The organism is Mesoterricola sp. MK458 (assembly GCF_055384935.1).
This window is the reverse complement of sequence record NZ_AP045075.1, coordinates 1,041,954-1,497,937: the sequence shown is the minus strand read 5'-3', so window position 1 is coordinate 1,497,937 and position 455,984 is coordinate 1,041,954. Positions and strand designations below refer to the sequence as shown.

At 69.1% G+C, this 455,984-nt stretch carries 386 protein-coding genes, 5 tRNA genes, 3 pseudogenes and 2 riboswitches (1 of these 396 only partly in view); of the genes and pseudogenes, 187 read left to right on the top strand and 207 right to left on the bottom strand.

The window, feature by feature from the left end; translation table 11 throughout:
- The first annotated feature begins 74 nt into the window (after positions 1–74).
- Together ACZ5LB_RS06500 and ACZ5LB_RS06495 are read left to right on the top strand one after the other, a co-directional pair.
- Complete coding sequence (locus ACZ5LB_RS06500) at positions 75–500, top strand: SRPBCC family protein (protein WP_464605371.1); 426 nt, start codon at positions 75–77, stop codon at positions 498–500.
- Positions 501–828: 328 nt separating this feature from the next.
- Positions 829–1,749, top strand: coding sequence for a hypothetical protein (locus tag ACZ5LB_RS06495; protein ID WP_464605370.1), 921 nt, complete (start codon positions 829–831; stop codon positions 1,747–1,749).
- Positions 1,750–1,804: 55 nt separating this feature from the next.
- Here the strand turns inward: ACZ5LB_RS06495 and ACZ5LB_RS06490 are convergent, their stop codons facing one another.
- On the bottom strand, positions 1,805–2,965 hold the full coding sequence (locus ACZ5LB_RS06490; protein ID WP_464605369.1) for a pyridoxal phosphate-dependent aminotransferase: 1,161 nt from the start codon (positions 2,963–2,965) through the stop codon (positions 1,805–1,807).
- A gap of 24 nt (positions 2,966–2,989) precedes the next feature.
- Here ACZ5LB_RS06490 and elbB point away from each other — a divergent pair, with 24 nt between their 5' ends.
- Positions 2,990–3,667, top strand: coding sequence for an isoprenoid biosynthesis glyoxalase ElbB (elbB, locus tag ACZ5LB_RS06485; RefSeq protein WP_464605368.1), 678 nt, complete (start codon positions 2,990–2,992; stop codon positions 3,665–3,667).
- Between the two features lie 623 nt (positions 3,668–4,290).
- Here elbB and ACZ5LB_RS06480 read toward each other — a convergent pair.
- Entirely contained in the window at positions 4,291–5,007 is a 717-nt protein-coding gene (locus ACZ5LB_RS06480; RefSeq protein ID WP_464605367.1) for a hypothetical protein, read from the bottom strand.
- Between the two features lie 111 nt (positions 5,008–5,118).
- Here ACZ5LB_RS06480 and ACZ5LB_RS06475 point away from each other — a divergent pair, with 111 nt between their 5' ends.
- The 7 genes from ACZ5LB_RS06475 (at position 5,119) to ACZ5LB_RS06445 (ending at position 11,563) form a co-directional block, all read left to right on the top strand.
- Positions 5,119–5,688, top strand: coding sequence for a DUF2520 domain-containing protein (locus ACZ5LB_RS06475; RefSeq protein ID WP_464605366.1), 570 nt, complete (start codon positions 5,119–5,121; stop codon positions 5,686–5,688).
- 11 nt (positions 5,689–5,699) lie between these two features.
- Positions 5,700–7,496, top strand: a complete 1,797-nt coding sequence (locus ACZ5LB_RS06470) for a M61 family metallopeptidase (protein WP_464605365.1) — start codon at positions 5,700–5,702, stop codon at positions 7,494–7,496.
- Positions 7,493–8,296 (top strand): ribonuclease HII, encoded by an 804-nt coding sequence (locus ACZ5LB_RS06465; protein ID WP_464605364.1) that lies wholly within the window; start codon positions 7,493–7,495, stop codon positions 8,294–8,296. Before ACZ5LB_RS06470 ends, ACZ5LB_RS06465 begins: the two co-directional genes overlap by 4 nt.
- A complete protein-coding gene (locus ACZ5LB_RS06460) occupies positions 8,293–8,685 on the top strand; it encodes a (deoxy)nucleoside triphosphate pyrophosphohydrolase (RefSeq protein WP_464605363.1) in 393 nt (130 codons plus the stop codon). The genes ACZ5LB_RS06465 and ACZ5LB_RS06460 overlap by 4 nt, the downstream gene beginning before the upstream one ends.
- A gap of 133 nt (positions 8,686–8,818) precedes the next feature.
- Complete coding sequence (locus ACZ5LB_RS06455) at positions 8,819–10,096, top strand: hypothetical protein (RefSeq protein ID WP_464605362.1); 1,278 nt, start codon at positions 8,819–8,821, stop codon at positions 10,094–10,096.
- A 65-nt stretch (positions 10,097–10,161) separates the two neighbouring features.
- Complete coding sequence (gene pal / locus ACZ5LB_RS06450) at positions 10,162–10,755, top strand: peptidoglycan-associated lipoprotein Pal (protein WP_464605361.1); 594 nt, start codon at positions 10,162–10,164, stop codon at positions 10,753–10,755.
- A gap of 73 nt (positions 10,756–10,828) precedes the next feature.
- The gene (locus tag ACZ5LB_RS06445) at positions 10,829–11,563 is read left to right on the top strand and encodes a tetratricopeptide repeat protein (protein ID WP_464605359.1); all 735 of its coding nucleotides are present in this window, start codon (positions 10,829–10,831) and stop codon (positions 11,561–11,563) included.
- Positions 11,564–11,575: 12 nt separating this feature from the next.
- Here ACZ5LB_RS06445 and ACZ5LB_RS06440 read toward each other — a convergent pair whose 3' ends face one another.
- Together ACZ5LB_RS06440 and ACZ5LB_RS06435 are read right to left on the bottom strand one after the other, a co-directional pair.
- Positions 11,576–12,259 carry a response regulator transcription factor gene (locus ACZ5LB_RS06440; protein ID WP_464605358.1) on the bottom strand — a complete coding sequence of 228 codons (684 nt, stop codon included), beginning with the start codon at positions 12,257–12,259 and terminating at the stop codon, positions 11,576–11,578.
- A 25-nt stretch (positions 12,260–12,284) separates the two neighbouring features.
- Positions 12,285–13,859, bottom strand: coding sequence for a sensor histidine kinase (locus ACZ5LB_RS06435; RefSeq protein WP_464605357.1), 1,575 nt, complete (start codon positions 13,857–13,859; stop codon positions 12,285–12,287).
- A gap of 185 nt (positions 13,860–14,044) precedes the next feature.
- Between ACZ5LB_RS06435 and ACZ5LB_RS06430 the strand changes: the two genes are divergently transcribed.
- Complete coding sequence (locus ACZ5LB_RS06430) at positions 14,045–15,721, top strand: aspartate:alanine exchanger family transporter (RefSeq protein WP_464605356.1); 1,677 nt, start codon at positions 14,045–14,047, stop codon at positions 15,719–15,721.
- A 4-nt stretch (positions 15,722–15,725) separates the two neighbouring features.
- Here the strand turns inward: ACZ5LB_RS06430 and ACZ5LB_RS06425 are convergent, their stop codons facing one another.
- The 6 genes from ACZ5LB_RS06425 to ruvA all read right to left on the bottom strand — a co-directional run bounded on the left by ACZ5LB_RS06425 (position 15,726) and on the right by ruvA (position 20,470).
- Positions 15,726–16,823: an A/G-specific adenine glycosylase gene (locus ACZ5LB_RS06425; protein ID WP_464605355.1), complete on the bottom strand. Its 1,098-nt coding sequence runs from the start codon at positions 16,821–16,823 to the stop codon at positions 15,726–15,728.
- 80 nt (positions 16,824–16,903) lie between these two features.
- Positions 16,904–16,989 (bottom strand) — tRNA-Leu (locus ACZ5LB_RS06420).
- Positions 16,990–17,030: 41 nt separating this feature from the next.
- Positions 17,031–17,369, bottom strand: coding sequence for a preprotein translocase subunit SecG (gene secG, locus ACZ5LB_RS06415; protein ID WP_464605354.1), 339 nt, complete (start codon positions 17,367–17,369; stop codon positions 17,031–17,033).
- 24 nt (positions 17,370–17,393) lie between these two features.
- A complete protein-coding gene (locus tag ACZ5LB_RS06410) occupies positions 17,394–18,926 on the bottom strand; it encodes a tetratricopeptide repeat protein (protein WP_464605353.1) in 1,533 nt (510 codons plus the stop codon).
- An 18-nt stretch (positions 18,927–18,944) separates the two neighbouring features.
- Positions 18,945–19,883, bottom strand: a complete 939-nt coding sequence (locus ACZ5LB_RS06405) for an NAD(P)-dependent oxidoreductase (RefSeq protein WP_464605352.1) — start codon at positions 19,881–19,883, stop codon at positions 18,945–18,947.
- On the bottom strand, positions 19,880–20,470 hold the full coding sequence (gene ruvA, locus ACZ5LB_RS06400; protein ID WP_464605351.1) for a Holliday junction branch migration protein RuvA: 591 nt from the start codon (positions 20,468–20,470) through the stop codon (positions 19,880–19,882). The genes ACZ5LB_RS06405 and ruvA overlap by 4 nt, the downstream gene beginning before the upstream one ends.
- 48 nt (positions 20,471–20,518) lie before the next feature.
- On the opposite strand from ruvA, the gene purD reads away from it, so the two are divergent.
- The 7 genes from purD to ACZ5LB_RS06365 all read left to right on the top strand — a co-directional run bounded on the left by purD (position 20,519) and on the right by ACZ5LB_RS06365 (position 27,001).
- Positions 20,519–21,829, top strand: coding sequence for a phosphoribosylamine--glycine ligase (purD, locus tag ACZ5LB_RS06395; protein ID WP_464605350.1), 1,311 nt, complete (start codon positions 20,519–20,521; stop codon positions 21,827–21,829).
- A 169-nt stretch (positions 21,830–21,998) separates the two neighbouring features.
- Entirely contained in the window at positions 21,999–23,822 is a 1,824-nt protein-coding gene (locus ACZ5LB_RS06390) for an RHS repeat domain-containing protein (protein WP_464605349.1), read from the top strand.
- Positions 23,803–24,231 (top strand): TonB family protein, encoded by a 429-nt coding sequence (locus tag ACZ5LB_RS06385; protein WP_464605348.1) that lies wholly within the window; start codon positions 23,803–23,805, stop codon positions 24,229–24,231. Before ACZ5LB_RS06390 ends, ACZ5LB_RS06385 begins: the two co-directional genes overlap by 20 nt.
- A 382-nt stretch (positions 24,232–24,613) precedes the next feature.
- Positions 24,614–24,832 (top strand): hypothetical protein, encoded by a 219-nt coding sequence (locus ACZ5LB_RS06380; RefSeq protein ID WP_464605347.1) that lies wholly within the window; start codon positions 24,614–24,616, stop codon positions 24,830–24,832.
- 8 nt (positions 24,833–24,840) lie between these two features.
- Positions 24,841–25,128 carry a hypothetical protein gene (locus ACZ5LB_RS06375; RefSeq protein WP_464605346.1) on the top strand — a complete coding sequence of 96 codons (288 nt, stop codon included), beginning with the start codon at positions 24,841–24,843 and terminating at the stop codon, positions 25,126–25,128.
- 247 nt (positions 25,129–25,375) lie between these two features.
- Positions 25,376–26,335, top strand: coding sequence for an isoaspartyl peptidase/L-asparaginase family protein (locus ACZ5LB_RS06370; protein WP_464605345.1), 960 nt, complete (start codon positions 25,376–25,378; stop codon positions 26,333–26,335).
- Positions 26,336–26,413: 78 nt separating this feature from the next.
- Positions 26,414–27,001: an N-acetyltransferase family protein gene (locus tag ACZ5LB_RS06365; RefSeq protein WP_464605344.1), complete on the top strand. Its 588-nt coding sequence runs from the start codon at positions 26,414–26,416 to the stop codon at positions 26,999–27,001.
- On the opposite strand, the gene ACZ5LB_RS06360 is transcribed toward ACZ5LB_RS06365, so the two are convergent.
- The 9 genes from ACZ5LB_RS06360 to dnaG form a co-directional block, all read right to left on the bottom strand.
- Positions 26,980–28,395 carry an efflux transporter outer membrane subunit gene (locus tag ACZ5LB_RS06360; protein ID WP_464605343.1) on the bottom strand — a complete coding sequence of 472 codons (1,416 nt, stop codon included), beginning with the start codon at positions 28,393–28,395 and terminating at the stop codon, positions 26,980–26,982. The two genes, ACZ5LB_RS06365 and ACZ5LB_RS06360, sit on opposite strands and share 22 nt — an antisense overlap.
- Positions 28,392–31,544, bottom strand: a complete 3,153-nt coding sequence (locus tag ACZ5LB_RS06355) for an efflux RND transporter permease subunit (RefSeq protein WP_464605342.1) — start codon at positions 31,542–31,544, stop codon at positions 28,392–28,394. Before ACZ5LB_RS06355 ends, ACZ5LB_RS06360 begins: the two co-directional genes overlap by 4 nt.
- Positions 31,545–31,547: 3 nt before the next feature.
- A complete protein-coding gene (locus ACZ5LB_RS06350; RefSeq protein ID WP_464605341.1) occupies positions 31,548–32,627 on the bottom strand; it encodes an efflux RND transporter periplasmic adaptor subunit in 1,080 nt (359 codons plus the stop codon).
- 102 nt (positions 32,628–32,729) lie between these two features.
- Positions 32,730–32,957: a MoaD/ThiS family protein gene (locus tag ACZ5LB_RS06345; protein ID WP_464605340.1), complete on the bottom strand. Its 228-nt coding sequence runs from the start codon at positions 32,955–32,957 to the stop codon at positions 32,730–32,732.
- The gene (locus tag ACZ5LB_RS06340; protein ID WP_464605339.1) at positions 32,954–37,030 is read right to left on the bottom strand and encodes a translocation/assembly module TamB domain-containing protein; all 4,077 of its coding nucleotides are present in this window, start codon (positions 37,028–37,030) and stop codon (positions 32,954–32,956) included. The genes ACZ5LB_RS06345 and ACZ5LB_RS06340 overlap by 4 nt, the downstream gene beginning before the upstream one ends.
- Positions 37,027–37,998 carry a serine/threonine protein kinase gene (locus ACZ5LB_RS06335; RefSeq protein ID WP_464605338.1) on the bottom strand — a complete coding sequence of 324 codons (972 nt, stop codon included), beginning with the start codon at positions 37,996–37,998 and terminating at the stop codon, positions 37,027–37,029. The genes ACZ5LB_RS06340 and ACZ5LB_RS06335 overlap by 4 nt, the downstream gene beginning before the upstream one ends.
- A 556-nt stretch (positions 37,999–38,554) precedes the next feature.
- Positions 38,555–39,886 carry an IS701 family transposase gene (locus ACZ5LB_RS06330; RefSeq protein WP_464602688.1) on the bottom strand — a complete coding sequence of 444 codons (1,332 nt, stop codon included), beginning with the start codon at positions 39,884–39,886 and terminating at the stop codon, positions 38,555–38,557.
- Between the two features lie 235 nt (positions 39,887–40,121).
- Positions 40,122–41,834, bottom strand: a complete 1,713-nt coding sequence (rpoD, locus tag ACZ5LB_RS06325) for an RNA polymerase sigma factor RpoD (protein ID WP_464605337.1) — start codon at positions 41,832–41,834, stop codon at positions 40,122–40,124.
- Positions 41,835–42,018: 184 nt separating this feature from the next.
- Positions 42,019–43,761, bottom strand: a complete 1,743-nt coding sequence (dnaG, locus tag ACZ5LB_RS06320; RefSeq protein WP_464605336.1) for a DNA primase — start codon at positions 43,759–43,761, stop codon at positions 42,019–42,021.
- Between the two features lie 180 nt (positions 43,762–43,941).
- On the opposite strand from dnaG, the gene ACZ5LB_RS06315 reads away from it, so the two are divergent.
- Positions 43,942–45,411: a leucyl aminopeptidase gene (locus tag ACZ5LB_RS06315; protein WP_464605335.1), complete on the top strand. Its 1,470-nt coding sequence runs from the start codon at positions 43,942–43,944 to the stop codon at positions 45,409–45,411.
- 147 nt (positions 45,412–45,558) lie between these two features.
- Positions 45,559–45,855, top strand: coding sequence for an HU family DNA-binding protein (locus ACZ5LB_RS06310; RefSeq protein WP_464605334.1), 297 nt, complete (start codon positions 45,559–45,561; stop codon positions 45,853–45,855).
- On the opposite strand, the gene ACZ5LB_RS06305 is transcribed toward ACZ5LB_RS06310, so the two are convergent.
- Both ACZ5LB_RS06305 and ACZ5LB_RS06300 read right to left on the bottom strand, forming a co-directional pair.
- On the bottom strand, positions 45,852–46,829 hold the full coding sequence (locus ACZ5LB_RS06305; RefSeq protein ID WP_464605333.1) for an alpha/beta fold hydrolase: 978 nt from the start codon (positions 46,827–46,829) through the stop codon (positions 45,852–45,854). The two genes, ACZ5LB_RS06310 and ACZ5LB_RS06305, sit on opposite strands and share 4 nt — an antisense overlap.
- Positions 46,826–47,257: a hypothetical protein gene (locus ACZ5LB_RS06300; protein WP_464605332.1), complete on the bottom strand. Its 432-nt coding sequence runs from the start codon at positions 47,255–47,257 to the stop codon at positions 46,826–46,828. The genes ACZ5LB_RS06305 and ACZ5LB_RS06300 overlap by 4 nt, the downstream gene beginning before the upstream one ends.
- An 81-nt stretch (positions 47,258–47,338) precedes the next feature.
- Between ACZ5LB_RS06300 and ACZ5LB_RS06295 the strand changes: the two genes are divergently transcribed.
- From ACZ5LB_RS06295 to ACZ5LB_RS06280, 4 genes are read left to right on the top strand one after another with little or no spacing between them, the layout of a single operon-like run.
- Positions 47,339–47,806 (top strand): peptidylprolyl isomerase, encoded by a 468-nt coding sequence (locus ACZ5LB_RS06295; protein WP_464605331.1) that lies wholly within the window; start codon positions 47,339–47,341, stop codon positions 47,804–47,806.
- A 5-nt stretch (positions 47,807–47,811) separates the two neighbouring features.
- Complete coding sequence (gene metG, locus ACZ5LB_RS06290; RefSeq protein WP_464605329.1) at positions 47,812–49,785, top strand: methionine--tRNA ligase; 1,974 nt, start codon at positions 47,812–47,814, stop codon at positions 49,783–49,785.
- A 2-nt stretch (positions 49,786–49,787) separates the two neighbouring features.
- Entirely contained in the window at positions 49,788–50,120 is a 333-nt protein-coding gene (locus ACZ5LB_RS06285; RefSeq protein ID WP_464605328.1) for a hypothetical protein, read from the top strand.
- Complete coding sequence (locus ACZ5LB_RS06280; protein ID WP_464605327.1) at positions 50,117–50,893, top strand: exodeoxyribonuclease III; 777 nt, start codon at positions 50,117–50,119, stop codon at positions 50,891–50,893. The genes ACZ5LB_RS06285 and ACZ5LB_RS06280 overlap by 4 nt, the downstream gene beginning before the upstream one ends.
- A 10-nt stretch (positions 50,894–50,903) precedes the next feature.
- Here the strand turns inward: ACZ5LB_RS06280 and ACZ5LB_RS06275 are convergent, their stop codons facing one another.
- The 3 genes from ACZ5LB_RS06275 to ACZ5LB_RS06265 form a co-directional block, all read right to left on the bottom strand.
- A complete protein-coding gene (locus tag ACZ5LB_RS06275; protein ID WP_464605326.1) occupies positions 50,904–53,051 on the bottom strand; it encodes an ATP-binding protein in 2,148 nt (715 codons plus the stop codon).
- Positions 53,052–53,229: 178 nt separating this feature from the next.
- Positions 53,230–53,412: a hypothetical protein gene (locus ACZ5LB_RS06270; protein WP_464605325.1), complete on the bottom strand. Its 183-nt coding sequence runs from the start codon at positions 53,410–53,412 to the stop codon at positions 53,230–53,232.
- 150 nt (positions 53,413–53,562) lie between these two features.
- Positions 53,563–53,715: a hypothetical protein gene (locus tag ACZ5LB_RS06265; RefSeq protein ID WP_464605324.1), complete on the bottom strand. Its 153-nt coding sequence runs from the start codon at positions 53,713–53,715 to the stop codon at positions 53,563–53,565.
- A 534-nt stretch (positions 53,716–54,249) separates the two neighbouring features.
- On the opposite strand from ACZ5LB_RS06265, the gene ACZ5LB_RS06260 reads away from it, so the two are divergent.
- The gene (locus ACZ5LB_RS06260) at positions 54,250–54,936 is read left to right on the top strand and encodes a tetratricopeptide repeat protein (protein ID WP_464605323.1); all 687 of its coding nucleotides are present in this window, start codon (positions 54,250–54,252) and stop codon (positions 54,934–54,936) included.
- A gap of 106 nt (positions 54,937–55,042) precedes the next feature.
- Here ACZ5LB_RS06260 and ACZ5LB_RS06255 read toward each other — a convergent pair whose 3' ends face one another.
- Together ACZ5LB_RS06255 and ACZ5LB_RS06250 are read right to left on the bottom strand one after the other, a co-directional pair.
- Positions 55,043–55,330 carry a HigA family addiction module antitoxin gene (locus ACZ5LB_RS06255; protein ID WP_464605322.1) on the bottom strand — a complete coding sequence of 96 codons (288 nt, stop codon included), beginning with the start codon at positions 55,328–55,330 and terminating at the stop codon, positions 55,043–55,045.
- 7 nt (positions 55,331–55,337) lie between these two features.
- Positions 55,338–55,658, bottom strand: coding sequence for a type II toxin-antitoxin system RelE/ParE family toxin (locus ACZ5LB_RS06250; protein ID WP_464605321.1), 321 nt, complete (start codon positions 55,656–55,658; stop codon positions 55,338–55,340).
- 163 nt (positions 55,659–55,821) lie between these two features.
- Here ACZ5LB_RS06250 and ACZ5LB_RS06245 point away from each other — a divergent pair, with 163 nt between their 5' ends.
- A complete protein-coding gene (locus ACZ5LB_RS06245; RefSeq protein WP_464605320.1) occupies positions 55,822–56,211 on the top strand; it encodes a YybH family protein in 390 nt (129 codons plus the stop codon).
- Positions 56,212–56,249: 38 nt separating this feature from the next.
- Here the strand turns inward: ACZ5LB_RS06245 and ACZ5LB_RS06240 are convergent, their stop codons facing one another.
- Positions 56,250–57,002, bottom strand: coding sequence for an SDR family oxidoreductase (locus ACZ5LB_RS06240; RefSeq protein ID WP_464605319.1), 753 nt, complete (start codon positions 57,000–57,002; stop codon positions 56,250–56,252).
- Positions 57,003–57,109: 107 nt separating this feature from the next.
- Here ACZ5LB_RS06240 and ACZ5LB_RS06235 point away from each other — a divergent pair, with 107 nt between their 5' ends.
- Positions 57,110–57,706 carry a TetR/AcrR family transcriptional regulator gene (locus tag ACZ5LB_RS06235; protein ID WP_464605318.1) on the top strand — a complete coding sequence of 199 codons (597 nt, stop codon included), beginning with the start codon at positions 57,110–57,112 and terminating at the stop codon, positions 57,704–57,706.
- A gap of 311 nt (positions 57,707–58,017) precedes the next feature.
- Here the strand turns inward: ACZ5LB_RS06235 and ACZ5LB_RS06230 are convergent, their stop codons facing one another.
- The gene (locus ACZ5LB_RS06230) at positions 58,018–58,806 is read right to left on the bottom strand and encodes a cytochrome b/b6 domain-containing protein (RefSeq protein WP_464605317.1); all 789 of its coding nucleotides are present in this window, start codon (positions 58,804–58,806) and stop codon (positions 58,018–58,020) included.
- Positions 58,807–58,963: 157 nt separating this feature from the next.
- On the opposite strand from ACZ5LB_RS06230, the gene ACZ5LB_RS06225 reads away from it, so the two are divergent.
- From ACZ5LB_RS06225 to ACZ5LB_RS06215, 3 genes are all read left to right on the top strand, one after another.
- The gene (locus ACZ5LB_RS06225; RefSeq protein ID WP_464605316.1) at positions 58,964–59,479 is read left to right on the top strand and encodes a helix-turn-helix transcriptional regulator; all 516 of its coding nucleotides are present in this window, start codon (positions 58,964–58,966) and stop codon (positions 59,477–59,479) included.
- Positions 59,480–59,519: 40 nt separating this feature from the next.
- A riboswitch (FMN riboswitch) is annotated at positions 59,520–59,670 on the top strand.
- Positions 59,671–59,673: 3 nt separating this feature from the next.
- Positions 59,674–60,297, top strand: a complete 624-nt coding sequence (gene ribB, locus ACZ5LB_RS06220; RefSeq protein WP_464605314.1) for a 3,4-dihydroxy-2-butanone-4-phosphate synthase — start codon at positions 59,674–59,676, stop codon at positions 60,295–60,297.
- A 213-nt stretch (positions 60,298–60,510) separates the two neighbouring features.
- The gene (locus ACZ5LB_RS06215) at positions 60,511–62,691 is read left to right on the top strand and encodes a PocR ligand-binding domain-containing protein (protein ID WP_464605313.1); all 2,181 of its coding nucleotides are present in this window, start codon (positions 60,511–60,513) and stop codon (positions 62,689–62,691) included.
- A gap of 46 nt (positions 62,692–62,737) precedes the next feature.
- Here ACZ5LB_RS06215 and ACZ5LB_RS06210 read toward each other — a convergent pair whose 3' ends face one another.
- The gene (locus ACZ5LB_RS06210; RefSeq protein ID WP_464605312.1) at positions 62,738–63,673 is read right to left on the bottom strand and encodes a class I SAM-dependent methyltransferase; all 936 of its coding nucleotides are present in this window, start codon (positions 63,671–63,673) and stop codon (positions 62,738–62,740) included.
- Positions 63,674–64,210: 537 nt separating this feature from the next.
- On the opposite strand from ACZ5LB_RS06210, the gene ACZ5LB_RS06205 reads away from it, so the two are divergent.
- From ACZ5LB_RS06205 to ACZ5LB_RS06180, 6 genes are all read left to right on the top strand, one after another.
- Positions 64,211–65,914, top strand: a complete 1,704-nt coding sequence (locus ACZ5LB_RS06205) for a hypothetical protein (protein WP_464605311.1) — start codon at positions 64,211–64,213, stop codon at positions 65,912–65,914.
- Between the two features lie 109 nt (positions 65,915–66,023).
- Positions 66,024–67,841 (top strand): sensor domain-containing diguanylate cyclase, encoded by a 1,818-nt coding sequence (locus ACZ5LB_RS06200; protein WP_464605310.1) that lies wholly within the window; start codon positions 66,024–66,026, stop codon positions 67,839–67,841.
- A 155-nt stretch (positions 67,842–67,996) separates the two neighbouring features.
- On the top strand, positions 67,997–68,656 hold the full coding sequence (locus ACZ5LB_RS06195) for a hypothetical protein (RefSeq protein WP_464605309.1): 660 nt from the start codon (positions 67,997–67,999) through the stop codon (positions 68,654–68,656).
- Between the two features lie 4 nt (positions 68,657–68,660).
- Positions 68,661–71,717, top strand: coding sequence for a two-component regulator propeller domain-containing protein (locus tag ACZ5LB_RS06190; protein ID WP_464605308.1), 3,057 nt, complete (start codon positions 68,661–68,663; stop codon positions 71,715–71,717).
- Between the two features lie 186 nt (positions 71,718–71,903).
- Positions 71,904–72,623, top strand: a complete 720-nt coding sequence (locus ACZ5LB_RS06185) for an SCO family protein (protein WP_464605307.1) — start codon at positions 71,904–71,906, stop codon at positions 72,621–72,623.
- 130 nt (positions 72,624–72,753) lie between these two features.
- Positions 72,754–75,072 carry a PAS domain-containing protein gene (locus ACZ5LB_RS06180; protein WP_464605306.1) on the top strand — a complete coding sequence of 773 codons (2,319 nt, stop codon included), beginning with the start codon at positions 72,754–72,756 and terminating at the stop codon, positions 75,070–75,072.
- 25 nt (positions 75,073–75,097) lie between these two features.
- Here ACZ5LB_RS06180 and ACZ5LB_RS06175 read toward each other — a convergent pair whose 3' ends face one another.
- On the bottom strand, positions 75,098–77,941 hold the full coding sequence (locus ACZ5LB_RS06175; RefSeq protein ID WP_464605305.1) for a PAS domain S-box protein: 2,844 nt from the start codon (positions 77,939–77,941) through the stop codon (positions 75,098–75,100).
- Positions 77,942–78,129: 188 nt separating this feature from the next.
- Here ACZ5LB_RS06175 and ACZ5LB_RS06170 point away from each other — a divergent pair, with 188 nt between their 5' ends.
- Positions 78,130–79,299 carry a PAS domain S-box protein gene (locus tag ACZ5LB_RS06170; protein WP_464605304.1) on the top strand — a complete coding sequence of 390 codons (1,170 nt, stop codon included), beginning with the start codon at positions 78,130–78,132 and terminating at the stop codon, positions 79,297–79,299.
- Positions 79,296–79,901 carry an ATP-binding protein gene (locus ACZ5LB_RS06165; RefSeq protein ID WP_464605303.1) on the top strand — a complete coding sequence of 202 codons (606 nt, stop codon included), beginning with the start codon at positions 79,296–79,298 and terminating at the stop codon, positions 79,899–79,901. The genes ACZ5LB_RS06170 and ACZ5LB_RS06165 overlap by 4 nt, the downstream gene beginning before the upstream one ends.
- Before the next feature lie 6 nt (positions 79,902–79,907).
- On the opposite strand, the gene ACZ5LB_RS06160 is transcribed toward ACZ5LB_RS06165, so the two are convergent.
- A complete protein-coding gene (locus ACZ5LB_RS06160; RefSeq protein WP_464605301.1) occupies positions 79,908–81,833 on the bottom strand; it encodes a sensor histidine kinase in 1,926 nt (641 codons plus the stop codon).
- Positions 81,834–82,063: 230 nt separating this feature from the next.
- Between ACZ5LB_RS06160 and ACZ5LB_RS06155 the strand changes: the two genes are divergently transcribed.
- On the top strand, positions 82,064–82,345 hold the full coding sequence (locus ACZ5LB_RS06155; protein ID WP_464605300.1) for a hypothetical protein: 282 nt from the start codon (positions 82,064–82,066) through the stop codon (positions 82,343–82,345).
- Here the strand turns inward: ACZ5LB_RS06155 and ACZ5LB_RS06150 are convergent.
- From ACZ5LB_RS06150 to ACZ5LB_RS06135, 4 genes are all read right to left on the bottom strand, one after another.
- Positions 82,338–85,514, bottom strand: a complete 3,177-nt coding sequence (locus ACZ5LB_RS06150; protein ID WP_464605299.1) for a protein kinase domain-containing protein — start codon at positions 85,512–85,514, stop codon at positions 82,338–82,340. The genes ACZ5LB_RS06155 and ACZ5LB_RS06150 overlap by 8 nt on opposite strands.
- 87 nt (positions 85,515–85,601) lie before the next feature.
- Entirely contained in the window at positions 85,602–85,943 is a 342-nt protein-coding gene (locus tag ACZ5LB_RS06145; RefSeq protein ID WP_464605298.1) for a hypothetical protein, read from the bottom strand.
- Positions 85,944–86,043: 100 nt separating this feature from the next.
- The gene (locus tag ACZ5LB_RS06140; RefSeq protein ID WP_464605297.1) at positions 86,044–86,733 is read right to left on the bottom strand and encodes a hypothetical protein; all 690 of its coding nucleotides are present in this window, start codon (positions 86,731–86,733) and stop codon (positions 86,044–86,046) included.
- Positions 86,734–86,788: 55 nt separating this feature from the next.
- Complete coding sequence (locus ACZ5LB_RS06135) at positions 86,789–87,661, bottom strand: tetratricopeptide repeat protein (protein ID WP_464605296.1); 873 nt, start codon at positions 87,659–87,661, stop codon at positions 86,789–86,791.
- A gap of 132 nt (positions 87,662–87,793) precedes the next feature.
- On the opposite strand from ACZ5LB_RS06135, the gene ACZ5LB_RS06130 reads away from it, so the two are divergent.
- Positions 87,794–88,483, top strand: coding sequence for a YkgJ family cysteine cluster protein (locus tag ACZ5LB_RS06130; RefSeq protein ID WP_464605295.1), 690 nt, complete (start codon positions 87,794–87,796; stop codon positions 88,481–88,483).
- On the opposite strand, the gene ACZ5LB_RS06125 is transcribed toward ACZ5LB_RS06130, so the two are convergent.
- Complete coding sequence (locus tag ACZ5LB_RS06125; protein ID WP_464605294.1) at positions 88,480–90,372, bottom strand: hypothetical protein; 1,893 nt, start codon at positions 90,370–90,372, stop codon at positions 88,480–88,482. The genes ACZ5LB_RS06130 and ACZ5LB_RS06125 overlap by 4 nt on opposite strands.
- A gap of 140 nt (positions 90,373–90,512) precedes the next feature.
- Between ACZ5LB_RS06125 and ACZ5LB_RS06120 the strand changes: the two genes are divergently transcribed.
- Both ACZ5LB_RS06120 and ACZ5LB_RS06115 read left to right on the top strand, forming a co-directional pair.
- Positions 90,513–91,448: an ion channel gene (locus tag ACZ5LB_RS06120; protein WP_464605293.1), complete on the top strand. Its 936-nt coding sequence runs from the start codon at positions 90,513–90,515 to the stop codon at positions 91,446–91,448.
- Positions 91,449–91,585: 137 nt separating this feature from the next.
- Positions 91,586–91,789, top strand: coding sequence for a hypothetical protein (locus tag ACZ5LB_RS06115; RefSeq protein WP_464605292.1), 204 nt, complete (start codon positions 91,586–91,588; stop codon positions 91,787–91,789).
- On the opposite strand, the gene ACZ5LB_RS06110 is transcribed toward ACZ5LB_RS06115, so the two are convergent.
- Together ACZ5LB_RS06110 and ACZ5LB_RS06105 are read right to left on the bottom strand one after the other, a co-directional pair.
- A complete protein-coding gene (locus ACZ5LB_RS06110; RefSeq protein ID WP_464605291.1) occupies positions 91,782–92,207 on the bottom strand; it encodes a hypothetical protein in 426 nt (141 codons plus the stop codon). The genes ACZ5LB_RS06115 and ACZ5LB_RS06110 overlap by 8 nt on opposite strands.
- 51 nt (positions 92,208–92,258) lie before the next feature.
- Complete coding sequence (locus ACZ5LB_RS06105) at positions 92,259–93,557, bottom strand: EAL domain-containing response regulator (protein ID WP_464605290.1); 1,299 nt, start codon at positions 93,555–93,557, stop codon at positions 92,259–92,261.
- Between the two features lie 213 nt (positions 93,558–93,770).
- Between ACZ5LB_RS06105 and ACZ5LB_RS06100 the strand changes: the two genes are divergently transcribed.
- From ACZ5LB_RS06100 to ACZ5LB_RS06090, 3 genes are read left to right on the top strand one after another with little or no spacing between them, the layout of a single operon-like run.
- A complete protein-coding gene (locus ACZ5LB_RS06100; RefSeq protein WP_464605289.1) occupies positions 93,771–93,959 on the top strand; it encodes a hypothetical protein in 189 nt (62 codons plus the stop codon).
- A gap of 50 nt (positions 93,960–94,009) precedes the next feature.
- The gene (locus tag ACZ5LB_RS06095; protein ID WP_464605288.1) at positions 94,010–94,615 is read left to right on the top strand and encodes a carbonic anhydrase; all 606 of its coding nucleotides are present in this window, start codon (positions 94,010–94,012) and stop codon (positions 94,613–94,615) included.
- A gap of 57 nt (positions 94,616–94,672) precedes the next feature.
- Positions 94,673–95,809, top strand: coding sequence for an alkaline phosphatase family protein (locus tag ACZ5LB_RS06090; protein WP_464605287.1), 1,137 nt, complete (start codon positions 94,673–94,675; stop codon positions 95,807–95,809).
- Here ACZ5LB_RS06090 and ACZ5LB_RS06085 read toward each other — a convergent pair.
- Entirely contained in the window at positions 95,806–96,300 is a 495-nt protein-coding gene (locus ACZ5LB_RS06085; protein WP_464605286.1) for a hypothetical protein, read from the bottom strand. The two genes, ACZ5LB_RS06090 and ACZ5LB_RS06085, sit on opposite strands and share 4 nt — an antisense overlap.
- Before the next feature lie 355 nt (positions 96,301–96,655).
- On the opposite strand from ACZ5LB_RS06085, the gene ACZ5LB_RS06080 reads away from it, so the two are divergent.
- Positions 96,656–97,240, top strand: a complete 585-nt coding sequence (locus ACZ5LB_RS06080) for a hypothetical protein (protein ID WP_464605285.1) — start codon at positions 96,656–96,658, stop codon at positions 97,238–97,240.
- Positions 97,237–99,153 (top strand): hybrid sensor histidine kinase/response regulator, encoded by a 1,917-nt coding sequence (locus ACZ5LB_RS06075; protein WP_464605284.1) that lies wholly within the window; start codon positions 97,237–97,239, stop codon positions 99,151–99,153. Before ACZ5LB_RS06080 ends, ACZ5LB_RS06075 begins: the two co-directional genes overlap by 4 nt.
- Here the strand turns inward: ACZ5LB_RS06075 and ACZ5LB_RS06070 are convergent.
- The 3 genes from ACZ5LB_RS06070 to ACZ5LB_RS06060 form a co-directional block, all read right to left on the bottom strand.
- Positions 99,150–100,256: a M20/M25/M40 family metallo-hydrolase gene (locus ACZ5LB_RS06070; RefSeq protein WP_464605283.1), complete on the bottom strand. Its 1,107-nt coding sequence runs from the start codon at positions 100,254–100,256 to the stop codon at positions 99,150–99,152. The genes ACZ5LB_RS06075 and ACZ5LB_RS06070 overlap by 4 nt on opposite strands.
- A 111-nt stretch (positions 100,257–100,367) precedes the next feature.
- On the bottom strand, positions 100,368–100,673 hold the full coding sequence (locus tag ACZ5LB_RS06065) for a hypothetical protein (RefSeq protein ID WP_464605282.1): 306 nt from the start codon (positions 100,671–100,673) through the stop codon (positions 100,368–100,370).
- Entirely contained in the window at positions 100,670–101,251 is a 582-nt protein-coding gene (locus ACZ5LB_RS06060) for a DNA-3-methyladenine glycosylase I (protein WP_464605281.1), read from the bottom strand. The genes ACZ5LB_RS06065 and ACZ5LB_RS06060 overlap by 4 nt, the downstream gene beginning before the upstream one ends.
- Before the next feature lie 108 nt (positions 101,252–101,359).
- On the opposite strand from ACZ5LB_RS06060, the gene ACZ5LB_RS06055 reads away from it, so the two are divergent.
- On the top strand, positions 101,360–101,860 hold the full coding sequence (locus tag ACZ5LB_RS06055) for an outer membrane beta-barrel protein (protein ID WP_464605280.1): 501 nt from the start codon (positions 101,360–101,362) through the stop codon (positions 101,858–101,860).
- Positions 101,861–101,873: 13 nt separating this feature from the next.
- Here ACZ5LB_RS06055 and ACZ5LB_RS06050 read toward each other — a convergent pair whose 3' ends face one another.
- The 7 genes from ACZ5LB_RS06050 to ACZ5LB_RS06020 form a co-directional block, all read right to left on the bottom strand.
- The gene (locus tag ACZ5LB_RS06050; protein WP_464605279.1) at positions 101,874–103,013 is read right to left on the bottom strand and encodes a glycoside hydrolase family 64 protein; all 1,140 of its coding nucleotides are present in this window, start codon (positions 103,011–103,013) and stop codon (positions 101,874–101,876) included.
- 101 nt (positions 103,014–103,114) lie between these two features.
- A complete protein-coding gene (locus tag ACZ5LB_RS06045; protein ID WP_464605278.1) occupies positions 103,115–104,932 on the bottom strand; it encodes a mechanosensitive ion channel family protein in 1,818 nt (605 codons plus the stop codon).
- Between the two features lie 55 nt (positions 104,933–104,987).
- Positions 104,988–105,629, bottom strand: a complete 642-nt coding sequence (locus ACZ5LB_RS06040; RefSeq protein ID WP_464605277.1) for an HAD family hydrolase — start codon at positions 105,627–105,629, stop codon at positions 104,988–104,990.
- Between the two features lie 8 nt (positions 105,630–105,637).
- Entirely contained in the window at positions 105,638–107,461 is a 1,824-nt protein-coding gene (locus ACZ5LB_RS06035; RefSeq protein WP_464605276.1) for a TRAP transporter large permease, read from the bottom strand.
- A complete protein-coding gene (locus ACZ5LB_RS06030; RefSeq protein ID WP_464605275.1) occupies positions 107,458–108,450 on the bottom strand; it encodes a TRAP transporter substrate-binding protein in 993 nt (330 codons plus the stop codon). The genes ACZ5LB_RS06035 and ACZ5LB_RS06030 overlap by 4 nt, the downstream gene beginning before the upstream one ends.
- Complete coding sequence (locus ACZ5LB_RS06025) at positions 108,447–109,367, bottom strand: TRAP transporter TatT component family protein (RefSeq protein ID WP_464605274.1); 921 nt, start codon at positions 109,365–109,367, stop codon at positions 108,447–108,449. The genes ACZ5LB_RS06030 and ACZ5LB_RS06025 overlap by 4 nt, the downstream gene beginning before the upstream one ends.
- Before the next feature lie 101 nt (positions 109,368–109,468).
- Entirely contained in the window at positions 109,469–110,185 is a 717-nt protein-coding gene (locus ACZ5LB_RS06020; protein ID WP_464605273.1) for an OB-fold nucleic acid binding domain-containing protein, read from the bottom strand.
- A gap of 132 nt (positions 110,186–110,317) precedes the next feature.
- Between ACZ5LB_RS06020 and ACZ5LB_RS06015 the strand changes: the two genes are divergently transcribed.
- The gene (locus tag ACZ5LB_RS06015; protein ID WP_464605272.1) at positions 110,318–110,668 is read left to right on the top strand and encodes a response regulator; all 351 of its coding nucleotides are present in this window, start codon (positions 110,318–110,320) and stop codon (positions 110,666–110,668) included.
- Position 110,669: 1 nt separating this feature from the next.
- On the opposite strand, the gene ACZ5LB_RS06010 is transcribed toward ACZ5LB_RS06015, so the two are convergent.
- The gene (locus ACZ5LB_RS06010; RefSeq protein WP_464605271.1) at positions 110,670–111,008 is read right to left on the bottom strand and encodes a hypothetical protein; all 339 of its coding nucleotides are present in this window, start codon (positions 111,006–111,008) and stop codon (positions 110,670–110,672) included.
- A 122-nt stretch (positions 111,009–111,130) separates the two neighbouring features.
- Here ACZ5LB_RS06010 and ACZ5LB_RS06005 point away from each other — a divergent pair, with 122 nt between their 5' ends.
- Positions 111,131–111,532 carry a thiol-disulfide oxidoreductase DCC family protein gene (locus ACZ5LB_RS06005; RefSeq protein ID WP_464605270.1) on the top strand — a complete coding sequence of 134 codons (402 nt, stop codon included), beginning with the start codon at positions 111,131–111,133 and terminating at the stop codon, positions 111,530–111,532.
- Between the two features lie 51 nt (positions 111,533–111,583).
- Complete coding sequence (locus ACZ5LB_RS06000; protein ID WP_464605269.1) at positions 111,584–112,285, top strand: hypothetical protein; 702 nt, start codon at positions 111,584–111,586, stop codon at positions 112,283–112,285.
- 4 nt (positions 112,286–112,289) lie between these two features.
- On the opposite strand, the gene ACZ5LB_RS05995 is transcribed toward ACZ5LB_RS06000, so the two are convergent.
- Together ACZ5LB_RS05995 and ACZ5LB_RS05990 are read right to left on the bottom strand one after the other, a co-directional pair.
- On the bottom strand, positions 112,290–112,595 hold the full coding sequence (locus ACZ5LB_RS05995; protein WP_464605268.1) for a carboxymuconolactone decarboxylase family protein: 306 nt from the start codon (positions 112,593–112,595) through the stop codon (positions 112,290–112,292).
- Positions 112,596–112,641: 46 nt separating this feature from the next.
- A complete protein-coding gene (locus ACZ5LB_RS05990; RefSeq protein WP_464605267.1) occupies positions 112,642–113,670 on the bottom strand; it encodes a helix-turn-helix transcriptional regulator in 1,029 nt (342 codons plus the stop codon).
- Positions 113,671–113,801: 131 nt separating this feature from the next.
- Here ACZ5LB_RS05990 and ACZ5LB_RS05985 point away from each other — a divergent pair, with 131 nt between their 5' ends.
- Positions 113,802–114,350 (top strand): FUSC family protein, encoded by a 549-nt coding sequence (locus ACZ5LB_RS05985; RefSeq protein WP_464605266.1) that lies wholly within the window; start codon positions 113,802–113,804, stop codon positions 114,348–114,350.
- Between the two features lie 345 nt (positions 114,351–114,695).
- On the opposite strand, the gene ACZ5LB_RS05980 is transcribed toward ACZ5LB_RS05985, so the two are convergent.
- The gene (locus ACZ5LB_RS05980) at positions 114,696–116,279 is read right to left on the bottom strand and encodes a methyl-accepting chemotaxis protein (RefSeq protein WP_464605264.1); all 1,584 of its coding nucleotides are present in this window, start codon (positions 116,277–116,279) and stop codon (positions 114,696–114,698) included.
- A gap of 247 nt (positions 116,280–116,526) precedes the next feature.
- Between ACZ5LB_RS05980 and ACZ5LB_RS05975 the strand changes: the two genes are divergently transcribed.
- Positions 116,527–117,858 (top strand): dicarboxylate/amino acid:cation symporter, encoded by a 1,332-nt coding sequence (locus ACZ5LB_RS05975; protein ID WP_464605263.1) that lies wholly within the window; start codon positions 116,527–116,529, stop codon positions 117,856–117,858.
- Positions 117,859–117,898: 40 nt separating this feature from the next.
- On the opposite strand, the gene ACZ5LB_RS05970 is transcribed toward ACZ5LB_RS05975, so the two are convergent.
- Complete coding sequence (locus ACZ5LB_RS05970) at positions 117,899–118,648, bottom strand: phosphatase PAP2 family protein (protein ID WP_464605262.1); 750 nt, start codon at positions 118,646–118,648, stop codon at positions 117,899–117,901.
- Positions 118,649–119,180: 532 nt separating this feature from the next.
- On the opposite strand from ACZ5LB_RS05970, the gene ACZ5LB_RS05965 reads away from it, so the two are divergent.
- The 14 genes from ACZ5LB_RS05965 to ACZ5LB_RS05900 all read left to right on the top strand — a co-directional run bounded on the left by ACZ5LB_RS05965 (position 119,181) and on the right by ACZ5LB_RS05900 (position 129,798).
- Positions 119,181–119,768 carry a hypothetical protein gene (locus ACZ5LB_RS05965; RefSeq protein WP_464605261.1) on the top strand — a complete coding sequence of 196 codons (588 nt, stop codon included), beginning with the start codon at positions 119,181–119,183 and terminating at the stop codon, positions 119,766–119,768.
- 10 nt (positions 119,769–119,778) lie between these two features.
- Entirely contained in the window at positions 119,779–120,318 is a 540-nt protein-coding gene (locus tag ACZ5LB_RS05960; RefSeq protein ID WP_464605260.1) for a hypothetical protein, read from the top strand.
- A 42-nt stretch (positions 120,319–120,360) separates the two neighbouring features.
- Positions 120,361–122,595 carry a collagen-like triple helix repeat-containing protein gene (locus ACZ5LB_RS05955; RefSeq protein WP_464605259.1) on the top strand — a complete coding sequence of 745 codons (2,235 nt, stop codon included), beginning with the start codon at positions 120,361–120,363 and terminating at the stop codon, positions 122,593–122,595.
- Between the two features lie 168 nt (positions 122,596–122,763).
- Positions 122,764–123,642: a serine hydrolase gene (locus ACZ5LB_RS05950; protein ID WP_464605258.1), complete on the top strand. Its 879-nt coding sequence runs from the start codon at positions 122,764–122,766 to the stop codon at positions 123,640–123,642.
- Between the two features lie 103 nt (positions 123,643–123,745).
- Entirely contained in the window at positions 123,746–124,246 is a 501-nt protein-coding gene (rpiB, locus tag ACZ5LB_RS05945; RefSeq protein ID WP_464605257.1) for a ribose 5-phosphate isomerase B, read from the top strand.
- 136 nt (positions 124,247–124,382) lie between these two features.
- Positions 124,383–125,030: a deoxyribose-phosphate aldolase gene (deoC, locus tag ACZ5LB_RS05940; RefSeq protein ID WP_464606293.1), complete on the top strand. Its 648-nt coding sequence runs from the start codon at positions 124,383–124,385 to the stop codon at positions 125,028–125,030.
- A 1-nt stretch (position 125,031) separates the two neighbouring features.
- Complete coding sequence (locus ACZ5LB_RS05935) at positions 125,032–125,673, top strand: BMC domain-containing protein (RefSeq protein WP_464605256.1); 642 nt, start codon at positions 125,032–125,034, stop codon at positions 125,671–125,673.
- Positions 125,674–125,703: 30 nt separating this feature from the next.
- Entirely contained in the window at positions 125,704–125,994 is a 291-nt protein-coding gene (eutM, locus tag ACZ5LB_RS05930; protein ID WP_306600956.1) for an ethanolamine utilization microcompartment protein EutM, read from the top strand.
- An 18-nt stretch (positions 125,995–126,012) separates the two neighbouring features.
- Positions 126,013–126,303 (top strand): EutN/CcmL family microcompartment protein, encoded by a 291-nt coding sequence (locus ACZ5LB_RS05925; RefSeq protein ID WP_464605254.1) that lies wholly within the window; start codon positions 126,013–126,015, stop codon positions 126,301–126,303.
- A gap of 17 nt (positions 126,304–126,320) precedes the next feature.
- Entirely contained in the window at positions 126,321–127,706 is a 1,386-nt protein-coding gene (locus tag ACZ5LB_RS05920; RefSeq protein WP_464605253.1) for an aldehyde dehydrogenase family protein, read from the top strand.
- Positions 127,707–127,726: 20 nt separating this feature from the next.
- Positions 127,727–128,323, top strand: a complete 597-nt coding sequence (locus ACZ5LB_RS05915) for a BMC domain-containing protein (RefSeq protein ID WP_464605252.1) — start codon at positions 127,727–127,729, stop codon at positions 128,321–128,323.
- Positions 128,314–128,574, top strand: a complete 261-nt coding sequence (locus tag ACZ5LB_RS05910) for a EutN/CcmL family microcompartment protein (RefSeq protein WP_464605251.1) — start codon at positions 128,314–128,316, stop codon at positions 128,572–128,574. Before ACZ5LB_RS05915 ends, ACZ5LB_RS05910 begins: the two co-directional genes overlap by 10 nt.
- Before the next feature lie 10 nt (positions 128,575–128,584).
- Complete coding sequence (locus ACZ5LB_RS05905) at positions 128,585–128,854, top strand: EutN/CcmL family microcompartment protein (RefSeq protein ID WP_464605250.1); 270 nt, start codon at positions 128,585–128,587, stop codon at positions 128,852–128,854.
- 317 nt (positions 128,855–129,171) lie between these two features.
- Positions 129,172–129,798, top strand: coding sequence for a fused DSP-PTPase phosphatase/NAD kinase-like protein (locus tag ACZ5LB_RS05900; RefSeq protein WP_464605248.1), 627 nt, complete (start codon positions 129,172–129,174; stop codon positions 129,796–129,798).
- Here ACZ5LB_RS05900 and dmeF read toward each other — a convergent pair.
- Positions 129,779–130,672: a CDF family Co(II)/Ni(II) efflux transporter DmeF gene (gene dmeF, locus ACZ5LB_RS05895; RefSeq protein ID WP_464605246.1), complete on the bottom strand. Its 894-nt coding sequence runs from the start codon at positions 130,670–130,672 to the stop codon at positions 129,779–129,781. The two genes, ACZ5LB_RS05900 and dmeF, sit on opposite strands and share 20 nt — an antisense overlap.
- A gap of 2 nt (positions 130,673–130,674) precedes the next feature.
- The gene (locus tag ACZ5LB_RS05890; RefSeq protein ID WP_464605245.1) at positions 130,675–131,169 is read right to left on the bottom strand and encodes a ferritin; all 495 of its coding nucleotides are present in this window, start codon (positions 131,167–131,169) and stop codon (positions 130,675–130,677) included.
- A 213-nt stretch (positions 131,170–131,382) separates the two neighbouring features.
- Here ACZ5LB_RS05890 and ACZ5LB_RS05885 point away from each other — a divergent pair, with 213 nt between their 5' ends.
- The 3 genes from ACZ5LB_RS05885 (at position 131,383) to ACZ5LB_RS05875 (ending at position 132,468) form a co-directional block, all read left to right on the top strand.
- Positions 131,383–131,850: a hypothetical protein gene (locus ACZ5LB_RS05885; protein ID WP_464605244.1), complete on the top strand. Its 468-nt coding sequence runs from the start codon at positions 131,383–131,385 to the stop codon at positions 131,848–131,850.
- An 86-nt stretch (positions 131,851–131,936) separates the two neighbouring features.
- Complete coding sequence (locus ACZ5LB_RS05880) at positions 131,937–132,158, top strand: VF530 family protein (RefSeq protein WP_464605243.1); 222 nt, start codon at positions 131,937–131,939, stop codon at positions 132,156–132,158.
- 16 nt (positions 132,159–132,174) lie between these two features.
- A complete protein-coding gene (locus ACZ5LB_RS05875; protein WP_464605242.1) occupies positions 132,175–132,468 on the top strand; it encodes a DUF134 domain-containing protein in 294 nt (97 codons plus the stop codon).
- On the opposite strand, the gene thiE is transcribed toward ACZ5LB_RS05875, so the two are convergent.
- Genes thiE through ACZ5LB_RS05860 form a run of 3 tightly spaced genes read right to left on the bottom strand, consistent with a single transcriptional unit; the run spans position 132,453 to position 136,983 of the window.
- Entirely contained in the window at positions 132,453–133,070 is a 618-nt protein-coding gene (thiE, locus tag ACZ5LB_RS05870) for a thiamine phosphate synthase (protein ID WP_464605240.1), read from the bottom strand. The genes ACZ5LB_RS05875 and thiE overlap by 16 nt on opposite strands.
- Entirely contained in the window at positions 133,067–133,873 is an 807-nt protein-coding gene (gene thiM, locus ACZ5LB_RS05865) for a hydroxyethylthiazole kinase (protein ID WP_464605238.1), read from the bottom strand. Before thiM ends, thiE begins: the two co-directional genes overlap by 4 nt.
- Complete coding sequence (locus tag ACZ5LB_RS05860) at positions 133,852–136,983, bottom strand: lantibiotic dehydratase (protein ID WP_464605237.1); 3,132 nt, start codon at positions 136,981–136,983, stop codon at positions 133,852–133,854. Before ACZ5LB_RS05860 ends, thiM begins: the two co-directional genes overlap by 22 nt.
- A gap of 425 nt (positions 136,984–137,408) precedes the next feature.
- On the opposite strand from ACZ5LB_RS05860, the gene ACZ5LB_RS05855 reads away from it, so the two are divergent.
- The 3 genes from ACZ5LB_RS05855 to ACZ5LB_RS05845 all read left to right on the top strand — a co-directional run bounded on the left by ACZ5LB_RS05855 (position 137,409) and on the right by ACZ5LB_RS05845 (position 139,639).
- On the top strand, positions 137,409–138,431 hold the full coding sequence (locus ACZ5LB_RS05855; RefSeq protein WP_464605235.1) for a sensor histidine kinase: 1,023 nt from the start codon (positions 137,409–137,411) through the stop codon (positions 138,429–138,431).
- A 4-nt stretch (positions 138,432–138,435) separates the two neighbouring features.
- On the top strand, positions 138,436–139,176 hold the full coding sequence (locus tag ACZ5LB_RS05850) for a LytR/AlgR family response regulator transcription factor (protein WP_464605233.1): 741 nt from the start codon (positions 138,436–138,438) through the stop codon (positions 139,174–139,176).
- A 103-nt stretch (positions 139,177–139,279) separates the two neighbouring features.
- Positions 139,280–139,639: an HNH endonuclease signature motif containing protein gene (locus ACZ5LB_RS05845; RefSeq protein WP_464605231.1), complete on the top strand. Its 360-nt coding sequence runs from the start codon at positions 139,280–139,282 to the stop codon at positions 139,637–139,639.
- Here the strand turns inward: ACZ5LB_RS05845 and ACZ5LB_RS05840 are convergent.
- From ACZ5LB_RS05840 to ACZ5LB_RS05825, 4 genes are read right to left on the bottom strand one after another with little or no spacing between them, the layout of a single operon-like run.
- Positions 139,542–142,022: a hypothetical protein gene (locus ACZ5LB_RS05840; RefSeq protein ID WP_464605229.1), complete on the bottom strand. Its 2,481-nt coding sequence runs from the start codon at positions 142,020–142,022 to the stop codon at positions 139,542–139,544. The two genes, ACZ5LB_RS05845 and ACZ5LB_RS05840, sit on opposite strands and share 98 nt — an antisense overlap.
- Positions 142,023–142,026: 4 nt before the next feature.
- Positions 142,027–142,623: a class I SAM-dependent DNA methyltransferase gene (locus ACZ5LB_RS05835; protein WP_464605227.1), complete on the bottom strand. Its 597-nt coding sequence runs from the start codon at positions 142,621–142,623 to the stop codon at positions 142,027–142,029.
- A gap of 55 nt (positions 142,624–142,678) precedes the next feature.
- Complete coding sequence (locus ACZ5LB_RS05830) at positions 142,679–143,146, bottom strand: PaaI family thioesterase (RefSeq protein ID WP_464605225.1); 468 nt, start codon at positions 143,144–143,146, stop codon at positions 142,679–142,681.
- Positions 143,147–143,168: 22 nt separating this feature from the next.
- A complete protein-coding gene (locus tag ACZ5LB_RS05825; RefSeq protein WP_464605224.1) occupies positions 143,169–143,546 on the bottom strand; it encodes a NifB/NifX family molybdenum-iron cluster-binding protein in 378 nt (125 codons plus the stop codon).
- Positions 143,547–143,709: 163 nt separating this feature from the next.
- Here ACZ5LB_RS05825 and ACZ5LB_RS05820 point away from each other — a divergent pair, with 163 nt between their 5' ends.
- Together ACZ5LB_RS05820 and ACZ5LB_RS05815 are read left to right on the top strand one after the other, a co-directional pair.
- A complete protein-coding gene (locus ACZ5LB_RS05820) occupies positions 143,710–145,200 on the top strand; it encodes a glutamine synthetase family protein (RefSeq protein WP_464605223.1) in 1,491 nt (496 codons plus the stop codon).
- A 10-nt stretch (positions 145,201–145,210) separates the two neighbouring features.
- On the top strand, positions 145,211–146,233 hold the full coding sequence (locus tag ACZ5LB_RS05815) for a TlpA family protein disulfide reductase (RefSeq protein ID WP_464605222.1): 1,023 nt from the start codon (positions 145,211–145,213) through the stop codon (positions 146,231–146,233).
- A gap of 63 nt (positions 146,234–146,296) precedes the next feature.
- Here ACZ5LB_RS05815 and ACZ5LB_RS05810 read toward each other — a convergent pair whose 3' ends face one another.
- The 18 genes from ACZ5LB_RS05810 to ACZ5LB_RS05725 all read right to left on the bottom strand — a co-directional run bounded on the left by ACZ5LB_RS05810 (position 146,297) and on the right by ACZ5LB_RS05725 (position 170,614).
- Entirely contained in the window at positions 146,297–147,364 is a 1,068-nt protein-coding gene (locus tag ACZ5LB_RS05810) for a hypothetical protein (protein ID WP_464605221.1), read from the bottom strand.
- Positions 147,365–147,377: 13 nt separating this feature from the next.
- A complete protein-coding gene (locus ACZ5LB_RS05805) occupies positions 147,378–149,396 on the bottom strand; it encodes a TonB-dependent receptor plug domain-containing protein (protein ID WP_464605220.1) in 2,019 nt (672 codons plus the stop codon).
- Positions 149,397–149,516: 120 nt separating this feature from the next.
- Positions 149,517–150,017 (bottom strand): hypothetical protein, encoded by a 501-nt coding sequence (locus tag ACZ5LB_RS05800; RefSeq protein WP_464605219.1) that lies wholly within the window; start codon positions 150,015–150,017, stop codon positions 149,517–149,519.
- Between the two features lie 2 nt (positions 150,018–150,019).
- Positions 150,020–151,303, bottom strand: a complete 1,284-nt coding sequence (pepT, locus tag ACZ5LB_RS05795; RefSeq protein WP_464605218.1) for a peptidase T — start codon at positions 151,301–151,303, stop codon at positions 150,020–150,022.
- Positions 151,304–151,801: 498 nt separating this feature from the next.
- Positions 151,802–153,526, bottom strand: a complete 1,725-nt coding sequence (locus ACZ5LB_RS05790) for a sensor histidine kinase (RefSeq protein ID WP_464605217.1) — start codon at positions 153,524–153,526, stop codon at positions 151,802–151,804.
- An 83-nt stretch (positions 153,527–153,609) separates the two neighbouring features.
- Entirely contained in the window at positions 153,610–154,830 is a 1,221-nt protein-coding gene (locus ACZ5LB_RS05785) for a chloride channel protein (RefSeq protein ID WP_464605216.1), read from the bottom strand.
- 15 nt (positions 154,831–154,845) lie between these two features.
- Positions 154,846–154,909, bottom strand: a riboswitch (Fluoride riboswitch).
- A 1-nt stretch (position 154,910) separates the two neighbouring features.
- Positions 154,911–156,725, bottom strand: a complete 1,815-nt coding sequence (locus tag ACZ5LB_RS05780) for an ATP-binding protein (protein ID WP_464605215.1) — start codon at positions 156,723–156,725, stop codon at positions 154,911–154,913.
- Positions 156,722–159,064: a serine/threonine-protein kinase gene (locus ACZ5LB_RS05775; protein ID WP_464605214.1), complete on the bottom strand. Its 2,343-nt coding sequence runs from the start codon at positions 159,062–159,064 to the stop codon at positions 156,722–156,724. The genes ACZ5LB_RS05780 and ACZ5LB_RS05775 overlap by 4 nt, the downstream gene beginning before the upstream one ends.
- Before the next feature lie 137 nt (positions 159,065–159,201).
- Positions 159,202–160,092 (bottom strand): UbiA family prenyltransferase, encoded by an 891-nt coding sequence (locus ACZ5LB_RS05770; protein WP_464605213.1) that lies wholly within the window; start codon positions 160,090–160,092, stop codon positions 159,202–159,204.
- Positions 160,092–160,868 (bottom strand): DUF116 domain-containing protein, encoded by a 777-nt coding sequence (locus ACZ5LB_RS05765; RefSeq protein WP_464605212.1) that lies wholly within the window; start codon positions 160,866–160,868, stop codon positions 160,092–160,094. The genes ACZ5LB_RS05770 and ACZ5LB_RS05765 overlap by 1 nt, the downstream gene beginning before the upstream one ends.
- A 7-nt stretch (positions 160,869–160,875) precedes the next feature.
- On the bottom strand, positions 160,876–162,348 hold the full coding sequence (locus tag ACZ5LB_RS05760; RefSeq protein WP_464605211.1) for an MlaD family protein: 1,473 nt from the start codon (positions 162,346–162,348) through the stop codon (positions 160,876–160,878).
- On the bottom strand, positions 162,345–163,142 hold the full coding sequence (locus tag ACZ5LB_RS05755; protein ID WP_464605210.1) for an ABC transporter ATP-binding protein: 798 nt from the start codon (positions 163,140–163,142) through the stop codon (positions 162,345–162,347). Before ACZ5LB_RS05755 ends, ACZ5LB_RS05760 begins: the two co-directional genes overlap by 4 nt.
- Before the next feature lie 8 nt (positions 163,143–163,150).
- Positions 163,151–163,927: an MlaE family ABC transporter permease gene (locus ACZ5LB_RS05750; RefSeq protein WP_464605209.1), complete on the bottom strand. Its 777-nt coding sequence runs from the start codon at positions 163,925–163,927 to the stop codon at positions 163,151–163,153.
- Positions 163,928–163,984: 57 nt separating this feature from the next.
- Positions 163,985–165,385 carry a bifunctional UDP-N-acetylglucosamine diphosphorylase/glucosamine-1-phosphate N-acetyltransferase GlmU gene (gene glmU / locus ACZ5LB_RS05745; RefSeq protein WP_464605208.1) on the bottom strand — a complete coding sequence of 467 codons (1,401 nt, stop codon included), beginning with the start codon at positions 165,383–165,385 and terminating at the stop codon, positions 163,985–163,987.
- A 9-nt stretch (positions 165,386–165,394) separates the two neighbouring features.
- The gene (locus ACZ5LB_RS05740; protein ID WP_464605207.1) at positions 165,395–167,224 is read right to left on the bottom strand and encodes a PAS domain-containing protein; all 1,830 of its coding nucleotides are present in this window, start codon (positions 167,222–167,224) and stop codon (positions 165,395–165,397) included.
- The gene (locus ACZ5LB_RS05735) at positions 167,221–168,309 is read right to left on the bottom strand and encodes a PdxA family dehydrogenase (RefSeq protein WP_464605206.1); all 1,089 of its coding nucleotides are present in this window, start codon (positions 168,307–168,309) and stop codon (positions 167,221–167,223) included. The genes ACZ5LB_RS05740 and ACZ5LB_RS05735 overlap by 4 nt, the downstream gene beginning before the upstream one ends.
- A gap of 2 nt (positions 168,310–168,311) precedes the next feature.
- The gene (locus ACZ5LB_RS05730) at positions 168,312–168,797 is read right to left on the bottom strand and encodes an LSm family protein (protein WP_464605204.1); all 486 of its coding nucleotides are present in this window, start codon (positions 168,795–168,797) and stop codon (positions 168,312–168,314) included.
- A gap of 143 nt (positions 168,798–168,940) precedes the next feature.
- Positions 168,941–170,614 carry a two-component system sensor histidine kinase NtrB gene (locus ACZ5LB_RS05725; RefSeq protein WP_464605203.1) on the bottom strand — a complete coding sequence of 558 codons (1,674 nt, stop codon included), beginning with the start codon at positions 170,612–170,614 and terminating at the stop codon, positions 168,941–168,943.
- A 131-nt stretch (positions 170,615–170,745) separates the two neighbouring features.
- Between ACZ5LB_RS05725 and ACZ5LB_RS05720 the strand changes: the two genes are divergently transcribed.
- Both ACZ5LB_RS05720 and ACZ5LB_RS05715 read left to right on the top strand, forming a co-directional pair.
- Positions 170,746–171,132: a Fur family transcriptional regulator gene (locus ACZ5LB_RS05720; protein WP_464605202.1), complete on the top strand. Its 387-nt coding sequence runs from the start codon at positions 170,746–170,748 to the stop codon at positions 171,130–171,132.
- 36 nt (positions 171,133–171,168) lie between these two features.
- Positions 171,169–171,243 (top strand) — tRNA-Gly (locus ACZ5LB_RS05715).
- 36 nt (positions 171,244–171,279) lie between these two features.
- Here ACZ5LB_RS05715 and ACZ5LB_RS05710 read toward each other — a convergent pair.
- Both ACZ5LB_RS05710 and ACZ5LB_RS05705 read right to left on the bottom strand, forming a co-directional pair.
- Positions 171,280–171,426 (bottom strand): hypothetical protein, encoded by a 147-nt coding sequence (locus ACZ5LB_RS05710; protein WP_464605201.1) that lies wholly within the window; start codon positions 171,424–171,426, stop codon positions 171,280–171,282.
- Between the two features lie 177 nt (positions 171,427–171,603).
- Entirely contained in the window at positions 171,604–171,852 is a 249-nt protein-coding gene (locus ACZ5LB_RS05705) for a hypothetical protein (RefSeq protein WP_464605200.1), read from the bottom strand.
- Between the two features lie 149 nt (positions 171,853–172,001).
- Here ACZ5LB_RS05705 and ACZ5LB_RS05700 point away from each other — a divergent pair.
- The 3 genes and pseudogenes from ACZ5LB_RS05700 to ACZ5LB_RS05690 all read left to right on the top strand — a co-directional run bounded on the left by ACZ5LB_RS05700 (position 172,002) and on the right by ACZ5LB_RS05690 (position 172,843).
- Positions 172,002–172,076: transfer RNA gene (locus ACZ5LB_RS05700), tRNA-Cys, on the top strand.
- Positions 172,077–172,239: 163 nt separating this feature from the next.
- Positions 172,240–172,566, top strand: a pseudogene (locus ACZ5LB_RS05695) (transposase); the annotation flags it as partial.
- 58 nt (positions 172,567–172,624) lie between these two features.
- The gene (locus ACZ5LB_RS05690) at positions 172,625–172,843 is read left to right on the top strand and encodes a hypothetical protein (protein ID WP_464605199.1); all 219 of its coding nucleotides are present in this window, start codon (positions 172,625–172,627) and stop codon (positions 172,841–172,843) included.
- 499 nt (positions 172,844–173,342) lie between these two features.
- Here the strand turns inward: ACZ5LB_RS05690 and ACZ5LB_RS05685 are convergent, their stop codons facing one another.
- Positions 173,343–174,353 (bottom strand): alpha/beta hydrolase family protein, encoded by a 1,011-nt coding sequence (locus ACZ5LB_RS05685; RefSeq protein ID WP_464605198.1) that lies wholly within the window; start codon positions 174,351–174,353, stop codon positions 173,343–173,345.
- 62 nt (positions 174,354–174,415) lie between these two features.
- A complete protein-coding gene (locus ACZ5LB_RS05680) occupies positions 174,416–175,105 on the bottom strand; it encodes a DUF6515 family protein (RefSeq protein WP_464605197.1) in 690 nt (229 codons plus the stop codon).
- Positions 175,106–175,276: 171 nt separating this feature from the next.
- Between ACZ5LB_RS05680 and dinB the strand changes: the two genes are divergently transcribed.
- The 4 genes from dinB to ACZ5LB_RS05660 all read left to right on the top strand — a co-directional run bounded on the left by dinB (position 175,277) and on the right by ACZ5LB_RS05660 (position 180,370).
- Entirely contained in the window at positions 175,277–176,392 is a 1,116-nt protein-coding gene (gene dinB, locus ACZ5LB_RS05675) for a DNA polymerase IV (RefSeq protein WP_464605196.1), read from the top strand.
- Positions 176,393–176,775: 383 nt separating this feature from the next.
- Positions 176,776–177,498, top strand: a complete 723-nt coding sequence (gene ric, locus ACZ5LB_RS05670; protein ID WP_464605195.1) for an iron-sulfur cluster repair di-iron protein — start codon at positions 176,776–176,778, stop codon at positions 177,496–177,498.
- A 146-nt stretch (positions 177,499–177,644) separates the two neighbouring features.
- Positions 177,645–179,903 carry an exo-beta-N-acetylmuramidase NamZ domain-containing protein gene (locus ACZ5LB_RS05665; RefSeq protein ID WP_464605194.1) on the top strand — a complete coding sequence of 753 codons (2,259 nt, stop codon included), beginning with the start codon at positions 177,645–177,647 and terminating at the stop codon, positions 179,901–179,903.
- A gap of 11 nt (positions 179,904–179,914) precedes the next feature.
- Positions 179,915–180,370, top strand: a complete 456-nt coding sequence (locus ACZ5LB_RS05660; RefSeq protein WP_464605193.1) for a GNAT family N-acetyltransferase — start codon at positions 179,915–179,917, stop codon at positions 180,368–180,370.
- Here ACZ5LB_RS05660 and ACZ5LB_RS05655 read toward each other — a convergent pair.
- From ACZ5LB_RS05655 to ACZ5LB_RS05645, 3 genes are read right to left on the bottom strand one after another with little or no spacing between them, the layout of a single operon-like run.
- Entirely contained in the window at positions 180,299–181,081 is a 783-nt protein-coding gene (locus tag ACZ5LB_RS05655; RefSeq protein ID WP_464605192.1) for an N-acetylmuramoyl-L-alanine amidase, read from the bottom strand. The two genes, ACZ5LB_RS05660 and ACZ5LB_RS05655, sit on opposite strands and share 72 nt — an antisense overlap.
- Positions 181,078–182,427: a diaminopimelate decarboxylase gene (gene lysA, locus ACZ5LB_RS05650; RefSeq protein WP_464606291.1), complete on the bottom strand. Its 1,350-nt coding sequence runs from the start codon at positions 182,425–182,427 to the stop codon at positions 181,078–181,080. Before lysA ends, ACZ5LB_RS05655 begins: the two co-directional genes overlap by 4 nt.
- A gap of 21 nt (positions 182,428–182,448) precedes the next feature.
- Positions 182,449–183,270, bottom strand: coding sequence for a L,D-transpeptidase family protein (locus tag ACZ5LB_RS05645; protein WP_464605191.1), 822 nt, complete (start codon positions 183,268–183,270; stop codon positions 182,449–182,451).
- Between the two features lie 95 nt (positions 183,271–183,365).
- On the opposite strand from ACZ5LB_RS05645, the gene ACZ5LB_RS05640 reads away from it, so the two are divergent.
- The 4 genes from ACZ5LB_RS05640 to ACZ5LB_RS05625 are packed head-to-tail and all read left to right on the top strand — an operon-like array spanning position 183,366 to position 187,416.
- Positions 183,366–184,274, top strand: a complete 909-nt coding sequence (locus tag ACZ5LB_RS05640; protein WP_464605190.1) for a serine hydrolase — start codon at positions 183,366–183,368, stop codon at positions 184,272–184,274.
- Positions 184,275–184,322: 48 nt separating this feature from the next.
- Complete coding sequence (locus tag ACZ5LB_RS05635; protein ID WP_464605189.1) at positions 184,323–185,195, top strand: C40 family peptidase; 873 nt, start codon at positions 184,323–184,325, stop codon at positions 185,193–185,195.
- A complete protein-coding gene (locus ACZ5LB_RS05630; protein ID WP_464605188.1) occupies positions 185,192–186,322 on the top strand; it encodes a dipeptide epimerase in 1,131 nt (376 codons plus the stop codon). The genes ACZ5LB_RS05635 and ACZ5LB_RS05630 overlap by 4 nt, the downstream gene beginning before the upstream one ends.
- Positions 186,319–187,416 (top strand): gamma-glutamyl-gamma-aminobutyrate hydrolase family protein, encoded by a 1,098-nt coding sequence (locus tag ACZ5LB_RS05625; RefSeq protein ID WP_464605187.1) that lies wholly within the window; start codon positions 186,319–186,321, stop codon positions 187,414–187,416. Before ACZ5LB_RS05630 ends, ACZ5LB_RS05625 begins: the two co-directional genes overlap by 4 nt.
- Here the strand turns inward: ACZ5LB_RS05625 and ACZ5LB_RS05620 are convergent.
- Genes ACZ5LB_RS05620 through murQ form a run of 6 tightly spaced genes read right to left on the bottom strand, consistent with a single transcriptional unit; the run spans position 187,403 to position 193,834 of the window.
- Complete coding sequence (locus tag ACZ5LB_RS05620) at positions 187,403–188,176, bottom strand: N-acetylmuramoyl-L-alanine amidase (RefSeq protein WP_464605185.1); 774 nt, start codon at positions 188,174–188,176, stop codon at positions 187,403–187,405. The two genes, ACZ5LB_RS05625 and ACZ5LB_RS05620, sit on opposite strands and share 14 nt — an antisense overlap.
- Positions 188,173–189,117, bottom strand: coding sequence for a BadF/BadG/BcrA/BcrD ATPase family protein (locus ACZ5LB_RS05615; protein ID WP_464605184.1), 945 nt, complete (start codon positions 189,115–189,117; stop codon positions 188,173–188,175). Before ACZ5LB_RS05615 ends, ACZ5LB_RS05620 begins: the two co-directional genes overlap by 4 nt.
- Positions 189,104–190,588, bottom strand: coding sequence for a glycoside hydrolase family 10-like protein (locus ACZ5LB_RS05610; protein ID WP_464605183.1), 1,485 nt, complete (start codon positions 190,586–190,588; stop codon positions 189,104–189,106). Before ACZ5LB_RS05610 ends, ACZ5LB_RS05615 begins: the two co-directional genes overlap by 14 nt.
- The gene (locus ACZ5LB_RS05605) at positions 190,570–191,682 is read right to left on the bottom strand and encodes an acyltransferase family protein (protein WP_464605182.1); all 1,113 of its coding nucleotides are present in this window, start codon (positions 191,680–191,682) and stop codon (positions 190,570–190,572) included. Before ACZ5LB_RS05605 ends, ACZ5LB_RS05610 begins: the two co-directional genes overlap by 19 nt.
- Positions 191,679–192,944 (bottom strand): MFS transporter, encoded by a 1,266-nt coding sequence (locus ACZ5LB_RS05600; protein WP_464605181.1) that lies wholly within the window; start codon positions 192,942–192,944, stop codon positions 191,679–191,681. Before ACZ5LB_RS05600 ends, ACZ5LB_RS05605 begins: the two co-directional genes overlap by 4 nt.
- On the bottom strand, positions 192,941–193,834 hold the full coding sequence (gene murQ, locus ACZ5LB_RS05595; protein WP_464605180.1) for an N-acetylmuramic acid 6-phosphate etherase: 894 nt from the start codon (positions 193,832–193,834) through the stop codon (positions 192,941–192,943). Before murQ ends, ACZ5LB_RS05600 begins: the two co-directional genes overlap by 4 nt.
- An 86-nt stretch (positions 193,835–193,920) precedes the next feature.
- Here murQ and ACZ5LB_RS05590 point away from each other — a divergent pair, with 86 nt between their 5' ends.
- Positions 193,921–194,934 carry a glycoside hydrolase family 3 N-terminal domain-containing protein gene (locus tag ACZ5LB_RS05590; protein ID WP_464605179.1) on the top strand — a complete coding sequence of 338 codons (1,014 nt, stop codon included), beginning with the start codon at positions 193,921–193,923 and terminating at the stop codon, positions 194,932–194,934.
- A 15-nt stretch (positions 194,935–194,949) separates the two neighbouring features.
- The gene (locus ACZ5LB_RS05585; RefSeq protein ID WP_464605178.1) at positions 194,950–196,458 is read left to right on the top strand and encodes a sodium:solute symporter; all 1,509 of its coding nucleotides are present in this window, start codon (positions 194,950–194,952) and stop codon (positions 196,456–196,458) included.
- 12 nt (positions 196,459–196,470) lie between these two features.
- On the opposite strand, the gene ACZ5LB_RS05580 is transcribed toward ACZ5LB_RS05585, so the two are convergent.
- The 4 genes from ACZ5LB_RS05580 to ACZ5LB_RS05565 all read right to left on the bottom strand — a co-directional run bounded on the left by ACZ5LB_RS05580 (position 196,471) and on the right by ACZ5LB_RS05565 (position 202,113).
- Positions 196,471–197,382: a hypothetical protein gene (locus ACZ5LB_RS05580; RefSeq protein WP_464605177.1), complete on the bottom strand. Its 912-nt coding sequence runs from the start codon at positions 197,380–197,382 to the stop codon at positions 196,471–196,473.
- The gene (locus ACZ5LB_RS05575; protein ID WP_464605176.1) at positions 197,379–197,957 is read right to left on the bottom strand and encodes a DUF4365 domain-containing protein; all 579 of its coding nucleotides are present in this window, start codon (positions 197,955–197,957) and stop codon (positions 197,379–197,381) included. Before ACZ5LB_RS05575 ends, ACZ5LB_RS05580 begins: the two co-directional genes overlap by 4 nt.
- Before the next feature lie 213 nt (positions 197,958–198,170).
- On the bottom strand, positions 198,171–201,122 hold the full coding sequence (locus ACZ5LB_RS05570; protein WP_464605175.1) for a TonB-dependent receptor: 2,952 nt from the start codon (positions 201,120–201,122) through the stop codon (positions 198,171–198,173).
- A gap of 253 nt (positions 201,123–201,375) precedes the next feature.
- Entirely contained in the window at positions 201,376–202,113 is a 738-nt protein-coding gene (locus tag ACZ5LB_RS05565; RefSeq protein ID WP_464605174.1) for a phosphoribosylaminoimidazolesuccinocarboxamide synthase, read from the bottom strand.
- A 152-nt stretch (positions 202,114–202,265) separates the two neighbouring features.
- Between ACZ5LB_RS05565 and ACZ5LB_RS05560 the strand changes: the two genes are divergently transcribed.
- The 3 genes from ACZ5LB_RS05560 (at position 202,266) to ACZ5LB_RS05550 (ending at position 205,234) form a co-directional block, all read left to right on the top strand.
- Positions 202,266–203,396: a sensor histidine kinase gene (locus tag ACZ5LB_RS05560; RefSeq protein ID WP_464605173.1), complete on the top strand. Its 1,131-nt coding sequence runs from the start codon at positions 202,266–202,268 to the stop codon at positions 203,394–203,396.
- The gene (locus tag ACZ5LB_RS05555; protein ID WP_464605172.1) at positions 203,383–204,744 is read left to right on the top strand and encodes a sigma-54-dependent transcriptional regulator; all 1,362 of its coding nucleotides are present in this window, start codon (positions 203,383–203,385) and stop codon (positions 204,742–204,744) included. The genes ACZ5LB_RS05560 and ACZ5LB_RS05555 overlap by 14 nt, the downstream gene beginning before the upstream one ends.
- A 172-nt stretch (positions 204,745–204,916) precedes the next feature.
- Complete coding sequence (locus ACZ5LB_RS05550) at positions 204,917–205,234, top strand: hypothetical protein (RefSeq protein WP_464605171.1); 318 nt, start codon at positions 204,917–204,919, stop codon at positions 205,232–205,234.
- 131 nt (positions 205,235–205,365) lie between these two features.
- Here ACZ5LB_RS05550 and ACZ5LB_RS05545 read toward each other — a convergent pair whose 3' ends face one another.
- From ACZ5LB_RS05545 to ACZ5LB_RS05510, 8 genes are all read right to left on the bottom strand, one after another.
- A complete protein-coding gene (locus tag ACZ5LB_RS05545) occupies positions 205,366–206,766 on the bottom strand; it encodes a M14 family zinc carboxypeptidase (protein ID WP_464605170.1) in 1,401 nt (466 codons plus the stop codon).
- Positions 206,766–207,812, bottom strand: a complete 1,047-nt coding sequence (locus tag ACZ5LB_RS05540) for a S66 peptidase family protein (RefSeq protein ID WP_464605169.1) — start codon at positions 207,810–207,812, stop codon at positions 206,766–206,768. Before ACZ5LB_RS05540 ends, ACZ5LB_RS05545 begins: the two co-directional genes overlap by 1 nt.
- 175 nt (positions 207,813–207,987) lie before the next feature.
- Positions 207,988–210,219 carry an NADP-dependent isocitrate dehydrogenase gene (locus ACZ5LB_RS05535; protein WP_464605168.1) on the bottom strand — a complete coding sequence of 744 codons (2,232 nt, stop codon included), beginning with the start codon at positions 210,217–210,219 and terminating at the stop codon, positions 207,988–207,990.
- 73 nt (positions 210,220–210,292) lie between these two features.
- The gene (locus tag ACZ5LB_RS05530) at positions 210,293–211,567 is read right to left on the bottom strand and encodes a chloride channel protein (RefSeq protein WP_464605167.1); all 1,275 of its coding nucleotides are present in this window, start codon (positions 211,565–211,567) and stop codon (positions 210,293–210,295) included.
- Positions 211,568–211,587: 20 nt separating this feature from the next.
- On the bottom strand, positions 211,588–212,154 hold the full coding sequence (locus ACZ5LB_RS05525) for a hypothetical protein (RefSeq protein WP_464605166.1): 567 nt from the start codon (positions 212,152–212,154) through the stop codon (positions 211,588–211,590).
- Positions 212,155–212,728: 574 nt separating this feature from the next.
- Entirely contained in the window at positions 212,729–213,064 is a 336-nt protein-coding gene (locus tag ACZ5LB_RS05520) for an STAS domain-containing protein (RefSeq protein WP_464605165.1), read from the bottom strand.
- 77 nt (positions 213,065–213,141) lie between these two features.
- Positions 213,142–214,140, bottom strand: coding sequence for a tRNA-dihydrouridine synthase family protein (locus ACZ5LB_RS05515; protein WP_464605163.1), 999 nt, complete (start codon positions 214,138–214,140; stop codon positions 213,142–213,144).
- Between the two features lie 2 nt (positions 214,141–214,142).
- Complete coding sequence (locus ACZ5LB_RS05510) at positions 214,143–215,564, bottom strand: MFS transporter (protein ID WP_464605162.1); 1,422 nt, start codon at positions 215,562–215,564, stop codon at positions 214,143–214,145.
- Between the two features lie 184 nt (positions 215,565–215,748).
- Here ACZ5LB_RS05510 and ACZ5LB_RS05505 point away from each other — a divergent pair, with 184 nt between their 5' ends.
- Genes ACZ5LB_RS05505 through ACZ5LB_RS05495 form a run of 3 tightly spaced genes read left to right on the top strand, consistent with a single transcriptional unit; the run spans position 215,749 to position 219,122 of the window.
- Complete coding sequence (locus tag ACZ5LB_RS05505; RefSeq protein WP_464605161.1) at positions 215,749–216,579, top strand: class I SAM-dependent methyltransferase; 831 nt, start codon at positions 215,749–215,751, stop codon at positions 216,577–216,579.
- 45 nt (positions 216,580–216,624) lie between these two features.
- Positions 216,625–217,491: a tetratricopeptide repeat protein gene (locus ACZ5LB_RS05500; protein WP_464605160.1), complete on the top strand. Its 867-nt coding sequence runs from the start codon at positions 216,625–216,627 to the stop codon at positions 217,489–217,491.
- Positions 217,488–219,122, top strand: a complete 1,635-nt coding sequence (locus ACZ5LB_RS05495) for a hypothetical protein (protein WP_464605159.1) — start codon at positions 217,488–217,490, stop codon at positions 219,120–219,122. The genes ACZ5LB_RS05500 and ACZ5LB_RS05495 overlap by 4 nt, the downstream gene beginning before the upstream one ends.
- 34 nt (positions 219,123–219,156) lie before the next feature.
- Here the strand turns inward: ACZ5LB_RS05495 and ACZ5LB_RS05490 are convergent, their stop codons facing one another.
- The 6 genes from ACZ5LB_RS05490 to ACZ5LB_RS05465 all read right to left on the bottom strand — a co-directional run bounded on the left by ACZ5LB_RS05490 (position 219,157) and on the right by ACZ5LB_RS05465 (position 225,896).
- On the bottom strand, positions 219,157–221,100 hold the full coding sequence (locus tag ACZ5LB_RS05490) for an APC family permease (RefSeq protein ID WP_464605158.1): 1,944 nt from the start codon (positions 221,098–221,100) through the stop codon (positions 219,157–219,159).
- Positions 221,101–221,211: 111 nt separating this feature from the next.
- The gene (locus ACZ5LB_RS05485) at positions 221,212–222,024 is read right to left on the bottom strand and encodes a cyclic nucleotide-binding domain-containing protein (protein WP_464605156.1); all 813 of its coding nucleotides are present in this window, start codon (positions 222,022–222,024) and stop codon (positions 221,212–221,214) included.
- A 7-nt stretch (positions 222,025–222,031) separates the two neighbouring features.
- Positions 222,032–222,484, bottom strand: a complete 453-nt coding sequence (locus tag ACZ5LB_RS05480; RefSeq protein ID WP_464605155.1) for an RrF2 family transcriptional regulator — start codon at positions 222,482–222,484, stop codon at positions 222,032–222,034.
- Positions 222,485–222,624: 140 nt separating this feature from the next.
- Entirely contained in the window at positions 222,625–223,404 is a 780-nt protein-coding gene (locus tag ACZ5LB_RS05475; protein ID WP_464605154.1) for an ABC transporter permease, read from the bottom strand.
- On the bottom strand, positions 223,397–224,134 hold the full coding sequence (locus ACZ5LB_RS05470; RefSeq protein WP_464605153.1) for an ABC transporter ATP-binding protein: 738 nt from the start codon (positions 224,132–224,134) through the stop codon (positions 223,397–223,399). The genes ACZ5LB_RS05475 and ACZ5LB_RS05470 overlap by 8 nt, the downstream gene beginning before the upstream one ends.
- A gap of 67 nt (positions 224,135–224,201) precedes the next feature.
- Positions 224,202–225,896, bottom strand: a complete 1,695-nt coding sequence (locus ACZ5LB_RS05465) for a M4 family metallopeptidase (RefSeq protein ID WP_464605151.1) — start codon at positions 225,894–225,896, stop codon at positions 224,202–224,204.
- 223 nt (positions 225,897–226,119) lie between these two features.
- On the opposite strand from ACZ5LB_RS05465, the gene ACZ5LB_RS05460 reads away from it, so the two are divergent.
- Entirely contained in the window at positions 226,120–226,896 is a 777-nt protein-coding gene (locus ACZ5LB_RS05460; protein WP_464605150.1) for a tyrosine-protein phosphatase, read from the top strand.
- Between the two features lie 57 nt (positions 226,897–226,953).
- Entirely contained in the window at positions 226,954–228,993 is a 2,040-nt protein-coding gene (locus ACZ5LB_RS05455) for an SPFH domain-containing protein (protein ID WP_464605149.1), read from the top strand.
- 683 nt (positions 228,994–229,676) lie between these two features.
- Here the strand turns inward: ACZ5LB_RS05455 and ACZ5LB_RS05450 are convergent.
- Positions 229,677–230,729 (bottom strand): threonine aldolase family protein, encoded by a 1,053-nt coding sequence (locus tag ACZ5LB_RS05450; RefSeq protein WP_464605148.1) that lies wholly within the window; start codon positions 230,727–230,729, stop codon positions 229,677–229,679.
- A gap of 51 nt (positions 230,730–230,780) precedes the next feature.
- Here ACZ5LB_RS05450 and ACZ5LB_RS05445 point away from each other — a divergent pair, with 51 nt between their 5' ends.
- The 9 genes from ACZ5LB_RS05445 to ACZ5LB_RS05405 all read left to right on the top strand — a co-directional run bounded on the left by ACZ5LB_RS05445 (position 230,781) and on the right by ACZ5LB_RS05405 (position 237,612).
- Positions 230,781–231,659: an undecaprenyl-diphosphate phosphatase gene (locus tag ACZ5LB_RS05445; RefSeq protein ID WP_464605146.1), complete on the top strand. Its 879-nt coding sequence runs from the start codon at positions 230,781–230,783 to the stop codon at positions 231,657–231,659.
- A gap of 89 nt (positions 231,660–231,748) precedes the next feature.
- A complete protein-coding gene (locus ACZ5LB_RS05440) occupies positions 231,749–231,946 on the top strand; it encodes a helix-turn-helix transcriptional regulator (RefSeq protein WP_464606289.1) in 198 nt (65 codons plus the stop codon).
- A 2-nt stretch (positions 231,947–231,948) separates the two neighbouring features.
- Entirely contained in the window at positions 231,949–232,146 is a 198-nt protein-coding gene (locus ACZ5LB_RS05435; protein ID WP_464605144.1) for a hypothetical protein, read from the top strand.
- 39 nt (positions 232,147–232,185) lie between these two features.
- Complete coding sequence (locus ACZ5LB_RS05430) at positions 232,186–232,950, top strand: ABC transporter ATP-binding protein (RefSeq protein ID WP_464605142.1); 765 nt, start codon at positions 232,186–232,188, stop codon at positions 232,948–232,950.
- A complete protein-coding gene (locus ACZ5LB_RS05425) occupies positions 232,947–234,158 on the top strand; it encodes an ABC transporter permease (protein ID WP_464605140.1) in 1,212 nt (403 codons plus the stop codon). Before ACZ5LB_RS05430 ends, ACZ5LB_RS05425 begins: the two co-directional genes overlap by 4 nt.
- Positions 234,159–234,198: 40 nt before the next feature.
- Entirely contained in the window at positions 234,199–234,717 is a 519-nt protein-coding gene (locus tag ACZ5LB_RS05420) for a hypothetical protein (RefSeq protein WP_464605138.1), read from the top strand.
- Between the two features lie 7 nt (positions 234,718–234,724).
- A complete protein-coding gene (locus ACZ5LB_RS05415; RefSeq protein WP_464605136.1) occupies positions 234,725–235,714 on the top strand; it encodes a gluconeogenesis factor YvcK family protein in 990 nt (329 codons plus the stop codon).
- 45 nt (positions 235,715–235,759) lie between these two features.
- Entirely contained in the window at positions 235,760–236,881 is a 1,122-nt protein-coding gene (locus tag ACZ5LB_RS05410) for a DUF4388 domain-containing protein (protein ID WP_464605135.1), read from the top strand.
- Positions 236,882–236,910: 29 nt separating this feature from the next.
- The gene (locus tag ACZ5LB_RS05405) at positions 236,911–237,612 is read left to right on the top strand and encodes a hypothetical protein (RefSeq protein WP_464605133.1); all 702 of its coding nucleotides are present in this window, start codon (positions 236,911–236,913) and stop codon (positions 237,610–237,612) included.
- A 33-nt stretch (positions 237,613–237,645) separates the two neighbouring features.
- On the opposite strand, the gene ACZ5LB_RS05400 is transcribed toward ACZ5LB_RS05405, so the two are convergent.
- The 3 genes from ACZ5LB_RS05400 to ACZ5LB_RS05390 all read right to left on the bottom strand — a co-directional run bounded on the left by ACZ5LB_RS05400 (position 237,646) and on the right by ACZ5LB_RS05390 (position 241,177).
- The gene (locus ACZ5LB_RS05400) at positions 237,646–240,021 is read right to left on the bottom strand and encodes an ABC transporter permease (protein WP_464605132.1); all 2,376 of its coding nucleotides are present in this window, start codon (positions 240,019–240,021) and stop codon (positions 237,646–237,648) included.
- 267 nt (positions 240,022–240,288) lie between these two features.
- The gene (locus tag ACZ5LB_RS05395) at positions 240,289–240,843 is read right to left on the bottom strand and encodes a GNAT family N-acetyltransferase (protein WP_464605131.1); all 555 of its coding nucleotides are present in this window, start codon (positions 240,841–240,843) and stop codon (positions 240,289–240,291) included.
- A gap of 49 nt (positions 240,844–240,892) precedes the next feature.
- Positions 240,893–241,177 (bottom strand): 2Fe-2S iron-sulfur cluster-binding protein, encoded by a 285-nt coding sequence (locus tag ACZ5LB_RS05390; protein WP_464605129.1) that lies wholly within the window; start codon positions 241,175–241,177, stop codon positions 240,893–240,895.
- A gap of 215 nt (positions 241,178–241,392) precedes the next feature.
- On the opposite strand from ACZ5LB_RS05390, the gene ACZ5LB_RS05385 reads away from it, so the two are divergent.
- From ACZ5LB_RS05385 to ACZ5LB_RS05355, 7 genes are read left to right on the top strand one after another with little or no spacing between them, the layout of a single operon-like run.
- The gene (locus ACZ5LB_RS05385; protein ID WP_464605128.1) at positions 241,393–241,485 is read left to right on the top strand and encodes a potassium-transporting ATPase subunit F; all 93 of its coding nucleotides are present in this window, start codon (positions 241,393–241,395) and stop codon (positions 241,483–241,485) included.
- Positions 241,482–243,233, top strand: coding sequence for a potassium-transporting ATPase subunit KdpA (gene kdpA / locus ACZ5LB_RS05380; protein WP_464605126.1), 1,752 nt, complete (start codon positions 241,482–241,484; stop codon positions 243,231–243,233). Before ACZ5LB_RS05385 ends, kdpA begins: the two co-directional genes overlap by 4 nt.
- 9 nt (positions 243,234–243,242) lie before the next feature.
- A complete protein-coding gene (gene kdpB / locus ACZ5LB_RS05375; RefSeq protein ID WP_464605125.1) occupies positions 243,243–245,342 on the top strand; it encodes a potassium-transporting ATPase subunit KdpB in 2,100 nt (699 codons plus the stop codon).
- 8 nt (positions 245,343–245,350) lie between these two features.
- Positions 245,351–245,920 (top strand): potassium-transporting ATPase subunit KdpC, encoded by a 570-nt coding sequence (gene kdpC / locus ACZ5LB_RS05370; protein ID WP_464605123.1) that lies wholly within the window; start codon positions 245,351–245,353, stop codon positions 245,918–245,920.
- Complete coding sequence (locus tag ACZ5LB_RS05365; RefSeq protein ID WP_464605121.1) at positions 245,920–246,096, top strand: hypothetical protein; 177 nt, start codon at positions 245,920–245,922, stop codon at positions 246,094–246,096. Before kdpC ends, ACZ5LB_RS05365 begins: the two co-directional genes overlap by 1 nt.
- A gap of 1 nt (position 246,097) precedes the next feature.
- Positions 246,098–247,576, top strand: a complete 1,479-nt coding sequence (locus ACZ5LB_RS05360) for an ATP-binding protein (RefSeq protein ID WP_464605120.1) — start codon at positions 246,098–246,100, stop codon at positions 247,574–247,576.
- A complete protein-coding gene (locus ACZ5LB_RS05355) occupies positions 247,573–248,268 on the top strand; it encodes a response regulator (protein ID WP_464605118.1) in 696 nt (231 codons plus the stop codon). Before ACZ5LB_RS05360 ends, ACZ5LB_RS05355 begins: the two co-directional genes overlap by 4 nt.
- 4 nt (positions 248,269–248,272) lie before the next feature.
- Here the strand turns inward: ACZ5LB_RS05355 and ACZ5LB_RS05350 are convergent, their stop codons facing one another.
- The 3 genes from ACZ5LB_RS05350 to ACZ5LB_RS05340 form a co-directional block, all read right to left on the bottom strand.
- Positions 248,273–249,394: a hypothetical protein gene (locus ACZ5LB_RS05350; RefSeq protein ID WP_464605116.1), complete on the bottom strand. Its 1,122-nt coding sequence runs from the start codon at positions 249,392–249,394 to the stop codon at positions 248,273–248,275.
- Between the two features lie 274 nt (positions 249,395–249,668).
- Positions 249,669–250,976 (bottom strand): IPT/TIG domain-containing protein, encoded by a 1,308-nt coding sequence (locus ACZ5LB_RS05345; RefSeq protein ID WP_464605114.1) that lies wholly within the window; start codon positions 250,974–250,976, stop codon positions 249,669–249,671.
- A 32-nt stretch (positions 250,977–251,008) separates the two neighbouring features.
- A complete protein-coding gene (locus ACZ5LB_RS05340; protein WP_464605112.1) occupies positions 251,009–252,190 on the bottom strand; it encodes an IPT/TIG domain-containing protein in 1,182 nt (393 codons plus the stop codon).
- A 257-nt stretch (positions 252,191–252,447) separates the two neighbouring features.
- On the opposite strand from ACZ5LB_RS05340, the gene ACZ5LB_RS05335 reads away from it, so the two are divergent.
- Positions 252,448–252,523: transfer RNA gene (locus ACZ5LB_RS05335), tRNA-Ile, on the top strand.
- 17 nt (positions 252,524–252,540) lie between these two features.
- Here ACZ5LB_RS05335 and ACZ5LB_RS05330 read toward each other — a convergent pair.
- Complete coding sequence (locus ACZ5LB_RS05330; protein WP_464605111.1) at positions 252,541–253,587, bottom strand: hypothetical protein; 1,047 nt, start codon at positions 253,585–253,587, stop codon at positions 252,541–252,543.
- A 475-nt stretch (positions 253,588–254,062) separates the two neighbouring features.
- Between ACZ5LB_RS05330 and ACZ5LB_RS05325 the strand changes: the two genes are divergently transcribed.
- Positions 254,063–254,515 carry a type II toxin-antitoxin system Phd/YefM family antitoxin gene (locus ACZ5LB_RS05325; RefSeq protein ID WP_464605109.1) on the top strand — a complete coding sequence of 151 codons (453 nt, stop codon included), beginning with the start codon at positions 254,063–254,065 and terminating at the stop codon, positions 254,513–254,515.
- A gap of 148 nt (positions 254,516–254,663) precedes the next feature.
- The gene (locus ACZ5LB_RS05320) at positions 254,664–254,999 is read left to right on the top strand and encodes a TfoX/Sxy family protein (protein WP_464605107.1); all 336 of its coding nucleotides are present in this window, start codon (positions 254,664–254,666) and stop codon (positions 254,997–254,999) included.
- A 9-nt stretch (positions 255,000–255,008) separates the two neighbouring features.
- On the opposite strand, the gene ACZ5LB_RS05315 is transcribed toward ACZ5LB_RS05320, so the two are convergent.
- Positions 255,009–255,860: an MBL fold metallo-hydrolase gene (locus tag ACZ5LB_RS05315; protein WP_464605105.1), complete on the bottom strand. Its 852-nt coding sequence runs from the start codon at positions 255,858–255,860 to the stop codon at positions 255,009–255,011.
- 42 nt (positions 255,861–255,902) lie between these two features.
- On the opposite strand from ACZ5LB_RS05315, the gene ACZ5LB_RS05310 reads away from it, so the two are divergent.
- Positions 255,903–256,970 carry an NAD(P)/FAD-dependent oxidoreductase gene (locus ACZ5LB_RS05310; RefSeq protein ID WP_464606287.1) on the top strand — a complete coding sequence of 356 codons (1,068 nt, stop codon included), beginning with the start codon at positions 255,903–255,905 and terminating at the stop codon, positions 256,968–256,970.
- Positions 256,967–257,698: a GTP cyclohydrolase II gene (ribA, locus tag ACZ5LB_RS05305; RefSeq protein ID WP_464605103.1), complete on the top strand. Its 732-nt coding sequence runs from the start codon at positions 256,967–256,969 to the stop codon at positions 257,696–257,698. Before ACZ5LB_RS05310 ends, ribA begins: the two co-directional genes overlap by 4 nt.
- A 24-nt stretch (positions 257,699–257,722) precedes the next feature.
- On the opposite strand, the gene ACZ5LB_RS05300 is transcribed toward ribA, so the two are convergent.
- Positions 257,723–261,190: a hybrid sensor histidine kinase/response regulator gene (locus ACZ5LB_RS05300; protein ID WP_464605101.1), complete on the bottom strand. Its 3,468-nt coding sequence runs from the start codon at positions 261,188–261,190 to the stop codon at positions 257,723–257,725.
- A 307-nt stretch (positions 261,191–261,497) separates the two neighbouring features.
- On the opposite strand from ACZ5LB_RS05300, the gene xdh reads away from it, so the two are divergent.
- From xdh to ACZ5LB_RS05265, 7 genes are all read left to right on the top strand, one after another.
- Positions 261,498–264,098 carry a selenium-dependent xanthine dehydrogenase gene (gene xdh, locus ACZ5LB_RS05295; protein WP_464605100.1) on the top strand — a complete coding sequence of 867 codons (2,601 nt, stop codon included), beginning with the start codon at positions 261,498–261,500 and terminating at the stop codon, positions 264,096–264,098.
- An 11-nt stretch (positions 264,099–264,109) separates the two neighbouring features.
- Positions 264,110–267,403, top strand: coding sequence for a putative selenate reductase subunit YgfK (ygfK, locus tag ACZ5LB_RS05290; protein WP_464605098.1), 3,294 nt, complete (start codon positions 264,110–264,112; stop codon positions 267,401–267,403).
- Between the two features lie 27 nt (positions 267,404–267,430).
- Positions 267,431–268,681 carry a carboxylate--amine ligase gene (locus tag ACZ5LB_RS05285; protein WP_464605097.1) on the top strand — a complete coding sequence of 417 codons (1,251 nt, stop codon included), beginning with the start codon at positions 267,431–267,433 and terminating at the stop codon, positions 268,679–268,681.
- Between the two features lie 279 nt (positions 268,682–268,960).
- Entirely contained in the window at positions 268,961–269,284 is a 324-nt protein-coding gene (locus ACZ5LB_RS05280; RefSeq protein WP_464605096.1) for a c-type cytochrome, read from the top strand.
- Positions 269,285–269,570: 286 nt separating this feature from the next.
- Positions 269,571–270,995: a DUF3373 family protein gene (locus ACZ5LB_RS05275; protein WP_464605095.1), complete on the top strand. Its 1,425-nt coding sequence runs from the start codon at positions 269,571–269,573 to the stop codon at positions 270,993–270,995.
- A 5-nt stretch (positions 270,996–271,000) separates the two neighbouring features.
- On the top strand, positions 271,001–272,626 hold the full coding sequence (locus ACZ5LB_RS05270) for a tetrathionate reductase family octaheme c-type cytochrome (protein ID WP_464605094.1): 1,626 nt from the start codon (positions 271,001–271,003) through the stop codon (positions 272,624–272,626).
- Positions 272,623–273,240 (top strand): cytochrome b/b6 domain-containing protein, encoded by a 618-nt coding sequence (locus ACZ5LB_RS05265; protein WP_464605093.1) that lies wholly within the window; start codon positions 272,623–272,625, stop codon positions 273,238–273,240. The genes ACZ5LB_RS05270 and ACZ5LB_RS05265 overlap by 4 nt, the downstream gene beginning before the upstream one ends.
- On the opposite strand, the gene ACZ5LB_RS05260 is transcribed toward ACZ5LB_RS05265, so the two are convergent.
- The 7 genes from ACZ5LB_RS05260 to ACZ5LB_RS05230 form a co-directional block, all read right to left on the bottom strand.
- Positions 273,213–273,623 carry a hemerythrin domain-containing protein gene (locus ACZ5LB_RS05260; RefSeq protein ID WP_464605092.1) on the bottom strand — a complete coding sequence of 137 codons (411 nt, stop codon included), beginning with the start codon at positions 273,621–273,623 and terminating at the stop codon, positions 273,213–273,215. The two genes, ACZ5LB_RS05265 and ACZ5LB_RS05260, sit on opposite strands and share 28 nt — an antisense overlap.
- An 86-nt stretch (positions 273,624–273,709) precedes the next feature.
- Entirely contained in the window at positions 273,710–274,081 is a 372-nt protein-coding gene (locus ACZ5LB_RS05255) for a VOC family protein (RefSeq protein ID WP_464605091.1), read from the bottom strand.
- Between the two features lie 78 nt (positions 274,082–274,159).
- Complete coding sequence (locus ACZ5LB_RS05250) at positions 274,160–275,950, bottom strand: hypothetical protein (RefSeq protein ID WP_464605090.1); 1,791 nt, start codon at positions 275,948–275,950, stop codon at positions 274,160–274,162.
- Between the two features lie 117 nt (positions 275,951–276,067).
- The gene (locus ACZ5LB_RS05245; RefSeq protein ID WP_464606285.1) at positions 276,068–277,480 is read right to left on the bottom strand and encodes an NAD(P)(+) transhydrogenase (Re/Si-specific) subunit beta; all 1,413 of its coding nucleotides are present in this window, start codon (positions 277,478–277,480) and stop codon (positions 276,068–276,070) included.
- A gap of 2 nt (positions 277,481–277,482) precedes the next feature.
- Positions 277,483–277,764, bottom strand: a complete 282-nt coding sequence (locus ACZ5LB_RS05240; protein ID WP_464606283.1) for an NAD(P) transhydrogenase subunit alpha part 2 — start codon at positions 277,762–277,764, stop codon at positions 277,483–277,485.
- A gap of 29 nt (positions 277,765–277,793) precedes the next feature.
- On the bottom strand, positions 277,794–278,933 hold the full coding sequence (locus ACZ5LB_RS05235) for an NAD(P) transhydrogenase subunit alpha (protein WP_464605089.1): 1,140 nt from the start codon (positions 278,931–278,933) through the stop codon (positions 277,794–277,796).
- Between the two features lie 53 nt (positions 278,934–278,986).
- Positions 278,987–279,808 (bottom strand): ATP-binding protein, encoded by an 822-nt coding sequence (locus tag ACZ5LB_RS05230; protein WP_464605088.1) that lies wholly within the window; start codon positions 279,806–279,808, stop codon positions 278,987–278,989.
- 129 nt (positions 279,809–279,937) lie between these two features.
- On the opposite strand from ACZ5LB_RS05230, the gene ettA reads away from it, so the two are divergent.
- Positions 279,938–281,620, top strand: coding sequence for an energy-dependent translational throttle protein EttA (gene ettA, locus ACZ5LB_RS05225; protein ID WP_464605087.1), 1,683 nt, complete (start codon positions 279,938–279,940; stop codon positions 281,618–281,620).
- Positions 281,621–281,667: 47 nt separating this feature from the next.
- Positions 281,668–282,162: a methylated-DNA--[protein]-cysteine S-methyltransferase gene (locus ACZ5LB_RS05220; RefSeq protein WP_464605086.1), complete on the top strand. Its 495-nt coding sequence runs from the start codon at positions 281,668–281,670 to the stop codon at positions 282,160–282,162.
- Between the two features lie 10 nt (positions 282,163–282,172).
- Here ACZ5LB_RS05220 and ACZ5LB_RS05215 read toward each other — a convergent pair whose 3' ends face one another.
- Complete coding sequence (locus ACZ5LB_RS05215; RefSeq protein ID WP_464605085.1) at positions 282,173–284,587, bottom strand: S9 family peptidase; 2,415 nt, start codon at positions 284,585–284,587, stop codon at positions 282,173–282,175.
- A 106-nt stretch (positions 284,588–284,693) separates the two neighbouring features.
- The gene (locus ACZ5LB_RS05210; protein WP_464605084.1) at positions 284,694–286,070 is read right to left on the bottom strand and encodes a hypothetical protein; all 1,377 of its coding nucleotides are present in this window, start codon (positions 286,068–286,070) and stop codon (positions 284,694–284,696) included.
- Positions 286,071–286,235: 165 nt separating this feature from the next.
- Between ACZ5LB_RS05210 and ACZ5LB_RS05205 the strand changes: the two genes are divergently transcribed.
- Both ACZ5LB_RS05205 and ACZ5LB_RS05200 read left to right on the top strand, forming a co-directional pair.
- Positions 286,236–291,092 (top strand): RHS repeat domain-containing protein, encoded by a 4,857-nt coding sequence (locus ACZ5LB_RS05205; protein ID WP_464605083.1) that lies wholly within the window; start codon positions 286,236–286,238, stop codon positions 291,090–291,092.
- A 4-nt stretch (positions 291,093–291,096) separates the two neighbouring features.
- Positions 291,097–291,474: a hypothetical protein gene (locus tag ACZ5LB_RS05200; RefSeq protein WP_464605082.1), complete on the top strand. Its 378-nt coding sequence runs from the start codon at positions 291,097–291,099 to the stop codon at positions 291,472–291,474.
- A 242-nt stretch (positions 291,475–291,716) separates the two neighbouring features.
- Here ACZ5LB_RS05200 and ACZ5LB_RS05195 read toward each other — a convergent pair whose 3' ends face one another.
- Both ACZ5LB_RS05195 and ACZ5LB_RS05190 read right to left on the bottom strand, forming a co-directional pair.
- Positions 291,717–292,991 carry an IS1380 family transposase gene (locus ACZ5LB_RS05195; protein ID WP_464606281.1) on the bottom strand — a complete coding sequence of 425 codons (1,275 nt, stop codon included), beginning with the start codon at positions 292,989–292,991 and terminating at the stop codon, positions 291,717–291,719.
- 183 nt (positions 292,992–293,174) lie between these two features.
- Complete coding sequence (locus tag ACZ5LB_RS05190; protein WP_464605081.1) at positions 293,175–294,521, bottom strand: IS5 family transposase; 1,347 nt, start codon at positions 294,519–294,521, stop codon at positions 293,175–293,177.
- 165 nt (positions 294,522–294,686) lie between these two features.
- Here ACZ5LB_RS05190 and ACZ5LB_RS05185 point away from each other — a divergent pair, with 165 nt between their 5' ends.
- On the top strand, positions 294,687–295,196 hold the full coding sequence (locus ACZ5LB_RS05185) for a hypothetical protein (protein WP_464605079.1): 510 nt from the start codon (positions 294,687–294,689) through the stop codon (positions 295,194–295,196).
- A 493-nt stretch (positions 295,197–295,689) separates the two neighbouring features.
- On the opposite strand, the gene ACZ5LB_RS05180 is transcribed toward ACZ5LB_RS05185, so the two are convergent.
- The gene (locus tag ACZ5LB_RS05180) at positions 295,690–297,216 is read right to left on the bottom strand and encodes a M14 family metallopeptidase (RefSeq protein ID WP_464605078.1); all 1,527 of its coding nucleotides are present in this window, start codon (positions 297,214–297,216) and stop codon (positions 295,690–295,692) included.
- Positions 297,217–297,289: 73 nt separating this feature from the next.
- Positions 297,290–298,354, bottom strand: a complete 1,065-nt coding sequence (locus ACZ5LB_RS05175) for a hypothetical protein (protein WP_464605077.1) — start codon at positions 298,352–298,354, stop codon at positions 297,290–297,292.
- Positions 298,355–298,444: 90 nt separating this feature from the next.
- Between ACZ5LB_RS05175 and ACZ5LB_RS05170 the strand changes: the two genes are divergently transcribed.
- The gene (locus tag ACZ5LB_RS05170; protein ID WP_464605076.1) at positions 298,445–299,089 is read left to right on the top strand and encodes an SOS response-associated peptidase; all 645 of its coding nucleotides are present in this window, start codon (positions 298,445–298,447) and stop codon (positions 299,087–299,089) included.
- Positions 299,082–299,627, top strand: a complete 546-nt coding sequence (locus ACZ5LB_RS05165; RefSeq protein WP_464605075.1) for a hypothetical protein — start codon at positions 299,082–299,084, stop codon at positions 299,625–299,627. The genes ACZ5LB_RS05170 and ACZ5LB_RS05165 overlap by 8 nt, the downstream gene beginning before the upstream one ends.
- A gap of 35 nt (positions 299,628–299,662) precedes the next feature.
- Here the strand turns inward: ACZ5LB_RS05165 and ACZ5LB_RS05160 are convergent, their stop codons facing one another.
- The 6 genes from ACZ5LB_RS05160 to ACZ5LB_RS05135 form a co-directional block, all read right to left on the bottom strand.
- On the bottom strand, positions 299,663–300,028 hold the full coding sequence (locus ACZ5LB_RS05160) for a helix-turn-helix domain-containing protein (RefSeq protein ID WP_464605074.1): 366 nt from the start codon (positions 300,026–300,028) through the stop codon (positions 299,663–299,665).
- A 91-nt stretch (positions 300,029–300,119) separates the two neighbouring features.
- A complete protein-coding gene (locus ACZ5LB_RS05155; RefSeq protein ID WP_464605072.1) occupies positions 300,120–300,386 on the bottom strand; it encodes a type II toxin-antitoxin system RelE family toxin in 267 nt (88 codons plus the stop codon).
- A 318-nt stretch (positions 300,387–300,704) separates the two neighbouring features.
- The gene (locus ACZ5LB_RS05150) at positions 300,705–302,279 is read right to left on the bottom strand and encodes a DHA2 family efflux MFS transporter permease subunit (RefSeq protein ID WP_464605071.1); all 1,575 of its coding nucleotides are present in this window, start codon (positions 302,277–302,279) and stop codon (positions 300,705–300,707) included.
- 10 nt (positions 302,280–302,289) lie between these two features.
- A complete protein-coding gene (locus ACZ5LB_RS05145) occupies positions 302,290–303,375 on the bottom strand; it encodes an HlyD family secretion protein (protein WP_464605070.1) in 1,086 nt (361 codons plus the stop codon).
- On the bottom strand, positions 303,372–304,991 hold the full coding sequence (locus tag ACZ5LB_RS05140) for a TolC family protein (protein WP_464605069.1): 1,620 nt from the start codon (positions 304,989–304,991) through the stop codon (positions 303,372–303,374). Before ACZ5LB_RS05140 ends, ACZ5LB_RS05145 begins: the two co-directional genes overlap by 4 nt.
- 145 nt (positions 304,992–305,136) lie before the next feature.
- Positions 305,137–307,179, bottom strand: a complete 2,043-nt coding sequence (locus ACZ5LB_RS05135) for a sigma 54-interacting transcriptional regulator (RefSeq protein ID WP_464605067.1) — start codon at positions 307,177–307,179, stop codon at positions 305,137–305,139.
- 128 nt (positions 307,180–307,307) lie between these two features.
- On the opposite strand from ACZ5LB_RS05135, the gene ACZ5LB_RS05130 reads away from it, so the two are divergent.
- A complete protein-coding gene (locus ACZ5LB_RS05130) occupies positions 307,308–307,889 on the top strand; it encodes an outer membrane beta-barrel protein (RefSeq protein ID WP_464605066.1) in 582 nt (193 codons plus the stop codon).
- Positions 307,890–307,911: 22 nt separating this feature from the next.
- On the opposite strand, the gene ACZ5LB_RS05125 is transcribed toward ACZ5LB_RS05130, so the two are convergent.
- On the bottom strand, positions 307,912–308,970 hold the full coding sequence (locus ACZ5LB_RS05125; protein WP_464605064.1) for a GSU2403 family nucleotidyltransferase fold protein: 1,059 nt from the start codon (positions 308,968–308,970) through the stop codon (positions 307,912–307,914).
- A gap of 232 nt (positions 308,971–309,202) precedes the next feature.
- On the opposite strand from ACZ5LB_RS05125, the gene ACZ5LB_RS05120 reads away from it, so the two are divergent.
- A complete protein-coding gene (locus ACZ5LB_RS05120) occupies positions 309,203–312,397 on the top strand; it encodes a C45 family autoproteolytic acyltransferase/hydolase (RefSeq protein WP_464605062.1) in 3,195 nt (1,064 codons plus the stop codon).
- 49 nt (positions 312,398–312,446) lie between these two features.
- Here ACZ5LB_RS05120 and ACZ5LB_RS05115 read toward each other — a convergent pair whose 3' ends face one another.
- Entirely contained in the window at positions 312,447–313,253 is an 807-nt protein-coding gene (locus tag ACZ5LB_RS05115; protein WP_464605060.1) for a hypothetical protein, read from the bottom strand.
- Between the two features lie 246 nt (positions 313,254–313,499).
- Here ACZ5LB_RS05115 and ACZ5LB_RS05110 point away from each other — a divergent pair, with 246 nt between their 5' ends.
- From ACZ5LB_RS05110 to ACZ5LB_RS05095, 4 genes are all read left to right on the top strand, one after another.
- Complete coding sequence (locus ACZ5LB_RS05110; protein WP_464605058.1) at positions 313,500–313,901, top strand: bacteriohemerythrin; 402 nt, start codon at positions 313,500–313,502, stop codon at positions 313,899–313,901.
- Between the two features lie 77 nt (positions 313,902–313,978).
- Positions 313,979–317,212, top strand: coding sequence for a S41 family peptidase (locus tag ACZ5LB_RS05105; protein WP_464605057.1), 3,234 nt, complete (start codon positions 313,979–313,981; stop codon positions 317,210–317,212).
- A gap of 78 nt (positions 317,213–317,290) precedes the next feature.
- On the top strand, positions 317,291–318,862 hold the full coding sequence (locus ACZ5LB_RS05100) for a peptide MFS transporter (protein ID WP_464605055.1): 1,572 nt from the start codon (positions 317,291–317,293) through the stop codon (positions 318,860–318,862).
- A gap of 56 nt (positions 318,863–318,918) precedes the next feature.
- Complete coding sequence (locus ACZ5LB_RS05095) at positions 318,919–320,028, top strand: PilZ domain-containing protein (RefSeq protein WP_464605054.1); 1,110 nt, start codon at positions 318,919–318,921, stop codon at positions 320,026–320,028.
- On the opposite strand, the gene ACZ5LB_RS05090 is transcribed toward ACZ5LB_RS05095, so the two are convergent.
- The 3 genes from ACZ5LB_RS05090 to ACZ5LB_RS05080 form a co-directional block, all read right to left on the bottom strand.
- A complete protein-coding gene (locus tag ACZ5LB_RS05090; RefSeq protein WP_464605052.1) occupies positions 320,018–322,831 on the bottom strand; it encodes an IPT/TIG domain-containing protein in 2,814 nt (937 codons plus the stop codon). The two genes, ACZ5LB_RS05095 and ACZ5LB_RS05090, sit on opposite strands and share 11 nt — an antisense overlap.
- A 489-nt stretch (positions 322,832–323,320) precedes the next feature.
- Complete coding sequence (locus tag ACZ5LB_RS05085; protein WP_464605050.1) at positions 323,321–324,331, bottom strand: zinc-dependent alcohol dehydrogenase family protein; 1,011 nt, start codon at positions 324,329–324,331, stop codon at positions 323,321–323,323.
- Between the two features lie 13 nt (positions 324,332–324,344).
- Positions 324,345–325,412 carry a quinone-dependent dihydroorotate dehydrogenase gene (locus tag ACZ5LB_RS05080; RefSeq protein WP_464605048.1) on the bottom strand — a complete coding sequence of 356 codons (1,068 nt, stop codon included), beginning with the start codon at positions 325,410–325,412 and terminating at the stop codon, positions 324,345–324,347.
- Between the two features lie 106 nt (positions 325,413–325,518).
- Here ACZ5LB_RS05080 and ACZ5LB_RS05075 point away from each other — a divergent pair, with 106 nt between their 5' ends.
- Entirely contained in the window at positions 325,519–327,159 is a 1,641-nt protein-coding gene (locus ACZ5LB_RS05075) for an NAD(P)/FAD-dependent oxidoreductase (RefSeq protein WP_464605046.1), read from the top strand.
- Between the two features lie 7 nt (positions 327,160–327,166).
- Here ACZ5LB_RS05075 and ACZ5LB_RS05070 read toward each other — a convergent pair whose 3' ends face one another.
- Complete coding sequence (locus ACZ5LB_RS05070; RefSeq protein ID WP_464605044.1) at positions 327,167–328,336, bottom strand: GNAT family N-acetyltransferase; 1,170 nt, start codon at positions 328,334–328,336, stop codon at positions 327,167–327,169.
- A 161-nt stretch (positions 328,337–328,497) separates the two neighbouring features.
- Between ACZ5LB_RS05070 and ACZ5LB_RS05065 the strand changes: the two genes are divergently transcribed.
- The 7 genes from ACZ5LB_RS05065 (at position 328,498) to ACZ5LB_RS05035 (ending at position 337,075) form a co-directional block, all read left to right on the top strand.
- A complete protein-coding gene (locus tag ACZ5LB_RS05065; RefSeq protein ID WP_464605043.1) occupies positions 328,498–330,063 on the top strand; it encodes a peptide chain release factor 3 in 1,566 nt (521 codons plus the stop codon).
- 82 nt (positions 330,064–330,145) lie between these two features.
- Positions 330,146–330,448 (top strand): hypothetical protein, encoded by a 303-nt coding sequence (locus tag ACZ5LB_RS05060; RefSeq protein WP_306600657.1) that lies wholly within the window; start codon positions 330,146–330,148, stop codon positions 330,446–330,448.
- A 10-nt stretch (positions 330,449–330,458) separates the two neighbouring features.
- Complete coding sequence (locus ACZ5LB_RS05055; protein WP_464605042.1) at positions 330,459–330,965, top strand: hypothetical protein; 507 nt, start codon at positions 330,459–330,461, stop codon at positions 330,963–330,965.
- A 388-nt stretch (positions 330,966–331,353) separates the two neighbouring features.
- Positions 331,354–331,962, top strand: coding sequence for an outer membrane protein (locus ACZ5LB_RS05050; protein ID WP_464605041.1), 609 nt, complete (start codon positions 331,354–331,356; stop codon positions 331,960–331,962).
- An 82-nt stretch (positions 331,963–332,044) separates the two neighbouring features.
- Positions 332,045–332,581 (top strand): hypothetical protein, encoded by a 537-nt coding sequence (locus tag ACZ5LB_RS05045; protein ID WP_464605039.1) that lies wholly within the window; start codon positions 332,045–332,047, stop codon positions 332,579–332,581.
- Positions 332,581–333,987, top strand: a complete 1,407-nt coding sequence (locus tag ACZ5LB_RS05040; RefSeq protein ID WP_464605038.1) for a flotillin family protein — start codon at positions 332,581–332,583, stop codon at positions 333,985–333,987. The genes ACZ5LB_RS05045 and ACZ5LB_RS05040 overlap by 1 nt, the downstream gene beginning before the upstream one ends.
- Positions 333,988–334,063: 76 nt before the next feature.
- Positions 334,064–337,075, top strand: a complete 3,012-nt coding sequence (locus ACZ5LB_RS05035; protein WP_464605037.1) for a protein kinase domain-containing protein — start codon at positions 334,064–334,066, stop codon at positions 337,073–337,075.
- Positions 337,076–337,146: 71 nt separating this feature from the next.
- Here ACZ5LB_RS05035 and ACZ5LB_RS05030 read toward each other — a convergent pair whose 3' ends face one another.
- Complete coding sequence (locus ACZ5LB_RS05030; RefSeq protein WP_464605036.1) at positions 337,147–338,334, bottom strand: hypothetical protein; 1,188 nt, start codon at positions 338,332–338,334, stop codon at positions 337,147–337,149.
- A gap of 428 nt (positions 338,335–338,762) precedes the next feature.
- Here ACZ5LB_RS05030 and ACZ5LB_RS05025 point away from each other — a divergent pair, with 428 nt between their 5' ends.
- From ACZ5LB_RS05025 to ACZ5LB_RS05015, 3 genes are all read left to right on the top strand, one after another.
- Positions 338,763–343,727: an RHS repeat-associated core domain-containing protein gene (locus tag ACZ5LB_RS05025; protein WP_464605035.1), complete on the top strand. Its 4,965-nt coding sequence runs from the start codon at positions 338,763–338,765 to the stop codon at positions 343,725–343,727.
- A 3-nt stretch (positions 343,728–343,730) separates the two neighbouring features.
- Entirely contained in the window at positions 343,731–343,958 is a 228-nt protein-coding gene (locus tag ACZ5LB_RS05020) for a hypothetical protein (RefSeq protein ID WP_464605033.1), read from the top strand.
- A gap of 464 nt (positions 343,959–344,422) precedes the next feature.
- The gene (locus ACZ5LB_RS05015; RefSeq protein WP_464605031.1) at positions 344,423–344,713 is read left to right on the top strand and encodes an addiction module antidote protein; all 291 of its coding nucleotides are present in this window, start codon (positions 344,423–344,425) and stop codon (positions 344,711–344,713) included.
- Positions 344,714–344,751: 38 nt separating this feature from the next.
- Here ACZ5LB_RS05015 and ACZ5LB_RS05010 read toward each other — a convergent pair whose 3' ends face one another.
- The 8 genes from ACZ5LB_RS05010 to ACZ5LB_RS04975 all read right to left on the bottom strand — a co-directional run bounded on the left by ACZ5LB_RS05010 (position 344,752) and on the right by ACZ5LB_RS04975 (position 351,766).
- A complete protein-coding gene (locus ACZ5LB_RS05010) occupies positions 344,752–345,459 on the bottom strand; it encodes a lysophospholipid acyltransferase family protein (protein ID WP_464605030.1) in 708 nt (235 codons plus the stop codon).
- Positions 345,456–345,929, bottom strand: coding sequence for a hypothetical protein (locus ACZ5LB_RS05005; RefSeq protein WP_464605028.1), 474 nt, complete (start codon positions 345,927–345,929; stop codon positions 345,456–345,458). The genes ACZ5LB_RS05010 and ACZ5LB_RS05005 overlap by 4 nt, the downstream gene beginning before the upstream one ends.
- Before the next feature lie 12 nt (positions 345,930–345,941).
- The gene (locus ACZ5LB_RS05000; RefSeq protein ID WP_464605026.1) at positions 345,942–346,874 is read right to left on the bottom strand and encodes an arginase family protein; all 933 of its coding nucleotides are present in this window, start codon (positions 346,872–346,874) and stop codon (positions 345,942–345,944) included.
- A gap of 11 nt (positions 346,875–346,885) precedes the next feature.
- Positions 346,886–347,416 carry a GNAT family N-acetyltransferase gene (locus ACZ5LB_RS04995; protein ID WP_464605025.1) on the bottom strand — a complete coding sequence of 177 codons (531 nt, stop codon included), beginning with the start codon at positions 347,414–347,416 and terminating at the stop codon, positions 346,886–346,888.
- A 180-nt stretch (positions 347,417–347,596) separates the two neighbouring features.
- Complete coding sequence (locus ACZ5LB_RS04990) at positions 347,597–348,007, bottom strand: hypothetical protein (protein ID WP_464605024.1); 411 nt, start codon at positions 348,005–348,007, stop codon at positions 347,597–347,599.
- A 413-nt stretch (positions 348,008–348,420) separates the two neighbouring features.
- Positions 348,421–349,425, bottom strand: a complete 1,005-nt coding sequence (locus tag ACZ5LB_RS04985; protein WP_464605023.1) for an anion permease — start codon at positions 349,423–349,425, stop codon at positions 348,421–348,423.
- Positions 349,426–349,432: 7 nt separating this feature from the next.
- Positions 349,433–350,083, bottom strand: coding sequence for a DUF47 domain-containing protein (locus tag ACZ5LB_RS04980; RefSeq protein WP_464605021.1), 651 nt, complete (start codon positions 350,081–350,083; stop codon positions 349,433–349,435).
- A gap of 366 nt (positions 350,084–350,449) precedes the next feature.
- Positions 350,450–351,766: an alpha/beta hydrolase gene (locus tag ACZ5LB_RS04975; protein WP_464605020.1), complete on the bottom strand. Its 1,317-nt coding sequence runs from the start codon at positions 351,764–351,766 to the stop codon at positions 350,450–350,452.
- Positions 351,767–351,823: 57 nt separating this feature from the next.
- On the opposite strand from ACZ5LB_RS04975, the pseudogene ACZ5LB_RS04970 reads away from it, so the two are divergent.
- Positions 351,824–352,021, top strand: a pseudogene (locus tag ACZ5LB_RS04970) (helix-turn-helix domain-containing protein); the annotation flags it as partial.
- A 254-nt stretch (positions 352,022–352,275) separates the two neighbouring features.
- Here ACZ5LB_RS04970 and ACZ5LB_RS04965 read toward each other — a convergent pair.
- From ACZ5LB_RS04965 to ACZ5LB_RS04940, 6 genes and pseudogenes are all read right to left on the bottom strand, one after another.
- Positions 352,276–352,986 carry a response regulator transcription factor gene (locus ACZ5LB_RS04965; RefSeq protein WP_464605019.1) on the bottom strand — a complete coding sequence of 237 codons (711 nt, stop codon included), beginning with the start codon at positions 352,984–352,986 and terminating at the stop codon, positions 352,276–352,278.
- A gap of 11 nt (positions 352,987–352,997) precedes the next feature.
- Complete coding sequence (phoU, locus tag ACZ5LB_RS04960) at positions 352,998–353,675, bottom strand: phosphate signaling complex protein PhoU (protein ID WP_464605018.1); 678 nt, start codon at positions 353,673–353,675, stop codon at positions 352,998–353,000.
- Positions 353,675–354,505: a phosphate ABC transporter ATP-binding protein PstB gene (pstB, locus tag ACZ5LB_RS04955; protein ID WP_464605017.1), complete on the bottom strand. Its 831-nt coding sequence runs from the start codon at positions 354,503–354,505 to the stop codon at positions 353,675–353,677. Before pstB ends, phoU begins: the two co-directional genes overlap by 1 nt.
- 17 nt (positions 354,506–354,522) lie before the next feature.
- Positions 354,523–356,070, bottom strand: coding sequence for a phosphate ABC transporter permease PstA (gene pstA, locus ACZ5LB_RS04950; protein WP_464605016.1), 1,548 nt, complete (start codon positions 356,068–356,070; stop codon positions 354,523–354,525).
- Positions 356,070–356,855, bottom strand: a pseudogene (locus ACZ5LB_RS04945) (ABC transporter permease subunit); the annotation flags it as partial. The gene pstA and the pseudogene ACZ5LB_RS04945, both read right to left, overlap by 1 nt.
- Positions 356,856–358,248: 1,393 nt before the next feature.
- Complete coding sequence (locus ACZ5LB_RS04940; protein ID WP_464605015.1) at positions 358,249–359,217, bottom strand: PstS family phosphate ABC transporter substrate-binding protein; 969 nt, start codon at positions 359,215–359,217, stop codon at positions 358,249–358,251.
- Between the two features lie 373 nt (positions 359,218–359,590).
- Between ACZ5LB_RS04940 and ACZ5LB_RS04935 the strand changes: the two genes are divergently transcribed.
- The 3 genes from ACZ5LB_RS04935 (at position 359,591) to ACZ5LB_RS04925 (ending at position 364,925) form a co-directional block, all read left to right on the top strand.
- Positions 359,591–361,855 carry an Rne/Rng family ribonuclease gene (locus ACZ5LB_RS04935; protein ID WP_464605014.1) on the top strand — a complete coding sequence of 755 codons (2,265 nt, stop codon included), beginning with the start codon at positions 359,591–359,593 and terminating at the stop codon, positions 361,853–361,855.
- 87 nt (positions 361,856–361,942) lie between these two features.
- Positions 361,943–362,614 carry a ZIP family metal transporter gene (locus ACZ5LB_RS04930; RefSeq protein WP_464605013.1) on the top strand — a complete coding sequence of 224 codons (672 nt, stop codon included), beginning with the start codon at positions 361,943–361,945 and terminating at the stop codon, positions 362,612–362,614.
- Positions 362,604–364,925, top strand: coding sequence for an LPS-assembly protein LptD (locus tag ACZ5LB_RS04925; RefSeq protein ID WP_464605011.1), 2,322 nt, complete (start codon positions 362,604–362,606; stop codon positions 364,923–364,925). Before ACZ5LB_RS04930 ends, ACZ5LB_RS04925 begins: the two co-directional genes overlap by 11 nt.
- Before the next feature lie 9 nt (positions 364,926–364,934).
- Here the strand turns inward: ACZ5LB_RS04925 and ACZ5LB_RS04920 are convergent, their stop codons facing one another.
- From ACZ5LB_RS04920 to mnmA, 4 genes are read right to left on the bottom strand one after another with little or no spacing between them, the layout of a single operon-like run.
- On the bottom strand, positions 364,935–366,278 hold the full coding sequence (locus ACZ5LB_RS04920; protein WP_464605009.1) for a diguanylate cyclase: 1,344 nt from the start codon (positions 366,276–366,278) through the stop codon (positions 364,935–364,937).
- Positions 366,279–366,303: 25 nt separating this feature from the next.
- A complete protein-coding gene (gene trxB, locus ACZ5LB_RS04915; RefSeq protein WP_464606279.1) occupies positions 366,304–367,278 on the bottom strand; it encodes a thioredoxin-disulfide reductase in 975 nt (324 codons plus the stop codon).
- 31 nt (positions 367,279–367,309) lie between these two features.
- Complete coding sequence (locus ACZ5LB_RS04910) at positions 367,310–369,808, bottom strand: ligand-binding sensor domain-containing protein (protein WP_464605008.1); 2,499 nt, start codon at positions 369,806–369,808, stop codon at positions 367,310–367,312.
- Positions 369,809–369,851: 43 nt separating this feature from the next.
- Positions 369,852–370,913 (bottom strand): tRNA 2-thiouridine(34) synthase MnmA, encoded by a 1,062-nt coding sequence (gene mnmA, locus ACZ5LB_RS04905; protein ID WP_464606277.1) that lies wholly within the window; start codon positions 370,911–370,913, stop codon positions 369,852–369,854.
- Positions 370,914–371,137: 224 nt separating this feature from the next.
- Here mnmA and ACZ5LB_RS04900 point away from each other — a divergent pair, with 224 nt between their 5' ends.
- The 3 genes from ACZ5LB_RS04900 to ACZ5LB_RS04890 are packed head-to-tail and all read left to right on the top strand — an operon-like array spanning position 371,138 to position 378,627.
- Positions 371,138–373,267 (top strand): serine/threonine-protein kinase, encoded by a 2,130-nt coding sequence (locus tag ACZ5LB_RS04900; RefSeq protein ID WP_464605007.1) that lies wholly within the window; start codon positions 371,138–371,140, stop codon positions 373,265–373,267.
- Between the two features lie 7 nt (positions 373,268–373,274).
- Positions 373,275–375,929, top strand: a complete 2,655-nt coding sequence (locus tag ACZ5LB_RS04895; protein ID WP_464605006.1) for a protein kinase domain-containing protein — start codon at positions 373,275–373,277, stop codon at positions 375,927–375,929.
- Positions 375,930–375,933: 4 nt separating this feature from the next.
- The gene (locus tag ACZ5LB_RS04890; protein WP_464605005.1) at positions 375,934–378,627 is read left to right on the top strand and encodes a protein kinase domain-containing protein; all 2,694 of its coding nucleotides are present in this window, start codon (positions 375,934–375,936) and stop codon (positions 378,625–378,627) included.
- 2 nt (positions 378,628–378,629) lie between these two features.
- On the opposite strand, the gene ACZ5LB_RS04885 is transcribed toward ACZ5LB_RS04890, so the two are convergent.
- From ACZ5LB_RS04885 to ACZ5LB_RS04860, 6 genes are all read right to left on the bottom strand, one after another.
- The gene (locus ACZ5LB_RS04885; protein ID WP_464605003.1) at positions 378,630–378,902 is read right to left on the bottom strand and encodes an Ada metal-binding domain-containing protein; all 273 of its coding nucleotides are present in this window, start codon (positions 378,900–378,902) and stop codon (positions 378,630–378,632) included.
- Between the two features lie 86 nt (positions 378,903–378,988).
- The gene (locus tag ACZ5LB_RS04880; protein WP_464605001.1) at positions 378,989–379,678 is read right to left on the bottom strand and encodes a hemerythrin domain-containing protein; all 690 of its coding nucleotides are present in this window, start codon (positions 379,676–379,678) and stop codon (positions 378,989–378,991) included.
- 132 nt (positions 379,679–379,810) lie between these two features.
- Positions 379,811–380,674: a DUF4402 domain-containing protein gene (locus ACZ5LB_RS04875; RefSeq protein WP_464605000.1), complete on the bottom strand. Its 864-nt coding sequence runs from the start codon at positions 380,672–380,674 to the stop codon at positions 379,811–379,813.
- Entirely contained in the window at positions 380,671–383,502 is a 2,832-nt protein-coding gene (locus ACZ5LB_RS04870) for a hypothetical protein (protein WP_464604998.1), read from the bottom strand. Before ACZ5LB_RS04870 ends, ACZ5LB_RS04875 begins: the two co-directional genes overlap by 4 nt.
- 9 nt (positions 383,503–383,511) lie before the next feature.
- A complete protein-coding gene (locus tag ACZ5LB_RS04865; RefSeq protein WP_464604997.1) occupies positions 383,512–384,342 on the bottom strand; it encodes a fimbrial biogenesis chaperone in 831 nt (276 codons plus the stop codon).
- A 4-nt stretch (positions 384,343–384,346) separates the two neighbouring features.
- Positions 384,347–384,901 carry a DUF4402 domain-containing protein gene (locus ACZ5LB_RS04860; RefSeq protein WP_464604995.1) on the bottom strand — a complete coding sequence of 185 codons (555 nt, stop codon included), beginning with the start codon at positions 384,899–384,901 and terminating at the stop codon, positions 384,347–384,349.
- A 284-nt stretch (positions 384,902–385,185) separates the two neighbouring features.
- Here ACZ5LB_RS04860 and ACZ5LB_RS04855 point away from each other — a divergent pair, with 284 nt between their 5' ends.
- The gene (locus ACZ5LB_RS04855) at positions 385,186–385,902 is read left to right on the top strand and encodes an SPOR domain-containing protein (RefSeq protein WP_464604994.1); all 717 of its coding nucleotides are present in this window, start codon (positions 385,186–385,188) and stop codon (positions 385,900–385,902) included.
- Between the two features lie 66 nt (positions 385,903–385,968).
- Positions 385,969–386,442 carry a VOC family protein gene (locus ACZ5LB_RS04850; RefSeq protein WP_464604993.1) on the top strand — a complete coding sequence of 158 codons (474 nt, stop codon included), beginning with the start codon at positions 385,969–385,971 and terminating at the stop codon, positions 386,440–386,442.
- A gap of 1 nt (position 386,443) precedes the next feature.
- Here the strand turns inward: ACZ5LB_RS04850 and ACZ5LB_RS04845 are convergent, their stop codons facing one another.
- The 3 genes from ACZ5LB_RS04845 to ACZ5LB_RS04835 form a co-directional block, all read right to left on the bottom strand.
- Complete coding sequence (locus tag ACZ5LB_RS04845; protein ID WP_464604992.1) at positions 386,444–387,340, bottom strand: 4Fe-4S binding protein; 897 nt, start codon at positions 387,338–387,340, stop codon at positions 386,444–386,446.
- Positions 387,337–389,559 carry an LptF/LptG family permease gene (locus ACZ5LB_RS04840; RefSeq protein WP_464604990.1) on the bottom strand — a complete coding sequence of 741 codons (2,223 nt, stop codon included), beginning with the start codon at positions 389,557–389,559 and terminating at the stop codon, positions 387,337–387,339. Before ACZ5LB_RS04840 ends, ACZ5LB_RS04845 begins: the two co-directional genes overlap by 4 nt.
- 72 nt (positions 389,560–389,631) lie before the next feature.
- The gene (locus ACZ5LB_RS04835) at positions 389,632–390,633 is read right to left on the bottom strand and encodes a KpsF/GutQ family sugar-phosphate isomerase (RefSeq protein WP_464604989.1); all 1,002 of its coding nucleotides are present in this window, start codon (positions 390,631–390,633) and stop codon (positions 389,632–389,634) included.
- Between the two features lie 108 nt (positions 390,634–390,741).
- Between ACZ5LB_RS04835 and ACZ5LB_RS04830 the strand changes: the two genes are divergently transcribed.
- The 3 genes from ACZ5LB_RS04830 (at position 390,742) to ACZ5LB_RS04820 (ending at position 392,725) form a co-directional block, all read left to right on the top strand.
- Positions 390,742–391,101, top strand: a complete 360-nt coding sequence (locus tag ACZ5LB_RS04830) for a septation protein SpoVG family protein (RefSeq protein WP_464604988.1) — start codon at positions 390,742–390,744, stop codon at positions 391,099–391,101.
- A gap of 41 nt (positions 391,102–391,142) precedes the next feature.
- Positions 391,143–391,217 (top strand) — tRNA-Gln (locus ACZ5LB_RS04825).
- Positions 391,218–391,525: 308 nt separating this feature from the next.
- Positions 391,526–392,725: an ATP-binding protein gene (locus ACZ5LB_RS04820; protein ID WP_464604987.1), complete on the top strand. Its 1,200-nt coding sequence runs from the start codon at positions 391,526–391,528 to the stop codon at positions 392,723–392,725.
- A gap of 34 nt (positions 392,726–392,759) precedes the next feature.
- Here ACZ5LB_RS04820 and ACZ5LB_RS04815 read toward each other — a convergent pair whose 3' ends face one another.
- From ACZ5LB_RS04815 to ACZ5LB_RS04805, 3 genes are all read right to left on the bottom strand, one after another.
- Positions 392,760–393,620 carry an aminotransferase class IV gene (locus ACZ5LB_RS04815; protein ID WP_464604986.1) on the bottom strand — a complete coding sequence of 287 codons (861 nt, stop codon included), beginning with the start codon at positions 393,618–393,620 and terminating at the stop codon, positions 392,760–392,762.
- Positions 393,621–393,736: 116 nt separating this feature from the next.
- Entirely contained in the window at positions 393,737–394,090 is a 354-nt protein-coding gene (locus tag ACZ5LB_RS04810; protein WP_464604985.1) for a PilZ domain-containing protein, read from the bottom strand.
- Positions 394,091–394,226: 136 nt separating this feature from the next.
- Entirely contained in the window at positions 394,227–395,000 is a 774-nt protein-coding gene (locus tag ACZ5LB_RS04805; protein ID WP_464604984.1) for an FKBP-type peptidyl-prolyl cis-trans isomerase, read from the bottom strand.
- A 74-nt stretch (positions 395,001–395,074) separates the two neighbouring features.
- On the opposite strand from ACZ5LB_RS04805, the gene ACZ5LB_RS04800 reads away from it, so the two are divergent.
- The 4 genes from ACZ5LB_RS04800 (at position 395,075) to ACZ5LB_RS04785 (ending at position 400,123) form a co-directional block, all read left to right on the top strand.
- Positions 395,075–395,983 (top strand): FAD:protein FMN transferase, encoded by a 909-nt coding sequence (locus tag ACZ5LB_RS04800; RefSeq protein ID WP_464604983.1) that lies wholly within the window; start codon positions 395,075–395,077, stop codon positions 395,981–395,983.
- Between the two features lie 4 nt (positions 395,984–395,987).
- Positions 395,988–396,428, top strand: a complete 441-nt coding sequence (locus ACZ5LB_RS04795) for an FMN-binding protein (RefSeq protein WP_464604982.1) — start codon at positions 395,988–395,990, stop codon at positions 396,426–396,428.
- Positions 396,425–396,952, top strand: coding sequence for a hypothetical protein (locus ACZ5LB_RS04790; RefSeq protein ID WP_464604981.1), 528 nt, complete (start codon positions 396,425–396,427; stop codon positions 396,950–396,952). The genes ACZ5LB_RS04795 and ACZ5LB_RS04790 overlap by 4 nt, the downstream gene beginning before the upstream one ends.
- A 114-nt stretch (positions 396,953–397,066) precedes the next feature.
- Positions 397,067–400,123: an ATP-binding protein gene (locus ACZ5LB_RS04785; RefSeq protein WP_464604980.1), complete on the top strand. Its 3,057-nt coding sequence runs from the start codon at positions 397,067–397,069 to the stop codon at positions 400,121–400,123.
- Here the strand turns inward: ACZ5LB_RS04785 and udk are convergent.
- From udk to ACZ5LB_RS04765, 4 genes are read right to left on the bottom strand one after another with little or no spacing between them, the layout of a single operon-like run.
- A complete protein-coding gene (udk, locus tag ACZ5LB_RS04780; RefSeq protein WP_464604979.1) occupies positions 400,120–400,758 on the bottom strand; it encodes a uridine kinase in 639 nt (212 codons plus the stop codon). The two genes, ACZ5LB_RS04785 and udk, sit on opposite strands and share 4 nt — an antisense overlap.
- Before the next feature lie 5 nt (positions 400,759–400,763).
- Positions 400,764–402,365: a Kelch repeat-containing protein gene (locus ACZ5LB_RS04775; RefSeq protein ID WP_464604978.1), complete on the bottom strand. Its 1,602-nt coding sequence runs from the start codon at positions 402,363–402,365 to the stop codon at positions 400,764–400,766.
- Positions 402,366–402,367: 2 nt separating this feature from the next.
- A complete protein-coding gene (locus tag ACZ5LB_RS04770) occupies positions 402,368–403,462 on the bottom strand; it encodes a CofH family radical SAM protein (RefSeq protein WP_464604977.1) in 1,095 nt (364 codons plus the stop codon).
- Positions 403,463–403,464: 2 nt separating this feature from the next.
- Complete coding sequence (locus ACZ5LB_RS04765; RefSeq protein WP_464604976.1) at positions 403,465–403,632, bottom strand: hypothetical protein; 168 nt, start codon at positions 403,630–403,632, stop codon at positions 403,465–403,467.
- 128 nt (positions 403,633–403,760) lie between these two features.
- On the opposite strand from ACZ5LB_RS04765, the gene ACZ5LB_RS04760 reads away from it, so the two are divergent.
- From ACZ5LB_RS04760 to tatC, 6 genes are all read left to right on the top strand, one after another.
- A complete protein-coding gene (locus tag ACZ5LB_RS04760) occupies positions 403,761–404,621 on the top strand; it encodes an AraC family transcriptional regulator (protein ID WP_464604975.1) in 861 nt (286 codons plus the stop codon).
- A 247-nt stretch (positions 404,622–404,868) separates the two neighbouring features.
- The gene (locus ACZ5LB_RS04755) at positions 404,869–406,125 is read left to right on the top strand and encodes a porin (RefSeq protein ID WP_464604974.1); all 1,257 of its coding nucleotides are present in this window, start codon (positions 404,869–404,871) and stop codon (positions 406,123–406,125) included.
- Between the two features lie 39 nt (positions 406,126–406,164).
- Positions 406,165–407,745, top strand: coding sequence for a flavocytochrome c (locus tag ACZ5LB_RS04750; protein ID WP_464604973.1), 1,581 nt, complete (start codon positions 406,165–406,167; stop codon positions 407,743–407,745).
- Between the two features lie 2 nt (positions 407,746–407,747).
- Positions 407,748–408,224: a cytochrome c3 family protein gene (locus tag ACZ5LB_RS04745; protein ID WP_464604972.1), complete on the top strand. Its 477-nt coding sequence runs from the start codon at positions 407,748–407,750 to the stop codon at positions 408,222–408,224.
- Between the two features lie 28 nt (positions 408,225–408,252).
- A complete protein-coding gene (locus tag ACZ5LB_RS04740; RefSeq protein WP_306600588.1) occupies positions 408,253–408,420 on the top strand; it encodes a twin-arginine translocase TatA/TatE family subunit in 168 nt (55 codons plus the stop codon).
- A gap of 3 nt (positions 408,421–408,423) precedes the next feature.
- The gene (gene tatC, locus ACZ5LB_RS04735) at positions 408,424–409,203 is read left to right on the top strand and encodes a twin-arginine translocase subunit TatC (protein ID WP_464604971.1); all 780 of its coding nucleotides are present in this window, start codon (positions 408,424–408,426) and stop codon (positions 409,201–409,203) included.
- A 235-nt stretch (positions 409,204–409,438) separates the two neighbouring features.
- Here tatC and lepB read toward each other — a convergent pair whose 3' ends face one another.
- Together lepB and ACZ5LB_RS04725 are read right to left on the bottom strand one after the other, a co-directional pair.
- On the bottom strand, positions 409,439–410,269 hold the full coding sequence (lepB, locus tag ACZ5LB_RS04730) for a signal peptidase I (protein ID WP_464604970.1): 831 nt from the start codon (positions 410,267–410,269) through the stop codon (positions 409,439–409,441).
- A gap of 12 nt (positions 410,270–410,281) precedes the next feature.
- Positions 410,282–410,998 carry a zinc ribbon domain-containing protein gene (locus ACZ5LB_RS04725; RefSeq protein ID WP_464604969.1) on the bottom strand — a complete coding sequence of 239 codons (717 nt, stop codon included), beginning with the start codon at positions 410,996–410,998 and terminating at the stop codon, positions 410,282–410,284.
- An 84-nt stretch (positions 410,999–411,082) separates the two neighbouring features.
- On the opposite strand from ACZ5LB_RS04725, the gene ACZ5LB_RS04720 reads away from it, so the two are divergent.
- Complete coding sequence (locus tag ACZ5LB_RS04720; protein WP_464604968.1) at positions 411,083–414,214, top strand: serine/threonine-protein kinase; 3,132 nt, start codon at positions 411,083–411,085, stop codon at positions 414,212–414,214.
- A gap of 200 nt (positions 414,215–414,414) precedes the next feature.
- The gene (locus ACZ5LB_RS04715) at positions 414,415–414,711 is read left to right on the top strand and encodes a YciI-like protein (RefSeq protein WP_464604967.1); all 297 of its coding nucleotides are present in this window, start codon (positions 414,415–414,417) and stop codon (positions 414,709–414,711) included.
- On the opposite strand, the gene ACZ5LB_RS04710 is transcribed toward ACZ5LB_RS04715, so the two are convergent.
- The 7 genes from ACZ5LB_RS04710 to ACZ5LB_RS04680 all read right to left on the bottom strand — a co-directional run bounded on the left by ACZ5LB_RS04710 (position 414,708) and on the right by ACZ5LB_RS04680 (position 422,367).
- The gene (locus ACZ5LB_RS04710) at positions 414,708–415,052 is read right to left on the bottom strand and encodes an addiction module antidote protein (RefSeq protein ID WP_464604966.1); all 345 of its coding nucleotides are present in this window, start codon (positions 415,050–415,052) and stop codon (positions 414,708–414,710) included. The genes ACZ5LB_RS04715 and ACZ5LB_RS04710 overlap by 4 nt on opposite strands.
- Positions 415,053–415,338: 286 nt before the next feature.
- A complete protein-coding gene (gene hpf, locus ACZ5LB_RS04705; RefSeq protein ID WP_464604965.1) occupies positions 415,339–415,677 on the bottom strand; it encodes a ribosome hibernation-promoting factor, HPF/YfiA family in 339 nt (112 codons plus the stop codon).
- Positions 415,678–415,759: 82 nt separating this feature from the next.
- Positions 415,760–417,316 carry an RNA polymerase factor sigma-54 gene (gene rpoN / locus ACZ5LB_RS04700; protein WP_464604964.1) on the bottom strand — a complete coding sequence of 519 codons (1,557 nt, stop codon included), beginning with the start codon at positions 417,314–417,316 and terminating at the stop codon, positions 415,760–415,762.
- Entirely contained in the window at positions 417,316–418,050 is a 735-nt protein-coding gene (lptB, locus tag ACZ5LB_RS04695; protein ID WP_464604963.1) for an LPS export ABC transporter ATP-binding protein, read from the bottom strand. Before lptB ends, rpoN begins: the two co-directional genes overlap by 1 nt.
- Positions 418,047–419,765 (bottom strand): hypothetical protein, encoded by a 1,719-nt coding sequence (locus tag ACZ5LB_RS04690; RefSeq protein ID WP_464604962.1) that lies wholly within the window; start codon positions 419,763–419,765, stop codon positions 418,047–418,049. Before ACZ5LB_RS04690 ends, lptB begins: the two co-directional genes overlap by 4 nt.
- Positions 419,762–421,420, bottom strand: coding sequence for a single-stranded-DNA-specific exonuclease RecJ (locus tag ACZ5LB_RS04685; RefSeq protein ID WP_464604961.1), 1,659 nt, complete (start codon positions 421,418–421,420; stop codon positions 419,762–419,764). Before ACZ5LB_RS04685 ends, ACZ5LB_RS04690 begins: the two co-directional genes overlap by 4 nt.
- Positions 421,417–422,367 (bottom strand): acetyl-CoA carboxylase carboxyltransferase subunit alpha, encoded by a 951-nt coding sequence (locus ACZ5LB_RS04680; RefSeq protein ID WP_464604960.1) that lies wholly within the window; start codon positions 422,365–422,367, stop codon positions 421,417–421,419. The genes ACZ5LB_RS04685 and ACZ5LB_RS04680 overlap by 4 nt, the downstream gene beginning before the upstream one ends.
- Before the next feature lie 114 nt (positions 422,368–422,481).
- Here ACZ5LB_RS04680 and ACZ5LB_RS04675 point away from each other — a divergent pair, with 114 nt between their 5' ends.
- Both ACZ5LB_RS04675 and ACZ5LB_RS04670 read left to right on the top strand, forming a co-directional pair.
- On the top strand, positions 422,482–423,036 hold the full coding sequence (locus tag ACZ5LB_RS04675; protein ID WP_464604959.1) for a hypothetical protein: 555 nt from the start codon (positions 422,482–422,484) through the stop codon (positions 423,034–423,036).
- Between the two features lie 119 nt (positions 423,037–423,155).
- On the top strand, positions 423,156–424,193 hold the full coding sequence (locus ACZ5LB_RS04670; protein WP_464604958.1) for a hypothetical protein: 1,038 nt from the start codon (positions 423,156–423,158) through the stop codon (positions 424,191–424,193).
- On the opposite strand, the gene ACZ5LB_RS04665 is transcribed toward ACZ5LB_RS04670, so the two are convergent.
- The 6 genes from ACZ5LB_RS04665 to fabZ form a co-directional block, all read right to left on the bottom strand.
- Positions 424,184–424,762: an NTP transferase domain-containing protein gene (locus tag ACZ5LB_RS04665; protein ID WP_464604957.1), complete on the bottom strand. Its 579-nt coding sequence runs from the start codon at positions 424,760–424,762 to the stop codon at positions 424,184–424,186. The genes ACZ5LB_RS04670 and ACZ5LB_RS04665 overlap by 10 nt on opposite strands.
- On the bottom strand, positions 424,759–425,082 hold the full coding sequence (locus tag ACZ5LB_RS04660) for a carboxymuconolactone decarboxylase family protein (RefSeq protein WP_464604956.1): 324 nt from the start codon (positions 425,080–425,082) through the stop codon (positions 424,759–424,761). Before ACZ5LB_RS04660 ends, ACZ5LB_RS04665 begins: the two co-directional genes overlap by 4 nt.
- A 9-nt stretch (positions 425,083–425,091) precedes the next feature.
- Complete coding sequence (locus ACZ5LB_RS04655) at positions 425,092–427,089, bottom strand: M13 family metallopeptidase (RefSeq protein WP_464604955.1); 1,998 nt, start codon at positions 427,087–427,089, stop codon at positions 425,092–425,094.
- A 97-nt stretch (positions 427,090–427,186) separates the two neighbouring features.
- On the bottom strand, positions 427,187–428,101 hold the full coding sequence (gene era / locus ACZ5LB_RS04650; RefSeq protein WP_464604954.1) for a GTPase Era: 915 nt from the start codon (positions 428,099–428,101) through the stop codon (positions 427,187–427,189).
- Positions 428,094–428,879 carry an acyl-ACP--UDP-N-acetylglucosamine O-acyltransferase gene (gene lpxA / locus ACZ5LB_RS04645; protein ID WP_464604953.1) on the bottom strand — a complete coding sequence of 262 codons (786 nt, stop codon included), beginning with the start codon at positions 428,877–428,879 and terminating at the stop codon, positions 428,094–428,096. Before lpxA ends, era begins: the two co-directional genes overlap by 8 nt.
- A complete protein-coding gene (fabZ, locus tag ACZ5LB_RS04640; protein WP_464604952.1) occupies positions 428,876–429,355 on the bottom strand; it encodes a 3-hydroxyacyl-ACP dehydratase FabZ in 480 nt (159 codons plus the stop codon). Before fabZ ends, lpxA begins: the two co-directional genes overlap by 4 nt.
- Positions 429,356–429,841: 486 nt before the next feature.
- Here fabZ and ACZ5LB_RS04635 point away from each other — a divergent pair, with 486 nt between their 5' ends.
- Complete coding sequence (locus tag ACZ5LB_RS04635) at positions 429,842–430,114, top strand: BrnA antitoxin family protein (RefSeq protein WP_464604951.1); 273 nt, start codon at positions 429,842–429,844, stop codon at positions 430,112–430,114.
- Between the two features lie 51 nt (positions 430,115–430,165).
- Here ACZ5LB_RS04635 and ACZ5LB_RS04630 read toward each other — a convergent pair whose 3' ends face one another.
- Positions 430,166–431,839 (bottom strand): HD domain-containing phosphohydrolase, encoded by a 1,674-nt coding sequence (locus ACZ5LB_RS04630; RefSeq protein ID WP_464604950.1) that lies wholly within the window; start codon positions 431,837–431,839, stop codon positions 430,166–430,168.
- Positions 431,840–431,921: 82 nt separating this feature from the next.
- On the opposite strand from ACZ5LB_RS04630, the gene ACZ5LB_RS04625 reads away from it, so the two are divergent.
- Positions 431,922–433,103: a class I SAM-dependent RNA methyltransferase gene (locus ACZ5LB_RS04625; protein WP_464604949.1), complete on the top strand. Its 1,182-nt coding sequence runs from the start codon at positions 431,922–431,924 to the stop codon at positions 433,101–433,103.
- A 7-nt stretch (positions 433,104–433,110) separates the two neighbouring features.
- On the opposite strand, the gene ACZ5LB_RS04620 is transcribed toward ACZ5LB_RS04625, so the two are convergent.
- Positions 433,111–433,614 (bottom strand): methylated-DNA--[protein]-cysteine S-methyltransferase, encoded by a 504-nt coding sequence (locus ACZ5LB_RS04620; RefSeq protein WP_464604948.1) that lies wholly within the window; start codon positions 433,612–433,614, stop codon positions 433,111–433,113.
- Positions 433,611–434,861 (bottom strand): helix-turn-helix domain-containing protein, encoded by a 1,251-nt coding sequence (locus ACZ5LB_RS04615; protein WP_464604947.1) that lies wholly within the window; start codon positions 434,859–434,861, stop codon positions 433,611–433,613. Before ACZ5LB_RS04615 ends, ACZ5LB_RS04620 begins: the two co-directional genes overlap by 4 nt.
- A 26-nt stretch (positions 434,862–434,887) precedes the next feature.
- On the opposite strand from ACZ5LB_RS04615, the gene ACZ5LB_RS04610 reads away from it, so the two are divergent.
- Positions 434,888–435,700, top strand: a complete 813-nt coding sequence (locus tag ACZ5LB_RS04610; protein ID WP_464604946.1) for a menaquinone biosynthetic enzyme MqnA/MqnD family protein — start codon at positions 434,888–434,890, stop codon at positions 435,698–435,700.
- On the opposite strand, the gene ACZ5LB_RS04605 is transcribed toward ACZ5LB_RS04610, so the two are convergent.
- Entirely contained in the window at positions 435,697–436,068 is a 372-nt protein-coding gene (locus ACZ5LB_RS04605; RefSeq protein WP_464604945.1) for a hypothetical protein, read from the bottom strand. The two genes, ACZ5LB_RS04610 and ACZ5LB_RS04605, sit on opposite strands and share 4 nt — an antisense overlap.
- A 122-nt stretch (positions 436,069–436,190) precedes the next feature.
- Here ACZ5LB_RS04605 and pepQ point away from each other — a divergent pair, with 122 nt between their 5' ends.
- Entirely contained in the window at positions 436,191–437,498 is a 1,308-nt protein-coding gene (pepQ, locus tag ACZ5LB_RS04600; protein WP_464604944.1) for a Xaa-Pro dipeptidase, read from the top strand.
- A 62-nt stretch (positions 437,499–437,560) separates the two neighbouring features.
- On the opposite strand, the gene ACZ5LB_RS04595 is transcribed toward pepQ, so the two are convergent.
- The gene (locus ACZ5LB_RS04595) at positions 437,561–438,559 is read right to left on the bottom strand and encodes a C1 family peptidase (RefSeq protein WP_464604943.1); all 999 of its coding nucleotides are present in this window, start codon (positions 438,557–438,559) and stop codon (positions 437,561–437,563) included.
- 305 nt (positions 438,560–438,864) lie between these two features.
- Between ACZ5LB_RS04595 and ACZ5LB_RS04590 the strand changes: the two genes are divergently transcribed.
- Positions 438,865–441,018: a S9 family peptidase gene (locus tag ACZ5LB_RS04590; RefSeq protein WP_464604942.1), complete on the top strand. Its 2,154-nt coding sequence runs from the start codon at positions 438,865–438,867 to the stop codon at positions 441,016–441,018.
- Between the two features lie 665 nt (positions 441,019–441,683).
- On the opposite strand, the gene ACZ5LB_RS04585 is transcribed toward ACZ5LB_RS04590, so the two are convergent.
- Positions 441,684–442,079 (bottom strand): YchJ family protein, encoded by a 396-nt coding sequence (locus ACZ5LB_RS04585; protein WP_464604941.1) that lies wholly within the window; start codon positions 442,077–442,079, stop codon positions 441,684–441,686.
- A gap of 215 nt (positions 442,080–442,294) precedes the next feature.
- Between ACZ5LB_RS04585 and ACZ5LB_RS04580 the strand changes: the two genes are divergently transcribed.
- From ACZ5LB_RS04580 to ACZ5LB_RS04560, 5 genes are all read left to right on the top strand, one after another.
- A complete protein-coding gene (locus ACZ5LB_RS04580) occupies positions 442,295–444,844 on the top strand; it encodes a sodium-translocating pyrophosphatase (RefSeq protein ID WP_464604940.1) in 2,550 nt (849 codons plus the stop codon).
- Positions 444,845–445,127: 283 nt separating this feature from the next.
- Positions 445,128–448,148, top strand: a complete 3,021-nt coding sequence (locus ACZ5LB_RS04575; RefSeq protein WP_464604939.1) for a hypothetical protein — start codon at positions 445,128–445,130, stop codon at positions 448,146–448,148.
- Positions 448,149–448,442: 294 nt separating this feature from the next.
- A complete protein-coding gene (locus ACZ5LB_RS04570; RefSeq protein ID WP_464604938.1) occupies positions 448,443–449,141 on the top strand; it encodes a succinate dehydrogenase cytochrome b subunit in 699 nt (232 codons plus the stop codon).
- Between the two features lie 11 nt (positions 449,142–449,152).
- Positions 449,153–451,069, top strand: a complete 1,917-nt coding sequence (locus ACZ5LB_RS04565) for a fumarate reductase/succinate dehydrogenase flavoprotein subunit (protein WP_464604937.1) — start codon at positions 449,153–449,155, stop codon at positions 451,067–451,069.
- Positions 451,070–451,081: 12 nt separating this feature from the next.
- Positions 451,082–451,864: a succinate dehydrogenase/fumarate reductase iron-sulfur subunit gene (locus ACZ5LB_RS04560; protein ID WP_464604936.1), complete on the top strand. Its 783-nt coding sequence runs from the start codon at positions 451,082–451,084 to the stop codon at positions 451,862–451,864.
- A gap of 58 nt (positions 451,865–451,922) precedes the next feature.
- On the opposite strand, the gene ACZ5LB_RS04555 is transcribed toward ACZ5LB_RS04560, so the two are convergent.
- Both ACZ5LB_RS04555 and ACZ5LB_RS04550 read right to left on the bottom strand, forming a co-directional pair.
- The gene (locus ACZ5LB_RS04555) at positions 451,923–453,041 is read right to left on the bottom strand and encodes a CapA family protein (RefSeq protein ID WP_464604935.1); all 1,119 of its coding nucleotides are present in this window, start codon (positions 453,039–453,041) and stop codon (positions 451,923–451,925) included.
- 97 nt (positions 453,042–453,138) lie between these two features.
- On the bottom strand, positions 453,139–454,005 hold the full coding sequence (locus tag ACZ5LB_RS04550) for a radical SAM protein (protein ID WP_464604934.1): 867 nt from the start codon (positions 454,003–454,005) through the stop codon (positions 453,139–453,141).
- A gap of 96 nt (positions 454,006–454,101) precedes the next feature.
- On the opposite strand from ACZ5LB_RS04550, the gene ACZ5LB_RS04545 reads away from it, so the two are divergent.
- Positions 454,102–455,232 carry a saccharopine dehydrogenase family protein gene (locus tag ACZ5LB_RS04545; protein ID WP_464604933.1) on the top strand — a complete coding sequence of 377 codons (1,131 nt, stop codon included), beginning with the start codon at positions 454,102–454,104 and terminating at the stop codon, positions 455,230–455,232.
- 6 nt (positions 455,233–455,238) lie between these two features.
- Here the strand turns inward: ACZ5LB_RS04545 and ACZ5LB_RS04540 are convergent, their stop codons facing one another.
- Positions 455,239–455,799 carry a 2'-5' RNA ligase family protein gene (locus ACZ5LB_RS04540; protein WP_464604932.1) on the bottom strand — a complete coding sequence of 187 codons (561 nt, stop codon included), beginning with the start codon at positions 455,797–455,799 and terminating at the stop codon, positions 455,239–455,241.
- 26 nt (positions 455,800–455,825) lie between these two features.
- Positions 455,826–455,984, bottom strand: the 3' portion of a protein-coding gene (locus tag ACZ5LB_RS04535) for a phosphatase PAP2 family protein (protein ID WP_464604931.1). 636 nt of this gene lie beyond the right edge of the window; the window shows 159 of its 795 coding nt (coding positions 637–795); the start codon falls outside the window, past its right edge; the stop codon is at positions 455,826–455,828.

Below are 455,984 nucleotides of genomic sequence, written 5' to 3'. Positions count from 1 at the left end.
GATTCATGGTTAGCTGGAAGAGCCTGGGATTGAATGGGTAGCATGAGCTATTACTAGCTGGGGGAACGGCGAAGATGGTCGGTTGGCATGCTGAGCACACCCTGGACACCTCGGCCGAGCCCGGGGCGGTGTGGGCCAAGCTGGAGGAGGTCTCCGCCTGGCCCCAGTGGGACACGGGCATCGTCGAAGCCGAACTGTCGGGCCCGTTCTCGTCGGGGACCCGGGGCCGGCTGAAGGTCCGGGGGGAGGGCGCCCGCACCTTCCGGCTGGCGCAGGTGAAGGCCATGACCTCGTTCACGGCGCTGGTGAAGCTGCCCCTGGCCGAGATCCACCACACGCACGCCCAGGAGGCCTGCGACATGGGCACCCGCATGACCCACCGGATCGAGATAACCGGCCTGCTTTCGTGGTTCTATGCCTTGACCCGGGGCCGGACCCTGCGGGAGGGCCTGGCCCCGGGCATGCGCTCCCTGGCCCGCATGGCCTCGCGGAGTAATTGATTTATCTTTCTTTTTCGATTTATTTTGGGGTTCTTCACGGAACTCCGGGAAAGGCTGCGCGGATCGTGGGAAAGAGGTAAGCCTTATTCCGGTAGCCATAGGTAATCCCAAGAGTCCTGAAGTCTGCTGCTGCCGACCTGTTGCCCGGTGAATCCGGCCAACTCCAGCGGAGGGCCTCGTCGCCAAGACGCCGAAGACCCCGAGGATCGCCGAATATAAGAGAAGAGCTTTCTCGGCGAACCCCGGCGCCTCGGCTGGGATCCATGAGCGGCTACGTGGCCTTCGACCCGGGGTGTCCCTAGGCTTTTCCCAGGAGTGCCCCGGCCCCATGAACGTCGCCAATCCCATCTACGATGCCGTCTTCAAGTTCCTCCTCGACGACGAGCGGATCGCGCGGATGCTGCTTTCCGCGCTCATGGGTCGGGAGGTGATGGAACTTTCCTTCGTGCCCACCGAAACCCGGGAGCCCGTGACGGGGCAGGACGGCACCAACCTCCTGGTCCTGCGCATGGATTTCGCCGCCCGGGTCCGCATGGATGACGGGAGCTGCAGGCTGGTGCTCATCGAGATCCAGAAGGCGCGCGACACCTCGGACATCCAGCGGTTCCGGCGGTACCTGGGGACCAGCTACGCGGATCCCCGGAACGTGTACCGGGATGCGGAGGGCGTGGAGCGGCCCCTGCCGATCTTCACCATCTACTTCCTGGGCGAAGGCCTGAAGGGGCTGGACATGCCTGTCCTCAAGGTGGACCGGCGCTGCTGGGACCCGGCCACGGGCGACGAGGTGCGGGTCACCGATCCGTTCGTGGAAGGGCTCACGCACGATTCGGTCATCATCCAGATGAACCGCCTGAAGGACCGGCGCCGGACGGACCTGGAGCGGCTCCTGGAGGTGTTCGACCAGGGGGTGGCTTCCCACACGGATCCGCACTTCCTGGACATCCTGGAGGTGAACTTCCCGGAGCGGTACCGGGACGTGCTTCGAAGGCTCATGCTGGCCTGCGCGGAGCCGGGCCTCCGGGTGAAGATGGACCTGGAGGACGAAATTCTCCACGCCTTCCAGGAACGGGCGCGGGAGGCCGCGGACCTGCGGCTCTCCCTGTCGCGCAAGGACCGGGAGCTCGAGGACCGCGCGAAGGTCATCGAAGGGAAGGACCGGGTCATCGATGACAAGGACCGGGTCATCGACGAAAAGGACCGTCTCATCCTTGAATTGACACGCCGCCTGGCGAATTCCGGCCCCTCTTGACCCTTCCTCGGGCACGTCCTCGAAACATTCGAAGCAGCAAGGAACCCAAAAAAAATCATCCCGGACGGCCGGCCTCGATCACTTCCCCCGCCCTCTCGATGCCCAGGGGGAATTCCGCGGGCAGGAGGCTGCACACCAGGTGCCCGTCCCCGGGCAGGTCGAAGAAGTGGCCGGGGTGGATGAGCACGCCGGCCTCCCGCAGGATGCGCAGGACCAGGTCGTCCCCCGGTTCCAGGGCGGGCACGCGGAGGATGGCCGACCAGCCCCCCTCCACCCGGGCGCGGCCGAGGGAGGGCCGCCGGGCCAGTTCGGCGTCCAGGGCCGCCAGGTTCGAGGCCAGGCGCGACCGGATCCCGGCCTGGATGCCCTTGGCCAGGCCCAGCAGGGCGCCGGCGGCGGCCAGGGCCGGGGCCGAAACGGAAAGATACTGGTCGGCGATGAAGGCCAGGGCCTCCAGGCAGGCGCGGGCCGGGCCGCCCCGGGCGGCGATCCAGCCCAGCTTCACCTGGGGCAGGGCCGCGATCTTGCTGAGGCCCGAGAGCACGAAGAGGGGGCAGGGGGGGTCGGCCTCCGCCAGGGCGGTGGGCAGGTGGTCCGGGGCCGGTTCCAGGGCGTAGTCCGAGAACACCTCGTCCACCAGGAGCGCGAGACCCCGGGCGGCGCAGAAGGCCAGGAGCTCCCGCCACTCCCCCCGGGACAGGAACTGGCCCGTGGGGTTGTTGGGGTTCACCACCACCACCGCCCGGGTGCGGGGGGTCACCGCCCCGGCCAGGGCCTGGAAGTCCAGGTCCCACCGGTCCGAACGCAGGGCGGGCACCTGCCGGGCCTCCACGCCCTCCAGGGCCGCCAGCCAGTGGAAGAGGGGGTAGCTGGGCGAAGGCACCAGGACATCGTCCCCGGGATCGCAGAGGAGCTTGAAGAGCCAGGAATACGCCTCCGAGGTGGAAGCCGTGAGCACCAGGTCCCCGGGGTCCAGGCCGTGCCAGGCCGCCACCGCCTCCCGGGCCCGGGCCGCGCCCCGGGGGTCCGGGTCGTAGGAAAGTACCGAGGGCGAGGCCAGCGCCGCCAGGATCTCCGCCTCGGGGTAGGGGATCCCGCAGCGGGTGGGGTTGGAGGAGGTGAGGTCCAGGAAGGGGCGCCCTTCCCGGCGGAACGCGGCGATCTCCCGGGTGAGGGGATTGGACTCGAACGAGCCGGGGAGGCGTCTGGATATCATGGATAGAGGATACAGGAGGCGGTCATGGCCAAGGTTCCCAACGTCGCAGTGCTTCTCGCCGGATGCGGCCACGTGGACGGCGCGGAGATCCGGGAGGCGGTCTTCACCCTGCTGGCCCTGGACCAGCACGGGGCCCGGGTCACCTGCTTCGCGCCCGACGCGCCCCAGGCGGAGGTGGTGGACCACCGCGCCGGGGTGCGCAAGGACGCCGTCCGCAACATCCTGGAGGAGGCCTCCCGCATCGCCCGCGTGGGCAAGTGCCAGGACCTGGCCAAGGCCGACCCCGCCCAGTTCGACGCCCTGGTCCTGCCCGGCGGCGCCGGCGTCGCCAAGAACTTCTGCACCTTTGCGAAGGAGGGTGCCGCCGGTTCGGTGCGTCCCGACGTCCTGAAGTTCGCCGCGGCGTTCTTCGAGGCCGGCAAGCCCGTGGGCGCCATCTGCATCGCCCCCGCCCTGGTGGCCCTGGTCCTGGCTTCCCTGGGCCGCCGGGGGACGCTGACCCTGGGCTCGGGCGAAGGCGTCGCCGGCGCCATGGAGAAGCTGGGCATCACCCACAGGGCCGTGCCCTCCGCGAGGGAGATCGTCATCGACGCGGACCTGAAGCTTGTGACCACGCCGGCGTACATGTTCGACGACGCGCGGATCTCGGACGTATGGACGGGGATCGAGCGTTGCTGCGGAGAGGTGTTGGCTAGGGTGTAGGGGCGGTTTAGGAGGTTTGTTGAGCCGCCTCGATTGAATTGGATGATTCGGTGGCTTCGGGTAAAAAACTTCGACGCAGAGCACGCCGAGGCGCAGAGTTGCGCAGAGGCGGCTTCGCACTTGGAGATTCCGACCCATGCCGCCCAGGCCCTGCCCGCTGACGCGGGCCGCGTCGCATGCGACGCGCGGCAGGGCGCGCAGGTCCTTCCGCATGCAAGCCTGTGGAAGGACCTGTGCACCCTGCCTTGGGCGGGCCTGGGCTCATTGGATCGGAGGGAAGCAGGACCTGGGCGCGCCGTGGCTTATGGTTCTGCTGCGGCCACGCTTCAGCCGCAGGTCCAGCGGGTTGAAGGAGAAGGCAACGCGTCCCCCCCCATTGCTTCGAACCCCGAATCGTCAAGCCCAGGCCCGTCCAAGGCAGGGGGCGCTGGCCCGCCACAGGCTCGCATGCGGAAGGGCCAGCGCCCCCTGCCGCGCGCCGGTCACGGCGCGGCCCGCGTCAGCGGGCAGGGCCTGGGCGGCATGGGTCGGCGCATTGAATCGCGAAGCCACCTCGGCGTAACTCTGCGCCTCGGCGTGCTCAGCGTCGATGTTTTTTACCCAAAGCCACCGAACCCTCCAATTCAATCGAGACGGTCCCACAAATCGCCTTCCTCCACCCCCGGCGTCGCCCACGCCCGCACCATGCGCCGAAGCGCCGGATTGGCCATCCGCGTCGCCGCCAGCAGCCGCTCCTCCTCCGGAAGGGCCTTGATCCAGGGCGAGGCCATGCCCAGCACCAGCCCCCCGTCCGGGTTCTCCAGCCCGCGGTCAAGGGCCACCAGCACCTGGTGGGCCACGGGCACCACCTCCAGCCACCGGGAGGCCTGCAGCGCCTCGGCCTGGGGGGCGGTGAGGGGGGGCTGCACCAGGGCCACCAGGTTCTCCACGCCCAGGCGGGGGTGAAGCAGGAAGGCCTCCAGGACGCGGCGGTCGCGGTTCCGCCAGATGAGGGGCCACAACGGACGGGGCGCGGCCATGGCCAGGCTGCGGCGCTCGCCCATGGTCAGGCCCGGCCACAGGGCGTTGAGGCGCTCGGTGGCATGCTGGCGGGCCTGGGGGTGGGCCGAGGCGTCCTGGGCGATGCTCGCCAGCGCGCGCCAGGGGAGGGTGGGCAGCAGCCGTGCCCGCAGGTGGGCGCCGAGGCGGGGGTGCTGGGCGATCCACCGCAGCAGGAGCGGGCGCCGGCGCACCTCGTCGAGATCCGCGGCGGCCTCCAGCCACCCGGGGGGAGGGGCGGGATGCCGGAGGCGCCGGAGGAACTGGGGCCAGGGCATGGCGGGGGGGAGGGGCCAGGTCACGGGACCATTCTCGGCCATTGGCGGCCGTTGGGATACCCTAGGGGGATGGAAGCCTGGACATCCTTCTCAATCCTCGGCCGGGGGCGCGCGGGTAGGGCCCTGGCGGAGGCCATGGGGACGCGGGCCACGCTCCTGCCCGGTTCCGCGCGCCCCGAGGGTCCGGTGCTCCTGGCGGTCCCCGACGACGCCGTGGAGGCCCTGGCCCGGCATTTCCCCGGGCGCTGCGTGCACCTTTCCGGAAGCCTCCACCTGGAGGGCGTCCCCAGCGCGCACCCCCTGACCAGCTTCGACGGCGCGGCCGCGGACTGGAGGGGCACGCCCCTGGCCCTCACCGGCGCCGTGCCGGCGGGCCTGGTGGCCGCCTTCCGGGACCTGGGTTTCGCGCCCTTCGACCTGCCCGCGGACCTCAAGCCCCTCTACCACGCCTGCGCCGTCCTGGCGTCGGGCCACGCCGCCACCCTGTGGCTCGGCGCCCGGGAATTGCTGGCGCGCCGGGGCGTGGCGCTGCCGGGCCGGGGCCTGGCCCCCCTGGCGGAGGCCACCCTGCGCAACGTGGAGGCACACGGCGCCGCAGGGCGCACCGGTCCCTTCGCCCGCGGCGACGCCGCCACCGTCGAGCGGGACGCGGCGGCCCTGCCCGAGGGCTGGAGGGACGTCTTCCTGGAACTCGGCGATCTATGACTGGAGCGACCATGGCCGTGAAACAGATCCCCCTGGAGCCGGTGCTGGCCACCCTCCGTCCCATCAGCCTCACCATGCACGAGATCGAAGTGGAACTGTTCTTCCCCGCCGAGGCGGTGGAAGGGGGCGCGGTCCTGGCGCTCCCGGTGTGGACGCCGGGGTCCTACCTGGTGCGGGACTACGCCCGGTTCCTGGACCGCCTCGAGGTGGTGGACGGCGCCGGCCAACCCAGCCCCTTCCGCAAGGCCGACACGCATCGCTGGCGCGTGGAGGGCTCCGCCCGCGGCCTGAAGGTCACCTACCGGCTCTTCTGCAACGACCTGACGGTGCGCACCAACCACGTGGACGCCCACCACGCCCACCTGGTGGGCGCCGCGACCTTCCTCTACGTGGAGGGACAGCCGTCGCGGCCCTACGAGGTGCGATTCGAAGGCTGGCCCAAGGGCTGGCGCGCGGCCACCAGCCTGCCCCGGCGGGAGGGGAGCTACCTCGCCGAGGACCACGACACCCTGGTGGATTCGCCCTTCGAGCTGGGCACGTTCCGCATGCACTCCTTCCGCGCCCGGGGCTGCGAATTCCAGGTGGCCATCACCGGCCAGCACCCCGGGGACGAAGGGCGCATCATGGACGGCACCGAGGCCATCGTGGGTGCGGCGGCGCGGATCTTCGGGGGGTTCCCGTTCCGGCGCTACCTGTTCCTGCTGACCTTCAGCCCGAAGGTGCGCGGCGGGCTCGAGCACCGGGACTGCACCTCGCTCCTGGCCGACCCCCAGCAGCTGGAGCGGGCCGAGGGCTACTACGACCTCTTCACCCTCATCGCCCACGAGTTCTTCCACGTGTGGAACGTCAAGCGCATGCGGGACGCGGTGCTGGGCCCCTTCGACTACCAGGCCGAGAACCCCTCGCGCCTCCTGTGGTTCCACGAGGGTTTCACCAGCTTCCTCCAGTACGACCTCGTGCTCAAGGCGGGCGTGGCGCCCTGGTCCTGGGTCTCCCGCAAGCTCGCCGCCTCCTGGACCGACAACACCACCCGGGCCGGGCGCCTGGAGCAGAGCCTCGAGGAGGCCAGCTTCGACGCCTGGATCCGCCACTACAAGCCCACCGAGTTCTCCGCCAACAGCACCGTGAGCTACTACGACATGGGCGCCATGGTGGGCTGGATGCTGGACGCCGAGCTGCGCCTGGCCACCGGCGGCGCCAAGGGCCTGGATGGGCTGTTCGCGCTCCTGTGGGAGCGCCACGGGGACGGTCCCGTCACCGACGCCGAGGTGCGCGGGGCATGCCGCGACCTCCTGGGCCGGGATCCCCAGGCCTTCTGGGCCGCCCACATCCAGGGCCGTGCGCCGCTGGACGCGGCGGGAATCGAGAAGGCCTACGGCCTGAGGCTCAACGCCCGGGCCCCTTGGGAGGCGCTGCCCGGCGCCGAGGCCGAGGATCCCGACGCCCTGCGCCGGGCCCGCGTGTGGGCCGGCCTGACGTTCCAGGGCGGCGCCGCGGTGGTGCAGAACGTCGTCCCGGGCTCCCCGGCGGCCAGGGCGGGCCTGGGCTACGGCATGGAGATCCTCGCCGTGGACGGCTGGCGCACGGCCTCGGCCCAGGAGGTGCAGGGACGCCTGGGCGACGCCGGCCCCGGGGACCAGGTGCAGGTCCTGGCCGCGGAGCGCGGACGCCTTGAGACCTTCCCCATGACCCTGGCGGAGAACCCCCAGCGCGCCGTCCACATCACCACGGACCCCAAGGCCACCCCGGCCCAGAAGGCCGCCTTCCAGGCCTGGACCGGCCAGCCCTTCCCGGCGCGGCGCGCATGAACCCGCTGGACTGGGACCTGGGCAACCTTCCGGGAGGCATCCCCTGGGGCGGCGTGGACGAGGCCGGGCGCGGCGCCTGGGCCGGCCCCGTGGTGGCCGCCTGCGCCGTCCTGGACCGGGAGGCCGCGGCCCGCTGGGGCCACGTGCTGCGCGAGGCGCGCGACAGCAAGCTCGTCCCCCCCGAAAAGCGCGCCGCCATGGCCTCCGAGCTCAAGATGGTCCTGCCCTGCTGGGCGGTGGCCGAGGTGGACAACATGGCCATCGACCGCGAGAACATCCTGGAGGCATCCCTCATGGCCATGCGCCAGGCGGTCTCCCAGTGCGAGACGAAGCCGCGCATCCTCCTGGTGGACGGCAACCGCGCCCCCCGCACGGGACTCGCGGAGCGGCTCGTGGTGGACGGCGACGCCCTCAGCTGCGCCATCGCCTGCGCGTCCATCCTCGCCAAGACCCACCGCGACGCGCTCATGGCGGGAATGGACGAAGCCCTTCCCGGCTACGGCTTCGCCCGTCACAAGGGCTACGGGACCGCGGGCCACCGCAAGGCCCTGGCGGAACTGGGACCCTCGCGCGCCCACCGCATCAGCTACGCGCCCGTGGCCGCCCTGCAGCGTCCCGAGGAGGGCCTGCGCGCGCCCCTGGCCGAGGCCATGGAGGCCTGCGGCTCCGTCGCCGAGCTCCAGGCCTGGGTGGAGGCCGCCCTGCGCCCCGCCTACGGCAGGTTGAAACTGGAGTGGATCGAGGCCCTTCGTTCCCGGTACGCCGAGCGCCTGGCCTTCCTCGCCGGACCCGGGGAATGACCCCGGCGCGGGTCGCCATCGCGGCCATCGCCCGGGAGGGAAGGTTCTTCCTCCAGCGCCGGGACCCAGGCTCCAGGCGGTTTCCCGGCTTATGGGAATTCCCCGGGGGCAAGGTGGAACCGGGAGAAACCGCCGAGGCCGCCCTGCGGCGGGAACTGCGGGAGGAACTGGCGTGGACGCCGGAGCGCGTGCTGCCGCTGGCCGTGGTGGAGCACGACTACGGAAGCTTCCGGGTGCAGCTCCACGTCTTCCTCTGCGCGGCCCCGGAGGTCCTTCACGTGCCGCTGGCCTGGGGGTGGTTCACCGCTGGGGAAATGGCGCGAATACCCATGCCCGGAGCCAACCTGCGGCTCCTGCCCCTGCTGGATACGGCGGCGGAACAACGTTAGAAATGAATTGAAATAAGCAGGCAATGTGCAAATTTGCGCCGTAAAGCACGACGTGTGGGGGTATAGTGGGGGTATGACCTGTTCTGGCTCGATTGGAAACGTGGTTTCGCGGGTGGTTCTCGGCCTGGGGCTGATGTTCTCCCCAGTCGCCCGGATCCAGGCCCAGCAGGCGCAGGAAGTGGTGCTGGAGGCCTCCGCCGGGTCCAAGCTCGGCATCGCCGTCCCCCGGCCCCAGGTTTCAGGCCTGGCCGAGGCCAAGGCGACCGGGGACTTCCACGAGGTCCTGGTGCGGGATCTGGACGAAGCCGGCTCCTTCGCCGTCATCAAGGGCCACGTCCCCGCCGCCACGGACCCCTCCACCTACAAGGGTTGGGCCGACGCGGGCACCGAGTGGCTCCTCACCACCACCCTGACCCGGGCCGCCGACGGCTCCGTGGAAGTGGTTGCCCAGGTGGTGGACGTCAAGGCCGCCCAGGACCGGAAGGCCCGCACCGCCGTCTTCAGCAAGCGCTACACCGGCAGGGAGGCCGCGCTCCGGCGCATGGCCCACAAGCTCTCCGACGATCTCATGTCCAGGCTCACGGGGCAGCCCGGGGTGGCCTCCACGTCCGTCGTCTTCGTGCGCCAGCTCAGCCCCGGCATCAAGGAGATCTACCAGATGGACCGGGATGGGGCGAACATCACCCCCATCACCAACTATAAGAGCCTGACCATTTCGCCCACCGTGGCTCCGGACGGCCGCATCGCCTACGTCACCTACAAGGGCGGCGCCCCCGAGATCTGGGGCCAGAAGGTCGCGGGCGGGCCCCACGTGCGGCTCTACCCCGTGGCCGGCAAGGTCGAGGGGCACTGCTTCTGCCCCGTGTGGTCCCCGGACGGCAGGCGCCTGGCCCTGGTGCAGGGCGACCGGCGCGGCAACACCGACATCATCGTGCTGGACGTGGCCACCGGTAAGGTCCGGCGCGTCACGGACAGCAACTGCATCAACACCGACCCGTCCTGGAATCCCGCCGGCACCCAGATGGCCTTCACCTCGGATCGCGAGGGTGGTCCCCAGGTCTACCTGATGGAGGAGGACGGTTCCAACGTCCGCCGCCTGACCCGGGAAGGGTCCTACAACGGCAGCCCCGCCTGGAGCCCTTCGGGTTCCATGGTCGCCTACGTTTCCCGTTTCGAGGGAAAATTCGATCTTTTCGTCTACAAGCTCGGAGATGGGAAGTCCTATCAAATCACCACCGGCGTGGCCAGTTCGGAATCCCCCTCCTGGTCCCCCGACGAAAGGCGGATCGTTTTCACCAGTGGGAGCCGGGGGGGGATGCAGCTCTACACCACCGATCTATCCGGCAACACGCTTAGAAAGCTCACTGCCTTGGATGGTTGTCAAAGCCCTAAATGGACGCGGTCCAGATAAGGAAATATTTCGTGCCCGGATGTTCCGGGTCGCGTTAAACTTAATGCGTGTTGGAGGAACCTATCATGCGCTTCGTTCGAAACCTCATTCCTCTCTCCGTGGTGCTGACCCTCGGTATCGGCGTGGCCTGCAAGAAGCCCGCGCCCGCTCCGGTTGAGCCTCCCAAGCCTGCCGCGCCCGCCGGCCCGACCCAGGAAGAGATCGACGCCCAGAAGCGCGCCGCTGAGGAAGCTGCCCGCCGCAAGGCGGAAGCCGAGGCCGAGGCCGCCCGCAAGGCCGCCGCCGCCGCCGAGGCCGAGAAGGCCGCCGCCTACCAGCGCGCCGCCGCCGCCGCCCTCAAGAACATCAACTTCGCCTTCGACAAGTCCGAAATCCGCGAGGCCGACAAGGCCAAGCTCCAGGCCATCGCCGACTTCATGAAGGCCTATCCCCAGGCCAAGGTGCAGGTCGCGGGCCACTGCGACGAGCGCGGCACCGTGGAATACAACCTCGCCCTGGGCGAGCGCCGCGCCCATGCCGCCCAGGCCTACCTGGTGGGCCTCGGCGTCGCCTCCGACCGCCTCACGACCATCAGCTTCGGCAAGGAGAAGCCCCTGGTCGTCGGCAAGGACGAAGCGAGCTGGCTCGAGAACCGCCGCGACGAGTTCAAGCTCCAGTAGCGGGAACCAGACCATGTGACATCCAAGAGCGGAGGAACGCGTTCCTCCGCTCTTTGCCTTTCAGGAGATTCCGATGACGAATCGGGCCATGCTCTCCACCCTGTCGCTCGCGGGCATGCTGCTGTGCGTCGGGTGTTCATCCGAGGAACGCCTCAAGAGCGTCGAGGACCAGGTCACCGACCTCAAGGTGGAGATCTTCAAGCTGCGCAGCCAGATGGAAGATGCCAACAAGAAGGCCGCCGAGGATCGCCAGGCCTCGGAGGTGTCCCGGACCCAGGACCGGCGTTTCCAGGCCGATCTCCAGGAAACCATGCGCCAGCTCCAGGACAGCACGCGGGTGCTCAACAACCGCCTGGGCGACGCCGCCGCGGCCCCGCGGCGCCCCGCCGCCCGGCCCCAGCCCGCGGAGGAGGCCCCCGCCGCCGCTTCCTCCGACGACGAGAAGGCCTTCAATTCGGCCGTGCTGGACTACAACCGGGGCAACTACGCCCTGGCCGCCGACGGCCTGGCCCTGTTCATCAAGGCCCACCCCCAGAGCGCGCGCACGCCCGACGCGCTCTTCTACCTGGGGCTTTCCTCGTACAACCAGAAGGCCTACGACAAGGCCCAGCCCTCCTTCGAGCGGATCCTGAAGGAGTACCCCAACTCCAACCAGTTCCTCCCCGCCAAGCTCAAGCGGGCCCAGTGCCTCCTCAAGCAGGGCCTCAAGCCCGCGGCCATCAAGGCCTTCAAGGAGATCACGGACAGCTTCCGGGGCACGCCCGAAGCCCGGACCGCCAAGCAGGAACTGGACGACCTGGGGTTCTGACGCCCCGGGCGTCTACCCGGTCCGGTCCGTCCAGCGGTAGCCCTCGCCGCCCACGGTGGCGATGTGGCGGTTCTTGTCGTCGTCGCCCAGCTTCTTGCGCAGGTTCGCCACGTGGACGTCCACCGTCCGCGGGGAGGGCCTGGCATCGGCCTCCCAGGCCAGGCGCAGGAGGTCGGAGCGGCTGTGGGTGCGGCCGGGGTAGGTGACCAGGATTTCCAGGATCCGCATTTCGCGGCTGGTGAGCTCCAGGTTGCGGCCGTCCCGGGTGGCGGTCATGGCGGCGAAATCGAAGCGGTAGGGGCCGCTGGTGAGGACCTTGGGCGGCTCGGCGGCGCGGGTGCGGCGCAGGATGGCCCGGATGCGGGCCACCAGCTCCAGGACGGAGAAGGGTTTGACCAGGTAGTCGTCGGCGCCCACGCTGAGCCCCTTGACGCGGTCCGCCTCGGCGCCCCGGGCGGTGAGCATGAGCACGGGCACGTCGTCGTTGGCCTTGCGCAGCGCCTCGATGACCTTGAAGCCGTCCAGGTGGGGCAGCATGAGGTCCAGAAGGATGAGGTCCGCCCGGCGCCGGTCGTGGGCGGCCAGGGCGGGGATGCCGTCGTCCGCCACCTCGACGGAGAACCCTTCGAATTCAAGATTCGTGACGAGCAGTTGTTGAAGCTCGACTTCGTCCTCGACTACAAGGAGGTGTGCCAAGGCATGTCTCCGGAACCATGAAATTTTAACATGCGAGCTGAATCTCCAAGGTCGCGCAAAGCCCGCGTCCCGGTTCCGAGGCGAAGGTCAGCCCCCAGCCCTCCCGCTCCACGACCTTGATGAGGAGGCTGAGGCCAAGGCCCTGGCCGTCCTTGCGGAACCCTTCCTTGCCCTTCTCCCGGAGGCGCATGAAGGGGCGCCCCAGGGTCCGCATGCCCATGGAGTCCAGGCCCGTCCCCTGGTCGCTGACCTTGATGAGGAACCGCTTCCGGGCGCGGGCGGTCTCCACCGTCACGGTGCCCGCGCCGTGGTACAGGGCATTCTCCACCAGGGTGAAGAGGGCCGCCCGGAGGGAGGGCAGGGCGGCCTTGCCGGCGTGGTCCGAACAGGTGAGCACCAGGCGCCGGTTCTCCGCCTCGAAGGCGGGGGCCAGGTCCTCGGCCACGCCCTGGATCCACTGGGGGCTGACCTCCTGCTGCGGGCCCGACTCGGCGGGCCCCTGGATGGCCATCAGGGCGTTCTCGATGATGGTGGAAAGGCGGTCGGCCTCCTCGCCGATCTGGATCAGCTGGGAATCCAACTGGTCGGGGGGGAGGCGCCCCAGCCGCAGGGTGTCGCACCGGAATTTAAGGATGGCCAGGGGGGTCTTGAGGCTGTGGGTCATGGAGGCCATGCGGTCCGCGTCCAGCGTGGCCTTGCGCCGCGCCCGGGCCCGCAGGTAGAGGGCCAGCACCAGGGACAATCCCACGAACAGGGCCACCAGCGAGGCCAGGGCGAACTGCCAGCGCAGGCTGAGCTGGATGGCCCGGCCTTCGGCCCTGAAGGGGATGACGGTGAACGTCCATCCCGGGAATTCGTTGCTGATGAGCTGGATGGAAAAGGCCGAATGGATGCCCCAGTAGGGATCGCCCTGCAGGTGGGGCTCGGCGCCCCAGGGCTGGGGCGAAAGGTTCTTGCGGGCCTCGTCACCGTCCCGGAGCATCACCACCCGGAAGTTCCGGGTGGGACCGAAGTGGTTGCGGAGGAACTGCTCGACTTCGGGACTTCCTTCCCGCCACGCCTTGGCCACGGCCCACCGGTCCCCCAGCAGGACGACCTTGGGGCCGCTGCGCTGCTCGCCCGGCAACATCTCCGTGGGGAGGGTGATGAATACCTGGTCCGCCTCGGCCTTGGAGAACCAGGTGTTCAGGAGGGCGGCCTCCGGGACGCTCTCCGCCCGCACCAGGGCGTCGCCCCGGCGGATCCATAGGGTCCGGGGAGCCGACCGGCTGCGCAACGCCAGCACGAGGGGTTCGGTGCTGAGGAATTCCTTCACGGCGGGTTCATCCCCGTGGGTGAAGTCTGGCAGGCGGGGCAGGGTCATCCAGTCCTTCTCCACCCGGGAGATCTCGCTCATCATGGGCTGCGACCAGGCGTCCACCACCTTGTCCGCCTTCCACTTGCGCCACACGAAGGGCGCCATGACCAGCAGGATGGCCATGGAGACGGCCACCAGGTCCAGGAACCGGAGCACCCCCTTGCGCAGGAAGGCCCAGGCGCCGGAATTCCGGTTGTCCTGTTCTCTGGTGGGGCGGAAGCGGGCCACGCGCCGGACCGTCATGGGGTTCCTCGGGATGAATCCTCAAGCATAGCGGACTGACACCCCGCCCGGCAGGTGTGACGAACGACCAATGGAGCGGCGATAGGATGGTCTCATAAGAAATTGCGGCATGGCCCACGGGCGCACCTTCCCTGGCCAGCCACCCGTCCTTTTAACGGCGTCCCCCGGACCCCGCAGGAGTAGCCATGGCCTTCGTGACCCATCTGCTCGCCCACAACCCTCTTTTGATGCTCTTCGCGGTGGTGGCCCTGGGCTATCCCATCTCGAAGATCCGGGTGGCCGGGGCGTCCTTCGGCATCGCCAGCATCCTGTTCGCGGGCATCGCGCTGGGCGCCGTGGTGGTCACCCCCGGGCTCGATCCCGCCGTCAAGAAGGACCTCTCCCGGGAGATGAAGCTGATCTACGAACTGGGCCTGGCCATCTTCGTCTACGCCATGGGCCTGGCCATCGCCCACAGCTTCTGGGCCTCCTTCAGCAAGGAGGGCCTCAAGAGGAACGCCGTGGTGGCGGTGGTCATGGTCGTCAGCACCGGTGTGGTGGTCGTCCTCGCCAAGGTCCTCCGCTTCGACAGCCGCTATGCCGCGGGCCTCCTGGCGGGCTCGTTCACGAACATGCCCGCCCTCGCCGGCGTCATCGAGGCCCTGAAGCGCACCACCTCGGACGCCCTGGTCATCGCGCAGCCCACCGTGGCCAGCGCCATCGCCTACCCCATCGGCGTCCTCGTCCCCATGCTCAGCATTCCGCTGAGCCGGCGGATCTTCAAGGTGGACCTGGCGCGCGAGGCCGCGTCGCTCCACGGCTACAGCTCGGGCTCCAGCCACCTGAAGGCCCGAACCATCGAGGTGGAGGCCCGGGCCGCGGGGCGCACCCACGTGGACCTGCGGGAGCAGGCCAACTGCAAGGTGGTGTTCAACCGCCTCAAGCGCGGGGACGACTTCATCATGGCCCCCCTGGATCTGGCCCTGGAGGCGGGCGATCTCCTCGTCGTCGTGGGCACGCCCGAGGACGTGGAACGGGCGCAGGCCTTCCTGGGCCGCAAGTCCGACATCGCGCTCCAGCACGACATCAGCGAATACGACTCCACCCGCGTCTTCGTGAGCAACCACGACCTCATCGGCCGCCCCCTGCGGGACCTGCAGCTCCCCGAGAAGCACAACTGCATCATCAGCCGCCTCCGCCGCGGCGACGTTTGGTTCGTGCCCGACGCCGACACGGTGCTGGAACTGGGCGACCGCATCCGCGTGGCCACCGCCCGGGACAACATCGCCGCCGTGGAGGAACTCTTCGGCGACAGCTACCGGGAGCTCTCCGAGGCCAGCTTCCTCACCTTCGCCATGGGCATGGCCCTGGGCCTGGCCGTGGGCCAGATCCCCATTCCCCTGGGCCACGGCATCATCTTCAAGCTCGGGTTCGCCGGCGGGCCCCTGGTGGTGGGGCTCGTCCTGGGCCGCTTCCACAAGCTGGGCCACTTCGTGTGGAACATCCCCTACAGCGCCAACCACACCATCCGCCAGTTCGGCCTGGTGCTGTTCGCCGCCGGCATCGGCGTGATCTCCGGTGAGGGCTTCCGCCAGATCCTTTCGCGGAACATCAGCTGGCTGCCCATCTTCATGGCCTCGGCCCTGGTGGTGGCCACCCTCGCCGACACCCTGGCCTACTGGCTGGGCCACCGCGTGCTGCGCATCCCCCTGAGCCTTCTGTTCGGCATCGTGGCCGGCACCCACACCCAGCCGGTGGTCCTGGGCTACGCCACGCAGCAGTCGAAGAACGACCTGCCCAACGTGGGGTTTGCCGCGGTGTACCCGTTGGCGACGATCCTGAAGATTGTGCTGGCGCAGGCGCTGCTGGCGATGACGCTCTGACGCGTCAGCGGCCTTCCAGGATCACCCGCAGCGCCTCCAGGCCTGCGGCGGTGAGCGGCTCCCCGGGCGCGTCCACGGCCTCCCTCAGGCGCTGGTCGCGCCGGCCCATGGGGAGGCTTGCGAGCCGCGCCTCCGGGACCCACTCCAGGCCCGGCGGCGCGGCTCCGGGCTCCACGCGCGCCACGATGGGGCGGACCGCCTCGCGGCGGTGGGAATACACCTGCGTCCACCCCGCCGGCTCCCGGGCCTCGATGCCGTAGGCGGAGGCCGCTTCCGCGGCGCCCGGGAGATCCGCAGCGGCGGCCGTCCACGGCCAGCTCCACAGGCCGGCCAGGAGTCCCTTGGCGCCCGGGGGCCGCAGGAGCCACGCCCCGCCGGACCCGATGGCCGCGAGGTGGATCTCCGCTTCCGTCACCTTCGCCCGGGGCTGGGCGGGGGGGATGCGGTGCTGGATGCCCCGGGAACGGGCGGCGCAGGCCCCCTGGAGGGGGCAGGAGCCGCAGCGCGGCGCCGGGGTGCACACGGTCGCGCCCAGCTCCATCACGGCCTGGGTGAGCCGCGAGGGCCCGTGGGCGGCCAGGGCCGGGGCCAGCCAATCCCTGAGGGCGGCGGCGTGGCGGCGGGGCTCCTCCTCCAGGGCCAGGACCCGCGCCGCCACCCGGAAGGCGTTGCCGTCCAGCGCGGGCGTGGGCAGCTGGAACGCCTGGGCCGCCACGGCCGCCGCCGTGTAGGGCCCCAGGCCCGGCAGGGCCAGGAGGCCCTCCAGGGTGCGCGGAAAGCCGCCGGCGGCGATGGCCACGGCCGCGGCCTGGAGGTTCCGGGCCCGGCGGTAGTACCCCAGGCCCGCCCACAGGCCGTGGACTTCCTCCTCCGTCGCCGCCGCCAGCGCCGCGGGGTCGGGGAAGCGTTCCATCCACCTGAGGAAGTACTGGATCACCGTGGCCACCTGCGTCTGCTGCAGCATGATCTCCGACACCAGGACGGCGTAGGGGTCGGGGTGGGGGGCGTCCAGATCCAGGGCCCGCCAGGGCATGGGCCTGCGCAGCGCATCGAACCAGGGCGCGAGGGGGGCCAGGAGGACGGCGGCGTCGGCGAAGGGCATTCCCCAGCATAAGGCGCGAAGCCGCCCGGCCCGCCCCGCGGGGACAAAAAAAAAGCGCTCCATCGGAGCGCTTTCCCTTTTGGTGCCCGCGAGCGGACTCGAACCGCTACGGCTTGTGGCCACCACCCCCTCAAGATGGCGTGTCTACCAATTTCACCACGCGGGCAGAACACTAAGGATGCCACGGGTTGCGGCACCCGTCAATCCTCACTTTTTGGCCGGGGCCTCGGGAACCGCGGGCACGGGAACCACGGGCGCGGGCTTGGCGGGCACGGTCTTCGCGGCGGAGGTCCGGTCCAGCACGGACCGGTTGTCCTTCACGATGAGGACCTCGATGATCAGGCAGGTGACCATGAATCCCGCCGCGAGGTAGTAGGTGAACTTGGCCAGGAAGGGCGCCGCGCCCCGGGCGCCGAAGGCCGAATTCGCGCCGCCGCCGCCGAAGGTCGCCCCCAGCCCGCCGCCCTTGGATCCGGGCTGGAGCAGGATGACTCCGATGAGCAGAAGGCTCACGATCACATGCAAAGTCAACAGCAATCCGTTCATGGGTACTCCGAACCCCCAAGCATATCAGGAACCGAGGGCCGGGTCACGCTCAAGCCATCGCCGGATGGTGTCTTCCCCGACACCCAGCTTCACCAGGTGTTCCGTTGCCATCTTCAAGCTTTGGCCCTCGTCCCTGCAGATGAGGAGCCGTCGCTTCCAGGCGTCCATGGCGCGGGCGTGCAGGTCCGTCTCGCCGGCCTGCATGCGCTTCTCCAGCAGGAAGCCCAGGTTGTTGGCGGCCTTGCGGTGCATGGGGTCGAGGCCCAGGGCATGCTCGTAGGCCTCCGTGGCCTCGTTGGCCTGGCCCGCCACCTCCAGCGCGACGCCGCGGGCGTTCCACACGTCGGGATCCTCGGGGGCCAGTTCCATGGCCAGGCGCACCATGGCGAGCTGGTCCTCGCAGCGCTGCAGGTTCCGGTAGCACTCGGAGAGGCCCAGGTACGCGCTGTACTCGCCGGGATCGGCTTCCAGGGCGGAAAGGAAGAGCCCCTCGGCGTCCTGGGGCATGCCCAGATGCAGGTGGGCGTAGCCGGTCTGCACCAGCAGGTCGGCGGCGCCGGGGCGGCGGGCCAGGGCCTCCTGGTAGCAGCGGAGGGCCTCCTCCCAGTGGCATTCGGCCCGGGCCATGTCGCCCAGGGCCGCCCAGGGTTCGGCGGACTCGGGGTCCGTCTCGGTGGCCAGGGAGAAGTAGCTCGTGGCGCCCTCGGCGTCGCCCAGGTCCCGCCGGATCTCGCCCAGCATGGAGTAGGCCTCGGAGAGCACCTCGGTGGGGGCGGACATGGAGGTCAGCTGGTGCAGTTCGCCTTGGGCCAGCTCCATGTGGCCCTGCTCGGAGAAGAGCTCGGCGAGGATGAAGTAGCTGGCGGGTTCCCGGGGCTGGATGCAGCGGGCCCGGTGGATGCACCGCAGGCCTTCCTCCAGGTCGCCGCGCTTGAGGAGCAGCTCGCCCAGGCTGTGCCAGCCCCAGAAATAGTCGGGATCGTGCTCCAGCGCGGCCATGAACTGGACCTCGGCGGATTTCGCATCTCCCAGGTCCATGCAGGTGATGCCCAGGAGCCGCAGGGAGCGGGGGTCCCGGGGCTGGAGGCTGAGGGCCTTCAGGAGCCAGGTCTTGGCCTCCTGGGGATTCTCCCGCTGGATGCACAGGAGCCCCTGGAGCTCCAGGGCCTTGGGATCGGCCCCGTTGAGCGAAAGCGCCTGGTGGAGGAGCTTCTCGGCCTCCTCGGAACGCTGCTGCAGGATGTGCACGAAGCCCATGTTGCGCAGCACCGCGGCGTCCCCGGGACGTTCGGTGCGGATGGCCTCCAGCTGGGAGTGCAGCTCATCCAGGTCCTCGAGGGTGCCGTGGTCGCCCTGGGCCATGATGCGCTCGAACCAGAGGTCGCCGTCGCAGCGGTTCGCGGCCAGCGCCTTGTCGAGGACCTCCTGGGCCTCCTCGTGGAGGCTGCGTCCGTTCAGGGCGCGGCCGTAGGCCAGGCTCGCGGCGAGGGACGTGCCGTCCTCCTGGCGAAGTTCATGAATTTCTGGGTCCAGCAGCCGGAGCCATTGACGGGGCATAGTGAACCTCCAGCGGAATCACCCAAGCTTACCCTCCAGGGTCCGGGCGATGCCATCGCAAAGAACCCGGGACATGGCCTCGCGGGTGTCCACGGTGGCGCTTCCCAGGTGTGGTAAAAGCACCGTGCGGGGGGCCTTCATCCATGCTGAATTAATATTTGGTTCGTCCTCGAACACATCCAGGCCCACCCCGCCCAGGAACCCCTGGTGAAGCAGTTGGATGGCCGCATCCTCGTCCAGGATGCCCCCCCGGGCGGTGTTGACGATGAAGGCACCCCGGGGCAGGAGCTGCAGGATGGGCAGGGTCAGGAGCCCCCGCGTCTCCGGTGTCAGCGGGCAGTGGACGCTGAGCACCGCGGCCCGGGGCAGGAGGTCGGAGAGGGGAAGCCGCCGGGCGATGCCCGCGCCGAAGTCCACCGGCGTCCCCTTGCTCTCCCGGTCCCAGAAGAGAGGCTTCATGTCCAGGGCCCAGACCCGCCGGGCGAAGGCCTTGCCCACGGCGCCGGTGCCCAGGATGGCGCAGTCCCTCCCGGCCAGCCCCGTGCCGAGCATCTGGTCCATGGCCCATCCCTTCCACGCGCCCGAGCGCGCCAGGGCCTCGCCGTCCTTGAGGCGGCGGGCCAGGGCCAGGAGCATGGCCAGCGCCAGGTCGGCGGTGGCGTCCGTGGCGGCCCCCGCCGTGGTGGCCACCGCGATGCCCCGCCGGGCGCAGGCCTCGACGGGCAGGTGGTCCACCCCGGTCGAGCAGGTGCCCAGGACCTTCAGCTTGGGGGCGTAGTCCAGGTCGGCTTCCGACAGGGCTTCGGTGGGCAGGACCACCAGGGCCTCCGCGTTGGCCAGGCTCATCTTCCAGGCGATGGAGCGGAACGGCGCGATGGAGAGTTCCGGAAACCTCGCGCCCAGGCCCTGGAGGGACGGGCCCGCCAGCGCCGAGGTGGAGAGGATCCGCACGGTCATCGCTGCAGGGCCTTGAGGGCGCGGCGCAGGGCCTCGGGCAGGGGAGGCCGGTCCGCGGCGAGGTCCTTCACGACGGGCAGCACGGCGTCCTCCTTGAACCCGAGGTTGGTGAGGGCCGAGGCCAGGTCGGCCTCCCAGGCGTCCCGCGGGGCCCCGCCCCCGGCCAGGCCGTCCAGGCCCCCCATGCCGCCGAGCTTTTCCGAGAGCTCGAAGCAGAGTTTTTCCGCGGTCTTCTTGCCCACGCCGGGAACGCGGGTGAGGGCCTTGACGTCCCGGGTGCGGATGGCCTGCACCAGGTCGGCCAGGGGCAGGGCCCCCAGGGCCGCCAGGGCCAGCTTGGGGCCCACGCCGTCCACCTTCACCAGCAGGCGGTACAGCTGCTTCTCCTCCCGCGTGGCGAAGCCCAGGAGGCTCAGGTCGTTCTCCCGCAGCAGGGTCTCCACGTGGAGGATGGCCTCCTGGCCCTCCTCCGGCAGGAGGCCGAAGGTTCCCAGGGAAATGGAGCAGAGGTACCCGACGCCGCCGCATTCAACCATGGCGGAGTTGAGGCTTTTGTGGATAAGCGTGCCGCGCAGTCGTCCGATCATGCCCCTAGGATAGCCCACTCGAAGTAGGATTCTTGAAAGGGGTGAAGCATGAAGATCCTTCTCATCGGCTCCGGCGGCCGGGAACATGCCATGGCCGTGAAGCTCAAGGCCGGCCCGGTCCCCGTGGAGCTCTTCGCCGCGCCGGGCAGCGATGCCATGGCCGCGCTGGGCACCTGCCTTCCCCACGCGGTGGAGGATGTCGCGGGCATCGCCTCCTGGTGCGCCCGCAACCGCCCCGACCTGGTGGTGGTGGGCCCCGAAGTCCCCCTGGTGGCGGGCCTGGCCGATGCCGTGCGCCGCGAGGGGATCGCCGTCTTCGGCCACGACGCCGCCACCGCGCGCCTGGAGGGCAGCAAGGCCTTCGCCAAGGACTTCATGGTCCGCCACGGCATCCCCTGCGCGGCCAGCATGACGTTCAACGCCCTGGAGCCCGCGGAGGCGGCCATCCGCGAATGGGGCCTGGGGCTGCCCATCGTCCTCAAGGCCGACGGCCTCGCCGCGGGCAAGGGCGTGGTGCTGGCCGGCAGCCGCGAGGAGGCCCTGGCCACCGTGCGCGCCTTCATGGCCGGCCAGTTCGGCGAAGCCTCGCGCACGGTGGTGCTGGAAGCGCCCCTTTCGGGCATGGAGCTCTCCCTCCACGTGCTGGTGGACGTGGACGGCGACCACGCCGCCTACGCCGTCCTGCCCCCCTGCCAGGACCACAAGCGCATCTTCGACGGGGACCAGGGCCCCAACACCGGTGGCATGGGCGCCTTCGGCCCCATCCCCTTCCTTACCCCCGCCGACCTGGAGCGGCTGCGCCGGGACCTGGTGGAGCCCACCGTCAACGGCCTGCGCCAGGACGGCCTGCGCGCCCGGGGCGTGCTCTTCCTGGGCGTCATGTGGACCGCCCGGGGCCCCGAGCTCCTCGAGTACAACGTGCGCTTCGGCGACCCCGAGACCCAGGTGCTCATGGAACTCCTGGACGAGGACTTCGCGGCCCTCCTGCTGGAGGTGGCCGAGGGCCGCCTGCGCCGCGGCTCCGTCAAGCTCCGCCCCGGCTGCGCCATCGCCGTGGTCCTGGCCGCCGGAGGCTACCCCGAGGGCGCCGAGAAGGGCGTCCCCATCGCCCTGGGCGCCCCGGACGGCGTCAAGGTCATCCACGCCGGCACCCGCAGGACCGCCGAGGGCTGGGTGACCGCGGGCGGCCGCGTGCTCAACCTGGTGGCCACCGACCGCGACCTGGAGGCCGCCCGCGCCCGGGTCGAAGCGGCCGTGGCGGAGGTGAACTGGCCCGGCATGCAGAGGCGGCGCGACATCGGCCTGCGGGCGCTGAACCACGCGGCGGCGGGGCGGACGGTGGCGGATCCGTTCCTTTAGGATCGGTTGCCCGGAATTCCTGGAACGTCGCCAGGGACCCACCTGGGCCAGGCCGAACCGTTCATCCCCCGATTTCGACCGTTCAGGGAAAACCCAGGGGGGGGCGCCGATTTCGGATAGGGTGTATCCATACTGATCAGCGGCAGATGGTGAGCCAGTGGGTGATGGAATGATGATGCCGGTTATGCGACATCTTGCGCTGGTGCTCATGCTCATGCTCATGCTCCCCCTGGGCGCCCAGCACGTCCGGTTCACCGGACCTGACACAACGGTTTCCTCGTCCGGCGCCAGCGTCTCCTTCACCGGGTCCGATTCGGGGGTGGGAGCCTCGAATCCTGTATGTGCCCTTCCGGTCATCACGGGCCATTCCTGCGCCCCAGCCAAGATCTACCGCGGCCAGACCAGGTCCTTCACGCTTCGCGTTGAGAATGCCGCGGGCGACGTGACCACGCGGACCCTCACCGTCGAGGCCGTTCCCGCCCCCGTCATTTCCGCGTTCGCGGCCAGCAGGCCGGTCATCACCCAGGGAGAACAAGTCACCCTGACGGCCACCTTCTCAGGGGGCCCCGCCAACATCACCCCGCAACCCGGAAGCGTGTCGACGGGACAGCCTGCCGCCGTGATGCCAGCATCCACGACCACCTACACGCTCACGGTCACCAATCCCGCCTCGGACGTGGCAACGGCTACGGCCACCGTGACCGTCGAGCCCCTTCCGGCCATCCAAGGGTTCACGGCCGACGTACCCCGCATCGAACCCGGGGGTTCCACCTACCTGACCGCCAATTTCACCGGGGGTTCCGGAGAAATCTCTCCCGCCCTGGGAGCCATCCAGCCCGGTCAGCCCATGCTCGTTCAACCCGCCGATGACACCACCTATACACTGACCGTCCGCAATGCCGCGGGAAAGGAGGTGACTCGAAGCTTCGTCCTGAAGGTGGGCATGAAGCTGAAATGGGTTCGAAGCATCGTCTACCTCGGTGATAAGGAAATCGCCGAGGTGGACCCCGCTGGAACCCATGTCACGCACACCGACGCCCTGGGAAGTCCCAGGTTCATCACGAACGGGAGCGGGGTCCTGGAATCGATGCAGAAGTACACCCCGTTTGGGGAACTGCTTTCGGGGGACCCTTTCAGGGTTGGGAAGGGGTTCACGAATCACGAGCAGACGGATGTGTCGGGACTGATCTACATGCAGGCTCGGTTCTACTTGCCCATGTATGGACGCTTCGCCAGCCCGGATCCCGCGCGGGATCAGCACTTCGAGCTAACGCAGAGTTGGAACATTTATAGTTATGTTCGAAACATGCCCACCATGCGGATAGATCCGACCGGACTATACACCTGGGGGCGGTCACTGGGTGGAAGCTCGAGTGACGAGGACCTGCTGCGAACAGCGCTAAATACTCCCGTAAATCAGACTAATCAGGCGCTTGATATGCTGGTGAATCGAATGGATGTTCGTGCTGGGCTTTCAGAGATTGATTCCAAGATTGACAATTGCGCTGATCCTTCGGTGCGAAGTGAAGCTAGCCGAAGCAGGAATGCAATTGGAACTGAGGGAGTGGAAAACGGAGTATCAATTGTGGCCGGGCAGCCTGGGCAGCGCGGTGACGTTGGCGTCACGAACACAATTGCTCAAAACAGTGGTGTTGGTGTGCACGAAATTGGACTTTCCTTTGGCCAAATCCCACAAGGTGGGGTGGGACAGGCGCTCGAGCATGAAGGGACTCATGTGGCTGACAGGAAAGAGGCAATCGGCTTGGGGAATTCTGCTCGCGGCATGTGGAAATGGGTGCTTGGCAATCCCCAGTTGAATCCGACCAAGTACTCGCGAGAATTCAAGGCCAATTCATTGCAACTTAGTTTGTTTGGAAATATTTATGGAGTAAGTCCGGCGCCGGGACAGTCCAATACTGACTTTTTGAATAATTTTTTAAAAAATAGCTATGGTGTAACCCCGGAAAATCAAGATGAAACTCTGTGGCCATGAAAGGAGAGTTATAATGCGTATAGCATGTACCTTATTAGTTCTAGCATTGGGGACAAGCTGGTACCCTGCTAAGGCGAAATCCCCCAGACATGTCGTTTTCCCCTACTACCCCACTGCCGCACATTCTGCTGGTATCGAGGGCGAGGTGAAACTTCAAGTTCGATCCGATCGCCATGGGAATGTGGTTTCAGTAGTTCCCATAGCCGGGGAAAAGGAGTTTGTAGAAAGCGCAATCGAGGCGGTAAAATCTTGGAGATATTCAGGCTCAGGGAAATGGGTTTTAGTCATTAAGTTCGAGTTGGTTTCAATGAATGAGTGGAGAAAGCGTAAAGGAGCTAATGAGTACGACTTGCCAGGGACATTGAGGATTTTTGAACCAAAAATTGAATTGCCTTCATCTGATAAATGAATTCCTTAGATGAATTAGCATTCCGACCATGTGGGGCCTTTTCCTATCTGAAGCTAGGCTTGTCCAGTCGGGCTCCATTCAGTGCGCCGACCTACGCCATCCAGCCGCCGGCCGGCTCGCGCCGTGCAAAGGCCGCGCCTCCGTTCCGCTGCGCTCCACTGCAGCACGTCCTTTGCGTCAGGGCACCCGTGATCAAGCGCGACCCATTCGATCGTGCAGAGGGAAAGCGGCGGCCTCAGACGGCGGCAACGCCGAGAGCCCAACGGATCCCTCCATTTCGCCGTGGCAGCAGTGATCGCCGCCCTCCGCGGGATGGCTCGGGAGCGTGGTTGCCTTCCCGAAAGAACTCCAGGGTGCGTTCCCGCATCTGGGCGGTACCGGGATGGAGCGAGCCAGGCAAGGATGTCGTGAGCATGGTCAAGGGGGCTATCCATTTGTTCAGGGATCTTATGTCTGGCGGGAAGCTCCTGGATGGAACAAACCGATTCCAAAGAAGGAATTTGAGGGTCCGTCTGGAGTTGAAAAAGCTAAAATGCGAGAATTAGAGATTGCAGAAAACAAGAAAGAAGAGTTAATTGAAAAATGTGTTTCTAGAGGTTAGGAGGCAGGATGAACAAACATGGGAAAGCCACAATAAAGGCATTTTGTGCTTTTTTTATTGTTTCTTTAATCGCAATGATTTTATCCCTGCGGGCTACCGCAATGTTTGGTGCTTCGAGTAGGGATGGGAAAATTATTGGAATACTTGTTTTGTGTTGGGCGGCTGTTTTTGGAATCCTAAGATTAAAATTTAAATTCGAATATCTACCTATAATATTGGCGTTTGGCGCAACATTAATCCTGCTACTTGTTTTAACCCCATGCGTTGTTGCGGTGGTTCTGCAGGATGGTCCTTGAATTAAACGAAATTTAAACCTTCTCCACACGTTCCTGCACCACAAGTAGCAGCTAATCTAGGGCCGCCGCAAGAATCACGAATGGGATTCAGTCTGCTTGAGTTGCAATGGCCCTTGGTTGAGGTTGTCCGGTTGGTCGCATTTCACGTCATGCCGGGGCTTGCGTTCGGGTAAGCAGGGCGATTCCGGAAGCTATCATGGATAATCCAATTACCTGATTCTGGATAGGAAAGACATTCGGAGGTCCCATGATGCGAACCGCCACCCTCTTCCTGGCCGCCGCCTGCGCCTTCGCCCAGGCCCCGTTCGGGCTCGCCATCCACGGCGGGGCCGGCAACGTCACCGCCGCACGCATCGGTCCCGAGGCTGAGAAGGCCTACCGCGCGGGTCTCGAGAAGGCGCTGGCGGCGGGCTACGCGATCCTGGAGAAGGGCGGGCCGGCCCTGGACGCCGTGGAGGCGGCGGTGCGGTCCATGGAGGAGAACCCCCTGTTCAACGCCGGCGTGGGGGCCACCATCACCCGGGAGGGGACCCACGAACTGGACGCAGCCATCATGGACGGCCGGACCCTCAAGGCCGGGGCGGTGGCGGGCGTCATGCACGTGAAGAGCCCCGTCGGGCTGGCGCGGCTCGTCATGGATAAGACTCCGCACGTGATGCTCATCGGGGAGGGGGCGGAGGCCTTCGCCCGGGCCCAGGGGCTGGAGCCGGTGCCCAACACCTACTTCCGCACCCCGGGGCAGTGGGAATCGTTCCGCAAGCTGAAGGAGAAGGAGAGCGCGAAGCCCACCACCCGGGACACTGTCGGCGCCGTGGCGCTGGACCGGCACGGCAACCTGGCCTCGGCCACCTCCACGGGAGGCATGCTGGACAAGCTCCCCGGCCGCGTGGGGGACGCCCCCCTCATCGGGGTGGGCACCTACGCCGACAACCGCACCTGCGCCGTGTCCTGCACCGGCTGGGGGGAGTTCTTCATCCGCACCGTGGTGGCCTACGACATCTCGGCGCGCATGGCCTACCAGGGCGCGTCCCTGGAGAAGGCCGCCGCCGCGGCGCTGGACGCCGCCCTCAAGCTGGGCGGCGGGGGCGGCCTCGTCGCCCTGGACGCCGCGGGCCGCGTCACCCAGCCCTTCAACACGCCGGGCATGTTCCGGGGCCTGCGCATGAGCGACGGCCGGTCCTCCATCGCGCTGTTCGGGAACCCGTGAATTGTAAAATACAGATAAAATTGCCCCTGGCAACCCATTAATGGCAAGTCATAATGGAGGCATCCGCGAGGAAGTCCCATGTCCGGCCCGGCCCGATCCAAGTCCCGTCCCTCCCCCGCCAGCGCCGTCATCCGGGAGATGTCCCTGTCCGACCTGCCCGGCGTCTTCGCCCTGGGCGAGCGGCTTTTCCCCGCCGACAAGTGGCCGGCGCTCTACCGCACCTGGGACGAGTACGAGCTGGCCGTGCACTTCGCCTCCGACAGCGAGACCTGCCTGGTGGCCGAACTGGACGGGGCCGTCGTGGGCTTCGCCCTGGGTACGGTGCTGGAGAAGCGCGGGAGCGCCTGGAGCTACGGCTACCTGCTTTGGCTGGGCGTGGACGAGGGCATCGCCCGCAAGGGCATCGCGGCGCGGCTCTTCGAACGCATCACGGAGATCTTCATCGAGCTGGGCGCCCGCATGATCATGGTGGACACGGACGCGGAGAACGACGCCGCCCTGGGGTTCTTCCGCAAGCAGGGCTTCGGCCAGGAGACGCCGCACGTGTTCCTGTCCCGCAACCTCACCTACGACCCGGACTACATCCGCCACCGGGACGGTCCGCCCCCCAAGCGCCGCAAGCCGGCGCCGGCGAGCCGGCCCAACTACGCCCCCGGCAAGGGCTGAGGCTTGGTGGCCCCCGGATCCGCCAGGTTCCACCCGCCGCCCAGGGCCTTGTAGAGCTGCACCATCGTCAGGAGCCGCCCCAGCCGCGCCTGGGAGAGGGCGTTCTCGGCGGGGAAGAGCTGCTGCTGGGCGTCCAGGACCTCCAGGTAGTTGGAGAGCCCGGCGGTGTAGCGGAGGTTGGCCAGGGCCACGGCGGACTTCAGGGCGTCCACGGCGGAGGCCAGCTCCGTTTCGGCCTCGGCCTGCTTGCGGCTGGCCACCAGGAGCGTGGACACCTCGCCGAAGGCGCCCGAGACCGCGGCCTGCCAGCGCACGCGGGCCTGCTCCCACTGGGCCACGGCCGCGTCCTTCTGGCGCTGGAGGCGCAGGCCCTGGAAGACGGGCCCCGTCAGGGACGCGCCCACCGCCCATTCGGTGCCGGGGCCGGTGATCCGGCTCAGCTCCGGGGCCACGCCGCCCAGCAGGCCCGTGAGGCTGAAGGTGGGGAACTGGCTGGCCTTGGCCACGCCCACGGCCGCGTTGGCGGCCACCAGGCGCGCCTCGGCTTCCCGCAGATCGGGGCGGCGTTCCAGGAGCGTGGAGGGCAGCCCCGCGGGAATGGCGGGGGGCAGGGGCTGGCCGGCCAGGTCCGCGCCGCGGGGGATCGGTCCCGGGTTGCGGCCCAGCAGGAGGCACAGGAGGTTCTCCTGGGCCTGGATCTGGCGTTCCAGGGCGGGGATGGAGGCCGCCGCCGAGGCCTGGGCGGCCCGGGCCCGGGCGGTCTCCAGGGCCGAGGCGGCGCCGCCGGCGAGGCGGCGGCTGAAGAGGTCGTAGGTCTCCCCGAAGGCCGCGGTGGTGGCCCGGGCGATCTCCAGGCGGTGGTCCAGCTCGCGCAGTTCGAAGTAGGCCGCGGCGGTCTGGGCGAGGGTGGCGAGGAACACCGCCCTGCGGGCGTCCTGGGCGCCCAGGTAGCCCGCGAGCGCGGCCTCGTTCAGGCGGCGAACCCGGCCCCAGAGGTCCAGTTCCCAGGTAGCCCCGGCGTGCACGTCGTAGCCCTGGCCCAGGCCGTGGCCGCTGAGGGAGTAGGTGGACTGGCGGCCCCGGTTCCAGGTGGCCCCGGGCACGATGGCGGGAAGCCATCCGGCGCGCTCGATGCCCAGGCGGGCGCGGTACTCCTCCACGCGCCACGTGGCCACCCGGGCGTCGAAGTTGTTCCTGAGGGCCTCGGCCACCAGCTCCTTCAGGGCGGGGTCGCCGAAGACGTCCCACCAGGGCTGGTCGGCCAGGGACGCGGCCTCGGCCTGGGCCTGGCCCCGGAAGGCGGTGGGAGGCTGGGCCTCGGGGCGGCGGTAGTTGGGCCCCATGGCGCAGCCCGCCAGGAGCAGCGCGGCCAGGGGCGCAAGGCGGCGCATCATGGTACCTCCTCGTCCAGGTCCTTGCGGACGCGGGGGTTGAGGCCCGCCTTCCGGGTGGCGATCCGCTCGACCATCACGAAGAGCACCGGGATGACGAAGACCGCGATGAGGGTGGCCGCCAGCATGCCGACGATCACCACCGTGCCGAGGATGCGCCGGGACACCGCGCCCGAGCCCGAGGCGGTCCACAGCGGCACGCAGCCCAGGATGAAGGCGAACGACGTCATCAGGATGGGCCGCAGGCGCAGCCGGGCGCCCTCCAGGGCGGCGTCCACCAGGTCGCGGCCCTTCTCCAGCTCGTCCTTGGCGAACTCCACGATGAGGATGGCGTTCTTGGCGGAAAGGCCGATGAGCATCACCAGCCCGATCTGGGCGAACACCCCGAAGTCGTACTTGCGGATCCAGAGCCCGAAGAAGGCCCCGAAAATGGCGATGGGAACCGACAGGAGCACCGAGAATGGCAGGGACCAGCTCTCGTACAAGGCCGCGAGGATGAGGAACACGAACACCAGCGACAGCGCGAAGACCAGGCCCGTGGTGCCTTCGGCCTTCTTCTCCTGGTAGGAGAGGTCGGCCCAGTCGTGGCTCATGTCCCGGGGCAGGGTCTCCTTGGCCACCTGTTCCAGGGCGGCCATGGCCTGGCCGGAGCTGTAGCCCGGGGCCGCCGAGCCCAGCACCTGGGCGCTGCGCATGAGGTTGAAGCGGTTGGTGTATTCGGGGCCCTGGATCTTCCGGGTGGTGACCAGGGCGCTCAGGGGCACCATGGTGCCGTCGCTGGCGCGCACGTGGAAGCGCCCGATGTCCTCGACGCCCCTGCGCTCCTGGCCCTCGGCCTGGAGGTAGACCCGCCACTGGCGGCCGAAGCGGTTGAACTGGTTCACGTACAGCCCGCCCAGGTAGGCCTGGAGGGTCTGATACACGTCGGACACGGCCACCCCCTGCTTGAGGGCCTTGTCCCGGTCCACCTCCGCGAAGATCTGCGGAGCGGCGGTGGAGAACTGGGAATTGACCCCGGTGAGCTCGGGCCGCTTGCGGGCCGCGGCCAGGAAGGCCTTGAGGTTGCGGTCCAGGTAGTCCGGGTCGCCGCCGCTGCGGTCCTGCAGCCACAGCGAGAAGCCGTTGGAGACGCCCAGGCCCGGGATGGCCGAGGGCAGGAAGCCCACCACGTTGGCCTCGGGGATCTCCCGGGCCAGCCTGGCGTTGAGGCGCCTGAGGATCTCCCCGGCCTCCATGTGGTGCCCGGAACGGTCGTCCCAGGGCTGGAGGGTGACGAAGGCGAAGCCGTTGTAGGGCGCCGACACCCGGGCCAGGAGGCTGAAGCCGATGACGTTGCTGATGTAGCGGACGCCTTCGGTCTCCAGGACGACCTTCTCCACCTTGCGGCCCACGGCGTCGGTGCGCTGGAGGCTGGCGCCGGCGGGCAGCTGGTAGTTCACGAAGAAGTACCCGCTGTCCTCGGTGGGCACGAAGCCCGAGGGCAGTCCCTTGCCCAGGCCGAAGTCCAGGACCGCGAACACGGCCAGGAGGGCCAGGGGGATGGCGGCCTTGCGGATGAGGCGGTGGGAGACGTTCACGTAGCCGTTGGTGGCGGCGTGGAAGTGGTCGTTGAAGGCCCCGAAGAACTTCGCGAAGCGCCCCTGCATGCGTTCCCGCGGCCGCAGGATCAGGGCGCACAGGGCCGGCGAAAGGGACAGGGCGTTGAAGGCCGAGATGAGCACGGAGATGGCGATGGTCACCGCGAACTGCTTGTTGAGCCGGCCCTGGATGCCGCCCAGGAACGCCACCGGGATGAACACGCTCGACAGCACCAGGGCGATGCCCACCACGGGGCCCGCCACTTCCTTCATGGCCTGGACCGTGGCTTCCCGGGGCTTCATGCCCTGCTCGATGTGGTGCTCCACGGCCTCCACCACGACGATGGCGTCGTCCACCACCAGGCCGATGGCCAGCACGAGGCCGAAGAGCGACAGGGTGTTGATGGAAAAGCCCAGCATGGGGAAGACGGCGAAGGTGCCGATGAGGCTCACGGGCACCGCGATCATGGGAATGAGGGTGGCGCGCCAGTTCTGCAGGAAGAGGTAGACCACCAGCATCACCAGGATCATGGCCTCGCCCAGGGTCCAGATGATCTCCTTGATGCCCTCCTTCACGGGCAGCGTGGTGTCCACCGAGGTGGTGAACTGCAGGTCCGCGGGGAAGCGGGCCTGGAGGTGGCGCATCTCCTTCTTGACGGCGTCGCCCACTTCCAGGGCGTTGGAGCCCGGCGTCTGGTACACCGCCACGATGCAGCTGGGCTGGCCGTTGAAGCGTCCCACCTGCTTGTAGGAGAGGGCGCCCAGCTCCACCCGGGCCACGTCGCCCACCCGCACCACGGAACCGTCGGGGTTGGCCCGCACGACGATGCGGGTGAACTCCTCGGGCGCCAGGAGGCGGCCCTGGGCGCGCACGGTGTAGGTCATCTCCTGGCCCGCGGGCATGGGCTCGCCCCCGAGCTGGCCGGAGGGGTTGACGGTGTTCTGCTGGGCCAGGGCCCGGTTGATTTCGGTGACGGTGATGCCCAGCTTGGCCATGAGGTCGGGCTTCACCCACACCCGCATGGCGTAGTCACCGGCCCCGAAGATGTTGATCTGGCCCACGCCCGGAACCCGGTACAGGGGGTCCACCAGGTTGATGGTGGCGTAGTTGCTGAGGAAGAGGGCGTTGTAGGTGCCCTTGGGGGAATAGAGCGCCATGAGCAGCAGGGCCGTGCCCGTGGACTTGCGGATGGTCATGCCGCTCTGGTTCACCTCGGCGGGCAGGAAGGGCTGGGCCTGGGCCACCCGGTTCTGGGTGTTGACCTGGTCCTGGTTGACGTCCGTGCCCACGTCGAAGGTCACCAGCTCGCTCATGGTGCCGTCGTTGGCGTTGGTGGACTGCATGTAGAGCATGTTGTCCACGCCGTTCATCTGCTGTTCCAGGGGCGCGGCCACGGACTGCTCGATGGTGACGGCGTCGGCGCCGGTGTAGCTGGTGGACACCTGGATCTGGGGCGGAACGATCTCCGGGAACTGGGACACGGGCAGGCCGCGCATGCAGACCAGCCCCGCGATGAGGGTGATCACCGCGATGACCATGGCGACGATGGGGCGCTTGATGAAAAATTCGGGCACGGGCTACTTTCCGGGGACGGGCGTCACCAGCTGGCCGCTCGCGACCTTCTGGGTCCCCTCCACCACCACCCGCTCACCCGGGTTGAGGCCCTTCTCCACGACGACCAGCGGTCCCGATCGGGCCCCGGTCTGCACCACCCGGATCTCCACCTTGTTGTCCTTGCCCACCACGGCCACCTGCGAAGTGCCCTGCAGGTCCCACACGGCCCGCTGGGGCACCAGGAGCGCGTTGCGCGCCAGGGCCACCGCCGCCCGGACCTTGCCGTACTGGCCGGGCCGCAGGAGCCCGTCGGGATTGGGGAAGGTGCCGGCCACCAGGATCGTGCCGGTGCGGGGATCGATGCCCCGGTCGGTGAGCAGCGGGTCGCCGCGCCGGGGGTAGACGGAGCCGTCGGACAGCACCAGTTCGAGGCTGCCCTTTCCGCCGCCCTTGGCCCAGTCCCGGGCCCAGTCGCGGTACTCCTGTTCCGTGGCGCTGAAGAACGCCTTGATGGGGTTCACCGTGGACACGGTGGTCATCACCCGCGTGCCGTTCACGAGGTCGCCCATCTGCACCTTGGCGATGCCGGCGACCCCGTCGATGGGGGCGGTCACCCGGGTCCATCCCAGGTTGAGCGAAGCCTTGTCCAGGGCCGCCTGGGAGGCGTCCACCGCCGCCTGGGCCTGCCTCAGGGCCGCCTCGGCGTTGTCGAGCTCCTGCCGGGAGATGGCCTTCTGCGCCGCCAATGGCGTGAACCGGTCCACATCCAGGCGGGCCTTGTCCCGGGCCGCCTTGTCCCGGGCCAGCGCCGCCCGCGCCTGGTCCGAAGCGGCCTTGAAGGCCCTGGGGTCGATCTCGAAGAGCGTCTGGCCCCGGCGCACCGCCGAACCTTCGCGGTACGCCTGGCGGAGCACGTAGCCCTCCACCTGGGGCCGGATCTCGGCGTTCACGAAACCGTCGAGACTGGCGATCCATTCCCGCACCACCGGCACGTCCTGCTGGAGGACGGCGGTGACGCCCACCTGGGCCGGGGCCATGGGTTTGCCTTTGGGCGAGCAGCCCGCGGCGAGGAGGGCCAAGGTCAGTGGAAAGAGCATCTTCATCGGAAATCCCGTCGTCCGCTTGGGTTGAACCTCCATAGTATTGCGAGGTTCCCCGTTTCGAAAACGGAATCCGGTGAATCCACCCGCAGCCCAGGGCTGGCCTCAGCCTCCGCTCACCGGCGGAAAGAGGGCCACCTCGTCGCCGTCCGCCAGGATAGCGGACCGCTCGGCGAAGGTGCGGTTCACCGCGAAGAGCGCGTCGGCGGGCAGATCCGCCAGGGCGGGGTCGGCCAGGAGCGCTTCCAGGGTGGCGGGGGAGGGCAGGGGGAGGTCCCGGCTCTGGAAGCCGAGGCGCTCGCGGTACCGGGCGAAGGCTTGAACGTGGATCATTTGGGCGTCCATGTGTAGCGGATTTCCCCGGAGGGCTGCACGCCCTGGACCGTGGTGTCGCCGGGGGTCTGGGAGGCGCCGGTGATCTGGCGCGCGCCCAGGGTGAGCACCAGGTTCCCGAAGCGCCACTCCACGTTGCCGCTGACGGTGCTCTGGGTGCCTTCCTGCTTGTAGCTGTAGATCAGGGGGGTGCGGTGCCCGAAGATGTCGAAGCTCTTTTCCAGCGTCAGGCTCAGGTTGGGCCCGCCCAGGAGGGAGAAGTTCACCCGGTCCAGGGTGAGGGTCTTGCGCAGGCGCTCCAGGGTGTTGGCCAGCATGAGGGAGGAGAGCAGGCCCGCCCCCTGGCTCAGGATGCCCGTGTTCATGGACGTCTGCGTGGAGGAGGCCCCCAGCGATCCGCCCACCTTGCTCACCGCGGCGGGGTCCACCAGGATCGTGAGGATCTCGTCGGGCCGCAGGGCGGGGGTGGAGCTGGGATGCACGCTGATGGCGTCCAGGGTGCCGTTGATGTCGAGGTTCACCAGGTAGGGATCCACTTCGATGCGGCCGTGGAGGTCCACCACGGGGTTGATCACGGCGGGATCCGTGAACTCCACCGAACCCCGCTCCAGCACCAGGTCGCCGGCGGCCACGAGGTTGGTGAGCCGGCCCCCGGGAAGGAGGTCCATGCGGCCCTTGAGGCCGGGGTGGGCGAGGGTGCCCATGATCCTGAAGCTCCCGGCGGGGCGGCCCTGGAGCTTGAGGTAGTTGGTGTCGAACTCCCAGGGGCGGGCCATGTGAAGGTCCAGGTCCAGGTCGATGCGGGCCAGGGGATCCGAGGGATCCAGGGAGGTGAGGAGGCCCGAGCCGCCGGTGGTGGTGGCCAGCAGGATGTCCGTGATGTTGAAGTCGGTCTGGTAGAGCATGCTCTTGGCGCGGATGGAGCCCTTGAGCAGCCCGCCGTCCCGGTCGTTGCCCCGGAGGGTGCCGTTGAAGGCGCCCTGGATCTCGAAGCCCTCGGGCATGTCCCGCAGCTGGAAGTTGTCCAGGGTGGCGCCGAAATCGTAGGCGGTGAGGCCCCGGAAGCCCCAAGTGAGCCGGCCCCAGGCGGTGAGGGCGCCCTGGGCCATGATCCCCTTCAGGGGGGTCTCCTGGGGGATGGTGATGTCGCGGCCGTGGAAGAAGGCGGCGAAGTCCACGTTCTCGATGCTCTGGGGGTAGGACCGGGCCGAAAGCCTTCCGCCGTGCAGGTCCAGGCGGCCCTCCAGGCCCGGCTCCGCGGGCTTGCCGCCCAGGTCCAGCTTGAAGGTGGCGCTGCCCTCGGGCTTGAGGTCCGCCATGAGGCTGTAGGGGCCCGGGTTCAGCGTGTGGTCGAGGATGGCCTTGAGGTTGGAGAGCTCGGCGGCGCCTTCCAGCCGCAGGTCCAGCTTCCCTTCGGGGTTGAAGGGGAGCCATCCCGCCAGGCTCATGGTGGAGGTGGCCAGCTGGGGCTTGCCCTGCACCGGAGCGGTCCGCCCCTGCACCTCCAGCGACATGTCCATGCCCGTGAGGTCGCCCTTGAATACGCCCGGGCGGCCCTGGACCAGTTCGAAGCCCTGGAAGCTGCCCAGGAAGTTGCGCAGTTCGCCCTGCCACTGGATCCCGGAGGCGGTCCAGTCCCCGCGCCCGTGGTAGTCGAGGCTCACGTCCTTGAGGAAGCCCTCGGTGAGCCGGGAGGAGACCGCGGCCGTCTCGGCGGAATCGGGGCCCAGGTGCACGCGGAGGTCCCCCGAGAGCAGCTCCTTGCCCACCTGGGTGCCTTCGAAGGTCACCAGCGGAACGGTCTTCCCGGCCATGAGAAGGTGGGCGTCCAGGTGCCCGTCCCGGAAGATCAGCCCCGCCTGGAAGCCCTCCAGGGAGCGCCCCTCCATGGAGAACCGCCCCTGGCTGAGGGTGAAGGCACCTTCCGGGGCCTGGGAGGGCCCCAGGGGCGCCGTGAGGGGGCCAGAGAGGCCGCCCTCGATCCGGCCCTGCACGAGCGGCCCGGGCAGGCCCAGCACGGAGGTGTCCACGTCGCCCTTGATCTCCACGGTCCAGCGCTCCCGGTGGGCGTCCATGTCCATGGAGCCCCGGAGGTTCAGCGGGCCCGGGGCGCCTTCCAGGTGGTCGAGGCTGTCGGCGACCCGCACGTCGGTGGTGCGCAGGCGAAGGGCGTTGATGTCCATGTCGAAGGAGGCCGAGGCCGCGGGCACCTTCATGCCGTAGACCTCGCCCTGCTCGGCCACGGCCTGGCCTTCCATGACGATGGCGCCGAGGGGCCCGTGGAGCCTCGCCCAGCCGCTGCCGATGCCGGTGATGGGCAGGTCCCCCTGGTCCGCGGCCCTCAGGCCTTCCGCCACCGGAAGCCGGAAGGCGCGGAAGCACATGTCGATGCCCTCAGCGTCGGGGGCGCCCTTGGCCCAGGAGATCCAGATGTCGCCGTAGCCGTGGCCCTCGCCCTTCTCCAGCTCGATCCCGGTGATGCGGATCTCCGTGTCCGACAGGGTGACGTCCGCGGCGACGCGGTCGGCGTGCGCCCCGTGCCACCGGGGGCCGTCCACCTCCACCCGCCCGTCCAGGCGGATCCCGCCGCGGGGGTCCCACTGGAAGGTGGCGCGGGCGCTGGTGGGGCCCGACATGTCCAGTTCGGTGACCTTCCAGGCGGTGAGCGACTTGGCCACGTCCGCGGCGTCGGTGCGCACCTCGCCCTCGGCCTCGATGCGCGAAAGGCCGCGGTGGTGGAGGACGGCCGCCGCACTGCCCCGGAACCCGGCCCCGGGCAGCTGGAGGTCCAGCGAAGGGGCTCTGAACGCGCCGTCGGCCAGGGCGAGGTCCATGGTCCCCACCTGCTGCCCGTCCTTCATGAACTGCCCGCTGCCCGTGAAGGTCAACTTCTCCAGGTCGGGGGCGACCCACGGCGGCGTGGCCATGGAAGCCGTGCCCCGGAACCGCGCGGTGAGGCCCTTGAGCATGTCGGCGCGGGCGTAGGCGGCCGCCGGGGCCAGGGACACCCCTTCGGCGGTGAGTTCCAGGGAGGTGCCGGCCTGGCGCGTCCAGGAGCCTTCGCCCGAGAGCTTGCCGTCCGCCGAATCCCAGGCGACGCGTTCCACCCGGATGCGCCCGGGGCTGCCGGAGGCGTTGGCGTGGAAGGTGCCGGGGCGCAGCGGCGTGCCCCGGGCCTGGAGCTGGCGCCCGTCCAGGGACAGGTTCCAGGTGGGGTCGGTGGCCGTGCCCTGGGCCTTGGCCTTGAAGTCCACGAACCCCGTGGCGTGGGCGGGCCTGCCGGGGAGGTAGCGCAGGGCCTCGCCCAGGTTCAGCCCTCCGGTGGCCTCGGCCTTGAGGGCCTGGGTCTTGAACTCGTAGGAACCCAGCACCGCCAGGGAGCTGTCCCCCAGGTGCGCGCGCACGTTGACGGTGTCGACCCCCTTGTCGGTGAGCCGGAACTTGAAGGAGGCGTCCCCGATGGCGCGGTCGGGCTCCTCCCCGAACTCGGCCCGCAGGATGCGCACGTCCAGCCACTCCTGGCGCGCGAGGCGGCCCCGGCCGTCCACCTTGAAGGTGAAAACCCCCTTGCGGATGCCCCAGGCGGGCTCGTCCACCCGGGCCTGGCCGTCCACGACCTCCACGTGGTCGATGCGCCAGGTGGGGCTTTCGGCCTTGGGGTCGGATTCCCGCAGGTGGATGGCCGAGAGGCGCGCGGCGTCCACTTCGAGCCGGGGGCTTTGCAGGAGGATGTGCTTGAAGTGGTGGGTGCGCAGGAAGGTGGTGAGGTCGATCTCCACCTCCAGGAGCGGCGCCCGGAACAGGTCGCCCCCGATGGAGAAGTTGTGGAGCGCCACGCGGCCCTGGAAGGGATGGACCTCCAGCCGCTCCGCGGTGAACCGCAGGCCGGTCTCCTTCTGGAGGTACGCGTCCACCTTGCCCACGATCCAGGCGTCCACGTAGGGCTGCTGCACGGCCCAGGCGGTGATCATCGCCAGGACACCCCCCGAGGCCAGGACGTAGGTGAGCCGGCGCACCCACCTGCGGGACCAGGTCCTCTTCAGCAGGGAGGGGGGGGCTTCTTCAGGGGTCAATTCTTCTCGCCGCAGGCTGGGCAGGTCACTGCCGTCCTTGACAAGGGTTTATAGCAGAACCGGCAGAGCCGCGCATGCGTCACCACGGGGCTGCGCGGGGCCCGGCCGGGCGTGTTGAGGTGCGAGGCGAGCACCGCGGTGCCCAGGGGACGGGTTTCCCGGGCCACCCCCTCGCGAAGCGGCCGGAGGGCCTCCAGGAATTTCTGGGCCGACAGGTAGCGGTCGCCCAGGTTGATGGCCAGGGCCTTCATCACCGCCTCGCTGAGGGCCTTGGGCACCGCCGGGTTGCGCAGGTGGGGCGGCACGATGGGCGTGCTCTGGAAGGCCTGGGCGATCTTGACCGGGTCCGCGTCGTAGAAGGGCACGGTGCCCGTGAGCATCTCGTAGATGGTGATGCCCAGGCTCCAGAGGTCGCTCTGGAACACCGCGCGGCCCCGGAAATGCTCGGGGGACATGTACGGGGGCGATCCGATGCGGGTGCGGGCGAACTCCTCCTTCTGCAGCTCCAGGATCCGGCTGGTGCCGAAGTCGGTGACCTTGGCCACCCCTTCCCGGGTGATGAGGATGTTGGCCGGGCGCAGGTCCCGGTGGATGACCTGGTGGGCGTGGGCGAAGCCGATGGCCGCGCACACGTCGGTGGCGATCTCCAGGGCCCGGGAGGGCAGGATGGTGCGCTCCCTGCGGATGACCTTGTCCAGGCTTTCCCCGTCGATGTACTCCATGACCATGAAGAACAGCCCGTCCTTCTTTTCCGCCGTGATCAGGTCGACGATGTTGGGGTGCTTGAGCTGCACCATGATCTGCGACTCCAGGAGCATGTTCTGGTCGTCGGTCTGGTGATGGGGCACCTTCAGGGCAACCTTGCGGTTCAGGAGCCTATCCTGAGCAAGATAAACAGTTCCAAATCCGCCTGCGCCCAGGCGGTCGAGAATCTGGTATTTCCCCAGCATCTGGTCTTTGGACAGCACGTTTTAGCCTCTGGAATGAGCGTCATGTAGGTGGACCGGGAAGTCAACTGGTCACTTTGGCCGGGGCGGGGGCGTATGCCGGGGAGCTGGATCTCCATCGCGGGAACGGGTCCCGACGGGGGCGCCGGTTGCTTAAGCGCTTGTTTTGCCGGGGATGAAGGGGATGAAGGGGATGAAGAGATGATTCTACCGGATCTGGCGTAATCCTGTGCCGCGCCGCGAGCCAGGGCACCCCAGGTTCAGGTGAAGGGCCATGCCGTTTTCACGCTAGCGTGAAAACGGCATGGCCCTTCATCTGAACTCCCTGGGCGAAGCCCAGGGACCCCGCCGAAGGCGGGGCTTGGGCGCCCTGGCGGGACTGGGTCGGAGCCCGCTCATCCAGCGATCCCATCCCCGTTCATCCCCGTCTCTACTGGGGCGTCAGGGAGCTCTTACGTCGGGCCGAGGCATTCCGGGAGGCGGTCGAGGATCAGGTCGGCCACAGAAGGGACACCAGGGCAAGGTTCGGATTGCCTCTCGGGCGACCCAGGCCCTCAGGGTGGGGATGGAAAACGGGCTATGGCGTTCGGGCCGGACCAGCGGGGGTCCGCCAGGAACGGGCTTCGGGAAAGGGAGGTTTCGGAGATCCAAGGAGTTCGTGAATCGTAGGGGGGAAAACCCGAGCTCGCTCGGTGACCAGGAACGCAAAGGTGGCCAAGCAACAACTGCCATGGTGGTGGAAGCCGGCCCAGGTCCGGCCCTCGAAGTGTCCCAAGCCGAGTTCCCCCTTCAATTCCTGGTAGTCCCGCTCGACCCGCCAGCGCAGCTTGGCCACCTGGACTAGGGCTCGCAACGAGGTGTTGGCCGGTAAGTTGGAGAGCCAGAACCGCACCGGGCTGGGAGACTCCGGTGGCCACTCGACCAGCAGCCATTGCTCCGGATGGATGAACACATAGTTGCCCTTGGAGCGCAGGAGCCCCGGCACCAAAACCCTGCAGGCGGCGAATCGGGAGGTCAATGGTCCCTTCGAGCCTTCTCGCCATTCGATGGATCTCCAAGCCGTCTTCGGTAGCCCCTGGGCCAGGACCAGGACCTTTCGGGTCGGCTGCTTCGGGTTGGGCCTGAAACATTGCGAGTATCTCCCGCGCTTGGGCCTCCGCCGCCGGGGTGGCAGCGGACCTTGTCCCTCCTTCCAGACCAAGATGCTGGAGCGGACTCCCACCATGAAACTCAAACCTCGATCGGCCAGCCCCTTGCGGAAGGCGCCACTGTCGCCGTAACCCGCATCGGCGACTACCGGCGCCAAGTCCGTTCCTTCTGCAATCAGGTCATCGATCAGTCCAAGCGCAATCTCCGGCTTGGAAAGGAACTTCATGTCCTCCGGGATGCCGGTCATCCGGCGGCGGGCTGAATTCTGCGTCCATTCCTTGGGCAGGAACAGCCGGTAGGCGGTAGGCAGGCTCGCAAATTGGTTGGCAAGGTTGATCGTAACCACGCTTTGGCAATTGGCGACGATGCCCCGCTCGCCGCAGTATTGATTGGCCACCCCTACGGAGCAGGAACCGCGTTTCGGGAAGGAGGTATCGTCCACGACCCAGGCTTCCAGGGCACCCCTGGAGAGCAGAAATGGCAAGGCATAGTCCCGGGCCCCGCGCAGAATGGCCCGGTGATCCCAGACGGAATCCGTGATGAATCGTTGCAGCGACGCATGCTTGGCCTGGGTGCTCCCGGGTGCGAGCCGCGCCGCCATGGGCTCCATGCTTTTTCGCTCGCCGGGCAGCGCCAGCCCTCGACAATAGTCGCAAACGACTTGCTCCGGACCCCACCAGTTGGCCTTCCGCAAGGCCGGCACCAACAGAGCACTGGCAAATGCCACTACCTTGGCCTGATCGATGTCCTGTACGGTCATCTGACACCTCCAGACCCCGTAATCTCTACTGCCGCATCGGGACCGAGGGTTACATCCTCCCCCCAGCATCCATAACCCCTGCCAATCCAAGATTCCGGGAATGGCAGACGCGCGCCCCAGTAGAGCCGTTCATCCCCGGCAAATGAAAACCATTCGAGCCGCGGCGCCCCCTGAAACGGAAGCGGGGAACACATGCCTGAGCACGTGTTCCCCGCCATTGTCCGCGTTCCGGCCCTTAACCCAGGAATGCTTTCAGGGTCTTGGAATACCGGGGGTGCCGGATCTTCCGCAGGGCCTTGGACTCGATCTGCCGGATGCGCTCGCGGGTGACGGCGAACTCGCTGCCCACCTCCTCCAGCGTGTGCTCCGAAGCCTCGTCCCCCACGCCGAAGCGCATGCGGAGAACCTTTTCCTCCCGCTCGGTGAGGGTCTGGAGCACCTGGTTGACGGTCTCCTTCAGACGCTGGCTCACCACCTGCTCCACGGGGGAGACGACGCCCTTGTCCTCGATGAAGTCCCCCAGGTGGGAGTCCTCCTCCTCGCCGATGGGCGTCTCCAGGCTGATGGGCTCCTGGGCGATCTTCATCACCTTGCGGACCTTGCCCACGGGCATGTCCATGGCGTGGGCGATCTCCTCGCTGGAGGGTTCCCGGCCCAGCTTCTGCACCAGCTCGCGCTGGGTGCGGATGAGCTTGTTGATGGTCTCGATCATGTGCACCGGGATGCGGATGGTGCGGGCCTGGTCCGCGATGGCGCGGGTGATGGCCTGCCGGATCCACCAGGTGGCGTAGGTGGAGAACTTGAAGCCGCGGCTGTACTCGAACTTGTCCACGGCCTTCATCAGGCCGATGTTGCCCTCCTGGATGAGGTCCAGGAACTGGAGGCCGCGGTTGGTGTACCGCTTGGCGATGGAGACCACCAGCCGCAGGTTGGCCTCGATGAGCTCGGCCTTGGCGGCCCTGCTGATGCTCTCGGCCTGCTTGAGGATGTTGTAGTCCGCGTGGAACTGTTCGCTCACCGTCTCGAACTTGGCGAAAAAGCGCGCCATTTCCGCCTCGATGTGGGCGATGTCGTTGGTGTAGCGCTCCTTCATCTTGGCGAAGGCGGGGTTCTTGAGCCGGTCCTTCAGCTCGCGGAGCTTGCGCTCCCCGTTCATCACCTGGATGTGGTGGTGGGTGATCTTGTCGATGAGGCGGGTGACGGCCAGGCTGTTGAGGCCCAGGCGCCGGATCTGCCGGCTCACGCGGCCCCGGGCCATGAGGATCTCGCGGTCCAGGTGGCGCTTCTTGGGCAGGGGCTTGCCGCTGGCCTTGAGCTCCAGGAGCTCCTGCAGGGCCTGCTCGTACACCAGGAGCTTCTCGAACTGGTGGTGCACGTGCTGGGTGGCCGAGGTGTTCTCGGCATCCTCGTCCTCGTCCACCTCGTCGGAGAGGCCGACCACCTCGCGGATCTTGCCGGGATTCTCCTTGAGCATCCGGCCGATGTCGATGAGGAGGCTGGACGCCAGCCGGGACCGGGACAGGGCCCTCATGACGCTGCGCACGCCCACTTCGATGCGCTTGGCGATCTCCACCTCGTCCTCGCGCTTGAGGAGGGGGACGGTGCCCATTTCCTTGAGGTACATCCGGACCGGGTCGTTGAACTTGTCGCCGTCGGGCCCGTCGATGTCGATTTCCAGGTCCTTGTCCAGCTTGGGGGGGGCGTCGACGAAGACGGCCTCGGCCTCGGACTGCTCCCGGGCCATGAGCGCCTCGGCCTCGGTGGCGCCCACGCCGATGGCCAGCTTGGCGAACATGCCCATCAGGTTGTCGAGGTCCGCGGGGGAGGAGGCGGAATCCGGGAGGAACGAGTTGAGCTCGTCCACCAGGACGTATCCGCGGGTCCTACCCAGGGAGATGAGTGCTTTCGTGAGCTGGTAGTAGCTTTCACGGGCCGGGTTTGGGACCATTAATACCTCAAAGAACCACGGGATCACAGGATCCAAGGTGTCTGTCGCGTATTGGAGTCTCGGAGCCGAGTCGAGGGCAGAGTTAACCCATCGTGACAAGGCACCTAGAATTACTCAGTATAGGAAATCAATCCCCCCAGGCAAGGGGGAATTACAAATTAGATGCGCGATTCACGGGAAATGTTTACCGCGAGAAGGATTTCCTTCTCAGGCCGGCCAGTTCCTTGCCCAGCCTGGCCCCGCGCTGGAGAAGGTCGTTCACCGTGAGGGTCAGGCGCCGTGAAAGCTCGGGGTCCACCATCACCGAGGGGTCCAGGAGCTGGCGGCTCAGGGCCTGCTTCTCCCGCTCCACGAAGGCCATTTCCAGCTTCAGGAACACCTGGTCCGGCACCAGCTCGGCGTCATCCTTCACGCTCCACCGGGCCTCCAGGTGCCGCAACTGGGCAAGGGCCTCGGGCGGGATGTGCGACTCGTCCCCGGCGGCGTCCAGGAGGCACTGGAGCAGGGGCGCCCCCGTGAGGGACTCCCACCAGGCCGGGGGGGTCGCCGCGAGGCGGGCCAGGAACGCCGGATCCTTGGCAAGCAGGAGGAGGGGCCGCAGCAGGTCGTCCACCTCCGCCACCGGGGGCGGGGCCACCGCGTCGGCGGCCTGGGGCGCCTGGGCCCGGGCCTTGATGGCCTTGTCCAGCTCCTCCAGGGGGATCTTCAGCTCGTGGGCAAGGCTCGCGAACAGCTCCCGCTGCTCGGGGGTGTGGGGCAGGTAGGCCAGGAAGCCCGCCAGCTCCCGCAGGGCTTCCATGCGCTCGGCGGTCCTGCGCAGGTCCTTGCCCTCCAGGGCACGATTGATGATGAAGTTGGTCCAGTCCGGGGCCTTGCCCATGAGTTCCCGGAAGGCGTCGGCCCCCAGGGCCATGCACCAGGTGTCGGGGTCCTCCCCCTGGGGCAGGAGCAGGAGGCGCACGTCGAAGCCCATGGGCAGGGCCAGCTTGAGGCTCTTCTCCATGGCGCGCAGGCCCGCGGCGTCCCCGTCGAAGCAGAGGATGAGGCGCTTGGTGAACCGCCCCACCAGCTGCAGGTGGCCTTCGGTGAGCGCGGTGCCCAGGGGCGCCACGGCCTGGTGGATGCCCTGCTGGTGGAGCTGGAGCACGTCGAAGTAGCCCTCCACCACCAGGGCGCCGTCCCGCAGCTGCCCCTTGGCCCGGTGGAACCCATAGAGGACCGAGCCCTTCTGGAAGAGGGAGGTCTCCCGGGTATTGAGGTACTTCGGCTTGGCGTCCCCGAAGGCCCGGCCTCCGAAGGCGATGACCTTTCCCCGGGCGTCGAAGATGGGGATCACCAGCCGGTCCCGCAGGAAGTCCAGGAAGCTGCCCCGTTCGCTGCGGGAAACCAGCCCGGTCTGCTCCAGGAGCTCCAGGGAGAAGCCCTGGGCCTTCAGGTGGGTGACCAGGGCCTCCCAGGCGTCCGGGGCGTAGCCCAGGCCGGCTTCCTGCATGAACCCGGGCGTCATGCCCCGGCCCTTGAGGTAGTCCATGGCCTTGGGGGATTCGGCCAGCTTGCGCTCGTAGAAGGCCTGGGCGGTCTCCAGGGCCTGGCGCAGGCGGGCCTCCAGGTCCAGCTCGGCGGCCGGCCTTTCCCGCTGCCGGGGCAGGTCGATGCCTGCCGACCGGGCGAGCTGCTCCAGGGCCTCGGGGAAGGGCAGGCCCTCCCGCTCCATGATCCAAGTGAAGGCATCACCGTGCTTGCCGCATCCGAAGCAGTGGTAGAACCCCCGGTCGGCCACCACCTGGAAGCTGGGGCTGCGCTCGCTGTGGAAGGGGCAGAGTCCCACCCAGGCGGAACCCTGGCGCCTGAGCTTGACGGCCTGTCCCACCAGCGCCACCAAGTCCGTCGCGTCCTTGATGCGTTGCACGAGTTCCCTGTCCCGCATTCCCCGTATCCCCGCCCTCAAGACTGCTTGAGAACCTCGCCGGTGGCAAGGGTGGCGATGGCGATCTCAAAAAAATCAACGCTAGACATTCGATCCCCTGGTGCCAATAAGGGGCCAAAAAAAGAATTTCCACAGGCTCGTTCCGTATTAGTATGGTTTCCGTAATCCTCAAGGAGCGCTATGCCTACCATCGAAATCAGTTCCCAGACAGGCAAGGACTTCTCGGGCGATGTGCTGATCGTCCCGGTATTCTCGGGCCGCGAGCGTCACAGGCTGCCCCTCGCCATCAGCAAGGTCGCGCGGCAGGTCATGGACGAAAGCGATTTCAAGGCGGACTATCTTGAAGTTGTGCCGCTCCACCACCCCAATGGAGTGAAAGATTGCCGCTGGATGCTTCTCGTCGGCCTGGGTGAAGAAGAGGCCGTTACCCACAACAAAATTCGCAAGGCGGTGGGAACTGCCGCCCGCAACGCCCTCAAGAAGGGCTGGAAGCGGGTGGGCATCGTGAGCCCCTCCACCTCCTCCCTGGACCACGACGAAGTCCAGGTGGCGGTGCTGGAAGGCGCCCTCCTGGCCGACTACGATTTCGCCGCCTTCAAGGGCAAGCCCGAGCCCAAGCGCTTCGAGAGCCTGGACGTGTTCACCAACGGCGACGACACCCGCAAGGCCCGGCGCCGCCTCCCCCAGATCGAGGCCGGCGTGGGCGCCTGCCACCGCGTGCGGGACCTGGCCAACACCCCCGCCTCGGACCTGCACCCCGAGTCCTTCGCCGCCGAAGCCCAGAAGCTGGCCAAGGCCCACAAGCTGGGCATCGAGGTCATGGGTCCCGACGAGCTGGCCAAGGGCAACTTCAACGCCGTGCTGGCCGTGGCCAAGGGTTCCGCGCGTCCCGCCCGGGTGGTCAAGCTGGAGTACAAGCCCAAGGAGAAGGCCAAGCGCCACATCGTCCTGGTGGGCAAGGGCGTCACCTTCGATTCGGGCGGCCTGTCCCTGAAGGATGCCGGCGGCATGGAGACCATGAAGGACGATATGACCGGCGCGGCCATCGTGCTGGCCACCCTCGTGGCCTGCGCGCAGCTGGAGGCCCCCATCCAGGTCACCGGCCTCATGGGCCTGGTGGAGAACATGCCCTCGGGCACCAGCTACAAGCCCGGCGACGTCATCCGCGCCCGCAGCGGCAAGACCATCGAGGTCCTGAACACCGACGCCGAGGGCCGCCTGGTGCTGGCCGACCTGCTGGACTACGCCTCGGGCATGGGCGCCGACCACATCGTGGACCTGGCCACCCTCACGGGCGCCTGCGTCGTGGCCCTGGGCGACGGCGTCTCGGGCGTCATGGGCACCGACCAGAAGCTGGTGGAGCGGCTCCTGGACGCCGGCTCCCGCTCCGGCGAGTACCTCTGGCAGCTGCCCCTGGTGGAGGAATACAAGGAGGCCCTGCGCAGCAAGGTCGCCGACGTGAAGAACATCACCGGCACCAAGTGGGGCGGGTCCATCACCGCCGGCCTCTTCCTCTCGGAGTTCGTCTCCGTGGGATCGTGGGCCCACGTGGACCTCTCGGGCAACTGGTCCTCCTCCGAGCGCGACTTCCGTCCCCACGGCGCCACCGGGGAAGGCCCGCGCTGGCTGCTGGACTGGATCCTGGCTTAATCAGCGATTTATCGCTCATATAAAAAAACCGGGAGGGCTGGGCCTTCCCGGTTTTTTTATGCCTCGGCATTTGTGCTATTGACGTATTGCGGGATCAGAGGATCTTATTGGTGACACGTACCCCCATCCGCGTGCCCGGAGACATTCATGGAAACGATGGAAACCCTCACCAAAGCGGACCTGTCCAAACATCTCATCGAGAACCTCGAGATGCCCAAGAAGGATGCCGACCTCATGGTCAATTCCTTCCTCGACAGCATCGTGGAATCCCTCCATCGCGGCGAAGGCGTCGAACTGCGCGGCTTCGGCTCCTTCCGCCTGCGCGACCGCAAGGCGCGCCAGGGCCGGAACCCCCGCAGCGGCCAGTCCATCCATGTTCCGCCCAAGCGGGTGGTCTACTTCAAGCTCGGCAAGGAACTGCGCAGCCGCCTCATCGACGATTAGTCAGTGCCCGGCATCCAGCTTTCGGTGGCGGCCCGCACCGCCTCCCCGTAGCCGGCGCCCAGGATCTCGGCGCAGTGGAGGTGCCAGGTGGGCACCTCCACGGTGCGGTTCACCTTGAAGCGCGACGCCACCCACCGCTGCACCGGGGGCGAGGCCAGGCGGTCCTGGGAGGCCAGGAAGCACAGGCTCGGCGTGCGCAGGCGCAGGTCGTCGATGCGCAGGCGCAGGTCGGTGTCGTCGCGATCGTAGCCGCCCCGGCTGGCGGCCCAGGCACTGCCCAGGCTGCCGATGACCGGGGCCAGGAACCGGTGCCAGAAGCGGTCCTCGGGGCCGCGCACCAGGCGCTCTGCGAAGTCGCGGCTGCTGGCGGGGGCGCCTTCCCAGATGACCCCGCCCAGGGGGCCCCGGTCCTCCCGCTCGAGTTGCGCCAGGGCCAGCAGGGCCACGCTGGCCCCCAGGCTGCGGCCCAGGAGGATGATGTGCCGGCGGGGGTAGCCACGGGCCTCCAGGGCGTGCACCACGGCGGCCACCTCCCTGGATTCCTTCGCGCCCAGGGTGATGGGGGGCGCGGGCCGGCCTTCGCGCAGGGCGTCGTCGCGGCCCAGGTACGTGAAGATCGCCGCGTCCAGCTTCGGGAACTGGCGCAGGGCGGGGCTGGTGCCCCAGCGGTCGTCGCCGAAGCCGTGGAGCATGAGCACCACCCCGCGCGCGGGCTCGGCGCGGCGCAGGTACCAGACCCGGCGGGGTCCGGCGTCGAAGGTCTCCCAGGTCCCGCCCGGGTCGCCGTAGCCGCCCCGGGCCAGGTCGCGATAGGTGGCCTCCACCCGCTCCAGGGAAGGCACGTGGTAGAAGGGCGGGTCCGTCAGCTCCCGGGCCACGGACCGGGCTCTGGCGACCACGAAGACACCCAGGACCGCCAGGGTCGGTAGAGCGAGTCCCAGGATGAGCCAGGCCGGGGACTTCAGGACCCTCAAGGTTCGAGCCGCGCCACCACTCCGGGAATGCCTTCAGCCGTGGGGGTGGGTTCGGGCTTTCCGTAAAGGACCGCCTTGAACTGCTGGGAGTAGAGAACGTGGAAGGATCCCTTGCCGGGCGTGATCTCCACGTCCAGCTGGTCGGGACCGAAGGCGTCCAAGGGGCTGAGGAGCACCACCCGGTGCTTTCCGGCGGGGAGCCCGGTGACGGTCAGGCGCTTGCACTTCTTGCTGGTCTGCTGGACGGGGATGCGCATGCCGTCGATGGTGAGGTCTACGGGACCGCCGACCTTCTTGGTGAACTGGAGCATGACCGCTCCCGGGGGAACGGGCTTCCCGGGCTTGATGGCCTTGGGCTTGCCGCAAGCCAGGCCGGCCGCGAGGATCAGGCAGCCCGCGAAGGCGGCTCTACTCAGGGATCCCATCATGGAAACCTCCAGCCTTGAGACTACCTATTTTGAACCCTCGCCGCCACAAGCTATGCTGGTTGTTTGACCCGAGGAGCGACCATGACCCGCGTGAAACTGACAACCAGCAAGGGCGACATCAATGTGGATCTGTTCCCGAAGGAAGCCCCGGGCACCGTGGCCAACTTCGTGAAGCTGTCCCGGGAGGGCTTCTACGACGGCCTGTCCTTCCACCGGGTGATCCCCTCCTTCGTCATCCAGGGCGGCTGCCCCAACACCCGCGAAGGCGCCAGCGGCGCCCCGGGCACCGGCGGCCCCGGCTGGAGGATCAAGTGCGAGACCGCCGGCAATCCCCACAAGCATGAGCTGGGCGCGCTCTCCATGGCCCACGCCGGCAAGGACACCGGCGGCAGCCAGTTCTTCATCGTCAACGGCGACGCGTCCAACGTGCGCCACCTGGACGGGGTCCACACCGTCTTCGGCAAGTGCGTGAGCGCCGAGGACATCGCCGTCGTCCAGGCCATCAGGGCCAACGACCGCATCATCAAGGCCGAAGTCACCGAGGAGTAGGAATCGTGTCGGAACGCTGCTACATCACCACCCCCATCTACTACGTGAACGACAGGCCGCACATCGGCCACACGTACACCACCGTCCTGGCGGATGTGATGGCCCGGCACCGGCGGATGATGGGGGAGGAGGTGTACTTCCTCACCGGCACCGACGAGCACGGCCAGAAGATCGAGAAGGCCGCGGCCGCCCGGGGCATCACCCCCAAGGCCCTGGCCGACGAGGTCGTGCCCAACTTCGAGAACCTCTGGAAGCGCATGGGCCTCACGCACGACCACTTCGTGCGCACCACCCACGCCCGGCACAAGGAGACCGTCCAGGCCAAGTTCCAGCAGCTCCTGGCCTCGGGCGACATCTTCAAGGACACCTACGTCGGGCTCTATTCCGTGAGCGACGAGGCCTACGTCACCGAGACCCAGGCCAAGGAGCTGCAGGCCCAGGGCCTCGCCCACCAGCTGGTGGAGCTCAAGGAGGAGAGCTACTTCTTCCGGCTTTCGGCCTACGAGAACTGGCTCATCCAGCTGTACGAGAAGCACCCCGAGTTCGTGCGGCCCGAGTTCCGCCTGAACGAGGTCAAGCAGTTCGTGGCCCCGGGCGGCGCCCGGGGCCACCTGGAGGACCTGAGCATCAGCCGCACCAGCATCACCTGGGGCATTCCGGTGCCCGGCGACGAGAAACACGTGGTCTACGTGTGGTTCGACGCGCTGCTCAACTACCTCTCCGCGTGCCGGGAGGGCTTCTGGCCCCCCACCTTCCAGCTGGTGGGCAAGGACATCCTGCGCTTCCACGCCATCTACTGGCCGGCCTTCCTCATGGCCATGCACCGCCAGGAGGGCGACGACCTGAACGGGGAACTGCCCGCGCGCATCCGCGAGCTGCTTCCACGCACCATCCTGGCCCACGGCTGGTGGCTCATGGGCGAGGACAAGATGTCCAAGTCCAAGGGCAATGTCGTGCGCCCGGACGAGCTCCTCACCTTCGGCGTGGACGCGGTGCGCTTCTTCTTCATGCGCGAGATGACCGTGGGTCTCGACCGCAGCTTCTCCTTCGAGGGCTTCATGGACCGTCTCAACGCCGACCTCGCCAACGGCCTGGGCAACCTGGCCTCGCGCACCCTCAGCATGCTCCAGCGGTACCGCGCGGGCGTCGTGCCCACCCCTTCCGTGCTGGACGACCAGGACCGGGAGGCGCTGGAAGCCGGGCGCCTCGCCGCCGCCGCCTACCTGGAGCGGGCCGAGGCCAACGACTTCCACGGCGCCCTGGATGGGCTCTGGACCTACCTGCGCCAGCTGGACGGCTACATCGTCAAGGCCGAGCCCTGGAAGCTGGCCAAGGACGACGCCAACAAGGACAAGCTGGACGCGGTGCTCTGCGTGCTCTACCGGGCCCTGCGGGCCACCGCCGTGCTGGTGGCGCCCGTGATGCCCGAACTGGCCCAGACCCTCTGGGCCTGCCTGGGCCAGGCCGGCCAGGTGGCTTCCCAGCGGTTCGCGGACTTCGCCTACGACGCGCCGGCCCCCGGCCCCGCCCTGGCCCCCGAGCCCCTTTTCCAACGCATCGACAAGGAGACCGCAATGAGCGACCTCGCGGGGTCCGACCCCGCTCCCGCCGCCCCCGTCACGGAGGCGCCCCTGGAGGTGCCCGCCCTGAAGGACGTGGTGGATTACGACACCTTCGCCCTGACCGACCTGCGGGTGGGCCAGGTGCTCACCGCCGAGGCGGTGCCCAAGAGCAAGAAACTCATCAAGATGACCGTCGACCTGGGCTTCGAGAAGCGGACCATCCTGGGCGGCATCGCCGCGGCCTACAGCCCCGAGGACCTGGTGGGCCGCAAGGTCGTGGTGGTTGCGAACCTGGCGCCCCGGGCCCTCATGGGGATCGAGAGCCACGGCATGCTCCTGGCCGCCAGCGACAACAACTCCAAACCCTACCTCGTCGCGCCCCCCGACGATGCCCGCCCCGGGTTTGTCGTCCGATAGCCATGAAAACACCCGTATTCCGATTCCAGGAGGAGGTCCTGACCGACGCTCCCCTCGAACTCGTGCGCGAACGGCTCCAGGCGGGACTGCCCTGCCTGCGGGCCTGCCCTGGCCTCCATCCGGCGGAACGCGCCGGCGAGGCCCTCATCCTCCGCTGGCAGCACCACGCGCTGGGCGCCGTGGAGGAAGGCACCCTGCGCGCCGAACCGCATGAGCGGGGCGCGCACCTGAGCCTGGACGGCAGGCTCCGGGGCTGGGGGGCCTTTCTCCTCCTGGGCTGGATGCGCTGGCGCACGGACCGCCTCCTGGACCGCATCGTGAAGGAGCTGCCTTGAAATTCTTCAGCTGGAACGTCAACGGCTTCCGCGCCGTGCTCAAGAGCGGCTTCATGGACTGGCTGGAGAAGGCCGATCCCGACGTGCTCTCGCTCCAGGAGATCCGCGCCGACTGGGACCAGGTGGACCTGGGCGTCCGCCGCGACCTGGAAAGCGCCTTCGACGTGGCCTGGTTCCCCTCCACCAGCAAGAAGGGCTATGCCGGAAGCGCCACCCTCACCAAGAAGGACCTGGGCTTCAAGCACACCCACGGCCTGGGCCTGGAGCTGTTCGACCAGGAGGGCCGAATGGTCGTGAGCACCCGGGGCGACCTGACCTTCATGGCCGGCTATTTCCCCAACGCCTCCTCCGGCCTGGTGCGCCTGCCCTTCAAGCGCCAGTTCGCGCGCGACCTGGCCGCGGACATCCACGCCCGCCACGCCCGCGGCGAGCGGATCATCCTCACCGGCGACATGAACGTCGCCCCGGAGGACATCGACCTGGCCCGCCCCAAGGACAACCGCATGAGCCCAGGCTTCACGGACGAGGAGCGGGAGGATTTCCGGCTCTACCTGAAGGAAGGCCTGGTCGACGTCCTGCGGGAGCGCAACCCCGGCGTCCCGGGCCTCTACACCTGGTGGACGGCGAGGGGCGGCGCCCGTGAGAAGAACGTCGGGTGGCGCATCGACAACTTCCTGGTGAGCCGCGACCTCGCCCCGCGCGTGAAGGACGCCCGCATCCACGCGGACGTCATGGGGTCCGACCACTGCCCGATCAGCATCGACCTGGACTAGCCTTACCGGCCTAGTCCAGCGCGGTGCGGACCATGCACAGGAGCTTGGCGCGGTCGAAGGGCTTGGAGATCAGGATGCTCTCCGTCCACGCGTCGTCGGTCGCGGCCAGGGCATCGGGGTAGCCCGACATGTAGGCGACCTTCATGTCAGGCCGCAGGCCGCGGACGGCGTGGGCCAGTTCGCGGCCGCCCATGCCCGGCATCACCACGTCGGTCAGGAGGAGATGGACGGCGCCGCCGAACGTGTGGAGCAGCTCCAGGGCCGTGGCGGCGTCCTGGGCCTCAAGCACCTGGTAGCCCGCGGCCCGCAGGTGGTGGGCGGTGAGCTGGCGGACCCCTTCGTCGTCCTCCACCACCAGGATGGTCTCGGTGCCCGTCGCCGGCTCGGGTTCCTCCGCGGCCTGGGGCTTGGCGACCAGGTCCGTCGCGAAGGGCAGGCTGACGGTGAAGGTGGTGCCCAGGCCCGGCGTCGAATGCACCTCCAGGGTCCCGCCGCTCTGCTCCACGATGCCCAGGGCCGTGCTCAGGCCCAGCCCGGTGCCCTTGCCGACGCCCTTGGTGGTGAAGAACGGCTCGAAGATCCGCCCCACCACCTCGGGAGCCATGCCGTCGCCGGTGTCGGTCACCGAGAAGGTGGCGAAGCCCTGGCGGCTCCGGGTCTCCAGGGTCAGGGTGCCGCCCTTGGGCATGGCGTCCCGGGCGTTGACCACCAGGTTCATGATCACCTGCTCCAACTGGTTGTGGTCGGCCTCCACGGGTCCCATGCCCGGATCCAGGGCGAACACCAGGCGGATGTCCTCCTTCACCACCCGCTGGAAGAACATCTCCATTTCCCGGAAGAGCGAATTCAGGTCCAGGAGTTCCGGGGCGAGCACCTGCTTCCGGCTGAAGGCCAGCAGCTGCCGGGTGAGGGCCGCGCCCTTCTGGCCCGCCCTCTGGATCGTCTCCAGGTGCCCGCGCAGGGGGTGGTCCTGCTCGAGGCGCTCCAGGGACATCTCCGAATACCCGTTGATGACCTGGAGCAGGTTGTTGAAGTCGTGGGCGACGCCGCCGGCCAGGGTGCCGATGGCCTCCATCTTCTGGGCGTGGCGCAGCTTCTCCTCGCTCTCGCGCAGGGCCGCCAGGGCCCGGTCCCGGTCCAGGATCCGCGCCGTGAGGGCCTCGTTGGCCCGCACCAGGTCCGCGGTGCGCTCCTGCACGCGCTGCTCCAGCTCGTCGTTGAGGCGCTTGAGGTCCTCCGTGCTCTCCCGGAGGGCCTCCTGGGCCTTGCGCTCGGACTCGCGCAGCCGGAGGTTGAGGATGCCCCGGGCCAGGTCACCGGCCAGTTCGCCCAGGACCCGGATCTGCGGGTCGGTGAAGGCTTCCGCTTCCGCCGCGTAGACCGTCAGCACCCCGAAGACCTCGCTGCCCTCCATGAGGGGCAGGGCCAGGGACGACGCGTAGCCCCGGGCGCGGGCTTCCTGGCGCCAGGGGGCGAAGTCCGGATCGGTATCCATGTTCCGGCACAGGCTGGCCTGCCCCGAGCGGATGGCCATCCCCGTGGGCCCGCGGCCCCGCTCGTGGTCGCCCCAGGTGAGGCGCAGGGTCCCCAGGTAGCCGTCCTCGAACCCGGCCCAGGCCATGGGGCGGATGGACTGCTCAGGGTCGTGGACTTTGTAGCCGATCCAGGCCAGGAAGCACCCGCAGTCCTCCACCACGACGCGGCACACCTCGTCCAGGTAGCCCGCCTCGTCCTGGGCCCGGGCCATGGCCTGGCTGCTCCGGCTCAGGGCCTGCACCATGCGGTTCAACTGCTGGAGCCCGCGCTCCCGTAACCGGCGGTCCGAGATGTCCCGCGCCAGATGGACCGTGCCGCGGATGCGGCCCTGGTCGTCGAAGATGGGAGAGGTGCGCACCTGGTAGTCCCCGCCCAGCCCCTCCACCCGCACTTCCGCATCGTGGGTGAGGCCGTCGCGCTGGGTCTCGTGGAGCGGGCAACCCTCCACCGGGCCGTCCGCATGGTGGAAGACCTCATAGCAGGGCCTGCCCAGGATCTCCTTACCCGCCGGGCCCAGCCGCCCCAAAAGGGCCTTGTTCACCTGGAGGAGGTTCCGGTTCTCATCCAGCACCGCCAGGAGATCGGGCACCGCGTCGAAGGTGCTCCGCCACACGTGATCCATTCCGGAAAGCAGTTCTCCGGGGCCGGACCCCTCCTTTGGCTCCTCCCCGTCGGAGGGCAAACCCTTGGCTGGGTGCCGATGTATGACCATGAAAATACCGTCTAAAGGCGGTTGCCTTCTTCAAGGCTCAATCACCTGGAACGGTGTGTCCAGCCTTTTTTATGAAAAATTTACATCCTCACCGCTGGAGATCCGTCCTGCGGATCCCCCGGGGCACCTTCTCCCCCGGCGGCCTTTTCTCGCAGGGCCGGAACGGGATCAGGGAACTGAACCGCTTGAGCCGGGGGCTCACGATCTCCTCATCGCAATAGACCACGAGCTTGGGGGAGAGCACACAGGAAGACTGTGACGACGGAATCATCCATGCCTCCGGTCGAACGGATTGTGAGGTTTCAAGCTCACCCAAGGTGCGCCGAACCCCCCGCCGGTTCCCGGAAATCAGATGAAATTATGAATGAATCTGTTTTTGCCTGACCCGCGCCACGCGGGGGAAGGTTCCCCTCCCCGCCCCTCAGGACGCCTGGTCAACCTTCCACCGCACCAGGGGCCGGTCCTTGAGGTCCCAAACCTGAAGCCCCCAAGGCAGCCTGCGCACCCCCAGCCGCCGCCGGATCTCCACCCGCGCCGCCTCTTCGCTGGCCGCCGCGATGGGACCGTATTCCATGAAGTAACCAGGAAGCTTGTAGCCAAAGGATTTAGACATTCGAGCACCCCTCGATTTCGCCTTTTCGGAACTGCCTTCTGGACTAATTTCGCTTTTTGTCCGTACCTTGTCAAGGGCAAAAAGCGAAATTAACAGAGAAGGCGAACGGAGAAATGGGAAATCTGGGGTTCCGAGGGGAATCCTTGTCTTCCGGGAGGCTTTGGACGGAGGGGGGGGGGGTGGTACCAAATCTGGCACGGGAATCCCAACCTGGACCCAGGCCCTGGGTCCAGGGAGAAACCCGGGAGCGATTTAGGGGAGACTGGATCCCTCGGGTGGGCGTCTGGTGGAGGACTGGGAGCTTGGCTGCCGATGGTAACGTTGTCCCAACCATTCTCTCTTCGGCTCCGGCCTTGATGAAGTCATTCGTCCATCTCAGCCAGCCGCACCGCAAGCCGGGCCGGTCAACATTCCCTTCCGGCGTTTCCCAGTCATGCCGTAGCCTGAATGGCCATTGCTGAGCAATCCGCTCATCCACCCCGAAAGGGCTCACTCATGCTTATTAGGCCCGCACTGGTTGCTTGCATTATTGCCATCGGAGGGTCCTTCTCCCTCTTTGGTCAGGCGTATGGAACGTACGCGCTTGAACCCCTGGTCGGAAAGGGCGGGGCAGGGCCCGAGATGGACCCGAACGGGAAGATGAAGTTCCTGGATCAAGTTCTCGATGACCTGGCCCGCCATGCCATCGACTACCCCGTTCATTTCGACAGTCCTGGTGACCATGAAAGGGCAGCCAAGGATGTCGTCAATCTCTCGACCTGGTTGGACACCCTCATCAACGTCCCGACCCCACCCATCTACTTCCTGCAGAGAGCCGCGATGTTGGGCTCCATTGGGCACAACCTTGATATCCCTGGAATGGCGCAGAAGGCGGACGCGATCTTCCAGAAGTGGTTATCGATGAGGCCGGACGATCTGACGGGGAATCAAATGTACGGAGCCTTCCTGGGTGGCGCAGGCAAAGCGCTGGAGGCCATACCCTACCTGGAGAAAGCTGTATCCCTTGGAGATTCCCGGGCAACCTACTCCTTGGGGATTGCCTACTTGCAACTGGGAGACAAGGAGAAGGCGACGAAAAGCCTCAAGACCTACCTCGACAAGCATCCTGACGACAAGAAGACGCGCGAATTGTATGACGCGATAGCTTCAGGTCGGGTTGGAGTGCGCACGGTGACAAAGTGAAGGGATGGGGTGTCCCCCTCCTGATCGAGTCCAGGGCAAGGTGTTCCCTGGCGCTCGGCAGAGAGAGGCCGGAGTCGGGCTTGACTTGTACGACCCACATCAACGTCTAGCTGACCTTTCCCATCGGCCTCACCGTCCGATGCGGACGAGTCTTGGCCAGGTCATAGGCCGTTTGCAGATTAAGCCAAAATTCGGGGCTTGTTTGAAAAGCTTTGCTCAGCAACCAGGCGGTATCGGGCGTCACGCCACGCTTGCCGCGCACCAACTCGTTTACCCTCTGCGTTGGTACCCCGATATGGCTTGCCAGCTGAACCTGGGTGATTGCCATCGGGACCAGAAACTCCTCAAGAAGGATTTCTCCGGGATGGGTCGGAATGCGGTGGGTCGGAATCATGGAAGCCTCAGTGGTAATCGACTATTTGAACGTCTGCGGCATCGGAACCTTGCCAGCGGAAAAGGATTCGCCATTGATCGTTGATCCGGATGCTGTGCCAACCGATCAAATTTCCGTCAAGGGCTTCAAGACGGTTGCCTGGCGGCGATCTCAAATCACCGAGAGTCGTTGCAGCATTGAGCATGTCGAGCTTTCTCAGCGCTGATCCGTGGATGGTTGGCGGAAAGGTTTTGAAGTCCTTTCGAGGGCTGCTGTCGTAAAGGGCCTTCGTTGACAAATCACCAAAGGTCACAATCACTCGCCAGCCTCCAAGCTTCATGGTAGGCATACACGGATACCGTGCAATAGTGAATTAGCCTTCTTCCCCTGAACCTTTGCAGGCCGAACCGGCCGGGAAGTTATTCGAACTTCAAATGGTGCGACTATCTGCACGCATACTCATGCGGTTGGAAGGGCATCCAGGCGACCCTGGAGGGAAGGGGAGCCAAGCCATGCATGAACTCGAGGCCATCATTCACGCCGCCGACGAGGCCATCAACCGGGAGGACCTGGACGCCGTCGCGGCCTTCTACACCGAGGACGCCACGCTTGTGGTCCAGCCTGGGGTGAACGCAACGGGAAAGGCGCAGATCAGGAGGGCCTTCACGGCCATCGCGGAGCACTTCAACCATACCCTGCAGGTCCGGCAGGACAAGCTGGTTGTCCTGGAGGGCGGACCCACGGCGCTGGTCCTGGGCAGGGTGGAAATCCGGTTCAAGGATTCCGCGGGCCTCGAAGTCCTCGAGGAGCGGGAGGCCACCTACGTTTTCATCCGGGACCCGGAGGGGGCCTGGCGCTGCGCCGTGGACAACTCCTATGGCACCAGCCTCCTCCGGTCCTGAACGGAGACTGGCGCCCGCGAGGAGGCCCGAACGCATTCCTACCAGGGCACGGTGCCATCCTCGTCCGTGAACGTGCCCGTCGGGCCGTCGGGGCCGATGAGCGCCATCTTCACCGCCTGCCTCGCACCCTGCTCGACCGTGCGGAAGCCGCGGTGGTCGTTGAGGTCCGTGGCGACGAAGCCGGGGCAGACGGCGTTCACCTTGATGGCCGTCTTCTCCAGCTCGATGGCAAACGCGAGCGTGGTGGCGCTCAGGGCGGTCTTGGAGGGGCTGTAGGCGGCGCCAAAGACGTGGCGGTACTGGAACTCGGGGTTCGCATTCAGGGTGAGCGAACCCGAGGAACTTCCCATGTTCACGATGCGTCCGGCCGGGGCTTCGCGAAGCAGAGGCAGCATGGCCTGGGTGACGGCAATTACGCCGAAGACGTTCGTCTCGTAGACCGCGCGGATGTAGCTGAGCGGCGCCAGGCTGGGCGCGTTGAACGCCAGGCGGTCCTCGAAGGAGGTGCCTTCGGGGAACTCGCCGACAATGCCGGCGTTGTTCACCAGCACGTCGAGGCGTCCAAATTCCTTGCGGATGCGCTCGGCCGCCGCGGTGATGGAGGCCGGGTCCGTCACGTCGAGCTGAATGGCGTGGGCCTTTTCGCCGATGGTCGCGGCCGCCGTTTCGCCGTTTGCTGGATTCCGGGAGCCGACGAGAACCGTAAGGCCGTGGCTGGCCAGGTCCTTGGCGATCTGCAGACCGATTCCCTTGTTCGCCCCGGTGATGAGGGCAACCCGATGTTCTGGCATGGACAACTCCTTCCTTTGGTGTGGGACTTCTCTTATGCTGGGGGTACCTGGAACGGTGTTCCGATTGCCAATATACGGAACATTGTTCCATATGCAAGGGCTCCTTCATGAAAAATCCACCGATCGTTCCCGAGGAAGGGCAACCCCGCCCGAAACGGGCCGATGCCCGGCGCAAGAGGGATTCCATCCTGAAGGCGGCGACGAAGGTCTTCATGGAATCGGGCGTGGATGCGCCGGTGCGCGAAATCGCGGAACGCGCGGGGGTTGGGCTGGGCACCGTGTACCGGCATTTCCCGCAGCGGTCCGACCTCATCGTGGCGGTCTTCCAGAGCAGCGTCGACGCCTGCGCCGCTGCCGCCGTGGCCCTCGCAAAGGAGCACCCCCCCGTCACGGCCCTCTCCCTCTGGCTGGGGCGCTACGTGGATTTCATCCGCACGAAGCTGGGGCTCTGCAAGGCCTTGTACTCCGGCGACCCCGCGTACCAGGCGCTTCCGGATTACTTCAACAAACGACTGCGCCCGGCGCTGACTTCGTTGCTCGACGCCGCCGTCGAAGCCAAAAGCCTGCGCTCAGGCACCGATCCCGACGACCTGCTGGTGGCCGTCGCGAACCTATGCAGCGCCGGCCGTGGCCGTGACCCGGAACACGCGCGCCGGATGGTCGATTTGCTGGTGGATGGACTGCGTTTTGGAGCGGGAAAATAAGGCAAATATGAATTCTTTTGGCGGTCATGCCTCCCCCTTCAGCGCCGGCACAACCAGGCATCCGCCCCAAGGTTCTCCTTCTTTTCCCAGCGCCCCAGCGAGTCCTCTGCGCCCCAGCGTTTGATTCTTTCGACGGGTTCACCTAAACGCCCCGGACAGGCCGGTCAGAGCTTCAACCCGATTCAGGAGGGTCCAATGGGCCGTCACGACGACGCCTGTCATGGGCAGGGCGCGCCTCATGACCGGGGATCCATGCCGAAGAGGCTGGCCTTAACTGGATCAAACGTTCTCCAATCGGGTCCACCCGCCTGTCAGTCGTCGTCCTCGTCATGGCCCTCCCCATGGCCGCCCTCGCCTTGACGGTCCTTCTCGACCTCCCCCACCGCCAGGGGCGTCGTCAGGCCCGGGAGGTGGATGGTCCGTTTGCGGGTGTCCAGGCCCTTCCAGAGCAGGGTGCCGCCGCCGGCCAGGACGAGGAGGACGGCGACCGACATGAAGGGGCGGGAGGAAGGGATGGAATCGCCCTGGGGCAGGCGGCGCCGGCCGTGGACCATGCTCAGGGCGATGGGTTCGCCGTGGCGGTAGGTGTACCAGGCCAGGCCGAGGACATGGACGGCGATCACGGCAAGCATGGTGTAGGCCAGGGCCCCGTGGACCTCCTCGGCCCATTCGGCGCCGCGGCCCATGGCGATGCCGGTGGCCGCCAGGGCCAGGGGCAGGAGGAGCATGGCGTAGGCGGCATAGCTGGCGGCGGGATTGTGGCCATTGGCCGGCCGGTCCTGGCCGGACAGGGCTTCCTTCAGGTAGGTCACCAGGGCGGTGGGGCGGTGCAGGAAGGAGGCGAACCGGGACGGCCTGGAACCCACGAACCCCCACAGGACCCGCAGGAGGATGGCCAGGCCCAGGAGCAGGCCCAGGGCGGCGTGGGCCGGGAAGACCGTGCCATGCTTCGAACTGGTCACGGCAATGGAGAAGGCCCCCAGGAACAGGCCGGCCATGGCCCAATGGAGGATCCGGGTCGGCCCGTCCCAGAGCAGACTCGATGCTTTCTCCTGGCTGGCCTCGGCTTCCTGAGGACGGGGATCGGGGGGTTGCTGCATTCGAGCCTCCTTGAGACCCCCAGGCTCGGTTCCCGGGGGCCCTGCGCCATCCGACGAATGTCTCATTATCGTTTATACTGTTGAAATCCAAAGGAATACCATGGCGGATCAGACAGATGGCCGATGGCCTCACCGGATCGGATTGGGGGTCATCCTGGTGTTGATCGCCGGCCTGCTGGTGGCCGACCTGGTCACGGACCGGGCCCAGCACGCGACCGGACCGGCCCACCTGCTGGTCGAGGCGCTGGCGGCCCTGGCGGCCCTGGGCGCCGCGGGATGGGTGCTGTTCGCCCTGAGGACCCGGCGGGAGCAGGTGCGAAGGCTCACCGCGGACCTGGCGGCCACCCGCCAGGAATCGCGGCGCTGGCAGGAGGAGGCCGGCGCCTTCGTGCAGGGCCTCTCCCTGGCCATCGATCAACAGTTCGACCGGTGGGGGTTGAGCCCGGCGGAACGGGAGATCGCCCTGCTGCTGCTGAAGGGGCTTTCCACCCGGGAGATCGGGGAATTGCGGAACACCCGCGAGGCCACCGCCCGCCAGCAGGCCCAGGGGATCTACCGGAAGGCGGGGCTGGTGGGGCGGGCGGAACTGGCGGCGTTCTTCCTGGAGGATCTGCTGGCGCCCAGTGGGGGGCGATCCGGGGCCGCCGGTCCAGCAGGTTCCCCCGAACGGTGAAAAGGGGTCATACTAATCAGGTTGCATTTCGGCAACGTACCATTTTCTTCAGGGCGGGGTGAAAGTCCCCACCGGCGGTGGGGCGAGGTCCGAGGACCCGCCGAGCCCGCGAGCGCCCGTCAATCACGGGGTCAGCAGATCCGGTCCAAGTCCGGAGCCGACGGTTAGAGTCCGGATGAGAGAAGGAGTGACTCATGCCTTTTGGCGACGTTGAAAGTGCCGTCCGGGCGTTCCGGGCGGGCAAGGCGGTTGTCCTCATGGATGATCCGGGGCGGGAGAACGAGGGGGACCTGATCATCCCCGCGGAGATGATCGACGAACGAATCATGGCCATGATGATCCGCGAGTGCAGCGGGATCGTCTGCCTCTGCATCGAGGAGGAGACGGCGCGGAGCCTGGACCTGCCCCAGATGGTGCAGGTCAACGAAAGCAGGAACGGGACCGCCTTCGCGGTGTCCATCGAGGCCAAGGAAGGCGTCACCACCGGCGTTTCGGCCCACGACCGGGTGGTGACCATCCGCACGGCCATCAGGCCGGGGGCCGTCCCCGGGGACCTGGCCAGGCCGGGCCACGTGTTCCCCCTGCAGGGGCACCGCGACGGCCTGAAAGGGCGCCAGGGCCATACGGAGGGCTCCATCGCCCTGGCCCGCATGGCCGGTTTCCGGCCCATGGCGGTGCTGTGCGAGCTCATGAACCCGGACGGCACCATGATGCGGGGGCCCGAACTGGAACGGTTCGCGCGGGAACAGGGCTTTCCCCTCCTGACGGTGGAGGCCCTGGTGGAGGCGACGGAGGCCGCGGCGGTGGCGGGGGGCTGAACGCATCCGGGGCGGTCGCGCGGGACCGGGGGCCAATCCTCGCCTCGAAATCCAGGTAGGATTACCTGTGTAATGAACATGGCCGGATCCGGGGCCGACCCATCCGTCCGGGCCTGAATTTCCTTCCCAGCCCGAATCCGCGCACCGGGGCGGGGCCCCCGGCCCTAAACTTCAACAACCTGGCCACGCAACCTTTCTGAAAGGGCACCTGAAATGAACGCGGGGGACCTCAAAGGTTCGATCCCGGGCGACGGGGAAGGTCTGGAGCCCCTGTGGGCCGGGGATGGTGAAACGGCGCCCGGCGAGTGGGACCTGGAGGTCCTGCTCAACGCCCCGGTGCTGCAGTCGCTGATGGAGGATTACGCCAGGATCACCTTCACGGTCACGGCCATCCTCGACCTGAAGGGAAAGGTCCTGGTGGCGGTGGGCTGGCAGGACATCTGCACGAAGTTCCACCGTGCCCATGGGGCCTCCTGCAAGAACTGCATCGAGAGCGACCTGTACCTGGCCGGCCACGTGCGAAGGGGCGAGTTCGTCGCGTACAAGTGCAAGAACGGCCTCTGGGACGTGGTGACCCCGCTCTATGTGGGCGACCGGCACCTGGGGAACATCTACACGGGCCAGTTCTTCTATGACGACGAGGTCATCGACCGGCAGGCCTTCGAAGCCCAGGCCGAAGCCTTCGGCTACGACAAGGAGGCCTACCTCGCGGCCCTCGACCGGGTGCCCCGGTTCAGCCATGACCAGGTCGAACGGCTGATGCATTTCCTGGTGAAGTTCACCGACCTGGTGTCCCGGTTCACCATGAGCAACATCCGGTCCGCGGAATTCATACGGGAGCAGTCCCGGTCGGCCCTGGCCCTGCGCAAATCGGAGGCGGCCCTGCGGGAGAGCCAGGCGATGCTTTTCATGATCCTGGACACGATTCCCCAATCCGTCTTCTGGAAGGACCCGGAGGGGCGGTACCTGGGCTGCAACAAACCCTTCTCCCGGGCCGCCGGGGTGGAGGATCCGGAGGAGATCATCGGGAAGACGGACTTCGACCTGCCGTGGACACGGGAGGAATCCGAAGCCTACCGGGCCGATGACCGGATGGTGCTGGAAACCCGCCAGCCCAAGCTGCGCATCCTCGAGACGCAGCAGCAGGCCGACGGCAAACATCTGGAGGTGGAGACCTCCAAGGCACCGCTGCTGGACGGGAACGGCCATCCCTTCGCGGTGCTCGGCATCTACGAGGACATCACCGAGCGGAAGGCGGCCGAAGAGAGGAACCGCGAACTCCAGGCCCAGCTTCAGCAATCCCAAAAGATGGAAAGCCTGGGCACGTTGGCGGGCGGGGTCGCCCACGACATGAACAATGTGCTTGCGGCCATCCTCGGCCTGGCTTCGGCCCACCTGGAAACCCAGCCCGTGGGCAGCCCGCTGCACCAGGCCCTGGACACCATCTGCAAGGCCACCGAGCGGGGCGGCAAGATGGTCAAGAGCCTGCTGAGCTTCGCCCGCCAGAGCCCTGCCGAGAACAACCGGCTCGACGTGAATGCGATTCTCCGGGAGCAGGCGGCCCTGCTGGAGCGCACGACCATGGCGAAGGTTCGCCTGGAGATGAACCTGGCGGCGGATCTGCGGCCCATCATGGGCGACGCCGGCGCCCTGGCCCCCGCGTTCATGAACCTCTGCGTGAATGCCGTGGATGCCATGGCGGAGAACGGCACCCTCACGCTGCACACCCGCAATGTCGATGAGGACGGGATCGAGGTGGTGGTCCAGGACAACGGGACGGGGATGTCCAAGGAGGTCCTGGACAAAGCCATGGAGCCCTTCTACACGACCAAGGGAACCGGTAAGGGCACGGGGCTGGGCCTCTCCATGGTCTTCAGCACGGTGAAGGCGCATCGGGGGCGGATGGCGATCGAGAGCGAGCCCGGCAAGGGCACCCGCGTCCGGCTTCGCTTCCCGGCCTGCGATCGGGAAACCGACGCCCACTCCCCGGCGCCCGCGGTTTCCGACGAGGCCGGGCCGGCCCCCGGATCCCTGAAGGTGCTGCTGGTGGATGACGACGACCTGGTGCAGAGCTCCACCCAGGCCATCCTGGAGTTCCTGGGCTGCACGGCGGTGACGCCGGCCCTGAGCGGCGAGGCGGCTCTGGCGCTGCTGGAAGGCGGGCTCGAGCCTGACCTGGTGATCCTGGACATGAACATGCCGGGATTGGGCGGCATGGGGACGCTGCCCCGCCTGCGGGCCCTGCGCCCCAAGGTGCCTGTCCTGCTCGCCACGGGCCGCGTGGACCAGACCTCCCTGACCCTGGCCGCCGCCCATCCGGGCGTCACCATCCTTTCGAAACCCTTCGGCCTGAAGGAACTCCGGAAGCAGGTCGAGAAGATCGGCCTGAGGTGAGCCTGGATCCCCGCGGCCGCCCGCCGTTGCGGCGGGGTGGGCGGAGTCAACCCCGGCCCGGCAACGCGGCCGCGGCGGATTGGATGGGCGCCCGCCCAACGGGGTCCGGCAGGCTGTAGGCGTCCTTCTTCTCCAGGAACATGGTGATGCAATTCATGTACTTGAGGGTGGAATAGGCCAGCCAGTCGAGGATGGGCCTGCGGCGCAGGCGGTAGCGGTACCGGGGCGCCAGGGCGAGGAGGGACCGGAGCTTCTGGAAGTAGTAGTTCTGGGTATAGGGAAAGGAGATCCGCAGGTGGTGCTCCTTGGCCAGGGCAAAGGCGCGCCGGGCGGGCATGTAGTGGGTGCAGAGGCGGAGGAAGTCGGCGTATTTCTCCGTGTATTCCTCCAGGGAGTAGCGCTCACGGCGCCTGCGGTACAGGCCGAAGCCGAGCCTGCTCATGAACCGGATGTAGCCCATCAGCAATTCGAAATTCTGGATGCGGTGGACCCAGGGCAGACTCAGGTGGCCCTCCTGGATGTGGGTCGTGAAGGGGAAAAGGTGGGCGGAGAATCCCCCCTCGCACAGGACCCGCTGGATCTCGGCGAAGATCCGGCCGGGTTCCTCCACTTGCTCCATCACCTGGTTGGTGAGGATCACCTGGAAGAACCCGTCGGGGTAGGGCCACGGCCCGGTGGCGGAAATGACGCGCACGAACCCTTCCCAGGGAACGTCGGGGTGGTGCTGGTGGAGGTGGGCCAGGGTCGTGGCCAGCAGGTCCGGGCCATGGCCGTTGTACTCCTCCACGTCATGCCCCCAGATCTCGAACCGCTTCTCCGGGTAGCGGGAGGTGAGCATTTCATGCAGATAGCCCATGAGGTGGCCGTTGCCGCAACCCAGATCCAGGATCCGGATGACCGGCTCCCGTTCGAAGCGCCCCAGTTCCGTCAACACGATCGCCAGCAGGTGCAGGTGGGTGATGGACTCGGGCTTCGGTTCCATTGGCGATACCCCACGCTCCCGGCACGGGCGTCCGGGCTGAAGGTGAAGCCCTTGTATTTGAAGCACTCATTATCTCGACGAAAGCGCTTAAAAATAGGTCCGGATCCCGGCCCCGTCAAGGCGCTCCAGGGTTTCGGGGCAGCGTTGAGGCTTGAAACGTTTCCCCGGGGCGGTCAAACTCGGGACATCCCGCAGCGTCATCCTTGGAGAAAACCCATGGCCCGGTCCTCCCTCTGGTCAATTGTCCTCTTTGGTCTGCTCCCGTTGTTGGGATTGTGGGGCTGCGGTTCGGGCGGGGGGGGAGGGAGCACGCCGTCCCTGAACGGCCCCACCAACCTAAAGGTGACAGGAGACCTTGGGACCTCGCCCAGCCTCGAATTCACCTGGACCGCGCCTGCGAACAAGATCGACGGCTATGAATTCGAATCGGCTGTGGGCGCCGGCACGTTCGCGAGGGTGGGAACGGACCTCATCCCGGCCAGCTGGACCTTCGGCTACCTTTCCTTTGATCCTTCGGCGCTGCCTGAGGATACGGAAATGAAGTTCCGGATGCGCGCCGTCCAGGGAACGGCCACTTCGCCGTACAGCAATGTGGTCTCTTCCTCCATCGGGCTCAAAAGGCCCACCTTCGACAGCGCCGTCAGCGGTGCGGAGGGAATCGCCCTGAAGTGGACCAACAACAGTGCCCTTGCGGATTCCTTGACGCTGGAGCGAGGCGAGAGCACCACCTACGGCGGGGCCAACACCTGGACCGTGATTCCCGGCGTCCCGTTCGGAAGCACCACCTATCTGGATGCCCAGGCTCCCGAGAACACCTACGTCAACTATCGCGTGACCTATTCCAAGGGGTCGAAGGCCGCGCAGGCCGTCAGCTACATCCTTTCCACCTCCTTGAAGGCCCCGGTCGCCCTGGGCGCGACGCCGCTGGTGGAAGGGGTGATCCTCACCTGGGACAACCGCAGCACGGAGGCGACCGAAGTGGTGGTTTCAAGGGCCAGCGGCTATTCCGCCTACCCCTATTATCAGGACATCGCGCACCTCGCCCCCACCGCCGCCTTCTACCAGGACCTCCAACTGGCAACCGGGTTCTACACCTACCGCGTCGAGGCCCGGAGGGGGACTTCCATGGTGGCCGCCAGCCTTCCCGTGCAGGTGATGACCCTGCCCACCCCGGGCGCCCTGGCCCTGGCGGCTCCCGCCATCAAGTCCATGCCCCCCTCGGTGATGGGCGCCATGGACGCCAGCGGCGCCTGGACCTTTGCGCAGAACCTGAACTACGGCGGTCTCGGGATCGCCACGCCCTCCGGGACGGACTGGGTTTCCCACCCCCTGGCCAATGCCTCGGCCCTGGTCGCGCCGATGCTCCAGCTGGATTCCCTCGATCATCCCCACACCGTGTACCTGCGCAAGGTCATGCAGGGCAGCGACGAGGTGGCCATCACGCACGCCTGGTTCGACGGAGCGGCCTGGCAGACCGAAGAGGTGGCGCGCAGGATCCTCTACCAGAGTTCTGCCACGAGCGGCATCACGTTCACCCTTGACGGGACGGACGGGCTCCACCTGGTCTGGCTGAAGGAAAGCATGAGCGCCGCCGGGCTCGAATACGCCTTCAAGGGCACGGACGGCGCCTGGAAGACCGAATCGCTGGACGTGATCACGCCGGCCCCCTCTACCCTCGGCTCTTTCCGGCTGGCGGTCGACGCCAGCGGGGTTCCGCATGTCCTGGTCGGGGCGTGGCAGGATATCTTCCTGCTGCAGCGCCAGGGCCCGGCCCAGTGGAATTGGGAAAAGGTCCCCAGCGGCACCGCCACCGCGGGGTGGTACGACACCCTGGATTTCGTCTTCAGCTACCGGGGCGACCTCCATGTCTTCTTCACCCGCGCCCATGTTCCCTTGGATTCGGTTAACGTTTCGGATCTGTGCGATGTGCGGAAGGTGGGCGGCGCCTGGACTTCCATCCAGGTCCTGGCCACCAAGGGGTTCACCGGTTCCAGTTCGCCGACTTATTGCGCGCGGTCCCTGATGAGCGACCGGATCGCCATCCGGTTCCACGGTACCACCGGGCAGCAGTTGTTCACCTTGGACCAGGACACCTGGTCCACCATCATCCTGGGGCCCAGCGAGTCCACCCGCCCCTACTTCGGCTTCGACAAGAACGACAAGTTCTACCTTCTTCAGAAGCTGGGCTATGACCCGGGCACCGGGCCCGCCACCTACGTCTTGTATCGCGAGGCGCCGTAGGCCTCCATGGGGCGCGCCACAAATTTATGCGAGACCATGAACGGGTCGATAACCTGGCGACTTAAGGTATTCTTGCCCATCCAGGATTCCTGGAAACCGGGGGCCGGTCGTGCTGCTTACCCATCGGACGCGTTCCCTCCGCACCTACCTCATCTGGGGACTGGGTTCCCTCGGGCTGGCTTTCGTCCTGGTTTCATTGGAGTTGAGGTTCTTCGTCCATCCCCATCTGGTGGAGGAGGTGAACGCCCAGGGGCGGTCGCTGGTGCGGTACCGGGCCCAGCAGGAGCTGCTGGTGGTGCTCCTGGAGCAGGAGGGGGATCTGCGGAGCTACTTGGGGAGCGGGAACCAGGCTTTCCTGGAGGCCTTCGGCCGGGGGGGAAGGCTTGCGGATGAGCCGCTCCGGGCGCTGCGGGGAAACCTCCCGGAGAACGCGAGGCCCGGCGACCATGCGCAGATGGACCGCCTGGAGTTCCTGGTGCGCCATTGGCAGGAGGAGGCGGTTCCCTACATCCGCCAGCGCCTCCAGGGCCCTCTCGGGGACCTTCCCGGCGCCCTGACCCGGGAGAACCAGGCCTTCGCCGAGGTGAAGGCGGCCAGCGCCGAGCTCACCCGGGTCCTGGACGCCCGGGACGAGGAGCGGTTCCAGAACATCGAGGACACTCTGGCCTTTGCCCGGTGGCTGGGCTATGCCACGGAGGCCGGTCTCTTCATCACCGCGCTGTTCTTCGCGCGCTGGATGCTGCTGCGGGTTTCGGTGCCCCTGGCCAACCTGGCCGAGCAGGCCCGGGCCGGCGACGGCTACGAGGAGCCCACGGGAAACCAGTCGGTGAAGGAAGTGGAGATCCTGGGCCGGGCCCTCTACGAACTGGATTTGCGGAACCGGGAACGGGAGAGCCTGCTGCGCCAGGAACACGACGAGGCCCTGGCCACCCGGGCCTTCGAGGAACTGATCCAGCATGTGGCCCGGGAGGAGGACCTGCTCGCGGCCCTGGACCAGGCGCTCTACCGGCAGGTGCGGTCCAGCGCGCAGCGCATCCTCCTCCACGCCGAGGGTGGCGATGGCCTGGACGCGGTCCTTCCGACCCTGTCCCCGGAGGAGGCGGCGCGGAACCCCGTGCTGGCGGACGCCGGCCGGTGCCGGGCGATCCGCCAGACCACGCCCGTGTGCCTGGACAGCAAGGCGCCCACCGCCTGCCTCTGCCCCTTGGGCGTGCCCGATTCGGGGGCCTACCTCTGCCTGCCCATGGTGGCTTCGGGCCGCACCCTGGGCCTGGTGAACCTCCAGGCCCGCAACCCCGACCATTGGACGCCGGAACGGCGCCGCATCGCCGCGTCCCTGGTGACGGCCAGCGCCTCGGCCCTCCAGACCCTGCGCGCCCTGGAGCTGGCCCAGGAGCGGTCCATCCGCGACGGCCTCACCGGCACCTTCAACCGCAGGTTCCTGGACGAGGTCCTGCCCAAGACCTTCGACCAGAGCGTCCGCAACGGCCTGCCGCTGTCCGTCCTGATGCTGGACATCGACCACTTCAAGGCCTTCAACGACACCTACGGCCACGACGGGGGCGACCAGGTCCTGCGGATTTTCGCCCAGTGCCTGCAGGGCAATGTGCGCAGCGGCGACGTGGTGGCGCGGTACGGGGGCGAGGAGTTCGCCATCCTCCTGCCCCAGGCCGGCGCGGCGTTCGCGCAGATGCTGGCCGAGCGCCTGCGGGCCAGCATCCAGGCGCTCGCCCTGCCCGAGGCCACCTTCCCGCCGGACTGCCACATCACCACGAGCATCGGCCTGGCCTGCTTTCCGGACCACACCCGGAGCCGGGAGGCGCTCCTCCCCCTCGCGGACCAGGCCCTCTACGAGGCCAAGGGGCTCGGACGGAACCGCACGGTCAGCGCCGGCGACCTGGGCAAGGGGTTGCCCCTCCAGAACTGACGCGGGACGCCCTCCCGGCCCCGGGGCGGGGCCCGTTTCCGGTCCGGGGACGCCCGCGATTGGAAAAGTTGGAATATTTGTGCCTTTCTTCACACATTTGCAACAGGGACCTGGGAAACTGTAAGGGAATCGAAATGGGGTTCTGAATGCTATCCGTGCGTAATCTTGGTTTCCTTCTGGGGATCGCGGCCTTTGGCCTCCAGGCGGGTGATGTCCAGGTCTTTTTCGGGAATTCCACGCTCCGGCGCGGGACCCTGCGGTCCACGTCGGTGGGAAGCATCCAGTTGCGGGCCCACCGCGACGGCCTGGCGCTGCCGGGGCGGGCCCTCCTCAAGGACGTCGCGGGCAGGGCCTTCGAAGTGCCCTGCGAGGTGCAGACCTACGCCCTCGCCGGCGACCAGGGGGAAACCGCCGACTGGCGCGTGGAGGTGCCGGAGGGCACCGCCCTCCGCAGCCTGACGGTGGTCCGCGGCAGCCAGGTCCTGGCCCGACTGGAGTCGCCCCGCGACCTCGCGCCGGCCACCATGGACTTTGCCGATTCCATCAACGGGCGGGACGCCTCCATCGGCTGGGTCCTCGTCCGTCCATCGGAGTTCGACGCCTCCTCCCTCTGGCTGCGGTGGTCCTGGGACGAGGGCTCCACCTGGACCACCTACCCCCGCGTCCTGCACGACGAGGCCGGCACGGGGCAGCTGAACCTGGAGCGCCTTCCGGACGGCACTGCCGGTGGAACCCTCCTGGAATTCTGGGTCCCCCAGGGCCTCGGCCTGACCCGGATCCGGCACCGCATCGCCGGCCGTTTCCGGCCCGTCTAGCCCCATGACGTCCCCTTCCCGCGGCATCCTGCCGATCCTCGTCCGCGCCGCGGCGCTCCTGCTGGTCCTGGCGCTGGGGCCCCGCCTGCCCCTGGAGGGGGCCCGGGCGCCGCAGACGCCCGCGGAGCAGATGCCCTTCCAGAGCTACGGCATCAGCCAGGGCCTCGAGAACCTCTCCGTCTGGTGCCTGGAACAGGATTCCGACGGGTTCCTCTGGGTGGGCACCGAGGACGGGCTGTTCCGCTACGACGTGCAGAGGTTCCGGGTCTTCCGGGGCGAGTCGGGCCTGCAGGACGTGTGGGTCCGCGCGCTGTGCGCGGCGGGGCGGCGGCGCCTCTGGATCGGCACCACCCGCGGCCTTGCCCTCCGGGAACACGGGAAGATCCGGCCCCTCGGTCCCGCCCAGGGCCTGCCCCAGGCCGAAGTCTTCGCCCTGGCCCTGGATTCCGGTGGCCTGGTGTGGGTGGCCACGGACCGCGGGCTGTTCCGGCAGCGCGCCGGCGAAACGGCCTTCGAACCGGCGCCGGGCTGGAAGGCGGAGGAACCCGCCCGCTGCCTGGCGGTGGTGGGATCCGCCGTGTACGTGGGGTCCCAGGAGCGGCTGCTGCGGTATGACGCGGGGCGGCCCGGGCCGGCCGCGGAGGTGGCGGGACCCTGGCGGGAACGCCTGGACGCCGTGGTGCAGGACGGCGCGGGGCGGATGTGGGTGCGGTCGCGCAGCGGACTCTGGATGCGCCCCGCCGCCGGCGCGCCCTTCCAGGACCTTTCCGGGCGGGTGGAGACGGCGGCCTACGACGGCTGCCTGCGCCTGACCCCCTCGGGGGCCCTGCTGATTCCCACCACGGCCGACCTGGTGCGGGTGCGGGGCGATCGCTGGGAGCACCTGGGCCGGGCCCAGGGCCTGCCCACGCCCTTCGTCAACCGCGCGCTGGAGGACCGGGAGGGCTGCCTCTGGATCGCCGGCCTCGGCCTCCACCGGACGCTGAGCCGGGAGGCCTGGGGGCAGCACACCTACCAGAACGGCATCGAGGGCGGCGTGGTGTGGTCCATCACCCGCGACGGCCAGGGCCGGTTGTGGGCCGGCACGAGCAACGGCCTGTGCGAGACCCGGGACGGTCGGTGGTCCCTGGTGCCCGATACGGCCAAGCAGGCCGTCCTCTCCCTGGCGGTGGCGCCGGACGGCGCCCTCTGGATGGGGGGAGCTCCCGCCCGCCTGCGGCGGTGGGTGCCGGGCACGTCCCGGTGGCAGGAATGGGCCCAGCCCACCTCGACCATCACCAGCCTGGCCTTCGACGACCGGGGGACCCTCTGGGTGGCCACGCGCCGCCAGGGGCTGTTCCGGGTGACGCCTCGCGGCCCTTCCTTCGCCGTGGAGCCGTTCCCCCTTCCCGGGGAGGTGCCGGGGGAGAGGGCGACGTCCATCACCCGCGGCCAGGGGGGCCGGCTGTGGCTGGCCAGCGCCAACGGGCTCCTGGTGCTGGAGGGCGGCCAGTGGCGGCGCCTGGGCAAGGCCGAGGGCCTGGTGGACCCGGACGCGCGCGCCGTCTACGAGCGCCCCGGGGGGGACCTCTGGGTGAGCTATCACGCCCGGCAGGGCCTGAGCCAGTACCGCTACGCCGGGGGACGGCTCACGCTGGTGAAGCACTTCGACGCGGCCTCCGGCATCACCGCGCGGAAGGCGTACTACATGCGCGAGGACACCCTGGGGCGCCTGTGGGTGGGCACCTCCCAGGGGGTGGTGCTCTTCGACGGCTCCCGCTTCCAGGAATTCGGCACCATGGACGGCCTTCCCGGCGACGAATGCAACGGCAGCGCCTTCCTCGCCGAACCGGGCGGGGACGTGTGGGTGGGCACCCTGGGCGGCCTCGCCCGGTTCCACCAGGACCGGTACAAGGGGTCGGCCTCGCCCCCCTCGGCATTCATCCTTTCGGCCACCTACGGAAAGACCGAACTCGCCTTCCCGTTCACCGGCGTCCCGGAGGTGCCCAAGCGGGACGCGACCTTCGAATTCCATATCACGGGGCTCACGTATCTCAACGAGGCGCGGGTCCTGAACCAGGTCCGGCTGGTGGGGATGGAGGATGCCTGGCGGACCACGAAGGTGCGGGAGATCCGGTACGCCAACCTGCCGCCCGGAGCGTACCGCTTCGAGGTGCGGTCGGGGCTGGCCGAGGGCGCCTGGGGCCCCGTGGCGGCCTTCCCCTTCCAGGTGCTGCCGGCCTGGTACCAGGCAGGGTGGTTCCGTTTCGTGGCGACCGTGGTCCTGTTGGCCCTGGGCTACCTCGCGGTGCGGCTGCGCCTGAAGGCCATGCGGGAGCGCAACCAGGAGCTGGAGCGGCTCGTGGAGATGCGCACCGTCGCGCTGGCCGAGGCCAACCAGGCCCTGCACCAGCTCACGGTGACCGACCCCCTCACCGGCCTCAAGAACCGCCGCTTCCTGGACCTGACGCTGGAGGAGGACCTGGCCCAGGTGCGCCGGGACCACGGTACCGCGTCCCGGGAGGGGCGCCCGGCCCGCAACCTGGACATGGTCTTCCTCATGGTGGACCTGGATCATTTCAAGGCCGTGAACGACGGCCACGGCCACCCCGCGGGCGACCTCGTGCTGCAGCAGGTGCGGGACCGCCTCCAGGAGGTCGCCCGCACCTCGGACACCGTCGTCCGCTGGGGGGGCGAGGAGTTCCTGGTGGTGGCGCGGCGCATGGACCGGGCCCAGGGCGGCGCGCTCGCGGAACGGATCCTGGAGGCCATGCGCTCCCGTCCCTTCGACCTGGGCGGCGGCCAGGAGACGCCCCTCACCTGTTCCGTGGGGTTCTGCTCGTACCCGCTGGTGCCCTCCCAGCCCGACGCCCTGTGCTGGTCGCGGGTGGTGGCGGTGGCGGACCGGTGCCTCTACGCGGCCAAGCAGAGCGGCCGCGACGGCTGGGTGGGGCTCGGAGGCAAGGCCGACGGCGTCGGGGCCGTGGATGCCTTCATGATCTCGCCCGAGCACGCGGGGACCCGGGAGGACCTGGGCCTGGTGGCGAGCTTCCCGGACGTCTCCCGCCTACGGTGGCAGTGAAGAACTGATGTGGGGAACCTCGCCCCTTCCCAGGGCATCCCCCATGGGCAACGTGGGTGCGCCATGCCCACTGGGCGGACGGCCATGGATTCTGGACCCTTGCCATTCCTCAGGTGCCCCCGGGCAGGCGGGAGCCGTTCCGGGCGGCCGGGATGGACGCCGCTTCTGACGGCCATCCCGGTGATCATGCTCGTGGCTCAGGCGCCCAGGCTGGTCCCCCGGGTCGGAGCGGCCGTGCCGGGGGACCGGGTGCTCAAGGATGAAGCTGGTCGGCCGGTGGTCCTATCGGACCTGCTGGGCCGGCCCACGTTCCTGACCCTCAACTACTTCCGCTGCGCGGGGATCTGCTCGTCCCAGCTGGATGGGCTGGCCAGGGTCCTGGGCCGGATGGAGGCTCGACCCGGCAAGGATTTCACGATTCTCACGGTGAGTTTCGATCCGCGGGACACATGGGAGGTGGCGGCGCGAAGGCGGGCGGACTACCTGCGTAGGGCCGCGCGTCCCATTCCCCCGGAGGGCTGGCGCTTCATGACGGGGGACGGCCCCGCCACCAAGGCCCTGGCCGACGCCGTGGGATTTTCATTCCAGGCCGCGGGCGAGGACTTCCTCCATCCGGCGGTCCTGGTGGCGCTGGGTTCCGATGGCAGGGTCGTGGACTATCTTCCCGGCGTCGACTACGATCCGGAACGGCTGGAGGATCTGGTGCGGCGGATGGCGGCGGGGCTCCCGCCCGAATCGCCTTGCGTACCGCCGGGCCCGGCCGCCCACCGGTTCAGCCCCCTGGGGTGCCTGGCGGCCTCGTTGGCCGGAACGGGGTTCATCTTCATGGTTTCCACCGGCGTCATGCGCTTTTTGCGCCGGCATCGGAACGCGGGGTCACTTTCCAAGGAACGTAGGCACCCCTGAAGGCAGAAGGGCTCGATTCCGCCGGGTCGTCCGGGGACTTGGCCGGGGGTGGCGCATGGGCGATTTTCTTTACCGCATGTTCCGGTCCGATTTCATGCCGCACGGTTTTTGCTGGAAGTGGGAGCCGTGGGTGGTCTGGACCAATGTCATGGCGGACCTGTTCATCTTCCTTTGCTACCTGATCATCGGCTCGACGCTGCTCAAGGTCGCGGCCAAGCGCAAGGACGTGATCTCCAACCCCGTGGTGGTCCTGTTCGGCGCCTTCATCCTCTGCTGCGGGTGCACGCACGCCATGGAAGTCTTCAACACCTGGAACGGCTTCTTCCGCTTGGCGGGAGCGGTCAAGGTCGTGACCGCGGGCGTGAGCCTGCTGACGGTGGGCCCGCTCATGGATCTTCTCCCCAAGCTGCTGGCCGTTCCTGCGCTTTCGGATGTGTTGAACCTCAACGCCGCCCTCCATGACGAACGGAGGGAGAACGATCGAATGGCAGGGCGGCTGCGGGAGAGCGAGGACTGTTTCAGGCTCCTGGTGGAGGGCATCCGGGACTACGCCATTTTCCTTGTGGATGCAGAAGGCCTTATCACCAGCTGGAACCCCGGGGGCCAGAAGGCCTTCGGCTACCGGGACCGGGACATCCTGGGGCAGCCTCTGATCCGGCTCTACCCGCCGGAGGACGTGGCTGCAGGCCTCCCGGCGCAAGTGCTCAGGAAGGCCGCGGAGATGGAACGCCAGGAGGACGAGGGCTGGCGGATCCGCAAGGACGGGAGCCGGTTCCTGGCCAAGGGGGTGCTCACGGCCTTCTATGATCCGGCCGGCCGGGTCAAGGGCTTCGCCTGGATCATCCAGGACATCACGGAGCAGCGGGCAAACCAGGCAGCTCTCGAGGGCCTGGCGGAACGTCTGGAGGACCAGGTGAAAGAGCGCGTGCGGGAGCTCCGGGAGAGCCAGGCGCGCCTGGAAGCCTTCATCCAGCATTCGCCCGCGGCCATCGCGTTCAAGGACCTGGACGGCCGCTACGTCCTCATCAACCCGCGGATGGAGGAGGCGTTCTGCCGCCCGGCCTCGTCCATCCTTGGCCGCACGGATGCGGACCTGCTTACCCAGCCTTCCTGCAGCCGGGCCCAGGCCCGGGAGGAGGCCATCCTCCGCTCAGGGCAGTCGTTCCAGGGGGAGGAGGGCTGGGCTCCGGGGGGCCGGCCCGAGCGCGACTACCTGGTCAACGCCTTTCCGCTCGAGAACCCCCACGGCAAGGTGTGGGGACTCGGGGTCATCGCTACGGACATCACGGAACGCAAGGAATCCGACCGGGCCATGCTGCAGAGCCAGAAACTGGAATCACTCGGCGTCCTCGCCGGCGGCATCGCCCACGATTTCAACAACCTCCTGGGCGCCGTCCAGGGGAACCTCGAATTGGCCCTGATGGAGGATTCCGTCCCCTTCGTGAGGCCCTACCTGGAGACCATCGGGGGCCTCGTGGCCCGCGGGACGGACCTGCTCAAGCAACTGCTGGCCTACTCGGGCCGGGGCAAGTTCGTGGTGGGCGAGGTCGGGATGAACCGGCTCGTGACTGGCCTCACGCAGCTTCTGGGCACGTCCATTTCCAAGAAGGCGGTGATCCAGCTCGATCTGGATCCCGCCCTGCCGTCCGTCGAGGGCGACGCGTCCCAGTTCCAGCAGGTGGTCATGAACCTCGTCATCAACGCTTCCGAAGCCATCGGCGATCAGCCCGGAACGATCCGCATCACGACGCGCCAGGTGGTGCTGGAGCCGGAGGACATGGAAGCCTACTGCATGGATCCGCCCTGCCGGCCGGGTCTGTACGTCAGCCTGGAGGTTTCCGACACCGGCAAGGGAATGACCGCCGAGGTCCGGAAACGGATCTTCGAGCCCTTCTTCACCACCAAGTTCACGGGGCGGGGCCTGGGCCTGGCCGCCACCCACGGCATCGTCCGCGGCCACAAGGGCGCCATCCATGTCCTCAGCGAGCCCGGAAGGGGCAGCGCGTTCCGGATTCTCCTGCCCGCGGCCCTGGGGGCCCCTGGGGGGGCGGCCCCCACCACGGAGTGCGAGCCCCTGGGGGCCGCCGGGGACATCCTGGTGGTGGATGACGAACAGCCCTTGCGCGCCATGATCGCGCGCGCCCTGGACCGGGCCGGATTCCATCCGCTCCAGGCGGGGAACGGCCAGGAGGCTCTGGGGGCGTTCTGGGCCAACCCGCGTACGATCCGCCTGATCGTCATGGATCTGACCATGCCGGTCATGGACGGCCTTGAGGCCTGCCGCGAGCTCAGGCGCAAGGGGGTGGACATCCCCATCCTCCTGATGAGCGGCTTCGACGAGACCGAGTCCCTGTGCCGGTCCGAGGGGCTGGGCCTGGCGGGGTTCCTCCAGAAGCCCTTCCCGCTGGCGGCGCTGCTGGGCCGGGTGCGTTCCCTGCTGGAAGGTTGACGGCCGGATGGGCCCCGTCCGCCGCTCAGCCCCCCATCGCCGGAACCGGCCCCCTCAGCTTTTCTATGGATTGCCGGAGGTCCTCCAGCATGAAGGGCTTGGCCAGCATCGCCACGCCCGGGTAGGCGTCGAGCAGTTCCAGGGCCGAGGTGTCGCTCCGGCCCGTGGTGAGCAGCACCGGCAACTCCGGACGCAGGGTCCGCAGCTGCGGGAGGGTGCCGGCGCCGCCGAGGCCCGGCATGTTCATGTCCAGGATGACGAGGTCGGCCCTGAGGCCCCGCTCGAGCTCCGCGAGGCAAGCCTCGCCGCAGGTCACGGTCCTGGCCGTGTGGCCCAGGACCTCCAGCACCTCCTGGATGGAGGTGAGGATCATCTCGTCGTCGTCCACCACCAGGACCTCCAGGGGGCCGGCGTCGGTCATGGGAAGGGGGCCGGCTGGGCCCGCGCTGGGGGGGAGCGGCTCGCCCGCGGGGAAGCGCAGGGTGACCACGGTGCCCGATCCGGGGCGGCTGCGGATCCCGATTTCGCCGCGGTGGGCCTTCACGGTGCCGTAGACCATGGACAGGCCCAGGCCCGTGCCCTTGCCCTGGGGCTTGGTGGTGAAGAAGGGTTCCATGGCCCGGGAAAGGACGTCGGGCGTCATGCCCGTTCCGTCGTCTTCCACGTGGATCTCCACCCACCCGGCGCCGGCGTTCCGGGTGCGCAGCGTCAGGGTGCCGGCGGTGGGCATGGCGTCCCGGGCGTTGACGCACAGGTTCAGGAACGCGTTGGCGATCGCCCCGGCGTCGCCGCGGATGGGCTGCAGGTCCGGCGCCAGGTCCATCTCCAGGCGGATGCCGGCCAGGAGGGTGCCTTCCAGCAGCTCAGCCTCCTCCAGGAGGATCGCGTTCAGGTCCAGGTCCTTCTCCTCGGTGGCGGTGGCCCGGGCGAAGGTCAGCAGCCGCCGGACCATCTTTCCGCCGCGGACGGCGGCCTTGGCGATGGTCTCGAAAGCCCCGTAGCCCGGGGTCTCGGCGGGCAGGGCCTTGAGCTTGGCCGAGGCCAGGCTCAGGATGGCGCCCAGCACGTTGTTCATGTCGTGGGCGATGCCGCCCGAGAGGTTGCCCAGGCTCTCCATCTTCTGGGCGTGGGCCAGCTGCTCCTCCAGGGACCTGCGGATCTCCCGGGCCCTTTTCTGCTCGGTGATGTCCTCGGTGAACGAGATGTAGTTGGTGACGGCGCCGGAAGGGTCCCGCACCGGGGCGATGGTGGCGCGCTCCTGGAAGGGTTCGCCGTTCTTGCGCAGGCTGGAGAACTCGCCCACCCACACGTCGCCCTGGGTGAGGGCCTCCCGGATGTGGACGAAGCTCTTGAGGGGGGTGGTGGGCGCCTTCATGAAGAGCGGGTTCTTGCCCAGGACCTCGGACCGGGAGTAGCCCGTCAGGTCCGAGAACCGCGGGTTCACGTACTCGATCCTCCACTCGGGGTCCATGATGACGATGCACAGGGGGCTCTGCTCCACGGCCGTGCTGATGCGGCGCAGGGAGGCCTCGGCCAGCTTGCGCTTCCCGTCGAGCTCCAGGTGGTCCAGGGCGAAGGACGCGTCGCTGGCGGCCTCCTCCAGGAGGGCGATCTCGTTGGCCCCGAAAAAGCCCTGCTCGTGGGCGTACACCACGAGGACGGCGCACACCTCGCCGGCCTTGCGGATGGGGAACGCCGCCGAGGCCGCGAAGCCCGAGCGCACCGCGGCCGCGCGCCGCGAGACGGGGGTGGACGGATCCAGCAGGTCGTTCTCGATCACGGGGCGCGCCTCCCGGAGGGCGGCTGACGCCGGGTTCCGGCCCAGGGGAGCGGAGCCGTTGCCCAGGCCCAGCACCTGGAGGTAGCCGTGCGTGTCCCCGAAGCTGCTGGCCACGCGCACCTCCTGGGTGGCCGTGTCGAACCAGCCGATCCAGGCCATGGCGAACCGGCCGTCCTCCACGAGCGCCTTGCAGATCTTGTCCACGAGGGCATCGGGGGTGCGGGCCCACACGATGGCCTGGTTGACGTGGCTGAGGGCGGCGTACAGCTGGGTGAGGCGCTCCAACTGGCGCGCCTGGGTCCGCAGGTCGGTGATGTCCCGGACCATGGCCAGGACGCAGGGTTCGCCGTCCACTTCGATGAGGCTGGCGGACACCAGGCCCATGAGGGCTTCGCCGTCCTTGCGGCGGAACCGGGCCTCGAATCCCAGGACCATGCCCTCCTCCGCCAGGAGTTCCCGGAAGTGTTCCCGGTCGCGGGTTTCGGCCCAGATCTCCAGGTCGCCGGGGCGGGCGGTGCGGCCCAGGATCTCCGCCTCGGCATAGCCGGTGGTCCGCGTGAAGGCCGCGTTCACGGTGAGGTAGGTCCCGTCCGAGAGCCTCGTGATGGAGACGCTGTCGGGGTTCGCGTGGAAGCTCCGGGAGAATTTCTCCTCCGAGGCCCGGAGCGTGTCGATGGCCAGCTTGCGCCGGGTGATGTCCGCGAAACTCACCAGGACGCCGCCCCCGGGCAGGGGTTCCGCGGAGACCTGGAGCCACTGCCTGCGGCCATCCTTGCCGGCCCACACCAGTTCCTTGCCCCGCACCGGTTGCCCCGTGCGCAGCGCGACCCGGCCCGGCGCCTCCTCCAGGGCGAGGATCGACCCGCCCTGGGCGAACAGCCCCGCCTGGCTTCCCTCGAGGCCTCCCGCCAGGAGCGCCTCCCGGTCGAGGCCCAGGATCCGCGACGCGGCCTGGTTGGCCTCCAGGTACTCGCCCTCCGGGCCCAGGAGGAGCACCCCCTGGTGCAGGGCGTCGAACAGCGGGGTCCAGCCGGACAGGGCAGGGCGGACCTGCCCATCCTGGGGGTCGATCAAGCGTGGAGTGAGCACTTCACGTTCCTTGGAAAATCAAGTTGTCATAAGCCGCGAAGTGCCCAGGCGGGTTACAAGTTGACCGGAGCACGCCGATTTGCTGGTAACAGAGTCTCATCACTGGGAAGATATTCCCAGGATTTCATCAACGCGCACGGGGCCTTTTCCGGGGCCCTCCGGAGTGACTAGCCGCACCAAAGGAAGCCATGAAGTTCGACGTCCCAACCCTGGTCTTCATCCTGAGCCTGGTCAACCTGACGCAGGTCGTGGCCATCCTCATCCAGGTGCGGGTCAACCGCGCCTACCGGGGCATCGGGTGGTGGCTCGTGGGTTCCCTGTGCGCGGCCCTGGGGTTCGTGACGCTCTCCCTGGGGGTGGTGAAGTCGTTGGCGTTCGTTGCGGTGGTGAGCATCCCCCTGCTGATGCTCGCGCGGATCTGCCTTTTCGTCGGGACGAGCCGGTATCTGGGCGAAAAGGTTCACAAGGTCTGGGTGGGATCCTCTTTCTTCCTGCTGGCGGCGGTGTACTACTACTTCCTAGTGATCCATGAGGCCATCGCGTGGCGGACCGTCACGGGCTCCCTGGGGATCGGGACCTACTCCCTCCTCACCGCCCGGATCCTCTTCCGGAGCTGCCGGGGCCGGTACACGAACGTGTCGGCCTTCACGGGAGGCCTCTTCCTGTTCGCGGGCCTGCAGCTCTTCTACGTCGCGGTCGACACGGTCCTGTCCGGGCCCATGAAGTCCTACCACGACTACGCGCTCCCCCAGGTCATGCTGTTCGTCATCCCTTCCATCACCAGCATCCTGTGGACCTTCGGGTTCATCCTCATGGTCAACCAGCGCCTGGTGGCCGACAACCAGGGGGAGAAGGAGAACCTGCGGCGCATGTTCAACGCCCGTCCCGACGCGGCCCTGCTCATCCGGGTGGACGACGGGGTGGTGGTGGACGTGAACCAGGGCTACCTCCAGATGACGGGCCAGGACCGCGCGGCGATCCTGGGGAAGCCGGTCCGGGAGGTCTGCCGGTGGAAGCATCCGGACGAGCACGACGCGTTCCTGGCCGCCCTGGGGACCGACGGGCAGTGCGAGAACCTGGAATACGCCTTCCTCCACGAGGACGGCACGGAATTCATCGGCATGGTCTCGGCCCGGATCCTCTGCCTCAATGGGGTTCCCCACATCCTCAGCGTCACCCGGGACATCACGGAGCGGCTCAAGGTGGAGCGGGAGCGGGCGGAAATGGAGGCCACCTGCCAGCGGCTGCAGAAGGCGGAGAGCCTGGGGCGCATGGCCGGGGCCGTCGCCCACCACTTCAACAACCAGCTGCAGACCGTCATGAGCAACCTGGAGATCCTGGGAAACCCGCCCGGGTGACGGACCCCACCCGGGTCCTGGCCCGGGCGAGGCAGGCCACGGACAGGGCCGCGGAAATGAGCGGCCTGATGCTGGTCTACCTGGGGCAGACCCTCCATGAAAAGGCGCGCCTGGACCTTTCGGACCTCTGCGAGGACGCCCTGGGGGCCCTCCGGGGCCAGCTGCCCGGAACCGTGGAGGCCTCCGGGGACTTCCCGCGGCCGGGGCCGGTTGTCCTGGCCAACGGGGACCAGCTCCGGCAGGCGCTGTCCAACCTGGTGCACAACGCCGTGGAAGCCCTGGGGTCCCACCCGGGCGCCCTCCGGCTCCGGGTCCGGACCCTGCCCGCCGGGGATTTGCCGGCCGGGCACCGCTTCCCCATCAACTGGCAGCCCCAGGCCCCGCGCTACGCCTGGGTGGAGGTGACCGACACCGGGACCGGCATCCCCGAGGGGGACATCGAGAACCTGTTCGACCCCTTCTACACCACCCGGTTCACGGGCCGCGGCCTGGGCCTGCCCGTGGCCCTGGGCATCGTCCAGGCCCACGGGGGAGCCGTGACCCTCTCCAGCCGGGTGGGGGAGGGCAGCACCTTCCGGATCCACCTTCCCCTGGAGGCTTGAGCCGGCTCAGGACACCGGGCGGGATGCCACGGCCCCGGCGGCGGTGCGGGTTCCGGTGCGCGGCTCGCTCCCCTTGCGCAGGGACGGGGGGAATTCGAGGTGGAAGGTGGTGCCCGCGCCGGGCTGGGATTCCACCCGGATCTGCCCGCCGTGGGCTTCCACGATGTTCCGGGCCATGGCCAGCCCGAGGCCCGTGCCCTGGCCCCGCGGCTTGGTGGAGAAGAAGGGCTCGAAGACCCGCGCCTTCACGTCCTCGGCCATGCCGCAACCGGTGTCCCGCACCTCCAGGCCCACGAGGGTTTCGGTGCGCCAGGTGCGGAAGGAGAGCAGGCCGCCCCCGGGCATGGCGTCCCGGGCGTTCATGCCCAGGTTCACGAGCACCTGCTGAAGCTTCTGGGGTTCGCCGAACAGGAAGGGGGTGTCGGGGTCCAGGTCCTTTTCCACTTCGATGGAGGGGCCCAGGATGGGCCGGAGCAGGGCGACCGCTTCCTGGACGGAGGCGTTCAGGCTCATGAGCTCCCTTCCGCCCGGGTCCACCCGGCTGTAGTTCAGGAGTCCGCGCAGCACTTCGCCGCACCGGGAGGCGGCCTCCTCGGCCTGGCGCAGGCGGGGCTGGAGCTCGGGATGGTCGCCGTACAGGGTCTGGCAGAGGGCGATCTGGCCCAGGACCACGGCCAGCTGGTTGTTCACGTCGTGCATGATGCCCGGCGCCATCATGCCCACCGAATCCACCCGCTGGCTGTGCTCGGCGTGGCTCAGGAGGAGGTTGCGCTCCTGGAGGGCGCGGCCCGCCACCCTGAGCTGCTGGCCCACCTGCTCGATTTCCCAGATGTCGGAATGGTAGTCCTCGCTGGAGGAATCGGCGGTGGTGGGCGTGCTGGCCTCGATGGCCAGGTCGCGCATGGGCCGCACGATGCGGCGGTGCAGGTCCAGGAAGCTCCAGGCCACGGCGAGGACGATGGCCAGGGCCAGCAGGAAGACGGCGATGCGCCGGGTGGGGAGGCCGGGGAACAGGTCCGTCTCGGGGATCGCCACCTGCAGGTTCATGCGGGGCTTGCCTTCCGCGGTGTAGGCGCCGGCGACGCCCACCAGGGCGCCGCTGGAGGGCTTGACGGCGTTGGGCCCCGGGGTCCCCCCGGGCAGGAACGCGGGAGGGACCGGCATGAGCTGGTGGTCCAGGCGCGCGGCCAGGGACAGCATGTCCGGGATCCGGGGGGGGACCAGGAGCCGCCCGGCGGGGTCCGAAACCACCAGGCGGGTGCCCGGGGTCGGCTGGTGCTCCCAGATCAGGTGGGTCAGGTCCTCCAGGGCCATGTCCACGGCCACCACGCCCTGGAGGGTGCCGCGGGAGTCCCGCACCGGAACGGTGAAGGTGTAGCCCCCGGCTCTGGACCGCACGAACCGGTAGGCCTCCGGGGTCCACGCGGGGGCGGCCTGGGCGGACCCGAACCGGAACCAGTGGCGTTCCCTCGCGTCATAGGTCTCGCGGTCGTCCCCCTGCGCGGGCACCCAGTGCCCGCCCCGCAGGACCTCCCGGCGCGGGACCCGGCCCGCGCGGAAGAGGATCAGGTTCCATTCCCCCTCCTTCCTCACGATGCAGGCGGAATCGCCATCCGGCCGGCTCAGGATGAGGTTGGTGACCATGGCGCCGTTGTCCAGGAAGGTGATCACGTTCTGGAGCTTCGCGGGGTCGTCGAGGCTGCCGCGCTCCTGGGCCCACCAGGCGCCCAGGGCCAGCCCGATGGCCTCGGCCCGGGACATCTCCCTGGCGATGGTCCGGTCCATGAGGACCAGGGATTCCCGGGCGCGGGCCTCCACCTGGATGCGGGGGGAGTGGACCAGGCTCCACCACCAGAGGCTGCCCACCGCCGTGGCGCACAAGGCGGTGAGGACGATGGCTTTCCACAGCACCAGACTGGTGGGACGGGACATCCTTCGGGTTCTCCGGGCAGGTCGGTTTTCCGGTGTGGACTGGGCTGGGGATCGGCCGCCGCACAGGTAGACCGTCCAAAACACATGGAACTCGATTACAGCAGACCCCAAGTCTACACGACCTCCCGGGACGGGGGCCAGGTACCGGCGGGCGCGGCGGAAGGGCTTGCGGAAGTCCGGAGGTCGGGCGCATCCTGGCGGATGAACAACCAACCAACCCAGGAGGATCGATGCCCAGCCGGCCCAAACTTGTGAAGATCGCCATCACCTACGAGGCCGACGGACGCCAGGTCACGGTGGACGTGGACCCCGCCAAGGTTTCCGCCCTTTTCTGGACCGACAACACGGTGGAGAACCTGCTGGCCAGCTACTACCGCTCCGGCCTGCCCAACCCCACCGGCCAGACGGATTCCGGCGTCCTGGCCGCCTGGAACACCGCCAAGGAGGACGGCACCCTGCCGCCCTTCATGGTCAAGTACCCGGAGTGCGGTTCCGGTCCCGGCATCATCTGAGGGCCGCGAGGCGGGTGCGGGCGGCCGCCGCCACCAGGGGGCCCCGTTCCAGGCCCCGCCCATAGGCCTCCCGGGCCCTCGCCATGGCGAGGGCCCGTTTCTCGTCGGCGCCTTCCTCCTGGGCGGCCAGGGCCTCCAGCGCGCCCAGGCGGAGGTAGCCTTCGCCGTAGGACGGGTCCAGCGCCACGGCCTTGCGTGCCGCCCGCAGGCCCCGTTCCAGCACGCCGGAGCGGGGCAGGGCGGCGGCCCAGGCCTCGTAGAGCTCGGCCAGGACGCCCCAGGTCACCTGGTCGCCCGCGACGGACAGGTACCGCACCAGGTCCGCCTCGGCGCGCTGGAACAGGGGCAGGACCCGGGCGAGGGGCTGGTGGGAGAGCTGCCAGCGGGCTTCCACCAGGTCGCACTGGGCGCGGTGGAACCGCGGGTAGGGGGCCCGGGGGTTCCTGCGGACCGCCTCGGCGAGCCCGGCCCGGGCCGCGGCGAGCTCGCCCAGGGGGGACCGCCCCTGGGCGGCCTCGGCCTTGGCCAGGTCCAGGTGGCAGGCCGCCAGGTCCACCAGGGCGGCCACCAGGTCGCCCTTCAGGCGCAGGGCCCGCTCCAGGGACGTGCGGGCCTGGCCCAGGGAGGGCCGGGGGTCCTGGCCCGAGGTCAGCTGATACTCCCCCAGGAGCTTGGCGGCGACGCCCAGGTAGTAGTGCGCGTCCACCAGGCTCGGGTCCAGGCGGATGGCCTCCTCCAGGGCATGGATGGCGTTCCGGGCGCTCGTGGAGGGATCCCGGCCGTGGATCAGCTCCTGCTCCGCCCACTCCTCGTGGGCGGCGCCCAGTCCCATGTGGAAGGTGGCCAGGTCCGGGTAGGCCTTCACGGCCTGCTCCATGAGCCTTCGGCCGGCCTCCCAGTGCGCGGCGTAGTCCAGGCCCCGCTGGGCCTTGTACACCATGAGGCGGAGGTGGATCCGGCTGAGGGCGGGCAGGAGCTGGGGGTCGTTGGGGGTCGCGGTGACGGCCTTGGCGCCCGCCTCGATGGCGTTCTCCCAGGGTTCGATGGGATTCCCCCCCGCCCGCCAGCGGACCAGGGCGATCTCGCCGAAGGCGGCCATCCGGGTTTCATGGACCGCGGCGTAGGAGGGGTCCCGGCGCAGGGCCTCGTCGCTGGCGAACAGCGCCCGGCCCAGTTCGTCCATGGGGTCCTTGCCCTGGTTGTTCAGGACCCGGGCCCGGGCGAAGTGGAACCAGGCTTCCAGCGCCTGGGCCTCGAGCCGGGTGGGGTCCAGGGCCTTGGCCCGGTCCAGGGCCGCCAGGCCCCGGGCGAAGGGCACGGCGGCGTCCTCCCCCAGCTGCCAGTCCTTCTCCATGGCCAGGCGCCAGGCGCGGGCCTCGCCCAGGCACAGCCCCGGATCGCTGGGGGCCATGGCCTGGGCCGCCTGGAAGCAGCCCACCGCGGCGTCCAGGAGGCCCCGGAAGGCTTCCGGGCGGGCGGCTCCCGCCTGCTCCAGGAGGATGTCCCCCTCCAGGCCCTTGGCCTCGTAGAACCAGGGGGTCTGGTTGAAGGAGGCCCGGGCCTTGGCCAGCGCCTCCTCGAGGTTGCTGCCGTAGAAGGCGAGCAGGGCCTGGGTGTAGTCCGCGGATTCCAGGGCCGCGCTCCGGCCCTGCTCCAGGTGGAAGAGGGCGGCGCTGCGCAGGCCCTGGTCCGCGGCCCGGCGGCGGGCCTCCCGCATCCGGGGGTCGGGGAGCTTGCGGATCTGGTCCAGCTCGGCCTGGTACTGGTAGCCCAGGATGCGCCCCTGCATGTAGGAGGCCTCCGGGGACCGGAATCCGCGGGCCAGGGCGCTTTCCATGTATTTCCCCGCCCGGGCCAGGTCGCCCATGGCCAGGTAGCCCCGGGCCAGGGCGTAGGCGGCCGGGCCCGCGATCACCCGGGAGGGGCCGGCCACGTTGGGCTCCAGCTGGGCCATGCGCCAGCGCACCTGGGCCATCTCCTGCTGGATGTCGTGGGCGGGAAGGAGGTGGGCATAGCGCATGAGCGCCTCGTAGCGCTCCGCCTCCTGGCCGAAGCGCTGGGCCCACCCCGCCTGGGCGGAGGCCTCGCGCCGGGCCTGGACCTGGAAGCCCGCCAGGGTCAGGATCGCCGCCAGGGCCGCCGCGGAAACGGCCACCACGGCCTTGTGCTTCTGGGCGAGCTTGCGCGCCCGGTAGGCCAGGGTGGGCGGATGGGCCTGGATGGGCTCCCCCTCCCGGAATCGCCGCAGGTCCTCGGCCAGGGCCAGGGCGGAGGCGTAGCGCCGCCGGGGCTCCTTCTCGAGGCACTTGCCGATGATGGTAGCCAGGTCCCGGGGGACGGACGGCACCAGCTGGCGCAGGGGGCGGGGCGCCTCCTCCAGGGTCGCCTTGATCCAGGACAGGCCGGTGCGCCCCGCGAAGGGAGCCTGGCCGGCCAGGAGGGCATAGAGGGTGGCGCCCATGGCGTAGATGTCCGCGGGGACGCCCACCTCGCCGTCGAGGCCGGCAGCCTGTTCGGGGGCCATGAAGCCCGCGGTGCCCAGCACCACGCCCTGCTGGGTGAGGCCCGTGCTCTCCAGGGACCGGGCCAGGCCGAAGTCCAGGACGTAGGGCTTCAGGCCCCGCTCGTCCTCCTCCACCATGATGTTGGCCGGCTTGAGGTCGCGGTGCATGAGGCCCTGGCGGTGGGCCGCGTGGATGGCGGCCGCCACCGTCTCCATGACCGAGGCCAGGTCGCGGGGCGTGAGGTCCTTCCGGGCGTCGGACAGGGTCCTGCCCTTGATGAGCTGCATGGCGATGAAGACCTGGCCGTTGAGCTCGCCCACCTCGAAGACCTTGCAGACGTTGGGGTGGTCCACCTTCGCCTGGTTGCAGGCCTCCTGGAAGAACCGGCGCATGTGCCGCGGGTCGTCCCGGGCCAGGAACTTCAGGGCCACCTCCCGCTTGAGGACCAGGTCGAAGGCCCGGTAGATGCGCCCCATCCCCCCCTGGCCCAGGGGCTCAAGGTCGGCGTAGTGGCTCCAGGAGCCCGGCTGCGCCGTGGGCGCCCCCGGATTCACGCCCGCCTGGGTGGGCAGCGAGCCGAAGGCCAGCGCTCCGTCACCGCGCCCTTCCTGCGTCGCATCCTCCGGATTGTGCCGCGTCCTTTCGTCCTCGTTCCATTCCTGCATGGCTCCAAGTCTACCCGGCGGCCACGACGAACGGCCACCCGGCCTAGCGCCAGGTTCAGGCGATCCCGCAGGACCTCCTCCCGACGTTCAGGACGGCTTGACCGGCCAGGGGAACCACGCCTCCGCATCCGCGTCGCAGCACCGTTCCCAGGACTTTCCTTCAGTGAAGAACTCCTCCCGGTCGCGATCGCAGGCCTTGAAGCCCACCAGGCGGTCCTGGGGCTTGGGCGGGAGGGGCATGTGCATCCAGTGCGTGGGGAAGCAGGGGACGTGGAACCCGGTCCCGTCCGCGTCCCGCATCCATTGCCCGTCCTGGCACCGCATGGCGGCGGCCAGCATGGTGTCCACTTCGTCCTGGGCGAAGGCCCCGCGTCCGATCAGGATGCTCCCGTCCTTGGGGGCGGATTCGATAAGCCTCCACTCGCTCATGGTCACCTCAAACTACCTGTTTGTCCCATTATGAGGTGATGACCACGGCTTTGGGTCACAAGGGCCCAGGCGATGACCGTCGGCTGGCCCATTGCCGAATTCACTTGCGCTTGCCGAAGACCTCCAGGTAGTCCCGCACCGCCACCGGGTCCCCCTCCCGCTGGATGGGACCGAGGAAATTCTCGTAGCTGTGCTCGGCGAACTCCCCGCCGTGGGACATGTTGGCCAGGATGTAGCCGATGAATTCCTCCTGGCGATGCTGGATGTATTTCTTGAAGGGACGGGTGAGGGTCCCCAGGAGGGCGCTGTCCAGGGCCGTCCAGGCCTGCAGGTGGCTCTGGAAGCCCTTGGGCCCATGCCAGTAGGTGTAGATCACCACCATCTTCGCGCTCACGGCGAAGGGGTTGCCCATGCGCCAGCGCTCCACCCGCCCGTCGATGAGGTACACCCGCCTGCCGGGCTCCCGGTGGGCAAGGGTGAGGGTTCCCTTGAGCCCCCGGGTGTCGTCCACGATCAGGCCGCTGTCGGGCAGGGGGAACGCGAACAGCCGGGGCGCGAACTGGCATTCCCGCCACATGGCCGCCGCCAGCCGCGGGTGGTCGAAGAGCTTTTCCATGGTGGAGACCCGCACGTCCACGGGCGGGGTGGTGGTCTGGAAGGTGAACTGCGGCTTGCGGAGGATCTCCTCGGCCAGGATCCGGTTCGGCAGGTCCATGCGGTCCAGCGGCACCTGGCCGAAAAGGGACGTGGTTGAGAGAACGAGGGCGAGGGCCCGGCCGACGATGTCCATGCTTCAACCCTAGTCCCATCGCGGCTCTTTGACCATGGCGCAATGCGCCGGAACGTCAGGACGCGGCGGTCCGCTCGGCCACGGTCTCGGCCTGGAGGGCGAGGGTGCGGGGATCCCCCGGGTGGCGTTCCAGGATCTGTCGGTAGATCTGGTGCGCCACGTCGTACTGGCCGCCCAGGCGCTGGACCTTGGCCAGGCCCAGGAGGGTGGCCTTGTCGAACCCGGAGACGAGGCTGCGCTCGAACATCTCCTGGGCGAGGTCCAGGAGGCCCAGGCGCAGGTAGCAGTCGCCGGCCCGGGTCAGCACCTGCTGGCTGGGATCCCGGCGCAGGAGCTCCTCCCACAGGGGCCGCGCCTCCTGGAAGCGGCCCAGGCCACGGAGGCTGTCGGCCAGCCCGAAGAGGGCGGAGGTATTGCCCGGGTCGTGGGCCAGGGCGAGGTGATAGCAGGCCGCGGCGCGGTCGAAGGCCTGGGCCTTGCGGTGGAGGTTGCCCACGAGAGTCTGGAGGTGCGGCTGGGCGGGGTTCAGGGCCAGCAGGGGCTCCCAGCAGGCCAGGGCCTCCCCGCACGCGTTGGCCCGGTGGTGGAGGTCCCCCAGGCCCATGAGGGCGTAGCGGTTGTGGGGTTCCAGGGCCAAGGCCCGGCGGTAGTGGTCCAGGGCCGGCTCCCGGTGGCAGGCCTTCTTGTGGGCGTCGGCCAGCCGGCAGTGGGCTTCGGCGTCCGCGGGGCTGGTCTCCAGGAAGCGCTCCAGGACCTCGATGACCTTCTCCGTCTCGCCCAGGCCGCGGTAAGCGTCGGCCAGGGAAACGTGGGCGCGCCGGTTGGCCGGAGCGAGTTCCACCGCCCGCGCATAGTAGGGCAGAGCCCCCTTGTAATCCCGGGCTTTCCGGCATTCGTCACCGCTCTGGAGCAGGTCTCTGGGGTTCATGGGGAGGGGGGAGGCGGCAGCCCGCACCCGCGGGGCCAATCGGGGAATTGCCACCAGCATAGTTGATTTTCGGGGCCGCGCGGGATCCGGATGAGGCCCGCGGATTCCGGTTACCCTGGCCGGGGAGGCGCGATGGTGGACGCCCGGAAATGGGTCGAGGAAAACGTCATGGGGGATGGCGACCTGCTCCTCTACGGGAACCTGGGCCCGGAGCTGGAGGAGGCCGACGCGGAGGCCTTCTGGGAGGCGCTCCGGCGGGCCGCGGCGCCCTACGCGGGCGGCGGCCCCGGCCGCGCCCGGGCGGCCCAGGCGCGGGTGGACGAAACCATCGCCGCCCTGCTCGCCCGGGACGCGCGGTTCGGCTACCCGGCCCCGTTCTGCCACAAGGGCTGCGCCAACTGCTGCAATCAACTTGTGTACTGCACCCTCGAGGAGGCCCGGGACATCCACGCCCACTGCCGGGAGCGGGGCATCGCCATCGACTACGCCCGGCTGGAGCGCCAACTGCGCCACGTGGAGGTGGACGCCGCCGGCGACCACACCGGCGCCACCACCTGGGACGACCAGCCCGAGGCCGACCGCGCCTGCGCGTTCCTGGGCCCGGACCGGGCCTGCGCCATCTGGCCGGTGCGGCCCCTGGTGTGCCGCGCCCAGCTCGCGGAGGGCACCGACGCCCACTGCCGCCCCCACAACGGCGTCCCCGACCAGGAGGCCGTGGCGATCTCCTACCCGGAGGTGGACTACCAGATCAGCGCCGTCTTCACGATCCACCGGGACTCCGTGAAGAAGACCCTGGGCCGGCTGCTACTGGATTTACATTAGCGCTTGCGGTCCTCCTCCAGCAGCGCGAAGAGCTTGTCGGTCTTCGTGCGGGGCAGGCGGAGGTTCTGGATGGCGTTGGTCACGCCCACGCCGGAGCGGGAGGCGCCTTCGCGGAGCACCTGGAGGCAGTAGGCGTTCAGCAGGTCCCGGTGGCGGGCCACGGCGTCCCGGGTGAGCAGGCGCAGGGCGGGTTTGCGGCCGGGTTCGGCGGCGTCCAGGGGCACTTCGGGGAGGGCCTCGGCGAGGGCGTCGGTGATGCGGGGAAGCCAGACGCGCAGGTCGGGCACCACGGTGGCGCCCAGCACCAGCAGGGTGTCCATGGTGTCGAAGAAGCCCAGCACCTCCTGCATGGCGGTGTCCAGGAGGCCGTCGCCCTGCTTCTGGAGGATGTTCCAGGCGATGGGGACGTTGCGGAACAGCGTGTCGCCCACGTGCAGGTGGATCGACATGGCCACGTGGAGCATGAAGAGCACCCGGAAGTTCTTCACCTCCTCGATGGGGGCCTTGAGGGCGGCGGCGCCCCTCTGGGGGCTGTTGAAGAGCAGGCCGGGGTTGATGCCCAGGACCTCCAGGAAGAAGTGGCGGTTGGCCAGGAGGTGCAGATGGGCTTCGTTGCCCACGGTGGAAGGGTGGGTGGCCGCGATGTTGGCCAGGAGGTCGTCGAAGTAGGCGTTGTCCCGGAAGGTGGCGTGGGCGATGAGGAACAGGATGTTGCGGATCTTGAGTTCCATGTCCCCGAAGACCACCGCGCGCTTGTTCTCGGAATACTGCGCCTTCCATTCCAGGAAGATGTCGGCCTTGAGCATCTCCAGGAACCGCTGCACCTCGCGCTCCTGGAGGAAGTTGACGGCGTTGCCCACCTCGGCGGCGCCGTAGGTCTTGGGCAGGACGCTCTCAGGGTCGTCCTTCTTCAGGTAGGCCAGGGCCTCGGCGTTGGAGATGCGCCGGGGGAACACGGGCTCGATGCGGCCCAGGCCGAAGGGGTAGTTCGCCATGCCCTCCAGGGCGTAGGCCCCGTAGATGCTGGACCCGGCCGTGAGGTCCTCGGCGAACGCGGCCTGCAAGCGCGCGCGGGTCTCCGGGGTGTCCTCCAGCCCGAAGAGGTCCAGGTAGTTCGAGGCGAATCCCAGGCCGAAGGCGGCGGCGGCGTCCAGGAGGTCCAGGCGTTCGGCCTGGGGGATGGTCTGGAAGGGCGGGGCCAGGTCGGGGTCGCGCAGGCACTCCAGGGTTCCGTAGGGATCGGTGCGCAGGAGCGACCGCAGCACCTGCGCATAGGCCGGCGCATCCTGCCGCACGGCCTCGGGCACCCGGCGCAGCAGGTGGTGCTGGACGTGGGCCTGGAATCGTGAGCGCGCCTGCTCGTAACGCCGCTGGAGGTCCTTCGCGCCCTCCTCACCGCCGGAACGGTAGAGGATCTCCACTTTCTTCTGCTCCTCGAAATCCAGGGCCGGCTGGCGGGCCAGGGCGGTGCGCACCACGGCGAGGAGGTCATCCAGGGAGCCGAGGGCCGCCTTGTCCAGGTGCTCCAGGGTCTTTTCCGGTTCCTGCTCCGCGCAGGCCAGGGCCGCCAGCGCGCGGCGCTCCGGGGAAAGGTCGAAGTTCGGCAGGAATTCCATCACGATTTTGGCGAGGCCGTCGCCCGGGCCCAGCAGGGCCAGGTACCAGCGGCCTTCGTCGCCGGCGGAGGAAAGCGTCCGCGCCACCGCCTTGGGGTTGTGGTTGCTTCCGTGCATGCCGTTGAGGCGCAGCCGGGGCACCTGTTCGCCGAAGGCCGAGGCCTTTCCGGGATCGGCTTCCAGGTCCCGGCGGGCCTGGCTCCGGGCCTCGTCCAGGCGCTGGCGGGCCTCCACGACGATGCTGGGCTGGTCGAGCTCTTCGGGGGTTATCATCCAAGGCGCCTTCCTGCAACGCGGGCGGCGATGCGAACCCCCAGGGTAGCAGTGCGGACGGCTCCGGTCCTCCCCCTCGAAGATGACCGGAATGGGGGCATATGGCCATGGGCCGGCCGGTGATGGTAGCCTGGGGCCCCATGACCGCCCAGCCCCCCTTCGAACGGCTTCCGCCCGGTGACGACCTGGGCCTGGGTCTGCGGTCCGGGGCGCGGCGCTGGATGAACAAGGACGGGAGCATCAACGTGCGCCGGGCGGGCCTGCCCTGGTTCCGTCCGTACGAGCTCTACCACCGGCTCATCACCATGGGCGGCGCCCGCTTCCTGGCGCTGCTCTTCATCGGCTACATGCTCGCCAACCTCCTGTTCGCCGGCGTGTACCTGGCGGTGGGCATGGAGCACTTCCTGCGGCCCGGGGGGAACGGCTTCGCGGACAAGTTCCTGGACGCCTTCTTCTTCAGCGCCCAGACGCTGACCACGGTGGGCTACGGCCACATCAGCCCCCAGAGCCACCTGGCCAGCGCCGTGGCGGCCCTGGAATCGCTGCTGGGGCTCCTGAGCTTCGCCCTCGCCACCGGGCTCCTCTACGGGCGCTTCTCCCGCCCCCACGCCCAGATCCGCTTCAGCAGCCACGCGGTGGTGGCCCCCTACCGGGGCGGCGCCGGGTTCATGTTCCGCTTCGTGAACAAGCGCAGCAACCAGCTCATCGAGGTGGAGGCCACGGTGGTCCTGTCGCGGCTGGACCCCCAGACCGGCGCGCGGCGCTTCCACACCCTCGCGCTGGAGCGGAACCGCATCAACCTGTTCCCCGCCAACTGGACCGTGGTGCACCCCATCGACGACGCCAGCCCCCTGGCCGGCATGGACGCCGCAGCCCTCCGGCAGATCAATCCGGAATTCATCGTCCTCGTGAAGGCCTTCGACGACACCTTCTCCCAGACCATCTACCAGCGCACGTCGTACACGGCGGAGGACGTGGTGTGGGGAGCGAGCTTCGCGCCCATGACGCGCACGACGGCCGACGGCGCCCTTGAGCTGGAGATCGGCCTGGTGGACGGGCTGATCCTGCCGGGTTGACACGGCCCATTCAGGGCCGATACTACCCGTGCTCCAGGCGTTGGGCGCATTTGCCCGCTCGCACTCTCCCCCGGCAACGGGGGATTCCCTTTTGTGCGGATACGCTCGCTTGCTTCCCTTATCGGAATGAGACAGCCATGAACGAGAAACGAATCGCCACGGAAACGGTGCGCTGCAATTGGTGCTTCCTCATCAACCCCGGCCGGGGGTGGATCGCCGAGCGCAGGCGCAAGGACGCGGGCCCCTACGCCAACGTGATCTGCAGGAAGTGCGTGAACTATTTCTTCGGAGGGGTGGTTCCGGCCACCGACATGCGGGGCGTGCGGATCCGGGTCACCTGAGGCCGGCCCGGAAGGTGTATGAGCGGATGATCCCGGCGGGATCCGTGCGCACGTCCAGGTAGCGGGTGCGGGTTTGCGGTGCCTGCCGCAGCGCCTCGGGCGTGGGGGTGCCGGGGACCGCGCGGGGCGGCTCGAAGGCGTTGAGGGAGGGGTTGCCCGGCGCCATGGGGAGGGCCGTGGGCCGGTTCTCGATGTTCTGGGGCCGGGCGGGGGCCCCGGGCGGAACCGCCACCTGGACCACGTCCACCACTTCGAACACGTAGGTCGCGCCGGCGGCCTCCTGGCGGACCAGGCTGGGCTTTAGGGCGTTGCGGGCCATGAAGGCCTGGATATCCTTGCCCACGTAGGGTTCGATGGCGGGTTGGGGGCGGGCGCAGGCCAGTCCCAGGAGGGCTAGGGCGGTGAACCATCGGACCATGGGGCCCCCTTTTCCGGACGTTCGATTGCCCGTGCCTTCAGTATGCCACCGTCAGGTGCGGGGCACGGCGCGCCGGTCGTGGCCGGGGTGGTAGGCGTCCAGGTGGGGGCGCTCCTGGCGGCTCCACCCCGGCACCTGGCCCGCCGGCATGGGCCGCGCCAGGAAGTAGCCCTGGCCGCAGTTGCACCCCAGGGTCTTGAGGACGTTCCACCCCTCCTGGGTCTCGATGCCCTCGGCGACGGTGTGCAGGCGCAGGTCCCGGGCCAGCCGCAGGAGGCTCTTGGCCAGGATTGCGTGCTTTTTCGACTTGCCCAGCTCCCGGGTCACGGACATGTCGATCTTGAGTTCCGTGAAGGGGATGCGTTCGAGCTGCTCGTAGGTGGCGTAGCCGGTGCCGAAGTCGTCGATGCTCAGGCGGAAGCCGCGCATGCGCAGGCGGGCCAGGTTCGAGAGGGAGTGGCCGAGGTTGGCGGTGCTGGCCGACTCCGTCACTTCCAGGATCATCTTCTCGGGTTCCAGGGAGTGGGCCGAGACCGCGTCGAAGATGCGGTCGGCGAACCCATCGGTGCTGAGGGAGGAGGCGGAGAGGTTAACCGAGAAGTCGGGGTCGAGGCCTTCCTTCTGCCACTCGGCCCGCTTGGCGGCGATGTTCTGCAGGATCTGGAGGGTCAGCTCGGACATGGCCTCCGGGGCGTCCTCCAACTGGGGCAGGAACCGGCCCGGCCGCAGGAGGCCCAGCTCGGGGTGTTGCCAGCGGACCAGGGCCTCCACGCCCTTCATGCGGTTGTCCTGCATGGACACCTGGGGCTGGAAGTAGCACTCGAACTCCCGGTTGCGCATGCCGGTCCGGATGTCCTGCAGGGGCAGGGTCTCGTGGCTGGAGGACCGGGGCCCCGCGGCGGCCAGGCAATCGGTGAAGTCCGGGGAGGCCAGGAGGTTCACCAGGTCCTCCAAGGTGGCCGGCTTGGCCAGGACGCCCACGCAGGGGAACCCGTAGCTCAGGGACATGTGGCGGACCGTCTCGACGATGCCGGTCTCCAGGCCGCTGGTGATGACCAGCTGCGGGGCCAGTCCCAGGCCGGCGATGCGCCCGATCAGGGCGACGCCGTCCATGCGGGGCATCTGCAGGTCGCACATCACCAGGTGGAAATCCGGCTCCTCGGCCAGGATGCCCAGGGCCTCCACACCGTCGGCGGCCTCGGTCACCTGGGCCGGTCCCAGCTTGCGCACCAGGGTGGTGAGCTGCAGGCGGGCCAGGCGGCTGTCGTCGATCACCAGCACCTTGCGGTCCTGGATGCACGGGCAGCGCACGTCGGTGCCTGAGCCCTGGTCGTCCTCGGGTTGAGTCATGGTCGATATCCGTCTTGGTGAGCGAGGGCCACCGGATCGTCATCGGACAGATCGTTGGGTCCTGGACCCAGCATAGCGATTGTAAGAGCGGCTGTCAGGCTTGTAATTCAAGGAAGTATACGACCAAAAGGATCATCTTGCCGTTTTTGTCCCTGGCCCGGCCAGGCAGCCTTCCGATAAACTCGTCTACATCCGCTAACGAATGGAGTCTTCATGAGTCGACGTCACCGGCATACCCCGCGCATCGGCGCCAACGCCCCGGAGCGCCGCAAGAACCTGTTCGACCGCCGCCAGAGCGGCTCCATGTACCGTTTATTCTACGGCTTCACCCTGCTTCCCCTGGGCCGCCTGCTGCACGCGGTCTCGGGCGGGCGGGTTCCGGTGCGCGCCGGGGACAACTGACCCTTGCCGCCGGGCACCCACCTGGCCTACCGTGGGGTCCAGGACGGTGCATGCGATTTCTTCCAACCTTGTTCGAGAACAACCGCCGGTGGGCCCGCGAGCAGGTGGCGCGGGATCCGGACTTCTTCTCCCGCCTGTGCGCGATCCAGGCCCCTGAGCACCTGTGGATCGGGTGTGCGGACAGCCGGGTGCCCGCCAATGAGATCGTCGGCCTGGCGCCCGGGGAACTGTTCGTCCACCGGAACATCGCCAACCTGGTCCTGCCCGGGGACTCCAACTGCCAGGCGGTGATCCAGTTCGCCGTGGAGGAGCTGGGGGTCTCCCACGTGGTGGTCACCGGCCACTACGGCTGCGGGGGCGTCAAGGCCGCCTTCGGCCCCCCGGCCCGGGAGCCCCTGGAGGGGTGGATCCACCACCTGCGGGACCTGAGGCGGGCCCACGGGACCGAACTGGACGCCCTGCCGGATGAGGCGGCGCGGGTGCGCCGGCTCTGCGAGCTCAACGTCGTCCACCAGGTGGCCACCCTCCGGCGGCTGCCGGTGGTGCGCGGCGCGTGGGAGCGGGGGCACCAGCTCACGCTCCACGGCTGGATCTACGACCTGGGGGACGGGCTGATCCGGGATCTCCAGGTGAGTTCGGACCGGCCGGAGGCCTGAGCGGCGGCGATCCCCGGGAGGCGAAGCGCCCGCCGGAAGCACGGTATAGTGGTCATCATGAAAATGCTGATCACACTCCTCTTCTCGGCCTGCATGGGCCTTTGCGCGGCCAGCCCGGTGCTGGTGATGAGCTTCGACGGGCTGGGGGCCACCCAGTTCACCGCCGAGTCCATGCCGCGCTTCTGGGCCCTGGCCCAGAAGGGCCAGCGGGGCGAGGGGCGCCCGCCGTTCCCGGCCACCACCTTCAACGGCCACGCCACGCTGGCCACGGGCTGCTGGCCCGAGCACCACGGCATCGTGGCCAACGGCTTCATCGATCCCGTCCTGGGCACGGTGGGGCATTCCGCCCGGGCCGAATACCTCCAGCGCGAGCCCCTGTGGGTGGCCGCCACCCGCAGCGGCGTGCGCACCGCCGTCTACGGCTGGCCCTGCGCCACCGGCCCCTGGGAAGGGGTGACCCCCTGGCGCCTGGAGGTCTTCAAGGACGGCGTGCCCGACAGCGTCGCCATGGATTTCACCGAGCGAGCGCTCAAGGACGGGGCCCTCCTGGTCATGACCTACCTGTCCGGCACCGACGCCGAAGGCCACTACCACGGGCCCGCGAGCGCCGAGGTGCGGCGTAAGCTGGGGCGCCTGGACGCCGAGATCGCGCCGCGGGTGGAGCGGATGCTGGCCGCCCACCCCGGCCTGCGGGTCCTGCTCCTGGCCGACCACGGCATGGGCGCCATGGAGCGGCGCGTGGACATCCGTCCCCTGCTGGGCCAGCCCGCCACGGTGGTGGCCCACGGCGGAAGCGCCTACGCCTACCTGAAGGCCCCCGTCTCCCCCGAGGCCCTGCGGGCCCTGGCCGCGGCGGGGCTGAAGGCCTGGCGCCCCGCGGACCTTCCGGCCGAGTACCACCTGGCCGGCAACCCGCGCATCGGGGATCTCATCGTGGAGGGTCCGGCGGGCACCTGGATCAGCTCCGCCACCACGCCCCAGGCGGCGGAGAAGGAGAAGATCGGCCGTGCGGGCGCCCACGGTTTCGACGCGGCGACGCCGCTCATGCACACCTGGCTGGTGGCCCTGGGCACCGGACGGACGACTGCGCTGCCCGCCGTTCCCCTCTGGGACATCGCCCCCACGGTGGCCGCTTGGTTGGATATCCACTGGGATAAACAGCCGGACGGGCGTGTCGTGGAAGGGTTGCGCTAGCGGGTGCTCAGGTAGTTCCGCACGGCCTCATCGGTGCTGGGCATGTGCATGCCCGCCTGCCTGCAGGCTTGCAGGGCCTCCGGGGCCGCCATGCCGCGGTCCAGCACCAGCCACGGGCAGAGGGCCGCCGCGGCCCGGTTGCCGGTGGCGCAGTGGACCAGCACCCGGGAGCCGGCGGGCAGGCCCTGGAGAAGGGTGCGGATGGAAACGAAATCCGCCGCGGGGGGCGCCTCGGCCAGGGCGAAGCGCATGTAGACCGAACCCAGCTCCTGGATTCGCTCGTTCTCCAGGGCCCCGTCGGGGCCCAGCTCGCCGTCGGTGCGGAAATCGATGACGTGGGTGATGCGGTGTTGCTTGACCAGCCGGTACAGCTCCGGGGAGGGGGCGCCGTTGAGGCTGAAGAGCCCGGGGCGGAGTTCCACCAGGGCGGCGCGGGGGGGCTCGGGCGCGACCAGGGCGGGCTGGAGAAGAAGGGCGAAAAACGGGAGCATGGGCACCTTGGGTGAGCCGCCGGGGGCTCAAGTCGTCCAGCCCATGCCGGTCCCGGGAACTGACCTCGGACTGTGCGGGAAACGGGTCAGGCTGATCGCCTGATCCTGCCCTTCTTATCGGCCATTCAAGGCCCGAGTTGACCCTGAAATTCCAAGGGAACCCGGACACGCGTCCGAAATTGAAGCGGCGCCGCCTTTGTGCCGAAGCTGAACCTGAGCCATGACGGAATTTGGAGGTCGTTCAACCATGATTGCCCGCGGGAAATCCAGGACCTGGATGCAGCGGTTGTCTGTGCGGATTCTCGTTGGCTTGTCCTGGGTAGGGTCGTTCGCTTCCCCGGCACCTCCGCAGGATGTGCTGATCCTCTATTCCTTCAGCCAGAACATCCCCGCCCAGGGCCAGATCAGCGCCGGCCTCGCGAAGGCCATCGCGGCCCGGAGGCTGGTGAACGGCACCTTTGATCCCGAGTACCTGGACATCAATCCGCCCCGGACACCGAACCAGCGAGCGCACCTGCGAGAACTCCTCCGGGACAAGTACGCGGGAATGCGGTTCGGGCTGATCATCACGGTGTTCGATCCCGCCCGGGACTTCCTCGCCCGCGAAGGCCGGGACCTGTCGCCCGGAACGCCGGCGGTGGCGCTCTTCGGCCAGGAGGGGGCGGAGGTGGAAGGCCGGGAAACCATTCCGCTGCCCCTCCGCTACGGGGTGAAGGGCACCCTGGAGCGCGGCCTGGAGCTGTTCCCGGACACCCGGCACGTGCTTTTCGTGAGCGGGAACGCCGAGTCCAACCTGCGGGTCGAGGCGCAGGCCCGGCGGGAGTTCGCGCCGTGGGCCGGAAGGATCACCTTTGATTACACCAGCGGCCGTACTGTGAAGGAGGTGCTGGCCCAGAGCCGCGAGCTGCTCCGGATACCCTGGTCATCTTCGGGATCGTGACGTCGGACGTGAGCGGGGAGCGCTTCGTGCCCACCGACGTGGTGCGCGCCCTGGCCCGGGAGGCCAACGCCCCGGTCTTCACGATCCTTTCGAGCTTCCTGGGCGAAGGCGTGGTGGGGGGAGAGATGGTGGATTCCGAGGCGGCCGGCGCCCTCCTGGGGCAGGCGGTCATGGAGCTCCAGGGGGGAGGCCCGCTGTCGCGGCTTTCCACCGGCGCCTTCGTGAAGCCCATGTACGACTGGGTACAGCTCACCCGCTGGGGATGCGACCTCTCGGTCCTTCCGGCGAACGCGGTCCTGGTGAACCGGCCCCCGACCCTGTGGGGCCTGTTCCGCCCCTACGTCATCGTCGCGGGCATCGTGTTCGGCATCCTCACGGCCCTGATCGCGGCCCTTCTCGTGGCGAACCGGCGCCGGGCCCGGGCCGAGCTGGCCCTGGGCAAGGGCGAGCGCCTCATGCGGGAAGCGCAGGAGGCGGCCCAGGTGGGCACGTTCGAATTCGACCTCGCCACCGGCGAGATCCGGGTGAGCGCCACCCTTGCGCGGATCCTGGGCCAGGAGGAGGGCGCACGGAAGGATTTCGACGCCTGGCTGGCCCTGGTGGAGCCCAGCCACCGGGAGACGGTGGCGCGGGGGATCCGGAACGCCGTGGACACCTTCGAGCCCCTGGACATGGACGTTCCCATCCGTCGGCCCGACGGCGAGGTGCGGTGGCTGCACTGCCGTGCCCGGGCGGAAAATGCGCCGGGTGGGCGGGCCTCGCGGCTGCTGGGGACGCTGCTTGACATCACGGACCGCCGCCAGATGCAGGAGGAACTCGAGCACACCCAGCGCCTGGAGAGCCTGGGGAGCCTGGCCAGCGGCGTGGCCCACGACATGAACAACGTCCTCGCTTCCATCCAGGCGGTGGCCCAGACGCTGCTGTTCGTCCACGGCGGGGAGCCTGAGCTGGCGGGCCCGCTGGGGACCATCGACCGCGCCAGCGACCGCGGGCGCAGCCTGGTGCAGACCCTCACCCAATTCGCCCGCAAGGGACTCCGGGAGGCCCAGGTCCTGGACCTGAACGACCTGGTGCGGGAGCAGGCCGCCATGCTGCGCCGCACGCTGTTCCAGAAGGTGCGGGTCGTGGAGGACCTGGACGCGGAATTGCCGCCCGTGCGGGGGGAGTCCGGGACCCTGGGAAGCGCCATCCTGAACCTCTGCGTGAACGCCGGGGATGCCATGCCCCAAGGCGGCTCGCTCACCCTTCGCACGCGCCGCGCCCCCGACGGCGGCGCCCAGGTGGAGGTGGCCGACACGGGGGAGGGCATGCCGCCCGAGGTGGTGCGCCGGGCCATGGAGCCCTTCTTCACCACCAAGCCCTTCGGGAAGGGGACGGGCCTGGGCCTTTCCATGGTGTTCAACACCGTCAAGGCCCACGGCGGCACCGTGCAGATCCAGAGCCGGGTGGGGGAGGGGACCACGGTCCTGATCCATCTCCCCGCGGCCCCCCGGGAAGCGCCCGGGGCACCGCCCCCGGACGGGCCCGAACCCGTCTGCCGGCCCCTGTCGATCCTCCTGGTGGATGACGACGCCCTCATCCGCGATTCGGTGCCGGACATGCTGGCCAAGCTCGGCCACCGCGTGGCGGTAGCCGGCGGCGGCGCCCAGGCCCTGGCGAAGCTCGCGGGGGGGCTCGAGGTGGACCTGGTGCTCCTGGACCTCAACATGCCGGTGATGGGAGGCGTGGAGACCCTCGCCAACATCCGGGCGTTCCGCCCCGGCCTCGCGGCCATCCTGGCCACCGGCTACCTGGACGACACCACCGCGGCGCTCCTGGCGGGGATGCCGAAGGTGGAGGTGCTACCCAAGCCCTACACCATGGGCCAGTTCCAGACGCGCGCCCGGGCGCTTTCCGAGCCTGTCTCCCGCTAGGCGCTCAGGCGGAGGATCTCCACCATCATCGCCACCGCGCGCTCCATGTCCTCCACCCGGATGTGCTCGTCGGTGGAGTGCTCCTGGCGGGCGCCGATGCCGACCACGGCCATCTCGATGCTGTGGTTGTTGTAGATGGAGGCGTCGGTGAAGCCGCACATGAGGGCGGGCTGGGCCTGGATGTCCAGGGTGGCCAGGGCGCGGGTGGCCACGTCCACGGTCCAGGAGGTGGCGGGGTCGATGCGGGAGGCCCGGCAGAGGTTGTTCACGGTGATCTCCACCGTCGCGCCGAAGGCTTCCACCTCCCGGGAGATGGTGGCCACCAGCTCGTCGGCGAGGGCCTGGCCCTTGGCGTGGTCGAGGCTGCGGCATTCGGCGAGGAAGGAGCAGCGGTCCGGCACGCCGTTGCGGATGAGGCCCCCCTGGATGACGCCCACGTTGGAGGTGGTTTCGGCGTCCAGGCGGCCCAGGCGCAGGGCGGCGATGGCGCGGGAGGCGGCCGCGATGGCGTTGACGCCCTTTTCCGGTTCCATGCCGGCGTGGGCGGACCGTCCGATGACCGTGGCGTCGATGGCGAAGTAGGAGGGGCCGCCGGTGATGATCGTGTCCAGGGTGTCGTTGTCCAGCAGGAAGCCCCGGGTGGCCGTGAGGCGGCCGTAGTCCAGGTTCTTCACGCCCAGGAGGCCCACCTCCTCCTGGCGGCTGACGGCGATCTCCAGGGGCGGGTGCACCGGCGCCACCCGCAGGGTCTCCAGCAGTTCGGCGATGCCCGCCTTGTCATCGGCGCCCAGGATGGTGTCGCCCCCCGAGCGCACCACCCCGTCGGCCAGCACGGGGCGGATGCCCTTGCCGGGCTTCACGGTGTCGCCGTGGCAGGAGAGCAGGATGGGGGCGGCGGAACTGCCCTTGCCGGGGACCTTGGCGATGAGGTTCCCGTAGGCGTCCAGGTCCGCGGCGGCGCCCAGGTCCCGCAGGACCGGCAGAAGCCAGGCCATGAACGCCGCCTCCTCGCCGGACTCGCTGTCGATGCGCACCATCTCCATGAACTGGGTGACCATGCGGTCGGTGTCCATCGGTACGCCGAAGCGGGTGTCAAGGGCCATGGGCCACCTCCATTGAACGTGTCGGGTAGGAAGCCATGCTAGCACCGGGAACGCCTCCGGCCATGCCGGCGCCGCCCCTGAAGGGGCGCGGACCGGTCCTGCCCGGGGGCCTCAGGGGGCCAGTTGCCGGGTCTGGGCTTGTTCGATGAGTTCCTTGATGCGCAGGGCGTCCTTCTTGCGGTGGCCCGCGCTGGTGAGGGGGTCGGTGCCGCCCGTGGACTCGATGAGGATCTCGGACCAGAACACCCCGGTGTTGATGCGCACGCTGGCCACCCGCAGCAGGTGGATGGTCATCTCGTCGCGGGAGAACCACGAGCGCTTCCACCGCGTCACCGAGGTGTCGGTGACCTCGATGCAGGTGGGGAAGAGCCGGTTCCCCCGGGTCCAGCGGCTGGCCTTGAACGTCTCGGTGGTCATGGGGCCATTATACGCCGCCAGCAGGTGTCCACGTGATCATCCACCATGCCCACGGCCTGCATGAAGGCGTACATGATGGTGGGTCCCACGAAGGTGAAGCCCCGGCGCTTGAGGTCGCGGGAGAGGGCCTGGGCCTCGGGGCTGACGGCGGGGACGTCGGCGATCGTCCGGCGCCGCTCCACCCGGGGGCGGTCCCCCACGAAGGGCCAGAGGTAGGCGGCGAAGGACCCGAACTCGGCCTGCACCGCCATGAAGGCCCGGGCGTTGGTGACGGCGGCGGCCACCTTCAGGCGGTTGCGCACGATGCCGGGGTCCCGCAGCTGGGCCTCCAGGCGCTCCGGGCCGTAGGCCGCCACGGCCCGGGGGTCGAACCCGTCGTAGGCCAGGCGGTAGGCGTCCCGCTTGCGCAGGATCGTGGACCAGCTCAGCCCCGCCTGGGCGCCCTCCAGGATGAGCATCTCGAAGAGATGGCGGTCGTCCCGGGAGGGCACGCCCCACTCCTGGTCGTGGTAGGCGACGTAGGCCGGGTCGTCGCCGCACCAGGGGCAGCGGGGGCGGGAATCGAACGGAGGGTTCATGGCTGTTGGGATCCTCAAGAAAGGGAACTTCCGGTTCCACAGGGGGTCTCTTGGAATATACAATGCATTCCATGCCGGACATGCCGGCCCCTTCCAGGAGAATCTCCCTTGAAAATTTCCGCATTCCTCCTCGCGACGGCTTTCATGGCGGCCTGCCCCTTCCAGGCAAAGGCGGCCGAACCCGTGTTCGGGGTCCAGGGCGCCCTGGCCTTCCCGGTGAACGACCTCACCAACGTGGCCAACCTGGGCCTCCAGGTGGGCGGCCACGGCCGGTGGGATTTCGGTGGCGGCCACGGCCTCATGGCCCGGGGCGACGTCACGGTGTTCGGCTCCAAGAACGGCGCCTCCACCACCAGCTTCGGCGTGGGCGCCGACTACACCTGGCACCCGGACCGGAACCGCCGCGGCGTCTACCTGCTGGGCGGCCTGTCCCTCATGAGCTACAGCATCTCCCACGGCGGCTCCGACTCCAGGACCGCCCTGGGCCTGGACCTGGGCGTGGGCTACGACCTGGACCGGCACGTGGGCATCCAGGCGCGCTACACGACGCACAACACGGACCACGTCACCCTGGCGACCCTGAACCTGGGGGTCACGTACTCCTTCTGAATCCGCAGCGCGGCTAATCGATCCTGAACCCCATCGCCAGTTCGACCGGTTCGGCCACGTGGATCAAGGTGGCCTGGTCGTTCACGTCGTCGTAGGGGAAGCCGTAGGCCTTTCCCCCCAGGCCGCGCTGGTGCCAGAAGCGGGCGTAGGCGTTGGCGGGGACCGAGGCGTAGTACCCGGCGGCATCCCGCCACTTCATGGGGGTCTCCAGCACGTGGCGGTTGAGCATCGCCGCGAGCTGGGCTCCCAGGACCCGTTCCGTGGTGGTGCCCCGGGCCAAGGGGCCGTCGCAGCGGAAGGCCTCCAGGGTGGTTGGCATGGCGTGGATCAGGTGGCGCTCCGGGTCGCCCGCCCGGGTGAACACCAGGACCCCGCCGGGCTCCACCCGCCCCGTGAAGGTGCCTTCGTCGGGCGTGAGGACGAGGGGCTGGCTGCGGTAGCGGTCCCACATGGTCCGGATGTAGGCGTCCAGGTGGCGGTACAGGGGCCCCTCCGGGGCGTGGCCGGGGGCGGTGATGCGCAGGTCCTGCACGAGGCTGCGGAAGGGGGCGGGCACGGCGGCCTTGAAGTCCCGCATGAGGTCCGAGCGGCGGCCGTCCAGCCCCACCGGGCCCGCCTCCGTGCCGTCCCGCCCCCGGGCCCGCAGGGTGATCGGGATGGCGAACTGGTCCACGCAGGTGGTGTTGGCGTGCAGGCCCGAGGGGCCCAGGGCGAACTCCGCCCAATCGAAGAGCGTGTGTCGGTTGGGGTCCTCCCCGTTGCCCGGGTCCGGCTGGACGAGGCCTCCGGTGGCGGGATCCACCCGCAGCCACAGGGGGGCGCCGATGCTCAGGTAGATGCGCCCGCCCCGCAGGTCCAGGTCCCCGTCCAGTTCCACGGCCCGGGGGAGGGGAAAGGAATAGGCGCACCAGAGCCTTCCCGCCCGCGGGACGGTGTTGTCGGCGGGCAGGCACGGGTGGAAGGCGCCGGCGCGGTCCATGCGCAGGAACCGTCCGGCGCCGTCCTGGGCGGTGACGGTGACGAACACGGGGCGCCGGGCCTGGGGGCCCCGGGTGAGGTTGGTGAAGGCCAGGCGCAGCGGGACCTGGCCGAAGGCGGGGGTGAGGAGGAGCAGCAGGGCCAGGAGGAAGGTCCAGCGGGCCGTCGTTCGCATGGGCGACTCAATAAAAGGGGCTGAAAAGGGAACCGTAAGGAAAGCTTCCGAAGGATGGGCCTCCGGCGGCTCCGACGCAACCCCTGTTCGCGGTCGCCGGCCTACACGGTCGTCGGCTCCTCCCGCCGGCCGTGCAGCATCTCCACCAGGGCCTCGTTGAGCTCCTTGCGGAGGACGTTGCGGTCCTGGGCCCGGGTGATGTAGCGGACGCGGATCTCCACGCCGGTTCCCGCGGGGACGATGGTGATGCTGGGCTCGGCCTTGAGGCCCTGGATGCGGTAGCCGCGGTCGGCCCGCTCCCATTCCTTGAAGGCCTGCGCGGCGTTCTCCCCGGTGCGGGCGTCCACCAGGGCCCGGACGCCGTCCACCAGGGGGTAGGGGTCCTTGCCGGCGGGCACGTTCACGTCCAGCTCGTCCCACATCCACTGGCCGGCGGAGGAGAAGTTGAAGTAGTGGCCTTCCATGGCGAAGCTGTTCACGAAGGAGACCACGCGGCCCGTGGGGTGCCCGGCGTCGCTCCAGTTGCCGGTCTCCAGGATCAGGGTGCGCAGGAGGCCGATCTCGATGACCTCGCCGCTGACGCCGCGGATCTCCACCCAGTCGCCCACGTGGATGCCCTTGGGGCCCACCAGGATGAACCACCCGAAGAACGAGATGATGAAGTCCTTGAGGGCCACGGTGAGCCCGGCGCCGGCGAGGCCGAAGAGCGTGGTGAGCTGGCTCGGGGTGCCCAGGACGATGAGGATGATGGCCAGGACGCCCAGCACCTGGGCGGCGAACTTCACCACCTTGAGGTTGCGGCTCACGCGCTTGCGTCCCGCGGTGATCCGCCCGAAGATCGTCTCGAAGATCCGTCCCGCGAACCAGATGAGCACCAGCACCAGGACGATCCAGGCCGTGTGCCGGAGCGCGGCGTGGGCCGCGGCGCGATGCTCCAGGCGCACCAGGCTCCCCCAGTCCTGGTAGACGCGCGCCAGGTCCCTCTCGTCCTGGAAGCGCTTGCCCAGGTCCGCCAGGGTCCGCTGGTTCTCGGTGAAGTACTTCAGGGTCATGAGCGTGGCCCGGGCCGTCTCCCGGGAGGTGCCGACCACCTCGGCCGCGCCGCGGTCGCCCCGGGCGAAGCCCTTGGCCTGTTCGCGCGCGGAGTCGCGGTCCTCCTTCTCCTGGGCGACGTCCTTGGAAAGGGCCTGCTGGCGGGCGCTGAGGTCATCGGCCTTGGCCAGGGCGTTGGCGCGGGCCTGGGCAAGGAGCACGGACTTCCGGCGCAGGCGGTTCCAGGTGTCCAGGCGCTGCAGGAGGCTTCCGGGCTGGAAGCGCCCCAGAGCCGACGCGCTCTCGTCCTCGGCGTTCTCCTCCTTGGCGGTGAAGGCGGCCTTGAGGCGGCGGATCCGCGCGACGGGGTCGGCCCCGAGCTTCTCCAGCATGGCGCCGGTGGCGTCCAGTTCGTCCTTGTCCAGCTCCATCTGGGCCTTGGCCACCTCCAGCTGATCCTCCAGGGCGTCCTTGTCCTGCTCCCGGGCATCGGCCACGGCCTTGGTGAGCCGGGCGACGGTCTTCCGCCCCTCGTCCACCGCCTTCTCCTGCCGGTCCTTGACCTCCTGGAGCTCCCGCACCGCGGCGGTGGGCGGGGGCGCCGCGTAGGCGGCCTGGCGCAGCGCGTCGTTGAAGGCCAGGTCCACCTCGTGATCCGCCAGGCGCTCCGCTTCGTGGGCGAACTGCTTCTCCTCCTGCGTGACCGCGAAGGCCGCCAACCGGCGGGCCGTGAGGTTCGGCTCCTGGTCCACCTCCGTCTCGGCCACCTTGGGCTGCGGCTTGGCCACCACCGCCGCCTCCGGCCCCCGCGTCAGGAAGAGCCCCGTGCCCACCGCAACGGCCAAAACCAGAAAGAAGACGGCCGGGACGAGTCTGCGCAGGTTCATGGGGGGCCTTTGGTGAGGGTTCCCCTCCATCATAGTCGCCGGGACTCGGTCCCGCCTACGCACGTCCCTGCAAATAGGACGCCAGCGCCCCCAGATCGTCCACGGCCAAATCCCAGCCTTCTTCCCCTGGTGTTCCAAATCCATACCGGCACAGGCACCGCTTTATCCCCGCCCTTCTTCCGGCCTCCAGGTCCGTGCGGTGGTCCCCGGCGATCCACGAGCCCGCGGCTTCGCACCCGCACTGTTCCAGGGCCAGCAGCAGAGGCCCCGGGTCCGGCTTGAGGCGCGGGCTGTCGCCCCCGCCCACCACGGCGCCGAACAGGGTGAGGATCCCCAGCCCCTCCAGGATGGGCAGGGTGAACTCCCGCGGCTTGTTGGTGACCACCGCCAGGCTGAAGCCCTCGGCCCGCACGGCCTCCAGGGCCTCCCGCACCCCGGGGTAGAGCCTTGTGGCGTCCAGCAGGTGGCGTCCGTAGTGGCCCCGGTTCAACTCAAGGGCCTCCTCCAGGCGCTCCGGGCATTCCGGCAGGGACCGGGTCAGCAGCTTGCGGACGCCGTCCCCCACGAAGCCGGCCACCTGGGCCGGTTCCAGGGGCGGCAGGCCCAGGTCCACGCGGGTCAGGTTGACCCCGGTGGCCAGATCGGCCCTGGAATCCACCAGGGTCCCGTCGAGGTCGAAGAGCACGGCGCGCGGCATTCCCCACTCTACCCTTTGCCGGCCCATCGCGGGAGGGCCAGGGACAGGTCCGGCGCGTAGGTGACGAGCAGGAGCCCGATGCCCAGGATGAGGAGGAAGGGCAGCACCGTGCGGTACAGCCGGGGCAGGGGGATGCCGAAGCGGCTGGAGGCGAGGAAGAGGTTGAGCCCCACCGGCGGCAGCAGGAAGCCCACTTCGAGGTTGGCCAGGAAGATGATGCCCAGGTGCACCGGGTGGACGCCGTACAGGGCGCCCATGGGGGCGATGATGGGGGCAAGCACGATGATGGCCGAGTAGATCTCCAGCACGCTGCCCAGCACCAGGAGGAGGACGTTGAGCGCCAGGAGGAAAACGAGCCGGGAGTGGACGTGGGCGCGGGTCCAGGCCAGGAGCGCGTCCGGCACCTGGGCGTCCACCAGGTAGCTGGTGAGCCCCATGGCCACGCTGAGGAGGATCAGCACCGCGCCCATGAGGGCCGAGGCCTTGAGCAGCACCCGGGGCAGGTCCCGGGCGGGGTGGAGATCCCGGGTGAACAGGCACTCCGCGACGATGGCGTAGGCGAGGGCCCCCGCGGCGGTCTCCAGCATCGTGGCGCGCCCGCTGGCGAAAAGGCCGATGATCACCAGGGGGAGGAGCAGCTCCCACCGGGCCTTCCAGGTGGCGTCCAGGGCCGCGCCCCAGGCGAAGGGGGTGCGCGGGCCCTCCGCCTTCCGCCCCACCCAGACGCCGTAGGCGGCGGTGATGGCGATGAGCAGGAACCCGGGCACCAGTCCGGCCAGGTACAGCCGGTCCGCGGGGACGACGCTGTCCCGGCTGCTGGCGACGATGCTGTAGAGGATCACGGGCAGGCTCGGGGGCAGCAGCAGGCCCAGGGCGCCCGAGGCCGTCACCAGGCCCAGGGAGAACCCTTCGGAGTAGCCGTCCTTCCGCAGCATCGGGTACACCAGGCCGCCCAGGGCGATGATGGTCACGCCCGAGCCGCCCGTGAAGGTGGTGAACAGGGCGCACACCATGGCCACCATCACCGCCATGCCCCCCGGCAGGAAGCCCAGCCAGGCCCGGAAGAACCGCACCAGCCGCTCCGAGGCGCCGCTCTCGGCCAGCACGTAGCCCGCGCCGGCCAGCAGCGGGATGGCGGGGAGGGTGGGGGAGGCCACCAGGCGGTAGATCTCGGCCGAGACCGCGGCCACGGGGGTCCCCTGGGCGAAGAAGAGGCAGATGGCCACGCCGCCCAGGGCCACGAAGACCGGCGTCCCCACCAGGAGGGAGGCCAGGATGCCCGCGGCGGCGATCCAGGCCTTGGAGGCGAGCTGGGGCGGCAGGAGGCCCGCCGCGAAGGCAAGGGGAACGGCCGCCAGGGCCGCGGCGCGGCCCCGCCAGGTGCGGTGGGCCCGGTAGGCGAAGGTGACCGCCATGGCCGCCAGGGCCAGGGGCATCACGGCTTCGGGCACCCATGCGGGGATGCCGATGGAGAGCATGTGCGGGTCGAGGCGGTTGGCCAGGACCACCTGGGCGGAAGCGTAGGCCAGCAGCCCGGCCACGGCCGCGGAGACGGCGCTGGCGGCCCACTGCGCCGTCCGGCCCAGGCGGCCCTCCCCCAGCCACTGGGACGTGGAGAGCGTCAGGTGACCGCCCTGGCCGGTGGCGGCCAGGGCCCCCACGAAGGTGAGCCAGAGGGTGACCGCCTGCACCAGGTCCGCGGAACCCGGCACGTGGAAGCCCCCAAGGCTCCGGCCCGCGGCGTCCACCAGGGGCAGGAGGCACAGGGCCAGGAAGCTGGCCACCAGGACGATGCCCTCCCCGCCGAGCAGGAGCTTTTTGAGGAGCGTCATCGGCCGCGGCGCCGGAAGGCGTCCCGGGCCTTGAGGGCCTCGTCGTAGGCCTGGGCCGGCACGAACTCGCCGCGGATGCGGGAAGCGGCGCCGGCGATCATGCGGTTCCACTGCTCCCGGGCCCGGGCGTCCACGGGGATCAGCTTCACCCCGGCGCCCCTCAGGGCCGCCAGATCGCGCTCCTCGGCGGCGCGCATGTCGGCCCTGAGGCGGTTCCCGGCGTCCTGGGCGGCCTTGAGGAGGGCGGGGCGCACGTCGGCGGGGATCCGGTCCCACGCGGCCTTCGTGACCACGGTGCCCGCCATGATGACGGCCCACTTCAGGTCGGTCATGTGGGGGGCCTGCTCGTGGTACCGGGTGACCAGCACCACCTGCGGGGAGGTGAGGAAGGCGTCCAGGAGCCCGGTCTGGAGGCCCGTGGCCAGTTCCGTGGCCGGGGCGGGGATGGCGTTGAACCCGCCGGTCTTCCAGATCTCCAGGGTCCTGGGATCGCCGGCCCACTGGAACAGCTTCTGGTGGCGCAGGTCGTCGGGGGTGGCCACGGGCCTGCGGGAGAAGATGCGCACCCAGCCGCCGTCCGCCCAGTTCAGGGCCACGAAGCCCCGCGCCAGGATCCCGGCTTCCAGGCCCGGGCGCATGGCCTCCAGGGTCGCGTACACCTCCTGGGACGATTCGAAGGCCAGGGGGATGCTCAGGGCGAACACGGACCGGTCGATCTCCGCCAGGCCCTGGGAGGTGAGCACGGCGCCGTGGAGGGAACCCAGGCGCATCTTGCGCACCACGTCGGGCTCGTCGCCCTGGCGGCCCCCGGGGTAGAACACCACCTTGACCCGGCCGCCGGAGACCTTGGCCCAGGTGTCGCCCATGTCCTTGACGATGCGGAACCAGGAGGAGTTCTCCGGCAGCAGGGTGGCCATCTTGAGGGTCACCTGGGCGCCCAGGGGCAGCAGGGAGGCGAGCAGGAAGGAAGCGATTCGAAGGGGTCTCATGGCTGGGTTTCCTCGGGATCGTTGAAGAGTTCGCCGGTCCTCCCCAGCAGCCACCGGGCCCGGCGCTGGGCGACCCGGATGGCGGTGGCGTGGGCGGGGTCCCGGCCGGGATCCACCCGGAGGGCGTCGCCCAGGAGGGCGGTGAAGGCGGGCCGGTCCTGGGCTTCCAGGGCCACGGACTCGGCGAAGGTGACGTAGGCCGAGGCCCGGAGGCCGCCGGAGATCCGCACGGCCTCCTGGAAATGGGCCCGGGCCCGGGCCGCGGACCCCCCGGCCTGGGCGTGGGCGGCCTCCCAGGCCACCAGGAACTCGTGGGCGGCGCCGCCGTCCCATTCCGGGTCCAGGGCCAGGGCGCGGCGGATGAGCTTTTCCATGAGGGTCTGGTCCACCGCGAGGGTGGAATCCGAGATGTCCAGCGCGAAGGCCGAGGCCCAGGAGGCCGCCGTGAAGTAGAGGAGCGGCGCCTGCTCCCGGCCCGCCCGGGCCAGGGTGGCGTCCGGGGCCGCGCGCAGCTGGGCCCCGAACCCCGGCAGGGCGGCCTCCAGGCCCCGCAGGCCGTAGCCCCGGGCCCGGAGGTAGAGCCCCTTGGCCCGGACCCGCAATTCCGCGGCCCGGGCCGGGTCCTTGGCCTCGACGTAGTCCGCCTCGTCCTGGAGGAAGGCGTGGGCGTACTGGGTGAAGCCCGAGCAGGCCGCGTAGAGGAGCCCCGGGTGGGCCGGGCGCTCCTGGAGGAGGGCCTCCAGGCTCTTGAGGGCGAAGGGCGTGGCGTCCCGCACCAGCTCCGGGTCGTCGTCCGAGGCGTAGACGCCGGCGCCCCGGGCCAGGGCGTCCCCGATGCGGTCCACCGCCACCCGCTTGATGGAACAGCCCGTGAGCAGGATCAGGCAGAGGGGAAAAACCGGTTCAAGGAGCCGCATGGCATCACCTGCCCGACAGCATGACCGCACCCGGCGCCCCTGCCAAGTCGGAAGAGGCCCGGGTGCAAACGGACCGCCGGCGGTCCGGTGTCCGAAGTCGTCTAACGGACGATCTTTGCGTCCTCGATGATGACGGGATAGGTGTAGCCCGACCCGAAGTCCTTGGCGGTCCGCACGACGCCCTTGATGGTCACCACGTCGCCCACCTTGGCGGTGTCCATGGTGGTCACGGCGATGTCGTTGTCCCGGGATCCCTCGGCGCCGCTGCCATCGCGCAGGTGGAGCCAGTTGCGGCCCATGATGGCCTGGTTGTACTTCACGACCTTGGCCTTCAGGGTCACGGTCTTCTCCTTGAGGCCGTCCTTCTGGGCCCACACTTCGGCGACGGTGCGCGCATCGGCGCCGGCGGCCTTGGCCACCTTCTCGTCGGGGGCGGCGGGAGCCTTGGGGGCCATGCCCATCCCCATGCCCATGGGGGCGGCGTCCCCGGCGCCGGCCAGGTTGCCCATGTAGACCCGCTCAAAGGTGCGGTGCAGGGAGGGGGACTCGAACTTGTCCATGGCCACGGACACGTCCACGGCCACCTGGGCGCCCACCTTGACGTCGGCGGCGGGCACGGCGGCCCACACCTCGCCCTGGGCGGCCTTCAGCCGGAGGTAGGTGTAGGGCGGGGCGGAGACGGTCTCCAGCACGGTGCCCTGGATGGCGTTCTTGGCGGCGGGAGCGGCGGCGGCGGGCGCCGCGGGCTTCGACTTGGAGCAGGCCAGGCCGGCCAGCACGAGGGCGCCGGTGGTGAGAAGGGTGGGAACGATTTGCATTTTCGGGGCTCCTGGGGGGTTTCGACCGCTTTCCGGGGCTCCAGGATACCGCATGCCCGTCGAAGACGGCTCGCGGACCCTGAACGGGAGTATCCTGTTCCGGTTTCCCCTTCCCGCTGTCAGAGGTGTTGCTTGAATATCCTTCTCGTCGACGACGATGACCTCATCCTTGCCTCGGTGCCCAGCCTCCTGGGGATCCTCGGCCACCACGTGGAATCCGTGGACCGCGGCGCCAAGGCACTGGCGCTGCTGGAATCCTCGCCGGAACCGGACCTGGTGATCCTGGACGTGTCCATGCCCGACATGGGCGGCGTCGAGACCCTGCGGCGCCTGCGGACCTTCAGGCCCCAGCTCCCGGTGCTCCTGGCCACGGGTAACGTGGACGCCGCCGTGGAAGGGGCCATGGCGGGAGACCCCCACACCCGGGTGATCCCCAAGCCCTTCACCCTCGGCCAGATCCGGACGGTCCTGGCCCAGACGTAGGTCAGTGCCCGCAGCCGCAGCCCTCGTCCCCGCCGCAGCAGGAACCCGCAGCCTCCTCCCCGGCGCAGTCGCACTCGCCGCCGCAGCAGCCGCCCTCGGGCTCGGGGCCGCCGGTGAGGTAGCCCTCGGCCATCTCCACCAGGTTGCGGTGGGGGGCCATCTTCACCTGGAGGGCGATGTTCACGGCCTGGATGCGGTCCTCCCGGGGAATGCCCAGCTTGTGGAGGCGGAAGTTGTGGCGCTGGAAGGCCTCTTCGTTGTTGGCGGCCATGGCGGCGCCCAGGGCGATGAGCTCGGCGACGGCTTCGGTGACGAGGGTGGCTTCGGTATCGGGTCTCACGGAGGCTCCTGGGGCGGTCCGGCCGGGGGCCGGCCATTCTTTGATAGTGGAGGAAGGCAAGGCCCGTGACTACCACCCCGGGGGAAAATGCGAAGGCGGTCACATTGCCCTAGACTCAACCCATGACCCCGCCGCCGGAACCCCCGGACCTGCTGTTCTACGACGGCGGCTGCGGGCTGTGCCATGCCCTGGTGCGCTTCCTGGCGTTCCGGGAAGGCAGCTGCCGGTTCGCACCCCTGGGCGGGGCCACCTACCGGGCCCATTTCCCGGAGGGCGATCCGCCCCCCAGCCTGGTGGTGCTCCACGGGGACCGGGTCCTGCTGCGGTCCGGGGCGGCGCTTCACCTGCTGCGGAGCCTGGGCGGCGGCTGGGCCCTCCTGGCGCGGCTGGGGGGATGGGTGCCCCGGGGGCTCAGGGACGGGCTCTACGACGGGGTGGCCCGCGTGCGGAACCGGTTGTTCCGGCGCCCGGAGGGGACCTGCCCCCGGGTGCCGCCTTCGCTCCAGGGACGTTTCCTGCCTTGAGCCGGCGGCCCGGCGGGATTTCTGGCACTATGGAAGGCGATTCGAGATTCCATGCTTTTTTCCATGCTCCTTGCCACGCTTCTCCACCGGCCGCCCCTGGCGGATGAGGGCCCGACCCTGGACACGGCCGCCGTGCTCCAGCAGTTCCCCCTCAACAAGGGCGCCTCGTGGACCTATGCGGGGGAAGCGGAGTGGACGGTTCCCGACACCCACAAGGTGCGCACGGGACGGGTGCGGACGGTGATGGAGGTGCTGCAGTTCATCCCCGGCGAAACGGGCTTCGCGGCGGTGGTGCGGGGCTTTCCCATGGACCTGGCCTGGTTCGAACCCGGCCACGGCAATTCCATTTCCGTCCTCATCTGCAAGCGGGGGCGCCTCTACCAGGAATCCTCCCGCAGCCCCAAGGGGGCCGCGGCCAAGGCCCGCCAGTTGCTGGCCGACCGTGCCTATCCGCCCCAGGGCGCGGAACCCTTCCTGGACCTGCCGCTGCGCCCGGGGAAGAACTGGGCCCATGCGCCGGGCCGCGACGACAGCATGTATTCCTGGGTCGTGGAAGGCCGCGAACCCAGGCCCTTCTCGGCCCCCGGGGTGGCCCGGGGGGCGTCGTTCCCCGCCTTCACGGCCTCCTTCACCACCAACCCGGATGTGCGGACGCTGGAATTCGCGCCGGGGATCGGCATCACGGGGTTCGCCTACGAGCACCACGGCGCGGTGGCCCGCACCCGGGTGCGCCTCGTCGCCTTCCGGCCCTGACCCGCTAACGGGCTTCCCGGAACCGCTCCATGGCCTCCATCATGCGGGGGAAGCCCGCGGTGGGGGCGATGAGCAGGATGGCGTGCTCGATCTCCTGGGCCGTGCAGCCCGCGGCCTGGGCCTTGGCCATGTGGGTGAGCTGGGCCTTGGCGAGGCCCTGGGAGGCGGAGACGGCGAGCTTGATGAGCCAGCGCGTCTTCTCGTCCAGGGGTCCGCCCTGCTCGTGGACGGCCTTGCCGTACCGCTCGTAGGCTTCGTAGATTTCCGGGTGGGTGGCGATCAGGGCGTCCAGGTTCTCTCGGATCTTCATGGCGGCCTCCTGGCCCAAGGTACGTCCCTTCGCCGGTTCAGTCGACCTATTCGTAGGCGGCCAGGGCTTTCCGGAACTGGGCGACGACCTCCTCCCGCAGGAAGGCCGGCGCCAGGACCTCCGCCGCGGCGCCGAACTGCATGATCCAGCGGGAGGCGCCGTTGGCGTGGGTGGCCTTGAAGATCACCCGCGCCGACGCGCCGTCCTTCCCCGGGAAGGTCTGGAAATCCGGCAGGGCCGGGGGGGCCTCCTTGAACGCCTGGATCCAGTGGGACCCCCGGATGAGGGCCTCCACCTGGAACGGGGGCTCGGCGCTGGTCCAGCCGCCGATCTGGTACCGGGCGGCCCGGGCCATGAGGTCTTCCGGAAAGGCCCCGACCCGGGCCGTCACCTTCACGCTCACGATGCGGTTCTGGCGCAGGTGCTTGGGCAGGCGGCGCGCGGGGTCCCACACCAGGAGGAAGGTGCCGCCGGAAAAGAGGTCGTGGGTGAGGGCGTAGGGCACCACCCGGTGCACGGTGGCCGCGTCGGCGCCCGCGGCCTGGTAGACCACCTCGGTCTCCCGGCGGCCGTCCAGGGCCTTGAGGATGGGTTCGAGGATGTCGGGCGCCTCGATGGGGTCGTCCACGCCGCCCTGCACCAGGATGGCCTTCTTGAGGTTCTCGAAGAGCCGGCGGTCCCGGGTGGACATGCGCTCGCTGGCGAGCTGCTCCAGGGCCTCGAGCTTGTCCTGCCAGAGCAGCGTGCCGCACTGGGCCAGGGAAAGCCCCGCCACCCGCAGGGCCATGCGGGCCTCGCTGGACACGTGCTCGTCCCAGGAGGGACCCTTCTTCAGCACGAAGTGGATCACCGCGGGACTGCCCCGGCGCACCCGGTCGAACCGGGCCCCCTGGTCCTGCAGGACGAGGATGGCGCGGTCCACCGTGCGCAGGCTGAGGCCGCCCATGCGGGCCCGGAGCTTCTCCCGGCTGATGCCGTCCGCGCCGGCCTCCCGCAGGAGGGCCAGGGCCTCCCGGAGCCGGTCGGAGCCCACGAGGCCCTGGGTCTGGATGGAGGAGGAGGTGGCGGGCGGCATGGCGCCTCCGGGCGGAATGGGATGCGGCGGGGAATGGGGATCGGCCCCCAGCATGGCACAGGGCTGCCCGGTTCGCCAGCGCCTGTCAACCGTGACGCCGTGAGGCGCGGTTTCGCTGGTATCCTGGGGCCATGGAACGCACGCACCTCCTGGTCCGGACCCGCCGCCGCATCCACCTCCGCTTCGCCCGGCTCCAGGTCGGGCCTGGCGTCCGGCTGGCCCTGGCGGGTTCCCTGGGCCTGGTGGCCGGCCGCATCCTGGGCCTCCATGCCTTCTACTGGTCCGGCATCAGCGCCATCGTGGTGTCCACGGGCAGCACCAGCGGCAGCCTCAAGGCCGGCCTCAACCGCACCGGCGGGACCCTGGTGGGCCTGGGGGTGGGCGTGGCGACGGTGCTGCTGGTGGGCCATACGATGGTGGCGGCCAGCGTGGCGATCTTCGTGGCGATCCTGGGCTGCCAGTTGCTGGGACTGCGCAAGGCCTTCAAGGTGGCGGCCCTGACAACCTTGTTCCCGGTGACCCTGGTGGCGGAGCGGGCGGGCCTGTCGGCGACCCTGGCCACCTCCCTGTCCCGGGCGGCCAACGTGCTGGCCGGCAGCATGGTGGCGCTGGCCCTGGACGCCTGGGACGGCCCGGAGCGGGTGGCCGCGTGCGTGCAGGGGTGGTTCGCCCGGGCCTGAGGAAATCGATCTGGTAGAGCCTGTTCTAAATAGCTGCACAAGGCATGCCCAATACCCGAACGGCTCGGCGCAAGGAGCATCCAAGGAAGGCTCTTCGGCAAAGAAGGTACGCGTCGCGCCGCGAAAGCCAGGCAGAAAAACCAAACGCTGAGTCGCAGAGAACTCGCTGGGGCGCTGGGGGTTCAGCCTCACCAAGATGCACCTTCTTTTCCCAGCGCCCCAGCGAGCCCCCAGCGCCCCAGCGTTCAATCTTTTCCATGGTCTTGCCGAATCGCCGCGGGTAGGCCGATCACAGCTTCAACCAGACCGCGATGCTCAAGATGGCTTCCATTGGATCAATGAGATCTAGGTCCGGAAACGCGCCACCAGTTCCGCCAGGCCTTCCGCCGTGGCGGCCAGCTGGTCGGAGTTGGTGCTGGTCTGGACCACCGTGGCGCTGAGCTGGGTGCTGGCGCTGGCGTTGGAGATGGCCTTGTCGGCGGTGGCTTCCACCAGGTGGGCCACCTCGGAGCTGGCCTGGGCCTGCTCGGTGGTGGAGGAGGTGATCTCCAGGGCCATGGAGGTCACCTGGCCGATGTGCTCCCGGATCTCCCCAAGGGCCTCCACGGCCTCCAGCACCGTGGTGCGGCCCTGGACGACGGCGTGGTTGCTGGTCTCGATGAGGGCGGCGATCTCCCGGGCGGCGTGGGCGCTGCGCTCGGCGAGCTTCCGCACCTCCTCGGCCACCACGGCGAAGCCCTTGCCCAGGTGGCCGGCCTTGGCGGCCTCGATGGCGGCATTGAGGGAGAGCAGGTTGGTCTGGCGGGCGATCTCCTGGATCACCTTGACGGCATCCACCACGCGGGTGGTGGCCTCCTCCACCTGGGCCATGGCCTGGATGGCGGCCTTGCCGGACACGTCGCCGGCCTCGGCGGCGGCCACGGCGGCTTCGGTCTGGGCCTGGCTCGCGCGCACGTTGCCGGCCACCTCGTGGATGGAGGCGGAGAGCTCGGTCATGGCCGAGGCCATGCGCTCCACGGAGAGGCGCTGGTCCTCGGCGTTGCGGGCCAGTTCCTGGCTGGTGGTGGCGATCTCGTGGGTGGCGGAGACGAAGCCCGAGGCATTCGTCTGCACCCGCATGCCGTCGAAGCGGATGCGGTTCACCATGCCCTTGAGGTGGGACTGCATGGTGCGCAGGGTGGCCATGAGGCTGTCCTCGTCCCCCGGGTAGGTGGCGATCTCCACGCGCATGTCGCCCTCGGCCATGGACCGGACCACCTCGATGGCCTTCTCCGGGGCGGCGCCGAGCCGGATGCGCATGCCCCGCATGGCCAGCCAGGCCATGAGCAGGCTCGCCACGAGGCCGAAGGCGGTGGCCGCCACCCGGGGCGCCACGTTCGCCGGCGCCGAGGTGGCGATGGTGAAGCCCTGGATGAGCAGGAAGAGCCCCATGATGGAGAAGAAGGCCACCCGCAGCTGCGTGGTGGCGGGCATCCCCCCGAAGGGCTCCCACCGCCGGGCCCGGGTGTCCTCCCACCGCCGGCCCTGGTTGAGCAGCGCGTAGACGCGCTCGGCCTCGCGGATCTGGGAGCGGCTGGGCTTGCTGCGGATGGAGACGAACCCCTTGAGGACGCCCCGCTCCGTGATGGGGGTGACGTTGGCGTCCACCCAGTAGAAATCGCCGCTCTTGCAGCGGTTCTTCACCAGGGCGTACCAGGGCTTGCCGGCCTTGGCGGTGCGCCACAGGTCCTCGAAGGCCGCCGAGGGCATCTCCGGGTGGCGCACCAGGTTGTGGGGCTGGCCGATGAGCTCGGCCTCGGTGAAGCCGCTGATGCGGATGAATTCATCATTCACGTAGGTGAGCCGCCCCTGGGGGTCCGTCATGGAGACGACGAAGGCGCCCTCCTTCAGGTGGATCTCGTTGGTGGTGATGGGCAGGTTCGTTCGCATGGGATCCGATCCAGAAATCCGCGCCCGGCCGGTCACAGCGCGGGGGATGGGCTGCATCCCAGTCTCTACGGCCGGGTCAGGTCCCGCCATGAAATTCCGCTAGGTTAAATTACCTATTCCGCCATGGCGGCCTGGATCCCCGATCCCCGCCAAGGAAGCCCGGCGCGCGGCGCCGGGCCCCATGTCATGCTTGGACATTGTCCCAGCGCCCCAACGCCCCACCGTCCCGCCGTTCCCCGGAGCTCCCGTGAACCGCAAGCCCTGGTACCGCTCAAGCACCTTCTGGATCTTCTTCGGCCTGCTCATGGGCGTGGTCCTGGGGGGGTTCCTGCCCGCCGACCGGCATCCGGTGGCCTATGAATCGTTTCGGTTCATGTCCAAGGCCTTCATCAGCCTCATCAAGAGCATCATCGTCCCCATCCTGGTGGCCACGGTAATCACCGGCATCGCCCAGACCGGCGACCTCAAGGCGGTGGGCCGCATGGGCGGCAAGGCCCTCCTCTACTTCGAGATCATCACGACCCTGGCGCTGTTCATCGGGCTGTTCGTGGCCAACTGGGTCCGCCCAGGCGCGGGCCTGCCCCTGAAGGCCACCGAGCACCTAGCGCTGGCGGCCCAGAAATCCGGGTGGGAGGTGGCCCTCCACGCCTTCCCCACCAACTTCTTCCGGCACGCCGCCGAGGCCGACGTGCTCCCGGTGGTGGTGTTCTCGGCCCTCATCGGCATCGCCCTCACCCGGGTGCCTGACAAGGGCCGGCCCGTGCTGGCCTTCTTCGAAGGGCTCGCCCAGGTGATGTTCAAGTACACGGACATGGTCATGACCCTCACGCCCCTGGGCGTCTTCGGCGCCATGGCCTACAACGTGAGCCACATGGCCGCGGGCCAGACGCTCAACGGCGTGTTCGTGCACGGTTGGACCGCCGTGGCGCACCTGCTGGGCCAGTACGCCAAGCTGGTGGGGAGCCTGTACTTCGCCCTGATCCTCCTGGTGGTCCTGGTCTTCATCCCCGTCATGCTGCTGTTCCGCATTCCCATCGCGGGCTTTTTCCGGGCCATCAAGGATCCGGCCCTCACGGCCTATTCCACCGCTTCCAGCGAGGCCGCCCTGCCCAAGCTCCTGGAGGAGATGGTGCGCTTCGGCGTGCCCAGGCGGGTGGCGAGCTTCGTGATCCCCACGGGCTACAGCTTCAACCTGGACGGGTCCACGCTCTACCTGGTGCTGGCCAGCCTCGCCATCGCGCAGGCCGCGGGCATCCACATGAGCCTGGGCCAGCAGATCTCCATGATGGTGATGTTCATGCTCACCTCCAAGGGCGTGGCGGGCGTGCCCCGGGCGACCCTGGTGATCATCGCCGCCACCTGCGCCAGCTTCGGCCTGCCCGGAGAGGCCGGGGTGGCCATGATCCTGGCGGTGGACGAGATCATGGACATGGCGCGCACCACGGTGAACGTCACGGGCAACGGCCTGGCCAGCGCGGTCATCGCCAAATGGGAAGGGGTGTTCGGCGAGGAGGGGGCGGAGGCCGAGCCGGAGGCGGAGCCTGAGACCGAGGGCGGGGAACTCCAGCCCTCCACCTGAAGTCCGTCCGCGGGGTCCGGCTCCGGAAGGTGGCGCGCGGTTACCGGGGCAGGGACCTGGCCCGGCGGATCTCCTCGGCGCAGGACGCCAGGGCCTCGCGGAAGGCGGGGTTGGCCTTCATGCCCTTGACCGCGATCGCCGCCAGGCGCATGCCGCCCAGGTCGTCCGAGGGGAAGTGCACCCCCGCGAGCATGCGGCTCCAGGCGGCCTTGTGGGCCCATTCCGTCATGGCCTCGCGCCGGTCCGGGACCAGGTCCGACACCAGCTCGGCCAGGATGAAGATGGACGTGGAATGTCCGCTGGGGTAGGAGTAGAAGCCCGCCGGGGGCTCGCCCGGGGGCAGGGGGAACATCCTCACGCAGGGTTTCACCCGGGCGTCGATGTAGGGGGGCCGGAGCCTGCGGAACTTCAGCTTGGCGGCCTTGTTGAGGCTTTCGCCGTCTCCCAGGGCTTCGCCCAGCACCTGGGCGCAGCGGGGCAGGGCCTCCCGGGTGAACCAGGGCCCGATGGCCGCGCCGGCGCCGAAGATGTCCAACTGGTCCATCGCCCGGGCCCAGGCCACCTCGGCCTCCGTGCGCCAGGCCTGGATCTGGAGGATCGTCTCCAGGTCCGTGTCCGCCGCCAGGGTTCCCGGCAGGGGCGGCGCCGGCAGCTCGGACAGGTCCAGGGTGGCGGGGTCCACATAGTTGCGGGTGGCCTCCGGATACCTGCCGCGGGCGGCCTGGGCCGAGGCCGGGGGCCACGCCGCCAGGAGCAGCAGGGAGAGCGCCAGGGTTCCGAGTGCCTTCATCGAACGTGTCCTTCCGTGGAGGGCCCAGCGGCCCAGGGCTGTGGCGGCGGTGCGCCTTCGAAGCTGCGGGAAAAGCGATCCCCAATGCTACCCGCATTTCCCGCCATGCTCCTTCCCGGAGCCGGTAACCGTTCCGCCTGCCCGGTTTGAGGCTGGAACCGCGATCGCCTTCTTGCTGTTGCCGACCTGTTACCTGGTGAATCCGGCAAACTCCATCGAAGGGCCTATCGCCGAGGCGCCGAAGACGCCGAGGATCGCCGATAAAAAAAGAAGATCTATTCTCGGCGAACCCCGGCGCCTCGGCGTCGGCGATAGGCTGTTCGTTTCGAACTGCCTCGATGACGGGATCAGGTCGGCCTTCGACCACCCGTCCCAAGCCCCTTCCCAAGCGCATGCCAGAGCGAGTGGATGAAAAGCCGTCAACCCTGCGATGAAAGCGGCCTTGGAAATAATAATCAATAGAGAAATAGGATCAATCGTTATAACCTTTATCCATTAATCCAAACACAGGCGAAACGGCACTGGAGGCACCATGCGGCATTCGACAGGGTTGGTTTTCCTGGCTGGACTGCTGGCAGGATCAGCGGCCCTCCGAGCCGCGGAGACCCCATGGATCGGCATCCAGGCCGGCGCCGCCGTGCCCGCGCAGAACCAGCTCCGCACCACCGCGGGCGCGGGCTTCCAGGGGGGGATCCACTTCGACTGGAACCTGGACGCCACGCACGCGCTGCGCCCGCGGGCGGATTTCATGGCCTTCGGGGCCCGGAACCAGGTCGTCACCACCCCGTTCACCCAGCGCATCGACACCAAGGTGCAGGCCACGTGCCTGGGCGTCGAGCTGCTCTTCCGCAACGACGGGGCCCATGGGAAATGGGCCCTGGGCCCGGGCATCTATGCCATCCGCTGGAGCGTGAAGAGCACCAACGAGCTGGAGGTTCCCGACGCCGGCGTCGCGCGGCGCTCGGGCACCAGCCACTGGACCCGGGCCGGGCTGGGCTTCGCCGTCACCCGCCGGTTCCGGCCGGGCCTGGAGCTGGAGGCGCGGTGGATCGCCAGCCATTACGGCTACGAGGATCTCCAGGCCCGCGTGGGCACCGTCGGCATCATCTGGACTTTCTAGGGGAACGACCATGATCCTCCTTCCCGAATCCCCCGGCCCGCGCCGGTTCCTCCTGGCGGGGGCCCTGGCGGTCTCCGGCATGGTGGGCTGCACCATGGGGGGCGACAAGGCCCCCGGCGACCGCGCCGGGCAGCTGAATGGCCCCTTCGCCATCACGCCCCCGACCGCGCAGGTCCTCCTGGGGCAGACCTTCCATTTCTCCGCCAGCTCCCCCTGGGGCGGAGGCGCCACCTGGTCCGTCCTGCCCGCCACCGCGGGCACCATTGATGCCAAGGGAACCTTCACGGCCGGCACCACCCCCGGCACCTGCCGGATCGTGGCGATGTACGACAACGACCCCCGCTACACCGCCACCGCCTCCGTGCACATGCTCACCGCGATTCCGGCCCAGGTGAACCCCGCCCTGGTGCAGGCTTCCGGCAAGCTCCAGGTCCAGGGGACGCTGCGCAACGCCATCGTGGTGGGCGAAGGCGTTCCCGCCCGCACCTCGGTGACGGCCGACGGGGCCCTGCGGGTTCGTCACGGCTTCGAACCCCCCACCCACAACTGATCCCGGTTCCCTTTCTCCCCGATTCCATCTCAGGCGGCTCCCATGCGATTCCCTTTCCTCTCTTCCACCATGGCGATGATCATCGGTCTGGGCGCTGCGGCCCTGCCGGTCCGTGCCCAGCAGGCCGCGGACGTGACGCCCCTTCCGCTGGTGGCGTACCAGGGCCGGCTCCTGGACGGCTCCACCCCGGTCACCGGCGCGCGCGTCTTCACCTTCTCGATCCTGGATTCCAGCGGCACCGCCTTGTGGAGCTCCGGGGACCAGTCCCTGGACGTGGAAGGGGGCCTCTACAGCATCGTGCTGGGCACCTCGGGCATGCCCGCCATTCCGCAGTCGGTGCTCAGCCGCTCCGGACTTAAGCTCCACATGACCATCGCGGGCGTCGCGCTTTCCCCGGACGTGGATCTCCTGCCGGCCTTCCAGGCCCACAGCGCCTGGGAGCTGGTGGGCGCCTTCGACGGCGACGTCACCGGCACCCAGGGCCTGACCAAGGTGGGCAAGCTCCAGGGCTTCCCCATCGACCTCGCCACCGCGCCCACTACGGGGCAGGCGCTGGTGTTCAACGGGACCTCCTGGACCGCCTCCTCCGTGGCCGGCACCGCGGGGCCCGCGGGCCCCGCCGGCCCCACAGGTGCGACGGGCCCCGCCGGCCCCGCAGGCGTGACTGGCCCCGCCGGCCCAGCCGGCCCCGTCGGCCCCGTCGGCGCCATGGGCCTGCCGGGCGCCACCGGTCTGACTGGACCCGCCGGACCGGCCGGACCCGCCGGGGTCAGCCCGCTGACCCTGGCTGGGAGCGACGTTGTGTTCACCACTGGCTCCCTGGGCCTGGGGATCACTCCACCCGACGCGAGCGCCCTCCTTGACCTCAGCAGCACCACCAAGGGCTTCCTGATGCCCCGCCAGACGCAGGCCCAGCGCCTGGCCATCGTTACGCCCGCCGCGGGCCTGATGGTCTACCAGACCGACGGGACCGCCGGCATCTACCAGTTCAACGGCACGGCCTGGGCCCAGGTGGGCGCGGCCGGCGGCGGCGGCACGGTCACCAGCGTCTCCGCGGGCACGGGCCTCACCGGCGGCCCCATCACCGTCAGCGGATCGCTGGCCCTGGCCAACACCGCCGTGACCCCCGGCTCCTATACCCGCGCCAGCCTCACCGTCGACGCACAAGGCCGCCTCACCGCCGCCAGCAACGGCGCCGCCGTGAACCTGGCCACGGACGTCTCCGGGACCCTCCCGGTCGCCAACGGAGGCACGGGCGCCGCCACCGCTCAGCTGGCCCTCAACGCCCTTGCCGGATCCACCGCCACAGGCCAGTACCTCCGGGGCGACGGCACCAACGTTACCCTTTCGGCCATCCAGGCCGCGGATGTGCCCGTCCTGAACCAGAGCACCACCGGCAACGCCGCCACCGCCACCACGGCGGGGAACGTCTCCGGCACCGTGGCCATCGCCAACGGCGGCACCGGCGCCACCACGCCCGCCGCCGCCCTGGCGGCCCTGGCCGGAGGCAACACGTCGGGCCTGTACCTGCGTGGCAACGGCACTGGCATCGCCCTTTCGGGGATCCAGGCCGCGGACGTGCCCACCCTGAACCAGGACACCACCGGCAACGCCGCCACGGCGACCCTCGCCGCCACCGCCACCGCCGCCACCACCGCGACCACCGCGACCACGGCCACCACCGCCGGAAACGTCACCGGCACCGTCGCCGTGGCCAACGGCGGCACCGGCGCCACCTCGCTGACCTCGGGCTCCGTCCTGGTGGGCAACGGCACCTCGGCGGTGCAGGGCGTGGCTCCGGTAGCCAACGGCAACGTCCTGACCGTCTCCGGAGGCGCCTGGGTGAGCGCGGCGCCGGCGGCAGTGACACCTGCCGACTACGGCTATTATTCCATCACCGGCCTCTATCCTGGGGCCTACACGGCCCTCGCCCAGCGCGGGCTTCCCTTGTCGGGAAACAGTGTGGTGCTGGGCGCCGGCAAGGTCTACGAGATCACCCTCGCCTTGACCGCCTCGTCTTTTGACGAGGGCGCGTCCTACATCTTCCGCTTGGAGGATTGGAGCGGCGGCTTGGGGGTGGTCAGCAATCTGGTCTATTTCGGCACCACGGTGCTCACGAGCGGCACGACCCTGCCGGTGGCCAACGGCACCACCCAGACCCTCGTGGCCCTGGTCGTGACGCCTTCCAGCCCCGTCTCCCAGATCACCCTCAGTCTCGATCCCACGGGGCCCGCACCCATCCTGGCCGGGAGGATGACCATCAGGGAAATCCGGTAGGGTCCCGCCATCAGCGATGTGATCAAGGCCCGACACCTTTCCGCCGATAGGCTGGTAAGTTGTCGGCCGGCTTGCCCTGTCCGAATGGTATCTTAATTGCTATCAGTCACTATCCCATTCACGGGTCTGACCTTTTTCCAACCCCGGAAACGCCCCTTCGAGAGCCCCATGATCCAGTTTCGAACCGGGAAACTCGCCTTCCTGGCCGCCGCCTTCCTTGCCGTCCTGCCTGCGGGCGCCAAGGTGGACCAGCGCCTGGCCCTCCGCAGCGCCTCGGTGCTGGTGCAGGACCAGAAGACGGGGGAGCCCATCCTCCAGAAGCACTGCGACGACGTCCTTCCCGTGGCCTCCCTCACCAAGCTCATGACCGCCATGGTCCTCCTGGACAGCAAGGTGGACATGGACGAGCGCCTGACCATCCTGGAGGAGGACAAGGACACGCTGCGCCACAGCCGCTCCCGCCTGCCGGTGGGAACCGTGCTCACCCGGGCCGAGGCGCTGCAGCTGGCCCTCATGGCCTCCGAGAACCGTGCCGCCCACGCCCTGGGCCGCACCTTCCCGGGCGGGGTGGGGGTCTTCGTGGCGGAAATGAACGCCAAGGCCCGGGCCCTGGGCCTGGCCACCGCGCATTTCGAGGACCCCACGGGCCTCTCCTCGGGCAACCGGGCCTCCGCCTGGGACATGGCCCGCATCGTGGACCAGGCCTACCGGCACGCCCAGGTGAGGACCTACTCCACCCGGTCCAGCGCCACGGTGTCCTTCAAGGGCCGGCCCATCGAGTTCCACAACAGCAACATGCTCCTGGCGAGCCCCCGCTGGCGCATCGGCCTTTCCAAGACGGGGTTCATCGAGGAGTCGGGGCAGTGCCTGGTCATGCAGGCCCAGCTGGCCCAGCGGCCCGTGCTCATCGTTCTCCTGGACGCCAACGGCCGGCACTCCCGGTTCGACGACGCCAACCGGATCCGCCAGTGGATGGAAGGGGATCCCCCGCCGCGTCCGCGCCGCCACCGCCGGGCCCGTTTACGGGTTGTCACCCCCCGGAGGTAGTGCTAGGCTTGTTTTTCCCCCGACAGGTAAAAATTTTTCCCTGCACCGGGCCTCCCGCGGACCGACGCTGTCCGCCGTTTCGAATTTTTCCGTACGGACTTCCATGGATCCACAGCGGGTCGAACAGCTTGTCTCCGAAGTGCTGCGGGAGGTCCTCTCCCGGCGGGGAACCCGGATGCGGGTGGCCGTGGGCTCCGATCACGGCGGGTTCGACCTGAAGAAGCGCCTGGCCGGCGTGCTGGAGGCCAAGGGCTTCCAGGCGGTGGACGTGGGCTGCCCGGACAAGACCGCCTGCGACTACCCGGACTACGCCAAGGCCGTGGCCCGGGCGGTGCTGGAAGGCGATTGCGCCATGGGCGTCATGATCGACGGGGCGGGCATCGGCTCCTCCATGGTGTGCAACCGCTTCCCGGGGATCCGGGCCGCGCTGTGCTACGACATGAAGACCATCCTGAACTCCCGCCAGCACAACAATGCCAATGTCCTCACCCTGGGCGCGGGGGCCAACCCGCCCGAGGTGGTGGAGCAGATGGTCCTCACCTGGCTCGCGACCCCCTTCGAGGGAGGGCGCCACCAGAAGCGCGTGGACAAGATCGAACGATGAACGTGGAGTCGAGATGGATGAAAAGAAACTGGTAGACCTGATCACCAAGGAAGTGCTGAAGGCCCTTGATCCGACGGCCCCGAAGGCTCCGGAGGCCGGCAAGGCCCCCGGCAACGTCGATTCGGCCCTGGCGGCCATGATCGACCACACCCTCCTCAAGCCCGAAGCCACCGCCGACGAGGTGGAGACCCTTTGCGCCGAGGCCCGGCAGTACGGATTCTGGTCCGTGTGCGTGAACACCTCCTGGGTGTCCCGGTGCCGGGACCTCCTCCGCGGCTCCAAGGTCAAGGTCTGCTGCGTGGTGGGCTTCCCCCTGGGCGCCATGGACAGCCGCACCAAGGCCTACGAGACCCGCGAAGCCATCGCCAACGGGGCGGACGAGATCGACATGGTGCTCAACATCGGGGCGCTGAAGTCCGGCGACCTGGCCCTGGTGGAGAAGGACGTGCGCGCCGTGGTCCAGGCCGCCCGCAACAAGACCACCAAGGTGATCCTGGAGACCGGCCTGCTCACCGACGAGGAGAAGGTGACCGCCTGCACCATCTGCAAGAACGCCGGCGCCACCTTCGTGAAGACCTCCACGGGCTTCGCCAAGGGCAGCGTCGCCACCGAGGCCGACATCGCGCTGATGCGCCGCACGGTGGGGCCCCGCATGGGCGTGAAGGCCTCGGGCGGCGTGCGCAGCCTGGCCGACGCGAAGAAGATGATCGCCGCGGGCGCCACGCGCATCGGGGCCAGTTCGGGCGTGGCCATCGTCACCGGTGGCGAAGGGAAGGGATACTGACATGAGCGACGGCGCCCTCACCCTCCGGGCCTACTGCTTCATCGATTCGCTCCAGCCGCAGCTGGCGGCCTTCGTGGGCCTGGGCGCCCGGGGCTTCCCGCCCCTCAAGGAGCAGGCTTCGGTCTACATCGAAGTGGCCCCCGGCATCGCCATCAACAAGATGACCGACGTGGCCCTCAAGGCCGCCAACGTTCAGCCCGCGGCCCAGGTGGTCGAGCGCACCTTCGGCATGCTCGAGGTGCACGCCTACGACAAGGGCGAGGTGCGGGTGGCGGGCGAGGCCGCCATCGGGAGCTTCGGGCTGGTGGAGGCCGACCGCCTCACCCCCTACGTGGCCACCTGCGAAGTCATCCGGTCCGTGGAACCCATGCACGCCCAGATCATCAACCGCAACCGCTACGGGCACATGATCCTGCCCGGGCAGTCACTGTTCCTGTTCGAGTGCGACCCCGCCGCCTACGCGGTGCTGGCCGCCAACGAGGCCGAGAAGGCCGCGGACGTCTCCCTCATCGACCTCAAGCCCTACGGGGCGGTGGGGCGCCTGATGATGGCCGGCAGCGAGTCCGAGATCGACAGCGCAATGAAGGCAGCCATCGAAGCCATCAATTCCATCCACGGCCGTCCGTACCGGACCAAGGCCTGATCCCCCCACCCCAACTCCAGGGAGAGACCCATGAGTGAAGCGCTCGGCATGATCGAAACCAAGGGTTTCGTCGCCATGGTTGAAGCCAGCGACGCGATGCTGAAGGCTGCCCGCGTGCAGCTGGTCGGCTACGAGAAGATCGGCGGCGGCTTTGTCACCGCCATCATCCGCGGCGACGTGGCGGCGGTGAAGGCCGCCGTGGAAGCGGGATCCCTGGCCGCCCAGAAGGTCGGCGAGATCGTTTCCGTCCACGTCATCCCCCGTCCCCACGAGAACGTGGACTCCGTCCTCCCCCTGGGCCGCACCGAAGCGAACGCCTAGGTTCATCGGAGGCGGGCCATGTTGATCGCCAAGGTGGTGGGCGACGTCGTCGCCAGCCAGAAGGTCGGCGCCCTCGCCGGCCACAAGCTGCTCCTGATCCAGCCGGTGGACCCCAAGGGGCAGCCCAAGGGCAACCCCATCGTCGCCTCCGACGGCGTGGGCGCCGGCTCCGGCGAATGGGTGCTCGTGTGCCAGGGCTCCTCGGCCCGCATGACGCCCGTGAGCGAGGGCAAGCCCGTGGACGCCGTCGTCATCGGTATCGTGGACGCCGTGCAGTTCGAGGGCTCCGAGGTCTACAGGAAATCCTGATCCCCAGAGGCTGAGCCATGGAAATCGATCGCGCCCTGGTCTCGAGAATCGCCGAACGCGTCCTCCGCGAACTGGAGGGCGCCCCGGCACCGGGACCCCAGATGGGCTGCTTCACCGACATCCCGTCGGCCATCGGCGCCGCCGAGGCCGCCTTCCAGGCGTTCCGGGCCATCGGCCTGGAGCGCCGGGCGGAGATCATCCAGGAGCTGCGCGTGGGGCTCCGCCGCCACGCCCGGGACCTGGCCGAGCTCGCCGTGGGCGAAACCGGCATGGGCCGCGTGGAGGACAAGGTCAAGAAGAACCTCCTGGTCATCAACAAGACCCCCGGTCCCGAAGTGCTGCGGGCCGACGCGGTCTCGGGCCAGCACGGCCTGACCCTGGAGGAGCTTGCCCCCTGGGGCGTCATCGGGTCCATCACCCCGTCCACGAACCCCTCCGAGACCGTCATCAACAACGGCATCGGCATGCTTTCGGCCGGCAACGCGGTGGTCTTCAATGCCCACCCCGGCGCCAAGCGCACCAACGCCTTCACCATCGACCTCATCAACCGGCTGCTGGTGGCCGAGGGCGCCCCGGCCAACCTCCTCACCTGCGTTTCCGAACCCACCCTGGAGACCGCCGCCGAGCTCATGAAGGCCCCCGGCATCCGCCTCCTGGTGGTCACGGGCGGCCCCGCGGTGGTCAAGGCCGCCTTCGCTTCGGGCAAGAAGGTGATCGCCGGCGGCCCGGGCAACCCCCCCGTGGTGGTGGACGAGACCGCGGACCTGGAGCAGGCCGGACGCGGCATCGTGGCCGGGGCCTCCTTCGACAACAACGTGGTGTGCATCTGCGAGAAGGAGGTCATCGCGGTGGAGGCCATCGCGGACCGGCTCAAGGCCTGCATGGCGGCCGCGGGCGCCCACGAGCTGCGCGGCGCCGAGATCGCCGCCGTGGAGCGCACCGTGATGGAGGGCCGGTATCCCAACAAGGCATTCGTGGGCAAGGATGCCACGCACATCCTCAAGGCGGCGGGGATCCCGTTCTCCGGGGAGCCCCGGCTGGTGTTCGCCGACGTGCCCTTCGACCACCCCTTCATCCAGTCCGAGCTCCTGATGCCCGTCATCGGCTTCACCCGCGCCCGGGACGTGCACGAGGCCATCGCCCTGGCCCTGAAGGCCGAGCACGGCTTCCGGCACACCGCCAGCATGTATTCCAAGAACATCGACCACCTGGACAAGATGGCCCGCGCCGTGGACTGCTCGATCTTCGTGAAGAACGGTCCCAACTTCAACGGCCTGGGCTTCGAGGGGCCAGGATCCACCTCGTTCACCATCGCCTCCCCCACGGGGGAGGGCCTCACCAACGCCGTGCACTTCGCCCGGCGCCGCCGCTGCACCCTCAAGGACCACTTCCGCATCGTCTGATCCCGCGACTGGACCCCCCCATGGCCACTCCGAACCCGAACCTGGTCCCCACCCTCGGCATCCTCGAGCTCTCCAGCATCGCCAAAGGCCTGCAGGTGGCCGACCTGATGCTGAAGAAGGCGGAGGTGCGCCTGTTGAAGGCGGGCCCCGTGGGCTCCGGCAAGTTCATGATCCACCTCACCGGCGACGAGGCCGACCTGCTGGAGGCCGTGGAGGAGGGCCACCTGCACTCGGACCCCTTCCTGGTGTCCTGGACCTACATCCCCAACCTGCACCCCCAGGTGCTGGCGGCGCTGCAGAAGGAGAAGGGCACGGAGCTCACCACCGACGCCGTGGGCATCGTGGAGGGCCAGGCCCTGGCCGCCCTGGTGCAGGCCGCGGACCGCGCCGTGAAGACCACCGCCGTGCGGCTCCTGGAACTCACGTACAACCTGGACCTGGGCGGCAAGGGCTACTTCACCTTCACCGGCGACCTGTCCGAGGTGGAGGCCGCCCTGGCCTCGGCCGAGGAGCTTCTCCGGGAGGAGGCGGCCTTCGTGAACAGCGAGATCCTGGCCCGGCCCCACGACATCATCCAGGGCCTCGTCCTGGAAGGCCTGGAGAGCTCATGCTTCTAGCGCGGGTGAAGGGCCTGGTGGTGGCCACGCGGAAGCTGGAGTCCCTGTCGGGCTACACCTTCCGCATGATCCAGGGCGTGGACGCCGAGGGCCGGCCCGTGGGCGAGCCCCTGGCCGCGGTGGACCTGGTGGCCTCGCGGGACGGGGACCTGGTCATGTACATCGACGCCCGGGAGGCCCCCAAGGCCCTCCCCGGCGGCTACGGGGCCATCGACGCCTGCATCGTGGGCCTCGTGGACTCGGCCACCTGAGGAGCGCGCCATGTTCATCGCCGAAGTGCTCGCCCCCGTCGTCGCCACCGAGAAGCTGGGCTTTTTCGCCGGGCGCAAGCTGCTGCTGGTGCGGGAGGTCCTGGAGGACGGCACGGCCGGGGACCGCACCATGGTCGCCCTCGACGGGGTCCAGGCGGGGCCCGGGGATCGGGTACTGGTTGCACGCAATGGAGGTGCCGTGGACGACGTGGTGGGGCTGAAGGACTGCCCCGCGAACGTGGTGATCATCGGGCACGTGGACCGCGTGGAACGGCAGTAGCCCGGGTCGGGAGTAGGCGAGCTGTTTGCCGCGGGGGGCCGAGGCTTGTGGTCTGGGCTGAACCCGAGGGCGCCGACCCGCCCCGGCCTGGTTTTTTGCCGGGGATGAAGGGGATAAACGGGGATGAAAAAGAAGATATGCGTCTCCTGGCTGTCGGGCATAAACACTTCGCTTCGGTAGGGGGTGAATGGGGGATCGGGGTTTGAGCTGATCCGGGTGGGGAGTGGAAAGCCATCCTTTTGCAAACACCGGATTTGCGGTTTCGGCGGGTGGGGCCTCCGGTCACAATGATCTTGTCAACCAAAGGATGAATGAACATGCCCAATCGCCGGACGAGGTCTGCGAGATCGATGCTCCTGCGGGGGGTGGGGGCGGCCGTCCTGGTCGTCCTGGCGGGGCTGGGGTCCTATGCGCTCTACCACATCCACGTGCGGCACCGCCTGGGCACCGTGACGCTGGGGCAGGTGTACCAGTCGGGGGTGATGCCTCCGGCCGAGCTGCAGCGCCAGGCCCGGATCCTGGGGCTCAGGTCCGTCATCGATCTGCGCACCTTCCAGCCGGGGGAGGACAGCACCAACACCACCGACCTGGGAACCATCCGCCAGGAGGCCCGGGCCCTGGCCGAGATCGGCGTCCGGCACATCCACCTGCCCACGCCCCAGGTGCCCACGGACGCCACCGTGGACCGCTTCCTCATGGCCATCCGCGACCCCGCCAACCGCCCCGCGCTCATCCACTGCTACCACGGCGTCGGCCGCACCGAGCTGTTCGTGGCCATCTACCGCATGGAATTCGAGCACTGGTCCAACGAACGCGCCCGGGCCGCAACGCGGCTCCTGCTCGCGGGCAGCAGCTTCTCCGACACGGCGGAGAAGGGCCAGTTCCTCATTCGCTACAAGCCCCGCCTGGCGGGGCTGGCCGCCTTCACCCCAGTTCCACGGTGATGTGCACCAGTTCCTCGTGCACGCCCACGGCGGCGCGCACGGCGGCGGGCGTCAGGTCCTTCGGGCCCCCTTCCAGCGCCAGGATGCAGGCGTAGCTGGCCTTGCCCACCCGCCACACGTGGAGGTCCGTCATACGGCCCCACTCGGGATGGGCGCCGGCCACGTCCCGGATCTCGTCCACCACGGGGTGGTCCATCTCCGCGTCCAGCAGGACCCGCGTGGTGTCGCGCAGGAGGCCCACGGCCCAGGCGGTCACCAGTGCCGCGCCCGCCAGGCCCATGACCGGGTCCAGCCAGGCCCAGCCCAGGGCCAGGCCCCCGGCCAGGGCCACGATGGCCAGCACCGAGGTGGCCGCGTCGGCGATGACGTGGATGTAGGCCGAGCGCAGGTTCAGGTCGTGCCCGTGCCCGTGGTCGTGGCCGTGGTCGTGGGCCTGGCCCAGGATGAGGGCGCAGACGACGTTCACCACCAGGCCGGCGGCGGCGACGGCCATGGCCTCGCGGTAGTGGATGGGCGAAGGTTCCAGGAGCCGCTGGGCCGAGCCCAGCACCATCCATGCGGCCACGCCCAGCAGGAAGAGGGCGCTGGCGAAGCCGCCCAGGATCTCGATCTTCCAGGTGCCGAAGGCGAACCGGCGGTCCCCGGCGTGGCGGCGGGCCAGGGCGTACGCGAGGGCGCTCACCCCGATGGCCACCGCGTGGGAGCTCATGTGCCAGCCGTCGGCCAGGAGGGCCATGGAATTGAAGCGCCACCCCGCCAGGATCTCCACGGCCATCATGAGGGCCGTGATGACCATGACCAGGCGGGTTCCACGTTCTCCGGCCCGGTTGCCCTGATCGAAGAGGTGCGAGTGGGTCTGGGGGTCTAAGCCCATCCCTACTTGGCCACCCGCTTGCCCATGCGGGAGTCCAGGTACCAGATGCCGCCTCCCTGCTCGCCCACGGCGCGCAGGTGGTCCACGATCTGGCCGACATTCGACTCCTCCTCCACCTGCTCGGTGACGTACCACTGGAGGGTGATCTCGCTGGCGTAGTCACGCTCCGCGCGGGCCAGCTCGAACAGGGCGTTGATCTTGGCGGTGATGCCCTTCTCGTGTTCCAGGGTCTTCTCGAAGACCTGGATGACGCCGCCGAACTCGGTGGGGGGCGCCGGGATGGGGTGGAGTTCCAGCTTGCCGTTGCGGTCCAGCACGAACTGGATGAGCTTCATGGCGTGGGCCGTCTCCTCTCCCGCCTGGATGCGCAGCCAGTGGGCGAACCCCTTGAAGCTGAGGCCGTCGCAATGGGCGCTCATGGCCAGATAGAGCTGGGCGGAGAACTGCTCCAAGTTGATCTGGGTGTTGAGGGCGGCCTGCATCTTCGGGCTGATCATGGGGTTCTCCTCGAACGTGGAGTCATTGTAGCGGGGTCCCCGGCCTGTGGCATTTCTCCTTCGCGGCCCTTGCGGAGGGGGCGGAATGCAACATGATGGAAAGGCCCCCGGAGGTCGTCCGGTGGCTTCCGTTGAAAATAATGAGGTTGTAATATTGGAACGATAAATGCACACCTTCCTTCCGCGGGCCCACCGCCCAGATAGGAGATTCCAGTGAGATCCTACGCCCTCCCCATCGCCCTTCTCCTTGGACTCAGCCCCTTCGCGGCCCAGGCCCAGGTGCACATCGGCATCCAGATCGGCCTGCCCGTGGCGCCCCGGCTGGAGGTCATCTCCCCCGGCATTTCGGTGGTGGCCGGTTTCCAGGAGGAGGTCTTCTTCAACGACGGGTGGTACTGGTGCCGGCGCGACGACGGCTGGTACCGCGCCCGCAGCCCCCGGGCCCGCTTCGAGTGGGTCGAGGTGCGCCGCGTGCCCCGCTACATCGTGGAGGTCCCCCGGGGCCACTACCGCAACTGGCGCCGCGAGGATCCCCGGGGCGTATGGATGCCCCCCGGCCAGCGCCGGAAGATGGAGCGCATGGAGGACCACCGCGAACATCGCCGCGAGGAGCGCCGGGAGGAGCGCCGCCAGGAGCGTCGCGAGGACCGCCGCGAGGAACGCCGGGGCCACCATCACTAGGTGACAACCCCCCCCGGGCCGTGAATGATGGAAGAGGGCCGGACGCGACCACCGCGTCCGGCCCTCTTCCGCGCCCGGAGCCGCCCATGACCCAAACCCATCCCAAGGATCCCCTCCACGGCCTGACCCTGGAAGCGATCCTCACGGTCCTCGTGGACCGCGTGGGCTGGGAGGGCATGGGCCGGGCCGTGGAGATCCGCTGCTTCAACGTCGACCCGAGCCTCAAGTCCAGCCTCGCCTTCTTGCGCAAGACCCCCTGGGCCCGGCGCAAGGTGGAAGAGCTCTACCTTGCCCTGATCCGGGACTGATCCGCCGGAGGCCCCCGTGCCGCGCCGCCCCTGCTGCAAACGAGTCGAGGAACTGCCCGGAGTGCGCTACTTCAAGCCCCGGGGGGTGCCCCTCATGGACCTGGAGGAGGTGAGCCTGGCCTTCGAGGAACTGGAGGCCCTGCGCCTGGCCCACCAGGAGGGTCTGTACCAGGAGGAGGCCGCGCAGCGCATGGGCGTGAGCCGGGCCACCTTCGGCCGCGTCCTGGACGCCGCCCACAGGAAGGTCACCCGGGCCCTGGTGGGGGGCCTCGCCCTGCGCATCGAGGGCGGAGCCTACACCCTGGAGTAGAAGGCCCGCAGGAGGTCCCGGGTGGCCTGTTCGGGATCCCCGGCCGAGCAGATCGCGGAAACCACCGCCGCACCGTGCGCGCCGGCCCCGGCCACGGCGGCGATGGTGTCCAGGTTCACGCCGCCGATGGCCACCAGGGGGTGCCGGGAGAAGGCGCGGATGCGCGCCAGCCCCTCCAGCCCCCAGGCCCCGCGGGTGTCGGTCTTCGTGGGGGTGGCGAACACGGGGCTCACGCCCAGGTAGTCCACGGGTTCGTCCTGGGCGCGCTCCACGTCCTCCCACGTCTCCACGGAAAGGCCGATGAGGGCCCCGGGCAGGAGGCGGCGCACGGTGGCGCAGGGCATGTCCCGCTGGCCCACGTGGACGCCCTCGGCCCCCACGGCCAGGGCCACGTCCACGCGGTCGTTGATGATCAGGGGCACCTTCCAGGGCGCCAGGAGGGCCTTGAGGCTTGCGGCCTCCTCCAGGAAGGCCCGGGTGTCCAGGTCCTTCTCCCGGAGCTGGACGCTGGCCGCGCCGCCCCGCACCGCGGCGAGGACCACGGCCTCCAGGGACCGGCCGCGGCAGAGGCCGCGGTCGGTGACCAGATGCAGGCCGTTCACGCGACGTCGGACCGCAGGCGGCCCTTGAGGTCGGCTTCCGTGAGGCGGTGGAGGGCGTCGAGGAAATGCAACTGCAGGGTGCCGGGGCCGTCGGCCTTGGCGGCGGCGATCTCCCCGCAGACGCCCATGACCGCCATGGCCTGGGCGGCGGCCAGGTGCGGGTCCGGGGTCACCGCGGCGAAGGCGCCGCACAGGGCCGAGGCCGTGCAGCCCAGGCCCGTGACCCGGGTCATGAGGGCGTGGCCGCTGTGGATGCGCACGGTGCGCGCGCCCACGATGAAGTCGGTGGCGCCGCTGACGCACACCACCGAGCCGTGCGCCTCGAAGAGGGACCGGGCCGCGGCGACGGCGTCCTGGGACGCGTCCAGGCTGTCCACGCCCTTGGTGCCCGCGCCCGCGCCGCAGATGGCCATGATCTCGGAAGCGTTGCCGCGGATGATGGAAGGCCGGAAGGCCGCCAGGAAGTCCCGGACCGTGGCGGTGCGGTACCGGGTGGCGCCGGCGCCCACCGGGTCCAGGATGATGGGGATGCCGCGCCGGGTGGCGTGCTCCGCGGCCAGGAACATGGCCTTGATCCAGTCCCGGCTCAGGGTTCCGATGTTGAGAACGAGGGCGGAGGAGATGCCCACCATGTCCTCCATCTCCTCCTCGGCGTGGGCCATCACCGGGGAGGCGCCCAGCGCCAGGAGGGCGTTGGCGGTGGTGTTCATGACGACGTAGTTCGTGATGTTGTGAACGACCGGGGACTGGGCGCGCACGGCCGTGAGGGCCTCCCAGGTGTTCAGGGCTTCATAGGCTGGCATGTACGGTTCCTTTCCTGACCTTCCATCTTATCGCGCGCGAGCCCGACCCGGGCGACCTGCGAGCGGTAGACGCGGCCGAGGAAGTCGGCCAGGACCAGCTCGTGGGCCCGCTGCGACGTGCGCATGAAGCGGTTGACCTGCATGTGCACGAGGCTGGAGGCCAGGTCTTCCAGGGACACGGAGAGCCTGCCCTGGGTGGAGGCGTCGGCCAGCCGGTTCAGGCACGCGCGCCGGGTGTGCGCGGCGGGGTCGGGCAGCATGGGGTAGGTTTGCGCGCCCGGGGCCGGGATCCACGATTCCAGGTCCCTGCGCAGGGTGCGGTACCGCTCGCCCAGTTGGATTCCCAGGGTCCCGTCGGCGCCCATCTCGCGGCCCAGGCCGCCGCGGATGGCGTCCACCACCCGGAGCTTGCCGGTGAGGCTCAGCCCCAGGCCCGTGAGGAGCGTGTCCGCGGCCCGGAAGGCGTGCTGCCACCGCAGCCCGGCGCCGTCGTCGCCCTCGCAGTCCCGGAGCAGGTTCAGGACCCATGCGCTTTCCTGCTCGAACCAGGCCTCCGAGAGGAGCATGCCCTCCAGGCCGCCGTAGCGTTCAATCTCGCGCTCATAGGTGTCCACCTGGAGCTTCCAGCAGGCCCCGGATTTCAGGTGGGGGGCCAGGATGCGCCGCACCAGGGGCAGCAGGGTGGACGTGAGCTGGGTGGGCGTGCCGTGGAAGCGCAGCCGCAGGTGGGGCTCGGGGTCGGCGAAGCGCACGAAGAACCACCGGTCCCAGGCCTGCACCGTGATGCGCCCGAGGGTCGCCATGAGTTCGGTCAGGATGCGGTCGGAGGCCGCGGCGCCGGCGTAGATCTTGAGGTAGAGCCACTCGGAGCCCGGGGGGTAGCAGCGGGCCTCGGCGGCGGCGCGGGGGGCGAGCCTGGGACGCCTTGCGGGGGGGCGGGGATCCTGGCGCTGGAAGGGGACCACGAGCTCGTGGAAATACCGTCCCGCGGGCCCCGCCGCCGCGAGCTCCTCCGGGCCCGGGAAGGCCTCCAGGAGCGTGAAGGACGGGCGGCGCTCCACCAGGTGCTCGAGGGTAGCCACCCGCAGGGGATCGTCCAGGTCCACCCACAGGGTGTTGTCCGCGTCCTCCAGCACCACGTGCCGGGGCAGGCGCCGCGGGCCCCGCAGGGCCTGGATGCCGCCGGCCTGGAGCTCCGCCGCCTCCACGCGCCAGCGGGCCCGGCACAGCACGTGGCGGCCCCGGGTCACCCGGGGCAGGAAGGGCAGGGCGTCCAGGGGACCCCAGCTCCAGCCGCGGGCCCTGCCGTCCTGTTCCTGGAGCTGCGCGAGGAACCGGAACACGGGGAGGCCCAGGGCCGGGTTGTGGGCCGTAGCCAGCCGCGGCGCCACCTCCACGCCCAGGCGCGCCGAGCGCAGCACGAACCGGTCCCCCTCCAGGGCGAGGGTCAGGTCCGCGGGGGGGATCTGGTGGTCCTCGGGGACGCCGCTGGCCCCCAGGAAGGGAATCTCGTAGGCCCGCAGACGGGGGCGGGCGATGATGTTGCCGATGCGGCCATCGGGCTGGTGCACGATCTCGGCGAAGACCACCTCCGGGCGGCGGAATTCCTCCACCCGGAGCAGCTCCTCCACGTGCCCCGCGAGCTGGGCGTCCCCCAGGCAGAACCGCCCCAGGAGCTGGGCCCCCGAGGGGCCCGAGTAGGACTCCATGAGCACCCGGAAGTCGCCCGCCGCCAGGGCCGCGGGGGAAGGGGAAGCCAGGGCCGCCACCGCCGAGAAGGTGGCCGGGAAGGGCCCGGGCTCGGGGTCGGCCAGGGCGGCCAGGTCCGCGTCGTCCAGGGCCCATTCCCGGGCATCGCCGAGGGCGTGGAGGCGGTTCAGGATGTGCCGGTCCCGCGCGGTGAAGGGCGGGTCATCTTCGGGCGCGGCGTCGAAGGCCAGGCCCTGCAGCAGGGGCGAGCCGTCCAGGCCCGGCGGGGGCTTGGGGCCGAAACCGATGCCCGCCTCGGCGTCCAGGGCCTCCAGGAGGGGCACGGTGCGGGTGCCGTAGCGCGCCCGGAAGGCTTCGCGGAACCGGTGCAGGGCGCCCTCCGGCCTCCGGGGCGCGAGGGTGCGCAGGCCCTCCACGGCCTCTTCCAGGGCCCTGCGCACGTCCGGGCCCAGCCGAAGGTCCGCGGAGGGCTTGAAGAGATCCACCTGGAAGAGCCGCCTGGGGTCCACGGGCACCGCCAGGGTCTCCAGGTCCCGGGCGATGGCGCGGTAGCGCCCGGGGTCCAGGCCCACGCCCTCGGCGTCCAGGTCCCCCAGGGCGGCCTGGACGCCTGCGAGCTTATCGCCCAGGTCCCGGGTGGCGGCGTGGGCCTTCAGGTGCCCGGCCAGGGCCGGGAGGGGCTCGCCGCCGGTGACGGGCGGTTCCAGGTCGCTGGTGATGATGTGGCCTTCGGTCAGCTCGTCCAGGAAGCCGTTGGCCTCCCCGGGCTCCACGTCCGCGACCTGGGCGAGGCGCCCGGCCATGCTCCCCAGGCCCGCGCCGCCGGCGGCGCAGGCCAGGGCCGCGTCCAGGTGCCCGGTGGGCTCCAGGGCCACGAGGTGGTACTCCCGGCCCTCCCGCGCCCGGACCCGGGGTTCAGCATAGTGCCAGCGGCCCGCGGCCAGGTGGAGGCTCGTGTTGGGCCGCCAGGTGAGGAAGGAGCGCACGTTCGGGTCGCGTTCCAGATCCGCCACCAGGGCGGCCAGGTAGTCGTTGTCCAACCGGGTGCGGCGGGTGCAGTCGCCCAGGGGCGGCACGCGGAGGTCGCTGCCCGTTCCCCAGGTGCCGGCGGCGCACCCCGCGAACAGGCCGAAGGGCGTGGACCTTGCGCCCATGCGGGTGAGGTACCGCACCAGGCTCCGCTCCACCCGGGCGGCGCGGTCCCCGGGAAGGTCCCCGTGAAGCCACGGATCCAGGGCCGCGTCCAGGTCCGGGGAGGCGAGGAAGAGCGCCTCCCGCACCTCGGGCCGCTGGACCTCGGCGCGCAGGCGCTCGGGGGTCCAGCACCGGCCAAGCTCGGCGGGCAGGCCGGGGGTGCGCAGGACGAAGAAGGGGGCGGTTCGAACGGTGGAGGAGGCCATGGTTGTAAAATCCGTTGCGATTCCCGCCGGCCGGCGGGGGGGTGGTTCCTCAAGGCTAGAGGGTGGCGCGGTTCAGCCCTGGGAATTTCCCTGAACGGTCGTTTTTGGGGGATGAACGGTTCGGGGGCGGTTTGGGACCGTTTGGGGATATTCTGGGGAATTAACAAGGCCATCTCGTAAAACGGTTGCCGTGCCCTGTGGCACCTTCCAGGAGAAGGCCATGACGTCCAAGCTCGTCCTTCGCAAGGAAACCCTCCACGTTCTCGCTTCACCATCACGCAGGGACGGCGCTGTGCTCGCCGGTTCGCCCGGTGCCCGGACAGGAGCCCATGAAGCCACCGCCCCCAGTGTCACGACCATCTGGACCACGCCTTGGTGATGGGGATCCGTCCCGCGCAGGATCCCCCGGGAGGATCGAAGGGTGGATGCGCGCGCTCCACCTCAAGACCTGGGTCATCCTCAGCATCTGGCTGGTCTTCAGCGCCGTCGCGTTCAGGGCGTACCACCGGCTCGGCGTCCTCGGGAGCCTCTGGATCCACGTGGCCGCCATCCTCGGCCCCGGGCTCCACGTGCTCACGGTCGTCCTGGTGGTGCCCCCCGCGTGGCGGATCCGGGCCAAGGGAAGCGGGGCGCTGGCCTTCGTCCAGAAGCTGGCGCTGGCCTTGGCGGGGGCCGAAGCCTCCAGCATCCTCATCGTCGCCCTGGACCTGTGGTTGCGCAGCAAGGCCGGGATGCCGAGCCCGAATGCGTCGGGGGTCCTGATGTCCTATCTCCTCGTCGTGGCGCCCGCCATGGCGGCCGCCGGCGGACTGGTGGCCGCCAGGGCCAACGCATTGGATGAAAAGGAAGCCATGGTCGCAGAAGCGAACATCGCCCGCACGCGGCTCCTCCAGAGCCAGCTGCACCCCCATGTGCTTTTCAACGCCCTCAACGGCCTGGCGGAGCTCATCCACAAGGATCCACCCACGGCCGAGCAGAGCGTCAAGCACCTGGCGGACCTCCTGCGCCGGATCCTCCGGGCGTCCGAGGCGCCCACCTTCTCCCTGGGGGAGGAACGCGCCCTGGTGGAGGACTACCTCTTCATCGAAGGCCTGCGCCTGGGGGTGCGGCTCCGCCTCCAGTGGGACTGGGACGCCAGCCTGGACGCCCATCAAGTGCCGCCCCTCCTGATCCAGCCGCTGGTGGAGAACGCCATCAAGCACGGCATTTCGCCCAACCGGGGAGGCGGGGATCTGGTCGTGCGGGTGGGCCGGGAAGGCCGCGACCTCAAGCTCGAAGTGTGGAATACCGGCGCGCCGTACCTGGACAAGCCCGGCGGCGGCGTCGGCCTGCGGAACCTGGAGGCGCGCCTGGCGCTGCACTTCGGCGGCGACACCACCTTCACCATCGGGCCCCGGGAAGGCGGAACCCTGGCCACGATTCGGCTGTCCGGCGTCTTGCTACACTGAGGGCATGGACCCGTTGAACGTCGTCATTGCCGATGATGAACCGCTCGCATTGGAGCGACTGGCGCGCCTCCTGGGCGAAGCGGGTTGTCGGCTGCTGGCCTCCCTGGAGGACGGCGCCGGTCTCCTGGAGTGGATGGCCCTCAACCAGGACGCCTCCGTGGACGTGCTCTTCCTGGACATCCAGATGCCCGGCCTCACGGGCCTGGAAGCGCTGGCCGAGCTGCGCAACCCGCCGCTCACGGTCTTCGTGACGGCCCACGCCGACTACGCCATCCAGGCCTTTGAGGCCGCCGCCGTGGACTACCTGCTCAAGCCGGTGTACGAGGACCGCCTCGCCCGGACCCTCCAGCGGGTGCGGGAACGCAAGGTCCACCGCCTCACCACCGCCGAATGGCACGCCATCCTCCCGCCCCTGGAGCGGGTGCCCGTCGTGGCGGGGTTCGGCACGGTCCTGCTGGACCTGAAGTTCGTCACCCATTTCGAGTACACCGAGGAACGGGTGTGGGCCCACTCCCTCACCAAGCGCCACGAGACCACCTGGGCGACCCTTCGCGAGGTGGAGCAGGCCTTCCCGGCCGCGGGCATGGTGCGCATCCAGCGGAACCTGCTGCTGAGGCCCGAGGCGGTCATCGGCATCAAGGACCTCATCGGGGGGCGGCTGGAGGTGAGGCTCGCCCAGCGCACCAAGCTGATCGTCAGCCGGGCCATGGCCAAGGTGCTCCGGAGCCGGCTGTCCCCGGTCTGACCTAAAACCGTTCATCCCCCGTTTTCGACCGTTCATCCTTTTTCGGGCCTTTTCCGGCGAACCGGACTCAGGATGGGGCCGGCCCGTGTGCCCTGGAGGACCCTTGAGATTCCCTGGAACCCAAGCCAGCGGCGATTCCTTCACCGGCGACCAGATCAAGGCGGCCTGGAACCGGGGTGTCCCCGTGCCGGGGTGGAACCCGGACTACTTCCGCAAGGACGCCTGCGGCGCCTGGATCCACTGGGTGAAGTACGGCGAGATCATGGCGGGCGGCTGTGGCTGGCAGGTGGACCACATCCGCCCCGTGGCCCTGGGGGGCACCGATGCCCCGGAGAACCTGCAGCCCCTCCAATGGCAGAACAACCTCAGCAAGGGGGATGACTGGCCGGTGTGGTCGTGCCTGATTCCGGAGCGGCGGCAGCTGGCGGCTCCGGAGCCTTCAGGGGCGGGAACTTCAGGGTGAGGACCAGGTCGGGCCAGCCGAAGACCTTCAGGTAGCAAGCGTTGCCCTCCGGGGGCGAAGCCACCTTCAGGGTTTCCCGTCCCTCCTCGATGCGCACCGAGGCGGGCTCCCACGGGCCCTCCGGACGCGCGGCCACGGCCTCCAGCTGGTCCAGGGAGGGCCCGGCCAGGCGCAGCCCCGGCGGCGCGGCCTGCACGGACGTGATGGTGGGAAGGTCCAGGAAGGTGACGGGGAAGGGGATCCAGTCGCTGGCGCCCGCGGCGTCGTCCAGCACCTGCAGTTCCAGCCGGCCCGCGGCCCGGCCCCCCAGGAGCTCGGTGGGGTTCAGCACGAAGGTGGCCTTCTGGTTGTTGCCCATCATGCGGATCCGGGCGGCGGGGACCACCCGCACCACGCCCGCGTCGCCGGCGTTGCGCAGGGCCGCCCGCAGGGTTCCGTCGGGGGGGAAGCGGTAGCCCTTGACGGCCAGGAGGCTCACGAGGCTGGGGCCGCCCGTGGGCGCGATGGGCTGGGAGGCGGTCACCGGCAGCCCGGCGCCCTTCACGTCCATGGGGATCACGCGCAGGTCCCCCACCCGGGGGCGGGCCGGCTGCAGGGCCGCGGGGCCCGCGGGGGCCTTGCCGGAAGCCAGGGTCAGGGACGCGGGCAGGGTGCGGCCCACGGCGCCCTCCAGGGGCTTGCCGTCCTCCGCCTTGAACCAGCGGCCCTCCGCGGCCTCGCCGTCGGGGATGTAGGTGCGCCCGGCCAGTTCCACGGCGCGGATGGCTTCCAGGCGGCGGCCCTTGAGGAGGATCCGCGTCTCGCCCAGGCGGGCCTCGAAGCCCGCGGGCTGGGGCGGCGCCTCCAGGAGCGTCAGGGGCAGGGTCAGCGGGGGCCGGCCCGCCGCGGTGATCTCCAGGGTTCCGGCCCCGGCCTGGGCGGGCACGGTCTGGAACACGGCCTCCCGGGCCCCGCCGGGGATGTCCTTGAGCTGGGCCGCCACCGGGGGCGCGCCCGCGGGCCTGAACACGACCTTCTCCACGATCCCCGCCCAGGCCGCGGGCAGCTTGAACGTGCAGGCCCCGCCCACCTGGAACCGGGCCCGCTCCGGGGCCGTGGGCGCCCAGGTCGGGTCGCAGGCCACGGGCACCTCCAGGGGATCGGTGGCGATGCTGGTGAAGCCCCAGCGCCCCACCACCTTGACCTTCACGGCGGGCGCAGGCAGCTTGCCCAGCGGTTCCCGCAGCGGCGCGCAGGAGGCCACGAAGCTCATCTTGGCGGGGCTGGGGGCGAGCCCCAGGGGCGGAAGGCCGGCCACCACGAGCTTCCAGTCCTGGCCGTACAGCGCGAAGGGGGTGCGCCCCTTCTCCTTGGCGACCACCTTCAGTTCGGCCTGGTCCTTGAGCAGGGACTCGCCCGGGGCCAGCTCCAGGGAGAAGGGGGGCGGGGTCTTGGCCTCCCAGTTGCCCGGGCAGCACAGAAGGGCGCTGCGGGTGGCGCCGGCGGTCTGGATCCAGTCGCTGTAGTACAGCTCGGCGCCGTCGTCCTGGAAGTTGCGCGCCAGGGCCGGCAGGTAGTTGAACTGGTGCCCCGGCCACAGGTTCTTGATGATGGCGGCCAGGTCGAAGAAGATCGAGACGTAGGCCGAGGAGGGCCGCGAGCCCGCGGTGATCTGCGCCTCCACTGGCGTGGCGGCGGCGGCCTCGGGCACCAGGATGTTGGTCTTGCGGAACTGCTGGGTGAGGAACTGGAACTTCTCCAGGTTGGTGCGGCTGCCGCCCACGAAGGCCTGCAGGTCCCCCGACACCGCGCCGCCGTAGGTGTGGAGGAAGCCGAGCACCGCGTTGTCGTACTGGGCCGGGGTGAGGTTCTTGTCGATGGCGCCCAGGTCCTCGATGAACTTGTCGGCCGTGGCGCGCTCCCCGGAGAGGTCGGCGATCTTCGCGCACAGCGTGCGGAAGGCCTCCAGGTGGGCGTTCAGGTCGGCCAGGATCTTCTTGCGGCCGTTCTTGTCCGGCACCAGGAAGATCATGGGGATGGAATCATAGGGAACCGGGATGGCCGGCGCCGCCATGGTCCCGCCCTTGCGCTTGAGGCGGAAGTCCACCACCCCCTGGTCCGTGGGCGCCACGGTGCGGGGCAGGAAGACCACGATGAGGGACCAGTCGGCACGCGTCACCCGCGGATCGAAGGCCTCCCCCGAAAAGGACAGCTCCAGACTGTCCTGGTACTGCAGCACCGGCACCCGGAAGAGGGGCAGGGAGGAGGCCTCCGGCGTGCCCTGGCCGCGGACCACCCGGGCGGTGATGGCGATGGGCCCCTTCTGGAAGGCCTCCACCAGGGGCGCGGCCGGGGCCGGGGCCGCGATGAGGGCCGCTGTTGCCAGGTATGGAATGCTTTTCATTGCTTCAGTCCTTCGTTCCGAGGGCGAGGAAGATGGAGTAGTCCCGTCCCTCCTTGCGGGTCGTGCACGCGGTCTCCGCCCGCGCGTCGCCGAACCCCGCCTCCCGGAGCCAGGCGATCACCTGCTCCCGCGCGAACCCGAGGTGGTGCACGCCCTGGGCGTCGGTGTGGAAGCTCCCGTCCTCGGTGTCCAGGTCCGCCAGGGCCACGCGGCCCCCGGGGCGCAGGTGGCGCGCGAAGGTCCGGAACAGGGCGGGAACGTCGGGAATGTGGTGCAGGGTCATGCTGCTGACGATGAGGCTGTGGGGCCCGCCCAGGTCCGGGTCCTTCTCAGGATCCAGGAGGATCCGCGCCACCGGGGCCTTGGCCGCCAGGGCTTCCAGCATGCCCGGGGACGTGTCGGCCCCCGTCATGGACCCGGCCAGGGGCGCCAGCTCCAGGGTGAGCAGCCCCGTCCCGCACCCGAAATCCAGCACCGAATCGTCCTTGGAGATGGCCACCCGCGCCCGGATCGCCGCGGCCACCGCCCGGGCCAGGATCACCCGCCGGTCCTCCAGGTCCCAGTCCTTGGCCGCCTGATCGAAACGTTCGGTGTCCGACATGCTTCCTCCGCACACCTTATAGAATGGCGCGGGTCCGGCCGGCGGGCTAGCTTTCCTAAAGTCCAAACCCTTCCCGCATCTGCGCCGCCACCACCTCGCCCCGGGCGGTCACCTTGCCCAGCGCGGAAACCGTGGCCTCCACCACCACCCTGCGCCCCTCGATCCGCTTGACCTTCCCCCGCACTTCCAGTTCCACCCCCAGGGGGGTGGGCGCGAGGTAGTCCACGTGCAGGGAGGCGGTGACGAAGCGGTAGGCGGGCAGCGTGTCCATGGCGCGGCCCTCCTGGCGGTACATGGCGGCCGCGGCCGTCCCGGTGGAGTGGCAGTCTACCAGGGAGGCCAGGAGCCCCCCGTACACGAACCCCGGGACCGCCGTGTGCTCGGGCCGGGGCGTGAACCGCGTGACGGACTCCTCGCCCTCCCAGCGGGTGCGGATGCGCAGTCCCAGCGCGTTCAGGGCGCCGCAGCCGTAGCAGTGCGACACGTTCTCGGGGTAGTAGTCCTGGAAGGCGGGTTCGGGCATGGAGCCTCCTGAACCAACCAGTCTAGTGGTGATGGTTCCCCCCACCGCACGTGAATTCGCCTGAAAATACGTCCAGGTCGCCCCGCAGGAAGGCCTGCACCGCCGCGCCCACCGTGGGCGCCCCGGCCCCCCGGTAGACCTCGATCCCGGCCTGGTTGAAGCCCATGAGGGGGCGCTTTCCCAGCCCGCCGGCGATGAGGCAGTCCACTTCCTGGCCCGCGAGGAAGGCCACGGCCGCGAGGCAGCCGCCCTGTTCGTGGGGGACGGGGGGCACCGTGGCCACCCGGGTGACGGCCCCGCCGTCCACGTCCACCAGGGTGTAGAGGTCGCAGTGGCCGAAGTGGCCGTGCACGCCGGCATCGAGGCCGCCGGGGGCATTGGAGGGGATGGCGATGCGCATGGGGAACTCCTTGGGACCATGGTGGTCATATGCTCGAAATATCGCAAGGCCTCCCCGGCCCTGTGATGGGTATCACAGGAACCGCCGCGCGGCCAAGCGTTTACTGGCCTATCCTGGCATTCCCGGACCGGCAATCCCGCCAACCCCTTCAAGGCTCACGGACATGAACGACCAGCTCGCCCTGAACCCCAACAAGATCGTCAAGGCCCTCCAGAAGCCGGCCGAGGATTTCACCAAGCAGGACATCGTCCGCTTCATCGAGCAGAACGACATCCGCATGCTGAACTTCCGCTATGTGGCCGGGGACGGGCGCCTGAAGAAGCTGAACTTCGTCATCAACAGCAAGGCCCACCTGGAGAAGATCCTCTGCATGGGCGAGCGCGTGGACGGCTCCAGCCTCTTCCCCTTCGTGTCGGCGGATTCCAGCGATCTCTACGTGGTGCCCCGCTTCCGCACCGCCTACGTGAACCCCTTCAGCGAAGTGCCCACCATCGACCTGCTGTGCAGCTTCTTCGACAACCACGGGGACCCCCTGGAGAGCGCGCCGGAGTACATCCTCCAGAAGGCCCAGCGCAGCCTCCGGGAGCGCACCGGCCTGACCATGGAGGCCCTGGGCGAGCTGGAGTACTACCTGTTCTCCGAGGTCGACTCCATCTACCCCATCGTGGAGCAGAAGGGCTACCACGAGTCCCACCCCTTCTCCAAGTGGGGCCTGGTGCGCCGCGAGGCCATGCAGGTCATCAGCGAGATGGGCGGCAGCATCAAGTACGGCCACGCCGAGGTGGGCAACATCCTCGCCAACGGCATGGAGATGGTGCAGCACGAGATCGAGTTCCTCCCTGTGCCCATCGAGCAGGCCGCGGACCAGATCGTCATGGCCAAGTGGGCCATCCGCGAGGTGGCCTACAAGCACAACCTGGAAGTGAGCTTCGCCCCCAAGATCATCGCGGGCCAGGCCGGCAGCGGACTCCACGTGCACACCCGGTTCATGAAGGACGGGCAGAACCAGATGGCCGACGAGAACGGCCTCACGGACACGGCCCGCAAGGTCATCGCCGGCTTCCTGCTCAGCGCCGAGTCCCTCACGGCCTTCGGCAACACGGTGCCCACCTCCTTCCTGCGCCTGGTGCCCCACCAGGAGGCCCCCACCAGCATCTGCTGGGGCGACCGCAACCGCTCGGTGCTGGTGCGCGTGCCCCTGGGCTGGCAGGGCGTGGGCGACCGGATGCTCACCACCGCCAACCCCCAGGAGCCCGTCAACGGGACGCGCGCCTTCGAGAACAACCAGACCGTGGAGCTGCGCAGCCCCGACGGCAGCGCCAACGCCCACCACCTCCTGGCCGGCATGGCCGTGGCCGGGCGTTTCGGCCTGGAGCACCCCGAGGCCCTCAAGGTGGCCGAGGAGCTCTACGTCCGTGCCGACGCCTCCAAGGTGGAGGGCCTCAAGCAGCTGCCCGCCTCCTGCTTCGAATCCGCCGACTGCCTGGCCCGCGACCGGGCCCGCTACGAGGACGGCGGCGTCTTCCCCGCCGGCCTCATCGACGCCCAGATCCGCAGCCTCAAGGCCTTCGACGACCTCAACATGAGCGAGAAGATCTTCGGGCACGCGGATTCCCTCAAGGACCTCGTGAACCTGCACCTGCACTGCGGCTGAGGAGCCTCCCATGATCCTGCGCGCCCTTCCCATCGCGGTTCTCTGTCTCCCCCTGGCGGCGGCCGACGCCGACGCCATCCTCAAGGAGGCCCGGGCCAAGGGCGAGGCGGTGGCCAAGGCCCGGACCGCCCACGTGGAGGCCGGCCGGAATTCCATTGATTTCAAGGCGGACGTGGCCAAGGACCTGGCCGGGATCGCCGCCCGCCTGGGAACCGAGACCCAGCCTGCGGTCCGCCAGGCCCTCCTGGTGACCCGGCTGTACTACCTCCGCCTGGCCCGCCAGGCCCCCACCGCCGAGCAGCTGGCCATGACCCTCAAGGAGGTCCCGCCCACCGCCTCCGCCTGGACCCTGGACAAGGGCCTCCTGCCGGCCCTGGACGGCTGGGCGCACGGGGACGCCGCCGGATACCTCGCCGAAGCCCGGGCCCACCACCCCGATGGACCCACCCGCCGGAACCTCCTCTTCGAGCACTTCACCGTGATGGTGGATACCGGCGCCGAGGCCGACTGGAAGCCGTCCTACGACGCCCTCCAGAAGGACTTCCCCGGCACCGTGGAGGCCCTCAAGGCCCAGGACCGGCTCAAGGCCGAGCTGAAGACCGCCGTGGGCATCCCGGCCCCCGCCTTCGCCGTGACCTCCCTGGAAGGCACGCCCATCACCCTGGACACCTACAAGGGCAAGTTCGTCCTCATGGATTTCTGGGCCACCTGGTGCCCCGACTGCCGCGCCGGGATGCCCCACCTCATGAAGGCCTATGCCCGTTTCAAGGACAAGGGCCTGAACGTCCTCAGCCTTTCCTTCGACCGCAAGGTGGAGCACATCGCCCCCTACCGGGCCAACCCCGCCACCTCCATGCCCTGGACCCACGCCTTCCTGCCCCAGGGCTTCAAGAACCCCATCAGCGAGGCCTACGGCGTGCGCAGCATCCCCAAGCCCGTGCTCGTGGGACCCGACGGGCGCATCGCCGCCACGGGCGGCGACCTGCACGGGGACAAGCTGGAGAAGACGCTGGAGCGGATCCTGGGGAAGTGAGGGGCCGGGGTCACGCGCCCGGGCTTTCGACGACGGTGCCGTAGCTGGCGAAGGCCCGCGGCTTCACCGGAAGGCGGTGATGATCCGGATCTCCTTCACGATGCGCACATCCCGGTCGATGTAGAAGTCCCCCCGGGGCACCACGTGATAGCGCCCCGATCCGGCCCCCAGGGCCTCGCCGTTGATCCGGTCGGCCAGGATGGCGCCGCGGCCGTCGAAGACCTCGGTGCCGGAATAGACGGAGCGGTAGCCGTCCGCGGCGGTGACCAGGACGCAGGTGGAGCGGGGGTCGGTGCCCGCCGGGAGGAGCGGCTTCAGGAGGGAGCCCAGGTCGGCCCCGGTGGAAACACGCAGGCCGTGGTAGCCCATGCCCTCCCCGAAGGCCGCGTCCCGGTAGCGGGCGGCGGCGGCCGCCTGGAAGCGGTCCCGGTCCAGGCGCACCCGGGCGCCGTCCGGGCCCACCAGCTCGGGCGCGTCCACCAGCGCCTTCTTTCCAGCGGGCTTGTCGGCCACGACGGGAAGGCCCACCTGGCGGATCTCCACGTCGGCGACGTCCTCCACGAACCGGCCGCCGAACCCGTCCTGGGGAAACACCAGACAGAGCCCCTTGGGCATGGAGAGGCCGAGGAGCTTGCCCTGGCCGTGGCAGGAGGCGCAGCTTTCCAGCTTGAGGGCGTTCCGGGCCGCGGGGGTCTGGAGGGCGATGGGATCCACCGCGCTCCGGCCCAGGGGGTCGTGGTGGTGGGGCAGGATGAACCGGGCCTTCTCCGCGAGGAGGGGGCCGCCGTCCCCGGCCAGGAACACCTCGCTCCAGGAGAAGAGCGCCCTGCGGCCGTCCCGGCCCGTGACGACGATGAAGGTGTCCAGGGGGCGGTCGAAGCCGTCGTCGTGCTTCTTGGCGGGCTTGAAGGCGGCCAGCACGTCGCGCAGGGACCACCCGTCCACCTCCAGGGCGCAGCGGTAGGAGCCGTCCGCGTGGGAGATCTTCACGAGGCGCCGGTACCGCGGGAGGTTCCGGGTCGCGGCCGGCGCGAGCGCGCCTTCCCGCTCCACGCAGCCGCGGACCTTGAGGGCATGGGGGGCGGCGGCGCCCAGGGCGGCGCAGAGCAGCGGGAGCAGGGGCTTGAACATGAAACCTCCGGGTTCAGAAGCGCAGGCGCGCGTTGGCGAACCCCATGCGTCCGGGCATGGGGTAGCCGGTGGAGAGCTGGTAGTTGCGGTCGATGAGGTTGGTGAAGCCCGCGTCCACCTGCAGGGCGGCGGTGGCCTTCCAACCCACGCTGAGGTTGGCGGTGGTGAACCCGCCCAGCCGCGCGGTCACGGACTGCTTGGCGAGGTTCGCGTAGGTGTCCCAGAGGGCGTCCTGGCTCTGCACCGAGGCCAGGATGTGGAGCGTCGGCAGGGCCTGCACCTTCACGTGGCCCGAGACGCGGTTCCGGGGCGTGCTGGTGAGCTTGACGGCGGGGTTGGTGACGTTCTTGCGGTCCAGGTAGGTGTAGCCCAGGCCCGCCTCGAAGGCGCCGGAAGGCCTGAAGCCCACGGAGAGTTCCCCGCCGGTGTGGCGCACCTCGCCGATGTTCTGCATCTGCATCAGGCCGCTGGGGAGCGGCATGCCCTGGATGAGGTCCTGGATGGTGCTGCGGAAAAGGGCGGCCTCCACCCGGAGCCAGGCGCCCAGGGCCAGCTTGGCGCCGGTCTCCAGGTTGAGGGAGCGTTCCGGGGCCAGGCCCGGGTTGTCCACGTAGGTGCCCAGGCGCAGCGAGTAGCGGTCCTTGAGCGTGGGGAAGTGCTCCTTCTGGGCCACGGTGGCGTAGACCTGGAGCGCGGGCGCGGCCCTCCAGAAGAGCCCCGCCTGGCCGTGCCAGTAGGCCCGAGGCCGCGGCAGGTTCCACACGCCCGAGGCCACGGGGCGCAGCTGGTCCCACCCCCCGCCCAGGGACAGGTCCCAGGCCTGGGCCAGGGAGATGCTGTCCTCCACGCCGGCGGCCAGGTAGTGGTCCTCGAAGTGCGTCCATCCTTTGGTGGAGGGGATGGCCCCGGTGCCGTCGCGGTGGACGTCCGTCTTGGTCTGCAGCACCGCGCGGAGGCTGTGGGAAGGCACGGCGGTGGTCTGGAATTCCGCCAGGGCGCCGTGGGTGAAGTCGCGGTAGAGGCTCCTGCCCGTGGGTTTCAGGCTGCCGGTGGTGTTGACGGTGGAATAGGTGCCGTCGGTGTAGGCCACGAGGGTGTTCTCGTAGGTGTCGTAGTAGGCCCGCACCTTGAGGTCGCTCTGCGCGCCCAGGGCCGTGCGGGTGGAAAGCGAGGCGCTTTCCTTGTTCCAGGTGGGCCACTGCCAGTAGTTGGCCGTGATCTGGGGATTCGTGCCCACCGGATTGCCCTTGCGGCCCCGCTGGCCCTGGTAGGCCACCACGTACTCGTCGGTGGCGTTGGGGGTCCAGCCGACCTTCAGGGAGGCCTTGGTGTCGCGGGAGAAGGCGTTGTCGCGCCAGCCCCCGTCCTCGCGCACCGTGGGCGCGAAGTGCGAGGATAGGCGCCAATGGTCACTGGTCTGCCAGGAGGCTCCGGCCTGCACGTAGAACGAGGCCTGGCGGCTGCCGGCATTGAAGGCCGCGCGCCGCCCCCCGCCGTCGGCGATTCCCGCCGTGAGGTCCCCCTCGAAGCTCCGGGAGGGGCGCCGGGTCACCAGGTTGATGGCGCCGCCCAGGGTGTTGGGCCCGTACAGGATCGAGCTGTAGCCTTTGGCCACCTGGATCTCCGCGAGGTCGGCGGTGGTGAACCGGCCGTAGTCCATCTCCCCGTCGTAGGGCACGTACACCGGGATCCCGTCCACGAACAGCGGCACCTGGCGGGAATCGTTGCCGCGCACGTAGAGCATCTGCTCGTTGCGGGAATTGACGGTGAGGCTCACCCCGGGCAGGGCGGTGAGGGCCGCGCCCACGGTGTCCAGGTTGAGCGCGCGGATCTGCTCGGCGTCCATGCGGGTGTTGACGGTCTCCAGGGCCTCCTGCTTGTCCGTGACGACCACCGTCACCTCCCCGAGCTTGAAGGCGTCGTCCTTGGGCGCGGGCCTTGGCGCCTCCTTGGGGGGCGGATCCGCCGCCAGGGCGGAGACGCCCAAGCAAGCGAGGGCCAGGACAAGGCGTGATGGGGCACAGCGGTGCATTCGGACTCCTCAGGGCATCGTCAACGGGACCGGCCGGATCGATCGGGGATGGATTCGTTATATCCCATCCGATATATCGATGCCAGCACCCATTTCAACGCCGGCCCGCGGAGGCCGGTCTCAGATGCCCGTCTGGTTCCAGCGGGCCTCCGGATCCCACGCGAAGCCCACCGTGACCATGGCGATGCGCGTGGCCGGGGCGATGCCGTAGAAATCCCGGATGATGGCGATCCCCAGTTCCGCGATGCCCGGCCCGGTCATGCGCAGGTGGCCCACCGGTTCCGTGTCGGCCACCGCCACGTGATAGCCCAGGGCGGCGGCCATCTCCGCGATGCGGTCCCGGTCCTCCGCGTCGCCCGGGCCCGGGGGAATCCAGTCCAGGCCGACCACGCCGAGGTCGATGGAGAACCGGAGCCGGACGCCCTCCCCCTCCGGGACGCCCTCCTGGGGGATCGTGAGGATGCCCGCGTTCCCCTCCCGGGCGGAAACCTGGAGCTGGGCGAGGATCTCGGGGATGTCGCCCGAGGCCACCCGGTGCGGGGCGGGGGCGCGGCGCCGCCGGAGGAGGACAACGAGGAGGGCGAGGCCGAACGCCAGGCCCAGGGGCAGCGCAGCCGTCACGGTCAGGCCTCCCGGCCCGACTTCTCCACCCACACGCCCAGCAGCTGGATGCACACTTCCACCGCCGCGGCCATCCACTCCAGGGACACCCACTCCTGCACGGAGTGGAAGCTCTGCCCGCCGGCGAAGATGTTCGGCGTGGGCAGGCCCATGTAGGACAGCCGGGCCCCGTCCGTGCCGCCGCGGATGGCCCTGCGGATGGGCGTGATGCCCTGGCGGGTCACGGCCTCCAGGGCGTAGTCCAGCACCTTGGGATCCTCGGCGATGCGGTAGATCATGTTCCGGTAGGATTCCTTGATCTCCAGTCCGATGGAGACGCCGGGGAAGGCGCCCTCGGCGTCGCGCTTGAGCCTGGCGAGCACCTCCTCGCGCCCGGCCAGCTCCTCCTCGGTGAAGGCCCGCACCAGGAGCTTGAGCTCGGCCCGGGTCACGTCGCCGGTGAGGGAGAAGGGGTGGAGGTACGGCTGCCGGTCCTCGGTGGTCTCCGGCAGGCTGTCGGGGGGCAGGAGGTCCACCAGCTTGGCCGCGACGCGCACCGCGTTGACCATGACGCCCTTGGCGTAGCCCGGGTGCACGTCGTGGCCGGTGATGGTGAAGATCGCCGTGTCCGCGCAGAAGGTCTCGTCCTCCACCTCGCCCAGGGTCGAGCCGTCCAGGGTGTAGGCGTACTGCGCCCCGAAGGCGGCCACGTCGAAGTGCTCGGTGCCCCGGCCCACCTCCTCGTCCGGGGTGAAGCCGATGCGCAGCTCCCCGTGCAGGAACCCCGGGTTGCGCCGCAGCCAGGCCAGGAGGCTCAGGATCTCGGCGATGCCGGCCTTGTCGTCGGCGCCCAGGAGGGTCGTGCCGTCCGTGGTCACCAGGGTGTGCCCCACGCACTGGGCCAGGGCCGGGTTCCGGGCGGCCTCCAGGGTCTCGCCCGCGCCCAGCACCAGGTCGCCCCCGTCGTAGCCCCGGACGATGCGCGGCTTGACCCCGGCACCCGGCGTGGCGTGGTAGGTGTCCAGGTGGGCCAGGAAGCCCACCACCGGGACCTTGCCGAAGGCCGGGTGCCCCGCGGGGAGGTTGGCCGGAACCCGGGCCGTCACGTAGCCCCACGCGTCCATGGCCGCGCCCTCGCAGCCCAGGGCCTCCAGTTCGGCCACCAGGATGCGCGCGAGGTCCTTCTGCTTTTCGGTGGACGGAAAGCACGTGGCGTTGTCGTCGCTGCGGGTGTCCACCGCCACGTAGCGGAGGAATCGGTCGAGGAGCTCCTGCTTTTCGGAGGGTTCAAGGTTCCAGATGGTCATCGCAGGACTCCCGCGCCGGACCGGGCCGGCGGTTGGCGGGCCCCGGGGGCCGGGGCGAAGGAATGGATTGGAATAGTGTACCCGGGCTCACCACGAATTCACGGTCCGACCCATTCGCGGCACTGGCTTTGGTGGAACTGGGAAGAAATCAGGGCAAGGGAATGGGGACCTGAATCGGGGTCCTGGGTGGTCATCGGGTGAAGGGGTGTTTGTCTGGCCGTGAACGCGTTGTCCGAGGTGGATCGGAAGGTTAAGCGAAAAAATTGAACGCAGAGTCGCAGGGGTCTCGCAGAGGCGCTGGGAGAAGAAGAATGAAATCAGTTAACCCAGCGCCTCAGCGAGCCCCCAGCGCCCCAGCGTTTCATCCTTTTGCCAGGTATTCGCGGCGCTTCGGTTTCATGCGATGAAATCAAACAATTTTTATTGCCATCCTGCACCGGCCCGATCGGTTATCAGCCACCCCCGCCCGGCCTGCATAACCCGACCCCATCTCCCCTTTCAAGGCAACGCCGGAAAGGCCAATCTGAACGTCGTCCCTTTCCCCGGGAAGCTCACCACGTCCACCGTGCCGTTCTGGGCCTCCATGAGCGCCCGCACCGAGGCCAGGCCCAGGCCGGTGCCCTTGCCCTCGGGCTTGGTGGTGAAGAAGGGGTCGAAGATGGAGGCCTGGTCCTCGGGGCGGATGCCGTGGCCGGTGTCGCTCACCTCCAGGATGGCCGCGGAGCCGCCCCCGGCGGTGGTGCCGGAAAAGAGCCGGATGGCCACTTCGCCCCCCTGGGGCATGGCGTCCTTGGCGTTGCTCACCAGGTTCACCAGCACCTGCTCGAGGGTGGAGGTCTCCACCAGGGCGGGGCAGGTGCCCGGGTCGATGCCCAGGGAGAGGGTGATGCTGTCGGGCAGGAGCATCCGCATGGTCTCTCGGCTGGCGGCCAGGGCGTCGGCGATGTCCCGGGCGGTGTTGCCGGGGGCCGCCGCCCGCCGGCCGAAGTTCATGAGCCGCTGGGTGGTGCCGCTGGCCTTCCCGGCGATGTCGATGATGCGCTTCACGTCGCGGCGGCTGGGTTCCTGGCCCTCCTCCAGGTGGGTGTTCATGAGTTCGGCGGTGGTGCGCAGGGCGCCCAGGAGGTTGTTCAGGTCGTGGGTCAGGCCGGCGCCGAGGGTGGCCAGGGTGTTGAGGCGCTCGGTGCGCAGGAGGGCCTCCTGCGCGTGTTCCAGGGCCTGGGTGCGCTGGCGGACCCGCTGCTCCAGGTGGGTGTTGGAGGCCTGGAGGTCATGGATTGCCTGGAGCATGCGCAGCACCATGAACACGACCATCAGCAGGAAGATCCCGAAGGTCTCCCGGGTCACGTCCTGGGGGCGCCAGGCCAGGATCCAGCTCAAAGCGGCGATGCAGGCGGCCATGGGCAGGTAGGGCAGGGACCGGAAGAACCGCAAGGGGCTTTCGGACCGGGGATCCTTCTCCTCGGCGGAATGGGGTGTCCAGGCGGCCAGGCCCTGGCAGAGGGGGATCAGGCCCGCCACCACGATCCACGCCTCCCGGTTCACCTGGGGTGGCAGGCCGGCGAGGGTCCACAGGGTCAGGGAGGCCAGCCAGGCCAGGGCGGACATGGCGAGCCAGCCGAAGGCCCCCCGGGCCCGGCCCAGGTGGCCGGAGGTGATGAACACGACGCCTCCGCCCAGCAGCGCGGCGTTGAGGTAGGCCAGGAAGACCCGGAACCCCATGCCCGCGGAGCGGACCGACGTCTGCACGCCCATCACCCACAGGAGGAGCAGAAGCGAGGTGGCGAAGATGAGGCTGTCCAGGAGCTGGCGCTTGCCCCGGCTCCGGCGCTCCCGGGCCCGGGGGAAGCTGAGGACGCCCACCACCACCAGCAGGCCCGTGGCCAGGTTCAGCAGGTTCAGCCCCGCGAAGAGCCCGTCCAGGGGCAGCGGCACGCCCAGGGCGGCCAGGAGGGTGAGGGCCAGGCTGGCGGTGTCGGTGAGGGTGGAGGCGGCCAGGAAGGCCCAGGCGGTGCGCTCGGGGCCCGTGGTCTTCCAGGCGCGCAGGAACAGGCTGACGAAGGCCAGGAGCTCCAGGAGCCCGTACGCCGCCGGCCAGGTCCGCTCCCGCATCCCCGGCGGCGAGGCCAGGTGGGCCAGGGCCACCGCAAGCCAGAAGGCGACGAGGGCCGCCTTGGGGGCCCAGGTGCCTGCGGGTCGGCTGAAGGGGGGAAATCCGGGCAAGGGGGACCTCTGGGGAGGGCGGTGGGACCGTTGGGGAATGAATCATTATGGACCAAAAGGTCCCGGCCTGTCCGGGTGGCCGCTCAGGCGTCCTTGCGGGTGTGGACCCGCGTGCCCCCGTAGATGCCCCGGTGCCCCACCAGGATGTAGGCCAGGAAGGATGTGATCACCAGCGGCCCCGCGAAGGCGCCGCCGAACAGCTCGATGCCCATGAGGGTGGAGGCGATGGGGGTGTTGCTGGCCGCGGCGAACACGGCGATGAAGCCCACGGCCGCCAGGAAGGGCACGGGCAGGCCCAGCGCCGGCGCCAGGGCGGCCCCCAGCAGCGCGCCGATGACGAACAGGGGCGTGACCTCGCCGCCCTTGAATCCGAAGCCCAGGGTCACCACCGTGAACAGGAGCTTGGCCGCGAAGGCCCAGGAGGGCACCGGCCCGGCCCCGTCGAAGACCCGGGGGAGCCAGACCGTGCCCAGGTTGAGGAAGTCGGGGGTGCCGAAGGCCAGGGCCAGCACCCCCACCGCGCCGCCTCCCAGGGCGGCCCGCAGGTAGGGATGGATCCGGCGGGTGAGGGCCGCCAGGCGGTGGGTGAGCTCCGAGAACCCGCCGGCCACCAGGGCCACGGGCAGCGCGAATAGCAGCAGTTTCATGGCCACCGCGGGCGTCAGGCCCAGGGCCGCGGGGTGGAAGTGGGCGTGGGGCGCCCCCAGCCAGCGGCAGATGCCGTCCCCGGCGAAGCTGGCCATGGTGCAGACCAGGAGGCCCTCGTAGTGGATCTTCCCGATGGTGATGACCTCCATGCCGAACAGGGCCCCGGCCGCCGGGGTTCCGAACAGCGAACCGAAGCCCCCAGACACCCCCGCCATGAGGAGGAGGCGCTGGCGGCTGCGGGTGAGGCGCAGCCAGGCCCAGGGGAGCTTGCCCAGGGTGCGGGCCAGGCTGGCGCCCATCTGCACCGCGGTGCCTTCGCGCCCCGCCGAGCCGCCGCCCAGGTGGGTCAGGAGGGTGCCCGCCAGCACCAGGGGCGCCATGCGGGAGGGGACGCGGCCCTGGAACTCCATCACCTCGTCCAGGACGAGGGTGCTGCCCCCTTCGGATTCCCCGCCCCAGCGCGTGTAGAGCCAGGCGCTCACCATGCCGAAGACCGGCAGGAGGCCCACCAGCCACAGGTGCCCCTCCCGCAGGCGGAGGGTACCCTCCAGCAGCCACAGGAACAGGTAGCTCGCCGTGCCCGCGAGCAGGCCCACCGCGGCGCCCATTCCCAGATCCCAGACGGTCCGCGCCGCCCTCCACCTCACTCCGACCATGTGCCCCCCGGGTCCTGTCACGTAGGCGCCATCAGCCGGAAAGGGCGGTTTTGGGGTGGACACCATCACCTGTGGGGCAGTTATACCATGGATCCGAGCGGCAGGCTGACCTTCACCGCCGTGCCCCGCATGGGTCCGGTGTCCACCTCGATGCGGCCTCCGGCGCCCTCCACCAGGCAGCGCGCCACGGTCAGCCCCAGGCCCCGGGCCCCGGCCCGGGTGGTGAAGCAGGGCTCGAACATCCGTTCCGCCACCCGGGGCGGAATGCCCGGGCCGTTGTCCCGCACTTCCAGGACCAGGTGCGGGGGGGCCTTCTCCCCGGGCCCGGGCTCGGCCAGGAAGGTGCGCACCCGGATCTCGCCCGGGGCGTCCAGGGCCTCCCGGGCGTTGCGGAGCAGGTTCATGAGCACGGGCTCCAGGTGTCCCGGGCTGATGGGCAGGGCCGGAAGGCCCGGCTGCAGGTCCCAGGCCAGGGTGATGCCGGGCCCGGCGAGCCCCTCGGCCCAGGGGCGGACCCGCTCCACCATCGTGTTGAGTTCCAGCAGGAGATCCGGCGCCGGCCCGAGCTGGGCGGCCCGGGCGGCCTGGGCCAGGAGGTCGGAGAGGACGCCCGCGCAGGCCCGGGCCTCCTCCAGGCGCCCCCCCTGGGCGGGCAGGGCGGCCAGGTGGCCGTGCAGGTTCTCCAGGGGCGTGCGCAGGGCGCGGGCGAAGCTCGAGGCCAGGGCGGTCGTCCACTGGTTGTGCGCGCGGGCCTCGGCCTCCCGGCGGGCGAGCTGGACGCCCGTGATGTCCCGGAAGGCGCCGCCGCGCCGGCCCTCAGGGTCCCGGGCCAGCTGCCAGCCCGTGGGGATCCAGGTCTCGGCGGCCGTGCGAAGGCGCACCTCGCAGTCCGCGCGGGGTGCGTCCAGCGCCTCCCGCAGGGTGGACACGTCTCCCGGGTGGACCCGGTCCAGGAGGGCCTCCAGGGTCTGGGGCAGGTCCCGTTCCTCCAGGCCCAGCATCGGTTTGGCGGCCTCCGACAGCGCCAGGGCCCCGCCCGATTCGTGCCAGAGCACCAGGCCCGCGTCCACCGCGGCGTCCAGGAAGGGACGCTGGGCGTTGATCACCAGCTTGAGGCGCTCGGCGCTGCGCTCCCGGTCCGTCACGTCCCGGAAGCTGAAGACCCGGCCCACGGTCTCGCCGCCCAGGCGGTAGGGCCGGCCCGCGCCTTCGATCTGGCGCTCCTCCAGGGACCGCAGCAGGCCCTGGGTCTCGCGGTCGGACTGGGCGCCCAGGTGGCGCACCTCCTCCATGAAGGCGCCGGGGTCCTGGAAGTGGTCCACCAGGAACTGGATCACCTTGTCCATCTCCAGGGTGGCCAGGATGTACTCCGGGATGCCGCATAGGCTCATGAGCTTCCGGTTGTAGGTGGTGATCCGGCCCGCCAGGTCCCCCACGAGGATGCCCTCGGAGGTGGCGTCCAGGATGGCCCGCAGGAGGGAGTTGAGGCGCGCGTTGGCGCTTTCGGCCTCCCGGCGGGCGGCGACCTCCCGCGCCTCCGCCAGGGCGCGGCGCACCAGGGAGGGCAGGCGGCGCAGGCGGTTCCGGAGGACGTAGTCCGTGGCGCCCTGGCGCAGGGCCTCCAGGGCGCCGTCCTCGCCGTCGTCCCCGCACAGGAGGATCACCGGCATCCCGGGATGCAGCCGCGCGGCCTCGCGCAGGCAGGCCGCGCCGTCCGGGGCGTCGAGATCCAGGAGCACCAGGTCGGGGCGGATGCCGCCCTGGAGCGCGGCCAGGAAGGCCGTGGGCTCCGCGACCCAGGTGAGGTCGCAGGGGATGTAGTCCCCCGCCAGCAGGGCGGCCACGGCCTTCTCCGCGTCCTCGTGGGGCGTCAGGTGGAGGATGCGGGCCTTCACAGGCGACCCTTTATGCGTGCCTCCAGGGCACGCCCGGCCACGGAACCGGGGTTGAGCTGCAGGGCCGAGTTGATGAAGGTGCGGGCCTTGCGCAGGCTGTCGGCGGCGTCCAGGCCCCGGGCGATCTCCCACTCGGCGCGCACCAGCCAGGCCTCGCAGGCGCTCTGGGCCGCCGTCCAGGAGGGGTGGTCCGTGGGCGGGACGCGGGCCAGGGCCTCGGCCAGGGTGGGGCCCGGGTCCAGGCCGCGGGCGGCCTCCGCCCGGGCCTTGAGGACCAGCGCGTCCCGGCGCAGGTCCCGGGACAGGAAGGGGGCGGGGTCGGCGATCCTGAGGCTCTCGTTCAGGGCCGGGCCGGGGTCCTCCCCCCGCCGGAAGGCGGCCTGGGCCTGCAGAAGGAGAATGGCCATGCGCCCGGCGCGCAGGGCCCGGGTGAGGGGCTCCTTGAGGCGGGTGCCCTGGAAGATCATGGCCTCGTCCAGCTCCTGCCGGGCGTCCTTGCCCAGGTTCCGGAGCAGGAGGATCCTCAGGGTGCGAAGCCCCAACCAGTCCGCCTGGAGGCCGGGTTCGTCCGGGTCCAGCTTGAGGGCCTGGTGGCACTGGGCCTCGACCGCCGCCAGGGCTTCGGGGGTCAGCAGGCCCTGGTCCAGCTGGAGCGCGGCCAGGCTTCGCGCGGGCGCCAGGGCGGCGTGGTGGGCCAGCGGGTCGCTGGGCACCCGGGCGAGGCAGCGCTGGGCGGCGTCCAGGGCCTCGCGGTACTTCGCCACGGCCCCGGGGATGTCTCCGCCGTCCTGGGCGAGCTGCCCCAGGGCGCACAGGCTCGCCGACGCCAGGGCCACGGCTTCGGTCCGCCAGGGGTTGACCTGGGCGTCGGCCAGGGCCTCGGCGGCGGCCTTGGCATCGTCCCGGCGCAGGCGGGCCGCCAGGGCCCGGCCGAGGGCCTCTCCGCCTCCCGTCAGGCCCCGTCCCTTGGGGTGGAGCGCCTCCAGGCGGCCGGGATCGGAGGCCTGGCCTTCGCCCAGGGCCGCTTCCAGGCCCAGGGCCCGGGCCAGGGCCCGGGCATGGGCGGGAGTGCGGCCGCCGGCCTCCCAGGCCCGCTCGGCCTCGGCCCGGGCCAGGCTGAAGTCGCGCAGGCTCAAGGCGCCCCGGGCCAACGCCAGGTGGCCGGGGCCGTCGGCGCCTGGACCCAGGGCCGCCATTTCCGCCTGGAGAGCCTCCATGCGGGCCCGCACCCGGGCCTGGGCGGGGCGGAGGTCGTGGATGGGCTGGGTCCGCTCCAGCAGGAGTCCCAGTTCCATCTGGCGGGTCGCCTCCGCGAAGCGGTTCGCCAGGGAGGTCTCCCGTTCCCGGACGAGGCCGAGGTAGAGGCCGGTGGCCGCCGCGCCGCACAGGAGGCCGCCTGCCCCCAGGAGGAAGGGAAGGCCCGCGGCCACCCGGGTGTGCCACCGCCGCCAGAGCCGGCCCAGGGGGCCGGGAAGGGTGGCGTTCACCTTCTCCCCGTTCAGGTGGGCCCAGAGGTCCTCCGCCAGGGCGGCCGCGGTGCCGTACCGGAGCCCGGGGTCGGGCTGGAGACACTTGATGAGGATGTTCTTCAGATCCCGGTGCACCTCGCGGTTCGTGGGCAGCTCGATGGTGCGCTTGCGCCCGGCCTGGCCTCCCGCCGTGGTCAGGGAGCCGCCCGGAGGGCGGCCGTACAGGAGGTAGTGGAGGGTCCCGCCCAGGCAATACACGTCTGTGGCCGGACCGATCAGGGCCCGGTCGCCCCGGAACTGCTCGGGGGCCATGTAGGCCGGCGTGCCGATGATCCCGTTGCTGGCGGTGAAGGCCGGCTCGTCCAGGGCCATGGCCAGGCCGAAGTCGCAGATGTAGGGCACCCACTGGCCGTCCTCCCCCCGTTCCAAAAGGATGTTGGAGGGCTTGAGGTCGCGGTGGATGAGCTTGAGGCGGTGGGCCGCGTGGACGCCCTCGGCCACCTGGGCCATGAGGGTCACCGCCTCGTGGGTGGCGAGGTCGGGGCGCGCCTGGTCCAGGTTGAGCCCCCGCACCAGCTGCATGGCGATCATCACGGTGCCGTCCGACACTTCCACGTCGTAGACCCGGCAGATGTTGGGGTGGGCCACCCGGGCGTGCACCTGGGCCTCGTGCATGAAGCGGATCACCGCCGTGGCGTCCATGTTCCGCAGGATCTTGAGGGCCACCACGCGGCAGAGCACCACGTCCCAGCCCTCCAGCACTTCGCCCATGCCCCCCTTGCCCAGGAGGGGGCCGAGGACGTAGCGTCCCATGCGCGGGCACTGGGCGTCCAACCACGCGGGCTGGAGCTTCAGGGCGTCGTGGGCCATGGGCACGATGATGAGGGCATCATGAACCCAGTATGCTGCGAGAGAGACTCAGTGCAAATAATTTAAAATTCCAATCCATTTCTTTAATTCACCGCATGTACGCATATTCTTCCCCGGTGTCCGCGGGCCCCGGGGGATCAGCGGGGCCAGAGCAGGAGCAGGATGCTTACATCGGTAATGGCCCAGGCCATCAGGCACCGGTACATTCCCTTTTCATGCTGGGCCTGGGTGAAGGAGCGCCAGGTCGCCCACCAGGGGAGCAGCACACCCAGCCAGGCCACCAGGGAAATCACCAGGGGAAGGGGATTGCGGCCGGTCTGCAGGGCGCCCCAGGCGAACCACAGGTGCGCCGCGACGGCCAGGCCGGAGGCGAAGCCCAGGCTGGGGCCCTCGCCCAGGACGATGGCCAGGGTGCGGTCGCCCCGGGCGCGGTCCTCGGCGATCTGGTAGAGCTGGGTGGCGGGGTACAGGGCGCCGAAGAGGAAGGCGAAGCCGACGGCCACGCTGCGCATGCCCGGCGTGACGGGCAGCCCCGTGAGGCCCCAGCCGGCCAGGGGCGCCAGGGCGCCGAACCCCAGGCAGTTGATCAGCAGGTCCCAGCCGGCCCGGGCCTTGAGGCGGGCGGGGGGCACGGAGTACAGGATGGACATCCCCACGCACGCGGCGTTGCTCCAGGCGAACACCGGCGGCAGCAGGAAGCCCAGGAAAAGGGAGAGGGCGAGCATCGCCGCGGACACGTGCAGCAGGTACCGGGGCGGTTTGGGGGGGGCCTTCAGGTAGCCGATGTCCCCTTCGTCCCGGTCGAAGGCGCTGTTGATGGCGAGGGTGCCGCCGTTGAGCAGGGCCACGAACACGAACCAGCCCAGCAGGGCGGGCCCGGGGGGCGTGCGCCAGCCCGTGGCCAGCAGCGCGCCCAGGAGGAAGTGGGCCGACATGATGGGCCATTCCATGGGACGCAGGTGCAGGAGGTACGCGGTGACCTCGGGGCCCGCGATGCGCTCGCAGGCGGTGCGGATGGGGTAGGCCACTACGCGATGCCCTCCCGGCGCAGGGGCACCACCCGGTCGGCATCCCTGGGCTCCACGAGGTTCTCCATGGCGGCCAGCAGGTGGGGGACGGAGAACGTGGTGTCCACGCACATGCGGTGGGGCAGTTGCAGGGGGATGACGTAGCAGGGCACCTCGGGGAGCTTCACCAGGCCCTTGAAGAGCCGGTCCGTGCAGCTCACGGCCACGATGAGGTCGGGGCGGTGCTCCCGGGCCTCGCGGTAGGCCTTGTGGCTGCGGTTGGAGATGCGCGTCTCCCAGCCCAGGCTGAGCTTCAGGGGCAGGAGGTCGCCCACGGCGCACAGGCCGCACTCGTAGCAGCTGGAGAGATCCGTGAGGACGTCGGCCTTGCACCGGGCCATCTGGATGCAGTGGGGCAGCAGCACCAGGGCCCGCCGGGCCCGGGCGCTCCGGAAGAGGCTTCGCACCTTGTGGTTGTTCCAGGCGCAGAAGGAAAGGATCCAGGCCTCCTCCAGGCCCAGGCGCCGGAACAGGGGGCGCAGGGCCCACACCCAGCCGGCGTCCCAGCGCTGGATGGCCGTGCGGCCCCGGGCGTAGGCCCGGCCGATCTTGAAGGTGGGCCACACCTCGCCCAGACAGCCCATGGCTCCCAGGATGAGCCAGCCGCGGGGCCACCCCAGCCCGGCCGGTTCCAGGACCGCGAGCACCATGAGTGCGGCGGCCAGGGTCAGCGGCACGCCCCGGCGCACGGCAATGAACAGCCGGTGGCTTTCCTGGGGCAGGGGGTGCTGCGTCATCCCGCCATTATTTCCCAACGCTGGCGAGGCCCACAAGCTTTTTGAGATCCTCGTCCTTCCAGCGGATGCCGCCGCCCACGAAGAAGGTCCGCAGGTCGGAATTGGCGATGTCCTGGAGGCCGGCCATGGCGTAGAACCCCTTGTAGAACTGGTAGCTGGTGGTCAGGCGGTAGCGGGGGTTGGGCTTGTCGGGTCGCTTGGTGAAGTCGTAGGCGAGGCCGCCGAACCGGAAGCGGTCGTTGAAGGCCCGGAACTCCGCGCCCACGCCGCCCCTGCCGTCCACGAGGCCGGCGGTGAAGACGTAGTTCTCGGCCAGGCGCTTGGCGAACTGGGCCGAGACGGTGAACGACTGGTCCACGTTGATGGACCGCTCCGCCACCGACACCTGCGTGGGAAGGCCGGTCTTGGGGTCGATGACCGTGGCGGTGCGGGTGGAGTCGGAGATCTTCCCGTCGGGGGTGGAGGACAGTTCGAGGGCGTACCAGTGGTCGCGGGCGGGGACGATGTCGATGCCGATGCCCACCTTGGAGTCGCCGCGCTTGGTCCACCGGGCCGCGTTCAGGTCCAGGTTCAGGTCCATGGCCTTCCAGCCGCCCAGCATGGAATTGACGTTGTCCACGGCGAGGTTGATCTTCTGCACCGTGGTCTCGTCGTTGAGCAGCTTGCCGATGGTGCCTTCGCCCCGGTTCATCTTGCCGGTGATCTGGTTGACGTTGTCCACGGTCACGTGGAGGTCGGCCGAGAGCCTGCGCACGTCCTTGAGGATGCCGTTGAGCTCGGGCCGGCCCTCGTTGACCATGGCGTTCAGGTTCTTGCCGAGGTCCTCGAACTGCTGGGCCAGGCGGGGCAGGCGCTCCCGGAGTTCGGAGCTCATCTGCTGCACGTTGGCCATGGTCGCGTTGATGGCGCCGTGGTTCTCCTGGCTCATGGCCCGGAACTCGCCGGTGAGCACCCGGATGTTGTCCACGATCTCGTCCAGCTTCATGCGGCCTTCCTCGCCGCCGATGCTCTTGTTCAGGGCGCCGGTGATGCTCTTGACGTCCTGGCTGATGGAGCCCAGGGACTCCATGATCGTGTCCATGCCCATGCCGGCCTTGCTGGGGATGGTGCCGTCGGTGGGCAGGGCGCCGGCCTCGGGGTGGCCCGGATCCAGCTCGATGTACTTCTCGCCCAGGATGCCGATGGAGCTCAGCGACGCCGAGGCGTCCTTGTAGATCCTGAACTCCTGGGGCAGGGACAGGACGACGCGCGCGGACTTGCCCTGGAGCTCGATGGTGGTCACCGCGCCCACCGGCACGCCGGCGACCCGCACCTTGCTCTGCAGGCTCAGGCCCGCCACCTGGGCGAAGGAGGTGGAGACGTGGTTCTGGCCGTTGCCGGCGAACAGTTCGAGCTTCTCCATGCGAAGGATCAGGATTCCCAGGACCCCGATGGCCGCGACGAAGAAGGCTCCGACTTTCGTTTCAAGTTTCATGCTCATGGGTGGGCCTCGGACGGGGAAGGCTTCTTGGAGGGCGGCGGCGGGTCCTGGAGGAAGGGACCGTCGGCGTCGCCCCTGAGGAACTGCTGGATGACCTCGTTGGGGTTCTCCCTGAAGTCTTCGGGCTTCTGGACCGCCAGGCACTGGCCCCGGAACAGCAGGGCGATGCGGTCGGCGATGGCGAACGCGCTCTTGAGGTCGTGGGTGATGGTGATGCTGGTGACGCCCAGCTCCCGCTTGAGGTCCATGATGATCCGGCCGATGACGTCGGTCATCACCGGGTCCAGGCCCGTGGTGGGCTCGTCGAAGAGGAGGATCTTGGGCTTGAGGGCGATGGCCCGGGCGAAGCCCACCCGGCGCTTCATGCCGCCCGAGAGTTCCGCGGGGCGCAGCTTGTTGGTGCCCTTGAGGCCCACCAGGTTCAGGCACTCGTCCACGCGGTCCAGGATCTCGCCCCGGGTCATCGTCGTGTGGCGCTTCAAGGCGAAGCCCACGTTCTCCTCCACGGACATGGAGTCGAAGAGCGCGGCCATCTGGAAGCACATCCCGATCTCCTTGCGCGCCTCGAAGAGCTGGTCGCGGGTCATGTCCTGGATGTTCTTCCCGGAGATGGCCACGTGGCCGGAGTCGGGCTTGAGGAGGCCCATGATGCAGCGCAGGAGCACCGTCTTGCCGGTGCCGGAGCCGCCCAGGATGACCAGGCTCTCGCCTTCCTCGACCGCGAGGTTCACGTCGGCGAGGACCACGAGCTTGCCGAAGGCTTTCGAAAGGTGGGAGACGTTGATGACGGGCACGGCGGGGCTCAGACGAGGAGGAGCTTGGTGAGGAAGAAGTCGGTGACCAGGATCCAGAGGCTGGAGGTCACCACGCTGGAGGTGGGCGCGTTGCCCACGCCCTCGGCGCCGCCCCGGGTGCGGTAGCCCCGCCAGCACCCCACCATGGCGATGATCAGGCCGAAGGACAGCCCCTTGGTCAGGGCGATGAGCAGGTCGCGGCCCTTGATGAGCTTGTAGAAGTCCTGGCTGTAGACCACCGCGCTCTGGCCCTGGACGATGACCAGCAGGAGGTAGCCGCCCAGGTAGCCCACGTAGATGGCCAGGCCCGTGAGCAGCGGGAGCATCACGAGGCTGGCCAGCACCCGCGGCACGAAGAGGTAGTGCACGGGGTCGGTGGCCAGGCATTCCAGGGCGTCGATCTGCTCGGTGACCTGCATGGTCCCCAGTTCGGCGGCCATGGCCGAGCCCACGCGGCCGGCCATCATGAGCCCGGTGATCACCGGGGCCAGCTCCCGCACGACTGCGAGGCCCTCCACCTGGCCCGCGAGGCCCTCGGCCTGGAACTGCTTGAACCCGAAGGAGAGCTGCACCGCGAACACCATGCTCACGGCCACGGAGGTCAGCACCACCACCGGCACGGAGTTCACCCCCACGGCCTGGAGCTGGTAGAGGAAATTGGGGCCGTCGAAGGGCTTGCGGAAGAACCCCGCGAACGTGCGCAGGCCCAGGGTCACGAGGTCGCCCACGTCGTCGAGGATCTGGATGATCTTCGCGCCGATCTGTTCAAGGAGCCTTGGGATCATTCGGTACCTGGGAGGGGTGGGGGGGGGAGGGGTCTTGGTCGCTTGTTCAACTTTAGCCTAACCCTTCATTTTCTGCTTGAGCGCCTTCAGCCGGGCCCTGAGGCGGCTCGCCCCGCCCTCGCGCACGGTCAGGGGCGCCCGGGTGAGGGCGACGGCGTCGGGGGCCACGTCCTGGGTGAGCGTGGAGCCCGCCCCGATGAGGCAGCCGTCCCCCAGGGTGATGGGGGCCACCAGCTGGCAGTCCGAGCCCACGAAGACGTCCTTGCCGATGATGGTGCGGTGTTTGTTGACCCCGTCGTAGTTGCACGTGATCAGGCCGGCGCCGATGTTGGTGCGCTCGCCCACCTCGCAGTCGCCCAGGTAGCTCAGGTGGTTCGCCTTGGACCCGGGGTACATGTGGGTCTTCTTGGTCTCCACGAAGTTGCCCATGTGCACCCCCTGGTCCAGCACCGTGCCTTCCCGCAGGTGGGCGAAGGGCCCCAGCATGGCGCCCGGGCCCACCTGGGAGCGGTTGATCACGCAGTAGGGGCGCACCTCCACGCCCTCGGCCAGGTCGCTGTCGGTGATGACGCAGCCCTGGCCCACCTGGGTGCCCGCGCCCACCGTGACGGCGCCCTCCAGCCGCGCGCCGGGGGCCAGGAGCACGTCCTGCCCCAGGGTCACGCGGGGGCCCACCAGGGTCGCGGCGGGATCCAGGAAGGTCACCCCGGCCTCCATCCAGGCCCGGTTCACCCGTTCCTGTGCGAAGCGCTGGAGGGTGGCCTGGTCCACGCGGGAGTTCATGCCCATCATCTCGGCGGGCTCGCAGAGGTCCACCGCCACCCGCACCCGGGTGGCCACGTCGACCACGGCGTCGGTGAGGTAGTACTCGCCCTGGGCGTTGGTGTTGGTGAGCCGCCCGAGGGCTTCCCGCAGGGGCGCCCAGGGCAGCGCGTAGGCGCCGCCGTTGACCCGGCGGATGGCGCGCACGGCCTCCGAGGCGTCCTTGTGCTCCACGATGGCCTTCAGGGCGCCGCCCTCCTCCACCACGCGGCCATAGCCCGCGGGGTCGTCCAGGTCCATGGCCAGCACCGACCCCTCGGCGCGGGCCAGGGCCGCCACGGTTTCCCGGCGGATGAGGGGCACGTCGCCGCAGAGGATCACCACCCGCTCGGCGCCCAGGCGGTCCAGCTCCGGGATGGCCCGGGCCACGGCGTGGCCGGTGCCCAGGGGCTCGCCCTGGTCCACGGTGGTCGCCGGGCAGGGCAGGAGGCCCGCCGAGGCCCACGCCGCCAGGGCCGCCTCCACCTGCTCCTTGCCGTGGTGGACCACCACCACCGCGTGGGACACCTCCGCGGGCAGGGCCCGCAGCACCCAGAGGAGGGAGGGGTCGCCCAGGATGGGATGGAGCACCTTGGGCAGGGTGGACTTCATGCGCTTGCCGAGGCCGGCGGCGAGGATGAGGGCGAGGGTCGGCATGGGATGCTCCTACAACAGGGCCAGGATACAAGAAATGAAGTCGGGGCCCGGGAAGGGCCGCCCCAGGAGCGCCATGCGCCGGGGGCCGCGCCCGCCCTGGGGCAGGGGGCGCCCGTCGTCCAGGAGGACCACCGGGAGGCCGCGGCCCCCGAGGGCGCAAAGGCGGCCCTGCCAGCGCTCCAGGTGCGGGGTGCGCTCCAGCACCACCACGTCGGGCGGCGCCTGGTGCCGGGCGGCCCCCAGGAGCTCGCGCAGCGTGCCGAAGGGCGCCGGGGCGCCCCCGGCGTCGGCCACCTCCGCCCCGAGGGCCGCCCGGGTGGCCGGGTCCTGGTGGAGGATCCAGACGCGCCGGCCCGCCAGGGGCCCGGGGGCCGCCCCGGCCGCCGGGGGCACGCAAGGCAGGAGCACCCGGGGCAGGAGGAAGCCGCGGTCGTCCTGGTCCAGTTCCAGGATGCCCGAGCATTCCTGGACGGTCTTGTGCAGCCAGCTCAGGCCCAGGAAGTCGCCCGCCCCGTCCGCGGGGGGGCCGGCCAGCTCCAGTTCGAGGCTCGCCCAGGGGCGTCCGGCCAGGGACCGGGCCGAAAGCGCCAGGGTGACCACGCCTTCGCGCAGGCCCTGCCGGCCGTGGAGCAGCATCTGGGTGGCCGCGCGGCGCAGGGGTTCCTCCTCCAGCAGGAGGGTGACGGGTTCCACACGCAGCGCGGCGGTGACGCCCTCGGGGAGCATCCGCCGCAGCCGGGGCAGCATGGCCTCCAGGGCGGGCACGGCGGGAAGGCGGTGCGCGGCGCCATGGCGGGGGGACGGGGCCGCGGGGTAGAGGGGCACCACGCCTTCCCCGCGTAGGGTCAGGGTGCCCGGACCGGTGTCGGCGATCCAGACCAGGGCCATGTTCCGGTCGAAGGCCACCGCCTCCAGGCTCACGGTCTGGAATCCGGAGTCCCGGCGCACCAGGGTGGCCTCGGCGCGGCCCCGGGATTCCTGGAGCAGCTCGGCCCGCAGGCCGTCCCAGGCGGGCGTCTCCTGGCCCTGGAAGAGGTCCTGGACCTGGAAGCCCTTCATCTGGTGGCGGGGGAGGCCCACCAGGCGGCTGAAGGCGGTGTTGGTCTCCAGGAGCATGCCCTTCTCGTTCACCAGGAACATGGGCTGGCGGGCCTCGATGGCGTAGGCGAGGGCGGGCCCCTCAGGGGGACGGTCCCCTTCCAGGGCCGAAAGGGCCGTGCGGAAGCCGTCGCCGCGCCCCTCCACCCAGATGCCCTGGTCCCGGAGCCAGGCCAGCTGGTGGAGCGCCACGAGCCCCAGCAGGACGCCCGCCAGCAGCGACGCGGTCCAGGAAAGGGGCGGGGCGCCCAGGTTGAACACGTGGAAGCAGGCCGTGGCCATCAGGAAGGCGGCGCCGCCGGCCGCGGGCATGCGGATGGAGAGCCACCGGCCCCGGGTGAGGCGGTAGCCCAGGTCGGAAAGCAGCAGCCAGAGGCTTCCTTCCAGGATGGCGGTGCCCCAGAAGGCGGGCACGCTCCGCATGTCCAGCCCCAGGGTCGTGCCCAGGAGCCAGGCGAAGAAGGTCGACCCGCCCAGGCCCACCGCCAGGCGCCGCACGCCGTTGCGGCCGTCGCGGCTGGCCTGCAGGAAGAACGTGAAGCCCAGCAGGGCCCCGCCCAGGTGGGCCGCGGGCAGGCCCCGCGTGCCCAGGGCGGGCCAGGGGATGGCGAGGATGGCCAGGATGCCGCCCAGGAAGTAGCCGTAGCTGAGCCCGACACGCCCCTTCCAGCGGTAGGTGAGGAAGCCCACCCAGGGCGGGACGGCCAGGAGCAGCGCCAGGAAGAGGTCCTGGGTCCTCACGCGCCCCCCTTGGCGCGGCTCGCGAGCCGCACCGCGAGCGCGGCGGCCTGCAGGAAGTTGGCCGGGTCGGCCTTCCAGCGTCCGGCGATGTCGAAGGCGGTGCCGTGGTCGGGGGAGGTGCGCACGTAGGGCAGGCCCAGGGTGAGGTTCACCGCCGTCTCGGGTTCCAGGACCTTGATGGGGATCAGCCCCTGGTCGTGGTAGAGCGCCACCACCAGGTCGAACTCGCCGCGCCAGGCCCGCAGGAAGACGGTGTCGGCGGGGTGAGGTCCGGAGAACGACGGCGTGTCCCCGGTCGGCGCGGGCCGGCCCGGGTACAGTTCCCAGCCCGCGGGGGCCGGGCCCGGCGGGAAGGGGGACGGCACGCGGGACCAGGCGCCCTCCCGGCACGCGGCCTCCGCCCGGGCCAGGGCGCGCTCCAGGAGCTCCTCCTCGCGCCCGAAGGCGCCGCCTTCGCCCGCATGGGGGTTCAGGGCGCACAGGGCGACCCGCAGCCCGGGGCGGCCCGCCAGCTGCCCGAAGCGGTCCGCGGCGAAGGAGAGGGTCTCGGCCACCGCGCCTTCGTCCAGTTCGTCGATCACCGAGCGCAGGCTCTGGTGCACGGTGTGGAGCACCACGCAAAGCCCCGGGCTGGCGAAGGCCATGCGGGTGATGGGCGACCCCGCCAGGGCCTGGAGGAACTCCGTGTGGCCCGGAATGGGGTACCCCGCCGCGTGGGCCGCGGCCTTGGAAAGGGGCAGGGTCACCAGGGCGTCGCCCAGGCCCGCCTGCACCCGCAGGGCGCCGGCCCGGACCCCTTCCACCGCCGCGCGTCCCGAGGCCGCGCCGCCCTGGCCCAGGACGAGGGCGGCCGTCCCGATGTCCGGGGTGGGGTCGATCCAGGGAACCCGGCATCCCCCGGTGACCAGGTGGTCGCCTTCCCAGGCGAAGGGCACGGGGCCCCCGGCCAGCAGGTCCACCCCGGCGCGGGCCCCGGCCACCGTGACGGAGGCGCCCGCGGCCAGTTCCGGCAGGGTGCGGAGCAGAAGCTCGGGGCCGATCCCACAGGGATCGCCGAGCGTGACCACGATGCGGGGAAGCGTCATGTTCAGTCGTAGAGGGGCAGTTCCACGTCGGGGGAGGACGCGTCTTCCTTCTTGCCCCCGCGGCTGCGGCGGATGCGGGGCTCCTCGTCGGCCTTGTAGATGTACTTGATGTTGTGCTTGGGGACGACGACGTTGGGTTCCTTCACCCGGTTGATCTTCAGGCAGTGCTTGTCGTACCACTCGATGACGCCCCTGAGCTTCTCGTCGTCCTGGAGCACGATCACCATGGGCGTCTTGGCCTGCATCTGCTTGAGGTAGTAGAAGCTCTCGGCGTTGGTCTGTTCGGGGGGCGCGATCTTGCGGCGGGGGCTGCTGGTGCCCTGGGGCAGGCTGGCCGCGTCGGGCCCGGGCCCGCCGTTGCCGGCGATGGCGGCCTCGGCCGGGGGCTTGACCACGGTGGGGGCATCGGCCGGGGCCGGGGCCTTGGGCGTGCGCCCGATTTTTTCCTTGATGGCCGTCAGGTTGGGACGTATGAGCTTTCGATTCATGGTGGATCCTGAAAATGCTAAAACGGCAAGGGTTGGTTAATCCTCATGGGGAATTCCCCTACCCCGTGACCGACGTCAAAAAGTAAAGGCAATGTCCCACCTTCCAGGGGAATTGGCAAGGTATTCCGGCCACTTCCGAGAATTCATAATTGATATTTCCCGGGCGGGAAAAAAGTTCCCGGGGCAAGCGGAATTTTAAGGGTCACGGTGGTGCCCGCGCCCACCTCGCTCTCCACCTGGAGGGCCCATTCCATCTGCTGGGCGAACTGGAACACCAGGCTCATGCCCAGCCCCGTGCCCTCCTCGAAGCCGCTGGAGAACGGCATGAAGATCGTGCGGCGGCGCTCCGCGGTCATGCCGCAGCCGTTGTCGGCCACGGTGGCCCTCACGGAGGCGCCCTGGACGCGGAACCCCACGCGGATGGCCGGGGCCGGCACGTCCCTCACGGCCTTGCGGGCGTTGCTCAGGAGGTTGGTGAAGATCTGGTGCACCCAGGCGGGATCGCCCAGCACCATCGCGGGGGGCGGTTCCTCCACCTCCAGGGCGAGGCCCCCGGTGCGGGGGTCGGTCTCCCAGCTGGCCTTGAGCTCGTCGGCCACGGCGTCCAGGGCGATGGGCTGGATGCGCGCGGGCCGGGGGCGGGTGAAGTCCAGGAAGTCGGTCACGATGGCGCTCACGCGCTCGGATTCCCGCAGGAGGATGGTGAGCACCCGCTCCGTCATGGCCCGGGGCCGCTCGCCCTGCTTGAGGAGCTGGACGCAGCCGAGGATCGAGGCCAGCGGGTTGCGCAGCTCGTGGGCCATCTCGCTGGAGAGCTCGCCCACCGTGGCCATGCGCTCGGAGATGCGCGTGCGCTCCTCCAGCGCCTTGATCTCGGTGAGGTCCTGGAACACCAGGAGGTGCCCGGTGGGCTCGCCTTCGAAACCCAGCAGGGGGGCCAGGTTGCCGCCCACGATGCGCCGCTCCCCGTCCGCGGCCTGGAAGGCGATCTCGAAGCGCTGCTCCTTGACCTGGTGTCCCAGGTCCTGCAGGTCCCCGAATCCCGCGGGCCCGATGGGCGACCCCGGGACGAGGCTGGAATGGAGGATCTTCTCCGCCGCGGGGTTGGCCGACGTGATCCGCCCCTGCAGGTCCACGGTGATCAGCCCCGAGAACATGGACTCGAAGACCCGCCGGTACAGGGCGCTCAGCTCGTCCACGGCGGCCTCGCTGCGGCTCAGGTCGGTGCGCAGGCCTTCCATGTGGCTGCGGATCACCACCACCACCAGCGTGGCCCCGAAGATCTGGAGGGAGGCGAAGCCCAGGAGGTAGGCGATCTGGTAGGGCTCCACCCCGATGGGTCCCGAGTGGCCGAAGGGCGGCAGGGCGCCGGAGGTGAACAGCAGGACGCAGGCGATGTGGGCCGCGGAGCTGAGCAGGCCCACCGCCACGATCTCGGCGATGTGGAGGTAGAAGGCCGAGGCCAGAACCGGGAAGATGTAGATGGTGGCCAGGCGCTCCTGGTCCACGCCGTGGAAGGCGATGATGAGGGTGACCAGCGCCAGGTCGAGGATGAGGTTGACGCGGATCCACGCGGGCCCCGGCTGGGCGAAGGGCGCGCCGCCGCGGCTGTGCCCCCGCGCCGCCTCCCAGACGCTTTCCAGGAACAGGGCGCCCAGCAGGGCGAGGTAGAGGCCTTCCGACGGGCCCGGCGCCTCCCCCGGCAGGGCCAGGTGAAGCACGGCCAGGCCGAAGGAGGCCGCCAGCCTGAAGGCCAGGGGCAGGAAGGGCGGGGCGCTCTCCCTCGCCGCTTTCGGGACCGTTTCCTGGAGGGTCATGGGGTAAGGATGCCTTCCCCCGCGCGGTTTTCAGAGAAAAATATCCGGGAGCCTGCCTTTTTTGGCATCCTGGGACCATGTCGCACGCCGAGCATGCCCATTCCCAGACCCCTTCCCTGAGGGCCGCAGGCATGCGCCAGACGCCGCAGCGGGAGGCCATCCTCAAGGTGCTGCAGACCTCGGACCGCCCGCTCACGGTGGAGGAGATCTGGGAGCGCCTGGAAAAGGGCCGGTCGGGCGTGCCCACCGTCTACCGGAACCTGGAGCGCTTCGTGGCCGAGGGCTGGGCGGAGAGCCTGCAGGGACCCGACCAGGTGATGCGGTTCGTCCTGTGCCGCTCCTCGTCGCACCACCACCACCTGTCCTGCGAGTCGTGCGGACGGACCGTTGAGGTGGACGCCTGCGGCATCGAATCGAGCCTGGCCGGCATGGAAAAGATGAGCGGGTACCGCATAACTCGGCACCAACTCAACCTTTTCGGCATCTGCCCCGCCTGCGGCGAAGCAAATCGGGGTTGACGTTCCGGCCGGATGTGGTAGTCTTGAATCTCCCCCGCGGGTGTAACTCAGTGGTAGAGTGCAACCTTGCCAAGGTTGAAGTCGAGGGTTCAAATCCCTTCACCCGCTCCAGAAAAATCAGGGCCTCTTCGGAGGCCCTGATTTGCTTCACGCCTGGCTCGCCTTCTTCGGGGGAGACGCGGAATCCCGGGGCAGGGGCCGCCGGCCGCCCCCCAGGTCGATGCACTGGGGGCACACGCTGGTGCGGTACGTGACGTGGTACTCCCTGCGTTCCCGCATCCAGAACGGGTTCACGAAGATCCTTCGGCAGCCTGCGCATTGGACAGTGTGCGGCGCGGTTCGCGACATGTCGCCTCCTCCGGTCCGGCCTGCGGTGTTCCCCCAATTTAGGCAAATGGGGCACCTGCGCGAGGCCCGGACCGTGAATTCCGGATGAAAATTCCCCATCCGGGGCGTGTCATAGCCGTCCCTTCAGCGGTTCGTCCACCGGAATTCCCGCTCCGCGCGCACCCGCAGCGCGAAGCGCACGTCCGCGTCGTCCCGCCGCCGGGTGGGGCCGTACCGCCATCCCTCCCGCCCGGTTCCGCCCGCCTGGCGCCAGGGCTCCACCCCGCCCCCGCCGTGGCAGGCCGGGCACCGGGCCGAGGTCCGCCCGTCCCCCGCATAGATCCGCAGAAAGCCCAGGCCTCCACAAAGGCCGCACACGTCCAGGATGACCACGGGACCTCCATCGGGACGGGGGGATGCCCCAATATACGTCCCGCCGGCCGCCGCCGCCCCCCCCCGGAACGCGGCCCCCTCCGCGCCGCGGGCCCGACCTCGACTTTGGGAGGGCCGATCCGGCCAGACTGTGGTAGCATGAGGGTTCTGGCGCCGTAGCCAAGTGGTAAGGCCGCAGACTGCAAATCTGCCATTCATCGGTTCGATTCCGATCGGCGCCTCCAATAGAATCAATACTTAGGGCCACTTTTAAGGTGGCCCTTTTGATTAGTCCTGTATCAGGGATGCGTCAATTCCTAATGGCCCCAATCAGACCAGGCCCACCCAAGGGACAAGAGTTGGGTCGCCCACGTCAGGAAGCCGTTTCGCAAGTCCAGCCACGTCCTCCAGTACCTCGGGCGCTATACGCACCGGGTGGGCATCGCCAACTCCCGGCTGGTCGAGGTCACCGATGACAAGGTGACCTTCCGCAGCAAGTTTGGCCGCACCCTGAGCTTGGCTCCGGTCGAGTTCGTGGCCCGCCTGGTCCAGCACGTGCTGCCGCCCGGCTTCCGCAAGATCCGGCACGCCGACCTCTACGCCTCGGCACAGCCCGGAGGGCTGCTGGAGCAGGCCAAGCAGGCCCTGGGTGAACCCAAGGCCGAGCCCCAGGGACAACCGTGGCTGGGAGGGATGTGGCGGAATGGGAACCTACCACGCCCATTCCGTACATGATGGTACCGGGAAGGAATTTCCGGGGGTGACCTGGGCTTTCGATGCGCGGGAGGTGGACATGGATCTGACCATCCGCAAGGCGGCCATCGGGATATTCATTGGGTTCCTGGCCATCCTCGCGGAAAAGGCCCGAGCGGACCGGTATTGTCCGAAATGCAATTTTCCCATCCCAACATTCCGCCTGCCCAGGACGTTTCGTGAATTCTTCTGGGGCGACTGGCGATGTCCTGAGTGCTCCACTTGGTTCTCGCGCACCGGCCGGACATTGTCTGAGTAGCCAGGACGCCGCGAACATGTCAACTTCCAACGCATCAATCCAAACGCATAGGGAGGTAAAAATGCCACAGCCGATTTTCTCCGGCTCCTTGTTGGCCGAAGACGCCTTGAATCAGATCCGCGGCGGGATGGCTCCGCCGCCAACCTATCCGTATCGGCCACAAGCCGGGCCTTCAAATGACTACTCCATCAACCCCATGGACTTGGCCAAAACCATGGCCCAATGGGGGATCACGGGAGGACTGGCCGGCGCAGCCGCGACATCAGGGCCTGGGTTCGGCCCAGGCGCCCTTGAAGGCGCCTTGCTTGGAGGCATCTACCACACCACGGATCGCATCCTCAACCCAACCGTGAGACCGGCAATGCCTTTCTCGGTTTGCCACCCACAGGGGGGTTCGCCCTCTTTTCAGATGTCATCTTGTCACTAGGAGGCTGTCCACGTAGCTCGATTCCAAAACATTGCAAAAGCGGTGCGTCCGTTTCCGCGTGCGGCGTGCTGCTCACCGGCCCAGGTGCTTGGCCAGGAAGTCGTACATCGCCTTGCGGGCCTTTCGTGCGTAGCTGGTGTCGATGCGGTCCCAGCCGTGGCCGCCGGGGGCGTCCTGCTCGATCTTCCATTCGAAGGCCTTGCCGGCGGCCTTGAGGTGGGTGATGAGCTGTTCCACCTCCACCACGTTCACGTCCCGGTCGTTGGTGGTGCTGGTGACCATGAGGGGGAGCTTGAGCTTGTGCACGTTCCAGATGGGGCTGCGCCGGCGCAGGAGCTCCACGTCCTCGGTGGGGGCCTTCCCGAACATGGTCCGCACCGTCCGGTCGTCGCGGTACTCCTCGCCGGCGTAGGCCACGCGGGCCAGCAGGTCGCTCACGGGAACGCCCGCGTAGATGCAGGCGAACTTCTCGGGATGGTCGAAGCCGGCCATGAGGCTGATCATGCCCCCATGACTCCAGCCCACCAGGGCCACGCGCCGGGGGTCCACGGGCAGCTCCTCCACGGCCCAGTCGCGGCAGGCCACCACGTCGCCGTTCTCCAGGCCGCCGTAGTCGATGGCGTCGTGCAGGCCCTTGCCGTAGCCCGTGGAGCCCCGGTACTCGGGGGCCACGACGATGTAGCCGCGTGCCACCATCTCCCGCACCAGGTGGGCGTGGTAGGTGCCGAAGTCGGCGTGGACGCCGCCGTGGCTGAGGAGGATGGCGGGGTGCTTGCGGGCCTTGTCCAGGTTCTTCGGAACGAAGGTGTACGCGTAGATCCGCAGGGGGTGGCGCTCGTTGCGGATGCCGTAGGTCTCCTGGCCCTTGGGGTTGGGCGGGCCCGTGAGGATGACCTTGTCCACCTCGGCCACGTCCGAAAGGCGCAGCCAGAAGAGGGCGTCGTCGGCGGACTTGCGCACCTGGTCCAGCTCCCAGGTCAGGTTCTCCACCTGGGCTTCCAGGCGCTTGATGCGGGCTTCGGGCGCCTCCTGGGCGGGCAGGGCCGCGGCGAGGGCCAGGGCGAGGGGGATGGAGCGAAGCATGGCGGCCTCCAGGCCTCATCTTGCGAGGGATGAGCCATGGTAGCCGAGGTGGGCGCCCGGGCTCAATCCACCGTGTAGCCGCGCTCCTCGAGGTACGACCGCAGGGCCTTCTGGTAGGCCCGGCGGGCCCGGGGCGTTCCCGGGTCGGAGGGGTCGCTGTAGGCCGGGTCGTAGCCGCTGACCTTGCGGGCGTGGCGCTGGGCGTCGGCACGGTCCGCCTTCATCTTCTCCGCGCTCTGGCCTTCCCGGGGGCTCACCAGGAGGGCGTCCTGCTCGGGCGCGGGCCTTCGGGCCTCCTCCCGCTCGGGAGGATCGGCCACCACGTAGCCGCCCGTCGGGGAATCCGTGTAGTACACGTCCTCGTAGGTGTAGTAGCGCACCCCGCCGTACACGGCCGTGGCGAAGCCCAGGGGCAGGAGGTCCAGGTAGAGGCCCACGGGGGGGTAGCAGCCCAGGTAGGCGCCGCGCCAGGGGCGGTACCAATGGCCGCCGTGCATGTAGTAGGGGGAGCCGCCCCAGCGGTACGTGACGTAGCCCCGGGGGAGGACGCCCATGGTGCCGTAGACGCGCAGGCCCGGGCCGGCGTGGTAGCCGGGGTGGACCCGGAAGCCGCCGTAGCCGGGATGGTAGCCGCCGCTTCGGCCCGGATGGCCGCCGCCCCGGAACCAGGGCTGGCTGGCGAAGGCCGAGCAGGCGATGAGGGAAAGGGCCGCGAAACGGAGGATGGTGGGGAACCTGCTGGAAGTGGCCATGGTCCGCTCCTTTCGTCTGGTTGGACCCCCTCGGTCCGGCGGGGGTTGAATCCTGGGTCAAAGATGCGGTGAAGGCCACGGGGGTTCAATCCTTGCCTCGCAGCTGAGGCGCCGGTTCGCTATAATTTCGTCATTCCCTCCGGGGCCGACCCTATGCACCCCACAGAAACCATGGATACCGGCGCTCCCCGGCGAATCGCGCACCTGGACATGGACGCGTACTTCGCGTCGGTGGAGCTCCTCAAGTTTCCCGAACTCAAGGGCCTTCCCGTGGTCATCGGCGGGCGGCGGCGCCCCGGGGAGCAGGGGTTCCAGCGCCTGCGGGACTACCGGGGGCGGGGGGTGGTCACCACCTGCACCTACCCGGCGCGGGCTTTCGGGGTCCGCTCGGGCATTGGCCTCATGAAGGCCGCCGCCCTGGCTCCGGACGCCATCCTGCTGCCGGGGGACTACGAGACCTATTCCCGCGTGTCCCGCGCCTTCAAGGCCGCCGTGGCGGAAATCGCGCCCCTCATCGAGGACCGGGGCATCGACGAGATCTACATCGACCTCACCGGGGTGGCGGGGTCGTCCGAGGACCTGGCCCGGCGGCTAAAAGAGGCCGTGAAGGCCGCCACGGGCCTCACGTGCTCGGTGGGGATCACGCCCAACAAGCTCCTCTCCAAGATCGCGTCGGAGCTGCAGAAGCCCGACGGCGTCACCATCCTGGGCCTGGAGGACATCCCCACGCGCATCTGGCCGCTGCCGGCCTCGGCGGTCAACGGCATCGGGCCCAAGGCCTTCGAAAAGCTAGGGGCCATGGGCATCCGCACCATCGGGGACCTGGCGGCGGCGGATCCCGCACAGCTCCTGGGGCGGTTCGGGCAGAGCTACGGCGCCTGGCTCCACGAGGCCGCCCACGGCCGCGACGGCCGGGCCCTCACCATCGTGCGGGAAGCCAAGTCCATGAGCCGGGAAACCACCTTCGAGCGGGACCTGCACCCGCGGGAGGACCGCGAGCGCCTCACCGGCATCCTCCTGGACCTCTGCGGACGCCTGGCCCAGGACCTGGAGCGCAAGGGCCTCGCCGCCCGGACCGTGGGCGTCAAGCTGCGCTTCGACGACTTCTCCATCCAGTCCCGGGACGTGACGCTGGCCTGGGCCGTGGCCTCCGCCGACGGCCTGCGGGACGCCGCCCGGGACTGCCTCCGCCGCGTGACCTTCGACCGCCGCCTGCGGCTCCTGGGGGTGCGGGCCGGGTCCCTGGTCAAGCCCGTGGCCGAGGGGGCCCCGAGGCCGCTGTTCTGATCACGGCGGCCCAAGGCTGCGGTGCCGGAGCGACGACCTGGCTCCAACGTTCGAAGCGGAAACCGGGTTCAGCCATATCGCCTTTCATCCCCCGCATCCCCGTCCATCCCCTTCATCCCCGGCCAGTGAAAAAGCAGGGATGGGTCGGGGCAATCGGGTAACGGATGCGCCGACCCATTTCTGCGGTGTTTTCGCCGGGGATGAAGGGGATGGACGGGGATAAACAGGATGAAAGAATTGATATAAAATAGCTTGTGTTCATTTCGGTCGGCTGCGTTGGGCGGATCGGGGGCGGGGTCAAACCTGTTCGGAGAATCGCCCTTGATCTCCGTCAAGGCAAGTTGACTGAACGGGTCGGATATTCGTCTGCGGAGGGACCCCCAATGTCCAGCACCATCACCAGCCAGACCCGCATCGGCGACATCGTCCTCGAACACCCCGCGACCATGCGCCTCTTCGAGCGCCACAACATCGACTACTGCTGCGGCGGCCACCGCAGCCTCGCCGAGGCGTGCACCCACGCCGGGCGCCAGGTTTCCGAGATCCTGCCGGCCCTGGAGGGGCTGGAGGCCCCGGCCTCCCAGCCCCTTGACCCCAAGGTCCTGGCCGCCGGCAGCATGACCGACCTCATCGCCCACATCGAGGCGACCCACCACGTCTTCACCCGGGAGGAGCTGAACCGCGTGGCCCCGCTCATGGAGAAGGTGGCCCGGGTCCACGGCGCCAACCACCCGGAACTGGCGCAGGTGGCCCGGCTCTTCACGGCGCTCTACGACGACCTCATGCCGCACCTGGAGAAGGAGGAGCGGATCCTGTTCCCCTTCATCCGCGGCATGGAGGCCGGCGCGCCCGCCTGCGACACCTGCTTCGGCAGCGTGCGCGGCCCCATCAGCGTCATGCAGGGCGAGCACGAGGCCGCCGGCGACCTGCTGCGGGAGATCCGCGAACTCACGAACGCGTTCGAGCTCCCCGAGGACGCCTGCGGCAGCTACCGGTCGCTTTTCATGGGCCTCCAGAACCTGGAGGAGGACCTGCACCTGCACATCTACCTGGAGAGCCACATCCTGTTCCCCAGGGCGGCCGAGATGGAGGCGGCCAAGGCCTGACGGGCCCTGGGCGCCCCTGGGGCTCCCCCGCGCCGGCGCGGCCAGGAAGACCGGGTCTGCCGGGTGCGGTTTTTTCTCAGGCGAATCGACGCCGCGGAGGCCCATGTTCCGGGGACGGCCGCGGGGAACTTCGGTTAGGCTGGGGCATGCGAATCATGGTCATCCTGCTTTCCGCCTTCGTGCTGAACGCGCAGGCCTTCGATCCCAAGGGGCTCGCGGACCTCAGGGCCGCCCTGGACGGAGCCATCGCGCGCCACGTGACGCCCGGGGCGGTGCTGTGGGTGGGCGCCGGCTCGAGGGACGCGCACTGGGCGCAGGGCGACCGGGCCCTGTGGCCCTCGGTGGAGCCCATGACCGAAGGTACCGTCTTCGACGTGGCCTCGCTGACCAAGGTGGTCGCCACCCTGCCGTGCGTGATGGTGCTGGTGGAGCGCGGCAAGGTGAGCCTGGACGCGCCGGTGCGCGACTACCTCCCCGAATTCGCCGCTTCCGATGTGACCGTGCGCCACCTGCTCACGCACACCTCAGGCCTCATCCCCGACGTGGCGCTCACGGATCCCTGGAGCGGCCACGAGGAAGGCATCCGGCGCGCCTGCGCCTGCAGGCCGGATCCGCCCCCGGGCCTGGAATTCCGTTACAGCGACGTGAACTTCATCCTCCTGGGCGAGATCGTCCGGCGCGTGTCGGGGCAGGGGCTGGACGCCTTCGCGGCCCGGGAGGTCTTCGGGCCCCTGGGCATGACCCATTCCACCTTCCACCCGGATGCGGCCAACGTCGCCCCCACCGAGCGCGACGAGCACGGCGCCATGCTGAGGGGCGTGGTGCACGATCCCACGGCGCGGCGCATGGGCGGCGTGGCCGGCCACGCCGGGCTCTTCTCCACCGCCTCCGACCTGGCGAAGTACGCGCGCTTCCTGCTCGACGGCGGGCCCGTCCTCAGGCCCGGAACCCTGGCGATGATGCGCAGCGTCCAGACGCCGGCCACGGTGTTCGAGCGCCGGGGGCTGGGCTGGGATCTGGACTCCCCCTTCAGCAAGCCCCGGGGCGACCTCTTCGGGCTGGGCTCCTATGGGCACACGGGCTGGACGGGCACGGCCCTCTGGGTGGATCCGGCCTCGCGCACCTTTTTCGTGCTGCTCACCACGCGCCTGCACCCGGACGGCAAGGGCGTCACCCGCGAGCTGTACCACGAGGTGGGGACGCTGGCGGCCCGCGCCGCGGGCCTCACGCGGCGGCCCGAAGGCACGATCCTTCCCCGGGAAAAGGGCGAGGTGCCCACCGTGCTCAACGGGATCGACGTGCTGGAGCGCACGGGCTTCGCCGCCCTCAAGGGCCTGCGCATCGGCCTGGTCACCAACGCCACGGGCATCGACAACCGGCGCAGGGCCACCGCCGACGTCCTCAAGGCGGCTCCCGGGGTGCGCCTGGAGCGCCTGTTCAGCCCCGAGCACGGCATCCGCGGCCAGCTCGACCAGGAAGGCATCCCGGATTCCGTGGACGCCCGCACGGGCCTTCCCGTCATCAGCCTCTACCAGGACGGCAAGCGCGCCCCGGCGCCCGGGGACCTGGCGGGCCTGGACGCGCTGGTCTTCGACGTGCAGGACATCGGCTGCCGGTTCTACACCTACATCGCCACCCTGAAGGGCTGCCTGGAGGCCGCCGCGGACGCGGGGGTGCGGCTGATCGTGCTGGACCGGGTCAACCCGGTGCGGGGGGACCGGGTGGAAGGCCCGGTGGTGCCCTCCCAGCCCGGGTTCACCGCCTGCCATCCCGTGGCCATCCGCCACGGCATGACCGTGGGCGAGCTCGCGCTGATGTTCCGGGCGGAACTCAAGCCCGGCGCCAAGGTCGAGGTGATCCGGGCCGACGGCTGGCGGCGAGGCCTGTGGTTCGACGCCACGGGCCTGCCCTGGACGGACCCCTCGCCCAACATGCGCAACCTGGACGCCGCGGCGCTCTACCCCGGCGTGGGCCTCCTGGAATCGGCCGTCAGCGTCGGCCGGGGGACGCCGGCGCCCTTCCAGGTGCTGGGCGCGCCCTACGTGGACGACCGCGTCCTGGCCCACGAACTCAACCGGCTGGGCCTGCCCGGGGTGCGCTTCGTGCCCGAGCGGTTCCGGCCCACGGCCAGCGTCTTCAAGGACCAGGACTGCGGCGGCGTGCGCATCCTCCTCACGGACCGGGACGCACTGCGGCCCGTGGAGCTGGGGCTGGCGGTGGCCCACACCCTCCGCCGCCTCTACGGCGACGCCTTCGACCTGGAGAAGTTCAACCGCCTGCTGCGGGACGACGCCACCCTCGCCGCGCTGGCCGCGGGCAGGCCCTTCCGGGACGCCGTGCGGGGCTGGGAGGAGGCCCGGGCCGCCTTCCTGAAGCGGCGCGCGCCGTTCCTCCTCTACCCGTGATGGACGCCCCCGTGATCCGCCCGCTCCTGGCCGGCGGCGAGGCCGCGGCGTGCGCGGACATGCTCGCCCATTCCGATCCCTGGCGCACCCTGGGTCTGGGCCGCACCGCCCTCCTGGCCCAGGTGGAGGACCCCAGCCGGGAACGCTACGTGGCGCTGGCCGGCGACGCCCTCGCCGGGTTCCTGATGGTCAACCTCCAGGGGGCCTTCGTGGGCTACGTCCAGACGATCTGCGTGGCCCCGGCGTTCCGGAACCGGGGGATGGGGGCCGCGCTCATCGCCTTCGCGGAAGAGCGGATCTTCCGGGAGTTCCCCAACGTCTTCCTCTGCGTCTCCGCCTTCAACCACGGCGCCAGGCGGTTCTACGCACGCCTGGGCTACCGGGAGGTGGGGGAGCTAACGGACTACCTTGTGGCCGGGCAATCCGAGATCCTCCTGCGCAAGACCCGCGGTCCCAAGCTGCCTTGACTGCAGGTTGAAGAGGATCCGCCGGTCCAGGTCGTCCAGCTCCCCGGCCTCGGTGGCGCGGTAGTGGAGATGGAAGGCGCGGAGGGTGGCGCTGGGGTCCTTCAGGGAGTAGCCCAGGATCCGCAGGGCGGCCCAGGGGTCGAAGCCCGCCGGGGGCTCGGGGAGCTCTGCGTCGGGCCACAGGCCGAAGCCCTTCTCGGCCAGGAGCTTCCAGGGAAAGGACGCGTTGGGGTCGTGCTTTCGCACCGGGTCCACGTCGGCGTGGGCGATGATCTGGCTGCGGGGGATGTCGTAGCGGCGCACCAGGTCGTCCAGCAGCACCAGCAGCTGGTCGATCTGGGGCTGGGCGAAGGGCTCGAAGCCGTTGTTGTCCAGCTCGATGCCGATGGAAAGGGAGTTGATGTCCCGGGAGGCGCCCCAGGTGCCGCCGCCCCCGGCGTGCCAGGCGCGGTGGTCGTCGGAAACCAGCTGGGCCACGCGCCCGTCACGCCCGATGAGGTAATGGGAGCTCACGGGGCCGCCGGAGTTCTCGGTCTTCAGGATCCGGAGCGCCTCGTCGAAGGTGGTGCAGGCGGTGTGGTGGATGATGACCATCTGGGGCCGGCGGGCGTTGAAGTTGGGCGAGGGGGACCACTGCGCCAGCGGGTTGCGGGGCGCGTGGTGGCAGCCGGCGAGGACGAGCGCCAAGGCGCAAAGGGCGGGGGCCCTCATCGGGCCGTGTTCCGGAAGACGTCGCCGAAGGACCCCCGGCGCCGGATGACCCGGGCCGTGTCGCCGTCCACCAGGACCTCGGCGGGCATGGGCCGGGAATTGTACTCGCTGGCCATGGAGAAGCCGTAGGCGCCCGTGTCCAGGATGGCCAGGAGGTCGCCCGCCGAGGCCCGGGGCAGGGTGCGGGCCTCGGCGAGGATGTCGCCGGTCTCGCACACGTCCCCGGCGATGTCCACGGTGACCGGGTCGGCGGACCTGCCCAGGACGCGCACGCGGTGGTAGGCCTGGTAGAGGATGGGGCGCATGAGGGTGTTGAACCCGGCGTCCACGTTCACGAAGGTCTTGACCGGGGTCTGCTTGACGGTGTTCACCCGCGCCAGGAGGAACCCCGCCCCGCCCACGAAGAAGCGTCCGGGCTCCAGCCAGAGGGTGGGCTCGTAGCCTGCGGCCGCCACGCCTTCCTTCCAGATGGGCTCCAGCGTCCTGGCCAGGTCCTCGGGGGACATGACCTCCTGGCCGTCCTTGTAGGGGATGCCCAGGCCGCCGCCCAGGTCCACGAAGGCCAGGCGCAGGCCCAGCCGGTCCTTGAGCTCCTTCACGAAGCCCATCATCTTGCGGGCGGTGAGGGCGTAGCCCTCGGTCTCGGTGATCTGGGAACCGATGTGGCAGTGAACGCCCTCGACGCGGATGCCGGGCATGGCCTTGGCCTTCTCATAGGCCCGGAAGGCGATGCCGTCCTGGAGGTGCAGGCCGAACTTGGATTCGGCGATGCCCGTGTTGATCTGGTGGATGGTGTGGGGATCGACGCCGGGGTTGACGCGGAAGCTGATGCGGGCCTCCTTCTTCTGGCGGAGGGCTTCGGCCTGGACCTGGCCCAGCTCGTCCATGGAGTCCACGTTGAGCACGGCGCCCAGGGCGACGGCGCGGCGCAGCTCCGCGGGGCTCTTGGACGAGGAGGTGAACATGATCTCCGGTCCGGCGTGGCCCGAGCGCAGGGCCCCCTCGATCTCGCCCAGCGACACCACCTCGGCGCCGAGGCCCTCGCTTCGCAGCAGGCCGACGATGGCGGGGTTGGTGTTGGCCTTGAGGGCGTAGAGCAGGCGCAGGCGGGGGAACCTGGGCGCGAAGGCGGCCTTGAGGGCCTTCACCTGGCCGCGGATGTGGGCCCGGTCGTACACGTAGAGGGGGGTGCCGTGGGCCTTCGCCAGTCCCTGGAGGGCCCGGGCGACGCCGGCATCGCCGGCCCTGTCCTCCCGGACGGCCACCAGGGCCTCGTGGAGGGTGGGGGCGGCGGCCTGGAGCAGGGCCGGGGCGATCAGGAGCAGCGCGAGGCTGAGGGGGCGCATGGACACGGGGTCTCCCGGTGCTTAGGGGTTGAGGGCGGAAGGAAGGTGCCAGGCCGCGCGGGCGGCGTCCAGCAGCTCCTCGGGGAGCTGCACGAGCAGCGGGTTCCGGGCGGGGTCCAGCCACGTCAGGACCGTCAGGAGGTCCTCGGGCGCCAGGGCCGTGCAGCCCGAGGTGCCCTCGCCGGGGGGCGGGGCCACGTGCAGGAAGATGCAGCTCCCGGCGCCTCGCACGGGGCGCTGGTCGTTGTAGTGGATCACCACGAGCCAGCGGTAGTGGTCGGTCCCGAGGCGCATGCGCTCCGCGGAGCGCCAGGTGGGGACCGCCGCGGCGGTGCTGACGATGCGCCCGTAGTCGGCGTGGTCGGGGTCGTCCACGCAGCGGTCGCACTCGGTGGAGGACCGGTAGGGCAGCTTGACGCCTTCGGGGGCCTGGGCCGCGTAGCCCCACATGCCGCCGAAGGTCAGGACGCCCGCGGGGGACCGTCCGTCGCCCTCGCGCTTGGCGGGGCCCGGCCCGGGGGCCGCGGGCGCGCCGTCGTCGCTGCGCCAGGCCATGCCCGACTTTCCGAGCCACACCGGCATGGGGGGGCCGACCTTGACCAGGACGCCCCCGGAACGTTCGAAGCGCTGCATTCGGCCCCGGGGGGCGTTCCAGCCCGGAGCCGTGACCAGGATCACCTGGCCAGCCGCGGCGAACTCCGCCGGCCGATCCCGGATGGCGTCCCTGGGCACGGCGGAGGCGTCCGCCCTGGCCCCGGTGATCGGGGTGTCGAGGCTGGGGGGCTCCGCGCCGAGGCCACGGGGCTCCGCCGCGGCCAGGACCGCCAGGACCGCCAGGGCCATGCGGGCGCGCCTCGCCCATCCTGGGAAGGAAAGGATTCCGCGGCTGCTGGGGCTGGACATAAGCTGAGCATAATGGAATTGTCCCGGGAGTGGAAATGTTCAGATCCCTGCTTGCGTGCGCCCTCTGCCTCGCGGCCGCGGCCGGCCTGGGGGCCCAGGAAGGGCCTTCCTGGGCCCGGGAGCGCATGGCCCGGGAGGTCACCCGCATCGCCGAGGGCGCCCGGGGCCGGGTGGGGGTGTACATCCAGGCCCTAGACGGCTCCGGGGCCTTCTCCCTCCGGGGCGACGAGGTCTTCCCCGCGGCCAGCACCATCAAGCTGGCCCTGCTGCTGGAGCTTTTCCGCCAGTGCGACAAGCCGGGGCCCCGCCTCGCCGACCCCTACCTGCTGGACCCCAGGGACCTGGCCGAGGACAGCGCCATCCTGGGCCACCTGGCCCCGGGCACCCGGCTCACCCTGGGCGACCTGGCCCTGTTCACGGTGGTGGTGAGCGACAACAGCGCCACCAACGTCCTCATCGACCGGGTGGGCATGGACCGCGTGAACGCGGCCCTGGACGCCCTGGGCCTTCGCCGCACTCGGCTGCGCCGGAAGATGATGGACGCCGAGGCCGCGCGCCAGGGCCGGGAGAACGTGGCGACCCCCCGCGAACTGGCCCGGCTCCTCCTGGAGATCCAGGGCGGCCCCACCCTCTCCCCGGCCTCCCGGACCGGCCTCATGAGGCTCCTGGAGATCCCCAAGGACAGCTACCTCTCCCGGCTCCTTCCCGACGGCCTCGCGGTGGCTGACAAGACCGGCTCCCTCCCGGGCGTGCGCAACGACGTGGGCATCGTGTTCGTGAAGGGCCGCCCCTTCGTCATCGCCGTGATGGCCTCCCACCTGCGCGACGACCGCGAGGGGGAGGCCGTCATCGCCGCCATCGCCCGGGAGGCCGCGGGCTGGATGGAGCTGGCCGGGGCCTCGTCGCCGGAAGGCAGGGTCTCGGGCACTCGGCAGGTTCCCTAGGCTTGTGTCATGCTGCATCAGCCCTTCCGTCCCAGCCCGAGGTTTCCCATGCGTACTGCCTTCCTCCGAGGCCTCATCGCTTCCCTCCTGATCCTCCTGCCCGCACGGGCGGGGGATCCCCTGGCCCACGTGGTGACCCGGCCCGTGGTGAACGTCTTCTCGGGGCCCGGGGATGACGCGGACGTGGTGTCCCAGGCGCTCCTGGGCGCGCGGGTGGTGGAACTGGAACGCAAGGACGGGTGGGTGCGCGTCAAGGGGGACGACGACTATGCCGGCTGGGCCGAGGCCTCGGCGCTGCGGGCCCTGAAGGCCGGCGAGGCCTACCCCGCGGGGACGATGGTGGAGGTGGACGTCCTGGGCGCGAACCTGTACCGCGAGCCGGACGTGACCCGGCACGCGCCGCTGCTCACCGCGCCCTTCGGCGCGCGCCTGGAGCGGGCCCCCAGCGCCCTGGACAGCCCGCGCTGGCTGGGGGTGAGGCTCCCCGACGGGCGCGGCGCCTGGATCCAGGCCGGGGACGTGCGCACCGACTTCCGGCCCATCGGCGTGGAGGCCTCCCTGGAACTGGCCCGGCGCTTCCTGGGGGTCACCTACACCTGGGGCGGGTGCTCCTCGTTCGGGTTCGACTGCTCGGGGTTCACCCAGGCCATCTTCCGCCGGCGGGGCGTGGTCATGCCCCGGGACGCCAGCGTCCAGGCGGCGTGGAAGGGCCTGGAGGCGGTGCCGGACCGGGCTTCGCTCGCGCCCGGGGACCTGCTCTTCTTCGGCAAGGACAAGGACCACATCACCCACACCGGCATCTACCTCGGCAAGGGCGCCTTCATCCACGACACACCCAGGAACCGCCCCATGGTGCAGATCTCGGAGCTCCAAAGCCCCGAATGGTCCGCGATCCTCGTGGCGATGCGGAGGCTCAAGTGAAGCGACGCGAACTACTCCAGGCATTGGCCGCGGCCACCGCGGGTCCGGCGCTCCTCGGGCGCGGCCTCCCGGACCCGCCCGCCGCGAAGCCCCCGGCCTCCGGGGCCGCGGCCTTCACCACCCGGATCCGCCGGCTGGAGCTCCGCCACACCTGGACCACCACCATGTCCTCCAGCGCCTACCGGGACACGCTCCACGCCCAGTTCACCCGGGACGGGATCACGGGCTTCGGCGAGGGCGCCGGCATCGTGCGCTACAAGCAGGACGCCGAGGGCGGCCGGAAGGCCCTGGAGGCCGTGACGGACCTGATCAAGAACTGCGACCCCTGGAGCTTCCACAAGCTCCTGGCCGAGCTGGACCGGCGCCTGCCCGGGCAGCGCGCGGCCCTGGCCGCGGTGGACCTGGCGCTCTTCGACTGGATGGGCAGGAAGCTGGGGATTCCCGTGTGCCGCCACTTCGGGCTGGACCCGGCGGACGCGGCCGTCACCAACATGTCCATCGGCATCGACACCCCGGAGATCACCCGCCAGAAGGTCCGGGAGGCCGAGGACTTCCCCTGCCTCAAGGTGAAGGTGGGCCTCGCCACCGACGAAGCCACCCTCGAGGCGGTGCGCAGCGTCACGAAGAAGCCGCTCCGGGTGGACGCCAACGAGGGCTGGACCACCAAGGAGGAGGCGGTCCGCAAGATCAACTGGCTCGAGTCCCAGGGCGTGGAGCTGGTGGAACAGCCCCTGCCCGCGCACATGGTCGAGGAGACCCGCTGGATCCGGAGCCGCGTGCACATCCCGATCTTCGCGGACGAGGCCTGCCACGACGCCTCGGACATCCCGAAGCTGCGCGAGGCCTTCGACGGCATCGTCGTGAAGCTGGACAAGGCCGGCGGCCTCCTGGAATCCCACCGCCAGCTCACCGTGGCCCGGGCCCTGGGCATGAAGACCATGATCGGGTGCATGGTCTCCAGCTCCTGCTCCATCACCGCCGCCGCGCACCTTTCGCCCCTGGCGGACTACGCGGACCTGGACGGGTTCCTGCTCATCGGCAACGACCCCTATGCGGGCGTCACGGTGCGCAAGGGCAAGCTCATCCTTCCCGACGCCCCGGGCCTGGGCGTGAGGCTCGCGCGATGAGGCTTCTCGTCCTGGCGCTGGCCTTCAGCCTGGGCCTGGCCGCCCAGGAGCGCTTCCTGGACGCCCCGCGGCCCGCGCAGGACGGGCCCCGGCTCGTGGTCTTCAACCCCACGGTGTGGAACCTGCGGTGCCTTGCCGCGCTGCGGGAGCGGGGCATCCTCGACGTGCCCGGCCTCACCGTGGTGGGCGTCTACCACGTGCTGCAGAAGGAGGACTTCGAGGCCTCCCGGAAGTTCGCCGGGGAAAACGGCTACGGCTGGGTGCGGTTCCACGCCGTGTCGGCGCCCCTGGCCGAGGCCGGGCTGTTCGGGCCCAACGCGTGCACGCCGGACTTCGAGGCCGTGGCCGCCAGGTCCGACGGCGCCGTCTTCTTCGGGGGCCCGGACATCCCGCCGGCCCTCTTCGGCCAGAAGACCGGCTTCCTCACGGAGGTGGACGACCCCCACCGGAACCTCCTGGAACTCTCGGCCATCTTCCACCTGCTGGGCGGCACCCAGGACCCGCGCGCCATGCCGCTCCTGGCCTCGCGCCCGGACTTCCCCGTGCTGGGCATCTGCCTGGGCTTCCAAAGCCTGAACGTGGGCACCGGCGGTGGCCTCGTGCAGGACATCTGGACCGGCGTCTACGGCGCCGCGAGCCTGGAGGACGCCGTGGCCCTGGGCCCCGAGCAGTGGCACGGCAATCCCTTCAAGCGCCTCTATCCACAGGAAAAGCTCATGGGGTACAACTTCCATACCCTCCAGCTGAGGGAGGGCCGGTTCCTCAAGGGGGCCGGCTTCGGTCCCGCCGACCACCCGCGCGTCCTCAGCTCGCACCACCAGGCGGTGGTGACGGTGGCCGAGGGCTGGACGGTCCTGGCCACCTCGCGGGACGGCAGGCTCGTGGAGGCCATGGAGCACCGGCGCTTCCCCAATGTCCTGGGGGTGCAGTTCCACCCGGAGCACCACCAGCTCTGGGATACCGGGGCCCGCTTCCGCCAGCGCCCGGAGGACGTCCCGGTGAGCTACAACGCGCTTCTCGCGGGGACGCCCCGGAGCCTGGACTTCAACAAGGCGGTGTGGGCCTGGCTGGCAAGGGCCCTCAAGGCGCGGTGAGCACGTCGAGGATGGCGGCGGTCTCGGCGTCGGGCCTGCCGTCGTAGGCCGCGGGGCGGTACTTCATCTGGAAGTTGCCCAGGATCCGGGTGGTGGCCGCGTCGAAGGTTCCCGTGCGGGCGATGTCGAACCCGTGGGTGGCCAGGCGCTCCTGGAACCACGCCGCGTCGGGCAGGGCCGCCTCGAAGGCCGGCTTGCGGGCGGCCACCTTGGCCGCGTCGGGCCAGGTGACCAGGCCTTCGTCGGCCAGGCGCTTCCAGGGGAACGTGGGGCCCGGGTCCACCTTGCGCATGGGCGCGATGTCGCTGTGGGCCAGAACCCGGTCGGGGCGGATGCCGTGGCGCGCCACGATCTGGCGCACCAGCTCCACGACCGTGTCGATCTGCTCCTTGGGATAGGGGTGGTAGACGACCTTGCCACCGGGCCCGGCCACGTCGCCCAGGTTCTGGATCTCGATGCCGATGGAGGCCGCGTTGAGCTGCGTCTGGCCCTTCCAGGAGCTGACGCCGGCGTGCCAGGCGCGCCGGTCCTCGTCCACCAGGCGGTAGACCTTCACGGGGTTGTCCCGCACCAGGTAGTGGGCGCTCACGTTCTCCTCGGTGAGGATGTGCATGGAACGCTCCCAGGGCTCGCCCGTGAAGTGCAGGATGAGGAACTGGGCGCGGCTGTCCTGGCTCTTGGCGCGGTGGGAGGCGTCGATGGCCGGGCGCGCGCAGCCCGCGGCGATCAGGAGGAGGAGGCAGGGAAGGGCGGATCTCATGGCGTCAGGTCCTCGGGTGGGACCCCGGCGGCGGCCAGGGCCAGGCGGGCCGCGGCGTGCTCGCCGCGGCTGGAGCGGAGGGCGAAGTCGGTGCCCGGCGGCAGAGCTTCGCGCACGGTTTCGGAAATGAGCGGATGGAGGGTGGCGGCGCGGCCGCTGAGGGCCACGGGGCGTGGGCCGTACCGGGCCAGGAGGGCCCCCGCGAGCCTGGCCAGCTCGAGGCCCGCGGCCCGGAGGATGTGCCGGGCGGCGGGGTCGCGGTCCGCGGCGCGGGCCACGGCCAGGGCGAGGCGGCCCACGTCGCCGCGGCTGCCGCTGTACACGGTCCGGCGGGTGTGGGCCCAGTCGGAGCCGCCCACCAGCTCGAAGAGCTCCCGGGCCAGGGGCGAGGCCTTCCAGGCGCCGGGGCTCTCGTCCTCGGCGCGCCACACGTGGCGCAGGCCCTCCCGGGCGATCCAGAAGCCGCCGCCCCCGTCGTCGATGAGGACGCCCCGGCCCCCGGCGCGGTGCATCTCCCCCGCGGCGTCGATGAACACGGCCACCGAGCCGGTGCCCGCGTAGACCACGTAGCCCTGCCCCGGCGGGAACAGGTCCAGGTAGGTGGTCTCGATGTCGCTGCTGAGGGAGACGGCGCTTTCGGGCAGGCCCAGGGGCGCGGCAACCAGGCGCGCCAGGACGTCGCCGGAGGCGCTGAACCCCGTCAGGCCCGCGTGGGCCCGGGAGGGCCTGCCGGAACGCAGCACGTCCCGGGCCAGCTCCTCCAGGAGGGCCGCCACCCGGCCCTGGCCGGGGCCGTAGAGGTCCATGGCGCTGAAACCCGCCACGGAGCCCTCGGCGACGATGTCCCCGGGCGGGGTGGCCAGGGCCCAGCGGGTGGCGGTGCCCCCCGCGTCGATGCCCAGGGCCAGGAAGCGGGGCGGCTCGTGATCATGGGGTTCCATGGGTTGCCTCCGGAAGGATGGCCGCGGGCGGGCCCGCGGCCCCCGTTCGCCCCACGGAGAAGGCCCAGACGGGCCCCAGGGGCGAGCCTTCCCAGGCGGCGGGGAGGGTCCCCGCGCCGCCGGGTAGGGTGAAGAACCGCCATACGCTGCCGTACCGGGCCCACAGGGCCAGGAGCCAGGGCGGGTCGTCCATGCCGACCCGCAGGCCCGCCTCCGTGCGGAGGGCGCGCACCGCCGGGGCCTTGGGCGTTTCGCCCCCCAGCCAGGGCGAGGCGGGCACCAGGGCGGGCCCGTCGTAGGCCGCGCGGGCCAGGGCGGCGCCCGCCTCGCCCCGGAGGGCCTTCAGGCTGAAGTGGGCGTGGCCGCCGCTCCGGCGCTCCCGGGCTTCGCGGATCTGGCCCAGGATCTCCTCGGCGGGCCAGGCGTCGGGCCCGAGGATGCGGCTGGAGAAAAGTCCGGGCCACACGTGGCGGCCCTGGACGTTGCGCCCCTGCCAGTAGTCCAGGAGGGGCCCGAAGGGCTGCCCTGGGGAATCGCGCTTCCAGTAGAGCTGGGGGGCGAGGTAGTCCAGCCACCCGCGCTCGAGCCAGGTCTCCACGTCCGCGAAGAGCTCGTCGTACTGGGAGAAGCCCGGTCCGGGCCGGCCGACCCCGAAGGGGCTCACCCCCACCCGGACCCCGGGCTTGACCCGGTGGACCTCCCGGTGGATGCGCTCCACGAGGGTGTCCACGTTCCGCCTGCGCCAGCCGGCCCGGGACAGGGTGCCGCCCGCGTCCAGGTAGGCCTTCCAGGGGACGTCGTCGGGGAATTCCAGGGGCCGGCCCTCGGCGTCCTTGACGGGGTAGGGGTAGAAGTAGTCGTCGATGTGCACCCCGTCCACGTCGTAGCGGCGCACCACGTCCAGGATGACCGCCAGGGCCCGGTCCACGGCCCCGGGCTCCCCGGGGTCCATCCAGAGCTGGTCGCCGTAGGAGCGCACCAGGGCGGGCCGGGCCTTGGCCACGTGGGAGGGCGCCAGGGGCGACTGGGCGGAGGAGGGCCGCGCCCGGTAGGGGTTGAACCAGGCGTGGAGCTCCAGGCCCGCCGCATGGGCCTCCCGGATCCAGAAGGCGAGGGGGTCGTAGTACGGGCTGGGGGGCCGGCCCTGCTCGCCGGTGAGGTACTCGGACCAGGGCTCCAGGGCCGACGGGTAGAGGGCGTCGGCGCCGGGGCGCACCTGCAGGATGAGGGCGTTGAGCCCCCGGTCCCGGGCCAGGGCGATGAGTTCCCGCGCCTCGCGCCGCTGGGCCTCGGCGTCCAGCCCGGGGCGGCTGGGCCAGTCGATGTTGGCCACGGAGGCCACCCAGGCGCCGCGGAACTCGCGTGGCGCGGGAGGCGGGGTGCGGGGCGGCGTGCGGCGCAGGGGCGCGCAGCCCAGGAAGGCCGCGAGCGCGGCCAGGGCCGCCAGGCGCTTCAGACCTTCACGAACCACTTCTTCCTCCACATGGCCCATCCCAGGGCGAACAGGGCCAGGTCGAAAAGGACCGCGAAGAGCAGGGAGGCGTTCTCCGGGGAGACAGGAAGGGCCGCGAGGGCCAGGAAGGCCCGCTCCTTGAGGGGCGCGCCGCCGGCGCGGGCGGCCTGGACGGCCCGCGCGGCCACGCCCGAGGCCACGAACAGGAAGAGCGCGTTCATGCCGAAGATGGTCAGGGGCAGGCAGGCCTTCCGGGCCGCCTCCCGGAAGCCCGCGGGCGCCTCGTCCAGGGCCGCGTGGCAGGCCGCGAGGCCCAGCAGGGCCCAGCCCCCCGTGAACAGGACGAAGGTGGGGGTCCAGAGGCTCTTGTTGAGGGGCAGGACCCGTCCCAGCACCCAGCCCAGGGCCAGCAGGGCCGCGCCTGCCAGGAGGAGCCCGGCCCACTTGGGGCGGCTCCCGGGCGCGGCCAGGTGCCTCCCGGCCAGGGAGCCCAGGAGCAGGGTGGCCGTGGCCGGGAGGGTGCCCACGAGGCCTTCCGGGTCCCAGGTGCGGGCGTGGGCCCACAGGTGGCCCGGCAGGACGAGGCGGTCCAGCCAGGCGCCGAAGTCCATGCCCGGCAGGAGGCGCCCCGAGGCCACGGCGCCGTCCGCGCCGGGCACCGGCACCGCCAGCTCCAGCGCGAGCCAGAGGGCGCAAAGCCCCAGGATCGCCGCCGCCGCGGCCCGCGCCCGGCCCCAGAGGACCACGGGCCCGCCCAGGGCCAGGGCCAGGGCGATGCGCTGGAGAACGCCCGGAACCCGCACGGTGGCGGGGTCGAAGGCGGGGATGAGGTTGAGGCCCAGGCCGATGAGGAAGATGATCCCGGCGCGCCGCAGCAGGGCCCGGTACAGGGCCGGAGCCGTCCCTCCCCGGGAGGCCAGGGAGAGGGTCATGGCCAGGCCCGCGGCGAACAGGAAGAAGGGAAAGATCAGGTCGGTGAAGGTGCAGCCGTTCCAGGCCGCGTGTTCCAGGGGCGCGTGGACGTGCTTCCAGCTGCCGGGGTTGTTCACTAGCACCATGGCCGCCACCGCGAAGCCCCGGAAGGCGTCCAGGGACGCCAGGCGCCTGGTCACGCCTGCTCCCGCCGCCCGAAGGCCTCGTCGATGCGCAGGAAGGCCGTGAGGACGATGGAGGGCAGGGTGGAGCAGCAGACCCACAGGAAAAAGCGCAGGTAGCCCAGGTGCTCCTGGATCCACCCGCTGGCCATGCCCGGAAGCATCATGCCCATGGCCATGAAGCCGGTGGCGATGGCGTAGTGGGCGGTGCGGTGCGTGCCGGCGGAGATCATCACCATGAACATGATGTAGGCCGTGAACCCGAAGCCGTAGCCGAACTGCTCGACGGCCACGGCCCCGGCGATGGTCAGCAGGCCCTGGGGCCGGAACGCGGCCAGGTACACGAAGGCCAGGTTGGGCAGGTGCACCGCCATCGTCATGGGCCAGATCCAGCGCCTGAGGCCGTGGCGGGAGATGGCCCATCCCCCGGCGATGCCGCCGGCGGTGAGGGCGATCATCCCCACGGTGCCGTAGGCCAGGCCCACCTGGGCCGTGGTGAGCCCCAGCCCCCCCCGGGCGGCGGGATCCAGCAGGAAGGGCGTCACCATCTTGATGGCCTGGGCCTCCCCCAGGCGGAAGGTGAGGAGGAAGCCCAGGACCAGGGCGATGTCCCGGCGCGCGAAGAAGGACGTGAAGGTGTCCAGGGACGCCCGAAGGAGCCCGGCGGCGCCACGGGAGGGTCCGTCGGCCTCGGGACGCGGCAGGGCGAAGCGGTGCCAGGCGAAAAAGCCCAGGAAGGCCGCCCCCAGGCCCAGGAAGACCGCCGCCCACGCGCGCCGGGGGTCGCCGGTGCGCGCCGCGAGCCAGCCTGCGGCGAACACCAGGCCGCCCTGGGCGGTGATCATGGCCGCGCGGTAGAAGGCGCTGCGCAGCCCCACGTAGGCGGCCTGGCGCTTTTCCGTGAGGCCCAGGAGGTAGAAGCCGTCGGCGGCGATGTCGTGGGTGGCCGAGGCGAAGGCCAGGATCCAGAACATGGCCAGGGTGAGCCTGAAGAAGGCCGGGGCCGGAACCATGAAGGCCAGGAGGGCGAAGGCCGCGGCCAGCGCCGCCTGGAGCGCCACCACCCAGCCGCGCTTGGACCCCAGCAGGTCCACCAGGGGCGACCACAGGGGCTTGACGACCCAGGGCAGGTAGAGCCAGCTGGTGTAGAGGGCGATGTCGGCGTTGCCCACGCCCAGGTTCTTGTAGAACACCACCGACAGGAACATCACCGCGACGTAGGGAAGCCCCTGGGCGAAGTACAGGGAGGGCACCCAGGCCCAGGGCGAGCGCTCCTTCACGCGCGGTCCGCCAGGGCGGCGCGCACGCTGCCCCGCGCCGCGGCGAGGCGCTCCCGGGCCTGGCCGGGGGTCAGGCCCAGGCACAGGGCGACGATGGCCGTCTTCACCTGGCCCCCGCTGGCCTCGAACGCTTCGCGGGCCCTGGCCTCCGGAACCCCGGACGCCGCCTCGATGAGCCGGATGGCGCGGCGCACCAGCTTGGCGTTGGTGGGCCGGACGTCGACCATGAGGTTGCCGTAGACCTTGTTGAGCCGCACCATCACCGCCGACGAGAAGGTGTTGAGGGCGATCTTCTGGGCGGTGCCGGCCTTGAGCCGGGTGCTGCCGGAGATGACTTCGGGCCCGGTGTCCAGGGTGACGCCCACGTCGGCCCCCGCCGCCAGGGGCGACCCCGGGTTGTTGGCGATGCCGATGGCGAGGGCCCCGGCGCTCCGGGCGGCGTCCAGGGCGCCCAGGGCGAAGGGCGTCGCCCCGGAGGCGGCCAGCACGACCACCACGTCGTTGGGGCCGGGCCGCAGCGCGGCGAGATCCGACGCTCCCCGTTCCCGGTCGTCCTCGGCCCCTTCCACGGCCAGGTGCACGGCGGTGGGGCCTCCCGCGAGCAGCGCCAGGGCCCGGTCCGTGGGCCAGGAGAAGGTGGGGTGCAGCTCGACGCTGTCCAGCAGCCCCAGGCGCCCCGAGGTGCCGGCGCCCACGTAGATGATCCGTCCGCCCTGCTCCAGGCGCGGGGCGGCGGCCTCCACGGCCCGGGCGAGGTCGGGGGCCGCGGCGCGCACCGCCCGGGCCGCCGCCGCCTGGTCGTCGATGAACGCTTCGACCAGTTCCAGGGTGCCGTATTCGTCGAGGCGCGCGTGGCCGGGGGACGTCTGTTCGGTGCGGGGCAGGGCCATGGTGACGAGAACTCCCGGCTTAGTGAATGTTTATAAAAATGTTACAGTATTCCCAACCCCCACGAGCCCCAATTATGGGAGATCCCTTGATCCCTGCCGCCACCGAACTGATCTGGATGGGCGTCCATGCCCTTGACGCCGCGGACGTGCCGGCGGATCCCGTCCCCGGCGGCGTGGTGATGTTCGCCCGCAACCTCGACCCGGACCCCGTCCTCGGCCCGGCCCGCTGCCATGCGCTCATCCGCGGTCTGCAGGCGCGCTGGGGCGGCGAGGCGCCCCTGGCCATGGCCATCGACCAGGAGGGTGGGCCCGTGTCGCGGCTCCGGTGCTGGGTGGGGGAGACGCCCTCGTTCCGCGCCATCTGGACGACGTCCGGGACCGCAGGGGCCCAGGCCTGGGGCGAAATCTGGGGCGAGGGCCTCGCCCTCCTGGGCTTCAACGTGGACTTCGCGCCCCTGGTCGACCTCCACGACGGCATCCCGGGCACGGGCCTGGGGGACCGCCGCGCCTCGCCGGATCCCGCCGAGGCCGCCCGGGCCGCCGGGGCCTTCCTCCTGGGGCTGGAGTCCCGGGGCGTCAAGGGCTGCCTCAAGCACTTCCCGGGCCTGGGGGGCACGAGGGTGGACAGCCACCGCGCCCTGCCCGAACTGACGGACAGGGACGCCGTCCTGCGCGCCCTGGAGCCCTTCCGCGCCCTGGCGCGCCCCGACCGCCTCGCCATGGTGGGCCACGTGCGCACGCCCTGGAGCGGGAACCTGCCCGCGAGCCTGTACCGGGGCCACGTGGCCGGCAACCCCTGGGGCATCCCGGGAGCCTGGGTCACGGACGACATGGAAATGGGCGGGGTGAGCGGCTTCCCCTGGCCCGAACGAATCCGCCTGGCCGTGGAGGCCGGCCACCTGGGCCTGCTGGTGTGCCAGACGCCGGAGGCCCTGGAGGCCACGGTGGCGGCCCTGCGCGGGCTTCCCCGCGGCCCCGTGGAGGCCCTGGCGCAGGCGGGCCGCGCCTACCGGCGCACCCTCGCCAGGCCCCGGGCGACTCCCTTCGACCAGCCCGCCTGGGACGCCTGGGTGGCCCGCGTGCGGCAGGCCTCCGTCTGAAGAAAGGCGCAAGCGATGGGTTTCAGCCTCACCGACTACGTGATCGTGATCGTATACCTCCTGGGGGTGACCGCCGCGGGCATCCTCATCTCGGGACGCCAGCGCTCCTCCCGGGACTACTTCCTGGGCGGCAAGGAGATGTCCTGGTGGTCCGTGGGCTTCTCCATCGTCGCGAGCGAGACGAGCACCCTGACCTTCATCAGCATCCCCGGCCTGGCCTTCAAGGGGAACATGCACTTCCTGCAGCTGGTGGCGGGCTACTTCATCGGCCGGCTCATCGTGAGCGCGGTGTTCATCCCGGCCTACTACCGCGGCGACCTGGAGACGGCCTACGACTTCCTGGGCAGGCGCTTCGGCCTGCCGCTGCGCAAGTTCACCTCCAGCGTGTTCATCGTGACCCGCGTGCTGGCCTCTGGGGTGCGGCTCTTCGCCACGGCCATCCCGGTGCACCTGATCACCGGGCTGGACTACCCCGCCAGCATCCTGCTCATCGGGGGCTTCACCCTCCTCTACACGTACCTGGGCGGCCTGAAGGCGGTGGTGGCCATGGACGTGGTGCAGCTCTTCATCTACCTGGGCGGGGCGGTGGCGGCCATGGTGCTGATCCTGCACCGCCTCCCCCATGGCTGGGCGGACGTGGCCTCCTTCGCCACCGCCCACGGCCAGGACAAGTTCGCCTTCCTCAACACCGCCACCGGGGGCTCCCTGGGGGGCTTCCTGGCCGCGCCCTACACCCTCCTGGGCGGGGTGCTGGGGGGCACCTTCCTGACCATGGCCTCCCACGGCACCGACCAGCTCCTGGTGCAGCGCCTCCTGGGCTGCCGCACCCGCCGCGACTCCCAGAAGGCCCTGATGCTGGACGCGACGTTCATCCTCCTCCAGTTCGGCTTCTTCCTGGTGCTGGGCCTGTGCCTCTACGCCTTCTACGGCGGCGTCACCTTCCAGCAGCTGGGCCTGGCCACCTCCGACGAGGTCTTCCCCAAGTTCATCGTGGAGAACCTGCCCACGGGCGTGGCGGGCCTCGTGGTGGCCGGCGTCCTGGCCTCGGCCATGGGCACCCTTTCGTCCTCCATCAGCTCCCTGGCCTCGGCCACGTACCTGGACCTCTTCCAGCTCACGCCCCTGGCGCGGGGCCTGGACGCCCGGGGCGAGGTGCGCTGGTCGCGGATCTTCACCCTATTGTGGGGCGTGCTCCTCATCGGCGGCGCCATGCTCTTCACCGACACCCGGAACCCCGTGGTGGAACTGGGCCTCAAGATCGCCTCGGTCACCTACGGCGGGCTCCTGGGGACCTTCTTCCTGGGCCTGTTCTTCCCCAGGACGAACCAGGCCGACGCCCTCGCCGGGTTCGTGTGCGGGCTGCTGGCCATGGTGGCCGTGCTGGCCTTCACGCGGATCGACTACACCTGGCACACGCTCATCGGGTGCGCGGTGACGATCCTGGCGGGGAACGCCTGCAGGGTGGCGAGGGGATGGTTCACGGCCGCCTCGGGCCACGCGGCCGGATCTTCGCGCAACGCTTGAGGCGATGCGGGCCTAAGCGTCGAGTCCATCAGGAATAACGACGAACAGGTCCTCCCGGTGCCTGGCATGAGGGAGAAGGCCGCGCCGCACCTCTTCAATCCGGGGAAAATAATCGCGTTGAATGCGGATCGTGTCTCCGGGTCCTCCATCCATGGGCGGGGGGATTGCCCCGGACCACGCGAACGACACATCCAAGGAATTCTTGATTTCTTCATCGTGGAAATGGGTAATGGCCTCGCACAGGTTGGAGGAGAGGGAGGAAGCGGGGCTGGTCTTCGCGGTGCTCACCAGCTGATCGAGCGTATCCTCTTCGATTGCCCGAACCAGATCCTTCAACCCGCTCCGGAGGTTCAACACGGTGCGCCGAGCAAAGGGGGCGTTCACCTCATCGGGAATCAGGGCCGATCCGGCATCGACGGCGTCAATGGGACAGACCACCTTCAGGACGAAACTGCCAGCCTCCGTATGCCTGAATCGGGCCGCGTTCACAAGTTGCGTGGCCTCTGAAAGGGCCAGTCGGGGGTGGTGGCACCTCGGCCGAAGTACGGAACACGCTGACGCCATCAGCGATTTCTGTGCTGCTTCCAGGGCTGTGGAAGCGAACGGCAAGGGGAGGCTGGCCGAAAAATCCTGATCGGCGTACAGCCGAAACCGGATCGCGTCCGACCGGAGGTCTCCCAGATTGGAAAAAATGACTTCCATTGGAACGGATGAGATTTCGGCCAGTTTCTCAAGAGCCAGGGAGACGGACTCGGCGTAGTCGGGAGCAGCGAGGTCCATGGGGAACATCAGCTGTCGCCCCTTGAAGTGTGGATGGTAGAGCACGTACAGACGTTCGCGCAAAGCCTCGGGAACCATGATCCAACCACGGCCTTTCAGGTAATCCCGGAGGTCGGTGGGGGAAATGTTCTTGGTGATGCTCATCGGGCCTCCCAGGATGGGATGTCTCGCCGAGCAACTCGCGTCATTATTCCTGAAAGACCCGCTGGAGAGAAAACCTGCGCCTTGGGAAGCTTGATCGTAACGCTGGATGTGTTGGGGGTTTCCGGTGCGCCGCGCAGGCTGACCCAATAGGCGCATTTCCGCAAAGCCAACTCCTCGGCGGAGTGTTTGAGCCACTCCTGGGGTTCCTTGGGAAGGAAAAGGACCACCAGAATCCTCGGCGTCGCCTTGGTCTCACTGCATAGGTCCCTGTATCTTTCGATCCCTTTCAAGGAATAGCTGAGGCAAGAACCGTCTTCCAAAGGCTCGGCGACGGTGGCCTTCAACTGAATGTTCAGCGAAACCTCGGTGAGGTAGGATTCGTTCGGGAAGGGCCCCCAGGCGGTCAACAGGGCGTCGATGCCCGCGCCGTCTTCGTGCCGATTGCCATCCCGGCACGACATCCCGGCCTTCGAGGCCACCGCGTGAAGGTAGGCGTAGCTGAGTTCCGATTCGATGTTGGGTGGGGAGAGAGATGGCAATGCAGTTCCTTTCGCACCGCTTGAAGGGAAGATCATCCCACCATCCTCCGGGCAATTCACTCGAATCCCGGCGAAATAGCTATGGTCCAGGCATTCCGCCGGGAGGGCGAAGAGAGCCGACTATTCGAAGCTCCCTGACGAAGGGGTGACCCTTCGCGTGAATTCCGACGGAGCGTGCCGCTGGTTCCGATTCCCATCCAGTTGGAGGGGGCGGCAAGGCCGCCCCCTCCAACTGAAATGCCTTTTGGATCAGAACCAGAACTTCACGCCGAACTGGGTGCGGCGCGGAAGCATGTAGGTCTGGGCAAAACCGAAGGCGCCGCCGTTGGCGCTCTGGTTGTAGGAGGTGACCGTCTGGCGGTTGAAGACGTTGAACAGGTCCACGGTGGCAGAGAGGCCCATTTTCTTTTGCTGCCAGAAGGTCTGGGTGTAGCTGAGGTCCATCTGGTAGTGGGAGGGGTTCACGCGGGAACCGGCGGGTTCGGCGTAGCGGGCGGTGTCGCTCGTGCTGGAGGATCCGGTCGCCCTGATGAGGGTCTCGTAGACCTTGTAGTCGGTCCTCTGCCAGTGCTGCCCGGTCTGGTAGACGGCGTAGACGCCGAGTTTGCCGTTCCAGGAGAAGTTGTAGCTGCCATAGAGCTTGACTTTGTGGCGCTGGTCGCCGGCGAGGTTGCCGTACTTGTTGTCCCAGATCTGGGTGCCGGCGCTGTCGGCGATGTTTGAAGAGCCAACGAAGACGTTGGAGTCGTTGGCGGAGCCATTGGCCGAATTGTCCTGGTCGAAGTTGCCGTAGTAGTGGCTCCACGTGTACGAAAGGCTCGCGAAGAGGGGGCCCCGGGACCATTCCGTTTCGGAGGACACTTCATAGAACTTTGTGAAGGCGCCGTCGAGCATGGCGATGACGGCGGAAGTGTTGCCGTTCATGGGTCCACCGTTGGCCCCCAGGTTGCTGAGTTTCGTGGCGAGGTCGGGGATGTAGAGGGTGTGGGGGACGTCGGAGGGGGCGTTGTAGACGACCCGGGAGTTGTTGGGGGTGTCTTCCCAGAAATTGACGCTCTTGCGGTAGCGGGCGTAGAGGCGGGACGTGAGGCCGTGGCCGAAGTCCCGGGTGGTGCCGACCATGAACTCGTCGGTGTGGCGGGGCTTGAGTCCGTCCTGGTAGAGCTTGCCCTGGGAGACGGCGTCCGCGCCCTGGCCGATCATGTGGCCCGTGGAATCGAAATAGACATTGATGGAGCCGACGAGGTTCCTGGCCCAGGAGGACGCGCGAGGCAGGGAGGAAGTGGAGGGCACGTAGCGGGCGTAATTCGCGTAGATCGTGTCTTCCTTGTGGTAGTTCCAGGTCACGCCCAGGCGAGGCTGGAGCGTGTCGGCCCACTTGATCTCATGCTCGAGGTATTTCTCTCCAGGGGCCAGCGAATAGCCACCCGCAGTGGTTGAATCCGAGCGGATGCCCATGCCGTAGAGCTTGTCATTGCTGACCAGCACACCGACGTTGAAGGTGAATTTCTGCCACCGGATCTTGTCATTGACCTCGAAGTTCTGCGATTCGTATTCGGAATGGATCCGAGGGGCGTGGCCGAGGCCCTGCTGGTAGGGTGAGGCCACGTAGGCGTAGACCAGACCCACGCCGCTGACCGCGGTGGTGGGGATCTTCACCCCGGTGGGGTTGGTGGCGATGGAGCCCCAGCCGTTGGAAACCCGGTAGAGATCCTCCATCTCCTTCCAGTACTGGAAGCCGACATGGAGATCGTGGGTCACGGCGGAACCGTACGTGCCGTCCCAGGCCAGCTGGTAATTCTTGCGGAAGAAATTGTCGGTGTTGATGGAGGGGGCTACGCCGACGCTGCCGCCGCCGATGAACCCTGCCGCGGTCGCGGTGGGGCCCGTGCCGGGATACCCGTAACGGTTGATGAGGGCGATGAGGGTCGCGTTGGAACCTGCCGTGGCCACGGTGGGGAGCGTGAGATTGCCTTGGGTCTCCAGGTTGTTGATGTCGAGCACGACACTTCCGTCTAGGGCCGGCTTGGCGCTCGAGAAGGTGTTCGGATGGTCCTGGGTGTATAGGGCGAAGTTCGTGTACTTGAAGTTCAGGAAGTTGTTGGGCGTGAAGGACCAGGAGGCTTCGAGGGTGGTGATGTAGGTATTGGAATCACCTCCGTTGGCCACAGACGGCGGTGAGAAGGAGCCGATGCTGGTGTTGTTGTCAGTGTGCTCGGACCGGCGGTGGCTGACATGGAGTAGGAGGTTGCTGAGGGGAGAATAGGTGAGCTTGCCGAAGTACTCCGTGTGGTTGGTGCTGTATTCGGGCACCGGGCCGTAAAGGTTGGAACCGTTCTTGCGGGTGTCCTTGGGTCTGTAGAACGAGGCGAAGAAGAACAGGCGTTCCTTGACGATGGGGCCGCCCACGCTGGCGATGGCGTAGGTCGAATTGGTCTCGAAACTCTGGGTGCTGCCAAAGGGACGGCGGGCCACCAGATTCGCCGGCACCGCGATGAAGGAGAGTTCGCCGGCGTAGGTGTTGGTGCCGGACTTGCTGATGGTGTTCATGGTGAAGCCAGCGGACCGGTTGAAATCGGTGGCCGAGGCGCCGCCCTTGGTGACGGCGACCTGGTCGATGTCGTAGGAGGCGGTTCCCGATCCCAGGCCGATGGACCCATACATGGGCAGGTTGATGTTGACGCCGTCCATGAGGTGCACGTTGTCCTGGCCGCTGCCGCCCGCGTTGGGATCGCGGATGCCCTGGGAAGTCAGGGCGACGCCCGGGAGAAGTTTGAGGATGTCGCGGTAGCCCTGGCCGACCGGCATGGCGGCAAGCACGTCGGAACCGATGAAGGTCTTCAATTCGGCTGAGGAAGGATCCACCTGGCTGACCTGGCCCACCACTTCGACGACGGTGCCCTGCACGGCGGCTTCGTTCATCACGACGTTGATCGTGGTTGTCTGCTGCAGCGCCACGGAGACCTTGCGCTTCTCCGTGGCTCGGGCCGGATGGGTGAAGGTGAGGTTGTACTCGCCCGGAGGCAGGAACGGCAGCCGGTACTCGCCGTTTTCGCTGGTGACCACCCTGCGTCCCTGGGGCAGGACGTTGCCGGTGACATCCACGTGGATGCCGGCCAGGGCCTTCCCGTTCTTCGCGGTCACCTTGCCGAAGATGGTGCCCACCTGCTGGGCGGATGCCGGTAGCGCGACGATCACCATCGCAAAAGCACCAAGATGCCGAAGTCTCATCGGATTCTCCACGGCTGGGAGGGCAGCGTGCCCCCGGTTGATACAGGTTGGATTTTTTGGTGTGCTGACTTGGAGTATACATCTGCCGTTATTAACGGCTACTGCCTTTATCCCCTTTATCACCTTTCCGCCCCGCGCCCCGGGCGGACCCCCCGGATTGGGACCTCTCCGGGGCAGCCTTCGGCGCGGCACCCCGGCGCTGCCGCGCGACGCGAGGGGGCCCTCAGGGGACGATGCCGAACCTTCGGGCCAGGTCCTCCTCGTCCATGCGGGGGGCCTCAGCATCGGGGCGCCAGGCGTGGAGGGACCAGTAGCGGCTCGTGCCGGGGGTCAGGGCCTCGTCGGCCAGGATCCAGGCGCCGTTGGGCGCCCGCCCGAACGTGAACTCCGCATCCGCGAGGATGACCTCCCGGTCCGAGGCGTAGCGGTAGCCCCTCAGGAAGAGGGCCAGGCAGCGCTCCCGCAGGTGGTGCATGGTCCTGAAGCCGACCCGGTCGGCCATCTCGGACACGGGGATGATCCGGCGCCTTCCCTGGCCGTCCTCCAGGAAGGGGGCGAAGAGCGGGCTGGAGAGGCGGGCGCCCCTCCGGAGCCGGGCCGGGAGCCGGGTGCTGAAGACCCCGCCGTGGGCCACGTACTCCTCGTGGGCTGCGCCGGTGAGGCACCCGTGGACGGCGCACCGCACCTCGCAGGGCGGCACCCGCCGCAGCAGGGTGCTTCGCCCCGCAAGTTCCGGCCAGTAGGGCCGAAGGGCCCAGGGAAGGCCCTCGGCCGCCAGGGAGACCATGGCGTTGGGCACGATGTCCCGGGTGGCGCGGAACCAGAACCGGGCCAGGCGGGAAAGGAGCTTCAGGCGGTCCGCGGTCACCACCAGCACATGGTCCCCGAGGTCGAAGAGATCCCGGTCCCGCCCCGAACGCAGCAGGGGAAAGGGCCAATCTGGACGGGGTGGGCTGGACACGCTGCGGGACTCCCTTTCGCCACGGAAACGTCCATGGGGGCGGATGGGGGACCGACGGGACCCCGGATCGCGCCAGGCAATCAATGCAAGCCCCATGCCATCCCCTTGAGGGAGCGGGGATTGACTATACTGTCGGGATCCCGGGAGGCCCGATGGCGAGCAGGAAGGGGCGCCAGCCGCTCAAGACGGCCCTCGCGGAGCGGGTCAAGGAACTCACCTGCCTGTTCGGCCTTTCCCGCCTCGCCCAGCGGCCGGACCTGTCCCTGCCCCAACTGCTGCAGGGGGTCGCCGATCTCGTGCCCCCGGCCTGGCAGTTTCCGGAAAGCACCTCCTGCCGCGTCACCCTGGACGGGGATGCCTTCGTGAGCGCGGGGTTCCAGGAGAGTCCCCTGGGCCAGCGCGTGGACCTGGTGATCCGGGGAGAGGCGCGGGGCGGCCTCGAGGTGTTCTGCCGGGAGCCCGGCCAGTCCCCGCCGTTCCTGGACGAGGAGTGGACCCTCCTGGAAGGCCTGGGGCACGAGGTGGCCCAGGCCATCGAACGGCGCCGGCTGGAGCAGGACCGCGAGCACCTGCTGGAGCAGGTCCGCCACATGGACCGGCTGGCCACGGTCGGCCAGTTCGCCTCGGGCCTCGCCCATGAACTGAACGAGCCCCTGTGCAGCATCCTGGGCCTGGCGCAGCTGGCGGCGAAGGACCCCGGGCTTTCCTCCCAGGCCCAGGCGGACCTGCGCAAGATCGTCTCGGCCTCCCTGCACGCGCGGGAGGTCATCAGGGGGTTCCTGGCCCTGGCCCGCTGCGGGAAGCCCCAGCGGACGCCGATTCCCGTCAACGGGCTCGTGACGGAGGCCGTGGACCTGTTCCGGGTCCGCTGCGCCCGGGAGAAGATCGCCGTCCGGCTCCACATGGCCTCCGGCCTCCCGCGGATCCTGGCGGTGCCCGCCCAGATGCGCCAGGTCCTGGCGAACCTCATCGTCAATGGCATCCAGGCCATGCCCGAGGGGGGCACGCTGCGCCTGCGGACCCACGGGGCGAAGGGGACCGTGCGGTTCTCGGTGTCGGACACCGGGATTGGCATGGATGATGCGACGATCCGGAACATCTTCACCCCGTTCTTCACCACCAAGGACGCCGGGGAAGGCACGGGACTCGGACTGGGGATCGTGCAGGACATCATCGCGTCCCACGGGGGCAAGCTCCGCGTGGAAAGCCGGCCGGGCCTGGGCTCCCGCTTCACCGTGGAACTGCCGGCGAACGAGGGGGATCTGCAGCATGGCCAAGCGTGAACCGGCGCCCTACATCCTGATCGTCGACGATACCCCCGACACGCTGGAGGTCCTCCGCCGCAACCTCATGTCCCGGGGCTACCAGGTGCTGGCGGCCCCGGACGCGGCCTCCGCCCTGGCCCTCCTGGCGGCCAGGCCCATCGACCTGGTGATCACGGACTTCCGGATGCCGGGCCCCTCGGGCCTCGATCTGGTCCGGCACGTGCGGGAGAACTGCCCGGGCGTCGAGGTGCTGATGATCACCGGCTATCCCTCCATCCAGGGCGCGGTGGAGGCCCTGCGCCACGGCGCCGAGGACTACCTGGCCAAGCCCTTCACGGACGAGGAGCTCCTGGCCGCCGTGCGGCGCGCCCTGGGAAAGCTCAAGCGCCAGCGCCTGCTCCAGGAGGATTCCCCCCTGGCCGCCCAGGTCATGAAGGGTTTCATCGGGCGATCCGACGCCATGCGCACGGTGTTCGAGCAGATCGCCAAGGTCGCCTCCGCCAGCGCCACGGTGCTCATCACGGGCGACAGCGGCACCGGCAAGGAGCTGGTGGCCAGGGCCATCCACTACGGCGGGACGCGGGCCTCCTCGCCTTTCGTCCCCGTGAACTGCGGGGGCATCCCCGAATCGCTGCTGGAAAGCGAGCTCTTCGGCCATGCGAAGGGGGCCTTCACGGGGGCCTCCAGCGCCAAGGCGGGGTTCTTCCAGGCCGCGGAGGGCGGGACGATCTTCCTGGACGAGGTGGGCGAGATGAGCCTCGCCATGCAGGTGAAGCTGCTCCGCGTGCTCCAGGAGAAGGAAGTGGCCATGGTGGGCACCACCCGGGCCCGGAAGGTGGACGTGCGGGTCATCGCCGCCACCAACAAGGACCTGCAGGCCCTGGTGCGCAAGGGCGCCTTCCGGGAGGACCTGTTCTTCCGCCTCAACGTCATCGCCCTGCGCATCCCGCCCCTGCGGGAGCGCGGGGACGACGTCATCCTCATCGCAAGGCATTTCGCCCGGAAATACGCCGCGGAGGCCGGCCGCCCCGTTCCCGCCTTCTCCGACGGCGCCCTCGGGACCCTGCGCGACTACGCCTGGCCCGGCAACGTGCGCGAACTGGAGAACGTCATCCACCGGCTCATCGTCCTGAGCGAAGGCGACCGCATCGAGGCGTCGGACCTCCCCGACCTCATGCGGTTCTCGGCCCTGCGGGGCGGGGGCGCCCCGGTCTCGCTGGCCGAGGTGGAAGCCGGCCACATCCGCAAGGTGCTGGAGCTCGCCGGCGGGAACCGGACGCGGGCGGCGGAGATGCTGGGCATCGACCGCAAGACCCTGCGGGAGAAGGTCAGGCGCTACCGCCTGGAAGCCCCCGCGGAGAGCTGAACCCGTCCGGGGAGATTCCCCCAGGTGGGGCGTTTCTCCCCGGGCGGCGCCCCGGCCCGTTCCCGGAAGGGGCCGCCATCCCCAGGGAATGGGCCCTGGCGCGACCTGGCACCCGGATTGCCTTGGTCGGGGACGGCGCGGACGCTGCGCCCCCGGAGAAAGGCAGGCCCCCATGCAGATCGAGATCCACGGCGAGCAGTCCGATCCCCGGCTGACGCACCACCTCACCGACCGGGTGCAGCAGGCCCTGGCCGCGTTCACGAACCACGTGGAGAAGGTGTCCCTCTACTGGAAGTCGGAGGCCGCCGGCTGTGGGGCCGGCCTGTACGGATGCTGCATCCACCTGCAGTTCTTCAATCACAAGACCGCCGAGACCACGTACTGGGGAGAGGATCTCTCCGAGGCCGTCTCCAAGTCGGCCGAGTTGGCCGCGAACCTGGCGGTCCGCTGCTGCGATCTTCCGAGGAAAACCGCCCGGAAGCCCGGCTGAAGCCCTCATCGGATCCGGGCATCGCGCCTGCGTCCAGTGCCGGGGCAAGCTGCTTGAAGCCCTAAGCCCGGCGATCAAGATCCATCTTTTTATCCCCGTTCATCGGCGTCTGAACAAAGATGCGGAATCTTCTAGTTGACCTGGGCCGAGACGGGACCCCGGACCTTGCCCCGGATGACGGCGCCCGCCAGCGTCATGAGCCCCCCGGGCCCGGGCCGGTAGAGGAGCACCGTGCCCCGGTAGCCGGGGTGCGCCACGGCGGCGTCGCCCAGGCCGCGGAGGGTCGCGGCGAGGCGGGCCTCGCTGGCCTCGGCGAGGCCGCGCGCCTGCAGGTCGGCGCGCAGGGCGGTCCATTCGCCGGGGCCCAGGGGCCAGGGCAGCGCCAGGAGGCCGCTGGCGTCCAGCTCCGTGAGGCCCAGGAGGTGCGAAAGGTCGCCCAGGTCGTGCACGGCGGGGTCCCTGCGGGGGGCGTCGCCCCGGAAGGGGCCCTGGCTCACGAAGGAGAGGTCCGCGGTGAAGGGCGGCAGGCCGCGGCCCTCGATGATCCGCGCGTTGCGCACCACCAGGGTGGCCACGGCGTCCCGGGCGTTCAGGGGGATCTTCCCGTAGTCGGCCAGGTCCAGGTCGTCCAGGGAGCCGTCGGCGAAGGTGGAAAGGGAGCCCAGGAGGGCCACGAAGTTGAGCCGCACGAGGCGCTCGGCCTCGCTGGGGCCGGCCCAGCCCCCGGTCTCGATGAGGAGCGTGGCGGTGCCCCAGCGGGTCATGGAATCGCCGAAGGCCCGGGCCGTGTAGTCCATGTCGTAGCGACCCACGCGCCCGGGGGCGAAGGGCGTGACGAGCTGCTGGACCCGCACCGCCAGGCGCCGCGTGAGCCGGGTGCCGGGGGTCTCCGAGCAGGCCTCGTCGCCGGGCACGGAAAGGAGGGAAATGGCCACCTGGCGGCCCCCGGCGCCGGCCTTGACCAGGGGGTTCTGGTTGTGGAGGTTGTAGCCCAGGATGGGCCGCGTGCGATCCCGCACCGCCTTGAGGAGGCGCCCCTCGGGCGTGGCGAGCCGCAGGGCGTCGCGGTTGATGTCGATCTCCTGGGCGTTGCGCCGCTGCCCGCGCTCGGCGCCGTCGGGGTTGAGCATGGGGATGATCCACAGGCTCACCCGCGAAAGGAAGCGCTGGACCTCGGGTTCGTCCCGGTTCAGCCCCAGCCAGTTCATGAGGTCCAGGAGGGACGACGTGGCGGTGGGCTCGTCCCCGTGCATCTGCGACCACAGCAGCACGCCCCGGGGACCGGTGCCCGCGCGCAGCACCTGGATCCGGCGCCCCTCGGCGCTCCTGCCCTCCTCCACCAGCGTGAAGAGCCCCGGGTGCCGGGCCTGGAGGGACGCCAGGGCCAGCTGGAGCCCGGCGTGCCGGAGCGACCACGGATCCGCCGGGGACACCCGCGCCTGGGGCCACTGGTCCCAGAGGGCCTGCGGGGACCACGGGGCCGCGGCCGCCAGGGAGCAGGCCAGGGTCAGGAGGGCGGCGAGGGGCCTCATCACCGCACCGCGGGCTCGAGCATGGTGATGGTGCCCCGCCCGGCGTCGATCTCCGCCAGGGAGCCCACGGGGACCATGAACTTGTTCTCGATGTGCCCGATCATCGCGCCGGACCAGGCGGGGATCCCCAGGGGACGGATGTGGTCGTTGAGGACCTCCTCCAGGGTGAGGGAGCCGTTTCCGTCGCCCGGGCCGCACTTGGTGCAGTTCCCGAACACGAAGCCGGCGATGCGGCCCAGGACCCCGGCCAGCTTGAGTTGGGTCAGCATGCGGTCGATGCGGTAGACGTGCTCGTTGGTGTCTTCCAGGAAGAGGATCGCCCCGGTGAAGTCCGGCACGAAGGCCGAGCCCTGCATGGCGGCGAGGACGGTGAGGTTCCCGCCCAGGAGGCGTCCCTGGGCCTTCCCGGGAGTGATGGTGCGAACCCGGTCCTGGATCTGCGCGAGGCTGTCGCCCGTGGCCCTGGGGTTCTCCATGACGACGGCCTCGGCCTTGAACAGCACCCGGCGCAGCCAGTCCACGGAGTAGGCGTTCCACACCGAGGCCCCCACGGGGCCGTGGAAGGTCACCAGGCCGGTGCGGGCGTGGACGGCGTTGAGCAGGCCGGTGATGTCGCTGTAGCCGAGCAGGATCTTGGGATGCAGGGCGATGGCCCGGTAGTCGATGAGGGGAAGGATCCGGTTGCAGCCCCAGCCGCCGCGCACGCAGAGGATGGCGTCCACGGAGTCGTCGGCGAACATGGCGTTGACGTCGGCGGCGCGGTCCTCGTCCCTGCCGGCCAGGTAGCCGTAGCGGTCCAGGACGTGCCTGCCCACCTTCGCCTTGAGCCCCAGGGCGGCCAGGGCCTCCTGGATGATGGTGATCTCGTCGGACTGCCACGTGGCGCCCGCGGGGCTCACGAGCCCCACGGTCTGCCCCTGGGCCAGGCGCCGGGCCCTGAACGTCCCCGCCTTGGAGCCCTGCGCCGCCAGGAGGCCCGGGGCGAAGGGGACCGCCGCGGCCGCGAGGAGCGACGCCTGCAGGAAGGAACGGCGATTCTGGGTCATGGCTGCCTTTCTTTTCTCCGCGAGGCTCTGCGGGTCCGCAGCGCCTCCGCGTTCATTCTTTTCCTTGGCTTGGTGGAAATATTAATCCAAGGCCTGGGCTTCCAGGCTATTCCAGGGAAAGAAACAAACGCGCAAACGCTGTGGATTCGGTGAAGATCGCGGTGAAAAGATTTTTTTAAGCGATGGCGTCCACGATGGCGTTGAGGGTGGGGCTGGGCCGCATGGCCCTGGAGGTCTTCCCGAAGTCGGGGTGGTAGTACCCGCCCATGTCCACCGGTTTCCCCTGGGCCGCGATCAGCTCCTCGTTGATGCGGGCCTCGTTGGCCTGGAGCGCCGCGGCGACCTTGGCGAAGCGGGCCTGGAGGTCGGCGTCCCGGGTCTGGGCGGCGAGGGCCTCGGCCCAGTAGAGCGCCAGGTAGAAGTGGCTCCCGCGGTTGTCGATCTGCCCCACCTTGCGGGCGGGGTTGCGGTTGTTGTCCAGGAACTTGGCGTTGGCCCGGTCCAGGGTCTCGGCCAGGAGGAGCGCCTTGGCGTTCCCGGTCGTCGCGCCCAGGTGCTCCAGGGAGACGCCGATGGCCAGGAATTCGCCCAGGGAGTCCCAGCGCAGGTAGCCCTCCTGCTGGAACTGCTGGACGTGCTTGGGGGCAGAGCCGCCCGCGCCGGTCTCGAAGAGCCCGCCGCCGGCCAGAAGGGGCACGATGGAGAGCATCTTCGAGCTGGTGCCCAGCTCCAGGATGGGGAACAGGTCGGTGAGGTAGTCGCGCAGGGCGTTGCCGGTGACCGAGATGGTGTCCTGGCCCGCGCGGGTGCGGGGCAGGGTGTAGCGCATGGCCTCCACGGGGCTGAGAATGCGGATCTCCAGGCCGGCGGTGTCGTGGTCCTTCAGGTAGCGCTCGACCTTGGCGATGATCTGGGCGTCGTGGGCGCGGTTCCGGTCCAGCCAGAAGACCGCGGGCGCGCCGGTGGCCCGGGCCCGGCTCACGGCCAGGCGCACCCAGTCGCGGATGGGCAGGTCCTTGGTCTGGCAGCCGCGCCAGATGTCGCCCTTCTCCACGGCGTGCCGGATCAGCACGGTCCCGGATTCGTCCACGACGCGGATGACGCCGTCGGCGGGGGCCTTGAAGGTCTTGTCGTGGGAGCCGTACTCCTCGGCCTTCTGGGCCATGAGGCCGACGTTGGAGACGCTGCCCATGGTGGCCGGGTCGAACTGGCCGTTGCGGCGGCAGTCCTCGAAGGCCTCCTGGTAGAAGGTGGAGTAGCAGCGGTCGGGGATGACGCACTTGACGTCCTGGAGCTTGCCGTCGGGGCCCCACATCTTGCCGGAATCCCGGACGACCACCGGCATCGAGGCGTCGATGATGACGTCGTTGCTGGCGTGCAGGTTGGTGATGCCCTTGTCGGAATCCACCATGGCCAGGGCCGGGCGGAAGGCGTAGACGGCCTTGATGTCGGCTTCCACGGCGGCGCGCTGGGCCTCCGGCAGCCTGGCCAGCTTGGCGTACAGGTCGCCCAGGCCCAGGTCCGGGTTGATCCCCAGCTCCGCGAAGAGCCCGGCGTGCTTCTCGAAGACCTCCTGGAAGTACACGGAGACGAAGTGGCCGAAGATCACCGGGTCGGAGATCTTCATCATGGTGGCCTTGAGGTGCACGGAGAACAGCACGCCCTCCCTGCGGGCGGCCTCGAGCTGGCCGGCGATGAAGGCGCGCAGGGCCTTGACGCTCATGAACGAGCCGTCGACGACCTCGCCCTCCTGCAGGAAGAGCTTCTCCTTGAGGACCTTCACGGCCCCGGCGGCGTCCACGAACTCGATGCGCGCGTTGCCGGCGCGGGCGATGGTGACGGAGGCCTCGCTGCCGTAGAAGTCGCCCGCCTCCATGTGGGCCACGTGGGTCTTCGAGTCGGGGGTCCAGGCGCCCATGCGGTGCGGGTGCTTGCGGGCGTGGAGCTTTACGGAAAGGGCCACGCGCCGGTCGGAGTTGCCCTCGCGGAGCACCGGGTTGACGGCGCTGCCGAGGACCTTGGAATAGCGGGCCTGGACGGCCTTCTCGGCCTCGGTGGCGGGGGCTTCGGGATAGTCGGGGATGGCGTAGCCCTGGCCCTGCAGCTCCTTGACGGCGGCCTTGAGCTGGGGGACCGAGGCGCTGATATTGGGCAGCTTGATGATGTTGGCGTGGGGCAGCTGGGTGAGCTCGCCCAGGTAGCTCAGCTCGTCGCGCACGCGCTGGCCCTCGGCAAGGTTCTCCGGGAACGCCGCCAGGATCCGGCCCGCCAGGGAGATGTCGCGCGGCTCCACCACCACGCCGGCCGCCTTCGTGAAGGCGTTGACGATGGGAAGCAGGGAGTGGGTGGCCAGGGCGGGAGCCTCGTCGATGGCCGTCCAGATGATCTTTCCAGTTTCCGCGCTCATATCACCTCGTCTCGAAACCCAGTCGTGTGGGTGGGATCCCAACATCATAGACCAGAAACACCCGGCCCTCCCTTCAGTTCCCTTCGCGCACCACCACGTAGGAGACCGTCGTGGCCACCAGGGCCGGAACCACCAGGGCCGCCTGCCCAGTGGTCTCCGCGAGGAAGACCACCGGCACCAGGAGGCTCTCGTTGGTGGCCCCCGCCATGGCGGCGCCGCCCACGAGGGTCAGGTATCCCTGGGTGCCCAGGTGCAGGAAGCCGTCGTAGGCCGTGCCCAGGGCGCAGCCCATCGTCAGCGACGGCATCCAGAGCCCGCCGATGCCGCCGCCGGCAAATGTCAGGGCCGTGGCGGCGAGCTTGAGGGCCAGGTAGGCCGTGGCGTGGCCGGGCAGGGTCCCGCCCTGGAGGAGCACCCGCACCAGTTCGAGTCCCCCGCCCTGGGTGACGGGCAGGTCGTGGAAGAGCAGGTTGCCGGGCATAGCCAGGACGCTGAGTCCGATGCCGGCGGCCAGGCCCCGCCACAGCAGCGGAGACCTCCCCATCAGGGCGCCCAGGGCCTGCCGGAGCTTCAGGTAGAGGGTCGCGGCCAGGCCGCAGAGAAGGCCCAGGCCCAGGGCCCAGAAGAGCTCGCGGGGCCGGAGCGTGGGCATGCCGCTGGGCAGGGGCAGGAGGGGCTCGTACCCCATGACGCCGGAGAAGACCACGTAGCCCGAGGCCGCCGACACGAGGCACGGGATGAGGGACTCGGCGGCCAGGTGCCCGCGGTGTTCCGCGGCCATGAGGGCCCCCGACAGCGGCGCCCGGAAGACCGCGGCCAGGGCCGAGGCCGCCCCGGCCCGGGCCATGACCAGGGGGGGCCGGGCCAGGCGCCTCACCGCGCCCAGGTAGTTGGCCGAGGTCCTCAGCACCCGGTGGTACTGGAGGCCCATGGCCGCCCCGAACCACTTGCCGGGCCCTTCCGTGCCGGCGCTGCCCCCGAACCCGATGGTCAGGGCGCAGCCCACCACCTTGCCCAGGGACCGCAGGAAGGGAAAGGCCTGGTACGGATCCGTGCGGGCCAGGTCCAGGTCCCGCTGCAGGGCCACCTCCCCCAGGCCCGTGAGCCGGAGCCAGGCCGTGGTGAGGAAGAGGCCCGCCGCCGGAAGAAGGAGGGAAAGCCGGGTGCGCCATCCCACCTGCTGGATCCACGGCTCGAAGCGGTCCAGGGCGAAAAGGGCCAGGGCCACGAGGAACCCCACCGTCGCGCCCAGGGGCAGCATCACCCCCACGATGTGGCGGGTGTGGGCCAGGAACCGCAGCCGGGTGGTGCGGGTGGGCAGCAGGGTTCGTGGGCTGTAAAAGGCCATGGGGACGGGTCCGGGGCCCGTCAGTCCAGGATATCCAGGATTGCATCCGGCTGCTCGCCCGCGACGGGCTCCTTCTCGCCGTGGGGCCCGTAGCCGGTCAGGGGGGAGCTGCCCGCCCCGTGCTTGTCCTTCTCGCGGGTGGGTTCGGGGTGCGTGGACGACGTCACCGCCGGGACGTACCGCCTCCGGAAGGGGAAGTGGAATTCCCACAGCGCGTCCAGTTCGGACGGGTTGACCCCGGCGGGGGTCCTCACGAAGCCACCCCCAAGAAGCGTGGCCGTGGCCCCGGGGGGCAGCCCGCTCAGAAGGGTGGAGACGTCCGCCCCGGAGCGCATGGCCGAAAGCACGGTCTGCCGGGCGATGGCGGCCTGCTCCACCTGCGCGGCCACGTCCCCGGCGTTCAGGTCGAGGGTGCTTGTCGCCGCCGGGTTGTTGGCCGTGGTGACCGCGGTGAGGGCGACGTCGAAGGCCGGGGTCGCGGCCGGTGCGGCGGTCGTGGTGGCCGCCGAGGGATCCGGGCTTGTGACCGTCTGGCTGACCGTGGTGGGGGTCAGGGGCAGGGCGGTTGTGATGGCGGTGACGTCCATGGGGGCGGCCTTCCTGCCTTCTCATCGGCAAAATCCTGCACCCCGTTAGCGCGGCCGCCCGGATTTCCTGGGGAGAGGTCGAATCGTCGCGCGTGTCCCGGATTTAGGCGCCGCAGGGTTCGTTGGCGCAGGCGAGCTGCGCCAACGGAAAGCCCCCGGCCTTGGATTTGGGAGAAGTGCTGCCGCGTTCGTCCTTCGATCGGGGAGAGAGGTGGTCTCGATCTGGGGCTCTCCAGGAAGGCCTATCCATCGTCGGGCCGCTTCAAGTGAGCCGGGAGGAAGGCCATTCGCGCCGACGTTGATTTGAAGCGATGGCCTGAAAAATCAGGAGAAGGGCTCAAATCAACGTCGGCGCGAACCGTCCTCAAACCGCTGAACTCGAAGCGTGATCAAAAGGCATAGGTCGTCCCGGGGAGCCTGACGGGGCAATCGCCTCCCCCCCCATCGAAGAACGAATGCGGCAGCACTTCTCCCAAGTCCCAAAGACGGTGCTTTCCGTTGGCGCAGCTCGCCTGCGCCAATGAACCTCGCGGCGCGCGTATCCGGGACACGCGCGATTGCTTTGGCCCGGCTCCTACATCCCCGCCAGCGCCTCGGCCTCGGTGTCTTTCACCTCGAACACGGAATGCAGGCTGGTCATCTGCATCAGGTTGAAGATCCTGGAATTGAGCCCGCAGATCCGCAGGACGCCCTGGCGGTTCTTGATGGAGGTGTAGCAGCCCACCAGTTCGCCCAGGCCCGAGGAATCCAGCACGGAAACCTTGGTGAAGTCGATGATGATCTTCCGGTGCCCCTGCTCCAGGCACTGCCGCACGGCCTCGCCCAGTTCCTGGTCGCCGTCGCCCAGCGTCACCTTGCCCTGGGGGGCGATGATGTGCACGCCATTGACGTCACGTTCGTGGATCTTCATGCTGCCTCCTTCGTCGGTTGAACGTTGCCTGACCATGAGGAATCCGGAGGGATCCGTCAAGGGGTAGGTTGAAAATTTCAGGTAAAGGACAAGCCCTTGCCGGGGTTCAGCGCCGGCCCCGACGCCAGGAACCGCAGGGCCGCCTCGCGGATCTCCGCGGGGGTCGTGGCCTTCTGGAGGCTGGCGTGGAACCCGTGCCCGAACAGGAAGTTCTTGGCGAAATAGTAGGAAAAGTCCATGAGCCTGCCGAAGGCGCGCTCCGGGGGCATGTCCTCGAGGGTGTAGCGGTAGAGGCGGTCCCAGATTTCGGCATGGTCGATCTCGCCCACGGGGAGGCCGGCGAATTCGCGGAAGATCCAGGGCTTCACCACGGCGATCCGGCCCAGCATGAGCCCCGCCAGCGGCTCGAAGAAGGCCCGGTTCCGCTCGATGTCCAGGGGCGAGCAGATGTCGCCGTTGCCGATGACGGGCAGCTTCGTGCGCGCGGCGATCCAGGGGAACTCCTCCCACCGGGGGCGGCGCTTGAGCTTCTCGCCCGAGAAGCGCGCGTGCAGGGTCAGGGCGTCGACGCCCACGTCCTCGAAGAGCCTCACCCGCTCCAGGAAGCCTTCGCGCCAGTTCCCGGGGTCGTCGCCCAGCCGGCATTTCACCGTGAGGGTGCCCTGGTAGCCGCGGCGGAGCCGCTCCAGCACGTCCCGGAGACGGGGGAAGTCCGCGCACAGCGCCACGCCCCAGCCGTTGGCCTTGACCTTGGGCGCGGGGCAGCCCAGGTTGAGGTCCACCGCGGCCGCGCCCAGTTCCGGGAGCTTGCGGATGACGGCCTCCAGGTCCTCGCGCCCGGAGGCGCCGAACTGGTAGATGACGGGGCCCTCGCAGTCCCGGCGCTTCGTGAAGGAGGACTCCCGGGTCTTCTCCTGGAGGAAGGCCCCGGCCGAGAGCATCTCGGTGAACAGCGCCCCGTAGCCGCCGAAGTCCGACAGGAGGCGGCGGAAGGCGGAGTTGGTGACGCCCTCCATGGGCGCCAGGAAAAGGGCCGGGGCAAAGGTCCTGCCGTCGATCTCGATGCGCTCGAACATCGTCAGGCCTCCCCGCCGCGGCGCGCCAGGCTCGCCCAGGCGCCCAGCAGGGCCAGGCCGGCGCCCGTGAACATGGCCGCGCTGTAGCCCCAGGCGAAAGCGCCCGCCGCGGGCCCCGAGGCCTTGGCCAGGAGCAGGCGCCACCCGCCGCCGCCCAGGCGGCTGGCGGCGATGCCGCCCAGGAAGGCCACGGAGAGCGCCTGGCCCGTGACGCGCATGGTGGCCAGGAAGGCGCTGGCCACGCCCAGCTGGGTGCGCTCCACGCTGCCCATGATGGCGCTCGTGTTGGGCGCGCTGAAGGCCGCCATCCCCAGGCCCACCACCGCCAGGGACCCCACCACCTGGCCCAGGCCCGCGGCGCGTCCCAGGGAGCCCAGGAGGGCCATGCCCGCGGCCACCAGGGCCATGCCGGAGGTGGCCAGGGTGCGCGAGCCCATGCGGTCGCTGAGCCGGCCCGCGAAGGGACTCAGGAGGGTCATCATCACGGGCTGCCCCATGAGCACCCACCCCGCGACCCGGGCCGGGTGGCCCAGGACCAGCTGCAGCTGGACCGCCGTGAGCACGCTCACGGCGTAGAGGGCCATGTAGTTGAGCAGCGCGGCGAGGTTGGCCGCGGCGAAGAGCCGGTTCCCGCGGAGCAGGTCCAGGTCGATCAGCGGCGAAGCCGAGCGCTTTTCCACCGCCAGGAATCCCCACAGGGCGAAGGGGGCGATGGCGAGGATCCCCCAGGTGCGGCGGGACCCCAATCCCCACGCCGACGAGAAGGTGAGGGGCACGATGAGGGTCACGAGCGTCACGGCCATGAGGGCCGCGCCGCCCAGGTCCATCTTCGCGCCGCGCCCGTGCCGGGCCTCGGCCCGGGGCAGCAGGTTCAGCCCCCAGACCAGGGTGGCGAGCCCGATGGGCAGGTTGATGAGGAAGATCCAGGGCCAGCCGAAGTGGTCCACCAGGTATCCGCCCAGGGGCGGCCCCACGCTCAGGCCCGCGTACACGGCCATGACGTTGATGCCCAGGGCGCGGCCCCGCTCCCGGGCCGGAAAGGCGCTGGTGACGATGGCCGCGGAGGTGGCGCTCAGGAGCGCCCCGCCCACGCCCTGGATGACCCGGCTGGCCACGAGCGTGGCGCCGTCCACGGACAGGGCCGCCGAAAGCGAGCCCAGGGTGAAGACGACCAGGCCGGCCTGGTAGAACCGCACCTTGCCCCACTGGTCCGCCAGGCGCCCCAGGGGGATGAGGGTCACCGCCATGGCCAGGAGGTAGGATGCCTGCACCCACATGGACGCCGCGAAGCTGAGGTGCAGGGCCGGCCCCATGCGGGGCAGGGCCACCGACACGATGGATCCGTCCAGCGGCGCCATGAACGCCCCCACGGAGGTGAGGGCCAGGAGGGCCCAGCGCCGGGGGTTTTCCTGCTGTGTGTCCAAACGTCCTCCGGGCGCCCGCGAAAGCAGGCCGCGATCCCATTATGGCCGGACGGAGCCCCCGGGGAACCCGGCGGATCCTCTCCGGACGCAAGAAATGAACCTTCCGGACGGATTCCTGCGCCCCGGCGCGGGATGGCCGAATCCCGGCTTGATTCCCGTCCGCGCTCCAACTAGGCTAGCCCCCATGCAGCCTGGAGAGCCGAGCCGAACAGCCCTGGGAGCCGCGACCCACCGGGCCGTGCATCAGGTCCTGGAGCACGGGCGGATCTTCACGGATCCCCTGGCGGGCCGGATCCTGGGGTCCGAGGCGGCGTCAGCTGCCAAACGGGCGGAAGGGGACGTCTCCCAGCGGCAGCTGCGGCTCTTCATCGCGGTGCGCACCCGCTTCGCCGAGGACGCCCTGCGCACGGCCTTCGCCCGCGGGGCACGGCAGTTGGTGGTGCTGGGCGCGGGGCTGGACACCTACGCCTACCGCAATCCCCTGGGGGAGGACCTGGACATCTTCGAGGTGGACCACCCGGACACCCAGGACTGGAAGCGCCGGCTCCTGGCCGAAGCGGCCATTCCCGTGCCCGGCAACCTCACGTACGTTCCCGTGGACTTCGAGCGGGAGACGCTGGAGGACGGCCTGACCCTGGAGGGCTTCGACCCCGGCAAGCGCACCTTCTTCACCTGGCTGGGCGTGGTGCCCTACCTTGCGGAGGAGGTGGTGTTCTCCACCCTGGCCTTCATCGCGTCCCTGCCGGGCGGCGCGCAGGTGGTCTTCGATTACGGGAACCCTCCGGGCAAGGTCCCCGGCGCGGCGACGGAGAACCTGGAGCGGCGCGCGGCCGCGGTGGGCGAGCCCCTTCGCAGCCGCTTCGAGACCGACGAGCTGCATGCCAGGCTGCGGGCCCTGGGCTTCTCGTCCATCGAGGACCTGGGGCCCTCGGGAATCCGGAACCGGTTCTTCGCGGGCCGGGGCGGCGCGCCGCTGGAGCGGGGGGGGCACATCCTGCTGGCGACGGCGCGCTGAAGGGCGTCGCAATGGTATAGTTCTGCCATTCTCCCGGACATGCCCGTGATCCCTGTGCCCATCCTCCCGCTTCTGCTCTGCCTGCAGCCTGCGCCGCATGTCCAGTCGGACCTGGCCTCGATCCGGGCTCGATTGCAGGTTCTGGCCGCCGCCAAGGACTGGGCCGGAAGCGCCGACCTCATTGAGTCCCTTCCGGCCCCGGCACGGGTCGAATTCGCGTTCACCCGGCTTGAGTGTCTCGCGAAGGCCTCGCAGTGGGAACGGCTCCTGGCGGTGACCGAGGAGCTGGCACGCTCGTGGCAGGGGCCCTCCCGGTCCTTTCTGGTGCGTTTCAGGGGCGTCGCGCTGTCCCGCCTCGGAAGGCACCGCGAGGCCCTGGACGGCTACCGGGAGGCGGGCAAGGGCGGGGACGTCACGGCCTGGTTGGGCGCCGCCGACGCGGCCACCGCCCTCGCGGACTGGAAGGCCCTGCTTGAATGCGCCGAGGCCCTGGTGGACCGGTATCCCACCAACGGGACCTACCTGGGCGTGCGGGGAGAGGCCCTGGCCAAGCTGGGGCGGTACGCGGAGGCCGAGCCCGCCCTGGACGAGGCCGTTCACCTCGAGCCCAAGCGGGCCATGAGCTGGGCGGACCTGGCCTGCTGCATGAACGAACGTGCCGCCTACGCCGAGGCTTTCGAGGCCGCGGACAAGGCGGTGGCCCTGAACCCACGGCTCATCGAGGGGTGGTGCAACCGCGGCCGGGCCAGCATCGGCCTAAAGCACTACAAACAGGGACGGGACGACTACGCCGCGGCCCTGGCGCTGGGTCCCAAGGACCCCGCGCTGGTGCGCAACCTCAAGATGAACATCGAGGCGGCGGACAAGTACCTTGCCTACCGCGCACCGAAGACGGTCCAGGGCCGGCGGTGAGCCTTCGCGCGGCCGGCATCCTGGTCCTGGCGGCCATCGCCCTTTCCGCGGCCGCGCCCGCATGGCATGAGGCCCGGAGCGCCCATTTCCGGTTCTTCACGAACGGCGGCGAGAAGGATGCCTCCGAGCGGGTGCGCGCCTTCGAGACCCTGCATGGCATCCTGCGCACCACGTCCCCGGATCTCCGGAAGCCGGGAACCCGGGCGGGCCTCCAACTGCCGTCCTTCGTGTACCTTTTCGGATCAGGCGATGGCTTCAGGTCCTTCAGCGCCACCCCCGACGAGGCCGGTTTTTTCGTCCCGCACCCCGACGGCGAGTACATCGCCATGAACTCCGATTCCGCGCAGGCCACGGAGACGGCCTACCATGAGTACCTCCACCAGTTCATGCTCCTCAACTACCCGGGCGTCCCCCTTTGGCTGAACGAGGGAATGGCGTGTTTCTTCCAGACGCTGCGCCTGGACGGGCAGGAGGTGGTCCTGGGCACGCCGCCCGCGCACTGCCTGTCCACCCTCGCCGACGGGGGCTGCTTTCCGGCCGCGCGCCTCCTGGCCCTGGAACCCGGTTCGGCCGAGTACGTCCGGGGCCCGGAGCGCCAGCGGGTGTACGCCACGGTCTGGCTCCTCACGTCCTACCTGATGACGACGGGCGACGAGCGTCGCGCGAAGCTGGGCGCCTTCCTGGACATGATCCGCGCGGGCCGGTCCGCCCAGGAGAGTTTCGACCGGGCCTTCCAGTGCACCCCGCAGGCCCTGGACCGCGAACTCGCGGAGCACTTCGCCCGCGTGAGGCACATGGGGAGGGTGCAGGTGTGGGTGCTCACGTTCCGTAGCCTCCAGGTGGATGCGGCCTACGCCTGGCTGCAGATGACGGAGGCCGAGACGCTTGCGAGGCTGGGGCTGCTCCGGCTGGCCCCGGGCCACGGGAACCTGGACCTTGCCGGGCGGAGCTTCGAGGCCGCCCTGGAGGCCGACCCCCGGTGCGCCACCGCCCGGTTCGGAAAGGGGCTGCTCGGGACGCTGGCTCCCGGCACCTCGGATGTGGCGGGGTTGTTCCACGAGGCCTCCCTGGCGGAACCGGACAATCCCATCTATCACTATTTCGCCGGCATGGCCGCGCGCGGCAACCCCGAGTCACGCAGCCACCTGCGGCGCTCCATCGAACTGGGCTGCCCCTACCCGGACGCCATCCTGGCGCTGGCCAACCTGGCGGCGGCGGGCGGGCCGGCCGAGCCGGGCGAACTGGCCCTGCTGGAGACTGCCTGCGGGACCCTGCAGGGCCATTACGGCCTGAAGCTGAGCCTGGCCACCGTCTACAAGCATGCCTCCCGTCCGGAACAGGCCAAGGGGCTCCTGCGCGAAATCGCCGCCCAGACCCTGGAGCCTCACCTGGCCCGGGCCGCGGACCTGGAACTCAGTGCCATGGCCGCAAAGGAGGCCGAGCGCCTGGCCAGCCTCGGGAACAACGCCTTCAAGGACAAACGCTATGAGGAAGCGGTGGCGCGCATGATGGAAGCCCTGGCCATCGCGCCCCCGGCCTTCAGGAAGGATCTCCAGGACACGCTGGACCGGATGAAGATCCTCATCGACCTCCGCACCAGGCCACGTCCTCCCAAAGGCCGGGCTCCCTGACCCTGCGGATCATCGTCCCTGGAAGCTCCGGGGCCTACAGCAGGTGCGGATCCAGGTGGTAGGGAATGGAGATCACCACGATCTTGGGCCGGGTGTACAGGTAGGCCTTGAGCCGCAGCGCGGTCTGGTTGTGCAGCAGGTGGCCCCACCAGTTGTCGGTGACGAACTCCGGCACGATCACGGTGATGGTGATCTCGGGCTCGGCCTTGGCCATGCGGTCCACCTCGGCGATGATGGGCTCCACGGTCTTGCGGAACTCGCTCATCACCACCCGCAGGGGGATGCCCTCGCAGTACCGGTGCCAGTCGGCGTTCAGGCGCTCCCATTCCGTGCTGTGGTGCCCGTGGGCATCGGGGAAGTCCACGGTGAGGGCCTCCACCTGCCCGCGGTCGGCGATGGCCTTGGCGTAGCGGATGGCTTCCAGGGTGCCCCGGTGGATGCGCGAGACGAGCACCACCACGCGGTTCTTGCGGGGGTAGACCTCCTCGGTGCGGCTGGCCGCGAGCAGGGAACGGATGCGGATGTAGTGCCGGTGGATGCGGAAGAAGATGATGACCAGGGTGGGCACGAGCACGGCGATGATCCACGCGCCGTGGACGAACTTGGTGACGGCGATGTCGAGCATGACCACGCCCGCGGTGGCCGCGCCGACGCCGTTGAGGATGGCCTTGAACTGCCAGCGGGGCTCGGTCTTCTTCCGCCGCACCCAGTGCACCACCATTCCGGTCTGGCTGACGGTGAACCCGATGAAGACGCCCAGGGCGTAGAGGGGCAGCAGGAGGTCGGTGTTGGCGTGGCAGACCCACACCAGCACGCAGCTCACGAAGGTGAGGATGAGGATGCCGTTGCTGAACACGAGGCGGTCGCCCTGGCTCGAGAGCTGCTTGGGCAGGAAGCCATCGGAGGCCTGGAGGGCTGCGAGGCGCGGGAAATCCGCATAGGCCGTGTTGGCGGCCACGACCAGGACGGCGAAGGTGAAGCCCTGGGTGAGGTAGTACATCACCTTGGGCAGCCCGTGGGTCACGTCCCCGTAGACGGCCTTGGCCAGCATGGAGAGCAGGGTCTCCCCCACCTGGCTGGCGTCGGCGCTGTGGTGGTAGACCACGCCGAGCCGGGAGGCCAGGAAGGTGATGCCCAGGAACATGACGCCCAGGAGGGCGATCATCCACACCATGGTCTTGGCGGCGTTCTTGGCGGCGGGATCCCGGAAGGCCGTCACGCCGTTGCTGATGGCCTCCACCCCGGTGAGCGCGGTGCACCCGGCGCTGAAGGCCCGCATGAAGATCCACACCATGGCGAAGCTGCCCAGGTGGGTGGCGTTGCGCACGGATTCGTGCACCATCGCGGGGGTGGGCCCGCCCGTGAAGACGGTGCGCACCAGGCCCGTGGCCAGCATCACCAGGATCAGGAGCACGAAGCCGTAGGTCGGCACCGCGAAGAACGCGCCGGACTCCTTGAGCCCCCGCAGGTTCAGCACGGCGATGAAGCAGATGGCCAGGATGGTGATGAGGACGTTGTGCCCGCCCAGGGAGGGCAGGGCCGAGGTGATGGCGGCCACGCCCGACGAGACGCTGGCGGCCACCGTGAGGATGTAGTCGGTCAGCAGCGCGGCGCCGGCGGTCAGGGCCGCGAGCTCGCCCAGGTTCTCCTTGGCCACGATGTAGGCGCCGCCCCCGCCGGGGTAGGCCATGACGGTCTGCCGGTAGCTGATGCCGAGAATGACCAGGAGCCCGGCGATGCCCAGGGCCACGGGGATGGACAGGCCGTAGAGGGCGGTGGCGGCCGCGGCCAGGCTGACCCCGGCCAGGCCGTGGAGGTTGCTCGACAGGCTCGCCAGGATTTCCTGGGTGGCGTAGGCCACGGAGGAGAGCGCGTCGGAGCTGAACACCGACAGTCCGACGAAGTTGCTTACCTTGGTGTGTTGCGTCTCGTCACTGGCCAGTCGGCGCCCCAGGATGAGTCTTCGGAATGGCTGCATGGGGTGAGTCCTTGGCAGGGGTAGCTAATCAGACTAGCTGGTGACGGAGCATTACGCCAATGCGCATCCCTGAATTTGACGGTTCGACAGGCCGGGAGGGCGGCGCCGGGGTCAATGCGGGGCGGCCCTCGGATGGGCGCCGGGGGGGGCCGGGGGAGGGGCCTGGGCGATGGCCTTGAGCGCCAGGTCGGGGAAGCACCGGACCAGGTTCTCCCGGTCACCGGCGCCCAGCACGGCCAGGAAGGCCATGCCTTCCACGGTGGCCGTGGCCCCGTGGCCGCCGCCCCGCAGGTAGGCGTCCAGGTCCACGAAGCCCTGGGGCCCGCTCTCGGGGGTGAAGGTCTCCACGGCGCCGTCCCGCTCCAGGCGCAGGGTCCCGGCCAGGAGCTGGTGCAGGTCCGGGGCGGGATCGCCCCGGTGGAAAAGGACCTCGCCGTCCTGGGCCACGCGCCGGCCGGGGTTCAGGGCGAAGCGCGCCTGGAGCCGGGACAGGGACCCGAGCGTCTCCTGGAGCCTCCGGGAGAACTGCATGCAGATCACCCGGGTGAGCATGGGAAAGCCTTCGATGATGCGGTCGATGTGGGCCGGCACCAGGCGCAGCACGCGGCTCATGCCGGCGCTGCGCACCGAGGCGGTGCGCCGCAGGGCGCCCAGGTACGCCATCTCGCCCACGATGGCCACGCCCTCCTCGGCCGTGAGGCAGGCCAGGACGGTGGGGGGGCCGCCGGGCAGCGCCGGCGCGCGCTCCACCACCAGCCCGCCGGTGAGGAGCACGAAGATGTCCTGGGACTCCTCGTCCTCCCGCACCAGGAATTCCCCGTCCCGGTAGACGCGGGCCTCGATGTCCGGGGCCTGGGCGAGCAACTCGCCGATTTCCGGGTGCAGGTCCAGGGGGGTGCCGGCGAGGTCAAAGGACTCGGGCATCCTCTTCCTACTCCTGGCTGACGGATTCCGCGGGCGGGTGGGCCAGGCGGTGCGTGCGCTCGAAGCGGGCCACGTCCGCCAGGGAGCACTGCTTCAGCTCGTTGTAGATGCGGGTGCGCTCCTCGGTCCAGAAGGCGTGCACGGGGCAGGCGCGCTCGTCGGAACAGACGGTCAGGCCCAGCAGGCAGCTGGTCCTCCACTCGTCACCGTCCATGGCGTTGGCGATCTCCTCCAGGGTGATCTCCTTGGCCGGGCGGACCAGGATCACGCCGCCCTTGCGGCCGCGCTTGGTGTCCACCAGCCGGGCCTTGCCCAGGGCGTGGAAGACCTTGGAAAGGTAGGGTCCCGGCGCGCCGATCCACTGGGCGACATCCTGGACCATGATGGGTTCGCCCCCGGGGTCGTCGAGGCAGCTGAGGGCAAGAATAGCGTAACCGGCGGATTGGGAAAGTGGGTGCAAGGTGGAGTCCCGGAAATGAGGCGTGAACGCCTGACATAAACGATGGGAGCGTCCTCATTTGGATGCAAGGACTTCTTGGCGGAATAATCCCTTGCCCATACGGGAATTTCCCCAGGCCAGCCCGCAACGGGTCCTCCGTACTACTTCATTTTCACTAACTTGCCTTCCCGGCGCGCTTTTGCGAGGGCCCACTGGGTGAAGGCGGCCCCTGCGACCAGCCAGGGAAACAACGTCGCCAGGAACATCCCGGGCTCGCCGGGCGCCTGGCCGAGGGTCGCCTTGAGGAGGTTGAAGGCGTGGGTGGTGGGCAGGATCTGCGCGAAGACCTGGACGGGCCGCGGGAAGACCGTCACCGGGTAGAACACCCCGCTGAGTACCGCGATGACGTCCGGGAAGGCGAAAATGAAGGCGAAGGCGTCCCCCCGCTTCAGGAAGGCCACGCCCATGCTGAAGATGGCCAGCACCAGGCCGCAGGCCGCGCACGCCAGCAAGCCGGAAAGGGTGGCCAGGGGCGCCCGCACCGTGAACCCGAACAGGACCCGGCCCAGCAGGAGGAAGGAGAACGCGATGACGAGGATCTTCACCACCGCGCTGATGGCTCCGCCCAGGACGAACTCCCACCACTTGAGGGGCGCGATCATCACGTGCTCGATCATCCCCTGCCAGTAGTTGTCCATGTACAGCTGCACGGCCTCCATCTGGAAGTGATAGATGATCCGCCATCCCAGGGCCCCCAGCACCACCAGGCCGATGACCCGGGGGTCCCGGGTGAAGGACTGGGCGAACAGCCCCATGCTCAGGAAGAGCACCAGGGGCCAGAGCGTGACGTCCAGCAGCCGGAAGGCGTCCCGGCGCAGGCTCAAGGTGATGTGGTAGGCGTGGGCGTAGACGCGCCGGAACGGGGCCTTCAGCTCAAGCATCGGCCACCTCCAGGGTCTGGCGGGTCAGGCGCAGGAACACGTCCTCCAGCGTGGGCGCGGGCAGGTCCGGGCCCCGCACCAGGGCCTTGAGGGAGGCGGGGTCGCCCTCGGCCACGATGCGGCCGTCGGCGATGAGGGCGATGGTGGAGCACAGGTCCTCGGCCTCGCGCATGTAGTGGGTGGTCAGCAGGATGGTGCAGCCGTCGCGGTTGATCTCCCGGATCAGGTCGCGCACGGCCAGGGCGGCGTCCACGTCCAGGCCCACGGTGGGTTCGTCCAGGAAGAGCACCCGGGGCCGGTTGATCAGGCCCTTGGCGATGAAGAACCGCTGGCGCCATCCGCTGGAGAAGAGGGCCACCTCCTGGTGCCGCCTTTCCCACAGGCCCGTGAGGCGCAGCACCTCGTCCACCCGGGCCAGGGGGGCGTCGTACAGGTGGGCGTAATAGGTGAGCAGCTCCCGGGCGGTGACCTTCTCGATCACGCCGCTGAAGCCCCTCACCATGTTCACGAGCATCTGGACGCGGTGCAGGTGCCTGCCCACGTCCAGGCCGCACACCTCCACGGTGCCCTCGTCCGGGGCCGTGAGGCCCACCATCGTGCCGATGAGCGTGGTCTTGCCGGCGCCGTTGGGTCCCAGGAGGCCGTGGATGGTCCCCTCGGCGATGGTGAGGTCCACCCGGGAAAGGGCCTGGCGCCCCCCGCCGAAGGACTTCGATACCTGTCGTGCCACTACCGCATCCATGGAACTCCCCGATCAGAACGATCCTACCTGGATGCCGGAAGCCCCTGCTTGGTTCCTACCGCGTCTTCCTCCCCACGTGGATGGCCCGGAAGGCCTTTCCCACAGCCTGCATCTCGGGACTGCCGTCGCCGTAGAGCTCCCGGGCGCTCTGGAGCGCGCCCGCGCGGGCCTGGCGATAGCCGCTGGTGGGGGTGAGCCGGGTGGCCAGGGTGTGCCACCAGATGCGCAGGGCCTTGTCGTTGCCGATGCCCTCCATGCCTTCCGGCAGCCACCGGCTGAAGGCGGGGCTCCCGGGGTCCGGGCTGGCCCCCTGGGCCAGGAAATAGAAGGCGCGGTTCATGGGGCCCGAGGCGTGGTGGGGGTCCAGGTCCTTGAGCCCGGGAGTCCATTCGTCGGGGCTCAGGCCGTCCAGGCTGGGCCGGTCCAGGTGGCGGAAGGGGGTGTCGCCCAGGTCGGCCCCGATGGTCCAGGGGCCCCGGGCCTCGGGAATCCGGGTGCCGCGGCCCTGCCCGTCCCGGGCGTAGAAGCGGATCATGACGCCGAAGATGTCGGAATTGGCCTCGTTGAGCCCCCCGGCCTCGCCTTCGTAGTCCAGGTTCGCGGTGGCGGTGCACAGGCCGTGGGACACCTCGTGGCCCACCACGTCCAGGGAGGTGAGCGCCCCGAGCCGCAGGCCGTCCCCGTACGTCATGCAGAAGCATTCGTCGGACCAGAAGGCGTTGTCGTACCCCTGGGCGTAGTGCACGTAGTTGGTGGGCGCCGTGCCATGGCCGTCCAGCCCCTTGCGGCCCAGCACGTTGAGGTAGAAGTCCCAGGCCGACTGCAGGCCGTAGTGGGCGTCCACCGCCGCGGTCTGGCCGTTGGGCGACGCCGGGCCCCGGCCGGGGTCGTAGTTCTGGCCGTCGCCCCAGTCGCGGGTGGCGTTCCGGAAGGGCTCCCCGGGCCCCTCCGTGGTGCCGGCCAGGTTGCGGGTGGCGAGGCCGCCCCGGGTGGGGTCGGCCAGCTCGAAGCCGTCCGGGGCGCACATCATGTGCAAGGGCACCTTGCCGCTGTACTGGGAGTTCCCCGTCCCGCGGGCCGGGCTTCCCGGAAGGGTGGACGGGCGCCTGCGCCGGGCCGTGAAGAGGGTGGACCAGGATTTCAGGATGGCCCCCGTGTGGGCATCCACGAGGAAATCCTCGCTGCGGGTCTCGCCGGGGCCGTTCGCCAGGGCCGCGTGGAGGTGGTAGGCGAGGCGGTGCCCCACCACCACGGGCGCCACCGAAGGATCCGTGGCGTCCGGGGCGTCCCCGGCCCCCGGGGGAAGGGCGGTCTCGGGCCAGATCACCAGCTCGGCCCGGGGCGGGTCCGCATAGGCGCCCCGGGGCGCGAGGCGGTCCTGGGCCAGGGCCAGGGCCTCCGCGGGGGCCAGGTTGGGGGTGGGCTCCACCCGGACGCCCCGCACCAGGGCGTCGGTCATGGGCGACGCGTCCCCCGAGGGGGCCACGTGGACGATGGCCTGTCCCCCCCACACCGGGAGCCCGCGGTGGGTCTGCTGGAGCCGCACATGGACCCGGCCCCGTTCGTCGCGCAACTCGTCCCTGGGGACGAAGTCGTCGGAGGCTTCCAGGCCCAGGTGGGCCCGGGCCTCCCGCAACCGGGCGATGACCTCGGCGGAACGTCCCGGGGAGGAGGGGTTTCCTTGCGCGGCGCGGAGGGGGAGGGGGCCCAGGGCCAGGATGGGGAAGAGGATGGGGAAGATTGAACGCATGCACGCTCCTGCCTGCCCGGGAGGACAAGGCGAATGGCCTTGATTCGGGTGAGTTCCTGTTCTGATGCCCAGGCGCGGGATTCCGTGCCCGCGCGGAAAGCCATAAATTGACGGTAGTTATATTCATCATTCGTAACCCGTGGGGCGGTCCCGGTTCCGGGGGACCCCAGGAAAAAACGGGCCCTGGTGTATCCTGGATGACCACGTTCGACAGGAAGACGCAATGCCCCTGGATGGCCAGACCCAGACCCACGACCGTCATCTCCGCCTCGAAGGCGTCCGCAATTTCCGTGACATGGGCGGCTACCGCGGGCATGGCGGGAGGCCCGTGGCCTGGGGCCGGCTGTTCCGCAGCGGGCGCCTCTCGGGACTCACCGGCCGGGACCGGACGCGGGTCGGAGCCCTCGGCCTGGACCTGGTGGTGGATTTCCGCCAGCGCTCGGAGTGCGAGCTCGAACCCTCGGCCTGGGCCCCGGGGGCCGCGCCGCGCACCGAGAACCTGGAGATCGTCCCCGGGAACCCGGAGGGCCTGTTCGACGCCGACGGCACGGCGCGCACCGCCGACTTCATGGAGCATCTGTACCGGGTCCTGGCGCTGGAGCACGCCGGGACCTATCGCGCCATGTTCGCCCACATCCTGGCCATCCCCCACGCGCGCGTCCTGCTGCACTGCGCGGCGGGCAAGGACCGCACGGGCCTGGGCAGCGCCCTCCTCCTCCTGGCCCTGGGCGTCTCCCCGGAGGATGCGATGGAGGACTACCTCCTCACCTCCCGCTTCCTGGACGCGGACTCGGAAATGGACGCAGTCCTGGCCGTGGCGCCGCACCTGCTCAAGCCGCCCATGACCCGGGAGGGCATCCGGCCCATGTTCGAGGTGCGCAGGAGCTACCTGGAGTCGGCCTTCCGGGCCATGGGCCCGGTGGACGCCTACCTGGAGGGGCGCCTGGGCCTGGGCCCGGACGCGCGCGCCGTCCTGCGGGACCGGTACCTGGGGGCCTGATCCCCCCGATAATTTCCAGGCTGCTAGACTGGGTGATCCCCACCCCAAGGAGCCGCCATGGATTTGGTGCCAGGACTTCCCGTCTTCCAGGTTCTCGCCTGGGCCGTCGCGGCCCTGGTCCTGCTCCTGCTCCTTTCCAAGACGGTGCGCTACATCCCCAACACCCGCGTGGGCATCGTGGAAAAGCTCATCAGCGGCCGGGGCTCGGTGAAGTCCGGCTTCATCGCCCTCAACGGCGAGGCCGGGTTCCAGCCCGAGGTGCTCCGCGGCGGCTGGCACCTGTTCATGCCCTTCATGTACCGCATCCACAAGGTGCCCCTGGTCACCATCCCCCAGAGCAAGATCGGCTACGTCTTCGCCCGGGACGGCCATGACCTGCCCCCCACCCAGACCCTCGCCTCCAACGCGACCACCGACGGCTTCCAGGACGTGCGGGCCTTCCTGGGCGCCGGCGGCCAGAAGGGTCCCCAGCGCGGGCTGCTGCGGGAGGGCACCTACGCCGTGAACCTCGCCCAGTTCGTGGTCCTCACCGAGGACCAGATGTACTACCTGCCCATGGACCGCAGCGAGCTGGACTCCTTCACCAAGATGTCCGCCGTCATCGCCGAGCGCGGCGGCTACCGCCCCGTGATCATCCGGGGCACGGACGACGCCGTGGGCATCGCCACCGTGCACGACGGCCCCTCGCTGCCCTCGGGCGAGATCATCGCCCCCACCGTGGGCCAGGACCTCAACAGCGCGGCCAGCTACCACAACAACTTCCAGGATGCCGACAAGTTCCTCAAGGCCGGCGGCTTCCGGGGCCGGCAGTACCAGGTGTTGGTGGAAGGCACCTATTACATCAACCGCCTTTTCGCCACGGTGGAGCTCATCCCCAAGACCGTCGTGGAGGTGGGCAATGTGGGCGTGGTGGTGTCCTATACCGGCGAGGCCGGCACGGACATCAGCGGCTCCGAGTACCGCCACGGCGAGCTGGTGACGCCGGGGCAGCGGGGCGTCTGGAGCGAGCCGCTCCTGCCCGGCAAGTACGCCTTCAACACCTACGCCGGCAAGGTGCTGGTGGTGCCCACCACCAACTTCATCCTCAAGTGGAACCGGTCCGAGGTGGGCTCCCACAAGTACGACGAGAACCTCACCGAGGTGAGCCTCATCACCAAGGACGCCTTCGAGCCCAGCCTGCCGCTGTCAGTGGTGGTGCACATCGACTACCGCAAGGCGCCCCTGGTCATCCAGCGCTTCGGCGACGTGAAGAAGCTGGTGGAGCAGACCCTGGACCCCATGGTCAGCGCCTACTTCAAGAACATCGGCCAGACCCGCACCCTCATCCAGCTCATCCAGGACCGCTCGGCCATCCAGGACCAGAGCGGCGTCCAGATGAAGGAGAAGTTCGTGCAGTACAACCTCGAGCTGCAGGAGGTGCTCATCGGCACCCCCACCAGCGGCGCCGCCGGCGGCCAGATCGAGCAGATCCTCACCCAGCTCCGCAGCCGCCAGATCGCCAACGAGCAGGTGGAGACCTACGAGCGCCAGGAGACCGCGGCCGTCAAGGAGCGCGAGCTGCGCGAGGCCGAGGCCAAGGCCAAACAGCAGACCCTGCTCACCGAGTCCGAGATCGCCATCAACGTGCAGAGCAACGCCGGCAAGGCCGACTACGCCCGCGCCCAGCAGCAGGCCGCCCAGATCCAGACCCTGGCTTCGGCCGAGGCCGAGAAGCTGCGGCTCATGGGTGAAGGCGAGGCCAAGCGCATCAAGTCCCTGGCCGAGGCCGAGGCCGAGAAGGCCGCCCGGGTGGGCATCGCCCAGGCCATGGCCATCGAGGAGCAGGTGCGCGCCTACGGCGGCCCGCAGTTCCAGCTGGTCCAGCAGGTGATGAACCGGTTCGCCGAGGCCATCCAGTCCTCCCAGGTGGACGTGGTGCCCAAGATCAACATGGCGGGCTCGGGCGGCGGTGGAAACCTCATCGAGAGCCTGCTGGGGGTGCTGCTGTCCGACAAGGTGGGCGAGATCGTGGGGGTGGCCCCGGCCACGCCCAGGGACCCGGCGGCGGTGGCGCTGAAGGAGGAGATGATGCGGAAGATGGGGAAGGGGCAGGGGTAGGGGCTTCGGGTTCCGGTCGAATTGAATAGTGGAACTGGCTTGGCTGGAAATATTTGGTTCGGTGGATTCGGGTAAAAAACCCGTACGCCGAGCACGCCGAGGCGCAGAGTTACGCCGAGGTGGCTTCGCGACCCATTGCGCCGACCCATGGCGCCCAGGCCCTGCCCGCTGGCGCGGGCCGCGTCGCAGGCGACGCGCGGCAGGGCGCGCAGGTCCTTCCGCATGCAAGCCTGCGGAAGGACCTGCGCACCCTGCCTTGGACGGGCCTGGGCTCATCGATCCGGATGGAATTCGGCGGCGTGGTTCCTTGGCGCCTGGAATCGTGGGTCATCGAACCGCATCGGCTGGAACACCACACGCTCCGAGACGTTGCGGCAGAGCCGAACGAGGTCCAGCCCGAAACCCCTCGAAACCCACAACGTCCAGCCCAGGCCCGTCCAAGGCAGGGGGCGCTGGCCCGCCACAGGCTCGCATGTGGAAGGGCCGGCGACCCCTGCCGCGCGTCGCCTGCGACGCGGCCCGCGTCAGCGGGCAGGGCCTGGGCGCAATGGGTCGGCGCCAAGGATGCGAAGCCACCTCGGCGTAACTCCGCGCCTCAGCGTCCTCAGCGTACAGGTTTTTTACCCGAAGCTACCGACGCCAAAAAATCCATCAAAGCCAATTCCACTATTCCCTCCCGGCCCCTAGATCATCGGCCGGACCCCCTCCCAGGTGGTCACAAGCCGGTCCGAGATGCCCCGGATGCGCTCCACCGCCTCCGCCACGTCCTCCAGGGCGAGATCGCGGTGTGTGATGAACCGCAGCGCCGCGCCCACCGGCAGGACCCGCACCCGGGCCTCCTCCAGGATGGCCTGGGCCGAAGGGGCGTCGGGCACCGGCACCAGCAGGATGTTGGTCTCGGGCGCCGGCACCTGGAAACCCATGGACCGCAGGCCGTCGGCCAGGAGCCGGGCCTTCTCGTGGTCCTCGGGGATCCGGGGCAGGTAGTCCAGGGCCTCCAGGCCCGCCGCGGCCATGGCGCCGCCCTGGCGCACCCCGCCGCCCAGCATCTTGCGCAGGCGCCGCGCACCTTCCACGGCCTCCCGGGTTCCGCACAGCACGGAGCCCATGGGCGCGCCCAGGCCCTTGCTGAGGCACACGCTCACCGTGTCGGCGCCCCAGGCCAGGTCCGCCAGCGACGCGTTGCAGGCCGCGGCGGCGTGCCAGAGGCGGGCGCCGTCCAGGTGGACCTTCAGGTCGCGTCCCTGGGCCTGTTCCACCAGGGCCCGGTGCTCGGCGGCCGATAGGCAGGTGCCCCCGGCGAAGTTGTGGGTGTTCTCCAGGCAGAGCAGGGTGGTGCGCAGCGTGTAGTAGGGACCGGGGGCGCCCGCGGCCTTCCATACCTGCATGGGGGTGATCCTGCCGGGGCCCCCCTCCCAGGGCAGGGCTTCGGGCATGCCCTGGGCGAGCCAAGCCGCGGTGCCCAGCTCCGAGCCCAGCACGTGGGCCTGGGCGGGGGCCAGGAAGCGCTCCCCCCGCTTGAGGTGGAGCATGAGGGCGATGGCGTTGGCCATGCAGCCGGTGGGGGTCCACAGGCCGGCCTCCTTGCCCAGGAGTTCCGCCACGCGCCGTTCCAGGCGGTCCATGGTGGGGTCGCGGTCGAGGACGTCGTCCCCCACCTCCGCCTCGGCCATGGCCTTTCGCATTCCGGGCGTGGGCCGGGTGACGGTGTCGGAGCGGAAATCAAGGGTTCTCATGTTCCCGATTGTAGCCCTTTTTTTTGCTACCCTGGACGCTACGGAGCCTCCATGACCCTTCTCATCGCGATCCTTCTGGGCCTCGTCCAGGGCCTCACCGAGTTCCTGCCGGTTTCCTCCACCGCCCACCTGACCCTCGCGGAGAACCTGCTCCTGCACCAGAGCATGCCCCTGGCCTTCGACGTGCTCCTCCACGTGGGGACCCTCCTGGCGCTGCTGGTGTACTTCCGCGCCGAAGTCCTCCAGATGGTCCGCGGCCTGCTGGGACGGGACCCCGAGGGGCTGCGCCTGGCGGGGTGGATCCTCCTGGCCATGGCGCCCACCGTGGTCTTCGGTTTCGCCACCCGCCACCTCAAGGAGACCGCCAAGGACCACCTCTGGATCTACGGCGTCTGCCTCCTGGTCACGGCGGCCCTGCTCTTCGCGGCCAACACCATGAGCGCGCGGAACGAGGACGCCCGCGGGCTGGAGGGGATGCGCCCCTGGGACGCCCTGGCCGTGGGCACCATCCAAGGCATCGGCGGCGGCTTCGGGCTCTCCCGCAGCGGCTCGACCATCGCCATGGGCGTGTTCCGGGGCCTGAAGCTGCCCTCGGCGACCCGCTTCAGCTTCCTGCTGGGCATGCCCACCATCCTGGGCGCCGCCGTCCTGGAAGGCTCCCGCATCCTCAAGCCCCTGCTCCTGCACCAGCCCCTGCCCGCCGAACTGGCCTTCCCCGCCGGCTCCATCAGCCCCGCCGTGGCCTGCGCCGTGGGCGTGGCCGTGTCGGCCGTGTCGGGCTACCTCGCCATCGGGCTCCTGGACCGGTTCACCCGCAAGCCGAAGCTCAACCCCTTCGCGTTCTACTGTCTTTGCGTCGGCGTGGCCCTGGTCATCCTGGGCACGGTGGGGACCAAGGGCTTCTTTTTCGCCCAGGGTGTTTCCCTCTAGTCAAGTTTGCTTGACAGAGCGTTCGGATGCCCCTAGATTGATGTCAAGTCGAGTTGACACTATCCGGGAGACCCATGGCACGGCTGGTCGTGCACAATCGAGTCCGCGAGTCGAGGCAGGGCCTCGGCATGACGCAGCAGGACCTGGCCGACGCGGTGGGGGTCTCCCGCCAGAGCATCAATTCCATCGAGCAGGGGAAGTACGTGCCCAGCCTGCCGCTGGCCCTGCACCTGGCCCGGGTCTTCGCCATGGCCACCGACGCCCTGTTCGAGCTTAAGGAGCATTGAGGATGTTCGACGAACGCATGATCCTCCACCGCTACAAGGCCACGAGCCACGCCGCCGTGGCCGGAAGCCTCGCCACGGCCTTCCTTTGCCTTCGCGCGCAGTACCGGGGCGAGGGCCTGCGCAAGGACCTCTTCGCCATCCTGTGCATCATGGCCGTGACCAAGGTCGCTGCCCTCGCCTATTACCGTTTGCGGGACTAGACTTGTTGAACTTTCACCCCTGAAACAGAAGGAGACGGCTTGATCCAGATCTCTGACATCTATAAGTCCTTCAATGTAAAGGACAAGAAATCGCGTTCCCGGATGCGGATCGAAGCGGTCCGGGGCATCTCGCTCACGGTGAAGCCGGGCGAGATCTACGGCCTCCTGGGTCCCAACGGCGCGGGCAAGTCCACCACCCTGCGCATGATCGCGGGCCTCATGCTCCCGGACGCCGGCACCATCCAGGTGTGCGGCATCGATTCCGCCAAGGAGCCCGAACGGGCCCGGAGCACCATCGGCTACCTCTCCACCGACCTCAGCGTCTACAACCGGTTCACGCCCAGGGAGCTCCTCAAGCTCTTCGGCGAGTTCCAGGGCGTGGACGCGGCCGTGGCCGAGCGCCGCGGCCTGCACCTCCTGGAGCGCCTGCACATGGCCGAGTTCGCCGACGTCAAGATGGAAGGCTTCTCCGGGGGCCAGAAGCAGAAGGTGTCCATCGCCCGGGCCCTGCTCCACGACCCGAAGGTGGTGATCTTCGACGAGCCCACCACGGGCCTGGACGTGCTCACGGCCAAGACCGTGCTCGACCTCCTGGGGATCATGAAGGCCGAGGGGCGCTCGGTCATCGTCTCCACCCACGTCATGCCCATGGTGGAAGCCATCTGTGACCGCGTGGGCATCATCTTCGAGGGGACCCTGCACGGGGACGCCTCACCCCGGGAGATCCTGGACCGGTGGAAGGTCCGGACCCTCGACGAAGTGTTCTTCCAACTGGTTGCCAACAAGGAAAGGGGCGTGGCATGAGGGGGGCTCTGCTGATCGTGAAAAAGGAGTTCATGGAGCTGTCCAAGGACCGCAAGACCATGTTCTTCACCTTCGTCATGCCCCTGGTGCTGTTCCCCCTGCTGTTCGGGATGATCGGCAAGCTGGGCAAGAGCGACAAGGCCGAGCGCACCGGGCGCCCCAGCCGGGTCTGCGTGGTGGACGACTCCGGCGCCCTCGCGGGCGTGCTGACCGCGAACCCCAAGGAGTTCCAGGTGGTGGAGCGGCCCTCCGGGGACCTCAAGCAGGCCATCCGCGACCAGAAGCTGGAAATGTCCCTGGAGATCGAGCCCCAGGCCGCCGACAAGCAGCGCCGGCAGGAGACCTGGTCGGTCAAGGCCGTCTACGACCGCAGCGACGAGTCCTCCACCCTCGCCCTGGACCGCCTCAAGAAGGCCGTGGCCAGCCGGGACAAGGTGGTGGTGCAGGAGCGCCTGAAGGCCATGGGCGCCTCGACGCAGCTCGCCGTTCCCACGCGCATCGAGCCCGACGACGCCGGCGGCACCAGCCGGGCCCTGGGCAAGGCCCTGGGTTCCTTCCTCCCCTACATGGTGATGATGATGATGTTCGCGGGCGCGATGCAGCACGGCATCTACGCCACCGCCGGCGAGAAGGAGCGGGGCACCCTACTCAGCCTCCTTTCCACCAGCATCCCCCGCAGCCAGATCATCATCGGCAAGCTCCTGTACGTCTTCTCCATCGGCATCATCGTGGCCATGATCAACCTGCTCAGCATGGCCTTCGCCGTGAGCCGGCTGGTGGGGTCCGAGGCGGCCGCGGCGGGGCAGGGGGCGCAGGCCATGCCGGGACTGAGCGCCCTGGCGTCGCCGGGGACCCTCGGGCTGACCTTCATCCTGATGATTCCCCTGGGTCTCTTCTTTGCGAACTTCATCATCCTGGCGGGCATCCAGGCCAAGAACACCGTCGAGGCCGGCACGGCCATCATGCCGGGCATGGTGGTGGTGATCTTCCTGGGGGTCTTCTCCATGGCGCCCGGCATCGAGAAGATGGCCTTCCTGCCCTACGTGCCCGTGGTGAACGTCAGCCTCGCCATCCGCAAACTGTTCAGCCAGCAAGCCAACTACTGGGAATACACGGTTGCGCTGCTCATGACCATCGGCCTGGCCTGCCTCATGACCTGGCTATCCACCCGCATGCTCAGGCGCGAATCGGCTATATTCAAGGTTTAGGGTATAGTTGAAATCCGTCGATCATTCCGAGGTATCAAGCATGGCCACAAAGCCCAAGACATCCGAAAGCCAGGCTCCCCTGAAGGACGCATCGCTGGACGGGTTGCTCGCCAAGGCACTGGAACAGTTCAACGCCGGCGCGCTCAAGGAGGCCTCCGCGGCCTTCGGGACCCTCATGGAGGAGGCCCTCAAGCGGGAGGAACTGCGGCTCAGCCGCACCGCCCAGGGTTACCTCAAGGCCATCCAGTCGCGCCTCGAGAACCTGGACGCCAGCCTCCCCCAGACCGCCGAACTGGCCGTGCAGGTGGAACTCAACCGGCACGCGCCGGAAGCGGCCCTGGCCCTGGTCGAGGAGGCCCTCAAGGCCCATCCCGGCCACGCCGGCCTGCACTACCTCAAGGCCCTGGCCCTGGCCCAGCTGGACCAGGCCCAGCCCGCCGCCGACGCCCTGAGCCAAGCCACGGAGCTGGATCCCGGCCTCATCTACCAGTTCCGTCTGGAAGCGGATTTCGACGGCGTGCGGCACAGCGCCCCCTTCGCCGTCTTCAACCGCGGCTGACGCACCCGTGGACGGCGGGAGGGGCCTCCACGCCGACCAGCCCCTGAAGGTCGTCGCCATCGGGGGCGGGACGGGCCTGGCCGCCCTGCTGCGGGCCCTGAAGCCCGAGGCGGGGCGCGCCCGGGACCCCTGGCGGCTCACGGGCATCGTGACCGTGTCCGACGACGGCGGCTCCAGCGGGCGCCTGCGGGACGAGCTGGGGGGGATCCCCCCGGGCGACCTGCGCAACTGCCTGTCGGCCCTCACCCGCGAGGAGTCGGTGCTCTCCGAGCTTCTCAACTACCGGTTCACGGGGGACGGCTCGCTGGCCGGGCATTCCCTGGGCAACCTGATGCTCCACGCCATGGCCGACCTCACCGGCGACTGGGTGCGCGCCATCCGGGCGCTTTCCAACGTCCTGGTGACCGTGGGGCGCCTCTACCCCTCCACGGTGGTGCCGGTGGTCCTCAAGGCCGAGGACATGGAAGGCCGGCGCTACACCGGCGAGACCAACGTGAACGCCTGCACGCCGCCCCTGGCGCGCTTCTGGGCCGAACCCCTGGACGCCGAGCCCCTGCCCGAGGCCATCCTGGCCATCCTCCAGGCCGACCTCATCCTCCTGGCCCCGGGCAGCCTCTACACCTCCACCATCGCCTCCCTCCTGGTGACCGAACTGCGGGAGGCGGTCTTCCGCACCGGCCACCCGGTGGTCTACGTGGCCAACCTCATGACCGAGCCCGGCGAGAGCTCCGGGCTGGACCTGGAGGCCCACCTCGCCGCCATCCAGTCCCACGCCCACCTGGCCGTGGCCGCCGTCATCGCCAACACCGCGCCCCTGCCGGACAACCTCCTGCGGCGCTACCGGCAGGAGGGCGGAACCCCCCTGGTCCCCGGCGCCCCGGTCCTCTGCGGGGTGCCGGTTTTCGCCTATGCCCTCCTGGATCCGGAGGCGGAGATGGTCAGGCACCACCCCGTGCTCCTCAACCGGGCCCTGCGGGAGGTCATCGCAACGTTGTAGCCACGGGCCCGAATACAGATACCATTGGGGTACCGGAGTCGAGGAATGGGCATAAAAGGCGATCTTTCCACCATGGGCCTGGAGGACATCCTCCAATGGCTGTCGGTGGGCAAGAAGACCGGCATCCTCGAACTCAAGGGCTTCCTCCACACCAAGCGCGTGGCCTTCTCCGACGGGCGCATCACCAGCGTGTGGTCCTCGGACCCGCGGGAGTACCTCGGCCAGTACCTCCTGGCCTACAACCGCATCACCGAGGAGCAGCTGCGCGAGGCCCTGGCCACCCAGGAGGACGAGAACCAGCTCCTGGGGCGCATCCTGGTGAACCGCCAGCTGGTCACCGAGGCCGAGATCCGCCGCATCGTCCAGCTCAAGGTGGAGGAGTCCGTCTACGACACCTTCCTCTGGGACACCGGCACCTTCGAGTTCCACGACGGCCAGCCTCCGCTGCAGAAATCCATGCTGCTCAGCCTGGAGGTGACCGGCATCGTCCTGGAAGGCGCCCGCAGGACCGACGAGTGGAAGCGCATCCGCAAGGTCATCAAGGGCGGGGACGCCGTGGTGGTGGGGGTCTCCGAGGCCATCGCCGAGATGCTCCCGCTGGCGCCCGAGGACGCCGACATCCTCACCCGCATGGACGGCCACAAGACCATCGACCAGCTCGTCATCGAGATGCGCGTGCCCGAATTCAAGGCCAACAAGCTCATCTTCGACCTGGCCGAGAAGGGGATGGTGCGCATCCTCCACCCGGGCGGCAAGCTCGGGGATCAGTCCAGCCTGCAGCTGCAGCGGGCCCGGCAGCTGGTGGAGCGCCAGAAGCTGCAGGAGGCCCAGGTGGAGCTCCGGAACCTCCTCGCCGAACAGCCCCGGCTCCAGGAGGCCACCCGCATGCTCCAGGTGGTCGAGCACATGATGGAGGAGAACACCATCGACGAGACGCTGGTGCCCGAACTGGCCGTGAGCATCGAGGAGCTCATGCAGGCCCAACTGGGGCCCAACGAGGCGTTCCTGGCCACCCGCGTGAACGCGGTGTGGAGCATCCACGACATCATCTCCATCTCCCCCTTTCCCCACGACGAGTGCCTGGCCATCTTTTCCAAGCTGCTCAAGCGTGGGATCCTGAAAGTGCAGAAATCACCTGGGGGCGCCCAGCCCGGCTACCGGCGCTAGGTCCCCCGAGCCCCGGAGGCCCTGTGCGAATGCCCAACCCCTGGTTCAACGCCATCCTGGCCCTGGCCCTGGCCGTGCCAGCCGCCGCCAAGCCCAAGCCCGCCCCCAAGGCCACCCCGGCCCAGGCCCAGATCCGGAAGCTCACCCAGGAGCGGGACGAGCTCAAGGAGCGCCTGGCGGCCACCGAAAGCATGCAGGAGGACCTCGCCGCCGCCCAGAAGAGCCGGGACCTGGCCCGCCAGGAGACCGAGGCCGTCAAGCGCCAGCTGGACCAGATCAAGGGCGCCCTCGCCGAGAACCAGGGCAGCTCGGACACCATCCTGAAGGAGCTCCAGAAGGCCAAGGACGACGCCGCCGCGGCCCAGGCCGCCAACGAGGCCCTGAAGGAGGAACTGGCCAAGGCCAACGAACGCAAGGCCGCCGACGCCGCCAAGACCGTGGTGCCCATCACCCCCGACATCACCCCCGCCAAGCCCATGAACCTCAACAAGGTCACCCCGTCCCCCCGCAAGGTCAGCGGCGTGGTCGTGGTGAACGTCCTCATCAGCGAGAACGGCGAGGTCCTGGACACGCGGCTCCTGCAGGGCCTGCCCGGGGAGGGCGAGTGGGTGCAGAAGGCCCACGAGGCCTGCCTGGAGGCCGCCCGGCGCATCGTCTTCGACCCGGCGAGGGGTGCGGACGGAACGACCCGGGTGCGGGTCTGGCAGGGCGTCGGCTTCAAGCTCGACTAGCCGGTAAGGTCCAGGAGGCAGGTTCGGGTCGGCCTAGCCTTCCCGCAGGGCCTCGGAAGGTGAAACCCTTGCGGCACGCATAGCCGGAAGAAAGGCCGCCGCCAGGGCCGCGCCCACCAGGGAGGCGAGGGAAACGACGGTGATCAGGATGGGTGGGTCGGGCCAGGTGCCCAGCACATCGCGGCCCACCCGTTCCAACAGGCCGCCTAGCAACACGCCCGCCACGCCCGCCAGGGAGGCCAACCGGAGGGTTTCTCCAAGGATCTGGCCAAGGATGGAAAGGGGTGTGGCACCCAGGGCCGAACGGACGCCGAACTCGGCTCGCCGGGCCGATACCGACGCGGCCATGATGCCGAACACGCCGCCTGTCGCCAGCAGAAGGGCCAGGCTCGCGAAGGCCCCGATGAAAGCCAGGGCCATTCGCTGGGGGCCCAACTGAGCCTTCAGAAGTTCCCGCATGGGCAGGTATCGGAAGAGGGCCTGGCCCGGCGCCGCTTCGCGAAGCAGGGCCTGCATCTGCTGCTCCGAGGGCGGAGGGCCCATCGATCGGAAGGCCACATGGAGATCCTGGTTCCACACGATGCTCGACTGGGCAAGGGGCACATAGAAAATGGGTGGGGCGACTTGTGCAGGGCCGAACTCGTGCACATCCGCCAGCAAGCCCACGATGCGGAAAGATTGCCCCAGGAGGCTGAGACGCCGGCCCACGACATCGTCGGTGCCGAAGGCCTGCTGGGCCAGCGTGCGGGTCACCAGCATCACCTTCTCGCCATCGGCGCTATCCGTGGGTTCCACATCGCGGCCCCGCAGCAGATGCAAACCCAAGGCACGGACCATGCCGGGCGTCAGGGCGCGGGCCTCGGGATCGACCTTCCGGCCATCGGGCAGGAGCGCGTTGAGGTCACTACGGAAACCACTCATGGGCAGTCCATTGCTGGCCCCTACGGCCTGTACGCCCGGAAGGGCGCCAAGCCGCTGCGTGATGGCCTGGGCCAACCGATTGCGCGCGGCCAGGGGCGTCCCCTTGCCGGGCTGGATCTGGAACGTCCAGACTCGATCCAGATCGAAGCCCGGGTTCGAAGCCATGAGGCGCCCCAGGCCGTGTTGCAGGGAGAGGGCCACGATGAGCAGCGTTCCGCCCAGCACCAGCTGCGTGCCCACCAGCACGCGCCGTGCCCGGCCGGGGCCGCCCAGGCGAGGGGAACGTCCGCCCGTTCGAAGGATGTTGGCGATTTGGTTGCCCGGTTGGGCCGCGAGGGCGCAGAGGGCCCCCAGGAGCGGGCCCAGCAAAGCCGCAGCCAGAACGGAAGGTCCATCGAGGGAAAGGCCTTCCAGGGCAAGGTCCGGGAAACTCCACGCGAGCACGTGTCCTGTGAGACCCAGACTGAGGTGGGTGAACAGCAGGCCTCCCAGTGCACCGATGAAGCCCAGCAGGGCGCCTTCCATCATCAGCATGTGGCGAAGATTCTCGGGTTGGGCCCCGAGGGCGCTGCGCACGGCCATCTCGTTGCGCCGGCCCAGGCCCCGGGTCAGAAGCAGCGAGGCAGCATTGTAGGCGGCCAACAGCAGCACCAGGAGCGTGGCGATGCGCAAGACGCGCAACACGCGAAGACCCTGGCCCAGCACCTCATCGATGTGGGGCGTGGCGTCGTAGCGCACCTGGTCGAGGATCTCCTTGGGGGCTTCTTGCGCGAAGATCTGGCGGATGCGCGCCGCCACCTGACCCATGGCCGCGCGGGCCTGGGCGAGGGTCGCACCGTCCTGTAGGCGGGCGACCACGCGCAGGAAGTGGGGGCCGTGGTTATCGCGCCGTTCGGGCGTCCACTGGAAAGGGCGGAACAGGTCCGTTCCGTGCGTCGTGTGGAACCCTGCGGGGAGGATGCCGATCACCTGGGCGCTCTCGCCGTTCACCGTGATGCTGTGTCCCACCAGGCTGGGATCCGCGCCGAAGTGATCTCGCCAGGTTCTGTGGGACATCATCACGGTGGGCGGGGCTCCCGGTTCATCATCGGCGGGATGGAAGGCGCGGCCCAGGGCGGGCCGGATCTCCAGCACATCAAAGAAATCGCCGGTCACGCGGTCGAGGCGCACGCGAACGGGCATCTCCAGTCCCAGGTTTGCGTTGGTGGGTTCCCAGGCCGCCACCCCTTTGAACGTGCCGGGAAATCCCCGCATCAACTGAAGGTCGCCCGTGGAGGGCGTGCCGTGCTGATCGGGCATGGAGGCCATGCCGTTGAAGAGGCTGACCAAGCGATCAGGCCTGGGCGCCGGCAGGCTCCGGATCATGAGGCTGCGGTGGAGGGCCATCATCCAGGCGAAGCCGCCAATGCCCAATCCCAGCAGGATCAGGGCCGGCAGGGCCGTGCGCGGATCACGCAAGAGGGATTTGAGTAGGGAACGAAGGCGCATGGGGAATCCTGGTCGGTTCTCTTGAATTTCGCTGATTTTCAATTAATGAGCTAAAGTTATGCCATTTTATAACACTCAATAATTGTACGATTTACGGTAGACGGCGCACGATTCAATCGTCCCATTCATGGGACTACCTGTCCCGGAAAGGAGAACATCCTGGACCCACTGCGAACGTCGGATCCGCCTGGTGGCTACCGGTTCAAAATCGAGACAGGTGGCATGACCCGGCAGGGACGGGCGATCGGGAACTCGGCACCGTTCAGTTCAAAGCCTTCCTTCGGTTCCTTCCTTCGGCACCTGGCCGTCCAGATGGAAATAGCCCAGGACCCGGAGCCCCAGCCGCTTCCTGCGGCGGCCCCGGCCCACCAGGCGCAGGCCGGCCTTCTCGGCCAGCCGGATGGAGGCCGTGTTCTCCTCCCGCACCAGGTACCAGAGGGTCCGCCCGCCGTACCGCCGCAGGATCTCCGCCAGGGCCAGGAGCCCGAGCCCCCGGCCCCGCAGGGCCGGGTGGGTCCAGAGGCCCGCGATCTGCAGGTCCCGGGCGGCCATGAACGGGAACCGGAAATGGGCGGGGAACAGGCAGGCGCGGTGCACCAGGAGGCTGCCCTGGGAGATCAGCAGGACGCTGAAGTCCCGGTTGGCGAACAGGTGCAGGAGGTGGAGGAGGCTGAGGGCCAGGAAGGGCAGGGCCGGCAGGGCCGGGTGCAGGAGCTGGCGCCAGGAGGGCCGCCAGAACTGCAGGCGGAACCCGTCCGCCGGCGGCGCTGGCGGCACTTCGCCCGCCTGGTAATAGCGGTAGATGGTGGGGGAGTCGGACATGTTCCAGGCATCGGCCGGGAACCCCGTTCATTAAAATCCGGCGAGGCGGTTAATCCACCTTGCAGGTGACATCCCCGTTGGCCCACGCCTGGCACCCCAGCCGCTGGCTGGGGGCGGCCTTGAGCACCTTGAGGATGCGGGCTTCGCTGGCGCCCACGGGCGAAAGGTGCTCGGCGCCCTCCTCCACCGTGACCAGGCAGGTGCCGCACCGGGCGTGGCCCCCGCAGGTGTGCGTCAGGGGCACCTCCCCGCGGGCCGCGGCGGCCAGGATGGAAAGTTCGCGCTCCAGGTCGATTTCGACCGTCTGCCTGCCTCTTAACGTGACCTTGAACATGGGGCTCCGGAGCATGGGAAAAGGCAGGGGTAAGACTGTGCCTGTGCAATTCTAGGCTGTGGACCGAGGCGGGGGAAGACCGCATGTTCCACCCGCGCGCGGCCGGAGGGGGAGCCCCGGCGCCGGCCGTTCCCTTGACGGAATCTTAACGTGCGGCCGCGCAACGTTAACGCCGAATTGACGGTGGTTCCCGCACGCTGGTGCAGGAGGGATCCATGTCAGCCATTCAGATCGTCGCGGCGGCCCTGACCCTTGGGCTTCTCATCTACCTGGGCATCGCCCTTCTCCTTCCGGAGCGCTTCCAATGACGGCCAACAGCATCATCCAGTTCGCCTTGTTCCTGGGGATCCTCCTCCTGGTCTCCAAACCCCTGGGCGATTACATGGGCCGGGTGCTGGACCGGGAGTCCACGTTCCTGGATCCCGTGGCGGGCCCGCTGGAGCGCGGCATCTACCGCCTGGCGGGGATCGCCCCCGACGCGCGCATGGACTGGAAGCAGTACGCCGGGGCGGTGATCGTGTTCAGCCTCCTGGGCCTCCTGTTCCTCTTCGGGCTCCAACTGGTCCAGCACCGGCTGCCCTTCAACCCCCAGCACCAGCCCGCGGTGCCCTGGGGGGTGGCCCTGAACACGGCGGTGAGCTTCGTCACCAACACCAACTGGCAGGCCTACGGCGGCGAATCAACCATGAGCCACCTCACCCAGATGCTGGGGCTCACGGTGCAGAATTTCCTTTCCGCCGCCAAGGGCATCGCGGTGCTGGCGGCCCTCGCCCGTGGCATCCGGCGCCGGAAGGCGACCTTCCTGGGCAACTTCTGGGTGGACCTCACCCGCATCACCCTCTACATCCTTCTCCCCCTTTCCATCATCTTCGCCCTGTTCCTCATCAGCCAGGGCGTGGTGCAGACCCTCGGCCCGAACCCGGTGGCGCACTTCCTTACGCCGGTGGCGGGCGCCGACGGCAAGCCGGTGCTGGACCAGGTGATCGCCGTGGGCCCCGTGGCCTCGCAGGAGGCCATCAAACTCCTCGGCACCAACGGCGGGGGCTTCTTCAACGCCAACTCCGCCCACCCCTTCGAGAATCCCACGGCCCTCACGAGCCTGGCCCAGGTGCTGGCCATCCTGCTCATCCCCGCCGGCCTCTGCCACGCCTTCGGGCGCATGGTGCGGGACCGGCGCCAGGGCTGGGCCATCCTCTCGGCCATGACGGTGATCTTCGTGGTGGCCCTGGGCGCCCTGCACCTGGCCGAGCAGAAGGGGAACGCCGCCTTCCGCTCCCTGCCCGTGGCGCAGGCCGCCGTTGCAACGCCGGGCCTTGAGCAGTCCGGCGGAAACATGGAGGGCAAGGAGGTGCGCTTCGGCATCACCGGCTCCACGCTGTTCGCCACGGCCACGACGGCCACTTCCTGCGGGGCGGTCAACGGCATGCACGACTCGTTCACGGCCCTGGGGGGCATGGTTCCCATCCTCCTCATGGACCTGGGCGAGGTGGCCTTCGGCGGTGTGGGCTCCGGGCTATACACCATGCTCATCTTCGCGATCATCGCGGTGTTCATCGCCGGGCTCATGGTGGGCCGGACCCCGGAGTACCTGGGCAAGAAGATCGAGGCCTTCGAGACCAAGATGGCCTCCCTGGTGATCCTCATCCCCGCCGCCTCGGTGCTGGTGTGCACGGCCCTGGCGGTCACCCTCCCCGCGGCCGTGGCCAGCCTGTCGAACCCCGGTCCCCACGGCTTCAGCCAGGCCCTCTACGCCTTCAGCAGCGCCTCCAACAACAACGGCAGCGCCTTCGGGGGACTCAACGCCAACACGAACTTCTTCAACCTGGCCACGGGCATCGCCATGCTCCTGGGCCGGTACGGCACCATCCTGCCCGTGCTGGCCGTGGCCGGCTCCCTGGCGAAGAAGAAGCGCACCCCGCCGGGGGCTGGGACCCTGCCCACCCACACGCCGCTCTTCGTGGCCCTCCTGGTGGCCGTGGTGCTCCTGGTCGGCGCCCTGACCTTCATCCCCGCCCTGGCGCTCGGCCCCGTCGCCGAGCACCTTTCCCTGCTCTAGGTGATACCCATGCGCACCTCCACTTCCTTCGGGGAACTCCAGCCCAGACCGCTGTTCGAACCTGCCATCGTCAAACACGCGGCCCTGGCCGCCTTCGCCAAACTCAACCCCGTCCACCAGCTCAAGAACCCCGTGATGTTCACCGTGTGGGTGGGCAGCGCCTTCACCCTCGCGCTCTGGGTCCAGGCCTTCCAGGGCAGGGGGGACGCCCCGGCCGGGTTCATCCTGGCCATCTCCCTCTGGCTCTGGTTCACCCTGCTCTTCGCCAACTTCGCCGAGGCCATGGCCGAAGGCCGGGGCAAGGCCCAGGCCGACAGCCTGCGCAAGGCCAAGCGCGACGTCACCGCCAAGCTGCTCAAGGAGCCGAAGTACGGCGCCCCCTGGGAGAGCGTGGGGGCGTCCTTCCTGCGCGTCGGCATGGCCGTGCTGGTGGAGGCGGGCGACACGATCCCCGGCGACGGCGAGGTGATCGAGGGCGTGGCCTCGGTGAACGAGGCGGCCATCACCGGCGAATCGGCCCCCGTGATCCGCGAATCAGGCGGAGACCGCTCCGCCGTCACCGGCGGCACCCAGGTGCTTTCGGACTGGCTGGTGGTGCGCATCGCCTCCAATCCCGGCGACACGTTCCTGGACCGCATGATCGCAATGGTGGAGGGCGCAAAGCGCAGGAAGACTCCCAACGAGATCGCCCTGGACATCCTTCTGGCCGCGCTGACCCTCATCTTCCTGCTGGCCACCGCCACGCTGTTGCCCTATTCGGTATACAGCGTCAAGGCCGCGGGACAGGGCAGCCCCGTGGCCCTCACGGTCCTCGTGGCCCTTCTGGTGTGCCTGATCCCCACCACCATCGGCGGGCTGCTCAGCGCCATCGGCATCGCCGGCATGGACCGCATGGTGCAGGCCAACGTCATCGCCACCTCGGGCCGCGCGGTGGAAGCCGCGGGCGACGTGGACGTGCTGCTCCTGGACAAGACCGGCACCATCACCTTGGGCAACCGCCAGGCCGTGGCGTTCGTGCCCGCCGAAGGCGTCGACGCCCAGGCGCTGGCCGACGCCGCGCAGCTGAGCAGCCTCGCCGACGAGACCCCGGAGGGCCGCAGCATCGTGGTGCTGGCCAAGGAGCTGCACGGCCTGCGGGAGCGCGACATCCACGCCCTGGCCGCGCGGTTCATCCCCTTTTCCGCCCAGACCCGCATGAGCGGCGTGGTGCTGGAAGGCCGGGAGATCCGCAAGGGGGCCGCGGGCGCCATCGAGGCCTGGGTCCTGGAATCCGGAGGCGGGTTCCCCGAATCCCTGCGCGCCGAGGTGGACCGCATCGCCCGCGCGGGCGGAACGCCGCTCCTGGTGGCCGAGGCCGAAGGCGCCCGGGCCCGCGCCCTGGGGGTCGTCCACCTCAAGGACATCGTCAAGGGCGGCATCCGGGAACGCTTCGCCGAGCTGCGGGGGATGGGCATCCGCACCGTCATGATCACCGGCGACAACCCCCTCACCGCCGCGGCCATCGCCGCCGAGGCCGGGGTGGACGACTTCCTGGCCCAGGCCACCCCCGAGGCCAAGCTCAAGCTCATCCGCGACTACCAGGCCGGGGGGCGCCTGGTGGCCATGACCGGCGACGGCACCAACGACGCGCCGGCCCTGGCCCAGGCCGACGTGGCCGTGGCCATGAACACCGGAACCCAGGCCGCCAAGGAGGCCGGAAACATGGTGGACCTGGACTCCAACCCCACCAAGCTCATCGAGATCGTGCGCATCGGCAAGCAGATGCTCATGACCCGGGGCTCCCTGGCCACCTTCAGCATCGCCAACGACGTGGCCAAGTACTTCGCCATCATCCCCGCCGCCTTCGCCGTCACCTACCCCCGGCTGGGGATCCTCAACGTCATGGGGCTCCACAGCCCCGGCAGCGCCATCCTCTCGGCGGTGATCTTCAACGCCCTGGTCATCGTCGTGCTGATCCCCCTGGCCCTGCGGGGCGTGGCCTACCGTCCCCTGGGCGCGGCCGCCGTGCTCCGGCGCAACCTCCTGGTGTACGGCGCCGGCGGCCTCGTGGCGCCCTTCTTCGGCATCAAGCTCATCGATCTCGCGCTCGTCGCAGCCCGTCTGGTCTGAGGTCCGCCATGTCCATCCTCCGCCCCGCCCTCGTCGTCACCGGATCCCTGATCCTTCTCACCGGCCTGGCCTACCCCCTCGCCCTCACCGGGATCGGCCAGGCCGCGTTCCCCTTCCAGGCCCGGGGCAGCCTCGTCGTCAAGGACGGCCGGGTGCTGGGAAGCCGCCTCCTGGGCCAGCACACCGAGGACCCCGCCTTCTTCTGGGGCCGCCTGTCGGCGGCGGCCTTTCCCACCGACGCGGCCCATTCCGCCGGTTCCAACCTCGCACCGTCCAACCCGGCCCTGAAGGATGCGGCGCAGCGGCGCATCCAGGCGCTGCTCCGGGCCGACCCCGGCAACGGGGCGCCGGTGCCCGTGGACCTGGTCACGGCCTCGGGGAGCGGCCTGGATCCCCACATCAGCCCCGCCGCCGCAGAGTACCAGGTGCGGCGCGTGGCCCGGGTCCGGGGGCTGCCCGAGGCCGAGGTGAGAGCCCTTGTGGCCCGGGCCACGTCGGGACGCTTCCTGGGCCTGGTGGGGGAACCCCGGGTGGATGTGCTGGCGGTGAACCTCGCCCTGGAGGAGGCGAGGCCGTGATGGCGGCCCTCCTCCTTCCCCTGGCGCTGGCCGTCGGAACGGCGGGAACCCGGACCTGGATGCAGGAGCGGCGTTCCCTCCCCGGAACGCGGGACCGGAGCCTGTGGCTTCTCCCTGTCTTCGCGTGGCTGCCCCTCGTATGCTGGATCCTGAGCTGGTTCGTGACGCAGGACTGAGATGACTCCACCCGGAACGCCCCGATGGACGTGGTTCGCCGCGGCGGCCGCGGTGGCCGCCACCACCGCGGCGGGCTTCGTCGTGAACCGCTACCTGCAACTGGCGGACCTGGTGGTGCTCTACATGCTGTGCATCACCGTGGTGGCCACCCGGTTCGAGAAGGGCCCGGCCTTCCTGGCCACGGCCCTGTGTGTGGGCTGCCTGGACTACTTCTTCATCCGGCCCTTCTACACTTTCTCGGTGCACGACACGCGGTACCTGGGCACCTTCGGCATGATGCTGGGCGTGGGCTGGATCGTGGGGAACCTCGCCGGGCGCATCCGCACCCAGGCCCGGGAGGCCGGGGAGCGGGAACGGCACACCACGGCCCTCTATCGCCTGGGGGGCATCCTGGCCGAAGGGGGCGACGCCCCGGCCATCCAGGAGCGGGTGGAGGCCTACCTGGGCCAGGAACTGGGGGTGCGGGTGCTGATCCTCCTCCCGGGCCCGGATGGCGCGCTCCTGCCGCGGGCGGGGCTGAACGCGGACGAGCTGGGCGTGGCCCAGTGGGCCCTGGCCAACCGCCAGGCCTCGGGCGCCGGCACCCCCAACCTCCCGGGCGCGCGGGCCCTGTTCCTGCCCATGGGCAGCCCCCGCCTCGCCGAGGGCGTCCTGGCCGTTTTCCCCCCCGCCGCCGCCGGGCGCGACCTGCTGGAGGGGATGGCGGCCCAGGTGTCCCTGGCCCTGGGACGGGCGCGCCTGGTGTCGGAGCGGGCCGAGGCCCGCATCCGCGCGGAGCAGGAGCACCTTCGCAGCATCCTCCTCAGCTCCATCTCCCACGACCTGCGCACGCCGCTGGGCACCATCACCGGCGCTTCCAGCACTCTGCTGGACCCCGGCCCGGAGGCCACCGCCGGGGACCGGCGCATGCTGCTGGCCACCATCCACCAGGAGTCCCGGCGCCTGGAGAAGCTCGTGGACAACCTCCTGGACCTCACCCGGCTGGAGACGGGCCAGGTGCAGGTGCGCAAGGAATGGGTTCCGGCGGAGGAGATCGTGGGCTCGGCATTGAATCGCCTGGAGGGCCAACTGGAGGGCCGCGAAGTGTCCCTGGACCTGCGGGACGCCTGGATCCCCCTGGATCCGGTGCTCATGGAGCAGGTGCTCGTGAACCTCCTGGACAACGCCCTCAAGTTCAGCCCCCCCGGCTCCCCCCTGGAACTCGAATGCTGGACCGACGGGGACACGGCGACCCTGACGCTCACCGACCACGGCCCCGGCCTGGAACCCGGCGAGGAGGAACGGATCTTCGAGAAGCTGTACCGGGGAAGCCGCTCGGCCTCGGCCCCGGGGGCCGGCCTGGGCCTGGCCATCTGCCGGGGCATCGTGCAGGCCCACGGCGGCTCCATCACCGCCCGGAGCACGCCCCGGGGGGGCACCCGCGCCGTAGTCACCCTGCCCCTGGAGGGCCGGCCTCCCACCCTGGACGACTGCCCATGACCGCCGACCATCCCCTCATCCTCGTCATCGAAGACGAGCCCCCCCTAAGGCGCTACCTGCGGGCCACCCTGCAGTCCTTCGGCTACCGGGTGGAGGAGGCCGCCACCGGGGCCGAAGGCAGAGGCATGGCCGCGCGCCTGAACCCCGACGTGGTGCTCCTGGACCTGGGCCTGCCCGACATGGACGGCCTGGACCTGGCCCGCGAGCTGCGCGGCTGGAGCCGGGTGCCCATCATCATCGTCAGCGCCCGGGGCAAGGAGGAGGACAAGATCCAGGCCCTGGACGTCGGGGCCGACGACTACCTCACCAAGCCCTTCGGCTCGGGCGAGCTGCTCGCGCGGATCCGCGTGGCCCTGCGCCACGCCGCCGAGGCCGCGGGCGCCGCCCCGGAGCCGGTGGTCGAACTGGGCCCCCTCCGGGTGGACTTCCCCAGCCGCGAGGTCACCGTGGACGGCGTCGAGGTGCACCTCTCCCCCAACGAGTTCGCGCTTCTGGCCGTCCTGGCTCGGCACGCCGGCAAGGTCCTCACCCACCGCCAGCTGCTCCACGAGGTGTGGGGCGGCGTGGCCTCGGCCCAGCCCACGTACCTCCGGGTCTACATGGCCAACCTGCGGAAGAAGCTGGAGCCCGATCCCGCCCGGCCGCGGCTCCTGCTCACGGAGCCGGGCGTGGGCTACCGCCTGAAGGGCTGAGCCGTCAGGAGTCCCGGCGGTAGATGATGACGCCCATCTCGTTCACCAGGTTCTGGGTCTCGGCAAGGATGCCGTCCTTGAGGAACCGGTCCTCCAGTTGGGGCTTCTTGGCGTCGTCGTTCACGTAGAATCCCCCGCGACCCAGGATGACGGCGTACACGTGCCCTCCCTTCCACATCGAGGCCGCGACGGGGTGGAGGAGCGCCTGCTTTACGATCCTGGCGTTATGGAGGGTCTCGTCCACCTTGTAGATGGGAATGTGCAGGTAGCTCGTGAAGGCCAGGTCCAGCCTGGGCGTCATGTGCGTGATGCTGATGATGGAAGTATTCGGAACCTGGACCGGGTAGTTGAACCAGGAGAGCTCCTGGTCGGTGCCTCCGGGATTCCGGGTGATGTGGCTGACGAAGGCATCCAGGGTCTTCGGGCCCTGGAAGTCGAAGCCAACGGCTTTCTTCGACGGGGACAGGGTCAGGTCGAACCGATGGTCCTTGTAGTTCAAGGGGGTCCCGTTCTTGAGGTACCTCACCCGCAGCTTGATATCGAACGAATGGTCCAACCCGAGCACCTTGAGGATGCCCTTCAGGGTGTCGATCTCGTATCCGCCCGTGCCCTGGGAGGCCGTCGCGAATTCCGCCAGCTTCGGGTGGTGCCGGAACGCGTCGATCAGGGCGCGCATCGGGTCGGGGGCGTCCGCGGGGCGCTTGTCGCCCAGGCGGATGTGGTTGAGGGTGAAGCGGAGCTGCCGGCGGACCCCGGCCATGACCGCGTCGTCCCCGGGATGGTCGACCAGCGTGGGGTCCACCTCCCGGATCGTGGCCAGCAGCTTGATGGCCGTATTGAGGAAGCAGGAGGCCCCGGCGTTGGTCAGCCCCGGCCAGTGCTCCACCTGGTCGATGTTGAACGGCGCCACGTCAACCAGCGGGTCGAAGGGTTTGAGGCTGACCTGGAAGACCGCGCTGGATACCACGCGCCCCCCCTTGGCGTACACGACGACCTGTCCGGTCTTCGCCTGTTCTGGAACCGTCACGGTGATCTTGCGGTCCCCGGTCGCCACGAGGGCGGCCGAAACGCCGCCGATCTCCACCCGGAGCGGGCCCGCGAAGTGGGTTCCCTTGATCAGGACCACATCCCCGGGCCGGCCCGATTCGGGCGACACGTCCGTGATGGAAGGAGCAGCCGGTGTTTCATCCGGTTCCGGCTGGACCGGGGACGGGGCAGGGGCCGGAGCAGGGGCCGGTGTCGCGGGCCTGGTGGAGGCGTCGCCGCCGCCCTTGCACCCGAGGGCGAGGAGGGAGGCGACAGAAAGGGCGAGGAGGGGGAGCCGTTGCTTCATGTCTTATTAATGCAACGGCCGACGCGGACGTTTCATTCCCGAGGCGGAAGAAATCCCGGCATGGCCGTCAGGGTTCCCTGCGAAGGAGGATGACCCCCAGGTCCGTACCGAGTTTCTGGGTCCGGTCCGGGGTGTCGTCATTCATGAATTGTTCTTCAAGGTATGGCTTTTTCGCGTCATCGTTCACATAGAACCCGCCGGGGCCCAGGATGGCGGCAACCACGTGTCCCTCCCCCCGCAGGAGCGACACGGCGACGGGCCGGAGGGTCACCTCCTGGAGGACCTTCGCTTCGTGGCGGGTCTCGTCGACCTGGTAGACGGGAATGCGCACCGAGGTCGAGAAGGCCAGGTCCCGCCTGGGCTTCATGTTCAACACCGTGAGGAGGGCGGTGTCCGGGACCTTGACCGGATAGTGGAACCAGGAGGATCCACCCCCGGGGTCCCCGGGGTTCCGGGTGACATGATCGAGGTAGGTTGCCAGCGTCTGCGGGCCCTGGGGGTCGAACCCTGAAATCCGCCTGTTCGAGGAAAGGATCAGGCCGAGCGGCATGTTCTGGTACACGGGTGGCTTTCCTTCCGCCATCCATTTCTTCCGGCAGGCAATTTTGAACGAGTCGTCCAATCCGAGCGTCTTGAGGATGTCTTGCAGGGAAAGCAGGTCGTTTCCGCCGCCGCCCTGGGTGCCGGCAACGTGCTTGGCAAGAAGCGGATGATGCCCGAATGCATCGATGAGCGCGCGCATCGGGTCCTGGACGCCCGCCGGGCGCCTGTCGCCCAGGCGGATGTGGTTGATCGTGAGCCGCAGCTGCCGGCGGACCCCCGCCAGGGCCGCGTCGTCGCCGGGGTGGTCGGCCAGCGCGGGGTCCAGTTCGCGGATGGCAGCCAGCAGCTTGATCGAAGTATTGAGGAAGCAGGAGCCCCCGGTGTTGACCAGCCCCGGCCAATGCTCCACCTGGGCGAAGCTGAAGGGCACCACGTCCACCAGCGGATCGAAGGGCTTGGGATTCACCTGGAAATCCGCCCTGGAAGCCACGCGGCCGCCTTTGGCGTAGAGGATGACGCGCCCCGTCCGCGCGTGGTCCGGAACCGTCACGGTGATCTGCCCGTCCCGGGTCGCCACGACGGCCGCCGCCACGCCTCCGATCTCGACCCGGAGGGAGCCCACGAAGTGGGTTCCCCGGATCAGGACCGGGTCCCCGGGCCTTCCCGATTCGGGCGAGACGTCCGAAATGGTCGGAGCGGCCGGGGTGCCGTCCGGTCCCGGCTGAACCGGGGCCGGAATCGCGGACCTGGAGGAGGGATCGCCGCTCCCCTTGCACCCGAAGGCGAGGAGGGAGGCCACAGAAAGGGCGAGGAGGGGGAGGACTTGTTTCATGTCTAATTTATGTCGTGACCCATGCAAAAGGTTCAGGAGTCCCTGCGAAAGACCATGATGGTCATGCCTGTCACGAGGTTCCTGGTTTTTGCCAGGTCTCCGTCGATCGCGAACTGCGGATCCATGTAGGGCTTTTTCGCGTCATCGTTGATCCAGAACCCGCCGGGGCCCAGGATCACCGAGTAAGCGTGCCCGCCCTTCGTGATCGAGGCGGCGATCGGGTGGAGGGTCGCCTCCTGAAGGATCCTGGCGCTGTGGTGGGTCTCGTCCACCTGGTAGACGGGAATGCGCACGAGGGGCGAGAAGGCCAGCCCAAGAGCGGTTTCGTCGTGCCGAACGTTGATGATCGAAAGGGCCGGGACCTTGACCGGGTAATCGAAATAGGTGAATTTCGAATCGCTTGCCGAGGCGTTCCGGGTGACGTAATGAACGTAGCTTTCCAGGGTTTTCGGGCCCTGGTATTGCTTCCCATCGTCCGTTTTCGACTCGGTCACCCGAAGGGTGAACGCATCGTCCGAGTAGGTGGGGGTGCCCCCGGTCTTGGTGAACTTCACCCTCACGCCAATCCTGAATGACGTGTCCACCCCCAGCGCCTGGAGGAGGGCACCCAGGAATTCCGAAGTGTCCGTGCCGCCGTTCCCCGCTGCGGCCGCGAAAGGAGCCAGGGTCGGGTGGTGCTGGAACGAATCGATCAGCCCGCGCATCGGGTCCTGGGCGTCCGCGGGGCGCTTGTCGCCCAGGCGGATGAAGTTGAGCGTGAACCGGAGTTGCCGGCGGACCTCCGCCAGGGCCGCATCGTCACCGGTGTGGTCGGCCAGCGCGGGGTCCACCTCGCGGATGGCGGCCAGCAGTTTGATGGCCGAATTGATGAAGCAGGATGTACCCGTGTTGCCCAGTCCCGGCCAATGCTCCACCTGGGCGAAACTGAAGGGCACCACGTCCACCCGCGGATCGAAGGGCTTGAGGTTGACCTGGAAATCCGCCCTGGACGCCACGCGTCCGCCCTTTGCGTAGACGATGACGCGGCCGGTCCTCGCCTGGTCCGGAACCGTCACCGTGACCTGACCTTCGCCGGTCCCGACGACGGCGGCCGCCACGCCCCCGATCTCGACCCGGAGGGGGCCCTCGAAGTGGGTTCCCCGGATCAGGACCGGGTCCCCGGGCCTACCCGACTCGGGGGACACGTCCGTGATGGACGGAGCGGCCGGCGTCACTTCCGGTCTCGGGTCAACCGGGGCCACGGGTCTGGAAGAGGAACCACCGCCACCCTTGCACCCGAGGGCCAGGATGGAAGCGACAGAAAGGGCGAGGAGGGGGAGAGGATGTGCCATGATTCATTAATGCTCTACCCCCGGCAGACGTTTCAACCAGGCCCTGGAAATTCCCGGGGTTGGATTTCCCATGGCAGATCCCTTGAACGCCTCCAGTCCTGGGTTTGTGGATTCCTCCCCGGTCGGGCTAGAATCGGAACGGCCCTATAGCTCAGCGGTCAGAGCTGGCGGCTCATAACCGCTTGGTCCAGGGTTCGAATCCCTGTGGGGCCACCAGACATAAATGCAAGTGCCTACCGGGCTTGGGTATCGACATCCAGCCCCAGCGACACCAGGGGAATCGCCTTCCCGGAAAGGGCCAGCCAATGGTCGTTTAGATTCAGCCGCAGGCGGTCAAGCCTGGGGTCCTTCAGCGGTGTGAAGGTCCGGCTGCCCGGGTCATACCGGTAGTACCGCAGCCACGCCCGGCGTTCCCGCTCCTCGGGTGTGAACTCATGGGCGAGGCTGGCGAAGCGGTTGCCGGACCGCATGGCCTCGGCATCCCGCTGGAGGCTGTGGCCGGGCTCGGGCATCGAATTCATGACCGCCGCCACAAGGATCTCCCTGGCGTTCTGGGGGTACCAATGGAGCTTCAGGGGGAACGAGAACTGGGAAACCAGGACTTCACCAAACGGCTTTCCGGGTTGGCGGCTGGACTGGTCCAGTCGGGCGATGAAATCGTCGTCGAGCCTTGGCCAGGGAACATTCACGGCGTGAAGGGCCCCGGTGGCGGTATTGAACTGGAAAACCTGGCCTGTCTGGGAGCTTGTCAACAATAGCTTATCCCCCAGGGCTGCTGTTCGATCGATCAGCGGATAGCTGTTCACAGTTGCAAGGCTTCGCGAGAACCCCGGCGGATAGGGGATGCGCCTTTCGGCCTTCGCCGGGTTCCGGGGGTGGAAGATCTCCAGGAGGGGAATCCGGTCATTGGCGCCCGATCCCAGCATCTCCAGGTACTGGGCCGATGGCGGCCAATCCCCGGAGGGCCGTTCGTTGGGGCAGATCAGGGCGATCTTCCCGTCCGCCAGGATCTCGAACTGGGAAAAGGCACGGTCGGACTTGAAATAACGAATCCACAGGCCCGTCTCCGGATCCCGTCGCAGGAGGGTCCTGCCCGACTTCCGGAAGAAGGCGCCCTGCCTGAACTTCAACCCCGACAGGTAGGGACTGAAGCCGGCGGAGGGCAAGGGGACGGTCCTCACACCCTTCGTCAGGTCCACCTCCCCGGCACGGCCCAGGTCCAGGAAGCCGTAACGCCGGCCCCGGCAAAGGAAAAGGCGGGACCCCTGGATCTCCGCCACGAGGCCGGGCTCCCCGGGGTATTCCCAATCGGGGAAGGTCGAATCGATGAATGTGTATGGCTTCCATTGATAGCCCACATCCAGGACCGGGCCTTCGGGCGGGTCGGTTTGCGTTGGAACGGGCGGAGCCTCCGCCCGCCCTCCTCCAAGGGATTGTGCGACCAGGGATGGCAGTGAGAGAGAAATCACAAATAAAGTTGGTTTTATAGACATCCAAGCACCGTGAGTCAGTTGGAGAAATATCCAGAATGGTCATGAACGTGAAGGGTGTGGTTGCAGCAAAAATAGGTGGCATGCCCATCTGCAACCAATCCACCTCTAAAGGTGCATGTAATTAAATACCTATTACTAATTCCGGGTAGAGGCGCATGGACCACGCTTCTTGATCTGAGGATGCAAGTATGATTTGTTAGGCATCCAAATCCACACGTGCAACTGCAGGACGTTGGACAGGCCGGTAGAGCGCCATGAACACATGGTCCAACAAAGAAAAGTGCGGATAATAGCAGGATATTATTTCTCAAATGCATGGAATACTCCTATTTTACATTCGATGAAGGAAAAGGGTGATAATGCAGTTTGTTTTGCCGGCTCATCCAAGATGGGTTCTGATTCTGCATTGTTCCTTTGTGCACAATCAAATTTTGGGCTTAGAGGTGACTCGATGATTCCACGATGGGTTCCGATCACAGACCTGATGCGCCTCGGCAGGAAGGTCCTGGATGAGGTGCGCCAGGACCGTTCCCCCGTGATCATCACGGAGCATGGAAGGGCGGCGGCGATTCTCTTGGATGTGGCAAGCTACGAGGCGATCACCCGGCGATACGAGATTCTGAAGGGCCTTGATGAAGGCGAGCGGGATATTGCGGAAGGTCGGACCCAGGATTGGGAGGACGCCAAAGCAGGGCTGCGCAAATGGCGGCGCTGAAGCTGCGCCTTACCCTCACGGCATCGCGGGAGCTGGATGAGGTCCTGGGTTTCATCGCCCAGAACAATCCAGAAGCCGCCGATGGGCTTTCAAGGTCCGCTGCGTTGCCCCAGCCGTTCGCGGTAAGATCCTCCCCGCGAGGTTACCCATGGCCACCCAGAAGCGCACGGTCGACCACATCCTGGACCAACTGAGCGAGGCCGGCGCGGTCTCGGTGAAGAAGATGTTCGGGGAGTACGGCGTCTTCCTGGACGGCAAGATGTTCGCCCTGATCTGCGACGACCGGTTGTTCTTCAAGCCCACGCCGGCGGGGCGCGGGCTGTTGGGCGAGGTGGTGGAGGCGGCGCCCTACCCGGGGGCGAAGCCCTGCTTCCTCATTGCGGAGGAGGACTGGGACGACCGGGAGCGGCTGTCGGCCCTGGCCCGGGCCACGGCGGACGGCCTGGAGGCGCCCCGCCGGAAACCGAGTCGGCGTACGACCTGACCTCGTTCGCTAGGGACGGGGCTCCGCGACACGGATGGTGCGGTACCCGTCCCCATCCGGGACGATCCGCACCAGGCCGGGCAGATGCGCTCCGGCCAGGAACACGTTCCCGGCGGCGGCCCTGCGGAAGAAATCCAGGCGGGTCCGCACGGCCCGGTCCCCCTCCAGGTCGAAGCTGATGCCGGTGGCGGGGCGCGCGAACTGCACGGCCCCGAAGTGGATGAGGTCTCCGATGCACCACAGTTCCTGGCCGTTGGACCGGAACGCGTAGACGGTGTGCCCGGCGGTGTGGCCGGGCGCGGCCAGGGCCGTGACCCCTTCGGCCACGGTGTCGCCGTCCCGGGTCAGCACCACATCGGACCCGTAGGCCGCGAAGATGGCCCGCACCTTGGGGATGCGATCCCACAGGCGCTCGGGGAGCCGTTCCCGGGTCGTCCACAGGTCGTGCTCGACCCGGGACACGCAGAGCTTCGCCCGGGGGAAGGCCCGGGCGCCGCCGGGCAGGAGCAGGCCGCCCACGTGGTCGAAATGGAAATGGGTGATGAGCACCAGGTCCACCTGGGCCGGGGTCACCCCGGCGGCGGCAAGGCCTTCGGCCAGGTGGCCGGAGTCCTCCTCCGGATCCTTGCCCATGCCGGTGTCCACCAGGATGACCTTGCCGGCCTGGCGCACCAGGAAGGCGTTGACGGGGGTGGTGGCGGCGGTGCGGTCGCCCAGCATCCGCACCGCCTCCGCCGGGGCGATGCCCTTGAGGAGGGAGGCCTCCAGGGAGAGGGTGCCGTCCACCAGGGGGCGGACGTTCGGCCCCGGGGTCTGGGCGGTCAGGGTCATGGCGGTCACCAGGATCAGGAAGGGTCGCATGACGGGATTCTACCCGGGACCTGGAAGGATGGGACCTTGCTGGTGTTAGACTTCGCCATGGCCGATTCCTCCCCTTCCCGGGCGCCGTCCCCCATCCTGGAAACCCTGGTGGTGGGTGCGGGCGTGGCCGGCCTGAGCTGCGCCGGGGCCCTGCGGCGGGCGGGCCGGGGCGTGGTCGTCCTGGAGCGGGCCCACGACGTGGGCGGCCGGTGCGCCACCCGGCGCTTCGATGGGCAGGCGGTGGATTTCGGCCCCCTGTTTGCCCACGGCCACCACCCGGACTTCCTGCGGGTGCTGCGGGAGGTGGACGCCAATCCCCTGCGGGATTGGCCCCGGCGGGTGGAGGGCGGGGGGCCCCCCTGTCAGCCGGGAGCCCTGGAGCCCACCGTGCGCAGGGTGGCGTTCGCCCAGGGCATGAAGGCCCTGCCGCGCCACCTGGCCCAGGGGCTGGAGATCCGCCTGGAGACGCGGGTCACGGCCATCCGCGCCTTCGACGGCGGCTTCGAGGTGACCTGCGGCGAGGGCGAGCCCCTGCGCTGCCGCGACCTGGTGCTCGCCCTGGCCCTGGAGCAGACCCGGCGCCTGCTGCGCACCCTGGAACCCTTTCCCCAGGCGGCGGGCCTCCAGGCCGTCCTGGGCCTCTTCGGCAGCATCCCCTGCCTGACGGTCCTGGCGGGCTATGCGCTGGACGTGCCGGCGCCCGACTGGGACGTGCTCTACCCGGAGGCCTCGGACGTGCTGCAACTGGTGGCCCAGGATTCCTCCAAGCGGGTGGCGCCCCGGTTTCGCACCTTCGTGGCCCAGGCCCGGCCGAAATGGTCCCGGCAGCGGCTGGACGTCCCCCCGGCCCAGTGGAGCCGGGAACTGCTGGACGAGGCCGCCGGCCACCTCGGCGACTGGGCTTCCACCCCCCTCTGGACCTACCCGCACCGCTGGCGCTACGCCCGCCTGAGCCCCACCAGCGAGCTGGCGGGACCCCTTCGCATCGATTTTCCCGGAGGCGCCCGTCTGGGGCTCGCCGGGGACGTCTTCTCGCCGGGAGGGGGCCTGCAGGCCGCCTGGCTTTCCGGGACCCGCCTGGCGGGTCGCCTCACGCAGGAGCCTTCATGAGCATGGATTCCAAGCTTCTCGATCTGGTCGAGCGCGACCGCGAGCACGAGTGCAAGGGCTTCGGCCCCGACCAGGTGTGCGTGCGCATCGTGGCGGTGGCCAAGCTCCCCAGCCGCTTCGGCGACTTCCGCATCGCGGCGTTCTGGAACAACCGTGACCAGAAGGACCACATCGCCATCATCCACGGGGACGTGGTGGGCGCCCAGGACGTGGCCACCCGCATGCACTCCGAGTGCCTCACGGGCGACGTGGTGGGCTCCCTGCGATGCGACTGCCGGGACCAGTTGGAGACGGCCCTGATGCGCATCGGCCAGCTGGAGCGGGGGGTGGTGCTCTACATGCGCCAGGAGGGCCGCGGCATCGGCCTGGCCAACAAGATCCGCGCCTACGCCCTCCAGGACCAGGGGCTGGACACCGTGGAGGCCAACCTCGCCCTTGGGTTCCGGGACGACGAACGGGACTACGCCGTGGCGGCCCACATGCTGCACAGCCTGGGCATCGGCTCGATCCACCTCATGACCAACAACCCCTCCAAGGTCGAGCAGCTGACCCGCTACGGGGTGAACGTCAGCCGGCGCCTGCCGCACCTGCTGCCCCCCAACGTCCACAACCGCTTCTACCTGGAGACCAAGGCGCGGCGCTCGGGCCACTACATCGATTTTACGGGCACGCCCCACCTGCAGGAGCAGAGCGATCCCGTGATCGTGGAAGGCATGCCCGAGGATTGACGCGGGCGCAGGGTCACCGCGCGGTCAAAGTCCCAGGGCCGCGATGCACTTCTGGATCTCCTGGATGTGGAAGGGCTTCTGGACGCTCACCACGGTGGGCCTGCCCTCCAGCAGCTTGGCGAGGTCGTGGTCGTTGTAGCCGCTGGCCATGATCACCGCCTGGCCGGGGCGCAGGAGCAGGATCCCGTGCAGCGTCTCGGCGCCGTTGATGCCGGGCATGTTCATGTCCAGGATCACCAGGTCCACCTCCAGGCCCCCCTGGAAGAGGTTCAGGGCCTTGAGGCCGCTGTCCACGCTCTTGGCGCGGTGGCCCAGGAGCTGGAGCATGGGGACCACGGACCCGCGGATGAGCTCGTCGTCGTCCACCAGAAGGATGTCCAGGGGCCGGGTGGGATGGGCGTGGCCGGAGGTCCCGGCCTCCGGCGCCGCGGCGCTGGCCCCGGCCGCGGGGGCGGGGAAGGTCAAGAGCACCTCGGTGCCCTGGCCGGGCTCGCTGTGGATCTCCGTGGATCCGCCCAGGGCCTTCAGGGTCCCGAAGACCATGGCCAGGCCCAGGCCGGTGCCCTGGCCCTGGGGCTTGGTGGTGAAGAAGGGCTCCATGGCGCGCCGGCGCACGTCCTCGGACATGCCTTCGCCCGTGTCCTTCACGGCCACCTGGATGGCGCCGTCGGCCAGGATGCGGGTGCGGATGCGCAGGGTGCCGCCCTGGGGCATGGCGTCCTTGGCGTTCACGCAGACGTTCATGAGCGCGTGGCTGAGGGTGCCGGTGTCGGCGTGCACGAAGGGCAGGGGCTCCTGCAGGTCGGTTTCCAGGCGGACCCGCTTCAGGGTGGTGCGGGCCAGGAGCTGCACCAGGTCGCGCACCACCCCGTTCAGGTCCACCGGGCCCAGGGTCGCGGGGCCCTTGCGCGCGAAGAAGAGGAGGCTCTTCACCACGTCCCGCCCACGAAGGCAGGCCCGGGTGATGGTGTCCATGGACTGCGCCAGCGGGTCGCCGGCGTCCAGGGCCTCCCGGTGGGCCGACGCCAGGCTGAGGATGGCGGCCAGCACGTTGTTGATGTCGTGGGCGATGCCCCCGGCGAGGCTGCCCAGGCTTTCCATCTTCTGGGACTGGTGCAGCTGGGCCTGGAGTTCGCGTTGGGCCGCCTCGGCCGCGAGGCGGTCGGTGAGGTCGGACAGGGCGCACTGGGTGTGCAGGAACCGCCCTGAGGCGTCGAAGGCGGCCGCGCCCTCGAGGGTCACCACGAGGGTGGCGCCGTCGCCGCGCACCAGGGTGAAATCCGTGGGGGGGATCCGGCCGGAGCCGGTCCCGTGGAGCCTGCGCGCCGCCTCAGCCGATTCGGGCGTCATCAGGTCCCAGAAGGGGCGTCCCGCCAGGTCCTCCCGGCCGCAGCCCAGCATGGCCAGCAGGGTCCCGTTCACGTCCCGGATCCGCCCCGCCTCGTCCAGGGTCAGGTAGCCCACGGGGGACTGCTCGAAGAGCCTGCGGTACTGCTCCCCGCTTTCCTGGGCCTGCCGCTCCCGGGCGCGCCGGTCGGTGATGTCGTGGATGATGGAGAAGGCCACCGGCTCCCCTTCGATCTCCAGGAGCCGCGAGCTGACCTCCACGGGGAAGGTGGTGCCGTCCTTGCGCATGTGGGTGGCCTCGAAGCGCACCCGGCCGGTGAGGGACAACTCGGCGAACTGCCTCCGGGCCAGGGGCGCGTCCCCGGGGGAGCGCAGGTCCGGCACGGAAAGCCCCCGGAACTCCCCGAGGGTGTAGCCGTAGTACTCCAGGGCGCGGTCGTTGGCGTCCAGGATCCGGCCCTGGGCGTCGAAGGTGAGGATGGCGTCGTTGGCCAGGCGCAGGAGGCTCTGGAACCGCCCTTCCAGGATCCGCGCCTTGCGTTCCCGGGCCAGCTGCTCGGTGACGCGCGCGGTCTCCAACTGGCGCAGCGACAGGCTCACGCCCAGGGCCAGGAGCGTCACCAGGCCCAGGAGGGTGGCGCCGCTCACCCAGCCCTGGGTGCGCAGCGGCCCGAAGATCTCCTCCTCGTCCACCTTGGCGACCATGGACCAGGGGGTGCCGGGGATGTTCCGGGTGGCGGCCAGCACCGGGACGCCCCGGTAGTCCCGGCCCCGCATCAGGCCCTCGACGCCCTGGACGGCGTGGGAGGCCGGCAGGGAGGGGTTCGCGGCGATGGACATCCGCAGGGCCAGGGCCGTGCCGGCGCGGTGCCGGAGCTCGTTCAGGAAGACCGCGTCGCCGCCCTCCCGGCGCACCAGGAGGGTCTCGGCGCTGGCGCTGGACCCGGGCCAGGACTGCAGCAGGGGGAAGAGGAAGGGCGCCGGGTCCACCCGCAGCAGGAGGATGCCGGGGCCCGCGGGCACCCACAGGTCCAGGTGGATGCCGGCAGCGTCCCGCACCAGGTCGTCCAGGACCACGGTGTGGGCCGCGAGGGCCGACCGCACCCGGTCCCCGGGGTCCGGTCCATGCTCGGGCAGGCGCCGGCGGCCCTGGGCGTCGAACAGGGCCACGTCGCGGTAGACGCCCCCGCGGCGCAGGCCGTCCAGCCACTCCCGCATCTCCCCCTCGGGACCGGTTCCCGCCAGGAACCGGGCCAGGTGGCCCTGCAGGAGCGCGGATCCCGCGATCTGGCGGGCGTCGGCCAGTCGCTCCCGGTGCCATGCGGCGATCTGGCCCGCCTTGAGGTCGGCGATGGACGCCAGCCCGTCCTGGGTGGCCGCGCGGGCCGTGGCGAGCTGCCCGCGCAGGTAGAAGGAGCCGCCCACCAGCAGGGCCATGGCCATGAGCGCGAAGGCCGCCATGGGGCCCCGCCCGAGGCCCCGCCCCGGCGCCCCCGGGGCCCGGAAGAGGGCCCGGGGCCAGGTGTCCCGTCCCGGCAGCCCCGCCAGGGCCAGGGCGGTCATGAGCCCCGCCAGGGCCGAAGGCAGGGCCATGGGCGTGTTGCCGGACTGGTAGAGAAGGGGGGCGCCCGCCGCGTAGCTGAGGAGCACCACGGCGCAGATGATGGCCGCGGCGAGGGCCGGCAGGGCCGCCAGTTGCCGCTTCCACCGGGGCGCCAGGGGGGAGCCGCCGGACATGGCGTAGGCCAGGCCGCCCAGGAGCAGGGTCACGGCGGTGACCTTGGAGACCACGCGGAGTTCCAGGGCGGCCCACAGCGGCCCTCCCAAGACGAACCCCGCCAGCATGCCCAGGGTCAGGGTGACCACCAGGGCGCCGCACAGGGTGCCCAGGCTGCGCAGGGGCCGGGTGCGGCCCAGGCGCCGCAGGAGGATGGCCGCGTCCAGAAGGATGAAGAGCGCTCCCGCCAGGGGCGACAGGGGCACGAAGCCCCGGCCCAGGCCGCCGAGCACCGGGTCATGGAACAGGCTGCCCGTCAGGGCCGCCCCGGCGATGACGGCGGAAAGCGCCGCGAGGGCCTCGGCGAGCCAGGAAGGCCGGGAACGGCCGGGTGCGGGGGGCGTGGGCGTTCCCTCGGGTATTGCCATGCGGGGCCTTGGGGGTTCGGTTTCGGGGGGAGGCGGGGCGGAGACGGCACGATTTCCAGCCCAGGAAAGGATCGATGGAATTCGCGCCTTCGACTTGCAGAACGTGGATCTGCACGGCAAGGCGTCCCGCCCTTTCGACGGAACATTTGGACTCTTCAAGCTTGGAGCCAAATGGCCGGGCGTCAAGAATATTCCCGAATTTTCGCATGAAGCCCCCCGGGCCCCGCCCGGGTACTTATCCTTCTTTGATGTTGTAACCCGAGGCTCGCGGCCGGAGTCCAAGGGTCATATCCGGAAAGGGGATCCCATGGAATTCACGCTCAACGGCCAGACCCGGACGTTCGAGGGGGATCCCTCCATGGAGCTCCTGGCCTGGCTCCGGGACGAGGCCGGGCTCAAGAGCCCCAAGGACGGCTGCTCCGGCGAAGGGGTCTGCGGGTGCTGCACGGTGCTGGTGGACGGCAAGGCCCGGCTCAGCTGCCGCATGGAGGTCAAGGACGCCGAGGGGCGGGAGATCACCACGGTGGAAGGGCTCACCGCCCCGGAGCGCGACGCCTTCGCGGACGCCTTCGTCCTGAAGGGCGGCGTGCAGTGCGGCTTCTGCACCCCCGGCATCGTCATGAAGGCGGCCTCCATCCTGCGCAAGAACGCCGCCCCCACGCGCCAGGAGATCCGCGACGGCCTCCACGGGAACCTCTGCCGGTGCACCGGCTACAAGAAGGTGCTGGATTCGGTGGAATGCGCGGCCGAGGCCCTGCGCCTCCAGCGGCCTGTGGTCTTCCCCGGGGGCACCGGGGCCGTGGGCACCCGCCACCCCAAGTACACCGCCCGGGAGGCGGTGCTGGGCGAACGGGTCTTCGTGGGCGACATGGTGGAGCCCGGCATGGTCTTCGGGGCCCTGCGCTTCTCGGACCACCCCCGCGCCCGGGTGCTGAAGGTGGACGTGTCGGAAGCGCTCCAGGTGGACGGCGTCCTGGCGGTGCTCACCGCCCGGGACATCAAGGGCAAACGCGTCAACGGCATGATCTACCGCGACTGGCCGGTGATGGTGCTGGAAGGCGAGGTGACCCGCTGCATCGGCGACGTGCTGGCCACCGTGGCGGCGGTGACGGAAAAGGCCGCCCACGCTGCGGCGGCCCTGGTGCGGGTGGAATACGAGGTGCTGGAGCCCGTCACGGACATCTTCGAGGCCCTGGAGCCCGGGGCCCCCCAGCTCACCGACCACGGCAACGTCCTGTCGGTCACGGAGGTGCGCCTGGGCGACGCGGAGGAGGCCCTGAAGACCGCCGCCCACGTCACCCGCCAGCGCTACACCACCCAGCGCATCGAGCACGCGTTCCTGGAGCCCGAAGCGGCCCTGGCCGTGCCCTGGACCAAGGACGGCGAGGCCGGCGTGAAGATCTTCGACGGGGGCCAGGGCGGCTACGAGGACCGCCGGCAGATCGCCGAGCTCCTGGACCTTCCCGAGCGCCTGGTGAACGTGGTGCTCGTGCAGAACGGCGGCGCCTTCGGCGGCAAGGAGGACCTCATGGGCCAGCACCACGCGGCCCTGCTCTGCATGGCCACGGGCCGCCCCGTCATGGTCCGCTTCGACCGCCAGACCTCCCTGCGCACCCACGCCAAGCGCCACCCCATCGTCATGGACTATGAGGTGGGCTGCGACGCCTCGGGGCGCCTGGTGGCCCTGGTGGCCCGCATGCATTCCGACTCCGGCGCCTACGCCAGCGTGGGCATGAAGGTAATCGAGCGCGCCGTGGCCCACTCCGCCGGGGCCTACGCCATCCCCAACGTCCACGTCACGGGCACGGCGGTCATCACCAACAACGCCCCCTGCGGGGCCATGCGGGGCTTCGGCGCCAACCAGGCCTGCTTCGGCATCGAGTCCAGCGTGGACGAGCTGTGCGCCCTGGGCGGGTTCGACCGGTGGCAGTTCCGCTGGGACAACGCCCTGACCGAGGGCAAGGCCACGGCCACCGGGCAGGTGCTGAGGAGCGGCGTGGGGGTGCGGGCGTGCCTGGAGGCCCTGGAAGCCCGCTTCCGGGCCGCGCGGTACGCCGGCATCGCCGCCGGCATCAAGAACACCGGCATCGGCTGCGGCATGCCCGACTCCGGGAAGGCCAAGGTGGAGATCCTGCCCGGGGGCCGGGTGGTGCTCCACCACGGCTGGTGCGAGATGGGGCAGGGGGCCCACAACATGGCCCTCCAGACCCTGGTCACCGAGACGGGCATCGACCCCGGCCGCATCGAGGTGCGGGTGGAGACCGACGCCGAGACCTGGTGCGGCATGACCACCGCCAGCCGGGGCACCTCCCTGGTGGGCAACTCCGTGCGGGAGGCCGCCAAGGGCCTGAAGGCGGACCTGGCCGCGGGCGCCTCGCTGGCGGACCTCGCCGGGCGCACGTACCGGGGCGAATGGGTGTGCGACTGGACCACCAAGGTGGGCGCGCAGCCCCCCGAGGGCCGGGAGATCGTCACCCACTATTCCTACGGCTACGCCGCCCAACTGGTGGAGCTGGACGGCGAGGGGCGCATCGAGCGGGTCACCGCCGCCCACGACGCCGGGCGCATCCTGAACCCCACGCTCTTCGAGGGCCAGATCGAGGGCTCCCTGCACATGGGCCTGGGCTACGCGGTCACCGAGGACTTCCCCTACAAGGACGGCTGGCCCGTGTCCTGGAAGATGGCGGATCTGGGCATCCTGCGCACCCGGGACATGCCCGAGCTGGAGGTCATCGGCGTCGAGGTGGCCGACGCCCACGGTCCCTACGGCGCCAAGGGGGTGGGCGAGATCGGCCTGGTCCCCACGGCCCCCGCCGTGGCCAACGCCCTGCGCCAGTTCGACGGCGTGCGGCGCACCTCCCTCCCCCTTCGTGAAATGCGCCTCCTGGGCAGGAAGAACCGGACCTGAAAGGAACCATGATGGGCAAACCCTTCCGCGTGGCCAAGCTCGAGATGCTCGCCGGCTGGATCTTCCGGGAACTGGAGGCCCGGGACACGGTCATGGGTATCCCCAAGGCCAACTTCCAGGTGCCCACCCCCGCCATGGCCCAGACGATGTTCGGCCACACCGTCGCCGCCCCCCTGGGAGTGGCCGCGGGCCCCCACAGCCAGCTGGCCCAGAACATCGTCTCCAGCTGGCTCTGCGGCGCGCGCTTCATCGAGCTCAAGACCGTGCAGATCCTGGACGAGATCGAGGTGAGCCGGCCCTGCATCGACGTGGAGGACGAGGGCTACAACTGCGAGTGGAGCCAGGAGCTCAAGCTGGAGGAATCCTTCACCGAATACCTCAACGCCTGGGTGCTCATCCACGCCCTGGCCCACAGGCTGGGCCTGCCGGGTCCCGGCACCCACTTCAACATGAGCGTGGGCTACGACCTCAAGGGCATCCAGACCCCGCGGGTGCAGGCCTACATCGCGGCCATGCGCAATGGCGGGGCGGCGCTGGACGAAGCCGTGGCCCAGGTGGCCCGGGTGTACCCCGCCGTGAAGGACGTGCCCATCCCCACCGAGCTCTCCAACCACGTCACCCTCTCCACCATGCACGGGTGCCCGCCGGAGGAGATCCAGCGCATCGCCACCTTCCTGCTCACGGAGGTGGGGGTGCACACCTGGGTCAAGCTCAACCCCACGCTCCTGGGCGCGAGCCGGCTGCGGGGCCTGCTCAACGCCTCGCAGGGCTTCGACATCGACGTGCCCGACAGCGCCTTCGACCACGACCCCGGGTTCGACCAGGCCATGGCCATGGTGCGCAACCTGGCCGCCGTGGCCCGGGACCTGCCGCTGCAGTTCGGCCTCAAGCTCACCAACACCCTGGAGGTGACGAACCACCGCACGGTGTTCCCCCCGGCCGAGAAGATGATGTACCTCTCCGGCCGCGCCCTGCACCCCCTCACCCTGAACCTGGCCCACCTGGTGTCCCAGGAGCTGGACGGCCAGGTGCCCATCAGCTTCTGCGGCGGCGCCGACGCGGGCAACTTCCCCGACCTGGTGGCCGACGGCCTGGGCCCGGTCACGGTGTGCACGGACCTCCTCAAGCCCGGCGGCTACGCCCGGCTCCAGCAGTACCTCCGCAACCTGGAAACGGCCATGGGGGACGCCGCCGACCTGGACGCATACGTCCGTGCGGCCTCCGGCGGGCACGGGGCGCGCTTCAACCTGGCCCGGCATGCGGTGAAGGTGGTGGGCGACGACGCCTACGCCCGCCGCCCCCGGCCCCTGCGCTTCAAGGGGCCCCGGGCGCTGGGGCCCTTCGACTGCATCTTCGCGCCCTGCGTGGACAGCTGCCCCACCAACCAGAACATCCCCGACTACCTCTGGCTGGTGGCCCACGGCCGGCCCCGGGAGGCCATGGAGGTGATCCTGCGCACCAACCCCCAGCCGGGCATCACCGGCAGCGTGTGCGACCACCCCTGCACCGGGACCTGCGTGCGCATGTTCTACGACGCGCCCCTGGCCATCCGCGAGATCAAGCGCTTCGCCTTCGAGCAGGGAGGCGCCTTTCCCGAGGCCCCGGGCCCCCGGACCGGCCCCGGCGTGGCCGTGGTGGGCGCCGGCCCCGCGGGGCTCTCGGCGGCGTACTACCTGGCCAGGTTCGGCTTCGACGTGCACGTGTTCGAGGCGAAGCGGGAGCTCGGGGGCATGGTGTCCGGGGTCATCCCGGGCTTCCGCCTCACGGGCGAGGCCCTGGAGGCGGACCTGCGCCGCCTGGCGGACCTGGGGGTCACCTTCCACCTGGGCCAGGCCCTGGGGCGGGACCGGACCCTGGCCGGGCTGCGGGAGGCGTTCCCGTACGTATTCCTGGGGGTGGGGGCCCAGCGGGGCAAGCGCCTGGGCATCCCCGGCGAAGGGGCCGAAGGGGTGGTGGACGCCCTGGACTTCCTGGACCGGGTCCGGGCCGGCACGCCCATGGACCTGGGCCGGCGCGTGATCATCATCGGCGCGGGCAACACGGCCATGGACGCCGCGCGCTGCTCGCGGCGCCTGGTGAAGGACGGCACCGTGACCATCGTCTATCGCCGCACCCGGGCGCAGATGCCCGCGGATCCCGCCGAGGTCGTGGACTGCCTGGAGGAGGGGGTGGACCTGCGCGACCTGCTCGCGCCGGTGCGGGTGGTGGCCGAAGGGGGCAGGGTGACGGGCCTGGTCTGCGCGCGCATGGCCCTCGGGGAGCGGGACGCCTCGGGCCGTCCCCGGCCCGTGCCCGTGGAGGGAGGCGAGGAGCTGCTCCCGGTCGACACCCTCATCCCCGCCATCAGCCAGGAACCGGTGCTGGACTTCCTGGAGGGCCTGCCGGTGGCCCTGCGCCGGGACGGCACCTTCGAGGTGGACCCCGCCACCCGGGAGACCTCCGTGCCCGGCCTTTTCGCCGGAGGGGACGCGGTCCACGGTCCCTCCTCCATCATCGAGGCCATCGCCGACGGCCGGGCCATGGCCGAAACCCTGGCCCGGCGCCACGGCATCCCGGTGCCAGGGGAGGCCCCGCTCCCCAAGGGCGCCACGGATGCCGCCCTCCTGGAGAAGAAGGCCCGGGTGGCTCCCGCCCGGCAGGTGCCTGTGCTGCCGGTGGCCGAGCGCCGGGGCTTCGAGGAGGTGCTCCACGTCTTCACCCCCGAGGAGGCGGCCCAGGAGGCCTCCCGGTGCCTGGACTGCGACGACCTGTGCAGCCTGTGCGTCACCGTCTGCCCGAACCGCGCCATGCTGGCCTTTCCCATGGTCCCCCTGCGCCTGTCGCTGCCGGTCCTGGAGCAGCGCGGCGGCCGCCTCGAGGTGGTGGGCCACCGCCCCTTCGCCGTGGACCAGGCGGTGCAGACCTACAACGTCGCCGACTTCTGCAACGCGTGCGGCAACTGCACCTCCTTCTGCCCGACCGCGGGCGCGCCCTACCGCGACAAGCCGCGCCTCTGGATCGACCGGGACGGGTTCCGGGAGGACCCGGACGACGCCTTCCGCATGGAACGCGAGGGGGAGACCCTGGTGCTGGAAGCCCGCATCCAGGGCCGGGAGCACCGCCTTGAGGCGGGCCCAGCGGGCGCGGTCTACCGCAGCGGCCCCTTCACGGCGCGGACGCGGGCCGGCTCCTGGGACCTCGCGGACTGGGAGGTGCAGGGCAAACTGGCGGAGGGAACCCGGGTGGATCTGACCGCCTATGGTACCCTGGTCGTACTTATCAACGCCGGGGCTTCGGCGCCCCATCTCGCCGGTAGTCTTAACTGAATGGTGCTGTCTCCTGGAAGGACGGGCATGACCTGGCTGTCACGATATCTGGAACGGGAATCGCCGGCGCTGTGGCCCGTGCTGCAGCCCGAGGTCCAGGCCCGCATGGAGGCGGTGGCTCCCGCGGTGGTCCTGCCCGTCGGCGGGGGCACGGGCCTGGGCATCCTGCGCAACCTGGGCCGCCTCGGCGTGCCCATGGTGGCCCTGGACGACAATCCCGCCTCCATCGGCCTGACGTCGCGCTACGCGGTGCCGCTGGTGTGCCATGACCCGCGGCACCACGGCGAGGAGGCCCTCATCCAGGACCTGGAGCGCCTGGGGGAGGCCCTGCCGCAGCGCGCGGTGCTCTTCCCGGCCTTCGACGACCACGTGTGGGCGGTGTCCCGCCACATCGAGCGGCTCTCGAAGTACTACCTGATCCCGCTGGCCGGCTGGGACGTGATGCAGCGGGTGGAGGACAAGGAACTCCAGCTCAAGGCCGCCGCCTCCGTGGGCGTCGACATTCCCAGGACCGCCTACGTCCACGGCCCCGAGGACCTGGCGGCCGCGGCCGCGGACATGGTCTTCCCGGCCCTCTTCAAGCCCATCCGGCCCCAGGAGATGCGCCGGCGTTTCGGCTTCAAGGTCATCGGCGTCCCCACCGCGGCCGACCTCCCCGCCGCCTACGAGAAGGCCCGGGTGTGCGGCCCCCTCCTCCTGCAGGAGATCATTCCCGGGGGGGACACCGCCTTCTTCACCTGTGGCGCGTACCACAACGCCGCCTGCCAGCCGCTGGGCCTTTTCGTCTCCCGGAAGCTGCGCCAGCATCCCCGGGACTTCGGGGAGGCGCGCATCGCCGAGAGCGAATGGAACGACGACGTGGTGGCCGCCACCCTGCGCCTGCTCACGGAGCTCTCCTTCCACGGCGTCTCCGGCACCGAGTTCAAGCTCGATCCCCGCGACGGGCGCCTCAAGCTCATGGAAGTGAACGCCCGCCACTGGCTCCACCACACCCTTTCCACCGAGGCCGGCGTGAACCTCTCCCTCATCGCCTACCGCGACGCCCTGGGCAGCCCCATCCAGGGCCCCCGGCAGCAGGACGGCGTGCGCTGGACGGACCTCAAGCACGAACTGGAGGACAGCCTGGGCGAACTCGTCCACGGGACCCTGGGCTTCCGGGAGATGCTGGAGGGCTTCCGCAACGCGCGCACCGACGCCTTCTGGAGCCTCGACGACCCGCTGCCGGTGGCGCGCCAATTCGCCACGGCGGTGGGGCGGCACCTGCCGGGGGCGAAGTAGGCCCATCACGGGGAAAAGGGCTGCGGGCGCAGGTTGAAGCGCCGGCGCGGGTCCGCCGCCATGAACAACTATTTGGGAATAATGGAAACTACTTAAACAATTTTATAAAAAAACAGCATTGCAAGGTAAAGGCGATCTGATCATCCTCTATTGGAGGGTGTCGCTCGCTTCCTGGAGCTGCCTCCGCCAGTCCATCCCTTGGGATGGGCTAGCTTACCTATGCCTTTGACCGCTCGAACAACCAGGCGCCCGAAGGCGCCTTTCCCGAAAGGAATGCCCATGAGAATCCTCGCCCTGCTCCCCCTGGCGGCGTTGCTCGCCGCCCCCCTTGCCGCGGAGGACAAGGGCAGCGACACGAAGGGGAAATACTATTTCAAGAAGAACTGCAAGGTCTGCCACGTGGCCGGAGGCTCCGCCGCGGCGCTCACGCCCCTTTCCAGGACGCAGGCCCAGTGGAAGAAGTTCTTCGACGCCGGCGTGCACGGAAAGGGCGGGGAGAAGCTGACGCCCAAGACCTGCACCCCCGCGCAGGCGCTGGACATCAAGACCTTCCTCATGAACCACGCCTCCGATTCCCCCCAGCCCGAAACCTGCGGCGGCTGATCCCCTTCCCGAACCCGGAGCCCGATATGCGAATCACCCGTCTCGCCCTCACCCTCGCCTTCCTCGCGCCCCTGGGCCTTTCCGCCCAGGAGGACGTGAAGCGGGAACTGGCCGACCTGAAGGAGAAGGTCGCCCCCTGGAAGCCAGGGCCAAGGACCAGGAAAAGGTCCTCACCAAGGTCGAAACCAAGGTCGCCCAGGACAACATCGCCTGGGGCGGCGACCTGCGCACCCGTTTCGACAGCCTCCAGCTGCACTACAAGCCCTACCAGCAGTTCCTGGGGTTCGTGCAGAACCCCGCGCCCGGCGCCTCGAATCCCTATCCGTTCATGCCCGTGACCCAGCAGATGGGCGCCCAGGACTGGTCCAACTCCGTCGAATGGTCCACCCGCCTGCGTCTGCGCATGACCATGAACATCAGCGAACACGCCAAGATCATGGGGCGCCTGACCATGTTCAAGGTGCATGGTGGGGCCGACACCCCGGTCTTCAACGGTTCGCCCAACACCGTCCAGAACGGCTTCAACGATGCCAAGGTCCCGGGCAACGATGTCCTGCGCGTCGAACGGGCCAGCTTCGTGTACGACTGGCCCGCGCTGGGGGTCCTTTCCATCGGCCGCCAGAACACCTCCGACGGCCCGCCCCTGGAAGTGCGCGAAGGCACCGAGCGCCAGGCGACGCCCCAGGCCCTGGCGGTCAACGCCCTGGTGGACGGCATCGGCTGGAAGTTCCACCTGGACAAGCTGGGCTTCCCGGAGCACTCCCTCCTGGGCTTCTGCTACGGCGTGGGCTTCGAGAGCGGCTTCGGCGGCGGCGGTTCCGTGAAGAACACCTACGTGCCCGTGGGCTTCAACTTCACCAACGCCACCGCGTCCAATCCCGCGGGCGCCTCCCTGCAGGTGAACCCCGTGGCCTCCCTCAAGGACAGCACCGTCCTGGGCGCGATGCTGGACGTGCCCCTGCTCTTCGAAGGGCTGGGCACCGTGCATTCCGCGAACATCTACGTGGGCTACAACCGCTTCGGCAACATGACCGACATCCCCTTCGGGAACCTCACCCAGTTCCCCGTGCCCGCCATGCCCGGCATGGGCGGCATGCCCAGCATCCAGTACGTGACCGCCACCAACAACCTGGGCGACATGGACCAGTTCACGGCCACCTGGAAGCACAAGATCGGCGACACCTTCACGTACTTCGGGAGCTTCGGCTACATCAAGAGCCACCCCAACGGGAAGACGTCCCAGTACGGCGCCTACTGGGACATGCCCGCGCAGATGGGCGGCCCCGGCTACCAGCTCACGGGCTTCGGCGGCCTCCTGGGCGACGCGCACCAGAGCCGGACCGCCAGCGCCTACTACCTGGGCATGCGCTGGGACCCCCGCGCGAACCTTGGCCTGGGCCTCGAATTCAACCACGGCTCCCCGCGCTGGTTCACCTATGATCCCGCGGTGGGTGAACCCACGGACAAGCTCGGCACCCGGGGCGATGTGCTGGAGGCCTACGTGAGCTGGGAGTTCGTGAAGAACGTGATCCTGAAGGTGGGGTACCTGGACTACACCTACAGCCATGCCTTCAGCGGCTGGCACATCGCGCCCGCGCCCATGGCGGGAAGCTGGGAACCGGCCTACAACCTGGACCGGAACCCCATGCTGCAATACGCCTCCCCCGCGACCATGAAGAACACCTACCTCTCGCTGGAAGTGAGGTTCTAGGCCCCATGACGCACATGACGAGCCCGTCGGGCCCCATCCGTCCGCCCCGGCCGGGGCGGTTCATCCAGGCCCTGGCGGGCCTCATGGTTCTTTCCCTGCCGGTCCTGGCCGCCCAGCCGCCGCCAGGGCCCGCGCACGGCGCCTACGGCCGCGTGCGGGCCGAGCGCAACCGCGACGTCACGGCCGACCACACCAAGTTCAAGATCCTCCAGGGTCCCTTCAAGGACGGGGACGGATCGGCCGTGACCCGCGCCTGCCTCACCTGCCACGTGAAGGCGGCGGACCAGGTCATGGCGACCCGGCACTGGAACTGGCGCCCCGCCGCCACGGAGCGGAAGGGGTACGGCAAGTCCACCCACCTGGTGAACAACTTCTGCATCTCCACCCTCGGCGGCAACCAGGAGGCCTGCTCCCGCTGCCACGCGGGCTACGGCATGACGGACCGGACCTTCGATTTCACGAAGGCCGAGAACGTGGACTGCCTGGTGTGCCACGACACCACGGGGGACTACGAGAAGGTCAAGGGCGGCTATCCCAACCCCGCCGTGCCGCTGGCGGAAATCGCCCAGAAGGTGGGCCGCACCAGCAACCAGACCTGCGGCGCATGCCACTTCTTCGGCGGGGGGGCGGACGCCACCAAGCACGGGGACCTGGACGACACCCTCCTCAAGGCCCCCCGTTCCCTGGACGTGCATCTCTCCCGGGACGGGGCCGCCATGAGCTGCACCGACTGCCACGGCGCCCGGTCCCACGAGGTCGCCGGCCCGGACTACGGCGCCCCGGCGGACCGCCGCGAACAGCCGAGGTTCGCCGGGGAGGCCGTGAGCCGCATGGCCTGCACGGCCTGCCACACGGCGACCCCCCATGCCTCTTTCGTGCTGAACCGGCACTACCGCAAGGTCGCGTGCCAGACCTGCCACATTCCCGCCTATGCCCGGGGCGGGCTGGCCAGCAACCTGAGCTGGACCTGGTCCACGGCCGGGCGCCTCAAGGACGGCAGGCCCTACGAGGACAAGGACACGAACGGACTGGTGACCTACAACACCATCCACGGGGACATGGTCTGGGCGAAGAACGTCCGGCCCGAGTACGTCTTCTATGACGGCAGCATGGACTTCACGCTCCTGACCGACACGCTCCCCGCCACCCGCCCCGTCATCCTCAACCCGCTCCATGGTTCGTACGCGGACCCGGACGCCCGGATCTGGCCCTTCAAGCGCCACGAGGGGGACCAGCCCTTCGATCCCGTGCAGAACCGCCTCGTGGCGCCCTGGACCGCGGGGCCCAAGGGGTCCGGCGCCTACTGGGGCGACTACGACTGGGACACCGCCATCCGCCTGGGCATGGAGAAGGCGGGCCTCCCCTACAGCGGGAAATTCGGCTTCGTGAAGACCTCCATGTGGTGGCCCATCACGCACATGGTCGCCCCCAAGGAGCAGGCCCTGGCCTGCGGGGAGTGCCATTCCCGCCAGGGACGGCTGGCCCGGGTGAAGGGGTTCTACCTGCCGGGCCGGGACCGCGCACCCGGGCTGGATTTCCTCGGCTGGGGCCTGGTGCTCCTGACCTTTTGCGCCACCCTCGTCCACGGCGCCAGCCGCGTCCTCGCCAGCCGCTCCCGGAGGAACCCATGAGCCGGATCATCCTGTACACCCGATTCAACCGGTTCTGGCACTGGACCCAGGCGCTGCTCATCCTCCTCCTGGCCGTGACGGGGTTCGAGGTGAGGGGCACCTTCCGGATCTTCGGGTACCTCCGGGCCGTGAACCTGCACCACGGGCTGTCCCTGGCCCTGATGACCCTCGTCCTGTTCGCGGCCTTCTGGCACCTGACCACCGGCGAATGGCGCCAGTACCTCCCCACCCGCGTGTTCCTGAAGGAGATGGCCGCCTTCTACCTCACCGGCATCTTCCGGGGCGCGCCGCACCCGGTGCGCAAGGAACGCACCGCCAAGCTGAACCCCCTGCAGCGCCTGGCCTACCTGGGCTTCAAGGTGCTGATCATCCCCGTGCAGTTCACCACGGGGGCCCTGTACTTCTTCTACCCCAACCTCAATGCCCACGCCTGGCCCGCGGGCTTCCTGTGGGGGGTCTCCACCCTCCACGTCCTGGGGGCGTTCGGGCTCCTGGCCTTCCTCGTGGGCCACGTGTACCTCACGACCACCGGGCATACGCCGCTGGCGAACCTGAAGGCCATGCTCGTGGGCTACGAGGAGGATGCCTACCCCAGCCGCTCGATGAAGGGGTAGAAGTCCTGGTCCTCCGCCCGCAGGCGGCGCTCCAGGGACCGCAGGACGTCGAGGGTGGCGGTGCGGAAGGTCTCGGGGTCGGCCAGGACGTCCGTGGTGGCCAGCCAGCGCTTGAGGTGGGCGGCCATGGCGTCCTTGAGGCCGCCCACCTCGCCCATGTAGGCCAGGGTCTTTTCCCGCACGGCGGCGTCGGGGCTCTTGAGGAGGGTGGGGTACAGGGCCCGGTCCTCGAAGGCGAGGTGGATGTTCAGCCGGGCGCCCAGGGTCACCAGCAGTTGCCGGGCGCCCAGGGCGTCGAAGGATCCGGGCTGGAGGCGGTGGTGCAGGTCCTCCAGGAGGCCGTGGATTTCGGCGTGGTGCTCAACGTAGCGATCGAGGTTCATGGGGGCCTTTCCGGAGGCCTCGGCCTCCTCTTCCACCCTGAACCCTGCGGACCGCCGGCGAATTGATGGGGATCAAGGATCCCGCTTCAGGCCATGGAATGCAGGCCGAACATGTTCCCGTCGGGGTCCAGGGCCAGGGCCACGAAGCCGTACTCGCCGATGGCGAACTTCTCCCGGGCGATCTTGCCGCCGGCCTGGGCGACCCGCCCGGACTCCACGGCGCAGTCCTGGCAGCTGAAGTACACCAGGGTGGCGTTGCCCCCCGAGGGGCAGCCCTTCATGCGCACCAGGGCCCCGGGCGCGCCGTAGCTCGTCATTTCGCCGGGGAACGCCCACATCTCGGAATCGTCCTCGACGCCCAGGCGCGCCAGCTCGGTCTGGAAGACCTTCTGGTAGAACGCCTTGGCCCTTTCCATGTCCTGGACGTAGATCTCGAACCAGCCCACGGGATTGCCCATCGCCGACCTCCTTCGGGAATGCGATCCGCATTGTGGAACGGGCCGGGCGCCGGTTCAAGGAGAATGGGACTCAATGAATCACAATTCCCCTTCCGCGGTCCGGTTCGGGCAGGGGAGGAGGCGGCGCAGGGCGTCCAGGAGCCCGGGGTTCCGCGCCCGGCTGGCCGCGCTGGCCAGGGGTTCCTCCGGGGCGGCCGGGGTGGGCCCGCCGCCGGTGGGGGCGGCCAGGGCGGTGGAGCTGCCGGGAGCCTCCTCCGCCGAACTGGAGACCCCGGCCAGGACCCAGGCGGCGGGGCCGGTGCTGGAGGTGGCCCCGGGCGCCGTGGAGGCGACGGGCCCGGAGCTGGAACCTTCCGCTTCCCGCCCGTCGAGGTGGGCCATGCTCTCGGCGTTGAAGGCCTGGATGACCTCCGCCAGCCAGGCCCGGGAAAGGGCCGCGATCCGCAACAGGTCGAAGCCCTGGGAATAGACGGAGGAGGCGGAAACGGCCACGGCGCTGGAGGCGGTGATGAGGCCGGCGGCCTCCTGGGCGTTTCCGGCCCGCGAGGCGGCGTTGCCCGCGATGAGAAGGCCCCGGGCGCCGGCGAACAGGCCGTTTCCGAAGCCCAGGGCCCGGTCGCCGGCGGCGGTGACCAGCCCCGCGAACTCGTCGTAGTAGGTGAAGGTGTCCGTGCGGGTCCGGGCGTCGGAGAGGGGGGTCGTGGGGCAGGGCGCCTGGCGGCCCCTCAGGATGCCCGCAGTCAGGCAGGCGATGCCGTGCTGGAAGAGGTGGGCGATGGTGGCGTTCCGGTTCCGGAAGGTCTCCGTCAGGGTGCCCCCGCACACCGGGAGGTCCAGGTGGTGCCGGGCCGCCAGGGCGCAGCCCTCGTCCATGCCCAGGAGGGCGGTCTCCAGGGCGGGCAGGGGAGAGACGACGCCGGTGAGGCCATCGGGCTCCCCGGGCCCGGGGGCGCCGGTGCAATTGAGCGCCTTGGCGTCCTGGGCGTTGGCGTACCGCTGGTAGATGGAGCGCTTCGCGCCGGCCAGGCCGCTCAGCTCCCCGTAGGCGTCGCCCACGGCCCCCAGCACGTAGGCGGCCACCGCCAGGCCGTCGCCCACCTGGCCCAGGGTGAAGGCGGCCGTGGCGGCGAGGGCCCCGTCGTCCGCGGCCAGCAGCGCCGCCTGGCCCGTGTGGAGGCCCGAGCCCACGGCCTGCAGGAGGAAGGCGTCGCGGTTGAACTGGTACATGAGGGCCGAGCCCTGGGCGGCGAGGCGGTCGAATTCGGCCAGCTGGTCGCTCTGGATCAGAGCGATGCGCTCCTTGGCCTCGGGCACGGACTCGCCCACCAGGCACCAGCCGGCGCCCAGCGCCTCCGGCGCCTGGAAGAGCCGGCGCGCCCGGGCGATGACCTCCCGCGCCTGGACCGCCACCCCGGACCGGTACCCCGGTTCGCAGGGGGGCAGGGCGCGCCCCGCCAGGGCCGCCGGCCCGCACACCGCGTCCAGGGCGTCCAGGCCGCGGGAGGCCTCGTCCAGGTAGGGGTCGAAGGGTTCCGTCTGGGCGAGCGATGGGAGCACCGCGGGTTCGGTCCAGGCGCCCAGACCCAGGATCAGCAGGCAGAAGACGCCGCTGAGCCGTGGGCGCGGCGGCGCGGGCCGGGCCTCCGGGAGAGGCGACGGGGCGGGAAGGACAGGGAGGGCCGCCGGTTCCAGCGCCCGGCGCGCCTCCCGCCCGGCCTGCTTGGCAACCCGGATTTCCCGCTGCAGGCGCCGGGAATGGGCCAGCGCCTTCTGGCGGCTGGTGGGCGCCGCCTGGGCCAGGGCCCCGGCGGCGAGGATGCAAACCAGCCCCGCCAGCAGCCTGGAAGGGGAATTCGAGGTCAAGGGCATGGCACGCCTCCCGGTCGTCGGTTACGGGAAGGGTGCCGAAGTTTTATGAATGGTTTCAGGGTGCGGCGAGTCCGCGCAAAACAGCAAGCCCTGGATCCTACGCTGCAAAACCCGGGCTCAGTGGCCCTCGCCGCCCAGGTGGCGCCCCAGTTCCCCCACCACGGCCTTCGCGTCCCCGAAAAGCATGAACGTCTTGTCCAGGAAGTAGAGGCCGTTGTCGATGCCCGCGAAGCCGGGGTTCTTGGAGCGCTTGATGGCGTACACCGTGCGGGCGCGGTCGGCGTCGATGATGGGCATGCCGTAGATGGGGCTGGTCTTGTCGGTGCGGGCGGCGGGGTTCACCACGTCGTTGGCGCCGATGATGAGGGCCACGTCGGCCTGGGGCATGTCGCCGTTGATGTCGTCCATTTCCAGCAGGTCGTCGTAGGGGATCTCGGCCTCGGCCAGGAGCACGTTCATGTGCCCGGGCATGCGCCCGGCCACCGGGTGGATGGCGAACTTGACGTTGACCCCGCGCTTCTTGAGCAGGTCGTAGAGCTCGCGCACCTTGTGCTGGGCCTGGGCCACGGCCATGCCGTAGCCGGGGACGATCACCACCAGGTCGGCCTCGGCCATGATCTGGGCGGCGCTTTCGACGGTGTCCTCCTTGTAGGCCTGGGCCGCGGCCCCGGCGCCCTGCGCCTGCGTCTGGCCGAAGGCCCCGAAGAGCACGTTGGTGAAGGACCGGTTCATGGCCTTGCACATGATGATCGAGAGGATCAGGCCTGAACTGCCGTCCAGGGCGCCGGCCGTGATGAGGAGCTTGTTGTCCAGGACGAACCCCATGGCCACCGCGGACAGGCCTGCGTACGAATTGAGGATGGAGATGACCGTGGGCATGTCCGCGCCGCCGATGGGCAGGATGAGCAGCACGCCGAAGGCCAGGGACAGGACAAGGACGCCGCCGAAGGCCGCCGGGGCCCAGGGGGCCAGCGGGTGCAGCACCAGGGCCGCGCCCAGGGCCAGGGCCAGGGAGAAGAGCCCCAGGTTGATGACGTTCTGGAAGGGGTAGGTCACGGGCCGCTGGGGGATCCACTTGACCTCCTGCAGCTTGCCCGCGGCCAGCAGGGAGCCGGTGAGGGTGAGGAAGCCCAGCAGCACCTCGGCCACCAGGGCCACCATGATGAAGGGCGTGAGGGCGGCCGCGTCGCGCTGGCCGTAGTACAGGAAGAACTTTCCCGTGCCCACGAGGCCCGCGGCCATGCCGCCGAAGGCGTGGCTCAGGGCGGTCCGCTGGGGCACGGCGGTGAGGGGCACCTGGGCCAGGGGGTAGCCCACCGCGGCGCCCAGGACGAAGGCGCCCAGGATCCACAGGTAGTGCGTGCCGCCGGTGGCCAGGACCCCCGCGAGGGTGCCCGCCACGGCCAGGGCCATGGCCGCCACCCCGGACAGCACGCCCTTGCGCGCCGTCTCCGGGTCGCTCATCCACCGCAGCGACATGATGAAAAGGGCGGTGCCCGCCAGGTACAGGAGCTGGACGAGGGATTCCAGGTTCACTTGCCGCCCTCCCGCTTCTTGAACATCTTCAGCATGCGGTCAGTGATGAGGAAGCCGCTGACGATGTTGGTGGTGGAGCAGAAGATGGCCGCCAGGCCCAGGCCCGTGACCCACCAGGGCTGGTGTGCGCCGGACGCGACGATGATGGCGCCCACCACGGCGATGGCCGAGATGGCGTTGGTCAGGCTCATGAGGGGCGTGTGCAGCAGCCTGGACACGCGCTGGATGGCCATGAGGCCGATGAAGCTGGCCAGCATGAACACGAAGAGCGCGCCCATGAGGTCCGTTGTGCCGTGGGTGCCGTGGGTCACGGGCGGCTCCTTTCGAGGGCCTTGAGGGTGGGGCCGTGGACGATCCCGCCGTCCCGGGTGATGGCGCAGCCCTGCTGGATGTCGTCCTCCGGGTCCAGGCGCAGGCGCCGGGCCTCCTTGTCCCAGAAGGCCAGGACGAAATTGAGGAGGTTGCGGGCGAAGAGCGTGCTGGCGGCGCGGGGCAGGGTGGCGGGCAGGTTGAGGGGGGCCAGGATGCGCACCCCGTGGGCCGTCACGGTCTCGCCGGGCCGGCTCAGGGTGCAGTTGCCGCCGCCGTCGGCCCCCAGGTCCACGATCACGGAGCCGGGCCTCATGGTGGCGACGATGGCCTCGTCCAGGAGCCTGGGCGCGAAGACGCCGCCGATCAGGGCGGTGGTGACCACCACGTCCATGCCCGCGCAGTGCGTGGCCAGCATGCTCGCCTGGAGGGCCTTGTCCTCCGCGGACAGCTCGGCGGCGTAGCCGCCGCCGGCCTGGGCCTTCACGTCGATGCCCACGTACTTGCCGCCCACGGACTCGATCTGCTCGCGCACCTCGGGGCGCACGTCGGTGGCGCTGACGCTGGCCCCCAGGCGCCGGGCGGTGGCGATGGCCTGGAGCCCGGCCACGCCCGCGCCGATGACGAAGACCTTGGCCTGGGGGGTGGTGCCCGCGGCGGTCATGAACAGGGGGAAGTAGCCGGGGAATTCCGCGGCGCCCAGGAGCACCCCCTTGTAGCCCGTGATGTTGGCCTGGCTGGACAGGGTGTCCATGGCCTGGGCCCGGGTGGTGCGGGGGATGCAGTCGGTGGAGAAGGCCGTCACGCCCCGGGCCGCCAGGCGCTCCATGGCGGCCGGGTCGCGGGTGGGGAACAGGGACGCCAGCAGGATCGCCCCGGGCTTCAGGAGATCCGCCTCGTGGGCTCCGCCGGTCCTCTCCCGGGGGGCGTTGACCTTCAGGACCAGGTCGGCGTCCCAGGGCTCGCCCAGGGCCGCTCCGGCCTGGCGGTAGGCCTCGTCAGGGAAGAAGGCCCGCGCCCCGGCGCCAGGCTCCACCACCACCTCGGCCCCGGCCTGCACCAGCTTCCGGCACGACTCCGGGTCCAGCGCCACCCGGTTCTCACCGGGCCGGACCTCGACTGGGACGGCGATCTTCATGGAGCCTCCGCGACTCCATGATGATACGCGGACTCAGACGCGCCGGGGAAGCGTCATGCGACCCATTCCTCCTTGCGCACCTCGCCGTCCACGCCCACCACCACCACCTTGAGGGGCACCCGGCGCGACGCGGCCTGGGCCGCCACCTGGGCGCAGCGCAGGAGGCCGCCGCAGCAGGGCACCTCCATGATCATGACCGTGATGGTGTTCACCTGGGCCTCGTCGATGAGGGCGGTGAGCTTGGCCACGTAGGACTCCTGGTTGGAATCCAGCTTGGGGCATGCGATGGCCACCTTCCTGCCGGGGAGCCACCGCTGGTTGAAGTCGGGCAGGGCGAAGGCGACGCAGTCGGCGGCCAGGAGCAGGTCGGCCTTGTGGAAGACCGGGTTCATGGGCGAGATGAGGTGCATCTGCACGGGCCAGTGGGTGAGCTGGCTCTGGAGGCCTTCGGCGGCGGCGGGGGCCGCGGCGCGCTCGAGGTTGCGGGGGGCGGAACCGGGGCAGCCCATGGGTTTCTCCTTGTAGTCGGGGATGGCCACGCCCAGTTCGGCCAGGTAGGCCTCGGCCTCCCGCAGGTAGGCCGTCTGGGCGTGGTGGTGAAGGTGCCTGAGGTGGGCCTTGAGGGTGTTGGCCCCCATGGGCAGGATGTTGTCGACGGTGCGGCGCTCGTCGTAGGGGGCGGCCTCCCGCACCTCGACCTCGATGGCGCCCTGGGGGCACTCGCCCACGCAGGCCCCGAGGCCGTCGCAGGTGATCTCGCTCACCAGCCGGGCCTTGCCGTCGATGATCTGCAGGGCGCCTTCGGGGCAGCCCTCGGCGCACAGGCCGCAGCCGTCACAAAGCTCCTCGTCGATGCGGATGATCTGGCGTTCCATGGCGTCTCCCTGGAACCCAGCATGACGGGCGGGCGGAAAGGGCGCCTTGATCTGCATCAAGAACGGGAAAACCGCCCCCCGCGCCCGAGGGGGGGCGCCCTGGCTTATGATGGTCCCTGGAGACCGTTCATGGCCAAGAAGACAACCGACCAGCCCGAGATCATCTATTCCATGATGCGGGTGAGCAAGTTCTACAACAACAAGCCCGTCATCAAGGACATCTCCCTGTCCTATTTCTACGGCGCCAAGATCGGCGTCCTGGGCCTCAACGGCTCGGGCAAGTCCACGGTGCTGCGCATCATGGCGGGCGTGGACCAGGACTTCAACGGCGAGGCCGTGCTGAGCAAGGGCTACACCACCGGCCTCCTGGAGCAGGAGCCCCGGCTGGACGACACCAAGACCGTGCGCGAGGTGGTGGAGGAGGGCGCCGCCGTGAAGGTGGCCCTGCTCCGGGAATACAACGAGATCGGCGAGCTCTTCGGGGAGCCGGACGCGGACATGGACGCCCTCCTGGCCCGCCAGGGCGCGCTGCAGGACCAGATCGACGCCCTGGACTGCTGGGACCTGGACGCCCAGCTGGAGCAGGCCATGGACGCCCTGCGCTGCCCGGACCCGGAGACCCCCGTGAGCGTCCTCTCCGGCGGCGAGCGCCGCCGGGTGGCCCTGTGCCGGCTCCTCATCCAGCAGCCCGACATCCTGCTGCTGGACGAGCCCACCAACCACCTGGACGCCGAGAGCGTGGCCTGGCTGGAACTGCACCTGCAGCGCTACGAGGGCACCGTCATCGCCATCACCCACGACCGCTACTTCCTGGACCACGTGGCCGAATGGATCCTCGAGCTGGACGGCGGCCGGGGCATCCCCTGGAAGGGCAACTACTCCAGCTGGCTGGAGCAGAAGCAGGCGCGCCTGGCCCAGGAGGAGAAGGCCGACAAGGCCCGCCAGAAGACCCTCGAGCGCGAGCTGGAGTGGATCCGCATGTCGCCCAAGGGCCAGCACGCCAAGAGCAAGGCCCGCATCTCCAGCTTCGAGACCCTGCTCGGCCAGGAGGGCCTCCAGCGGGAGAAGGAACTGGAGATCTACATCCCCGCCGGGCCCCGCCTGGGGGACCTGGTGGCCGAGCTCACCGGCGTCACCAAGGCCTACGGCGACAAGGTGCTCTTCGAGGACCTCTCGTTCGCCATCCCCCGGGGCGGGATCCTGGGCGTCATCGGCGCCAACGGCGCCGGCAAGACCACCCTGTTCCGCCTCCTGGCGGGCCAGGAGACCCCGGACGCCGGCTCCATCCGCATCGGGGAGACCGTGAAGATGGCGGTGGTGGACCAGCTGCGCCAGGGCCTGGACCCCGACAAGAGCGTCTATGAAGCCGTCACCGGCGGTTCGGACATGATCGAGATGGGCGGCAAGCTCGTCAACGGCCGGGCCTGGATGTCCAAGTTCGGCTTCTCGAGCGAGTCGCAGACCAAGAAGGTGCGCGAGCTCTCCGGCGGCCAGCAGAACCGCCTGAACCTGGCCCTCACCCTCAAGAGCGGCGCCAACGTGCTGTTCTTCGACGAACCCACCAACGACCTGGACGTCAACACCATGCGCGCCCTGGAGGAAGCCATCGAGGCCTTCGCGGGCTCGGCCGTGATCATCAGCCACGACCGCTGGTTCCTGGACCGCCTGGCCACGCACATCCTGGCCTTCGAGGGCGACAGCCGGGTGGAGTTCTTCGACGGCAACTACTCCCAGTACGAGGCCTACCGCCGGGAGCAGCTGGGCCTGGACGCCGGGCCCCACCGGATCCACTACCGCAAGCTCACGCGCTAGCGCGGGGCCGTCCGGTGCGTATGTTCAAGGTTGCGAGGAGCTGATCCGTGGCCGTGCCCACCCCCTTCCATCACTACCTCCACTGCCCCCTGGGGTGGATGGGCGTGGGCCTTGCGGAAGGGGGCCGGATCATCCGTCTGGAAATCCTTCCCGAATCCGAGGACACCCTCATCCTCACGCCCCGGAACCGCCGCGAGCCGCGGGTCCTCGCGTTCCTCAAGACGCAGATGGACGGCTACTTCCGCCGGACGCTGCGCACCTTCAACCTCCCCATCCACCTGGCGGGGGACGCCCTGGAGCAGCGCGTGTGGGCCGAGACGCTCCTGCTGGGGTTCGGCCAGGGCCTGGACCTCAAGGCCCTGGCCGGCCGCGCGCACGCCGACCAAGGGGCGACCGCGGCCGCCCTGCGCGCCAACCCGGTGGCGATCCTGGTGCCCACCCACCGGGTGCTGGGGTGGGAGGAGGCCGGCCCGGTCCCGCCCTGGGTCGGCTTCCTCCGGAGGCTGGAGGGGATCGATTCCAGGCCGGTGACGGCCCCCTGATCAGGCGCGGTCACCGCCCCTTGACGTACGTCTCCAGCCACTGGTCCTGCTCCCAGAGCATGTGCAGGATGTTCTCCCGGGCGGCGTAGCTGTGGGATTCCAGGGGCAGCAGCACCAGGCGGGCCTTGCCGCCCAGGCCCTTGATGGCCTGGAAGAGCCGCTCGCTCTGCAGGGTGAAGGTGCCGGGGTTGTTGTCGGCGTCCCCGTGGATGAGGAGGATGGGCGCCTTGATGCGGTCGGCGGCGTCGAAGGGGGACATGGCGCGGTAGACGCCCGGGGCCTGCCAGTAGGTGCGCTCCTCGGCCTGGAAGCCGAAGGGGGTGAGGGTGCGGTTGTAGGCGCCGCTGCGGGCGATGCCCGCGGCGAAGAGGTCGGAGTGCGCAAGCAGGTTGGCCACCATGAAGGCGCCGTACGAGTGCCCCATGCACGCCACGCGCCGGCGGTCGCCCACCCCCAGCCGGTCCAGCTCGTCGATGGCCGCCTTGGCGTTGGCAACCAATTGCTCCACGTAGGTGTCGTTGGGTTCGGCCGAGCCCTGGCCGACGATGGGGAACTTGGCGTTCTCCAGCACCGCGTAGCCGCGCAGGGTCCAGTAGAGGGGCATGGACCAGCGGGGGGCCGAGAAGAGGTTGGGGGATTCCTTCACCTGCCCGGCGCGGACGGCGTCCTTGAACTCGGTGGGGTAGGCCTCCATGAGCACGGGAAGGCGTCCGTCGCGCGCGGGATCGTAGCCCGGGGGCAGGTGCAGCACGGCGCTGAGGTCCACGCCGTCGGCGCGCTTGTAGTGCAGGGTGCGCCGGGTGACGCCGGCCAGGGCCTGGTAGGGGTTTTCCGTGCGCGTGAGGGCCGTCAGGGAGGGCTTCGGGCCCAGGGTGCGCAGGTGCAGGTCGGGAAAGCGCGCGGGCCCCTGGATCTGGGTGAGGAGCCTGGCGGGATCCAGCACCCGCACGATGCGCTCGTACGTGGCGGCCCCGTCGGCCTGCCAGAGGCGCTCGGCCTTGCCGGCGCGGGGGTCGAAGGCGTCCAGGAAGGGGCGGTTGCCCTGGGGCCCACAGCCTTCGCCTTCGAGGTACAGCCGCGTGCGGTCCGCGCTGAAGAGCAGCGTGTTCCGGTTGAATGCGTTGCGGGCCGTGACGAACGTCCCGGGGTCGCCGTAGGCGTCCTCGGAGGACCGGTCGAAGAGCGGGCGCCCCGGGCCGCCCTGGGCCGGATCCACCAGGCTGGTGCGGGCGCGGCGGGTCTTCCACCAGCCCTCCACCGCGACGGCCGTGTGCGCGTCGCCCCAGATCATCTCCTGGAGCCGGTGCTTCGCCTGGAACACCAGGGCGGGCTCGCCCGCGAAGGGCGCCCGGAGCTGGTACACGTGGTCGCGCAGGGGCACGTCCCGGCTGGGCACGCCGCCGTCCTGGGCCTCCACCCAGACCACGGTGGCGGGTTCGTCCTCGCGCCACTGGAAGCGCCGGCGCCCGGCTTCGCAGGCGTCGAAGTCCACGGGGATGCGGTCCTGGAGGTCGCGCTGGACCAGGGTGGCCACGGGCGCGCCCGCGGCGGTGACCACGCGCACGGTGGAGGGGAAGCGGCTTTCGGGGAACAGGTAGGAGAAGGGCCGCCGGAGCTCGGTCACCAGGAGGTAGGCGCCGCCGGGGGCGGGCGCGATGCCTCGGTACAGGGCGGGGGGCAGCACGTCGGCGGCCTTGCCGTCGAGGTCCACGCGCTGGATGCGGGTGGTGGCGTAATGGGCGAAGCGGGCCTCGTCCGCGGGGGAATGGAGCAGGTCCTGCCAGGTGCGGGCGGGGGCGCGCACCCCGGTGGCCTCCTGGACGGCGGGGCCCAGGGGCAGGGCGGCGTCGCCGGGGCAGGGGGCGAGGGTGGGCCGCATGCGCACGTAGAGCCCCGAGCCGTCCGGGGCCCACGCGAAGGGGGCGCCCAGCACGGCGCTCAGCACGGGTTCCGTGAGACGCCGGGCCCGGCCCGTGGCGGTGTCCACGGTCCACAGCGCCATGCCCTCGGCCTGGATCTCCACGAGGGCCAGATGGCTTCCCGTGGGAGAGAACTGGGGGTGCTCGAAGCGCAGGTCCGCCGGCAGCCCCGTCAGGGGGATGGGCCTGCCCGTGGCCACGTCGCGCAGCTCCAGGCCCCGCAGGGTCCGGGTGCGGGAGAGGTTGTGGGTGCGCGGATTGATGCGCAGCCCCGCCAGACGGAGCTCGGGCTGGGCCAGGTCGGCGAGGCCCAGGAGCGCGGGGCGCTTGACCAGGGCCAGCACCCGGGCCCGGGGGTCCACCAGGGCCGACGGGGGCGTCTCCACGTCCACCAGGTCCTGGATGGCCTTGGGGGGCGTCCGGAAGGCCAGGGGGGCTTGGGCAAAGGCGGGCATGAGGGCGGGCAGGAAAGCCGCCAGGGCCGGGATGAGCCGGGTGGGGTGCATGGGGGCTCCGGGAAAGAGGGACGTATCCACTGTTACACCGGATGTTGGATAAATCCAGGCCCGGTCCGGGGAGCGGGAGGGGGGCATTGGAATGAATTCCGCGGCGCTACTCGGGCCTCAGCGCGGCCGTGGCCTCGCGCAGGAGGTTCCGCTGCCACTGGGCGAAGGCGGCCTCGTCCGTGTAGGCCAGTTCCCAGAACCGCGCCACGTAGTCGGGCGTGTTCCGCAGGTCCTCGAGCTCTCCGGCGGTGGGGGGCAGGGCGTGCCGGGCCCCGGGGCGCGCGGGGGAGGGACCCGGCCCCGCATCCAGCCTGGGGCTGCCATCGTCGGCGGCCGTGGAGCCGGCCCCCGCCCAGGTGTCGGCGGCGGCCATGGCGGCGGCTTCCCGGGCCCGGCTCCACCGCGCCTCCTTCCGGGCGCGGGCGGCCTCGGCCCGTTCCCGCGCTTCCCGCCTGGCCACGAGCCGGGCATGGGCGGCGGCCCGCTCTTCCCGCGCGCGCAGGCGCTGGCGTTCGGCGTGCTCCCGGACGCGTTCGGCCTCCAGGGCCTCGCGGGCCTGGTGGGCGCGCAGGGCGGCCGCCTTGCGCTGGGCCTCCTCCTGGTCGCGCTGGACCTTTTCCTCCCGGCGCTTCTCCTTGCGTTCCCGGTTGGCCTCGTGCCAAGCGTGGGTGTGCCGGATGTCCTTGGGGGCCGGGAGGCCCTGCTTCGGAGCCTTACCCGCGGGCCCCTTGCGGGCCGATCCCAGGTCCGCCGACAGCCGCTCGGCGGAGGCCTCCCGGATTCCGGCCGGGGCGAAGACGAAGTCCGGGGTCCCCTCCGCCTTGGCGAGGAAGCAGGGCAGCCCCACCCCGGGAACGGGCCGCCAGTCCCGGAGGAGGTCCCCGAGGGCCCTTGGGCGGTGGTCGCCCAGGGCCGTGCGCCACGCGGTCCAGGGGGAGGCCAGGGCGATCCGGTCCCACTCCCGGTTCAGCCAGAGGCTGACGGCCCGGGCCTCGGCGGTCACCAGGACCCGCCGCACCAGCCGTTCCGGGTCCGCCCCTTCCGCGGGGGCTCCCGGCAGGGGCCCCTGGGCCCTCCGGGCCATGGCCAGGCTTTCGCTCTGGACCAGGGCGATGTGGACCGTGCATTCCATGCGGGTCTGCTCGGCCAGGGCCGCTTCGCACTGATCCAGGAGGGTGATCAGCTTGGCCCGGTCGCCCTCCGTGGTGGAAGGGCTCGCCAGGCGCTCCGCGTACTTGGCCTGGATGGCGTAGGCGGAGGCGAGGCGCGTCCAGCTGGCCTGGAGGGCCCGCAGGGGTTCGGCCAGGGCCTGGGCGACCTCGGGGGAGGCCGCGGGGTGGACGTGCTCCAGGACGTTCCTGCGGTAGCGGGCGGCCATGGCCTTGGCCACGGCCGCCGGGTTCCCGGCGGGAGGATCCGTGGCCAGGAGGGCGCCCGCCGAGAGGGCGAGGCCCAGGAGGGCGAGGAAGGGGCGTTTGGGCATGGGGGTTCTCCTGGCAGGGCGAAGCCCGCGTCCACCGTTCACCTGCGCCAGGGCTGCCTTAGGTTTCCGGGGCGGAGCGGGAGTGGGAACGGAGGTTCGAAAAGAAGGGTTGACCTGGGATGGCCCCGCACGGCTCAATGGAATTCCATCCCCATAGGATCAACAATGAAGGCTGCCGTCCGGCTTGCGTTTGTCCTCCCTTCACTGGTCTTCGGCCTTGCCCTGAGTGGGCGTCAAGGCTTGGCCGGCGCACCCCAGGTCCTGAATACGCGGGGTTTGAGCGGCGCCGAAACCGGATGGGCCGTTGACCCGGGAACCGGAACCCTGCACCTCAATTTCGGCCTCGCTGAAGTTCCGGGGGAGATCAATATCCCGGTATCCCTTCAGATGGACGCGTCCTCATGGATCCAGCCGACCAATGTCATGGTCTACAAGTACCCTGACCAGCCGCCCGTGCTCAAGGAGGTGATCTTTACTCACCACCCCTTGGCAGGGAGCCTAACCTTCGGCGGGGCTACGAAGGGGGAGAACGTCCTCCTGGAGGACGGGAGGTTTATTGCCAGTTGGGTAACCAGCGCCTTTGGCACCTTTGGCTTCCCGGCCGCCTTCGGGCTACCTCCGGTCGCGGGGAGCGAGGTCAGGCTGAGTGGCGATGGCACCCTCGCCAAATACGTTCTATCGCCTTCGGCCCTTGGCGGCCCTTCGGCTCTGTTGAAAGCCCCGGTAGGCTACCCCACTCCCCCGAGTCCGCAGTTGAAGGTGGTCATGGATCACGAGCGGGCCCGGATTTTCGGACCGGCCGGGTCGGGCTACCGGCCGCTCCTTTGGCTGGACCGGTTCGGCCACTACGTTCAGTTCCAATGGACCCGGAGGACCACAGGCCTGCCGTCCGGCCTCAGCGCGATCGAGATCGGCGTGGCCACCAACCAGCGGGGTCAGGGCATTCAAGTCCAATGGGCAGAACCTCAGGCCGGGATTGTTCCGGACTGGCTGATGCGGGTGGATTACATCGGGGTGGAAGCGCCTTCCGTGGTGGTCAAGGGTTCGCTCATCACCCTCATGAACAACCAAGGCGCGACGTCCAATATGATCCCGGCCTTCACCCAATTGGTCGGTTCCTATCGAAAGGTGACCGAGGAAACCCGGTGGGAAGGCACCAGCCTGCTTTTCCGGCCAACCGATATCCGGATTGAGGATCCCCGGCGAATTCCCTCACCTTCCTGGCAAGGCGCCGGCGCGCCTTCGCCAACGCCTCCCGTCGGCTCCATGGAGGCAGGACAAGTTTGGCATTTCAACTACGACGGGAGCGGCCGGGAACTCGTTGGCTTGACAGACCCCCTGGGAACCACCACCACCTTCACCTATGACACTCACATCCTGCAGGAACAGGATGGTGTCCTGTCCAACGAAACCCACCTCCGTGGGGTTATCCGGGCCGAGGGTGGAGAGGGCGTCCAGAAAAGGGTTCAGAAGTGGGAACGGCACCTTCCGATCTGGACCCAACTGGGCACCGAAGCCGGGGATGGCGTCTGGACGGACCCCAACTGGACCGTCAAGGCCTGGGACTTTTTCATACCTGCCGGAAGCAGCGACCCCACGGACGCTCGATTCCACGTTTATACCTACCCCCTTGCCTGGGAAGGACGGGACTACTGGAATGGAGTGCCCAAACGGATCGAACGGGTGGGGAGCAATGGCACCGTTCTGGCGACCGACACCTTTACCTACGAAGGCGGAGGCGTCGCCGGCACCCTTTCTTTCCTGGCAATTCAAACCTCGAGCCGCGCCGGGGAAGGAACCCGGACTGCGGTGAATTCCTACACTTCAGGGAAATTGATGACTCAAAGTTTCGGGGAGCCTTCTGGCGCGTTGCGGGCGATCACGTCCTACGAATACGACGCCAAGCCCGAGCGTCTCCTTCCCTCGCGGGTTAGGAAAGTGACATGGTCCCGGACGGGCCCCGGAGGCTCGCAGCCCCAGGTGACCGCGAAGTCCTTGGATTTCGACGCATCCTCTGACCTCCCCTCCACGATGACCTGGGAAGGGGGGGCGGATGGCAACGTCACTGTCGCTTATACGTATGATGGAGAAGGGCGGCCATCCACTTCAAAGCCGGGTGCGAGTTGGGGTCCGGTACCTGCACCCGCTTCAACGACCTATGAGTTTTCCCTGGACGGGCGGACCCTTACCCAGAGCGTGCTCGATGGAGCCCAACAGACCCTTGTTCAACAACGTATGGTTTTGGACAGCGGTGGGCGCACCCTTCAAACGACCGACACCCACGGTGTGACCACCGCCTTCGATCTGGACTTGTTTGGCAGGGTGACGAGTGAAAAACCGTCCGGCAGTCCTTCGACCACCCACTCCTACGGGCTGGACGGCCGCAGCGAAACCGTGAGCCGTGGCCTCATAACGATGGTACAGGAAAGGGACGGATTCGGTCGCGTGGTTCGCCGGGACCTCCCCAACGCTCTGACGGAAGACCTTATTTATGATCGATACGGTAGGTTGGAGGCGGTGCGGGAATGCAATGCGGAGGGTTCAACTCGCCTGACCTCTACGACCTATGACGACCTGGACCGAGTCCAGGCCACCTCCCAGTCTGACGGGAAAGCCATAAGCTATATCTACGAAACGGAAACCCAGCCAGATGGCGCAGTGTGGAACAAGCGAACTTCCATCGCCACCAAGGGAAGTTTCTATCTGCAAAGCCAAGATTTCGTGAATGCCCTCGGAGAAACGGTCAAGATCATCGAGCCGATGGGAGCTGTTTCGCAATTCTTCTATGATGGGCTGGGCAAGCCGCTGCGAGTCGAGTCCTGGGACGGAAACGCGACCAGAACCACCGCAAACACGCAGGTTCGGACCTTCGTCTACGACAACCTGGGAAGGCTGAGGGAGAAGACGGAGCCTGAAACGGGCCGGCAGGTCTTCCAGGGCTTCACGGCTTCCGGCTTGCCTTGCACCGTGATCGAGGCCTTCGGAACCGCCGATGCCCGAACTCGGACCATCCGCTACGATGCCCTTGGGCGCCCCGTGAACCTCACGGGCGGAAACACAAGCCTTGCGTTCGGGTACGCCGGAGCCGAACTCTCCTGGGCCACCCGGGCAGTTGGCGGGGCCGAGGTGCGGCAGGAGTTCACCTATGGGGGCGCCGGAGGGCGCCTTAGCCAGGAGAAACTCATTCAGGACGGCCTTACGGCGGTGGTTCAGTACCAGTACGACGACCAGGGGCGATTGAAATATCTGACCTACCCCTCCGGCCGAAAGGTGCGATACGACTATGACGCCTTGAGTCGGGCCGTATCCCTCGTCCAGATATCCCCTTCCGAAACGCCTCTCGTGAAGAGCGTGTTCCATGACGCCTGGGGAAACCGCCGGAAACTGGTATTCGGTTCGGACGCCTTCGACGAATGGGAGATGGACTCCCTCGGATTGAGGCTGGTCCAATGGACTCCCGGGGTCATGTTCGCCCCGCCGAACCCCCGCGCGTACCGGTATGACGAAGGAGGCCGCTTAAGCCAAGCGGGCGAATGGACCACCTTGACCCACAACGGGAATGGGCAGCTTGCCAGAGCGGATGGTTTCGGCATTACGACCCAGCACGGGCACGACGCCTTTGGCAACAACGTCCTGCATTCGACCAATGCCCAGGCCTCCTCCTTCAATGGTTTTTCATTCCCGCCCATGGTGGACAATCGCGTTCCGGCCATGACATCCAGGGGAGCCTTTACCGGGTGGTCGACCAATGGCCGAGGAGAGGCCGTCCAGGTCGGGATGGGAAGCGGGGCCGCCCAGGTGATGAGCCTGGTCTGGGATGGCTTGGGGAGTCTGGCGGGGGTGGACACCCCAGCAGCCCAGCAGCGCTATGCGTATGCCCCGTCGGGCCACCGCGTCTCCCTCACCGACCAGCTCGACCCTTCCCGCAACCGCCGATACACCTACACTGATCGTGGCCAGCTCCTTTCCGAGTTCAATGGATCCGGAATCTGGCGACGTGACGTGATCTACCTTGGCGAGGAGGCCGTGGCTGAAATCGATGGTGGCGGGATCCATGAACTTCACAATGACCACCTGGGCACGCCCCGGGTCATCACCTACGGACCAGACCACCCTCGAAGGGGCGAGGAGGAAGCGCGCCAAGCCTTCGGGCCGTACGGCGAAATCCTGCCTTTCGGCGGCTACACCGCAGGAGCCTACACGCCGCTGACGGGCTACACTGGGCATGTCCACGAGGACGACACGGGGCTGATCTACATGAGGGGACGGTATTACAGCCCCGCCTGGCACCGCTTCGTGAACTCCGACCAGGGCCTGGACGCCAATTCGCCCAACCAGTTCGCCTACGCTGGCGGCACGCCCTTTCATGCCAAGGATCCTTCCGGCAACAAGTACATGTGCTGGTTTCTTAACATCACGTATTCTTATGCGGACGGTACGGTCAAGACGCTCCGGACCAACACCGGCGATTGCTTTGAGATTGGCACCAAGCCGCCTGCGGGAGGGGCACAGGGAGGCGGCGGGACCCCTGCTGGATCTGATGGTTCATCGAGTCCGAAGCCGCAAACACCGAAGGTCGATCCACTTTCTAAGGACAAATGTCGCGCATTGAAGTTGATGCTGTCCCAAGAAAAAAAGTACGGAACAACCGGGATGGCACTAAGGCAGGCATACATGTTGAACATATTCGACAGAATGATTGGAAACACATCAAGGGGCAATTCGATTTATTTTGCATCACAGAACAATTCTTCACCAACACCAACAACCATGGGACCGATGGATCTAGATTGGTTTATTCACTTAAAGGGTGTTGCATCAACACGATGGATGGGCATTTCGATAGGAGCAGTTGCGAAGCAAGTATGGAATGCTGGGTATTGGGTGGCTGGCGATAAACGATGGGAAACGCCATTCCAAGGTGATCCTGGCGAAGCATTGGCAGCTGATGCGTACTGGGCTGGAAAGAGCCTGTCCGACCTGTTTTCGCCGGAACTCCTGCCTCAGCTTTGTCCGGAGTAATCTGATGTCAAACAAGCATCAACGAGCATTTTTGATTAGATCATCCATTGTTTTATCGCTTTGGGTGATGTTGCTTTTTATGGTTGTGCATGTAAGAAGCCAGACAAATATAGGCGCATCATCTGACACATTCACCAAAATTGTATTTTTTGTTGTCATATATTGTATTGTGCATTTTGCCTTTTGGTATATCTTTAACAAGCTGCCGAATAAAAATGCTGTATGGCCTGCCTGCTGTGGATTGTTATCTGGAATTAGTATTTACGCATCGATGGCCATAATTAACGGCATGTTCGCAAGCGCCCAGTTGGTGCCAAATCTTATTGCTGCTGCAATAATATCTATTGGACCAATATGGAGCTTCTTAAGCCTCCGTGGTTGATTATGCGTAGTAGAATCGTGAATCCGTGCGGATCCCTGCGGGATCCGACGGATCACGCTCCGGATGGGGCCATTATCGCCGACCGGGTGCGATGTTGAGAGGTTGATGACCCTCTTTGCGGCACGGCGGGCCCTTTTCGGGCCGGGAAACGGGGGTGTTTGGCGGGATACCCCAAACTTCGAATACGCCTCCGGCCTGGCTTCGGTGGTTTCTGGACAAGTTGGCTCGGGGTCTCGGAAGCGTCAGGCTTCGGAGAAATGGGCTCGCAGCAGGACCAGCCGTTCAAAGGCCAGGCAGGTCCGTCCGAACTTGTAGGCCAACTGACCCGCGTGGTGGACGACCCGGGCCGCCACGCACAGCAGTTCCTGGATTACCGTCCGGATCCGGCGGCGCTTGCTCTCGTGGCGCTGCTTGTAGCCCTTCAGGCCGATCTGGCCCATGAGGCGCAGGACGTTGTAGGCCAGGACGCCCATCTCCAGGATCAGGGCGTTGGTCATGAACTTGCCGCTGGGAAGCCGCTCCAGGTCCAACTCTCCCTTCATCTCGGAATGAAACTGTTCGCTCGTACCGTGATCCCGGTAGAGGGCGATCACCTCGGCTTCAGGCAGGTCCAGACTGGTGATCCAGGCGTCCACGCCCACCAGAGGGAGCAGCAGGGTGTTGCCCTTGGCGTCCGTGGTGCGCTCGGAAACCTCCACCACCATCCGGTAGCGAACGACTACCTCTTTGCCCTTGAACTTCGCCGTCCGCTCCACCCATTCCGAGAAGCGCACCACCCGCTTCCCCTCCCGGGGATGACTCCAGGCGGACTCCGGCATGGCCGCGGCCTTGTCGGCCCAGACCTCCAGGTTCTCCGTGCGCCAGTTGTGCTTGACCAGGTAGTCGATACCTTCCTCGGCGGCCAGGGCGTAGTTCTCCATGGCGTCGTTGCCGGAATCCATGCGGAGCAGGATCCTCCTCCCGCTCACCAACTTCTTGGCGAGGGCGCTCACCCGGGCCAGAAACGCCGGGGTCTCCTTCTGGGAGTGCTGGGTCCCCTCCCGCAGCTCGAAGCCCAGGGCCCAGCCCTCCTCGCCCAGGTAGGCCGCGATCGGCGCGTAGCCGTCGAACTGCTTGTAGGTCCACCCGATGCCTTCCTTCTTGGTGTTGGAGTTGTCCAGCGGAGTGACGTCGACGTCCAGGGCCACGTGCCCGGTGGAGAGGGCGGTGATGGGGGCCTTGCTCTTGCGCAGGAGGTCGCCGGTGGCCTTCTGGACGTAGGGCATGTAAAGGTCGGCCCCTTCATCCAGCCGCTGACGGACGGTGACCGGCGACGGGAAGGCCTGAAGGCCCAGGCTCTCCGGGGCGAGGACCTTATCCTCCAGGGTCGAGACCGCCTCGAAGTCGCTCTTCCCCGTGCAGAGGGTCGCGACGTAGGCCAGCGCCACATCCCCGGTCGGCACGGCCCCGGTCCGCTTGGGGAACTGCCGGGTGAGATCCTTGCCGAGGGTCGTGCAGCGGTTCAGGATCTGCCCCACCAAGGCAAGCCCTGCGCCTCCAACCAGTTCCATCCTCTCAGACTTGATGAATTTGATTTCCATCCGGGTCACCCATTGGGTGACGCCGATCACCCCTTAAGAATTAGTCGGCCGTGAAAAACCCATCCCGCGGTTTCGGGGTGCAGAACAGCTTCTGAGGACGCCCGAGCCCGGCCGGCAGTTTCAGGCCGCCTGAAGCCCTCCGAGCCACCGCAGGGGCAGCCCGGAGGTGGGCTTGAGGTAGGCCAGAAGCCATCGGTACAGGCCTGACCGCAGCCGGGCCAGGATCTTCCGCAGGTTGTGGCCAGCTCCGCACAGGAAGGCGTTCATCGCGTCGCCCTGCATGCCCTTGAGGAAGTTTCGTCCCAGCAGTCCGTCGTTCTTCATGTGGCCGATCTCGGGTTCCACAGCGGAACGCCGCCGGAGGTGGCGCTTCAGGGTGTAGCCGAGCTTGCGGGTGCCGCTGATGAGGACCCGGCTTCGTTCCACGGGGACCCCATGGGCCTTGTAGCCCCGATCCACGAAGGTGGTCCCGGGGACCTTGCCAGTGAGTCGTTCGATCTGGTCGAGTTGCCCGTCCAGAGTATGGCCATCGTAGGGGTTGTCCGGGAAGGTCTGGATGCCCACGACGAAGCCCTCCTTGTGGGTCACGGCCAGGCTCACCTTCACCCCGAACTCATACGGCTTGTGAGCCTTGCCCTTGGCGATGCACTCCACCTCCGGGGCATGGAGACTGTAGACCTTGCCCTTGGTGAAGCGCTTCTGGGTAAGGATCTGCTCGGCCAGGATGAAGGTGCCTCTGTGGTTCTCGAAGGCCGCATCGCTCATCTTCCGTTCGACATCGCGCATCACCCGGCCTGTCATGGTCTTCAGTGTTCGCAGGATCTTCTTGGCCCGGCCGTATTGCTTGGCCTTGGCATGGCCGCCGTGCTTCTGGAAGGCGCGGGCCATCAGCTTGCGGTAGCTCTGGCGAAGGATGATGCCTTCCTTTTCGGCAATGCGGAGCATGGCGGCGTGGACCTTCCGGTAGAGCCGGGCATCGGTCGGATGCTCCACGGCCTTGGGCTGCACCGTGGTGTCCACGATGACCTTTTCCAGGCTGGTTTCAGTGATGACGCCAGCCTTCATCCCCGCCGTGATCGTGGCCTGGAGCAGTTTCTCCACGCCATCCTCGCCTATCCGTTGCCGCCATCGGGACATCTGGCTCGGATCGATGGGCAGGGCATGCTGGAAGAATTCCTCCCCGCAAAGGAACTGCCAGTAGGGGTTCTCAACCCACCCGCGCACCGTCTGCTCATCGGAGATGCCCTTGAGGTGCTTGAGGTAGTGGAGGCCTGCCATAAGCCGGATCGGTACGGCCGGCCTTCCGTTGTCGGCGCAGTACAGGGGGCCGAATTCCTCCGCCAGTTGGTCCCAGGGGATCGTGGCCGCCAGGCGAACCAGCTCGTGATCCATGTCCAGGGCCAAGTCGAGGCGCATGGTGGAGATCAGGGGCTGCTCGTAGGTCCTGGGCTTGGCTTTTGGCTTCATCGGTACACCGCAATAAGGGGGTTCGTCCCTATCTTTCTGGTGTACCAGATACTTGAAAAGTTCCTTCAAATGTTTGAAGAATTTCAACTTGAGGGTTTTTCAGGGCCGACGAATTATGGCAAACCCGCATGGGTGTTGTACATCCGGTAATTCGCCTCAGGCAAATTGCACGGATTCAGGAGAATTTTTTGTGTTGTTGTGCTGATTGCTTTATCTGGATTGGCATACGGACAGGATGCTCAACCACCATTCAAAATTTCATTCAATAAATACAAAACAAAGTCAATAAAAATCAAAAAAAAGGCACCACTTATAATTCCAAAAGATGGATCTGGTTATAGTGACATCAAGCGCCGCTATAGCGAAAGTCCTATCAATTTCTCGGGCAAGTATGTCGTTGTAACAATTTCGTGTGGTGCTGGGTGTGAAGCTGGTTGGATTGTAGATGCAACGACAGGCAAGATGTATGACATGCCTAGCATCTATTGTTTGCCAGAGCCATCGTGGGATGATTTTAAAAAGATTGAAATTCGTCGCGACAGCAGCCTTATTATACTTACTGGAAGGATTTTTGATAGTAAAATCAAGGAAAACGATGCGTCTCGACATTATTATAAATTTGACGGAAATAAGTTGATTTTGATCGGTTCGGAACCGGTTGTGATCAAAGAATAGTTGGTTATAGGCTTGCAGAGCCCCCCAGTGAGCCGGAGATGGCTTTCCGTGGGGTCGCTTTGTATGCTCTGGCCAAAGGCCACCAAAGCATTGTATCATTTAGGCTTTCAGCGACCAGCTAGACGCCGCGTTGGGCACACCGCATGTGGGAAGGCTACCCTGTTGCGACCATTCGTGCAGAAGGAGTCAGCGTGGGATATTTGCCGCCCGGCTTGCGTTTGCCCACCCTCTCCTGGTCCTCGGCCTTGACATTTACCGGTCGAAATCTGAAGCTGGCCCCCCGTGTCAGTTTCGAATGTCGCCCGGCAATGAATTCCTTCATCGTGGGATATCCCTTTTGGCAGGCACCCTCTGAAAAGCGGTCCAGTGACCGGTTCCTCGACAAGAGCCGTGGGTGCGCTTCCAGCGCTTGCATGGATCCGGGTGGTAGTGGGCCCGGGCACCCGGGGTCCCTACCGTGACCAGGCTGCCGTACGGTCCCCCCTCATCCCCCTCACGGCAGGTCCCCTTCCACCCGCCAGATGGGCAGCTCCGCCCCGGGGGCCGGAGGGGGGATCAGGCCGTTTTCCGCCGCGCCGTCGTCGCTCTCGGGCTCGCACAGGTAGACGGCGATGGCCCCCAGGGGCTGGTCCGTGCGCACCAGGGCTGAACCGGCCGGGGCGATGCGGGCGGCGCGGCGCCAGGACACGGACAGTTCGCCCACCTTGGCGGCCTCCAGGATGGCCCGGCCGGCCTGGGCGCCCAGGGCCTCCACGGTGGGCACGTCCACGTCGTAGGTGCCCGAGGGCGCCTCCACGGCGAGGCCGTGGCCCCTCAGGGCCTGGCCCACGGCGGCGGGCACCAGGTAGGCCCGGGGCCGGGGCACCACGAGGCTGCCCACGAAGCGGGACAGGTGGGGAAGGACGATGGAGGTGGGCTCGCCCTCCAGGGTGCGGGGGGTGCGGGTTAGGATGGTGACGGGCGCCTTGGCGCGCTCCAGGCGGTAGCGCACGGCGATGCGGTCCCTGGGCGTGCGGCAGGAGGCCACGGTCTGCACCACGTCGTCCCGGTGGGCGGCCACGAAGCGCAGGGTCTCCAGCATGAAGGCGTAGGCGGTGCGCACCCGCTCCTCGAAGGTGATGTAGGAGTAGCACTCCAGCAGGAGGTCCATGCGGCTGGTGAGGCCTCGGTAGTTGCTGCCGAAGCGGGGATGGTGGGGATACGTCATCCAGCCTTCCCGCACCGGGGAGCGCGGGTCGGCGTCGCCGTCGGCGTCCAGCACCCGCTCGTCCTCCACGAAGTTGCCGTACCAGCCCGCGTCCAGGCCGTGGTTGGCCTTGAGGGCGGCGGTGACCGGAGGCAGGAGCACCTCGCGCATGTAGTCGACGGGCTCGGCGCGGCCGCTCTCGCCGGTGTGGGGGATGTCATAGGTCATGGAAAAGCGGTGCACCGACCCGTTGGTGGCGTGGTTGTCGATGGTCAGGTCCGGTTCCCAGACCTGGCACACCCGGGTCTGGAGCAGGCGCATCTCCAGGGTCTCCTGGCGCATGTAGTCGCGGTTGAGGTTGACGCCCGAGCCGTTGACCCGGGTGCCCACGCCGCTGTCGGGGCCCAGCTGGCCGGTGAGCTTGGGCAGGTGCAGCCTGCGGTTCCCCGGATCGATGGCGTCGTTGCCGTCGGGGTTGAAGAGGGGCGCGACCACGAGGGTCAGCTCGGCCAGCAGGTCCCCGCCGTGGGCGCCGTCCAGCAGGTCCCGGACGAGCATCAGGCAGCCTTCCTTCCCCTCCACCTCGCCGGCGTGGATCCCGCTGATCACCAGCACCACCGGCAGCCCCAGGGCCCGGGCCTCCGCGGGCGTGGCGGCCCCGTGGGCCGAAAGCACCAGCAGGGGCAGTTCGCGCCCCTGGGGGCTGGCCCCGAAGGAGGTGACGTGGAGCCGCCGGTCCCCCCGCGCCGCGAGTTCCGCGATGAAGGCCATCACGTCGGCGTGGCGGGAGGTCTCCTCGTAGCGGGTGGCTTCGGCGCGGGTGATGGGCGGCATGGTGACTCCGGAAGGTGTGGCATTGTCCTCCGGGCGCAAGGCCCTGTCCAGTCGGGGCGGCGCCCGGAAAAAATCAGGATCCCCGGTCCAGCCAGGCCACGGCGCGCCAGGCCAGCCAGCTCCCCACGGCCCGCCCGGAACTGGAAGCCAGCTTCTGCACCGCGACCCTGGGGAAGATGGCCCGGGGGAACCCGCAGGCGTAGAACCGGAGGGTGGAAGCCATGTAGGCGAGCGCGGAGGTCAGGCCCAGGCCGGCCAGCAGGGTGAGGGCGGCGCCGGGCCCGCACCGGGGGAAGGCCACCAGCAGGCCCAGGAGCGCGAGGCTGCCCCCCAGGCCCACGGCGTACGAGAGCCGCTCCCCCAGCGCGCCCAGCCCGTTCCTGAACACCAGGGTGCCCAGGGCGTGGGCGTAGGCCTCCACCGCCAGCAGGATGCCGATCCACTCCTTGGGCAGGGCGGAGGCCTGGGAGAGCCGGTAGGGGATCAGGGCGTTGGCCAGGTTGATCACGGTGAAGTTCAGGGCGATGAGGCCCATGCCGGCCAGGGCCGCCAGGGGCGGGCCCTCCTCCAGGGCCGGCGCGGGGTCGGGGGGATCCGGGTCCCCCCGGGCCAGGGCGGTGGCCGCCGCCAGGGCGACGATGGCCGCGCCGGCCAGGACCACCACCACCCGCGCGGGCGCCGCGGCCCGGGGGGTTCCCGCCACGGCGCCCCCCAGGAGGAAGCCCGAACCCACGCCCAGGGCCTTGGTGAAGCTGAACCAGGAGATCCGGCTGCGCAGCTCGGGGGGGTGGCTGGACCGCACCGCCAGGCGCATGGCGGCCACCTCGGTCCCGGCCATGCCCACGCCCAGGGTCAGGGCGAAGGCCCCGAACACCCAGCCCGGCGCCGGCAGGCGCAGGCCGAACAGGCCGAGCAGGAGCGCGCCGCACAGGGCGTCGGAAATCCAGGCCAGGGCCAGCACCCGGGGCACGGTTCCGGGCCGGTAGATCACCCAGGCCACCACCAGGATCGCGCCCAGGCCCAGCAGGGGGGTGCTCTTGAGCACGGCGGCGTTGCTGTGCCACAGGAGCGGCGCCGTGGCCACGAAGAAGATGTTGGCGAAGCGCAGGAACAGGGTCAGGAGGTTGACGGAGGGCATGGCGGCGCGATCCCGGCGGAGGCCTCATCAGTGGCCCCTGCGGACCCGAGGTTCCCCCGGATGCGTGGACACAAGGGTAGAATCGGTGCCATGTGCGGCCGCTACGCCCTGTCCTCCCCCGTCGAGTCCCTTGAAGCCCAGTTCGAGGCGGAGGCCCAGGCGCTGCTCCAGCCCCGGTACAACGTCGCGCCCACCACGCCCGTGCCGGTGGTGCGCAACGGCGCCTCGGGCCGCGTCATCGTCCTGCAGCGCTGGGGGCTGATCCCCGCCTGGTCGAGGGACCCCGCCGTGGGCGCGCGCATGGCCAACGCCCGGGCCGAGACCGTGGCCGAAAAGCCCAGCTTCCGGGGGCCCTTCAAGCGCAGCCGCTGCATCGTGCCCGCCGACGCCTTCTACGAGTGGCGGGCCGGCGCCCCCAAGCAGCCCTTCGCCATCCGCGCCGCGGGGGGCGGGCTGCTGGCCTTCGCGGGCCTGTGGGACCGCTGGGAGGGGCCGGACGGGGTCCTGGAGACCTGCGCCATCATCACCACCGCGGCCAACGGGGCCATGGCCCCCATCCACGACCGGATGCCCGTGATCCTGGCCCGGGAGGACTACGGGCGCTGGCTGGACGAGGGGGGGACGGCGCTGCTCCGGCCGTGTCCCGAGGCCTGGCTCGAGGTGCATCCGGTGGGTCCCCGGGTGGGCAACGTGCGCAACGACGACCCCTCCCTGCTGGAGCCCACGGATGCCTAGCCACCCCCGCGAATGGCTCTACATCGCCGTCATCGTGGCCGCCCTCTTCGGCCTCCACGGGATCCGCCGGATCTTCTGGCTCTTCTCGCTCCTGGTGCTTCCGGGGACCATGGCCCACGAGGGCCTCCATTTCCTCACGGGCCTGGTGCTCAAGGGCGGGCCGGTGGGCTTTCGCCTCCTGCCCCGGCGGGAGGGGACGGGCTGGGCCATGGGCTCGGTGAGCTTCAACCACATCCGGTGGTACAACGCCTTCTTCATCGGCATGGCCCCGCTGCTCCTGCTGCCCGCGGCCTACGCCCTGGTGGTGTGGCGCCTGCGGGGGGTTCCCGCGTTCGGGTGGCGGGAGGGGCTCGCGATCTACGTCATCGCCAACCTCGTCTACGCCGCGGTGCCGTCCTGGCAGGACGTGCGCATCGCGGCGCGGTCCCCCATCGGCTGGCTGCTGCTCGCGGCGGGGCTGGGGTGGGGCTGGCACGTCCTGGGGACCGGCGCGCCGCCGGGTGCAGGCCGTGGCGAAATAGGGAAGGCCTTCCAATAACTGTGGAGGGCTAGGGCGAAGGCCTTGTTGCCACGTCAGGGTTGGCTCTGATTGGGCCCAGGTTTCCAGTCCTTCGGCAGTTTGCAGGCCTTCAGGACGTCCTCCCAGTAGCGGACGCCGATTTCGATGACGCCCCGTTCTGCCCCGCTAATCATGGCCTGGCTCTTTTTCATTTTCCTGGCCAGCTCGGCCTGGGTGAGGCGGGCGACAAGACGCGCCGCCTTAAGGTTCCGAGTCACGATTCCGGCGACAAAGGAGTCCGCATCCTCGGTGTCGGTGTCATCGAAGAGGGAGGCGGGCAGGGGTTCCTCATCCCCCGAAAGGTGGATGAGTTCGTTGTACTCGGATTCGGGGATGACAACGAAGCGTTCACCTTTGACTTCCAGAAATGCGGTAGGCATCACGCCCTCAAGTAGAAAAGTAAGGTCTGTGGTGGGAAAGTTAAGGAGTTGAGGTGAAGCGTTCGGAGGCGGGTGGGACGGGGGTCACCTCCTATTTGTAGACGACGGAACGGTGACGGATCCGGACGACGGTCAAGTGGGTCGGATTGACCTCGTTGGGCAGGATCAAGTAGATAACCCGCCAATCCTCCGCCAGCTTGACCCGCGAGAACGGGTGCCAGCGGCCTGAAAGGCGCTTGGCCCCGGACAACTCGGGCCAGGCCTTGAGGTTCTTCTTCACCTCCAGGAAGGCAACCTGAAGCGACGAATCTAGGTTTTCAAAATCTTCTCTTGCCCCCTTGTTCATCTTAACCTGCATATACCTCATCCCCTTACTGCAAGTATAGCTGTTATCAGGGTGAAAACAACCCGAAATAACAGGGTTATTGCTGGAGTCGAGATGGACATGGCCAGCCGGTTGCAACTGGCCAACCCGGTGTAAACCACTGCCTGACGTGGGCCCATACCACAATTCTTCCTGAAGGCCTCCGGCCCCGGGGAGCCCCTAGAGGCCCTGAAGGATCGCCAGGAGGCCGATCCAGATCGCAGCCCCGGAATTCCTTACCCACCATCGGAGCGTTTGACCGCACAGCAGGAGGAATGACGGCTCATGGCGCGTTGGGTGGGATGATCCCCTTCAATGGTCCATGACCACGGGCTTCCGGCCCGCGATGGTCTTGCGCATCAGGAAGATCAGCGGCAGCAGCGCGAAGCAGAGCACACCCATGATCCAGAACGTGTCCGAGAAGGCCATCATCGCCGCCTGCTTCTGGAGCAGGCCGTAGGCCATGCCCTGGGCCTGGTGCGCGGCGTCGGGGCCCGAGGAGCCCTTGGCCACCAGCACGTGCGAGGCGCTGTTCAGGAATCCCTGGTAGGCGAGGCTGCCGGGGTGGAGGTTGGCCACGAGGCTGGCCTGGTGCACCTGGCTGCGCCGGGAGAGGATGGTGCTCACCAGGGCGATGCCCGTCGACCCTCCGATATTGCGCACCAGGTTCATCATGCCGGTGGCGTAGCTGGTCTTCTCCATGGGGACGTTCTGGAAGGCGGTGACGTTCATGGGCACGAAGAGGAACGCCAGGCCGAAGCTCTGGAGGCACCGGGAATACATGGCGGTGTCGAAGGGCACCTGCAGGTTGAACCGGGACATCCACAGGAGCCCGGCGCCGCAGGTGGTGAAGCCCGCGGCGATGAGGATGCGGGTGTCGAACTTGCGCAGCAGCATGGCCACCACCGGCATCATCAGCAGGATGACCATGCCGCCGGGGCTGAGGATCCAGCCGCTGAGGCTGGCCGTGTAGCCCAGGAGGGTCTGCAGGAAGATGGGCAGCAGCGCCAGGCTCCCGTAGAGCACGAAGCCCAGCACGAAGAGCATCACGGTGGACACCGCGAAGTTGCGGTCCTTGAGGAGGCGCAGGTCGAGGATCGGGTGGTCCTTCTTCAGCAGGTAGAACACCACCCCCACCAGGCACACCACCGCCAGCACGGCGCAGACCACGATGAGGCTCGAGGCGAACCAGTCCCGCCGCTGGCCCTCGTCCAGGACGATCTCCAGCGCCGCCAGGCCCAGGGTGAGGACGCCGATGCCCAGGTAGTCGATCTTGAAGCCTTCCTTGACCGACATGCGCTTGAGGGTCGGGGGATCGTGCACCATGCGGTAGGTGAGGAACAGCGACAGGATGCCCACCGGGATGTTGATGAGGAAGATCCAGTGCCAGCTGTAGTTGTCGGTGATCCAGCCGCCCAGCACGGGGCCCACGATGGGGGCCAGCACCACGCCCATGCCGTACAGGGCCATGGCGGCCCCGCGCTTCTCGTGGGGGAAGCTCTCCACCAGGATGGCCTGGGAGGTGGGCTGCAGGGCGCCGCCGCCCAGGCCCTGCATGATGCGGAAGAAGATGAGCCAGGGCAGGCTGGGCGCGAGGCCGCACAGCATGCTGGAGATGGTGAAGATCCCCACGCAGGTCATGTAGAAGCGCTTTCGCCCGAAGATCCCGCCCAGGTACCCGCCCAGGGGCAGCACCACGGCGTTGGCCACCAGGTACGAGGTGAGCACCCACGTGGCCTCGTCCACGGTGGCCGAGAGGTTGCCGGCGATGTGGGGCAGGGCCACGTTGGCCACGGAGGTGTCGAGCACCTCCATGAAGGTGGCGATCATCACCACGAGGGCGATGAGCCACGGGTTTACGGCCCGATGCCGCGTGTCCGTCGTCATGGGCGGCGCCTCAGCGGGTGATGATGGTGGCGTCGACGTTCATGCCCGGGCGCAGCGTGACGTCGGCGGCGTCCTGGGGGTCCAGCTTGATCTTCACGGGGATGCGCTGCACGACCTTGACGAAGTTGCCCACGGCGTTCTCGGGGGGCAGCAGGGACAGGCGCGAGCCGGTGGAGGCCGCGATGGAGTCCACCTTCCCGCGCAGCACCTTCCCGTTCATGTCCACCGAGACCTCGGCCTCCATGCCGGCGCGGACCTTGCGCAGCTGGGTCTCCTTGAAGTTGGCGGTGACCCAGGTCTGGTGCAGGGGCACCAGGGTCAGGAGCCCCTGGCCGGGCTGGATGATCTGGCCCAGTTCCACGGACTTGCGGGTGACGTGGCCGTCCACGGGCGCGGTGATGCGGGTGTAGGAGAGCTGGAGCTCCAGGGCCTCCAGGTTGGCCTTGGCCGCGAGGATGCCGGCCTTGGCCTGCACGGTGCGGGCCTCCTGGGCCCCCACGCCGGCGCGGCGGATGTCGGACTCCTGCCGGACGCTGGCGAGGCGGCGTTCGGCGGCCTTGAACAGGCTCTCGGCCACTTCGAAGCGGTTCTTGTAGGCGTCGAAGGCCTGGGCGGAGATCTCCTGGCGCTCGGCGAGGGGCCGGGTGCGCTCCAGGTCGGCCTTGGCCGTGGCCAGGGTGGACCTGTTGGCCTCCAGGTTGGCCTCGGCCACCTGCAGGTCCGAGCTGCGGGCCTGCTCGTACGAGCTGCGGGCCCGCTCCGTGTCCGCGTGGGAGGAGGCCACCTGGGCCTCGGCCTGGGCGAGGGCCGCCCGGGCCTGGTCCACGCGGGCCTGCAGGTCGCGCGCGTCCAGCTGCACCAGGACGTCCCCGGCCTTCACGGCCTGGTTGTCCTCCACGAAGACCTTCTCCACGCTGCCGTTGACCTTGCAGGAAACGGGAACGAGGTGGCCGTCCACCTGGGCGTCGTCGGTGGAGACGCGGTCCTTGTAGTGCCACGCCATGCCGCCGGCCACCCCCGCCGCGAGCACGGCGGCGGTGAGGAGCACGATGCGGGTGCGGTCCTTCCGGGGGTTCTGTTCAGTCGTCTCGCTCATGATCGGCTCCGGTTTCCTGCGAAGAGGGGTTCCAGCTGGCCCATGGCCTTGGCCAGGTCCGCTCGGGACTGGTTGAGGCGCCAGAGGGCGTTGATGCGGTTGTCTTCGGCCCGGGCGAGTTCGTCCTGGGCGTTGATGACCTCGATGTTGTTGCTCACTCCGGCCTCGAAGCGGTGCCGGGACTGCACCAGGGCTTCCTGGGCCAGGCCCACGGCCTGGGAGGCCACGTCCACCTCGCTGCGCGCCGCGTCCATTTCCGCCTGGGCCACCTGGACCTCAAGGCCCACCTGGGCCTTGAGGTCCTTGCGCTCCTCGGCGACGCGGTCCAGCTCGAGCCGGGCCTTGGCGGTCTGGGCGGAGATCCTGCCGCCGGTGAACAGCGGCACCTTGACGCCCAGGCTCAGGGTGTAGGTGGGCACCCAGGGCTGGTTGGGGGCCAGGCCCATGGAAGCGTAGGTCCCCGAGACCACCAGGGAGGGCAGGCGCAGGCTGCGCGCGGAATCCCGAAGGCTCAGGGCGGCCTGCTCCCGGGCGTCCAGGGCGGCCACCTCGGGGCGGTGGCTCAGGCCCTCGCCGTAGGCTTCCTGGAAGGTGAAGGCCACCGCCTCGGGCGCGGCCAGGGGGTCGGTGAGCACCAGGCGGGTGGAGGGCTCCAGATCCAGGAGCCTGACCAGGCCGAACAGGGCCGTGCGGGCCTGGGTCTCGGCCTGGATGAGGCGCTGGCGCTCGTTCTGAACCTGCACCTGGGCCCGGAGGGTGTCCAGGCGGGTGCCGAGGCCGTTCTTCTGCTGGTCCTCGGCGAGCTTCTCCAGGGCGGCGGCCAGCTCGACGCGGCTCTGGGCGGCCTTCACGGATTCCGAGGCCCGCTGGGAGCGCAGGTACTGGCCCACCACCAGGGCGGCGATGCCTTCGCGCGCCACCCGGGACTGGGCCTTGGCGGAGGCCTCGCCGTGGCGGCTCGCGGCCCAGCGCTTGTAGAGGCTCAGGTCGAACAGGGGGGCCTCGGCGCGGATGCCCACCTGGCCCGCGTTGAAGGGCCCCACCACCTCGGGCCCGCCCGGGCTGGGGATGCCCAGGAAGGCGTCCAGGTTCTGCTTGGAGCGGCTGTAGCCCGCCACACCCTCCACGGAGGGCATGAGGGCCGAGGCCGCCAGGCGCCGGTCGTCCTGGCTCTGGGCGATGGCGATCAGGGACTTGTGGATCTCGGGGTTGCGGGCCAGGGCCTGGTCCAGCGCCTGGGCCAGGCTGAGGGGCACGGACGGCTCGGCCGCGGCCAGGGCGCCGGCGGCGGCCAGTCCCAGCATGGGCAGCCACAGGAAGCGCAGGCCCGCGGCGCCCAGTTCGCCGCCGTTGAGGATGGACTGGATGATGGGGCCCACGTAGCACCCGGAGCCCACCAGGTCCGCGCCCTCGGCGTGGATGCGGGCCAGCAGTTCGCGGCCGGCCTCGTCGATGAAGGCCACCCCGCGCATGTCCAGCACGGCCTTGGCGGGGTCGATGCGCCCCTGCCAGCCGCTCCAGGCCTGGGCCAGTTCGGCCACCCAGGGGCCGGCCAACTTTCCTTCCAGAACCAGGGTGAGCCCGGTGTCCCGGTCCCTGGGGGTGATTCGAAGCATGGAAACCTCCGTCCGTTCAGACGTTTGCCGGAATCATGCCGAAATGAGAACATGCAATATATCAATACATATGAAGCGGGATTCAAGGTGGTGCCGAACGGAACTGCCGATATTTCGGCGTTATGCCCAAATATCGGCAGATCCTTCAGATGCCCAGTTTGCGCATGCGGCTCTGCAGGGTGGTGCGCTTCAGGCCCAGGCGCGCGGCGGCGCCGTCGGGGCCGCCCACCTTGCCGTGGCAGGCTTCCAGCGCCTTGAGGATGTGGGCGCGGTCGGCCTCCTCCAGGGTGGCGGCCGGGGCCGGGGCGGGGCGGGAAGCCTCCAGTTCCGCGAAGGGGATCTCCAGTTCCCGGCCGCGGCTGAGGATCACCGAGCGCTCGATGAAGTTCTCCAGCTCCCGGATGTTGCCCGGCCAGTCCCAGGCCGTAAGGCGCTCCAGGGCCCGGCTGGGGATGGACTCGATGGGACGGTGCATGCGCTGGGCGAATTTCTGGGTGAAGTACCGCACCAGGGTGGGGATGTCCTCCCTGCGCTCGCGAAGGGGCGGGACGCGGATGGGGAAGACGTTCAGGCGGTAGAAGAGGTCCGCGCGGAACTCCCGGGCCTCCACCATGGCGGTGAGGTCGCGGTTGGTGGCTGCGATGAGGCGCAGGTCCACCTTGCGGGGCCGATTCCCCCCCACCCGCTCGAATTCGCGCTCCTGGAGGGCCCTGAGCAGCTTGGGCTGCAGGTCCAGGGGCAGGTCGCCGATCTCGTCCAGGAAGAGCGTCCCCTGGTGGGCCAGCTCCAGGCGGCCGGTCTTCGCGGCGATGGCGCCGGTGAAGGCCCCCTTCTCGTGGCCGAAGAGCTCGCTTTCCACCAGGCCCGCGGGGATGGACGCGCAGTTGATCTGCACGAAGCCCCGCTCGGCCCGAGGGCTCAGGGAGTGGATGGCCCGGGCCATGAGTTCCTTGCCCGTGCCCGTCTCGCCCAGCAGCAGCACCGTGGCGTCGGACGGGGCCACGGTCTCCACCTGGCGCAGCACCTTCTGCAGCGACGGGCTCCGGCCGATAATCTCCATGCCGAAATCCTTGTCCATCTCCTCCTGCAGGTAGAGGTTCTCCTGGGCCAGCTGGTCCCGGAGGGTCTGGATCTCCTCGTAGGCGAAGGCGTTGTCCAGGGCGATGGACACCTGGGCGACCACGCGGCTCAGCAGGTCCACCGTGGCTTCCGGGAAGGCGTCGCGCCGGCGGCTGAGGAAGGAGAGCACGCCCATCACCCGGCTGCGGGAGATCAGGGGGATGCAGCACATGGCCGCCAGGCCTTCGCCCTGCACCAGCACCTGGGGGATGGGCCCCTCGAACAGGTCCAGCTCGGCCCGGGTGAACACCATCGCCCGGCGCAGGTCCATGGCCCGCTGGCTGGGGCCGTTCTTCACGGTGAAGGCCTGGTTCTCCTGCATGTGCCCGCGGTTCGTGGGGTAGTCCAGGAAGCGCAGGAGGGGATCGGCGTCCTCCTGGACGAGCACCAGGGCGATGCCGTCGAAGGAGAAGCGCTCCCGCAGGCTCGCGGCGATGGCCTGGAACAGGTCCCGGGGGTCGCGGTGCTCCACCAGCTCGTTGGTGATCTGCAGCAGGATGCGCTGCTGGTCGCGCTCCCGCACGAGGCTGGCGTTGAGTTCGTCCAGCTGGCGCAGGCGCTGGATCTTCACGGCGTAGGACGCCACGAATTTCGCCAGGTAGACCAGGTAGGCGGGCCCCGCCTCCCGGAAGGCCGCCCGGGAGCGGCTGGCCAGGGCCAGGCCCCCCACGAGCCGCTCGGGGGTGCGCAGCGGCAGCAGGACGCAGGACCGGAAGCCGCGGTCCCGGAGGGTCTGGCCCGCGGGGCCGCCGGTGCCGTCGGGGTCCCACAGGTCCGTCTGCAGGTTCCGGGTGAGCTCCACCAGCCCGGGGGACGGTTCGACCCGTTCCAGGAATCCGTCCTCGCCCCGTTCCGCGGCCCAGAGCGTCTCGGGCAGGTCCTCGCCGGCGTCCCCCAGCCACAGCGCCATGCGGTGGACGGGCAGGGATTTCTGCAGCACCCGGAACAGGGCCGGCCCCAGGGAGCCCAGGTCCCTGCACGGGCCCAGCTCCGCGGCCGCGTCCAGGAGCTGGGCGAGCTTCGGGGCATCCATGTCCCGGAAGCTCCGGGCGGGCGCGTTCACGTTCACCTGGGGATCATACCAGCCCGCTCCGGGGGGCGCGGCGCCGGAACCCGCACCCGGGTTCCGGCACACCTGACCAAGGCCGGACCCGAGCCCGGGAGGCCGCGAACCCCAACCCTTGCCCCGGAGTCACCATGTCACGTTCGTTGCGCATGCTCCTGTCCGCACCCCTCCTGGCCGCCGCGCCCCTGGCGGCTGCCGAGGCCTCCTTCGGCGGCCAGATCAACCTGGCCAAGCCGCTGGGGACCTTCTCCGATTCGGGCCACCTGGACGGCCGCATGGGCTTCGGCCTCGGAATCCAGGTCCCCGTGGACTTCGGCGCCGGCCACATCCTGCGCCCCAGGCTCGACTACCTGACCTTCAGCCGCGGCGGCGGGAACAACCGCTACAAGAGCGATTCCCTGGTGGCCATGGCCGACTACACCTATTTCGTCGCCCAGGAGGCCGAAGGGGGCTACCTCCTTGCGGGCCTCGGCTTCCATTCCACCCGCCTGGACGCGGCCAAGCGCTTCGGCCCCACGCAGACCAGCGCCAAGTCCACCCACACGGGCCTGGCCTACGCCGTCGGCCTGGGTTACGCATTCAACCGCAACGTCACGGCGGAGGTGAAGTTCCTGGGCCTGGACATGGGCAGGCTGGACTACGCGCTTCCGGGCACGTCCGATTCCGGGTTCATGGCGAATTCGATCGTGGGGTCCCTGGGGTTCAGGTTTTAGGACCTTGTCTTTTGATCGCGCCCTAGCCGCCTAGGGCCTCCATCAGTTCCTCGATGGCAAAGGGCAGGAGCCGCGCCTGTGCCTGGATCCTGCGCTTCCAGCCTGGGCCCCGCCCCAGGGCCGTCTCCACGGCCAGGCTGACGTCGCCAGGACGGTTCTTTTCCAGGAAGTTCATGAGGTAGGCCGCCTGAATGCGGTCCTTTGCGGCCTTGGCCGCATGGCGGGTGTCGCGATTGCTCGCCACAAGGAGTTTGTGGACGGCGTACCTTGCCGGTTCCGGAATCCGGACCAGGACGGCTTTGTTGCCGATGCAAGCCGCGTCGGTGGTCTCCTGAAGCAAATAGTCCATGAATTCCAGGGGCTGGGCATGGGCCCCCAAACGGGGAATGAACACGGGGGCTTCCCGGTCCCGCCCCTGGGGGGAGGTCAGGAGGTCGATGCGCAATTCCTTCCCGGGGATGATGTAGGAGGTGGCCGGGATGGCGGCGTGCAGCCGCACGTTGGGCACGAAGCCCATGGCCAGGGCATCGATGGCCTTGGGAACGTCGGCCAGCGTCTGGGGGGTCTGGGGAATTCCGAAGCCGACGTGGCTGGTGGCAAAGCTTCCGAAGTCGACGTCCTGCGTCTGCATGGACGAAGGCCATCGGACCCCCAGGGCATTTCCGATGGCCACAAAGGCATGGGTGCCGATGAGGACGCCCCCCAGATGGAAGACGCCCGCATTGGCGAACCCCCGAATGATTTTCAGGGACCCGGAATCCGTGGCGGCGATGCCACCTTTGCGCAACATGGCCGCCAGACGGGTCATGCGGGCTGCGCTCTCTTCGGCCGCTCCGCGCCCTTCCCTGTAGGCCCCCATGAGGGCCTGGGTCGCCTCGTCATCCGGTCCCACGAAGAGGTCGGCCACGCTGCGGCCGACGCCTTCGGAGGTCCGGAAGTACCAATAGCGGCCGTCGGCGCGCTCCCGGAGCGTGAAGGCCCCTTTCAGATCCGCGAAGGAACGCACGAAGTCGGCCCCGCGGAGGTGCTCGACCATTTCGGCATAGAGGGTCTGCGTCTCCAGAGGCAGAGGGTGAGCCATCTCCTCGGGCAAAGAGGAATGTTTGTCTTCCGAGGCCTTGGCCGGTTTTGATCCCTTTTCCTTCCTTGGTGGGTGTGTCATGAAATGCCCTTCCTGCCACAAGATTATGCAAAAAATTGTGGCAGTCCAGGAGGGACGAGCCATTTGCCTTTCGCCGAAGCGTGCCTTTCCAGGTTCCCATTCCCGCAAAAGCCAGAATGCTGCATCATGGTTTGAGGTAATTGGAGACTACATGATGCGTGGATCCTGGACGTTCCTGGGTATCTGTTTTTCCGCCCTGGCGCTGGTGGCGTCGGATCCGGTCGTGCTGCCCCTGGTGAACGCCGGGTTCGAGCAGCAGCAGGACAACCAGGCCGCAGGCTGGACCCTGGCCAAGGGCAAAGGGGCCACTGTTTCCATCGGGCTCGGGCACAAGCCTGGGTTCCGGAGCCTGCGGGTGGAAAACCCGGCGGAGGGCGCGGAGTCCACGGTGGAGTCCGAGCCGGTCAAGCTGGAAGTGGGCCGCCTCTACCGGCTCAGCGCCCACATCCGCACCAAGGGCGTGCACCCCGACCCCACGGCCCGGTACCCCACGGCGCTGGGGGCCTGCCTTTCCATGAAGAGCTTCCCCTTCACCAACGCCTCGGCGACGGTGGCGGGCGACGGATCCCAGGCCGTATCCGTGGCCTTCTTCGCCACCACGGCCAGCGACCGGGTCCAGCTGCACCTGGGCCGCAACGGGAAGACCGCCGGCGCGGCCTGGTTCGACGACCTCAAGCTGGAGCAGGTGGACGACATCGGCGCCATGATCCCCATGGAGACGGTGCGGTGGGCCGGCAAGGGCTTCCGCTACGACGACGGGGGCTGGATCGTCCTGCACATCGAGGGCGCGCCCTACGAGCGGGGCCTGCAGTACGGCCAGCTGGTGGCCTCCGAGCTGGCGCAGTTCGTGGACAAGCTGGCCATCCTCCAGGACAAGGCCGACCCCGTGCGGGGCTGGGACCGCCAGCGGACCCTGGCCGACGCCCTCATGCTGCGCAAGTACGAGCCGGAATTCCTGGAGGAGATGAAGGGCATCGCCGACGGCGCCGCCAAGGCCGGCGCGAAGTTCCGGGGCCGGGACCTGGACGTGCTGGACGTGGTCACCGCCAATTCCGACATCGACCTGGGGGAGATCGCCTCCGCCATCCGCGTCACCGCGTCGCCCCTGACGGGCAAGACCTTCCTGAAGGCCGAGGACGAGGCCGCCACGGGAGGGAAGGGGGACCGCTGCTCCTCCTTCATCGCCACGAAATCCGCCTCCGCCGACGGCCGCGTGGTCATGGGGCAGATCTTCATGTGGCCTCCGGGATACACCGGCGTGGACTGGAACGTCATGGTCGACGTGCAGCCCACCCAGGGCCACCGCTTCGTGATGCAGACCTTCCCGGGCGGCATCAGCTCGGGGACGGACTGGTACCTCAACGACGCGGGCATCGTCATCGGCGAGACGACGGTGCAGCAGACCCCCTTCAACCCCGACGGCACCCCCGAGGCCAACCGCATCCGCCAGGCCGCGCAGTACGCCACGAGCATCGACCAGGTGGCCGAGATCCTCAAGAAGGGGAACAACGGCCTCTACACCAACGACTGGACCATCGCCGACACCAAGACCGACGAGGGCGCCGTCTTCCTCCTGGGCACCAAGGAGACGAAGCTCTGGCGCACCGGCAGCAAGGGCCATCCCGCCGACACCCCGGGCGGGCTCAAGGACTTCGTGTGGGCCGACAACAACAACCGGGACCTGGGCGTGCGCAAGGAGCGCGTGCCCAACGCCGAGAACGAGCCGGTGGACCTGGCCTTCAACACCTGGAACCGCGACATCGCCTTCCAGGATTTCTACAAGCGCTTCGGGCAGGGCAAGTTCGACCTGCAGGTGGGCGTGGAGCTGAACGCCTCGAGCCCCATCAACCGCCCCCATGCCTGTGACGGCAAGCTCACCACCTCTGAGATGGCCGAGAAGCTGATGTTCATCGCCCACTTCGGCAAGACCACCCTGCGCGAGAAGTGGGTGGGCGGGCGCTTCATGGCCGACCTGCCCGGGGCCACGCCGCACCTCACCCTGGGCTTCACCACGTTCAGCCCCCTGTACGTCGCCGAGAAGCTCAAGCAGGCCCGGGCCGCCGAAACCCCCGCGGCCGCCGCCGCGGCCAAGGCCGACCTGGCCGCGGCCCGGGAGGTCTACGCCTTCCCCCGGCGCCTGCTGTGGTCCAACACCGTGTTCCCGGCCACCGACGGCGAGAACTGGTTCGTGAGCGGATCCGCGGCCTACCACGGCCTCCTCAAGCGCCTGCCCGAGGCCCAGGACAAGGCCGCCGTATCCCTGCGGGACAGCCTGGCCGAGCTCAACGCCCGCTACGCTTACGTCGTGTCCCGGGAGGGTTCGCTTGCCCCCGCCAAGGCGCAGGTGGCCTACGACCGCTACGGCGCCTACCAGATCCCCCGCATCAAGGGCACCTTCCTGCTGCACCAGCTGCGGCTCCTGGTGGGCAACGCCCCCTTCGCCAAGGCCATGGGCGCCGTGCACGAAGCCTTCGGCAACCGCCCCATGACCACCGAGGATTTCACGAAGACCGTCTCCCGGTCGCTGGGAAGGGACCTGGCGCCCTTCGTGCAGCAGTGGGTGGGCCGGGAGGACCTGCCCGATCCGGTGGTCACCGCCGCCGTGGCCCCCGCCACCGAGGGCTTCGACGTGACGGTGAAGGTGACCCAGCCCGGCACGCCCTGGCACTTCGTCACCTTCCTGGAGCTGCGCTCGGCCAAGGGCTCCCGCTTCGTGCGCCTGGAGACGGACGCGGCCATGGCCTCTACCACCTACCACGTGGCCGAAAAGCCCACGCACGTCATCTTCAACGCCGGTCGCGACCTTCCCGTGCGCCAGGAGAACCCCTACACCCTTCCCAACCTCATGGACGACTTCGACCACACGCTCCACGTGTACGGCACCTCGCGGGAGGTGGAGGCCAACCGTTCCCTGGCCCTGAACTTCCGCGACCTCATGGCCGACGCGTTCACGGAGATCCTGCCCCCGGTGAAGCCCGACGCGGAAGTGACACAGGAGGAGCTGGCCTCCCGGGACCTGGTGGTCTACGGAGGGCCCGAGGCCAACAGCCTCCTCGCGCGCATCGTCGCCGAGCATCCGCTGCCCGTGACGTTCGGCAAGGGCTTCTTCCGGTTCCAGGGCCGCACCTACGGCAGCTCCCGGGACGGCCTGGCCCTGGCCCTGCCCAACCCCTACAACCCCAAGCGCACCCTCTTCCTCTACACGGCCAACAGCCGCCTGGAGCTCTGGCACATGACCCACCTCTTCCAGCGGGGTCTTCCGGGCTGGGCGCTCTACCGCGGCGCCGAGACGGTGGCCAAGGGCTTCCACCGCGAGGAACGGCACGAGGTCGCGCTGCAGCGTTGAGGAAGGGGGGGCCGCCAGGCGGCCCCCCCTTCCATGACGTTCTCGACCCTCAATCCTTGCGTTCCGGGGCGGGCGACTTTGAGGTCGGCGCGGGGGTCTTGGTTTCCAGGTCCCGGGTGGAGGAGCTGGAGGAGCCCTTCAGGGCCACCCAGGCGATTTCGTCCCGGATGGGATCGGCTCCGCTCGCCTTGGCCGCGGCTTCCCAGGGCTCCGCCCGCTCCGACCACTTGGTGGGGGAATGGCAGATGAACGTGCGCGCAAGGCCCCAGTCCGAACCGACGATCGTCAGGACGGTCGGATTGGCGTCGGAAAACTGGAGCACCGGCGCGGTCTCGGCGGCGCTCGGGTAGACCTTCCAGCGAACCACCCTCGCACCCGGCCCGGATCCTGCGGGCGGATTCACCTCGTAGAGCAGCGTCGGCTCCTTGCCGTCGACGCCGCTTCCCAGGTCGATAGCGCGGTCCTTCACATCACAGAGGAAGAAATTGATGTGGACCCGGGGGTCGACGCCAGCGTTCTCGATCTGGATGGTCCTGCCCGGGGGCAGGATGGTGTCGAGCACGAAGAAGTCCGTATAGGCCCTTCGCATTTCGCCCGAACTGGCCAACGTGGTTCCCCGGATGCCCACCCAGGTCTGGAAGTCCAGGGCCGGATGCACGCGCCGGGTGGCCTGGGCGCCTTCGCCCTGAGTCGTCACCTCCACGGGCTGGTGGAGGCCGCGATGGGAAAGGAGGCGCCAGGGCTTGTCCGTCGCGTTGATGAGGAAAACAGGGTCCGCGGCCTTGGCCGGGGTCGCCAGGAACGCGACGGCGGCCAGCAAGGGCCATACGGCGGCCCGGTAAGATGTTCGAAACATGGTGGAACTCCACACCCAGATGGGGCATTCGTTTTGTGCTCATATGAATAATTTGGTTTCATGGTGCCGTCCCCATGGGCCGGATCGTCTGTGGGCAGGCGCGATGCCCTGACGAGGGGACCGCCCGGGCCACCGCCGGTCTGCCTAATTATTAATTTCTTGGAATTTGCCGGTGTGCTTTAGGTAATCTACCGTATTCAAATCGCCTCGGCTCCCCTGGGAGAATCGGGGAATCGGGGGAAGTGCATGAATGCCTTGAGCTGGCAGCAGGACTGGGAAATGGGCGACGACCGCCTCGACGGACAGCACATGGCCATGATCCGCGCCATCAACCACCTGACCCGGCGCCTGGAGGAGGGCAGGGCCAAGGAGGGGATCAACCGGTCCATCACCTTTCTCATGATGTACGTGGAGGTGCACTTCCGGGAGGAGGAGGAGGCCATGGAGCGTGCGGGCTACCCGGGCCTGGCGGGCCACGCCGCGCAGCACCGGGAATGCTCCCGCCGCATCGGGATCCTCATGGACAAGTGGCGGGACGGCCATTCCGACGTTCTCCCGGATCTGCTCACCTTCTTCAACTTCTGGCTGGCTTCGCACCTGGGCGGGGCGGACCGGCGCTTCGCGGAGTTCCGGCGCACGGCGGCCTGAGGGCCGGATTTCCCCAGATACATTGACCGCCCGGCCATACCTCGCAATACAATAGCCTCCATCCCCCAGGAGGCCCCATGTCCATTCCGGCGACCCGGCTGCTCACCCCGGTACTCTCCCTGGCCCTGGCCGCGGGTCTGGGCGCCCAGACGCGGCTTCTGCGCTTCCCCGACATCTCCGGCGACCGCGTGGCCTTCACCTACGGCGGAGACCTCTGGACCGCCGGCGCCACGGGGGGCGTGGCCACCCGGCTCACCGCCCATCCCGGGCTGGAGCTCTTCGCCAAGTACAGTCCCGACGGGCGGTGGATCGCCTTCACGGGGCAGTACGACGGGGACGAGCAGGTGTACGTGATCCCCGCCGAGGGCGGCGTGCCCCGGCAGCTGACGTTCTACCCCGCCCGGGGACCCCTCAAGCCCCGGGGCGGGTACGACAACCAGGTGATGGGGTGGAGCCCGGACGGGAATTCCATCCTCTTCCGGTCCATGCGGGACGCCAACGGCGTCTCCGTCCACGGCCGGCTCTACACGGTGCCCCGGGAGGGCGGCCTGCCCACGGCCCTTCCCATGCAGGAATCCGGCGCGGGCTGCTTCTCCCCGGACGGCAAGCGCATCGTCTACAGCCCCCAGTTCCGGGACTTCCGCCACTGGAAGCGCTACCAGGGGGGGTGGGCCGAGCACCTCTACGTCATCGACCCCGCCACCCTGGAGCGCCGGCCCCTGGCCCACACGAAGCGCACGGAGCGGGACCCCATGTGGATCGGAAACCGCATCTGGTTCGCCTCGGACCGGGACGGCACCCTCAACCTCTACAGCGCCGATCCGGCCACGGACCAGGTGAAGCAGCACACCTTCAGCAAGACCTGGGACGTGCGCTGGCCCTCCTCGGACCAGGCCCGCATCGTGTACGAGCTCAACGGCGAGCTCCACGTGCTGGACACCCGCGACGGATCGGACAAGGCCATCATGGTGCGGGTCCCCACCGACGGCGGCGCCTCGCGGCCCACGCGCCTTGCGGCGGAGAAGTTCATCGAGGGTTTCGGCCTGTCGCCCCGGGGGGAGCGGGCGCTCTTCGTGGCGCGGGGCGACGTGTTCACCGCGCCCGCGGAGAAGGGTCCCACCCGCAACCTCACGCATTCCTCGCGCCACCATGACAAGCGGGCCCAGTGGTCCCCGGACGGCAAAACCATCGCCTTCATCTCGGACATGAGCGGCGAGGAACAGGTGTACGTCATGGACCAGGACGGCCGGAACCCGCCCGTGGCCCTCACCTCGGGCCTGTCGGTGTTCCTCACGTCCCTGGAGTGGGCCCCCGACGGCAAGCGCCTGGCCTTCACGGACAAGAACGGCGTGCTCTACGTGGTGGATGTGGCCGGCCGGAAGGTGGTGGAGGCGGCGAGGGAGACCCACGGCGGAATCCCGGACCACGCCTGGTCCCCGGACGGGAAGTGCCTGGCCCTGACCCTGCGCAACGCCAACGGTTTCGATTCGCTGTGGATCTGGGACGGCCAGCTGCACCGGGTCACCTCCGACCAGGCCCCGGTGGCGTCCCCCGCCTGGGACCCCGAGGGCCGGTACCTCTACGCCCTCAGCCGCCGCGACTACGCCCCCCTGGTGTCCAACCTGGAATTCGACTACGCCGGCGCCAACAACACGGGCGTGTTCGCCTTCGCCCTGCGCCGGGACGTCCCGCACCCCTTCCTTCCCGAGAGCGACGAAGTGGGCGCCGAGGCGAAGAAGGAGGAGGCCCGGGGCCTCCGGCCGGTCTCCATCGATTTCGACGGCCTGGGCCAGCGGTGCGTGCGGGTGCCGGTGCCCCCCGGCAACCTCTCTGGCCTCCACGCCGGCAAGGGCGTGCTCTCCTACGTCCGCAGCGGCCCGCGGTTCTACGGCGGCGAGCCGGCTCCCGGCGGCAGCCTCACGGTCTTCGACCTGCACAAGCGCAAGGAGTCCGAGCTGGTGGCCGGCGTGCGGGGCGTGGCCTACAGCGCCACGGGCGAAAAGGCCCTGGCCCGGGTGAAGGACGCCTTCGTGATGGTGGACGTCAAGCCCGACGCCAAGGACCGCAAGCCCGTCTCCACCAAGGGACTCCAGGTAGACGCGGTGCCTTCCCAGGAATGGGAGGAGATCTTCGACGAGGTGTGGCGGCGCTACCGGGACTTCTTCTACGTGAAGAACATGCACGGCTACGACTGGAAGGCCCTGGGCGAGCGGTACCGCGCCCTCCTTCCCTTCGTCACCCACCGCTCGGACCTCACCTACCTCCTCACGGAGATGGTCTCCGAACTGAACATCGGCCACGCCTACGTGGAAGGCGGGGACTACCTGGTGCCTGAGCGCGCCCGGTACGGCCTGCCCGGGGCCCGGTTCGAACTGGACGCCAAGGCCGGGCGCTACCGCATCGCGAAGATCTTCCGCGGCCAGAACGAGGAGCCCAAGTACCGGAGCCCCCTCACCGAGGTGGGCGTGGACGCCCGCGAGGGCGACTACGTGCTGGCCATCGACGGCGTGGACCTGGGGGCGGGCACCGACCCCTACACCCTCCTGCGCAACCACCCGGACCCCGTTACCCTCACCCTGAACGCCCGGCCCGTGGCCGAGGGGGCCCGGCGCGTCACCTACACCCCCGTGGCCAGCGAGGACGCCCTGCTGTACCTGGACTTCGTCCTCGCCTCCAAGGAGCGCGTGGACAAGCTCTCCGGGGGCCGTGTGGGCTACTTGCACATCCCGGACATGGGCGCGCCCGGCATCGCCGAGTTCATCAAGTGGTTCTACCCCCAGATCCGCAAGGAGGGCCTGGTGGTGGACGACAGGGCCAACGGCGGCGGCAACGTCAGCCAGATGGTACTGGAGCGCCTGGGCAGGAAGCTCCTGGGCACCCGCTTCGGCCGTACGTCGGAGGTCCCGACCACCTACCCGGGAACCGTCTTCCACGGTCCCATGGCCTGCCTCGTGAGCGAGACCAGCGCGTCCGACGGCGACATCTTCCCCTACCACTTCCGCCTGGCGGGCCTCGGGCCCCTGGTGGGCAAGCGCACCTGGGGCGGCGTGGTGGGCATCAGCGATTCCGGCCCGCTCCTGGACGGAGGCACGGTCTTCGTGCCCCAGTCCGGGACGAACGCCCCCACCGGGGAGTGGATCATCGAAGGGGAGGGGGTCACCCCGGACATCGAGGTGGAGAACGACCCCGCCTCCCTGCGGGACGGCCACGACCTGCAGCTGGAGCGCGGCGTCCAGGAGGTGATGAAGGCCGTGGAGGCCAAGGGCATGAAGCTTCCCGCCAAGCCCGCGGATCCCGTGAAAGTCCGCTGAACCCGCCCCGGGCGGTTGTGACAAGCGTTGGAAGGAAATGACGGTATAAAGAGAGTGCCAATCACTCGGAGCTTGCCAATGAGCGGAGATCTTCGCACGGATGCCCCTGCACCCCCCAAAGGCCAGCCCGCGGGCCTATGGGTCCTCATCTTCACCGAGACATGGGAACGCTGGAGCCACTACGGCATGCGGGCCATCCTCATCCTCTACCTCACGGCCCCCGTGGCCCTGGGCGGCATGGGGCTGGACAAGCCCCAGGCCGCGGGCATCTTCGGAGGCTACCTCCTGGCCATCTATCTGTTCGCCCTCTCCGGCGGCCAGATCGCGGACCGCTTCCTGGGCGCCAAGCGGACCATCGTGCTCGGCGGCCTCTTCATCGCCGCGGGCCAGCTGCTCCTGCAGGTGCGCAGCCTCAACGGGCTGGTGGCGAGCCTCGTGCTCATCTCCATCGGCACCTGCCTCCTGAAGCCCAACGTCAGCGCCTCGGTGGGCCGGCTCTACACCAAGGAGGATCCCCGCCGGGACGGCGCGTTCACCTTCGAATACATGGGCATCAACCTGGGCGCCATGATCGCCCCCATCTTCTGCGGCTACATGGCCGAGCAGCCCACCTTCATCGCCTTCCTCACCCGCATGGGCCTGCACTCCCCCTCGGGCTGGGCCTGGGCCTTCGGGCTCTCGGGCTTCGGCATGCTCCTGGGCCTGGCCAATTTCGTCCTGCGGCGCAACCTCATCGTCGACGTGAACATGCCCGAAGGGCACAAGGAGCCCGCCCCCGCGGGCCTGGGCTTCCTGGTCCTCCTCCTCCTGGTGCTGCTGGCCTCGGCCTGGATGGTCATCGGCGGCCGGAACTGGCCCATCCAGCTCCTGGGCGGCGCCGCGGCCTCCATCAGCACCATGGCCGCCGTGTCCTGGCTGCTGAAGAAGGGGATCGTCAAGGGCCGCGCGGCGGCCACCACCGCCACGGGCGAGGCCGTGGCCGCGCCCACCCTGACCCCCGAGGACTTCAAGCGCCTGGGCGTGGTGGGCATGATGCTCTGCTTCAGCATGACCTTCTGGGCCGTGTTCCAGCAGGCCGGCTCGAGCCTGAACCTCTTCGCCAAGGAATTCACGCAGCGGGTGATCTTCGGGTTCGAGATCCCGGCCTCCTGGTTCCAGTCCGTGAACGCCACGGGCATCGTGCTCCTGGGTTCGGTATTCGCGTGGCTCTGGACCCGCAGGGCCGGAAAATGGCCCAGCAGCCCGGTGAAGTTCGCCCTGGCGCTGCTCTTCGCGGCCCTGGGCTTCTACCTGCTGGTCCCCGCCTCCCTCATCGCCCAGGCCGTGCCCGGCCAGGTGACCCAGGTGAGCATGGGCTGGCTCGGGGGCGTCTACCTCCTGCACACCATCGGCGAGCTGTGCCTGTCCCCGGTGGGGCTCAGCTACGTGTCCAAGCTGGCCCCGAAGCACATGAGCAGCCAGCTCATGGGGGCCTGGTTCTTCGCCACGGGCCTGGGGTCCTACCTGGCCGGCAAGGCCGCGGGCCTCATGGGCACCATCCCCCTGGCGACGCTCTTCGGCTTCTGCGCCACGGTGGCCCTGGCGGCCTCCCTGATCCTGTGGGTGCTCGTTAGCCCGATCATCCGTCGTCAGATGGGCGGATACAGCTGATTTTCGGCCAGCGAAGGCGTTCCTGCATTATGATCGGATGAAACCACCCGAGGCCCATGCAGAACCAGGCCGACGCCACCATCCGCAACCCTGACGTCATACGTGAGGCGATGCGTAATGTATGCGAGAAGGGCGAGCTCCTGCTGCTCGTGACGCCCTACCTGCGCCTGGAATCGAATTTCCTGCGCCTGGAGCAGGACTCGGTGCACGTCACCGCGCTCATGAGCCGGGAGGACGCGATCTTCGGCCTGCGCTCCCCGGACCTGCGCATGCGGTTCCCCTTCGGGCACCAGTTCTACGAGGCCCCCACCCGCACCCTGGGCGTGGGCCTCACCCGGGGCCGCCAGTCCCTGGCCCTGGCCCTGCCGGCGCTCATGAGCATGGACGACCAGCGCGGGGCCTACCGGGTGGACCGGGTGGGCCGGCTCATGGCCACGTTCAGCTCCCGGAAGTACGACCTCCTCATGGCCAACGTGGTGAACCTCAGCACCACCGGGGTGCGGATCTTCGCCCAGCGCGACTTCGAGGAGGGGGAGGTGGCCGTGGACGACACCATCCACGTCGCCCTCACCGTCACGCCCGAGGTCGTCATCAATTCCAAGGCCAAGGTGCGCTACCTCAAGGACCGCATCCTGGGCCTGGAGTTCCGCCCCCGGCCCGACGGGCCCCTGCTGGACGCCTTCTCCCGATGGGTTTTCCAGAAGCAGGAGGAAGCCCTGGTGCTCCGCGGCGGCCGGGGCGAGGCCGGCGAGGAGCGCGACGCCGCCGCGGCCAGCCCGGACCCCCCGCCCGTCCTGACCCTGGTGTCGGGGGATGCCGACCTGGAGTCCCGGCTCCGGGACCTCCTCAAGGACCTTCCGGCCATGAAGCGGGTGGCCCCGGCCACCCAGACCATGAAGGACCTGGCGGCTTCGGGCCGCGGCCTGGTGCTCTTCCACGTGGCGTCCCTGGGCATGGACGACCGCAAGCGCATCCGCATCCTCCTGGAGGCCCTGGGCGGCAGGGTGCCCTTCCTGCTCCTGGGCACGGGGGTGGACAACGGCGCCCTGTTCGAGCTGGGCAGCGAGCTCAAGGCCGTCAGCGTCTACGTGCTGGGGCCTACGTCCTCGGGCCTGCTGCCCAGGCTGTTGCAGGGAATCCTGCGCAAGCACTTTCCTACGGCGTGACCTTCACCCGCATCCGCACGCTGCGCACCCCGGCGGAGAGATTCAGGTCCAGTTCCGTGGCCCCGGTGGCCAGTTCTGCGGATCCGCCTTCCACCATGCCGATGACTTCACCGCTGGCGGGATCGGTCACCATGACCATGGGATGCGTTGCGGCGTCCCAGCTCAGGTGGACCGTGCCCGGACCCCATGCGGTGGCCACGGGGTCCCGGGGCAGTTCCGCGCCGGAAGGCGATGCAAAGAACCGGAAAGCCCGGCGCACCGTGCCTTCGGCCTTCGCGGAAGCGTCGACGACCTCCATGCTGGCCAGCGCGGCTTCCATCTGCGGGCTCAGGGGGATGGAGAAGGCGAAGGTCCTCACGGGTTCGCCCTGGGGCAGGTCGGGCTGTTCCTGGGCTTCGAAGGGAATCTCCCGGAGGATCGCGCCGGTGGCGTCCCGGAGCACGAGGGTGCAGTCCCCGGGACCGGGCTGGTCGGAGCAGCCCGCCGCCCGGAAGGCTGGCTCCAGCACCACGCCCCTTTTCGAGAGCGAGCCCCAGACCACGAGGCCCGGCTGGGCTTCGGTGGTCGATATCGAAGGGCCGAGTTCCCAGGCCCGGTTGGCGAGCACATCCTTGTAGACGTAGTCGCTGATCCAACGTGGGTAGCAGTAGCTCATTATGTCCGACTGGGCCTGGGGGGCGATCACCCGGCCGGTGGCCACATTGAAGCCGGTGGCGCCGAGTTCGGCATCCGGGTACGGATACCACGGGTCGGGCACGCCCGCTCCGCCGCAGGGGCTGTGAAACCTGCGCAGGTTGTGCCCCAGTTCATGGGCGAAGGTTCCGTAATAGGATGGTCCGAGGGGACTGCCCTCGGCGTCCCAGCCCACCGCGGACCGGGCAAGGTTGTCGGGACCCACGGGGATGTCCCCGAGTCCGACGATGGTGGAATAGTTGCCGCGGTTGAACACGCCGTAATGGTACCGGCGGCTTCTGGGATCGGCGGCCAGCCTCCTGGCCTCGATGGCCGTGCGGAGCCGGAGCAAGGTCATGGCGTCACCGGTGATGGTTTCGCTCCAGGTCATGACCGGCGCCTTCACCAGATCGATGTCCTTGAGGGGCCAGATCTGCCCAGCCAGGGTCAGCCAGGATTCCAGGGGACGGGCCGCATCGCTCACACGCCCGACGGTTCCGCCCTGCTGGACCGGAATGAGGGTGATCCCTATGGGGGGCACCCTCACCACGTTCAGGGGCAGCGGCGCGCCGCCCTGGGGGTAGTCGTCGTCGGCGGCGGACAGGTCGGCCCCGGCGTTGAGGATGTGGGCCCGGATCGCGTTGCCGGGCTGGATGAACGCCCCATCCAGGGTGAAGTCCCAGGAGCACCCTTCGCGGGTGTCGTCGGTGGAAAGGGGCACCGTCGCCAGGGGGGCGGGGATGTCCCGGGTCACGAGGACCCCGCCGGCGGCGTCGGTGACGGTCACCCGCACCGCGGGGGCCGGGGCGAGGGAGGCGTCGCTCTCCAGGAAGACCCGCACCCGCCCGCTTCGGCCGGCCACGAGCGGCACGGACCGGTCCATGCGCTGGGTGGCCTGGGTGACGTAAAGCCCCGCGATCCGCCTGTTGGCGGTGGAGGTTCCGGCCAGGACGGTGAAGGTCTGGGTGGACTGGGTGCTGCCGCCCGGGCCCGTCACGGTGATAGGGCCCGAGGTGGCCCCCCTGGGCACGAGGACCCGGAGGATTGAACCCAGGTTGTAGGGCACCGACACGGCCCGGGTGGATCCGAAGAGGATCTCCGTGGCCGGATCCAGGTTGCTTCCCAGGATTCCCACGGACGTTCCCTCGGGGCCCGTGACCGGACTGATGCGGGTGATGACCGGAGCGGCGTACACGACCGTGAAGGGCGTGGGGTGGGTGATGGTGCCGTCCTTGTGGGTCAGGACGATGGGACCGGAAACCGCGTTGCTGCCGGGAACCCAGGCCACGAGGGTGGTGTCTCCCGCCGGACCGGTGGCGGCTCTCTGGCCGCCGATCGTCGCGGCGGTGATCGCCGAGAGCCCGGTGCCGGTGATCTCCAGCCGCTGCCCCGGGGGGCCTGCCTGGGGGCTGAAGCCCGTGATGGTGGGGGCGGGGCGGTCTCCGGAGGTGACGGTGAAGGTCGGGGTCGCGCTGGCGGCGCCCGTGGGGCCGGTGATCGCCACCGGACCGGTGGAGGCCCCTGCGGGGACCGTGAACGTGAGTTCCGTGTCGTTCACGGGCGTGAAGACGACGGCGTTCCCGGACACTTCGACCCGGGTGACCGCGAGCAGCCCGGTGCCGAAAAGGCGCACCAGCGTGCCCACGGGCCCACTCAGGGGGTCGACGCTGGTGATCGACGGCGGGGCCGGCAGCCCGGGATCGAGGGTGAAATCCGCCGCCGAGGTCGCGACGCCCGCCGGCGTGGTCACGGTCACCTTCCCGTTGGCGGCGCCTGCCGGGACGGAGGTGAGGACCTTCGTGTCGGTGGCGCTGAACCAGCCCACGGCGGCGCCCCCGACGGTCACGGAGGTGGCCTTGGCCAGACCCGACCCCAGAATCGTGATGGGGGTGTGGGCCTGGGCCCTGACCGGTTCGAACCTGTCCAGGACCGGGGCCTCCGGGGTCACCGGGACGGTAAAGGCCGTGCTGGCAGATTCTCCCTTGAGGGTGGTGACCGTGAGGAGACCCGTCTGGGCCCCCCGGGGCACCGTGGTGGTGACCTCGAGGTCCGAGGCGTCGAAGGAGGCGGCGACCCCCGGGCTGAACGTCACGCTGGAGACCGTCGCCAGGCCCTGGCCGGTGATTCTCACGGCCGTGTCCACCTCCCCGCTGGAAGGCAGGACGGATCGGATGCTGGGCCTGGGGGTGGAGGGGTTGTCCGGCCCGGACGGCGGGGCGCCGCCTCCCGAACCCCCGCCGCAGGCGGAAAGGACGGCCAGAGTGAGGGTTGCCAAAATTACCGCTGTAATGGTTCCAGAATGCGGATCACGGAGGGAGGGGCGCGGCATGGCGTCTCCGAAATTGTTATAAATAAAATATGTTTTTAATGTTTGCTTGCAAGGAAATATCTGATATTTCGTCAACGTTTAATAATTCATCAATACGTGGGATCTCCGCCAGCCTTGGATCGGTTTGGCGCCTTGCCGCGGATCCTTGGCTTGGGGCGCGGGTGGGTTCAAATGTTCAGGGCGCGAACAAGGATGCCGCCCTTCGGGATCTTGTCCCGACATAGGTCCCCATCAAGTGGACCTATGGGATGACAAGATCGGCGGCCGCGGCGTTCCTCTCGTGGGAAGGCTTCAGGCCATCCGGATCACGATCTTCCCGGTGTGGGCCCCGCTCTTCATGCGAGCCAGGGCCTCGGGCACCTCGTCGAAGGCGAAGGTGCGGTCGATGACCGGTTTCAGGCGCGCGAGGGCGATGGCCCGGCTCATGTCCTCGAACATGCGCCGGGAGCCCACGAAGACGCCCTGGAGCTTCAGGCCCTTCATGAGGATCTTCGTGGGATCCAGGCCGGTGCCCTGGGCCAGCACGCCGATCACCGTGACCAGGCCGCCCATGCGGACCGAATTGAGGGACCGGGGCAGGGTGCCCGCGCCGCCCACCTCCACCACGTGATCCACGCCCCGCTTGCCGGTGAGGCGCAGGACCTCCTTGTCCCAGTCCGGGGTGGCCACGTAGTTGATGGTCGCGTCGGCCCCCAGGCTCCGGGCGGTTTCCAGCTTGGCGTCGCTGCCGGAGGTGGCGATCACCCGTGCGCCGTGCAGCTTGGCCAGTTGGAGCGCGAAGAGCGAGACCCCGCCGGTGCCCAGGGTGAGGATGGTGTCGCCGGCCTTGATGCCTCCGATCTCCACCAGGGCGTTCCAGGCCGTCAGCGCCGCGCAGGGCAGGGTGGCGGCCTCCTCGAAGGAGAGGTGCTCCGGAATCGCCGACAGCCCCTGCTCGGGGAAGACCCCGAATTCCCGCAGCACCCCGTCCCGGTCGCCGGCGCCCAGCGCGGACCGCTGCAGGGCGGGCGTCAGGAGGCCGTCCTGCCAGTCCTGCATGAAGGACGGGAACACCCGGTCGCCCACCTTCCAGCGGGTGACGCCCTCGCCCAGGGCCGTCACCTCCCCGGCCCCGTCGGAACCTGGGATGGCCGGGAGCCGCGGGTTGCGGTTGTAGGAGCCCAGCCCGAAGAGCAGGTCGCGGTAGTTCAGGGAGGCGGCGTGGAACCGCACCTGGACCTCGCCGGGACCCGGCACGGGCACGGGGCGTTCCACCAGGGCCAGGTTCTCCAGGCCGAGTCGTGCGTATTCGTAGGTCTTCATGGCCGTCCTCGTTTCAACCCGAATAGTACGTGCGCTCAGCCAGGTCCCGGTTCATGCGCCCCACCAGCATGGGACCTTCGAAGATGAGCGAGGAGTAGATCTGCACCAGGGCGGCGCCGTCCTGCAGGGCCACCGCCGCGTCCTCGCCGCTGCCGATGCCGCCGCAGGCCATGAGCCGGATGTGGGGCGGGATGCGGCTTAGCACCTGGCGGTGCACCTCCCGCGCCTTGATCTTGAGGCCGCGGCCGGAAAGCCCGCCCATGCCCAGGGCCTCCACCTTGGCGCGGTTCATCTCCGAGACGATGTTCCGGTCCAGGGTGGTGTTGGTGGCGATCAGGCCGGTCACCCCGCTGGCGACGATCACGTCCACGGTGGCGTCCAGTTCCCGGGCGTCCAGGTCGGGGGCCAGCTTCACCAGCAGGGGCTGGCGCTCGAGCCCCACCTCCCGGCGCAGCTCCAGCATGCCCTCCAGGAGCGGCTTGAGCTGCTCGGGGGCCTGCAGCCGGCGCAGGCCGGGGGTGTTGGGGGAGGAGATGTTCAGGGCCACGTAGTCCACCAGGGGCGCGATGGCGCGGAAGGCGGCGGCGTAGTCCCGCAGCGCCTCCTCCTCGGGGGTCTCCTTGTTCTTGCCGATGTTGCCCCCGACGATCAGCCCCGGGGGCCGGTGCCGCAGCCTGCGGGCCACCACCTCGGATCCTTCGGAGTTGAAGCCCATGCGGTTGAGGATGAGGTTCTCCTCCGGGAACCGGAAGACCCGCGGCTTGGGGTTTCCCGCCTGGGCCCGGGGGGTCACGGTGCCGATCTCCACGAAGCCGAAGCCCAGGGCCTTCCACAGGGGCAGCAGTTCGGCCCCCTTGTCCAGGCCGGCCGCCAGGCCCACCGGCGACGGGAACCGCAGGCCGAACACCTCCCGGGCCAGGGTGGGCTCGGGCTGTCCGCACAGGGAACGGGCGATTCCCAGGGCGCCGGGGATCCGCTGGGCGAATCCGCCCAGGGCGAAGGCGGTCCGATGGGCAAGCTCCGGATTCATCCTGAAGATGAGGGGCCGGAGGAGGGCATAGGGATCGAACGATCGGTTCATGGGCCTCGCCTGGGTCGGGTGGAACTTCATTATGACGCCGGGGTCTCCGATCGTATAATCCTCGTTCCGGCCTTGATTCCGAAGAATCCCTTCGCCGAGGAGCGCCATGCGACACCTGATCTCGAACCTCCCCCTGGCGCTCGGCGAGGAGAAGCACCCCCTCCGGGAGACCCTGGCCGCCCACCTCGGGGGCCAGCCCGGTGACTACCTGGACCCCGTCCTCGAGCGCCTGAGCCTCGACGCCCGGCACAAGGGCTCCATCCGCTTCCTGGCCACCCTGGCCTTCGAAACCTCCCGGGACCTCACGGACGCGCCCCTTCCCAAGGGCGCCCAGCTGGACGCCGCGCCCCGGCCCGTGGCGTGGACCGTGGCGAAGGTGGCGCAAAAGCCCCGGGTGGTGGTGGTGGGCAGCGGCCCCGCCGGCACCTTCTGCGCCCTGCGGCTCCTGGACTACGGCATCGAGCCCATCGTGCTGGAGCGGGGCGCGCCCATGGCCGAGCGCGTGCGGGCCGTGGCCGGCCTGTGGAACGAGGCCGTGCTGGACCCCAACGCCAACGCCCAGTTCGGCGAGGGCGGCGCGGGCACCTTCTCGGACGGCAAGCTCACCACCCGCATCGGTCACCCCGCCATCCGGTTCGTGATCGAGACCTTCGTGAAGTTCGGGGCCGATCCCAAGGTGCTGTACCTGGCCCGCCCCCACGTGGGCACCGACGTCATCCGCAAGTGTTCCGTGCTCATCCGCAAGGAGGCCGAGGCCCGGGGCGCCCGGTACCGGTTCCGGGCCCGGCTCGCCGACATCCGCTTCCGGGACGGGGCCGTGGCCGCGGCGGTGCTGGAGGACGGGGAGGAGCTCCCCTGCGAGGCCATCGTGCTCGCCCCGGGCCACAGCGCCCGGGACACCTTCGAGATGCTCCACGGCCACGGGGTGGCCATGCGCCAGAAGGCCTTCGCCATGGGGGTCCGGGTCGAGCATCCCCAGGTGCTCATCGACCAGGCCCAGTACGGCCCCTCCAAGGGCCACCCCAGCCTCGCCCCCGCCGACTACAAGGTGGTGTGCAACTTCGGCCCCGCCCGGGCCGCGTACTCCTTCTGCATGTGCCCCGGCGGGGAGGTGATCCAGTGCGCCTCCGAGGCGGGCGGCGTGGTGGTCAACGGCATGAGCAACGCCAGGCGCGACTCGGGCTTCGCCAACTCGGGCCTGGTGGCCAAGGTGAACACCTCCGACTTCGGCTCCGACCACCTGCTGGCCGGCATGTACTTCCAGCGCCGGTGGGAGCAGGCCGCCTTCCGCGCCGCGGGCGAGACGTACGGCGCGCCCGCCACCAGCGTCCAGGACTTCCTCAGGGGCCGGGCCTCCGGGAACCTTCCCCCCACCAGCTTCCGGCCCTTCGCCGTGCCCGGCGACGTGGGCACCTGCCTGCCGGACTTCGTCCAGGAGCAGCTGCGGGGCGCCCTGCCGGAATTCGACCGGAAGATCCACGGCTTCACCAGCCGCCAGGCCCTGCTGCTGGCCATCGAGAGCCGCACCAGCAGCCCGGTGCAGATGATCCGGGGCGAGGACGGCCAGAGCGTGAGCCACCCCGGGCTCTACCCCTGCGGCGAGGGCGCCGGGTTCGCCGGGGGCATCACGTCGGCCGCGGTGGACGGCATCCGGGTGGCCGAATGGATCGCCCAGACCTGCGGCGCCGCGCCGTTCCTGCCCTTCCAGCGCAACGTCAAGGCCGGGGACTACGCCACCGAGTATTGAGGCGCCGTCAGCCCTTCGCCGTTCGCTCCCGCAGCCAGCGCGCCAGCCTGCGCAGCGGGCCGAGGCGGAGCCGCAGCAGGGCCACGGCCGCCCGCCCCCGCCACCCGCCGGTGTCCACGTAGGCCAGCTGCAGATCCACCTGCTCCGTGCGCCACCCCCGCAGCCAGGGGGCGTCGCTCACCAGGTCGATGCGCTGGATCTCGGGGTCCTCGCAGCAGAGCTCGATGACCCGCGCCAGGAGCACCTGCCCCGAGGAGACCCGCGCGAAGGCGGGGTCGTAGGCGGTCTTGAGGGCCGAGAACACCGCCCCGGTGCGGGTGCCCAGGATCGAGGCCAGGCAGCGCCCCTGGGCGTACAGCGCGTGGATCTCGAACCGGCCGGCTTCGCCCTGGAACGTTTCGGCCAGGGCGGCGAAGAAGGCGGGCTGCTTCTTGCGGAACTTCACGGCCGTGCCGGCCCGGCCCTTCCAGCTGGAGGCCTCCACCTCCAGGAAGGTCCTGAATTCGGCCTCCAGGTCCCGGGGTTCGCGGGCGGTGATGAAGCGGACGTCGTCCAGGGCCGCCAGGCGGTTCCGGGCGGTCTTCAGGTTGCGGCGGAAGTTGCCGGACAGGCCTTCCGCCAGGTCCCGGTACGGGCGGCCGCAGTCCAGGAAGCGCACGCTCTCCTTCGGGTCCAGGCAGGGGGGCCCCAGGTGGCGCAGGCCTTCCCAGAAGGGGGAACCCGAGGGCAGGGGCCCCAGCGCCATCAGGGGCCGGCCCAGGGGATTGCGCCGCACGTGGGCCGCCAGGGCCGGCAGGAAGCGCCGGCGCGCCTCGTCGTCGGCGCAAAGGACGTCCGCCTGATGCCCGTGCCGGGGCCAGAGCACGCCCCACACCGGCACCGGAACCCCCAGCCGTCCCTCCACCCTGGGTTCCAGCAGGCAGATGCCGCGCACCCCCTGGCCGTCGTCCAGGGCCAGGCAGCGGAGCTGGCCGGGGTCGGCCATCATGTGGTCCACGTGGGCCGCGCAGGTCTCGTACGAAAGGAAACTGGTGCGCAGCGGCAGCGAGGACCAGATGCGGCGCCAGTCCTCCTCCAGCCGCTGGAGCCCGTCCCGCCCGCGGAATTCCCGGATCTCCCAGGCCGCCTTGCGGGCCCTGGGCCGAGAATCGCGGATGTCGGTGTCGGTTATTACCATGGTGCACCCTTTTGGCTTAAGGCGAAATGACAGATTGGAAGTGTGCCATGGATTTCCGAATCGTGTGTCGCACCTTCCGATTTCCCGCCGGCCATCGCGGTTAGAATGAAGGAGAGCGGTCGCCGCCAACCCGGCGCCGCTCCCTTTTTGTGACGGAACCCATGCATCTGAACGAAGAAATCAAGCGCCGGCGCACCTTCGCCATCATCAGCCACCCCGACGCGGGCAAGACCACGCTCACGGAAAAACTCCTGCTCTACAGCGGCGCCATCGACCGCGCCGGCAGCGTCAAGGGGCGCGAGGGCGCGGGCCACGCCCAGAGCGACTGGATGGAGATCGAGCAGGAGCGCGGCATCTCGGTCACCTCCGCCGCCATGCAGTTCGAGTACCAGGACCACGTCATCAACCTCCTGGACACCCCGGGCCACCAGGACTTCAGCGAGGACACCTACCGGGCCCTCACCGCCGCCGACAGCGTGGTGATGCTCCTGGACTGCGCCAAGGGTGTGGAGGAGCAGACCAAGAAGCTGTTCCGGGTGGCCCGGGAGCGGGCGCTGCCCATCTTCACCTTCGTGAACAAGCTGGACCGCCCGGGACGGGAGCCGGTGGAGCTCATCGACGAGGTGGAGGAGCTCTTCGGCCTCCACGCCGTGCCCATGACCTGGCCCATCGGTTCGGGCACGGACTTCAAGGGCGTCTACGTGCGCGCCACCGGCCAGATCCAGGTGTTCGAGCGCACCAAGGCCGGCCGCAAGGCCCGGGTGGCCGGGGAAGGGGGCCTGGACGACCCCGAGATCAAGGCCCTGCTCACCCCCGCCGAACTGCAGCAGCTGCGCGACGACGTGGACCTCATGGACCACGTGCTGCCCCCCTTCGACCTGGAGGAGTTCCTCGCCGGGCGCCAGTCCCCCCTCTTCTTCGGCAGCGCCCTGAACAACTTCGGGGTGGCGGAATTCCTGGAGGAGTTCCTGGCCATGGCCCCGGCGCCCCATGCCCGCCCCCTCATGGACGGCGGCGAGGTGCCCGTGGACGCCCCCTTCACGGCCTTCGTCTTCAAGGTCCAGGCCAACATGAACAAGGCGCACCGCGACCGGGTGGCCTTCGCCCGCATCGTCTCGGGCCGGTTCGTGCGGGGCATGGACGCCCTCCACGTGCGCGGCGCCAAGAGCATCAAGCTCAACTACCCCCACATGTTCTTCGGGCGCGAGCGGGTCATCGTGGACGAGGCCTTCCCCGGGGACATCCTCGGGCTCATCAACCCCGGCATGTTCCGCATCGGGGACGTGCTGAGCGCCGCCGGTCCCGTGGAGTTCCACGCGGTGCCCCGCTTCTCCCCCGAGCAGTTCGTATCCGTGCGCCTGGCCGATCCCGGGGCCCGCAAGGGCTTCCTGAAGGGCGTGCAGCAGATCGCCGAGGAGGGCGTGGTCCAGGTGTTCTGGCCCCGGGGCGGCGCGCCCCTGCCCATCCTGGGCGCCGTGGGCCGCCTGCAGTTCGATGTGCTCCAGCACCGCCTCAAGACCGAGTACGCCTGCCCCGTGATCATGGAGCCCCGCAGCTTCCAGATGGCCCGGTGGCTCCAGGGCGGCTGGCCCGAACCCAGCCGGTTCTGGGGCGAACTGGTGGAGGACGCCGACGGCAACCCGGCCATCCTCTTCGAGAACGACTGGCAGCGCCGCACCACGAAGGAGAAGAATCCGGACCTGACCTTCCTGGACCATGCCCAGTAATCATTAATTCTTGTTGAAGCCTTCGCGATTTACGCTTAGCTTGAACCCAAGCCCAGCCGATAGCAGGGTAGGAGACTCAGGAATGCGACAGGAGATCAAGCCGGAAGACCTGATCGTCACGGAGAATGACGGCACGCGCCGCATCAACCACGATGTCCTGGAATCGTACGGTCTCTTCAACCTCCCCAAGTCCATCATGCGCAGCGCCCTGATGGTCTACTACGACAACGCGGCCCGCCAGGGCCGGGTCGCCGCCCAGACCGTGCGCACCTTCATCAGCCTCGCCAGCTCCATCACGCGCTTCCCCAAGCCCGTGGCCATCAACTTCACCCGGGGCGCGGCCTACCGGCGGAACATGCGGATGCTCCGGCGCTACAGCCGCTGAAGGCCGGACGATGAAGGCCCGGTCGGTCCTGCCCCTGGCCTGTGCGGCCCTGCTCCTGGCCTGCGCCCGGGAAACGCCCTACGCCTTCGACCAGCCGAACCTGCAGGTCCACGCCACGTTCCCGGGGGAGCCCCGGCAGGCCATCTACCCCGAGGACACGCCCTTCGGCTACATCCAATGGCACAGCTACGCCTATACGCCTCCCGGGCGCATGGACCTGAATTTCCGGGTGGACGTGGGCAACCTCCCCCCCGGCACCCAGGGCGGTGACACCACCCCCGCCGCCCTGGCCACCTTCCAGGGCTTCCTGGCCAAGCGCCTGGGCGCCCTGGAACGCGAGGACCTGCCGGCCGGCCGTGGCCCCGGCTTCCTCTACCGGGCCAGGACCGCCTCCGGGGCCCGGGTGGAGGGCATCGTCGTCCTCAAACGCGGCCGCCTGCACCACGCCCAGGCCACGGTGGAACGGGCGGATGACCCGCGGCTCCGGGCCTTCCTGGACACGTTCCGGGTCGACTAGTACCGCTGGGGCGCTCGGTATCCCAAAAGGCGGTTCTCCGCGACCCTCCGCGAGATCCTCCGCACCTCCGCGTCCAATGGGCTGCTGGTGTGTGCCGGCGCAACCGTCCACTGACGCAACGCGCCGACCCGCCTGGAGAGCCACTTGAAACGCGGAGACGTTGAGGACTCGCGGAGGGGCGCGGAGGAATGGCTTCAGGCTTCAAAGTCGGGAAGGCCCAATCCGGTAGATCAAGGTCCAGAGCGCGCTTTGGATTGGTTGGATTATAAATAATGCAATAGATGGTGATTCCAAGTGATAAATATAGCCTAATTAGCGTTGACATCAATTAATAATTAATGACAATGGAGGGGACTTGCTGGCCGATCCTGGCCTCTCTGGAGTATCCATGAAAATCCCCCTTCTCACCACCCTCCTCCTCGGTGCCGCGTCCCTGTCCGCCGCAGACTTCACCGGCGGCCTCCAACTCGGCGTGGCCCTGCCGCAGAGGGACATGCGAAAGCTGACGGACAGTTCCTCGGGAGCCCAGGTGGTCCTGTTCGGGCGCTGGGACCTGGGCGCCGGCCACATGATCCGTGCGCGACTGGACGGCGCGGCGTCCATCGGCAAGCCCTCATCCATCAACACGCCTCTCGGTAATGTGTCGACCGACGGCAGGGTGGAGACGACCGCATCCCTCAACACCCTGGGAGCGGACTACCTCCATTACTTCAACGGGAGCCCGGCGAAGGGATTCTACGCGGGCGCCGGTCTGGGCTACGGATCCACCAAACTGGAACTTGAACTGCCCCAAACCATGGGCGGCCTCACCCTTTCCCGCACCTCCAGCGGCCTCGCCCACGGCCTCTTCGCCGGCTACCAGTTCAGCCCCCATTGGAGCGTGGAACTGGGCTACCGCGCTTCGACCTTCAAGAATGACTTCACCATTTCTGGCAACACCGGCAGGTTCAAGTACGACATGTCGGTCCTGTCCCTGGTGGCCGGTTACACCTTCTAGGTTCTTTCCTACCTCCCTCCCGCCCCGCACCGGGGCGGGATTTTTTCTGCCAGTGGGGACAGGTAATCACCAGGGAGGCACGGTGGGTTCCTTATCCAGCCTGGAAGTGATCTTTCTCGGCCTGGCGGTCCTGGGGGCCCTGGGCGCGGTGGCGCGCCTGGTCACCATGCTCGCCGGCATGGACGGAGACGACGGGGATGACGGGGATGACTTCCAGGTGCTCAGCGTCCAGGGCCTCTCGTCGTTCTTCCTGATGTCCGGCCTGGTGGGGATCGCCCTGGCTCGCCAGACCGGCGCCGGGGCGGTGCCGTCCCTGCTGGGCGGGTTCCTGGCGGGGGCGGCCACGGTGGGGATCCTGGCCCGGGTCTTCCGCCTGGCCCAGAACCTGCAGTCCAGCGGGACGATCCCGCCCCGGGCCGCCGTCGGGTGCTTAGGCACGGTCCACGAGCGCATCCCCGAAAGGGGGACCGGCCGCGTGAACGTTCGCATCGGCCAGCGCATCCGGGAAATGGACGCCGAGGAGGCGTCAGGCGGCGGGCTCCCCACCGGTACCCCCATCCGCGTGGTGCGCGTGGAGCGTTCCCTCGCCATTGTCCAATCCCTCTCCCAGGAGATGTAATGCTGGAATCCATCAACCTCTGGGTGTTCCCGGTCCTCGGGTTCGCCCTTCTCCTCCTCCTCACCCTCGTCTTCCTGGCCTCGCGGTACAAGCGCTGCCCGTCCGACAAGATCCTCGTGGTCTTCGGGAAGGTGGGCGCCGGGCAGTCGGCGCGGTGCATCCACGGCGGCGGCGTCCTGGTGCTGCCCCTGATCCAGGGCTCGGCCTTCATGAGCCTGACGCCCATGACCATCAGCATTCCGCTGCAAAAAGCCCTTTCGATGCAGAATATACGAATCAATGTTCCATCGACCTTCACGGTGGGTGTCTCCACGGAACCCGAAATCATGACCGCCGCGGCGGAGCGGCTGCTCAACCTCAGCCCCTCGCACATCGAGGAGATGGCCAAGGAGATCATCTTCGGTCAGCTGCGCCTGACGGTGGCCAGCCTGACCATCGAGCAGATCAACCAGGACCGGGAGAGCTTCCTGGAGGCCATCCGCAAGAACGTCTCCCCCGAGCTGAACAAGATCGGGCTCTACCTCATCAACGTGAACATCACGGACATCACCGACGAGTCGGGCTACATCGACAGCATCGGCAAGAAGGCCGCGGCGGAGGCCATCAATCAGGCCAAGGTGGACGTGGCGGTGCAGGAGAAGTGCGGCAGCATCGGCGAATCCGAGGCCAGCCGGGAGCGGGAAATCCGCGTGGCCGAGAACGTGGCCGAGGCGCTGAAGGGAAAGAAGCGGGCCGAGGCCGACCAGCGCGTCTACATCAAGCACCAGGAGGCCACGGCCGTGGGCGGCGAGAACGAGGCCCTGGCCGCCATCGCCGGCACCAACGCCGGGCTCGCGGTGCGCCAGGCCGAGGCCGCGCGCCTGGGCGAAGTGGCCCGCCGGGAGGCCGAGGCGGAGATCCAGAAGGCCCAGTACAAGGCCGAGCTGGAGCGGTTGAACGCCCAGGAGGTGGTGCGCCAGGAGGTGGACAAGCGCAAGGTGGAGATCGCCGCCGAGGCCCAGGCCGAACGCACCCGGCGCGAGGCCCGGGGAACCGCCGACGCCATCCTGCTCAAGTACCAGGCGGAGGCCGAAGGCCTGCGCAAGGTGCTGGCCAGCAAGGCGGCCGGGTACCAGGACCTGGTGGCCAGCTGCAACGGCGACGCCAAGGCCGCCGCCACCCTGCTCATGACCGAGAAGATCGAGCAGATCGTCCAGCTGCAGGTGGAAGCCATCCGCAACATCCGCATCGACAAGGTCACCGTGTGGGACGGCGCGGGCAAGGACGGCACCGCCACCTCCGCCTTCCTCGCCGGCCTCATCAAGAGCCTGCCGCCCCTGCACGACGTGGCGGGCTTGGCGGGCATCCGGCTGCCCGAGTACCTGGGCAGCCTGGCCGAGGAGGCGGGCGAATCCAAGGTAGACTAGGAGCATCGCAAGGGATGGCTGGATGGGGAGTGAGGACAAGCGGAGGATCACCTCGCCTGGATGGCCTGGTCCGGACATGGACTGGACGGGCGCGGGCGCGCCCTCCCAGGACGACCCCACCCTCCCGGACACGGTCGCCGAGCGCCCCCTGACCCTGCCGGAATGGCTGGGGCAGGCCCCGGAACCCGGGCGCCAGGTGGGGCGGTTCGTCCTGGGGCCGCTGCTGGGCGAGGGCGGCATGGGGCGCGTCTACCAGGCCTACGACCCTTACCTCCACCGCATCGTGGCCCTCAAGCTGGTGCGGAACCAGGATCCCCAGATCCTGGCCCGCTTCGAGCAGGAAGCCCGCGCCCAGGCCCGGGTGGACCATCCCATCATCTGCAAGGTCTACGAAGTGGGGCAGTTCGAAGGGGTTCCCTTCATCGCCATGCAGTACGTGGAGGGGGGCAACCTGGCCCAGCGGGGGAAGGACCTGGCTCTCGCCGACAAGGTCCGCATCATCACCCTGGCCGCCGGCGCCCTGGAGGCCGCCCACCAGGCTGGCCTCATCCACAGGGATATCAAGCCTTCCAATATCATGCTGGAGGACCGCCCCGGGGGCGTCACGCCCTTCCTCATGGACTTCGGCCTGGCGCGGGAGCAGGAGGGCGGTTCCCTCACCATCGACGAGCAGGTGGTGGGCACCCCTGCCTACATGGCGCCGGAACAGGCCATGGGGGTTACCGGCCGCATCGACGCCCGGGCCGATGTGTACGCCCTGGGGGCCACGTTCTTCTTCCTCCTGGCCAACCGCCCGCCCTTCCGCGGCCCCAACGCCGCCCAGACCCTGGTGGCCCTGTCCGGCACGGAGGCGCCGGGCCTGCGTTCCCTGGTGCCCGGCCTTCCCGTGGACCTGGCCGTCATCGTGCAGAAGTGCCTGGAGAAGGAACCGGACCGCCGGTACGCCAGCGCCCGCCTCATGGCCGAGGACCTGGAGCGGTTCAGCCGGGGCGAACCCATCCTCGCCCGGTCCCCGTCCCTTTTCTACCTGGCCGGGAAGGCCGCCCGCAGGCACAAGGTGGCCACCCTGCTGCTGACCCTGACCGTCCTGCTGGGCGGCTCGGCCACCGCCTGGAATGCCCGGAGCACCTGGCGCGCCCGGGCCCAGGCTGAACTGGCCCGGCGCTTCGGGGAACAGGTCAAGGATCTGGAGTGGTCGCTCCGGGTGGCGCATCTCCTTCCCGCCCACGACCTCGGGCGCGACCTCGCCCGGGTGCGGCAGGCCATGGCCGCCATCCGGGAGGACATGGCGGACCGGCCGGGCCTGGCGGACGCTCCGGGGGCCTATGCCCTGGGCCGGGGGCACCTGGTCCTGGGCGAGTACCGGGAGGCCCGGGACCAGCTGATGCGGGCCTGGGAACTGGGCGCCCGGGAGCCCCAGGTGGCCCAGGCGCTGGGCTCCACCCTGGGCGAGTTGTACCGGCGCGGCCTGGAGGAGGCCGAGCGCGAGCGCATCGGAGATGCCCGCACGGCCATGAAGCAGGACCTGGAGCGCACCTACCGGAAGCCGGCCCTGGATTTCATCCGCCTAGCCGGGGACGAGCCCTACCTGAAGGGGCTGCTCGCCTACTACGAAGGGCGCGACGGGGATGCCGCGCGCCTGGCCCGGGAGGCCCTGGACGAGGACCCGGCCCTATTCGAGGCCCACAAGCTCATGGGGGATGCCGCCCTGGACGAGGCGGAGACCGCCTTCCAGCGGGGGCTCTTCCAGGATTCGGCCGCCGCGGTGGGGCGGGCCGCGCAGGCCTTCGGCACGGCCCTGGGCATCGCCCGGAGCCACCCGGACCTGTACCTGGCGGAAGCCAGGCGGTGCCTGTTGGCCCTCCGCCTGGCCATCCATGGAACCGGAACCCTGGACCCCACCCGCCGGGACGAAGCCCTGCGCCGGGTGGACCAGGCCCTCGTCTGCGATCCCCAGGCCGCCGACGCCCAGCTCATGCGGGCCCAGATCTGGGGCACCTGGGCCGAGGCCCTGCGGCACCGGGGCGCTTCGCCCATCGAGGCCAACGCCAAGGCCCTGGAGGCCGCCCGCAAGGCGGCCGTGTCCGACACCGGCACCGGCCCCCTTATCCTGATGGCGGGCCTCCAGCGCTCCAACGCCGAGTACCTCCGCTACCACGGGGGCCAGCCGGAGCCCTGGATCCAGGGCGCCGCGGACCACTTCCGGCGGGCGGCCGCCCTCGAACCGGCCAACATCACGGTCCTGCGCGGGCACATCCTCCTGTGCTTCGTGGCCGCCGACGACGACCGGCGCAAGGGCCGGGACCCTCGGGCCACGGTGGAGACGGGACTGGCCCTGGGGGCCCGCCTCGTGCAGCTCCAGCCGGAGCTGGCCAGCAACCATGACTGGGTGGGCGGCCTCGCGGGCGCCGAGGCGGAATTCCTCCTGGACCACGGGCAGGATCCGGGGATCTGGTTCCAGAGGGCCATGGAGGCCTTCGAACGGGGGCTGGCCATCAACCCCCGGGACCAGGCCCTGCTGAACAACGTCGCCTACTACACCGCCCGGCGCGGCCAGTGGGAGATGGAAACCGGGCATTTCGCGGGCCCGACCCTGGCCCGGGCCCTGGACTTCGCCCGCCTCACGGTGCAGCTGGACCCCAAGGCGGCCCTGGGCCACGGCACCTGGGCCCTGGCGGCGCGCATCATGGCCGAGCAGGAACTGAAGGTGGGCCGGAGCCCCGTGGCCTATCTGAAGGAAGGGCAGAGCGCCTGCCAGAAGGGCGAATCCCTGGATCCGACCTTCTACGACAATCCCCTGCAGGCGGGCCTCCTGGCCCTGGTGGAAGCCCGTTGGCTCGCGTCCCAGCACGCCTCTCCGGAGCCCGCGCTCACCCAGGCCCTGGCCAAGCTGGAGCGGGCCCGGACCCTGAACCGCATCCCCAGCTGGGAAACCGAGCTGGCCCTGGCCCGGGCGAACCTCCTGGCCGCGGAACTGCTGCCGGCGAAGGCCCCGGCCCTGCGGGCCACGGCCCGGAAGCTGCTGGCGGGGGTGGAGCGCATGGATCCCGGCCTGGGGCCGCTGAAGGAGCTCCGGGGGGGCGTTTGAGGCCGGCGGCGCTTACGCTGGGCCCTCAGCGTCAGTGAAATTATTCCGACTCCACCAAGGCAAACGTGAATTCAGTTCGGCTTTCCGGCGGGCTTCGGCCGGTCCGCTGGCTCCACCTCGCCGGGTTCGCGGGGCGGCACGGGCATCTTCAACCCCATGCCACGCACCAGGTCCGTCCAGGGGCCGGGGGAATGCAGATGGACTTTCCCGGCGGGGGTGAAGAGGAAGCGCAGCTGGCCCTGCCGGTCGAAGGGCACGCGGTCCGGGAAGCGTCCGCCCTCGTCCAGGCTCTCCTTTTCGCCGGTTTCGGGATCCAGGGCCCACCAATGGATGTCCGTCTTCTCCTTGATGATTTCCTTGAACCGCCGCCTGTTTTCCACCGCCACCTCCTCCGGGGACCCCGGCGGGGTGTGCAGGGACTTGGCGAACAGGAGCACGTCGGGGGAACGGGTCGCGACGATCAGGCGGTTGTCCGCGTCGGGGGTGGCCGCCAGGAGGAAATGATCCAGGTGGCCGAGCTTCTCCATGTCGCCGACCTCCAGGTGCCCCAGGTCGACGGTGCGGTGGACGGCACCGTCCTTCAGGCTGAGGAGCCAGATGACCCCCGTCCTGGAGGACGCCAGGGCCAGGTGGTCCGGCAGCAGGACCGGCAACCACAGGTCCGGGCGCAGGGCCGCAGGCGAGAAGAGGCACGACTGGAGCCGCCGCGGCTCACGGTTGGGCGACTCGCCGGGGCGGAGGGGGGGCAGGGGGAAGGTGGTGGTCTTGACGCTGGCGAGGTTCTTCGCCGTGCCGAAGGGAAGGCCGATCACCTCCTGGAGTTCGAGCTTCCCGTTCCGGAGGCTGAAGGTGGCCACCAGCGAAGCCTGGCCGTCCTTCACATACCCGAAAAAGGGACTGATCCCCAGAAAGCGCCCTTCCTTGTCCAGGGGCACCAGGTAATTGGTGAGTCCGCAGCTCGTGTCGATCTGGCCGACCCGTTCCCATGGGCCGGAATGGGCGTTCACGGATTGCCTCAGGAGGATGGACTGGCTGACCTCCTTGCCGTCCTCCCGGGTGACGGCCCTCCGGATGTCCCAGAAGAAGCCGTTCCGGAAGGACCGGTAGCCGAATCGCAAGCCCTCCGTGGGCAGGCGGACGTCGTGGCTTCCGGGTTCCTCGCCGGTGATGACGAGGGGGTCCCCTTCCAGGGGGAGGAAGATCCAGGCCTTCTCCGTGAAGATCGACTGGTCCTGGAGTTTGAGAACGACGGGAAGCATATCCAGGGGGATGGTCTGGGCAGGGGCGGGATTGGGCGCAAGGCAAACGCACAACATCGCCGCAGACAGTCCATGGTTCACGGGATTCACTCCTTCCTAGGAATTATTTAAAACTGGGTGGGGGCGCTGGGAGGTATGGATTCGGAAATCTTAGGGTCACGAGGTTCGTGATTCAAGCCTGGAGGCCGTTTCCGAGGGGACGGATGCATTTTTGCGGGCGGAAGGGCCCCGGACGCGAGCCTGACACACGGGCTGCGCGGTCCTGGGCGGATCGTGGGAGTTGGCGCTTGGTTGGCCACCTCGGTCAATCTTCCATCGCCCTTGGGGAAGGTGTTCTCACATGCGAAGGACGGCTTGACGTTCCCTCCACGGAGGCAGTACCGTTCACGAATCAAAACAGCCCATTCAGGACCGGCAGGAAGGATTCCATGGAACGCCTCTGCAATCCGCTTTTTATACTCCAGCAAGCCCGCAAAGGCCTGCTCCCGCGTCTGGCCAGGGTGGCGAGGATGGGCTGGGTCGCCGCGTCCCTGCTCCTCGCCCACCCCCTCGAACCCGCGGCGCCGATGCGGGTCATGTACCCACTCCAGGCAACGGGTTTCGGCACGGGGTGGGGGGTGGACCCCGCCACCGGCTCGCTGACCCTGACGATGGCCGGCGCCCCGGTTCCCGGGGATCTTCCCATCCCCGTTGTCTTCCGGTACAACGCGTCGCCGGTGACGGAAATCGCCATGCTGGATGTGTGGACGCTTGTCGTGGACCCCGACAGCGGCAGGAACTACCGCACCTACGTTCCAACCGCCAAGGGACTGACTCGTAACCCATTCGGGACCATTCATTTCGGCTTCATCACAACGGGCGACATGGAAATGATTTCGGACGGAAGCACGTCCACCAAGGACGATGTCTACCATCCCTTGCAGTATTTTGTGCTGGAGGATGGCAGGACCTTTTCCATGGAGGATTTCCCGGCTCTGGGAAACTGCACCACCGGCAGCGTGAACCTGGCTCAATGTTTCGGCCTGGCCGCGCGGAATCCCAGCACCTTCGGTGTGGCCTCCGGCGGGAAGTTGGCCGCCTATTACACGAACCAGGCCGGCTTGGGAAATTGGGCGGCCCAAGCCGGAATCCTTGCTCCGGGCGTTGATGCCTTCTGGGTCGTGATGGACCGTGACAAGGCCCGGGTCTTCGCGCCCTTGGGGGAAAACGGGACCTTTGTCCCGATCCTCTGGCTGGACCGGTTCGGCCATGCGGTCACCTTCAGGTATCAGGTCTTCACCACGGGGCTCCCCGCCGGCATTTCCCAGGTCCGCACCGTCAAGGTCCTGAACTCCCGGGCCAAAGGACTCCAGGTGCAGTGGGCCATCCCGGCGGCGGGCTCCTCCTCGAATGAGCAGGTCCTGGCGCGCCTGGACTACCTGGGCGTGGCGGCCCCCTCCATGCAGGTGACCGGCTACTCCGGGCTGGCGCAAAGGTTGAATCCCACGCCGGTGGCCGGCGGCCCGGTCCTGAGGCCCACCGAGGTCCGGTTCGGCAATCCCGCGACCCTGGCGTTGCCGGGCTGGATGGGGGCGGCGCTTCCGTTGCCTTCGCCTTCCGTTTCGTCCGGAGGCTGGGCTGCGGATCAGTTCAGCACCTTCACCTATGATTCCGGGACCTGGGACCTGCGAAGCTTCACCGACGCCCTCGGCGTGGCCACGAGCCTCACCTGGACCACCGCCCCCTTCAACAACCCCGAACTCGGCATGGACGGCCATTTCCAGAGCGTCGCGGCGGCCGCCTCCCACGATCCCCAGTCCAACACCACCTTGAACCGCACCTGGACCTGGTCCCTTCCCAGGGTTGGAAGCCTGAGTTCCTGGGTCACGACCGCTTCCCAATCCTGGTCCGGCCCGGGGATAACCCCTGTGCCGGTCCCGACGGTCCGCTACCAGTTCGCTCCCCCCTCGGATCCCCATTTCGGGAACGCGGCGCCCATCACCACCACCCTCCTCGGAGCGCAGGGGGAGGTCCTTTCGACCACAAGCACGGCCTATGGTTTCTTTGGGATCGACGACACCCTCTCGCTCGCCTCCGGCAGTTCGACCTCGTCCAGCGGAAGCCCGACGATCGCCGTCCAGTCGAACCTGGACCCGGATTCCGGCGCCCCCCTGACCGTCACGACCACCGCGGGCGCGGATGTGGACGTCACGACGTACACGTACGAGGATCATCCCGACCTCCTGGACCCCAAACGGCCCATCACCGTGACCAGAAGCCGCACGAGTGGAGGCACGACGCGCACGGCGCCGGTACAAAGGATCGAATACGACCCCGTCACCTGGTTGCCGAACAAGCAGTACCTGGACGGCGGCGCGGACGGAAAGATGGGAACCGTCCTCACCTACGATCCGCCTTCCGGGCGGTTCCTCGGCAACCGGACGTTCGCGGGCGGGGCGCTTCCGGACAACGTGGGCGTGGCCTCCAGCGTGTACACGCTGGATCCCTCCAGCGGCCAACCCACGCTCCTGTCGGTGACCTATGATGTCCCGGGCGGTAATGAGAGCCTTACCCGTTCCTGGGCACAGTTCGACAGCGCGGATCGTCCCCTGGAGGCCGTGGATCCCAACGGTGTGAAAACGACCCTGACCTACGACAGCCGGGGCCGGGTCCTGACCCGGGAGACCCAGGGGCAGGCACCGGTCGCCATAGCCTATCCGAACGCGTGGACCCAGGTCGCAACCCAGAACGGACTGGAGACGCGAGAGACCCGGGATGGCTTCGGCCGGATCCTGACCCGCAAACGGGGCGGGGATGGCGTGACGGAGCACTACACGTACGATTCGAATGGCAATCCCGTGACCCGGACCGAAACCAACAAGGACGGCGCCAGCCGATCCGTCGTGACCACATACGATGAACTGGGGCGCCCCACGCGCATCGTTCCGCCCGAAGGGCCGGCTGTGGGGTATTCCTACACGGCCACCGCGGAAAATCGTGGGGTCACGGTGACCTATACTCCGGAAGCGGGAACGCCCTATTCGACCTCCTCGTCATCCAATCTCTGGGGTGAGGTGGTTCGTTCCTCCGATCCCTCCGGTACGGTGACGGCATCCACCTTCGATGCCCTGGGGCACCTGCTTTCCGCCTCGACCACCCCGGCGGGTGGCGCCACCCAGACGCGAAGTTTCTCCTATAATGGGCTCGGTCTTTTGACCTCCAAAACCATGCCGGAAACGGGGACCACCACCTATCGCCAGTTCAATGCGCAGGGGCGCCCCCAGACGACCCGGGATGCCTCCGGCCTTGAACGCACCACCCAGTGGGATGGCCTGGGCAGGATCAGGAAGGTTTCCGGGACTGGTGCGGAGGTGAAATACACGTACGCGGGGACCCTGTTGGCTTCTTCCTCGGCCTCGAACCCGAATGGCTCCACGGACTGTACGTTCACCTACGATGATTTCGGTCGGATCACCGACGAGAGCGCAACCGTGTCGGGAGCCGGGATGTCCGGATGGAGCATCGGATACGGTTACGACTCCGCGGGAAGGCTGGCGTCCATAACCTACCCGTCCGGAAGGACGATCACGTACGTCTACGGCGGCGCCGCCAGCTTTGGGCGAATTTCCCAGGTTCTCCTGGGTACTGCGCCTGCTGCCACGACCCTGGCTTCGGTCACCTACGATGGCTGGGGGAATCGCCAGGAATTGCTGTTCGGATCCGGCGCCTACAATTCCTGGACCTATTCCGCAACGGGAGGGAAGGTCGAGAAGCAGGAGATCGGCCCCTACGGATCCGCTCCGCTGACGCGGTCCTATGAGTTCGACCTGAACCTTCATCTGACCAAGGCGGGGGAATGGACTTCCCTCACCCATGACGTCAAGGGGCGGCTGGGCGGGGCCACGCTTTCCCCGGGTTCCGGGATAGCCGTGGGAACCACGGTGGGCTCCCTGGAATTTGGCCACGATGAATTCGGCAACAATGCTTCGGCCCTGATGTCCAGTTCGAACGCCCTCATCAACTTCTCCCTGGCGGTCCCCTCCGCCAGCAACCGGACGCCTCCCACCGCCACCAACGGCGCCGTGACGGGATGGTCCTACCTCGCCAACGGAAACGCCCAGACGTTCGCCATGGCCCCGGGTGCCGGGATCCCCCAGGTTTCCCTCGAATGGGATGGCCTGGGGTGGCTCCAGGCCGCCGGGGCCGACCGGGCCGCCTATTTGCCGTCCGGAATGCGATCCAGCCGGACGAACACCGGCGATGCCCTGCTGAACCGGGTCTACGCCTATTCGAGCGGTGGCCAACTCCTTACGGAATTCCGGCAGACCAGCCCGGCGCCGGCCACCTTCGCCTCCCGGGACATCGTCTACCTGGGGAGCCTCGCCATCGCTGAGATCGATTCGGCGGGGGTGCATGAACTCCATGCGGACCATCTGGGAACGCCGATCCTCGTGACCTCGCGATCGAACGGTGCCGAGGAGGGGCGCCAGTTCTTCGGCCCCTTTGGGGAACGGATCCTTCAAACCGGGTATGAACCCTCCACCGGCTACACGGGCCACCTCCAGGCGGATCCAAGCGGACTGACGTACATGAAGGGCAGGTTCTATTGCGCGCCCTGGCACCGGTTCGTCAACAGCGATCAGGGCGCCGATCCGTTCCAGGCCAACCAGTATGCGTATGCAGGCGGAAGCCCCTTCATGGTCACGGACCCGAGCGGAATGGCGGGTGGTGTTCCTTTGTCCTACAAGGAAGCGCCGGCAGGGTGGGACCGGAGCGCGGACTTCTGGGCCGGCGGGTCTACGCGGGTAATTCTGTATATTGGCCCAAAGGGGACCGAAGGTTTTTCGTATGCGCAATTGGTTGGTGGGTATCTCGGGGCTCCAATTCCATCGGTATCGGTTTGGGGTTCGCGCAACTATTGGATGCAAACAAGCCAGGGTGGCAGCTCCTCGTCAAGCTCTCCGTCGGGGAATGCGCCTGAGGGAATGACCTGGGGGGTGGTCGGAGAAATCTCTGGACAATCTTCTTATGGGTGGATCCGGCCGCAAATAACTTTTGATGAGCCGGTACGGACCCCTGATTACGTTACGGTTACTGGTGCCATATTTGCTGGTGTTGGTGGAGGGATTTCGCTAACCATTGACAAATGGGGGCGGCGTTACTGGAACCTCAATAAGGGATTTGGAATAGGCAAAGGTGTAAGCATCGTCTTTGGCACAATTTTCGATGGTCCGCACGACAAAGCCGCCGTTGCTGCCTTTCTTAATTCAACTTCTTTTACTTTTCAAGGCGATTTTGGCGCTGCGGGGGGATTCACAACTTCCGTTGATACGGGAACTAGCGCCTATGAAATTGGCGCAGGTGGTCCAGGATTTTCATTCACGTGGAACTCTGACTTGTTGAAAGGATGGTGAGGCGTGGCTAACAAGGTGGCCGCAGTATTTATTCTGGCTTTGCTATTCGCAGTTGGGATAGTGTCTCTTGTTAAGCCGTTGCTTGTTTGGGATATAGGCTGGGGTTGGTGGCTAAAGGTATTTGGTGATGTACGGGACAAGCAGAAGGTAAGGATAATTCGGGCGATGGGTATTTTATACCTTTTGCTGCTCTCCTTCTTTTTCTATGATTTCGCGCACAGGCTGCATTAGGCGTAACTTGTCGCGTTTGGGACAGACGTAGTCTTCGGATGCATAAGGCATGGTGGGAACAGACCCCAATGCTGCCTTTGCTGACGCTACGAACTGGGTGAGTCAGATTGCCAGTAGGATTTAAGAAATATCGGAAATTGAAGTTGGGTAATGAAGGGGGACATACCTCGGAATAGCTCATCTATCTCACCCTCGTGGGGGCGCCGGGAGGTATGGATTCGGAAATCTTAGGGTCATGAGGTTCGTAATTCAAGCCTGGAGGCCGTTCCTGAGGAAACCGGTGCAACTACAAATCAGACAGCATTGTCGGCCCTGGACAGGCGTGAACTCTGGTTCACACTTTAAAAATGAGGGCGGTTCTCACCACGGAGGTCTTTGACGCTTGGTTCGCCGGACTTGCCGACGCCCAGGCCAAGGACATCAAACGGTCGTTGGAATTGGCGAAGCAACTTTAGGAGAACGCGATGGGCATCAATCTGAAGAAATGGGATGTGGTCGAACACCTCCAGAGTGAGGAGGAGATGGCCAGCTACCTCGAAGCCTGCTTCGAGGAGGACCCCGGGGACGGCAGCCTTATCCGCGCGGCCCTGGGGGACATCGCCCGGGCTCGAGGCATGGCGCAGCTGGCCCGTGACACTGGACTCAGCCGTGAAGGTCTCTACAAGGCGCTCGCTCCAGACGGCAATCCGGAATTCGCGACGGTAGTGAAGGTCATCAACGCACTGGGCCTGCGGCTCCATGCCGCCCATGCCTGAACCACACGGAGAGCGCAGGAAGCAGGGTCGGCATTTCCTCAAGTCCGGCACGCCCCGTCGAGGTGGCACCGGATCGATTCCACGAAGCCGTCCTCGGTGGGGAAGGCGGCGGGTTCCATCACCTCTCCGGGGCGCACGGAGATGCGCGTCCGGCGGGCCCGGGCCAGGCCCCGGAGGTGGGGCAGGAGGGTCGCGGCGCCCACCCAGGGGTACTGCGGGTCGGCGCCCTCCAGGCGGAAGGGCAGCACGGGAATGCCCAGGCGGTAGGCCATGCGCAGGCCGCCCTCCCGCAGGGGGGCCAGGTCGCCGGTGGTGGTGGTGCCCTCGGGGAAGAGCAGGAAGGATTGCCCTCCCCGCAGGTCCCGGCGCAGGGTTTTGAGGGCGGCGGCGCGGCTGAAGAGGTTGTCGCGGTCCACGAACCGCAGGCCGGCCTTGCGGGCCCCGGAGCCGATGAGGGGATAGGCGGCCACTTCCGCCTTGGCCAGGGCCCCGCTGGGGCGGAGGCTGAGGAAGACCACCGGGTCCAGCCAGCTCAGGTGGTTGGAGACCCACAACTGGCCGCCTTCGGGCACGGGGGCCGCCAGGGTGGCCTCCACGCCCAGGCGGCGCAGGATCCGCCCGGCCCAGCGGTGCAGGGCCCACTGGGGGCGCCGGCGCCAGCCCATGGCTCCGCTGGCCAGGGCCGCGCCGCCCAGGGCGGCCAGGAGCCGCAGGGCGGGGGCGGGGTGGCCCGGGGGGTAGTTCACGGGGCGACGCCGATGCCGTTGCGGTCCTGGATGAACCGCTCGATGGCCGAGCGGTCCGCCACCGGGGCCCGCTTCTCCCAGGGGCAGCCGCGCGTCCAGAGTCCCAGCATGTCCTCCGGGCACCCCACCTTCTCGTAGATGGTCTCCACGGCCACCGCAAGGGCTTCGGCGGTGAGCGGGGCCTCCATGACGTCCCGGAGCAGGGCCAGGCGCCAGCGGTCCTGGGCGGCGCCCCACCGGTGCCCGCCGGGGCGGGGCACCTTGCCCGTGGCCTCCCGGCTGGCCTCCCACAGGGCGGCCTCGAACAGCTCCCGGGCCTCCAGGGCCGCCAGGGCCTTGGGGGCGAGGGGGCCGTGGGCCAGCAGCCAGTCCTGGATCTCCGCCTGGGTGAGCAGGCCGAAGTCGTAGCCTGTGACGAGCTCGTCCCAGCCCACCGCGATGCCTTGCCGTTCAAGCAGCGAAAGCCACATGTCCCGTCTCCTTCAGCTGAGCAGTTGAAGCGCGATGTGGGCCGCCACCCGCGCGCTGTCGTCCGCGCCGGGCAGGGTGGGGGCCAGTTCCATGATGTCGGCGCCGACCCACGCCACGTTCCGGAGGCAGGCCAGCAGGGTGAAGACGTCCAGCACCGAAAGGCCGCCGGGGACGGGTTCGGCCACGGCGGGGCAGAAGGCCGGGTCCAGCACGTCCAGGTCCACGCTCACGTACGCCGGCATCTGGCCCACCCGGGCGATGTCGCCCTGGAGCTGCGAGAGGAGCCGGGGGTCCTTGAGGTCCATGGGCGTCCACAGGCGCACGCCGGCGTTCAGGAGGAAGACGATCTCCTCGCTGTCGAACCGGGGGGCGCGCACCCCCAGGGTCACGGTGTGCCGGGGGTCCACCAGGCCTTCCTGGATCGCGCTCCGGAGCCAGGTGCCGTGGTGGTGTTCGGTGCCCCAGGCCTCGCCGGTGCCGGCGTCGGGGTGGGCGTCCAGGTGCAGGAGGCCCAGGGGCCCGCGGGTGCGGGCGTGGGCCCGCAGAGCGCCCAGGGTCATGAGGTGGTCGCCGCCCAGGAGGAGGGTCCGCGCCCCCAGGGAACTCCACCCGTGCACCGCCGCCTCCACCGCGTCCAGGGCCTGGGCGATGCTGAAGGGGCGGGTGGGGATGTTGCCACCGTCCACCCAGTCCAGGGCCGCCAGGGTGCGGCCCCCCAGGTCGTGGCCCTGGAGGCGGAAGGGCATGGCCGCGCGGCCCAGGCCCAGGGTGGCCGCCCGCAGGGCCCAGGGGCCCAGGCGCGCGCCGGGGCGGTTCAGGACCCCGCCGTCGAAGGGGGCCCCCAGCACCACGCCTGGCACGGCCGAGGGCTCCAGCTGCTGGGGCAGGCCCAGGAAGGGGGTGACGCCCGTGCGCAGGGCCAGGAGCAGGTCTTCGGAATTCACGCGCGCTCCGTTCAGGAAACCAGCTTGAGGCGGGAGTACCGGGCCCGGAGGCGGTCGATGTCCTGCTTCTCGATTACCGACCACAGCCGCACGTCGCCCGCGTGGTAGTAGTCCCGCGCCTCGGCCACCACCCGCGCGCCCAGGGATTCGTGGATGGACCTGGCGTCGAGGTTGCCGGGCTCCACCAGGAACCGGCAGGACTCCATGTCCTCGGCCAGGAGCTTCTTCACCATGGCGCGGATGAGCAGGTAGTTCACGCGGGACTTCTGGTAGTCGGGGTGCACGGCCAGGGTGGCGCAGTAGATGGCCTTGCCGTTGGGGAAGTTCAGCACGTACCCCACGGGGCGGTCGCCGTCCAGGGCGATAAAGCACCACTCGGAGTAGAAGTCCGTGCAGAGCCGCTGGTAGTAGGGGCAGAGCTCGCCCACTTCGTCCTGCTCCCAGATCTCGCGCTCCAGGCGCCGCAGGTGGGGGAAGTCGCCGGGCTCCAGGGGGCGGATCTCGTAGCGGGGCTGCCGGGGTTCCATGAGCGGGATCGTCATCGGATCACCTCCTGGTCCAAGCATCGCGTCCGGGCGTTACGGGCCGTGGCCCTGGGGGCAACGCCCCGGATCATTCCTGGGAATTCCTTGTTAACCGCCGCGGCTGGCGGCGCTCCACGAAGGTTTCAGCCCGGTTGGAGAATCCGGTGGAAATTGGGTGTGAACACCGTGGGCATGGCGCTACCGGACTCGGGCGATCTTCAGGAGGGCGTCGGAGAGGGTGACGCCCGAGGCCTGGACGTTCCTCGCGTCCACCAGGATCACGGGCCGGCCCTTCTCCAGGACGATGGCGACCGCGGCTCCCGCCGCCAGCAGCGCCGCGTCGCCGGCCACCACCAGCTTGCCTTCGGCCAGGAAGTCCTTCAGCTGGTCCCGGTTGGCGGCCCAGGCCACCGGGGCCTTGGCGTCGGGTGAGACGCCGCCTTTCTTGAGGGCCATGGCCAGGTCCATGTCCCGGCAGGCGATGCGGCCCGGCGCGCCCGCGCTGGCCGTGACGACCTTGAGGAAGGGCGTCAGCTCGCCGGGGGCGACCGGGGGCGGGGCGGCCATGGCCATGGAAACGAAGAGCAGGACGGCGGGCAACGGCGACATGGGTCCTCCAGGGACCCAGTCTTCCCGATCCCTGTATCTCCTTTTGTCCGATGCGGTTACGCTCCTGTGACTTCTCGTGTAGGCCGCCATAAGAAGTGGCAACACAACCTGCAAACTGGATTGGGCCTTCCCGCCAATGAAAGCGTGAAGTTTTCCCTCTGCGACCCTCCGCGAGTCCTCCGCGCCTCCGCGTCCATGTGGTTCTCGCGATGGGTCGGCGCGTTGCGTCAGTGGACGGTCGCGCCGGCACACACCAGCAGCCAATTGGACGCGGAGGCGCTGAGATCTCGCAGAGGAACGCGGAGAACTGCCTTTTGGATTTCTTGTAGCCCCTTACCGCCCGTCACCACCCCGGGGATGAGAAGCAGATGAGGCGCAAGAAATGCTTGAACCAGGATTTCTGGTGGTCCGTACTATCGCACGAACAGCGGATGCAGGAGTCGCAGCGTCCCGTAGGCGATGCCGAAGCTGCAGGGAATCGTCAGCACCCAGGCCACGAAGATGTTCCCGGCCACGCCCCAGCGGACCACGTTGGCGTTCATGGTGGCGCCCACGCCCATGATGGCGCCGGTGATGGAGTGGGTGGTCGACACGGGGATCCCGAAGTGGGCGGTGGTGAACAGGACCATGGCCGCGGCGGTCTCGGCGGCGAACCCGTGGATGGGCCGGAGCTTGACGATGCGGCTGCCCATGGTCTTGATGATGCGCAGGCCGCCGCTGGCGGTGCCCGCGGCCATCATGCCCGCGCAGCCCACCTTGACCCACAGGGGAACCGCCACCTGGTGCCCGGGGAGAACGGTCATCTTCCCGTAGATGATCAGGGCGAGGCAGATGACGCCCATGGCCTTCTGGGCGTCGTTCTGGCCGTGGGTGAACGCCATGGCGCTGGCAGAGACCAGTTGGAGCTTCCGGAAGGCGTTGTTGATCCTGGTGCCCGAGGCATGCCTGCAGATCCACTGGATGAGAAGGATCAGGACGGCGCCCATGAGGAAGCCCAGCATGGGGGAGACGAAGATGAAGAGGGTGATCTCCTCCAGCTTGGTCATGTGGAGGGCCCCGAAGCCCGCGTGGGCCACCACGGCCCCGGCCAGGCCGCCCATGAGGGTGTGGCTGGTGCTGGAGGGGATGCCGAAGTACCAGGTGCCCAGGTCCCACAGGATCGCCGCGGTGAGGGCGGCGATGAGGACTTCGGGCACCACGAACTGGGAGTCGGCGATTCCCTTGGCGATGGTGGTGGCCACGTGGGTCCCCAGGAGGGCCCCGCCGAAGTTCAGGCAGGCCGCCATCACGATGGCGTTGCGGGCCGACAGCACTCCCGTGGAGACCACGGTGGCGATGGCGTTGGCGGTGTCGTGGAAGCCGTTGATGTAGTCGATGGCCCAGGCCATCAGGATGATGAGGATGAGCGTCGGGATCATGGCTCGCTCAGGCGTTGCGCATGACGGTTGAGCTCACGACCTTCGAGACGAGTTCGATGCGGTCGGTGGCGTCCTCCAGGAGGCTGAGGATCTCCTTCCACTTGATGAGCTCGATGGGGTCCTTGGGGTTCTCGAAGATCTCCGCCAGGGCCGCGTGGTAGACGGCGTCGGCCTGGTTCTCGAGCTCGTTGCAGTACTGGATGCGCTTGTTGATGTCCTTTCCGTTGGACATGTTGCGCAGGTGGCCGATGAGGGGCCTGACCTCCTCGGCGCCGGCGACGATGAGCCGCCCCAGTTCCACGGCCGTGGGCATCACGGTGGTGATCTTGTAGAGCACCAGGCGCTCGCAGACCCCGTCCAGGCAGTCCACGACGTCATCGAGGCTGTGGGCCAGGTGGAGGATGTCCTCGCGCTCGATGGGCGTCATGAAGGTGCGGTTGAGCCGGTCCACGATCTCGTGGGTGATCTCGTCCCCCACGTGCTCCAGGTCCTTCATCTTGCGGCGCATCCCGGCCCATTCGCCGGGGGTCTGCCGGGACTTGAACTCGGCCTCGAAATGCTTGGCCGACTCCACGAGGTTGGAGGCGGAGGATTCGAGCAGGTCGAAAAACACCATTTCGTGGGGTTTCAGCCAGCTGATGAGAGAGTTCAGGGACATCGGGGCTCCAGGTAGGCCAATGAAACCATTGTGCCTTGGGAAGCCCCGGATCCCTAGCCGGAATGGGCGAAGGTCCGGCACTCCGCCGCTTTTTCCCAGGAGAGGCTATGACTAAGACTGGATTTGGAAAGGGCGGGTTCTTGATGGTTGAACGGGCCTGGTCCCCCCTTTGGCGCCGGCCCAACCAGACAACCCCGTTGGGTTTCTGGATTGGCATTGCATCGACCGCCAGCGCCGAAAAATTCCGAATGAAAAGCCAAACGCTGAGGCGCTGGGATCTCGCTGGGGCGCTGGGTTTTCAACCTCGTGCGTCAAGGGGTAACCCCAACAAACGTGTAACCAGGGGCAAAGTCGCCGGATCGTTTTCTAGTGTTGACCGACCGATCGTCTCATTTGCCCCTCGAAGAACCGGGCGATGTCCTCCGCCATGGGATCGTTGACCACGTGAGCAGCCTTGGCGTAGAGCCGAAACGTGGCCGACAGACTCTGTGCCGTATATAACTGTTCGGCCTTCCGCCAGCGGTCCTGTAGGGTGGGGCCGAAACGGCGGAAGATCAGCTCCTCGTCGGACTTGGCGAAGCTGTCCCGGCACACCACGGCGTCGTTCCTATCCTCGGCCCCCAGGTAGAAGAACCAGTTCACCTTCCGCAGCGCCTCGAGGTCCAGGGGCCGCCCCCCTAGCGCAGCGAGGTCGGCGCTGCCCACAGGATACGGCAGTCTCTCTCCGGACACGGTCTCCACCGGGGCGATCGGCCACCCTCCCGGGGAACCGCAGGCCACGCCCAGGACCCGCTCGGGATGGAGCAGACCGAACCGGTTGACGAACATGCCCGAGGCGGAGAACCCGGAAAGCAGGATCCTCGGCTGGACCGCCCGGCCCTGGGCGGTCAGTAGGGCCCGGGCGTCGTCGATCATGCCAAGAAGCTGCAGGTCCACCCGCCGCCATTCGGGCAGTTCGGCAAGCAAGGCCTCGCGGCTCAAGGCGTGTAAATACAGATTGCCCTCGTCCGTGTCCTTCGGGTCCAGGATCGGCCTTGGGAACAGCGGCACCAGGAGCGGGCAGCCAAGGCGATCAGCTAAGGCCCGCTGCCTTTGTAATTCACATCGCCCGGAGGCCCGGATCAGGTCCAGGTTCTCCACCGCGAACCCGGTGTTGTTGGGCACCACCAGGAGGAACGGAACTTTCACTTCCTTGGGGGTGTACAGCAGGTAGGGCCAGCGGAACCCCTGGGCGGGGTCTGCCGGCCGTTCGGCGCAGCGCTCAGCGTCCAGGTCGCAGACCTCCATCTGTGGCCCCTTCATCGCGAATTCGGCCCGGCCGCCTTGGGGTGAGGTGATCTCCAGGGTGTACTTCCCCACGGGAAGTTGACACACCAGGGTCAACTCCCCTTCCCGGCCAGACCAGGCGAACACCTCGGCGGCATCCTCGCAACGCAGCCGAACGTTCGCCTCGCCCCCCTGGGTTTTTAGCCACAGATTCAAACGATGCGCACTGCGGTGGGGCGGCACCAGGAACTCCACCCTGAGGGGTTTGGATCGAAGGGTCAGGCCGTACGTGAGATTGTAGCCTTCTTGAATGTTTCGCTCGTGGCGGGTTCGTGATTCCAAGGCTAGGGCATCTTCCGCCTGTTGGGCCAGCAGCCAAGTACAGCAAAACAGGAATGAAAGCATGCTTTTTATCATGTTCGGCCTCGAAAACAGGCGGGCCCGACAGGCCAGAGTTAAAGGGTGTCTCATTACCTTCGCGAACGTCAACGGGAAGGCATCAGCCTGGCAAAGCAGCGCGGGGCCTACAAGGGCCGCAAGAAGGCTCTTGGCCCAGACCAAGCCAAGGCCCTTCATTTGCGGGCGCAGGCCGGAGAACCGAAGGCTAGCCTCGCCCGCGAGTTCGGCATCAGCCGGGAAACTTTGTATCAGTACCTGCGGTCAGTGGGCTGATCCGGCTACTTTGCCCCTGGTTACACGTTTGTTGGGGTTACCCCGTCAAGGGCGAGGAAAGACCCATCTTTTTATTTTCCCAGCGCCCCAGCGAGTCCTCAGCGCCCCAGCGTTTGATTTTTTCGGTGGTCTTCACCGATCCGCCCCGGACAATCCGCAAAGAGCCTCAACCCACAGGATAAAGCCCGGCCCCGAAGCAACAGATATCAATTCAATTTAACTTTTAATTTCACTTATTAAATCCCATCGACCCTCTACGCGTCCACGCTGCCCAGCCGGTACCCCACCCCGACCACCGTCTCGATCAGGCTCGCCGCCTCCCCCAGCTTGGAGCGCACCCGGCGCACGTGGGCGTCGATGGTCCGGCTTTCGCCCAGGTATTCCAGCCCCCACACCTGCTGGAGGATCTTCTCCCGGCTCAGCACCCGCCGGGGGTTCTGGAGGAAGTAGGCCAGCAGTTCGAACTCCCTGCGCGTCAACTCGATGGCTTCCCCGCTGACCCGGGCGATGTGCATGTCCAGGTCCACCGAGATCGGCCCGAAGGTCATCTGCTGGACCTTGCCGCCGGTGTCGATGAAGGCCGCGCGGCGGAGGATGGCCCGGATCCGGGCCACCAGCTCCCGGCTGGAGTAGGGCTTGGAGATGTAGTCGTCCGCGCCCAGTTCCAGGCCCAGGACCCGGTCGATCTCCTCGTTGCGGGCGGTGACGAGCACCACCGGCAGGGCGCGGTAGCTGGCGTCGGCCCGGATGGCCCGCAGCACGTCCAGGCCGTCCACGTCGGGCAGGGTGAGGTCCAGCAGGGCCACGTCCAGGCGCGAGGCCTGCCCCGCGGAGGACTGGGAGATGAACCGCAGGGCCTCCCGGCCGGTGCCGAAGGTGCTCAGGGAGAACCCCTCCCGTTTGAGATGCTCTTCCAGCCCCAGGCGGATGTCGGCATCGTCTTCAAGGAGGAGGAGGTGGGGCATCGGGACTCCGGTCAGGCCTGTTCGGGGGGGGTCTGCAGGTAGGGGTGCTTCACGCTGACGCCGCCGATGATGAAGAGCACTTCCTCGGCGATATTGGTGGCCTGGTCGGCGATTCGCTCCCAGTTCTTGATGACGATGATGAGGTGGCTGGCCCGCTCGATGGTCATGGGGTCGGCCAGCATGAGCCGCAGCAGCTCCCGGTTGATGTCCACGTAGAGGGCGTCCACGGAATCGTCGGCCTGGATGACCGCCCGGGCCAGATCCGCGTCCCCGTTCACGAAGGCGTCCACCGCCCGGCGCACCATGGAGAGCGTCTCCTCGCCGAGCTTGCGCAGGCCGTCGCCCAGGGACAGCGGGGGCATGGGATTCAGGATCAGGGCCCGCCGGGCGATGTTGGTGCAGTGGTCGCCGATGCGCTCCAGCTCGGGCACGATCTTGAGGGTGGAGGCGATGAGCCGCAGGTCCGAGGCGAAGGGCGCCCGCAGGGCCAGCAGGTCGATGCACGCCTGGTCCAGGCGCAGCTCCAGCTCGTCCACGGCCTTGTCCAGGTCGTTGACCCGGCGGGCGTCGGCGTCGCTGCGCTCGATAAGTGAATTATGAGTGAGCAGGATCATCTCCTCCACCTGCCCGGCCATGGCCAGGAGGCTGAACTTGAGGTCCCTCAGCTCGTTGTCGAAGTGGCGCGCCATTAACCGAATCTCCCGCTGATGTAATCCTCGGTCATCCGCACCCTCGGATTGGTGAACAGCATCTCCGTAAGCCCGGTCTCGATGAGCTTACCCATCCAGAAGAACGCCGTAAAGTCGCTGACCCGGGCGGCCTGCTGCATGTTGTGGGTCACGATTACGATGGTGTAGTCCCGCTTGAGCTCGAAGATCAGTTCCTCGATGCGGCTGGTGGCCAGGGGGTCCAGGGCCGAGCAGGGTTCGTCCATGAGGAGCACCTCGGGCCGCACGGCCATGGCCCGGGCGATGCACAAGCGCTGCTGCTGGCCTCCGGAAAGTCCCAGGCCGCTCTCCTTGAGCCGGTCCTTCACCTCGTCCCAGAGCCCGGAGGCGATGAGGCTGCGTTCCACCGCCTCGTCCAGCACGGCCCGGTCCTTGACCCCCTGGATGCGCAGCCCGTAGGCCACGTTTTCGTAGATGCTCTTGGGAAAGGGGTTGGACTTCTGGAACACCATGCCCATGCGCTTGCGAAGGTTGATGACGTCCACCGCCGGGTCGTAGATGTCGTCGTCGCCCACCTTGACGCTGCCCTGGATGCGCACGTTGGGGATGAGGTCGTTCATGCGGTTGATGCAGCGCAGGAGCGTGCTCTTGCCGCAGCCCGAGGGGCCGATGAGGCTCATGACCGAGTGCTCGCGCACCTCCAGGTCGATGTTGAAGAGGGCCTGCTTGGGCCCGTAGAAGAGGCTCACGTCCTCGATGTGGAGGAGGGGCTTGGCGCTCAGCACCGCGGCATCCGTGAGGGGCACCTCGGTCTTGCGGGGGGCGCCCTGCCTGGGCTCGACGTCCGTCATGGTGTCTCCGGCTTGCATCAGAAGGCTCCTCCGCCCATCCTCGCCCGCAATCGGCTGCGCAGGCGGAGGGCGAACAGGTTGAGGACCACCACCACCAGGAGCAGCAGCAGGGCGGTCATGAACACCATGGGCTTGGCGGCCTCGCTGTTGGGGCTCTGGAAGCCCACGTCGTAGATGTGGAAGCCCAGGTGCATGAACTTGCGGTCCAGGTGGAGGAAGGGGAAGGTGCCGTCCAGGGGCATGGAGGGGGCCAGCTTGACCACCCCGGTGAGCATGAGCGGCGCCACCTCCCCCGCGCCCCGGGCCATGGCCAGGATGAGCCCGGTGAGGATCCCGGGCATGGCGCCGGGGATGACCACGTTCCAGAGGGTCTGCCACCGGGTGGCGCCCAGGGCCAGGCTCGCCTCCCGCTGGCTGCGGGGCACGGCCGCCAGGGCCTCCTCCGTGGCCACGATCACCACCGGCACCGTCAGGAGCGCCAGGGTGAGGGCCGCCCACAGGATGCCGCCGGTGCCGAAGGTGGGGGCCGGCAGCTTCTCCGCGAAAAAGAGCCGGTCGATGCCGCCGCCCACGAAGTAGACGAAGAACCCCAGCCCGAAGACGCCGAAGACGATGGAGGGCACCCCGGCCAGGTTGTTCACCGCGATCCGCAGGGTGCGCAGGAGCAGGCCCTGGGCCGCGTACTCCCGCATGTAGAGGGCCGCCAGGACGCCCAGGGGCACCACCAGGACGGACATGAGGAGCACCATCATCACCGTGCCGAAGATGGCCGGGAAGATGCCCCCCTCGGTGTTGGACTCCCGGGGGTCGTCGGCTACGAATTCCCAGAGGCGGGACAGGTAGGTGCCCATCTTGCCCGCCACGCCCAGGGCGTTGGAAGGCACCAGCCGCACCACCGAGGCCAGGGGAAGGGACTTGGTCTGGCCGTCCGCGGCCTCCAGGGTCACGGTGACCGAGGCCGCCTGGGTCCGGAGGATCTCCAGGCGGGCCTCGGCGGCGTCGTACCGGGCCTTCAGGGCCGCCATGCGCGCCTCCAGGCCGGGCCGGGACTTCATCTCCAGGCGGAGGTCCTCCATCTTCCGGTTGAGGCCGCCGATCTCCACCTTGTCCAGGTCCCGGATATGCCGGCTCATGGCCAGGGCCGCGGGGCGCAGGCGCCGGAGGGTTTCCATGGGGTTGCCGGGAAGCACCTGGCCGTCCTTCTCCAGGCTACGGACCCGGCCGATGAAGGGGCCGTACTCCAGCCGCTCCACCACAACGGCGTCCGCGGGGGTGGTCAGGGGCCCCAGCCCGGCCCGGGGCACCCACCGGTAGTCCTGGCCGAAGAGGTCCCGGTTGGCCACGTGGAACTGGACCTTGTCGGCCTCCTGCCCCGTGATCTCCCCCAGGATGGGGCCCTGGCCGGTGGTGGTGGCCACGATCGCCCCGGGCCAGAAGAATCCCAGGCCCTTGGCGCCGATGTAGCCCACCAGTCCCAGGATCATCAGCAGGGAGAACCCCAGGGTGGCCCCGGAGAACCAGATCAGGGCGCTGCCCCGGCGCCACCATTCGCGGACGTTCATCATCACAGGGACTCGTAGCGCTTGCGCAGATGCTGGCGGACCAGCTCGGCGGCGGTGTTGAGGAGGAAGGTCAGGCAGAACAGCAGCGCGGCGGTGAAGAAGAGAAGCCGATAGAGGGTGCCGTGCACCGGGGCCTCGGGGGTCTCCACGGCGATGTTGGCCGCCAGGGTGCGCATGCCGTTGAAGGGGCTCCAGTCCATGACCGGGGTGTTGCCCGTGGCCATGAGCACGATCATCGTCTCGCCGATGGCCCGGCCCAGGCCCACCATGACCGCCGAGAAGATGCCGGGGCTGGCGGTGGGCAGCACGACGCGCCAGGCGGTCTGCCACGGGCTGGCCCCGCAGGCCAGGCTCGCCGAGGTGAGGGACCGGGGCACCGCGCTCAGGGCGTCCTCGCTGATGGTGAAGATGATGGGGATGACCGCGAAGCCCATGGCGAACCCCACCACCAGGCTGTTGCGCACGTCGTAGGTGATGCCGTGGGCCGCCAGCAGCCAGTTGCGGTAGTCGCCCCCCAGGAAGGCCCACTCGAAGTGGGGCCCAATCCAGGTGGAAAGGCCGAGACCGGCCAGCAGGAGCGGAAGGATCCAGAGCACCTCCCACCCTGTGCCCCATCCCAGGCGGATGCGCCGGGGCAGCCGGCTCCACACCGGGAACAGGGCCAGGGCCAGGAGCAGCGTGACGCCGGGCAGCACCAGGACCGTCACCGCGGCCCGCTCGAACAGGGGCGCCAGCACGAGGCCGGCCAGGAAGCCCAGGACCACCGAGGGCAGGGCCGCCATGATCTCGACCATGGGCTTGATGGCGTCCCGGAGCCGCGGGGTGGCGAACTGGCTGGTGTAGAGGGCCCCCAGGACGGCCAGGGGCAGGGCGAAGAGCATGGCGTACAGGGTGCCCTTGAGGGTGCCGAACAGGAGCGGCACGAGGCTGAGCTTGGGTTCGGAGTCGTCGGTGCCGCCGCTGCTCTGCCAGACGTACTCGGCCTTGCCGTAGCTCTCGTAGTGGACCTTGCCCCACAGGGTGCGAAGGCTGATCTCGGGGTGCGGGGCGTCCAGGTCCCAGGTGCGCACGGCGCCCCGGGTGTCCGCGGCCAGGATCACGTCCCCCCGGGCCGTGATGGCGCCGGTGCGGATGCCGCCCCCCCGGGCCTGGAAGAGCCGCTTCTCGGTGGTCAGGTGGTCCACGGCCACCATGCCCGCGGACCACACCAGGAAACGCTTGTCCCGCTGGCCCGGCATGAATCCGCCCACGGCTCCGGCCATGGGCTTGAAGCGGTGGAATTCCTGGAGGGTGAAGGCCCCGTCCCGGTTGAGGAGCTGGAAGGCCGCCAGGGCGCCCTGGTTTCCGCCCGCCAAGAGGGCGGCGTCCCCCAGGTCGAAACCCAGGGCCGTGACGGGCTCGCCCAGGGAGCCCGAGGCCTCGAGCACCGGCTCGTCCCCCAGGCCATAGGCCAGGATCCGGCCCGTGGGCGTCCCCGCGAAGAGCCGGGTCCCGTCCGCGCTCCACCTGGCGCAGGCGGCCGGTTCCTCCAGGGGCACGGGTTTCCACGCGAGGGGGGCCGTCGCCTCCTCCGTGGCTTCGGCCCACACCAGGTGGCCCTTCCCGTCCAGGCCCGCCACGCGCCACACGGCGCCCGGGGCGATGCCCGAGGCGGGCAGGGCGCGCACATCCAGCAGGACGGCCGCCCCCGGGGCAGCCTGGGCGCCCTTCCAGACGGGATCCGGCGTCCACCGGGCGGGGTCCTTCTCGCCGTCGGGCCGATCCCAGGCGAGGGTCGCGAAGGCCAGGGTCCCGTCGGCGCCCAGGGCGGCGAAGGCGCCGTGGGCGTCGATGGCGGTGCTGGAACGCCAGGGCAGGGCGGGCCCCCCGGCGGGCACGGGCAGCTCCCGGCCGTGGGCGAAGGCCCGGATGCCCGCGGCCGGGTCCGCCGTGAGGATCGCCTGGCCGCTCTCGTCCGGGGCCAGGGCCGCGAAGGCGGGGAGCGTCACCGCAGCCCGTTCCTGGACCCGGGCCGGGCGGAAGAGGGGGTAGGCCTCCTTGCCGATGAAGACGAGAATGCCCAGCACGGCGGCGATGATGGTCATCCCCCCGAGGGTGATGACCCAGTCCATGACCCGGTCCAGGCGCTTGGCCCTGTTCAGGATGGAGGATGCGCTCGCCATGCTGGGCAATTCCCTTCGGCTACTTGAGGTTCTTGAGCTGCTCGTCGACCATCTTCTTGGGCAGGGGGTAGTAGCCGTCCTTGATGACCACCTCCTGGCCCTGCTTGCTGAGGATGAAGGTGATGAACTGCTTCACCAGGGGATCCAGCCCCTTCTTGGGGTCCATGTTCACATAGATGTAGAGGGCCCGGGCCAGGGGATAGCTGCCGTTGAGGGCGTTCTCGTAGGTGGCCTCGAAGGCCTTGCCGTCGTTCTTGGCGGGGTTGGACAGGGGCAGGGCGCGCACTTCCGAGGTCTTGTAGCCGATGCCCGAGTAGCCGATGGCGAACTTGTCGGTGCCCACGCTCTGCACCACGGAACTGGAGCCAGGCTGCTCCTTGACGGTGTCCTTGTAGTCGCCGTTGCCCAGGGCGTGCTCCTTGAAGAACCCGTAGGTGCCCGAGGCGCTGTTGCGGCCGTAGATGGAGATGGGCTTGGAGGCCCACTCGCCCTTGAGGCCCAGCTTGGCCCAGGTGGAGATGTCCTCCACCCCGGACTTGCGGGTCTTGGAGAAGATGCCGTCCAGGTCCTTGATGGAGAGGGACTTGATCTTGTTGTCCTTGTGGACGAACACGCCCAGGGTGTCCAGGGCCACCGAGATCCGGGTGGGCTTGTAGCCGAACTTCTTCTCGAACTGGTCGATCTCGCCCGCCTTCATCTCCCGGCTCATGGGGCCGATCTGGGAGGTGCCGGCGATGAGGGCCGGGGGGGCGGTGCCCGAACCCTTGCCTTCCACCTGGATCTTGACGCCCGGGTAGCTGGACTTGAAGGTCTCCACCCAGAAGGTCATGCAGTTGTTCAGGCTGTCGCTGCCCACGGAATTGAGGGTGCCCGTGACCCCGGCGACCTTCTTGTAGGCCGGCAGCTTGGGATCGACCTTCACCACCGCCTGGGCGGAAAGCGTCCCCCCAAGGGCCAGGAGAACGATGGGACTCAGGATGTTCTTCATGGGATGCTCCTTTAGCAACGTCAACAAGCATCCGACGGGCGTTCAACCATGTTGAGACACATGTGTTACTTCCATGTAACCCGCGACCTTTTTTTAACTTTGGCCTCCAAAGCGAATATTTGGGGGAATTTAACGGATGCCCCCTTGCCGCCGGGGCCCACAGATGGGACAATGCCCCAAGCCAAAGCGGGCCGGAGCCAGCGCGTCACTTTGGTAAATCCCTATCCGGGAAGGTCTTGACGAATTCGGACCCCCCAATACCATCCCAATCGACCCATTCTCAGAACCCCATCCACAACCCCATCGTGAAGACCAACCGCCTCCTGAAAGGCCGCTGGTCTATTCCAAGGAGATCGTTTTGCCCAGAAAAACCATGCTTATCAATGCCACGGACTCGGAGGAGATCCGTGTGGCGACGCTCGTGGACGGCGTCCTGTCGGACTTCGACATCGAGTTCGTGCACAACGAGAAGATCAAGGGAAACATCTACAAGGCCAAGGTCGTGCGGGTGGACCAGAGCCTCCAGGCCGCCTTCATCCACTACGGCGGCCAGAAGAACGGGTTCCTGCCCATCGGCGAGCTGCCCAAGGACCTGGTGAGCCCCGACGGCCGCCGGGGCCGCATCCAGGACCTGCTGAACCGGGACCAGGAGATCATGGTCCAGGCCGTGCGGGAGGAGCTGGGATCCAAGGGCGCCATGATGACCGCCCAGATCTCCCTGCCGGGCCGCTACCTGGTGCTCACTCCGGGCAACCCCACCAACGGCATCAGCCGCAAGATCGAGAGCCGCGAGGAGCGGGAGCACTTCAAGCGCCTCATCGACGAACTGGACATCCCCCGGAGCTTCGGCGTGATCGTGCGCACCGCCAGCCTCGGCGTGACCAAGGAGGACTTCCAGCGCGACCTGGACTACCTCCTGGACACCTACAAGGAGGTCCAGAACCGCTACAAGCACCGCCAGGGCGCGGGGCTCGTGTGGCAGGAGGACGACGTCGTCACCCGCACCCTGCGCGACGCCTTCACCAAGGACATCGAGGAAGTGCACATCGACGACCTGGAGACCTTCCACGCCGCCCAGGGCTTCTTCAAGCGCACCATGCCCCAGCACCTGGGGGTCCTCAAGCACTACATCGGCAAGAAGCCCCTGTTCAGCAAGTTCTCCACCGAGGAGCAGATCGACCGCGTCTACGGGCGCAAGGTGTCCCTGCCTTCCGGCGGCGCCCTGGCCATCGACCAGACCGAAGCCCTGGTGGCCATCGACGTGAACTCCGGCAAGACCACCGGTGACAACGTGGAGGACATGGCCTTCAAGACGAACATGGAGGCCGCCGAGGAGGCTGCCCGCCAGCTTCGTCTGCGCGACCTGGCCGGCCTGGTGGTGATCGACTTCATCGACATGAAGCGCGAAGGCAACAACCGCGCGGTCATGGAGCGCCTGGTGGAGTGCCTGGAAGAGGACAAGGCCCGCATGGAGGTGGGCAAGATCAACCGCTTCGGCGTGCTGGTCATGACCCGTCAGCGCCTGCGTCCCTCGCTCCAGCACGTCACCCACGAGGCCTGCCCCACCTGCCAGGGCACCGGCAAGGTCAAGAGCCTCGAGGCCCTGGTCCTGTCCGTGGTGCGCCGCATCAAGGCCATCCTCAGCCGGGACGCCATCGCCGAGATCCGCGTCAAGCTCATGCCCGCCATCGCCCTGGCGGTGCTGAACCAGAAGCGCAAGGACCTCTCCGCGCTGGAGGACATGCACGACTCCAAGATCATCATCGTGGCCGATCCGGAGATCCCCTTCGGCGAGATGGCCGCGGAGATCGAGCGCGCCGAGGAGGAGCCCGCCGAGAAGGTGGCCGCCCGCAACGAGCGCCCCCGCGACCTGGAGGAGGAGACGGTCGTCCTGGGCGGTGACAGCCCCATTTCCTTCGACAAGGCCCTGGGCGAGGACACCCCCCGCAAGGGCGGCCGCGCCCCGCGCAACGAGTCCCGCCGCGAGCCCGAGGCCGCGCCCGCCCCGGTGGCCGCCCCCACCCACGCAGAAATGAAGTACGACCGCCGCGACGCCCAGCGGGCCGCCCTGGAGGAACGGGAGCGCCTGCGCGCCCTCTTCGAGAGCGCCAAGCCCCTGGACGAGGAGGAGGCCGCCCCCGCCACCGAACCCGCCGCGGAGGAGAAGGCCCCCGGTGGCCGCCGGCGTTCCCGCGGCCGCAAGCCCGCCGCCGCGCCCGAAGCCACCACCCCGGCCGCCGTGGCCCTGGAGGAGCCCCAGGCCGTGGTCGCCGTGGCGGAACCCCAGGTTTCCGTGGTGGAAGCCCCCCGGGTATCCGAGCCCGAACCCGCCCCCCTGCTCCTGACCGCCGACCTGCTGGCCGACCTGCTCACCCCGGCCCCCCGGGTGAAGTTCCAGTCCAAGGCGGAACCCGAGCCGGAAGCCCCCGCCAAGGCCAAGGCCAAGGCCCCCAAGACCCCCAAGGCGCCCAAGGCAGCCAAGCCCGCCAAGGCCTCCAAGGCCGAGGCCGAGGAGCCCGCCGTGGCCATCAAGGCCGACACGAAGCCCGCCAAGCGCGCCCCCAAGCCCAAGCCTGCCCCCGAGCCTGAGGCTCCCGCGGCGCCCGCGGCTCCCAAGCCCCGTGCCCGCAAGAAATGATCGTGAGGTAACGCCCTGACGACCCTCGACCATCTCTACTGGCTGGCACCGATCGCCGCCCTGGCCACCCTCTTCGGAGGGTGGCTCGTGGTGCGCTTCCTCCAGGGCCGGGCCAGCCTCATGCGCCACATGTCCGGCGTGGCGGCCGGCTACCTCATGTCCGTCACCCTGGTGCGGGTCCTGCCCGAGGCCGTGGAGCAGGGCGGGGAAGGCATGGCCCTGTGGGCCGTGGCGGGCTTCTTCCTGATCCACCTGATCGAGCACGGCATCAGCCCCCACTTCCACTACGGCGAGGAAACGCATACCCACTCGGGTTCGGCCCTGACGGGGGTCATCGCCCTGGTGGGCCTGAGCCTCCACAGCTTCATGGACGGCATGTCCATCACGGCCGCCATGCGCACCCACAGCGGCCTCGGCCTCATGGTGTTCATGGGCGTCATGCTCCACCGCATCCCCGAGGGGGCGACGATCTCCTCCATCTTCCTGGTGCGGGGCTTCGGCAACCGGAAGTCCATCATCGCGGCGGGCATCCTGGCCCTTGCCGCCCTGGTGGGCTCCATGAGCCAGGAGTACCTGAACATCAAGCTGGGCCCCGTGCTTGGCCTGACCGGGGGGCTGGGCCTCTACGTGGCGTGCTCGGACCTCCTGCCCGAAGCCCAGAAGGAGAAGGGCTGGAAGAGCACCGCCGGCCTCCTCGTGGGGATCCTCCTCTTCATGGCGGTGCTGGGCCTGACTCCGCATCACCACCATGGCGCGTGAGCTCGGACTCCGCATAGGCCTGGCGTCGGCCCTGTTGGGGCCCCTGGCCGCCCAGGCGCCACCCCTTCCATCCCTGCCGCCCCTGGGCCCCGACTGGCGGGCGCCGGGCCCCGGCGAACTCCTGCCCCTGCGGCCCCAGGGGGCCGCGGAATCCCGGGAAGGGGCCGTGTCCCTGCGCTACTGGGGCAAGGACGTGAAGGAGAGCCCCGGCGGCTGGGAGATGGACGACGGGGCCGTGGCCAGCCCCGACCTGCTCCTGCTGGCCGACCACATCACCTACAACGCCCTCACCGGCGAGATCGCGGCCGAGGGCCACATCCGCCTGGAGGGGCCGGGCCTGCGCCTGCGCTGCTCCAGGCTCCGCATGGACTGGAAGCGCCAGATGGGCGAGGCCTGGGCCCTGGACATGGAACTGCCCCCCAGCTGGTACCTGAAATCCGACAAGGTGGCGTTCACCACCCTCAAGCACTGGGAGTTCGAGAAGGTCGAGCTCAGCCCGTGCCCCCAGGAAAAGCCCGGCTGGAAGGCCCTGGTGTCGCGCCTCACCGTGGACCTGGACGCGTACGCCACCATCCGAAACCTGTGGATCTGGGTGGGCAACGTCCCCACCTTCTACTACCTGCCCTGGGCCATCTACCCCGCCAAGGCCGAGCGCACCTCGGGCCTGCTGCCCATGGCCCTCTCCTTTTCAGGCCCCATGGGCGCCTCGGTCCAGATGCCCTACTACCAGGTGCTGGGCGACACGGCGGACGTGACGGTGTCCCCGGAGTACTTCACCCGCCAGGGCACCCTCTGGGGCGGCGAGGCGAGGTGGAACCCGGAACCCACCCACCAGGGGTCCTTCGCCGGCCAGTTCATCAAGCAGAGGACCGACGACATACACCGCTACCGGTTCTCCCTGAAAGACATCTGGCAGCGGGAGGACGGATGGCAGCTCGCCGCCGACCTCAACCGCGCCTCGGACGCCCTCCTGGAGACGGACTACGGCCAGGGCATGGCCCGCCTGGGCGGGACTCCCTTCGACAGCGCCCTGTACCTGGGCCGAAACTTCCCCTGGGCCAGCTTCTCCTTCAACGCATCCGAGCAGCTGACCTATTTCACCTCCGACGCCTCCTCGCCCCTGTACAACCCCAACTTCCCCAATTCCCTCCGGCGCCAGGTGCTGCCCAGCGTCCAGGGCTCCCTGTACCCCGTGCCCCTGGGCCCCTTCTACCTGGACGCGGGCATGCGCCTGGGGCGCATGACCTACAAGCTGGACATCCTGCCCACCACCACCGGCACCGTCCCCAACGACACCTACGCCTGGCGCCGGGACGACGGGTTCCTGCGGCTCCAGGGGCGCGTGGGGCAGTGGGGGCCCCTGCGGGCGGACCTGGAGACCCTCGGCCGCTACACCCGCTACTCCCGGTCCCTGGGCCGGTCCCTGTTCGACACCGGCAACGTCACCGACGGGAACCTGGCCATCACCACCAGTCCCTTCCAGGTGGACGCCCCGGGGGTGGACCGGGTTCTGGGATCGGCCCGGCTCCAGCTTTCCGCCCCCCCCATCGGCCGGTCCTACACGGACGTGAAGATGTTCGGGTACAAGGGGGAGATCAAGCACGTCATGAACCCCTTCTTCGCCTTCGTCACCACCAGCAAGGCCTCCGCCGAGGGGCGGATCCCCCACTTCGACGACGTGGACTCCATGCCCGGCGTGGCCAGCAGCGCCGCCGGGGAACGGAGCCTCGAACTGGGCGTGAAGCAGCACTTCCTGGGCCGGCCCGGCCTGAACCTGCCGTTCCTGGACCTGGTCCGCTGGCGGATCTCCTCCAAGTACCACATCGCCCCCATCCTTCTCAACGACGGCCGGGTGAAGAAGGGCTGGGCCACCCTGGACAACGAACTGGACGTGGAACCGGACGAGACCCTGCGCATCAGCTTCCGCCGCAGCAGCGACGTGTCCGACAGCGACGCGGACCAGTCCCTGTCGGCGGACTACAAGGCCGGGGACGGCACGCGGTTCAACCTGGCCTACTACTCCACGGGCATCAACCGCCTCCTGGTGCGCCAGAAGGGCATCCAGGTGGGCGGGCTGAGGCGCCTCTGGAACGACGACGTGCGCCTGGAGTTCCAGGCCAACTACGACTTCAAGCGCCGCCAATTCGCCGGCAGCCAGGTGGCCCTGGCCTACGTCACCCCCTGCGTGGCCTATTCGGTGCGCTTCTCGCACATCGGCATCACCGTGCCCGGTTCGCTCACCAAGGAGGACCGGCTGGACCTGGTGGTCACGCTGCGCAGCCTCGGGGACCTGGGGAAGTACACCTTCTGACCGGCGGGGTCAGACGGCGCCCATGACCTCGACGCGGTTCCGGCCCTTGTGCTTGGCCAGGTACAGCGCCTCGTCCACCCGCAGGAAGAGCTGCCCGGTGTCCTCCCCGTCGGGCGCGCCCACGCCGAAGCTCATGGTGGGGAAGACCGTCTGGCCGGAATCCACCTTCAGGGGCGCGGCCTCGATGCGCTCGCGGATCTTTTCCGCCACCTCGGTGCCGGCGCGAAGGCTCGTTTCCATGAGCAGGATGGCGAATTCCTCGCCCCCGATGCGGAAGGCCAGGTCGCTGCGGCGGAGGCCGGACCGGATGCGCTGGCCCACGGCCTTGAGGACCGCGTCCCCCGCCAGGTGCCCGAAGCGGTCGTTGGTGAGCTTGAAGTAGTCCAGGTCGCCCAGGATGAGCACGAAGGGCCGACGGTTGCGCTCCCACTGGCTCAGGGCGTGTTCCAGGTGCTGGCTGAAGGCACGGCGGTTGAGGAGTTCGGTGAGGGGATCGGTGAGGACTTCGCTGCGCAGGGTGCTGGCCTCCCGCTCCAGGGCGCCCCGGCGCTCGGCCATGTCCCGCAGCTGGTGCTGGTACTCCAGCTTCAGCCGCTTCACGTGCACCCACTCCAGCGCGCGGCGGCAGCCCAGCTGCAGCAGGGGGCCGGAAAGGGGCAGGGGGATCCAGTCCCGGGCCCCGGCGCTCAGGAGCTTGCGCTGGGTGGATTCGGACACCGCGCCGCCCACCAGGATGACGTAGGGGGACTGGGGGGCCGCATCCAGCCGCCGCAGCACCTCCAGGGCCTCCTCCCCCCTGGCGTCCACCCCCAGGAAGAGCAGGGGCGGAACCGCCTCGGCCAGGGCCGTCTCCAGATCGGGGCGGCCGCAGGCCCGCAGCTCGAGTCCGAAGGGTTCCACCGCCTCCCCGATCCAGCCGGCGGTTTCCGGGTCGAGGCCCACGGCCAGGACGGGGACGGGCTCACCCCCGTTGCGGATGGCGGTTCCTTCCAGGAGCGGGCCCAGGGTGTGCTGGAGCCGGTGCACGCCGCTGTCGACCTCCACGAACCCGTCGCCGTCCGCGGCGGCCAGCGCCTCCCGGTCGGCCTCGGTGGGGAGGTGGTCCAGCACCAGGAAGATCGGCAGGTTGCGGAAGAGCATGCGGGACTCGCCCCGCAGGAGCCCGCAGAGCCGGTAGCCGTCCATGGGGTCCGCCTCGGCGTCCACCAGGATCAGGCGGGCCCGGTTCCAGGCCTCCAGCGCCAGGGCCTCCAGGGGATCCTCGATCCGCTCCACCCGACGCCCCGCGGAGCCGAAGGCGGTACGCAGCGCTTCGACCAGTCCTTGGTGTCGTGTGATGGCTAGGATGTCCATGGGGTTGGTTTGGGTTCGATCCCTTTCACTCGGCCAGGCCGTTCTCCGAAAGCCAGCGTTCCGCGTCGATGGCGGCCATGCAGCCCGAACCCGCGGCCGTGACGGCCTGGCGGTACTGGTGGTCCTGCACGTCCCCGCAGGCGAAGACCCCCGGGACGGGGGTGCGGGTGGAGCCGGGCTCCACGTCCAGGTAGCCCGCCTCGGTCATGGGCAGCTGTCCGGTGAAGAGGCTGGTGTTGGGCTGGTGCCCGATGGCCACGAAGAGGCCCTCCACGGGCAGGTCCTCGCTGGCGCCGGTCACGGTGTCTTTGAGCTTGAGGACGGAGACCTTGGGGATGAGCTCGCCGGTGGGCAGGGCCTGGTCCCGGGTGACGATGTCCTCCACGACCGCGTTCCACTTGAAGGTGATCTTCTCGTTGCGCATGGCCCGCTCCTGCATGGCCTTGGAGGCCCGCAGCCGGTCCCGGCGGTGGATGAGGGTGACCTTGGAGGCGAACTTGGTGAGGAAGGTGGCCTCCTCGAGGGCGGTGTCGCCGCCGCCCACCACGGCGATCTCCTTGCCGCGGAAGAAGAAGCCGTCGCAGGTGGCGCAGGCCGATACCCCGCCGCCGGTGCGGCTGAGCTCCTCGTCCTTGCGGATGCCCATCCACTTGGCGCTGGCGCCGGTGGCGATGATGAGGGCGTCGCAGGTGTACTCCCCCTGGTCCGTGGTGAGCTTCCGGGGCCGGGCGGACAGATCGGCCTTGAGCACGGTCTCGGCCTTGATCACCGTGCCGAACCGCTCGGCCTGGGCGCGCATCTCGTCCATGAGCGCGGGCCCCATGACGCCGTCGCGGAAGCCCGGGAAATTCTCCACCTCGGTGGTGATGGTGAGCTGGCCTCCGGGCTGGGCGCCCTCGAAGACCAGCGGGGCCAGATTGGCCCTGGACGCATAGATGGCCGCCGTATACCCGGCCGGGCCCGTTCCGATGATGATGATCTTGTGGTGGGACACGCGCAGCTCCGCAAAGGATCGTGAGGGTACCAGTCTATCAGGCCCCGCCGGGCTTCCGCCGGAACTCCGGAAACTGCTCGGCGGCGCATTCGGGGCAGATTCCGTGCGAGAAGCCCACCTCCGCGTGCTTGGACAGGTACTGCTCAAGCTGGTTCCAGTAGCCCTGGTCGTCCCGGATCTTTTTGCAATGGGCGCAGATGGGGAGGAGTCCCGAGAGCTGCTTGACGTTGCCCAGGGCCTCGCTCAGCTCGGCGTTGCGCAGGCTGAGCTCCCGGGTGCGCATGGCCACCAGGGCCTCCAGGGCTTCGCTCCGCCGGCGCAGCGCGGCGCCCCGCGCACGGACGATGCCCGCCACGGCCGTGGAGCCCGAGAGGAGGGCCAGGGCGTAGACCCAGCCCGTCCGCCACCAGGGGGGCGTCACCCGGAACGCCACGCCCTCCGGGGGACCGAAGGGCCCCTGGCCCAGGGCGGCCCGCACCTCGAACCGGTAGCGCCCGCCCCTCAGGGCCGGGAAGTGCACCCGCCGCCCGTCCAGGTCGCGCCAGCCATCCTCCAGCCCCAGGAGCCGCGCCTGGAACCGCACGTCCTGCTCGTTGAGGTAGCTGGGCGAGGCCACCTGGAAATCCACCGTCGCCTGGTCGTAGGGCAGGGGATCCACCTGGCCGAAGGGGGGTTCCAGGACGCGGTTGCCGTAGGCCAGCCGCATCACGAAGGCCCGCGGCACCTGGCTGGGGGCCTCGGCCCCGGTGCTGTCGAAGCGCACGAGGCCGCCGGAGGTGCCCACCCACACGAGGCCCCTTTCCACCCGGAGGGCGCTGATGGAACAGTCCTCGTTCACCATCCCGTCCCGCCGGCCCACGTGCAGGGCCGGTTCGACGCGGTCCAGGCCCTTGTCCGTGGACACCCAGATGCGCCCGTGGCCGTCCAGGCGCACCGCATAGACCATGTTGCTGGGCAGGCCCCAGCCCTTGGTGCGCCGCTCGAGCACCTGGAGGGTCCCGCCGGCGGGGCGCACCCGGGCGATGCCCAGGGGCTCCTCGTAATGGATCCAGGCGGTGCCGTCGGGGAGCAGGGCCATGCCCCGCACCCGGGAACCGGGGTTGCCCGCATGGAAGGTCCACGCGCCGCCCCGGGGTCGCTGGAGCACCCCCCCGTCGCAGCCGGCCCAGAGGCCGCCCCGGGAATCCTCATGGATCTCGTAGACCCCCAGCTGGGCGGCTCCCAGGAAGGCCGGCCCCACCTCGACCACGAGCCTGCCGGTGGACGGGTCCAGGCGCAGGAGGCCCTGGCCCACCCCGCCGATCCATACGGTGCCGCCGGCGTCGGTGAAGACGCTGTTGGCCCCGTAGCCCAGGTCGCCCAGGGGCGCCACCTCGGCCCGGGTGCGCCCCGGGCGCAACCGGAGCGTGGGCCCGCGGGTATTGACCATCCAGAGGGTGCCGGCGCCGTCCAGGGCCATGCCCTTGATGCGCATGCCCTCCGTGCCGGGGATCGCCACCGGGACCGGCCCCTCCATGCGCACCGCCCCGTCGTCGGTGGCGGCGATCATGCGCCCCTGGAGGTCGCGCACCATGAACCAAACCACGGCGCCCGAATCCCCGCGGGTGAGGGGATGGTTCAGCACCCGTCCCCGGCCCAGCATGTGGGCGAGGCCCGGCCCCATCACCCAGAGCGCCCCCTCCCGGTCCCGGAACAGGCCCCTCACCCAGCGGAAGGGCAGGCCCCGCGCCGTGTCCAGGAGCTCGCCGTCGATCTGCTGGGCGCCGTTCTGGGTGGGGATCCACACCGATCCGTCCCGGTCCAGGAAGGCCTGGCCGTTGGGGGAGATGCTCGCGGAAAGGCGGCCGGAGGCGTCCTGGAACACCGGGTCCCCCGGGCCCTTCACCAGCAGCTGCGCACCCGAGCCGGCCCACAGGCGGCCCTTGCCGTCCTCGGCCACCAGCAGGGGGCCCTTGGGCGGCAGCCCCTGGTCGGGGCCCCAGGCCTGGACGGAGCCGTCCTCCCGGAACTCCTGGATGCCGCGCTGGCCGGCCGCGTAGACCGATCCCGAGCGCATTCCGGCGACCACGCAATGGAGGGTGTCGGGCTCCTTCCAGGGCACGGTGGCGAAGGCCAGGCCCTCCTTCTGGCGGATGAGGCCGCTGGAGGTGTAGGCCCAGAGGCGGCCCCGGCGGTCCAGGGTCATGTCGGAAATGGCGTTGCCCTGGGGCTGCCCGTCGAGGGTGATCTTTTCGAAACGACCGTTCCGGAAGCGCACCAGTCCCCGGAGCGTGCCCACCCACACGCCGCCGTCGGGGCACGCCAGGAGCCGGCCCACCGAGGCCGACGGCAGGCCGTCCTCGGCGCTCCACTGGCGGCTCTGCCCGCCCTCGTAGCGCAGCAGTCCGTTCTCCGAACCCATCCAGAGGAAGCCGTCCTGGTCCTGGGCCATGCACACCACGGCGCCCGAGGAGAGGCCCTGGTCCGTGCCCACCATGACGAAGGGCCGGCGGCCCGGCTCCGGGGCCCCGGCGGACGCCGAGGCCACGCAGGCCACTAGCACACTCAGAACCCGAACCCACCTCGCCATGAGAGCATTATCACACGGCCGGGGGCTCGATCCAGCCTCCGCCGAGGACCTCGTCTCCCAGGTAGAAGACGGCCGCCTGCCCCGGAGCGATGGCGCGCTGGGGCTCCCGGAAGAGGACCCGGGCCCGGCCGTCCCCCAGGGGCCGCACCTGGGCGTCGGCCTCCGCCCCCCGGGAACGGATGCGCACCCGGCAGGCCAGCTGGCCTTCCGGCGTCTCGCCGCACCAGGACACCTCCCGGACGGTGAACGCCGTCTCCAGGAGCCGGTCCTCCTCGCCCACCCACACCGTGTCCGTGGCGGGATCCACGCGGATCACGAACAGCGGTGCGTGGAAGGCCACGCCGATCCCCTTGCGCTGGCCCACCGTGAACCGCCAGTAGCCCCCGTGGGTGCCCAGCACCCGGCCGTCCACGTGCCGGATGGGGCCGTCGCCCCCCCGCGCCGGGGCCAGCCCCTCCTCCTCGATGTAGCGGTCGTAGCGCTCGGGGATGAAGCAGATCTCCTGGCTTTCGGCCTTTTCCGCCAGGTGCAGGCCCAGGTCCCGGGCCAACTGGCGCACCTCCACCTTGGTGAAGCCCGCCAGGGGGAACAGGGTGCGCGCCAGGGAGGCCTGGTCGTGGGTGAAGAGGAAGTAGCTCTGGTCCTTCTGGGGGTCCGTGGCCTTGAGGAGGTGATAGCCCGCTGCGTCCCGGGTGATGCGCGCGTAGTGTCCCGTGGCCACGAAGCCGCAACCCATTTCCGCCGCCGCGTCCAGCAGCGCGCGGAACTTGAGGTGCTGGTTGCAACGTATGCAAGGGCTGGGGGTTTCCCCCGCAAGGTAGCCGCGCACGAAGGGGTCGATGACCGTGGCTTTGAAGGGCCCTTCCAGGTCCAGCACGTAGTGGGGGAACCCCGCCTGGAAGGCCACCCGTCTCGCGTCCTGGAAATCATCGAGGGTGCAGCACTTGCCCTCGGTCTCGGGCCGGGTGCCGCCCCGGGTCTTGTCGAAGAGCTGCATGGAGACGCCCACCACCTCGAACCCGCCCCGGTGGAGCAGGGCGGCCATGACCGAGCTGTCGATGCCGCCCGACATGGCCGCCAGCACCCGGTCGCCCTCCGCGAGGCCCGGATGGGCCCGGAGACACGCCAGCGCATGATCAAGCAGAAGGGAAGACTCGCCACCCACGGGGAAGACCCCCCTTTCGAACCTCCATTGTAGATGATTTCCAGCCCGGGGCCCGGCCAGGGCGCCCCCCTGAAGGATCTTGCCGTTTTCAACCAAGTTGAGAATGACTTTCAATTCCCGAAAACTGCCCTATGCTGTCCGCCAGAATGCCCACCCCGCCCATCCACCCTGGACCCCGGACCGGTCCCTACGAGCTTGTCAGCCCCTTGGGGGCGGGTGGCCGGGCCTTCCTCGCCCGGGATGCGCGCGACGGCCGTTCCGTGGTGGTCCGGATCCTGCCGGACCACCTGGCCCGGGATCCCCGCGCCCTGGCCCGCTTCGAGGCGGAGGCCGAGGCCCTGGCCACCCTCGGCCATCCCGGCCTCCCCCCGCTCCTCGACCGGCGGTTCCAGGACGAGCCGCCCTTCGTCGTCCTGGAGCGCATGGCGGGGGAGACGCTCCTGGCCCGGATCGCGCAGGGGCCCCTGGCGCCGCGCGTGGCCGCCGAACTGGCCGTCCAGCTGGCCCGGGGCCTCGCCGCCGCCCACGAGAAAGGCGTGATCCACCGCGGGCTCTCCCCGGCCCGCCTGTGGATCGGCAAGGACGGCTCGCTGCGCATCCTGGACTTCGGGTGGGCTCCCCGGACGCCGCCGGACCTTTCCCGGCCGGCGGAGGATCTCGCCTGCCTCAGCCCGGAGCAGGCGCGCGGTGACCGCGTGGACGCCCGCAGCGACATCTTCAGCTTCGGCGCCGTGTTCTTCTGGATGCTCACGGGCCGCTCCGCCTTCGCCCGTCCCACTGCCGAAGGGACCCTCGCCGCGATCCTCCAGGAAGAGCCCGGGGAGCCGGACGCTCCCCTGTTGCCCGCCCTTCGGCGCATCCTGGACCACTGCCTGGAGAAGGAGCCCGCCCGGCGCTTCCGGGACGCCCAGGACCTGGCCTTCGCCCTGGGCAATCTCTCCCTGGGCCCCTCCGTTCTCGCCGCCCCCCTGGCTCCGGGCAACCGGCGCCGCACCGCCCTGGCGGCCGCGGCCGGCCTCCTGCCGGTGCTGGGGGCCCTGGGCCTGGTCCTGGGCCCCCGGACGGCCGCGGCGCCGGTCTTCCACCGCCTGGTCTTCACGGCGGGCACCGTGGACGCGGCGCGGTTCGGAGCCGACGGCCGGACGGTGTACTTCAGCATGCGCGTGGCCGGAAACCCTCCGGGGATCTTCGTCCTGGACCCCCGCGGCAGCGAACCCAAGCCCCTGGGCCTGGACGACGCGCGGCTCCTGGACGTGTCGCCCACTGACGAACTGGCCCTGCTCCAGGAGCCCCGGCCGGGAGGCCTGGGCACCCTCCTCCGGGTCCCCGGGGGCGGGGGGCTGCCCCGGGTGGTGCGGGAGAACGTGGCCGAGGCCCGCTGGGACGGAGCCGGGCTGGCGACGGTGGCCTCGCCGGAAACCCTGGGGCGCCTCGAATTTCCCGAGGGCCGCCTGGCCGCGTCCTGGAACCCCGCCAACCGTGAGGTCGGCGCCATCGCCGTGTCCCGGGACCATGACCTGCTGGCCTGCTTGGACGCGGATGCCGGGCGCGCCGCCACGGACGTGGCGATCCATGACCGCATGGGCGGCCGCAAGGTTCTCCTCACCCGGGCCTGGGAGGACGGCCGCAGCCCCATGACCGGGCTGGCCTGGGGGCCCGGCGGCGACCTGTGGATCTCCGAGCGGGAAGGGGACCAGACCGTCCTCCGGGCCCTGACGCCCGGCGGGCGCGCCCGGGTGCTCTGGCGCAGCCAGGGCTGCCTCCAGCTGCTGGACGTGGCCCCCGGGGGCACCGCCCTCCTGGCCCAGCAGAATTTGCGCCGGGGCATCCTGGCGTGGGGGCCCGGCGGCGGCCCGTCCCGGGAGCTGCCCCTCCGGGCCCGGGCCCGGCTGGGGGGTCTTGACACCGAGGGGCGCCCGGCGATCTCGGACGAACCCCCGGGGACCGGCGGGAAAGGGACCGAAGCGCCCGCGCGGCCCGGGCGGGTCCCGGGCCTCCTTCCCGGCGAGCGGGTGGTGGGGTGGAGCGCGGACGGGGGCTCGGCCTACGTGGGCTCGGCCGCCACCCGCCTGCCCCTGACCGTCACCCGCGTGCGGCTCGCCACCGCCGGGCGGACGCTCCTGGCGTCCCTTTCCCCTGGGGATCCGGCCGGGTTCGTGGAGGCCCAGGAAATCGTCGTTTCGCCCGGCGGCCAAGCCGTGGCCCTGGCCTACCGGGCCACGCTCACCGAACTGTACCGTGTGGAGGGCCTTTCGAAATGATCGAGCCATGGAACTGACCCGCGGCGCCCGCCTGGGCCCCTACGAAATCGTCGGCCCCCTGGGTGCGGGGGGCATGGGGGAGGTGTACAAGGCCAGGGACACCCGCCTGGACCGCTTCGTGGCCGTCAAGGTGCTGCCGGGGCACCTGGACGGGGATCCCCGGGCCCTGGCGCGGTTCGACCGGGAGGCCAAGGCCATCGCGGCGCTGAACCACCCCAACATCATGGCCATCTACGACTTCGCCACCGAAGGCGAGGTGCGCTTCGTGGTGATGGAGCTCCTGGAGGGCGAATCCCTCCAGGCGCGCCTGGCCCGGGGACCGCTTCCCTCACGCCAGGCCACCGGCCTGGCCATCCAGATGGCCCAGGGACTCGCCGCCGCCCACGAGAAGGGGGTCATCCACCGGGACCTGACCCCGGGCAACCTCTGGATCACCAAGGACGGCCGCCTGAAGATCCTGGACTTCGGCCTGGCCCGCCAGGCCCGCGCGGACGAGGGGCCCTCCATCACCCACGAGGGCGCGGTGCTGGGCACCCCGGGCTACATGAGCCCCGAACAGGTGCGGGGCGAGGAGGTGGACGCCCGCACCGACATCTTCAGCTTCGGGGTGGTGTTCTTCGAGATGCTCACGGGCCGCCGGGCCTTCGTGCGGTCCACGTCCGCGGACACCCTGGCGGCCATCCTCCAGGAGGAACCCGAGCCGGGGGACCGCCCCCTCTCGCCCGCCCTGCGCCGCATCCTGGACCACTGCCTGGAGAAGGTGCCCGCCCGGCGCTTCCACGATGCCCAGAACCTGGCCTTCGCCCTGGAGAACCTCTCCCTGGGCACCACCGAACCCGTGGTGGCCGCCCGGCGCCCCGTGGCGTGGCGCCCCGCCGCCCTGGCCCTGGGCCTCCTCCTGGCCGGGGCCACCGGCCTCTGGTTCCTGCGTCCGGGGCCCCGGAAACCGCCCACCTTCCAGCGGCTGACCTACGAAGTGGGCACCATCGAAGCGGCCCGCTTCGGTTCCGACGGCCGGACCGTGTACTTCTCCATGCGCGTGGGCGGCGCGCCGCCCGACGTCTACGTGTGCGACCCCCGCAGCACGGAACCCAAGGCCCTGGGCCTTTCCGACGCCATGCTCCTGGCCGTCTCGTCCACCGACGAACTGGCCGTCCTCAAGCACCCCCGCTTCACCCTGGATGGGCTCTTCCTGGGCACCCTGACCCAGGTTCCCGGGGGCGGCGGCGCCCAGCGCGCCCTGCGGGAGGGGGTCGCCGAGGCCGTGTGGGACGGGGCGGGCCTGGCGACCCTGGGCACCCTGGAAGGGCTCCTGCAGTTCCAGCTGGAATTCCCGGTGGGCAAGCCCCTGGCCACCTACAACGATCCCCCCCGGGCCCTGCGGCACCTCGCCCTCTCCCGGGACGCCAAGCTGCTGGCGTGCGTGGACGGGGACTACGCCCGGTCCGTTTCCGACGTGTGCGTGTTCGACCGGAAGGGGGTGCGCAAGGTTCTCTTCACCAAGGCGGAAGACAGCCTGGGCGTGACCATCACCGGTCTGGCCTGGGGCCCCGGCCGCGAGCTGTGGGGGTCCGAGGTCCAGGGGGACCAGACGCTGATCTGGGCGCTCTCCCTGGCGGGAAAGCGGCGCATCCTCTGGCGCAGCCTGGGCAACCTGCAGCTCCTGGACGTGTCGCCCGAGGGACGGGCCCTGCTGGCCACCCAGACGGTTCGCCGGGGCGCCTACGCCCTCCGGGCCGGGGCGTCCGGAGCCCCGCGGGAAATTTCCCTCCAGGGGCGCAGCCAGGTGCGGGGTCTGAGCGCGGACGGCCGCCAGGTGCTCCTGTCGGAATCCCCCATCATGGACGGGGGCACGGTGGACGACCGCACCTACCTGCGTTCGCCGGACGGCGGACCGCCCCTGACCCTGGGCGCCGGCTTCGGGGATTCCCTGTCCCGGGATGGCCGCTGGGTGAACCTGGTCCTGGGGCCCCAGCCGGCCGGAAAGCTGGATCCCGCCTGGGTCCGCGCCCTGGAGGAGGCGGGCCTGCCCGCCGGGAGCCTGGACGACCTCAAGGCGCGCTCCCGCTTCCTAGTCTTCGTGCCCACGGGACTCGGCCGTCCCTTCGCCATCGCCATCCCCAAGGGCTATGAATCCATCGCCGGCGCCGGCTACCTGCTCCCCGACGGGCAGCGGGTGGTGGCCCACGTCCAGCACGGGGACCAGGCCCTGTGGGTGGTCCTGGACCGGCGGGGCGCCCCTCCGGTCCCCCTGGCGTCCCAGGGCAACTGGGCGAATTTCGCCACCGTGTACCCCCTTTCCAACGGCGGCACTCGGTTCATCCTTTCCCAGGACGGGCGCGCCTGGTTCGTGGCGAATCTGGCCGGCGGCCCCCTCGTGCCCATCCGGGGCATCCAACCGGGCGAACGTATCGTGGGGTGGAGCACGGACGACGGCGCGGTCTTCGTGCGCACCGGCTTCGCCCAGACACCCGTGGCCATCAGCCGCCTGGACCTGGCAACAGGGGCCCGGAAACCGGTGCTGGACTTCAACATCCCCGACCCCGCGGGCTACCAGGGCTGCCCGGAGGTGAGCATGTCCGCCGATGGCCGGGTCCTGGTCCTGTCCTACCGCAAGAACCTCAGCGAGCTCTACCTCGTCGACGGTCTGGCCTCCCCCTGAGTCCATGTTCCTGGCGCCCGGCACCCTTCTCGGCCCTTATGAGATCCTCAACCCCCTGGGCTCGGGCGGCATGGGGAAGGTCTACAAGGCCCGGGATCCCCGCCTGGGCCGGTTCGTGGCCATCAAGCTCCTCCTGGACCACCGGGAACGCAGCCCCGAGGCCCTGGCGCGCTTCGAACGGGAGGCCCGGGCGGCCGCCGCGCTCAACCACCCCAACATCCTGCGCATCTACGAATTCGAAACCCGGGGCCCCTTCGCCTACCTCGTCACCGAACTCCTGGAAGGCGAAACCCTGTCCCACCGCCTGGAGTCCGGCCCGGTTCCCCTGCGCCGGGCCGTGGACCTGGGGGCGCAGATGGCCCGGGGCCTGGCCGCCGCCCACGAGAAGGGCCTGGTGCACCGGGACCTCAAGCCAAGCAATTTATGGATCACCACCGAAGGCGTCCTCAAGATCCTGGACTTCGGGCTGGCCCGGCAGGTGCCGCGCCGGAGCGCGAGCCCCCTCATGAGCCTGTTCTCCCTGTCCCGGTCCGCCACCCCGGCGCCTCCCCTAACCGGGGAAGGCACGGTCCTGGGCACCCTCGGCTACATGAGCCCGGAGCAGCTGCGGGGAGAGCGGGTGGATGCCCGCAGCGACATCTTCAGCCTGGGGGCCGTGCTGTTCGAGCTGTTCACCGGCCGCCGGGCCTTCGGCCGGAACACCCCCGCCGAGACCATGGCGGCGATCCTCCGGGAGCGCACCTCGGAGATCTCGCCCGGCCTGGAGGCGCTGCCCCCCGGGTTCCGCCGGATCCTGGTCCACTGCCTGGAGAAGGCGCCCTCCCGGCGTTTCCGCAGCGCCGGAGACATCGCCTTCGCCCTGGAGGACGCCTCCTTCGCGGCGGAGGAACCGCTCCTGGCCGGCTCGGATCTGCGAAGGCAGATGCTCCGCCTGGCCTGGCCCGCGGCCGGGGGCCTGCTGGGCGTGGGGCTCATCACCTGGGCCCTGGGCGGCCGGTCCGGGCCCCCACCGGTCTTCCGGCGCCTGGACCTGCCGGCCGGCGCCATCGAAACCGCCCGCTTCGGGCCCGACGGACGCACGGTCTTCTTGTCCCTGCGCGGGGACGGCACGCCGCCGGAGGTCCTGGCCTGGGACCCGGCGGCCGAGGCGCTCCGCTCCCTGGGCCTCCGGGATGCCCTTCTGGCCGACGTCTCCGCCCGCGGCCAACTGGCGTTCATCCGGGGTCCCCGGCCCGCCGGCGCCCCGGGCGTCGCGGGCACCCTGGCCGTGGGCGGGGAATCCGGAGGCATCCCCCGGGAGGAGGGAGCCGACGTGGCCGAAGCCGTGTGGGACGGCGAGGGTCTGGCCACCCTCACCCTGACGCCGGCCGGCACCTGCCGCCTGGAGTTCCCCCGGGGCCGGCCCCTGGTGGAATGCGACGCCGCCACCCGGACCCTTTCGCACCTGGCCCTGGACCGGGCCGGCGCCCACCTGGCGCTGGTGGACGGGGACCCCGCCCGGGGCCGCGCCGAGGTGGCCGTGTTCGACCGGGACGGGAGCCGCCGGACCCTCCTGGCCCGGGACGGCGAGGGCCCCGACGGCGCCATCACGGGGCTGGCCTGGGGGGACGAGAGCCTGTGGGGCTCCCAACGCGACGGCGACCAGACCGAGGTGTGGACCCTCACCCTGGGCGGAGGCCGGCGCACCGTCTGGCGGGGGCAGGGGGAGTTGCAGCTGCTGGACGTGGGCCCCGGCGGGCGGCTCCTGCTGGCCCAGCAGCATGTGCGCCGTTCCGTGCTGGCCCTGGACCCGGGGGGTGGCCCCGCCCGGGACCTGTCCGTCCAGGGGAGCACCCAGGTCCTGGGATTGGCGGGCCAGGACGTGCTTCTGCTGGAATCCCCGAGCCCCGGCGGGGGCACCCGGGGGGACCGGTTCTTTTTGCGCAGCGCCGGGGGCGGACCGCTGCTGGCCCTGGGCCCCGGCCGGCCCGGAGCCCTGTCCCCGGACGGCCGCTGGGTTCCCGTGGACACCCGCGCCCTGGGTGCCGGCCCCCTGGATCCCGCCTGGGCCGAGGCCTACCGCTCGGCGGGACTGCCTGCGAAGGCCGCCGGGGATCCCGAAGCCCGGGCGAAGTACCTCCTGTTCGTGCCCACCCGCATCGGGCGTCCCTTCGCGGTGCCCGTGCCCGCGGGCTTTTCCGCCACCGGCCGCGGGGCCCAGCTGCTCGCGGATGGGCGCCACATCCTGGCCCACCTGGCCTGGGGACCGGTGGGCTGGGTCCTGCTGGACCGTGCCGGGGGTCCGCCGGTCATCCTGACCCCCGCGGGCCTGGGCGGCGCGTTCCCGGGCGGCCCCCAGGTCTCCCCGGACGGCACCCAATGCCTGGTGTCCGGCAATGGCCGGGACTGGGTCATCCTACCCATGGCGGGGGGCGAACCCCGGCCCGTCCCCGGCCTGGCCCTCGGCGAGCGGCCCGTGGCCTGGGACGCCGGCGGCCGGTCGCTGATCGTCCGGAGCGGCCAGGACCCGGCCGTGACCCTCTTCACCCTGGACCTGCGCAACGCCCGGCGCACGCCGCTGGCGACCTTCGCCCCCCACGGCGTGCCCGGCCATGGGCGTACCGCAACCCTCCTCGCGGAACCCCGGGACGGAGCCTTCGTGCTCGGCTGCGAAAGCCGGTTCAGCGACCTCTATGTGGTGGACGGCCTCCGGCCCTGAACCTACGGCTTGCAGACCTTGCAGGGCTTGTAGCCGCCCTTGTCCGCGTCGGCCTTGGTGGCCAGGGTGACCTTGTTCTCCGCCTTGATCTTGGCGCCCACGGCGCAGTCGGCCTTGTGATAGACCATGGACGCCTTGTTGGCCACGAAGCCGGTGGCGGCCGCGGGCTTGGCTTCGGCCTTGGGGGCCGGGGCGGGGGCGGGCTTCTTGGTGGCGGGGGCCTGGGCGAAGGCCGAGGCGGCGACGAGCAGGAGGGCGGCAGCGAAGAGCTTCATGGGCATTCTCCTTGAAGGTGGTTTGCGGCGCACATGATGCCCCCCTTCGCCGGGAATTGCCAGCCAAAGGATCAAGCCCGGACCCGTCAAACCGCCAGGGCCAGGTCCCGCTTCAGCTTCTCCCAGCCCGTCCCCCCCAGCGCCGGGCGCACCAGGTCCAGCACCTTCAGGAAGGCCGGCTCCGGCGCCCCGGCCCGGATCCCCGAGAGCTTGGCGGCGCGTTCGCGGGGGGTGAGCGCCGGGATCATCCAGGTGAGGGCCAGGGCCATCTCATCGGGCTTCACGGACGCCACCAGGGCCTTCTCGATGGCGATCAGCTCCTCGTCCGTGTAGGCGGCCCAGAGCACGGCGTTGTTCTCGATCTCCTCCCGGTCCATGTGCTCCAGGTTCTCCGCCACGAAAACCGCCAGGCCCCGGTAGAGCCGGGCTGCCGCCGCCTCGCCACCGGTGGCCGCGGCGGCCAGGTCGGCCTCGAGCCCCCGGATGGAGCGCTCGTGATGCTCGTGGTCCTCGGCGAACGACCGGGTCGATCCCGGCGCGCGGGCCTCCATGGCGGTGTGGATGAAATCGTTCTCGTGCTCCAGGTGGGTCCGGCACAGCCGCAGGAGGTCGGCGGCCTGGCCCAGGACGGCGGCCGACTCGGCCGCGTCGTCCAGGTCCAGGCGTCCCACCTTGGCGAGGGTGTCGCCCATGAAGGCCCGCAGGGCCTTGTGGATATCCGCGTAGCCGTCGAACCGGCCCGCCGGGGTGGATTTGGAATTGGCGTCGCTGCTCATGATTGCCTCCGATGGGTCAGGAAAGTCCCACAACCAAGCTACGGCGTGGAGGCCCTTGGAAAAACTGAAGAATAGGTTCACGTCTCCTTAAAATTTTCTTACTCCACAAACCCGGCCCGGTGCGGCACCCGCTCACTCGTAGGCAAAGCTCACCACGAACGTTCCCCGGTAGGCGCCAGGTTTCTGGCCCGCCGGCACCTTCAAGGTCGCCCCGACCCCCACCCAGGCCCGGCCACCCACCAGGAGCCCCCGGACCGGATCCGCCACGAACGCCATTCCATGCAGCGGCGCGCCGGGCCCCTCCAGGCGCAGGCGAGGGGGGAGGAGGACCGAGAAGGGGGCGCCCGGCTCCCCATGGATCCGGAAACGTGCCGCATGGCCGCTCCGGGCGCCCAGGGACAGCTTGCCCTCGGACACCCTCCGCCCTCCGGGCTCCAGCCAAACGGCCGCATCCGCCTCGGGCGCGAGGATGGCGCCGAAATCCAGGGCTCTTTCCACCGTGGCCTGCAGGGCCGCCATGAACCGGACCCTGACCGGAAGGGCCACCGTCACGGGGTTCGCGGCCGGCGACTCCACCGTCACCCACACCAGGGGCTCCGCCCCGGCCGGGGCGCCGGCGGGCTTCACCAGGGTTGCGCCCACCGGGATGACCGCGTTGCCAGCTCCATCGAAGACACCTCCCGGGGCGTGGAGTGCCGAAATTCCGGATGGCGCGGCGCCTCCGCGGACGGCGGCCGGGCTGAACCGAACGGTGTAGGTTGCGCCGGCGGGCCCTTTCAGGATCAGCCGGCCGGGACGGGGCAGGCCTGGGCCCCGGCTCAGCCCGCCCCAGGCGTGTACCCCGCCCAGGGGCGAGAGGGTGGTGCCTCCGGGTTCGGCGCGGGTCACGAGGGCGCCGAAATCCAGGTCCTCGACCGATTCCGCCCGCAGAACCTCGCTGGGCGGGGCGCCCAGGCAAGGTGCGGCAAGGATCAGGGCCAGCGGTTTCCAGGTCATGACGTGCCTCCGGAGCGGCGCCTCAGCCGCCTGAGCCAGTGGAAGGTGAAAGCCCCGAAGGGGATCGCCAGGAACGGGAGGGTCGTCAGCGCCCACCGGGAGCGGGGCCGCGCGTCCGGGGCCGCCGGGGCCTTGGGGGTTGCGGGTTCCAGCCGCGGGGGCCGGGCCTGGATGCGCGTGGCCCTTTTCCGCAGGTGGGGGCTGGGCTCCGGCCTGGCCGGGGCGGTTTGTCCGGTGGGGCCTGGCCAAGGATCGAGTCCGGTCGGAGGTTCCTCCGGTGGGAGCGGAACGGCCCTCATGGAAATGCCTTCCAGAAGGGGTTCGTCGCCGGTGAGCGTGAGCGTGCGCGAGGGCGGCAGGATGATGCCCAGCCGGGAGGCCTCCCGTTCGGCTACCCGCAGGAGGTACGTGCCCGGGACCAGTCCGGTCATTTCAAAGAAACCGTCGAAGGCGGAAACGGACGCCTGCTGGACTCCGCCCTGGGCATCCACCAGTTCCAGCGTCAGGCCCGGCAAGGGCCTGGCGCCATCGGGATCCAGGAGGCAGGCGGTGCCGTTGACTTCCCCGCTCACGATCAGGGGGAAGTCCAGCAGCACCGTCTTGCCCGGGCGGGGCACCAGGGAGAACCCCGGATGCCGGGCTTTCAGGAAGGGGTCCTCGATGCTCGCGGGGTTCAGGGCCACGGACACCGGCCGCCCCCAGCCCAGGAAGGGCTGGAAGATCACCCCCGCCGGGGCGGACAGGCCAGGCACGGGGGTGCCGTCGATCTTAAGGGAGACGCCTTCCAGGGGGGCCGGAGCGCCACCCTCGCGATGGCTCACGGCCGAGACGGCCCCACCGAAGGCCATGGGCGAAGCCGAGGGAAGCCACCGCCGCGTGCGGGGCTCCCACCCCAGGGAGACCTGGAGCCCGATGCCGACGGAATAGCCGGTGGAGCGCCCCACTTCCGCCCGTGTGCTCAGCCCCATCCGGCCCTGGAACCGGTTCGCCTGGAGGCTGAACCGGTTCTCACCGCCGGCCAGGATGCGCTGCCAGCCCAACTGGACGGTCCACGGACGCCACCACCCGGTATCCGCCTGGAAACCCAGCGTCCGTAGCCGTGACCGTCCGGCATCCATGCCGTATTCCGCCTCCCCCCGCAGGACGACCCCACTCCACGCCCGTCCCAGGCGAAAGGCGCCGTGGGCGTCGTCCAGCCCCGGGCCCCGGTCCAGGGAAACCCTGTTGGTGAGGCTCCACCCGCGCGTCTGCCCCAGCACCAGGGCCGAAATCCGGTTGATGTGCCCTCCCGAGGCCAACGCGTCCCGCGACCCTTCCAGCGTCAAGTGGAAGGGCAGGGCGAGGTCCAGTTGGCCCCGGGAGCGGGACCGGATGGCCCCGTGCGATGGACGGAACGCGGGGCTGGCGAAGCCCTGCAGCCAGGTGTGCTGGAGGGTCAGGGCGTGCGGGCCCCAACCGGTTCCCAGGCTCCCCGTCAGGGCCGTGCCGCCCGCCAGATCCCTCGCGGCGCCGCCGGTGAAGGTGAACCCCGGCAGGTACCCCTGGAGGGTCACCAGGCCGAAGCGCTGTGTGTCCGCGCCCGAGGCCACCTGGGCCGCACCCACCGTCAGGTCCATGTGGCGGTGCAGGCCGTAGGCAAACTCCCCCTGGTACCGGGCGATGCCTGGGCCCGGGCGGAGGGCCGCGGCCTGATACCGGAAGGCGCCCCGCGGCGTGAGGGGCTGGCGGAGGTCGAAGCGCCGCGTCTCCTCCCGGCGCTCGCCCTGGGGCCCATGGAAGACCAGCCGGAAAAGGTTCAGCCCGAATCGGAGGGGAACCTCGTCGAACACGTAAACCCCGTCCGTCCGGGAACGCTGAAAGCGGAGGAGGCCCCCGTCCTGGTAGAGTTCCACGGCCCAGCCCGGCAGCAGGTCGCCCCGGAAGGTGGTGCGTTCTCTCTGCCCCTGCCAGCGGTCCAGGCCGTTGCCCACGTGAACCCCCCGTCCCGTGGGCGTCCCTCCGACCAGGGCCAGCGGTTCCACGTGGATATCGCCGAGTTCCACCACGGTGGCTCCCAGGGGCCCCAGCAGGCCACCCTCGGGATCCCGGCGCGCCAGCGCCCCCCGGACGTTCCCCACCGGGTCCTGCCCGGTGCTGGTGAAGTGGAAGGTCGAGGTCATGTGAAGGAGGTCCCCCGCCAGGAACGTGGACCCCGACAGGTCCCCCTTCCTCCCCCGGTCCAGCCTCGCGTCCAGGGTCTGGTTGAGGAAGGGGGGGTCCCACAGGGCGTAGGGCGAAGCGATCCGGGGCAGGGCCTCTTCGGCCGGGGCCTCCTTGCGCAGCCCCAGCAGGTGCGCCTTGCGGTCCAGGTCCCACTGCACCTGCACGGGAAGCTCTTCGCGGGACGTCACCTCCGCGACGGCCCGGGAAGGATCCACCTTGATTTCCAGGTCCAGCCACGCCTCCAGGAGGGGGATGGCCACGTAGATGTCTTCGTCCAGGCACTCCGTGCGCGACCGGTCCACGGCCAGGGTCTTGCCGCCCGTCCGAACCGTGCCCGCGTCCAGGTCCAGCGCGAAGGTCTGGCCTGGGTTGCGCACGTGCCCCCAGGCCCTTGCGCCTTCCACCCGGATGCCCAGGCCCAGGGCACGGCTGAGGCCTGCCAGCGGCAGCCGGCAGGAGCCGGCCCCGTCGGTGTAGGCCGGCAGGCTGTCCCGCACGTCCACCGGCCCCGCCTTGAGGGCCAGAAGCAGGAGCCGGTCCTCCGCCGATTCCAGGCGGCCGGGCGGGACCTGGCCTTGGCCCGGCCACGCGAGAAGGCCCGCCAGGGCCAGGTCATTGAGTCGCATCTTACGTCCTCAGGGCAGGGTCAAGCGGGTTTCCGCCAGGACCTTCGTTCCGCCGTGCTCCACGTAGGCGACCTTGAGGGTGCCCCCGGCGAGAGCCCGGGGCGGGTCCAGTTCCACGGTCACCCTGCGCATGGCAAGGCCCCGGTAGACAGCCAGGCCGTTGATTCGACCCACCGGAGCGGCCTTGCCGCCCGTGGGGGTCCAGGTGGCCACCAGATCCCCGAAGGTCGAGCGGTTCCCCTCCCGGTGGATCTCGAGGGTGGCCTGGGGGCGCTCCCCCCCCGCCACGAGGCGCAGCCGCTCGAGGGTGGCGCGAGCCTGCGTCGCCCCGTGCCGCACGATCAGCGGCATCGTCAGGCCGCACACCGCCTGGATGCTCACGGAGATCCCGGCGCCCTCCTGGGGTTCCGCAGCGGCGGCCATCGCCTGGGGCACGCCCTGGAAGAGGAGGTGGCAGCGGTATTCCCCCGGCGCCAGGTGCTCGGGTTTCCGGATCTGGATCCGCACCGACTGGGAGGCTCCCGGGGCCAGGGTCACCTGCCGGGGCGCGAAGCGGATGAGGGGCTGCGCGCTGTGGTCACCCGGGGGACCCTCCAGGGACGTCATTTGTCCGTCTTCACCCATCTCGAGGTTGGTCACGGAAAGGCGGAACGTCGCCGGCCGGTCTCCGCCGTTGATCACCATCACCTCGGATGACCGCTCCCGGCCTTCGAGAACCAGGCGCGTGGGGGCGAGCATGAGGCTGCCGCCGATCATCGGCGGTGCCTGGGCCCGGGGCCCTTCCGCCGGAAGCGGAAGGGCCCAGAGGGCGGGCAGCATGAAGAGAAGCTTGGCTCGCATGGGTCTAGTCGTAATCCACGGTCACGGTGTAGCGACCCGAATAGACGCCGAAAGCCTGCCCGGGCGCCACGGCCAGGCTAGACCCCAATTGGAATTCCCTGAGCCCGTTTGTATTCGGGATGTTCGAACCCAGGTTCACATCATTTCCGGTGCCAGCGGCCCGCATGTCATCCACGACCACGACCATGGAATGCGTGGGATTCGTGAGGTTGGTGACCCGAAACGGTGGAATGGCGCGGACCCGGAACCCCTGGTTGGCGGGGCCCGTGAACCGGAAATGGGCGCTGGAGCCGGCGTTGCCCCCGGGGCCTGGCCGCAGCGCGGTGCCGGTCAGGTTCCGCGCCGAATAGGGGCGAAGCGCGGCGAGTTGGGGGGTGGCCCCCGTTCCGGGTGCGGGCGCAGGGGCTGGCACGATCGCTCCAAAGTCCATGGCCTGGAGTTCCTGGAGGTGGGCGAAAGGCACGATGGTGGCACGGGCCTCCACGGTGATGCTGGTATCGTAGGCAAGGAGGGCGGCCGGAGCCGCCAGGATGCATAGGGCAAGAATTCGTTTCGGCACGGTGGGCCTCCGGATCCGCAGAACGCTGCGGGCGGCTCGGGATTGAGCCGGCTAAAAGATGTTGGGTGCCCTCCAGGCGGTCCAGCCTGTGGGTGTCAGCACCTGATACTTGGCGCAGGCGCTACAAAGGTTTCATAACGCTTTTTTCAACCTTGATCGGCTGAAAGACTACGCCGTCCGGTGCGGCCCGGAAGGTGACCTGTGCGCCCCGAAAAGAAAAAAGATTGATTTATCCCACTGGATGGGCTGAGTATTACCCCGCTTCCAGGAGCCCTCGCCCGCCGATGAACCCCCGTGTCCCGATCCTGCTGAGCGCCGCCCTGGGCATCCTTCTGGCCGACGAACCCGCCCGGATCGAGGCCTTCACGGCCATGCCCGCCGCCGTGCGGCGCGGCAGCCCGGTGACGCTTGCGTGGACCGCCACCGGCACGGACCGCGTGAAGCTCCATCCCCTGGGCGTGGAACTTCCCGCCAAGGGTTCCATCAGCCACCCCCTCATCGGCCGCACCACCTTCTGGCTCAGCGCCGTCAACGTGTGGGGCGGCCAGACCCTGCCCGTGGTGGTGGACGTGCTTCCCGATGAACCGGCGCCCGCACCGATCGCGCCGCCCCCGCCGGTGCACACCGTTCCACCGCCCGCACCGGTCCGCCTCGCTCCTCCGCCCGTGCCGGCGCCCACGCCATCGCTCGTCCCCCAGGCAGGTTCCATCTGGATCCAGTTCGCCGCCCTGTCCCTCCCCGAGGGCATCGCCCGCCTCCAGGAGGACCTGCGGCGGGCCGCGGGCCTTGCGACCACGCTTTCGGCCGTGCCCGACCCCCGGGATCCCCGCCGCACCCTCCAGCGCGTCCGCCTCGGCCCCTTCGCCACGCCCCACGCCGCCAAGGCCCGCCTCCAGGAACTCCAGCCGCGGCTCGCCGGCCTGGGGCTCAAGCCCTACGTGGACCGGGGCGACGAGCCGGCCGGGGAACCTCGCCGGAAGCGGTCGCGCGCACAGCCCTGAATCCTGCCCGGGGCTTGAATCGCCGGCCCGCCTTGACTACCCTTGAGGGCTTTCCAAGGAGTCCCCATGGAGAAGATCACCCCCTGCCTCTGGTTCGACGGCAAGGCCGAGGAGGCCGCGCGCTTCTACGTGTCCGTCTTCGAGGACGGCCGGATCCTCGGCATCACCCACTACGGCGAGAACGCCCCCAGCCCCGCCGGCACGGTCATGACCGTGCACTTCACCGTCAACGGCCAGACCTTCATGGGCCTCAACGGCGGCCCCGCCTTCACGTTCTCCCCGGCGGTCTCCTTCATGGTGAACTGCGACACCCAGGAGGAGATCGACCGGTACTGGGCCCTGCTTTCGGAAGGGGGCCAGGAGGTGGAGTGCGGCTGGGTCACGGACCGCTACGGGCTGTCCTGGCAGATCGTCCCCCGGTCCCTGGCGGCCATGATGACCAGCGGGGACGCCGCCGCCGTGCAGCGCATGGTCCAGGCGGTCTGGAAGATGAAGAAGCTGGACCTGGCCGTCCTGGAGCGGGCCTACCGCGGCGCGTGAGCTACCAGGATTCCCCGGGATCCTCGCGCCTGACGGGCTTCCGGGGCGTTTCGGGGCGCTCGAAGGTGAGCAGGGAAGGGCGCCCCTTGTGCGCCTGCACCGTCTCGCACACGTCCACGCAGTCCCCGCAGTTGAAGCAGCCGGCGGAGAAACCCAGGTGGAGGTCCTTGGCCCGGGGGTCCACCTCCACGAAGCACGCCTTCAGGCAGGCCTGGCACGAGCCGCAGGCGCCCAGGTCCCCGGGCCGGAAGCGCGGGCGGAGCACCTTGGCCGGGTCCGCGGCGGAGGCCGCCATGGCCTGGCCCATGCCGTAGATGCAGACCATGCGGCAGAAGTGGAAGCGCACCAGGAAACCCGCCAGCCAGCTGGAAGCCAGGACGAGGGCCATCCACGCCCACAGCACCACCTGGCCCCGGTTGCCCAGGTCCAGGGGCGTAGAGAGTTCCCGGAGGATCCGGGCGGGGGGATAGAGGTAGGCAGCCAGGCTGGCGCCCAGGAGGAGCGGGGCCGCGACCAGGGTGGCCAGGGCCCCTGCCCTCAGGCCCAGGCGGTGCAGGGGGGATCGCCTCATCCACGCCGCCACCAGCCGGTTGGAGCCCCACCCGGCCGCCGTGCGGATCCCTTCGAAGAACTCCACCAGGCTCCCGTACGGGCAGGCCCACCCGCAGAACACCCGTCCCTTGAGGTAGGAAAGCAGCGCCAGGATCCACACCACCACCAGGAAGGGGATGATCATCCCCAGCACGTACGGCCACTCCAGGGGATAGGATGTGCCCAGGTACACCACCTGCGCCCCCGGCATGTCCAGGCGGAAAACCCCCAGCCAGGGCACCAGGGTCCCCAGGAAGAGGACCAGGATCTGCACGGAGCGCCGGGCCTTATGCCGGCGGGCGCTCATGTGCGGAGCCGGTTCAGGCGCAGCAGCCCGAACCCGAACAGGAGGAGCATGGGGCACAGGACGCCCCAGGCCGAGGGCAGGTCCCCCGCCTTGGCCGCGCCGCTGAACAGCGCCTGCAGGCCCATGAACACGAGGCCCGCCACCAGGCTGTAGCCCAGGGCCGCCCCCCGTCCGCCCCGAGGCGAAGGGAAGGCGTAGGGAAGCATGGCGAAGAGGAGGCAGGGTCCCGCAAGCCAGTTGAGGATCCGGCTCCAAATCAGTGTCGCTCTTTCAGGATCCGGTGCCCAGCGCTGCCACTGGAAGAGGTCCAGGGTCGCCGCGCTGTCCGCCGAAGCCGCGTCCCGCAGGGCCCGGCTGGGGAAGAGGCGGGAGGCCTGGGGACCCTCCTCGAAGGCCATGCCGCCCCAGGGAAGGCCCTCGGACTGCACGTCCCCCATCCGCCACTTGAGCAGGATGAAGGCCTCCCCGGGGGCCTTGAGGGGAAAACCCCAGCGGGCCGAACCGTCCAGGAACCACACGACCCCGGTGGAGCCGAGGTAGAGCCAAGGCTTGCTGGTGGCCGAGCGGGCGGGGCGCCCCAGGATCTGGCGGTAGAGGGGGTCCGCCCGGCGATAGGCGAAGGGCGCCAGGAAGGTCTGCAGCACCAGGGTCAGCACCAGCACGCTCCCCCAGGCCTTGAAGCCCGCCCGGCACCACTGGGCCAGACTGGTTCCGCCCGCCCGCAGGGCCACCCACTCCCGGGAGACCGCGGCATCCGAAAGGGCCAGCACGCCCCCCAGGAGGAACGCCAGGGGAAGCACCACCGACAGGAAGGGCGGCAGATTCCAGGCCCAGTATTTAAGGAAGACGAGGATCGAGACATGGTTGTGGGCCAGGTCGCCGGCCAGGGTCGCATATTCGATGAGCAGGCTCAGGGCCAGGAAGGTCCCCATGACGCCGCCCCAGTTCCTCCACCAGAGTCCCGCCGTCCAGGCGGCCAGGATCTCCCGCCGGGGCTGCCGCTTCCGCAGCGACGAAACCCATGAAACGGCTGTTTTCAAATACTTGGAAACAAAACCTAGACAGACTTCCGAGCCCTGGTGGCGCATCTCTTCCAGGCGGGTGACCGCCTTCACCGGCAGCAGCTGCACAAGGCGATTGGAATGGTGGGGCCTCAACTTCCGCCTGAGCAGGATGATCCCCGCCCCCAGGAAGATCCAGGGCAGGGCCACCAGGGCCAGCCGCGGAAAGAGTAGTTCGGATTTCGCGTATATAATTTGGCTTTCAAAGTACTTAAGGATCAAATAGTAGAGCAGGATCACCCCGAGGCTCTTCAGGATGGCGCCCCCGCGCTGGAATCGCGGGTGCCCCAGTCCCAGGGCGATGCCCAGCAGGAGCAGGGCGCAGGAAGCGATGGGAAGGGTGAACCGCCGGGTCAGTTCCACGGAAGCCTCGACGCCGGGGTTATCCAGCAGGTCCCGGGTGGACCGGAACCGCGCGCTGGTCGCATGGAGCAGCTTGGGGACCTCCGGAACCTTGATGGCGTACACATGTTCCTTTTCCTGGATGTGCACGATCCCGCCGTCCTTGCGGTGGTAGACGCAGCCATTAAGATCAATCATTTTTAGATTAATATTTGTCTTCTCAAGTCCCTTGTCGCCGGGTCCCCAGAGCAGGGACCGGGCCACCAGGTGCTGCACGCCCTCCCGATTGACCTCCATGAGGTGAACCTGGCCATCCGGCGCCATCCACACGGCATCGCCCGGGGAGGTGCTGGGAAACCAGGGGGGGGATCCGGGACGGAGGAACCGGGTGCGGGCCTCCTCGATCATGTTGGCCTGGGCGATGCGCTGGGTGCCGTTGGCCCAGGGCACCACGACGTGGGCGTTGAAGGTGGCCACCGCCAGGAGGATCCCAGCCAGGAGGAGCCAGGGCTTCACGATGGCCCGCATGCCTACGCCCAACCCTTGGGCGGCCACCATCTCGGAACCCTCGGACAGGTGCTGCATGCCCATGAGTCCCCCCAGCACCGCGGCCATGGGCAGCACCATGCCCAGGTTGTCCGGGACGCTGAGCAGGAGCAGGGGCACCACCCACCGGAAGGGCGCGCCCATGGAGAAGATCTCCTTGGACAGCCCCACGACCTCGTAGGCCATGAGCAGCCCGCCGTAGAACACGAGGGCTCCCAGGAAGGGCCAGGTCCAGCTTTTCAGGAGGTATTTGCCGATTGTCGAGCGCACGATCTAACTTTCGATAATGTATATTATGTAACCTTGGACCCAGACCGGTGAAGTTGAGAAACGTTCTCGCCGCTAGATGACCTTGGCGCCCAGGAGATCGTGGATGTGGAGGATGCCGGCCGCCTGGATCCCATCCTTCACCACCAGGAAGGTGATCTTCCGGGATTCCAGGATCCGGGCGGCTTCCTGGGCGAGGGTGTCCGGGGCGACGGCCACGGGGTTGGCGGTCATGATCGCCTGGGCCGACAGGTCCAGCGGATTGAGGTTCTGGCGCTGGGCCTTTTCCAGGGCGCGGCGGATGTCCCCGTCGCTGATGATCCCCATCAGGCGCTCCCCGTCCATGACCGTGGTCATGCCCAGCTTGCCGCCGGTCATGGCCGCCAGGGCGTCCACCAGGGAGGCGTCCTTGGCCACCCGCGGGAAGTCGGCGTGCATGAGGTCCCGGGTTTTCAGCAGCCGGGCCCCCAGGTTTCCGGCGGGGTGCAACTGGGCGAAGCGCTCGAGGGTGAACCCGGTGCGGGTCATGAAGTAGGCGGCCAGCAGATCGCCCCACAGGAGCTGGAGGGTCGTGGAAGCCATGGGGGCGAAATTCAGGGGGCACCCTTCCCCGTCCGGCAGTTCATAGGTGAAGCACCAGCCCGAAGCCGTCGCCAGGCGGCTCTCCCCGTTGGAGGTGATGGACGCGATGCCCACGCCCAGGCGCAGGAGGCTCGGCAGGAGCTTGAGCACCTCCTCGGTCTCGCCGCTGTTGCTGAGGATGAGCACGGTGTCCTGGGCGGTGATCATGCCCAGGTCCCCGTGGAGGGCGTCGGTGGGATGGATGTAGAAGCTGGGGCACCCGGTGGAGGCGAGGGTGGCGGAGATCTTCTGGGCGATGAGGCCGGACTTGCCGACTCCCGTGAGCACGAGCCGTCCCTGGCGTCCCGCCAGGTGGTCCGTGAAGGACTCCAGGCGCGCGGGATCCCAGCGGGCCTCCAGGGCCTCCATGGCCCGGCGGGTGGCGGTGATGACGTGCAACGCCGCCAGGGACGGGGCCTGGGGCCCGGTCTGGGATGAACCGGAACGTTGCGTCACCCTGCCCTCCTTGCGTTCTCGCACATCGCCCCATGGTAGCAGGGCGCGGCCGGGAGGCCCACGATGGGCGCAAACCCAGGTAGACTGGAGGTCTGAGGAAGGTGCGCCATGCTCAACATCACCGAAGTGCGGATCAACAAGGTGGACGGAGACGAGAAACTCCGTGCCTTCGCGGGGATGGTCCTGGACGATTGCTTCCTCGTGGGCGACCTGCGGGTCATGGAGAACGAAGAGGGCTACTACGTCACCATGCCCAGCAAGCGCAAGCGCGACGGCTCCTTCAAGGACATCGCCTACCCCCTGAACCCCGAGGCCAAGGAGTTCATCGAACGCAAGGTCCTCCTGGCCTACGAGGCCGCCACCGGAAACCGCACCATTTCCCGCATCGAAGAGGGCGAAACCACCACCGTCCGGGCCGACCTCCTGGGCGTGGAGGAGTTCGGGTTCACCCCCAAAGCCAACCCCTGACTGGACCCGCACCCCCCGCCCACGCTAGAATCCACTTCACCTGGGGAGTCGCCAAGTGGTAAGGCAGCAGGTTTTGATCCTGCCTATCGAGGGTTCGAATCCTTCCTCCCCAACCAAACGGGCCCCCCTGGGGCCCGTTTGCGTCGGGGAGGATGGATTCGAATCGCCAATGGCGCGAAGGTAGGGCAAGGCGGGCGCTCCCTGCGCGGGCGCCGGGGTTCGCCGAGAAAAGATCTTCTTCTTTCGTCGGCGATCCTCGGCGTCTTCGGCGCCTCGGCGACAAGGCCCTTCGATGGCGTTTGCCGGATCCACCGGGTAGCAGGTCGGCAGCAGCAGACATCTGGCAACGAGAGCCCAAGGGACCATAATTAGATTAATCGTAAAATGGTCTGGACCAAAATACGATATGCGCGATAATGGAACCATGGTCAATCGCCCTCGATTCTACACCACGGTTCTTCAGGAGCACTTCCAGCGCAACCGCCAGATGGCCTGGGTGAGCGGGTCACGGCAAGTCGGCAAGACCACGGCCTGTCGGGAATCGGGTGGGATCTACCTCAATTGGGACAACCAGGACGACCGCCGGATACTCCTGAAGGGACCGGGAGCCCTCGCTGAGCACCTGGAATTGGACCGCCTCCGGACTGCGCCTGTCCGGGTCGTGCTCGATGAACTCCACAAGGATTCCAAGTGGAAGAGTCTTCTGAAGGGCTTTTTCGATACCTATGGGGAACGCGTCCAGGTATTGGTTACCGGGAGTTCCCGCCTGGACGTGTTCCGGCGCGGAGGCGACAGCCTCATGGGCCGGTACTTGCTCTACCGCATGCATCCATGGTCCGTGGCTGAATGCGTTCGGACCGACATTCCGGAACAGGAAATCCGGCCTCCGGTGGCCATTCCGGCGGAGGACTGGGAGGCCTTGCTTTTGCACGGAGGGTTTCCCGAGCCCTTCCTGCGCCGGGATATGCGGTTCACGCGCCGGTGGCGCTCCTTGCGGATGGATCAACTCGGCAAGGAGGATCTCCGGGAGGTAACCCGCGTCCAGGACCTGGGTGCCATGGAAACGCTGATGCGGGTGCTGGCCGAACGAAGCGGCCAGCAGCTCGTCTATGCCAACCTCGCCGGGGACCTGGGCGTAGCCGTGGATACGATCCGACGGTGGATCGACCTCCTGGGCCGGCTTCACTACGGATTCCTGGTGAGGCCCTGGTTCGCCAACGTCGCCAAAGCCCTTCGCAAGGAACCGAAGTGGTTTCTTCGCGATTGGAGTGGGCTTGCGGACGATGGCGCACGGGCCGAAACGCTGGTGGCTTGCCATCTTCTGAAGGCGGTGGAAGGATGGTCCGACCTCGGATTCGGGGATTTCGAACTGCGTTACCTGCGGGACAAGCAGAAGCGCGAGGTGGATTTCCTGGTCGTCAAGGATCAGAAGCCCTGGTTCCTGGTGGAAGTGAAGACGAGCGACACCCGGCTGTCGTCCTCGCTTGCCCATTTCCAGGGCCAGACGACGGCTCCATTCGCTTTCCAGGCTGTTCTCAACCTGCCCTTCGAGGATGTGGACTGCTTCACTACGCATCAACCGGTCGTGGTGCCTGCTCGGACGTTGTTGAGCCAGTTGCTCTGAACTAAACGGAGGCGACGGATCCGTATCTCGCGCGCTATTCGAGATGGTCGCCCTTGAAGACCGCGTAGAGCTTCTGGAGGTGGTCGGTGAGGGGGCCCTTGGCGCCGCCGCACAGGACGGTGTCGTCCACCTGGATCACGGGCATCACCTCGGAGACGGTGCTTGAGATGAAGTTCTCATCGGCGGTGGCGAAGTCCTGGAGATAAAGGCGCTCCTCACGCACCTCCATGCCGTCCTGGCGGGCCAGGTCCATGACGCAGTGGCGGGTGGTGCCGGGCAGGATGTTGTCCAGGGTGGGGGTGCGCAGGACGCCGTCCTTGATGCAGAAGATGGAGGAGCTGGGGCCTTCGGTGAGGTAGGGGCCCCGGGCGTCCTCCCGGAAGAACAGGGCCTCGAAGGCCCCCTTCTCCTTGGCGTGCTGCTTGCCCAGGACGTTGGACAGGAGGTTGATGGTCTTGAGGTGGCAGTAGCCGCCGCGGGTGTCGGGGAAGGTGACGGTCTTCACGCCCACGCTCCAGCAGTTCTCGGGCATCTTGCGCAGGGGGATGAGGACGATGAAGAACGTCGGGCGCACGCCTTCGGGGAACGTATGGTAGCGGGGGGCCTCGCCCCGGGTGATCTCCAGGTACAGTTCGCCGTCCCGGACGCCGTTGCGCCGGGAGAGCTCCCGGCAGGCCTCCAGCAGCTCGGCGTTGGAATAGGGGAAATCCATGCGCAGCGCGGCGGCGCTTTCACGCATGCGGCCGATGTGCTTGGCGAACATCAGGAACCGGCCGTCCACGCAGCGGATCACTTCGAACAACCCGTCCCCGAAGCACAGGCCCCGGTCCTGGATGCTCAGGAGCTTGTCGGTCTCCTCGTGGAACTCCCCGTTGAAGAAGATCTGACGGCCCATGCGGCGCTCCCATGTGTGAGGTGATAAAAATGTTACTCCTCAAAGGCCGCATGAAAAATAATTATCATAAAAAAAGCCCCCCGGGGGATCGGGGGGCGCGGGGGAGGAAGGCAGACCTACTTGGGTACGGTGGCGATCACGTATTCCGAGATCTCCCGCTCGCACTCCGCCGGGGTGTCCAGGAACTCCACGCCGGCGGTGATCCACTGGCTCTTGGGTCCGGCGGCGTCCTCGTGCCAGGCCACCTTGCCCTTCAGGGAGTATTTCTTGGCGTCGGAGTGGAAGAGGATCATGTTCTCCAGCAAGGGCTTGCCCTTGAGGTAGGGGGCCGAGCCGATGGGCAGCCTGAGGCAGCACCCGTGGGTGCCGATGTTGGCCACCTGGACCTTGCGGAAGTCCTTGCCGCCCAGGTTGAACTGGGTGGTGTAGTCGGTGACGAGGGACGTGCGGGAATGCTTTCGCTTTTCCATGGAATCCTCCTGGATGCACGCAGTTACGACAGACCCTCCCGGCTTGCCGGCGGGGAGCGTCAACGGTGGAACAGGAGCTTAGATGTCCTCCGCCACCCCCTGTGACCGGAGGCGGCGACAATTCCCGGGGCCCGGATCAGAGGATGTCCAGCAGCTCCACGTCGAACACCAGCATCCCCGCGGGCATCCCCTTCTCGCCCCGGTAGGCCAGTTTCTCGGGCACCCAGAGCCGGGCCTTGCCGCCGGGGGAGAGCAGCGGGATGGCCTCGGTCCAGCCGCGGATGACCTGGTCCAGGGCGAAGGTGGCGGGCTGGCCGGTCTTCCAGGAGCTGTCGAACATGCGGCCGTCGGTGGTCCACCCGGTGTAGTGCACCCGGACCCGGCTCTTGAAGGTGGGGTGGGCCCCCTTCCCTTCCCTGAGCATCTGCAGGGCCAGGCCTGAGCCGAGGAGGCGGGCGCCTTCGCCCGGACCAGCCACGTCTTCAGGGGCCTTGAAGGGGGATGGGCCCGTCTCCAGCAGGTCCAGGTCCATCACCAGGGTTCCGCCCGGGCGGCCCAGGGCAGGAGGAATCCAGAACCGCCGCTTCTCGCCGGCGTGCATGAGCTGGAGCCCTTCGGCCATCCCCTTCATGAGCCTTGGCACGGGCCGGGTGAAGGGGCCGTCGTGGCGGGCGGTGGAATCCATCACCTTGCCCTCCGGATCCCAGAGGGTGTACTCCACGGTCACCAGATCCTCGGGGCCCGGCTGCGCGCCGGCGCCGGGACGCAGCACCACCGAGGCCAGGCCCGAAGCCGTCACCGCGGCCTGGGCGGGGGCCGCGCGTTCCGCGGGGGCGGGCGGCACCGGGAACCGGTCCGCGGCGGAAAGCAGGGCGCAGGAGAGGAGGAGGAGGAGGGCAGGACGTCGCATGAATGCCATGCTCTCCTGGCCGGGGGGCGGGAGGCAAGCTTGACAGGTTCCAGAATTTATTGAGAATGAGACTCATGCCGCTGTCCACCCTTCTCCTTCCCCTGGCCGTCCTGGCTGCCCCCGCCGGGACCCTGGACCGGGAGGTCCTCTCCATGGGCACGCGCCTGGGCATCCACCTGGAAGGACCTGGGGCCGTGGAGGCTTCGGGCCGGATCCTGCGGGAGCTGGATCGCATCGAGCGCGCCTGCTCCACCTGGGATCCCGCCACCCCCTGGAGCCGGCTCAACGCCGCCAAGGGCGCGCCGGTGGACCTGGACGCCGAATGGCTGGCACTGCTGGGCGAGGCCCAGGCCTGGAGCCGGCGCACCGGAGGCGCGTTCGATCCGGTGATGGGGCGGCTCCTGGCGGCCTGGGGCATCCGGTCCGGGGAACGGGTCCCTTCGCCCGGAGAGCTGGATCGGGCCCGGCGGGCTTCGGGCAGCGCCCTCCTGGATCTGGGCCCCGGCCGCGCGCGGCTGCTGGATCCGGAGGCGGCGCTGGAGGAAGGCGGCTTCCTGAAGGGGTACGCCCTGGACGCGGCCCGGCGCGCGGCGGCCGGAACCACCGGGTGGCTGGATTTCGGAGGGCAGATCCTCACCTGGGGCGCCCCGCGGGAGGTGGCGGTGGCCGATGCGGACGACCGCCGGGCCACCCGGCTCAAGCGGTTGCTCCCGGACGGCATGTCCCTCGCGGCCAGCGGCTGTGCGGAGCGGGGCCGGCACATCCTGGACCCGGCCACGGGCCGGCCCTGCCTGGACTGGGGGTCGGTGGCCGTTGCGGCGGGGTCGGGGCTGGAGGCGGACGTGCTCTCCACCGCCCTCTACGTCATGGGGCCGGACCGGGGCCTGCGGTGGGCGTCCGAGCACGGCACGGCGGCGGCCTTCCTGCTCCACGGCGGCGAGGTGCGTGAAACCCGGGCCTTCGCGGCCCTGAAGGCGAGGTGATCCCGTGCGCCGGCTCCTGTTCGTCCTCGCCCTGCCCCTTTCCGCCGCCCTGCCCTCCCAGAAGGAGGCCCTGGCCCTGGCCTTTCCCGGCGCCGCGGTGACCCGTCGGGAGAACCCGCCCGCCTTCGAGGCCCGCAGCGGCGGCCGGCTGGTGGGGGTGGCCTTCTTCGACACGCACCGGGTGCGGGCCCAGACGGAGACGGCCATGATGGCCCTCGGTGCCGACGGGCGGGTCCTGCGGGTGGAGGTGGTGGCCTTCTCCGAACCGCCCGAGTACCTGGCCCGGGCCGCCTGGCTGCGCCAGTTCGACGGCCGGGGCGACGACGTGGCCCTGGGACGGACCATCAAGCCCCTGGCCGGTTCCACCCTCACGGCCACGGCCCTGACCGACGCGGTCAAGCGCGCCCGGGCCCAGTTCCTGGCGCTCTACGGCGCGCCGAAATGAATCCCCTGGAGCGGTGGAGCCTCCACCTTTCGGCCGCGGGGATGGCCCTCACCGGCCTGCTGTACGGCTGGCTCAAGTACTTCCACCAGCGCGCGGGGGAATTCGGTCCCGAGCCCTACCGGCTGCAGGGCTGGAGCCAGCACGCCCACGTGTTCCTGGGGCCGGTGCTGGTGTTCACCCTGGGGGTGATGGTGCGGGGGCACGTGGTGCCGTCCCTGCGTTCGGGGACCCGCCGGGGGCGCCGGTCCGGGCTCGGGGTGGCGGCGGTCCTGGCCCCCATGGTGATGGCGGGCTACGGCATGCAGATCTGTGTGGATCCGGCCTGGCGCACCGCCCTGGCCTGGGTCCACGGTCCGTCGTCGCTGCTGTTCCTGGCCGCCTACGGCTTCCATCTCCTGGGGCGGGCCCGCCGGGCGCGCTTTGACCGGAAGGTGGGACGAAGGGTCGGGCAGGATTACCTGGTTAAGGAAGATGAAACGCTCCTCGCCGCCGGCTCCCGGGAGGCCTCGCGATTCCACGTTTAATGGATTGCATGGGAGGGCCCTCGAGTTCATCCTGCCCCTGTCTCTCGCCCCACCCTTCCAACACGGCACCCTGCCCCAGCCTTGCCTTTCCTCCCTGGCCGCCCAGGAGCCAGCATGAGCCGGCACTCCTCCCTCCAATTCCGCCTGTCGATCTGGTTCGGGCTGGTCATGGGAACGGTGTGCGCGATGCTGATCGGCTATTTCGCCTGGGTCACCCGGGCGGAATCCCTGGACAAGGCCCGGGGCATCCTCCTGGCCTCCGCACACCGCGAGGCCGGACGCCTTGAAGGCCAGCTGAACAAGGCGATGGATGTGGCCCGGGTCGTGGCCCAGTCCCTTGGCGCCCTTACCCAGGCGCCGGGGAGCGGCTCGAGGGCCGAGGCCCACACCCTGATGCGCAGCATCCTGGAACAGAATCCCGATTTCCTCGACCTGTTCTCGGTGTGGGAACCCGATGCCTTCGACGGATCCGATGCCCGGTTCGCCGGGAAGCCGGGGCATGACCGCACGGGGAGATTCATTCCGGTGTGGAACCGGGCCCAGGACGGCTCCATCCAATGTGAGCCCGCCCAGTTCTACGACACCCCTGGCAAGGGCGACTATTACCTCCTTCCGCTCAGGTCCGGGCGGGAATGCCTGCTGGAGCCGTACGAATATCCCCTTCGCGGCGAGAAGGTCTTCATGACGTCGCTGGTGGTGCCGATCCTCCGCCAGGGCCGTTCCGTAGGCATCGTGGGGGTGGACTACCGCCTGGGCTACCTCCAGCACCTGGCGGATCAGGTCCACCTGTACGGCGGGGCGGGCCAGCTGTACATCCTCTCCCAGGGCGGCGTGGTCGCCGGTGCCACCGGCCAGGCGGAACGGGTGGGTCACACCCAGGAGGCGGGCCAGGCGTTCTCCCTGCCAGGCGGAGGGGCCCGGGAAGGGGTGTTCACGTCCCGGGGGTCCATTCTCGCCTTCACCACCATCCAGGTCGGGTCCGCTGCGGAACGCTGGACCGTGGTCCTGACGGTGCCCAGCCACCTCACCACCGCGGAGGCCGATCGGAGGATCGCCCTGCTGGTGGCGGGGGCATCGGCCTTCTGCCTACTGGGGATCGTGGCTTCGCTCCTTCTGATCCGGCACAAGGTCGTCCGGAACATCCAGCGGTTGACCCAGGCCACGGAAGACCTTGCCCTCGGCGCCGAGCCGGACGACCTGGACATCCCGGGCAAGGACGAGCTGCACCGGTTGGCCGTGGCGTTCAACCTCATGACCCGGCGCATCGCCGCGTCCGTGAGGGCGCTCAAGGACAGCGAGAACCTGCGCCGGGAGGCGATCGATTATTCGGTCCATTTCTTCTCCGTGCTCTCGCCCGGAGGGGATCTGGAATTCGCGAACCGGACCGCCCTGGAAGCGATCGGCGCACCCCTGGAATCGGTGGCCGGCCGCCCCTTCTGGGACCTGGCCTGGTGGTCCCATTCGGAGGAGGCCCAGGCCATGATCCGCCGCGGCGTGGCCGAGGCGGTGGGGGGCACCGTCTTCCACAGCAAGGCCAGCTACCTTGGCGAGGGCGGCCAGCTCAAGAAGGCCGACTTCTTCATCTCGCCGCTCAGGGACAGCCAAGGGCAGATCACCCACCTCCTGGCGGAGGGCCGGGACGTGACCGAGGAACTCCTGATGAGGGAGGCCCTGGAGGCGAGCGAGGCGAGGTACCGCCAGATCGTCGAGGATTCCCCCATCGGCGTCTTCCGTCTGCGGCTGGATGGCCCCTTCGAGTTTTCCAACCGGGTGACCCTGCGTCAATTTGAATGCGACTCCCTGGAGCAACTGAACGAGCGGTATGGAAATCCCGCCGCCCGGTGGCCTTCCCTCGACGCCTATGCCGACTACAAGAAGGAGATCCTGGCCACCGGCAAAGTCATGGGCCGCGAGGTGGCCGTGCGGCTCGTGGACGGGAAACCCAAGTTCCACGCCATCTTTGCCTACCTGGACCGGGACCAGGGCCTGATCAGCGGGTTCCTGGTGGACATCACGGAGCGGAAGCGCCTTTCCGAGCAGCTGGCCCAGGCCCAGAAGATGGAGGCCATCGGGCAACTGGCGGGCGGCGTAGCCCATGACTTCAACAATTCCCTTGCCGGGATCATCGGGGCCGCGGAGGTCCTGCGGTATGAAGCGGGTGCCGTCGAGAAACGGGAAAACCTGCTGGATCTCATCATCCTTGCCGCGGAACGGGCGGGCAAGTTGACCCAGAAGCTCCTGGCCTTTTCCCGCAAGGCGCCCAAGGCCAGCTCGCCGGTGGATGTCCTTGCCATCGTGAAGGACGTCACGGAGATCCTCGCGAGGACCCTCGACAGGAACATCCAGATCCGGGTCGATGCCCAGGCGGCGAACACCTGGGTCGTGGGAGACGATGCCCTGCTCCAGAACGCCTTCCTGAACCTGGGGATCAACGCGGGCCACGCCATGCCCGCGGGTGGAGCCCTTGGGTTCAAGCTCATGACCCGGACCCTCGACGGCGCCTTTTGCGACGCGGTGCCCTTCGACCTGGCGCCCGGCGATTTCCTGGAAATAGAGGTCCGGGATACGGGGACGGGCATGAGCCCGGAGGTGAGGGACCGGATATTCGAACCCTTCTTCACCACCAAGGAACAGGGCAAAGGCACCGGGCTCGGCCTGTCAGCCGTCTACGGCAGCGTCCAGGATCACCATGGCGCCATCACGGTGGATTCCGAGCCGGGACGGGGCACGACCTTCCACATCTACCTGCCCCTGGCCTCCCGGGACCAGGTGACCCCCGCCGCCACGGCCCTGCCCGAGGAGGGCACGGGCACCCTGCTGTTCATCGATGACGACGACCTCCTTCGCGTCACCGGCAGGGCGATGCTGGAGCGGCTCGGCTACACCGTCTTCACCGCGGAGGACGGGCGTGCGGGCATCGAACTCTTCCGGGCGAGGAAGGGCCAGATCGACCTGATCCTCCTGGACATGATCATGCCCGCCATGGGAGGGCGGGAAGCGCTCGCCCGGATCCGGGACCTGGACCCGGACATACCCGTCGTCATGTGCTCAGGGTTCTCCAAGGGGGACGACCTCGCCAACCTCGGGGAATACGCCCTCGCGGGTTTCCTCCACAAGCCGTTCCGCGGGGTCGAGCTGGCCCAGGTGGTGGCCCGGGCGCTGCGTCGCTAGCCCTGGGCGCCCAGGCGGCCCAGGACGTGGTGGAACAGCATGTCCAGGGCGGTGGTGTTCTCCACGCCCACGGGGACGATGAGGTCGGCCCACCGCTTGCTGGGCTCCACGAATTCCAGGTGCATGGGACGCACGGAGTTGAGGTACTGGTCGATGACGCTTTCGATGGAGCGGCCGCGCTCGGCGGTGTCGCGCTGGATGCGGCGCAGGATCCGGATGTCGGCGTCGGTGTCCACGAAGATCTTCACGTCCATCTGGTCGCGCAGTTCGGGCAGCGCGAACAGCAGCAGGCCCTCGAGCACCACCACCTGGCCGGGGTACAGGGGCTCCTCCCAGCCCACCCGGTCGGAGGTCTTGAAATCATAGATGGGCTTGCGGATGGGCAGGCCCTGGCCCAGGGCCTTGAGGTGGGAGGCCATGAGTTCCAGGTCGAAGGCGTGGGGATGGTCCCAGTTGATGGGACCGCCGTGGAAGCGGGCCTTCACCACCTCCAGGGGGGCGTAGTAGGCGTCCATGTCCAGCAGGAGGGCATCCACCTTCTCTTCGCCCATGCGGCGCAGGAGCGCGTTGGCGATGGAGGTCTTGCCGCTGCCGGAGCCGCCGACGATGCCGAAAAGTAGGGTCTTGTTTTCCACGGAATTCACTCCTTGCCCATCCCCCACACCAGGACGGAACCGTCATTGAGCTTCAGCCCCGCCGGCCGGGCGCGTCGGATCCGCAGGGATCCGGCGGGGGCGAGGGTCTTCTTCTTCAGGTCGAGGATTTCCACCGTGCCCGAGGGGGCGTCGGGGGAACCCCCGCCCACCACCAGGGCCCGGGCCCTGTCCAGGGGCACCACGGCGGCTCCCGGGCGATCGGGCACCGCGGGGCCCGCGGGCGCGGGGCGCAGGGCGGCAAGGAGCGGCTGCAGGTCCTCCCGCCATCCCAGGGGGGTCAGGTTGCCGGTGCGGGGATCCACCAGATCCACAACGTCCCCCAGGGCCAGGACCCGGCCGTCGGGCAGGAGCCCCAGGCCCGCCGTGCCCTCCCGCAGGGTGCCGACCACGGCGCCCTGGCGGGTGCGGGGGTCCCAGCGGTCCAGGGGATCGCCGAAGGCGGGGGCCCCCAGCACCAGGACGCCTCCGTCCTTGAGGGGCACCAGCACCGGTCCCAGGTAGCCGTTGGCCAGGCGCGGGCCGGGAACGGCCGCGGCCAGGTTCAGGGGATCGGAGCAGGCCAGGAGGCGCCGGCCCCGCTCGGGCAGGTAGAAGCCGCCCGCCAGGGCGGGGCTGGGGTTGCCCTGCAGGTCCAGGACGGGGCCGCGGGTGACCGTTTCCTTGGCCGGATCCAGGATTTCCATTTCGTTCACGGGCACGTCCGGGTCCAGGCCCACGCCCGCCCACAGGCACACCCGGCCGTCGGCGAGCAGGGTCGCCTGGTGGCGCGCCCGGGGCTGGGGGATCTGGGACCAGGACGTGAGCGAGGACCAGCGGGGATTGTAGACCTCCACGGGAAGGCTGGGGCCGGATGCGGCCGCGCGGCCACGCACCGCCGCCTCGGAGGGCCAGCCGCCGGTGATGGCCACCCGGCCGTCCTTCAGGCGCACCAGGCGGAAGAAGTTCCGGGGACGGGCCAGGGTGCCCCTGTGGGAAGGGCTCTTCCGCCCGTCCCAGGTGAACAGGGCCCCGGACGCGCCGTCCACCAGGAGCACGCGGTCGTCCATTTCCACGGCGTCCGCGCACAGGGCGAAGGCGGCGCCCCCGGGCAGGGGCTGGAAGGCCGCGGCGCCCGGTTCCAGTACTTCCGCGGGGGCCGGGGCTTCGGTGCCGCCCAGGACCAGCACGCGGCCGTCCTTCAGGGCCAGGGCCCGGTGTCCCTGGCGGGAGCGGGTCAGGGGCGGACCCGGGCTGAAGCGGTTGGTGGCGGGGTCGAACCATTCGGTGGTGGGGCCCTTGAGGGTGCCGCCGGTGATGAGCACGCGGCCGTCCGGCATGGGGGTGGCCTGGAAATCCGTGCGGGATTCCCGGAATGCCCCCACGGAGCGGCCCCTGCCGGTGGCGGGGTCCACGCGCTCGGCGGCGCTGCCTGCGGACGGAACGGACGGGTCGCCCTTCGCGGCGGACGCCGGGGCCTTGGCGGCGGACGCCGGGGCCTTGGCGGCGGACGCCGGGGCCTTGGCGGCCCTGGGGGCCTTGGGGGGCCGGGGTTTCACGGCGCCCGGCGCCAGGACCAGGGCCAGGCTGAGTGCGGTTGCGGGCACCATGGTCAGGCCACGGGGCGGTAGATGTTGTCCCGCTGCCAGGGCTCGAAGCCCGCGCCGCGGATCATGCGTTCCATCTCCTCCCGGTTCACCGAGTAGCAGGTGCCCGCGGCGCTCACCACGTTCTCCTCCAGCATGAGGCTGCCCATGTCGTCGCAGCCGTAGTGGAGGGCCATCTGCCCGGTCTTGCGGCCCATGGTGACCCAGGAGCTCTGCATGTGGGGGATGTTGTCCAGGTAGATGCGGGCGATGGCGATGGTGCGCAGGTATTCGGCGTCGGTGGGCCTGGGCACCTTGCCCTCCCAGGGGGTGTGGCCGCTCTGGAAGGGCCAGGCCGCGAAGGCCGTGTGGCCGCCCCCGTTGGCCCGGGCCAGGGCCCGGTCCTGCTGCTCCCGCAGCACCCGGAAGTGCTCCACCCGCTCGGCCAGGGTCTCGGTGATGCCGAACATCATGGTGCCGGTGGTCTTCATGCCCACGGCGTGGGCGGCCTCCATGACCTCCAGCCACTTCTCCGGGCCGCCCTTGAGGGGGGCGATGCGCTTGCGCACCCGCTCCACCAGGACCTCGGCGCCGCCGCCGGGGATGCTCCCCAGGCCCGCGTCGCGCAGGTCCATGATCGTCTTTTCCAGGGACTGGCCGCTGAGCCTGGCCATCATCTGGATCTCCACCGGGCTGAACCCGTGCACCCAGATGCCCAGGGAGCGCAGGTACGAGCACAGCTCCAGGTAGTAGCTCCAGGGCAGGTCGGGATTCACGCCGCCCTGCAGGAGGAAGCCCGTGCCGCCCACGGCCTTGGTTTCCTCGGCCTTCTGGCGCAGCTGCTCGCGGGTGAGGAGGTAGCCGTCGCGGCTGCCGGGCTTGTGGTAGAAGGCGCAGAAGGTGCAGTAGACGTTGCACACGTCCGTGTAGTTCACGTTCCGGTCCACCACGAAGCTCACCCGGGCGGGGTCGTTCAGGCGCCTGCGGACGCTGGAGGCCGCCGCGGAGAGGTCCGGGAGGCTGGCGTCCTCGAAAAGGCGCAGGGCCTCCGCTTCGTCGATGCGCCGGCCCGCCATCACCGCCTGCAGGATGGACGAGGTGCTCGCTGCCTGGGTTTCCATGGCTATACCTTGTAGCCCATCACGGCCAGGCAGCGCCTGCACACGCATTCCTGGCCTTCCACGGCGTGGGCGAAGGCCTCCAGCGGGTACTCGTTCCGGCACTTCTGGCAGACCTGCTTGGGGACTTCCTGCTTTTCCGCTGCGGGCGTGGCGGGCACTGCTTCGGCCATGCGTTCCTCCATCGCAGCCAGGATACCATCCCGACCGGATCCAGCCATGCCGCGCCTTCCGGACTAATCGATCTTTATTTCACGAATAGCCGGAATCCTGTTATTCTGCGGGCCTGTCCAGGTTTTCCATGCCCCGCACCGCCCTGTCCATCTTCCCCCTCACCGAGGTCAAGAACCTGCGCTTCCAGTGCAGCGAGCCGGCCCTGCACGCCCACCCCTTCCACCAGATCTTCGTGCTCACCCGGGGCGGCGGCAGCCAGACCATGCACGGCGAGACCGTGACGTTCAAGGCCCCCTGGGTGCTGGTGGTCCCCCGCGGGCAGGCGCATCTCTACCTGCCGTCGGCGGATTCGGAAGGCTGGGCCATCGGGTTCACCGACGAATACCTGCCCCCCGGCAGCACCCTCCTGGCTTCCAACGCCTTCCCCCCCGGTGGGTTGGCGTTGCCCGTGCCCGGAATTGCCGAGCGGCTGTGCGGGCTGGCCCGCATCCTCCACGAGGGCGAGGACGAGGCCGGCGGCAGCTGCCCCACGGTGCAGTTCCATGTGCTGGCCGCCTTCCTGCAACTGCTCCACCACGCCTGCCAGCGCCAGCAGCCCGCCGACCGAAGCCTCCCCCTGGCGGACCACCTTCTCTTCCAGCGCTTCACGCGGCTCCTGGACGAGGCGTACCGGGCCCGGTGGGAGGTGGGGCGCTTCGCCCGGGAACTGCGCTGCTCCCAGCGCAAGCTGGCCACCATCTGCCAGCGCACCCTGGGCAAGTCCCCCCACGCCGCCCTGGAGGAGCGCCGCATGATCGAGGCCCGGCGCATGCTGACCCAGGGCGCCGAGTCCGTGCAGCAGATCGCCCTGGACCTGGGCTTCGAGGACCCGTCCTACTTCGCCAAGGCCTTCCGCCGGGTGGTGGGCGAGACGCCCACGGATTACCGCAACCAGCGCATGGGTTTGAACCCGGAATGGGCGAAGATTCACCAGGAAAGGTCCAATTAATACCAGGACCGCCCGGAGCCGGGTCCGCAAAGGGAGGGTGTACCCTCTCGAACCCTCTGCTGGTGCGGGTTTGAAGATTTTTTAAACCGGCCGGGATTCCACCGGAACATGAGTGGTTGTTCCCTGGGTGGGCCTGATATCCGGCCCTAGGATTAATTAAAGACCTCGTGGTCAATTGACTCAGGTCAAGCCTGAATCCCCTACCCCACCTGGGCGGCCCGTGGCCTGCCCGAATGAAGGAGTTCCCATGATTTCTAGGCGTTCTCTCTCCCTCGCCGCCGGCCTTTTCGCGGTCGCCGCCGCCGCCCAGGCCCAGGACAAACCCAACGTCACCATCTACGGCACCCTCATCGCCTTCGCGGACAACGTCCAGGCCTCGGACGCCAGCACCCGCGCCACCGACGGCAATTCCCTGGTGACCGTCTCGCCTTCGGCCACCAACGTGCCCTCCAAGCTGCGGATCACCTGCAGCACCTCGAACCTGGGCTTCAAGGGCGACTTCAAGATCAAGGGCGAGGACCTCAAGCTCATCTGGCAGGTGGAGAGCTCCGTGAGCGTGGACGGGGACGCCCCCAGCGTCCTGGCCGGCCGCAACAGCGCCATCGGCCTCTCCGGCGCCTCCTGGGGCACCGTGCTGGTGGGCAACTGGGACACCCCCTACAAGTTCCCCACCCTGTTCACGGGCACCCAGCGCGGGCTCTTCCCCTTCGACAACGGCCTCACCGGCAACCCCGGCTTCAACGTGCCCGGCACCGTCACCAACTCGGGCCGCGCCGGCACCAAGAACGACGCGTCCTTCAACCGCCGGCAGGGCAACAGCATCCAGTACTGGACCCCCGACATGTCGGGCTTCAGCGCCCGGGTGGCCTACTCGGTGAACGAGTCCAAGCCCACCTCCGACGCCGCCTCCCAGGCGCAGTACTCCCCCACCGTCATCTCCGCGCTGCTCAGCTACCGCACCGGCGGCCTCACCGTGCACTACGGCTACGAGCGCCACAACGACTACTTCGGCCTCTCCCAGCTCACCGCCAACGCCACCGCCCCCGGCCTCGCCAACGCCTCCTCCAAGGACGAGGGCCACGAACTGGCGGTGTTCTATGCCATTCCTTCCACCGGCACCCGCTTCACGGCCATCGCCGAGCAGCTCACCTACCACAACGACGAGACCGTGGCCGGCAAGGTCAGCGAATACAAGCGCACCGCCTGGGGCGTCTCGGCCCAGCAGAGCTTCGGCCAGCACAAGATCTGGGGCCTCTACGGCACCGCCGACAAGGGCAGCGCCAAGCTGGTGGGCGGCGCCAGCGCCAACGTCGAGGGCCTGGGGGCCACCCAGGCGACCGTGGGCTACAACTACGCCGTCACCCGCACCATGGACGTGTTCGCCACCTACTACACGATCGTCAACAAGGCCGCATCCACCTACGGCGCCTTCCCCGTCCTGGCCGGCATCAACCCCGGCGCGGACACCAAGGCCTTCGGCGTGGGCGTGCTCTACATCTTCTAACCCATCATCCGGGCCCTGGGGCCCGCAAGGAGGAACATCATGAGTGACGAGAAGAGCGGTCTGTCGAGGCGGGGCTTCCTGGGCGCCGGCGGCGCCATCATGGGCGGCCTGGCCCTGACCCAGCTGCCCCTGGACGGCGCGGCCCCGAAGGGCGCCGTGGTGGATTCCACCATGCCCCGCAAATGGGACGAGACCTTCGACGTGGTGATCGTGGGCAGCGGCTTCGCCGGTCTGGCCGCGGCGTACGAGGCCAAGAAGGCGGGGGCCTCCGTGGTGGTGCTGGAGAAGATGCCCACCCCGGGCGGCAACTCCATCATCAACGGCGGCATCGTGTCCGCCGCCGGCAGCCCCCTGCAGGCGAAGATGGGCATCAAGGACTCCCCCGAGCTCATGGCCAAGGACATGATGGTGGCGGGCCTGGGCCTCAACCACCCCGGCCTGGTCAAGCTCATCTCCGAGAAGTCCACGGAGACCGTCCTGTGGACCATCAGCGAACTGGGCGTGAAGTACCTGGACAACGAGCTGGTTCAGGAAGGTGGCCACACCGTCAAGCGCAGCTACAAGACCTACAACTCCAGCGGCTCGGCCATCGTGCTCCCCCAGCTGGCCAAGCTCAAGGCCCTGGGCGTGGAGCCCCGCCTGGAGACCTTCGTCACGAAGATCTACCGGGACAAGGACGGCCGGGTCAAGGGCCTGCAGGTCCGCGAAGGCTACGAGTTCCCCAAGGCCGACAGCGGCAAGCTCAGGACCATCCGGGCCCGCAAGGGCGTGGTGCTGGCCCACGGCGGCTTCGGCCAGGACGTGGCCTACCGCATGATCCAGGACCCCAAGCTCACCGCCAAGGTGGAGAGCACCAACCAGCCCGGCGCCACCGCCGAGATGTGGCGCGAGGCCTCCCGCATCGGCTGCAACATCATCCAGGGCGACTGGATCCAGGTGGGCCCCTGGGCGAGCCCGGACGAGAAGGGCTTCGGCCTGGCCCCGCACTTCGCCCAGGAGGCGGCCTCGATGTACGGCATCTGGGTGGACGCCACCACCGGCAAGCGTTTCATCGATGAGCTGGCCAACCGCAAGATCCGCGCCGACGCCATCATGATGCTCATGAACCAGGGCCACAAGTGCGTCGCCTTCGCCGATGCCAAGGCCGTCTCCCGGCTCACCCCCGGCGTCATGGACAAGCTGCAGAAGAGCGGCGTGGTCAAGGCCTACAACAGCCTGGAAGCCGTGGCGGACGCCTACGGCATGCCCAGGGCGGCCTTCCTGGAGACCGTCGCCAAGTACAACACGAACATCCGCAACAGCGACCCCAAGGATCCCAAGGACGACATCAAGGTCAGCACCAAGCTCCCCCAGGGCACCCTGCCCCTGGAGACCGCACCCTTCTATGTCTCCCGCCTGCTCCCCAAGGTCCACCACTGCATGGGCGGCATCTACACCAACACCGAAGCGCAGGCCATGGACATCTCCACGGACAAGCCCATCGAGGGCCTGTACGCGGCCGGCGAAGCCACGGGCGGCGTGCACGGCGCGGTGCGCCTGGGCAGCTGCGCGGTCATCGACTGCCTGGTGATGGGCCGGGCCGCCGGTTCCAACGCCGCCAAGGCCAAGGCCTGGGGCTAGTCATGAAGGTCGTCGCCATCCTGCTTTCCCTGGGGATGCTCCTGCCCCTGGCCGCCGCTCCCAAGCGGCTGGCCGGGGCGCCGGCGACCCAGTGCGCCGCCTGCCACGGAAAAGAGAAGGTCCTGCCCGCGGGCCACGAGGACATCCGAAAGGCCAAGTCCGGCTCATGCGCGACCTGTCACACCGGCGAGACGAGCCTCCGCACCAAGCTTCCCCTGGGCCACCGCCACGCCCTGGCGGGCGTGACCTGCCAGGACTGCCACGGCAAGGGCAAGCCCGCCGCCAAGGCCAAGCCCGAGGCCTGCGTGGCCTGCCACGCCATGGACGCCCTGGTGGCCAAGACCGCCCAGGCCAAGGATCACAACCCCCACGCCGACCAGCACGGGTACGCCGCCAACTGCAACCTGTGCCACCACCAGCACAAACCCTCCAAGAACTATTGTCTGACCTGCCATTCCTACAACTGGCCCGTGCCCTGAGCACGAGCGAACCTTCCGGGAGCACCCCATGGGCAACCTTGGCATCACTGAAATCCTCCTGATCGGCGTTTGCCTGCTGATCTTCTTCGGGCCGTCCAAGCTGCCCGAGCTGGGCAAGTCCCTGGGCCGGGGCATCCAGGAGTTCAAGAAGGCCAGCAAGGAGCTCACCAGCTCCGTCACCGACGAAAAGGCCTAGGCCATGGACTCCGCCGCCGCGACGACCATCGATGAACGCATGTCCTTCCGGGAGCATCTGCAGGAACTGCGGATGCGCCTGGTGCGCTCGGCCCTCACGGTGGCGGGGGCCTTCGCCCTGACGTACGCCTTCCGCCTCCGGCTGTGGACGTGGGCCCAGTGGCCCTTCCTGCAGGCCATGGGGCGCCAGATGAAACAGGACCCCGCCAGGCTGCAGCCCTGGGCCTTCACGGACCTCACCGAGCCGTTCTTCAGCCTCATGCGCCTTTCCGTATGGGTCGCCGCCTTCCTGGCGGCGCCGGTGATCTTCCTGCAGGTGTGGGGCTTCATCAAGCCCGCCCTGGGCCCGCGGGAACGGCGCCTTTGCATCCCCTTCCTCCTGGCCACCAGCGGCATGTTCCTGCTGGGCCTCGCCTTCGCGTACACCCAGGCCTTCCGGTTCCTGGGGGACATCCTCTTCCAGGAGGCCGCCGGCGCGGGGCTTCGCGCCAACCTCCACATCGACAGCTATCTGGATCTATTCCTTTCCACAATGGTCATCACCGGGCTGATGTTCGAGCTGCCGGTGCTCACCTTCTTCCTGGCCCGCTTCCGCCTCGTCACGGCCCGGCTCATGCTGAGGTTCTGGCGCCACGCCACGCTGGCGATCATCGTCGCCTCGGCCTTCTTCACTCCCGGGGACGTGGTGCTGACCACGGTGTTCTTCAGCCTGGTGCTGCTGGGCCTCTACTTTGTGTCCGTCCTCGTGGCCTGGGCCGCGGAACCGCGACGGGCGCGCACCTGACCCGGAACCTGCCGTTGCCGAGGCACGGTGTTTGAGGCGATAAGCCGGGTGATTCAGGTCTTCGTTTTTTGGGTTCTTCACGGAATCGAGTGAAGACCTCGACCCGCACTCACTCTGGCCTGCGCTTGGAATGGGCTTTGGAGGTTGCCGGATTCACCCGGTAACAGGTCGGCAGCAGCAGACTTCCGGCATCCTGGGTTTGTCTGGAACACGCATGGGTCGCCGGGTGTGAGCGCTATCTGGGAATCGTCCCCATCCGCTCCCACCGCGTCCACACCAGGAAATGCCGCACCCCGTCCACCAGGTTCATGAGCACGTCCCTGGGGCCCTTTGGCACGGTGGCATTCACGTCGTCGCGGCCGCCTTCGCGGAAGCTCCACCAGATGATGAAGGGGCGTCCGCGCAGGTGGTCAGTGGGCAGGAAGCCCCAATAGCGGCTGTCGGCGCTGTGATCACGGTTGTCCCCCATGGCGAAGACGTGACCTTCGGGGACCGTGACGGGTGGGAGGTCGTCCCGGTAGCCGAACACCGAAGGGCCCTGGTGGAACCGGGGCTCTGCGAAGGGCCAGACGGAGGAGACGGATTCCGGGGGAAGGCCCTCGGGGGGACCCACGTCCCGGTCGGCTGGCCAGGGGCCGGGGGAAGGATCAGCCCCGGGCTGGGGGTCATGGTGCTCCCAGGGGCCCGTCACGAGGCGGCCGTTCACATGGAGGCGCTTGCCGCGCACGGCGACGGTGTCCCCGGCCAAGGCCACGCACCGCTTCACCCAGTCCTCGCGGCGGTCGCCGGGAAACCGGAAGATGATGATGTCGCCCCGGGCGGGGGCGCGCATGGGGAAGAGGCTTGCTTCCCAGGCCCATTGGGGCGTCGCGAAGAGGAACTTGTTGGCCAGGATGTGGTCCCCGATGTGGAGGGTGTTCCGCATGGAGGCCGAGGGAATGGTGAACTGCTGTCCCACGAAGGTCTTGAAGAACGTGATGAGCACCACGGCGAAAAGGACGATTTCCAGGTTGTCCCTGATGAACCCCTTGGCTGCGCCTCCCGGCAAGGCGTTTTCCCTGTCCATGATCGTCCCTCCCTAGGAGGGTGCGCGCTCCGCACCGCCGGTTCCAGGGCCCCACTGTTTCCAGACGATGTAGCCCCCCCAGGCCAGGGCCGCGAGCAGGAGGCCGGCGCCGGCGATCCAGAACAGCCGCGCGATGCGCACGTCGTGGTTCAGCAGCCCGGTGCGCGAGAGGAGCTGGAACCAGTCGTGGCTCTCCCAATCCGTTCGGCCGGTCTCCCCGGTGGTGAGCAGCAGCTGGCGCACCCGGGCGTCGGCCACGTAGGGCGCGCAGTCCATCAGGCTCTGGCCCAGCCACCAGGCGCCCACGCTGGCCCCGAAGGGGTTGTCCTGCTTCAGGAAGACGCCGGCCACCAGGAGGGGCACCAGCAGCTGGCCCAGGGTGCCTCCCAGGATGCCCAGGAAGCTCCCCAGGGGGCCGAAGACCACGTGGCCCGCCTCGTGGAAGGGCAGGTCGATCCAGTGGAGGAACGAGCCGATCAGCCAAGGCCCCTGCATGGGCAGCAGCAGGATCCAGATGCTGACGAGTCCCAGGAGCACCAGGAAGGCGCCGCGCAGGGCCACCAGGCCCCGGTCCTCGCTGGGGGCGATGCGGAACATGCGCTCCTCCAGCCAGGAGGGCTCCGGCTCCGGCGGCCGCGGCCTGGGGCGGTAGCGGCTGAACACGACGCCGCAGTCGAGGCATTCCTCGCGTCCGTCGTCCTGGGGTTTCTGGCAGCGCGGGCAGAGCATGGCCTGTGGCCTCCGGATCGATTATTGATTGGTTGGGCCCCGAAGGGATTGTAAGGTTTTCACAAGAACCCCTCCCGAGGTCCGATGACCCAGACGCTGACCGTCAGCCAGCAGGCCAGAATCCTGAAGTGGGCCATGGAACGGGGCCTGCTCACCCAGGAGGAGATCGGGCTGAGCACCCACGAGGACGCGGCCACCCTTTCCGAATCGGACCTGTCCGAACGCTTCAACGCCCTCCATGCCGCCGGGCGCCTCCAGGGCGTGATGGAGACGGCCATCGCCTGGGACCAGGCGGACACGGCCGTCACGTCCTCGACGCCCGACTGGATCCGGGCCATGGGGGAGGTGGCCGCCGCCATGGACCCCGAGGACCTGGCGGGGTTCTCCCTGCCCCGGGACGGGCGCTACCTGCCCCTGGCCTTCCTGGGCGACGGCGGCATGGGCAGCGTGTACAAGGCTTTTGACCAGCAGCTCAAGCGGGTTGTGGCCCTGAAGTTCCTCAAGCGCCTGGAGCGTGCCCCCATGGAGCGCTTCCTCCAGGAGGGCCGCTCCCAGGCCCGCATCGAGCACCCCAACATCTGCAACGTGTACTCCGTGGACGAATACCAGGGGCAGCCCTACCTTTCCATGCGCTTCATCGCCGGTCCCACCCTCCGGGCGGCCCTCCCGCGCCTGAGCCTGGAGCAGAAGGTGCGCATCCTGGCGCAGGTGGCCCAGGCACTCCACAGCTGCCACCGGGAGGGCATCGTCCACCGCGACATCAAGCCCACCAACATCATGCTCGAGGCCCGGGAGGACGGCTCCTGGTGGCCCTACCTGATGGACTTCGGCCTGGCCCGGGACCTGGGCGACGAGGGCCTGACGGTGCCCGGGATGCTCATCGGCACGCCTATCTATTGCAGCCCCGAGCAGGTCCAGGGCCGCATGGGCGAGGTGGACCGGCGTTCGGACGTGTACTCCCTGGGGGCCACCCTCTACGAGTGCCTGGTGGGAGAGCCCCCCTTCCCCTCCGGCGGCGCCCTGGTGGACCTGATCCGGCGCATCGTCGAGGAGGATCCGGCCCCGCCCCGGGACCGCGTCCCCGGCATTCCCATGGACCTCCAGACCGTCGTCCTGAAGGCGCTGGAAAAGAGCCCGGGCCGCCGCTACGAGTCCGCGCGGGCCCTGGCCGAGGACCTGCAGCGGTACCTGGACGGCGATCCCATCCTGGCCCGCCGCAGCACCCTGGGCTACCGCATCGCCCGGCGCATCCGCAAGAACCGCGTGCTGGCCCTGGTGCTGGCCGTGTCGTCCCTGGCGGTGGTGGGGTTCGCGGCCTTCGGCGTCACCATGGCCGTGCGGGGCCGGGTGCAGGCCCAGAGCATCCAGCGCTACGGCCGCGAGGCCGAATACATGGAGGGCATCCTCCTCAAGGCCTACACCCTGCCGCTCCACGACGTGCGCATGGAGCGCGCCTACGTCCAGCAGCACCTGGACCGCATCCAGGCCTCCATGCCGGGCCTGGGGCGCTGGTCGCGGCCCGCGGCGCGCCAGGCGCTGGGGCGCGGCTACCTGGCCCTGGACCGCCTGGAGGAGGCCCGCCGGGAGCTGGAACCCGCCCCCGGGGCCACCCCCCAGGATCCGGACAACGCCCTGGCCCTGGGCCTCACCCTCACCCGGCTCCTCCAGTCCGAACTGGAGGGCCTGCGGGGCAAGGCCCTCGAGGAGCGCAAGAGGGACACCGAACAGGACCTGCGACGCCCTGCCCTGGCCTGCCTGCGCCGTGCCCAGGGCGCCCGCCAGGACGGCCCCGCCTACGTGGAGGGCATGCTGGCCCTGGTGGAGGACCGCTACGAGGACGCCATCGCCAAGGCCAAGGAATACCAGCGCCTGGCCCCCTGGGCCTACGAGGCCTGGCTCCTGGAGGCCGACGCCCACCGGGCCCTGGCGGCCCAGGCTTACGGCACCGGGGACTACAACGGCACCGAGGAGCGCCTGGCCCTGGCCGGCGACGCCCTCGCCCAGGCGCGCAACGTGGCCCGCAGCGCGCCCCTGGCCTACCTGGGGGAGTTGCAGCGGCGCATCCTCCTGTTCACGGTGCGGCTGGACCGGGGCCGGGCCACGGAGGCCGACCGGGACTGGGCCCTGGAGGCCGCCGATCTGTGCCTGAAGGCCAACCCGGGGGACTGGAAGGCCCTGGGTTATCGGGCGGCCATCAACCGGCGCTGGGGCGTCACGCTCATGAACCGGAACCAGGACCCCACCGCCAGCCTGGACGCCGCCGTGGCCGACGCGGAAAAGGGCCTGGCCTTCCGCCCCACCGACAACCCCCTCTGGAACAACCTGGGCACCTGCCTGCGCAACCGCGCCGACTGGGAGAGCCGCCGGGGCCTGGACCCCACCCGCACCCTCGCCCGCGCCGTGGAGGCCCTGGGCAAGGCCCTGGACCGGCCCCAGTACAAGGACTGGCTCCTGGACAGCATCGGAAACTGCCACGCCCTGCTGGCCCACTATCAGCTCGAACACGGCCAGGATCCCACCCGGGCCGTGCTCATGGCCGTGGACCTGCTGGGCCAGGCCGCGGCCCTCAAGCCCTGGGTGGGCCACAACTCCTCCCAGGGCTATGCCCTGGCGGACCTGGCGGCCTACCTGAAGCTCTCGGGCCAGGATCCCATGCCCCGGTACGAGGAGGCCCGCCGGGCCTTCGAGGCGGGCTTGGCCCTCAACGCCAATTCCTACCTGTGCCGGCTGGGCCTTGCCAACCTCCTGCTGGACCGCGCCGAAACCGCCCTGGAGCGGGGCGCCTCCCCCGGGACGGACCTGGTCCAGGCCGCCGGCCACCTGGAGGTCGCCCTGAAGGTGAACGCGCGCATCGGTCCCGAAGCGCTCCCCGCCCGGGCCCGGTGCCGCGCCCTGGAGTCCCTGGCCTCCGGGTCCACCGCGCCGCTGGCCGCGGCCCGGGCGGACCTGGCCAGGGCCGCCGTCCTTTCGGAAGGCCGCCCCGAGGCCGCCGTGGCCATCGCCCAGGCCTGGCTCCTGGTGCACCGCGCCGACCCCCGGGGCCCGGGCGCGGCGCAGGGCCTCGCGGCCCTGCGTCCGGCCCTCGCGGGACTTCCCTGGTCGGCCCAGGTCCTGCTCACCCAGGCCGGGCTCCTGTCCGCCCTGGGCCGGGGCGCCGAGGCGGACCGGGTCCGGGCCCGGGCGGTGGCCATGAACCCCAACCTGCCGGGAGCCTGACCCCGGCGGGCCACCTTACGTGAGCCGGTGGATGGAATACATCGTCACGGCAGCGAAACTCCACACGGAAAGAATGATTGCGATCTCGAGACCAGTCATTGGGTCCTCCTTGCCCATGAATTGCGCATAAACGATTGTTGGTTCCTTTGTTGAATTCCCATGGCCGGGCGGGGCCGTTAGAGTCTGGGAAGGAGGTGCAGGTGCACTATCTTCTGATCTACGACTACATCCCCGAAATCATGGAACGGCGCGGCGCGGTCCGCGCGGAGCACCTGGCCCTTGCGCGGCAGTTTCAGGACCGGGGCGAGCTTCTGCTGGGCGGTGTGCTCACCGAGCCGGTGGACACCGGACTGCTGCTGTTCCAGGGCGACGGCCCCGAGGCCGCCGAGGCCTTCGCCAAGGCCGACCCCTACGTGAAGAACGGCCTGGTGACCCGGTGGCAGGTGCGCCAGTGGCTGACCGTCGTGGGACGCGACGCGGCCAGCCCGATCCTCTAGGAGGCTGTGGCCGTGGCGTGAAGTTGGAGGCCCAGGGCATGAACGACCTTGATGAATGTGTCCAGTTCGGGGTTCCCCTCGCCGGATAGGGCCCGGTAGAGGGATTTGGGGTTCAGCCCTGTGGCCTCGGCGATCTTCGCCATCCCCTTGGCACGTGCGATGGTTCCCAAGGCGGCGGCGATGACCTTGGGGTGGCCGTCCTCAAGGGCGGCTTCCAGGAGGGCGGCCATGCGTTCATCGCTGACGAGGTTCGCGGCAGCATCATAGGGGGTCGTCAGGGTTCTTGGAACGCGGACCGGAGCTTTGGGTGCGCGGGGGGTGCGGCGCTTGGTGGGTTCCATGGAATCCTCCTCAGAGGGAGACGCCCTGGCCCACGGGCTTCACATCACCGGGAAGGCCCAGGGCCAGACGAAAGATCCGGGTTTCGACGCGGGCATAGGCCCTTGGATCCTTCAGGCCATCCAACCATTTTTGGAATTCGAGAGTCTTTCGGACCTCGGTCATGGAGTAATGGTAGCTTAAAAGCGACAAAGTGCAAGCCCATTTGGCAGGTCCACTGCCGGAGGACGGGCGGCAAGGAAAAGCCCAGGCGCGAGCCTGGGCTTTTCCTGGTACCGGCGACGGTGTTCAGGCCTCGGCTTCGGCCTCCGTGGCCAGCGCTTCGGGGAGCTTGCCCTTGTAGCCCGCCTGACGCTTGCCGGCATGGCGGTGTGCCTGCACCTCAAGCTTGTCCAAGGCTTGGGAAAGGCTCTGGTACATGTCGGTGCTCTCGGCGGACGCGATGAAATCGCCGCCGCTCGTCTTCAGGGTGATCTCGGCGGCGTGCCGGTGCTTCTCCACGCTGAACGTGACATGGACGTCGATGATGTCGTCCAGGTACGTCTGCATCTTGTCCAGGCCTTCCTGCGCGGACTGCCGCAGGCTGTCGGACACTTCAACGTGGCGGCCGGTGTAGATGACCTTCATCGTGGACTCCTTTGAAGGGGGGACCTTGCGGGTCCGGTGAAAAACGACACTACGTCTTGGGTGCGCCGACCGGGGGTTTCGTTCAACGGCGTCTGCGCCGGGATGCGGGCGGGATCTTGCATTCCTCGCGGTACTTGTTGACGGTCCTCCGGGCGACCTTGATGCCGTCCCGTTCCAGCAGCTTGGCGATGGTCTCGTCCGACAAGGGCTTGGCAGGGTCCTCGGCCTGCACCAATGCCTTGATCTTGTGCTTGACCACCGTGGCGGAAACGTCGTCCCCGCTGTTGGAACCGAGACTGGCGCTGAAAAAGTAGTTGAGGTCGAACAGGCCCTGGGGCGTGTGGATGGTCTTGGCCTTCACCACGCGCGAAATGGTTGACTCATGAAATCCCGTGGACTCGGCCACGTCCCGCAGGACCATGGGGCGCAGGCGTTCGATGCCGTGCTCCAGGAATTCCCGCTGCAGTTCCACGATGGACGCGGACACGCGCAGCACCGTGCGGTTGCGGTCCTCCACGCCCCGGATGAAATCCCGGGCGGAGCGGTACTTGTCCCGGATGAAATCCTTGTCGTCCTTGCCTTCGGCGCTGGCCAGGAAGTGGCGGTACTCGCCGCTCACCCGCAGGCGGGGCACCGTCTCGTCGTTGAGGTACACCTTCCAGGTGCCGTCCTCGCCCTTGAGGACCACCACGTCGGGCTTCACGACCCGCTCGCTCTCCGGATCGAAGGCCCGGCCCGGGGTGGGGTGCAGGTGGCGCAGGACCGCCAGGGCCTCGCCCAGGTCCTCCTCGGTGCAGCCCATGGCCTTGCGCAACTTGGCGTTGTCCCGCTGGCTGAGGAGGTCGGCCTGCTCCAGGATGATGCGCACCGCCAGGTCGTCGGGCTCGGCCCCCGCGTGGCGCAGCTGCACCAGGAGGCTCTCCTTCACGTTGAAGCAGCCCACGCCGGAGGGATCGAATTCCTGGAGGATCTCCAGGAGTTCCCGGAGCAGCGCCTCGTCGATGTTCAGTTCCCGGGCCAGTTCCTTGGGGTTCGTCTCCGTGGCCTGGTCGGGATCCAGCCGGAGGAAGCCCTTGGGGTCCACGTGGTCGATGAGCGCCTCGAAGGGGACCGCGCGCGGATCGTCGGGATCCAGGGTCTGGTACAGCTGGCTGATGAGGTGCTCCTGCAGGGTTTCGGTGCTGCTGAGGCGATCCTCCCAGCTGGTGCGCTCGTCGTCCGGCAGACTGCTGGTTCGGGGCAGGTCCAGGTCCCAGGAATTCTCCGCGCCCATCTCCGTTTCCTGCACCTGGGAGATGCCGGCCTCGGTGAAGGCCTCCAGGTCCGCCTCGGGGTTCATCTCCCCGGGGGTTTCGGGCAGGGGGCCCAGGTCCACGGAATCCGTGCCTTCGGGGACCTCGGCGCCGGCCTCGGCGACCTCGGAGTCGTGGCCCTCCTCCAGGGCCTCCAGGGTGGGGGTCTCGTCCCCGTCCTCCAGGAGTTCGAGCAGGGGGTTCTCGCCCAGTTCTCGCTCGATGGTCTGGCTCAGCTCCAGCAGGTTCATCTGCCACAGCTTGAGCTTGAGCTGCATGGCGGGCGTCAGGGCAAGCGTCTGGCTCTGGGCCAGGCGCTGGGAGAGGTGGTGGCCGAGGTTCGCCATCAATCCAGCCTGAAGCGATCGCCGAGGTAGACCCGGCGGATATCTGGATCGTCAGCGATCTCCTGGGGCAGGCCGTGCTTCATGATCATTCCATCTGCAAGGATGTACGCGCGGTCGGCGATCTGCAAGGTTTCCCGAACATTATGGTCCGTGATCAGCACGCCGATTCCCCTGGCTTTCAGATCGGCAATGAGACCCTGGATCTCCAGTACCGATTTCGGGTCGACGCCCGCGAACGGTTCGTCCAGCAGCATGATGCGCGGATCCGTGACGAGGGCCCGGGCCATCTCGCACCGCCGGCGTTCGCCACCGGAAAGCGACATGCCCAGGGTGCCCCGCACCTTGTGCAGGTGGAAATCGGCCAGGAGCTTCTCGCACCGGGCCACCTGCTCGTCCTTGGAGACGGGCTGCAACTCGGCCAGGGCCAACAGGTTCTCCCAGACCGTCAACCCCCTGAAAACGCTGGATTCCTGGGGGAGGTAGCCGATGCCCTGGCGGGCCCGCCGGTGCATGGGCATGCGGGTGATGTCCTGGCCCTGCCAGATGATGCTTCCCCGGTCGGGGGCCTCCACGCCCACGACCATGTAGAAGGTGGTGGTCTTGCCGGCGCCGTTGGGGCCCAGCAGGCCCACCACTTCACCCGGGGAGACGTTCAGGGACACGTCACGCACGACCGTGCGGTCGCCGTAGCGCTTGGAGACGTTCCGGGCCTCGAGGCGGATGTCCTGGGTCACGGGCGGACCTCCGTGATGGCCTTCACGTTCCCGTGCCAGGTGGCCACCTGCCTGCCCGGATCCAGGTCCAGGGTGTCCCCCCTGCCCTCCCCCATGCGGCCCCTTAATACAACTGATCCATTCGCAGTCATTTGCTTCACGACATTCCCTGGCCCCAGCGTTACCGAGATGTGCTCCGCTTGCAAGTGCCAGCCTTGGCCCTGGCACTCCACGCGGCTGTCCAGGGTCAGGAGGGAGCCCTTGGCCTGGCCCCGGTCCGCCCGCAGGTTGATGTCCCCCTCCTGGGCCGCCAGGGCGCCGGCGACGCCCTGGGGGAAGATCACCTCGTCCCGGGTCTTGACGACCTTGAGGCCGGTGAGGCGCTGCCGGAGGCGGGTCCAGGTGACGGGCCGGCCGGTGAGCGTCATGACGCTGCCCTCCCAGGCCAGGGCGTCGCTGCGCACCTGCGCCCCGTCGAAGAACCGGGCCTGGATGGGCCCCTTGAACTGCCATTTGAGCGGGTTGCCCGTGCCCTCCCCGGCGGAGAAGGTGCCCATCTCGCCCCGGCCCAGGGCCGGCGCATGGATCCGCCAGGTGCGCTGGCGGTGGCGGCCCTCGATGCGCGGGCTGCTGAGGGAGCGCTCGCCCCAGGTGAGCACGGCCTGGGGTTCAGCCCAGGTCTGGCCCACCTGGAGATCGGCCGGCAGGTCAGGCCCCGGGGCGGTGCGCTGCAGGACCCGGGGGGCCCTCAGGGTGGCCTTGAGGCCCTCCAGGGGCTGTTCCCACCGCACGTCGCCCTCCAGCCGCAGGCCGTCCGGGGTCCACCGGGCGCCCAGGGAGGTGAGGGTCTCGGGGCCGTTTTCCGTGGCCCGGGTGGCCTTGAAGTCCCTGAACTCCATGCGGTCGAAGGGTTGCCCCTTGGCCGGGCGGGGCGCCAGCGCGTGGGCGGACCCGCCGGACCAGCCGTCGTCCCGCTGGAAACGGATGGGCGCGTCGAACCGGACTTCCGCCGGCTGAATGCGCACAAGGGCCGCCTGCACGGTGCCGCCCTCGAGGGTCGCGTCCACCTCCTCCAGGCGGCCGTCCTGGAACCCCAGGGCGGCCTGCATGCGCTGGGCCCTGAGGTTGCGGAGGGCGCCCGGATCGGCGGCCACCCAGTCCACGGGGCCCTTGTCCACCCGGAACTGGCCGTCCAGGCCCCGGTGCCAGCCCGGCGGGAGCGTCCAGCGGCCGCGGCCATTGCCCTGGAGATCATCCCACACCAGGGTGCTCAGGCCCGTCCACACGCCGTGGTCCCAGCCCAGGGCGGGGCCGGCCGCGGCCATGAAGCCCCGGCCGGCGGGGGCCTGGAGGGCGGTGTCCCGGGCGTCCACGGTCATGGGTCCCATGAGGGTCCAGATCCCCTTGATGCGCTGGGCGGCGGGCGACACCATGCCCCACACCGTCTGGGGTTCCTCCAGGCGGCCGTTCACCTTGTCCAGGGTGATCTCCTCCTGGGTTCCCTGGATGGTCTCGTAGGACAGGGCGAACTTGCCCGCCCCCAGCTGCTCCACGAAGGTGCCGAAGCGGCCCCGGGTGCCCGAGCCCAGGAAGAGCGGTTCCCCGCTTTCGGGCTTGAGGGGGCGGGGACCCCGGCCCATGTAGATGCCGGTGATGCCCACGATGGACAGCACAAGCGCCCCGCCGGCCACCCGCCAGAAGGGGCTCCGGGTGCCCAGGAGTTCCCAGGCGCTCATGGGGCCTCCCGGGGGTCCACCGCCCCGTCCACGCGCCAGGAGCGTCCCCAGCGGGGGTGGTCCTGGGGGGCCACGGCCAGGCAGAGCTGGCCTTCCAGGCTGCGGGGTTCCTCGGCGAAGAGGGTGAACTCCTCTGCCTCGCCCGCCATGCGGAACTTGCGGTACCCGGCGCCGAAGGTCTTCGGCTGGCCGGCGATCTGGCCCTCCACCAGCAGGAGGGGCTCCGGGAAGCCCTGGCCGAAGGGCTCCAGGCGCTCCAGTTCGGCGCGCGAGGGGGCCAGGCGCGTGCCGGCGCCGTCCACCACCACCGCGGCGTCCGGGGCGTCCACCGCCTGGTCCCGGGCGCCCAGTTCCAGGGTGCGCTTGACCATGCGGAGGTTGTTCATGGGGAAGGTCATGCCGGCGGCGTAGCGGTGTCCGCCCCCGGTGGTGAGGTAGGGCCGGGCACGTTCCAGGAGCTCGCGCAGGTCGTAGGGCTCCGGCGCCCGCACGGAGCAGTGGGCCACGCCTTCGATGACGGTGCACACCGCGGAGGGGCGCTGGGCGGCGCGCATGCGGTGGCCCGCGACGATGCCGATGACGCCCTTGTGGGCGGTGGGCTCCACCACCAGGTCGAAGGCGTCCTCCCCGGGCGGTGGGAGTTGTTCCCCCAGGGCGCGCTGGATCTCGCGGCGTTCAAGATTGAGGGCCTCCACCCGCTCCATGAGGCTCGCGGCGGTGGCGGCGTCCCGGGCCAGGAGGAGGCGCACGGCGTCCTCGGCCCCGCCCATGCGGCCCACCGCGTTCAGACGGGGACCGATCTGGTAGCCGATGTCCTTGGCCCGCACCGCCCCGTCGACCTTGGCGGCCCGCAGGAGGGCCGAGAGCCCGGGACCGTTGGCGCCGGCCAGGGCCAGGAGCCCGCGCTTGACCAGGAGGGCGTTCTCCCCCCGCAGCGGAACCATGTCGGCCACCGTGCCCAGGGCCACGAGCTTCAGGAGCCCATCCAGGAACGGTCCGTCCCCGGCCCGGGGCGTGGGCGCCGCGTCCAGCAGGGCCTGGGCCAGCTTGAAGGCCACCCCCACGCCGGCCAGGGCGGGATTGGGGTAGTCCTCCAGCCCCGGGTGCACCACGGGGCACGCCGGCAGTTCGGGTCCCAGGGCGTGGTGGTCGGTGATGATCCAGTCGGCGCCCAGGTCCCGGGTTGCCTCCACCTCGGCCAGGCTGCGCACCCCGCAGTCCACGGAGATGAGGAGGGTGGGTCCGCGCTGGGCCACCACCTCCCGGATGCACTCCAGGTTGAGGCCGTAGCCGTCGTTGAAGCGGTTGGGGATGAAGAAGCTGGCCTTGGCCCCCAGCTTCTCCAGCACCCGCATGAGCAGCGCGGAGGCCGTGACGCCGTCCACGTCGTAGTCGCCGTAGACGCAGATGGTCTCGTCCCGTTCGAGGGCCGCGCGGATGCGGGCCACGGCCCCGGCGACCCCCGGCAGCAGGAAGGGGTCCGTGGACCGGGCCCAGGAGGGATCCAGTCGCCACCCCAGCTCATCGCCGTCGGCGTCCCGCAGCCAGGCCAGGCGCGCCCCTTCGGGGCTGAGGTCCCAGGCGCGGGCCAAGGGGATCCAGGGGCTGGCACCCGGCAGATGGGCCCGGCGCATGCGCCAGGGCAGCGGGTTCATCGGACGACGCTGCCCATGCGGGCGAACTTTTCGTAGCGCTGGTCGATGAGCTCCCGGGGGCCCAGGGGCCGCAGGGCCTCCAGCGCCTTGAGCACCGCGTCCTTGAGCAGGGACGAGGCCTGGTCCCAGTCCCCGTGGGCGCCGCCCAGGGGCTCCGGGATGATGCCGTCGATGAGGCCCTGGGCCAGGAGGTGCGGGGCGGTGATCTTCAGGGCCTCCGCGGCCGCCGGGGCCTGGGCGGCGTCCTTCCAGAGGATGGAGGCGCACCCCTCGGGGGTGATCACGGAGTAGACCGCGTATTCCTGCATGAGGACGGTGTTGGCCACCCCCAGGGCCAGGGCGCCGCCCGAGCCCCCTTCCCCGATGACGACGGCCACCACCGGCACCGTGAGCCGGGCCATCTCCTTCAGGTTCCGGGCGATGGCCTCGGCCTGGCCCCGCTCCTCGGCATCCAGGCCCGGATAGGCGCCCTGGGTGTCGATGAGGGTGAGCACGGGCCGCCGGAACTTCTCGGCCAGCTTCATGAGGCGCAGGGCCTTCCGGTACCCCTCGGGCTTGGGCATCCCGAAATTGCGGATGATCTTCTGCTTGGTGTCCCGGCCCTTCTGCTGGCCCAGGACCATGACCGCCTGGCCCCCGATCCAGCCCATGCCGCCCACGATGGCCGCGTCGTCCCCGAAGTTCCGGTCCCCGTGGATCTCCTCGAACCGGTCGCAGATGCGCTCGATGTAGTCCAGGGTGTAGGGCCGGCGGGGGTGCCGGGCCAGCTGGGTGCGCTGCCAGTCGGTGATGGACGCGAAGACCTCGGCCTTGAGCTTGTCCACCTTCTTGCGGAGGCGGTCCCGCTCCTTGGTCTTGGCCGGATCCATCTCCAGGGCCCGGATCTGGGCCTCGAGGTCGAGAATGGGCCGTTCCAGATCGGCAAGGTCAGTGGTTTGTCCGCTCAAAAGCACCTCGGAAGGATGGAAAGTCCAGTTTAGAGGCCCCGGCCCCCAAAGACCAGCGCCGCCTTCCTTGCGGCCGGCGACCGGGGCGACCATCCTTGGGGCTGGAGGTGCGACATGCGAGCCTGGGTCATGGGGATTCTGGTGGCGGGACTGGCGATGGCGGAGACCCCCGCCGTCGAGGTGCTGGGCTCGGCCCTGAAAGTGGTGCCGGGTCCCATCCCGTCGGAGCGCCTGCGCGACATGGCCGGGGGACCCGGCAATTCCAGCATCGATGTGAGGATCCGCCGTTCCGCCAGGCGCACCGGTTTCCTGCCCGCCGTGGAAGTCCCCAAGGGGGAAGCCATCGCCATCACCCACGAGGTTTCCGGTCCTGCCGGCTGGCAGGCCTACCGGGTGGAAACGGCCCCCGGCGAGAAGGTCCACGCAAGGCTGCGTTCGGAACACGAGGCGTGGTACGTGGTGAAGTGCGTGAACCGGAACGGGCAGCTGGAACAGGGCATGCTCCAGAACCTGATCCGCACCGGGAATCCTGAGGCGTCCTACCAGAATCCGGGCAAGCAGACGGTGACGGTGTACTTCGTGGTGGACACCACGGAGATCCTGGGGGGGAGGGAACCCTACGTGCTGACCTTCACCCGGGGGAAGGCGCCGGAGGCGGCGGCGAAGTAGGGACGGGGGCAAATTAGCATCGGCATCCGGCCAGGGGAGGGCTGGAACCTTTGCGATTTATTTACCATACATATCTCATGCGACCCTTCCCCGCCTCTCCGCACCGGCCCCGGCCCCTTTTGTCCCTGCTTGCCCTCACCTTCCTGGCCCTTCCCCTGGCCGCGAATCCGCTCCCTCCCCCCTCCGAACGCAAGGAGGAGAAGGAGGCTCCCAAGCCCCTGCCCTCTTCCCCGGACACGCGCGTGGTGCCCTTCGACGCGGCCAAGGTCGGTCATTGGCCCGGCCTGCCCAACCTGGGCGGATCGTGTTTCACCAATGCTTCCTTCAAGCTGCTCGCCAGCGTCCCGGCCATGGATCCCATCCTGGCCGACACGCCCGGGGACGACGTCCCCACGGCCAACCTGCGCCGCCAGTTGCGATTGGTGATCAATTTCATCCGGTCCGCGGATGCCCCCGGGCAGCCGCCGGCAAAGACCGTCCTCGCCGGGTTCTTCGACGCCCTCCAGAACCACGAACGCACGTTCACCACCTACAAACGGGCGATGGCCTATGGAGGCCATCCGGGCGACTTCATCAGCCTGCTCCTCTCGGTCCTCGGGAAGCCGGACGTCTTCGGCATCGCAGCGACGGTCCGGACCACCTCCACGAACCCGGCGACGCCTGTCACGCTTGACGATTCCGTGCCGTTCAGGGTGAACCTTGCCTTCCCTGGCGGCCGGGACCTGGCGTCCGTGACCACCCTGGGCGATTTCCTATCCAAGGTCATCACGGTGCCCGAACGTTGGACCGAAGGGGACCACACCACCCGCGTCCACACCTTTCCCACCCGGGTGCCGGACACCGTCTTCCTGGACGTGAACCGGGTCCCCGCCCCGGGCATGTCCGTGGCCTTCTCGCCCACCGTGCAGATCCCCACGTTCACGGTGGACAAGGTCCAGGGCACCGCCACCCCCCTGGACCGCGCAACCCTCCATCCCACGGCGCTGGGCATGGACTCGGACTGCCATGCCTGGGCGGTCGTGCGCGGGAAGGACGGCTGGTTCATCCAGGACGACGAGTTGCCCCCCCGCCCCGCCACCCCCGCCGAACTGGACGACTATGAGGACCCGGGCGAGGAGAAGTCCCGCCGGGTCGGATTCGTGGTCTATCACAAGTGAGGGGGCCCCTGGCGGAGCCAATCGCCCAGGGCCTCGGGCGTGTCCACGTCGGCCCAGCAGGGGTGGGGCCAGGGAACGGCCAGCGCGGGGAGGGCGCCGGACAGCTCCCTCAGGCTGGCGGTCTGAAGGGTGGCCAGGGTCCCGAGCAGGCCGGAAGGGAGGAAGCTTCCCAGGTACTGGGCGTAATCGTCCACCTGCGCCATGACCCAATGCTGGGCCGCCGGGTCGGCCTCCAGGACCTTGGCATGCCAGGCGGCAAGGGCCTCGGGGGTCCAGCGCACCTGATCGCAGGCCACCACCCACCAGCGTTCGGGGGTCTGGACCTCCCGGCCGGCCCAGTGGGCCAGGGCGGCAGCGGGCCCCTGGCCGGGGTCGGCCATGGGGATCAGCTCCGGCCGGTCCGGGAGGGGCTCGCCCAGCACCTGCACAGGGCCGCCGGGGAAAACCGCCTCGAAGACGCCCACCAGGTGGCCGCCCCAGGTGCCGCCCCGGGGATGGGGCTGGGCATGCTTGGGACCGCCGAAGCGGCGGCCCCGGCCTCCGGTGAGGAGAAGCAGGCCGGCTTTCACTCGACCTTGTCCAGGACGTCCTGGACCCAGGTGTAGACGGCCACGGAGGAGGGCATGCCCAGGGTGGAGGCCCCCAGGGCCACCACCTGTTCCAGTTCCTCCCGGGTGATGCCGGCCCGGAGGGCCTTGCGCACGGCGGAGTGCACGGCCCCTTCCCGGAAGGCGCCCATGGCCACGGCCAGCTTCACCAGGCGCTGGGTACGGGCGTCCAGGGGGCCCTGGGCTTCCTCCCGGTGCATGGTTTCCCAGGCTTCCCCGAGGGCGGGAAACCGCTGGACAAAATCCATGTATTTCATTGTGGAATCAGAAGTTCGCTTCACGCGTGCCCCCTACCAGAGGGTGAACTGGGCGTCCGAGGCCTTGCGGTCGGCGGGGGCGCCGGGGAAGGCGGCCCGGAACTCCGGAAGGGCCGCCACGGACCCGGTCACCCGCAGCCGGGCCGGGCAATGCACGTCGGACTGGAGGATGTAGCGCTCCAGTTCAGGCCGCATGTTGGTGCGCCAGCTCTGGGCGAACCCCACGAAGAACCGCTGTTCGGGCGTGAGGCCGTCCACGGTGGCCTGGGGCTTCCCGGCGGAGGCCAGCTTCCAGGCTTCCAGCGAGATCTTGAGGCCGCCGATGTCGGCCAGGTTTTCGCCCAGGGTCTGGCGGCCCTGCACGTGGACGCCCGGGAAGGGCTCGTAGGCTTCGTACTGCCGCACCACGGCCTCGGTCTGGGCCTCGTAGGCCTTGCGGTCCTCGGGGGTCCACCAGTTCCGCATGTTGCCCTCGGCGTCGAACTGGCTGCCCTGGTCGTCGAAGCCGTGGAGCAGTTCGTGGCCGATGGTGGAGGCCAGTTCGCCGTAGTTGCTGGCGTCATCGGCCCGCTCGTCGAAGAAGGGGGGCTGGAGAATGCCGGCGGGCAGCACGATCTCGTTGAGGGAGGGGTTGTAGTACGCGTTGTTGGTCTGGGGGCTCATCTCCCAATCGCCCGGATCCACGGGCCGGCCCAGCTTGGCCAGGGCGCGCCGGGCCTCGAAGGCCCGGGCGGCCAGGACGTTCAGGACGTACGGCTGGGGCTTGAGCCCCATGGAGCGGTAGTCCCGCCAGGTGTCGGGAAAGCCGACCTTGGCGTTCAGCGAATCCAGCTTCTTCAGGGCCTGCTGCTTGGTGGCCTCGCCCATCCAGGTGGCCCGCCGGACGCTGGCCCGCAGGGCCTCCACGTGGAACTTGACCATCTCCTGCACCTTGGCCTTGGCCTGGGGGGAGAAGGCGCGCTGCACGTACAACTGGCCCAGGTCCTCGCCGATGCCCGCGTCCACCACCCCCAGGACGCGCTCCCACCGGGGGCGCATCTCCTGGGAACCGGTGAGCTTCTTCCCGTAGAACGCGAAGTCCTCGGCCTCCAGCCCGGAACCCAGGTAGGGGGCCAGGGTGCTGAGGAGCCGGTAGGTGAGGTAGGCCTTCCAGTCGGCCAGGGGAGCCTGGTTCAGGAGGCGTCCCAGGCCCCGCAGGTACTCGGGCTGGCCCAGGTCCAGGTACGCCTCGGTGGCGGGCAGTTCCACGGCCCGGTACCAGGCGGCCCAGGGGAAGCCGGGGGCCGCGGCGGCTACGGCCGGGCGGTCCAGCTTGTGGTAGTTGGCTTCGGGGTCGCGCAGGTCCACCAGCTTGCGGCTCACCCGGGCCAGGCGGGTCTCCAGGGCCAGCACCCGGGCCGCGGGGCCGGGCCGCACGCCGGCGAGCTGGAACATGCGGGCGATGTGCTTGACGTAGGCGGCCCGCTGATCCCGGGTGGTGGCGTCCTGGCGGAAGTAGAATTCCCGCTCGGGCAGCCCGAGGCCGCCCTGGGACACCGCGGGCAGGTGGGTGCGGCTGGACTTGGGGTCCTGCTCCACGCCGAAGGCGAAGCCCGCGGTGACGCCCATGCGGCTCAGGCGGCCCATGAGGACGGCCAGGTCCGCGGGGGTGCGGGCGGCGGCGATGGCCTTGAGCATGGGGGCCAGCGGCTCCGCGCCGGCCTTGTCCACGGCCGCCTGGTCCATGCCGCTCAGGTAGAAGTCGCGGATGCGCTGGGCGGGGGTGCCCTCGGCCGCGGCCTCCCGGGCGCAGGTTTCGGCGATCTCCTTGAGGATGGCCCGGTTCCGGTTGTCGATTTCCAGGTTCACACCGCTGGAGGAGCGCTCGGGGGGGATGGGCTGCGCGTCGAAGGCGCCGTTGGCAAAGCGGTAGAAGTCGCGGGTGGGGGCGACGGTTCGGTCCATGAGGGCGGGGTCGACGCCCGGCGTGGCCGCGCCGAGGGACCCGGCAATGAGGACGAGCCCGAGGGCGGCTCTGACGGATGGACGCATGCATGCTCCTGCGATGGACGGGGAAAGGGTTGCGTCCCATTCTACCGGCCCGGGCCGGCGGAACCGCCGGTCCGGGCCGGATGTGATGAAATCCCGCCTACAGGTTCAGCTTGTCCAACTGGTCCGGGCGGTCCCGCCAGCCTTCGGCCACCTTGATGTGCAGGGCCAGCCGCACGGGGCGCTGGAGGAGCTTCTTCAGCTCGCGCTGCGCGCTCTGGCGGATGTCCTTGATCATCTCGCCGCCCGAGCCCAGGAGGATCTTGCGGTGGCCGGCGCGCTCCACGAGGATCTGGGCCTCGATGTAGGTGCCGTCCCCGGGGGCGTCCTCGGGGTAGTCCGCCTCGCCGGCCTCGATCCAGGCCTGGATGGAGACGGCGACGCCGTGGGGCACCTCCTCGCGGGTCTTGCGCAGGATCTTCTCGCGGATGAACTCCGCGGCCATGGTGCGCTCGGTCTGGTCGGTGAAGGTCTCGTCGCCGTACGTCCACGCGTGGTCCAGGGCGTCCCGTTCCAGGACGGCCCACAGGGGGTCGAGGTTCTGGGCCAGCTTGGCGCCCACGGGGATGATCTCCTTGAATTCCAGGAGGTCCTTGTACTCGGCGATCTTCGCCAGGAGGGTTCCCTTGGAGACCAGGTCCAGCTTGTTGAGCACGAGGTACACCGGCTGGCGGGCGCCCTTGAGGCGGTTGGCCAGCTCCCGTTCGCCGGGGCCCAGGAAGCCGCTGGCGTCCACCACCCACAGCAGCAGGTCCGCCTCGTCCAGGGCCATGTCCACGTAGTGGAGCATGCGCTGGTTGAGGGCGTGCCGGGCCAGGTGCACCCCGGGGGTGTCCAGGAAGGCGAGCTGGGCGTTGCCGCGGTTGACGATGCCGGTGATCCGGCCCCGGGTGGTCTGGGGCATCTGGCTCACGGCCGCCAGCTTCTCGCCGACGAGGGTGTTGAGCAGGGTCGACTTGCCGGAGTTGGGCAGCCCCACCAGGGCCACGGTGGCCGAACGGGGGGCGTCAACCACGATGGATGCCCCGCTTGCTTTCGCGGATGAAGCGCGTGAGCACCTCCACCTCGGCGATGCCCTTGAATTCCTGTTCCACCTTGGCCAGGGCCTCCTCCCGGAGCAGACCCGAGTGGAAGAGGATGCGGTGGGCCTTGACCAGGGCCTCCACGACGGCGTCGGGGAAGCCCTTGCGCCGCAGGCCGATGGTGTTGACGCCGTAGCTCTTGGTATCCCGGGCGCCGGCGGTCTTCATGTAGGGCAGCACGTCCATGGTGGCCACGGTGAACCCGCCCATGAAGGCGTGGGGGCCCACCCGGCAGAACTGGTGCACGGCGGAGAAGGCGCCGATGTTGCTGAAGTCGCCCACCTCCACGTGCCCGGCCAGGGTGGCGCTGTTGGCGAAGATGCAGTTGGAGCCCACGTGGCAGTCGTGGGCCACGTGGGAGCCGGTCATCATGAAGTTGCCGTCGCCCACGGTGGTGAGCCCGCCGCCGCCCTCGGTGCCGCGGTGCAGCGTGCAGCTCTCCCGGAAGACGTTGCGGTCGCCCACCTTCAGGCGGGTGGGAGCGCCCTTGAACTTCAGGTCCTGGGGGCCCATGCCGAGGGTGCAGTGGGGGTAGATGTCGTTGTCCTCGCCGATCTCCGTGAAGGGACCGATCACCACGTGGCTGCGCAGGACGGTGCGGGCGCCGATGCGGGAGCCGCCCTCCACCACGCAGAACGGCCCGACGACGACGCCGTCCCCGAGGACGGCATCAGGGCTGACGACGGAGAGGGGGTGGATCTGTGCGCTCATTTGGCCTCACTTTTCGGGGCATCTACCAGCATGGACATGAATTCGGCCTCGGCCACCTTCTGGCCGTCGACGAAGGCCTCGCCGCGGAGCTTGGCCACCTTGCCGCGGTTGGTCAGCACCTTGACCTCCATGACGAGCTGGTCGCCGGGGACCACGGGCTTGCGGAACTTCACGTTGTCGATGGCCATGAAATAAATGAGCTTGTCATGACGATCCGGAAGGGTCTGGAGCACGAGGCAGCCGCCGGTCTGGGCCATGGCCTCCACGATAAGGACGCCGGGGAAGACGGGGTTCTTGGGGAAGTGCCCCAGGAAGATCTGCTCGCCGATGGTGACGTTCTTGACGCCGCGGATCCACTCGCCGGGCTCGTAGTCCAGGATCCGGTCCACCAGGAGGATGGGGTACCGGTGGGGAAGCAGGTCCTGGATGGCGAGTACGTCGAAGGATCTGGGCGTGCGTTCGGGGTTTTCGGGCATGAGGACTCCAAGGGTCCATTTTGGCATAGCCTGCCTGGGGACCCGAACCCAAAGTTGGGCCATGGGGCGCGATGAAACCCCGGGCCCAGCAGTGCGCCGCGTCCTGGGGTGGTTCCCCCGAAAGCGACTGAGGCTGGAAGGCCGGCATCGCATGGTCCCGGTGTATGGGCGGGAGAAATCCAAAAGGCAGTTCTCCGAGTACCTCTGCGTGATCTCAGCGCCGCGTCCAATTGGCTGCTGGTGTGTGCCGGCGCGACCGTCCACTGACGCAATGCGCCGACCCATCTCGAGAACCACTTGAACGCGGAGGCGCTGAGGACTCGCGGAGGGTCGCAGAGGAAAAACTTCAGGCTTTCAAAGTCGGGATGGCCGAATCCAGTTTGCAGGATTTCCGGGAACCCAAGGCTTGCCTCTCAACATTCCGTATATACAATTAGAACGTGGAGATCTCCTTCGACCCCTCCAGGAACGCTCGAAACATTGCCTATGATCAAGCGCAAACCCATGACCGATGATTCCGGGGAGGTACGTGAAATCAAGTCCTCGGATTTGAAGGATGCGCTTCGGTTCGACCAACTGCCGGGTTCTCTCCAGGCGAAACTCCGAACCCGCGGGCCCCAGAAAGCTCCGACCAAGGAACAGATCTCCATTCGCCTTTCCCGCGAGGTTCTGGACGGATTCAAGGCTTTCGGGGAGGGCTGGCAGACACGCATCGATTCTGCCCTGAAGGAATGGCTTAAGACGCATCGCCCGGCCTAGGAATTCCGGCGCCTGACATCCAGGCCGAGGCCGGTCGACTTCGACGTAGCCTCAGGCCCTGCCAGGCACGGTCCTTTCATAGACCCTCGCCTCGATGAAGAGGTCCAGCAGGTCGCCGTCCACGTGGCCCTCGTTGGCATCCTGGCGCAGGATGTCCAGGCTTCGCTCCAGGGGCACCGCGGACTTGTAGGGACGGTCCTGGGCGGTGAGGGCGTCGAAGATGTCGGAGATGGCCATGGCCTTGCTCTGCAGGGGAATCTCGGGGGCCGTGAGCCGGCGGGGGTAGCCCCGGCCGTCCAGGCGCTCGTGGTGGGCGTAGGCGATGGCGGGGACCATGGCCAGGTCCGCGGTCCAGGGGATCTTCTGGAGGAACTCGTAGGTGTGGGTGACGTGGCTCTCGATCTCCAGGCGCTCGGCGTCCGAGAGGCTGCCCCGGCGGATGCTCAGGCAGTCCAGGTCGGCGGGCTCCAGGACCGCGGCGGTGGCCCCGTCCCAGCTGGTGAAGAGGAGGTTTTCCAGGCGGCCCAGGCCGTCCTGGGTGTCCTGGGCCAGGACGGTGGGCTCGTTGCTGCGGATGAGCAGGGAGATGAGGGCGTCGGCCTCGGCCTGGTGGCGGGCCTGGAGGGTGGTCCAGTGGCCGGGTTCGAAGGGCCGGCCCGATTCCCAGTCGGCGCGCAGGAGGGCCAGCATCTCCTCCTGCTGGCGCTGCCGCAGCCGCTGGAGGAGGATCTCCAGGCGGTTGGGGCCCAGCTTCTTGGACTTCACCAGCACCGACTCGCGCACGCCCACCTTGCCGAAGTCGTGCAGGAGGCTGGCGTACCGGATCTCCCGCAGCTGGGAGTCGCTGAAGAACACGCCCCCGAAGGGGCCCTGGTGCGTGAGGTTCACGGCCTGGGCCAGGCCCTCGGTGAGGGAGGCCACGCGCCCGGAATGGCCCCGGGTGACCGGGTCGCGCTGCTCGATGGCCTTGACCGACGCGTCCACGAACCGTTCGAAGAGGATCTCGATATCCTTGCGCAGATTGGCGTTCTTGATGGCCACCCCCGCCTGCCCCGCCAGGCTCTGGGCCAGGTGCACGTCCCCCGGGCGGAAGGGGACGGTGCCCTCTTCGGAAAGGCGGTTGATGAACTGGAGCACCCCGAGGATCTCGCCCCGGGTGTCCCGGATGGGCACCACCAGCATGGAGGTTGAATGGTAACCGGCCTGTTTGTCGTAGCTTTCGTTGAAGCGGTAGGGTGCCTCGGGGGGGACCCGGTACACGTCCTCCAGGTTCAGGGTCTCGCCGGTGAGCGCCGCGAAACCGGCCATGGACTGGCCGGTGATGGGCATCTGGAAGCGCGTGTACGGCAGGTTCACCGCCGCGTTCTGGGTGTGGGCGAACAGCAGCTCGTGTTCCTGGACCACCAGGTAGATGGACCCCGCCTCGGCCTGGAGCAGGTTGCGGCCGTGGGTGAGGATCTGGTCCAGGAGCCGGTCCAGGTCCTGCTCGGAGGCCAGGGCCTTGCCCACCTCGTGGAGCCGTTCCATGTTCCTGCGGTCCAGGAGCCGCTCGTAGCCCACCTTCACCAGGGCCGCAGCGGCGTCGTCCCCGGGCCAGACATCGCAATGGGCCAGGAGCCCCTCCCCTTCCATCCCCAGGACCACGTCCGAGGGTCCCCCTTCGGTCCATTCCAGCACTTTTCGAACCTCTCGGCCCAGGGACGCCTCGAGGCTGCTACGGTGCATGGGAGGGATGGCGACCGTGAGACGCAATGTACAACCACCAATGAAGGCAAAAGGTCAGGCTGAAGTGTACCGGAAGCCGGCCGTGCCCGCAGTGAAATCGATCCTCACCGTCGAGCGGCTGGCCTGGGGCGGCAAGGGCGTGGCCCGGGCCGAGGACGGCCGGGTCGTCCTGCTTTCGGCGGCCCTGGCCCTGTTCCCCGGGGAGCAGGTGGAGGCCGACGTGCGCTGGAAGCCCCGCCACGGCGAAGGGGAGGTCACCCGGTGGATACGCCGGGATCCCCGCAGGGCCCAGGCCGGCTGCCCGGTGGCCGCCACCTGCGGCGGCTGTGACCTGTGGGAGGCCGGGCGCGAGACCTCGGCCCTGAAGCGCTCCATGGTGGAGGACCTCCTGGGCCGCGCGCTGCCCGGGGCCCCGGACTGGCGCTGGCTGGAGGCCCCGGCCGACGCGCGCCGGCACCGCATCCAGCTCCACTGGACAGGGCGCGAGCTGGGCTACCATCGCCGCAACAGCCACGCCCTCGTGCCGGTCTCGGCCTGCCCCGCGGCCGCCTCCGCCCTGTCCCAGGCCATTCCCCGGTTCCTGGACGCCCTGGAGGGGCGCATGCTGCCCACCCGGCCCCAGCGGTGGGAACTGGCCACCGGCACGCCCGCGGGCGACGTGTACGCCACCGACGAGCAGGGCCGCACGTGGATCCTGGAGCCCGACGGCTGGAAGCCCCACGCCGGCGGCATCCAGCACCGCTTCGGCGAGGTCCGGCTCTCCCACCGTCCCGGAGGGTTCTTCCAGGTGTGTCCGCCCTGGGCCTGGCGGGCCTTCGGCGAGATCCTGGAAGGCTGGGAGTTGCCCACCGGCACGCTCTACGACCTCTACGGGGGGGTGGGGTTCTTCACGGCGCTCCTCGGGGCCGGGGCCCGCAGCGTCCTGGTGGAATTCGACGCCCCGGCCGTGGCCTGGGCCGCGCGGAACCTCCCCGGAACCCAGTGCGTCCAGGCCGATGCCGCGGAATGGGTGGCCGAGGGCCTGGGCAAGCCCGGGGACCTGATCCTGCTGGACCCGCCCCGCACGGGCCTCGCGCCCGAACTGTGCGAGAAGCTGCAGGCCGCAGGCGCCCGGGACCTGCTGCTGGTGGGGTGCGACGGGGCCGCCTTCTGCCGGGACGTCAAGCGCCTGGAGCCGACCTGGAAGCTGGCGGGCCTGGCCGTGGCGGACCTGTTCCCCCTGACCAGCCACGTGGAGTGCGTGGGGTGGTTCCAGCGGGCCTGAAGACGGATCAGGCCTTCACCCCTGGCGCCTGGGCGGCCTCGAGCGCCAGGAGGGCGCGCTTGCGGTCCAGGCCGCCGGCGTAGCCCGTGAGGTCCCCTCCGGCGCCCACGAGGCGGTGGCAGGGGATGACGATGGAAATGGGATTGGCGCCGTTCGCCGCGCCCACGGCGCGGGCGAGGCGCGGATCCCCCAGGCGCCTGGCCAGCTCCCCGTAGGTGAGGGTCCTGCCCCAGGGGATGCGCCGCAGCTCCTCCCACACCCGCAGCTGGAAGGGCGTGCCCCGGGGGGACAGGGGCAGGTCGAAGGGGGTGCGGGCCCCGCGGAAATAGGCGTCCAACTGGCGCTCGATGCGGGCGTAGGCCCCGGGGCCGCAGGCGGGGTCCCCCGCCGCGGCCACCGGGTCCAGCAGCCGCCGGCGGGGCTCGTGGTCCGCGAAGCCCAGGTAGACGAGCCCGCCCCGGGCGTCGACGGCCAGGGCCAGGGGGCCCAGGGGGCTGGCCCAGATCCTCACGCGGGCACGCCCTTGAGGCTCGCCCAGAAGTGGAAGGTTGCCAGGCTGCGGTGGGGGGCGAAGGGCGCCATGAGCCGCGCGGTCTCCTTCGCGTCGGGGCGGTGATCCAGGCCGTAGTGGCGCTGCAGGGCCGCCGTGAGGCCGGCGTCGCCCAGGGGCACGCAGTCCCCGAAGCCGCAGCCCCGCATCATCACGTAGTGGGTGGTCCAGGGTCCGATGCCCCGGCGCGCGGAGAGCCTGGCCTCGGCGGTGGTGGCGGCCCCCGCGGGCAGGGCCTCCACCGGGAGTTCGCCCGCGGCCACGGCCCGGGCGGCTTCCACCAGGTACTCCGCCTTGCTTCGGCTGAACTGCAGGGGGGCCAGGTCCGCGGGGTCCAGGGCCGCCACGGCCCCCGCCGTGGGATGGGCCTTCAGGCCCCCGGACACCGCGCCGCCGCTCAGGTCCGTCAGGCGCCGGCGCAGGGTGTAGGCGAAGGCGAGGTTCACCTGCTGGCCCAGGATGGCCCACACCAGGGATTCCCACACATCCGCCGTGAGCGGGATGCGCAGGCCCCGCCGGGTCTCCACCAGGGCCCGGAAGACCGGATCGGCCGACGTGCTCCCTTCGAAGGGGGCGGGGTCCGTGCCCAGCCCCAGCATGCGCACCACGCGGTGGTGCACCTTGCCCATGAAGATCGGGTCGGCCTTTTCCGGGGGGCGCACCCGCACCTTCACCGCCCTGCCCCGGAACGCCAGTTCCAGGAGCGCGTCGGTGTCCTCGACCCGCAGGGCCTTGAAGAGGGTCGCGCCCTCCACGCGCTCGGAGAGGCTGAGGGGATCACGCCCATGGTAGGCGAGGACGTCCTCCTGCCGGTAGCCCTCGGGCAGGTCCACGGTGAAGGAGGCCCCCTCGCGGCCCAGGTCCTGGTACCGCCCCGGGGTCATCCCCGTGAGGCGGTGGAAGCTGGCCTGGAAGGCCGCGGGACTGGCGAACCCGCAGCTCTCCCCCGCCTGGAGCGTGGGGCCGAAGTGGTTCAGCAGGCGGCTGCAGGCGTGGGCCACCCGCGCCTGGTCCAGGAAGACCTCGGGCGACCGGTGCACGTGGAGCCGGAAGAGCTCCTCCAGCCGGCCCAGGCCCACGCCCGCCGAGGCGGCCATGGCGGCGACGGTGCGATATTCCCCCGGGCTCGCGCGCACCCTGGAAAGAAGCTTTTCCAGAAGCGCGCGGTCCGGATTCTCCTGGCCGATTTTTCCCGTGGGCTGTTCCATCCCCCAAGTCTAGATAAAATGAAAAAATGGCAAGCACAAATCCCTTCCGCATCTCGATCATCGACTACCTCAACGCGGCGCCCTTGAATTATGGATTCAAGCACGGCCTGGGCTACGAGCACTTCCACCTGAAGTTCCACGTGCCTTCCCTGTGCGCCAACCAGCTGAAATCGGGCGAAGTGGATGCAGGTCTCATCAGTTCAATTGAGTACCTTCGTATCCCCAAATTGAAGATCGTACCGGGGTTGTGCATCGCCTCCCCCAAGCGCGTGGGCTCGGTGGTGATCCTCTCCAAGGTCCCGCCCGAACAGATTCGCACCCTCGCCCTGGATACCTCCAGCCGCACCTCGGTGGTGCTGGCCCAGATCCTCCTGCGGGAGCGGTTCGGCGTGGACGCGCGGGCCGTGGACATGGCCCCCGACCAGGGCGCGATGCTCGCCCAGTGCGACGCCGCGCTGCTCATCGGCGACGTGGCCATGCGCACCCGGCGCGAGGGCCTCTACGTGCTGGACCTGGCCGAGGAATGGCACGCGTGGACGGGCCTGCCCTTCGTGTTCGCGCTGTGGCAGGTGCGGGAGGACGCCCCGGCCCTGGATGTCCCCGGGGGCGTGGGCCCCTTCTTCCACAGGAGCCTCGAGATGGGCCGGGACAACCTGGCCGCCATCGTGGACGAGGCCTGGCGCACCATCGGCTGGACCAAGCCGGAATTGCGGGAGTACCTCACCCAGAACATCTCCTACAGCCTGGGCGAAGCCGAGCGGGACAGTTTGGCGATGTTCTTCGAGAAGGCCGTGTCCAACGGCTTCGCGCCGGAGAACCGCCCCCTGGCTTTTCTCTAGGATCCCTGCAGCAGGTTCAGCAGGTCGGAGGGGGTGGCGGGGGCCACGGCGGGGACGGCGGCGTCGGCGGGGATGGCGGTCCGGGCCACGGCGGCCTCGTCGGCCTGGAGGTGGGGATGGGCCTTCCGGGCGGCGTCAGGCCGCAGGGACTCGAAGGCCAGCTGGGCGGCCGACAGGTTCCCACCGGCCAGGGCCGGGGCCAGGGCATCCCCGCCCGAGGCCGTCGCAGGGTTCGCCGCGGTCGATTGTGCCGGGGCGGAGGCGTCCAGGATCGACTGGAACAGCTCAGCGAAGGCATTGTTTGCCGTTCCGGCTTCAGGGGTGCCTCCCCCGGCCTGGGAGGCCCGGAGCTTTTCGAGGTAAGCCAAGTTATTGATAGAGTTGACACTGGACATGTTTTGCCCCCCACGGTTCCGGAATGCAAACGCCGTTCCAGGGCAAGGCTTCTGGTCCATAATCGCCGTAGGCCCACCGCCATCATGGAGTAAGCATGCCCCTCAAAGGTCTCTTCCTCGATCACCTCGCCACCCGCACGGCCTACGCCGAGAAGGCCCTGGCGGCCACCGGTTTCGACGCGCTGGTGATCTCCAGCGGACAGCCCTTCACCTACTTCTCCGACGACCAGGACGCCCCCTTCAACACGGTCCCCCATTTCCGCCACTACTGCCCCCTCAACGGCCCCCACCACGTGCTCGTCCTCAAGCCCGGCGCCCGGCCCATGCTGGTGCGCTACGCCCCCGAGGACTTCTGGTACGAGCAGCTGCCCCTGGGCACGCCCTTCTGGGCGGAGGGCTTCGACCTGGTGGAGGCCCCCAGCCTCGACGCGGTGTGGGAGCACGTGGGCCATCCCCGGCGGGCCGCCTACATCGGCAACGAGACCGACCGCGCGGCCCTCGCGGGCCTGGACGTGAACCCCGCCTCCCTCACCGCCTTCCTGGATTGGGGCCGCAGCTACAAGACCCCCTACGAGGTCCACTGCATCGAGGAGGCCACCGTCACCGCCGCCAAGGGACACGCCGCGGGCCGCAAGGCCTTCCTGGCCGGCGCCTCCGAGCTGGAGATCCACTATGCCTTCATGGAGGCCGTGGGCTGCCTGGAATTCGAACTGGCCTTCGCCTCCATCGTGGCCCAGAACGAGAAGGGCGCCACCCTCCACTACGAGAACAAGCGCTCCTTCCGCGGCGGCGACACCCTCCTGCTGGATTGCGGCGCGCGCCACCTGGGCTACGCCTCGGACATCACGCGCACCACGCCCGCCCCCTCCTGCGACCCGCGCTTCAAGGCCCTGGTGGACGGCATGGAGAAGAACATGCTCGAGATCTGCGCCGCGGTGCGCCCCGGCCTGCCCTTCGGCGACCTGCACCATTTCTCGCACCTCAAGCTGGCCGGGCTCCTGAAAGAGCACGGGCTGCTTTTCGCCGAGCCCGAGGAGGCCGTGGCCCTGGGCCTCACGCGTCCCTTCTACCCCCACGGCCTGGGCCACCACCTGGGCATCCAGGTGCATGACGTGGCCGGCAAGCTCGCGGGCCCCGACGGCAGCATCGCCCCGCCCCCCCCGGGCCACCCCAACCTCCGCACCACGCGCACCCTCGAGACCGGTCACGTCATCACCATCGAACCCGGCCTGTACTTCATCCCCATGCTGCTGCGCCCCTTCCGGGAAAACGAGCACAAGGCCCGCTTCGACTGGAACCTCATCGACGCGCTGGCCCCCAACGGCGGCATCCGCATCGAGGACGACATGCTGGTCACCGCCACCGGCGGGCGCAACCTCACCCGCCCCCACCTGCCCAACTAGGCTCAGAACCAACGCCGAAGCGCCGGATTGCCTGGGCAATCCGGCGCTTCGGCCTTTCCGGGCTAGTTCATGACCCAGGCGGGGGCGGTGCCCACCGAGTTCACGCCGTACTTGATCCACATGAAGCCGTTGATGCCCCACTGGCTGCTCCAGGAGTTCTTGAGGAGCCAGGCGCCCTTGGCGTCGTCCCAGCCCACGAGGAGCACGGCGTGGTTGGGCTGGGAGCGGTTGTCGGTGCCGGTGAAGACGCCGCTGCGGTAGGCCTGGAAGGCGCGGTCCGCGTATACGCCGATGCTCACGCTGCCCCACTTGTAGATGGCGGCCTTGATGGCGGTCACGGATGGGACGGTGTAGCCGTTGCCCACGTAGCCCCACTGGCTGACCGGCGTGTAGGAGGTCTGGGCGCTGAAGCTGCAGGCGACGCGGTTGGAGACGTACGGGAAGGCGGCGGCGGGCACGGCGCCCTTGTAGTAGCCGGCGCCCCGGTTGAGGTTGCTGGGCATAAGCATGTCGTAGGAATACCAGCCCCCCTGGCAGCCGTAGCCATCGGGGTTGCAGCTCAGCACCTGCTGTTCGGAAAGGTTGGTGACGAGGCCGCTGGGGATGATGCTCCCGCTGGCGCTGACCCGGCCCCGGGGGGCGCCCAGCTTCTTGAGGGCGGCGCCCTCGAGGTTGCCGATGGTGGCGAAGGCCCAGCAGGAGCCGCACTGGCCCTGGTCCTTCACCGGGCTGAACCAGCCGATGAAGGTGGCCGGGTACGCCGTGGCCGTCAGCTCCTCCACCTCGAAGTTGAGATGCCCGCCCTCGGCGCGGGCGGCGAAGTCGTACTGGCGGAGCTCGGGCCGGAGGCCGCAGAGCTGCTCGAGGCTGTACTGCATCGCGGGGTTCACGCCCACCTCGAAGTCCTTGCCCTGCGCGCGGAGCTCCTGGCGGAGGAGGTCCACCCGGGTGGTGAGCTGGGGGTCGAACTGCTGGACACCGCGCTCCTGGGCCGCCAGGCCGATGGGGGCCGCCAGGGCCAGGACAAGGGCGAAAGTGCTGATGAGGGGAGACTTGTTCATCTCGGACTCCGGGGTGGGGGTTGGGCGCGCCGACGGCCTGCCGGCAGGTGGCTGGGAACGGGTCAGGGTCGACCCGGAAGCGGACAGGAGGCAGGGAGGAACCCGGCGCCGGTTGTTCAAGGTGGGGCGCCGGGCTTTTTTTCCAACTCAGCCTCGCAACCCAAGGTTCGGCCTCCGGGTATCCATGCGCAAGACCTGCAAGGGCTTACGTGATTCCGGTCATGATGTTGAGACATTTTCTCAGGATTGACGCATGCACCTTCAAAGTCGGTTACGGCTACGCTTAACCATCATCCGGAGTCTGCATGTGGAAAGTCCCGTTCGCCCTGGTCACCGTCCTGGCCCACGCCGCCCCGGACGACACGAGGCTCTCCGTGGAAAGCCTCTACCACCCCACACGCAAGGCTTCCTATGTGGAGGCGCTGGGCTCCCGCTACCTGTGGCGCCCTGACGGGACCCTGCTGGAGGAACGCACGGAGAAGGGCGCCCTGGACGCCATCAACCGCATCCAGGGGGGAACCTTCGCCCCCACCCGGCTCCTGGACCGCGCGCAGCTGGGCGAGGCCCTGGCGGCGGCGGGCGCGGACGCCGCGGACCAGAAGGCCGCCGCCACCGCCGGCGGGCTCACCTGGAACGCGGCCCGGAACGCCTTCGTGGTCCGGGGCTCGCGCGACCTCTACCTCGTCGAGGTGGGCACCGCCAAGGCCCGCCGCCTGGGCGCAGGGGACACGCCTTCCTTCAGCCCCGACGGGGCCTGGGTGGCCTTCCTGGACGGATCCGACATCCGCGCCGTGGAGCTGGCTTCCGGCAAGGAGGTGGCCGTCACCACCGGCGGGGATGCCACGCACCTCAACGGGCGCCTGGACTGGGTCTACCAGGAGGAGGTCTTCAATGAGCGGGGGAACTTCAAGGGCTACTGGTGGTCCCCGGACTCCAAGCGCATCGCCTACCTCAGCCTGGACGAAAGCCATGTGCCTGTCTTCACCGTCATGGACGACCGGACCCAGCCCCAGAAGCGGGTGGACACCCACTACCCCAAGGCCGGCGATCCCCTGCCCACGGTGCGGGTGGGCCTGGCCACCCTGGACGGCCAGACCACCTGGATGGAGGACCCCTTCCCCGGCCAGGACACCCTGGTTCCCCGGGTGGGCTTCGATCCCTCGGGCCGGCTCCTGGTGCACTTCACCGACCGCATCCAGTCCTGGCTGGAGTGCCGGGTCTTCGAGGGCACCGCCAGCAGGCCCCTGGTGGTGGAGCGGAGCCGGGCCTGGGTCGAGCATCTCCCCCTGCCCCACTTCCTCAAGGACGGGCGCTTCCTCTGGCAGTCCTCCCGCAGCGGCTTCCAGCACCTCTACCTGTACGATCCCCAGGGGCGGCTGCTGTCCGCCGTGACCCAGGGCCCCTGGGACGTCCACCGGGTCCTGGGCACCGACGCCTCCCACGTGTACTTCGAGGGCACCCTGCGCACTTCTGTGGGCGTGGACGTGTACCGGGCGGGCCTGGAGGGCGTCAACGACCACATGCGCCTGCTCACCCAGGCCCCCGGCACCCACGCGGTGACCTTCAACGCCACCTTCACCGCCTCCGTGGACCGCTGGAGCACCGTGGACACCCCGCCCCAGGACCTCTTCCTGGATGCCGAAGGCGTCGTCCTGCACAAGGTTGAGAGCAAGACTTCAAACGCCTTCAAAGCCCTGCCCAAGACCAAGGTGGTCTTCCAGCAGGTGCGCACCCGGGACGGCTTCCCCATGGAAACCATGCTGGTGCTGCCTCCGGGCTTCGACCCCTCGAAGAAATACCCCGTCTTCCATTACGTGTACGGGGGCCCCAACGCCCCCCTGGTGAGGAACGCCTTCAGCCGCACCGCCCTGTGGTACCAGTTCCTGGCCCAGCAGGGCATCGTCACCTGGATCTGCGACAACCGCAGCGCCTCCGGAAAGGGCACCGCCGCCTTCGGCGCCTGGCGCAACCTGGGCGCCCTGGAGCTCCAGGACCAGCTGGACGGCCTGGCCTGGCTCAAGGCCCAGGGCTGGGCGGACATGGACCGCATCGCCCTGCACGGCTACAGCTACGGGGGCTTCCTGGCCGCCTATGCCCTCACCCACAGCAAGGCCTGGAAGCTGGGCATCATCGGCGCCCCCGTCACCGACTGGCGCCTGTACGACAGCGTCTACACCGAACGCTACATGGGTCTGCCCAGGGACAACGCCGCGGGCTACGACGCCTCCAGCACCCTCAAGGCCGCCGCCAACCTCGGCGGCAAGGTGATGCTCCTCCACGGTACCCTGGACACCAACGTCCACCTGCAGAACTCCGTGCAGTTCCTGGACGCCCTGGGCAAGGCGGGGCTCACCGCGCCGCTGGTGCTCATGCCCGGGTCGGACCACAGCCCGAGGGCGGCGCAGAACCAGTGGGAGATGTACGCGGGGATGTGGGAATTCCTGAAGGCCAACCTTTAGGTGGGTTGGGGCGACCTTAATTAGTCGACTGGCTCTGATGGATTTTGATGGCTCGGTGACTTCGGGTAAAAAGCCCGTACGCCGAGGACGCGGAGGCGCTGAGTTACGCCGAGGTGGCTTCGCATCCGTGGCGCCGACCCATTCAGCCCAGGCCCTGCCCGCTGACGCGGGCCGCGTCGCAGGCGACGCGCGGCAGGGCGCGCAGGTCCTTCCGCATGCAAGCCTGTGGAAGGACCTGCGCACCCTGCCTTGGACGGGCCTGGGCTCATCGAACTGGATGGGAACCAGCGCCGTGGTTCCTTGGTGACTGGAATCGTGGGGCATTGATCCGCATCGGCCGGAACACGACCGGCGCCGACAGATTGCGGCAGGGACGAACGATGCACGCCCTGCAACCCCTCGAAACCCCCAACGTCACGCCCAGGCCCGTCAAAGGCAGGGGGCGCTGGCCCGCCACAGGCTCGCATGTGGAAGGGCCAGCGCCCCCTGCCGCGCGTCGCGGCAGCGACGCGGACCGCGTGAGCGGTCAGGGCCTGGGCGGCATGGGTCGGCGCCAAGGAGGCGAAGCCACCTCGGCGTGACTCAGCGCCACTGCGTGCTCGGTGTACGGGTTTTTTGCTTGAACCCGCCACCCCATGGCGTACCTGCCCGACCCGACATCGGGCCTAGTTCGTTTCCCCATCCACATAGGCCCACTTCCCGTCTTCCCGCACGAACCGGCTGCGCTCCCGGTGCAGCATGCGCTTGCCGTTGATCAGGAGCTTGGCGTGGAAGACAACCACCCCGCTGTCGTCGTCCTTGCCGCCCTGTTCGGTCTCAAGGATTCGCAGGGAGATGCATTTGACGGCCCGGCAGTAGCGCTCCAACTCGTCCCGGTCGATCTTGGCGCGCTCCTCCTCGCTGGTGGTGGCCACCAGGTAGTCGGCGCGGGCCATGGCGTAGGCGGAAAAACGGCTTCGCATGAGCTTTTCGGCCGTTTCGGGGAGGGCCCTGCCCAGGAGGTAGGGTTCGCAGCAGCGGTCGAAGGTCCGCTTGGATTCGCAGGGGCAGAGTCGGGACATGGAAGGCCTCTTGTAATAACGATGTCCAACCAGGGTAATGCATAAATCCCCGGGCCGCTCCCGGCCCCCAAGAATGCCAATCCCGCATTGACTTTGAGGGGGGGAGTGATAGGCTGGGGCCGAATACCCTTTCACGTTTCCTCTGAGAAATCGTTTCTGCTAGCTCCCCGGCCTCCGGGCTGGGCTATGTTTCACATTTTTTCATAGGAGTATCCATGCTTCGAGCCTGGATGGACAAACTCAAGGTCACACCCTTGACGCGCAGGATCTACCTGGGCGTAATGGCGTGTTTTTTCGCCCTGGCCTACGCCTGGGGCCAGGTCTCGGCCCCGACGGCGGTCGCCGCCGAGACTGAGGGCGCCAAGTTCGAGTACTTCGCCCTGTTCAACAAGCTCAGCGGCGAGTTCACCAGCGCCGAGCGCATCGGCCTGCTGTTCGTGCTGGGCATCGCCGTCATCGGCCTGATGTACGCGCTCCTGCTCATGAAGCAGGTCAACGCCGCCGACGAGGGCACCCCCAAGATGCAGGAGGTGGCCGCCGCCGTGCGCGAGGGCTCCAACGCCTACCTCGCGGCCCAGTTCAAGAAGATCGGGCCCCTCATCGTCATCATCACCGTGATCCTCTGGTTCACGGTGGAGGACAAGCACTTCGCCTTCGGCCGCGCCGGGGCCTTCCTCATGGGCTCCCTGTTCAGCTGGGCCGTGGGCTTCGTGGGCATGCGCCTGGCCACCACCGGCAACCTGCGCGTCGCCGCCGCCGCCCGCCACAGCTACGGCGAGGCCATGCAGCTCGGCTACCGCACCGGCACCGTCACCGGCATGCTCACGGACGGCCTCGGCCTCCTGGGCGGCACGATGATCTTCATCATCTACGGCGTGCACGCCTACGAGGCCCTGCTGGGCTTCGGCTTCGGCGGCACCCTGCTTGCCCTGTTCATGCGCGTGGGCGGCGGCATCTACACCAAGGCCGCTGACGTGGGCGCCGACCTCGTGGGCAAGATCGAGAAGGACATTCCCGAGGACGATCCGCGCAACGCCGCCACCATCGCCGACAACGTGGGCGACAACGTGGGCGACTGCGCCGGCATGGCCGCGGACATCTTCGAGAGCTACGAAGTGACCATCGTGGCCGCCATGATCCTTGGCATGGCCTCCTTCGGCCACAAGGGCGTCATCTTCCCCCTGCTGGTGCGCGGCATCGGCGTGCTGGGTTCTATCATCTCCACCTACACCGTCAAGGCCGGCAGCGAGGACACCTCCGACACCGCCCTGAAGAGCGTGCACCGCGGCTTCTGGATCGGATCCCTGATCTCGGTCGCCGGGTTCTTCATCCTCGGCTACTTCTACCTGCACTTCACCCCCACGTACCTGGCCAACAATCCCCTGGCCGCCGCGGGCTTCCCCATGAACGATCCCAACCAGCTCGCCGTGTGGTTCAACTTCGGCGTGCCCGGCCTGGACATGCGCCCGGCCATCACCTGCCTCATCGGCGTGTTCCTCGCCGTGGCCCTTAACAAGGTCACCAGCTACTACACGCACACCACCCACGCCCCCGTGAAGAGCCTGGCCCGTGCCTGCACCACCGGCCACGCCACCAACATCATCGAGGGCTTCGCACTGGGCTATGAGTCGACCGTCGCCATGATGGTCGTCATCGTCGTCGCCATCTTCCTCTCCGTGCTCACCTACCACGGCGCCCCGCCGATGTTCGTGGCCTACGGCGTGGCCATGACCGGCATCGGCATGCTGACCCTCACGGGCAACACCATCTCCATGGACGTCTTCGGCCCCGTCGCCGACAACGCCAACGGCATCGGCGAGATGGGCTACGAGAAGGAGCAGATGGAGAAGGAGAAGCCCGGTTCCTACAAGCGCGCCCGGCAGATCCTCGCCGACCTCGACGCCGTGGGCAACACCACCAAGGCCGAGACCAAGGGCATCGCCATCGGTTCCGCCGTCATCGCTGCCGTGAGCCTCTTCTCCAGCTTCATCGCGGTCATCGCGGTGGGCTCGGAAGCAAACATCAGCAAGATGACCCTCGGCCAGTACCACGACCAGGCCGGCTTCCTCTCCGTGGCCGAACCCAAGGTCTTCATCGGCCTCCTCATCGGCGGCTGCGTGCCCTTCCTCTTCAGCAGCCAGCTCATCCGCGCCGTGGGCCGCGCCGCCTACCACATCGTCATCGAGTGCCGCACGCAGTTCCGTGACGCCGCGATCTGGGCCGGCACCAAGAAGCCCGACTACGGCCGCGTGGTGGACATCTGCACCAACACCGCCCAGAAGGAGCTGGTGGGCCCCGGCCTCCTGGCCATCACCGCCCCCCTCCTGGTCGGCCTTCTCCTGGGCCCCTACGCCCTGGGCGGCTTCCTGGCGGGCATGATCCTCGTGGGCCAGCTGCTGGCGGTCTTCATGGCCAATGCCGGCGGCGCCTGGGACAACGCCAAGAAGATGATCGAGGACGGCCTGTACGGCGGCAAGGGCTCCGAAGCCCACAAGGCTTCCGTCACCGGCGACACCGTGGGCGATCCCCTCAAGGACACCGCGGGCCCGGCCATCAACCCCCTGATCAAGGTCATGAACATGGTCAGCCTGCTCACCCTGGCCGTGCTCATGAAGTTCACGCTGTTCCCTGTGGCCGGCCAGTTGAACGGCAACAAGCTCGGCGGGATCCTCGGCGCGGTGATCTGCATCGCCGCCATCGCCTGGTCCATCGTGAAGAGCAAGCAGGAAACCCCCGGCCTCATCGCCGACGAGGACATGAAGTAGTTCCTTTCACGTTCACGGAAAACGCCGCCTCCGGGCGGCGTTTTCCGTTCAAGACCTTCATGCGGAACCGGAAGAGGGAGTGATGCATTATTAATTTGCGTGGGTGGGGTGTCTCGCCCGCCTTGGATTTCGCAAAGGACGCTCCATGCCGTCACCTCATTCGCTATGCCTGCGCGCACTGATTCCGGCCCTCGTCCTTGGCGCCCCCCTCTCCGCCCATTTGGTAATCAGACCGCTCCCGGCCATGGTCCAAAGCGGCACGACCCTGTCCATCGAGGTGGAAGTGACCGACCGCGCAAGCTCCGGGACGCTCACCCTGCTGGCCTGGGAAGGGGACCAGGTGGTCTACCGGTCGGAACGGCCGCTGCTGGGGTTCGCACGTGAGAGGTTCACGATGCCCATCCCGCCCAAGACCACGGCCCAGGACCTGGTCGTCCAGGCCAGGGCCGGAACCGTGCACTCCCCGCGCGTGGCCTTCCGGCTGATCCCCGCGGTGGCGGGCCTGCTTCCCGTCGAGGGCGGAGATGAGGCTCCGGCTGCCATCAAGCACTCCAGGAGCGTGATCCGGCCCTCCTCCAGCACCAGCCCCCTGGACAGCCTGACGGCCCTGCCTCCGGGCCTCGCGAGGCATGTGGCCACCTTCGATCCTGGCGCCCTGCGCATGGTCAGCAGGAAGCTGAACCAGGCCGCCCAGCTCGCCACGGATCACCTTACGATCCAGGGTGGGATCAACAATACCGAGCTCACCCGGTTGCTGCAAAACCACAGGATGATTCGCTCCATCTGGTTCCAGGACACACCCAACCTCTCCCCCAAGGGCATCCTCCGGGCCCTGGCCCCATGCCGGCGCCTGACCACCCTGAAGGTCACCTGCACGAAACTGACCTTCGGCCTGGTGAGGGAAATCCTGACGGCCCACCCGACGGTGATCCACCTGATCTATGAGAATGAGCTGGACGTCCAGGCGGCGGAGGTAGATCTCTTGCCCGACCGGCTCGAAAGCCTGTCCCTGAGTTCTGCCGGCCTTCGGGACGAGGCGCTCCTCCGGTTCGCCAACCTCAAGGATTTTCGCATCCGGAACAGCCAGGTTTTCACCGGCGACCGGCTTCCGGCCGGGCTCCAGTCGCTCCAGGTCGAGAATGGCCCCCTGTTCACGGGCAACGGCTTGCCGGCTTCCCTGACGAACCTCCAGGTGCATGGCGCGGACCGGTTCCAGGGCCTATCCGGCCTGCCCCGCCTGCAGGACCTGTCCATTCGCGAATGCGCAGGGGTCTCCCTCGAGAACCTGCGGGAGGCGGTCCTGCACGCTCCCGGGCTTCAGACCTTTTCCACCGACCAGGCCGCCGGGATCCTTTTGGAGGCCCTCCCCGAAGGCGTCCGGGAACTCCACTTCCACAATGCGGGCGGTGTCGCCCCCGACGCCTTCGCGCGGTTCGCCCAGCTCCGGGTGCTGGACATCCAGTCGGCTCCGGGGTTCACCGGAGCCCATCTGCCCGCAGGGTTGACCGTCTTGAATGTGACGGCATGTCCCCACTTCGGCTTAAACCCCCTTCCCGCCCGCCTGGAAAACCTGCAGGTCTTGTGGTGCGCCTCCTTCTCCGGCCAGGGGCTCCCGGGCAGCCTTCGGTCCCTGGAGGTGGAGTGCCTCCGCGCGCTCACGCTGGACGCCCTCATGGCCCTCGTGGATCAGCTGAAGGGGCTGCAGAGCCTGACCATTCACGGCGTCTGGGAGCCAAACCCTGACGCCAGCCGGTGGCAGGCCCACCCCGCCCTGCGGGAAGTGACCTGCTACCCAACCATCAACCATTCGCCACGGATCTGGCGCCGGCCTGTCCCCCGGAAGATCCCGCTGATCGCGCAGCCCGAGTTCGGGGACATCGGGATGGAGGCCCCGGAGGCCCCCGCTCCCTCTGGCAGGAGAGGGAAGGCCGCGTCCAGCTCCTCCACCAGCTCCACGGTGCCGTGCGGGCTGGCCGCCCTGCCCGTGGACGCCCTGGTGACGATCGCGGACTTCACCGGGCCCGGAGCCCTGCGCTACCTAAGCGAGCGCCTGAACGAGGTCGCCGAGACGGCGACCCGGCAGTTGACGATCCGCGGGGAGATCGACGACGAGGACTTGCATGCCCTGATCCTGAAACACCCTCATGTGGAAACCCTCGCCTTCGGCTTCACCCCGCACCTCTCCCCCAAGGGAATCCTGGCGGCCCTGGCCCACTGCAGACAGCTGAGGACCCTCGTGGTCGGCGACAGCCTCAAGCTGACCTTCCCTCTCATCAAGGCGATCATCGATACCCATGACCAACTGGTCTGCCTCCGGATCACGAATGACCTGGAACCGGCGGCGGAGGACAGGATGCTCCGGGTCGATATGCTCACGGACGCGCAGCTGGCACTCCTTCCTGAACGGATGGAGGAATTGGAATTCCCGGCGGACGACGTGCGGGACGAAACGCTCCGCCGGTTCCAGGGCCTTCGGAGGCTGGCTGTATCCAACAACATCCGATCCTTCCATGGCGACGATCTCCCCGCTGGCTTGACCAGCCTCAGGATCACGGCCTGCTGGGCATTCACGGGGAGGCGGTTGCCAGCCGGGCTCGAGGAACTCCATCTCAAAACGGTCTTCACGGCTCCGGACTTCGGCCCCCTGCCCAGGCTCCGGACCCTTTCCGTCCTGAACTGGGCGGCAAATCTGAAGGAGGCCCTGGTGACGCTGTGGAAGAACACGCCCTCGCTGACCCGGGTGGAACTCGATTCCCACGCACCCGACCTGATCTCCGCCCTGCCGGCCAGCCTCACCGAACTTCGGATCCAGGGTGACCCGGAGCGAGGCATGCTGCCGGATGGTGCATTCGCTAGGCTTGCCCGGCTGGAGCACCTGTCCGTGGCCGGAAGCGCTACGTTTTCCGGACAGGGCCTGCCCTTGAGCCTGAGGTGCCTGGAAATCCGTGACTGCCCGAACCTGACAAGAGAGGCCCTGGGGCCTCTGCTGCTGACGCGGCTGGCGGTGGAGGAATCCGGCGGGTTCACCTGCTTCGGCCTGCCCGCCACCCTCCGCGACCTGCGGGTGGAAGCGTGTCCAGGGGTGACGATGCCTCTCATGCTGACCGCCCTCCCCGGCCTGCCCAACCTGGCGCACCTGGCCATCACCGAGGCCCGGGGCACAGCCCTGACGGCCCTCGTCGAAGCCAAGGAAGGCCCCATGGACGAGGCCCTGCTGCGGGCCCACCCCACCCTCTTGACCCTCGTCCATGCTCCCGATCCGCATTCCGAATTCACGTGGCAAAGGCCCGCCGCCGGGCGTTGACCAGCCCCGGCGCCCCCGGGTCCGGGTCATCCCGAAGGATGCTCCATTCGCTCCACCCATCCGACCCGCCGGTGCGGGAGGTGCGCCCCGAATTCGATTTTTTTGTATCGAATTATCCCTGATAAATAAAGGAATCAGAACGTTGCGGAGAATCGACTCTGGAATGGATTTGAGATTCGAATCGCTCAGCGCATAATGAGCCGATCCACATGGCCATGCCAACCGGCACGACTGAACACAACCCAACGAACGCCGGATGCGGCGCATCCGTTAATGCGGAAGGAAGGAGTACCCATGTCCGTCGCTGAACCCAGCCTGGCCGGTGCCGCCAAGACCAGTCCAGGCTTCCTGGACTCATCCGTGGGGAAGAAGGTGGTGATGGCCGTGACCGGCATCATGCTTTTCGGCTTCGTCACGGTCCACATGCTGGGGAACCTGCAGGCCTACATGGGCGAAGCGCCTATGAACCACTACGCGGAGTTCCTGCACACCATGATCCACGGCATGGGCATCTGGGTGTTCCGGGGTGTGATGCTCGTGGCCGTGGTCCTCCACGGCTGGGCGGCCCTGAGCCTCACCCTTTCCAACATGGCCGCGCGCCCCGTGGGCTACCGCGCCACCCAGCACCAGGCCGCCACCTTCGCCTCGCGCACCATGCGTTGGACGGGCGTGATCCTGGGCCTGTTCATCATCTACCACCTGCTGCACCTCACCACCGGCACGGTGCACCCCGATTTCGACCCCGCCAACCCCTACAAGAACTTCGTGAACGGATTCAAGGTTCCGCTGGCCTCGGCGTTCTACATCGTGGCCCAGCTCTGCCTGGGCTTCCACATGTGGCACGGCGTCTGGAGCCTCACCCAGACCCTTGGCTGGTCCCATCCGCGCTACGACCGCCTGCGCCGCGGGTTCGCCTACGTGATGGCCATCCTGGTGGCCGCCGTCAACATTTCGTTCCCCATCGCCGTCCTCGCCGGCATCATCCACCTGTAGAAGGCATGACCATGGAACTGAAATCGAACTGCCCGACCGGACCCATCGCCAACCAGTGGGACAAGCACCGCTTCGACCTGAAGCTCGTCAACCCCACCAACAAGCGCAAGTACAAGATCATCATCGTGGGCTCAGGCCTCGCGGGCGCCGCCGCCGCCGCGTCCCTGGCCGAGCTGGGCTACGACGTGCACTGCTTCTGCTACCAGGACAGCCCCCGCCGCGCCCACTCCATCGCCGCCCAGGGGGGCATCAACGCCTCCAAGAACTACCACAACGACGGCGACAGCACCTTCCGCCTCTTCTACGACACGGTCAAGGGCGGCGACTTCCGCGCCCGCGAGGCCAACGTCTACCGCCTGGCCCAGGTGTCGGTGAACATCATCGACCAGTGCGTGGGCCAGGGCGTGCCCTTCGCCCGGGAATACGGCGGGCTCCTGGACAACCGCAGCTTCGGCGGCGCCCAGGTGAGCCGCACCTTCTACGCCCGGGGCCAGACGGGACAGCAGCTGCTGCTGGGCGCCTACCAGGCCCTGGAGCGCCAGATCGGCCTGGGCACCGTGAAGATGTACACCCGGCACGAGATGCAGGAGGTCATCGTCGTCGACGGCGTGGCCAAGGGCATCGTGACCCGCGACATGGTCACGGGCAAGATCGAGAGCCACGTGGCCGACGCGGTGGCCCTGGGCACCGGCGGCTACGGCAACGTCTTCTACCTCGCCACCTACGCCAAGGGCTGCAACACCACCGCCATCTGGCGGGCCTACCAGAAGGGCGCGGCCTTCGGGAACCCCTGCTACACGCAGATCCACCCCACCTGCATCCCCGTCACCGGCGACCACCAGTCCAAGCTGACCCTCATGTCCGAGAGCCTGCGCAACGACGGCCGCATCTGGGTGCCCAAGAAGGCCGGCGACAAGCGCGCCCCGGGCGATATCCCCGAGGATGAGCGCGACTACTACCTGGAGCGCAAGTACCCCTCCTACGGCAACCTCGCCCCCCGCGACATCTCGAGCCGCGCCGCCAAGCAGGTCTGCGACGAGGGCCGGGGCGTGGGCGACACGGGCCGCGGCGTCTACCTGGACTTCGCCGACGCCACCAAGCGCCTGGGCGAGAACAAGATCCGGGAGAAGTACGGCAACCTCTTCGAGATGTACGAGCGCATCACGGGCGAGGACCCCTACAAGGTGCCCATGCGCATCTATCCCGCCAGCCACTACACCATGGGCGGGCTGTGGGTGGACTACAACCTCATGACCACGATCCCCGGCCTGTTCTGCATGGGCGAGGCGAACTTCTCCGACCACGGCGCCAACCGCCTGGGGGCCTCGGCCCTCATGCAGGGCCTGGCGGACGGCTACTTCGTCCTGCCGGCCACCATCGGCGGCTACCTGGCCACCATCAAGCCCGGCACCCGCATCACCACCGACCACCCCGCGGCCAAGGCCGCCGAGGAGTCCGTGCGGGCCAAGAACAACCGCCTCCTCTCCATCAACGGCAAGGAGACCCCCACCGAGCTGCACCGCGCCCTGGGCAAGATCATGTGGGAATACTGCGGCATGGGCCGCACCGAGGCCAGCCTCAAGCAGGCCCTCCAGGAGATCCCCGCCCTCAAGGAGCGGTTCTGGTCGAACCTGCGGGTTCCCGGAAGCATGTCCGACGTGAACCAGTCGCTGGAACTGGCCGGACGCGTCGCCGACTTCATCGAACTGGGCGAGCTCATGTGCCTGGACGCCCTGGAACGCCGCGAGTCCTGCGGCGGCCACTTCCGCGAGGAATGGCAGACCCCCGACGGCGAGGCCCAGCGCGACGACGAGAACTTCTGCCACGTGGCGGCCTGGGAGTACACCGGCGACGGCAAGACCCCCATCCGCCACACCGAGCAGCTCGCGTTCGAAAACGTCCACCTCGCGACCCGCAGCTACAAGTAAGGAAGGCAGCCCATGGAAAAGCACATCAACGTCAAGCTGCACGTGTGGCGCCAGAAGAACGCCGCGGACAGTGGCCACTTCCAGGATCTCGACGCCCCGGGGATCTCCACCGAGATGTCCTTCCTGGAGATGCTCGACGTGGTCAACGAGAGCCTCATCCACAAGGGCGAGGAGCCCATCGTCGTCGACCATGACTGCCGCGAGGGCATCTGCGGGGCCTGCAACCTCGTCATCAATGGCCGCCCCCACGGCCCCAAGGAACGCACCACCACGTGCCAGCTGCACATGCGCAGCTTCAGGGACGGGGACGACATCACCATCGAGCCGGTGCGCGCCGACGCGTTCCCGGTGATCAAGGACCTGATGGTGGACCGCTCCGCCTTCGACCGCATCATCGCCAAGGGCGGCTTCGTCAGCGTGCCCACCGGCAGCTGCTGCGACGCCAACGCCCTGCCCGTGGCCAAGGAGAAGGCCGACCTGGCCATGGACGCCGCCGCCTGCATCGGGTGCGGCGCATGCGTGGCGGCCTGCCCCAACGCCAGCGCCATGCTCTTCGTGGCCGCCAAAATCAGCCACCTGGCCCTGCTCCCCCAGGGCCAGCCCGAACGCTACACCCGCGCCCGGGCCATGGTGAACCAGATGGACGAGGAAGGCTTCGGCACCTGCACCAACCACGGCGAGTGCGAGGCCGCCTGCCCCAAGGGCATCACCCTCGACAACATCGCCCGCATGAACCGCGATTTCATCAAGGCCAGCATCACCTACCGCCCGGAAAGCGCCACCGGCGGGTTCTAACCCTCCCTGCCCCACGCCCCCGGCCGTTCGCCTTGCGGACGACCGGGGGTGTTCCCGTTCAGTCCCGGGCGCCCTCCACGAAGGCGGCCCCGAGGATCCCGCCCGCCCGGGCCCGGCGCAGGTAGAGGGTGCGCAGGTATTCCTGCTGCTCCACCACCTTCGCCTTGTCCATGGGCTCGGCGGCCCGAAGACGGTCCAGTTCGCCTTCCGCCTGGGCCAGGGTCGCGCTGAGGGGGATCACCTGGATGGAACGGACCTTGGTCTTCCCGGCGTTGCGCTCGTTCCAGTTGTTGCGGGTCCACAGGGGCTCGCAGCGGGCGTCCTCCACCCGCACCGGCTCGGTGCCATCGGCCAGCTTCAGCTTCACGAACCGGCAGTGGAACAGGACCCCGTCCCGGCTGTCGCCCCCGGCCACGGGAAAGAGGTCGGCGCGGTACATGCGGTCCTGGTTGGAGATGAAGTTGCCCAGGGAATAGGCCACGACGGTGCGGCGGGCGCCGGTCTCCAGCACCTCCACGGGCTGGAGCACGTGGGGGTGGTGACCCAGGATGAGGTCGGCGCCGGCCCGGGCCAGGCCCCGGGCCACGTCCTTCTGGCGCTGAAGGGGCGCGTGGAGGTACTCGGCGCCCCAGTGGAGGCTCACCACCACGGCGTCGGCCCGGGCCCGGGCGGCGGCCACGGCCTTCTCGGCCTCGGCGGGATCCAGGGAGCGCACCCAAGGGCTTCCGGCCTTCTGGTTGAGGTTGACGTTGAAGATGTCCGTGAAGGCCAGGAAGGCGATCCTCAGGCCCTTGACCTCCAGGATCCGGGGCGCCTCGGCCTGGGCCCGGGTGGGGCCGCTGCCCACGGCGGGAAGACCGGCGGCCTCCAGGCGCTCGAGGGTTTCCGCCAGGCCCCGGGGCCCCTGGTCGAAGGCGTGGTTGTTGGCGGTGGAGACGATGGTGATGCCGGAGGCCTTCAGGGCGGCGGGCAGGTCCTCGGGGGCGTTGAACTGGAAGGGGCGTCCGGGGCGGCCGGTCTTCGGGGCGATGGGGGTTTCCAGGTTGGCGAAGGCGATGTCGGCCCGCTTGAAGAGGGGGGTGACCTCCTTCCAGAGCTCGGTGAGGCTCCCCGCCTGGGCGGCGGAGGTCTTGACGTCCTGGTGCATGAGGATATCCCCCACCGCCACCAGTTCCACCCGAGCCAGCTCCTCCGGGAGGCGGCCTTCGGGGATGCCCGGGGCCCCCGGGGCACGGCTCCCCAGGGTCAGGACCAGGATGCCGGCCAGGAGCGTTCTAGGCGGGACCGTAGAAGACCTCCACGGGCAGGCCGGGCAGTCCGTCCATCACCTTGGCCGCCAGCAGGTCCAGGTCCCGGGCTGGCAGGGGCCTGGCCTCGGGCTCGGGCGTGGGACGCGCCACGGTGTAGAGCTGGATGCCCTGGAGGGTGCCCCGTTCCCGCACGGCCCGCAGGCACTGGAGGTAGGCCTCCACCTCGCCGTCGGAGGGGCCGCGGCCCCGCCATTCCAGGAAGAGGGTCTGGATCACGATGGGCCAGCGTTCCGCCGTGGCCGCCAGGTTCTCCAGGATGCGGGAGAAGGGCACCTTGGAGCGGTTCACCTCCCGGTAGTAGGCTTCCGTCCCGGCATCCAGCTTGGCCCAGATCTCGCCGTTGGCGGCCATCAGGAGGCCCAGCCCCTCCAGGATCTCGGGGGCCTGGAGCCGCGAGGAATCGGTGATGAGCACCAGCTTCACGTCCTGGAGGCCCTTGCGCGCCTTCAGGGCGGCGATGCGCTCCACCGCCCGGGGGAATTCGCGCAGGGTGGTGGGCTCGCCGTCCCCGGAGAAGGCGATGTCGTTGAGGCGCCGGTGGCGGGGCTCGGCGGTGTTGAATGGGGCCGTGGCGAAGAGTTCGCCCGACTGGGTGAGGTCCAGCAGCACCTCCATCTCGCGCTCGAGCTGGTCCAGGTCCACGTCCCGCCGCCGGGCCGGGGTGGCGCGGTCCACTTCGCAGTAGACGCAATCGAAGTTGCACACCTTGTCCGGATTGAGGTTCACCCCCAGGCTCACCCCCTTGCTGCGGCGGGAGATGACCGGGTAGCAGTAGTCGAAGTCCTGCCAGGTGCGCCGGTGGTCCAGGTGGGCTGTGACGAGCTTGCTCATGCCTGAAGGATACTACGGGTCCCGGGTCCGCTCCCCGCTTCCCGTTGGGGAGCGGCTACAATGGGCTTTCCAGAGTACTGCCGCGGAGGGCTTCCCATGAAGAGGATCACCGTGCTCGGAGCCGGCCGCGTGGGCGCGACCATGGCCCTGGACCTCGCCCGGGACGGGGAATTCGACGTCACCGTGGCCGACTTTTCCGAGGCCGCCCTGGCCCGCCTCGCGGCCAGGGGCCTCAAGGTCACGGCCCGCGACCTCTCCCACTCCGGGGAGGTCACCGAGGCCGTCCAAGGCGCGGACCTGGTGGTGGGCGCCGTACCCGGCTTCATGGGTTTCCGGACCCTGAAGACCGTGCTGGAGGCCGGCAAGCACGTCGTGGACATCTCCTTCTTTCCCGAGGACCCTTTCCTCCTGGACGACTTGGCCCGGGAGAAGGGCCTCATCGCCATCATGGACGCCGGCGTGGCCCCGGGCTGCGACAACTTCATCGTGGGCGACCTGCAGCGACGCCTGGACACCATCGGCAATTTCGAGTGCTACGTGGGCGGTCTCCCCGCCATCCGCACCTGGCCCTTCGAATACAAGGCCGGCTTCAGCCCCGTGGACGTGGTGGAGGAGTATACCCGCCCGGCCCGGTACGTGGCCCACGGCAAGGAGATCGTGATGCCCGCCCTCAGCGAGCCCGAGCTCATGGACTTCCCGGGGATCGGCACCCTGGAAGCCTTCAACACCGACGGCCTGCGCTCGCTCATCCACACCGTGGACGCGCCCTTCAAGAAGGAGAAGACCCTGCGCTACCCCGGCCACATCGAGAAGATGCGCATGCTGCGTGAAGCGGGGTTCTTCGGGCTGGAGCCCATCGACGTGGGCGGCGTGAAGGTGGCCCCCATGGACGTCACCACCCGGCTCCTCTTCCCCATGTGGCAGATGGAAGAGAACGACGAGGATTTCACCGTCATGCGCGTCATCGTGGACGGCACGAAGGACGGCAAGCCCGAGCGCCACGTGTGGGACCTGCTGGACCGCTACGACCGGGAGACGAAGATCACCTCCATGGCGCGCGCCACCGGCTATTCCTGCACCGCCACGGTGCGCCTGGTGGCGGCGGGGCTCTTCAGCCGCAAGGGCATCGCGCCGCCGGAGTACGTGGGCAAGGTGGAGGGGTGCTGGGAGTTCATCCGGAAGGACCTGGCCAGGCACAACGTGAACTGGGTGGAGACGCGGAGCTGAGGCTCCTCAGGGTTCGCCGGCCGCCTCGGGCCGTCCCATCAGGGGGAACCGGTCGCAGGGTTCGTAGCGGGGGCCGATCCAGTCGAACAGCGTGAGGTTGCGCACCTCGAAGGCGAGCCGGAGGTCCTGCTGCAGGATCAGGTCCACGGCCTGGCCGTAGGTTCCCCGCGCGGTGTCCCCCTGGGCCAGGGTGACGTGGGGCATCCAGCGTTCCGGGCGGTACAGGGGCGGGATCTCGCCCCCCAGCCGCGCCAGCTCCACGCAGGCCCGCTGGTGCAGGTCGAGCAGGACGGGGGTCTTCACGACGGGGGCATGGAGGATCCGGGCGGGCGCGCCGAACAGGCCGATGCCGCTGGTCTCCAACATGAACGGCGGCAGGGACTGGGAAATGCGCTCCAGGAGTTCCTTCACGTCGAAGTGGGTGAGCCCGTTGAAGGCCAGCAGCGTCACGTGGGGAAAGGGGACCTTGTGGACGCCCGACAGGCCGAACTCCGCCTCCAGCTGCGTCCACACCCCGCGGACTCGGCTGGCGGCCGGGTCCTGAAGAACCAGTGCGATGGTGGACATGGAAGCATTATACCCGAAGGCCCCGATCAGAACCGGGCGGTGAGCGTCAGGCCCTGGAACCCCGGGGAGAAGGCGGGCGCCACCTGGAACTCGGCGCGGCCGGCCCGGGAGCGGATCCCCCGGTTGATGCGCACCACCCCGCGGCCCATGACGGTGCCCACCAGGGCGCCGGCCACCACGTCCGA

Coding starts and splice junctions, on each gene's coding strand:
- ACZ5LB_RS06500 (WP_464605371.1), top strand. CDS start 75: ATGGTCGGTTGGCATGCTGAGCACACCCTGGACACCTCGGCCGAGCCC.
- ACZ5LB_RS06495 (WP_464605370.1), top strand. CDS start 829: ATGAACGTCGCCAATCCCATCTACGATGCCGTCTTCAAGTTCCTCCTC.
- ACZ5LB_RS06490 (WP_464605369.1), bottom strand. CDS start 2,965: ATGATATCCAGACGCCTCCCCGGCTCGTTCGAGTCCAATCCCCTCACC.
- elbB (WP_464605368.1), top strand. CDS start 2,990: ATGGCCAAGGTTCCCAACGTCGCAGTGCTTCTCGCCGGATGCGGCCAC.
- ACZ5LB_RS06475 (WP_464605366.1), top strand. CDS start 5,119: ATGGGGACGCGGGCCACGCTCCTGCCCGGTTCCGCGCGCCCCGAGGGT.
- ACZ5LB_RS06470 (WP_464605365.1), top strand. CDS start 5,700: ATGGCCGTGAAACAGATCCCCCTGGAGCCGGTGCTGGCCACCCTCCGT.
- ACZ5LB_RS06465 (WP_464605364.1), top strand. CDS start 7,493: ATGAACCCGCTGGACTGGGACCTGGGCAACCTTCCGGGAGGCATCCCC.
- ACZ5LB_RS06460 (WP_464605363.1), top strand. CDS start 8,293: ATGACCCCGGCGCGGGTCGCCATCGCGGCCATCGCCCGGGAGGGAAGG.
- ACZ5LB_RS06455 (WP_464605362.1), top strand. CDS start 8,819: ATGTTCTCCCCAGTCGCCCGGATCCAGGCCCAGCAGGCGCAGGAAGTG.
- pal (WP_464605361.1), top strand. CDS start 10,162: ATGCGCTTCGTTCGAAACCTCATTCCTCTCTCCGTGGTGCTGACCCTC.
- ACZ5LB_RS06445 (WP_464605359.1), top strand. CDS start 10,829: ATGACGAATCGGGCCATGCTCTCCACCCTGTCGCTCGCGGGCATGCTG.
- ACZ5LB_RS06435 (WP_464605357.1), bottom strand. CDS start 13,859: ATGACGGTCCGGCGCGTGGCCCGCTTCCGCCCCACCAGAGAACAGGAC.
- ACZ5LB_RS06430 (WP_464605356.1), top strand. CDS start 14,045: ATGGCCTTCGTGACCCATCTGCTCGCCCACAACCCTCTTTTGATGCTC.
- ACZ5LB_RS06425 (WP_464605355.1), bottom strand. CDS start 16,823: ATGCCCTTCGCCGACGCCGCCGTCCTCCTGGCCCCCCTCGCGCCCTGG.
- secG (WP_464605354.1), bottom strand. CDS start 17,369: ATGAACGGATTGCTGTTGACTTTGCATGTGATCGTGAGCCTTCTGCTC.
- ACZ5LB_RS06410 (WP_464605353.1), bottom strand. CDS start 18,926: ATGCCCCGTCAATGGCTCCGGCTGCTGGACCCAGAAATTCATGAACTT.
- ACZ5LB_RS06405 (WP_464605352.1), bottom strand. CDS start 19,883: ATGACCGTGCGGATCCTCTCCACCTCGGCGCTGGCGGGCCCGTCCCTC.
- ruvA (WP_464605351.1), bottom strand. CDS start 20,470: ATGATCGGACGACTGCGCGGCACGCTTATCCACAAAAGCCTCAACTCC.
- purD (WP_464605350.1), top strand. CDS start 20,519: ATGAAGATCCTTCTCATCGGCTCCGGCGGCCGGGAACATGCCATGGCC.
- ACZ5LB_RS06390 (WP_464605349.1), top strand. CDS start 21,999: ATGATGATGCCGGTTATGCGACATCTTGCGCTGGTGCTCATGCTCATG.
- ACZ5LB_RS06385 (WP_464605348.1), top strand. CDS start 23,803: ATGAAACTCTGTGGCCATGAAAGGAGAGTTATAATGCGTATAGCATGT.
- ACZ5LB_RS06380 (WP_464605347.1), top strand. CDS start 24,614: ATGGAGCGAGCCAGGCAAGGATGTCGTGAGCATGGTCAAGGGGGCTAT.
- ACZ5LB_RS06375 (WP_464605346.1), top strand. CDS start 24,841: ATGAACAAACATGGGAAAGCCACAATAAAGGCATTTTGTGCTTTTTTT.
- ACZ5LB_RS06370 (WP_464605345.1), top strand. CDS start 25,376: ATGATGCGAACCGCCACCCTCTTCCTGGCCGCCGCCTGCGCCTTCGCC.
- ACZ5LB_RS06365 (WP_464605344.1), top strand. CDS start 26,414: ATGTCCGGCCCGGCCCGATCCAAGTCCCGTCCCTCCCCCGCCAGCGCC.
- ACZ5LB_RS06360 (WP_464605343.1), bottom strand. CDS start 28,395: ATGATGCGCCGCCTTGCGCCCCTGGCCGCGCTGCTCCTGGCGGGCTGC.
- ACZ5LB_RS06350 (WP_464605341.1), bottom strand. CDS start 32,627: ATGAAGATGCTCTTTCCACTGACCTTGGCCCTCCTCGCCGCGGGCTGC.
- ACZ5LB_RS06345 (WP_464605340.1), bottom strand. CDS start 32,957: ATGATCCACGTTCAAGCCTTCGCCCGGTACCGCGAGCGCCTCGGCTTC.
- ACZ5LB_RS06330 (WP_464602688.1), bottom strand. CDS start 39,886: ATGACCGTACAGGACATCGATCAGGCCAAGGTAGTGGCATTTGCCAGT.
- rpoD (WP_464605337.1), bottom strand. CDS start 41,834: ATGGTCCCAAACCCGGCCCGTGAAAGCTACTACCAGCTCACGAAAGCA.
- dnaG (WP_464605336.1), bottom strand. CDS start 43,761: ATGCGGGACAGGGAACTCGTGCAACGCATCAAGGACGCGACGGACTTG.
- ACZ5LB_RS06315 (WP_464605335.1), top strand. CDS start 43,942: ATGCCTACCATCGAAATCAGTTCCCAGACAGGCAAGGACTTCTCGGGC.
- ACZ5LB_RS06310 (WP_464605334.1), top strand. CDS start 45,559: ATGGAAACGATGGAAACCCTCACCAAAGCGGACCTGTCCAAACATCTC.
- ACZ5LB_RS06300 (WP_464605332.1), bottom strand. CDS start 47,257: ATGATGGGATCCCTGAGTAGAGCCGCCTTCGCGGGCTGCCTGATCCTC.
- ACZ5LB_RS06295 (WP_464605331.1), top strand. CDS start 47,339: ATGACCCGCGTGAAACTGACAACCAGCAAGGGCGACATCAATGTGGAT.
- ACZ5LB_RS06285 (WP_464605328.1), top strand. CDS start 49,788: ATGAAAACACCCGTATTCCGATTCCAGGAGGAGGTCCTGACCGACGCT.
- ACZ5LB_RS06275 (WP_464605326.1), bottom strand. CDS start 53,051: ATGGATCACGTGTGGCGGAGCACCTTCGACGCGGTGCCCGATCTCCTG.
- ACZ5LB_RS06270 (WP_464605325.1), bottom strand. CDS start 53,412: ATGATTCCGTCGTCACAGTCTTCCTGTGTGCTCTCCCCCAAGCTCGTG.
- ACZ5LB_RS06265 (WP_464605324.1), bottom strand. CDS start 53,715: ATGGAATACGGTCCCATCGCGGCGGCCAGCGAAGAGGCGGCGCGGGTG.
- ACZ5LB_RS06260 (WP_464605323.1), top strand. CDS start 54,250: ATGCTTATTAGGCCCGCACTGGTTGCTTGCATTATTGCCATCGGAGGG.
- ACZ5LB_RS06255 (WP_464605322.1), bottom strand. CDS start 55,330: ATGATTCCGACCCACCGCATTCCGACCCATCCCGGAGAAATCCTTCTT.
- ACZ5LB_RS06250 (WP_464605321.1), bottom strand. CDS start 55,658: ATGCCTACCATGAAGCTTGGAGGCTGGCGAGTGATTGTGACCTTTGGT.
- ACZ5LB_RS06245 (WP_464605320.1), top strand. CDS start 55,822: ATGCATGAACTCGAGGCCATCATTCACGCCGCCGACGAGGCCATCAAC.
- ACZ5LB_RS06240 (WP_464605319.1), bottom strand. CDS start 57,002: ATGCCAGAACATCGGGTTGCCCTCATCACCGGGGCGAACAAGGGAATC.
- ACZ5LB_RS06235 (WP_464605318.1), top strand. CDS start 57,110: ATGAAAAATCCACCGATCGTTCCCGAGGAAGGGCAACCCCGCCCGAAA.
- ACZ5LB_RS06230 (WP_464605317.1), bottom strand. CDS start 58,806: ATGCAGCAACCCCCCGATCCCCGTCCTCAGGAAGCCGAGGCCAGCCAG.
- ribB (WP_464605314.1), top strand. CDS start 59,674: ATGCCTTTTGGCGACGTTGAAAGTGCCGTCCGGGCGTTCCGGGCGGGC.
- ACZ5LB_RS06215 (WP_464605313.1), top strand. CDS start 60,511: ATGAACGCGGGGGACCTCAAAGGTTCGATCCCGGGCGACGGGGAAGGT.
- ACZ5LB_RS06210 (WP_464605312.1), bottom strand. CDS start 63,673: ATGGAACCGAAGCCCGAGTCCATCACCCACCTGCACCTGCTGGCGATC.
- ACZ5LB_RS06205 (WP_464605311.1), top strand. CDS start 64,211: ATGAAGTTCCGGATGCGCGCCGTCCAGGGAACGGCCACTTCGCCGTAC.
- ACZ5LB_RS06190 (WP_464605308.1), top strand. CDS start 68,661: ATGACGTCCCCTTCCCGCGGCATCCTGCCGATCCTCGTCCGCGCCGCG.
- ACZ5LB_RS06185 (WP_464605307.1), top strand. CDS start 71,904: ATGCTCGTGGCTCAGGCGCCCAGGCTGGTCCCCCGGGTCGGAGCGGCC.
- ACZ5LB_RS06170 (WP_464605304.1), top strand. CDS start 78,130: ATGAAGTTCGACGTCCCAACCCTGGTCTTCATCCTGAGCCTGGTCAAC.
- ACZ5LB_RS06160 (WP_464605301.1), bottom strand. CDS start 81,833: ATGTCCCGTCCCACCAGTCTGGTGCTGTGGAAAGCCATCGTCCTCACC.
- ACZ5LB_RS06155 (WP_464605300.1), top strand. CDS start 82,064: ATGCCCAGCCGGCCCAAACTTGTGAAGATCGCCATCACCTACGAGGCC.
- ACZ5LB_RS06150 (WP_464605299.1), bottom strand. CDS start 85,514: ATGCAGGAATGGAACGAGGACGAAAGGACGCGGCACAATCCGGAGGAT.
- ACZ5LB_RS06145 (WP_464605298.1), bottom strand. CDS start 85,943: ATGAGCGAGTGGAGGCTTATCGAATCCGCCCCCAAGGACGGGAGCATC.
- ACZ5LB_RS06140 (WP_464605297.1), bottom strand. CDS start 86,733: ATGGACATCGTCGGCCGGGCCCTCGCCCTCGTTCTCTCAACCACGTCC.
- ACZ5LB_RS06135 (WP_464605296.1), bottom strand. CDS start 87,661: ATGAACCCCAGAGACCTGCTCCAGAGCGGTGACGAATGCCGGAAAGCC.
- ACZ5LB_RS06130 (WP_464605295.1), top strand. CDS start 87,794: ATGGTGGACGCCCGGAAATGGGTCGAGGAAAACGTCATGGGGGATGGC.
- ACZ5LB_RS06125 (WP_464605294.1), bottom strand. CDS start 90,372: ATGATAACCCCCGAAGAGCTCGACCAGCCCAGCATCGTCGTGGAGGCC.
- ACZ5LB_RS06120 (WP_464605293.1), top strand. CDS start 90,513: ATGACCGCCCAGCCCCCCTTCGAACGGCTTCCGCCCGGTGACGACCTG.
- ACZ5LB_RS06115 (WP_464605292.1), top strand. CDS start 91,586: ATGAACGAGAAACGAATCGCCACGGAAACGGTGCGCTGCAATTGGTGC.
- ACZ5LB_RS06110 (WP_464605291.1), bottom strand. CDS start 92,207: ATGGTCCGATGGTTCACCGCCCTAGCCCTCCTGGGACTGGCCTGCGCC.
- ACZ5LB_RS06105 (WP_464605290.1), bottom strand. CDS start 93,557: ATGACTCAACCCGAGGACGACCAGGGCTCAGGCACCGACGTGCGCTGC.
- ACZ5LB_RS06100 (WP_464605289.1), top strand. CDS start 93,771: ATGAGTCGACGTCACCGGCATACCCCGCGCATCGGCGCCAACGCCCCG.
- ACZ5LB_RS06095 (WP_464605288.1), top strand. CDS start 94,010: ATGCGATTTCTTCCAACCTTGTTCGAGAACAACCGCCGGTGGGCCCGC.
- ACZ5LB_RS06090 (WP_464605287.1), top strand. CDS start 94,673: ATGAAAATGCTGATCACACTCCTCTTCTCGGCCTGCATGGGCCTTTGC.
- ACZ5LB_RS06085 (WP_464605286.1), bottom strand. CDS start 96,300: ATGCTCCCGTTTTTCGCCCTTCTTCTCCAGCCCGCCCTGGTCGCGCCC.
- ACZ5LB_RS06070 (WP_464605283.1), bottom strand. CDS start 100,256: ATGGCCCTTGACACCCGCTTCGGCGTACCGATGGACACCGACCGCATG.
- ACZ5LB_RS06065 (WP_464605282.1), bottom strand. CDS start 100,673: ATGACCACCGAGACGTTCAAGGCCAGCCGCTGGACCCGGGGGAACCGG.
- ACZ5LB_RS06060 (WP_464605281.1), bottom strand. CDS start 101,251: ATGAACCCTCCGTTCGATTCCCGCCCCCGCTGCCCCTGGTGCGGCGAC.
- ACZ5LB_RS06050 (WP_464605279.1), bottom strand. CDS start 103,013: ATGCGAACGACGGCCCGCTGGACCTTCCTCCTGGCCCTGCTGCTCCTC.
- ACZ5LB_RS06045 (WP_464605278.1), bottom strand. CDS start 104,932: ATGAACCTGCGCAGACTCGTCCCGGCCGTCTTCTTTCTGGTTTTGGCC.
- ACZ5LB_RS06040 (WP_464605277.1), bottom strand. CDS start 105,629: ATGCCGCGCGCCGTGCTCTTCGACCTCGACGGGACCCTGGTGGATTCC.
- ACZ5LB_RS06035 (WP_464605276.1), bottom strand. CDS start 107,461: ATGACGCTCCTCAAAAAGCTCCTGCTCGGCGGGGAGGGCATCGTCCTG.
- ACZ5LB_RS06030 (WP_464605275.1), bottom strand. CDS start 108,450: ATGAGACCCCTTCGAATCGCTTCCTTCCTGCTCGCCTCCCTGCTGCCC.
- ACZ5LB_RS06025 (WP_464605274.1), bottom strand. CDS start 109,367: ATGCGGCTCCTTGAACCGGTTTTTCCCCTCTGCCTGATCCTGCTCACG.
- ACZ5LB_RS06020 (WP_464605273.1), bottom strand. CDS start 110,185: ATGCAAATCGTTCCCACCCTTCTCACCACCGGCGCCCTCGTGCTGGCC.
- ACZ5LB_RS06005 (WP_464605270.1), top strand. CDS start 111,131: ATGACCCCGCCGCCGGAACCCCCGGACCTGCTGTTCTACGACGGCGGC.
- ACZ5LB_RS06000 (WP_464605269.1), top strand. CDS start 111,584: ATGCTTTTTTCCATGCTCCTTGCCACGCTTCTCCACCGGCCGCCCCTG.
- ACZ5LB_RS05995 (WP_464605268.1), bottom strand. CDS start 112,595: ATGAAGATCCGAGAGAACCTGGACGCCCTGATCGCCACCCACCCGGAA.
- ACZ5LB_RS05990 (WP_464605267.1), bottom strand. CDS start 113,670: ATGCCGCCCGCCACCTCCTCCTCCATCCAGACCCAGGGCCTCGTGGGC.
- ACZ5LB_RS05985 (WP_464605266.1), top strand. CDS start 113,802: ATGGAACGCACGCACCTCCTGGTCCGGACCCGCCGCCGCATCCACCTC.
- ACZ5LB_RS05980 (WP_464605264.1), bottom strand. CDS start 116,279: ATGCGAACGAACCTGCCCATCACCACCAACGAGATCCACCTGAAGGAG.
- ACZ5LB_RS05970 (WP_464605262.1), bottom strand. CDS start 118,648: ATGAAGGCACTCGGAACCCTGGCGCTCTCCCTGCTGCTCCTGGCGGCG.
- ACZ5LB_RS05965 (WP_464605261.1), top strand. CDS start 119,181: ATGCGGCATTCGACAGGGTTGGTTTTCCTGGCTGGACTGCTGGCAGGA.
- ACZ5LB_RS05960 (WP_464605260.1), top strand. CDS start 119,779: ATGATCCTCCTTCCCGAATCCCCCGGCCCGCGCCGGTTCCTCCTGGCG.
- ACZ5LB_RS05955 (WP_464605259.1), top strand. CDS start 120,361: ATGCGATTCCCTTTCCTCTCTTCCACCATGGCGATGATCATCGGTCTG.
- ACZ5LB_RS05950 (WP_464605258.1), top strand. CDS start 122,764: ATGATCCAGTTTCGAACCGGGAAACTCGCCTTCCTGGCCGCCGCCTTC.
- rpiB (WP_464605257.1), top strand. CDS start 123,746: ATGGATCCACAGCGGGTCGAACAGCTTGTCTCCGAAGTGCTGCGGGAG.
- deoC (WP_464606293.1), top strand. CDS start 124,383: ATGATCGACCACACCCTCCTCAAGCCCGAAGCCACCGCCGACGAGGTG.
- ACZ5LB_RS05935 (WP_464605256.1), top strand. CDS start 125,032: ATGAGCGACGGCGCCCTCACCCTCCGGGCCTACTGCTTCATCGATTCG.
- eutM (WP_306600956.1), top strand. CDS start 125,704: ATGAGTGAAGCGCTCGGCATGATCGAAACCAAGGGTTTCGTCGCCATG.
- ACZ5LB_RS05925 (WP_464605254.1), top strand. CDS start 126,013: ATGTTGATCGCCAAGGTGGTGGGCGACGTCGTCGCCAGCCAGAAGGTC.
- ACZ5LB_RS05920 (WP_464605253.1), top strand. CDS start 126,321: ATGGAAATCGATCGCGCCCTGGTCTCGAGAATCGCCGAACGCGTCCTC.
- ACZ5LB_RS05915 (WP_464605252.1), top strand. CDS start 127,727: ATGGCCACTCCGAACCCGAACCTGGTCCCCACCCTCGGCATCCTCGAG.
- ACZ5LB_RS05910 (WP_464605251.1), top strand. CDS start 128,314: ATGCTTCTAGCGCGGGTGAAGGGCCTGGTGGTGGCCACGCGGAAGCTG.
- ACZ5LB_RS05905 (WP_464605250.1), top strand. CDS start 128,585: ATGTTCATCGCCGAAGTGCTCGCCCCCGTCGTCGCCACCGAGAAGCTG.
- ACZ5LB_RS05900 (WP_464605248.1), top strand. CDS start 129,172: ATGCCCAATCGCCGGACGAGGTCTGCGAGATCGATGCTCCTGCGGGGG.
- dmeF (WP_464605246.1), bottom strand. CDS start 130,672: ATGGGCTTAGACCCCCAGACCCACTCGCACCTCTTCGATCAGGGCAAC.
- ACZ5LB_RS05890 (WP_464605245.1), bottom strand. CDS start 131,169: ATGATCAGCCCGAAGATGCAGGCCGCCCTCAACACCCAGATCAACTTG.
- ACZ5LB_RS05880 (WP_464605243.1), top strand. CDS start 131,937: ATGACCCAAACCCATCCCAAGGATCCCCTCCACGGCCTGACCCTGGAA.
- thiM (WP_464605238.1), bottom strand. CDS start 133,873: ATGCCAGCCTATGAAGCCCTGAACACCTGGGAGGCCCTCACGGCCGTG.
- ACZ5LB_RS05860 (WP_464605237.1), bottom strand. CDS start 136,983: ATGGCCTCCTCCACCGTTCGAACCGCCCCCTTCTTCGTCCTGCGCACC.
- ACZ5LB_RS05855 (WP_464605235.1), top strand. CDS start 137,409: ATGCGCGCGCTCCACCTCAAGACCTGGGTCATCCTCAGCATCTGGCTG.
- ACZ5LB_RS05850 (WP_464605233.1), top strand. CDS start 138,436: ATGGACCCGTTGAACGTCGTCATTGCCGATGATGAACCGCTCGCATTG.
- ACZ5LB_RS05840 (WP_464605229.1), bottom strand. CDS start 142,022: ATGAAAAGCATTCCATACCTGGCAACAGCGGCCCTCATCGCGGCCCCG.
- ACZ5LB_RS05835 (WP_464605227.1), bottom strand. CDS start 142,623: ATGTCGGACACCGAACGTTTCGATCAGGCGGCCAAGGACTGGGACCTG.
- ACZ5LB_RS05830 (WP_464605225.1), bottom strand. CDS start 143,146: ATGCCCGAACCCGCCTTCCAGGACTACTACCCCGAGAACGTGTCGCAC.
- ACZ5LB_RS05825 (WP_464605224.1), bottom strand. CDS start 143,546: ATGCGCATCGCCATCCCCTCCAATGCCCCCGGCGGCCTCGATGCCGGC.
- ACZ5LB_RS05820 (WP_464605223.1), top strand. CDS start 143,710: ATGAACGACCAGCTCGCCCTGAACCCCAACAAGATCGTCAAGGCCCTC.
- ACZ5LB_RS05815 (WP_464605222.1), top strand. CDS start 145,211: ATGATCCTGCGCGCCCTTCCCATCGCGGTTCTCTGTCTCCCCCTGGCG.
- ACZ5LB_RS05810 (WP_464605221.1), bottom strand. CDS start 147,364: ATGTTCAAGCCCCTGCTCCCGCTGCTCTGCGCCGCCCTGGGCGCCGCC.
- ACZ5LB_RS05805 (WP_464605220.1), bottom strand. CDS start 149,396: ATGCACCGCTGTGCCCCATCACGCCTTGTCCTGGCCCTCGCTTGCTTG.
- pepT (WP_464605218.1), bottom strand. CDS start 151,303: ATGACCATCTGGAACCTTGAACCCTCCGAAAAGCAGGAGCTCCTCGAC.
- ACZ5LB_RS05785 (WP_464605216.1), bottom strand. CDS start 154,830: ATGGTCGGAGTGAGGTGGAGGGCGGCGCGGACCGTCTGGGATCTGGGA.
- ACZ5LB_RS05775 (WP_464605214.1), bottom strand. CDS start 159,064: ATGGCCCACGACGCCCTGAAGCTCCAGCCCGCGTGGTTGGACGCCCAG.
- ACZ5LB_RS05765 (WP_464605212.1), bottom strand. CDS start 160,868: ATGACGCAGCACCCCCTGCCCCAGGAAAGCCACCGGCTGTTCATTGCC.
- ACZ5LB_RS05760 (WP_464605211.1), bottom strand. CDS start 162,348: ATGAGCATGAAACTTGAAACGAAAGTCGGAGCCTTCTTCGTCGCGGCC.
- ACZ5LB_RS05750 (WP_464605209.1), bottom strand. CDS start 163,927: ATGATCCCAAGGCTCCTTGAACAGATCGGCGCGAAGATCATCCAGATC.
- glmU (WP_464605208.1), bottom strand. CDS start 165,385: ATGCCGACCCTCGCCCTCATCCTCGCCGCCGGCCTCGGCAAGCGCATG.
- ACZ5LB_RS05735 (WP_464605206.1), bottom strand. CDS start 168,309: ATGACGCTTCCCCGCATCGTGGTCACGCTCGGCGATCCCTGTGGGATC.
- ACZ5LB_RS05730 (WP_464605204.1), bottom strand. CDS start 168,797: ATGAATCGAAAGCTCATACGTCCCAACCTGACGGCCATCAAGGAAAAA.
- ACZ5LB_RS05725 (WP_464605203.1), bottom strand. CDS start 170,614: ATGACCCTCCAGGAAACGGTCCCGAAAGCGGCGAGGGAGAGCGCCCCG.
- ACZ5LB_RS05720 (WP_464605202.1), top strand. CDS start 170,746: ATGCGCCAGACGCCGCAGCGGGAGGCCATCCTCAAGGTGCTGCAGACC.
- ACZ5LB_RS05690 (WP_464605199.1), top strand. CDS start 172,625: ATGGATCTGACCATCCGCAAGGCGGCCATCGGGATATTCATTGGGTTC.
- ACZ5LB_RS05685 (WP_464605198.1), bottom strand. CDS start 174,353: ATGCTTCGCTCCATCCCCCTCGCCCTGGCCCTCGCCGCGGCCCTGCCC.
- ACZ5LB_RS05680 (WP_464605197.1), bottom strand. CDS start 175,105: ATGGCCACTTCCAGCAGGTTCCCCACCATCCTCCGTTTCGCGGCCCTT.
- dinB (WP_464605196.1), top strand. CDS start 175,277: ATGGATACCGGCGCTCCCCGGCGAATCGCGCACCTGGACATGGACGCG.
- ric (WP_464605195.1), top strand. CDS start 176,776: ATGTCCAGCACCATCACCAGCCAGACCCGCATCGGCGACATCGTCCTC.
- ACZ5LB_RS05665 (WP_464605194.1), top strand. CDS start 177,645: ATGCGAATCATGGTCATCCTGCTTTCCGCCTTCGTGCTGAACGCGCAG.
- ACZ5LB_RS05655 (WP_464605192.1), bottom strand. CDS start 181,081: ATGAGGGCCCCCGCCCTTTGCGCCTTGGCGCTCGTCCTCGCCGGCTGC.
- lysA (WP_464606291.1), bottom strand. CDS start 182,427: ATGCGCCCCCTCAGCCTCGCGCTGCTCCTGATCGCCCCGGCCCTGCTC.
- ACZ5LB_RS05645 (WP_464605191.1), bottom strand. CDS start 183,270: ATGGCCCTGGCGGTCCTGGCGGTCCTGGCCGCGGCGGAGCCCCGTGGC.
- ACZ5LB_RS05640 (WP_464605190.1), top strand. CDS start 183,366: ATGTTCAGATCCCTGCTTGCGTGCGCCCTCTGCCTCGCGGCCGCGGCC.
- ACZ5LB_RS05635 (WP_464605189.1), top strand. CDS start 184,323: ATGCGTACTGCCTTCCTCCGAGGCCTCATCGCTTCCCTCCTGATCCTC.
- ACZ5LB_RS05625 (WP_464605187.1), top strand. CDS start 186,319: ATGAGGCTTCTCGTCCTGGCGCTGGCCTTCAGCCTGGGCCTGGCCGCC.
- ACZ5LB_RS05620 (WP_464605185.1), bottom strand. CDS start 188,176: ATGAGATCCGCCCTTCCCTGCCTCCTCCTCCTGATCGCCGCGGGCTGC.
- ACZ5LB_RS05615 (WP_464605184.1), bottom strand. CDS start 189,117: ATGGAACCCCATGATCACGAGCCGCCCCGCTTCCTGGCCCTGGGCATC.
- murQ (WP_464605180.1), bottom strand. CDS start 193,834: ATGGCCCTGCCCCGCACCGAACAGACGTCCCCCGGCCACGCGCGCCTC.
- ACZ5LB_RS05585 (WP_464605178.1), top strand. CDS start 194,950: ATGGGTTTCAGCCTCACCGACTACGTGATCGTGATCGTATACCTCCTG.
- ACZ5LB_RS05580 (WP_464605177.1), bottom strand. CDS start 197,382: ATGAGCATCACCAAGAACATTTCCCCCACCGACCTCCGGGATTACCTG.
- ACZ5LB_RS05575 (WP_464605176.1), bottom strand. CDS start 197,957: ATGATCTTCCCTTCAAGCGGTGCGAAAGGAACTGCATTGCCATCTCTC.
- ACZ5LB_RS05570 (WP_464605175.1), bottom strand. CDS start 201,122: ATGGTGATCGTCGCGCTACCGGCATCCGCCCAGCAGGTGGGCACCATC.
- ACZ5LB_RS05560 (WP_464605173.1), top strand. CDS start 202,266: ATGGCGAGCAGGAAGGGGCGCCAGCCGCTCAAGACGGCCCTCGCGGAG.
- ACZ5LB_RS05555 (WP_464605172.1), top strand. CDS start 203,383: ATGGCCAAGCGTGAACCGGCGCCCTACATCCTGATCGTCGACGATACC.
- ACZ5LB_RS05550 (WP_464605171.1), top strand. CDS start 204,917: ATGCAGATCGAGATCCACGGCGAGCAGTCCGATCCCCGGCTGACGCAC.
- ACZ5LB_RS05545 (WP_464605170.1), bottom strand. CDS start 206,766: ATGAGGCCCCTCGCCGCCCTCCTGACCCTGGCCTGCTCCCTGGCGGCC.
- ACZ5LB_RS05540 (WP_464605169.1), bottom strand. CDS start 207,812: ATGACCCAGAATCGCCGTTCCTTCCTGCAGGCGTCGCTCCTCGCGGCC.
- ACZ5LB_RS05535 (WP_464605168.1), bottom strand. CDS start 210,219: ATGAGCGCGGAAACTGGAAAGATCATCTGGACGGCCATCGACGAGGCT.
- ACZ5LB_RS05530 (WP_464605167.1), bottom strand. CDS start 211,567: ATGGCCTTTTACAGCCCACGAACCCTGCTGCCCACCCGCACCACCCGG.
- ACZ5LB_RS05525 (WP_464605166.1), bottom strand. CDS start 212,154: ATGGACGTCACCGCCATCACAACCGCCCTGCCCCTGACCCCCACCACG.
- ACZ5LB_RS05520 (WP_464605165.1), bottom strand. CDS start 213,064: ATGAAGATCCACGAACGTGACGTCAATGGCGTGCACATCATCGCCCCC.
- ACZ5LB_RS05515 (WP_464605163.1), bottom strand. CDS start 214,140: ATGTTCGAGCGCATCGAGATCGACGGCAGGACCTTTGCCCCGGCCCTT.
- ACZ5LB_RS05505 (WP_464605161.1), top strand. CDS start 215,749: ATGCAGCCTGGAGAGCCGAGCCGAACAGCCCTGGGAGCCGCGACCCAC.
- ACZ5LB_RS05490 (WP_464605158.1), bottom strand. CDS start 221,100: ATGCAGCCATTCCGAAGACTCATCCTGGGGCGCCGACTGGCCAGTGAC.
- ACZ5LB_RS05485 (WP_464605156.1), bottom strand. CDS start 222,024: ATGCCCGAGTCCTTTGACCTCGCCGGCACCCCCCTGGACCTGCACCCG.
- ACZ5LB_RS05475 (WP_464605154.1), bottom strand. CDS start 223,404: ATGCTTGAGCTGAAGGCCCCGTTCCGGCGCGTCTACGCCCACGCCTAC.
- ACZ5LB_RS05465 (WP_464605151.1), bottom strand. CDS start 225,896: ATGCGTTCAATCTTCCCCATCCTCTTCCCCATCCTGGCCCTGGGCCCC.
- ACZ5LB_RS05460 (WP_464605150.1), top strand. CDS start 226,120: ATGCCCCTGGATGGCCAGACCCAGACCCACGACCGTCATCTCCGCCTC.
- ACZ5LB_RS05455 (WP_464605149.1), top strand. CDS start 226,954: ATGGATTTGGTGCCAGGACTTCCCGTCTTCCAGGTTCTCGCCTGGGCC.
- ACZ5LB_RS05450 (WP_464605148.1), bottom strand. CDS start 230,729: ATGAGAACCCTTGATTTCCGCTCCGACACCGTCACCCGGCCCACGCCC.
- ACZ5LB_RS05445 (WP_464605146.1), top strand. CDS start 230,781: ATGACCCTTCTCATCGCGATCCTTCTGGGCCTCGTCCAGGGCCTCACC.
- ACZ5LB_RS05435 (WP_464605144.1), top strand. CDS start 231,949: ATGTTCGACGAACGCATGATCCTCCACCGCTACAAGGCCACGAGCCAC.
- ACZ5LB_RS05425 (WP_464605140.1), top strand. CDS start 232,947: ATGAGGGGGGCTCTGCTGATCGTGAAAAAGGAGTTCATGGAGCTGTCC.
- ACZ5LB_RS05420 (WP_464605138.1), top strand. CDS start 234,199: ATGGCCACAAAGCCCAAGACATCCGAAAGCCAGGCTCCCCTGAAGGAC.
- ACZ5LB_RS05410 (WP_464605135.1), top strand. CDS start 235,760: ATGGGCATAAAAGGCGATCTTTCCACCATGGGCCTGGAGGACATCCTC.
- ACZ5LB_RS05405 (WP_464605133.1), top strand. CDS start 236,911: ATGCCCAACCCCTGGTTCAACGCCATCCTGGCCCTGGCCCTGGCCGTG.
- ACZ5LB_RS05400 (WP_464605132.1), bottom strand. CDS start 240,021: ATGCGCCTTCGTTCCCTACTCAAATCCCTCTTGCGTGATCCGCGCACG.
- ACZ5LB_RS05395 (WP_464605131.1), bottom strand. CDS start 240,843: ATGTCCGACTCCCCCACCATCTACCGCTATTACCAGGCGGGCGAAGTG.
- ACZ5LB_RS05390 (WP_464605129.1), bottom strand. CDS start 241,177: ATGTTCAAGGTCACGTTAAGAGGCAGGCAGACGGTCGAAATCGACCTG.
- ACZ5LB_RS05385 (WP_464605128.1), top strand. CDS start 241,393: ATGTCAGCCATTCAGATCGTCGCGGCGGCCCTGACCCTTGGGCTTCTC.
- kdpA (WP_464605126.1), top strand. CDS start 241,482: ATGACGGCCAACAGCATCATCCAGTTCGCCTTGTTCCTGGGGATCCTC.
- kdpB (WP_464605125.1), top strand. CDS start 243,243: ATGCGCACCTCCACTTCCTTCGGGGAACTCCAGCCCAGACCGCTGTTC.
- kdpC (WP_464605123.1), top strand. CDS start 245,351: ATGTCCATCCTCCGCCCCGCCCTCGTCGTCACCGGATCCCTGATCCTT.
- ACZ5LB_RS05365 (WP_464605121.1), top strand. CDS start 245,920: ATGGCGGCCCTCCTCCTTCCCCTGGCGCTGGCCGTCGGAACGGCGGGA.
- ACZ5LB_RS05360 (WP_464605120.1), top strand. CDS start 246,098: ATGACTCCACCCGGAACGCCCCGATGGACGTGGTTCGCCGCGGCGGCC.
- ACZ5LB_RS05355 (WP_464605118.1), top strand. CDS start 247,573: ATGACCGCCGACCATCCCCTCATCCTCGTCATCGAAGACGAGCCCCCC.
- ACZ5LB_RS05345 (WP_464605114.1), bottom strand. CDS start 250,976: ATGAAACAAGTCCTCCCCCTCCTCGCCCTTTCTGTGGCCTCCCTCCTC.
- ACZ5LB_RS05325 (WP_464605109.1), top strand. CDS start 254,063: ATGGTCCAACAAAGAAAAGTGCGGATAATAGCAGGATATTATTTCTCA.
- ACZ5LB_RS05320 (WP_464605107.1), top strand. CDS start 254,664: ATGGCCACCCAGAAGCGCACGGTCGACCACATCCTGGACCAACTGAGC.
- ACZ5LB_RS05315 (WP_464605105.1), bottom strand. CDS start 255,860: ATGCGACCCTTCCTGATCCTGGTGACCGCCATGACCCTGACCGCCCAG.
- ribA (WP_464605103.1), top strand. CDS start 256,967: ATGAGCATGGATTCCAAGCTTCTCGATCTGGTCGAGCGCGACCGCGAG.
- ACZ5LB_RS05300 (WP_464605101.1), bottom strand. CDS start 261,190: ATGGCAATACCCGAGGGAACGCCCACGCCCCCCGCACCCGGCCGTTCC.
- xdh (WP_464605100.1), top strand. CDS start 261,498: ATGGAATTCACGCTCAACGGCCAGACCCGGACGTTCGAGGGGGATCCC.
- ygfK (WP_464605098.1), top strand. CDS start 264,110: ATGGGCAAACCCTTCCGCGTGGCCAAGCTCGAGATGCTCGCCGGCTGG.
- ACZ5LB_RS05285 (WP_464605097.1), top strand. CDS start 267,431: ATGACCTGGCTGTCACGATATCTGGAACGGGAATCGCCGGCGCTGTGG.
- ACZ5LB_RS05280 (WP_464605096.1), top strand. CDS start 268,961: ATGAGAATCCTCGCCCTGCTCCCCCTGGCGGCGTTGCTCGCCGCCCCC.
- ACZ5LB_RS05270 (WP_464605094.1), top strand. CDS start 271,001: ATGACGCACATGACGAGCCCGTCGGGCCCCATCCGTCCGCCCCGGCCG.
- ACZ5LB_RS05265 (WP_464605093.1), top strand. CDS start 272,623: ATGAGCCGGATCATCCTGTACACCCGATTCAACCGGTTCTGGCACTGG.
- ACZ5LB_RS05260 (WP_464605092.1), bottom strand. CDS start 273,623: ATGAACCTCGATCGCTACGTTGAGCACCACGCCGAAATCCACGGCCTC.
- ACZ5LB_RS05255 (WP_464605091.1), bottom strand. CDS start 274,081: ATGGGCAATCCCGTGGGCTGGTTCGAGATCTACGTCCAGGACATGGAA.
- ACZ5LB_RS05250 (WP_464605090.1), bottom strand. CDS start 275,950: ATGCCCTTGACCTCGAATTCCCCTTCCAGGCTGCTGGCGGGGCTGGTT.
- ACZ5LB_RS05240 (WP_464606283.1), bottom strand. CDS start 277,764: ATGGGCGCGCTCTTCGTGTTCATGCTGGCCAGCTTCATCGGCCTCATG.
- ACZ5LB_RS05235 (WP_464605089.1), bottom strand. CDS start 278,933: ATGAAGATCGCCGTCCCAGTCGAGGTCCGGCCCGGTGAGAACCGGGTG.
- ACZ5LB_RS05230 (WP_464605088.1), bottom strand. CDS start 279,808: ATGGAACGCCAGATCATCCGCATCGACGAGGAGCTTTGTGACGGCTGC.
- ettA (WP_464605087.1), top strand. CDS start 279,938: ATGGCCAAGAAGACAACCGACCAGCCCGAGATCATCTATTCCATGATG.
- ACZ5LB_RS05215 (WP_464605085.1), bottom strand. CDS start 284,587: ATGCACCCCACCCGGCTCATCCCGGCCCTGGCGGCTTTCCTGCCCGCC.
- ACZ5LB_RS05210 (WP_464605084.1), bottom strand. CDS start 286,070: ATGCCCAAACGCCCCTTCCTCGCCCTCCTGGGCCTCGCCCTCTCGGCG.
- ACZ5LB_RS05205 (WP_464605083.1), top strand. CDS start 286,236: ATGAAGGCTGCCGTCCGGCTTGCGTTTGTCCTCCCTTCACTGGTCTTC.
- ACZ5LB_RS05200 (WP_464605082.1), top strand. CDS start 291,097: ATGTCAAACAAGCATCAACGAGCATTTTTGATTAGATCATCCATTGTT.
- ACZ5LB_RS05190 (WP_464605081.1), bottom strand. CDS start 294,521: ATGAAGCCAAAAGCCAAGCCCAGGACCTACGAGCAGCCCCTGATCTCC.
- ACZ5LB_RS05180 (WP_464605078.1), bottom strand. CDS start 297,216: ATGCCGCCCATCACCCGCGCCGAAGCCACCCGCTACGAGGAGACCTCC.
- ACZ5LB_RS05175 (WP_464605077.1), bottom strand. CDS start 298,354: ATGCCCTCCGTCAACCTCCTGACCCTGTTCCTGCGCTTCGCCAACATC.
- ACZ5LB_RS05170 (WP_464605076.1), top strand. CDS start 298,445: ATGTGCGGCCGCTACGCCCTGTCCTCCCCCGTCGAGTCCCTTGAAGCC.
- ACZ5LB_RS05165 (WP_464605075.1), top strand. CDS start 299,082: ATGCCTAGCCACCCCCGCGAATGGCTCTACATCGCCGTCATCGTGGCC.
- ACZ5LB_RS05160 (WP_464605074.1), bottom strand. CDS start 300,028: ATGCCTACCGCATTTCTGGAAGTCAAAGGTGAACGCTTCGTTGTCATC.
- ACZ5LB_RS05155 (WP_464605072.1), bottom strand. CDS start 300,386: ATGCAGGTTAAGATGAACAAGGGGGCAAGAGAAGATTTTGAAAACCTA.
- ACZ5LB_RS05150 (WP_464605071.1), bottom strand. CDS start 302,279: ATGACGACGGACACGCGGCATCGGGCCGTAAACCCGTGGCTCATCGCC.
- ACZ5LB_RS05145 (WP_464605070.1), bottom strand. CDS start 303,375: ATGAGCGAGACGACTGAACAGAACCCCCGGAAGGACCGCACCCGCATC.
- ACZ5LB_RS05140 (WP_464605069.1), bottom strand. CDS start 304,991: ATGCTTCGAATCACCCCCAGGGACCGGGACACCGGGCTCACCCTGGTT.
- ACZ5LB_RS05130 (WP_464605066.1), top strand. CDS start 307,308: ATGTCACGTTCGTTGCGCATGCTCCTGTCCGCACCCCTCCTGGCCGCC.
- ACZ5LB_RS05125 (WP_464605064.1), bottom strand. CDS start 308,970: ATGGCTCACCCTCTGCCTCTGGAGACGCAGACCCTCTATGCCGAAATG.
- ACZ5LB_RS05120 (WP_464605062.1), top strand. CDS start 309,203: ATGATGCGTGGATCCTGGACGTTCCTGGGTATCTGTTTTTCCGCCCTG.
- ACZ5LB_RS05115 (WP_464605060.1), bottom strand. CDS start 313,253: ATGTTTCGAACATCTTACCGGGCCGCCGTATGGCCCTTGCTGGCCGCC.
- ACZ5LB_RS05110 (WP_464605058.1), top strand. CDS start 313,500: ATGAATGCCTTGAGCTGGCAGCAGGACTGGGAAATGGGCGACGACCGC.
- ACZ5LB_RS05105 (WP_464605057.1), top strand. CDS start 313,979: ATGTCCATTCCGGCGACCCGGCTGCTCACCCCGGTACTCTCCCTGGCC.
- ACZ5LB_RS05100 (WP_464605055.1), top strand. CDS start 317,291: ATGAGCGGAGATCTTCGCACGGATGCCCCTGCACCCCCCAAAGGCCAG.
- ACZ5LB_RS05095 (WP_464605054.1), top strand. CDS start 318,919: ATGCAGAACCAGGCCGACGCCACCATCCGCAACCCTGACGTCATACGT.
- ACZ5LB_RS05085 (WP_464605050.1), bottom strand. CDS start 324,331: ATGAAGACCTACGAATACGCACGACTCGGCCTGGAGAACCTGGCCCTG.
- ACZ5LB_RS05080 (WP_464605048.1), bottom strand. CDS start 325,412: ATGAACCGATCGTTCGATCCCTATGCCCTCCTCCGGCCCCTCATCTTC.
- ACZ5LB_RS05075 (WP_464605046.1), top strand. CDS start 325,519: ATGCGACACCTGATCTCGAACCTCCCCCTGGCGCTCGGCGAGGAGAAG.
- ACZ5LB_RS05070 (WP_464605044.1), bottom strand. CDS start 328,336: ATGGTAATAACCGACACCGACATCCGCGATTCTCGGCCCAGGGCCCGC.
- ACZ5LB_RS05065 (WP_464605043.1), top strand. CDS start 328,498: ATGCATCTGAACGAAGAAATCAAGCGCCGGCGCACCTTCGCCATCATC.
- ACZ5LB_RS05060 (WP_306600657.1), top strand. CDS start 330,146: ATGCGACAGGAGATCAAGCCGGAAGACCTGATCGTCACGGAGAATGAC.
- ACZ5LB_RS05055 (WP_464605042.1), top strand. CDS start 330,459: ATGAAGGCCCGGTCGGTCCTGCCCCTGGCCTGTGCGGCCCTGCTCCTG.
- ACZ5LB_RS05050 (WP_464605041.1), top strand. CDS start 331,354: ATGAAAATCCCCCTTCTCACCACCCTCCTCCTCGGTGCCGCGTCCCTG.
- ACZ5LB_RS05040 (WP_464605038.1), top strand. CDS start 332,581: ATGCTGGAATCCATCAACCTCTGGGTGTTCCCGGTCCTCGGGTTCGCC.
- ACZ5LB_RS05035 (WP_464605037.1), top strand. CDS start 334,064: ATGGACTGGACGGGCGCGGGCGCGCCCTCCCAGGACGACCCCACCCTC.
- ACZ5LB_RS05030 (WP_464605036.1), bottom strand. CDS start 338,334: ATGCTTCCCGTCGTTCTCAAACTCCAGGACCAGTCGATCTTCACGGAG.
- ACZ5LB_RS05025 (WP_464605035.1), top strand. CDS start 338,763: ATGGAACGCCTCTGCAATCCGCTTTTTATACTCCAGCAAGCCCGCAAA.
- ACZ5LB_RS05015 (WP_464605031.1), top strand. CDS start 344,423: ATGGGCATCAATCTGAAGAAATGGGATGTGGTCGAACACCTCCAGAGT.
- ACZ5LB_RS05005 (WP_464605028.1), bottom strand. CDS start 345,929: ATGTGGCTTTCGCTGCTTGAACGGCAAGGCATCGCGGTGGGCTGGGAC.
- ACZ5LB_RS04995 (WP_464605025.1), bottom strand. CDS start 347,416: ATGACGATCCCGCTCATGGAACCCCGGCAGCCCCGCTACGAGATCCGC.
- ACZ5LB_RS04990 (WP_464605024.1), bottom strand. CDS start 348,007: ATGTCGCCGTTGCCCGCCGTCCTGCTCTTCGTTTCCATGGCCATGGCC.
- ACZ5LB_RS04985 (WP_464605023.1), bottom strand. CDS start 349,425: ATGATCCCGACGCTCATCCTCATCATCCTGATGGCCTGGGCCATCGAC.
- ACZ5LB_RS04980 (WP_464605021.1), bottom strand. CDS start 350,083: ATGTCCCTGAACTCTCTCATCAGCTGGCTGAAACCCCACGAAATGGTG.
- ACZ5LB_RS04975 (WP_464605020.1), bottom strand. CDS start 351,766: ATGATAAAAAGCATGCTTTCATTCCTGTTTTGCTGTACTTGGCTGCTG.
- ACZ5LB_RS04965 (WP_464605019.1), bottom strand. CDS start 352,986: ATGCCCCACCTCCTCCTCCTTGAAGACGATGCCGACATCCGCCTGGGG.
- phoU (WP_464605018.1), bottom strand. CDS start 353,675: ATGGCGCGCCACTTCGACAACGAGCTGAGGGACCTCAAGTTCAGCCTC.
- pstB (WP_464605017.1), bottom strand. CDS start 354,505: ATGACGGACGTCGAGCCCAGGCAGGGCGCCCCCCGCAAGACCGAGGTG.
- pstA (WP_464605016.1), bottom strand. CDS start 356,070: ATGATGAACGTCCGCGAATGGTGGCGCCGGGGCAGCGCCCTGATCTGG.
- ACZ5LB_RS04940 (WP_464605015.1), bottom strand. CDS start 359,217: ATGAAGAACATCCTGAGTCCCATCGTTCTCCTGGCCCTTGGGGGGACG.
- ACZ5LB_RS04935 (WP_464605014.1), top strand. CDS start 359,591: ATGCTTATCAATGCCACGGACTCGGAGGAGATCCGTGTGGCGACGCTC.
- ACZ5LB_RS04925 (WP_464605011.1), top strand. CDS start 362,604: ATGGCGCGTGAGCTCGGACTCCGCATAGGCCTGGCGTCGGCCCTGTTG.
- ACZ5LB_RS04920 (WP_464605009.1), bottom strand. CDS start 366,278: ATGGACATCCTAGCCATCACACGACACCAAGGACTGGTCGAAGCGCTG.
- mnmA (WP_464606277.1), bottom strand. CDS start 370,913: ATGTCGGGCGGCATCGACAGCTCGGTCATGGCCGCCCTGCTCCACCGG.
- ACZ5LB_RS04900 (WP_464605007.1), top strand. CDS start 371,138: ATGCTGTCCGCCAGAATGCCCACCCCGCCCATCCACCCTGGACCCCGG.
- ACZ5LB_RS04895 (WP_464605006.1), top strand. CDS start 373,275: ATGGAACTGACCCGCGGCGCCCGCCTGGGCCCCTACGAAATCGTCGGC.
- ACZ5LB_RS04890 (WP_464605005.1), top strand. CDS start 375,934: ATGTTCCTGGCGCCCGGCACCCTTCTCGGCCCTTATGAGATCCTCAAC.
- ACZ5LB_RS04885 (WP_464605003.1), bottom strand. CDS start 378,902: ATGAAGCTCTTCGCTGCCGCCCTCCTGCTCGTCGCCGCCTCGGCCTTC.
- ACZ5LB_RS04880 (WP_464605001.1), bottom strand. CDS start 379,678: ATGAGCAGCGACGCCAATTCCAAATCCACCCCGGCGGGCCGGTTCGAC.
- ACZ5LB_RS04875 (WP_464605000.1), bottom strand. CDS start 380,674: ATGACCTGGAAACCGCTGGCCCTGATCCTTGCCGCACCTTGCCTGGGC.
- ACZ5LB_RS04870 (WP_464604998.1), bottom strand. CDS start 383,502: ATGCGACTCAATGACCTGGCCCTGGCGGGCCTTCTCGCGTGGCCGGGC.
- ACZ5LB_RS04865 (WP_464604997.1), bottom strand. CDS start 384,342: ATGCGAGCCAAGCTTCTCTTCATGCTGCCCGCCCTCTGGGCCCTTCCG.
- ACZ5LB_RS04855 (WP_464604994.1), top strand. CDS start 385,186: ATGAACCCCCGTGTCCCGATCCTGCTGAGCGCCGCCCTGGGCATCCTT.
- ACZ5LB_RS04850 (WP_464604993.1), top strand. CDS start 385,969: ATGGAGAAGATCACCCCCTGCCTCTGGTTCGACGGCAAGGCCGAGGAG.
- ACZ5LB_RS04845 (WP_464604992.1), bottom strand. CDS start 387,340: ATGAGCGCCCGCCGGCATAAGGCCCGGCGCTCCGTGCAGATCCTGGTC.
- ACZ5LB_RS04830 (WP_464604988.1), top strand. CDS start 390,742: ATGCTCAACATCACCGAAGTGCGGATCAACAAGGTGGACGGAGACGAG.
- ACZ5LB_RS04820 (WP_464604987.1), top strand. CDS start 391,526: ATGGTCAATCGCCCTCGATTCTACACCACGGTTCTTCAGGAGCACTTC.
- ACZ5LB_RS04815 (WP_464604986.1), bottom strand. CDS start 393,620: ATGGGCCGTCAGATCTTCTTCAACGGGGAGTTCCACGAGGAGACCGAC.
- ACZ5LB_RS04810 (WP_464604985.1), bottom strand. CDS start 394,090: ATGGAAAAGCGAAAGCATTCCCGCACGTCCCTCGTCACCGACTACACC.
- ACZ5LB_RS04805 (WP_464604984.1), bottom strand. CDS start 395,000: ATGCGACGTCCTGCCCTCCTCCTCCTCCTCTCCTGCGCCCTGCTTTCC.
- ACZ5LB_RS04800 (WP_464604983.1), top strand. CDS start 395,075: ATGCCGCTGTCCACCCTTCTCCTTCCCCTGGCCGTCCTGGCTGCCCCC.
- ACZ5LB_RS04790 (WP_464604981.1), top strand. CDS start 396,425: ATGAATCCCCTGGAGCGGTGGAGCCTCCACCTTTCGGCCGCGGGGATG.
- ACZ5LB_RS04785 (WP_464604980.1), top strand. CDS start 397,067: ATGAGCCGGCACTCCTCCCTCCAATTCCGCCTGTCGATCTGGTTCGGG.
- ACZ5LB_RS04775 (WP_464604978.1), bottom strand. CDS start 402,365: ATGGTGCCCGCAACCGCACTCAGCCTGGCCCTGGTCCTGGCGCCGGGC.
- ACZ5LB_RS04770 (WP_464604977.1), bottom strand. CDS start 403,462: ATGGAAACCCAGGCAGCGAGCACCTCGTCCATCCTGCAGGCGGTGATG.
- ACZ5LB_RS04765 (WP_464604976.1), bottom strand. CDS start 403,632: ATGGCCGAAGCAGTGCCCGCCACGCCCGCAGCGGAAAAGCAGGAAGTC.
- ACZ5LB_RS04760 (WP_464604975.1), top strand. CDS start 403,761: ATGCCCCGCACCGCCCTGTCCATCTTCCCCCTCACCGAGGTCAAGAAC.
- ACZ5LB_RS04755 (WP_464604974.1), top strand. CDS start 404,869: ATGATTTCTAGGCGTTCTCTCTCCCTCGCCGCCGGCCTTTTCGCGGTC.
- ACZ5LB_RS04750 (WP_464604973.1), top strand. CDS start 406,165: ATGAGTGACGAGAAGAGCGGTCTGTCGAGGCGGGGCTTCCTGGGCGCC.
- ACZ5LB_RS04745 (WP_464604972.1), top strand. CDS start 407,748: ATGAAGGTCGTCGCCATCCTGCTTTCCCTGGGGATGCTCCTGCCCCTG.
- ACZ5LB_RS04740 (WP_306600588.1), top strand. CDS start 408,253: ATGGGCAACCTTGGCATCACTGAAATCCTCCTGATCGGCGTTTGCCTG.
- tatC (WP_464604971.1), top strand. CDS start 408,424: ATGGACTCCGCCGCCGCGACGACCATCGATGAACGCATGTCCTTCCGG.
- lepB (WP_464604970.1), bottom strand. CDS start 410,269: ATGGACAGGGAAAACGCCTTGCCGGGAGGCGCAGCCAAGGGGTTCATC.
- ACZ5LB_RS04725 (WP_464604969.1), bottom strand. CDS start 410,998: ATGCTCTGCCCGCGCTGCCAGAAACCCCAGGACGACGGACGCGAGGAA.
- ACZ5LB_RS04720 (WP_464604968.1), top strand. CDS start 411,083: ATGACCCAGACGCTGACCGTCAGCCAGCAGGCCAGAATCCTGAAGTGG.
- ACZ5LB_RS04710 (WP_464604966.1), bottom strand. CDS start 415,052: ATGGAACCCACCAAGCGCCGCACCCCCCGCGCACCCAAAGCTCCGGTC.
- hpf (WP_464604965.1), bottom strand. CDS start 415,677: ATGAAGGTCATCTACACCGGCCGCCACGTTGAAGTGTCCGACAGCCTG.
- rpoN (WP_464604964.1), bottom strand. CDS start 417,316: ATGGCGAACCTCGGCCACCACCTCTCCCAGCGCCTGGCCCAGAGCCAG.
- ACZ5LB_RS04690 (WP_464604962.1), bottom strand. CDS start 419,765: ATGAGCGCCTGGGAACTCCTGGGCACCCGGAGCCCCTTCTGGCGGGTG.
- ACZ5LB_RS04685 (WP_464604961.1), bottom strand. CDS start 421,420: ATGAACCCGCTGCCCTGGCGCATGCGCCGGGCCCATCTGCCGGGTGCC.
- ACZ5LB_RS04675 (WP_464604959.1), top strand. CDS start 422,482: ATGCGAGCCTGGGTCATGGGGATTCTGGTGGCGGGACTGGCGATGGCG.
- ACZ5LB_RS04655 (WP_464604955.1), bottom strand. CDS start 427,089: ATGCGTCCATCCGTCAGAGCCGCCCTCGGGCTCGTCCTCATTGCCGGG.
- lpxA (WP_464604953.1), bottom strand. CDS start 428,879: ATGAGCGCACAGATCCACCCCCTCTCCGTCGTCAGCCCTGATGCCGTC.
- fabZ (WP_464604952.1), bottom strand. CDS start 429,355: ATGCCCGAAAACCCCGAACGCACGCCCAGATCCTTCGACGTACTCGCC.
- ACZ5LB_RS04635 (WP_464604951.1), top strand. CDS start 429,842: ATGATCAAGCGCAAACCCATGACCGATGATTCCGGGGAGGTACGTGAA.
- ACZ5LB_RS04630 (WP_464604950.1), bottom strand. CDS start 431,839: ATGCACCGTAGCAGCCTCGAGGCGTCCCTGGGCCGAGAGGTTCGAAAA.
- ACZ5LB_RS04615 (WP_464604947.1), bottom strand. CDS start 434,861: ATGGAACAGCCCACGGGAAAAATCGGCCAGGAGAATCCGGACCGCGCG.
- ACZ5LB_RS04610 (WP_464604946.1), top strand. CDS start 434,888: ATGGCAAGCACAAATCCCTTCCGCATCTCGATCATCGACTACCTCAAC.
- pepQ (WP_464604944.1), top strand. CDS start 436,191: ATGCCCCTCAAAGGTCTCTTCCTCGATCACCTCGCCACCCGCACGGCC.
- ACZ5LB_RS04595 (WP_464604943.1), bottom strand. CDS start 438,559: ATGAACAAGTCTCCCCTCATCAGCACTTTCGCCCTTGTCCTGGCCCTG.
- ACZ5LB_RS04590 (WP_464604942.1), top strand. CDS start 438,865: ATGTGGAAAGTCCCGTTCGCCCTGGTCACCGTCCTGGCCCACGCCGCC.
- ACZ5LB_RS04585 (WP_464604941.1), bottom strand. CDS start 442,079: ATGTCCCGACTCTGCCCCTGCGAATCCAAGCGGACCTTCGACCGCTGC.
- ACZ5LB_RS04580 (WP_464604940.1), top strand. CDS start 442,295: ATGCTTCGAGCCTGGATGGACAAACTCAAGGTCACACCCTTGACGCGC.
- ACZ5LB_RS04570 (WP_464604938.1), top strand. CDS start 448,443: ATGTCCGTCGCTGAACCCAGCCTGGCCGGTGCCGCCAAGACCAGTCCA.
- ACZ5LB_RS04565 (WP_464604937.1), top strand. CDS start 449,153: ATGGAACTGAAATCGAACTGCCCGACCGGACCCATCGCCAACCAGTGG.
- ACZ5LB_RS04560 (WP_464604936.1), top strand. CDS start 451,082: ATGGAAAAGCACATCAACGTCAAGCTGCACGTGTGGCGCCAGAAGAAC.
- ACZ5LB_RS04550 (WP_464604934.1), bottom strand. CDS start 454,005: ATGAGCAAGCTCGTCACAGCCCACCTGGACCACCGGCGCACCTGGCAG.
- ACZ5LB_RS04545 (WP_464604933.1), top strand. CDS start 454,102: ATGAAGAGGATCACCGTGCTCGGAGCCGGCCGCGTGGGCGCGACCATG.
- ACZ5LB_RS04540 (WP_464604932.1), bottom strand. CDS start 455,799: ATGTCCACCATCGCACTGGTTCTTCAGGACCCGGCCGCCAGCCGAGTC.